General features: G+C 42.6%; 282 protein-coding genes, 6 tRNA genes and 1 pseudogene. 185 read left to right on the forward strand and 104 right to left on the reverse strand.

Translation table 11 applies throughout. The features are described 5' to 3' along the window. Positions 1-58: 58 nt before the first annotated feature. The 7 genes from I6E83_RS06315 to I6E83_RS06345 all read left to right on the forward strand — a co-directional run bounded on the left by I6E83_RS06315 (position 59) and on the right by I6E83_RS06345 (position 5,214). Complete coding sequence (locus I6E83_RS06315; RefSeq protein WP_197100548.1) at positions 59-406, forward strand: hypothetical protein; 348 nt, start codon at positions 59-61, stop codon at positions 404-406. Between the two features lie 207 nt (positions 407-613). After that, the gene (locus I6E83_RS06320; RefSeq protein WP_227680849.1) at positions 614-1,021 is read left to right on the forward strand and encodes a hypothetical protein; all 408 of its coding nucleotides are present in this window, start codon (positions 614-616) and stop codon (positions 1,019-1,021) included. A gap of 834 nt (positions 1,022-1,855) precedes the next feature. Further along, positions 1,856-2,686, forward strand: a complete 831-nt coding sequence (locus I6E83_RS06325; protein WP_197100550.1) for a TIR domain-containing protein — start codon at positions 1,856-1,858, stop codon at positions 2,684-2,686. A gap of 206 nt (positions 2,687-2,892) precedes the next feature. Beyond that, complete coding sequence (locus I6E83_RS06330; RefSeq protein ID WP_197100552.1) at positions 2,893-3,492, forward strand: 3'-5' exonuclease; 600 nt, start codon at positions 2,893-2,895, stop codon at positions 3,490-3,492. Positions 3,493-3,608: 116 nt separating this feature from the next. Further along, on the forward strand, positions 3,609-4,022 hold the full coding sequence (locus I6E83_RS06335) for an OsmC family protein (RefSeq protein ID WP_197100554.1): 414 nt from the start codon (positions 3,609-3,611) through the stop codon (positions 4,020-4,022). Position 4,023: 1 nt separating this feature from the next. Further along, complete coding sequence (locus I6E83_RS06340) at positions 4,024-4,488, forward strand: flavodoxin family protein (protein WP_197100556.1); 465 nt, start codon at positions 4,024-4,026, stop codon at positions 4,486-4,488. Positions 4,489-4,566: 78 nt separating this feature from the next. Beyond that, positions 4,567-5,214, forward strand: a complete 648-nt coding sequence (locus tag I6E83_RS06345) for a DUF938 domain-containing protein (RefSeq protein WP_197100558.1) — start codon at positions 4,567-4,569, stop codon at positions 5,212-5,214. Positions 5,215-5,325: 111 nt separating this feature from the next. Here I6E83_RS06345 and I6E83_RS06350 read toward each other — a convergent pair whose 3' ends face one another. Then, positions 5,326-6,117 carry a dienelactone hydrolase family protein gene (locus I6E83_RS06350; RefSeq protein ID WP_197100560.1) on the reverse strand — a complete coding sequence of 264 codons (792 nt, stop codon included), beginning with the start codon at positions 6,115-6,117 and terminating at the stop codon, positions 5,326-5,328. Between the two features lie 416 nt (positions 6,118-6,533). Here I6E83_RS06350 and I6E83_RS06355 point away from each other — a divergent pair, with 416 nt between their 5' ends. Next, entirely contained in the window at positions 6,534-8,621 is a 2,088-nt protein-coding gene (locus tag I6E83_RS06355; RefSeq protein WP_197100562.1) for a catalase, read from the forward strand. A 93-nt stretch (positions 8,622-8,714) separates the two neighbouring features. Here I6E83_RS06355 and I6E83_RS06360 read toward each other — a convergent pair whose 3' ends face one another. Next, on the reverse strand, positions 8,715-9,599 hold the full coding sequence (locus tag I6E83_RS06360; RefSeq protein ID WP_197100564.1) for a DUF3142 domain-containing protein: 885 nt from the start codon (positions 9,597-9,599) through the stop codon (positions 8,715-8,717). A 19-nt stretch (positions 9,600-9,618) separates the two neighbouring features. Then, positions 9,619-11,895: a hypothetical protein gene (locus I6E83_RS06365; protein WP_197100566.1), complete on the reverse strand. Its 2,277-nt coding sequence runs from the start codon at positions 11,893-11,895 to the stop codon at positions 9,619-9,621. 264 nt (positions 11,896-12,159) lie between these two features. Here I6E83_RS06365 and I6E83_RS06370 point away from each other — a divergent pair, with 264 nt between their 5' ends. Beyond that, on the forward strand, positions 12,160-12,948 hold the full coding sequence (locus I6E83_RS06370) for an MBL fold metallo-hydrolase (protein ID WP_197100568.1): 789 nt from the start codon (positions 12,160-12,162) through the stop codon (positions 12,946-12,948). Between the two features lie 64 nt (positions 12,949-13,012). Here the strand turns inward: I6E83_RS06370 and I6E83_RS06375 are convergent. The 6 genes and pseudogenes from I6E83_RS06375 to I6E83_RS06400 form a co-directional block, all read right to left on the reverse strand. Then, a tRNA-Lys gene (locus I6E83_RS06375) sits at positions 13,013-13,088 on the reverse strand. Between the two features lie 159 nt (positions 13,089-13,247). After that, positions 13,248-13,323 (reverse strand) — tRNA-Lys (locus tag I6E83_RS06380). 357 nt (positions 13,324-13,680) lie between these two features. Then, complete coding sequence (locus I6E83_RS06385) at positions 13,681-15,630, reverse strand: MacB family efflux pump subunit (RefSeq protein WP_227680864.1); 1,950 nt, start codon at positions 15,628-15,630, stop codon at positions 13,681-13,683. A gap of 198 nt (positions 15,631-15,828) precedes the next feature. After that, positions 15,829-17,163, reverse strand: a complete 1,335-nt coding sequence (locus I6E83_RS06390; RefSeq protein WP_197100572.1) for an efflux RND transporter periplasmic adaptor subunit — start codon at positions 17,161-17,163, stop codon at positions 15,829-15,831. A 263-nt stretch (positions 17,164-17,426) separates the two neighbouring features. Continuing rightward, positions 17,427-17,603: a hypothetical protein gene (locus I6E83_RS06395; protein WP_227680850.1), complete on the reverse strand. Its 177-nt coding sequence runs from the start codon at positions 17,601-17,603 to the stop codon at positions 17,427-17,429. 167 nt (positions 17,604-17,770) lie between these two features. Then, positions 17,771-17,953, reverse strand: a pseudogene (locus tag I6E83_RS06400) (IS5/IS1182 family transposase); the annotation flags it as partial. A 182-nt stretch (positions 17,954-18,135) separates the two neighbouring features. On the opposite strand from I6E83_RS06400, the gene I6E83_RS06405 reads away from it, so the two are divergent. Beyond that, positions 18,136-19,074, forward strand: coding sequence for a 3-hydroxyacyl-CoA dehydrogenase family protein (locus I6E83_RS06405; RefSeq protein ID WP_197100574.1), 939 nt, complete (start codon positions 18,136-18,138; stop codon positions 19,072-19,074). Between the two features lie 363 nt (positions 19,075-19,437). Here the strand turns inward: I6E83_RS06405 and holA are convergent, their stop codons facing one another. The 3 genes from holA to leuS form a co-directional block, all read right to left on the reverse strand. Further along, on the reverse strand, positions 19,438-20,508 hold the full coding sequence (gene holA, locus I6E83_RS06410) for a DNA polymerase III subunit delta (protein ID WP_197100576.1): 1,071 nt from the start codon (positions 20,506-20,508) through the stop codon (positions 19,438-19,440). Between the two features lie 61 nt (positions 20,509-20,569). After that, positions 20,570-21,271 (reverse strand): LPS assembly lipoprotein LptE, encoded by a 702-nt coding sequence (gene lptE / locus I6E83_RS06420; RefSeq protein WP_197100578.1) that lies wholly within the window; start codon positions 21,269-21,271, stop codon positions 20,570-20,572. A 59-nt stretch (positions 21,272-21,330) separates the two neighbouring features. After that, complete coding sequence (gene leuS / locus I6E83_RS06425) at positions 21,331-24,018, reverse strand: leucine--tRNA ligase (RefSeq protein ID WP_197100579.1); 2,688 nt, start codon at positions 24,016-24,018, stop codon at positions 21,331-21,333. Between the two features lie 144 nt (positions 24,019-24,162). On the opposite strand from leuS, the gene I6E83_RS06430 reads away from it, so the two are divergent. From I6E83_RS06430 to I6E83_RS06440, 3 genes are all read left to right on the forward strand, one after another. Continuing rightward, on the forward strand, positions 24,163-24,783 hold the full coding sequence (locus tag I6E83_RS06430) for a hypothetical protein (protein WP_197100580.1): 621 nt from the start codon (positions 24,163-24,165) through the stop codon (positions 24,781-24,783). Positions 24,784-24,820: 37 nt separating this feature from the next. Further along, entirely contained in the window at positions 24,821-25,198 is a 378-nt protein-coding gene (locus I6E83_RS06435) for an arsenate reductase (protein WP_197100581.1), read from the forward strand. 85 nt (positions 25,199-25,283) lie between these two features. Then, the gene (locus tag I6E83_RS06440; protein WP_197100582.1) at positions 25,284-25,643 is read left to right on the forward strand and encodes a hypothetical protein; all 360 of its coding nucleotides are present in this window, start codon (positions 25,284-25,286) and stop codon (positions 25,641-25,643) included. A 101-nt stretch (positions 25,644-25,744) separates the two neighbouring features. On the opposite strand, the gene argB is transcribed toward I6E83_RS06440, so the two are convergent. From argB to I6E83_RS06465, 5 genes are all read right to left on the reverse strand, one after another. After that, the gene (gene argB, locus I6E83_RS06445) at positions 25,745-26,647 is read right to left on the reverse strand and encodes an acetylglutamate kinase (RefSeq protein WP_194196862.1); all 903 of its coding nucleotides are present in this window, start codon (positions 26,645-26,647) and stop codon (positions 25,745-25,747) included. A 104-nt stretch (positions 26,648-26,751) separates the two neighbouring features. Then, positions 26,752-28,530 carry a phosphomannomutase gene (locus I6E83_RS06450; protein ID WP_197100583.1) on the reverse strand — a complete coding sequence of 593 codons (1,779 nt, stop codon included), beginning with the start codon at positions 28,528-28,530 and terminating at the stop codon, positions 26,752-26,754. A 122-nt stretch (positions 28,531-28,652) separates the two neighbouring features. Next, positions 28,653-29,117, reverse strand: coding sequence for a dUTP diphosphatase (gene dut / locus I6E83_RS06455; RefSeq protein ID WP_197100584.1), 465 nt, complete (start codon positions 29,115-29,117; stop codon positions 28,653-28,655). A 67-nt stretch (positions 29,118-29,184) separates the two neighbouring features. Further along, complete coding sequence (gene mgtE, locus I6E83_RS06460) at positions 29,185-30,588, reverse strand: magnesium transporter (RefSeq protein ID WP_197100586.1); 1,404 nt, start codon at positions 30,586-30,588, stop codon at positions 29,185-29,187. Positions 30,589-30,697: 109 nt separating this feature from the next. Further along, complete coding sequence (locus I6E83_RS06465; protein ID WP_197100588.1) at positions 30,698-32,731, reverse strand: UvrD-helicase domain-containing protein; 2,034 nt, start codon at positions 32,729-32,731, stop codon at positions 30,698-30,700. Between the two features lie 772 nt (positions 32,732-33,503). Here I6E83_RS06465 and ndhC point away from each other — a divergent pair. The 14 genes from ndhC to I6E83_RS06535 all read left to right on the forward strand — a co-directional run bounded on the left by ndhC (position 33,504) and on the right by I6E83_RS06535 (position 50,923). After that, positions 33,504-34,127 carry an NADH-quinone oxidoreductase subunit A gene (gene ndhC, locus I6E83_RS06470; RefSeq protein ID WP_197100590.1) on the forward strand — a complete coding sequence of 208 codons (624 nt, stop codon included), beginning with the start codon at positions 33,504-33,506 and terminating at the stop codon, positions 34,125-34,127. Positions 34,128-34,291: 164 nt separating this feature from the next. Then, positions 34,292-34,960 (forward strand): NuoB/complex I 20 kDa subunit family protein, encoded by a 669-nt coding sequence (locus tag I6E83_RS06475; protein WP_110922259.1) that lies wholly within the window; start codon positions 34,292-34,294, stop codon positions 34,958-34,960. Positions 34,961-35,066: 106 nt separating this feature from the next. Further along, the gene (gene nuoC, locus I6E83_RS06480; protein WP_197100592.1) at positions 35,067-36,842 is read left to right on the forward strand and encodes an NADH-quinone oxidoreductase subunit C/D; all 1,776 of its coding nucleotides are present in this window, start codon (positions 35,067-35,069) and stop codon (positions 36,840-36,842) included. 176 nt (positions 36,843-37,018) lie between these two features. Further along, positions 37,019-37,528 (forward strand): NADH-quinone oxidoreductase subunit NuoE, encoded by a 510-nt coding sequence (nuoE, locus tag I6E83_RS06485; RefSeq protein ID WP_045444735.1) that lies wholly within the window; start codon positions 37,019-37,021, stop codon positions 37,526-37,528. Beyond that, a complete protein-coding gene (nuoF, locus tag I6E83_RS06490; RefSeq protein ID WP_227680851.1) occupies positions 37,525-38,949 on the forward strand; it encodes an NADH-quinone oxidoreductase subunit NuoF in 1,425 nt (474 codons plus the stop codon). Before nuoE ends, nuoF begins: the two co-directional genes overlap by 4 nt. Positions 38,950-38,959: 10 nt before the next feature. Continuing rightward, entirely contained in the window at positions 38,960-42,040 is a 3,081-nt protein-coding gene (nuoG, locus tag I6E83_RS06495; RefSeq protein WP_197100595.1) for an NADH-quinone oxidoreductase subunit NuoG, read from the forward strand. Between the two features lies 1 nt (position 42,041). Further along, positions 42,042-43,085 (forward strand): NADH-quinone oxidoreductase subunit NuoH, encoded by a 1,044-nt coding sequence (gene nuoH, locus I6E83_RS06500; protein WP_197100597.1) that lies wholly within the window; start codon positions 42,042-42,044, stop codon positions 43,083-43,085. 55 nt (positions 43,086-43,140) lie between these two features. Then, on the forward strand, positions 43,141-43,689 hold the full coding sequence (gene nuoI, locus I6E83_RS06505; protein ID WP_110922265.1) for an NADH-quinone oxidoreductase subunit NuoI: 549 nt from the start codon (positions 43,141-43,143) through the stop codon (positions 43,687-43,689). Then, the gene (gene nuoJ, locus I6E83_RS06510) at positions 43,686-44,423 is read left to right on the forward strand and encodes an NADH-quinone oxidoreductase subunit J (protein WP_197100599.1); all 738 of its coding nucleotides are present in this window, start codon (positions 43,686-43,688) and stop codon (positions 44,421-44,423) included. The genes nuoI and nuoJ overlap by 4 nt, the downstream gene beginning before the upstream one ends. 98 nt (positions 44,424-44,521) lie before the next feature. After that, on the forward strand, positions 44,522-44,830 hold the full coding sequence (nuoK, locus tag I6E83_RS06515) for an NADH-quinone oxidoreductase subunit NuoK (protein ID WP_041753378.1): 309 nt from the start codon (positions 44,522-44,524) through the stop codon (positions 44,828-44,830). Positions 44,831-44,834: 4 nt separating this feature from the next. Beyond that, the gene (gene nuoL, locus I6E83_RS06520) at positions 44,835-46,709 is read left to right on the forward strand and encodes an NADH-quinone oxidoreductase subunit L (protein ID WP_197100601.1); all 1,875 of its coding nucleotides are present in this window, start codon (positions 44,835-44,837) and stop codon (positions 46,707-46,709) included. 1 nt (position 46,710) lies between these two features. After that, a complete protein-coding gene (nuoM, locus tag I6E83_RS06525; RefSeq protein ID WP_194196874.1) occupies positions 46,711-48,336 on the forward strand; it encodes an NADH-quinone oxidoreductase subunit M in 1,626 nt (541 codons plus the stop codon). Positions 48,337-48,339: 3 nt separating this feature from the next. Beyond that, the gene (locus I6E83_RS06530) at positions 48,340-49,818 is read left to right on the forward strand and encodes an NADH-quinone oxidoreductase subunit N (protein ID WP_197100603.1); all 1,479 of its coding nucleotides are present in this window, start codon (positions 48,340-48,342) and stop codon (positions 49,816-49,818) included. 271 nt (positions 49,819-50,089) lie between these two features. Beyond that, complete coding sequence (locus tag I6E83_RS06535; RefSeq protein WP_197100605.1) at positions 50,090-50,923, forward strand: ferredoxin--NADP reductase; 834 nt, start codon at positions 50,090-50,092, stop codon at positions 50,921-50,923. A 108-nt stretch (positions 50,924-51,031) separates the two neighbouring features. Here I6E83_RS06535 and I6E83_RS06540 read toward each other — a convergent pair whose 3' ends face one another. Further along, on the reverse strand, positions 51,032-51,829 hold the full coding sequence (locus I6E83_RS06540) for a hypothetical protein (protein WP_197100607.1): 798 nt from the start codon (positions 51,827-51,829) through the stop codon (positions 51,032-51,034). 533 nt (positions 51,830-52,362) lie between these two features. On the opposite strand from I6E83_RS06540, the gene I6E83_RS06545 reads away from it, so the two are divergent. Further along, complete coding sequence (locus I6E83_RS06545; RefSeq protein WP_197100609.1) at positions 52,363-53,250, forward strand: energy transducer TonB; 888 nt, start codon at positions 52,363-52,365, stop codon at positions 53,248-53,250. A gap of 127 nt (positions 53,251-53,377) precedes the next feature. Then, positions 53,378-54,262, forward strand: a complete 885-nt coding sequence (locus I6E83_RS06550) for a mechanosensitive ion channel family protein (RefSeq protein ID WP_110922273.1) — start codon at positions 53,378-53,380, stop codon at positions 54,260-54,262. Positions 54,263-54,288: 26 nt separating this feature from the next. Here the strand turns inward: I6E83_RS06550 and ybeY are convergent, their stop codons facing one another. Both ybeY and I6E83_RS06560 read right to left on the reverse strand, forming a co-directional pair. Next, the gene (gene ybeY, locus I6E83_RS06555; RefSeq protein ID WP_197100616.1) at positions 54,289-54,903 is read right to left on the reverse strand and encodes an rRNA maturation RNase YbeY; all 615 of its coding nucleotides are present in this window, start codon (positions 54,901-54,903) and stop codon (positions 54,289-54,291) included. Between the two features lie 190 nt (positions 54,904-55,093). Beyond that, complete coding sequence (locus I6E83_RS06560) at positions 55,094-56,185, reverse strand: PhoH family protein (RefSeq protein ID WP_197100931.1); 1,092 nt, start codon at positions 56,183-56,185, stop codon at positions 55,094-55,096. Positions 56,186-56,755: 570 nt separating this feature from the next. Between I6E83_RS06560 and I6E83_RS06565 the strand changes: the two genes are divergently transcribed. The 4 genes from I6E83_RS06565 (at position 56,756) to I6E83_RS06580 (ending at position 62,100) form a co-directional block, all read left to right on the forward strand. After that, the gene (locus tag I6E83_RS06565; RefSeq protein WP_413787056.1) at positions 56,756-58,102 is read left to right on the forward strand and encodes an FAD-dependent monooxygenase; all 1,347 of its coding nucleotides are present in this window, start codon (positions 56,756-56,758) and stop codon (positions 58,100-58,102) included. Positions 58,103-58,268: 166 nt separating this feature from the next. Continuing rightward, entirely contained in the window at positions 58,269-59,537 is a 1,269-nt protein-coding gene (locus I6E83_RS06570; protein WP_197100618.1) for an FAD-dependent monooxygenase, read from the forward strand. Between the two features lie 36 nt (positions 59,538-59,573). Beyond that, positions 59,574-60,860 carry a PIN domain-containing protein gene (locus I6E83_RS06575; RefSeq protein ID WP_197100619.1) on the forward strand — a complete coding sequence of 429 codons (1,287 nt, stop codon included), beginning with the start codon at positions 59,574-59,576 and terminating at the stop codon, positions 60,858-60,860. A 22-nt stretch (positions 60,861-60,882) separates the two neighbouring features. Further along, positions 60,883-62,100, forward strand: coding sequence for a hypothetical protein (locus tag I6E83_RS06580; protein ID WP_197100621.1), 1,218 nt, complete (start codon positions 60,883-60,885; stop codon positions 62,098-62,100). A gap of 72 nt (positions 62,101-62,172) precedes the next feature. Here I6E83_RS06580 and I6E83_RS06585 read toward each other — a convergent pair whose 3' ends face one another. Then, positions 62,173-63,084 carry a lysine exporter LysO family protein gene (locus tag I6E83_RS06585; protein ID WP_197100623.1) on the reverse strand — a complete coding sequence of 304 codons (912 nt, stop codon included), beginning with the start codon at positions 63,082-63,084 and terminating at the stop codon, positions 62,173-62,175. Positions 63,085-63,290: 206 nt separating this feature from the next. On the opposite strand from I6E83_RS06585, the gene I6E83_RS06590 reads away from it, so the two are divergent. From I6E83_RS06590 to I6E83_RS06600, 3 genes are read left to right on the forward strand one after another with little or no spacing between them, the layout of a single operon-like run. Further along, the gene (locus I6E83_RS06590) at positions 63,291-65,966 is read left to right on the forward strand and encodes an alpha/beta fold hydrolase (protein ID WP_197100625.1); all 2,676 of its coding nucleotides are present in this window, start codon (positions 63,291-63,293) and stop codon (positions 65,964-65,966) included. A gap of 3 nt (positions 65,967-65,969) precedes the next feature. Continuing rightward, on the forward strand, positions 65,970-67,157 hold the full coding sequence (locus I6E83_RS06595; protein WP_197100627.1) for a patatin-like phospholipase family protein: 1,188 nt from the start codon (positions 65,970-65,972) through the stop codon (positions 67,155-67,157). After that, positions 67,154-67,969, forward strand: a complete 816-nt coding sequence (locus tag I6E83_RS06600; protein ID WP_197100629.1) for an SDR family NAD(P)-dependent oxidoreductase — start codon at positions 67,154-67,156, stop codon at positions 67,967-67,969. The genes I6E83_RS06595 and I6E83_RS06600 overlap by 4 nt, the downstream gene beginning before the upstream one ends. A 46-nt stretch (positions 67,970-68,015) precedes the next feature. Here the strand turns inward: I6E83_RS06600 and I6E83_RS06605 are convergent, their stop codons facing one another. The 3 genes from I6E83_RS06605 to nadA form a co-directional block, all read right to left on the reverse strand. Continuing rightward, on the reverse strand, positions 68,016-68,891 hold the full coding sequence (locus I6E83_RS06605) for a phosphatidate cytidylyltransferase (protein WP_197100631.1): 876 nt from the start codon (positions 68,889-68,891) through the stop codon (positions 68,016-68,018). 79 nt (positions 68,892-68,970) lie between these two features. Beyond that, positions 68,971-70,860 carry an L-aspartate oxidase gene (gene nadB, locus I6E83_RS06610; RefSeq protein WP_197100633.1) on the reverse strand — a complete coding sequence of 630 codons (1,890 nt, stop codon included), beginning with the start codon at positions 70,858-70,860 and terminating at the stop codon, positions 68,971-68,973. A gap of 1 nt (position 70,861) precedes the next feature. Then, positions 70,862-72,001 carry a quinolinate synthase NadA gene (gene nadA, locus I6E83_RS06615; protein WP_197100636.1) on the reverse strand — a complete coding sequence of 380 codons (1,140 nt, stop codon included), beginning with the start codon at positions 71,999-72,001 and terminating at the stop codon, positions 70,862-70,864. Between the two features lie 418 nt (positions 72,002-72,419). Here nadA and I6E83_RS06620 point away from each other — a divergent pair, with 418 nt between their 5' ends. The 4 genes from I6E83_RS06620 (at position 72,420) to I6E83_RS06635 (ending at position 77,080) form a co-directional block, all read left to right on the forward strand. Further along, positions 72,420-73,436 carry an NUDIX hydrolase gene (locus I6E83_RS06620; RefSeq protein WP_197100638.1) on the forward strand — a complete coding sequence of 339 codons (1,017 nt, stop codon included), beginning with the start codon at positions 72,420-72,422 and terminating at the stop codon, positions 73,434-73,436. Between the two features lie 170 nt (positions 73,437-73,606). Continuing rightward, positions 73,607-74,467: a carboxylating nicotinate-nucleotide diphosphorylase gene (gene nadC / locus I6E83_RS06625; RefSeq protein ID WP_197100640.1), complete on the forward strand. Its 861-nt coding sequence runs from the start codon at positions 73,607-73,609 to the stop codon at positions 74,465-74,467. Positions 74,468-74,779: 312 nt separating this feature from the next. Beyond that, positions 74,780-75,421 carry a MarC family protein gene (locus I6E83_RS06630; RefSeq protein ID WP_197100642.1) on the forward strand — a complete coding sequence of 214 codons (642 nt, stop codon included), beginning with the start codon at positions 74,780-74,782 and terminating at the stop codon, positions 75,419-75,421. A 276-nt stretch (positions 75,422-75,697) separates the two neighbouring features. Beyond that, positions 75,698-77,080: an NAD(P)-binding domain-containing protein gene (locus I6E83_RS06635; RefSeq protein ID WP_197100644.1), complete on the forward strand. Its 1,383-nt coding sequence runs from the start codon at positions 75,698-75,700 to the stop codon at positions 77,078-77,080. A 197-nt stretch (positions 77,081-77,277) separates the two neighbouring features. Here the strand turns inward: I6E83_RS06635 and I6E83_RS06640 are convergent, their stop codons facing one another. After that, positions 77,278-77,880: a LysE/ArgO family amino acid transporter gene (locus I6E83_RS06640; protein WP_197100646.1), complete on the reverse strand. Its 603-nt coding sequence runs from the start codon at positions 77,878-77,880 to the stop codon at positions 77,278-77,280. A 149-nt stretch (positions 77,881-78,029) separates the two neighbouring features. Between I6E83_RS06640 and I6E83_RS06645 the strand changes: the two genes are divergently transcribed. The 3 genes from I6E83_RS06645 to I6E83_RS06655 all read left to right on the forward strand — a co-directional run bounded on the left by I6E83_RS06645 (position 78,030) and on the right by I6E83_RS06655 (position 80,340). Further along, positions 78,030-78,815 carry a hypothetical protein gene (locus I6E83_RS06645; protein ID WP_320158383.1) on the forward strand — a complete coding sequence of 262 codons (786 nt, stop codon included), beginning with the start codon at positions 78,030-78,032 and terminating at the stop codon, positions 78,813-78,815. Between the two features lie 229 nt (positions 78,816-79,044). Further along, positions 79,045-79,719 (forward strand): hypothetical protein, encoded by a 675-nt coding sequence (locus I6E83_RS06650; RefSeq protein ID WP_197100648.1) that lies wholly within the window; start codon positions 79,045-79,047, stop codon positions 79,717-79,719. Between the two features lie 45 nt (positions 79,720-79,764). Next, entirely contained in the window at positions 79,765-80,340 is a 576-nt protein-coding gene (locus tag I6E83_RS06655) for a hypothetical protein (protein ID WP_197100650.1), read from the forward strand. Between the two features lie 134 nt (positions 80,341-80,474). Here the strand turns inward: I6E83_RS06655 and rluB are convergent, their stop codons facing one another. Further along, positions 80,475-81,422, reverse strand: coding sequence for a 23S rRNA pseudouridine(2605) synthase RluB (rluB, locus tag I6E83_RS06660; protein ID WP_194362818.1), 948 nt, complete (start codon positions 81,420-81,422; stop codon positions 80,475-80,477). A gap of 553 nt (positions 81,423-81,975) precedes the next feature. Here rluB and I6E83_RS06665 point away from each other — a divergent pair. The 17 genes from I6E83_RS06665 (at position 81,976) to I6E83_RS06745 (ending at position 101,814) form a co-directional block, all read left to right on the forward strand. Continuing rightward, the gene (locus tag I6E83_RS06665; protein WP_227680853.1) at positions 81,976-83,067 is read left to right on the forward strand and encodes a polysaccharide biosynthesis/export family protein; all 1,092 of its coding nucleotides are present in this window, start codon (positions 81,976-81,978) and stop codon (positions 83,065-83,067) included. Positions 83,068-83,076: 9 nt separating this feature from the next. Continuing rightward, positions 83,077-83,553 carry a low molecular weight protein-tyrosine-phosphatase gene (locus I6E83_RS06670; RefSeq protein ID WP_197100653.1) on the forward strand — a complete coding sequence of 159 codons (477 nt, stop codon included), beginning with the start codon at positions 83,077-83,079 and terminating at the stop codon, positions 83,551-83,553. Between the two features lie 31 nt (positions 83,554-83,584). Next, complete coding sequence (locus I6E83_RS06675) at positions 83,585-85,846, forward strand: polysaccharide biosynthesis tyrosine autokinase (protein ID WP_197100655.1); 2,262 nt, start codon at positions 83,585-83,587, stop codon at positions 85,844-85,846. 54 nt (positions 85,847-85,900) lie between these two features. After that, positions 85,901-87,904: a polysaccharide biosynthesis protein gene (locus tag I6E83_RS06680; RefSeq protein ID WP_197100657.1), complete on the forward strand. Its 2,004-nt coding sequence runs from the start codon at positions 85,901-85,903 to the stop codon at positions 87,902-87,904. 73 nt (positions 87,905-87,977) lie between these two features. Next, entirely contained in the window at positions 87,978-89,294 is a 1,317-nt protein-coding gene (locus I6E83_RS06685) for a lipopolysaccharide biosynthesis protein (protein WP_197100659.1), read from the forward strand. A gap of 69 nt (positions 89,295-89,363) precedes the next feature. After that, positions 89,364-90,380, forward strand: coding sequence for a glycosyltransferase family 2 protein (locus tag I6E83_RS06690; RefSeq protein WP_197100661.1), 1,017 nt, complete (start codon positions 89,364-89,366; stop codon positions 90,378-90,380). After that, on the forward strand, positions 90,373-91,563 hold the full coding sequence (locus tag I6E83_RS06695) for a hypothetical protein (RefSeq protein ID WP_197100663.1): 1,191 nt from the start codon (positions 90,373-90,375) through the stop codon (positions 91,561-91,563). The genes I6E83_RS06690 and I6E83_RS06695 overlap by 8 nt, the downstream gene beginning before the upstream one ends. Before the next feature lie 13 nt (positions 91,564-91,576). Further along, entirely contained in the window at positions 91,577-92,659 is a 1,083-nt protein-coding gene (locus tag I6E83_RS06700) for a polysaccharide pyruvyl transferase family protein (RefSeq protein ID WP_197100664.1), read from the forward strand. Beyond that, positions 92,656-93,648 (forward strand): glycosyltransferase family 2 protein, encoded by a 993-nt coding sequence (locus I6E83_RS06705; RefSeq protein ID WP_197100666.1) that lies wholly within the window; start codon positions 92,656-92,658, stop codon positions 93,646-93,648. The genes I6E83_RS06700 and I6E83_RS06705 overlap by 4 nt, the downstream gene beginning before the upstream one ends. A 102-nt stretch (positions 93,649-93,750) precedes the next feature. Next, positions 93,751-94,827 (forward strand): glycosyltransferase, encoded by a 1,077-nt coding sequence (locus I6E83_RS06710; protein ID WP_227680854.1) that lies wholly within the window; start codon positions 93,751-93,753, stop codon positions 94,825-94,827. Between the two features lie 146 nt (positions 94,828-94,973). Beyond that, complete coding sequence (locus I6E83_RS06715; protein WP_197100668.1) at positions 94,974-96,014, forward strand: EpsG family protein; 1,041 nt, start codon at positions 94,974-94,976, stop codon at positions 96,012-96,014. Further along, positions 96,014-96,877: a glycosyltransferase family 2 protein gene (locus I6E83_RS06720; protein ID WP_197100670.1), complete on the forward strand. Its 864-nt coding sequence runs from the start codon at positions 96,014-96,016 to the stop codon at positions 96,875-96,877. The genes I6E83_RS06715 and I6E83_RS06720 overlap by 1 nt, the downstream gene beginning before the upstream one ends. A 31-nt stretch (positions 96,878-96,908) precedes the next feature. Next, a complete protein-coding gene (locus I6E83_RS06725; RefSeq protein ID WP_197100672.1) occupies positions 96,909-98,090 on the forward strand; it encodes a glycosyltransferase in 1,182 nt (393 codons plus the stop codon). Beyond that, entirely contained in the window at positions 98,087-98,710 is a 624-nt protein-coding gene (locus I6E83_RS06730) for a sugar transferase (RefSeq protein ID WP_197100674.1), read from the forward strand. Before I6E83_RS06725 ends, I6E83_RS06730 begins: the two co-directional genes overlap by 4 nt. A gap of 102 nt (positions 98,711-98,812) precedes the next feature. Then, positions 98,813-100,012 carry a DegT/DnrJ/EryC1/StrS family aminotransferase gene (locus I6E83_RS06735; RefSeq protein WP_197100676.1) on the forward strand — a complete coding sequence of 400 codons (1,200 nt, stop codon included), beginning with the start codon at positions 98,813-98,815 and terminating at the stop codon, positions 100,010-100,012. A 296-nt stretch (positions 100,013-100,308) separates the two neighbouring features. Next, positions 100,309-101,187 (forward strand): bifunctional methylenetetrahydrofolate dehydrogenase/methenyltetrahydrofolate cyclohydrolase FolD, encoded by an 879-nt coding sequence (folD, locus tag I6E83_RS06740; RefSeq protein ID WP_197100939.1) that lies wholly within the window; start codon positions 100,309-100,311, stop codon positions 101,185-101,187. 108 nt (positions 101,188-101,295) lie between these two features. Then, entirely contained in the window at positions 101,296-101,814 is a 519-nt protein-coding gene (locus I6E83_RS06745) for a phosphate-starvation-inducible protein PsiE (protein ID WP_110922311.1), read from the forward strand. Positions 101,815-102,077: 263 nt separating this feature from the next. On the opposite strand, the gene I6E83_RS06750 is transcribed toward I6E83_RS06745, so the two are convergent. From I6E83_RS06750 to I6E83_RS06760, 3 genes are all read right to left on the reverse strand, one after another. Further along, on the reverse strand, positions 102,078-102,479 hold the full coding sequence (locus I6E83_RS06750; RefSeq protein WP_197100677.1) for a hypothetical protein: 402 nt from the start codon (positions 102,477-102,479) through the stop codon (positions 102,078-102,080). Positions 102,480-102,751: 272 nt separating this feature from the next. Further along, positions 102,752-103,966: a magnesium/cobalt transporter CorA gene (gene corA, locus I6E83_RS06755; protein ID WP_197100678.1), complete on the reverse strand. Its 1,215-nt coding sequence runs from the start codon at positions 103,964-103,966 to the stop codon at positions 102,752-102,754. Between the two features lie 173 nt (positions 103,967-104,139). Next, a complete protein-coding gene (locus tag I6E83_RS06760) occupies positions 104,140-104,529 on the reverse strand; it encodes a DUF2237 family protein (RefSeq protein WP_197100680.1) in 390 nt (129 codons plus the stop codon). 480 nt (positions 104,530-105,009) lie between these two features. Between I6E83_RS06760 and I6E83_RS06765 the strand changes: the two genes are divergently transcribed. The 13 genes from I6E83_RS06765 (at position 105,010) to I6E83_RS06825 (ending at position 123,060) form a co-directional block, all read left to right on the forward strand. Continuing rightward, the gene (locus I6E83_RS06765; RefSeq protein ID WP_197100682.1) at positions 105,010-106,311 is read left to right on the forward strand and encodes an ATP phosphoribosyltransferase regulatory subunit; all 1,302 of its coding nucleotides are present in this window, start codon (positions 105,010-105,012) and stop codon (positions 106,309-106,311) included. 238 nt (positions 106,312-106,549) lie between these two features. Then, on the forward strand, positions 106,550-107,839 hold the full coding sequence (locus I6E83_RS06770) for an adenylosuccinate synthase (RefSeq protein WP_110922316.1): 1,290 nt from the start codon (positions 106,550-106,552) through the stop codon (positions 107,837-107,839). A 79-nt stretch (positions 107,840-107,918) separates the two neighbouring features. Then, complete coding sequence (locus I6E83_RS06775) at positions 107,919-109,619, forward strand: SIR2 family protein (protein WP_197100684.1); 1,701 nt, start codon at positions 107,919-107,921, stop codon at positions 109,617-109,619. A gap of 213 nt (positions 109,620-109,832) precedes the next feature. After that, positions 109,833-110,264, forward strand: coding sequence for a nucleoside-diphosphate kinase (ndk, locus tag I6E83_RS06780; protein WP_197100686.1), 432 nt, complete (start codon positions 109,833-109,835; stop codon positions 110,262-110,264). A gap of 518 nt (positions 110,265-110,782) precedes the next feature. Beyond that, positions 110,783-112,015, forward strand: a complete 1,233-nt coding sequence (gene rlmN / locus I6E83_RS06785; protein WP_413787057.1) for a 23S rRNA (adenine(2503)-C(2))-methyltransferase RlmN — start codon at positions 110,783-110,785, stop codon at positions 112,013-112,015. A 376-nt stretch (positions 112,016-112,391) separates the two neighbouring features. Then, positions 112,392-113,327, forward strand: coding sequence for a type IV pilus biogenesis/stability protein PilW (gene pilW, locus I6E83_RS06790; RefSeq protein ID WP_227680855.1), 936 nt, complete (start codon positions 112,392-112,394; stop codon positions 113,325-113,327). Beyond that, complete coding sequence (locus I6E83_RS06795; RefSeq protein WP_197100690.1) at positions 113,324-114,139, forward strand: helix-turn-helix domain-containing protein; 816 nt, start codon at positions 113,324-113,326, stop codon at positions 114,137-114,139. Before pilW ends, I6E83_RS06795 begins: the two co-directional genes overlap by 4 nt. Positions 114,140-114,236: 97 nt before the next feature. Continuing rightward, positions 114,237-115,352: a flavodoxin-dependent (E)-4-hydroxy-3-methylbut-2-enyl-diphosphate synthase gene (gene ispG, locus I6E83_RS06800; protein WP_110922320.1), complete on the forward strand. Its 1,116-nt coding sequence runs from the start codon at positions 114,237-114,239 to the stop codon at positions 115,350-115,352. A 65-nt stretch (positions 115,353-115,417) separates the two neighbouring features. Continuing rightward, positions 115,418-116,707 (forward strand): histidine--tRNA ligase, encoded by a 1,290-nt coding sequence (gene hisS, locus I6E83_RS06805; protein WP_197100692.1) that lies wholly within the window; start codon positions 115,418-115,420, stop codon positions 116,705-116,707. Positions 116,708-116,770: 63 nt separating this feature from the next. Continuing rightward, entirely contained in the window at positions 116,771-117,568 is a 798-nt protein-coding gene (locus I6E83_RS06810; RefSeq protein WP_197100694.1) for a YfgM family protein, read from the forward strand. Positions 117,569-117,823: 255 nt separating this feature from the next. Beyond that, positions 117,824-119,032: an outer membrane protein assembly factor BamB gene (bamB, locus tag I6E83_RS06815; protein ID WP_197100695.1), complete on the forward strand. Its 1,209-nt coding sequence runs from the start codon at positions 117,824-117,826 to the stop codon at positions 119,030-119,032. Between the two features lie 481 nt (positions 119,033-119,513). Continuing rightward, entirely contained in the window at positions 119,514-120,938 is a 1,425-nt protein-coding gene (der, locus tag I6E83_RS06820; RefSeq protein ID WP_110922324.1) for a ribosome biogenesis GTPase Der, read from the forward strand. A gap of 184 nt (positions 120,939-121,122) precedes the next feature. Then, entirely contained in the window at positions 121,123-123,060 is a 1,938-nt protein-coding gene (locus I6E83_RS06825; RefSeq protein ID WP_197100696.1) for a sensor histidine kinase, read from the forward strand. 121 nt (positions 123,061-123,181) lie between these two features. On the opposite strand, the gene I6E83_RS06830 is transcribed toward I6E83_RS06825, so the two are convergent. Then, complete coding sequence (locus I6E83_RS06830; RefSeq protein WP_197100697.1) at positions 123,182-124,348, reverse strand: D-alanyl-D-alanine carboxypeptidase family protein; 1,167 nt, start codon at positions 124,346-124,348, stop codon at positions 123,182-123,184. A gap of 469 nt (positions 124,349-124,817) precedes the next feature. Further along, positions 124,818-125,252, reverse strand: coding sequence for an MCR_0457 family protein (locus I6E83_RS06835; protein ID WP_110922327.1), 435 nt, complete (start codon positions 125,250-125,252; stop codon positions 124,818-124,820). A gap of 485 nt (positions 125,253-125,737) precedes the next feature. Between I6E83_RS06835 and surE the strand changes: the two genes are divergently transcribed. The 12 genes from surE (at position 125,738) to modB (ending at position 136,346) form a co-directional block, all read left to right on the forward strand. Continuing rightward, entirely contained in the window at positions 125,738-126,550 is an 813-nt protein-coding gene (surE, locus tag I6E83_RS06840) for a 5'/3'-nucleotidase SurE (protein ID WP_197100702.1), read from the forward strand. 177 nt (positions 126,551-126,727) lie between these two features. Continuing rightward, entirely contained in the window at positions 126,728-127,519 is a 792-nt protein-coding gene (locus I6E83_RS06845; RefSeq protein WP_197100704.1) for a LysM peptidoglycan-binding domain-containing M23 family metallopeptidase, read from the forward strand. A 124-nt stretch (positions 127,520-127,643) separates the two neighbouring features. After that, positions 127,644-128,948, forward strand: coding sequence for a lytic murein transglycosylase (locus I6E83_RS06850; RefSeq protein WP_197100706.1), 1,305 nt, complete (start codon positions 127,644-127,646; stop codon positions 128,946-128,948). 548 nt (positions 128,949-129,496) lie between these two features. Beyond that, positions 129,497-130,792 (forward strand): gephyrin-like molybdotransferase Glp, encoded by a 1,296-nt coding sequence (glp, locus tag I6E83_RS06855; RefSeq protein WP_197100708.1) that lies wholly within the window; start codon positions 129,497-129,499, stop codon positions 130,790-130,792. A gap of 127 nt (positions 130,793-130,919) precedes the next feature. Continuing rightward, positions 130,920-131,954 carry a GTP 3',8-cyclase MoaA gene (moaA, locus tag I6E83_RS06860; RefSeq protein ID WP_197100709.1) on the forward strand — a complete coding sequence of 345 codons (1,035 nt, stop codon included), beginning with the start codon at positions 130,920-130,922 and terminating at the stop codon, positions 131,952-131,954. Positions 131,955-132,052: 98 nt separating this feature from the next. Further along, a complete protein-coding gene (gene moaB / locus I6E83_RS06865) occupies positions 132,053-132,583 on the forward strand; it encodes a molybdenum cofactor biosynthesis protein B (protein ID WP_197100711.1) in 531 nt (176 codons plus the stop codon). Between the two features lie 11 nt (positions 132,584-132,594). Then, positions 132,595-133,302, forward strand: coding sequence for a molybdenum cofactor guanylyltransferase (locus I6E83_RS06870; RefSeq protein WP_197100713.1), 708 nt, complete (start codon positions 132,595-132,597; stop codon positions 133,300-133,302). A gap of 24 nt (positions 133,303-133,326) precedes the next feature. Further along, on the forward strand, positions 133,327-133,833 hold the full coding sequence (moaC, locus tag I6E83_RS06875; RefSeq protein ID WP_197100715.1) for a cyclic pyranopterin monophosphate synthase MoaC: 507 nt from the start codon (positions 133,327-133,329) through the stop codon (positions 133,831-133,833). Positions 133,834-133,910: 77 nt separating this feature from the next. Then, positions 133,911-134,210 (forward strand): MoaD/ThiS family protein, encoded by a 300-nt coding sequence (locus tag I6E83_RS06880; protein ID WP_227680856.1) that lies wholly within the window; start codon positions 133,911-133,913, stop codon positions 134,208-134,210. A 62-nt stretch (positions 134,211-134,272) separates the two neighbouring features. Further along, positions 134,273-134,764: a molybdenum cofactor biosynthesis protein MoaE gene (locus I6E83_RS06885; RefSeq protein ID WP_197100716.1), complete on the forward strand. Its 492-nt coding sequence runs from the start codon at positions 134,273-134,275 to the stop codon at positions 134,762-134,764. Then, positions 134,757-135,590: a molybdate ABC transporter substrate-binding protein gene (gene modA / locus I6E83_RS06890; protein ID WP_197100717.1), complete on the forward strand. Its 834-nt coding sequence runs from the start codon at positions 134,757-134,759 to the stop codon at positions 135,588-135,590. Before I6E83_RS06885 ends, modA begins: the two co-directional genes overlap by 8 nt. A gap of 54 nt (positions 135,591-135,644) precedes the next feature. Then, complete coding sequence (gene modB, locus I6E83_RS06895; RefSeq protein ID WP_197100718.1) at positions 135,645-136,346, forward strand: molybdate ABC transporter permease subunit; 702 nt, start codon at positions 135,645-135,647, stop codon at positions 136,344-136,346. 131 nt (positions 136,347-136,477) lie between these two features. Here the strand turns inward: modB and I6E83_RS06900 are convergent, their stop codons facing one another. The 4 genes from I6E83_RS06900 to I6E83_RS06915 form a co-directional block, all read right to left on the reverse strand. After that, complete coding sequence (locus I6E83_RS06900) at positions 136,478-137,479, reverse strand: D-cysteine desulfhydrase family protein (protein ID WP_197100719.1); 1,002 nt, start codon at positions 137,477-137,479, stop codon at positions 136,478-136,480. Between the two features lie 158 nt (positions 137,480-137,637). Beyond that, positions 137,638-138,441 carry a DUF5020 family protein gene (locus tag I6E83_RS06905; protein WP_320158384.1) on the reverse strand — a complete coding sequence of 268 codons (804 nt, stop codon included), beginning with the start codon at positions 138,439-138,441 and terminating at the stop codon, positions 137,638-137,640. 647 nt (positions 138,442-139,088) lie between these two features. Then, a tRNA-Asp gene (locus tag I6E83_RS06910) sits at positions 139,089-139,165 on the reverse strand. 53 nt (positions 139,166-139,218) lie between these two features. Further along, positions 139,219-139,294, reverse strand: a tRNA-Val gene (locus I6E83_RS06915). Between the two features lie 294 nt (positions 139,295-139,588). Here I6E83_RS06915 and I6E83_RS06920 point away from each other — a divergent pair. The 7 genes from I6E83_RS06920 (at position 139,589) to I6E83_RS06950 (ending at position 149,956) form a co-directional block, all read left to right on the forward strand. After that, positions 139,589-141,226 (forward strand): cardiolipin synthase, encoded by a 1,638-nt coding sequence (locus I6E83_RS06920; RefSeq protein ID WP_265091209.1) that lies wholly within the window; start codon positions 139,589-139,591, stop codon positions 141,224-141,226. Positions 141,227-141,330: 104 nt separating this feature from the next. Further along, on the forward strand, positions 141,331-142,872 hold the full coding sequence (locus I6E83_RS06925; RefSeq protein ID WP_197100720.1) for a tetratricopeptide repeat protein: 1,542 nt from the start codon (positions 141,331-141,333) through the stop codon (positions 142,870-142,872). A gap of 143 nt (positions 142,873-143,015) precedes the next feature. Further along, positions 143,016-144,596 (forward strand): 3-deoxy-D-manno-octulosonic acid transferase, encoded by a 1,581-nt coding sequence (locus tag I6E83_RS06930; RefSeq protein ID WP_197100721.1) that lies wholly within the window; start codon positions 143,016-143,018, stop codon positions 144,594-144,596. Next, positions 144,593-145,327, forward strand: a complete 735-nt coding sequence (locus tag I6E83_RS06935; protein WP_197100723.1) for a 16S rRNA (uracil(1498)-N(3))-methyltransferase — start codon at positions 144,593-144,595, stop codon at positions 145,325-145,327. The genes I6E83_RS06930 and I6E83_RS06935 overlap by 4 nt, the downstream gene beginning before the upstream one ends. 378 nt (positions 145,328-145,705) lie before the next feature. Then, positions 145,706-146,815 (forward strand): extracellular solute-binding protein, encoded by a 1,110-nt coding sequence (locus I6E83_RS06940; protein WP_197100725.1) that lies wholly within the window; start codon positions 145,706-145,708, stop codon positions 146,813-146,815. Between the two features lie 127 nt (positions 146,816-146,942). Next, positions 146,943-148,637 (forward strand): ABC transporter permease, encoded by a 1,695-nt coding sequence (locus tag I6E83_RS06945; protein WP_197100727.1) that lies wholly within the window; start codon positions 146,943-146,945, stop codon positions 148,635-148,637. Positions 148,638-148,747: 110 nt separating this feature from the next. Further along, on the forward strand, positions 148,748-149,956 hold the full coding sequence (locus I6E83_RS06950; protein ID WP_197100729.1) for an ABC transporter ATP-binding protein: 1,209 nt from the start codon (positions 148,748-148,750) through the stop codon (positions 149,954-149,956). A 97-nt stretch (positions 149,957-150,053) separates the two neighbouring features. Here I6E83_RS06950 and I6E83_RS06955 read toward each other — a convergent pair whose 3' ends face one another. Together I6E83_RS06955 and I6E83_RS06960 are read right to left on the reverse strand one after the other, a co-directional pair. Next, positions 150,054-150,920 carry a methyltransferase gene (locus tag I6E83_RS06955; protein ID WP_197100731.1) on the reverse strand — a complete coding sequence of 289 codons (867 nt, stop codon included), beginning with the start codon at positions 150,918-150,920 and terminating at the stop codon, positions 150,054-150,056. A 162-nt stretch (positions 150,921-151,082) separates the two neighbouring features. After that, on the reverse strand, positions 151,083-151,364 hold the full coding sequence (locus I6E83_RS06960) for a hypothetical protein (RefSeq protein ID WP_110922345.1): 282 nt from the start codon (positions 151,362-151,364) through the stop codon (positions 151,083-151,085). A 440-nt stretch (positions 151,365-151,804) separates the two neighbouring features. On the opposite strand from I6E83_RS06960, the gene gyrA reads away from it, so the two are divergent. The 6 genes from gyrA to I6E83_RS06990 all read left to right on the forward strand — a co-directional run bounded on the left by gyrA (position 151,805) and on the right by I6E83_RS06990 (position 159,568). Further along, complete coding sequence (gene gyrA / locus I6E83_RS06965) at positions 151,805-154,606, forward strand: DNA gyrase subunit A (RefSeq protein ID WP_197100733.1); 2,802 nt, start codon at positions 151,805-151,807, stop codon at positions 154,604-154,606. Positions 154,607-154,806: 200 nt separating this feature from the next. Continuing rightward, a complete protein-coding gene (gene rarD / locus I6E83_RS06970) occupies positions 154,807-155,877 on the forward strand; it encodes an EamA family transporter RarD (RefSeq protein WP_197100735.1) in 1,071 nt (356 codons plus the stop codon). Between the two features lie 240 nt (positions 155,878-156,117). Next, on the forward strand, positions 156,118-157,185 hold the full coding sequence (rarD, locus tag I6E83_RS06975) for an EamA family transporter RarD (protein ID WP_197100737.1): 1,068 nt from the start codon (positions 156,118-156,120) through the stop codon (positions 157,183-157,185). A 188-nt stretch (positions 157,186-157,373) separates the two neighbouring features. Further along, a complete protein-coding gene (locus I6E83_RS06980; RefSeq protein WP_197100738.1) occupies positions 157,374-158,042 on the forward strand; it encodes a glutathione S-transferase in 669 nt (222 codons plus the stop codon). A gap of 93 nt (positions 158,043-158,135) precedes the next feature. Next, complete coding sequence (locus I6E83_RS06985) at positions 158,136-158,393, forward strand: hypothetical protein (protein ID WP_197100739.1); 258 nt, start codon at positions 158,136-158,138, stop codon at positions 158,391-158,393. Between the two features lie 32 nt (positions 158,394-158,425). Further along, positions 158,426-159,568, forward strand: a complete 1,143-nt coding sequence (locus I6E83_RS06990; RefSeq protein WP_197100740.1) for a ribonuclease Z — start codon at positions 158,426-158,428, stop codon at positions 159,566-159,568. Positions 159,569-159,592: 24 nt separating this feature from the next. Here I6E83_RS06990 and I6E83_RS06995 read toward each other — a convergent pair whose 3' ends face one another. Then, positions 159,593-160,564, reverse strand: coding sequence for an ATP-binding protein (locus tag I6E83_RS06995; protein WP_197100741.1), 972 nt, complete (start codon positions 160,562-160,564; stop codon positions 159,593-159,595). Between the two features lie 348 nt (positions 160,565-160,912). Here I6E83_RS06995 and I6E83_RS07000 point away from each other — a divergent pair, with 348 nt between their 5' ends. The 4 genes from I6E83_RS07000 (at position 160,913) to I6E83_RS07015 (ending at position 164,822) form a co-directional block, all read left to right on the forward strand. Next, positions 160,913-161,968, forward strand: a complete 1,056-nt coding sequence (locus I6E83_RS07000) for a serine/threonine protein kinase (RefSeq protein ID WP_197100742.1) — start codon at positions 160,913-160,915, stop codon at positions 161,966-161,968. A 168-nt stretch (positions 161,969-162,136) separates the two neighbouring features. After that, positions 162,137-162,697, forward strand: a complete 561-nt coding sequence (locus tag I6E83_RS07005; protein ID WP_281269538.1) for a DJ-1/PfpI family protein — start codon at positions 162,137-162,139, stop codon at positions 162,695-162,697. A gap of 55 nt (positions 162,698-162,752) precedes the next feature. Continuing rightward, on the forward strand, positions 162,753-163,151 hold the full coding sequence (locus I6E83_RS07010; protein WP_197100743.1) for a ribbon-helix-helix domain-containing protein: 399 nt from the start codon (positions 162,753-162,755) through the stop codon (positions 163,149-163,151). A gap of 606 nt (positions 163,152-163,757) precedes the next feature. Continuing rightward, positions 163,758-164,822, forward strand: coding sequence for a 2,3-butanediol dehydrogenase (locus I6E83_RS07015; protein ID WP_197100744.1), 1,065 nt, complete (start codon positions 163,758-163,760; stop codon positions 164,820-164,822). A gap of 144 nt (positions 164,823-164,966) precedes the next feature. On the opposite strand, the gene I6E83_RS07020 is transcribed toward I6E83_RS07015, so the two are convergent. The 3 genes from I6E83_RS07020 to I6E83_RS07030 form a co-directional block, all read right to left on the reverse strand. Further along, positions 164,967-165,051 (reverse strand) — tRNA-Leu (locus tag I6E83_RS07020). A gap of 216 nt (positions 165,052-165,267) precedes the next feature. After that, positions 165,268-167,070 carry a sigma 54-interacting transcriptional regulator gene (locus I6E83_RS07025; RefSeq protein WP_197100745.1) on the reverse strand — a complete coding sequence of 601 codons (1,803 nt, stop codon included), beginning with the start codon at positions 167,068-167,070 and terminating at the stop codon, positions 165,268-165,270. Positions 167,071-167,171: 101 nt separating this feature from the next. Further along, positions 167,172-168,503, reverse strand: a complete 1,332-nt coding sequence (locus I6E83_RS07030) for a two-component system sensor histidine kinase NtrB (protein WP_197100746.1) — start codon at positions 168,501-168,503, stop codon at positions 167,172-167,174. Positions 168,504-168,636: 133 nt separating this feature from the next. On the opposite strand from I6E83_RS07030, the gene rimO reads away from it, so the two are divergent. The 12 genes from rimO (at position 168,637) to I6E83_RS07090 (ending at position 183,577) form a co-directional block, all read left to right on the forward strand. Further along, the gene (gene rimO / locus I6E83_RS07035) at positions 168,637-170,229 is read left to right on the forward strand and encodes a 30S ribosomal protein S12 methylthiotransferase RimO (protein ID WP_197100748.1); all 1,593 of its coding nucleotides are present in this window, start codon (positions 168,637-168,639) and stop codon (positions 170,227-170,229) included. A 183-nt stretch (positions 170,230-170,412) separates the two neighbouring features. Beyond that, entirely contained in the window at positions 170,413-171,138 is a 726-nt protein-coding gene (gene pyrH, locus I6E83_RS07040; protein ID WP_110922359.1) for a UMP kinase, read from the forward strand. A 146-nt stretch (positions 171,139-171,284) separates the two neighbouring features. Further along, on the forward strand, positions 171,285-171,839 hold the full coding sequence (gene frr / locus I6E83_RS07045) for a ribosome recycling factor (RefSeq protein ID WP_110922360.1): 555 nt from the start codon (positions 171,285-171,287) through the stop codon (positions 171,837-171,839). A 217-nt stretch (positions 171,840-172,056) separates the two neighbouring features. Continuing rightward, a complete protein-coding gene (uppS, locus tag I6E83_RS07050; protein ID WP_197100750.1) occupies positions 172,057-172,815 on the forward strand; it encodes a polyprenyl diphosphate synthase in 759 nt (252 codons plus the stop codon). Between the two features lie 191 nt (positions 172,816-173,006). Continuing rightward, on the forward strand, positions 173,007-173,816 hold the full coding sequence (locus tag I6E83_RS07055; RefSeq protein WP_197100752.1) for a phosphatidate cytidylyltransferase: 810 nt from the start codon (positions 173,007-173,009) through the stop codon (positions 173,814-173,816). A gap of 108 nt (positions 173,817-173,924) precedes the next feature. Beyond that, on the forward strand, positions 173,925-175,130 hold the full coding sequence (ispC, locus tag I6E83_RS07060) for a 1-deoxy-D-xylulose-5-phosphate reductoisomerase (RefSeq protein WP_197100754.1): 1,206 nt from the start codon (positions 173,925-173,927) through the stop codon (positions 175,128-175,130). 116 nt (positions 175,131-175,246) lie between these two features. Beyond that, positions 175,247-176,623, forward strand: coding sequence for an RIP metalloprotease RseP (gene rseP / locus I6E83_RS07065; RefSeq protein WP_197100756.1), 1,377 nt, complete (start codon positions 175,247-175,249; stop codon positions 176,621-176,623). 264 nt (positions 176,624-176,887) lie between these two features. Further along, entirely contained in the window at positions 176,888-179,281 is a 2,394-nt protein-coding gene (bamA, locus tag I6E83_RS07070) for an outer membrane protein assembly factor BamA (RefSeq protein ID WP_110922365.1), read from the forward strand. A gap of 86 nt (positions 179,282-179,367) precedes the next feature. Further along, on the forward strand, positions 179,368-180,384 hold the full coding sequence (gene lpxD / locus I6E83_RS07075; protein ID WP_197100758.1) for a UDP-3-O-(3-hydroxymyristoyl)glucosamine N-acyltransferase: 1,017 nt from the start codon (positions 179,368-179,370) through the stop codon (positions 180,382-180,384). A 52-nt stretch (positions 180,385-180,436) separates the two neighbouring features. Beyond that, on the forward strand, positions 180,437-180,946 hold the full coding sequence (gene fabZ, locus I6E83_RS07080; protein ID WP_110922367.1) for a 3-hydroxyacyl-ACP dehydratase FabZ: 510 nt from the start codon (positions 180,437-180,439) through the stop codon (positions 180,944-180,946). Positions 180,947-181,140: 194 nt separating this feature from the next. Further along, positions 181,141-181,920, forward strand: coding sequence for an acyl-ACP--UDP-N-acetylglucosamine O-acyltransferase (gene lpxA, locus I6E83_RS07085; protein WP_197100760.1), 780 nt, complete (start codon positions 181,141-181,143; stop codon positions 181,918-181,920). Positions 181,921-182,227: 307 nt separating this feature from the next. After that, positions 182,228-183,577: a sodium-dependent transporter gene (locus I6E83_RS07090; protein WP_197100761.1), complete on the forward strand. Its 1,350-nt coding sequence runs from the start codon at positions 182,228-182,230 to the stop codon at positions 183,575-183,577. Between the two features lie 112 nt (positions 183,578-183,689). On the opposite strand, the gene tgt is transcribed toward I6E83_RS07090, so the two are convergent. Then, complete coding sequence (gene tgt / locus I6E83_RS07095; RefSeq protein WP_197100762.1) at positions 183,690-184,841, reverse strand: tRNA guanosine(34) transglycosylase Tgt; 1,152 nt, start codon at positions 184,839-184,841, stop codon at positions 183,690-183,692. A 377-nt stretch (positions 184,842-185,218) separates the two neighbouring features. On the opposite strand from tgt, the gene I6E83_RS07100 reads away from it, so the two are divergent. Further along, complete coding sequence (locus I6E83_RS07100) at positions 185,219-185,869, forward strand: SOUL family heme-binding protein (protein WP_197100763.1); 651 nt, start codon at positions 185,219-185,221, stop codon at positions 185,867-185,869. Between the two features lie 139 nt (positions 185,870-186,008). On the opposite strand, the gene asd is transcribed toward I6E83_RS07100, so the two are convergent. Beyond that, a complete protein-coding gene (asd, locus tag I6E83_RS07105; protein WP_197100764.1) occupies positions 186,009-187,142 on the reverse strand; it encodes an aspartate-semialdehyde dehydrogenase in 1,134 nt (377 codons plus the stop codon). 430 nt (positions 187,143-187,572) lie between these two features. Here asd and I6E83_RS07110 point away from each other — a divergent pair, with 430 nt between their 5' ends. After that, positions 187,573-188,688, forward strand: coding sequence for an endonuclease/exonuclease/phosphatase family protein (locus I6E83_RS07110; protein WP_110922374.1), 1,116 nt, complete (start codon positions 187,573-187,575; stop codon positions 188,686-188,688). A gap of 606 nt (positions 188,689-189,294) precedes the next feature. Here the strand turns inward: I6E83_RS07110 and I6E83_RS07115 are convergent. Then, complete coding sequence (locus tag I6E83_RS07115; RefSeq protein ID WP_197100765.1) at positions 189,295-190,695, reverse strand: peptidylprolyl isomerase; 1,401 nt, start codon at positions 190,693-190,695, stop codon at positions 189,295-189,297. 245 nt (positions 190,696-190,940) lie between these two features. Continuing rightward, positions 190,941-194,102 (reverse strand): LPS-assembly protein LptD, encoded by a 3,162-nt coding sequence (gene lptD / locus I6E83_RS07120; protein ID WP_227680858.1) that lies wholly within the window; start codon positions 194,100-194,102, stop codon positions 190,941-190,943. Between the two features lie 392 nt (positions 194,103-194,494). Between lptD and I6E83_RS07125 the strand changes: the two genes are divergently transcribed. Beyond that, positions 194,495-195,607 carry an aminoglycoside phosphotransferase family protein gene (locus tag I6E83_RS07125; protein WP_197100766.1) on the forward strand — a complete coding sequence of 371 codons (1,113 nt, stop codon included), beginning with the start codon at positions 194,495-194,497 and terminating at the stop codon, positions 195,605-195,607. A gap of 58 nt (positions 195,608-195,665) precedes the next feature. Beyond that, positions 195,666-196,400, forward strand: coding sequence for an N-acetylmuramate alpha-1-phosphate uridylyltransferase MurU (gene murU / locus I6E83_RS07130; protein ID WP_197100768.1), 735 nt, complete (start codon positions 195,666-195,668; stop codon positions 196,398-196,400). An 87-nt stretch (positions 196,401-196,487) separates the two neighbouring features. On the opposite strand, the gene I6E83_RS14980 is transcribed toward murU, so the two are convergent. From I6E83_RS14980 to I6E83_RS07160, 7 genes are all read right to left on the reverse strand, one after another. Next, a complete protein-coding gene (locus I6E83_RS14980; protein ID WP_370463019.1) occupies positions 196,488-196,604 on the reverse strand; it encodes a DUF2474 domain-containing protein in 117 nt (38 codons plus the stop codon). A 119-nt stretch (positions 196,605-196,723) separates the two neighbouring features. Beyond that, entirely contained in the window at positions 196,724-197,740 is a 1,017-nt protein-coding gene (cydB, locus tag I6E83_RS07135) for a cytochrome d ubiquinol oxidase subunit II (RefSeq protein ID WP_110922378.1), read from the reverse strand. After that, on the reverse strand, positions 197,740-199,236 hold the full coding sequence (locus I6E83_RS07140) for a cytochrome ubiquinol oxidase subunit I (RefSeq protein ID WP_110922379.1): 1,497 nt from the start codon (positions 199,234-199,236) through the stop codon (positions 197,740-197,742). The genes cydB and I6E83_RS07140 overlap by 1 nt, the downstream gene beginning before the upstream one ends. Before the next feature lie 427 nt (positions 199,237-199,663). Further along, complete coding sequence (locus I6E83_RS14725) at positions 199,664-200,968, reverse strand: esterase/lipase family protein (protein WP_227680859.1); 1,305 nt, start codon at positions 200,966-200,968, stop codon at positions 199,664-199,666. 1,468 nt (positions 200,969-202,436) lie between these two features. Then, on the reverse strand, positions 202,437-203,534 hold the full coding sequence (locus tag I6E83_RS07150; protein WP_197100770.1) for a tetratricopeptide repeat protein: 1,098 nt from the start codon (positions 203,532-203,534) through the stop codon (positions 202,437-202,439). A gap of 224 nt (positions 203,535-203,758) precedes the next feature. Then, a complete protein-coding gene (gene coq7 / locus I6E83_RS07155; RefSeq protein WP_110922382.1) occupies positions 203,759-204,403 on the reverse strand; it encodes a 2-polyprenyl-3-methyl-6-methoxy-1,4-benzoquinone monooxygenase in 645 nt (214 codons plus the stop codon). Between the two features lie 209 nt (positions 204,404-204,612). Beyond that, positions 204,613-205,944 (reverse strand): MFS transporter, encoded by a 1,332-nt coding sequence (locus I6E83_RS07160; protein WP_197100771.1) that lies wholly within the window; start codon positions 205,942-205,944, stop codon positions 204,613-204,615. Between the two features lie 457 nt (positions 205,945-206,401). Here I6E83_RS07160 and I6E83_RS07165 point away from each other — a divergent pair, with 457 nt between their 5' ends. Beyond that, positions 206,402-209,782 (forward strand): autotransporter assembly complex protein TamA, encoded by a 3,381-nt coding sequence (locus I6E83_RS07165; RefSeq protein ID WP_227680860.1) that lies wholly within the window; start codon positions 206,402-206,404, stop codon positions 209,780-209,782. Positions 209,783-209,854: 72 nt separating this feature from the next. Beyond that, a complete protein-coding gene (locus I6E83_RS07170) occupies positions 209,855-214,849 on the forward strand; it encodes a translocation/assembly module TamB domain-containing protein (RefSeq protein ID WP_197100775.1) in 4,995 nt (1,664 codons plus the stop codon). Positions 214,850-215,086: 237 nt separating this feature from the next. On the opposite strand, the gene hemP is transcribed toward I6E83_RS07170, so the two are convergent. After that, positions 215,087-215,245 carry a hemin uptake protein HemP gene (gene hemP, locus I6E83_RS07175; protein WP_227672156.1) on the reverse strand — a complete coding sequence of 53 codons (159 nt, stop codon included), beginning with the start codon at positions 215,243-215,245 and terminating at the stop codon, positions 215,087-215,089. Between the two features lie 295 nt (positions 215,246-215,540). Between hemP and I6E83_RS07180 the strand changes: the two genes are divergently transcribed. The 19 genes from I6E83_RS07180 to I6E83_RS07270 all read left to right on the forward strand — a co-directional run bounded on the left by I6E83_RS07180 (position 215,541) and on the right by I6E83_RS07270 (position 238,202). Then, on the forward strand, positions 215,541-216,677 hold the full coding sequence (locus tag I6E83_RS07180; RefSeq protein WP_197100777.1) for an NUDIX domain-containing protein: 1,137 nt from the start codon (positions 215,541-215,543) through the stop codon (positions 216,675-216,677). A 427-nt stretch (positions 216,678-217,104) separates the two neighbouring features. After that, positions 217,105-218,271: a lipocalin family protein gene (locus I6E83_RS07185; protein ID WP_197100779.1), complete on the forward strand. Its 1,167-nt coding sequence runs from the start codon at positions 217,105-217,107 to the stop codon at positions 218,269-218,271. A 406-nt stretch (positions 218,272-218,677) separates the two neighbouring features. Continuing rightward, positions 218,678-220,120, forward strand: coding sequence for a glyceraldehyde-3-phosphate dehydrogenase (locus I6E83_RS07190; RefSeq protein ID WP_197100781.1), 1,443 nt, complete (start codon positions 218,678-218,680; stop codon positions 220,118-220,120). A 300-nt stretch (positions 220,121-220,420) separates the two neighbouring features. Continuing rightward, a complete protein-coding gene (gene cgtA / locus I6E83_RS07195; protein WP_110922389.1) occupies positions 220,421-221,632 on the forward strand; it encodes an Obg family GTPase CgtA in 1,212 nt (403 codons plus the stop codon). A 78-nt stretch (positions 221,633-221,710) separates the two neighbouring features. After that, positions 221,711-222,883, forward strand: coding sequence for a glutamate 5-kinase (proB, locus tag I6E83_RS07200; RefSeq protein ID WP_110922390.1), 1,173 nt, complete (start codon positions 221,711-221,713; stop codon positions 222,881-222,883). A gap of 186 nt (positions 222,884-223,069) precedes the next feature. Beyond that, positions 223,070-224,206: a uroporphyrinogen decarboxylase gene (hemE, locus tag I6E83_RS07205; RefSeq protein ID WP_197100783.1), complete on the forward strand. Its 1,137-nt coding sequence runs from the start codon at positions 223,070-223,072 to the stop codon at positions 224,204-224,206. Between the two features lie 85 nt (positions 224,207-224,291). Next, positions 224,292-225,359: an N-acetyl-gamma-glutamyl-phosphate reductase gene (gene argC, locus I6E83_RS07210; protein ID WP_110922392.1), complete on the forward strand. Its 1,068-nt coding sequence runs from the start codon at positions 224,292-224,294 to the stop codon at positions 225,357-225,359. Between the two features lie 103 nt (positions 225,360-225,462). Beyond that, entirely contained in the window at positions 225,463-226,296 is an 834-nt protein-coding gene (locus I6E83_RS07215) for a hypothetical protein (RefSeq protein ID WP_110922393.1), read from the forward strand. A gap of 176 nt (positions 226,297-226,472) precedes the next feature. Beyond that, complete coding sequence (locus tag I6E83_RS07220) at positions 226,473-226,880, forward strand: ATP-dependent Clp protease adaptor ClpS (protein WP_197100785.1); 408 nt, start codon at positions 226,473-226,475, stop codon at positions 226,878-226,880. Between the two features lie 514 nt (positions 226,881-227,394). Further along, positions 227,395-229,959: an ATP-dependent Clp protease ATP-binding subunit ClpA gene (gene clpA, locus I6E83_RS07225; RefSeq protein ID WP_197100787.1), complete on the forward strand. Its 2,565-nt coding sequence runs from the start codon at positions 227,395-227,397 to the stop codon at positions 229,957-229,959. A gap of 177 nt (positions 229,960-230,136) precedes the next feature. Beyond that, positions 230,137-230,874 (forward strand): uracil-DNA glycosylase, encoded by a 738-nt coding sequence (locus I6E83_RS07230; protein WP_197100788.1) that lies wholly within the window; start codon positions 230,137-230,139, stop codon positions 230,872-230,874. Positions 230,875-230,898: 24 nt separating this feature from the next. Continuing rightward, entirely contained in the window at positions 230,899-231,441 is a 543-nt protein-coding gene (gene tadA / locus I6E83_RS07235; RefSeq protein ID WP_413787055.1) for a tRNA adenosine(34) deaminase TadA, read from the forward strand. Between the two features lie 120 nt (positions 231,442-231,561). Continuing rightward, positions 231,562-232,329, forward strand: a complete 768-nt coding sequence (gene cmk, locus I6E83_RS07240; RefSeq protein ID WP_197100790.1) for a (d)CMP kinase — start codon at positions 231,562-231,564, stop codon at positions 232,327-232,329. A 304-nt stretch (positions 232,330-232,633) separates the two neighbouring features. Beyond that, entirely contained in the window at positions 232,634-234,322 is a 1,689-nt protein-coding gene (rpsA, locus tag I6E83_RS07245; RefSeq protein ID WP_110922399.1) for a 30S ribosomal protein S1, read from the forward strand. 352 nt (positions 234,323-234,674) lie between these two features. Then, positions 234,675-234,980 carry an integration host factor subunit beta gene (locus tag I6E83_RS07250; RefSeq protein ID WP_110922400.1) on the forward strand — a complete coding sequence of 102 codons (306 nt, stop codon included), beginning with the start codon at positions 234,675-234,677 and terminating at the stop codon, positions 234,978-234,980. A gap of 117 nt (positions 234,981-235,097) precedes the next feature. Further along, positions 235,098-235,505: a lipopolysaccharide assembly protein LapA domain-containing protein gene (locus I6E83_RS07255; RefSeq protein ID WP_197100791.1), complete on the forward strand. Its 408-nt coding sequence runs from the start codon at positions 235,098-235,100 to the stop codon at positions 235,503-235,505. A 73-nt stretch (positions 235,506-235,578) separates the two neighbouring features. Further along, positions 235,579-236,277 carry an orotidine-5'-phosphate decarboxylase gene (gene pyrF, locus I6E83_RS07260; protein ID WP_197100792.1) on the forward strand — a complete coding sequence of 233 codons (699 nt, stop codon included), beginning with the start codon at positions 235,579-235,581 and terminating at the stop codon, positions 236,275-236,277. Positions 236,278-236,403: 126 nt separating this feature from the next. After that, the gene (locus I6E83_RS07265; protein WP_227680861.1) at positions 236,404-237,201 is read left to right on the forward strand and encodes a metallophosphoesterase; all 798 of its coding nucleotides are present in this window, start codon (positions 236,404-236,406) and stop codon (positions 237,199-237,201) included. A gap of 164 nt (positions 237,202-237,365) precedes the next feature. After that, a complete protein-coding gene (locus tag I6E83_RS07270; RefSeq protein ID WP_197100794.1) occupies positions 237,366-238,202 on the forward strand; it encodes a histidine phosphatase family protein in 837 nt (278 codons plus the stop codon). 224 nt (positions 238,203-238,426) lie between these two features. Here the strand turns inward: I6E83_RS07270 and rpsT are convergent, their stop codons facing one another. Beyond that, positions 238,427-238,693, reverse strand: a complete 267-nt coding sequence (rpsT, locus tag I6E83_RS07275) for a 30S ribosomal protein S20 (protein ID WP_110922405.1) — start codon at positions 238,691-238,693, stop codon at positions 238,427-238,429. Between the two features lie 504 nt (positions 238,694-239,197). On the opposite strand from rpsT, the gene I6E83_RS07280 reads away from it, so the two are divergent. The 5 genes from I6E83_RS07280 to I6E83_RS07300 all read left to right on the forward strand — a co-directional run bounded on the left by I6E83_RS07280 (position 239,198) and on the right by I6E83_RS07300 (position 246,888). Next, positions 239,198-239,899, forward strand: a complete 702-nt coding sequence (locus I6E83_RS07280; RefSeq protein WP_197100796.1) for an NAD-dependent epimerase/dehydratase family protein — start codon at positions 239,198-239,200, stop codon at positions 239,897-239,899. Between the two features lie 120 nt (positions 239,900-240,019). Continuing rightward, positions 240,020-240,553: a ribonuclease E activity regulator RraA gene (rraA, locus tag I6E83_RS07285; RefSeq protein ID WP_197100797.1), complete on the forward strand. Its 534-nt coding sequence runs from the start codon at positions 240,020-240,022 to the stop codon at positions 240,551-240,553. Positions 240,554-240,771: 218 nt separating this feature from the next. Beyond that, the gene (gene mfd / locus I6E83_RS07290; protein ID WP_197100798.1) at positions 240,772-244,473 is read left to right on the forward strand and encodes a transcription-repair coupling factor; all 3,702 of its coding nucleotides are present in this window, start codon (positions 240,772-240,774) and stop codon (positions 244,471-244,473) included. Positions 244,474-244,696: 223 nt separating this feature from the next. After that, positions 244,697-245,131, forward strand: coding sequence for an HIT domain-containing protein (locus tag I6E83_RS07295; protein ID WP_110922409.1), 435 nt, complete (start codon positions 244,697-244,699; stop codon positions 245,129-245,131). Between the two features lie 473 nt (positions 245,132-245,604). After that, positions 245,605-246,888, forward strand: coding sequence for an adenylate/guanylate cyclase domain-containing protein (locus I6E83_RS07300; protein ID WP_227680862.1), 1,284 nt, complete (start codon positions 245,605-245,607; stop codon positions 246,886-246,888). 106 nt (positions 246,889-246,994) lie between these two features. On the opposite strand, the gene fdx is transcribed toward I6E83_RS07300, so the two are convergent. The 8 genes from fdx to I6E83_RS07340 all read right to left on the reverse strand — a co-directional run bounded on the left by fdx (position 246,995) and on the right by I6E83_RS07340 (position 254,326). Next, positions 246,995-247,333, reverse strand: coding sequence for an ISC system 2Fe-2S type ferredoxin (fdx, locus tag I6E83_RS07305; protein ID WP_110922411.1), 339 nt, complete (start codon positions 247,331-247,333; stop codon positions 246,995-246,997). Between the two features lie 70 nt (positions 247,334-247,403). Further along, positions 247,404-249,284 carry a Fe-S protein assembly chaperone HscA gene (gene hscA / locus I6E83_RS07310; protein ID WP_197100800.1) on the reverse strand — a complete coding sequence of 627 codons (1,881 nt, stop codon included), beginning with the start codon at positions 249,282-249,284 and terminating at the stop codon, positions 247,404-247,406. Positions 249,285-249,612: 328 nt separating this feature from the next. Further along, complete coding sequence (gene hscB / locus I6E83_RS07315; RefSeq protein WP_197100801.1) at positions 249,613-250,194, reverse strand: Fe-S protein assembly co-chaperone HscB; 582 nt, start codon at positions 250,192-250,194, stop codon at positions 249,613-249,615. Between the two features lie 129 nt (positions 250,195-250,323). Next, positions 250,324-250,644 carry an iron-sulfur cluster assembly protein IscA gene (iscA, locus tag I6E83_RS07320; protein WP_110922414.1) on the reverse strand — a complete coding sequence of 107 codons (321 nt, stop codon included), beginning with the start codon at positions 250,642-250,644 and terminating at the stop codon, positions 250,324-250,326. A gap of 225 nt (positions 250,645-250,869) precedes the next feature. Then, the gene (gene iscU, locus I6E83_RS07325) at positions 250,870-251,280 is read right to left on the reverse strand and encodes a Fe-S cluster assembly scaffold IscU (RefSeq protein ID WP_110922415.1); all 411 of its coding nucleotides are present in this window, start codon (positions 251,278-251,280) and stop codon (positions 250,870-250,872) included. Between the two features lie 149 nt (positions 251,281-251,429). After that, on the reverse strand, positions 251,430-252,656 hold the full coding sequence (locus I6E83_RS07330) for an IscS subfamily cysteine desulfurase (RefSeq protein ID WP_197100802.1): 1,227 nt from the start codon (positions 252,654-252,656) through the stop codon (positions 251,430-251,432). Beyond that, positions 252,653-253,162, reverse strand: a complete 510-nt coding sequence (locus I6E83_RS07335; RefSeq protein WP_110922417.1) for an Rrf2 family transcriptional regulator — start codon at positions 253,160-253,162, stop codon at positions 252,653-252,655. Before I6E83_RS07335 ends, I6E83_RS07330 begins: the two co-directional genes overlap by 4 nt. Positions 253,163-253,681: 519 nt before the next feature. After that, a complete protein-coding gene (locus I6E83_RS07340) occupies positions 253,682-254,326 on the reverse strand; it encodes a hypothetical protein (RefSeq protein WP_197100804.1) in 645 nt (214 codons plus the stop codon). A gap of 518 nt (positions 254,327-254,844) precedes the next feature. Here I6E83_RS07340 and I6E83_RS07345 point away from each other — a divergent pair. Next, positions 254,845-255,117: an HU family DNA-binding protein gene (locus tag I6E83_RS07345; RefSeq protein WP_045445077.1), complete on the forward strand. Its 273-nt coding sequence runs from the start codon at positions 254,845-254,847 to the stop codon at positions 255,115-255,117. A gap of 384 nt (positions 255,118-255,501) precedes the next feature. After that, on the forward strand, positions 255,502-257,376 hold the full coding sequence (locus I6E83_RS07350; protein ID WP_197100806.1) for a SurA N-terminal domain-containing protein: 1,875 nt from the start codon (positions 255,502-255,504) through the stop codon (positions 257,374-257,376). Positions 257,377-257,606: 230 nt separating this feature from the next. On the opposite strand, the gene purH is transcribed toward I6E83_RS07350, so the two are convergent. From purH to mrcB, 6 genes are all read right to left on the reverse strand, one after another. Then, positions 257,607-259,187: a bifunctional phosphoribosylaminoimidazolecarboxamide formyltransferase/IMP cyclohydrolase gene (gene purH, locus I6E83_RS07355; protein ID WP_197100808.1), complete on the reverse strand. Its 1,581-nt coding sequence runs from the start codon at positions 259,185-259,187 to the stop codon at positions 257,607-257,609. Positions 259,188-259,340: 153 nt separating this feature from the next. Beyond that, entirely contained in the window at positions 259,341-259,703 is a 363-nt protein-coding gene (fis, locus tag I6E83_RS07360) for a DNA-binding transcriptional regulator Fis (RefSeq protein ID WP_110922421.1), read from the reverse strand. Positions 259,704-259,908: 205 nt separating this feature from the next. Next, on the reverse strand, positions 259,909-261,093 hold the full coding sequence (locus tag I6E83_RS07365) for a DUF3426 domain-containing protein (RefSeq protein ID WP_197100810.1): 1,185 nt from the start codon (positions 261,091-261,093) through the stop codon (positions 259,909-259,911). Between the two features lie 182 nt (positions 261,094-261,275). Then, a complete protein-coding gene (gene prmA, locus I6E83_RS07370) occupies positions 261,276-262,202 on the reverse strand; it encodes a 50S ribosomal protein L11 methyltransferase (protein ID WP_110922423.1) in 927 nt (308 codons plus the stop codon). 122 nt (positions 262,203-262,324) lie between these two features. Continuing rightward, complete coding sequence (locus I6E83_RS07375) at positions 262,325-263,122, reverse strand: tetratricopeptide repeat protein (RefSeq protein ID WP_197100812.1); 798 nt, start codon at positions 263,120-263,122, stop codon at positions 262,325-262,327. A gap of 32 nt (positions 263,123-263,154) precedes the next feature. Next, a complete protein-coding gene (gene mrcB, locus I6E83_RS07380; protein ID WP_110922425.1) occupies positions 263,155-265,623 on the reverse strand; it encodes a penicillin-binding protein 1B in 2,469 nt (822 codons plus the stop codon). A gap of 640 nt (positions 265,624-266,263) precedes the next feature. On the opposite strand from mrcB, the gene I6E83_RS07385 reads away from it, so the two are divergent. After that, positions 266,264-269,137, forward strand: a complete 2,874-nt coding sequence (locus I6E83_RS07385) for a heavy metal translocating P-type ATPase (RefSeq protein ID WP_197100814.1) — start codon at positions 266,264-266,266, stop codon at positions 269,135-269,137. Between the two features lie 92 nt (positions 269,138-269,229). On the opposite strand, the gene I6E83_RS07390 is transcribed toward I6E83_RS07385, so the two are convergent. The 14 genes from I6E83_RS07390 to I6E83_RS07455 form a co-directional block, all read right to left on the reverse strand. Continuing rightward, positions 269,230-269,904: a hypothetical protein gene (locus I6E83_RS07390; protein ID WP_197100816.1), complete on the reverse strand. Its 675-nt coding sequence runs from the start codon at positions 269,902-269,904 to the stop codon at positions 269,230-269,232. 92 nt (positions 269,905-269,996) lie between these two features. After that, a complete protein-coding gene (locus I6E83_RS07395; RefSeq protein WP_197100818.1) occupies positions 269,997-270,689 on the reverse strand; it encodes a hypothetical protein in 693 nt (230 codons plus the stop codon). Positions 270,690-270,698: 9 nt separating this feature from the next. Further along, a complete protein-coding gene (locus tag I6E83_RS07400; RefSeq protein WP_197100820.1) occupies positions 270,699-271,400 on the reverse strand; it encodes a hypothetical protein in 702 nt (233 codons plus the stop codon). A gap of 83 nt (positions 271,401-271,483) precedes the next feature. Then, a complete protein-coding gene (locus tag I6E83_RS07405; protein ID WP_320158386.1) occupies positions 271,484-272,143 on the reverse strand; it encodes a WG repeat-containing protein in 660 nt (219 codons plus the stop codon). A 198-nt stretch (positions 272,144-272,341) separates the two neighbouring features. Next, positions 272,342-272,578 carry a hypothetical protein gene (locus tag I6E83_RS07410; protein WP_197100822.1) on the reverse strand — a complete coding sequence of 79 codons (237 nt, stop codon included), beginning with the start codon at positions 272,576-272,578 and terminating at the stop codon, positions 272,342-272,344. 236 nt (positions 272,579-272,814) lie between these two features. Further along, a complete protein-coding gene (locus tag I6E83_RS07415) occupies positions 272,815-273,051 on the reverse strand; it encodes a hypothetical protein (protein WP_197100823.1) in 237 nt (78 codons plus the stop codon). Positions 273,052-273,107: 56 nt separating this feature from the next. Further along, positions 273,108-273,800 carry a hypothetical protein gene (locus I6E83_RS07420; protein ID WP_197100824.1) on the reverse strand — a complete coding sequence of 231 codons (693 nt, stop codon included), beginning with the start codon at positions 273,798-273,800 and terminating at the stop codon, positions 273,108-273,110. Positions 273,801-274,228: 428 nt separating this feature from the next. Continuing rightward, a complete protein-coding gene (locus I6E83_RS07425) occupies positions 274,229-275,104 on the reverse strand; it encodes a hypothetical protein (protein ID WP_197100825.1) in 876 nt (291 codons plus the stop codon). After that, complete coding sequence (locus I6E83_RS07430) at positions 275,104-276,222, reverse strand: DUF2515 family protein (protein ID WP_197100826.1); 1,119 nt, start codon at positions 276,220-276,222, stop codon at positions 275,104-275,106. Before I6E83_RS07430 ends, I6E83_RS07425 begins: the two co-directional genes overlap by 1 nt. Positions 276,223-276,265: 43 nt before the next feature. Further along, entirely contained in the window at positions 276,266-278,956 is a 2,691-nt protein-coding gene (locus I6E83_RS07435) for a DUF2345 domain-containing protein (protein ID WP_197100827.1), read from the reverse strand. 97 nt (positions 278,957-279,053) lie between these two features. Next, entirely contained in the window at positions 279,054-279,878 is an 825-nt protein-coding gene (locus I6E83_RS07440) for an OmpA family protein (RefSeq protein WP_197100828.1), read from the reverse strand. Positions 279,879-279,963: 85 nt separating this feature from the next. Beyond that, positions 279,964-280,944, reverse strand: a complete 981-nt coding sequence (tagF, locus tag I6E83_RS07445; protein ID WP_197100829.1) for a type VI secretion system-associated protein TagF — start codon at positions 280,942-280,944, stop codon at positions 279,964-279,966. Further along, positions 280,941-284,990: a type VI secretion system membrane subunit TssM gene (gene tssM, locus I6E83_RS07450; RefSeq protein WP_197100838.1), complete on the reverse strand. Its 4,050-nt coding sequence runs from the start codon at positions 284,988-284,990 to the stop codon at positions 280,941-280,943. The genes tagF and tssM overlap by 4 nt, the downstream gene beginning before the upstream one ends. A 67-nt stretch (positions 284,991-285,057) precedes the next feature. After that, entirely contained in the window at positions 285,058-286,752 is a 1,695-nt protein-coding gene (locus I6E83_RS07455) for a hypothetical protein (RefSeq protein WP_197100840.1), read from the reverse strand. A 429-nt stretch (positions 286,753-287,181) separates the two neighbouring features. Here I6E83_RS07455 and I6E83_RS07460 point away from each other — a divergent pair, with 429 nt between their 5' ends. The 4 genes from I6E83_RS07460 to icmH all read left to right on the forward strand — a co-directional run bounded on the left by I6E83_RS07460 (position 287,182) and on the right by icmH (position 291,310). Continuing rightward, positions 287,182-288,216 carry a M15 family metallopeptidase gene (locus I6E83_RS07460; RefSeq protein WP_227686624.1) on the forward strand — a complete coding sequence of 345 codons (1,035 nt, stop codon included), beginning with the start codon at positions 287,182-287,184 and terminating at the stop codon, positions 288,214-288,216. A 43-nt stretch (positions 288,217-288,259) separates the two neighbouring features. Then, on the forward strand, positions 288,260-288,928 hold the full coding sequence (locus I6E83_RS07465; protein WP_197100842.1) for a hypothetical protein: 669 nt from the start codon (positions 288,260-288,262) through the stop codon (positions 288,926-288,928). A gap of 9 nt (positions 288,929-288,937) precedes the next feature. Further along, on the forward strand, positions 288,938-290,284 hold the full coding sequence (gene tssK, locus I6E83_RS07470) for a type VI secretion system baseplate subunit TssK (RefSeq protein ID WP_197100844.1): 1,347 nt from the start codon (positions 288,938-288,940) through the stop codon (positions 290,282-290,284). A gap of 213 nt (positions 290,285-290,497) precedes the next feature. Further along, positions 290,498-291,310, forward strand: a complete 813-nt coding sequence (gene icmH / locus I6E83_RS07475) for a type IVB secretion system protein IcmH/DotU (RefSeq protein ID WP_110922442.1) — start codon at positions 290,498-290,500, stop codon at positions 291,308-291,310. A gap of 276 nt (positions 291,311-291,586) precedes the next feature. On the opposite strand, the gene I6E83_RS07480 is transcribed toward icmH, so the two are convergent. Both I6E83_RS07480 and I6E83_RS07485 read right to left on the reverse strand, forming a co-directional pair. Beyond that, positions 291,587-291,662: transfer RNA gene (locus tag I6E83_RS07480), tRNA-Asn, on the reverse strand. Between the two features lie 260 nt (positions 291,663-291,922). After that, positions 291,923-293,125, reverse strand: a complete 1,203-nt coding sequence (locus I6E83_RS07485; protein WP_197100846.1) for a pyridoxal phosphate-dependent aminotransferase — start codon at positions 293,123-293,125, stop codon at positions 291,923-291,925. Between the two features lie 1,076 nt (positions 293,126-294,201). Here I6E83_RS07485 and I6E83_RS07490 point away from each other — a divergent pair. The 8 genes from I6E83_RS07490 (at position 294,202) to I6E83_RS07525 (ending at position 302,699) form a co-directional block, all read left to right on the forward strand. After that, positions 294,202-294,939 carry an SDR family NAD(P)-dependent oxidoreductase gene (locus I6E83_RS07490; protein WP_197100848.1) on the forward strand — a complete coding sequence of 246 codons (738 nt, stop codon included), beginning with the start codon at positions 294,202-294,204 and terminating at the stop codon, positions 294,937-294,939. 257 nt (positions 294,940-295,196) lie between these two features. Then, the gene (locus tag I6E83_RS07495) at positions 295,197-296,927 is read left to right on the forward strand and encodes an NAD(P)/FAD-dependent oxidoreductase (protein ID WP_197100850.1); all 1,731 of its coding nucleotides are present in this window, start codon (positions 295,197-295,199) and stop codon (positions 296,925-296,927) included. 40 nt (positions 296,928-296,967) lie between these two features. Next, complete coding sequence (locus tag I6E83_RS07500) at positions 296,968-297,918, forward strand: DUF1365 domain-containing protein (protein ID WP_197100852.1); 951 nt, start codon at positions 296,968-296,970, stop codon at positions 297,916-297,918. A 122-nt stretch (positions 297,919-298,040) separates the two neighbouring features. After that, positions 298,041-299,495, forward strand: a complete 1,455-nt coding sequence (locus I6E83_RS07505; RefSeq protein ID WP_197100854.1) for an SAM-dependent methyltransferase — start codon at positions 298,041-298,043, stop codon at positions 299,493-299,495. A 216-nt stretch (positions 299,496-299,711) separates the two neighbouring features. Next, complete coding sequence (locus I6E83_RS07510; protein WP_197100856.1) at positions 299,712-300,122, forward strand: DUF2177 family protein; 411 nt, start codon at positions 299,712-299,714, stop codon at positions 300,120-300,122. A gap of 77 nt (positions 300,123-300,199) precedes the next feature. Then, positions 300,200-300,745, forward strand: a complete 546-nt coding sequence (locus I6E83_RS07515; RefSeq protein ID WP_197100858.1) for an acyl-CoA thioesterase — start codon at positions 300,200-300,202, stop codon at positions 300,743-300,745. Positions 300,746-300,907: 162 nt separating this feature from the next. Beyond that, on the forward strand, positions 300,908-301,990 hold the full coding sequence (locus I6E83_RS07520; protein WP_197100860.1) for a cation diffusion facilitator family transporter: 1,083 nt from the start codon (positions 300,908-300,910) through the stop codon (positions 301,988-301,990). A gap of 130 nt (positions 301,991-302,120) precedes the next feature. Further along, a complete protein-coding gene (locus I6E83_RS07525; RefSeq protein ID WP_197100862.1) occupies positions 302,121-302,699 on the forward strand; it encodes a DUF2059 domain-containing protein in 579 nt (192 codons plus the stop codon). Between the two features lie 167 nt (positions 302,700-302,866). On the opposite strand, the gene dps is transcribed toward I6E83_RS07525, so the two are convergent. Beyond that, the gene (dps, locus tag I6E83_RS07530) at positions 302,867-303,349 is read right to left on the reverse strand and encodes a DNA starvation/stationary phase protection protein Dps (protein WP_197100864.1); all 483 of its coding nucleotides are present in this window, start codon (positions 303,347-303,349) and stop codon (positions 302,867-302,869) included. A gap of 388 nt (positions 303,350-303,737) precedes the next feature. Here dps and uvrB point away from each other — a divergent pair, with 388 nt between their 5' ends. From uvrB to I6E83_RS07545, 3 genes are all read left to right on the forward strand, one after another. Beyond that, the gene (gene uvrB, locus I6E83_RS07535) at positions 303,738-305,849 is read left to right on the forward strand and encodes an excinuclease ABC subunit UvrB (RefSeq protein WP_197100865.1); all 2,112 of its coding nucleotides are present in this window, start codon (positions 303,738-303,740) and stop codon (positions 305,847-305,849) included. Between the two features lie 301 nt (positions 305,850-306,150). Further along, positions 306,151-307,203 carry a histidinol-phosphate transaminase gene (locus I6E83_RS07540; RefSeq protein WP_320158385.1) on the forward strand — a complete coding sequence of 351 codons (1,053 nt, stop codon included), beginning with the start codon at positions 306,151-306,153 and terminating at the stop codon, positions 307,201-307,203. 174 nt (positions 307,204-307,377) lie between these two features. Continuing rightward, complete coding sequence (locus I6E83_RS07545; RefSeq protein WP_227669259.1) at positions 307,378-307,761, forward strand: hypothetical protein; 384 nt, start codon at positions 307,378-307,380, stop codon at positions 307,759-307,761. 121 nt (positions 307,762-307,882) lie between these two features. On the opposite strand, the gene I6E83_RS07550 is transcribed toward I6E83_RS07545, so the two are convergent. From I6E83_RS07550 to I6E83_RS07560, 3 genes are all read right to left on the reverse strand, one after another. After that, positions 307,883-308,377, reverse strand: coding sequence for a hypothetical protein (locus I6E83_RS07550; protein WP_197100867.1), 495 nt, complete (start codon positions 308,375-308,377; stop codon positions 307,883-307,885). Between the two features lie 89 nt (positions 308,378-308,466). Continuing rightward, the gene (locus tag I6E83_RS07555) at positions 308,467-308,865 is read right to left on the reverse strand and encodes a hypothetical protein (RefSeq protein ID WP_110922455.1); all 399 of its coding nucleotides are present in this window, start codon (positions 308,863-308,865) and stop codon (positions 308,467-308,469) included. Between the two features lie 229 nt (positions 308,866-309,094). After that, positions 309,095-309,328 (reverse strand): hypothetical protein, encoded by a 234-nt coding sequence (locus tag I6E83_RS07560; protein WP_197100868.1) that lies wholly within the window; start codon positions 309,326-309,328, stop codon positions 309,095-309,097. A gap of 168 nt (positions 309,329-309,496) precedes the next feature. On the opposite strand from I6E83_RS07560, the gene I6E83_RS07565 reads away from it, so the two are divergent. Then, positions 309,497-309,811: a hypothetical protein gene (locus I6E83_RS07565; protein WP_197100869.1), complete on the forward strand. Its 315-nt coding sequence runs from the start codon at positions 309,497-309,499 to the stop codon at positions 309,809-309,811. A 101-nt stretch (positions 309,812-309,912) separates the two neighbouring features. Here I6E83_RS07565 and I6E83_RS07570 read toward each other — a convergent pair whose 3' ends face one another. After that, on the reverse strand, positions 309,913-310,428 hold the full coding sequence (locus I6E83_RS07570; protein ID WP_194197046.1) for a hypothetical protein: 516 nt from the start codon (positions 310,426-310,428) through the stop codon (positions 309,913-309,915). Between the two features lie 342 nt (positions 310,429-310,770). Here I6E83_RS07570 and recJ point away from each other — a divergent pair, with 342 nt between their 5' ends. After that, the gene (gene recJ / locus I6E83_RS07575; RefSeq protein WP_197100870.1) at positions 310,771-312,582 is read left to right on the forward strand and encodes a single-stranded-DNA-specific exonuclease RecJ; all 1,812 of its coding nucleotides are present in this window, start codon (positions 310,771-310,773) and stop codon (positions 312,580-312,582) included. A 67-nt stretch (positions 312,583-312,649) separates the two neighbouring features. Here the strand turns inward: recJ and I6E83_RS07580 are convergent, their stop codons facing one another. The 6 genes from I6E83_RS07580 to I6E83_RS07605 all read right to left on the reverse strand — a co-directional run bounded on the left by I6E83_RS07580 (position 312,650) and on the right by I6E83_RS07605 (position 318,360). Beyond that, positions 312,650-313,315 (reverse strand): trimeric intracellular cation channel family protein, encoded by a 666-nt coding sequence (locus I6E83_RS07580; protein WP_110922460.1) that lies wholly within the window; start codon positions 313,313-313,315, stop codon positions 312,650-312,652. Between the two features lie 87 nt (positions 313,316-313,402). After that, positions 313,403-314,038: a trimeric intracellular cation channel family protein gene (locus I6E83_RS07585; protein WP_197100871.1), complete on the reverse strand. Its 636-nt coding sequence runs from the start codon at positions 314,036-314,038 to the stop codon at positions 313,403-313,405. A 105-nt stretch (positions 314,039-314,143) separates the two neighbouring features. Next, positions 314,144-315,277, reverse strand: coding sequence for a multidrug resistance efflux transporter family protein (locus I6E83_RS07590; RefSeq protein WP_197100873.1), 1,134 nt, complete (start codon positions 315,275-315,277; stop codon positions 314,144-314,146). Positions 315,278-315,333: 56 nt separating this feature from the next. Next, positions 315,334-316,080: a radical SAM protein gene (locus tag I6E83_RS07595; RefSeq protein ID WP_197100875.1), complete on the reverse strand. Its 747-nt coding sequence runs from the start codon at positions 316,078-316,080 to the stop codon at positions 315,334-315,336. Between the two features lie 360 nt (positions 316,081-316,440). Then, entirely contained in the window at positions 316,441-317,262 is an 822-nt protein-coding gene (dapD, locus tag I6E83_RS07600) for a 2,3,4,5-tetrahydropyridine-2,6-dicarboxylate N-succinyltransferase (protein ID WP_110922464.1), read from the reverse strand. Between the two features lie 129 nt (positions 317,263-317,391). Next, a complete protein-coding gene (locus I6E83_RS07605) occupies positions 317,392-318,360 on the reverse strand; it encodes an alpha/beta fold hydrolase (protein ID WP_197100877.1) in 969 nt (322 codons plus the stop codon). A gap of 678 nt (positions 318,361-319,038) precedes the next feature. On the opposite strand from I6E83_RS07605, the gene I6E83_RS07610 reads away from it, so the two are divergent. From I6E83_RS07610 to I6E83_RS07635, 6 genes are all read left to right on the forward strand, one after another. After that, complete coding sequence (locus I6E83_RS07610; RefSeq protein WP_197100879.1) at positions 319,039-319,194, forward strand: hypothetical protein; 156 nt, start codon at positions 319,039-319,041, stop codon at positions 319,192-319,194. Between the two features lie 347 nt (positions 319,195-319,541). Then, positions 319,542-320,537 (forward strand): arsenosugar biosynthesis radical SAM (seleno)protein ArsS, encoded by a 996-nt coding sequence (gene arsS / locus I6E83_RS07615; protein ID WP_197100881.1) that lies wholly within the window; start codon positions 319,542-319,544, stop codon positions 320,535-320,537. Between the two features lie 128 nt (positions 320,538-320,665). Then, positions 320,666-321,487 carry a DUF547 domain-containing protein gene (locus I6E83_RS07620; protein WP_197100883.1) on the forward strand — a complete coding sequence of 274 codons (822 nt, stop codon included), beginning with the start codon at positions 320,666-320,668 and terminating at the stop codon, positions 321,485-321,487. A gap of 70 nt (positions 321,488-321,557) precedes the next feature. Further along, the gene (locus tag I6E83_RS07625) at positions 321,558-322,277 is read left to right on the forward strand and encodes a TIGR04283 family arsenosugar biosynthesis glycosyltransferase (RefSeq protein WP_197100884.1); all 720 of its coding nucleotides are present in this window, start codon (positions 321,558-321,560) and stop codon (positions 322,275-322,277) included. A 130-nt stretch (positions 322,278-322,407) separates the two neighbouring features. Continuing rightward, positions 322,408-323,076 carry a TIGR04282 family arsenosugar biosynthesis glycosyltransferase gene (locus tag I6E83_RS07630; protein WP_197100887.1) on the forward strand — a complete coding sequence of 223 codons (669 nt, stop codon included), beginning with the start codon at positions 322,408-322,410 and terminating at the stop codon, positions 323,074-323,076. Between the two features lie 150 nt (positions 323,077-323,226). After that, a complete protein-coding gene (locus I6E83_RS07635; RefSeq protein WP_197100889.1) occupies positions 323,227-324,270 on the forward strand; it encodes a methyltransferase domain-containing protein in 1,044 nt (347 codons plus the stop codon). 161 nt (positions 324,271-324,431) lie between these two features. On the opposite strand, the gene mtnP is transcribed toward I6E83_RS07635, so the two are convergent. Continuing rightward, a complete protein-coding gene (gene mtnP / locus I6E83_RS07640; protein WP_197100892.1) occupies positions 324,432-325,325 on the reverse strand; it encodes an S-methyl-5'-thioadenosine phosphorylase in 894 nt (297 codons plus the stop codon). Between the two features lie 544 nt (positions 325,326-325,869). Here mtnP and I6E83_RS07645 point away from each other — a divergent pair. Genes I6E83_RS07645 through I6E83_RS07655 form a run of 3 tightly spaced genes read left to right on the forward strand, consistent with a single transcriptional unit; the run spans position 325,870 to position 329,447 of the window. Next, positions 325,870-326,892 carry a TAXI family TRAP transporter solute-binding subunit gene (locus I6E83_RS07645; RefSeq protein WP_197100893.1) on the forward strand — a complete coding sequence of 341 codons (1,023 nt, stop codon included), beginning with the start codon at positions 325,870-325,872 and terminating at the stop codon, positions 326,890-326,892. Further along, a complete protein-coding gene (locus I6E83_RS07650) occupies positions 326,870-327,433 on the forward strand; it encodes a DUF1850 domain-containing protein (protein WP_197100895.1) in 564 nt (187 codons plus the stop codon). Before I6E83_RS07645 ends, I6E83_RS07650 begins: the two co-directional genes overlap by 23 nt. Then, positions 327,405-329,447 carry a TRAP transporter permease gene (locus I6E83_RS07655; protein ID WP_197100896.1) on the forward strand — a complete coding sequence of 681 codons (2,043 nt, stop codon included), beginning with the start codon at positions 327,405-327,407 and terminating at the stop codon, positions 329,445-329,447. The genes I6E83_RS07650 and I6E83_RS07655 overlap by 29 nt, the downstream gene beginning before the upstream one ends. A 276-nt stretch (positions 329,448-329,723) precedes the next feature. On the opposite strand, the gene lipA is transcribed toward I6E83_RS07655, so the two are convergent. Next, a complete protein-coding gene (gene lipA, locus I6E83_RS07660; RefSeq protein ID WP_110922474.1) occupies positions 329,724-330,767 on the reverse strand; it encodes a lipoyl synthase in 1,044 nt (347 codons plus the stop codon). A 148-nt stretch (positions 330,768-330,915) separates the two neighbouring features. Continuing rightward, entirely contained in the window at positions 330,916-331,320 is a 405-nt protein-coding gene (locus I6E83_RS07665; RefSeq protein WP_197100897.1) for a carboxymuconolactone decarboxylase family protein, read from the reverse strand. A 440-nt stretch (positions 331,321-331,760) separates the two neighbouring features. On the opposite strand from I6E83_RS07665, the gene acnB reads away from it, so the two are divergent. Then, positions 331,761-334,364: a bifunctional aconitate hydratase 2/2-methylisocitrate dehydratase gene (gene acnB / locus I6E83_RS07670; protein ID WP_197100898.1), complete on the forward strand. Its 2,604-nt coding sequence runs from the start codon at positions 331,761-331,763 to the stop codon at positions 334,362-334,364. A gap of 379 nt (positions 334,365-334,743) precedes the next feature. On the opposite strand, the gene I6E83_RS07675 is transcribed toward acnB, so the two are convergent. The 6 genes from I6E83_RS07675 to I6E83_RS07700 form a co-directional block, all read right to left on the reverse strand. Further along, positions 334,744-335,733 carry a hypothetical protein gene (locus I6E83_RS07675; protein ID WP_197100899.1) on the reverse strand — a complete coding sequence of 330 codons (990 nt, stop codon included), beginning with the start codon at positions 335,731-335,733 and terminating at the stop codon, positions 334,744-334,746. A gap of 859 nt (positions 335,734-336,592) precedes the next feature. Next, positions 336,593-337,720: a hypothetical protein gene (locus I6E83_RS07680; protein ID WP_197100900.1), complete on the reverse strand. Its 1,128-nt coding sequence runs from the start codon at positions 337,718-337,720 to the stop codon at positions 336,593-336,595. 529 nt (positions 337,721-338,249) lie between these two features. Further along, complete coding sequence (locus I6E83_RS07685) at positions 338,250-339,263, reverse strand: DUF2931 family protein (RefSeq protein WP_227680863.1); 1,014 nt, start codon at positions 339,261-339,263, stop codon at positions 338,250-338,252. Between the two features lie 226 nt (positions 339,264-339,489). After that, entirely contained in the window at positions 339,490-339,891 is a 402-nt protein-coding gene (locus I6E83_RS07690) for a hypothetical protein (RefSeq protein ID WP_197100902.1), read from the reverse strand. Positions 339,892-339,912: 21 nt separating this feature from the next. After that, the gene (locus I6E83_RS07695; protein ID WP_197100903.1) at positions 339,913-341,598 is read right to left on the reverse strand and encodes a phospholipase effector Tle1 domain-containing protein; all 1,686 of its coding nucleotides are present in this window, start codon (positions 341,596-341,598) and stop codon (positions 339,913-339,915) included. A 43-nt stretch (positions 341,599-341,641) separates the two neighbouring features. Next, positions 341,642-344,506, reverse strand: coding sequence for a contractile injection system protein, VgrG/Pvc8 family (locus I6E83_RS07700; RefSeq protein ID WP_197100904.1), 2,865 nt, complete (start codon positions 344,504-344,506; stop codon positions 341,642-341,644). A gap of 223 nt (positions 344,507-344,729) precedes the next feature. On the opposite strand from I6E83_RS07700, the gene I6E83_RS07705 reads away from it, so the two are divergent. The 11 genes from I6E83_RS07705 to I6E83_RS07755 all read left to right on the forward strand — a co-directional run. After that, positions 344,730-345,161 carry a hypothetical protein gene (locus tag I6E83_RS07705; protein WP_197100906.1) on the forward strand — a complete coding sequence of 144 codons (432 nt, stop codon included), beginning with the start codon at positions 344,730-344,732 and terminating at the stop codon, positions 345,159-345,161. A 120-nt stretch (positions 345,162-345,281) separates the two neighbouring features. Continuing rightward, positions 345,282-345,983: a tetratricopeptide repeat protein gene (locus I6E83_RS07710; protein ID WP_197100908.1), complete on the forward strand. Its 702-nt coding sequence runs from the start codon at positions 345,282-345,284 to the stop codon at positions 345,981-345,983. A gap of 27 nt (positions 345,984-346,010) precedes the next feature. After that, positions 346,011-346,523: a type VI secretion system contractile sheath small subunit gene (gene tssB / locus I6E83_RS07715; protein ID WP_110922487.1), complete on the forward strand. Its 513-nt coding sequence runs from the start codon at positions 346,011-346,013 to the stop codon at positions 346,521-346,523. Between the two features lie 3 nt (positions 346,524-346,526). After that, positions 346,527-348,017, forward strand: coding sequence for a type VI secretion system contractile sheath large subunit (tssC, locus tag I6E83_RS07720; RefSeq protein WP_110922488.1), 1,491 nt, complete (start codon positions 346,527-346,529; stop codon positions 348,015-348,017). A gap of 53 nt (positions 348,018-348,070) precedes the next feature. Then, positions 348,071-348,574, forward strand: a complete 504-nt coding sequence (locus I6E83_RS07725; protein WP_025651832.1) for an Hcp family type VI secretion system effector — start codon at positions 348,071-348,073, stop codon at positions 348,572-348,574. A 101-nt stretch (positions 348,575-348,675) separates the two neighbouring features. Continuing rightward, entirely contained in the window at positions 348,676-349,167 is a 492-nt protein-coding gene (tssE, locus tag I6E83_RS07730; protein WP_197100910.1) for a type VI secretion system baseplate subunit TssE, read from the forward strand. 54 nt (positions 349,168-349,221) lie between these two features. Then, positions 349,222-351,045, forward strand: a complete 1,824-nt coding sequence (tssF, locus tag I6E83_RS07735; protein WP_197100918.1) for a type VI secretion system baseplate subunit TssF — start codon at positions 349,222-349,224, stop codon at positions 351,043-351,045. Then, a complete protein-coding gene (gene tssG, locus I6E83_RS07740; protein ID WP_197100920.1) occupies positions 351,009-352,049 on the forward strand; it encodes a type VI secretion system baseplate subunit TssG in 1,041 nt (346 codons plus the stop codon). The genes tssF and tssG overlap by 37 nt, the downstream gene beginning before the upstream one ends. 149 nt (positions 352,050-352,198) lie before the next feature. After that, positions 352,199-355,126: a type VI secretion system ATPase TssH gene (gene tssH, locus I6E83_RS07745; RefSeq protein ID WP_197100922.1), complete on the forward strand. Its 2,928-nt coding sequence runs from the start codon at positions 352,199-352,201 to the stop codon at positions 355,124-355,126. After that, the gene (gene tssA / locus I6E83_RS07750; protein ID WP_197100927.1) at positions 355,126-356,277 is read left to right on the forward strand and encodes a type VI secretion system protein TssA; all 1,152 of its coding nucleotides are present in this window, start codon (positions 355,126-355,128) and stop codon (positions 356,275-356,277) included. Before tssH ends, tssA begins: the two co-directional genes overlap by 1 nt. 192 nt (positions 356,278-356,469) lie before the next feature. Beyond that, positions 356,470-357,349 (forward strand): phage late control D family protein (locus I6E83_RS07755; RefSeq protein ID WP_197100928.1); only part of this gene is annotated, 880 nt, incomplete at its 3' end.

A 357,349-nucleotide genomic window follows, 5' to 3' on the forward strand; every position in this document is an offset into this window, starting at 1 on the left:
TTGGGATAAAGTGCTGTGTGCTATTATTTATAACTACTATCACATTTCGGAGTAAGTCATGGGCGTTTCCATCTACTATACAGCTGAGCGTACGACACTTTTAACGGAGCAAGAGCAAGAAAATATTACGCTGATCGTTGATAAGTATAATGAAAGCTTTGAGCACACAGAAGAGGCAGAGTCGTTTGATCTTTATGCCTATGATGATAGTGAATCAGAGGTGATACTAGCAGGTGCCACAAAAATATCTTCTAGCATGGACGTTGAGGATCTTATTTATACGCTTGGTCATTGGCTAGAATGTTTGACTGAGATTCGATTGGCAGTTGCTGATGCAGAGTGGCATGTACACTTAGACGATAATGATGCAGTATGGGTAGATGATAAATGGCAGATGGAAGAATAACTTATTAGTATTAGGTGAAGTGTGCCATTAATTATTAATCAGCTTGAGTCTATATGGATAAGTTTTACGGCGATCTCGTCATTAGAGCTCTATTCAAAAGAAACCCCCTCCGCATGAGCGAAGGGGGTTTTCTTTTGCCTGACGTTTGAAGAATGCATTATAGTAAAAATGCAGTGTAGTATTATCTCTGATATCGGTTTAAAGTAGATGAGTAAAACAATCAATAAAACCAAACTAGAAAGTAAATTAGGACATAAACCGATGTTAATTATCAAACTAACTGATAGAAGAGAAACCCTAGATGATATTGAGAAAATATGTCTATATTTAACAACGCACAAAGAGTTATTGCCTTTGATAACCACTGAAGAAGGTAAAGATATTTCTTATATTTTAAAGCCAACATTTAAAGCTGATCATAACGAGTCTGAAAAGAAAGCGCACTGGGAAAAAGTGTTTAATGAATTTACGTTGACTGATAATAAAGGCGATGAAATGCGTTTTTATAGAGAGAAACAAACAGACGCTCTATACTTTGGTACTAAGAAAGGATTTGAGACGCTAGAAAGTATTAATAATGACGAACCCGCTATTAAAAGTAGATTTAACAACTAGGGCATATTGATTACTCACAAATAGGCACTGCTGATTGTTAAAACCGTTTCAGACAAAGCGTAAAATGATGGTAGTGCTTGTCTTTAACTAGGTTTACAACACACTGATTATATATAGTCAGTGAACTACTAAACGGCTACGGCGTTACTCTCCTTAGATGTACTGTTTGTACAATCTGCAGTCGGCTGCCTTGTCCCATTTTAGAGTTCTTTGACTATAGATCTAGTAGGAAAGCGTTAAGTCAATAAAGGAAGGTTTATGTCAATTTGGTCACTGGTTCTAATATCATGTTTGCATATTACGATTGGTGGGGCTTTTTCACTGGGTTTTCTCTTTCATATTTGTGCAGAAAATAGCCCGCTTCTGTCCAAATTTGAAAATACTGCTCTGTTTACTTTACTCATCGCATACTCAGTCTCTTTGTTAGTAAGTACTGGACTGGCCATTTACTATTATGTTGCACTTGATAGCGAATCATATTACTTATGCTTTTCGTTATCGTGGGGTTTGCTCGTACTGCTGTTAGGTTATTGGACGTATATTTCGGCGAGGTTTGGCTAATGAATATTTTAAGAAAATTTGGTAGATAAGTAAGGGCCTTTTGTAGATTGAATAGAGCAGTTTTAGAGTATATTTTGGTATGAAAACGTTAACCGCTAGGTCTCTATTTTTAGATAACTCTCCTTCACTCAACCCAAGGGAGGTTTCTTTGTTTGCGATTTCTAGTTTTTAGAAATGCTCATACTTTAATAACTCATACCTTTTAGCATTAATATCATCTACAATTGTAGGATAATAACCGGTTAGTGGGTAATGAGATATGGAGGTTATGAGTTGAGAAAACCACGATTATTTATTGCGTCCTCGGTTGAGAGTATTCCAATCGCTGAGGCCGTGAATGTCAATCTTGATCATGATTTTGAAGTTACTATTTGGAAAAATGGTACATTTAAACTATCTTCTTCAACAATTGAAGATTTAGTAGAAAAGTCATCTACTGTAGATTTTGCATTGTTTATTTTTGCACCTGATGACATTGCTACGATTAGAAGTAGAAATGAGCATGTAGTTAGGGACAATGTGATATTCGAAATGGGTCTGTTTGTAGGCGCCATTGGAAAATCTCGTTCTTTTGTTTTAAAGCCGCGTGATGTAGATATGCATTTGCCAACTGATTTATTGGGAGTAACCCCTGCAGACTTTGATGCAAATCGTTCAGATGGAGATTTAGTTTCTGCGACTAATAGAGCATGTTCTTTGATTAAATCCGAGGTAGAACGATTAGGGCTCATAAATCATGCTAGTCTTTCAGAATCTAGAATAATTATTGCTAACCCAGCGGTCTATCATCTACAAGAACAAGACTATAAGTTCTTAGCGACTTGTCTTCAGAGTTACGTTGCCGATCCCATAGGACTACCGTTCCATGCAATATTTAATAATTTTCGTGGAATAAACGAAGCTATTCTTCAAATATCACTTATTAAGCTTGAACGTATGGGGCTAATAAGTAAGTCTATAGAAACAGATTACCAAGATGGATATGATTGCTACGTATATTCAATTACTGAGTTAGGAGTAGATGAGCTTTTGAAAAATGAAAATATTCTTCAACCTAAATCATTTGAGGTAGCTAGTAGTCTTAATAAAGATATACCTTTTTGACGCTAATAAAGTGAGCAATGTATTTAAATATAAATTTAGTTCTGATCATAGGATAGTTTCTTAAGTTAGACAAACAGGCGTATTTAATCAAGATATATACTATATTATAGAAAGTATTCTAATAACTACTGAAAAATATTTTTTAAAAGTGAGTGACTAAGGATTTGTCTAACTTGAAATAAATAGTCATAAGGCAGAAGGTTTCAATGGAAAGATTAACAAAAGATCAAATTCGAGAATTACCAGTATATGAGGGTATTTCTCTAGAAAATATAGTCATTGTGACTAAGAAAGAAGATGCTATCTATGCAATAGAAGAATTGGAAAAACACACATGTTTAGGGTTTGATACAGAAAGTAAACCTTGTTTTAGGAAAGAAGATGTAAGTGATGGACCTCATCTCATACAGATAGCAACAAAATCTAAAGTATTTTTGTTTCCTACGAAATTTTATAAAAATTCCTCTGATATAGAAAAAATATTATCAAATCCAAAAATAAAAAAAGTGGGTTTTGGATTAAAAGAAGACAAAAAAATAATTTTTAGTAAATTTGGGATTAATTTAGTAAATGCGGAAGACCTTTCTTCAAAAGTTATGCGTTTTGCAGAGACTAAGCAAAGAGTCGGTGCTAGAGCTGCTGTTGCAATGTTTTTTAATCAAAGGCTTTCTAAGGGAGCACAAAAATCAAACTGGTCGATATTTCCTCTAAAGGAGCATCAGAAGAGATATGCTGCTAATGATGCTCATTCGGCTTTATTAATTGAACTGGAAATAGAAAAAAAAGGGCAAGACACAGTACTGTAGAAAGTTATTCAAAAATATAGAGCTTTTATTTTTGATGGGTGCGTTATACGTATAAACTCATTATTATAAATTTTTTACAGGATGTTATTCCAACAATAATAATCAAAGAGAACCCTATGCCAACCTCAAAAGTAACCTACCAAGGCAATTTACGCACCCAAGCCATTCATTTACAATCTAACAATCAAATCATTACTGATGCGCCGACGGACAATCATGGTAAAGGCGAAGCGTTCTCTCCTACTGATTTGCTAGCGACCAGTTTGGGCAGTTGTATCTTAACGATTATCGGTATCAAAGCCGAAGCGATGGATATCGATATCTCAGGTACGACCGCAGAAGTTACCAAAGTCATGGCTGCCAAACCAAGGCGTGTGAGTGAAATACACGTTATAGTTAATTTCTCAAAGGCATTGGATGAGAGTACCTTAAAACGATTTTATAAAACCGCGTTGACATGTCCAGTAGGTAATAGCTTGGATCCTGCTATTACTCAAAACTTAGTGTTTAACAATGGCACAGATGCTTAATATGTCTAATAAGACCTTACTCATCGTCGCTCATGTACCATCGCCCAATACTCAGAAATTGGCACAGGCAGCTTATGACGGTGCCAACCATCCTGATATAGATATCACTGTCATTTTGAAATCACCGCAGGACACGCAGCCTGAAGATGTGTTGGCAGCTGATGCGTTACTGTTAGGTACGACTGAAAATCTGGCGTATATGGCAGGACTGACTAAGGACTTCTTTGATCGTTGCTATTATCCAGTGCTAGAAGAGAAGCAGGGTATGCCATTTGCAGTATATATACGGGCAGGGCATGATGGCACAGGTACTAAACTTGCCATACAGATGATTACCACTGGATTACGCTGGTCATGGGTGCAAGAGGCGCTGATACTTCAAGGCGATTGGCAAGACAGCTTTGCTGCGCAAGTAGAAGAGCTAGCCATGACATTGGCTGCTGGGGTCGAGGCAGGTATTTACTGATAGTGAGTTGTTTGGCAATGCTTGTTGATATATGCAACTACTGTCAAAAGTACCATAGACAGTTTGGAGAGAGCCGTAATGCACAATGATGATTTGAATAATAAAGTGGATGTTTCTGCGTTGCCATTTTCCCAAGCGTGTGAGAATAATAAACAGCCTATTTTAGAAGTACTGCAAACAGAGCTACAAGGCTTTACGCATGTACTAGAGATTGGCTCTGGAACAGGTCGACATAGTGTGCATTTTGCGCCTAACTTACCAGATGTTCAGTGGCAAACCAGTGATGTCACTAGTAATCATCGTCACATAATCGCTTGGCATGATGCTTATCCTGCGCCCAATCTATATGCCCCTTTAGCGTTTGATTTGAGTACGGATTCCGTACCTGTCGATAGCCAGTTGAACTTACCTTATGATGCAATGTTTACAGCCAATACGCTGCATATTATTAGTTGGGCTTTGGTCGAACGTTTATTTGTATTAGCTGGTGATGCACTACCTGCTAATGGTAAGCTCATTGTATATGGCCCTTTCAATGAGCATGGTGACTATACCAGTGAGGGCAATCAGAGATTTGATGCGATGTTGAGGGCAGGTAATTCTGACAGCGGGATTCGTCATACAGAAGAGGTTGTCAGTTTAGCCAGTGAACATCATCTGAAACTTGTCACTACTTATGCGATGCCTGCCAACAATCAATTATTGGTATTTCAAAAAGCTAAATAGTTAAAGCTTTAGCAAAAATTTTATAATAAAAAAGCCACCTCAATTAAGATCAGAAGATGATCGATTGAAGTGGCTTTTTATTTGGGCTTTCTTATTTTTTGCGCTGTTAGACTATTTATATTCTTCTTCTAAAAAGTCTAAGTAACGCTTCCAAGAGCGTTCATCCGCACGTGCATCATATCTATCACTACCGAATACACTAAAGGCATGTGGCGCACCGCTATAAGTAACCATCTCATGAGGTACCTTGGCAGCTTCTAGTGTCTTGCCCAAAGTCGCAAAGCTCTCTAGAGAGACGGACTGGTCAGCAGAGCCGTGGAAGACTAATATCTCCCCAGTGGTGTTGTCATAACTTTGACCCGTTGGGACATCAAAGTCACCGTGGAAGGGTACAAACGCTTTTTGCTCAAATCCTGAGCGTGCTAGCTCTAACGCGACCGTACCGCCAAAACAATATCCCATAGTCGTGCCTTTTCGCACATCATTGCCTTGCAGCTGTCCTGCCGTTAATGCCCCTGCTAATATCCGACGCATTTTATTACGGTCGTCATATAGCTCCCCTGTTAGACGTTTGTTTTCTTCAATAGAAGTAGGGCGAACGCCTTGACCAAACATGTCGGCTGCTAGCACGTTGTAGCCTTCAGTTGCCAACATATCAGCACGCTTACGCTCATAATCGGTGAGACCATCCCAATCATGAATGAGCAAAATAAAAGGTGCGTTGGGCTTATCCGCTTTAGCGTAATAGCCTTCGTATGCTTGATCATCCACTGTGTAAGTAACGTTTTTGGTCGTAATCGCGGCGGCTGTTTGGCTGAAAGTCAGTGCCATTAGACCGACTGACGCACCCATTAGCAATGAGTGATAAGGTTTTTTAGACGGAGCATTTAAAGTTGGTAACATGGTAGGTCGCCTTATAGTCATATAAAAAATAGTCGCATCGTCAAATCCATACAAACCCGCTACATCGTCATCCTCGCTAACCATACTAATGTATAACTTGCGCTCGGTTTCCTTGTATCGGAATTATTTGAATCCAACGATATAAAAAAGATAAATAGTTGGCTAAAACCATGCCCATTTCATTTATCAACCGTTTTTAGTACTTCATAAAAGCATACCTTAAAAAATCACTACATTACAAGAATCTATTATCAGTGTTGAATTTCTCTTTAAATACTCTAAAACGGTTTATTTATCACGGCTGCAAACTTTAACCAAATATCAACAAGGAGTGCCATGAATTAGTCATATCTTTTGGCTAATATTAGATACAGCTCAGCATAGAGCCTACTTTTAATTACTAGCTAGGATGCATAATGAAAAATAATATTGATCATACTGACCCCGCTAAAGATATGAATACTGAACGTGGCAATGGTGGCGAAACCCATCAGCGTGCCAGTGATGACACGAAAGTTTTGACGACGCAACAAGGCGTGGTCATCTCTGATAATCAAAACTCTCTAAAATCTGGCAGTCGTGGCCCCACATTGCTAGAGGATTTTGTACTGCGTGAAAAGATTCATCATTTTGACCATGAGCGTATTCCTGAGCGTATCGTCCATGCGCGCGGTAGTGCTGCACACGGTTATTTTGAGCTGACAGAATCCCTAGAAAAATATACCACGGCGAAAATTTTGACCGAGACGGATAAGCAGACGCCTTTATTTACCCGTTTTTCTACCGTTGCTGGTAACAAAGGCTCAAAAGATACGCCACGTGATGTCCGTGGTTTTGCCGTGAAGATTTATACCGAAGAAGGCAACTGGGATATCGTCGGTAACAATATGCCGATTTTCTTTATCCAAGATGCGATGAAGTTTCCAGATTTGATCCATGCGGTAAAACCAGAGCCTGATCGCGGCTTCCCGCAAGCAGCATCTGCGCATGATACGTTTTGGGATTTTGTATCATTGAGTCCTGAAACCATGCACAACTTGATTTGGCTAATGAGTGATCGTGGTCTACCGCGCAGCCTACGGATGATGGAAGGCTTTGGTATTCATAGTTATCGTCTCATCAATGAAGCGGGCAAGAGCACCTTTGTACGTTTCCATTGGAAGCCGGTACTTGGTGTGCAGTCAACCACATGGGATGAAGCAGTGAAAATCTCGGGTGCCGACCCTGATTATCATCGTCGTGATTTGTTTGAATCAATCAATAATGGCGACTATCCTGAATGGGAGTTTGGCGTTCAGTTATTTACCGAAGAAGAAGCCAATGAATTTCCGTTTGATCATTTAGATGCGACCAAACTGATTCCAGAAGAAATAGTTCCAGTGAAAGTTGTCGGTAAAATGGTGCTCAATCGTTATCCGGATAATTTCTTTGCGGAAACGGAGCAAGTCGCATTCTGTCCGTCACACTTGCCACCGGGTATCGACTTCAGTAACGATCCATTATTGCAAGGTCGTCTATTCAGCTATCTAGATACGCAGCTATCTCGTTTGGGTTCGCCTAACTTTGCGCAGATTCCAATCAATGCGCCTAAATGTCCGTTTGCGAACAATCAGCAAGATGGTCATATGCAGATGCAAGTGCCTAAAACTCGTACGCTGTATGAGCCACAAAGTTTAGATCCAACGAGACCGCGTGAAAGCGCCAAACGTGGTTTTGAGTCATTCCATGAGCAGTTGGATGATGGGGTAAAAGGTCGCGTGCGTGCAGAGAGCTTCGCCGATCACTATAGTCAACCACGTATGTTCTATCGTAGTCAGACGCCAACTGAGCAAGCGCACATTGCAACCGCGTATGCCTTTGAGCTGGGTAAAGTCGATACAGCACACGTCCGTGCTCGTACATTGAGCCATCTGATTCATATCGATGAAGACTTGGCCAACCGTGTGGCAACCGCGCTCGGTATGGAATTGCCAGAGCCTGCGGATGCCGCTGCGCCTGTACTAGATATGGCAACGTCTAAAGCGGTACAAACCATCGGTCTGACACCTGACAGCCTAAAAGGTCGTCTGATCGGTATATTGGTCGCAGAAGGCTCTAACAGTAGCGAAATCAAGAAGTTTGAAGCAGCAGCGATGGAGCAGGGTGCTAGCGTAAAAATCGTCGCCCCTAACAAAGAAGTAGTCTTGGACGATGGTACACGCATACAAGCAGATGAGCGTCTTGCTGGCGGGCCATCAGTGATGTTTGATGCTGTCGTGAGTATCATCATGCCAGAGCAAGCCAAAAAGCTCGCTAAAGACAGCTCAGCACTAGACTGGTTCAATGATGCGTATAACCATTGCAAAGCCATCGCTTATTGCGGAGCGACCGATGAATTTATCCTAAGTAAACTGCCAGTTGAAAAAGATAGTTTTGTCACGCCACTTGCCGAATTAGATAGCTTCATTGAAAATGCGAAATCTCGTCTGTGGGAGCGTGAGCCAAAGGTTCGTGATCTTGCTTAACATGACGTTTTATTACCATAATCAGAACCAGCCATAGCAATATGGCTGGTTTTTTAGTTTGGGTAAGAGGTTACATCCAAACTACCTTATCCTTTACCGCAAAAACACCACATAACCTTTAAAGTGTGGATTGTTTTCCAAAAACGCTGCGCCTTGCCATTGACCATCTTCAACAATACCAACCTTGAAATCAAAGGGTAAGTTTTCTAACTTTTTTAGATATCGAGAGTAATTGGTCAAAGTAGTCGTTCCTTGATAGGTTTGGATAATCAGTTCATCGACGGCATCACTGAGTTGCATAAACTGAGGGTCCTCAGCTTGGTTGGACCAATCAAGCAACCCAGTCACACTCAATTGATAATGCGCTGGTAGCTGCTGACGAACATGCCTAAGTAATTTTGCATACTTATCCAATTGATAGGTAGGGGCGTCATAGTCTATTTGAATCCCCATAACTTGATTGCCCGCACGCTGCCATTTCTCTAAGCGTTCAATCAGCTGTGCCATCACTTCGTCCGACCACTCTTGACTGGTTGCACGATAGACGAGCCAAATCTTTTTATCACTTAAAGAACGAACACCTAAACCTTGCGGTGTCAGCGTTGCAAGTGCAGCATGAACCGCATTCTCATTGGTATTGGGACGATAATACGGAATATTAGGCGGACGAATTTCACCTTGTAAGATATACAAGGTATGAGCTTGGCTAAGCTTGGCATCATCTTCGGGCGGTGTCCATATCCAAAACTGCTCATAATCCTTAGTATTAATAATCTTATCGCCAGTAGCAGTAGCAGTATTGAGAGAATGAACGCTATTGAGATGACTATCTACTGATTGGGTTTTCTGAGAATTCTCAGACTTATGAGTTGCAGCAGGACTAGTGATTTGATTATAAATAAAAGCCGCAAAAACCAGTACGATTAAGCCAATAGACCCTAATACCAATCCTTTATATTTCTGCTGATTTTTTATCAAATCAATAAGCCCTTAAATATTACCAGTAATATTTCTGATTTTGTGCCCAAGTAGTATGGCTAAAGTCTGATTTTAAACGTTTAAACCAAGCTTTGCGGACTGACATATCTATGTTCTCATTGCTGCACTGGTTACTACCAGAACTTGCAAAACAGCCAATCGCACGATGTAGCGCATAAGCGGATAACTCGTCATCTCGATTGCTAGCAAATATGGACTGATAGATGTCCAGTCGGTTTAGTGCCTGACCTTTAAAACGACTGGGTATATCACCCAAGTAAGGATAGCGATAGCCCGAATCGCTTTGACCAGAAGAATGATAGGACTTGTCATAATCTTCTAGATAGTAAGTGATGGTTGTATCATCCATAAACTCGGCTAGACATAGGGTTTGCAGCCTGTCTTTTGGGTTTTGGCTTAAACGAGTCACTGTTTTCGTTAAGTCTTGGCAGTTTATGCTAGGACTAATCTTTTCACCCTGCCAATTAAATTCACTGAATGTAGGCAAGTATTTCAATGTTTCGTTCTCACTATCAAAGCCTATATATTTTTGTGAGTTCTTTGGAAGGTAGTTCTGCTGGTATGTTAAGTAATCAGTATAGCGTCCCTGTATTAGCGATTTGGCCAGTAGCGCGTAACGAGCCTCTGCGCCAATCGTATCATCAGTAGCTAAATGACTGTCAGCAACTTGTTTTAAAAGCGCCGGATCAGCAGAATATTTTATCATGCGTATCTTTAAATTATGAGATTGTACCGTAGCGTTATTGCCAAAAAGCTGGCTGTAATCATTGGTTTGATCTGCTTGAAGTGCTAATGCAAGCTCGGTTACCGTGTTTTGAAACGGCTGTTTGGGCAGTTGATGCAGACGACTCCATAGTGTGTTTGCCTCATTGATACTACCCATTTTCTGCAATGCCTTGGCTTTTAGGACATATTGGCTAAATTTTGAGTATGACATCTCGCCTGTCGGTAGCGTGGTTGGTAAATATTTTATGGCAAGTTTTGGATTATTCTCCTGCACGAAATAATAGGTCGCTATGAGATACTGGTACAAATCCATGCGATCTTTAAACTTAGGTTTTAGACGCTCAAGCTCTGTTCGCGTTAGCGGTGTAGGAGCGTTGAGAGAGTCGGCAGGTCTTAAACGATATAGTGCAAAACTGGTGAGCAAGATTGGGTCATTAAGCTTGTTAATATCGATTGGCTTATCAAAATTTGCAAAAAAGACTTTTTGTTCGATCTCTTCTGGCAATAAGCGACTATCAAGATTAAAGCGTAGAGAGTTTGTATGATCGATTTGCCATTCGATCTCATCAACCAGCTTTTCTTGTTGACCTGCCAGCCAATATAGTCGGCGTTGTAAGCCGCGAGCTGAGGCAGTATAGTGACCATTTTTAAAGCGGCTAAGGTAATTATTGATAGCCTTTTGAGTGCTAGCAAACAGTCTTGGATCAACGGTCTCACTCTTATAGCGGTAGTCTCCCATGCCATGCTGATAAATACGATTAATACCAGTACGAATCAGCATATAGTTGGCGGTATCGACTAGCCAAGCAAGCCCTGCATTGTTGCCTGTTTTAAGATCAATCAACGCACTATAGAGATTATGGGCACTGTCAAAGTCTGATTTTTCACCCAAATAAAACAGTTGAGTGGCCATAATATAGTCTGCGTATGGCTGAGCATTGATAGACCATTTTAATGGAAAAACAGGTGCGTCCTCTGCTGACGATGTGTCATGACCGAACGAGTCCGTACATTCGCTGCGAATGGCTTGGCGAAACTGCCTCAGTTGTAAGCGTTCTTTAGACGTCAATTGAGTATCAATTTTGAGCGCGCCTTCTAGCGCCTCTTCACCCGTATAAAAACTATTACAATATTCGGCGTAATGACTTTTTTCAGAGTGCTCTAAAAAATTCTGATTGGGGTTTTTGACTTCATTCACAGCCGTTTGTCTTAAAGTCCTTAAGTTTAACGGAAAGTCATGAGCCTGATAAGAGTCTGAGTCATGCGTATTAGGCTCGTCAAAGCGAATTAAGCCTTTATCTGCGAGTAGTAGATATAGATTGGTTTGGGTGTCATTGCCTGTGTCTAGGATTGGAAAATTAATCTGACATTCGTTATAGGTGCGATTGTCCAATGAAAAATTAGAGCCGCAGTATTCACCACCTCCGGCTTTTGCAGAGATAGAGAGCCCCATTAGTGCTGTGGTCAGTATGGTTAAAACACAATGTTTGGTTATAAGGTTTAAGAAGGGCTGTGTAGGCCGTTTGATAGTTTCTGCAAGGTGATTCATGAATGGCTCATTCGTTATACTTTTGTTGATTGATATAATCATAGCAGAATTTTATTTTAACTATTCCATGTTTTATCTCAAACTCAGCCTATGTGCTGAGTTTTTGTTTTTATGAAGAAGAATGGTTTATAGTCACAAGCGTTCACTCAAAGTCATTACAATCTACATGGCGAGGGTTATACTAAATTCTATTAAGGTGCGTTAAAAGCGTCCCCTATAGTAGGGATACTATAAAAGTGACCAATCATGTAGCAGGGAATGCAAATGAGTTTATGTGAAATTGTACGTTTAGAAGGATATATTCAAAGCACGTATCTGGCGGTGTATCCAGATAAGATTATGCTGCTAGATGGAGCGTGTCGCCCTGATGTACCGATGGTATTAGAGTATATCAAGACAACGTTGCAGCGACCAATAACTGATCTAAAAGTTGTCGTCGTCACTCATATGCATCCAGATCATGCAGGCGGCGCACACAAATTCCGAGAGCAGACGGGTTGCCTGATTGTCTCGGCGGACAAAGATACGCAGTGGTATAGCCGTATCGCTGGGCGTACTATGCACTTTGTGGATATGAATCTTGCGCATTATGTGGCGAGACGTCAAGGTCGCAAGCCAAAAAACCTATATTATCCAGCGCATCTCAAGGCTGATATTACCGTTGGTGAAGGCGACTGCGTGCCTGGGTTTGATGAATGGCAGGTGTTAGAGACCCCAGGTCATACAGACCGTGATTTATCTCTGTTTCATCTACCCAGCCGACAGGTTTACACTGCTGATTTGATTATCAAACTGCGGCACAAATTTGTGGCGCCATTTCCTATCTATGATCCCAAAGTCTATATTCAATCACTCCAAAAAATAAAAGACTTAAAACCATCAATGGTTATGATGGCACATGGCTGTGAGCTGGCAATAGATGAGGCAACTTTTGATATGTTGATTACGCAAGCACCCAAGCATCCACGTACGATCAAAGACACGATCAAGCATAAACTGCTGTGGCGGAAAAATAGCGACTTTACTGTCTTTAAGAAGAAACATAAAAAGTGAAATAAAAATTTAAACAAAAAAAAGCCCAGTTACTATTCAATATAGTAACTGGGCTCTCTAAATATGGTGGGCCGACCGCGACTCGAACGCGGGACCAATTGATTAAAAGTCAACTGCTCTACCAACTGAGCTATCGGCCCTGAAGAGCGTATAAAAAAGCACTGCTTTTTTAACTCTACAAGTGAATTTACAGTTTCGTAAATTCGGTGAAGTTTTCTAAAAGAAACCTTCTTAAACTTTGTGACTTATTATGCCGCTACCTGATAGGGTAGGGTACACAACAAGCGTAATACTAAATATGGTGGGCCGACCGCGACTCGAACGCGGGACCAATTGATTAAAAGTCAACTGCTCTACCAACTGAGCTATCGGCCCTGAGCGAGGATAAAATGAAGTACTACTTCATCCGAGTGCAAGAGGATTTACATTTTCGTAAATTCTAAAAACTCGATATCAACACTAGGTTTGCATTTAACTGCAAGTCAAAGTTCTTTAAACAAAAACTTTGTTAATCAAACTTAATTTTAATAAGCACATTAAGTTTGTTTCAACGTTTAAAGATTTTGTATCCCTAAACGTGAGAGCACATTATATATATTATTATGACAATTACAACCCTAAATGATAAATAAAGTGCAAATATTAGGAAAAAAGTCATATTTTTTCAGAAATTCGTTATTAGAGCCATTTCAGGCTCTAAATATTCTGATTTAGTGCGTTAATTATCAACGATTAGTCTCTAGATAGAGCTTCAACAGGGTCAAGTTTGGCTGCATTGCGTGCTGGTAAGAAGCCAAATACGACACCAATCAGTGTTGAACATATAAATGCCGCAATAATAGAGGTGGATGAGTAAATAACTTTAAAGCTATCACCAGCAAAATTATTAATGAGCTCACCGATAGCGAACGCGAGTCCAATGCCTAGCAGACCACCTAAAATACAGACCAGTACGGCTTCTATTAAAAACTGCTGCATGATATCGCTTTGCCGTGCGCCAACAGCCATTCGCACCCCAATCTCATTGGTACGCTCAGTGACAGACACCAGCATAATATTCATAACGCCAATACCACCAACTATTAATGAGATAACAGCAACGGATGAGATAAGCAGCGTCATCGTGCCTGTCGTCGACTCAATGGTCTGACGGATAGAGTCTGAGTTGCGAAGCTCAAAATCATCTTTGCCATGGCGACCCTCTATGATGTCAGAGATAGCTGACTCAGCTGCACTGGATGAGATACTGTCATCTAATAAAGCCACAAAGCTATCAATATTTGCACTGCCGGTGATACGTGACATCACCGTGGTATAGGGCATATATATAGTGGGTGTCGAAATATCTGGACCAAAACCGCTATCATTTTCTTCGAGTACGCCAATCACGCGTCCAGGTACACTGCCGATGAGTATCACTTCACCAATAGGATTATCAATGTCTGCAAAAAATGCATTCTTAGCATTGTCATCGAGAATGATATCTTGACTGCGCAGCTTAATACTTTGCGAATCGAAACCTTGACCAAGTGCTAGCGTCTCGCCAGTAACCTCTAGATAATACTCACCAACACCATTGATGGTCGAGTCTTCCTGCACGCTGCGATAGCGTACACTAGAGCTGGCATTGACTTGAGGGCTCACATTGGTAACATACGGTTGACTGCTGATCGCGTCTGCATCTTCTGGTGTGAGGTTGTCGTCATTATATTTACGTCGCGGGTCGCCTCTAGGGTATCCATCATTGACGGTGATGGTATTGGTTCCTAGCGAGCTGATATTTGAGAGAATTTGCTGCTGAGAGCCTTGACCAAGACCAACGATAGAGACAACCGCAGCGATACCGATGATAATACCTAACATGGTCAGCAGGGTGCGCATCTTGTGTGCACGCATGGCGAGCAAGGACATCTTAAAGGCTTCGAGCAAACGATCGACAAAGCTAGCAAAGGCGCTTTTTCGATGTCCACCGAGGATAGAGTCAGGCTGCCGCGTTGTCGGTTTATAATGCTCAGTTTTATAATCAGCAATGACATAACCGTCTTTCAGCTCGATCACGCGCTCGGCTTGGGCGGCAAGTTTGGGATCATGAGTAACCATGATGATGGTATGACCTTTAGCATTTAGGTCATGTAAGATCGCCATCACGTCTTCGCCAGATTTGCTATCTAGTGCACCAGTTGGCTCATCTGCTAAGATAACATCGCCACCATTCATCAAGGCACGAGCAACAGAAACACGCTGCTGTTGTCCACCTGAGAGCTGACTGGGTCGATTGTTTACTTTTTCTCCAAGACCTAGATCGGTTAATAGCTCTTCGGCACGATTGATGCGTGCATCAGTATTCATACCAGCGTATACGGCGGGGACGGCGACGTTGTCTTTTGCACTGATATCACCAAGCAGGTGATAGCGCTGAAAGATAAAGCCGAAATGCTCTCGGCGTAACTCAGCCAGCTCATCAGCGTCTAGCCTATTTGCTGATTGGCCGTAAATCTTATAGTCACCAGCCGTCGCTTGATCTAAGCAGCCCAAGATATTCATCAGCGTGGACTTACCAGAGCCAGATTGACCGATGATCGCGACCATTTCACCTTGATTAATCGTTAAATTAACCTCGTGCAATACGCGAATGGTTTGCTCGCCGGCAGCAAACTCTCGAATAATACCAGACAGCTCCATAATTGGCTTGTCAGCGGTAGCTGCCGTATCAGTATTATTCGGTGAGTTGTTTTCTATCGAGGCGCTAGCGCTGTTGGGCGGCTGTTTAGCAGATTGAGATATAGTCATAGCAATGTCTTTAATCAGAGATAGTGAGTGTCGTGAGAAAAGGGCTAAGTTGCTCAAGCCCTTTCATCGTTAACATAGTCAAAGAATAAATTACATTCTTGGAGTGCCACCAGGTATACGAGTGCGACTGCTACTTGAAGCTTTGGCACTACCTTCGCCGATGATGACTTGCTCACCTTCCTTCACACCACTCAAAATCTGCGCATTTACTCGGTTATCAATGCCCACTTCTACTGTGCGTGCTTCTACTGTGCCGTCATCATTTAGTACGCGTACAAGCTTGCTGGTTTTTGCTTGACCTTCCGTTTTATTTTTTGTAGGTTTTTCTTGTATGGCTGCTGATGGCACAAGCAACGCATCTTTAGCTTGATCGATGATGATGTAGATCTGGGCGGTCATATCAATGCGGAATAAACGCTCAGGGTTTGGTACTTCGACATAGCCCACATAGTAGATCGCAGCATCCGTCGAGCTGGTATCACTAATCTCTTCAGGTGCTGGTTCAATGGCTGTCAAGGTTGCATCATATTGTTGGTCTGGATTACCGATGATATTGAAGTAAGAAGGCATCCCAGCACTGACATTGATGACATCTGCTTCGGATATTTGCGCATTGATACGAACCGTTGATAAATCGGCTAGAGTGACCAGAGTTGGAGCCGTTTGGTTGGCGTTAACAGTCGTGCCTTGCTCAGTCGTGATAGAAACCACCGTACCGGACATGGGTGCACGAATAGTGGTATAGCTGAGATCTTCCTCTGCTGTGCTTACATTCGTCTCGGATATGCGTATGGCTGCCTGTTGACTATTAATATTAGCGTTTGTAGTAGCGATGGCTGCTTTTGCTGTATCAATGGCAGCACTCGCATTGGCAACCGCTGCTTCGGCTGTCTCAACACTAGTTGCTTGCGTATCATACTCCTGCTGAGAGATTGCATCGATGGCAACCAAAGACTGCAAGCGGGCAAAGTCAGACTTTGCTTGTTTGAGCTCAGACTGACGGCTAGCAAGGTCGGCATAGGCACTTTTTAGACTGGCTTGCTTGCTTAGCGCTTCTGCTTTTGCACTTTGAAGTGCGGCTTCACTTTGCTGAAGGCCGGCTTGTTGATTGCTTAAATTGTTGTTCTGCGTGACCTGATCAATCTGTGCAATCAAATCGCCTTTCTGTACCTCATCACCGACTTCAACATAGAGACGAGTTACTTCACCAGAGACCTGTGCACCGACATCAACCGTATTTAAAGCTTTGACTTTGCCTGAAGCCATGACATTTTGTTCAATATCACCGACTTCAACAGCCGCTGTCAGGAAGTTAGGTTTTTCTTCTTCTGGTTTCAACGTGGCATAAGCCAACGCCGCCAATGCTGCAATAATCAGGACAATGACGCCCCATTTGATAGCAGATTTTTTGCTTATTTTGCGCATAACAACAATCCAATGACAGTAAACTCAAGTATGGTTATAGTAGATGCTTCATCCCTAAAAGGGAATGGCAATTAGTTTAAGAAAGGTTAAGGTGTTTTTGAACGTGGTTGGAATAGAGGAATAATAGAAGTTGAGTGATGAATAGTAAAAACGGGTGAGTCTGAGAATGATAGAAAGGGCAAAAGCTGTGCTAGAGATGGTGATAGGTGTCACTGTCTAAAGCGTCGCATGTGCAAGACAGGAATGGCGATAATGATTGATATTTATCGCGCAGTAAACAGGCGCTTTCCCGCTAGCTCTAATGCCGCTTGTAGTAATAGCACCCAAGCTGGCTGACAAACCAGTCCTTTGATGGCTTGGTCACAGCGGTATAAGAGCGCAGGAGATACTTTTAGATCAGATACTACGGCCTTCTCATCCGTCCATGGCACAAACTTCATTAGGGCGTGTCCTCATTTTAAAAATGGTGATAAAAATGAGATAAATTGCCGTCAAACGAGGAAAATAGTGCAGATAATATCGAGATATTGACCAACTATTTGACGGTGTTTGGCAAAATTTAGCTATTTTTAGCCCATTTAAAGGACACTCGTTTGAATTGAGGACATGCCCTAATATGAGTACCATCTATAAATACCCGCTCAAGGTCTGAATCTGTGATTAGGGTCTGTTGAAGTAATCGGTAGATCACGGCAAGGACAGCCAACGTGCATACGATAAAGACGCCTCCAACCGTTTGTCTCACATTCTCTTTGTTATAAACATTAAGTTCCAGTAATATAAGTTTCAGTCTGGTTCAGTGTTCATCTTTGAGTATTATGCGAGGCATAGGAAACGAGGTCTTTTGGTGTAAGAACTTAAAGATTAACGGTTTGCTATTTTTATCATCACCTTATGACCAATGTTCAACACGCCCTGAAGGTTTGTTGGGTAGTCTGCGTCATACAATCCAGATATAAAGGAATATAGAAAATGGAAAATATTACAATTCTTGGTGCTGGGACGATGGGGCATTCAATTGCTTTATCAGCAGCATGGGCCAACCAAACCGTAAACATATACGGCATCGATGAATATGATCTTGAAAACGCTGTTAAAGGCTTGAATAATAAGCTCAAGGTAATGACTGAAAACGAGCTGTTTACATCCGAACAAATGAACGAAATTAGACAACGTATCCAATTTACTACTTCCCTAGAAGAAGCAGTGTCGGAGGCAACTTTTATTATTGAAGTTATCCCTGAGGTTTTAGATTTAAAAAAAGAGCTATATAGCAGGTTGGAAGCGTTAGTTGAAGACGATGTAGTGATTGCCAGTAATACCTCAGGATTTACACCGAGTATATTAGCGGCGGATATGCTGCATCCTGCACGTTTTGTTGTAACCCATTTCTGGAACCCAGCTCATCTCATTCCTTTGGTGGAGGTGGTAAAAGGCGAGCATACAGATGCAGTTATAGTCCAGCGAGCAATGGATGTTTTAACGCTGATGAACAAAAAGGCGATAGTACTTAACAAAGAAATCCCAGGGTTTATTGGGAATCGTTTGCAGTATGCACTGTTTCGGGAAGCACAGGCATTATTAGATGCTGGAGCTGCTTCAAAAGAAGATATCGATGCTGCTGTGACCTACAGTATAGGCCGCCGGCTGCCTGTGACAGGGCCACTGATGTCTGCGGATATGGGTGGGCTAGATGTCTGCTTGTCTATTTCCAATTATTTATTCGAAGATTTGTCGACAGATCAACGTTCAGGTAAAGTGCTGTCTCAACTTGCGAATGAAAATAAGCTAGGAGATAAAACAGGAGAGGGCTTTTATTCGTGGGAACCAGATGTGTCGGCGAAAATGAATGAAGAACGGGAAAAAACACTGATTTATTTCCTCAAAAATGATTTAAAGGCAGGAATATAAAAATTAAAGTAGGAGCTGTCCTCATTTTTAGCCCATTGAGGCAATTTCGTTCAGATTGAGGACACGCCCTAGATAACCAGTTCAGTTCCTGCATGCCCCATTGTTTTAGCTGATGTAATTGACGTTTTGGGTTACTGTAGTTAAAACGCCTATCACATTAATTATTCAAAATAGATGGAAATACTCTTTTGAATAATTAATGAGTCAGTGGTATCAAGCTCTGGCGTTCGGTATGAGACAAGCATAGACGCTTAGAATGACTAAACTTACTATTTCTAACGTCGAACTGTCTAAAAAGTAATATCTGCCAGTGCCATGATCGAATATCAAACACGGCCTAAGTTATTGAATTTTTCCAACCAATCAAACGGTAAACAGACGCTTTCCTGCTAGTTCTAGCGCAGCTTGCAATAGTAACTCCCACGCTGGCTGACGAACGAGTCCTTTGATTGCTTGGTCACAGCGATAAAGTAGGGCAGGCCATTCAGCCGTGTGCGTTTTTGATTGGCGGCGGCAGGCTTGTTGATATAGCCCTTGTTTGCTGCGCCAAATGCCAAGCGCTTGCGGATCTTGTCCATCCATCAGTTGTATAATCTGACGCATATCTTTACTAATTGCCCATAATACTAAGGTCGTCGGCTCATCAGTCGCTTTGAGTTGAAAGATGATTTTTGCCACTTGTGCACTATTACCTGCTAGCATCGCATCCGACAAATCAAACACGCTAAATTGAGCGTCACTGACCAATGCTGCTTGTAAATCTGTGATATCGAGTGCCACAGTATTTGTAGGCTGTGCAAAATCGCCAGCGGTTTCGGTATCTTCATGAGGAGCCATTAACTGCGGCGCAAACAGATAAGACAGTCGCCACAAGGTTTGATAAGCACTTAATAGATGATGCTCAGTATGTGACATCAGTAGTTGCCATGCTTCTTGAGACAGCCGTAACCCAAACTTTTGAGCCTGAATCTGCAATAGCTGCTGCCGTTGCTGTTCATTGTATAAATTACAATCAATGATGTGACCGTATTGAGCAAATGGCGCAAACCATTTACTACTTTGAGCTCGTTTGTCTTGCTTAGGCGTAAGCCATAATACACTATGACCGTGTGTACCTGCTTGCGCTTCAATCGCAAAGCGTTCGAGCTCAGCAATGACAGTTTTATCGGGCTTATGATTGCCAGTCACGATTAAGGCGCTGGCATCATCAAACAATGATTGGCTACCCAACTCTGACAGTACTTCTTGCCAGCTTTTAACTGATATTAGTTCTATGCGCTTGATGGCGTAGTTTTGCGCGCGCCAATGTGGACGCATCGCATCGATAAGCCATTGACTGAGCAACGGCTCATCACCGTGCGCCAGCCACAAGCCCGCTACTGCAACGGATGGTTGTAGTAGTTTTGGATAGGCTTGTATAAAGGTATCTTGCATAAATAGATGGGTAAGTACACAGGTTAATGGAAATAAGTATGGAGCGTATCGTAATGAGACGTTAAGGCGTTGGTACGACCACGGCTGTCGATGCTGAGCCGTTACCGATTTTCACTGGTGTTTTAGTGCCAGTGGACGGTACTTTAGGCAGAGAGATAGCAACATACTGATCAGTGATACGGCGTGCCAAACTGTCATAGAGCCATTCGCGAATTTGATCGCCTTGCTGATCATCCGTACTCACAGAGGCGTCATTGTACTGATAGCTACGCTCGATTTGGATAGGATTGCTCAGTGTAACGGGCTTACCATTTTCAGTGGTTTGATAGCTAACATCTGCTGATATGATCAAGCGAATCTCTGTTAATACACCGACTAATTCATACTGTCTAAAGCGCAGGTTATTGACACTGATAACAGAAACAGGATCAGCGCTGGCTTGTTTATTATTAAGCGCAACGTCTGCGGCTGTCATGTTACTAATAACATCGACACCTAATGTTTCTAGACGTCGCGTTAATGGTAGCTTAAGCGGGAAGGCGGTGCGATTGTCTTCGATAATGACCGCTGTTTTGGCAACATCGAGGAGTATTGGCGCATCATAACCACGTAGCTGAAAGCCGCAACCACTAAGCGCAGCCGTTGCACCGAGCACCGTAAACATCGGCAGTGCAGTAAGTAATGCAGTTACTAGCTTTTGTCCGCCGGACTTTTTTGCAGTAGGGCTTTTGCTACTTGATGGGGCTTGCTGCTTATACGACATAATCGCTATCCTCAAATGATAAGAAGGCTTAGATAGAATATCTACTAAGCCTAAAATATCTAACCTACAACCACGATATTCACGAGTTTATTCGGGACGACGATTTCTTTTTTGATTTCGCCAGTGATGAATTTCGCCACACTTTCCATGGTTCGAGCTTGTGCTTTTAGCTGCTCTGGATCGCTGTTCGGCGCCACATCCATCTTACCGCGCATTTTACCATTGACCTGTACGACCATCGTGATCATATCCTGCACCAGTGCAGCTTCATCCACGGTTGGGTAGTTTAGCGTGACGGTATCCAAGCCTAATTGCTCAAGTAAGTGCTCACCAACGTGCGGTGCATACACTGATAACATGATAAGCAAGTCAGTCACAGCCTCATGCTGTACTTTTAGGTCTTGCTCATTAGCCGCCTTAAAGCTCGTAAGCTCATTGGCAAGCTCCATGAGGCTTGATACTGGTGTGTTCAATGCCAAACGATCACCCAAATCATTATCAATTTTGGCAATGGTTTCATGAGTTTTGCGACGTAGATTTTTGGCTGCTTTGCTCAAGTCATCAGTATTCAATGCTTCACTATTCAGCGTCGCAAGATCTAAGTTCGCTGCACTAAGCGCTTGCGTGTGCTCTGTTGCCAGACGCCAGACTTTTTTGACGAAATTATAAGGGCCTTTTAGCGCATCGTCTGACCATTCTAGCGTTTGATCAGCAGGCGCGGTAAATAGTGTGTACAGGCGAACCGTATCAGCACCATATTTATCAATGGTGATTTGTGGATCGACACCATTGTTTTTTGATTTAGACATTTTTTCGATTTTGCCAATGGTCACTGGCTGTCCATCAGTCTTTAAGATGGCTTTGATCGGCTGACCACGCTCGTCATAATCGATATCAACATCTTCGGTAAAGTAATAAGTGGTACTACCATCAGCATTGACACGATAGAAAGTACCTGCAAGTACCATACCTTGGGTCATCAAGTTAGCAAACGGTTCGTTTCCTGAGACTAGGTTTTCGTCACGCATAAGTTTATGGAAGAAACGCGCGTAAAGTAAATGCATAACCGCGTGCTCAACACCGCCGATATATTGGTCGACAGGCAGCCATTTATTGGCGGCAGATTTGTTGACCATGCTTTGCGCATCATTTGGGCTAGCAAAGCGTGCATAGTACCAGCTTGACTCAACAAAGGTGTCAAAGGTATCGGTTTCACGTTCAGCAGGATTACCACATTTAGGGCAGGTGGTATTTACAAATTCTGGAATGTTTTTAAGTGGGTTACCGCGTCCATCAGGAACGACATCAGTCGGTAGAATGACTGGCAAATCTTGCTCTTCGACAGGTATCGTACCGCAATGTTCACAATTGATCATTGGGATAGGACAGCCCCAATAGCGTTGACGCGATACACCCCAATCACGTAAGCGATATTGGATTTTTTTCTTGGCCAATTCTTGTGGCTCAAGCTTGGCAAGCATCGCTTCGAACGCTTGCTCAAAATCTAGACCGTCAAATTCGCCTGAATTGACTAGGGTATTGCGCTCAGTATAGGCAAGATTGATTTTAGTATCATTCGCTTTGGCATCTGCTTCTGCTTCATCAAAATAACCAGCAGGTACATCGATTACTTGCTTAATAGGCAGACTGTATTTGGTCGCAAACTCATAATCGCGATCATCATGTGCCGGTACTGCCATGACCGCGCCTGAACCGTAGCTCATTAGGACATAGTTGGCCACCCAAACAGGCACTTCTTCACCCGTCAATGGATGCGTTACGGTTAGACCTGTGTCCATACCGATTTTTTCAGCTTTGGCTAAGTCAGCTTCAGCGACTGAGCCTTTTTTGCATAGGGCGCAGAATTGTGCAATCGCTTCATCATTCTCAGAAGCATACTGTGCAAGTGGATGCTCAGCGGCAACCGCGACATAAGTCACACCCATCAAGGTATCAGGGCGGGTAGTGAACACGTCTAAAGTGTTTGTTTCACCAGCCAACTCATATGGGAAATGCACTTCCATACCCGCACTACGACCAATCCAGTTGCGCTGCATGGTCAATACTTCAGATGGCCAATGCCCTTCCAAATCATCCAAATCATCCAATAGCTCATCGGCATAATCAGTGATATTAAAGTAGTACATTGGGATGTCGCGCTTTTCGACTGCAGCGCCACTGCGCCAGCCTTTGCCATCGATAACTTGCTCATTGGCCAAGACGGTATTGTCAATCGGATCCCAGTTGACTGTTGCTAGCTTTTTATAGACTAAGCCTTTTTTGTATAACTGCAAAAACAACCACTGCTCCCACTGATAATACTCAGGGCTACAAGTGGCAAATTCACGTGACCAGTCAATAGATAAGCCCAGCAATTTAAGCTGTGCACGCATGTTGTCAATATTGGCAAACGTCCATTTGGCAGGTGGTGTTTGATTGGCAATAGCAGCGTTTTCTGCTGGCAGGCCAAAACCATCCCAACCCATTGGTTGCATGACTTCATAGCCTTTGAGGCGGTAGTAACGGCTCAGTACGTCCGAGATGGTATAGTTACGCACATGGCCCATATGCAGCTTGCCACTTGGGTAAGGGAACATAGACAGCATATAACGACTTGGCTTGTCGCTAGGCTCATTACCTACTTCATAGCGCTTGTCAGTTGCCCATTTGGCTTGTTGCGCCGCTTCGATAGCTTGTGGGTTATAATAATTGTTTTCTGCTTGGTCAGATGTCACAGTATTACTCATAGTGGGCTCTAGATTGAATATTTTGATAAGAAAATTAGATACGCTAGAATAGCGCAAATCGGCAAAAAATGCGATGGGGCAACGTAATAATAGAGCAGTATTAAGAAGTATATAACGACTTATGAATGGATAGTAAGGCTAGACATGCAAAAATTACAGAAAGGGCAAGTATTAAAATATCCTATTGATTTGTATTTATCTAAAAAGAACATAGCACTTATGCTTGTTTTAGGTTTGTTGCTTTTTCCCTTGTTTTTTTATGGAGTACCTTGGGTACAAGAAAAAAATGATTGGCTTGCTCTAGTGAGTATATGGTTTTTCATCGTTTTAATTTTTTTTGGTGTGATTGTAGTGTTACTCACGCTAATAAAAGGTAAGCCTGTCTTGCAAATTACGGATACAGGCATAACGCTTCTACAAGTTATTCGACGACCACAACAGAGATATTTGTCATGGCAGGATATTGAATGTATAGGCATCGATTGTCAGGTTATTAAGCACCACGAAATTTGGTTGCTAGTGATTCAGCCCAAGCAAGGCAAGCTCATACAATGCCCGATAAAACCTATGAGATATAAAGACGCTATCTTGAATGAGATGGAGGTTATACATCTAGTGCAACTCGCCTTTGAAGGCCGATCCGCTATACACTACGAACCGATAGAAATGGAGAGAATGAAACTGCTCACGCCAAGAATGAAGTGGCTAATATTAGCCTTGATTCTGAGCTGTCTCGCTGTTTATCTATTTCTACTTTTTAAGTAAAACGCACATAATCCATATTATATTTAAAGGAACAATAATGACCATCACCATTTACGGTATCAAATCATGCAGCACCATGAAAAAAGCATTTACCAAGTTGGATGAATTGAATATAAGTTACGATTTCCATGACTATAAAAAACAAGGCATCGACAAAGAGAGCATCCAGCGCTGGGTGAATGAGCTAGGAATCGATAAAGTACTGAACAAGCGTGGCACCACATGGCGCAAGCTGACTGACGAGCAAAAGCAATCAGCTGATGCCAATATAGGTAACGCGATTGACCTGCTAGTAGAAAATACCAGTATGATTAAGCGTCCGATTGTAGAAGGTCAGATCAACGATAAAAACCAAGGTCAGCCAATATTGCTTTGCGGTTTTGATGAGGCTGTATTCGATATAACTTTTCCATAAAAAAGCTGTCACTTTGACACGTTATAAACTATGATTCCATTAATGGAATTAAGTTTGCTCGTTTATAATATTCAAGGATAAAATCATGAAAAAATTATTACTAATGGCGACCCTTGCAGTAGCGCCTTTAATGGTCACAAGTGTGCAAGCGGCGGAAACCTCTACTAAGGTTACCTTCGCAAAAGACAGCTATTGCGGTAGCTTTACAGGTAATATTAAAAACGGAAAAGTGTTTCGTCTATGGCTTGCGTCAGATCAGAATCTAGTGATTCGCAATGTCGGTGATGACCGCATCAATATGGCTTATGTCTCAGGGCCAAGTGGTCGTTTGGATGGTGACCGCTATGACAATGAAACGTCTTATATTACTGAGACTAAAGGCAATCATTATATGAAGGTTTATGGCAATAGTAGCCATAGTTCTGTCGAGTTCTGTGCTTATTAAATTTCTCTCGTTTAAATGAGCATCGATAGACCATAAAAAAGCCCGAGCTTGGTATCCAAGCTCGGGCTTTTTATGCTAATAGTTATAGGCTGCTAGCGCAATTATGAATCTAATTCACGACTGATTAATGTACCAACACCTTCATTGGTGAAAATCTCAAGCAAAGTAGCATGAGGCACACGGCCATCAACGATAACAGCGCTTTTTACGCCGCTACGTACGGCATCAAGCGCACACTGAATTTTAGGAATCATGCCACCTGAGATAGTGCCATCTTCGATTAAGCTGTCGACTTTCTTTGGTGTCAGCCCAGTCACGACTTCGCCGTCACGACCCAATACGCCTTTGATGTTGGTCAGCAGCATCAGTTTCTCTGCTTGCAAAAACTCTGCGACTTTACCTGCGACTAGATCAGCATTGATATTATAGGTATTGCCTTCGCTATCGACGCCGAGTGGGGCGATGACAGGAATAAAGTCAGACGCAATGAGCATGTTAATCACGTCTTTATTGACACTGACCACATCACCGACGAACCCTAGGTCTATAGGAACAGCGATACCGTCTTCGCCAATTTTTTCCATCTTTAACTTTTTGGCTAGGATTAAGTTGGCATCTTTACCCGTTAAACCAATCGCGCGTCCACCATGCTTATTGATTAAGCTAACAATCGATTTATTGACGCCGCCGCCTAACACCATCTCGACGATATCCATGGTGCTTTTATCAGTGACACGCATACCATCAATACGTTTAGACTGACGACCAAGCTCTTTTAACAAGTTATCCACTTGCGGGCCACCGCCATGTACGACGACAGGATGCATGCCAACGGTTTTTAACAAGACGATATCGCGGGCAAATGAGCTTTCTAGCGCAGGATCAGTCATCGCATTGCCGCCGTATTTGACGACGATGATCTTATCGACAAAGCGCTGGATATAAGGCAGTGCCGTGGTCAATACTTCAGCGGTGTTTTTGGCATCATCTAAGTTAAGCGTCATTACAAACTCCTAAAGTACGGTTTTGAGCGGGTTGGTTATTTATGCGATATAAATCTATCGTCATTATTAATATCATTAATAAGATCACAATGTGTTTAATACAATTATTCGGCAGGAATAGCGATAATTTTGGCTGCCAGTTCTTTATCGAATGGGTGACATAATGCGGCAAACTTTGCCTGAATATCTGCTAGGTCATCGATGCTATCACCAGCAAAACGTGCCGTCAGATGGTGACTGGTGTTTGATTGGCGCAGCACCCCAAAGCCATGTGGAAAATCCAAACGAACGCCATCGATACAGCTCAGTGTTGTCCCTACTGGCATTAGATCTCTGGCTTGCTTGAGTGTTAAGTGAGGCTCTACCACTGAGCAGTGACAATCTAATAGCAAATCAGTATTTATCAAATGATGATCAGAATCTGCTGCTGTCGCTTCCAAAATTTGGCGTAAATAACGACAGAATCTGGCCAGCTGTTCTACGAGTGAATACTCTGTCCCAAAAGTTGTTGGCATCGGCAAATAATGGTCTGCTGTACTTACCATTGCCGGTAGACTTTCCGTAATGTCTGTCAGTGCTCGTTTGCTATCGACGAGCTCATCAGTAGCCAACCAGTGCAACAGCCGTAATGCTGCGTACATGGCGTCATCGTAAACAATAAAGCGGCTGTCATTAAAGATAAAGTGCCCTGATAACTCTCCAGCAAAGACAATTTGATAATCGGAGTTTTGTATCTGTTGGCGCATAAAACTGCTACCCGTTCTACTCATTACGGGTGTTGCATCAAGGTCAGATAAGAGCTTTGGTAAGTGATGTGAGCACTTAATATCAAAAAGGACTTGAGGTGAGCGTTGTGAGCATATTGATTCTGTATCATATATTGATGCTGCATCGTATAAAGTGTCAGGGCGTTCCGCGATAGCCACTTGTGCTAATAGATATAGCAAATGGTCAGGCGAGACGACCTTGCCATTGGTATCGACGATCATCAGTCGATCACCATCACCGTCAAAAGCAATCCCTATATCTGCTTGGTGCTGGCGTACGGTGTGCTGTAATTGCGTGAGGCGGTGCGGTTCAGTAGGATCAGGATTGCCAGAGGGAAAGTTGCCATCTGCTACGTCATTAATCATGATGACATCTTGGCAGAAATAGCCAAATAAACGCTGTGCAATAGAGCTGGTCGCGCCATGCATACAGTCAATAACAACTCGAAAATCAAGTTTAGATAAGGATTGCTGAGTAACTTTTGAATGTGGTCTATTTGAATGCGGCTTACTGAATTGATAGATTTGCTGAAAAACTTCAGCGATAGCCTCAATGTAAGCCGTTGCTATATCCTCAGTAGATAAGCCTGTATCTTGAGTGTTTTGCTTGAGAGTATTCGCTTGAATGACGCTATTATTTTTTGAATTGCTTTTAGTCAACTGATGATAAAGCAATTGAATCTCTGCACTGCTAGGAGACTGATGATTGACTAACCACTTAACGCCTAAAATTTCTTTAGCAGAATGACTGGCGGTCACAATGATGCCATGCCCCTGATATTGCTCTGCCCAAAATACCATCATTGGCGTAGTGACGAGACCTAGCTGCATAACAGTTAGACCATACTGAGCCAATATATCAGCGAGTCTCTGTGCAATAGCTTTGCTACCATTACGCACATCATAACCAATTACGATAATGGTTTCTAAAGAAGTTAACGATTGCGTTAGCAGGCTGTTTTTTGAATCACTGTCTTCTGATGTGCAGAGTAAGCCACGATAAAGACTAGCAAAAGCATTGCCGAGCGCTTGTATAAAGTCGGTTGTGAAATACTGGCGTGAACCACGAATATCATAAGCACGAAATAAGGATTGCTGCACCGCAAAAGTTGGCATCGCTTACTCTCCTTATAATCGTGGTTATGATGGTTGTGGCTATTATTGTTAATATCGTAATTGTTATTATCGTGATGAGTAACAATAGTTAAAACGGTAAATCAGTCATGGTTACCGATTGATTACTGGCGGCCTGAATGTCCGAATCCGCCTGCACCGCGTTCGCTTTCATCACTGAACTCTACTACTACTGAAAACTCAGGGCGGGCAACAGGTACAACAATATATTGTGCCATACGCTCTGCTGGATTAAGCACAAAATCTTCGTTACTGCGATTCCAAATGCTGACCATCAGCTCACCCTGATAATCAGCATCGATTAGCCCGACCAAATTACCTAAGACGATACCGTGCTTATGACCGAGACCTGAACGCGGTAAAATCATACCCGCATAATTAGGATCTTGGATATAAGCGGCGAGACCTGTGCCGATTAAGTGTGTTTCACCTGCTTTAATGGTTAATGGCTCATCGATGCAAGCGCGCAAGTCAATACCCGCACTGCCGTCGGTGGCACGAGTCGGAAGAGAAAATGCTGCGTCTTCAGTAATTTTAGGGTTGATAACTTTAACTTGTACAGCTTGCATAACGAACTCACTTAACGATTTGATGGTTTTAAAAATAGGGATATTGTTTTTGATGCTAGGTATTAAATTATAAAATCAAGACACTGGCCAAACCTAAGAATGACATAAAGCCGACAATGTCCGTTACGGTGGTCAAAATAACGGAAGCAGATAGCGCAGGGTCGATATTCATACGTTTGAGCATCAGCGGTATACTGATACCCGAGACATTAGCTGCTGTCATATTGATGGCAATGGCAAAGCCAATGACTGCACTAATCTTAATATCATGAAACCACAGTTGAGCAATAAACGCCATGATTATAGCCCATATAATGCCGTTTATCGCGCCGACCCATAGCTCTTTGTTTAACAGCCAGACACGGTTAGAACCACCGATTTGACCCATCGCCATACCGCGGATTACGACCGTCAGTGTTTGGGAACCAGCGATCCCGCCCATACTGGCGACCACAGGCATGAGTATCGCTAGCGCCACGACTTGTGCCAATACTTCTTCAAACTGTCCAATCACCGCTGCAGCCAATAAGGCGGTACACAAGTTAATACCTAGCCAAACACTACGGCTTTTGGCACTGGTCAGAATAGGGGCAAACAGCTCTTCATCTTGGCTAACACCCGCCAAGTTTTTCATGGTGCTGTCGACATCATCTTGGATAATCTCCATGATGTCCTCACCATTTAGCTGACCGACCAGCTCGCCATGGCTGTTAGTAACAGGGGCAAAGCGAATATCTTCTGAACGAAAAATCGCAGCGGCATCTTGGATATCTAAGCGATCATTGATCGTGATGGCGGTGTCAATCAATTCGTATACTAAAGTGTTTTGATGATGTTTAATCAAATCAACCAAACTTAATAGACCTAATAGTTGCTGGCTTTGATCAACGACTAACAGCTCCTGACTCTCATCATCGAGCAGATCATCATTCTCTCGTAGCCAGTGTTGTACTTCTTCTAGCGTAATGTCTTCTCGCACCTGAATAATATCAGGATCCATATAGCTGCCAACTTCCCAATCCTCATAAGTATCGAGTTTGTTAACTTGAACGCGGGTCTCTTCGTCTAGCGTTGCCATGACCGAGGTACGTACGCTCTCGGTCACGGTATCCAAAATCTCAGAGATGTCTTGTGCATCGAGGTCTTGGGTAAACAAAGAAATCTCTGTTGAAGAGATGTTCTCCATTAACGGCTGGCGCGTATCTACATCTAGCTCAGCGAGGACCTCACCTTTAATACTCTCTGGAACCTGCGCCCAAATTAAAAGACGGTTTTGAGTCGGGAAAGACTCTAATAAGTTGGCAATCTCATATTCTGACTGCTTTTCTAAAAACTCAGTAATGGCTTCATATGCCTTGTCAGCCACCAATCCCTGTAGATACAGCAGCTTATATTCAGCATTATATTCAGCTGGATTATAATCTCCCTGTAGCGTAGATGGTCGTTCTTGATTCGGCATCGGGGTAGGCATAAAATTTCCAAGGTTTTCAAAAAATATAAATAACAACTAAAACAGTCATTTTTCGCCCAGTCTCAGGCGTGTGTTTTCAAGCATTTTCATTAAGGCATTTTCATTAAGACTAGCGATTGCCTAATAACGCTCTAATATTTGCCAAATACTCATCAGCAACTGCTTCTGGGTCTTTGGTCGCTTTTTTCTTTTTCGCTTTGGCAGGCCAATCAATATGATCTTCTGGTAACTCATCCAAAAATCTTGATTCTGAGGTGACTCGCATTTGTCCGCCAGCACGGCGCTGTGTGGCTAGCGTCAATGTGAGCTCACGACGAGCGCGAGTAATACCTACGTACATCAATCGTCGTTCTTCTTCTACGGTTTCGCTGAGGATAGAGTTGCGGTGCGGTAGCATCTCTTCCTCAAGTCCCATGATATAAACGAAATCAAACTCCAAGCCTTTTGCCGCATGCAAGGTCATTAAGTTGACCTTGTTGGTATTCTCTTCTTCTTGCTGTTGCTCGAGCATATCAAGCAATACTAGCTTACGAATGATGGTATCAATCGTCCGATCTTCGTCTTCTTCGGCGCGATTGATCAGCGATTGAATACTGGTATAGAGCATATCGATATTATCAATACGGTTCTTTTCTTGCTGCGGCGTTTTGGCATCACTACGCACAAAGTCAATATAACCTGTCTCATCGATCATTTGACGTACGATTGGCACAGGGTCGGGGTGCTGGTCTAACTCACGCGTATAGTGCTCGATGAACTCACCGAACTCTTTTATTGTGCCATAAGATTTAGACGGTAACACATGAGTTAAGCCAGCATGTGTACAAGAGGCCAACAGCGATATGCTGTGCTCTTGCGCAAACAGACCCAATTTTTCGAGCGTTGCTGGTCCCATACCGCGTTTAGGCGTATTGATAATACGCAAAAATGCGCTGTCATCTTCAGGGTTCAAAATCAGACGCAGATAGCCCATGATGTCTTTGATTTCACTACGTGCAAAGAATGATTGGCCGCCAGACAGTTTATAAGGGACTTGTAGCTGACGCAGTTGCGCTTCTAACATCCGCGCCTGAAAGTTACTGCGATAAAGGACAGCATATTGCTCCCACTCATTACCAAAGCGCAGTTTATGAGTGACGATTTCTTTTGCCACGCGTTCGGACTCATCATCATCATTACGGCAGTTGATAATACGAATTTTTTCGCCTTGACCTTTATCTGACCACAGTTTCTTTTCAAATAAATGCTCATTATTCATAATGACTGCGTTGGCTGAGGTCAAAATACGAGTGGTGGAACGGTAATTTTGCTCTAGCATGACGATCTTTAATTTTGGAAAATCTTCCTTTAGCAGTGCCATGTTTTCAGGCTTTGCCCCGCGCCACGCATAGATAGATTGGTCATCATCGCCAACCACGGTAAAGCGACCTTGCGGGCCAACCAAATACTTAATCATTTCATACTGGGCCGTATTGGTATCTTGATACTCATCGACCAAGAGATAACGAATGCGGTTTTGCCATTTATCACGTAGCTCTCTATTTTCGCGCAGTATTTTCGTTGGCAAGACAATCAAGTCATCAAAATCGACAGCGTTATAAGCACGCAAATTACGCTCATATAATGCATACAGCGTGGCAAAAATCATATCTTCTGGATCGTCTAATGTTTCCATTGCCTTGTCAGGATCAATCAGATCGTTTTTCCAGTCGGAAATCATTTTGATTGCTTTACCAACCAACTCGCGACTTTCAGCGCCACTTAGGTTGTCACGCATCATCAGCTCCATCAGCAGTCGCTTGCTGTCGTCGCTGTCCATGATAGAGAAGTTACCCTTTAGCGGGGTATGAATCAGCTCGTAGCGCAAAAACTGCAGACCGAATTGGTGAAAGGTCGACACGGTCAGACCACGCATTTTTTCACTTGGTAGCAGTTTACTGACACGGGCTTTCATCTCGCGTGCGGCTTTGTTGGTAAAAGTCACCGCTGTGATGCGCTCAGCTGGCATGTTACATTCTTCGATCAGGTAAGCAATCTTTCGGGTAATTACGGACGTCTTACCGGAGCCTGCACCTGCAAGGACAAGTAACGGACCAGATACGTAGAGCATGGCTTCTTGTTGTTTGGGATTGAGTTGACTCATAACGTAACCTGTAAGACAAAAGCAAAAAAGAGAGTGGCACTGATGGTGGCATCATTAAATATACGCCGATTGCCTTATCAACATGAGTGTCATGATGATGTTTCAATCAAAAAACACCCAATAAAGGCAATAAAATTAAGTGGGTTATTATAAAGCAAAAACATGAACTTTGGGGAATGAGTTGGGCGAAGAGCAGGGGTTTAAAGGCTGAATTTTTGACCATATTTACAATTACGGCCTATGATAATTCATAAGATGGATTTGATGTTAATATAAGGTAAGACCCCTATCATAATTTTTGATAAAAAAAACATGTTTTATTACATATAAAATGACCGTCCAATACAGTTAAAAACTAGCTTTTGGACACCGAAATGCGTATAGTACGTACATAATTTATGCCAGTTGTCTCGTCATTATTGACTACGTGTAATGAGCTATTAAATCAATTAAGTAAACTATCGAATATGATATTGATTTAATAAGTTGATCTTACGTTTTTAGAAGATGCGTTAGACGACCAGCCATCTTTCCGTGCGTATATCGGAATCCCTGCCGTTGGTTATGTCTGACATCGTCGTCAATACACTTGATAATTGGTTGTTACTAGCAAAATACCTAAAATGTGACTTAATAACAGTTGCTTAAATAAAGCGACTGAATGACAGTCGCTTTGTGTTTTCGTTTGTGTGATGCCTGTGGCTAGACGACCTTGATAGGTCGGTACTTGCGCTGTGCTAAACACTCGATTGGGTGAGGAGCACGTATTATCATGTCTGCTTTTAATTGGTCAGCAATCGCTTTTATCTTAGCCGCCATTGGGCTAGTTGTCTTCATGCTGGTCGTGCCGCGTATGCTTGGCGGTCGCTCTCATGGCTCACAAAAAGAAGAAGTATTTGAAGCGGGTGTTGTCGGATCTGGCAACGCCCGTATTCGTTTGTCTGCCAAATTCTATTTGGTGGCAATCTTCTTCGTCATCTTCGATCTAGAAGCGCTGTATTTGTATGCTTACGCCGTTTCAGTACGTGAGGCTGGCTGGTTAGGTTTTGCCGCTGCTGCCATATTCATCACCATCTTAATCATCGGTTTGATCTATGAGCTAAGTCTGGGCGCGATGAACTGGGCACCGGCTGATAAACTGCGCAAAAAAGTACGTCTATATGCCGCACCTGCTGGTTTCAACCTAGCAGACATCACCAAATTCGATGGTGCTCACGAGCTGATGGTCGATCCAACAGGCAAAGTACCCGCACAGTCCTCAGGACAAATCAACGTCTCGAACAATATTGAAGTCAATCGTCATCATTTAGAAAATATCGATCATATTAATACTACAGGTAATGTTACTTCTGTAGATTTTGCGACGTCTGCTCGACAAGATAACGGTAAGCGTTAATTGTTTTGGGCGGTCTTAGTTTTCGATAGTCTATAAAGGCTAGTAGTAAGATTACGACGACGCGAGTATGTTTGGATTAATGATCACTTGTTAATAATAGAAGTTAAGGCGCTAGCGAGGGCAAGACGATTGCCACGCGACGTCTAATATAAAGGTTGTATGTTATGAAATACACATTAACAAAAGCCAACCCTGATGCAGATACCTATCCTGCACAGACCAGTCAAACGGTCAATGACCCTATCGAAGACGAAGTGAATAAAAACGTCTTTATGGGTCGTCTCGAAGACCTCGTCCATTCGACAGCAAACTGGGGGCGCAAGCACTCACTATGGCCATTTAACTTTGGTACTTCTTGCTGCTATGTAGAATACGCCACCACCCTGACAGCCGTTCATGATTTATCACGCTTTGGTGCTGAGGTTATTCGTGCCTCGCCTCGTCAAGCAGATGTCATGATCGTTGCCGGCACTTGTTTTGTCAAAATGGCGCCTGTTATTCAGCGTCTATATGAGCAAATGCTTGAGCCAAAATGGGTCATCTCAATGGGTGCCTGTGCCAACTCTGGTGGTATGTATGATATCTACTCTGTGGTACAAGGCGTAGATAAAATCATTCCAGTCGATGTCTATGTGCCGGGTTGTCCACCGCGTCCAGAAGCTTTGATTCAAGGTTTGATGTTATTGCAAGAATCTATCACTAAAGAGCGTCGTCCATTAGGTATCCATGTCAATGAGCAGGGTGTTTATAAGCCACAAATGACGCCTGAGCGTGACCGTAAGCAAGCAGATCGTATTGCTGTTAAAAACTTACGTAGCCCAGACAGTATTTAGATTCTAGATAGCATTTAGATTCACAGTAACAACCTCAACGTTTTATACGCTCATCACAGTGTAGTTATGATGAATCAGTTATGATTAATGAAGGAATACATCATTCATGGTCACGGTAGTCGAAAACATAGATCCTAAGATTAAGCCTGTCCCAGCGGTTATCAAAGAGCTGGAGCAGAAGTATGCCGGTAAGTTTGTCGTGCAGCACACTGTTGATGAGATTCCAACGGTTTGGGTTGCGCGTGCGGATTTGCTCGATGTTCTCTTATTCCTGCGTAAATTGCCACAGCCATACGTCATGCTATTTGACTTGTCAGCGATAGATGAGCGTTTGCGCCAGCATCGCGCAGGTTTGCCTGACAGTGACTTTACGGTGTTTTATCATCTAATGTCGCTTGAGCGTAATAGTGACGTACGTGTCAAGGTCGCTCTGAGCGAAGACGATGTCAATGTACCGAGCGCCACCAACATTTGGCCAAATGCCAACTGGTATGAGCGTGAAGTGTGGGACATGTTCGGTATTGTCTTCACAGGTCATCCGCATTTGACCCGTATCTTATTGCCAAAATACTGGGAAGGTCATCCACTGCGTAAAGAGTATCATGCGCGTGCGACTGAATTTACCCCGTATTTCTTGAACACCGCCAAGCAGCAATACGAGCAAGAAAACCTGCGTTTTGTCCCAGAAGAATGGGGCATGAAGCGTTCAGGTCGTGATGAAGACTTTATGTTCTTGAACATCGGTCCTAACCATCCCTCTGCTCACGGTGCATTCCGTTTGGTGCTACAGCTCGATGGTGAAGAAGTCGTTGACTGTATCCCTGATATCGGTTATCACCATCGCGGTGCAGAAAAGATGGCTGAGCGTCAAACATGGCACTCATTTATTCCTTATACCGACCGTATTGATTATCTCGGCGGTGTGATGAATGAGCTGCCGTACATCATGTCGGTCGAAAAGCTTGCTGGAATTACGATTCCACCGCGCGCTGAAACCATTCGCGTGATGATGAGTGAGTTTTTCCGTATTACCAATAACTTACTATTCGTTGGTACGTTCATTCAGGATGCGGGCGGTATGACCCCTGTGTTCTATATGTTTACCGATCGCCAAAAAGCTTATGACGTCATCGAAGCCGTGACTGGCTATCGTATGCATCCTGCTTGGTTCCGTATCGGCGGTACAGCTGCTGATCTGCCACGTGGCTGGCAACGTCTGGTTCGTGAGTTCTTAGATTGGATGCCAAAACGCTTGGACGAATATGTCAAAGCAGCATTACAAAACAGCGTGCTCAAAGGCCGTACTCAAGGGGTTGCTCAGTATAATGCCAAGCAAGCATTGGCTTGGGGCGTCACTGGTGCAGGTCTACGTGCGACAGGCGTTGACTTTGATCTGCGTAAAGCGCGTCCATACATGGGTTATGAAAATTACGATTTTGAAGTACCAGTTGGTTACAACGGTGATGCTTATGATCGCTGTATGGTAAAAGTTGAAGAGATGCGTCAGTCATTGCGTATCATTCGCCAGTGCATGGACAATATGCCGCAAGGCCCTTATAAAGCAGATCATCCACTAGCGGTACCACCGCCGAAAGATCGTACGCTAAACGATATTGAAACCTTGATTAACCACTTTATCTCAGTATCTTGGGGTCCTGTGATGCCAGCGGGCGAGTGTACGACGATTGTAGAAGCGACCAAAGGTCTCAACAGCTATTACATCACCTCAGATAAGGCGACGATGAGCTATCGTACCCGTATCCGTACGCCGACATTTGCGCATTTGCAGCAGATGCCGTCCGTGATTAATGGTTCGCTCGTCTCTGATGCCATTATGTATCTGGCATCGATTGATATTGTGATGGCTGATTGTGATCGCTAATACTTTGATCTAAGACTAGTGCTTTGATTAGAAAATTATCGTTATTAAAGAAATACGTTTATCAATATATCATTGCCAAATGGCACACCAAAATGCTGATATCTTCATATAGCGACACTCATAAGACTGTCGCTATTAGCTGATAAAGCGTGATGAGTGAGGACAGATAGAAGACTATGAAAATTGTTTCCGACAAAATGCCAAAAGTAGATGTGGCAAGCATCCTCACTAGCGAGGAAATTGCGGCTATTCATGAGTTTATGCACCATTATCCACAGGCGCGTGCTGCCTCGTTAGATGCATTAAAAATTGTGCAAAAGCGCAACGGCTGGGTCGACGATGCACAAGTGAATGCCATTGCCAATATTCTAGATATTCCTATGTCAGATATGGACGGGGTCGCTACTTTCTTTAACCGTATTTATCGTCAGCCTGTTGGTCGCCACGTCATCCTTATTTGTGATTCAGTGGCTTGTTTCTTGACAGGTTATGAGGCGTTATCGGCTGAAATCAGATCGCAACTGGGTATTGAATATGGTCAGACGACGGCCGATGGTCGTTTTACGCTATTGCCAATTTGCTGCTTAGGTAACTGTGATAAGGGTCCTGCTGTGTTGATTGACGAAGACACTTATGGTCCAGTCCAGCCTGAAGAGGTAACGCAATTATTGGAGCTATACGCATGAGATTAACGCTTTCAGAGCAAATTGCTCAACGTAGCCAAGGCAAAGCGCCAAGCCAGCTCAATGAGCAGCGCATTCCAATTTATGGTGATAAAGCCACAGCGACTAGCGAAACCAAGCCGTTAACATGGCGTCTAGCGCATCATGATGCAGTGCTTGATTTGGCCACCTACGAATCTCTAAAAGGTTTAACTGGTTTAAAGCAGGCTTTGAGTCAATCGCCTAAAGAAGTCGGCAATATGATCAAAGCTGCCAACGTCAGAGGTCGCGGTGGTGCAGGTTTTAATGCTGGTTTGAAGTGGACATTCATGTCACCGCCAGATGGTTTACCGCGCTATCTCATTTGTAATGCAGATGAGATGGAGCCGGGGACCTTTAAAGATCGTCTATTGATGGAGCGCCTACCGTTTCAGCTGATTGAAGGTATGTTGATTACCGCGCATGCGATTGGCGCAACGGACGGTTATATCTTTATCCGCGGTGAGTACATCTTGGCCGCTGAACGTTTGGTCGCTGCCATTGAAGAATGCTTGGCCAACAATCTAATGGGCAAGAATATTTTAGGCTCAGATTTTAGCTTTAACTTGCATGTGCATACGGGCGCTGGACGCTATATCTGCGGTGAAGAAACCGCATTGATTAATTGTCTAGAAGGCCGCCGTGCTAACCCACGTACCAAACCACCTTTCCCGCAAATCTCTGGTGCATGGGGTCGTCCAACGGTAGTCAACAACGTTGAGACTTTATGCAACATGCCAGCCATCTTAAACCATGGCGTTGAATGGTATCAGTCGTTATCTACTATTAAAGGTAAGAGTCAAACGCCAGGCACCAAACTGTTTGGCTGCTCAGGTTTAGTCAACGACCCAGGTCTGTGGGAGTTACCGTTTGGTTATACGGCACGCGAAATCATTGAAGATTTAGCGGGTGGTATGATCGATGGCAAAACCCTCAAAGCTTGGCTACCGGGCGGTGCTTCTACTGACTTTTTAACCACTGAGCATTTAGATGTGGTGGTAGATTTCGACACCATTCAAAAAGCAGGTAGCCGTATGGGTACTGGGCTGATTATGGTGGTGGATGAAGCACAAGATATGGTGCCACTCGTTCGAAATCTCGAAATTTTCTTCCAGCGTGAGTCATGCGGTTGGTGTACACCATGCCGTGATGGTCTACCGTGGGGTGTCAAACTGCTTACTGCTATCAATGATGGTGAAGGGCAAGTGGGCGATGTGGAAAAACTAGAAGGCCTCACGCGTGACTTATGGATTGGTAAAACATTCTGTGCGCATGCGCCAGGTGCGATGGAGCCACTAATGAGTGCGATTAAATATTTCCGTCCAGAGTTTGATCAAAAAATCACTCAGGCGGTTGGTGTAGATATCATTGATGCTGCAGCCAATCAACAGCCAGTAGTGAAATAAGGAGAGCGGCATGGCAGTCATACATATTGATGGAACCACTGTCGAAGTAGATAGCGCAGATAACTTGCTACAAGCTTGTTTATCCCTCGGCATTGATGTGCCGTATTTTTGTTATCATCCAGCCCTTGGCTCAGTAGGCTCGTGCCGTCAGTGCGCGGTCAAGCAATTCCAAAACAAAGAAGATATGGAAGCAGGTCGCGGTCGTCTCGTGATGTCATGTATGGTCGCTCCTGGCGATGATATGTACATCTCGGTCACTGACGATGAAGCCAAAGCATTTCGCAAGTCGATGATTGAGTTACTCATGACCAACCATCCACATGATTGCCCAACTTGTGAAGAGGGCGGACATTGCCACCTGCAAGACATGACCTATATGTCAGGTCATAGCCGCCGTCGCTACCGCTTTACCAAACGCACGCATCACAACCAAGAGCTTGGTCCATTCATCGCGCATGAGATGAACCGCTGTATCGCTTGCTATCGTTGTGTACGTTTTTATAAAGACTACGCAGGCGGTGAAGATTTGGGCGTTTACGGCTCGAACAACCGTGTGTATTTTGGCCGTGATAAAGATGGTCAGTTCGAAAGCGAATTCTCAGGCAACTTAACTGAAGTATGCCCAACTGGTGTATTTACTGATAAAACACATTCTGAACGTTATAACCGTAAATGGGACATGCAGTATGCGCCAAGCATCTGTCATGGCTGCTCGGCTGGCTGTAATATCTCACCAGGTGAGCGTTATGGTGAATTGCGCCGTATCGAAAACCGCTATAACGGTGAAGTAAACCGCTATTTCTTGTGTGACCGTGGTCGCTTTGGTTATGGCTATGTCAATCGTGAAGATCGTCCAACGCAAGCGATTGAACGTATCAATGATAAGCATGTCAAAATCAATATTGACTACGCACTCGATGAAACCATTAAACGTATCAAAGATAAAAAAGTCATCGGTATTGGCTCACCACGTGCCAGTCTAGAGACCAACTTTGCGCTAAAAAACCTCGTTGGCTTTGATAACTTCTCAACAGGTTTGAACCATCAGCAGCAAGCACTGGTTAATAAATGCATCGAAATATTAAGTACTGATGGCATTTATAACCCAAGTATGACGGATATTGAAAGCCATGATGCGGTATTAGTATTGGGTGAAGATATCACGCAAACTTCATCACGTGTTGCGCTGTCAGTACGTCAAGCGGCAAAAAACGAAGGCCTGAAAATGGCAGCGGCATTGCAAACACAGCCGTGGCTTGCAGAACCAGTTAAACGTATCGCTCAAGATGCGCTAAGCCCAGTCTATGTTATTGATGTAACGCAAACTAAGCTAGAAGATATCAGTAAAGTGAGCGTAGTGGCGACCCCTGAAGATATCACTAAACTTGGTTTTAAAGTCGCTGATGAGATTGCTAACTTTGCTGATGATTTAGCGGAAATATTAGATCCACAAGCGGCTGAACAAGATACTGATGCCAGTACTGAGACTGACGGTATGCAAGCATTAGCGAAGCAAATCGCTTATGACTTGATTCAAGCGGACAAGCCACTGGTTATCTCGGGTAGCAGTTTGTCGTCTACCGCATTGATAGAAGCAGCGGCGCAGATTACTCAAGTATTGACGCAAAAACGCGCGGCAATCAAAGCCACTGAGCAGCAGCAAGTTGAAGCGCATAACGCCAAAGTAAAAGCTCAATCACAGTCTGCTAATGACCAGCCTGAAGAAGACCAAGATTTATCTGCTAAGCCAAACAAACCTGAAACGGGCGTGAATACAGAAGCGCAAGATAATGTAGAACGCGCTCCTGCTGAACCGCTTGAACTAAAAGAAGTAAACAGTAAGTATCAGACACAAGCAGGTATCTACTTAACGGTTACCGATGCCAATAGCATGGGTGTTTGCATGCTCGGCGGTCAATCAGTCGAAGAATTACTGGCGACTGATTTCGATGTGGTTATCGTTGCTGAAAACCAACTGACTGATGCCATCGATGCCAATAAATTAACGCAATTATTATCTGATAAGACGGTCATTGCACTGGATCATCAGCTACTTGATTGGCATAAGGATGTCGATATCGTATTGCCAGCGGCTAGTTTTGCAGAAGCAGACGGCACATTGATATCGGCTGAAGGCCGTGCGCAGCGCTTCTTCCAAGTCTATGACAACGAATATTACCATCCGATGAGTAGTATCAAAGAAGGCTGGCGCTGGTTACATGCAGTGCATAGCAGCATCGAAGGTCGTGATGTCGATTGGACGCAGCTAGATGATGTTATCAATGCATTGATTGCCACCCATCCTAAACTTGCAGGTATCAAAGGCGCTGCACCTGATGCTGCTTACCGTATGACTGGTCTTAAGATTGCGCGTCAACCGCGTCGTTACTCAGGTCGTACCGCCATGCGTGCACCAATATCAGTGCATGAGCCGATGCAACCAAAAGATTTGGATACCGGTCTAACGTTCTCAATGGAAGGTTATAGCGGTAAAGAAACGCCAAGCTCGATGATTCCTTTTGCCAATGCGGCAGGCTGGAACTCACCGCAAGCGTGGAACAAATACCAAGACAAAGTCGGCGGTCATCTAAAAAATGGCGATCCAGGTGTGCGTTTGTTTGATCAGCTAGCACGTTTAGAAACACGTCAATATGTGGCGCCAGAGGCGATGTCTGCGACGACGACTGATATGCAGCAAGGACAAGCTAAGCTAGTGCCTATCTATAATATCTACGCCAGTTCAATGATGGCTTCTCGCAGTCCAATCGTCGCTGAGCAATTACCTGTTGCTGCATGGCGTATCGGTATGGATGATGCTAAGGACTGGAATATTGCTGCTGGTGATTACTTGGCGATAGAGATTGATAAGCAACAAATTACCTTGCCAGTACAGATTGTCGGTTACTTAGCAGAAGGTTGTATCGGTTACCCAGTTGGGCAGGTGAGTATCATTCACCCATCGATGCCAGCGTCGGTACGTAAAGTCGATGCACCAGTGACGATGATGGGCAGTATGGCTAACGATAGTACTTTGATAAATAATGATGCTGCGCACGTAAATGCAGCGCCGATCACCACACAGGAGGTGTAATATGCAAGTTACCCGTATTATCCCTGATGTGCCAAGCTTTTTAACTGGTAGCCTGAGCTTTGATGCTTGGTCTATCTTATTTTTGGTTGGGCAGTCACTGGTTATCTTCTTAGTCGTGGTATTGGTTGCGGCGATGATGATTATCTATGAGCGCCGTATGTTGGCCTTATGGCAAGATCGTTATGGTCCAAACCGTGTGGGTCCATTTGGTTCGTTGCAGCTGGTCGCTGATATGCTCAAAATCTTCTTTAAAGAAGATTGGACACCGAACTTTACCGATAAGTTTATGTTTACATTGGCACCTGCGGTCGCGATGTTTACCGCACTGGCCTCATTTGCCATCATTCCTATCTCGCCAACGCTTGGCGTGGTTGATTGGGATATCGGTATTCTATTCTTCTTTGCTATGGCAGGTATTGCTGTCTATGCAGTGATGTTCGGTGGTTGGGCTTCTGCCAACAAGTTCTCGTTATTGGGTGGCTTACGGTCAGCGGCACAAACCATCAGTTACGAAGTCTTTTTAGGCTTATCTTTGATGGGTGTGGTCGCACTGACAGGTTCATTTAACTTACGTGCTATTGTTGAAGCACAAGCAGACGGTTGGTATATCATCCCGCAGTTTTTTGGCTTTTTGACTTTTGTGGTTGCTGGTGTTGCTGTTACGCATAGACATCCATTTGATCAACCAGAAGCAGAGCAAGAGCTGGCCGAAGGGTATCATGTTGAATATTCTGGCATGAAGTTTGGTATGTTCTTTATCGGAGAGTATGTCAACGTTGTCTTGATTTCTGCATTGATGACTTGCTTGTTCTTTGGCGGTTGGCTTGCGCCTTTCAATTTAGATATTCCATTTATTCCACCAGCTTTTTGGTTCATGATTAAAACACTGTTTTTTATGACGATGTTTGTTTTGGCTCGTGGCTCACTTATGCGTCCGCGCTATGATCAGGTAATGAATTTTGGTTGGAAAATCTGTCTGCCAGTAACACTGATTAATCTGTTGGTTACTGCTGCGGTCATTTTGATCTTTTCCCCAACGTTATAATCATTACTAGCCATCATTGATGAACTAGGGTAAAGCTGATAAGGATAATAATCCCATGTTTACTACCATAAAAAAGACCGTCATTGGTATATTTACCATTGTTCGCAGTATGTGGATGGTCAATAGTCATGCGCTCAGGCCACGCGACACCATTCTTTATCCTGAAGAGCCCGTACCAGTACCGCCGCGTTTTCGTGGGCGCATTGTGCTGACGCGTGACCCTGATGGTGATGAGCGCTGTGTTGCTTGTAACTTATGTGCTGTGGCATGTCCCGTTGGCTGTATCTCATTACAGAAAGCTGAGCGTGAAGACGGCCGCTGGTATCCAGAGTTTTTTAGAATTAACTTTTCGCGCTGTATTTTTTGCGGATTGTGTGAAGAGGCGTGTCCAACGACAGCCATTCAAATGACACCTGACTTTGAGTTGGGTGAATATAAGCGCCAAGATTTGGTTTATGAAAAAGAGCATTTGCTTATTTCAGGACCAGGTAAATATCCCGATTATAATTATTATCGTGTGACGGGTATGGCGGTAGCGGACAAACCAAAAGGGGCGGCGCAAAATGAAGCTGCACCTATTGATCTAAGGAGTTTGCTGCCATGATGAATATTTTGAACCATCCTGAGTTGGCAGGGTTTTATTCACTCGCAGCAGTGGCAGTATTTGCCAGTTTGCGCGTGGTGACCCAAGCCAATCCGGTGCATGCTATTTTGTCGATGATTGTGTCATTGTTAGCGATTGCTGGCATATTTTTTGTGCTCGGTGCGCCATTTGCAGGGGCACTAGAAATCGTTGTTTACGCTGGCGCCATTATGGTGCTGTTTGTCTTTGTCATTATGATGCTGAACTTGGGCATGAGTAATGATGAGCGTGAAGAACGCTGGCTTGATGCTGGCACTTGGGCGATACCGACAGGATTGACGATTATTATCGCGGTTGTGCTATATGCGATGATTGGTCTCAATCATGACGAAGCAGCAATGATTGGTGTGACGTCAATTTCGGCGAAAGCAGTCGGCACGGTGTTATTTACTAAATATGTGATGCTGATAGAAGTGGCGGCATTATTATTACTAGCTGCTCTGGTCGCCGCTTATCATTTAGGCAAAGAGTCTGTAGATGATGAGGTTATCAGTCATGATAGCCAAACAGCACGCTCGAATGGTCGTGTCAAACAGCACGATGACATTCATCCAGACAGCACACACACAGATAACGATGCCGTGAAAACAGCTGAGCCCTACGAATATAAAGAAGTAGATCCGCATGACTACGTAAGTATGAATGTAGGCACGCAGATGAGTACGAAGAAAGTCACGCGCAAGGAGTCAGACTAATGGTACTAGCAGCGAGCGTGGCACAAGAGGTCGCGAATGTGCCGTTTGCCCATGAAGTAGCAGGCTTAGTACAGCCAGCTGTTGAGGTGCAACAGGTATTGGGCCTGATACCCATGAGCCATGGATTGATTTTGGCAGGTATTTTATTTGCTATCGGTCTATGTGGTGTCATGGTACGTCGCAATTTTCTCTTTATGCTTATGAGCCTTGAGATCATGATGAACGCGGCAGCACTAGCATTTGTGGTGGCAGGTAGCCGTTGGGTCGATCCAGATGGACAAATTATGTTTATCTTTATTTTGACGTTAGCAGCAGCAGAGGCCGCCATTGGTTTGGCAATATTATTGCGGTTTTATCATCAGCGTGGGCATTTAGATGTCGATAGCGCCAATGAGATGAAAGGATGATGTCATGAGTTTATTACCATTAACCTTTATATTCCCGCTCGTTGGCTTTTTGATTTTAGCCTTTATGCGCGACAAGCTAACAGAGCAGGTGGCAGCGATTGTCGGTGTGGGTAGCATGCTGTTATCAGCACTATGTACGCTATTCGTGAGCTATACTTTTTTAACCAGTAACCCAGCAGGTACTGTGGTCGAGATTCCACTTTGGACATGGTTCCAAGTTGGTGATTTTGCGCCAAGCTTTGGTCTTAGTTTTGATGGCTTGGCACTAACGATGACGGGTGTCATTACGGGTATTGGCTTTTTAATCCATCTGTTTGCCGCTTGGTACATGAAAGGCGACACTGGATTTGCCCGTTTCTTTAGCTATATGAATTTGTTCGTCGCCAGCATGCTATTGCTGGTATTGGCAGATAACTTGTTCTTGCTATATCTCGGTTGGGAAGGCGTCGGTATCTGTTCTTACCTGTTGATTGGTTTTTATTACCATGACCGAGCCAATGGTATTGCGGCGATGAAAGCCTTTACCGTCACGCGTGTGGGTGACGTATTCCTAGCGTTTGGTTTGTTTTTATTATTCCGTGAATTCGGTACGCTTAATATTCAAGAGATTATTACGCGCGCCCCAGAAGTATTCGATATCAACAATCCAACGATGATGCTTACTACGATGATGTTGGTTGGCGGCGCGATGGGTAAATCAGCCCAGCTACCACTACATACGTGGCTTGCTGATGCGATGGCAGGTCCAACACCAGTATCGGCATTGATTCACGCCGCGACGATGGTAACAGCGGGTGTTTACTTAATCGCCCGTCTACATCCATTGTTTGAGCTAACGCCTGGTATCTTATTGTATTGGGTCGGTGGCGTGGGTGCATTAACGCTTATTGTTGCAGGTTTCTGTGCACTGGCACAGACAGATATCAAGCGTATTCTTGCTTATTCGACCATGAGTCAGATCGGTTATATGTTCCTAGCACTTGGTGTGGGCGCATGGCAAGGCGCTATCTTCCATCTGATGACGCATGCTTTCTTTAAAGCATTGCTGTTCTTATCATCAGGTGCAGTCATCCTTGCGGTACACCATGAGCAAGATATCTTCAAGATGGGCGGTCTACGCAAAAAGATACCATTGGTATTTTGGTGCTATGTCGTCGGTGGTGGTGCACTTGCAGCCATACCTTGGGTCACCGTTGGTTTTTATTCTAAAGAAGCGATTCTTTGGGAGACTTATGCCACAGGTCATCTAGTATTGTTCTATATGGGTGTGTTCGGCGCTTTCTTAACCGCGATTTATACGTTCCGTATGATTTGGATTATCTTCTTTGGTGAAGAAAAAACACCTGCACACAAATTATCAGGTATGTCGTATTGGTTGCCTTTGACGGTATTGCTAGTACTATCTACAGCCGTTGGTGCATGGATTACACCGCCATTAGATGGTGTCTTACCAGAGAGTGTTGGTCACTTATTAGAAGTCGCGGGTCAAGCACATGCTAAGCATACTGCAGAGTATATCGCGATGGGTGCAATGGGCGCCGGCTTGATATTGGCAGCATTATTATACGTCGTAGATAAAGGTAGAATGCTTACCAGCTTTAAGCGCTCACGTATTGGTGGTGCGCTATATCACTGGTGCTATCATGGCCTAGGTTTTGATGCGCTATACGATGTAATTTTTGTAAAACCCTTTTTATTCATCGGCCGCTTACTTAAAGCCGACCCTATTGATAAAACGTGGCTCATCCTACCTAAGCTGGCTTCAGCAGGTAATAAGGTGTTGTCTGCGACGCAAACAGGGTCACTTCGAGGTTATGCTGCAAGCTTTGGCTTGGGTATGGCTGTATTGCTGGTGCTGGTAATGATGACGGTGGTATAAGATGATTGAGTTACAACAAACGTGGATGCTACCAGCATTAATCGCAATTCCTTTTATTGCAGGATTGCTATGTTGGTTGGTCGAACGGTTTAATAAACGTCTACCGCGCTGGATTGCCTTAATCGGCATGACGCTGACCTTTGTATTGTCACTAGTATTGTGGCATTACGGTGACTTTAGCGGAATGAGTAAGCAAGTGATTGCTCCGAGCGCAAACGTGCCTTGGGTCGCAGAGTTTAGTGTGCCATGGATACCGAGCTTTGGTATCAGCTTTCATTTAGCGTTAGATGGTTTGTCACTGATGATGGTGGCTTTGACAGGACTGCTCGGTATTGCAGCGGTTGCCTGTTCGTGGAATGAGATTCAACGCCGAGTTGGTTTCTTCCATCTGAACTTGTTATGGAGCTTAGGCGGCGTCATTGGTGTTTTCTTAGCTATTGATTTGTTCTTATTCTTCTTCTTTTGGGAGATGATGCTGGTTCCTATCTACTTCTTGATCGCGATTTGGGGTCATGATGTGGTTGGCAAAACCAAAGAGTATGCAGCAACCAAGTTCTTTATTTATACCCAAGCTTCTGGGCTTATCATGCTCATTGGTATCTTGATGTTGGTCATTATTAGCTATGCCCAAAAAGGTGTGGTTAGCTTTAATTATAATGACTTGCTTGGTACGTCGTTGGGTGGTTGGGAATATCCAATCATGCTGTGTTTCTTTATCGGTTTTGCGGTGAAATTGCCAATTATCCCTTTCCATGGTTGGTTGCCAGATGCGCATGCACAAGCACCAACGGCAGGCTCAGTGGATTTGGCTGGTGTACTGATTAAAACTGCGGCATATGGTCTGATTCGTTTTGTGTTGCCATTGTTTCCAGTAGCGTCACAAGAGTTTGCGCCGATTGCCATTACCTTAGGTACGATTGGTATCTTCTATGGTGCATGGTTGGCCTTTATGCAGACCGATATGAAGCGTTTGCTGGCGTATACCAGTATCTCGCATATGGGTTTTGTGGTATTGGCAATCTATGCTGGTACATTACTCAGCTTGCAAGGTCTGATGATTCAGATGCTGGCACACGGTCTGAGTTCAGCAGCATTGTTCATTATGGCTGGTCAGTTATATGAGCGCCTGCACACACGTGACTTGACCTTGATGGGAGGCATGTGGGGACAGTTCCGTTATTATGCGCCGATATTGATGTTCTTCTGCGCAGCGTTACTGGGTATCCCAGGTACAGGTAACTTCATTGGCGAGTTCATGATTTTATTTGGCTCATTTGCTCAGTATCCTGTGTTTGTCGTCTTTGCGACATTCAGTTTGGTACTAGCAGGTCTTTACTCGCTTATTCTGATTCATCGCGCATTATTTGGTAAAAACAACATCGAAGCAGTCGCAATGCAAGAAACCAAATCACATGGTTTGCCACCGCGTAAGCTCAAAGATTTGGGCAAACGTGAGTTGTCTTTGTTACTTATGCTAGCTGCTGGACTGGTTTGGTTGGGTCTATATCCACAGCCTTTCCTTGATACATCGAGTCACGCGATGCAGTGGATTAACAATGCGTATACCTATAGTCAAGTAACACAAGTAGATGCGTCGCACCTGCTTGATGCAATGGAGGCACGTTAAGTCATGAATGATATTACGATGAATGATTTGATGGGATTGTTGCCTTATGCGCCAATCATTACCGTAGTGATTACGGTACTGGTGGTCATAATTGCCATCGCAGTTAAACGCTCACATATGGTGACGGGCACAGTTACCGTCGTTGGTTTAAACATTGGTTTATTTACTTTGCTTGGTCAAATGACTGGCATCGTGAATAGTGGAACCATGATACCAAGTGCTGAACAGTTATTTGTGATTGATAACTTTGCTCAGTTTAATATGGTGATTATTTTTATCTGTGCATTGGCTTGTTGTACGCTGTCTTATGCGTACTTAGCAAACCTTAAGGATAATAAAGAAGAGCTGTATTTGCTCATGTTGCTATCGACGATTGGTGCTTTGCTGATGGTCAGTGCTCAGCATTTAGCGTCATTCTTTATGAGCTTAGAGATGCTGTCTATACCACTGTACGGTATGCTGTCATACACCTATATGCGCAAAAACTCGCTAGAGTCTGGTCTAAAGTACCTAGTGCTATCTGCGACGGCCTCGGCCACCTTATTGATGGGTATGGCATTTATTTATGCAGAAGTAGGTTCACTGGCCTTTAAGCCTATTAGTGTGGAATTGAGCAATCTTTTTGAATCGCCACTGCTGATATTGGGCGCGGCGATGATGATGTTTGGTATTGCGTTTAAACTGTCTGCTGCACCTTTTCATATGTGGACACCAGATGTGTACGAGGGCGCACCAGCACCTATCGCGACCTTCTTGGCATCTGTATCAAAAGTTGCGATGATGGCGCTTGCGGTGCGATTCTTAATTGATACCGCTTTGCTAGCACTGCCATCTGTGCAAATGCTATTGATGGTAATGGCAACCTTGTCGATCTTGGTCGGTAACTTGTTAGCCGTACGTCAGACCAGTCTGAAACGCCTACTGGGTTATTCTTCTATTTCCCATATGGGTTATGTGATGATCGTGATTGTCAGTATTGGTACGGCAGCGGATAGCATCTCTAGTATGTATATGGCTGTTTATGCGTTGACCTCTATCGGTGCCTTTGGCGTAGTGACTCTTATGTCGAGTCCTTATCGTCTATCTGGCGAAGCTGATGAGTTGACTCATTATCAAGGGCTGTTCTGGCGTCGTCCAGTGCTGACTGCTGTCATGACTATCATGATGTTGTCACTGGCTGGTATTCCGTTGACGGCAGGCTTTATCACGAAGCTATTTGCGATATTGGCTGCGGTACAAGGAACCAACTGGTTCTTAGCAGCAATGATTATTTTAGGCAGCTCGATTGGTCTATTCTATTATTTGCGCGTTATGCTTACGCTGTTCAAACGTCCTAAACAGTTTATTGAGTTTGATGTTTCTGGACAATGGGCGATGCGTACTGGCGGTATCATGATTATTGCGGTGACAGCGATGATTATCTTCTTCGGTATCTTGCCGAGCAATATGATTGAATGGTCAAGTTTGGCACGTATCTGGTAGTCTTAAGAGGAAGGTGAGATAAGTCGCTGCATGTGGCTTATCTCCTGTTACGGTTAGAAAACCAAGATGCGCCAGCTTTGTGATAAGCTTGGCGCATCTTTTATTTTGTATCGTTTAAAGTTTTTATAAAAATAACTATAGTCAAAGAAGTCTAAAACAGCTACAAGGCAGCCGACTGCAGATAGTACAAGTCGTACATCTAAGGAGGGTAACGCCGTAGCTATTTAGTGGTTCTCTGACTATAACAATAAAAAGCGAGTGGCTAATTCTTATGAGTGACAATATTCAAACGGTAACCGTGCTTAGCAAAACCACGTGGACGCCAAACTTATTTAGTTTTACGGTCAGCCGTCCTGACAGCTTTAAATTTACGGCCGGTCAGTTCGTACGCTTGGGTGTCAATCCTAGCCGACTGAAGTACTATACAGAGCAGAGTGGTATGTCTGATGCTGATATATCTGATGAGGCATTAGATGAAGATATCTTTCGCGCTTATTCAATTATTTCTTCGCCATTCGACGAAGTATTAGAGTTTTTCTCTATCGTCATCCCTGATGGGGCGTTTACCTCACAGTTGCAACATCTACAAGTAGGGGATGAGTTACTTCTTAATACCTTGCCATTTGGATTTTTAACATTGGCGCGTTATCAAAAACCACTGCCCAAGGATCTGTGGTTGCTCGCGACAGGTACGGGTCTGGCACCATTTTTATCCATGCTACAAGATTTGAAGACATGGGAAGATTATGAGCATATTGTATTGGCTTATAGCGCGCGATCGATAGAAGAGCTAGCTTATGTCGAAAAGATTGAAGGTTTGCAAGAAGATTTTGGCTCGTTGGTTGAAAATCCAGCGAAGCTCATTTTTATCCCAATCGTTACTCGTGAGCCTGTCGACGGTGCATTGTCAGAACGTCTACCGAAGCTGCTACTGGATGGTACGTTGCAAGCGCGTGCAGGCATCGATTTAGATATCGATACTACCCATGTCATGCTGTGTGGCAACCCAGATATGGTGGATGACACCAAAGAAGCATTAAAGTCGCTAGGACTGGTGATGAATCGCCGAGGCGAGGGCAATATCGCTGTAGAGAACTATTGGTAGCCATATAACTGGTTTGAGTATTCTATAGATCTGCTGTGACAAAATAAAAACGCTGAGCTTCAAAGACTATTGTTTTTGAAGGTCAGCGTTTTTTATACGGTGAAATAGTTAAACTTGGCTTGGTTCAGTCGCATCATCTACGGGATTGACAGGACCTTGCATCAACTCAGGTTCATCATCGTCACTAATGATATCTTCGTTGCTACTTGCGGCTAGTAAGTCGCGATAATTAATCTGAGTCTTTAAAATCATTTGCTCTTCTTCAAGCTCGCCATAATTCACTTGTACCTTATGCAAGGTACTCATGATTTTTTTATTCTTTTTTAGCCAGCGATTAATATCAATGTAGATGATTTCATCTTTTGCACGGGCAATATTGATATAAGAGAGCAGAAATCCTAACGGATCTTTTTTAAGAATACTGTGATAGAACCAGACGAACAGTTTGACACCTTGACGTTTTAGAAAAGACTCGCAGCGTAAGTTGAGTACGTCAGTATATGTCTGCTGACCAAATACAAAACGTTGGACATTGCGATCGAGCTGAACATGAATCAAGCCAAAGTTACTCGCGATTTCCACATAAATGCCTGCCACATTGATCGTACAGTATAAGCGAAACCAGTCGTCATGCATCTCAACACGCAACTCTAAGATAGCCTTTACATTATCAGTGACGAACTTCTGTAGCGACTCATTGACGTACTCTTGTGTCACTGGCAGCGCAAGTTCATCTTCAAATTTATCCGTTGTTCTATCATATATCTGTCTGATAGATTGGGTAAGGCGCTCCCAGCCACCGCTAAATGACTCATCGAATCGATAGCCTAAATTGTCAAAGAATTCGTCAAAATTGTCTGAAGTATCCATGTTGTCAAAATCACTCAAACTTCTTATCCTTATCATTATAGGTGTGCATCATCGTATAGCGTGCGCTCAGAATCGCTAATCAAAAATGGTCGATGAACGTTTATTTGATAATACGATGCTTATTAAACAGTATATATTAAATATGATGGCTTCAAAATGCACACATGTACTTTGTAGTCATTCATTTGGTCGATATTGAATATCAGAAGACAGCACTGACAGCGATTATGTTTTAGAAAATGTGAATCGCGGATAATAAAAAAGCCTATTTGGTTTATCTATGTTCACTATATAGATGCTGATATCTAGGGTGCTTGCAGCCCAATCGTCAATGTTCTTTCATCTGGCGTATGGGTTTTGTATTAAGTTTGACGGTATTTTTTTAAGCGTTTGCCTAAAGAATTGTAAAGTTTGCGTGAGTGGGTTAGATTGCTAACGCACAGGTTCTCGTGGCGACACAATTCTATGTCATGGTATGATAGCGCCAGAATAAATCATACATACCATTATGATGCTTATTATTTGCTGTTTTGTATTTATAAGCTCGTACCCATAAGCTGAGATCGACTGTGGCCTATATTAAAGATTCACAAAGCTATCACTTTTCCGCACAAATACCTAAGCGAGATATTAGCTTACCTGTTGCTATCGTTATCGCAGTTGGTGTACATGTGCTTATTATTTTTGGTGTTAGCTTTTCTATGGGGAAAGACCCCGCTGCGATGATGCAAGATGTCGCAAAAGCACTGACTGATAATATGAAACCAAATGAGGATGCTCACTTTATTGCTGATGCCTCCCAAGAAGGTGGTGGTACGGTACAAGAGCAACTGAGACAAGAGACGGATCAGATTAGCCCATTGTCTGCTGAGCAAATGAGTGAGACACAAGATGTGATTAGCTTGCAACGGCAAGTTCGACAACAGCAGTATCAAGAAAGTTATCTACGCACGACGTTAAGTTGGCGCCAAGCTAATGTAGAGTCGGATAATGACAGCAAAGAAGCACAAGATGACATGATTGCACAAGAAGAGCGTCTGCGAAAACAAGTTGCCACCTTGGAAGCTCAGTTGTCTCAGCGCCAGCAAGTGTATGCCACCAAATCGAAAGTGGTGACTGTCGATAGTAATTCAACGACACGCGGTGCAGCAGCGGACTATATCAATACGTTTCGTGAGCATGTCGAGCGCATCGGCAATCTACATTATCCCGTACAAGCGCGCGCGCAAGGGATCACTGGTGAAGTACGTCTGATGGTCATTATTAGTAGCGATGGTAATATTAAAGCCATTCGCTTACTTGAGAGCTCAAACTCAACGATACTAGACGAAGCGGCCAAACAGTCGGTTAGACAAGCCGCGCCTTTTGGTGTATTCACCAAAGATATGAGTGATATTGTCGAGTTACGCTTGATTCGTACTTATCAATACAGCGATAAAGTGAATGTGACTTATTAAGATGCTTCTTAAGATGGTTCGAATGTAATCAATAATGAAAACTAGAATAACAGTTCATGCGTTATTCTAGTTTTTATATGACAGATACTCAAATTCATAAAACACAGATATAAAATAAAGAGTCAGTATGGAATTTTTAGGTTTTACCATAGATATTGCGGCCTTAACCAGTAATGCAGTAAGTTTGGTTATAAAAGTAGCGCTAGCGATATTGATATTCGTCGTAGGACGTTGGCTTGCCAAAAAAGCAGTCGCTATCGCACAAAAAATCATGCTGCGCAGTCACTTAGATGACACGGTTGCTAGCTTTTTGGGTCGTTTAATCTACGGCGTGCTATTGGTAGTAGTCGCACTAGCAGCACTTAGCAAAGTTGGTGTGCAGACGACTTCAGTTGTCGCCATATTAGGTGGTGCGGCCGTTGCAATTGGTCTGTCACTAAAGGATCAGCTGTCTAACTTTGCCGCTGGTATTATGATTGTGACGTTTCGCCCGTTTGTACGCGGTGATTATGTGCAAATACTGGGTCACACAGGTACGGTGACAGAGATCAGTTTGATTAATACGCATCTGACCACGACTACCAATCACGACATTATCATCCCTAACGGTGACATCACCACAACCGCGACTATCAACTATTCGTCGTTACCCAATCGCCGTGTGGATATCACTATCGGTATTGGCTATGATGCCGATATCAAGACAGCAAAAGACATCATGATAAAGCTGGCCACTGATAATCCGTTGGCCTTTACTGATCCTGCACCTATCGTCCGTGTGACCAACTTAGGGGACAATTCGGTTGATTTGACCTTAAACGTTTGGACTACCAATGCGGACTGGTGGAGCATGCAATGTGATTTGCTTGAGCAGTTTAAATACGCGCTTGATGACAATAAAATCGACATTCCATTCCCACAGCGCAGTGTACATGTTAAAGGATTAGAGATGTTGATGGGCAACAAAAACGAATCGCCATTGCCATCTTTAGACAAAGATCAAAACCTCTAAAGATAAAAATGTTTAAATCGTATTCACTATAAATAAGGATTTGGTAGGTTTAGGCTTGCCAAAACCTCAATTTCAAACTGCTCCATCTCATCTTGTTCAGCTTGTCCAAGCTCATGATCAAATCCAAGCAAGTGCAGCACACCATGTATCAATAGGTGGCTAATGTGCTGTGCGACGGTTTTCTCTTGTTCTGCGGCTTCACGCACGATCACATTATGACAAATAATCAGCTCACCAAGCGCTAGGGTTGGCATCAGCCCCATGATAGCGGCTGGCAAGTCACTAGGATAAGACAGAATGTTGGTCGCATAATCCTTGCCTCGTGCTTCCAAATTCAACTCACGACCTTCAGTCTCATCAGTGATATATATATCGAGTGATTTGGTTTTTTCTTGCCATAATTCAATATCAATATCTGCAAAATAAGGCAGTACTAAACCACTATTAATTTGCTCATCTATGTAATCTAAAGTTGCCACCATCACAGGTAGTAGCGTGTCACGATGATAAAAAGTATCGAGTAGGGTGTCATCAATACTACTCGTTGCACTGATGTCTAATATCTCAAAGCTTTCGTCATTATTAGTGATATCAGTTGCCTTATTTTGGTTAAGATTATCATCGTCATTATACTGGCTCATGTTGTTCTCTCCTTACTGTATTGTCATGTCGTTTGTTTAATTTGCTAAAACTGCCCAAGGCTAACTTACCAACCCTAATCTACTACGCTAATTATCAGTCTAGCAGCAAAAAACCGGACTACTAATCAGTAATCCGGTTTTGCATTTCTATATTTGCGGTTCTAGGGTGGCAAATATCAAACCTGCCATTTTATAGTTTTGCCGCAGCATTAGCGATAGCTTGTCTACGCTCTTGCTCTTTGATGCGCTCAAACTTACGCTTTTCTTCTAATATGATTTGCTCTTCATCAAACACATCATAGGCTTCGACAATTTTTTGCACCAGTTGATGGCGTACCACGTCTTTTGAGTCAAACTTAGTGATATGAATCTCTTCGATACCGCTTAAGATTTCCATCGCTTGCGCCAAGCCCGACTTGTGCCCGCGTGGCAAATCTACTTGGGTCACGTCACCAGTGATCACGGCTCGTGAACCAAAACCCAAACGGGTTAAAAACATTTTCATCTGCTCAGGCGTGGTGTTTTGCGCTTCATCTAAGATGACAAATGAATTGTTTAATGTACGACCGCGCATGTAGGCAAGGGGTGCGATTTCGATGACTTGTTTTTCGATCAGTTTGCCTACTTTTTCAACACCGATCATCTCATATAACGCATCGTACAATGGACGCAAGTAAGGATCGATTTTTTGCGTTAAATCACCCGGTAAAAATCCCAGTTTTTCACCAGCTTCTACCGCTGGACGCACGAGTAAAATCCGCTCAATCTCGTTACGCTCAAGCATATCTACGGCGCAAGCAACGGCTAGATACGTTTTACCAGTACCAGCAGGACCAATACCAAATGAGACGTCAGAGTTCAGCACACTTTGGACATAGGTTTGCTGGTTGCCACCGCGAGGAATGATACGACCCTTACGTGTGCGCAAGCTAACGGGCGTAAATTCACTAACAACATCGAAGTCTTCTTCTTCGGCAGCATCTTCTGCCTGTTGTGCATCCGCTGCCATGTCTTCGTCACGAGAGATGCTTGATTGGATGATGAGATGCAACTCTTCTGCACTGATGTCTTTTTTGTTTTGAGCTTCATCCACCATTTTATAAATAATACGTTCACCACGTTCAACACCGGTCACATCACCGCTCAGGCAAAAGTCACCTTGACGCTGCATGATTTTGATATCGAGGCGTTTTTGGATATATTTCATGTGATTGTTGTATTCACCTAGCACGATTTTAAGCTGTGCTGGCGTCAATGATTCAAACTTTATACGGCGGCTCATGGAATCAGTCAAGCGATTATCCTTTTATTGTGTGCCCAAAGTTATGTTGTTTTATTAAGCTTTGGACTTAAGAGATAAAGTAGTCGGTCGTTATTGTCTTGGCTTTAAATTGTAGAGATAGAAATGACGGTAGCAATGCTGTTGGTTTTGTTGTTTGTTTTAGGAATGGTGATAAGTAAGGGTCTTGCCTTTATTATGGTAGATAGTTTTTAAATTTCAAGCCATACATCATATACGTGACGCTGTTTTTGTACGGTGATTGCAACGGTCATGCTTTATTGAATGCTTTTATGAGGTTAATAGCTTTTGCGTGTCAATCTGATATTAAATTAGTCTTCAGTAATACAAGATATCACGAATTTTTAGTACACGCTTTGTCTACTGTTAAGAGCACGGAGTGATAGGTAATTTGTGGTAATCTATGAGTGATATCATAGCGCTTATAATTAAATTTAAAACACGAATAAAATGAGCAGGGCCATAAAATTCAAGTGGCTACTAGCGGCAATTAATAGGCCGTTCATCAATTATAGAAAGCACTTCCCATACAATAAAGTAGGAATAATAATGATACAAAATACTGATGTAAATTTATCGAATGCTAAAGACAAAGTTAAAAATACAGTTGAAAACAATGTAGTTGAAAACATAGCTGATAATAGTAAGGCAATCACGGCGCAGCAAGTACTTATCGCAGGTGGCGGGCATGTCGGTTTATCCTTTGCACTGCTGCTAGCGAATCATGGCATTGCGAGCACGTTATTAGAAAAAAACAGCTATCCGACCATCAGTCCAAATGATGACAACAATCGCAGTCACTATTTGGACAGTCGCAACACCGCATTATCACGCCGCACCGTACAGATTTATCAAGAGATTGGCCTATGGGATGAGTTGCAAAGCCATGCCTGCCGTATCGACTCAGTACAAGTTAGCGAACAAGGCAGCTTTGGCCGTGCGCAGCTCAATAAAGCCGAAGAAAAAGTAGAGTCGTTTGGTCAAGTAATAGAAAATGCATGGCTCGGACGCAAGCTTTTATTAGCCGCGCAACAGGCGCCATTGATTACGTTGATTGATAATGCCAATGTCAGCGCAGTGACACAAAAAGCGGATGGTGTCACGCTGAGCTTTAGCTATTACGGTGAAGAGGAACAAGAGCAGCAATTGCAGGGCAGCGTCTTGGTCGCTTGTGATGGTCGTGACTCTACCGTGCGTCAGCTACTGGATATCGGCACGACCACTTATGACTATCAGCAAACGGCTATCGTCGGTGTGGTAGAAACTGACAAGGCGCATGAGCATGTCGCGATTGAGCGTTTTAGCCCAGCAGGTCCACTTGCTGTACTGCCATTGACTGACCCAACAGGTGACGGCAATGATGAGTATCAGAATGGCTACCGACGTTCGGTCGTTTGGGTCTGTCCAAAAGGTGAAGAGAAACGTTATTTAGAAGACGATGCACATTTTTTACAGACACTGCAGCAAGCGTTTGGTCAACGTGCTGGCACGTTTATCGCTGCTGGTCGCCGCGGTGCTTATCCATTGACACGTGTGCTAGCTGACAAGCAAGTAGAAGGCCGTTGCGTGGTCATGGGCAATGCCGCTCACACCTTGCATCCTGTAGCAGGGCAAGGTTTTAACCTGTGTATGCGAGACGCTCATGTATTGGCGCAGATGATGAGTGCACAAGTGCTCAAAGGTGCAGATATTGGTGATCCAACGCTACTCAAACGCTATGAAAAAGCACGTCTAAGCGATCAAAAACGAGTCATCCGTTTTTGTGATGCTGTGGTACATGGTTTTACCCATCCTAATCCAGTCATAAAGCTAGCAAGAAATGTGGCTCTGGTAGCCTTTGATAAACTGCCAAATATTAAACCACTGGTTGCGACCTATGCGATGGGTTTAAAATCGTAGTGCTATAGCCAATCCTCTTTAAAAGAGCGACAGCGTTAACCTCGATTGAAGTATTCAATATACATCTACACTCGGTTGCCTTGGCTCTCTTTTAAACTGACTCAACTATATATAAGTAAGATTGATAATAAGCATTCTAATATCGACCAGTATTGAGAGACACCTTATGAAAAATAACCATACGCTGATTATCGGTAGCGGTATCGTTGGTGCAACGCTTGCGCTAAAACTGGCACAAGCAAAAATGCCTGTGACGTTAATTGATGCTCGTCCTGCACGCGATGAATCAGCTTGGCAAACTGTGCTGAGTAAGCGTGATGCACGAGTGTATGCGCTCAGTATGGCCAGTATTAATTTGCTTAAAGATATTGGCGCGTGGCAAAAAATTGCTAGCTCTGAGCGTAAGGCTGACTACTCACAAATGCAGGTCTGGCAGTTGAATGGCATGGGTGAGCTGTTATTTGGCGATAGTAGCGATGATCCGTCTAATTCTGTCATGCCGCCAATGCTTGGTAGTATGGTCGAGCCAGCCGTCATTGAGCATGCATTATGGCAACGCTTGTGTGAGGATGATGTCAGTGATTATCTAACCATTATCGCGGGGCAAAAAGTCACAAACATGGATTGGCTAGGTTCGCAGCAAGGTTATCGTGTGACTTTAGACAATCATAAAACTATTAATGCAGCACTACTGGTGGGAGCGGATGGTCGCGGCTCATTTGTACGCAAGCAAGCAGCGATTGGACTGGACACGCTCGATTACAATCAAACCGCGATTTGCTGTGCGATTCACACCGAAAAACCGCATCAGGCGACGGCGCGACAGGCGATGTTACCGACTGGCACACTGGCTTTATTGCCATTAGCGGATATTACCGATGACGATAAAGCCAATCCACAGCATTGGCAATCGATTGTATGGACGTTGCCGCGCAATCAAGCATTGGCATTGATAGAGGAAGAAGACCGTGTTATTGCTGATAAACTGGCTGCTGCCTGTCATTATGAGTTAGGTGCTATCAGTCAGATTGAATCAATCGCTAGTTTTCCGCTAACCGCGCAACAAGCGAATAGCTACGTCGCTGATAACTTGGTCTTGATTGGCGATGCGGCACATGGCGTGCATCCGCTGGCAGGTCAGGGGCTGAATCTGGGCATGCTCGATGTACAAGTATTGAGCGAGCAATTAGCGCACGACTTTACTCGTAGTGGTGGTACGATTTGGGGAAGCAATCAAACGTTGCGTCGTTATGAGCGTCTGCGTCGTCCGCATAATAGCCTGATGATGCACAGCTTTTCTGCCCTTAACTGGCTATTCTCAGGGTCGCTGGCGCAATTACGCCCCGTGCAGCAGATACGTAATGAGGGCATGTACCGTGTTGGCAAAATGAAGCCATTGATGCGCTTGTTTGCCAAGCAGGCGAGTGGGGTTTAGGGACAGCAGTTTAAATTAAATAATAAGAATATTTCGATGAAGCATATTTTAATTGATTATGAAAACATTCAGCCCAAAAGCTTCGATGATGTAGAGGTCGATGAGTGTCACGTATGGCTGTTTTTGGGTATTAATCAGCAAAAGAGTCTACCACCTGAACTGGTTGAAACATTGCTTAGGTTTGATAATAAAAATGTACATATTATTAAGATGCAACATGCAGGAAAGAATGCACTAGATTTTTACTTATCTTTTTATCTTGGCAAGATCTCTGAAATTGATCCTAAGGCTGATGTTTGTATTTTAGCAAGAGATAGTGGCTATGATATCTTAGTTGAGCATCTCAATAGTACCTATGATGGTATGAGTATTAAGCGATTAGTAAATGCTAATCAGTTAACTGTGAGTTATGAGTCACATGAAAACACTGTGTTAGATATAAAGGAAAGTTCCCTTATCGTCGAAGATAATCAAGATATTATATTAGATAACATCGATAACATCGATAACATCGATAACATCGATAACATCGATAACATCGATAACATCGATAACATCGTAACAGGAAGTAATCAGCCTCCAGCTCAATCTCTTGAAAAGAGCGTACCTAAAGCAGTGATACATGACTGTTATATCTTAGTTTTTGATAGCATTGTCAATCATAAAGTATTTTTACCAAGCTATAAATTTAATCTGTTACATTTGATGAAGAAGTATGTTCCAGCAACAATATTAGAGAAATTCAATGGTGTTGAGCAAGATTATATTTTTGAGCAAGTTTTCGAGAAATTTATAAAATTAGGACTCATCAGCCTTGATGAAAAAAACGAAAAATTAAGTTATAAAGTAGATAACCAAGGAATACTAGATTTAGTGACCGATCAGATTTTGTTAAGTAGAGCTAAAAAAACTGATGGATTGAATAATGTCATTAAGCAAAAACTTTCAAGTTATCGTCAAATAAACAATGAGGATCAAGTTAATTTGGTTTTAACATACCTTAAAAATAAGGGCTTTATAAAGCAGGATAATCAAGTTGTCCATTATCCGCCTTTTAACGATATACCAAAAAATACAAGCAAATCTTCAAACGGTAATAATGAGAAAATCAAAGCTGCTGATACGATGTATCAAGGTGTAATAACATTAATAGAAAGTCAACCGCCAACATCTAGACCGTCCAAAAAATCAAGCTTAGTGAATTATCTTAAAAGCCATTTACGTAATGAGAATCCTAAAGTAATCGATAAACTTATTAAACAGATGGTTAAAAATAAAGTTATCGTCATATCAGATACAAACAAGCTTAGCTATAAAATATAAAAGCTTAAAAAAGGCAAAGCCTATGCTCATCCCTAAATACTGGGCGCAATATAAGCAGCGCTTTGAATTGTCAGAAACAGCTGATAACACATCCGATGACTTTAATTCTAAGCAAGCAACTATTAAGCGATATGGTTGGTCAGATGTCAGTCAAGTAGAGGCCTTGGCTCATGCGAAGGCACGAGTGAAAGAGACTCATCAACGCTGGCTAGAGGGCAAGGATATTGTCAGACGTGAGCGTAGGGAAGAGTATAACGAAAGTAATGGCATTCCCATTCGTGAGCAGATTATTTCTGAACAGAGTTTTTCAGATAGTGGTTTAACTTCAGGTAGTTTAGAGAGTAAGGCGTCTGATACGCAGCTTGTAGTCACGCGTAACAGTTACGGTGCCCAAGTGGCTAACATCGATAACATTGCGATCGTTGATGTCGATAATAAAGATCTATTAGGCCATCTATATCCCGAACATTACAGTCCTAATGGCTTTATGCCTGCTATACCCACTTATCAAACTAAGTCATCAAAAAAATTACCAGTTTGGGGGTTTATTATCCTCTTTATATTTATCGCCAGTGTTATCGCTTGGCTCGGACTATCATGGTTATGGCTGTTAATAGTTATGATTGGCGTGACCGTCTATTTGTGGCAACAAGCCAGCCAAAGAGATAAAGCATATATGCAAAAATATACTGCTGAAATGAATTCGTTACAGCCTTTTATAGCTACTTTGATTCAGCAGCGCATTGTTAGTCATTCACAAGAATCATTCCGTTTGTATAAGACGCCTGCAGGCTTTCGTATTATTGCCACCCACGATACTATTTCGCCAAGTGATGTGTTAGTCGCGGACTGGTTTGAGTATTTCCATGCCGATGCCAATTACGTGCGTCTCTGTCAGGCGCAGCAGTGCTTTCGAGCGCGGCTTACTGCAAAGCCATGGCGTATGGCTGAGGTCGAGGGTAAAAAACTGGCTAAAGATATTCCTGCCAAAAACTTTTGGTTTGACGCCGAGAGCATGGATGCAGATAGTAGTATTGAGCAACGTCAAAATGAGTTAAAGGCGCGGAAAGAGTGGATTAACAATTACGATAAGTATGCTAAAAACTATCGAGCCTGTCGCTATGTGGAGAGTTTTTCTGGTAAAGAAGCTAGCCATCAGTTAGAGCACAAATCCATACAAGCATTTATTGCGTGGCATGATAGAGCTTGTCAGGTGGATAAAGAGCTGGAGATGGCTTAGGGCGTGTTCAACGCGCCCTAATCACTAATCATAATGAAAGGACTTATACTATATGTGAGTCAAAAATTAACGTTACCCCAACGACGAGAACAACACCATCAATACGGGTGAGACAATATTAATAATAAAGCCAAAGCTAATTGCCAATGGCACGACCTTTAGACCGCCTGATTGTTGAATGATTGGCAAGGTAAAATCTAGACTGGTTGCGCCACCAAGCCCTACCGCTGCTGATGGATATTTACGCATAAATACGGGAATAAAGATCAATGCAAAGAACTCACGCACCAAGTCATTGAATAAGGCGACACTGCCCCAGACTGCGCCATAAGCATCGGTCATCACAATGGCAGATAGGGAATACCAACCAAATCCTGATGACAGTGCCAAGCCTTTGGTCCACGATACATCCGTAAACAATAGCGCAAAAACAAGCCCGCCGACCAATACTGATAGCGTAAAAATGATGCTCATTTCTACGCCGCGTTTATTGAGGAGCACTTCCTTTAAGGTAATTCCTGAACCTTTTAAACCGATACCGACCAACAAAATCAAGATCATCAGCATAACGGTCATGGTGTTTTCCGGTGGCATGTAGTTAGCCGGTAGGAAATAGCCAATCACCATGCCAATCAATACGCAAACGACTTGGGCGAGGCTGCCACGAATACTGACGCGATGTTCTTTAGATTTGACGCTGGGTTTTTTGGCTTGCCATGGGCGCATGTTATCGAAAATCATCAAAGCTAGTAGACCAGAGCCGATAGTGAGGACTGATAGCACAGCCACATAAAGGGCAATCTCGGCCACCTGACTGCCAAGCCCTTCAACCTGCGATAGCTCAATACCGATTAATGCTAAGATGAGGTATACCAAATAAGACAAGCCTTTATCTGCAAGCTTGGTCATGGTTGGATTAGAAGGGATAGCAAAGCCAACAAACATTGGCATTAATACTAGAACAAGAGTAATCAGGCTTTGCATAACGGCAGACTCATAAATTGTAACAAGGCGTTTTTAAGAAGCAGAAGATTGTATCATATCAAGTTATAAATACTGACATTGGTAAACCATATTCTTTATAAAGCCCGATTTTTATGGATTATAATTAGATTTATCGCCACGTTTAAGTATTTACTTAATAAACTTTTGTTGTTAAATTAAGACACCAAAAATACGTGGTTGGCATTATGTCGCTATATCAGCTCAAACCCAAATTTCAAGATCAACTGCGACCGCTGAGTAATGCGTTGGTCGCAAAGAACATCACTGCCAATCAAGTCACTGTATCCGCAGTATTATTGAGTGTGGGTATGGCTTACGTGATTGCTAAGCCTGCGACTGAGCAGCAAGCGCTATGGCTTCTACTGCCTTCATCACTATTTGTACGTATGGCACTTAACGCCATCGACGGTATGATGGCGCGTGAGCATGGTCAGGCCTCTAGATTGGGTGCAGTGCTAAATGAGGCGGGCGATATTGTTGCTGATACGGCGCTCATTGCCAGTTTGGCTCCCCATATTACTAAACATGATTCACGAATTAATTCTGAACGACAAACTGGCATGAGTAAGTCGCTAACCACTCAGCGGCATATAAGCAGTATTGCAGCGTTAAGTATGAGTACCGAACTGCTCGGTATCGCCAGCAATACGATGCTAGGAGTTAGGGCAAATCAAGGGCCTTTAGGGAAAAGTGATCGCGCTTTAATGCTAGGCGTGCTTGGTACTATTATGGGTAGCAAAATACCGTTATCGCTTTCTCCTACAAGAATCGTGCAGTTGTCTCTATTGGTAGAGATACTATTATTAAAAACGTGCCTAAACCGCTTACGTTATATGGCAAGTCTATATTTGATGCATCAGCCACCAGCACTTCGAGCAGTAACGTGTGAGTCAACAAACAACTCGCTATCTCACAATATTGTTTTACCAAATAATTCTACTGATAATGCTCGCCCATTGGAGTTTAAAGAAATGCCAAACACCACTATTAATAGTCAAAAATTAAAAGAACAGGCTAGCGTTAGTTTTGAGCAGTCTTCAGCCAAAGTTATAAATGGTGAAAGTTGCTACAACGCTTATGACGGGACTGCTATTTATTATCGCTATTGGTTAACGATGCCTTTAGAGGACGTGAAAAAAGCCAATCAGCCTCTACGTCAAGTTATTCTATTGCATCGAGGTCATGAGCATTCGGGTCGATTAGCAGAGCTAGGACAGCAGTTTGCAAAAGCTGGTTATCAAGTCTTTGCTTGGGATGCACGTGGCAATGGTCGCTCAGGCGGTATCAAAGACCATGCTGAGAGCGTTACCGAGCTTGAACGTGATTTAGATGGCTTTGTGCAGTTAGTCATTGGGCAAACGGGCATTGCTATCGAGGATACCTTAATCGTCGCCAGTAGTATCGGTGCGGTGCTGGCAGCAGCATGGGTGCATGATTATGCGCCCAATATTCGCGGGATGATACTCGGCACGCCTGCGCTAAGTATTCGCTTGTATATGCCTTTTGCGATACCGTCATTAAAGGTGGCGCGTACGTTAGGTCTGATGTCGCGTGTTAGTAGCTATGTCAAAGCGCAAGTGTTAACCCATGATAAGGAAGCGCAGCAAGCTTATAATGCTGATCCATTGATATCGAATAGCATTTCAACCGACTTACTCATCGATACCCATGCGACAGGTCAGCGCTTGCTCGACGATGCAGGGGCTATCACTGTACCGACGTTTGTCTTATGCGCGGGTAAAGACTACGTGGTGGATAAGCAGGCTGAACGCACGTTTTATGAAGCGATTAATACATCTACCAAACGCTGGCAATTATACCCCGACAGCTATCATGCAATCTTTCATGAGACCAATAAAGCAGATGTTTTTGCCGACTGTATTGATTTTGCTGAACAAGTATTTAGCACACAAGTTCAAGCACCTGATTTGAGTAGTGCTCATTTGAATAGCGCGAGTAAAGATAAGGTAGACCGCTTAGCGATTAAGCCATTTAATCCAAGTTTCGCGATTACCCGTTTTGCGATGCAAAAGTTCGGTCATGTTAGCGATGCGATTGCGACAGGGCTTGAACATGGGTTTGATTCTGGTCACTCGCTTGATCACGTTTATTACAATCAGCCGAGCGGTCAAAATAAATTTGGTCAAGCAATTGATAAGTTTTATTTAAGTAATATAGGCTGGCAAGGCATTCGTATACGCCGCGCACATATCTTAGAGCTTGCACGCTTAGCACTTGCAGATATTGAAGACAAAAACCAGAGTAGTACTAAACTATACCAACCAAAACTGTTAGATATTGCCAGTGGTCATGGTTTTTATGCGTTTGATCTGTTGACTGAGTTTACTGGTTTGCATGCGGAGCTACGAGATTATGAGATGCATAATATCAAAGCACTACAAGCAAAAGCGGAGCAGTTAGCTATTTCTGATCGAGTCATTGCGTGTCAAAAAGATGCTTTTGATGCAGCAAGTTATAAAGGCATAAAATCGGTAAGTGCAAGTGTTAAAGGCGAAGCACTGAAAACGTCAGGCTTTGATATTGCCATCAGCTCAGGCGTTTTTGAGCTGTTTTCTGATAATGCGTTACCAGCGACAGCCTTAGCGGGGATTTATGACAGTTTAAAAGCGGATGGTTATTTAATTTATACCAACCAACCGTGGCACCCTGAGCAAGAGTTTATCAGTAAAACGTTGAACAACCACCGTGGCAGCAGTTGGGTGATGCGTTGTCGCTCGCAAGCCGAGATGGATCAATTGGTTGAACGTGCGGGCTTTAAAAAGATTGCCATGCGTATCGACCGCTTTGGTATCTTCACCGTGTCATTGGCGATTAAAATTGTACCAATCGATGATAAGTAATAAATGACTAATAACTGTACCAAGCCTTATGAGCGTGTCCAACTTTTTTCCGGAGGTGGCTCACGTTTTGGCTATTACTTAGGCAGCTATGCGGCGTTGGTCGAGCATGACCTAAAGCCAGATATGATCATTGGTACTTGCGGCGGGAGCTTATCCGCTTATCTAGTCAACCTAGCTCCTGACCCCAAGGATTTGCAAGCGCTGATGTGCAGCCGTGAGTTGTCTCGTACGATTGCTGCAATCAGACATGTCTCGCCAGATGAAGTCAATAGGCGTTTAAAAATGCGTTATATGACTCATGCACTCAAACGTTGGCATCTGTCACGGCGTACGTCTAATGGACAAAAGCAACGACAAGCAGACAGCTATGCGCGACTCCTAGATGAGCTGCAGCAGTTAGCGATGTTTCGTATTGATGATGAGAAGCAATGGCTCGATGAGCTATCTAGCTTTGCATCTAGCGAGAATGGCAGTAGTCAGTCTAACGCTAATACGCCTGAGATAGCCATCATTGCCAGCCGACTGTATCAAGCGCCTGTTGATGGTTTATATAATGAACAATTAAAGCTACAAGAATTATTATTTGCACCGCCACGCTTTGAGCATTCTGTATCAAGTCTGACCGACGAGGAAATGAGATCTTCTGCGCACGCCTTTGCCAGTGAGCGGATACATCAGGCAGTAGAGATACGGACTCAATGGGATTTTGCGTCAGTGGTTCGTGCGTCTATGGCCGACATGTATTATCTACCGCCCACGCATATCGCAGAGCTTGGCTGGTGCTTAGGTGGGGTGATCAATCTCACACCGATTGAGCTAGCCTGTCAGTTGGGTGACAGCGTATTTGCAGAGACGAAGGCAGGTTATGACTCATGGCTGGCTGCTCCCGCGATTCAGCGTGTTTTTGGTTTTAATCCTAATGAGCGATTGGCAGCAGTACACAGTTATCAACCGATGGAAGTAACGTTGCACACTAATACTGCTAGCGAAAAACATCAGCTACATTGGTTACCGTTTGCCGATAATGAACAGCAGTTAGCGGGCCAAAATGTGCAAAAGCGTTTTAATCTAAAGCAAATGACCGTTGAGCTGATACACGCTGATTATGATGGTTTTGTGCAGCAAATGCAGGCGCAATGGCAATATGGCTACCAGCGTACAGCTGACTACATACAGCAGCATAATTTATGAAAACTTTTGCGAAAGATACTGCCAAGAATTATACACCGCATATTATTATCGTTGGTGGTACGAGTGGTCTTGGCTTGGCATTGGCTCTGCATCATTTGCAGCTTGGCTGGCAGGTGAGCGTTGTTGGTAGTAACGAGGCAAAGATAGCCGAAATTAATAACCAGCATCCTACCATCGTGACTTATGTGTGCGACTTAACGGATGTTATCCAAACACAGAGTCTATTAGATAAATTGTCAGCTACAAGCTTTCAAAGGCTTGTCTATAGTGCTGGCAGTTATACCAATGAGCGTGTTCATCATCTAAACCAAGCAGACAGTGATAAAATGCTAGCGATTAACTTGCAGGCATTTGCGCAGGTTTTTAGATGGGCAAGTGTGCAGTCAAAGCAGCCACATCAGTCATTGGGCGTTAGCAAAAGCGATAGACCAAGCCTAATTTGTATCGCCTCTATCGCTGGCACGATGGATTATCCTTATGCCAGCATTTATGCGAAAAGTAAGCGCGCGATGATTGCGGCTGCTAGCGCTTATCGAGCAGCACTTGCGCCTTATAATATCCAAGTGACGTGCATTGCCTCAGGCTATATTGATACCCAAGCATTGCGCGACTTAAATGACGGTGATGCCAGTCATAAGCCCTTTATCATGAGCACGCAAACAGCGGTTGATCAGGTTATGCAAGCGATTGACGATGATATAGAACTGGCAATATTCCCACGCTCAATGCGCTATATCACGAGGGTCTTGAACCATTTACCTAAACCCTTACTCAACCTAATATTGCGCAGTAAGCTAGATAAGCCTTCTTAACCAAGAACTGTTTTAATCAAACACTGCCTTAATCAAAATAGGAAGCTCATCCAAAGATCCAGTAGAGTAGGGTAAATACTGGTACTCCAATCAGTAAGCTATCAATCCGATCTAATACGCCACCATGTCCAGCCAGCATCGTCCCGGTATCTTTTATCCCATGTTGGCGCTTAAATGCTGACTCTAATAAATCTCCTGCGATACCACTTACTGCCAATCCGTAGGCTGCTAATAAACAAAGCCACCCGCTAAAAGGCGTGAGCCATAATCCTAACGATGAAGCCAATATAGCCGCAAGCAAACTACCAAAGACCGCGCCTTCAATGCTTTTATTTGGGCTAACGGTGGGTGCGAGACCTCGCTTAAACAGTTTGCGTCCCAGTAGTCGTCCACATAAGTATTGGGCAATATCGTTGAACTGGCTGGCGAAGAATACAAAAAGTAAGACGCCATATTGCTCACGCTGCCACGTCAATTGCTGCAATACAATAAGGCTTAAAATTAGTGAAATAAAGGCACTGCTAAACACTATATCCAGTAGATTGAGACGCGTATAGGACTGTGTCAGTGCTGAGTTTTCTTCGTCAGATATAATTTTTGGTTGTAGCCCGCGCGCTTGGAGTTTGCTAATCAGCCCTGCTTTGTCATATATGCTCCATACGCGTTTAATCTCATAGCAGCCGCGTAGCCCGATTAAAATAAAAAACGCAATGAGTATCCATTGATAAGGATGACCATGCTGACTATTATCTATTTTTGCGATAACGTAGCATACGCACAGAGCCACTAACATGAGCCACCAAGAGCGTGCAATCAGATAAATCTTAGGCAAGCGAGTACGTAGACGAGGGATAGCCAGTATGCCCCAAACCAAACTTACTACCGTCATAAGTCCGATAACAAACAGCGTATCAGTAGACATGTTTTTAACACTTTGAGAGATATAAAAAGCAGTCATTAACCACTTTAGTAATGACTAGAATGTCAATTGACTACTGCTTTTATGTGGCAGTAGTCGCTTTTATTACTCTAGCGCCTGAATGAACAATTATAGGCTGAATGAGCCAGTCAATACTACCTTCTCTCGTGTCTAATAATGGATTAATCACACTCGTCCGAGGTGTGACCGTTAGATTTGGATAGTCTTTTCTATAATGCCCACCGCGACTTTCAATGCGCTGATAGGCAGACTGTACAATCAATGTCGCTAATTGTAATTGTCTTGCTAACTGCAAATGCGTGAGTTTATCGAGGGTGATAGCGCTATCTTCGGTATTGGTATTTCTATCACTGCCGTTAGGTGAACTTGACTCAGGTTGCTTTAGCCATTGCTGCCATTGTTGTATCTGTTCAAGCGCTTCCTCTAACTCTCTGGCACTACGTGTGATACCCATGTTGGCGGTCATCAAGGCTTTTAGTTTTGCAATGATTTCTGTCATGTCAGCATCAGTATGGCAGTGCTTAGTAGCCTCATTATGCTTATATAACGTTGATATCGACGATGTAAAATAGGGAAGAGTAATAGATTGGGTGTTTTTCAGTATGGGTGCTTTCCAAATGTCATCGATACTTGCATTCAAATCATGACGATACGCCGATGTATGTAGCTCTGCATCTAATACTTCAATTTCTGTCAAATAACGAGGCAAGTCAGCAGCGATATTGCGTCCTACGACCACGCATTCCAATAGCGAGTTGCTCGCCAAACGGTTGGCACCATGCAAGCCGGTATGAGCAACTTCGCCTGCTGCATAAAGACCCACTACATCAGTCATACCGTTCACAGATGTGACGACCCCCCCGCAACTATAGTGGGCGGTAGGGGCGACTGGTATCGGATCCGTCGTGATATCAATACCAAGCGTTAACAACGTCTGATAAATTTGCGGAAAATGCTCTTGTAAAAATGGTGCTGGTAGATGGCTGACATCAAGATGTACGTAGCCAAGACCATTTACATTAATCTGCTCAGCGATCGCTCGTGCGACGATGTCTCTGGGTGCTAACTCAGCACGATCATCAACGTCTAACATAAAGCGCTTGCCTGTCTGCGGGCAATACAGCCGTCCACCTTCTCCGCGAAGTGCTTCAGAGATTAAGAAACTGCTGTCAGCGAGTGCGAGACCAGTCGGATGGAATTGGATGAATTCTAAATTTGCCAAACGGCAACCCGCTTGCCAAGCCATCATTACGCCATCGCCGACACAAACATTGGGCGCGCTAGCACGTTGAAACAGTTGCCCTAAACCGCCACTGGCCAGTACGACTGCGCGACTATAAATAGTGAGCTGACGATGGTTATTGTGGTCAAAAACGCGTGCACCTTGGCAGTGGTCATCTGTATTGTCTGTCAGCAGACTTAACGCTTCATGATAGGGCAATACAGTAATGTTAGATGCCGCCTTAACTTTTATGGTCAAGGCTTCCATCACATGCCGTCCAGTCGCATCCTCAGCGTGGGCGACTCGTCTGCAGCCATGCCCGCCTTCTTTGGTTAAATGCAACTCACTGGTCGTTAAGCTGTCAGTCTGCAACATTTTATCTGTTGGTGATATAGCATGTTGTTGCAGTGTTGGCGTAAAGGGAACGCCTTGCTCACATAGCCATTGAACCGCTTGCTGTCCTGCACTAAGAATATCAGTGGTGTTATTGGTGTCACATAATCCTGCGCCTGCGATTAAGGTGTCAGCGACATGGTCGGTCACGGAGTCATTTTGGTCCAAACTTGCAGCGATACCACCTTGCGCGCAATGGCTTGAGCAAACCTCCAAAGCTGCTTTGCTCAGTACCATGATACTTAGCGATTTTGGTAATGATAGCGCAGTACTTAAACCCGCCAATCCTGCACCGATAATAAGTACGTCTGTTTGCCTGACATTATCCGCGCTCATACTAGGCAGCTCCAACGTTGGCGAATAGTGTACGGTCTTTGACGATATCGCCACTGGCGGCCACGCGTTGGTTTTGTGATTCAGCAAAATCGAGCATCCGTTGTAAAGGTTTTTTGGCAGCTGTTGCTAGTTCAGGTGTCATCAGAACCTCACCGCTTTGATTGGTTAAGCATTGTTCGATACCTTTTAAGCCGTTCATTGCCATCCAAGGGCAAAACGCACAGCTCTTACAGCTTGCACTTTCACCAGCGGTTGGCGCTGCCAAAAAGCGTTTGTTTGGCGAGCGTTTTTGCATCTCGTGCAATATGCCCAAATCGGTAGCGACGATGAAGGTATCTGCATCCATCTCATAGGTTGACTGCAATAGCTTGCTGGTTGAACCGACCACATCCGCTAGTTCAACCACGCTATCAGGCGACTCAGGATGCACCAAGACTTTGGCATTTGGATACTCCTCTTTTAGTTGCAGGAGCTCGGTTGCCTTAAATTCATTATGTACGAGGCAAGAACCTTGCCAAAGCAGCATGTCTGCACCAGTTTCACGCGCGATGTATTTACCCAAATGACGGTCAGGCCCCCAAATGATAGCTTCACCCTGAGCATGTAAGTGACGGACGATGTCGATACCAACGGATGAGGTCACTACCCAATCTGCACGTGCTTTGACCGCAGCGCTCGTATTGGCATACACCACAACGGTACGCTCAGGATGAGCATCACAAAATGCGGAAAACTCATCAGCAGGGCAGCCCAAATCAAGCGAACACTCGGCTTCTAAGTCTGGCATCAGTACCATTTTTTCCATACTCAATATTTTTGCCGATTCACCCATGAAGCGTACGCCTGCGACCACCAATGTCTGTGCACTGTGCGCTTGACCAAAGCGTGCCATCTCAAGAGAATCGCCAACACAGCCACCAGTCGCCAATGCCAAATCCTGAATAAAAGGATCGACATAATAATGCGCGACCAGTACGGCATTATTGTCTTTTAATAATTGCTTAATATTTTCTTCAACCACGATACGTTCTGAACGTGGCAGATCCGCTGGCATCTTAGCTTTGGCATATTCGATATTCATTTTAGTCGCAATGCGGTTGTCATTGCTCATGATGGGTGCGTCATAGGGATAAGTTTTCATAAGTGCAAACCTTGTGTGCGATAACGACACGTTATATGCCGCTAAAAATGATACCAACCTCAAAAATATGATTAGCCGTATTAAACTCGTTCAGCCTACTGAGAGTAGTACTAATACGCGTTTTTCTTACTACTCTAATTTTTAGGAAGAATACAAGCTGCCTAAATACAGCTTTAAAGTAAACGAGCTTTTATTATGCTCATTTTGAGCATAAATACAAGTGGTTTTTTATATTCTACTTTCAGTACAGTAGGTATTTATGCAAAATACTCTCTGTCACTTTTGCCTTCAGCCGCTTATATTTACATCGGTAGACTATGATATTTTTGGATTCAAGCTATACTAAGTCGTACTATAAACAATAAGTGTGATGGCTTTCTTATTGCACGCTCAAAGGTAAAAGGTAATTACTAAAATCATGACGTTGTCTTATTCACATGCGCATCAGCAAGGTAGCGGCACCACTGAAGTCGTTGCAGTTCTAGTTGCGATCACAGATCATACGGCACGAGTTTTAACAGTTGATCAAGGCAAGTTATTGCCCAACGGACCACTCATGCCATTACATCGCTCACTGCAAGCTGGTGTGCGCCAATGGGTTGAGGAACAGACGCAGCAACCACTTGGCTATTTGGAACAGTTATATACCTTTGTCGATACCAATAGACGTAATGTTGACGGCCATGCATTGGTTTACGTAAGCTACTTGGGCTTGGTGCAAGAGACGCAAATGCAGGCGCTCCAAAGCAAAGCCCTATGGCGAGATTGGTATGATTATTTTCCATGGGAAAATCATCTAGATGGTATGCCAAATATCATTATGGATTTTATTGTGCCAGCATTATTGGACTGGGCGAATAATGCGCCAGACTCAATCACTCAGCAGCGCCGTCGTCAGCGTATTCATTTATGTTGGGGTGTAGATACTGAGTTCTTAAACTCAGCTCAAGATAAAAATACCTATCATCAACCAAGTACCATTAACGGTTATGACTGGGTCTCAGAGCATGTATTACTGCGCTATGAGATGCTTTACGAAGCAGGGCTGATTCCAGAATCATCTAACTATCAGCCGCAAAAACTGCCAAAGCATTGGGTACAAATCATAGGTACACCGATGTACTATGATCATCGACGCGTCATTGCAACTGCCATCTCAAGGCTACGTGCCAAGATTGAATACCGACCGCTTATCTTTGGTCTGATGCCAGATGTCTTTACCTTATCGCAGCTACAGCAGAGTGTAGAAGCGCTCTCAGGCGTACGCTTGCACAAGCAAAACTTCCGCCGTCTGCTAGATTCACAAAACTTGGTGACAGAAACAGGGCAGAGTAGTAGTGCGCAACGTGGTCGTCCTGCCAAGCTTTATCGCTTTTGCCACGATATCGAACTGCAAAGTTTATTGATGGATAGCAAATTGCCTAAACGTAAATAGGCTTAAATAAGCGGTAAGTGCTCTCACGTTTTTATGACTATCCGCTTTTAGCCACTGCATGAAATACTTCATTTCCTTGCGGTACTGTCAACTTTACGCTATATTTATGCTCATTTTGAGTTTAATTAAATTGAACCGATATCAATATAATGCGCATATAGGGGTGACAAATGACTGTTAAAAAAGAACCTGCATTGGATGAAGTGTTGCTAAGACCTTTGGTAGAAGCCGCCTTGACTGAAGACTTGGGCAGACGTGGTGATGTAACGTCTCAAGCGACTATCCCTGCTGACCTGCAAGCAAAACTAGAGATTAAGGCGCGGCAAGCAGGCGTGATATGCGGTATGGACTTGGCGCGTTTATCATTTGCTTTGGTTGATGCTCAAATTGAGTTTATCGCTCAAGTAGATGATGGTGAACTGGTTGAAGCGGGCACAGTATTGGCCAGTGTCAGCGGAAATGCACGTCATCTATTGACAGCCGAACGCACTGCGCTTAATTTTATGACGCACCTCAGTGGCATTGCTACAGATACCAGAAAAATTGTAGACAGTGTGGCGCAATATCCTGCGCAAATTACTTGCACACGTAAAACCATACCAGGCTTGCGCATTGTACAAAAATACGCAGTACGCTGCGGCGGCGGGCGCAATCATCGTCTAGGGTTGGATGATGCCATTTTGATCAAAGACAATCATATTGCCATCGCTGGCGATATAAAAACGGCCATTCAACAAGCCCAAGATTTTGCTGGTCACCTGATTCCAGTAGAAGTGGAAGTGGATACTTTGGAGCAGCTAGAGCAAGCGTTGGATGCTGGTGTGAGTTTGGTGCTTTTGGACAATATGTCTCCTGACGTGTTATCAAGGGCAGTCGCCATGTGTAAGGGTCGCGCCAGAACAGAAGCTTCAGGCGGTATTACCCCTGCGACCGTGGAAGCCGCCGCCAAGACAGGGGTGGACTTTATTGCGATGGGGTATCTAACGCACAGTACCACTGCATTGGATATTGGCTTGGATTTTAGCGCATAGGTTGGCGACTGAATTTTCATGGTAAAAAATCTATTTATCTTATGTATAAAGCTGATTTTGCTGCTCTGCACTTAACTTTTTTAATGAGATAGTACAGAGGAATTAGAGTGAGTCTTCATTTTTAACCCATTTAACAGTTATGATTCGAATTGAGGACACGCCTTAAGCAAAGTTAATGATTTTATTAGCTTATCTGCCTATGTTACAATACAAGATATAATGCTATTTTTAGTTAGATATGGGGTCATCGTTGCACTCGCACGATGACCTTATCTTTTTGCCCGGTTTGACGAATAGATAAGCGAGCGCTCAGTGAATACTGAAATCATTAAGATAATCTTAGCCTTTATGGTGTTGATTAATCCCTTTAGCGCTTTGACGTTATTTTTGGATTTGACCCGCGGTTATTCAATGAATAATCGACGTAAAGTCGCGCGTGTGGCTTGTTTGACGATTTTTATCACCATCAGCTTTTTTACGGTCGCAGGTGAGACGCTACTAAAAGCGCTTGGTATCTCAATTGGCTCGTTTCAGTTGGCGGGTGGTATTTTGGTATTCTTGATTGCCCTGAATATGATGAATGGTGAAGGTAATCCTGTTAAACCTGATCAAGAAAACTTCGATGTCGATCATGTACAAGACTCCCCAGTATCGATGGCAGCCGCTGTCGTTCCCCTCGCTATCCCAATGATGATTGGGCCGGGCGGTATCTCAACAGTGATTATTTATTCTTCACAAGTTTCTGGTGTACTACAAGTATCGGCCATATTGATAGCTGGGTTGTTGATCAGTTTGTTTTGTTATTTGGCATTGATGGCAGCAGGTCGTATTAGCCGTTTATTGGGTGATACGGGTCTGAACATTATGAGCAGAATCATGGGCATGTTGTTGGCGGCAGTTTCTATTGAAATCATCGTTAATGGCCTACGCACGCTGTTTCCTGCTTTAGTTTAACGAAAAAATTGATTGCCTGTACCTTTGTTTATTTTATTTAAAGTTACCCCTCAATTTTTAGGTTGTAAAGAAAGCTTATATCTTACTTCTACTATTAGCTAAAAAACCTCTAAAACTCTTCAAAACTTCTAAATATTCTATAAAAATGGCTAAAAGCGATTTTTATAGAATAGCTATGTCTAAAATAATGTTATCAATCACCAAAAGTATCCGAAAAAATGCTACCCATAAAAATATGTTACAGTGGAGGAACAACTATTATCATAGGAGTTAGTTTTGAGTAATAAAAGAATTGCTATTTTAGGGGCAGGTCCAAGTGGTTTAGCACAATTACGCGCTTTTGAAGCAGCACGATTGGCTGGTGCAACCGACCTACCTGAGATAGTTTGTTATGAAAAGCAAAATGCTATCGGCGGTATGTGGAATTATAGTTGGCGTACTGGTTTGGATAGAAATGGTGAACCCGTTCACGGTAGTATGTACCGTTATTTGTGGTCGAATGGCCCAAAAGAATGCTTAGAGTTTGCCGATTATTCATTTGATGAGCATTTTGGTGATGCCATCCCATCATACCCGCCACGTGAAGTTCTAAAAGACTACATCATGGGTCGTATCGATAAGCAAGATATTCAAAAGTATATCCGCTTTGAATGCCCTGTGCGTTGGGTCTCATTCGACGATGACACACAGAAGTTTACTGTGACAGTCATGAATCATAAAACGAACGAACAAGAAGTCGAAGAGTTCGATTATGTCGTGGTAGCGACCGGTCACTTTTCAACACCAAATATGCCGTATTTTGAAGGTTTAGAGACTTTCCCAGGTCGTATCTTGCATGCTCATGACTTCCGTGATGCGCTAGAATTTAAAGACGAAGATATTTTGCTCATTGGCAGTAGTTATTCAGCTGAAGATATTGGTACACAGTGTTATAAATATGGCACCAAATCAGTGACCATTAGTTATCGTACGCAAGCCTTGGGTTATGACTGGCCAGAGGGTATCAAAGAAGTGCCGCTCGTCACCCACTTTGAAGACGATGTTGCGCATTTTGCCGACGGTACGAGTCAAAAGTTTGATGCTATTATCATGTGTACTGGTTATTTGTTCCACTTCCCGTTTATGCCGGACGAGCTACGCTTGCAGACACATAACTGCTTATATCCATCCAATCTATACAAAGGGACTTTTTGGCAGCCCAATCCAAAGCTCATTTATTTAGGCATGCATGATCAGTATTTCACCTTTAACATGTTTGATGCTCAAGCGTGGTATGCACGTGATGTCATCATGGATGATATCGAGCTGCCTGATTTGGCGACTCGTGAGGCCGACGAAAAAGAATGGTTGGCAACGTATGCTAAGTGTGTCACGGTCAGCGACTCAATTGACTTCCAAGCCGCTTATATTCGTGATTTAACCAATGCGACAGATTATCCAGAGTTTGCAGTAGAGAAGCAGGGTGAAATCCTAAAAGAATGGCAAAAAGATAAGACCGACAATATCATGACTTTTAGAGAAAAGGGCTATCGTTCAACATTGACAGGTACGCTATCACCTGAATTGCCAGAGCCTTGGCTAGATGTCCTTGATGACTCGCTTGAGCATTTTTTGAACTTGAGTTTTGTTAAGCCTAAAAAGCGCAAGAAAGCATCGTAGATAGATAGTCGCTGCTACGAAGAGCAGTGGCCGTAAAAAATTATTTTCTATTAAAAGCATCTGATATAAAAAGTAAAAAGCCAAATACGTTTAGATGTATTTGGCTTTTTTGTGCGTGGTACATTCAGCGACTATAGTCGGTTCAATATAATGTGGAGACTGACACAGTATCCAATTTATAGAGGATTGACGACATATTAACTATTATACAAATGCCAAGCCAAGTAAAGCATCAGTATACCCACCAATGCGTCAAGTATGTTCCATGCCTTTGGTTTGGAAAATAACGGTCTAAGCAATCGTGCGGCATAACCCAAAGCAAAAAAGAAAAAGAATGAAGCACTGACAGCACCCACACCAAAGGCCAGTTTGCTACTAGCACCCGTTGAAACCATGCCGACGAGCACCAATGTATCTAGATAGACGTGTGGATTGAGCCAGGTAAAGCCAAAGCATAGTAACAGTGCTTTTTTCAAACTGGTAACGGCCTGACCATCGACGGTTAACGCATGTGAGCGTCGGACACTAGCATATAAACTTTGCAAACCGTAAACGAGCAAAAACAACGCACCTGCGAATCTGGCGATATCTACTGCATGTGGATAACGAGCTGTCACCGCGCCAAAACCAGCAACGCCTGCCGAGATTAACAACGCATCACTAACGGCACAGAATAAGCAGATAAAAAAGATGTGTTCACGTTTGATGCCTTGTTTAAGTACAAAGGCGTTTTGTGATCCAATCGCTAAGATGAGCGATAGACCAAGTAAAAAGCCAGAAGTATAGTCAGTCGCATTCATAGTAATGTACTTATTCTTTTGAAGAGTAGGAATATTGACACTTTGCTTACTGGCAGTGCCAAAAAAAGCTGTTAAGATACGTTATTGAATTAATATATGCAATACGAGCTCAATTTGAGTGCACGGAATGAGAGGCAAGGTAGGTCATGGTGGTAAGTTTGACGAGAATTCTACAATCATTTGGACAAGCGCCAGATGACTTGCCAACACAAGCGGCCAAGCACGCTCAGGAAATGGGTGCCAGTCAAGTGATAGATTCGACGGATATTAGCTCGACTGATATTAGTGTGAATAATGACAGTATAAATGATGACATCGAGCAAGCTGATAGAACGCCTTCTGTACTTACACCGCCCGAACGTGCCAACCGTATTTGTGATGCATTGGCACAAGTGAGTGATATTCGAACGCCCACGCCTTTGACTGATCGCTATTTGTCCAATCGTGCTCAGATGCGCCCGACCAATAGACCTCCTTTCGACCCAGATACTTTATGGTATCTCAAACATGGACGCTGTCCGATTATGACTGAGCTTATTGATGTGGTCGATGAGGCCACGCTAAACGCCATGCCCATTGAGGCTGTGGCAATCCTAGACCGAATCAATGGTAAGTTAAAGCGTTACCGTGAATGGAGCAGCGAGCTCAACGAGCAGCAACAGCAGCAACATAATGAGCGTCAGTTTGTCATCGATAAGCTGGTGTCCGAGAGTATTCCAGAAGCGCTGCACCACTATGAGCAACTACAACGGTTCAGCCCGCATCGTACCAAAAACAACACGGTACAAGGCAAGATGACCGCAGGCGATATGCTGACCGATTTATTTCTTGAGATTGATTATGAGCTTGACGAGTTGTTAGATGAGTTGCATCAAACGGTGATGAATCGTTTAGCCTCCACACATCGTTATGTTAAAAGTCGCACGAAAAGTTAGTTAGTAATGACTTCAAACGATCGCTGTTCATTTGAGACGGTTAGGTGTCATTAACTATAATCGATGCAGTACGATATGATGCACAACAATATAGGGCTTTAATAAAGCCTTATTTTTTTGTTTAATAATAGCAACTTTAAAATATGAACGGCTTAACCTTAATAACTAAAACGTATCAAAAATAATAATAAGCTTTTCAAAAATTCTACCAAATAATAAGGACAGTCTAATGACCCAAGTCACTGCGATGTTCGTCATGTTTTTTTTGTATGGGCTGTTGCCAGTCGCTGGGTTATACCTAGGGTATCGTGGTATCAAAAAATTCACCGCGCCCAAAATGCTTGAATATAAAGCCATGCCGCAGTTGGGTTATATTCCCGAAAAGAGCTTACCCATTGAGGTCAAAACAGCTCTTGAGCAAATCAATGAAAAAGGTGAGAAGCTGCGTGTCATTTATGGCGATACCAATAATGATGGAAAGATTGATGATAAAGATACTGTCACTGAAACCTATATCATGATTCAAAATTTAATGGACAGACATGTACCGCTTGCGGTGGCGGACTATCGCCGTTTGCATGACTTAGATGGTGCACTCGCTAACACGACCAAGATTAAGCATTCTAATGTCACTGGTAAAGAGGCGCTATTAGAAGTGCTAAGTACGATTAACACTCAGTTCGATGACCTGCTCAATGCTTCCTATCATCAAGATGGACAAAAGCTGCTCGCGACCAATCGCTATCTACAAAAACGCTTTGACAATCCTACTAGTAATACGGAGATTCGAAAGCTCGATAGTAATGTTAGCAATGCCAGTAGTGATGTGAGCAGTGATGTAAATATTCAAGCGATTGAAAGTCCAACGGGTGCAAATGTAAGTGCTGAAGACATTAAACTATAAGTGCAGGGTTTTATGATTAACGGATAGAATGAAGAGTAAGCGTATATGATCATTTTAATAGGCGTTGGTATTGTAACGACTCTCACTACCTTTTATTTGGGTAAAAAAGGCTGGCAAGCTTTTCATAAAGCTGTCGGTATTACACCAGGTGTGCTCGTCTATCAGAATGATAATGCACCATTGCCATTATCCAAACTCAGTTGGCAGCAACTAAATTTAAATAAGAAACATCTACAAAATTTGTCAGAGCAGCAACTGCGCCAATTGAAACGTATTGATGAAAAAGTAAATAACTATCAAGCGTATCAAAAAGCACTACAAGCTCAGCATAAAACGCCTGTGGTAACAGAGCAGCAGTTTGTACTGAATAAGATGCTGCATACTCGGCTTCCAGAAATGTTAGCCAGCCATTACCATTTAGCGAATGTGAATATAAAGGTTAACAATGGGAATGAAGACAATGTGAGTAATAACAGTAAGGCAGAAGCCAGTGAGCTATTACAGAGCGTCTTAAATAATATTGAGCAGCGCTTAGATGAGTTACTGGCACAGGTGGACGAGCAGCAGTTGCAAGAATTACGAGTAATGAAAAACTATATCAACAGTCATGATAGCTCATAGAAAATCGCCAGATTTACAACGACTTGCTATGAGCGACACACAAAAAAAGCTGCCAGTGACTATTCATCACTGGCAGCTTTTTTATGTTTATGCTAAACCTATCAAAGATTTAGAATAATGTTAAACCAACTTAACTAGCGCTTATCGTTGCGGTCACGAGTATTGCGCGTACCACGGCTGGCAGGGCTAGCACTGCTTTTAGGTTTTGCGCTGCTGTTGCGATTGTCGCTACCACTGCGGCTATCGCTACGACTGTCAGTAGCGCGACGCGCTTTAAGCGGCTTGCTTCTGATACGCTCTTGCTTCTCTTTCGCTGCGCCATGCAGACCCGTACCATAACGAGGACGCAAGCTTACTAAATCGGTCAAGGTATTGATGTCTTTTCTATCGAGTTCTAAGAAACGACCAGTACGTAGCTCTTTTGGTAGGGCAATCGTACCGTAGCGCGTGCGTAGTAGACGGCTGACTTTTAGGCCTTGCGACTCAAACAAGCGACGTACTTCACGGTTACGGCCTTCTTTTAGTTGGACGTGATACCACTTGTTGACGCCTTCACCGCCACCGTCTTTGATATCTTCAAACTTTGCGAGGCCATCTTCTAGCATGACGCCAGCCGTTAATGCACGGGCAATCTCAGGTGTCACTTCACCCAATACACGTACCGCATATTCACGAGTCACTTCACCAGATGGATGCATCAAGCGATGCGCCATTTCACCATCATTGGTAAACAATAACAAACCTGTTGAGTTGATGTCCAAACGTCCAACCATAACCCAGCGATCATGAGTCAGTTTTGGCAAACGCTCAAAAACGGTTGGACGGCCTTCTGGATCTTTAGCAGAGCAGACTTCGCCTTCAGGCTTGTAGTAAGCGATAACACGGCGACGCTTCTCATTTTCAGAAGTGTATTTGATCTGACGGCCATCAACTCGAATCTCATCGCCTTGCTCAACGCGATCACCGATGGTTGCTGGGCCATTATTGACAGTGACGCGACCAGCTTTGATGACTTCTTCCATCTGACGGCGTGAACCAAGGCCCATGCGGGCGAGGGCTTTCTGTAATTTTTCGTCTTTCATAATCATAACCTTGAGTCGGTGGGTTTACATTTCTCAATGTAAAAAAATTTGGATTGACTATTCTACGCTATTTTGGCGGCTTTAGCACACAAACCTGTTGTTACTAGTTATATAAGTTGTTGTTAGGAAAATAAAATTGAATAAAAGTTTATTAACTATATACAGCTATTTCAAGCAGATGTCGGCTCAATTATATCGAGAGTTGTATTTTGATAAAAGACAGCCTTGTCTAATTGATACTAAATTATCGGTTGAAATATAAAGAGCGACATCAATTTTTAAAAGTTACAGAATTATTACTTGTATTCTTTGCTATCTGCTCACTATTTAATCCTTCTAGTTTGATCTGTTTTCAAATAAATTGGTTAGGTATTGTTATAAAAGGGCTGTATTAAAAATATAAAATAATTAGACGTAACTATATGAGGATTTATAAATATTGCGTTGTGTATAGTTTGAGTGTATATTTGATATATACATTCTTTTTAGTGAATATATTTATCATAGTGAGCGGCTTCGATTTTATGCAATATTATAAATATGAGTAACTGTTATGGTTTATAAATACATCATTTCTGTACGCAAGCGCTTTTTAATGACGAGCATTGTTGGCTTGTTATTAACACTCTCACTTGCGAGTTGCACAGTCAATTCAGGACTTCAGTCTGGAGATGTGCCGGAATCAGGTGCGTTTACTGCAGAAAATGGCCTACAGTTTTATATTCAACCTTTGAATTTGGCGACCTTGCCACGTACAGAAGCTATTACCCCAGATCAGGATTTGTATCATTTAATTAAAACGTCTGGTCGAGTCAGTTATGGAATTGCTAAAGGCGACATTCTCAATATCATACTCACCAGTTATCCAGATATTAATGCATCGACATCTAGCCTAACCGTTGATCAGCAAGGCTTTATACAGTTCCCACTGATAGGACGCATTCAAGCCAGTGGAATGAGTGTGCCGCAATTCACTGCAACCTTACAAAGTAAACTACAACGCTATCTAAAATACTCAGATCCTCAGGTCAAAATTGTCAACTACCGTGGCAGCAAGTTTTTCGTTGATGGTGAAGTCAGAGAGTCTGGTGAGTTTACAATTGCTGATGTGCCAGTTTCCGTATATGGGGCAATCTCTATGGCAGGTGGTACGACTGATACTGGTGATTCAAATCATATTGTATTAAATCGTCAGGGCAAGAGTTACAAGCTAGGTATCCAATCATTACAGCAAATGGGACTGTCTGCCAATCAAATATATTTACAAGATGGTGACGCCATTCATGTCAATAGTCAAAGTCGTAATAGAGTCTATGTATTGGGTGAGTTTGGCAAAATTGAACCAGTATCTATTCCTGAGCAAGGGCTGAGCTTGGCACATGTGTTAGGCGAATCTAACGGGTTAAATTCCAATACCGCCAATGCTGCAAAAGTATACATCGTTCGTGATAACCCGCAATCACAATATACACATATTTATTATGTCGATATGCAGAGCATCACAAGTTTGGCATTGGCTAGCCGTTTTGACATGCAGGCCAACGACATACTTTATGTAGATCCAACAGGTTTAGCACGCTGGAATCGTATTATCAGCGCCATTCTTCCCTCAACATCAGCAATCAATCTGATTTCAGGGATATAGGAGTCAATCATGAATGCGTTTGACAGTATCTTAGTCGTCTGCGTTGGCAATATATGCCGTAGTCCGATGGCCGCTGCTATTTTGACAGAGCGCTATCCAGACAAGCACGTAGACTCTGCGGGTCTGTCAGCGTTAGTAGGGCACTCTGCAGATATCAAAGCAATCGAGTTGATGGCCATTCACGATATAGATATCAGCTCACATATCGCCAAACCCATCAGCGAAGTGTTAGTCAGTCATGCAGATTTAATTTTGACGATGACAACTAGTCAAACCAAGTGGATTGAGAATCGGTGGCCACATTGCCGTGGCAGAATTTTTCGAATTGGGCATTGGATTGATAAAGATATTGTAGATCCTTATCAGCAGGATAAATCGGTATTTGAGACGAGTAGACAAGATATTGACGACAGTCTTGAACAGTGGGCTATTAAGATGAGTCAAGCGACTGAAATAAAAGAGCTGAAGGTTAGTGAGTGCTATTAAGCGATAAACATTGGGTAGTGAGTATATGGTTATGAATAAAACAGATTCAAAAAACCTATCAATGCCTACGGGCAAAAAAGACACTGACGACATCGACTTAATGGCGCTGGTTTTAGTATTGCTGCGCGGTTGGAAAATAATAGCGCTCATGGTGGTATTGGGTTTATTGATAGGCTTTTTGTATACCCGTCATGTCAATCCAACGTTTAAATCAGATGCGCTGATACAAATTGAAGAGAATGCCCAAGGGGTAGAAGCACTTGGCGCGAGTATCTCAGAGTTGGTCGGTGCAGAAACAAGCAAAGCAGAAACAGAAGCAGAGCTTATAAGATCACGCATGATACTAGAGCCTGTGGTAGATCTACTGCATCTGCGTATTAGACTCACGGATCCTAATATTGGATATATTGATACGATCAAAAGAAATTATATAGAGACTCAAGTTAATACAACCGATGAAGTGTCACTGAATACCGAAAACGGCGTAGTAGAAATTATTCAGTTTGATGTGTCGAAAGCTTATTTGAACCAATCTTTTACTTTGATTAGATCTGCCACTGGATTTGTTTTAAGTAATGGTCTGGATAGCTTTAAAGGTCAGCTTGGTCAGCCGTATCAGTTTAAAGGATCAAAAGGTCAGATTAATATCACCGTGACAGGATTACCGACGGGCAATTACCCAATTAGTATTAGTAAACAGACATTAAAAGCCACGACAGATGGTATCAATAGCGCACTAACGGTTGAAGAAAAAGGACAAAGCACAGGTATTATTCAGCTATCGATGACGGGTACAAACCAAGAGCAAATCACGACCATGCTCAATCAAATAGTCCGATCTTATGTGGATCAAAACCAGTCACGCGGCTCTGAAGAAACCACCAAAACGCTCACCTTTATGGAAACGCAGATACCGCTATTAAAAGGGAAGCTAGAAGCGTCTGAAGCACTATTTAATGACTTTCGTAAAAAACACGGCACTGTCGATGTGGCTCAAGAGGCTGAGTTGCTATTAAACGAAAAATCCCGAATCGATGGGCAGCTCAACGATCTTAAGCTCAGAAAAGCAGACTTGACCACTTATTATACTGAAGAACATCCCTTGGTCGTCCAAATTAATGAGCAGCTCAAAGTGCTGAGTAATAGAACGAGACAAATCGAAAATACGGTATCAGGTCTACCTGAAATCCAGCGAGAGTTTTTAAAGCTATCAGAAGACACAGCCATCAATCGAGAAATCTATCTGACGCTACTCAAGAATTATGAACAACTAAAAATCGTGAAAGCGGGCCAAATCGGCTATGCCCGTGTCATCGATACACCCACCAGTACCTTTAATGCCATTGCCCCTAATAAGCCACAAATCATGATGCTGGCCATAATGGTCGGTGCGATGCTTGGGGTGATATTGGTTTTACTCAGAAACTTAATGAGGACGGTTGTAAAAGATCCAGAGCGCTTAGAGTCTAAGACAGGTATTCCAGTCATTGCCACTATCCCGCGCTCACCTTTACTATCCAGATTGAGTAAAAATAAAAAGACCACCGATCGAATGCTTGCTCATGTTGACCACAGTAGCTTGAGTTATGAAGCCATCAAAAGCTTAAGAACAAACCTGATGTTTGGTATGCCAACAGGCGCAGTGGCTGGCGAGTCCGCACAAGTCATATTGATTACTGGAGAAAGCCCAGGTGTCGGCAAGTCCTTTATCGCGGCCAATTTATCTGAGGTTTTTGCACAGCTTGATAAAAAGGTTTTGATCATTGATGGTGACATGCGCTTAGGTGCCCTGCATAAGATGTTTAAGCTGAGCCCGCAAGACGGTCTCGCCGATTATTTGTTGCAGAATAAAAAAAGCGGGTCTCCCATTAGTAGTAATCAAGCTGCCAGCGAAGTATCTAGTCCAGAGATTGAGACTTTTATTCATCCTACTGGCATGGAAAACATTGATTTTATATCGCGCGGACAGTCGTCAAATAATCCTACTTCATTATTAATAGGTCAAAAGTTCAACCAGCTAATGGAAGTGCTGAAGACGCAATATGACTATATTGTCATTGACTCGCCACCGATATTGGCAGCTTCAGACGCGATGGTTTTGGCGCAACATGCAGACAAGGTGCTTATCGTTACTAAATTTAATCGCTCAGTAGAAGGTCAGCTGATGTATGCGGTCAAGCAGATGAGTAAAGCCAACGTGCAAGTAGATGGCATTATTCTCAATGATGTACAGCAAAGCCGTATGAATAAATACAGCTATCATTACCATTATGCCTATGGAAATAACCGCTAATTAGTATTTTGTGGTTGTTCATTATTATCAATACAATTTAAGTGGGTGGATCTTATGTTTATAAAAACAGAGTCTAACAATGCTTATCGGTCGACTGGTGAGTTGCATCAATGGTCGAAGCGTGCAGCTCTGCTTTTATTGTCATTACCACGGTTTGTCAAATGCTCTATTTTATTTAGCATAGATTATGCTGTATCGATTTCTTGCTTATTTTTAGCATTGGCATTACGACAAGGGTATGTGGCGCATCACGTCGGCCCTATAATATTGGTTTCATATGCATTTATTCCTGTGGCTAGCCTGTATCTTATCGGGTTTTATAGAGGTGCTTCTAGAGGTTTTTTTGATGCGGTAATGGGTCGTGTATTGCAGTTGTTTTTGTTGCTTATTATCGTCTACCAAGTGCTTATCTATGTAAATCCCCTATCAATGATACCGCGCTCAGTACCCATCATATTTCTATTTTCTTTTTTTATCTGGTTATGGAACAGTAGGCTGATAATACGTACCTTTTTGAAACGGCTGCAGAAAACAGACGAAAAACGTCGTTCAAATGATTGCTGTGATAACGTGATTATTTATGGCGCAGGAGAAGCGGGTAGAGAGCTGCTAGAAAGCTTGAGACATTCCCATAAATATAACGTGGTGGCATACATCGACGATGATCAACAGCTGAGAGGTGCTTACTTGCATGGTAGAAAAATCTATGCCGGTCATGCGCTGCCCTCGTTAATAGAGAAGTTTGCTGTGGCACAGGTGATTTTGGCGATGCCTTCTATGAGCCGTGCCCGCAAAAAGCAGATTATGGATAGCCTATCAGGTATTTCTGTCAAGATAAAAGACTTACCGAGCTTACGAGAGTTGGCAGACGAGCGAGTGACAGTCAGTCATATACGACCTGTCGATATTTTGGATGTGCTTGAACGAGATACTGTTGAACCAGTCGCTGAGTTGCTACAAAAAAACATCACTGGCAAAAACGTCCTCGTGACAGGTGCTGGTGGCTCTATTGGTAGTGAATTGTGTCGGCAAATTATTAAAAATAAGCCTAGATGCTTGGTGTTATATGAGCAGTCTGAATATGCTCTATACACGATAGATCAAGAGCTCAGAAATAAAAAGATAGAAAATATCGATTATCAAGATATTGAGATTATTAGTATCATTGGAAGCGTGAGTAATGAAAAAAAATTAATCAATATATTCAAAATTAACCATATAAATACAATTTATCATGCAGCAGCCTACAAGCATGTCCCAATTGTTGAGTCGAATCCCTTTGAGGGCACGATTAACAATACCAAAGGCACCTATCATTGTGCTCGTGCTGCGATACAGGCCAAAGCGGATACCTTTGTATTGATTTCTACGGACAAAGCGGTGCGACCTACTAATATTATGGGGGCATCCAAACGTTTGGCGGAGTTGGTTTGCCAAGGATTGAGCCAGCATAGTAGTCACACTTGTTTTAGCATGGTGCGTTTTGGCAATGTACTAGGATCTTCAGGCTCTGTTGTACCGTTATTTACCAAACAGATTGAGCAGGGTGGTCCGATTACCATCACTCATCCAGACATAACACGCTACTTTATGACGATTCCAGAAGCGGCCAGTTTGGTGATTCAGGCAGGTGCTATGGCATTTGGTGGAGAAGTGTTTGTACTTGATATGGGTGCACCCGTCAAAATTGTAGACCTTGCTAAGCGTATGATTCGTCTGACTGGCTGCGAGTTAAAAGATGCGAGCAATCCTAACGGAGATATAGAAATTGTGTTTACTGGATTAAGGCCGGGTGAAAAGCTCTATGAGGAGTTAATCATAGGCGAAGATAATATCGAAACCACGTTTCATCCGTTAATCATGCAAGCAATGGAGCATAGCTTTCCTTTAGAAGATATCGAAAATGTTTTGTTTGAATTTATAGAAAAAGCCAAACAACAGGATGTGGCATGGCTAAAAACACAATTTAGAGCGTTTGTGGAAGGTTATCGAGAAGGGGATGATGTCAGGGTTGAGGTCGAAAAACTGACATCATCGCTGGTAGATGAGATTGGTTAATACAGTAGATAGCTAACCGCGAGACTATTAATTCTTTATAAGTTCTATGAAGTATCAAATTGGATGATGAGCAATGGCCTCTGAAGTGTTGTTATCGATACAGAGCGTAATCAGTCGATTGAAAACCAGTCACTTTGTACGAGATGTGGCCATGGTTGGCGGCGGTATTGCGGCTGGTCAGGCAGTCGCTATGGTCTTTATGCCGTTTCTCACCAGATTATATAGCCCTGAAGATTTTGGTATTGCTGCTACCTTTGCCGCAATCATCAGTATTATTACTCCGATTGCGACCATGGGTTATGCCAATGCCATTGTGATGCCTGATAGTGACGAGGATGCTGCAGCCATTATCAGGTTGTCTGTGTTACTCAGTTTGTTTGTCGCTGCTATATCGTTCATCGTTGTCTATTTTGGTAATGTTTATTTGGCACGATGGACGGGTATGGAAAGTACACCATACATGTTGTATCTCATACCGTTGACGCTATTGGCAGGCGCGTTTCTATCTGTTGCTGATCAGTCTGCTATCAGAGTAGGTTTGTTTAAAGCCAAAGCTCGTGCTTATGTAGAGAGCAAGCTTGTGACAGATACCAGTAAGTTGATAGGTGGTGTATTGGCACCTTCTGGTATGTTGCTTATTTTATTAACGATAGCAGGACAGCTTACGAATTTTATAATGCAAATGCTCCGTGTGCCTAGGATTGGTGTATTAAATGTCCGAAATTGGTTTGGCACGATTGGTATCCGTAACGCTGCTATATCGCAGCGTGACTTTGCCATATATCGTATGCCACAGAGCATGCTTAATGCTGCTTCAGTAGGGTTGCCAACTATCTTGTTAGCATCACTATTTAGTGCTTCTTCTGCTGGGCAGTATTCGTTGGCTGTTCTTGTGCTTGGCGCACCAGCAATGTTGTTAGGCCAAGCTGTTGGAGAGGTTTTCTATCCTAAGATTACGCGTGCGATCACAGCAAAGTCACCAGAAGCTTATCAGTTTTTATTAAAAGTGACGGTAATTCTATTGGTGGTTGGTATTGTGCCATTCGGTACGGTGTTCGTTTTTGGCGATTATCTTTTTTCTTTAGTGTTTGGCGCAGAGTGGGCATTAGCAGGTAGTTATTCGCAGTGGCTTTCTATTTGGCTTTTGACCAGCTTGGTATCGGGTGCGAGTACTGCGGCATTACCAGCATTACGTTTGCAGCGTTTTCTTTTGATTAGAGAAGTGTTTGCAGTGATATTTCGTGCTGCAGCGCTGTATATAGGTTTTTACGTTTTTGAGTCAGATATGGTCGCTATTGCCCTGTTTTCATTTGTTGGGGTCTTGCTTAGTTTATCTATCGTTTATGTCGCTTTTCGGCGTCTTGTTCATATCCATGAAGTGCAGCAGTAGGTAAATATCTTGACTGCGTTGGATGGCACAAAGGATATGCATTAGAAGTCTCAACTCAAGAGGCTCACTATGATTTCAGTTATTATCGCCGCATTTAATGCCGCTGCCACTATTGATCGTTGTATTAGTAGTATTGACGTTGCGAAAAAAAGCCATGAGATTGAGTTGATAGTTATTGACGATGGTTCTGATGATGAGACTGCTAGGTTATTGCATAGGTGGGAAAGTGATAGGGTATGGATTAAGGTGAAGTATCAAAAAAATGGCGGCGTGGCAGATGCTCGTAATACAGGGCTTGATATCGTAACCGGCAACTACATCGTTTTTATAGATGCGGACGACACTATCGACGATTGGTATTTTGACTTTGTCATTGCACAAGCGGTTGATCGGGATATCGAGATGTTGGCATTTGGTCATAAGCGCATCATGTTAGATGGCTCTGTTATCGAGCGTCATAATATTGCAGCAGAATATTCGCGGCAAGATATTGAAATGCTACAGCTGAGAGTGACAGAGAATAGAAATATATATTGGTATGTAACTACCAAGGTTTATAGCAAAAGCCTGATAGCGGATTTACGGTTTAATTGTGACGTAAAGCTTGGTGAAGATGGTATTTTTAATATTGAGTGCTTGGATAAAGCGAACCATTTATCTGTCGTACCCGACTGTCCATATAACTACTATGAAAATGCTACTTCGATGACGAGTTTGCAATATAAGCCAGGGCTGTTGGAGTCTATTGAAGCAGACTATAAAGCCAGAATTAGGATACATGACTGGTCTATCAGTGCTACTGAGAAGCAAGTGCTACTATCAGATTTTGCCCGTAGTTATATCGAGCATATGTTGCCATATTTACTCAATAATTTGGCGCATATTAGGGTGCGGAAACGTCGCACAGAGCTGATGAGAATACGCCAGTCTTTCGTTTATCAGAAATGTTTACCACATTACCATCAACGACACCCAGCACGAGGCATTCGTATCTTGATTTCATGTTTTTCACGACATTGGTATGTTATGACGTTGGTTTTTCTTCAACTGTCTTGGACTAAAGCAAAGGTAAAAAGACATGTTTAATATTGATTTGTTTCCTCAGGCATTAAAGAGTGATGAAAGCGGACAGACTCGTTCTTGTTTGCTGAAACAAACGGCTGCGAGCGAAAATTCTACCGAACAAGAATTGTGGTTTGCGTATCCTATTAATTTACCAATGCCAGAAGACGATGATTGCGACTCTTATTTGTTAGCCACATTGTTGCCTGCGATGCAGCTGCGTGCGGCTATTCATGTCCATGGTAGCGTGTCCCACGAGCTATTAGCCAACCTGACAGAACTACAGTATGTCTGGAATAAATGGTTACCAGAGCATTATTTTCTGATTGATATACAAGTTGATCGTATTAGAGAGAGCGACGTACAAGTAGATGGTGCGATTGCTGCATTTTCTGGTGGTGTGGATGCTCAGTTTACCGCTTATCGTCATGCGACAGGCAGAGCAGGATACGCCACACGAGCTATTAAAGCTGGGGTTTTTGTGCATGGCTTTGATATACCTTTAGATGATACAGAAGGCTTTGCCAGTGCAGCAAAAATAGCGGCAAAAACACTTGCAGATATCAATATTGAACTATTGCCAGTTGAGACAAATGTTCGCACGCTTTGGTCTATCAACTGGGAAGACTATCATGCTGCTGCTATTGCCTCAGTATTATGCGGCTTGAAACGATATGCAGGAATTGGGCTCATTGGTAGTGGTGATTCTTATGACGTATTAATTAGTCCTTGGGGCTCACATCCAATTACTGATCCGCTGCTGAGTTCTGGCGACTTTAGACTCATTCATGATGGTGCTGGTTTTAGTCGTTCAGAGAAGCTTCAAACTCTTTCAGCATGGCCCTTAGGTATTGAAAGCCTGCGTTTCTGTTGGGCGGGTGAGCAGAATGATAGCAACTGTGGCCGCTGTGAAAAATGTGTTAGAACGCGTCTCAACTTTTTGGTCGCAGGTATAGATAACCCTCAATGTTTTAGCGAGCCCATAGACTCATCATTTTTTAAATCAATGGCTCTAAAGAGCAAAGCTGTCAGCATAGATTGGAATTTAATTCGTCATGAGATGATTAAAACGGGTAGAGGTCTTGAATGGCTGCCATACATTGAAAAAGTACTCAAACGTAAACCATCTCCTAAATTGAATGGGTTGTTTCCTTTTGGCTCAAGGCGTCGTATGTGGGTGAAAAAAATGTTAATGAGAAACAAATAAGGGAGTGTCGAAAATGAATACTACCGCTATAAAAAAACTCATACCACTCAGACTAAAAAAATATTTAGCTGCCTATATAGGCGCGCGCGATTTGCTACTACCGAGCAGTAATCGATGCTTCATTTTTCTGGCTGCTGACTATGGCAATATTGGTGATATCGCTATCTCTCATGCTCAAAAGCAATATTTGCAACATGTGATGACCGATTATGAGGTGGTTAGTATTCCTATTAGTCAAACCAGACTGGTGCTCAACTCGATTAAACAGCAAATAAAAGAGAATGATATTGTCACTATTATCGGCGGCGGTAATATGGGTGGCACATATCCTGATATTGAGGAGCTGCGCCAAGTAGTCATTAAGGCGTTTCCTGCCAATCGCATTGTTTGTTTTCCTCAGACATTGGATTGGAGTGATTCTGTTAAGTCTAAGCGTGTATTGCATCATATCGTAAACGCCTACGCCAAACATCCAGATATACATATTTTTGCTAGAGAGTCGATGACAGCGGCCAAGCTTAGCAAGCTTTTTGCTGAGTATAGCAATGTCCATATTGGTCTTGTGCCAGATATCGTCATGAGTGCAAACGCAGCAGTACTTGGAACGACAGATAAGTTAGCACCTTCAGGTATTTTGCGATGCTTACGAGATGACAAAGAAGCTGCGCTATCAGGTGAGCAATATGCAATGATAGACAAAGCCTTAGCAGATACTGGCTATCAGATTGAAAAGACAGACACCCATGCTGGTGGTTCTCAATTGGACGAGGCACATTGCTCAAAGTTGCTAACTGACAAGCTTAGCCAGTTTCGTGCTGCAAAGTTGGTTGTAACTGACCGTTTGCATGGCATGATTTTATGTTTGCTATCGGGTACGCCTTGCTTGGTATTACCGAACTCCAATCATAAGATAAGACAGACGCAGTTGGACTGGTTACGCAATCATCCAAGACTTGTATTTTTAGAGTTAGATGAGGTTGCTGAGATTCCGAAATTCATCGATAGGCTTCTATCACTACCTCACGGTACGATGATTGAGTCACCCGTTCACATCAATGAGTACAATGATTTAAAAAAATCGGTGGCCAGGATATGACCATCGCAGCCGAGCCATTAGTGAGCATTATCGTGCCAGTATATAACGTCGCGTCATATATTGACGCTTGCTTAGCATCTATCAAGCAGCAGACTTATAAGAATATTGAAATTATTGTCGTTGAAGATTGTTCTACTGATAATTCAAAACAGGCACTAACCTCACATTTCACAGATAAGCGGATAAAAGTCATTCAACATAATGAAAACAGTGGTCTTTCTGCTGCTCGTAATACCGGCATTAAATCTGCGATAGGCGAGTATATGATGTTCGTTGATTCCGATGATATTGTAGATATTCGCTTGGTGGCAGCTTGTGTAGATTGCGCCCTCACCACGAATGCAGAAGTAGTGACGTATGGTTTTGTACCGTTCAAAGAGGGAGTGGTAGAGACTGAACTACCGTATCCAGCTGCCAGCTTAGTATTCGCTGCTGCCAACATAGACGACTCTTATTTTAGCCTACCGCATTTTGCATGGCTCAAATTTATTCGGTCTAGTGTCGTGCGTTCTGCCTCGCTACATTTCCCAGTGGGTTTATATTACGAGGATTGGCCGTTTCATTGGCATCTCGGTTTATTTGCTAAGGTGAGATATCAACTGCCTATTGATTTTTATCTGTATAGACAGCGAGGCACGTCGATTACAGGTTCAACGGATAAAAAGCTATTAGACCTTTTCGTTATTCACTCAGAAGTCATAAACTTAGTAGAGAGCTATCAAGCAGATAAAGTTAGAAAAATACTTGCCAATAAAATCAGACAAAGTCATTGGAGTATTCTTACCCGTATAGACAATGAGTATTTAGCAACGGCCTTGGTACAAGCTAGAAAAGCAGATAAAACGTTGCGATTAAAGGGTTATGAGAGCGATTCGACGTTAAGGAATATAGTGATCAGCAACATAGTACGTATGCCAAGCCAAGTCGCTTTGTCTATGTTGCAGGTGCTTCGTCAAGCGCTAGATAAAAGAGCAGGAATGAAAGGTTAATAGACAATAGGTTGAAAATAGTTTTGAAAAATACGTTTGGCTTTATGTTTCTTAATAGGTAAAGAGATGGCTATTCAGAGAGTGTTACACATAGTGGGGAAAATGGATCGTGCTGGGGCAGAGACCATGCTCATGAATCTATATCGTCATATAGATCACAGCCAGATTCAGTTTGATTTTATTACCTTTACCGATGAGGTCGGTGACTATGATGCTGAGATAAAAGCGTTGGGGGGTAGAGTTATACCCATTTTAGCCAGTCATTCATTGACGCGTATGCTAAAGCTTAAACGATTTTTTAAACAGAACCCTGACTATCACATCGTTCATGCTCATATGCTATTAAACAATGCTTTTCATCTATTGGCTGCTAAAAGTGCTGGCGTGCAGCATTGCATTTCACACTCTCATAGTACCAGTAATGGTAAAACTAACATCGTCAAAAAAATATATGAGCAATGGGCATTAATTACCAATCGTACATTAGCCACTAAGAGAATTAGCTGCGGTGACCATGCTGCAAATTACCTATTCGGTACTACAAAAGATGTGTGGCTACTGCCCAATGCCGTTGATATACAAAAGATGATGACAGTCGCTAACCAATCACGACATTATATCGATCAGGAGTTTGGTGCTAAAGGATTTGGAGATAAAGGGTTAAAAATTATTCAAGTCGGTCGTCTCAATGAGGTTAAAAACCATCAATTTTCTTTAGAAATCGCTGAGCAGCTGAAAAAACGTCAGATTGATTTTACCTTATATATCGTTGGACAAGGTCCATTGGCTGCGAGGCTAAAGCAGCAAGTGCAAGACAAATCCCTGTGCAGCAACGTCAAGTTTTTGGGGCTGCGTACGGATATCACAGAACTGATGGCCAGCGCAGATTATATGATCACGCCTTCTTTGCATGAAGGGTTTCCGGTTGTATTGGTAGAGAGTCAGACCGTTGGGCTAACAACGCTGGTCTCTGATCAAGTATCACTTGAAGTGGATTTAGGGCTCGGATTGGTGCAGTTTTTACCTATTCATTCGGCCAAGGAGTGGGTCGATTGTTTATTGAAACCTAAAGACATACGGCCTAATGAAAAAGAAATAACAGAAGCACTAACTCTATATGGATTCAGTGCTGCGATAAACGCGGAAAAGTTAACGCAAATGTATTTGAATATGAAATGACAGCTTTTACTGTTCATTTAAGTTTGATTCGACGTGATTTGAGTACAAGGAAAGAGAGTAAAAGTACTACACATAATAGGCTGAGCGAGCCTGACACCGTATCTGATTGATATAGAGTTGATTATATCTACCTTATCGAGGGTTAAATGCTTCCATACCTGCTGGTTCTTAGCCTTGTTATCTTTTGGATCGTACTTGAGAAAAAATCTCTCAACCGTACGTCTTTTTGGTTGCCGTTAATTATTCTGACTTTATTTGCAGGCGCTCGGAGTTATCGTGTCGGTACAGATACAGGGAACTATACAAGAAATTTTAACAGTCAATTGAATGTCGAGTATTTTAGATTTAACGAAGACATTGAGTTTGGTTATCAAGTTTTAGAGTATGCATTGTTGAGCGTGACAAGCAGCTACTTTTGGCTTTTAACGATTACCAGCTTAATCATTGTGTACTGCTATCTTAAGATTATTAAAAAATACAGCGTCAACTATTGGTTTTCAGTATTTTTATTCATCACATTAGGTGTTTATACGTTTTTTTTCAACGGATTACGTCAAGGGTTGGCGATGGCAATATTTACATTGGCCATCCCATATTTATTAGAAAAAAGACTTATCCCATACCTACTGGTGTGTGGGGTCGCCTCATTATTTCATGTTACCGCCTTATTTATCATTCCATTTTATTTTATTGTCAACTTAAGGGTAATACCTGTATATAAAATTTTGGCAACATTTCTAGGATCATTATTGGTGAGTGGCGTACTGGTCTCTTATATTTCTTCTACCAATGATAGGTATGAAAATTATGCAAAAGCTTCTGAAGAAGCAGGCGGGTTTTTAACGCTCGGATTTTATACTGTCCTCATGCTTTTAATTATGCTCGTGAGTTACGTATATAAAATTAAAGATGAAAATTTCCAGAAGCTAATAACGTTTTATGCATCAGGTGTGGTTTTTATCATACCTCTGGCGATGTTGGGTACGAGTCCTTCAGGTCCGCAAAGGTTACTGGCGTATTTTACGTGGACATTAATTTTGATACTGCCTGTGATGTTGAAGAAAATAAATAACGCTTATCTTTATACCGCTAGTGTGCTGTTGTTTCTCACTTACTTTATGTTGACGACATCGAGATTTAGTAACTTGAGTCCGTATATTCTCAATCCGATATTTGAGGTTTTCTAATGAAAAATCAGCCGTACATATCCATTGGCATCCCTATTTATAACGCTGAAGCATACTTGGAAGATGCCATAAAGTCGGTACTGGCTCAAACCTATGGGCTATGGGAGCTGATATTAATCGATGATGGTTCTACTGATGGTTCATTGGCCATCGCTCGACGTTTTGAGAAAGCGGATAATAGAATAAAAGTCATTTCTGATGGGAAAAACAAAAAACTGCCAACTCGACTAAATCAGCTCATTGATGAATCTCAATATGACTATATTGCACGTATGGATGCTGACGACCTCATTCATCCAGACAGACTGACGATTCAAATGGCATTTTTAGCAAGTAATACAGATTGTGATCTGGTGTCCACGGGTGTGGTGTCTATTGATAATAATAATAAGGTATATGGCTGTCGCCATGTAGATCGTATTTATACAGAGTTTGATGCAATTGCGCCAGCATACCCTATTGTGCATGCCTCTGTGTTGGCAAGAAAGAGTTGGTATGAACGCAACAGATATGATGAGAATTATCCAAGGTCTGAAGATTATGACCTATGGTGTAGAGCCATAGCCAGTCGAGATTTAAGATTGGCGGTATTGCCAGACTTATTATATTACTATCGAGAAGAGGGCAATTTATCATTAGCAAAAATCATTCGATCATACAAAGATAGCTTCAAGACCTACCGTGAATATAAAGGACGTAGTGGGTTAGGGTCTTTGAAACTCACCGCAAAAATAACAACAGTTAGATTGCTGGACTCTATGGGTTTATTGCAGCGCATAGCCAATAAAAGAAATAAATTAATGATGTCTAATGCACTTAAAACACGTCATCAAGCTGTCGTTGATAGCATCTGTGCTGAGTGAGTTCACTAATGAGAAACAATGAGGTGTTTAAATGAGTTCCAAAATATGCTTTCTTGTGACAGATGCCGTTTCATTTAATGCTCTATACCGCAATCAGCTTGAGTATATGAGGGACAATTCAGATTTTGACATTACGCTAATCTGTGGTGGCAATGAGGCGCAGCTAGATATTTTACGTGCACGTAATATAGGTAAAGTGGTCAATTTAAACTTTCAACGCAAACCGTCTCTATTTGAAGACACTAAATCACTGGCGCTGTTAACTCGTTATTTTCTATTGAACCGTTTTGATGTGGTGGTTTATCTAACTCCCAAAGCGCTACTATTAGGAAGTATAGCAAGTGCATTTACTTTGCAAAAGAGGCGGATTGCTTTTAGTGTGGGTAGAGCTTATGAGAATTTTTCAGGTTTTAAAAAGCGAATATTTCAGGGTTTTGATACATTAAGTTTTGCCTTGTCTCATGAAGTTCTATTCGTATCTGAGTCACTATTGGATGTATGTCTAAAAGAAAAGATTTTAAAAAAGAATAAAGCAACCGTCATCGATAACGGCTCATTTAATGGCATAGATATTGATTTGCTTAGTCCTATAGATCAGCAGAAAAAAGATGCATTAAGAGAAAAATATAAAGTGCCTTTAGACTGTTTTTTAGTTTGTGTAGTAGGAAGAGTGTGTGAAGATAAAGGTCTAACAGACATTGGTTATATATCTGAAACACTCAAAAAAGAAAACGTCCACTTTATCTTTATTGGAGGTTTTGAAGATGATTTGGGGCAAGCCGTCGTAGAAAAAATGGTTAAAGACAATAGAGCTGTATATATACCAGCCAACCCAAATGTACACGAGGTTTTCCAGTGTGCTGATTTGCATTTATTTTTGAGCTATCGGGAAGGGTTTGGCAGTGTTGCAATTGAAGCGGCAAGTTGTGGTATTCCTACGTTTGCCTATGATGTTGTCGGTGTAAAGGACAGTGTAAAAGAAGGTGTTAGCGGTCAAAAATTTAAATTTAAAGATGCAGCAACTGTGGCAACCGCGATTAGTACCGCCACTACTGATGAGGGTTTTAAAGATAAATACCCTGAGGCAAGAGGCTGGGCCACTGCACATTTCGAACAAAAAAAGTTATGGCAAAGTTTTTTAAGCTTTTATTTGCGCAGTTTAAATGACGGTATAGATAACAGCGTAGATGGAAAAAGGCGGGCTGAACAATGATAAAACGACTATTTGATATTGTAGGTGCAACAACTGCTCTAGTAGTACTATCTCCTGTCTATGTTGCAACTGCCTACAAAGTTAGCAAGAATTTGGGTTCACCCGTCTTGTTCCGTCAGACTCGCCCAGGACTGAATGGTCAGCCGTTCGAGATGATAAAATTTCGCTCAATGAAAGACAGTGTAGATACAGATGGCAATCTTTTGGAGGACGATGAGCGATTGACATCGTTTGGGAAAGCACTGCGTAATACTAGTCTGGATGAGCTGCCTGAGTTATGGAATGTGATTAAGGGTGACATGAGCTTGGTTGGTCCGCGCCCGTTATTGATGGAGTATCTGCCATTATATAGCGAGGAGCAAGCTTGCCGTCATAAGGTACGCCCAGGTATTACGGGGTACGCACAAATTAATGGTCGTAATGCTATTGGTTGGCAAGAGCGATTTGAGCTTGATAACTGGTATGTGGACAATCAATCGCTATGGTTAGATATAAAAATCTTACTCAAAACAGTGAAAAAAGTCATCGTAAAGGATGGTATTAGCGCAGAAGGTGAGGCGACCATGAGCAAGTTTACGGGTAATGAGACTAGGGCGTGTCCTAGTAAAAATATGCTTTGATAGATTGAGAACACGCTCTAGTCATTCAATCAAGTCTTTGAGTATTAAAAGTATTATGTAAGAAGTAATAAACCATTAGACATAAGTACCATAGAGGAACATATGCTAAATACCCCTTTTTCACCTTGGCCAAGTTTTACGCAACAAGAAGCCGATGCCGTGAGTCAAGTATTGCTATCCAATAAGGTTAATTATTGGACAGGGCAAGAATGTCGTCAGTTTGAGCAGGAGTTCGCTGATTGGTCAGGGAGCAAGTACGCGATTGCAATGGGTAATGGTACCTTAGCCCTAGACGTGGCCTTGCAAGCCCTTGGAATAGGAGCAGGTGATGAAGTGGTCGTTACGCCGCGTACATTCATCGCTAGTATTTCATCAGTCGTCAATGCAGGTGCTACGCCTATTTTTGCAGAGGTTGATGATGCGACAGGTAATATCACAGCCGACACCATCGCTGCTGTGTTGACTGATAAAACCAAAGGTGTCGTCTGTGTACACTTGGCTGGCTGGCCATGTGATATGGACAACATCATTGCACTCGCAGATGATTATGGTTTGTATGTTATTGAGGATTGTGCACAAGCTCATGGCGCACAGTATAAAGGCCGTAGTGTTGGGAGTATCGGTCATATTGGTGCGTGGAGCTTCTGTCAAGATAAGATCATGACGACAGGTGGTGAAGGCGGTATGGTCACTACCAATGATGAGCATCTGTGGCGCAAAATGTGGGCGTATAAAGACCATGGTAAGAGTTATGCGGCGGTCTATGAGACTGAGCATGAACCTGGTTATAATTGGCTGCATGAGAGCTTTGGCACCAATTGGCGCATGACGGAGATGCAAGGCGTCATAGGGCGAATTCAATTGGAGAGAATGAATGATTGGACTGCCAAGCGTACTGCTAATGCCCAAGCGATACTAGATGCGTGTGCTGGTTGGGAGGTACAGGGCTATCTGTCGGTGCCAAGACTAGAGACGTCTGCTCGGTTTTCAGATTCTAAACATGCGTACTATAAACTCTATGTGTATGTGCAACTGGACAATTTACCTAATGATTGGTCTAGAGATAGCATTATTCAAAAGATAAATGAGCAAGGTGTGCCTTGTTTTTCTGGATCTGCTTCAGAGGTCTATTTGGAAAAAGCATTTGATGACACAGGATTACGTCCAGAGACTAGACTGCCAGTTGCAAAGCAGTTGGGTGAGACCAGCTTAATGTTTTTGGTTCATCCCACACTGACCACCGCAGAGATAGAGCAAACGGTTCAAGCTATCGACAGCGTGTTTGGTTCAATAGCTAAATGAAGCATTGCTAATACGCATTGATGTTCCGTACCGAAGAAATGCCAATCTGATATCAGCTTTATGGTTCATTAAAGTATGGATTGAAAGTCATTAAAGGTTTATTGACAATAATGTGACATCGCTTAATAGAGTCTTTATAGAAATTTATGAGTATCTAACCTTATGCCATGCTAGGATTTTTGGACGCAGGCAGGTACAATATCACTATCAACCACACCTTGATTAAGGATAAGACAGGCATGCAAGCAATTGCGGCGCTGTCTTTATTTTTTTGTCATACCTCTATTGGAGTTCCTATGTCTACTGCGTCTACTACCCAAAAGTCTGCCACCATTTTGGACGGCAAAGCACTTGCCAAACAAATAGAACAACAACTGCGCACGCGCGTGGATGCTATTAAGGATAAGACGGGACGTACACCAAGTTTAGCGACCATATTAGTTGGTGATGACCCAGCGTCTGCGACTTATGTACGTATGAAAGGCAATGCCTGTAAGCGTGTGGGTATGGACTCTATACGAGTTGAGATGCCAAGTGTCACCACCACTGAGCAGCTCATGGCAAAGATAGACGAGCTGAATAACAATCCAGACGTACATGGTATTTTGCTACAGCATCCTGTCCCTGCGCATATTGATGAGCGTGCGTGTTTTGAGCAGATTGATTTGGCAAAAGACGTCGATGGCGTCACCTGCCTTGGCTTTGGTCGCATGGCTATGCAGCAGTCAGCCTATGGCTCATGTACGCCGCAGGGCATTATGCATTTGCTAGAGCATCACAATATTGAGCTCTCAGGAAAAGAAGCAGTGGTCGTTGGTCGTAGTGCCATCTTGGGTAAACCAATGGCGATGATGCTATTGAACGCTAACTGTACAGTGACCATTTGCCATTCTAGAACTCAGGATTTAGCGTCGCATATTAAGCGTGCTGATATCGTGGTTGGCGCTGTAGGTGTGCCAGAACTAATTAAAGCAGAGTGGATAAAAGCGGGCGCGGTCGTCATCGATGCAGGGTTCCACCCTACTGATAATGGCGGCGTGGGTGATATCGAGCTAGCAGGTGTAGAAAACATCGCCAGTGCTTATACGCCAGTACCTGGTGGTGTGGGTCCAATGACCATCAACACCTTGATTCGTCAGACCGTTGACGCTGCTGAAAAGTCAGCAGGTTTGTAGTTCGATTAAAAAGAGTGTGATAGGAATACTGATTGCCGATATATAAGGGGCCTGAGGCAATAATAACTCAGGCTAAATCAACCACATTTCAGTTGATAGGACCTAAACATGGCTAAAAAAAACGTAGGTATTCATGAGCGACTACAGAGTATCGGTAGAGAGTTTGTCGATATCTGTCATTACGTTATCTTATTTCTAATCAGTGTGGTGGTCGTGTGGACCGCAGGCAAAGAGTTTGTTGGCATTGTCCAAAAAGGCTCCGCAGATCTAAAAGATATCTTGATGCTATTTATTTATCTTGAGTTACTGGCCATGATAGGTATTTATTTTAAAACCCATCGTCTGCCCGTACAATTTTTGATATTTATTGCGATAACTGCCTTGTCACGTCACTTGGTGGTTGATGTGCAGGCCGTCTCAGACTACTTCCATTTATGGCTGCTGGCCACCATTTCTGTGGCTATCATGGTATTAAGTGCTTCTATCGTCGTGCTGACATGGACGGCGAGGACATTCGGTCGTCCCGAAGACAATCTCGACCAGCAGCATGCAAACCTAACGGTCAAAGCACTGCTACCTGATGACGCGAAAGTACCGGATAGTCATACGAAACATCGCCGCGAGTGACATTTTTACTGGCTGATGTGACACAAAAAAGGGCTACCAATGGGTAGCCCTTTTTTATTGGTTGCTCAAATTTTAAGCTTCACTTTGAACAATTTAGATATCTTACCTAGATGCTAACTGAGGTCAAGAGCGTTAACTTAGGCATGGTTATCAATCTTCTAATCATGCACCTAATCGCTATCATCTTCCTAAGCGCTATTATACAACTAACTATTATATAAGGCAGTACCTTGCAAGCCATTTGCAGCGACAGCACTTCCTAATTAAGCACTTTCTAAATAATTATTTTCTACATAAATCGTTTTGGTTGAGCGCATAATATTACCGGCATTGTCTATGGCTTCTAAAAGGATAGTATTGCTCCCCGAGGCTAGCAAGATACGATCCTTAAAATACCCTTCAGTATCCACTTCTACAGTATGTGCTGACTCTTCGTTGAGCGTATAAGTTAGCGATTTAACACCATTACTGTCTTGCACTTGGCCTGAGACAAACAAGTCTACAGTCGTACTATAGCCATCCGTAAAGTTACTATCGGTGGTTAACAAAGGCGGCGTTCCATCAATGATAGCGACGGCCATGTCAGAACCATCATCGCCACAAGCTGCAACTACCAAAGCAGTGGCAACGAAAGTCATGGTTCGAATAAGGTGAGATAAGCGCATAAAAAACCTTAATAAGTTCACAGTAGTATCATGTCAAAACATCAGGGGAGCGAAAGGTAGAAGTGCAATCACTACATTGAACAGGCATAGCCCGTTTGACGTGGCTCATCATATTTTTGAAATTGAGGTTATATCAATCATGAGACAAGCTTAATAATAGTATTGCAAATAGGAAATATTATCAATAATTAAATAAAAAAGCAGCATCATTGGCGATACTGCCTTTCATCTAACTATTGAAAAACCATTAACAACTTTATTGGTAAAGTGTGCTACAACCATTTGAGTCTCTTGAAGTTATAGTACAGATAGCCGCATAACGAACCAATAATGAGCATAATCACAAGGTAAGAATACTGCCAGTGTAGCTCAGGCATAAAGTCAAAATTCATCCCATAGATACCAGCGATGGCCGTCGGCACAGCTAAGATACCTGCCCAAGCCGCAAGCTTACGCACCACCTCATTCTGTCCCATATTGACCATGGCCATATAGGTGTTCATGACCACGCTAAGCATCTCATTAAGGCCGTTGATCGCATCTAACGAGTGTAATAGATGATCATTAACGTCACGAAAGTAGGGCTTTGCCGCTTGAGAGAAGCCAGAGACTAGCTCGCTTTTTTTATGATTGATAAAAAAGCTACAGATGTCTTGTACCGGCAAAATAATGGCACGCATATGTACCAGTTGTGATTTTAGCTCATAAAGGTTTTTTAGCGTGCTCTTGTCAAACTCAGAGGTAAAAACGTAGCGCTCTTGCTCGCGTAGATATCGGCCCAAGCGATCGGTGACCGGCATATAGTTATCAACGATAAAATCGAGGATGGCATGCAGCACAAATATTGGTCCCATACGCAGCTTTTCAGGTCGACGATTACAATGCTCGCGGACAGGTGCGTAGGAGTTTGATGGGCCATTACGAATAGTGATTAGGTAGTTTTTACCCATAAATATCGCTGTCGTACCATAACGAATAACTTTGTCTTCAAGCTTGGCCGTACGCAATACTACGAAGACCATGTCGTTGTCATAATTCTCGACTTTGGCGCGTTGATGATCAGCGAAAGCATCTTCAATCGCCAGTTCATGCAGACCAAACGCTTCTTTGACTTTGACCATGGTCTCTAGGCTAGGATCGTATAAACCCAGCCAAACAAATTGACCGTTGTTACTCAAAGCGCGACTCACATCGTTCAGGGCGACTTTATTAAGTTTTTCGCCCGTCTTACGCGAATAAGCATAGCAATTGACAACCTCATCCTCACTCGACAAGTCAATATCTTCATAGCGCTCAGAATCAGGATCGTAGACCGTCATGGTCTCGATAGTGTCCTCATTCGTTGCGTCAGTATCGCCGTAGATATAACTGCCGTTATTGTCTAAATATAAATGTGAGTCATTCATATCGGCATAAAGACGGCTGATATTGGAGTCGGGTGCAATACGTGCTGTTTTTTGAATCAACGGATCATTATTATTTTCCATACACCCTCCTTTAATAAGTAGTACCAATCCCAAAAAATACGATTAGCTGTGTCAAACTTGTTTAGTCTACAATGCGTAGTACTTGCACTCGTTTTCCTTGCTACTCTAAATTTTGTGAATGGTATAAAAAAATATATCGATACCGCAATTCATGTCACAACTTATGCCACGCTCTAAAGGGCATAGCGCTTTAACGTCTCAATATCGACTAAGCTCAATAAACTCTCATGACAAGCTTCGAGTTTGATTTGCGGTGCAATATCGAAGTCTAGTGCTTCAACCCAGCGTAGGGCACAGATACACCAGTAGTCACCAGGTTTGAGGCCCGCGAAGTTATATTCAGGGAGCGGCGTAATAAGGTCATTGCCGCGACTGGCAGAAAAGTTTAAAAACTCGCTGGTCATCTTGACGCAAACGGTATGTTGACCGACGTCGTGATTGCCCGTATGACAAAAGCCATTGCGGTAGTAGCCGGTGATAGGGTCGAAGCAGCAGCTGGCAAGTGCTGTACCTAAAACGTTGGCTTGGTTGATGGCTGGGTTTGGGTGATAATCAGATGACATAAGGCTTCCGAGATAAAAGTATGCGTTAGTGTACCATGAGTCTATACTGAGGTCGTTGTTGAAACTCTGCTCAAGATGCTCTTTATTGTATAGCATGATTGTGACGTTTCTGAATCGAACTATTACTTATGTAAGGTATAGATAATCTTCATGGCTTTAGTGTTGATAAGGCGTAATTAGATGATGATTGTGGCCAATTGTCACTAGGCGAACCTTAACTGCTATGCTAAACTAAAACCGTAAAGCGCCTTGATTATTTATCGCCGTTTATTAGCGCATAAAGATACTCGTCTTATCATTCTAAATAATACTTATTACTCACCCTTTTGCGGTTACCTAGTTTGTTTATAAATAATTGGGTCAATGATGTTGTGCGTTAAAAATAAAAATGCGTGACGTCAATGCAATTGTAAATATAACCTTTAAGTACCGCATCAGTACCGCGTTTTTGGTAAGCGATACGCCAAACAAGGATTTATTGTGTCTGTCAGTCCTGATTTTGCAAAACCTGCCCCGTCAAATACTACCAATCAAGCAGCGACTCAGCATGCCAACGATGCTGCTGCATCTACGCCGTATCTAAGTCATTTTTCTAGCGATGTTGCCAACAGCTGGCTACTGCCTGATGGTGTGGTCGATGTGCTGTTTGAAGATGCGCATAAGCAAGAAGTGCTTAGGCATCAATTGACCAAACAGCTTATCTCTCATGGCTATCAACTCGTAAACCCACCAATGATTGAGTTTACTGAGTCGTTGCTAAGTGGTGCTTCAGAAGATTTAAAGCGTCAAACCTTTAAAATTATCGATCAGTTGACCGGCCGATTGATGGGCTTGCGTGCGGATATCACACCACAGATTTTGCGTATTGATGCGCATCATGGTGGTACGGGTATTGCACGTTATTGTTATGCAGGCGATGTGATTCATACTTTGCCATCAGGGCTGTTTGGCTCACGTACGCCTTTGCAGCTCGGTGCTGAGATATTTGGTTGTGCTTCGCTTGCCGCAGATATTGAGCTTATAGATGTGTTATTCACGATGGTGAATACACTGAATATGAGTGCTGCGCTACATATAGACTTGGGTCACGTCGCCATATTTAAGCGCTTAGCAGAGTTGGCTCAATTGTCTGGTCATGACACTGAGCAATTGATGCATTTATATGCCAATAAAAACTTGCCAGAGCTCAAGCGTGTCTGTCAGTCATTGCCACTGGGTGATGATTTTTATGCATTGGCACGCTTTGGCCACGATATTACCAATCTATTGGCGAGATTGTCAGAGACAGCGCAGCAAGACACGCAAGTCGCAACTGCTATCAATGAATTACAACGTCTAAAAACACATCTGCAAGAGCAGTGGCAGTGCCCTGTGAGTATCGATGTGACGGAATTGTCAGGCTATCATTATCACACTGGTATCGTATTCAACGGCTATATCAATAATGAGACTCAGCCACTGGTACGTGGCGGTCGTTTCGACGGTATGCAAAGCGGCAATCAATTGGCAATCAATCAGCCACGTGAAGCCACCGGCTTTAGTATGGATGTCAGTCGTTTGCTAGCGCACACTCAGCTTGAAGCGCCAATTATCGTATTGGTCGACTATGAAGCATTGAGCAGTGCAAGCCAAGAACAAATGCAGACGCTGTTGCAGCAAGTTGAGAGTTTACGCCAGCAAGGCTATCGCGTCACCATGCCATTAGATATAGCCGATTGCCCAGTTGGCATGACGCATCGTTTGAGCTTTGTCGATAATCATTGGCAGTTACAGAATATTTAAACGTTTAAGTATTTAAGCATTAATTTTAATAGTATGACCATTTTTTAACGTTTTTAAAATCAAGATAACGAAAGTTATAGTTGATTCAGTTTGAAAGAGAGACAAGGAAACCGAGTGCAGAGGTATATGTCATACTTCAAGCGAGGTTAACGCTGTCGCTCTTTTATATAGGATTGACTATATCACCGTTTTAAACCGTTATTGCACACACCTCAATACATAAAGGTAAGGATTGATCATGGGTAAGAATGTCGTAGTTTTGGGTAGCCAATGGGGCGATGAAGGTAAAGGTAAAATCGTTGATTTACTAACCGAAAAAGCCTCAGCAGTCGCGCGCTTTCAAGGCGGCCATAATGCTGGTCACACGTTAGTTGTCGATGGCAAAACCACCGTCCTGCATTTAATCCCATCAGGTATCTTGCGTGAAGGCGTTACTTGTTTCATCGGTAACGGTGTCGTGCTAGCCCCTGACGCATTGTTAAAAGAAATGAAAGAGCTAGAAGACAACAACGTACCTGTACGTGAGCGTCTGCGCATTTCACCGAATTGCCCACTAATCATGCCATATCACGTAGCGCTTGACCAAGCACGTGAAGCCAAACGCGGTAGCGGTAAAATCGGTACAACGGGTCGCGGCATCGGTCCTGCGTATGAAGATAAAGTTGCACGCCGTGCCATCAAGCTTGCTGATTTATTCCGTGAAGACTTAGAAGAAAAACTACGTAACCTAATCGAATATCACAACTTCCAACTGACTCAGTATTATAAAGTTGAAGCGATTGATTTTGATGAAACACTTAAGCTTTGCAAAGAGTGGAAAGAAGAGATTAAGGGTATGGTTACTGATGTAACTGAAGACCTAAATCAATTGCGTCTTGCTGGCGAAAACCTAATGTTTGAAGGTGCTCAAGGTACGCTACTTGATATCGATCATGGTACTTATCCGTTTGTGACCAGCTCAAGCGTAACCGCTGGTGGCGTGTCTACTGGTACTGGTATCGGCCCATTATATTTAGATTACGTACTAGGTATCACTAAAGCTTACACCACGCGTGTTGGTAGTGGCCCGTTCCCAACTGAATTGTTTGATGATGTTGGTGCTCATTTGGCCAAAGTCGGTCATGAGTTTGGTGCGACCACTGGTCGTGCGCGTCGCTGTGGTTGGTTCGATGCGGAAGCATTACGCCGTGCCGTGGTATTGAACTCTATGTCAGGTATCTGCTTGACTAAGCTTGACGTATTAGATGGTCTTGAAGAGTTGCTAATCGGTGTGGGTTATAACCTACCTGAGACTGAGTGTGCAGGCGCACATGATGCTGAATTCTATGAGTCAGTTACGCCTAAGTACGAAACCATGCAAGGTTGGAGTGAGTCAACCGTTGGTGTTACTAACTATGACGACCTACCAGAGAACGCTAAAAAATACATCAAACGTATCGAAGCATTGATTGGTTGCCCAGTTGATATCATCTCAACTGGTCCTGATCGTGAAGAGACTATCGTATTGCGTGACCCGTACGACGCGTAAATATAAACGAACTATTGTTATTTAATATGAAAAACCTCATGCTACATACATGGGGTTTTTTCTATTTACGGAGATAATAATGTCAACTTTTCAAAAAAAAACTTACGAGAATATCTATAAAGAGTTAGGGTTCGATTTCGGTACTGTAAAGCATCCAGAATTTAGTATTGCCAATATTGCTGAGTTAATGAGGCAGGCTATAATTAATGGTACACCATATACTATTTTAACAGGAGCAGGATGCTCCAAATCAGCTGGCATACCATTAGCAGGTGGGTTAGTAGAAGAAATGAATTCTCAGTTTGATGTTCAATTGAGTAACCTAACTGAAAAGGATAGAAGTAACTATAATAAATGTATGAACGCTTTGACTCATCAAGAACGTAGACAGCTACTTCAGAATCACATAAAAGATGCAAATATAAACTGGGCACATATTGGTCTAGCGGCTTTGATGAATAAGGGCTATACGCAGAGAGTTTTAACGTTTAATTTTGATAACATATTAATGAGGGCTTGCGGTCTGATTGGGCTATATCCTTCTATTTATGACTTTACAAATGCAGATGTTAATCTACAAAACCTTATAATTGATCCCTCTATCATCTATTTGCATGGTCAAAGCTATGGTTTCCGACAGCTAAATGATGAAAATGAAACCAAAAATCATGCTAACAGTATGACTAACTTTATAGCCCAAACCTTAAACACATCACCTGTAATTGTCGCTGGATATAGTGGTTTTAATGACGGTTTTTTTGAGCAAATCAATAAACATTACTGTGGTGAACAGAGATTATTTTGGATTGGCTATGAAAAGGAGGTACCAGAGCATTTACAAAATTTTTTTAAAAAATATAAGAATCATGCACACTATATTGGAGGGCAAGATGCTGATGACTTTTTTATCAGTCTGATGCAACATCTTGATTGTTTACCTGACTTTTTCACAAACCATGCACAACATACGATAAGAGTTCTAGATGAAGTAATAGATTTTCCTATGCCAAATACAGATGATGGAATCAACATAATGAGTGATCTGCGGCAGCAAATGGTTGAGCTTGGAAAACAAATATTATCACTTACAGCTATACTGAATAATCTGATGATGGAAGGTAAAAACAATGAAGTTATAGAGCTTATAGAAACACAATATGGTCAAATTTCAGATGAAATTGATATCACTGCTATAGACGAAGAAATTAAGTATATGTATGTATGGGCACAAATTAATGCAGCAAAAAAAGATTGGATAGAGATTAAGAGAAAAAGGTTTAATGAGGATAATGATGAAGCTATAAAATCTGTTTTTAAGCGTTTCGAAAGCTCAGAAATTTTGAGACCTAAAATGCATGAGATTTATCTTGGTTGGGGATATATATTAAGTGAACTGGCTTATATAACAAATGATATAGATACTTACAATACAAGTATTAAAAAGTTCTCTAAAGTTAGCGAGTTAGACTCATCGGTACTTGAGCATAGTCAGAGTTGGGGGACAGCTCTTCTTATGTTAGCCGAGCTAACTAAAGATCCGTATTATAATTCACAAGCATTAGAAAAGTTAAAAGTTGCTGAAACTATTCAACCAACAAATGTATATAATCTTGCATGCGCTCATGTAAGACTAGGGCAGGCTGACAAAGCTAAGAAAAAGCTAGTTATTTGCAAAGAAAACAATACATTACCCCCTAAAGAACTTTTGCTAAATGATTCGGATATGAGGCTGTTTTATGACACTCCATGGTTTGAAGACTTAATAGTAAACTTAGAGTAGATTTACTTTTATACAAGGTGCGGTTATAAATTAACCCTATCATTTATAGTCTTAATCATTATAATAGGCAGCAATCCGATGTTGGCGCTCATATTATCGTATTGATAGACAATGAGTTATTCAAGTTTGCCCAAGTCAACATTGTGGCCAAAGATAAAACAAAGCATTTACCATTTTATTTTTATCCAATTTATTACTTATTAGGAGCTTTTCATGGCTAACGAACGTACTTTATCTATCATCAAACCTGACGCAGTTGCTGGCAACCACATCGGTGCTATCTACAGCCGTTTCGAGCAAGCTGGTCTAAAAATTGTTGCTGCTAAAATGATGCAACTTGATGATGAAAAAGCGGGCGGTTTTTACGCTGAGCACGCTGAGCGTCCATTTTACAACGACCTAAAATCTTTCATGATGTCAGGTCCAGTATTGGTATCAGTATTAGAAGGCGAAAACGCTATCGCTAAGCATCGTGAAATCATGGGCGCAACTAACCCTAAAGACGCTGCTGAAGGTACTATCCGTGCTGATTTCGCTAGCAGTATCGATGAAAACGCCGTTCACGGTTCAGATTCTGCAGAGTCAGCAGCACGTGAAATCAGCTATTTCTTCAGCGATGACGAAGTTTGTGCACGTACGCGCTAATATAGTAAACCAACTATAAACAATGACGGCATTAGACTTGTTTACTGTAACTGCTATAATTAGCTAGTTACGATTTACACTCGTCTTATGCGTACTGGCTTTATATTTGATTCACTGTATACGACTGACGTAGCAAATTAGCTGTCAATCAGTCGTGTCGCGAGACGGCTTATATCTTATGGGTATAAGCCGTTTTAGCTATTATAATAATCCTATAGTCAAAGAATTATTAAACTGCTACGGCGTTACCCTTCTTAGATGTACTACTTGTACAATCTGCAGTCGGTTGCCTTGTATCCACTTTAGAGTTCTGTGACCATATTATCCATTGAAATTTTTAATGACTTGCCTCATTATTGATTTTACTGAGCGTTATCAATCCCTTATCAGTATGTTTTTGTCATTTTGAAAAACCGCGCTCATAACGGATTGCTCATGCACTCATATATTTTGTATGTATGACAACATCCATATAAACAATTGCACCGCTTATTTAAGCTTATGCAAAAAGGTTATCTATTATGTCCACCATTCAAGCACCCACTCAGCACATTCCTGCCAAGCGCACTGACAGCATTAAAATAGTAGATGAAGCTCAGGCAAAAACCAATCTGCTAGGAATGACCCAAGCCCAACTTGCGGAGTATTTTAAGAGCATTGGTGAAAAGCCTTTTCGCTCAACGCAAGTGGTCAGGTGGATATATCAGCAGGGTGTGACAGATTTTGAGCAAATGACCAATTTGAGTAAATCATTGCGTGATAAGTTGTCACTCAACGCTTGTGTCGTTCCGCCCAAAGTGATTCATCGTCAATATAGCGATGATGGCACACGTAAATGGGTGTTCGAAGTCACGGGTGGCTCATTGGTTGAGACCGTTCTTATTCCTGCAGATGACAGCAAATTGAACGGCCGTAAGACATTATGTGTGTCTTCGCAAGTGGGCTGTGCACTGGACTGTAGCTTTTGTAGTACCGGCAAGCAAGGGTTTGAGCGTGACTTAACCGCTGCTGAGATTATCGGTCAGTTGTGGGTGGCCAATGCCTCGTATATGACGGACGAAAATGACAGCTTAGAAAATGTCGATCATAGCCTATGGGAAAATAATGTCACCAACGTTGTGATGATGGGTATGGGCGAACCGCTATTGAATTATAAACCAGTGGTTGGCTCAATGGAGCTGATGCTCAGCGATCATGCCTATGGGTTGTCAAAGCGTCGCGTCACACTATCGACTTCAGGCGTCGTACCTAAGATGTATCAGCTCGCGCAAGATATCGATGTGGCATTGGCCATTTCATTACATGCACCCAACGATGAGCTACGCAATGAGCTAGTGCCAATTAACAAAAAATATCCTTTAGAAGAGCTAATCGCTGCGGCAAAAAACTATGTATTTGATGTCAATCCACGTCACAAAAAGCACGTTACGATTGAGTATGTAATGCTTGATGGGGTTAATGATAGCAACGAGCATGCTCATCAGTTGGTTGCACTATTAGAGGGGCTACCAAGTAAGATTAACTTGATCCCATTTAATCCGTTCCCGCATGCAAACTATGACAAATCAAGCAACAACCGTATTCACGCGTTTAGCAATATACTGAGCGAGGCCGGTTTTGTTTGTACCATTCGTCAAACCCGTGGTGATGACATTGATGCTGCTTGTGGCCAATTGGTTGGGCAAGTGGCGGATCGTACTAGACGCTCAGCCGCATGGCAGCAAAGTATCAAAGACCGTGAAAACGTTTAGTAGGGTCTTAAACGCATAAGTTTAGTATTTAACGGTCTTAGGGCGTGTCATCAATTAATACATTTAGTGGCCTTAAAATGGCTAAATTTTGCTAAACATCGTTAGAAACTTTGTCAATCTGTTCATATTAACGGCAATTTCTTCCTTGTTTATCTACCATTTTTCTCATTTTAAGCCTCACAATCTAATTGATGTCACACCCTAGAAGATAAGCTGTCTTTTATCTGTCGCAATGGTAATAAAAATGTAGCAATAACAATCAGTATCGATGAGTACAGCAATTAATCACAACTAAATTGTACTTATGGGGGTTAAATCTATTAAACTGATGTTTCTTTGATCGAACGCATTGAATCACAGTTTTATGATGGCGGCTATGATGACTTCTAAAAATTCTTGTCAGTTCAAATATCAAACATTATTTTCTAAAGATGGTAAGCAGTTGATGACAGCAACTTCCCAGATGACGATGTCGAAGCATATGATGCTGGCAACGGCGTTTGCGGGGGTTCTGCTGACTGGTTGCCAAAGCACATCGACCAATGAGTTGATTAACAATACGGCTTATCAGACATCCACACGGTCCAGTGATAACCGCAAATCGGATCAACAAGAAGTCGCTCGTGTGCGCACCTCACTTGCTGCACAATACATTCGCGAAAAAGACCTCGATACTGCCCAACGCCAACTCGAAAAAGCCTTTATTGCTGATAGCCGTTACGCGCCAGCCTATGATATGATGGGCGTTTTGCTGCAGCAAGAGGGCAGTCCGCGCAATCTCGAAAAAGCTGATGAGTATTTCAAAAAAGCGATCTCACTTGATAAAGATTTTGAGCAAGCAAATAATAACTACGGCGTATATCTGTCACAGATGAAGCGTTATAGTGAAGCGGCTGAGCAGTTTCAGATTGCAGGTTCAGCATTGGGTTACGAAGGGCGTATTGGTGCGTTAGAGAACTTAGGACGTACTTATTTACAGCTCGGCGATCGCAGTGCGGCTTCCAAAGCATTTTTACGTGCGCTTGATGGCAATCGTAATAGTATTATTGCCCATATCGAATTGGTAGATTTGCTGCTTGAGCAACAGCGTGTTCCACAGGCTCAAAGGCTTTATGATGAAACATTGGTGATAGTACAAAGACAGGGTGTTAGCCCGCGCGTACTATTACAAGGTATCAAACTTGCTGCTGCGCAAAACAATATACCGACACGTCAAAGATTAGCACAGCAACTTTTATCCGCTTATCCATTAAGTGATGAAGCAAAAAAACTTAAGACTTGGCTTAACAATCCAGAGGCACCATGGAAATGACCACCCCATCATTAAACACTCAATCTAACGCTCAGGGATCATTTGGTGCCATGTTGCAGCAAGCCCGAAAATCTAAGCAAGTCAGTTTAGAAGAGGCGGCCGCCGAGTTATTTATTTTAAAGCGTCATTTACAAGCGCTAGAAAATGAGAATTTTGCTGATTTACCACAAGCAACGTTTGCTCGTGGTTTTGCAATAAACTATGCCAAATTTTTGGGATTGGATGCAACCAAAGTCGCTAGCAGTTTTGATGCGGCTTATCCCAGTGAGCTTAAAGCTAAATCAGTTAATAATACCAATACACCATTGCGTCCAATGGGTACGCTGCAGCGCGATACTCGCAACCGTATTCGCTTTAACCCATTACTGATTTTGGCGGTCATTGGTGTTATTGTTTTGGCAATTTTCTTATTCCGTATGGTAAGCAACGCCAGCAAAGAAAACAATGCAGAACCAGTACCTACAGTAGACGACGTATCTGAGATAGAACAAGCCCAAGGTGCTGCGATTGATAGCTCGACTGGCGTTGGTGCGTCTGGCTCTGCATTGAACTTAGGCGGCGCTGAAGTCGGTCAGGCTGCATTAGTAGTCAAACTGACTGACACAGCGGTCATAAGTATCATTGATGCCTCTGGTAGCACTTTAATAGATGGTTCGCAAACAGCGGGTGATTATCAATTGTCAGGCACGCCGCCGTTCAGTGTGAAAATCGATGACGTCGATAATGTTAGCTTAATGCTAAACCAAGAAGCAGTTGCATTGGATACTTATGCAGCAACTGATAAGCAAGCCAGTTTTGAGCTAGCACCTTAATTGTCAAAACTAACAGCTGTTTAAAGCCAATAGCTGTTCATAGTTATTATAAACATGTGTCTTCTATATTTTTTTGCTCTAATGAAAGGGTTTGTCTATGTCAACGTCAGCGCCTATTAACCGTCGCCTTACCAAAAAAATATATGTCGGTGATGTCGCGATTGGTGGTGATGCGCCGATCAGTGTGCAAAGCATGACAAACACTGATACTTGTGATGTGGCAGCGACGGTCGCGCAGATCGAACGCTGTGTTGAAGCAGGCGCAGATCTGATGCGTGTCTCGACGCCCACGATGGATACTGTCAAAGCGTTTGGTGAAATTCGTAAGTTAGTCAGTGTCCCATTGATTGCCGACGTGCATTTTGATCATAAGATTGCATTGGCAGTGGCCGAAGCAGGCGCAGACTGTCTACGTATCAACCCAGGTAACATCGGCAGCGATGCCAAAGTACGTGAAGTCGTCGCTTGTGCCAAACATTATAATATTCCTATTCGCATTGGTGTGAATGCTGGCTCTTTAGAAAAAGACATTCAGCGTAAATATACTGAGCCCACTGGCGCTGCGATGCTCGAATCTGCGATGCGCCATATTGATATATTAGAGCGTCTCAATTTTGATCAATATAAAGTATCGGTCAAAGCCAGTAATGTGTTTTTGACATTGGACGCTTATCGTCTTATATCGGCTCAGATCGACAATCCATTACATTTGGGCGTGACCGAAGCTGGCGTCTATCGTACTGGTGCCGTGAAGTCTGCAATTGCGTTAGGTGGTTTACTGTTAGATGGTATCGGTGACACCATTCGTATCTCTCTAGCAGCAGAGCCTGAAGAAGAAATTAAAATCGGTTTTGATATTCTAAAATCGTTAAATATTCGTTCTAATGGTGTCAACTTTATCGCTTGTCCAAGTTGCTCACGTCAAGAGTTTGACGTGATTAGAGTGATGACTGCATTAGAGTCACGCTTAGAAGATGTCCGCGAACCGATGAATTTGTCAGTGATTGGTTGTAAAGTGAATGGCCCAGGTGAGGCGAAGGAATCTGATATAGGTATCGTTGGCGCTGCACGTAAGTCACTAGTCTATCGTATGGGTGAAAAAAGCCATCTTATCGATACCAATAACTTGGTTGATGAAATAGAAAGTATGGTACGCGCCCACGCCGAAGATTTGGCCAAAAAACGTGAGAATGAGATCATTCGAGTAAAATAACACGCCACTGTTAGTAAAAAAATTATAGATATACTTGTTAAAAATTTTAAGGATACGACCGTACCATGATTAAAGCTATCAAAGGGTTCAATGATATTTTGCCTGACCAATCCGCAAAATGGTTACATTTAGAGGCAATACTGGCTGACGTTTTGGGCAGATACGGCTATGAGCACATTCGTTTGCCAATCGTTGAGCAGACCGATTTATTTGCACGTGCTATCGGCGGTGCAACAGACATCGTCGAAAAAGAGATGTATAGCTTTACTGATAAATCTGATCCACCAACGCCATTGGCGCTACGTCCCGAGGGTACCGCTGGTGCAGTACGTGCAGTGATTGAGCACAACCTACTACGCGGTGATACACCCAAATTATGGTATATCGGTCCGATGTTCCGCTATGAGCGTCCACAAAAAGGCCGTTATCGTCAGTTTCATCAGTTGGGTGTCGAAAGCTTCGGTAGTGCATTGCCAGATGCTGATGCGGAATTAATTGCGATGACCCATTTAATGTGGCAAGAATTGGGTCTAAAAGACGAGATGCATTTGCAGCTGAATAGTTTAGGGGAGCTGGATGAGCGTTACGCTTATCGCGAAGCACTCGTGGCTTATTTGACGGATAAAAAAGATCAGCTTGATGAAGACAGCAAGCGCCGCTTGATGACCAATCCGCTACGCATTCTAGATAGCAAAGAAGCGAGCACCCAAGCCGTATTGGTAGACGCGCCAAAGCTGGCTGAGTTTTTGGGTGCAGAAAGCATGGCGCATTTCGAGCAAGTACAGGCGTATCTGACGACACTCGGTATCAAATTCGAGATTAATCCGCATCTGGTACGTGGACTGGACTATTACAACAAAACTGTTTTTGAATGGGTGACAGACAAGCTTGGTAGTCAGGCTACTGTGTGTGCTGGCGGCCGTTATGATGGTTTGATTGGACAACTAAAATCCATCGGTACCGATGCCAATAAGCCAGTAAAATCTGAGCCTGGTGTCGGCTTTGCGATGGGTCTTGAGCGTTTATTGTTATTGATGGAAGCAGTAGCACCGATTGCTGATATACCTGCTTGTGATGTATTCGTAGTTGCTCATCCAGAGGTCTATAGTGCTGGTATTGGCTATGCACAAAACTTGCGTTACAGTCGTCCAGATGTACGGGTCAAAATGGCAAGTGCAACCAGTCTAAAAGCGCAAATGAAAAAAGCGGATAAGTCAGGTGCTGCATTGACGGTTATTATTGCTCAGCAAGAATTGGACGATGATACCATTAGTGTGAAAGATATGCAGACGGGTGAACAACAGACGGTTGCGACAGATTGGTTGTCGAATAAAGACAATTTTTCTCGTAACTGATCGGTTTCGGTTTCCTTAGTTTTAGCATCAGCAATTTAATATAAATTTATCAGGTAAATAGATATGGCTCTGACACCCAATTCGCCGAATGCAGACAACTCAATGCAAGCGTTAAAGCAATATGGCAGCTACATTGTCACTGCGACTTTATTGGCATTGGCAGCCTATTTTGGTTGGACGTACTGGCAGGACAATCATGCACGGGTAGATACTGTAGCTGCTGATAGTTATGCCGATATTCAGCGGTTGAATGAAGAAGTCAGTCTGTCCTCACAAAACCCTGATTTAGAAGCAGAGGCACAAGCAGCGCTCGAACAGAGCCGTACGCAATTGAGCAGCGATATTGATACGTTGGTAAGTACACATGGTGAGTCAGTCTATGCATGGCAAGCATTGATGATTAAAGCTCGTCATGAAGTTGATAACGACGATTTCGCGGCTGCTACAGAGACTTTTAAAAAAGCACTGGCAATCGACTTGGGTGATGCAGGCTTAGAGGCTATTACTCGTTTGCGTTATGCGAAGACGTTGTTAGCGACAGGTGATACAGATGCTGCATTGGCAGAAGCTAAAAATGACATGCCAAGCTCTTTTGAAGCCAGTCAGCAAGAACTACTAGGTGATATCTATTTAGCACAAGACAATAAAGAATCAGCAGTCAAATCGTACAACAATGCTTGGGAGCTGTTACGTAGCCGTCAAGAAACGCGTGCAGTATTGGCGTTAAAGATGGAAAGTTTGGGTACGGTACCTGAGCCTATCGAAGACCAAGCCAGTCTTATTCAAGAGTCAAATGCTGCTGTTCAATTACCAGTGGCGGCTGACTCTGCAGAAGCTCCTACTGCTGAGGTTACGCAATAGCCGTATCGTCGTAAATATTATTGACTAATAATGGCACTTGTATTCTACTTAGCACTTGATAATAGCTAACTGATGGTCAGTACCTAACATTGTTCCATATACCAGTTCCATATACTAAATGGCGCAGTAAATCAGCAGCACATTACGACACAGGGCGCTGATTTGACGTGCTTTGCTAATACTATTCGTTGACTAGTTATTTATCGATAGCTAATTTGCTTATTAATAATAATTTATTTGTAGTGAGAACTTATAATGACTCAATCTATTCGCTCTAGCAAAACCTCAAAAGCTAAAACCATCAAAACGACGGTTATGCATGTGGCCGTACTGGCAGTAATGAGCACTGCGGTGATTGGGTGTAATCGCGGTATCAAGCCCGTTGTCAATGATCCGGTAAAGCTAGTACAGATTGCTCAACCTATTAGTGTACTACAACCTGTTTTTAGTACGGATGTCGGTAATAAAAAAGCCAGTAAAAAAGATCCTCTAGATTTGCAGGTTGGTTATACCAATGAACAAATCGTTACTGCATCACGCGGTGGTGAATTGACTGGTTTTAATAATACTGGTGAGCGTTTATGGTCAGTGAATATTGATGAACAAATCACCGGTGGTGTCGCTTTAGATGCATTGAGCCAAACCGCGATTATTAGCACGCGCAGCGGTAAAGTAATGGCGTTTGATAGTGGCACTGGTGAAAAACGTTGGCAGCAACAGCTATCAGGGTCAGTGTTGACACCAGCGCTTATTACCAATAATCGTGTCGTTTTATCAGCAAACAACGGATTTTTACACGGCTTATCACTACAAACTGGACAGTCGGTATGGCAGTTTGCCACACAAGTACCCGCTATCAGCGTGCGTGGTAGTGCTGCACCGACATTATTAGATAGCAAGACGGCACTATTGGCCACAGCTGATGGACGTTTGCATGCAGTGACAGCGGATAATGGCTTGCCACAGTGGTCAAGACGCGTTGGCGTTGGTGCTGGCAGCAGTGAAGTTGAGCGCATGAGTGATGTTGATGGCGCGCCTATCGTTGATAAAAATCAAATGTTCGCCATCAGTTATAGTGGTCAATTATTAGGTATTGATTTGGCATCGCGCCAAGTGATGTTCGTCAATGAACAAGCCAGCTTAAAAGCGCTTGCCGTCAACACTCAGCAAGTCATTGCGACTGGTTTAGATGGTAAGGTTGTGGCTTACGATCGCAATACTGGTGCAGTATTGTGGGAAAGTGAAGAGTTGGCTTATCGTCATTTGACCAATCCTGTGATGATTGGCAACTATATTGCAGTTGGTGACTTAGACGGTGTGGTACATTTATTTGACCCTGCTAGTGGGAAAATCGTCAGCCGTGTAGAAACCAAAGGTGCGTTAAACAGCTTGCAGGTACAAGGCAGTCGTTTGATGACTCAAAGTACTTCAGGACAAGTCGCAATCTGGCAGTTGGCACGCTAAGATATTGATTGATAAGCATTAAATTAAATAATATGTTTTAATATAGTTGATTCAGTTTAAAAGAGAGATAAGGCAACCGAGTGCAGATGTATATCTGATACTTCAAGCGAGGTTAACGCTATCATTCTTTTATAGAGGATTGACTATAGTGCTATTATGCAATTTGATTGACCATGATATTATAAAATACAAACGCTGCTTAGTCAGCGTTTAGTGCCTTGTGTAAATGACTTGTTTAAACACAGGCTTTCGCGTACTCTATGCGACCGATACGCCATAGGCGTTATCTATATATATTGTTTATACAACATGTAGTTCCCCTTATATAGCATGCATTAATTGCAAAATAGTTGATTATTGTTTTTGCTATCGTTTTATTATTTATTTTAATTTACGGTCAAGTGCGGTAAGTTCGCTGTTATGTTTTGGTTATCAGAATAACTGTACTGTCCGTCATTTTGCCTTTCACTGAGAGTAATCCATGAGTATCAAGCCTGTGGTCGCCTTAATTGGTCGTCCAAACGTCGGTAAATCCACCTTATTTAATCAGTTCACAAAAAGTCGGCAGGCATTGGTTGCTGATTTATCAGGACTGACTCGTGACCGTCAATACGGTGATGCTACTTATGAAGACAAGTCTTTCATTGTTGTAGACACTGGTGGTATCGGTGAGGCGGATGATGGTAGCGGTAACATTGATGATTATATGTCTGAACAGTCGCATACTGCGATTCACGAAGCCGATATCATTGTATTCGTCGTTGATGCTCGTGCTGGTATGATTGGTGCCGACGCTGAGATTGGTAAGTTTTTGCACACACTTGGCAAGCCAGTATATGTTGTCGCCAACAAAGTCGATGGCGTCCATGATGCTGCGCCTGCAGAATTCTATGCATTAGGATTGGGCGAGCCGTACCCAATGGCTGCCAGTCATGGTCGCGGTGTTGGTAATTTGCTTGAAGTATTGACAGCGGATATGCCTGAGCAAGATAACATTGTAGAGCCAAGAGGCTTGAAGCTTGCTATTATTGGTCGTCCAAATGTTGGTAAATCAACGCTAGTGAACCGTCTATTAGGTGAAGATCGAGTAGTGGTTTTCGATATGCCTGGTACCACACGCGACAGTATCTACATTCCTTACAAGCGTGAAGGTAAAGACTACGTATTGATTGACACTGCTGGTGTACGCCGCCGTGGTAAAATCGATGAAAAAGTAGAGAAATTTTCTGTCATCAAAACCTTGCAAGCAATCGAAGATTCTAACGTCACCGTTATTGTTATTGATGCTCACGAAGGTATCGTCGACCAAGATTTACATATGATTGGCTATGCACTGGATGCGGGTCGTGCATTGGTAGTGGCGATTAATAAATGGGATGGTCTGACTCAAGATCAAAGAGACTATATTAAAATTGAGATGGATCGTCGTTTCAACTTTATCCCTTATGTGAAAATTCATTTGATATCGGCGCTGCATGGTACTGGTGTGGGTAATTTATATCCGTCTATCTTACGCGCTTATAAATCATCTATGTTTGAAGTGTCAACCAACCGTTTGACTCAGATTTTGCAGGATGCTGTGACTGCGAACCCGCCACCAACCGTGTCTGGTCGCCGCATTAAATTACGTTATGCGCATATTGGTGGTCACAATCCACCAGTCATTGTTATTCATGGTAACCAGACCAGCTCATTACCTAAGAGCTATCAGCGTTATCTTGAAAACCAATTCCGTCAGGTATTCAAGCTCGAAGGTACGCCGCTTAATGTCATTCTTAAACAAAATGACAACCCATATGCGAACAAGAGCGATACTCCTACCAAAGCGAAAGAGCAGCAGTTGCGTCAACGTGAGCGCAACCGAGCACAAAAATTCACCACCAAAGATAAAAAACCTCGTAAATAGATAAGACAGTTGACTCATTCACTACTACTTTATCGTGCCATAGAGCACGATAAAGTAAGCTGTACGCTACTGTATCTGTGGTTGCTTTAGCTGTCATGAAGAGTGAGTATCTATCAGTTTCACCTATCACACCTTCCTAGTAGCTGTAGTATAAATCAATGTTATCTTAACTTAGTTGAGTGATATGAACAGCCGTTCACCGCAAACCATCTCTGTGCTAATCCGGCGTTCTGTCGCACAGGCCCTCATACTAGCTGTGTTAGTAGGCTTTTTATTGTCTTTTATTTATGGTTTAGTTTATCACTACACAGAAAAATATAGGCATGTGCAACAGCTAGCCACTTTACTAACGACCAGTGCATCGACGGCTGAGAGCGCTGATGTTGTGTCTGAGCAAGTGAGGTTTTTATTAGAGAACGAACCAAGTATCAAAAGTATCTTGTTCTATTCAACACCTCAGCCTGTTGATGATGTTCTCCAATCAAAGGATGATTGGAGAACGGCATTATTTGCAGATACTGTCAGCTTTAACTATCCGGTAACCAGCAACTATATTAATATCGATAGTGACGTCAATGCATTAAAGCCTAAACAGCAATCAGCTACCACTTTATTAGGCAATAAAAATGAACCGTCAGCAGCCGATAAAGTCGATAAAGACAGTGCACTAGTTGGCTATATTAATATCACTTTAGATGTGCAACAACTTCGGTCGCATTGGTATCGTAGCAACTTGCTGCTATGGCTCTTTACTACCATACTGGCAGTGCTTTGGGCTCTATATCTTTTACGTAAACTCAAATGGCCAGTCAGAGATATTGAATCTCTGACCGAAGCCTGTGACATCGTGTTAAAAAACACAGAGCTTGAGCAGTTACCAGTTATTCCGCAACATTTTAATTTCCAAGAACTGATGCTAATCAAAGAAGCCTTTATAGCCTTGTTTAATCGTTTACAAAAAGTTAGCCTAGATTATGAATCGCTTGCGACTTTTGAAAAGCAGTTGCATAGCAAAGATTTGTCTCTCGATGTGCAGCTGCATAACTTTCAAAGTATGATAACCCATGAGTTGAAAACCTCGCTAAATGCTATCGTGGGCGGTTTGCAGTTATTGGATCACGACCTACTCAATAGAGAGCAAAAAGATGCTATTGAAATCATTAGTAGTGGTAGTGATAAATTGGTATCGTCGCTTGACCATATTATCCAGTTGAATCAAATACAAAAAGGTCAAGTAACTATCGATTCTATCGAATTCAATCCATTACAATTGATTGCAGATATCTTGGCAGAGTTTGAACCAGCTGCTCAGAAAAAAGGCTTAGTATTAACCAGTCGTATTCATCATATCGACTATAGTCTTACGGGCGATGCTGAAAAAATACAACAAATTCTATCGATGTTACTCAGTAATGCAATCAAGTTTACGCCTGCTGGACAAGTGATTATTACGTCGCAATTGACCCATTTTGATAAAAGTAATCGTTGGCAAATCAGTGTGAAAGACACCGGTATTGGTATCGATCGCAATCATATAGAGGATATTTTTAATCCATTTTTTCAGGTGGATTCATCACAAACTCGGCAGTATGAAGGCTCAGGTGTTGGGTTGCCTGTCGTTAAGCAAATAGCGCAGCTTATGGGTGCTACTATCGAAGTGGATAGTACGCTAGGATTAGGTACAGATTTTACGCTGACGGTCATAATGCCTAACCAGCATCAGTCTCAGCAGCAACAGCTATTGGCTGGGTTGACGATCATTTATTATTATTATCATGAAGTGGGTTTTTTAGGGAATGAGTTGGAGCGTTTGGGCGCGACAGTCATCTACCATCAGCATGAGCAGCTGGTTATGGATGAGATGAGCGTCAAAAAAATAAATATGGTCATGTTTGCAGAGGATATTGTGGTAAAGAAAGCCGAATCCTTAGCTGATCTCATCCGTCGATCTGAAAGCGAGCACCGTGCATTATTAGTGTATTGGTACTCACCGCATCGAGCCCAGTACTTAGACAGTTTTGAGCATGGTTTGAAGGTTGCAGGTATCGATTACTGTCGTAGTGCTACTTATAAGGGTAAGGCTTTGAGTGATTTGCTGCAACGTTGGTTGATATGGAAATAAGCTAAGCTGCCCTTATCCTTTATCCCTTATCAGAATCAATAAAAAAGACGCCCTATATCAAGGCGTCTTTTTTATTGGACAACAGGCCTATCAGGCATGTTGTTCATATCTAATATTATGCTTAAAAGAGGTTCTGTACCCAACGTGCGAGACGTTGCCAAGTACGGCTCATAAAGCCTGACTCTTCAATATCGCTAGTTGCAATGATAGGCACTGATGCTACGGCCTTGCCATCAATAACAGCCATCATTTTACCAATTTCTTGACCTTTTTTGATAGGTGCTTCTATGCTTTCAGGGATATCAACCACAGTGGTGATTTTATTCTTTTGCGTTTTGCTGGTTAGAATTTGTAAGTTGTCAGCAGTCGCTAGCTCAACCTCATCCGCTTCACCAAACCATACAGGGACTTTGCTGACGAATTGTCCAGCAGGCGCTTTGGTAACGGTAGTGAAGTGGCCAAAGCCCCAGTTGAGAAGCTCACGTGATTGATCAGCACGAGCTTGTTGGCTCTTGGTACCCATAATGACAGAAATCAGACGCATACCGTCGCGATTACTTGAAGCAACCAAGCAATAGCCTGCCGCATCAGTGTGGCCAGTTTTGAGACCATCAACGGTTGGGTCAGTAATGAGCAAAGCATTACGGTTACCTTGAGTAATGCCGTTATAGGTAAACTCTTTTTCTGAATAAATACCGTAGTAATCACCGCTGTTTTTAATGATAGCACGCGCAAGTTTAGATAAATCTAAAGCAGATGCTAAGTGGCCTTCATCAGGCATACCAGTCGCATTGACAAAATTAGAGTTCTCCATGCCAATTTTTTCTGCTTGCTCATTCATCAAGATAGCAAATGATGCTTCGCTACCGGCAATGTGCTCAGCCATTGCTTTTGACGCATCGTTACCTGATTGAATGATAATACCGCGTAGCATGTCGATCACGCTGGCTGTCTTATTCACTGGCACATACATACAAGACTGGCTGCTACTGCCACGGCACCAAGCGTTTGGGCTCATCAACACTTGATCATCTTCTTTGAGGTCACCCGATGCTAAGCGCTGCTCAATGATATAGCTGGTCATCATTTTTGTCAGAGATGCTGGTGGTAATGACTCATTGGCATTTTTTTGAGCCAAGATTTCACCAGTATTGTAGTCCATTAATACATAGGCGGTATTGTCCATCTCAGGCGGCTGTATGGCAGCACTGGCCATCACTGCACTCATTGAGATACTTACACCAACTACCAGCTGTAAAAGCTGATTTTTTACACGCTTTACTGTCATATATCGTTACACCGCATCATGGAACCAAATGTATCTATTGCTTGTATCCTGTACTAATTTTCATACATTATTTTAAGCAGCATGTCTTAAATGCAGTGTTTAAAATAATGTATCGACGAAAATATGAATGACTGCGCAATAGACATAAAATTAACGCCTTATCTTAGCAAAATGACAACCGATGGGGAATCGATAAATACAAAAAATAAGGCGCGACTAAAAACAAAGAAGAATATTTAGGGAAGGTTTGGTTATAGCCACAAAAAAGCCTGCTGCACCGTCTATTATTCTGAACGGGGCTACAGCAAGCTTTTAATTTTACAAAGTAAATCACACAGTTTTTAAGTCTATTTCTATATAGAAATGACATAATCTATTATATATAGTTGATACCGCTGTTTTATTATCGTTAATGGTAGCGGGTTTTATCAAGCGACTATTTAGTGAGCCAGTTGTTAATGTCTAGCGACTAATATTCAGCATTCGCTAAATCTTCACATAGTGCTTTGTTTTCTTGCTTTGAGAAGCCCATTGTCCAACTACGAATACCTTGTAGGATTTGACGGTAGTCTTGTTGAGTTGATAGATATTGAATAGCCGCTTTCGGATCTTCTAGAGATGGCATCAGTTCGTGCAGCTGCACGCCATAGGATTTATAAAAACGCTGTTTTTGGTTGCCATTCAGCATCGGTGGACATATCTCTGACAACACTTGCATTACCGCAATTTCATGCTTGGTTATGTTTACACCAGCCATATCTAAAGGTATGGTTGTATCAGGGTTATTCGCCGCAAAAGATGCTTGAGATAGCATAGCAGCAGACGTTATTAGTCCTGCAAGACCAAATTTTGGTGCAGTTTTTGCTATGACAGAAGCTATAGATAATATCGATTGATTTTTCATTTAGCATTACACTCGCTTATCTTTATTTGATGGTCATATGTTAATGGCTAAAAAAACAAAAGTCACATAAAATATTGACTTATGTGTAGATGTCTTGTGAGCCAAAGGCATTTCTTAGCAACATATCAGCAGCATATACTTGTAAGTTACGTCAGCATAAAAATATAAGTTTATATTGTTGTCCGTTGTTGCCTATTGTAACGTGGAGAGCAATGTTTTTGCCTCTGCCGATTCAGTGACTGTACGGATAAAGTCGTTGGTAAAATAACAAATCAGCTAGATTCTAAGCAAAGACAGGGTTCGTGTCAGGATACTATGTAGGGTATAATCTTTCATCATTATGATTGCACCATAGCCTTGATATACTGAACTAATATCGTGAAGTTTTTTCATGGCTGTGATGTTTTCGGTTCTAATTATAGCAATTTTATGCCGATAAAGTTCATAAGTGGACAGCCGGTCATTTATAAATATATTGAGTAGCAATGAAATTTTTGATTAGTAATGATGATGGGGTTTATGCGCCAGGGTTGTTGGCACTGTATCAGGCACTGTCTACCATTGGTGACGTGGTGGTGGTTGCGCCAAATAGTGAGCAGAGTGGTTACGCGAGTGCATTGAGTGTGACCACACCATTGCATACTCATGAACTGCCATCTGGCTTTATCGCTGTAAATGGTTCGCCTGCGGACTGTATTTATTTAGCATTACATGAGTTGTATCGTCATACGCGCTTTGACTATGTGATTACAGGTATTAATTCAGGTGCTAATCTAGGGCAAGATGTTATGTTCTCTGGCACCTTTGGGGCAGCCTTAACAGCGCAGCTTTTTGGTGTGCCAGCCATCGCAACTTCTTTAGTAGGCGGCGGTACCAAAAGGGATGGGCAAGAGCAAGTCAGTGATTATCAGCTGGCGGCAAATGAGATAATTAAGCTATTAGCCGAAACGTCACTATTAGATGCCTGCAAAAATTTGCCCTATCACGTATTAAACGTTAATATTCCGGATGTTAATCATGCCGATGAGATTAAAGGTCGCAAGATAACATCGTTGGGGCATCGTCAGGTTGCCCGTCCTGTGCACCATGTGGTTGATCCACGCGGGCGAGATGCCTATTGGCTGTCGCTACGCAAATGTAAACATGAGTTGCCAGAAAAAACGGAAGATATGCCGTCATCTGCCAGACAGTTGACGGATGACCAAGCAGTGGTAGCGGGTTATATTAGCCTCTCACCAGTGCGGCTCCATCATACACCAGCCGCCGCGCTAGACAGTTTATCCGCGTTAGCCTTATAAATGCGCTGTATAAAACGATGAATGGCGCTAGGTAAGTGGTGAAAGGCAAAAGAGTGCGTTGATTATCAAATGATGGATAATGGTCATTATCAAATATTTAAGTAGTATAAAAGTTAGCAACATGCTTGTGAGTCACACAAGACGTTTGTGAATAACGTAAAAAATAGGAAACCTTGTATGAAGAAGCTTATTGCTGGATCACGCTTTACAACAGCGGCATTGATTGGCACTCTAACAGTCGCAACCTTAACGATAGTCGGTTGTGCCACCAAACCTACTTACCAATCAGCTAATCAAGCTGGTCCTACAATTGTCACCAATGCACAAGGCATTCCTAACTATCATCGCGTGCAACGCGGTGATACGGTCAGCCAAATCGCCGAGCGCTATCGTGTCAGTTACCGTCAAATCGGCGCACTTAATAACTTAGACAGCAAGTATACGATTTATAGTGGTCAGTGGCTCAAGCTATGGCAAGGCAGCCAAGAGACGACAGCGAATAACACGTATACACAGCCTAAGCAAACCTATACACCTCCTGTAACCAGTGTGCCTCAGAATAACTCGCAAAATCCTGCCTATGCAGTGACAGCAAACGCAACGTCAGGTTATGAATATCCAAGTCGCAATCAAGTCACTCGTAACTTCGATGTGGCAGCTGGCACGATGGGTATGTGGTTTGCTGGTAATGTCGGTGATCCAGTGCTTGCCAGTCAATCTGGAACAGTACTTTACTCAGGTAACGGTCTGACAGAATATGGCAATCTTATTATGATTCGTCATAGTGATAACTACATCACTGCCTATGCACATAATAGTGAGCTACTTGTCAAAGAAGGCGATACGGTACAGCTGGGTCAACGTATTGCAAATATGGGCAACAGTGGTACAACCAATCAAGTGGGCTTGGAGTTCCAAGTACGTTTAAATGGTAATCCTATCGACCCACGTGCGGTATTGGGACGTTAAGTTTGACACCGTGTTTTTAATTGCTTAGCGAATTTAGTGGCGCGACTGACATTGCTTTATGAACGCGATTTGCATAAAGTTGTGTTGTTTGAGTCACTTTACTTATTCATACCTGAGAATTTTTATGATGTTAAAAAAACAGTACATTGCTTTTTTCCCAGCTCTAGTCATGGTTGGGTGTACGAGCCAACAGGCCATGCAAGAGTCTAACAAACCCGTGCGTCAAGGCAATGTTGAGATTACCCAGACTCAAACAATACAAGTGAAACCAACACCAAAGCCAGTAGTCACGCCGCCACCAGTGGCAAAGCCAAGCTATAACAGCTTTTATGACTGGAAGTCGGATTTTTCCATGCGTGCGATTGCATCAGGCAATGATGCGGCAACTGTTCGTCGTCTGCTTGACTCAGCTTACTTAAATCAACAAGTGATTTCATTAGACTCAGGACAGCCAGAGTTCTCAAAGATGCCTTGGGAATATGTAGATTCTGCTGTATCCGATGGGCGCGTAAGTACTGGTAAGCGTAAGTTTGCCGAGCAACGTGCATATCTGTCGCAGTTAGAATCACAGTATGGTGTGAGTGCAGAAATTGTCGCTGCTATCTGGGGTATGGAGTCTTCATATGGCGTTGTGACTGGTAATAGTAGTTTGCCAAGCTCATTGGGTAGTTTGGCTTATGACGGTCGCCGCCAAGAGTTTGCAGAAACTCAATTACTGTCATTAGCGACGCTATTACAGCGTGGTGATGTGTCATGGTCACAGCTTGAGGGCTCTTGGGCTGGTGGTATGGGTCAAACTCAATTCATCCCTGCCACATGGCTTAAACATGGCGTCGATGGTGATGGTGATGGTCATCGTAACCCATGGGCCACTAGTGATGCCTTGGCTTCTACGGCCAATTACCTAAGCAACTCAGGTTGGGTTCGTGGGTTGGCGCCGTTTTATGAAGCGACGGTTCCTACCTCGTTCGATTATTCAACCGTTGGCAGCAAGCAGTCTGCGGCTCGATGGGCTGCAATGGGCGTTGATACAATAGCGGATGTGTCGTTAGATGCTAATACAGAAATGGAGCTATGGCTGCCAGCTGGCAAGGATGGCCCAGTACTATTGTTAAGCCCAAACTTTGATGTAATCAAGGTCTATAACAACTCATCAAGCTATGCGCTAGGGGTGAGCTTACTGGGTAAAGCAATTACGGGACAAGGCGGCTTGCAAAAGTCATGGCCGCGCTATGAGCGTCCGTTATCGACTACTCAGGTACGCAATTTACAACAGCGCTTGACCAGTGCAGGTTACGACACAAAAGGCGCTGATGGCATCGTTGGTACTAATACTCGTATGGCATTCCAACACTGGCAGGGAGATAATGGTCAGACGCCAGATGGCTTTATTACCCAGCGTAGCGCGTCCTCATTGGCATCATGGTGAGAGAGGCTATTGCTGTTGATACGTGATATAAGTGCCACTGTTTTTGACCGCTAATGTTTCAATGATGACGTTACTTTGTTCTACAAAAAGCACCTTGCCAAGGTGCTTTTTTTGCCTCAGTCTATGGGTGATTTTGCTGATAGCTATCGAAATGATAAGTATGAAGTACTCAAGCTAAATCTACTGCGCTTTTGTCAAAACTTATCAGGACAAGGTTAATACAAGAAAATTACGATTGTGAGTGCTAGACTCTAGGGTATGTCCTCAATTCAATCGATAGTTATCTAAATGGGTTAAAAGTAGCTAAATCTTGCCAAACGGCGTCAAATAGCTGACTAATATCTCGATATTATCTGCGCTATTTTCCTTGTTTGACTGCAATTTATCTCATTTTTATCACCATTTTTAAAATGAGGACACGCCCTAGAAAATGGATTTTTTAAACCACGTTTTTAGTAGCAGTTTTCAAATGATAATTTCTAAATAACAGTTTTCGAATAACAGTTTTCAAATAATAAATAAATAGAACGACCCAAAGAGTGTGCGATATGATTACCATGGAAGAACTACAAGCGGCGATAAAGCAGCGTATAAATAACTACAACGATACCGACTTTCCATTACAAAATAGAGATCTGCAGACGTGTGATTTATTAGACAGTCGTAACCATATCTTAGCGCAAGACATCACCTCGACATTTGATGTACCTAGACAGAATCTATCTGCGATGGATGGTTATGCGATAGCTAAAGGTAGCGAGCTAGCAATAGACAGCACTATCGACATTATCGGAGAGTCTCAAGCTGGCTGCGCTTATATAGGTGAGTTGATAGCAGGGCAAGGTGTCCGTATCTTTACGGGTGCGGTAGTGCCAGACTGTTGCGATACGGTCATCATGCAAGAAAACACCAATTTTTTAGATATAAAAGATACACTCGATAAATCACAACCTTATGCTATAACGCTATCGCAAGCGGCTCAGGTTGATAAAAATATCCGTAAACAGGGCGAAGAAATTGAATCGGGTGAGGCGGTGCTAAAAAGTGGCAAGCGTATAAACCCTGCCGATGTTAGCTTGCTAGCAAACTTAGGTATTAGCCAAGTCCGTATATTTGAGCCACTGACGGTAGGTGTTTTAGCCACTGGCGATGAGCTCGTGGCGATTGGTAATGAGCTGACCAGCTTAGCGCAAATATATAATTCCAATACTCCAACGCTCAAAAGCCTCTTATCAGACTTACCTATTACCATTCGTGATTACGGTATCATCCCTGATAACTTAGAACAGACGACCGCTGCTATTCATGATGCCATGCAAGACTGTGATGTCATTATCTCAACGGCGGGTGTATCTGTTGGTGATTATGACTTTTTAACCACTGTGATTGAGCAGTTAGGTCAAATCAATCACTATAAAGTGGCTATGAAGCCAGGCAAGCCTTTCGTGTTTGGTGAATTAAACAAAGACATTGATAAGCCAGTGCTGTACTTTGGTCTACCGGGTAATCCATTATCCACAGTCGTTGGCGCGCTACAGTTTGTGATACCAGCACTGTGGCAGATGTCAGGCGCGGACGTGTTAGAGCAGCCTATGCAGCTGAGTATTCAAGCCACGCTCACCAATGACATCAGAAAGTCAGCAGGTCGTAAAGACTTTCAGCGCGGTGTGCTGTCACAGAATGCAGTAGGCAGTTATGAAGTCGAGAGCTTCACCAGTCAGCAATCTCACAGAATAAAGCAGCTTAGCCGTGCCAATTGTTTTATTGTATTGGACAAAGACAGCGGCAATGTCTCTGCAAATAGTACGGTCACGGTACAACCTTTTCCTTGGTTATATAATTAATTCCCCATGTGTTAACTTACTATAAGGTGAGTATTAAACCACTGATAATAATTTCTATAATAGTATGCTAAACGCAAATAATAAAGTAATGCTTATAGATAGTAAGCAATACTGACGGTAGTAAAATATGAGTGATAATTACGGTAACATAGGTAGTGCTCAACAGTACTCGCCACTGGAAAACTATGAACCCCTGACGGATGGGTTTTCACGTCGTCTGACTTATCTGCGTCTATCTATCACTGATTTTTGTAATTTTAGCTGTGAATACTGTTTACCAAATGGTTACCAAGGCAAGCGCCCTGATAACGAATTGAGTGTACCTGAGATTGCTACATTAATACGCGGCTTTGCCCAAGTAGGGACTAAAAAAGTCAGAATTACTGGTGGTGAGCCTTCTATTCGCCGCGATGTTGTTGAGATTATAAAAACGATTAAGCAAACTGATGGCATCCAGACAGTGGCGATGACCAGTAATGGTTATAAGCTCGGCAAGCACTTAGCCAGTTGGCAAGCCGCAGGACTGGATCAGCTTAATATCAGTATGGATAGCTTTGATGCCGCGACCTTTCATAAGATGACGGGCTTCAATAGTTTGCCGCAGCTGCTCATCGATATGGATACGCTACTAGAAACGACCGATATTAAACTCAAAATAAACGGTGTTTTGATGGCAGAGACGGCCTTTGAAAATCTCATGGATGCCATCGACTATGTAAAAGACAGAAAAGTCACCTATCGTTTTATCGAGTTTATGCAGACCAGTGATAATAGTGACTTGTTTTTTGCCCAGCATGCGCAGTCTGATATCATCACTGACTATCTATTGGAGCGCGGCTGGCAACCACATGAGCGTGGGAGTAGCGATGGCCCAGCGGTAGAGTACAGTCATCCTGACTATGTAGGCCGTATCGGTATGATCGCGCCTTATGCTGCACATTTTTGTGATACCTGTAACCGTCTGCGAGTCAGCAGTCAGGGTAAAGTACATTTATGTCTGTTCGATGAAGGCAATTATGATATTCGTCCGCATCTGCAGCAAAACAATGTGCAAGGACTGGTGAATACCTTACATGAATTTATGCCGATCAAGCCTGAGCACCATCATCTGCACGACTCTAACAGTGGCATCATGCACAATCTATCAATCATTGGTGGTTAAGGTGTAAAGCCATTAAGCATGACACACGACATTGAATAGCTAGAGTGCCAACGACATTTTTGAACATACTATAAAATTATATGTATAAAGGAATTTTTATGAGCAAGCCTGCTGCACAATTTACCCCACTTAATATAGCTGTATTGACCGTCTCGGATAGTCGTACGCTAGCAGAAGACACGTCAGGACAGTATTTAGTCGATAGTCTAAAGGAAGCAGGCCACCATTTGGCAGACCGTCAGCTGATTACCGATGACATTTATCAAATAAGAGCTGTGATTAGTGGTTGGATTGCAGACCCGAAAGTCCATGCAGTGGTCACGACTGGCGGCACAGGTTTTTTCATTAGAGACAGTATGCCAGAAGCGGTAAAAGTCTTGTTTGATAAATCTATCGATGGCTTTGGGGAAATTTTCCGTCTCATCTCAAAAGATGAGATTGGCATGTCAACGGTACAGTCGCGGGCAGTGGCTGGCATGGCGAATGGCACGGGTATATTCTGCTTACCTGGCTCATCAGGTGCGTGTCGTACAGGTTGGGAAAATATCTTAAAAGACCAGTTTGACAGCCGTACGCGTCCGTGCAATTTTGTGCCGCATTTTTTGGCACAAAACCCAAGTCACGACTGATATTATCAACGATGAATAATTCAAATCTGGTAACTGGCTTGGCAGGCATTGTTATTTTAGCGGGTGGTGCCTCTAAACGCATGGGTACGCCCAAAGCGGCGCTTACGCTGCCGACAGGTGAGCGCCTGCTCGACTATCATGTCCGTCACGCGCTTGAGCTAAATGTGGCTGATACCAATCTGCCTATTATGATTGCAGACAATGGGCGCGGGTTTGATATTAATGAAAATTCAATGCAGAACCGACCGCATTCGGCTGTTTCTCATATCCCTGATTATACTTCTAATGAGAGTGCTGAGCAGATTGATACGGCTGGTGCATTGGCCGCTATTGAATCTGCTATGCAAACATTGATGAAGGTAAATGTTTCAGCGGCTATGGATAAGAACACGTCATCATGGCTAATGGTCATTAGCTGCGATAGTTTGATACCGGCGACTGACTTGTGGCATGAATTGCAACGGGCGAGTGCTCAAGCCACTGATAAAAATGTCATTTGCTTAACAGATGACAGTCACTTATACCCACTGTTAGGGCTTTATCAGTTGAGTGTTGAGCCTGACTTAAAAGCCTATATTGATAGTGGACAGCGCCGAGTGATGCCGTTTATCAAGCCTATGGTGCAGTCCGTACCCTTTGCAAAGAGTTGGCAACACTTGACCAATTTTAATACACCTGAAGATTTTGAACAGGCATGTACGGCTTTAAATAATTTATAAAAAGTCTATCGAGAGAAATTGTAAATGAATATCAGTAGCCAAGAAAATAACCAGTCGACCTTATCTCATCTAGATAGTGACGGTGATATCACTATGGTTGATGTCAGTGGCAAGACCGCCACGACACGTGAGGCTCATGCTGTTGGGCAAGTGCGTTTTCCAAGCGAGATTTATACCCAAATTAAAGCCGCTGATGGCATGACCAAAAAGGGTAGTATCACGCAGACGGCACATATCGCAGGTATCATGGCGGCTAAGCGTACGCATGACCTTATTCCACTGTGTCATCCATTACCGTTAGATAAAATTGGCTTGAGCTTTGAGTATGACGATGCGAGCCACAGTATTAGTGTGAGCGCGACTGTCAAAGTTACCCACAAAACAGGGGTTGAGATGGAAGCGCTAACCGCAGTCAGTGTGGCTTGTTTGACCATTTATGACATGACCAAAGCACTGTCACATGATATTGTTATTGATGGTGTTCATTTGGTCAAAAAGACAGGTGGTAAATCCGATTACCAGCACAAATAGCATCATCAGATTTTGTTTGAATACTTAGTCATATAATAGAGATGAAGATCGATAGCTTGCAATAAATGGAAGGTTTTATGAGTACTACTGATGTTATGGATAATGTTGACGTAGAAAAGAACAGTGAATCGTTAATGACTATCAATATTCTATACTTCGCCAGTCTAGCTGATGAAGCGGGTTGTCATGAAGAAAAGGTGAGCATTGACTCATCAATGTCGCTTATTGATTTATATACACAGTTGAGTCAAACACATCGCTTTAGTCGTCCACAATCAGAGCTGCGAGTGGCGGTGAATGATTATTTCGCTAAGTGGACAGACCCCATTTATGATGGTGATAGTGTGGTGTTTATCACGCCAGTCGCTGGTGGTTAAACAAATAGATGTATAGGCGTTCATAAGTATTCAACAGACCGTAGAATAAACAGAGAAAATACATGACAGATAATGTTCATAGCCATTCGATGACTATCAAGCGTAGTGTGGATGAAGTATATGCAGTCGCTGAGCGTGATGGTTTTGCTTTATTAGATGTAGCGATCGATGAGGACAGACTCAAAAAAACGCTCGATAACGATAGCTGCGGCGCGTTTGTATGCTTCGAAGGAAGAGTGCGCAATCATAATAATGCCACTAGCGTTGATCGTTTGACCTATTATGGTTATGAGGATTTGGCACTCAATCAGGGACGCGCGATCATAGAAGAAGCCAAGAAGCATTTTGAGATTACACATGCTATTGCGATACATCGTATCGGCGCGCTAGAAGTGGGTGATGTGGCCATATGGGTAGGCGTCGTTTCTGCCCATCGTTACCCCGCTTTTGATGCATGCCGCTGGATACTAGACACGGTAAAGGCAGATATTCCTGTATGGAAGCAAGAGTATTACGAGGATGACTCATCTAAATGGCTAAGCAATAATGGGTAAGTTAGCGTTATCAGCATCTACTGGTTTGCTAGTACTATTAAGCGCCTGTACGCAAGAGAGTAGTACTGATATAGAGTCTGCTACCAACACATCTGAGTCTACCCAGACGCTACGTATCGCTGCGGCTGCCAATTTGTCTGATGTATTACCTAGTATTATTGATGCGTATCAAGCAGATAACAATTTAACTGAATCTGATATTGAAGTGACTTATAGCTCATCAGGTAAGTTATATGCTCAAATAACTGCTGGCGCGCCTTATGATGTCTTCTTATCTGCGAATCAAGCATTTCCTGCTAAGCTGGCGGATGAGAAAGTGAGTAATAATTCAAAGGATATAACATACGCTCCGTTTACTTATGCGCAAGGGCAGTTGGCGCTATACAGTGTGACCCAATCATTGAATGAGCTCAATATAGAGTCATTGGCTGATGCCTTTACGAATGATGCAACCGCTAAAATTACCATCGCTAATCCTGAGCTTGCCCCTTATGGCGCGTCAGCTAAAGCGTTCTTAGAATCACAAAATCTCTATGAGTCTTTAAGTAAGCAAAAACGAATGATACAGGCAGAAAACATCAGCCAAGCCTTTCAGTATGCGCATACTGCTAGTGTCGATTATGGCTTTGTTGCGCAGTCTCAGCTCATCGCGATTAAAGCCAAGCCTGAGCAGTTTATGACGCTAAACCCCGACAGCTATCCTGCGATATTGCAAGATGGTATCGTAATCAGTGATTCAGATATGGCAGTAGATTTTACTGACTATCTACGCTCAACAGTAGGGCAACAGCATTTCTTACAAGCTGGCTATCTGTCTGTACAGTAATCACATACAACACCAATTTTATCTTCATGACCAGTAGGGACGAGCAGTGACATTATGATAGATCAGTCGCTTATGTCAGATATGCTAAGTCCATTGTGGGTGAGTATTAAGCTTGCTGGTGTCACTACCTTATGCTTATTATTATTTGCTACGCCTGTAGCCTATTGGCTTGCAAAGCCTAGCAATAACAAATATATAGCACGATTTAAAGTCTTGCTGATAGGCATTATCGCTATGCCCCTTGTTTTGCCGCCTACTGTTATAGGGTTTTACCTTTTATTGCTGCTTAGTCCTAGCATGGCAATTGGGCGGTGGCTTAGTGAGCATAATATCAGCCCATTGATATTTACCTTCGAAGGGCTGGTGATTGGTTCTATTATTTACTCATTACCTTTTTATATCCAACCTGTTTATGCGCAGTTTTTGCGTATCCCGCAAAGCGTAACGGAAGTCGCAAGCTTATTAGAGCCGAGTCGTCTCAGGCGTTTTATAACCATCGCGTTACCACAAGCGCGCATTGGTATCGTGCTAGGCAGCTTGATCAGCTTTGCCCATACTATTGGTGAGTTCGGTGTCGTGCTGATGATAGGTGGTAGCATCTCTGGTGAGACTAAGGTGATATCGATTGCGATATATGAACAAGTAGAAGCGCTTAATTATGAGGCAGCATACATGATGTCAGGCTTCCTTATTATTATCGGTATATTCATGGTGGTCTTGATTGCTAGTCTAAGCCGAATGAACCAGCGTTCATAAAAGTCAAAGCAACTATAAAAATCAAAGTAGCTATAAAAATAAAAGTAACTAGCGCGCCCTCATTTTTCACTAGTTCCTTGCTATTCTAATTTTTGTAAATGATATCAGGGCGCAAGCAACTTTTGAGGCAGTTAAGGCTTCTGCGCAATATCCAAATCATTTGAATATGCAAATAGAGCGGGTGCGCCACCTGTATGCCAAAATAAAACACTGTCCGTCTTTTGGATCACCCCTGTGCGAATCATATCTATTAGTCCGCCCATCGCTCTGCCTGTATAAACAGGATCTAACAGTATGCCTTCAGTTTGGGCAGTCAAGGCAATCGCTTCATTTTCTAATGCACCAACCACACCATAACCTTCTCCGACATAATCAGAATTCAGTATTAAATCTGACTCTGAAAACTCATAATCTGCACCGATTAGCTTTGCCGTACGATTAGCGAGTGCGAGGGTATATTGATCAAACGGAACTTTGTCCGTCTCACCTTTATCAATATTGATGCCTACTATTTGACAAGGTGAGTTAAACACTTTTTTGCCAAGCATTAAGCCCGCTTGTGTTCCTCCAGAGCTCGAAGCAAAAATGATATGAGTAAAGGATAGATTCATATTTTTACGTTGCGACTCTAGCTCCTTATAGGCCTCTACAAATGCTAAAGCACCTAGCTCGTTTGAGCCGCCATAAGGCACAACGTAAGGTTTTTTACCTTGAGTCATTAACTGTTCGACAATGTCAGGAATATCCTCTCCCTTGCGATTAGCGCCTGCCCAGTGGGTATGACAACCAAATATCTTATCTAGCAACAGGTTGCCACTGGCTTGTTCAGGCTCTTTGCCACCTAATACTAAATGACACTCTAATCCCAAACTTGCAGCCGCCGCGGCAGTCTGGCGGCAATGGTTCGATTGCGCAGCACCCGCAGTAATAATCGTATCAGCACCTTTAGCCCGTGCATCACCGATAATAAACTCAAGCTTGCGCGTTTTATTACCACCCAATGCGAGCCCAGTATTGTCGTCTCTTTTCATAAAAATGGTAGACCCATCAAGCTTTTTGCTCAACTTGCTAAGCGCTACTAAAGGTGTTGGAAAGAACCCTAAAGACTCTCTAGCGATGTGACTATATTCCATATTTTGTCCATTTTATAATGAAAGAGATGAGTGATAAGTGTAAATCATATTCATGGCTGGCTGTATTAAAATATATGAGTTTAAAAAGCTGACCATAAACCAAAAATCCCCATGCAACATTTAACGTTAGCATGAGGATTTTTTAGATATACAGTTGTTTAAAAGTACAGTTTAACCAATGCGCTAGGTGCATTTTGGGTCTTATCACTACCATATTTATTTTTCCAATAGCTGTACTCCATACCTACTTCTAAGCGATTATCAATGCCTAGTACATCCTGTAAGTTATATTTTATTTGCGGATTGATATGTAATTGGTCTTTTAGATCATCGTTATTAAAGGAGTAATCAACATATCCATCTACGACGATGTTATTTTTCTCCCAGCCATACGTCAATGTGATTTGCTGGTCGTCATCTGTATTGTCATTAAAAGCGTGATACAAAGACGCTGAGGCGTATTTCATACCTGGAATAGGCACATTTAGATCTGCACCAATACCGACTAGATAGTTGTCTTGGCTAAAGCCTGTACTGTTTGAGCCAAACTCATACTGACCTGCTAGATTCACTTGCTTGACAAAACTGTCATCAAAGGTTTGCAGCTTAAATTTAGGCGCGAACTCACCATAAGTTTCTTTATATTTGTTATTTTCACTATCACTGGCCCCTTGATGGCGATCGACAAAGAAAAACACGCCGCCCCAAGTGTGGGTGGAAGCATGCTCCAGTGTGATGGTGGTTAATTCACCATCTTCTACCAACTCATAATCTTCACCATAGAGTACAGAAAGACTGGTATCGGTAAAGAGCATCTCTGCATGGCTGTTGCTCATCGCACCCAAAGCGACAATAGTTACTAAAGCTGTGGCCAGTGGTTTAACAGAGAATAGATTTTTCTCAAAGTTACGTTTAGATGTTTGAAGCGTCAGGGGTAGGCTTGCAGATAACTTATGATGCACAGTAATAATACTCCTTTATATACAATCGTTGGTCTTAGCAGGCTAGATATCAAGGTAGGAAATAGCTTTGATTTTCTATCAACAGGTATCCGAATTGCTAAGGAGAAAACTCAGTTAACTTTTAGTAGAAATGAACCATAACGAAGATGAATACGCCAAATGTAAGCGTCTTTCATGTTGCAAAAATTCCTGTAACAATTGTGATTTTATTGCAACACTTTTTAACAATCTGAAACAGTTAAGCATTTTTTATAAGCACTGACAACCCAAAATCCATTAAGGATAAGGCATGGCAAGGTATTATAAGTTTTTGATATTGGCTAAGTTTTTGATTTAATTAATTTAACTGACCAAATGGTCAAGAAAATTAATTTTGTAAGGAAAAATGAGTATATAAATAGCTGTGCTGTCTGATGAATAGCAAAAAACGGTGTCGTGTGAGATAAGATTAAGTGTAATTGATAGGAAGGATAGTGATAAATAGAGGTGGGAAAGAGAATAGAGGGCTAAGCTTAAATGGAAGGTAATAGATTCTGATTTTTAAATTAAGTAGTAGTTCAGAATATTTAGACACAAAAAAACCTCAAGTAAACTAATACTTGAGGCGAAACTTGCTTAAACTCGAAAGTCTAAATTCGTTTTAAATATGGCGCAGCGGACGGGACTCGAACCCGCGACCCCCGGCGTGACAGGCCGGTATTCTAACCAACTGAACTACCGCTGCTTAGGTCTCTTTAGTATTTTACCTTTATGAAGAGGTCCACTTCGCTAAAGTAGTGGTGGGTGATGACGGATTCGAACCGCCGACATTCTGCGTGTAAGGCAGACGCTCTACCAACTGAGCTAATCACCCGCGAACAATTGCTATGCAATTTATTCAACATCAACTGAGCTCTTAAGTTTGTCACTAAGCTCTGCTGCTGTGGATGTGTATTATATAGATTTATAGTTGCCTGTCAAACAGTTTTTTAAAATTTCCGTAAATAATTTAAAATAATTTCTGTATAGCGTCATCGATAGGCGCGTAAGCCACGTGTTTACTGAGGTGGCCATAAAAGCACTTATTATGGCTAGCTATTGTTTGATGGCTAAAAACTACTATACTATTGATAATATTTTACGACTCATGCTTTATTTATTTTAATCGTTGGAGGCTGGCATAGATAATTCCATTGTTGAACAAACTGCTACGACTTGGTCTTGGGGTGATTTTGCAGGGTTAGGGTTGGTATTGCACATTGTTCTCATGATAGTCATGACGCTACGTGTTGTGTCGGTGCAGCGAAATATAGGCGTGTCGATTGCTTGGGTCGCTGTGCTCTATACAGTGCCTGTTTTTGGATTTATCGCTTATATACTGCTAGGTGAGCCAATGATTGGGCGGCGCTATCGCGAGCGGGTAGACCAAGCGGGCGTATTGATGAATGATATGGCACAGCGTGAGCATTTGGTTTTTGATCAAGGTAAAGACTTATTGCCAGCCAACTATCGCGGTGTCAGTCAAATAGGCACGCGCTGGACAGGGCTTGGGGTATTTCCTAATCATAAAATGCAGTTACTGACTGATCCCAATACTATTTTTCAGAGTCTAATCGAAGATATCAATGCCGCACAGAGCATTATCCTGATGGAGTTTTATATTGTTTATCCTAAGGGGCAGGTGTTAGAAGTAATAGAAGCGTTGTCAGCAGCAGCGCAGCGCGGGGTAGAGTGTCATATATTGGCGGATAGCGTGGGCAGTTTTAGCTTCTTTAATAGTGATGCGCACCAGACATTAGAAAAAGCAGGCGTTTTTGTCCATCAGTCGTTGCCAGTTGGATTATTTAAGACATTGTTTAAGCGTTCTGACTTACGTAATCATCGTAAGCTCGTTGCTATTGATGAATATATTGGCTATATCGGTAGCTTTAACTTGGTCGATCCGAGGTTTTTTAAACAAAATAAAAATGTTGGACAGTGGATTGATGTAGCAATACGCACGACCAGCCAACACTCTATTAGTATTACGACAGCCATGGCAATCGTGGTGGCCACGGATATCGGTGCCGAAAATAATGACAATCTACACGCACTTAATAAGCGAGTAAATGGCTATACACGTAAGCTATATGTGATGAACCCAACTATTAATGACCTAAACAGTCGGGTAAAAGTGCTAGGGAGTAGTATCGACTATCATAAACAGCCAGATATTGGCTCAACATCCATTGTGATACCGAAAATGCCTATCGTAGAGGATGTGATTGCTCAGCTAATACCTTCGGCACCGCAAGTGACGGAACACGTGATTTATAACACGTTGGTCACGGTGATTCATCGTGCCAATAAACGTATTCGTATTACCACCCCGTACTTTGTACCTGATGAAGCACTGTCGGGTGCATTGACGACCGCTGCTAAGCGTGGAGTGGATGTCACGCTGATTGTGCCCGAAAAAGTTGACTCATTTCTTGTGCAGCACGCATCTCAAGCCTATTATCAAGAGTTGCTGGAAGCAGGTGTGACCATTGCTTTGTTTAAAGGTGGGCTGTTGCATACCAAAACAGTGGTGATCGATGATGATTACTGTTTGTTTGGCACTGTGAATATCGATATGCGCAGCTTTTATTTAAATATGGAAGTCAGCTTGGCTATTTATACGCCAGAGATGGTTGCCCAAGTGGCAGATTGCCAAGCGGCTTATCTAGAAAGTTGCCGGTTTTTAAGTTTAGAAGATTGGCAGCAGCGTCGCGGTACAGAGCGGTTGTTTGACAACGTCGTCCGTTTATTTAGTCCTTTATTGTAGCGTTTTCAATTTTAGGGTAAGGTAAACCGCTGATCTTGTTTTGGTGCCATGATGATTTCATGTTTTCTATTATTAATTTATCCATATAAAGGACGTGCTTGTCTATGTATGCATCATCTGCATCACCCCTAACGCCTTTTGACTATATTGCAGCAGGCTATTGGCAAGACTTCTTAGCGGGACGAGCCATCGCTGGTGGCATAGCTTACGAAACGGAGCTTCGTGATTGCGTGCTAGATGAGTCGCTGGCAAGCCTACAGCGCATAGATACGTTGTTGTCGAAGATACGCCGTGAAATGATTAAAGTCGGTCAATGGGATGAAGCATCATTGTTGGTCGATGAGCGCTATCGTAACTTCATGATGTTTGTGGCATTTTATGCAGGACAGGTATTAGCACAGCAATGGCAAAATACGCCACATTGGTACGGGCAGTTTGAGCTACACAAACGTTATCCAGAACTGTCACTCACAGCGGACGATTTTTATCAGCACATGGCGGTCATTTATCGTGATGACGCTGGTGTTAGTGCTGATGCGTCATTATTTTTTGCTTTAGAGCCGATAGGGTTACGTTTATTTGGTCACATTGATAGACAGTTTGAAGCGGTACAAGGCGGTCAAGTTGCTAGCGGTCTATATCAAGCAGTTAATGCAAGATTGCCAAAACTAAATGATGATCAAGTGGTTAAATCAGACATATCAGCTACAGTTGCTCAAATTACTGAAAGCAACTCAAAGCATGCAGATACAGATATAAATATAGGCTCTAGCATAGAGAACGTCAAAGCAGTTGATATGCATACGGCATTAGAAAAACAATGGGTAAATGATACGCCAGCTGCTATACCAGAACCTAATATACTTGCTCAGCCAGACAGTCAAAGTCAGCTTGCCTTAGCCAAAGAAGAGCCGATAATAGAACAGGTTAAACCAGTAGAAAGTGCTACCTCAGAACAGGCTATCTCTAGCCAATTGTCAAAACAGCTATCAAATCAGCCATTAATACCTTCAACATCGATAACAATTCCCTCAAAAGAATTGCCGATGCCAGAAATGTTTACGCAACTTCGCATAGAATTAGAGACTATTGAGGTGGTTCAGACAGCTGGTCAGACTGAATATCAGCAAGTCAGTAATGTGTTAGAGCAGTTTGAGCAACACATTGCTAAGCAAAACAAACCGCGCGCGCAGGTTGTATTTTCAGATAATCATTTGGCTGCCAAAAAACAAGCGTTGTTAAAGCTACAAGAGGTGGCAAGAGCTGGAAATACCGCCGCCATGTTACGATTAGCGATGTATGAGTTGCTCGATGAAGGTATAGCGGCTGATAAAAGTGCGGCTATAGAATCGGGTACCGCTTGGGTCAAGCAAGCAGCTAGCAAAAATGACAGTCGTGCTCAGCGCCTATTAAGTAAGATGTTTTATCAAGGGCTAGGTGTGGCACAAGATATTGATAATGGCAAATATTGGCTAGAGCAAGCAGCAGAAAATGGCCATATGGAAGCCGCAAAAATCGTTGAACAATGGCAGCAAGCACAAACACTGATAACGACCCAAAAGCAAGAACAGCATAGTATCAAGCGTTATCAGTTGTTATTTGCAGCCGTTATAGTGGTCGCGATACTGATACTAATTATTGTTTAAAAGCTTTTTACTAAGTTAGGTATTTAATTCCTGACTTATGTATGCGATAAAAGTTTATTGTTACGCGCCAAATTCAGGTAGAATTGGCGCAATTTTTACCGCTACCTTCTACTATTCGATCCATTACTAATCTGGGCTACTTCATGCCATCGTCTCATACCTCATCTGATTGTCCTTCATCCGCGATTGATTCTGAATCGTTGACTAGCCAAACTGTCTATCAGCCGCCATCTTATTACCAGTTTGCCATCAGTTTACTTAAGCCCGCGTATCGACTGCAAGTATGGCGACGCTCACATAAGCGTGACAACTATCGGCAAGAAGTTGAGCAGCGTTTTGGTAAAAACTATCCATCAGTTCCAATAGTAAATGCAGAGGATGCGAGCTTCGTACCAGTAAATATGCCTAGCAACGATAAAGGTGTTATTTGGTGCCATGCAGTCTCCTTGGGTGAGACCAATACGGTCGCACCGTTACTCGATATGCTATTGGCTAGTGGGTATCAAATATGGTTAACTAACACCACTCAAACTGGCTTTGCTCGTGGTGCGAGTTGTTTCGCCGATGAGATTGCTCAAGGTCGAATGAGCCACAGTTACGTACCTGTCGATAGCCCTGCCGTGATCGAACGATTTTTAGCTCATGTAAAGCCTGATATCGCATTGTTTGTAGAAACAGAGCTGTGGGCAAATATCTTAATCAAACTGTCCGAACATCGTATTCCTAGTATCTTAGTCAATGGTCGGCTATCCGCGTTATCTTTTACACGTTATCAAAAGATTAGTGCTGTCAGCCGTAGCATGATGAAAAACCTTAAGCTAATTATTGCGCAAGACAATGAATCAGCCAAACGCTTTCGACAACTGGGTGCTGATAGTGCGCAAATTCGTGTGGCAGGCTCGTTGAAATGGGTGATTAATACACCAAAAAACAATACTGTTCATAGCAATACGGCTGTTACTGATGCGAAGACAGTCGATGTAGAAGACGAATATCAGCATATACAACACCAAAAAATTGAGCTGGCAACAGAGTTTGGTGTCGTAGGTCGACCGATTTGGGTGGCGGCAAGCACGCATAGCAGCGAAGAAGAAATCGCATTATCATTGCACAAGCAGCTACTATCCAACCCCGCACTTGCTGATGCGCTACTTATTATAGTACCTAGGCATCCTGAGCGTTTTGACGAAGTCGCAGCACTCATTCAAAGTACAGAATTAACGATGGCACGGCGTAGTGCGGAGGAGTCTATTGGCGCAGATACGCATGTTTATCTGGCTGATAGTATGGGTGAGCTAATGACGTGGTATCAGTTGGCAGATGTGGCATTAGTTGGTGGTTCTTTAGTTGATGTAGGCGGACATAACCCCGTTGAGCCAGCCAGTATCGCAACGCCTGTACTGATGGGAGGCTATACTCAGTCTTGCCAAACGGTGGTTGATCGACTGTCAGAGGTTGGCGCGTTATATCAACCAAATAATACGTTTTATCGTCCTGTTGCTTCAGATGCAACGAGTACAACCACTCTACCTAAGGCAGGTAAAAATGACGATGCGGCACTTATTTATCAGCAGTTATTATCTTGGTTGAGTCATTTAGATGTTGCAAAGCAGGCAGGACAAGCAGGTGCGCAATTGACTGTGGAGAAACAAGCCGTATTGGTGCGTCAATTCACCATGATTGAAGACGTGATTGAGCAATATTCAAATCAAGAGCTGCTATGAACTGTATATTATTGCCCGCTACGAATTTCTCCAATGACTCAGCAGTAATCAATGAGCCATCGCAAATCAGCCATGTCAATAAAGTACTGGGTGCGAAAGTTGGTGACACGCTCAAAATTGGCCAGTTAGAAGGTCATTTAGGCACTGCCATCATAAAAGGTATCAACGCCGACAGTATCCAGTTGTGTGATATTCAGCTTAGTATTGTGCCGCCGCCTAAGTTAGATCTTACGGTCGTATTAGCGCTGCCACGCCCCAAAGTATTACGACGCTTGATCATGGACATGACGGCATTGGGTGTACGTGGTATTGTCCTGATCAATAGCTATCGCACGCAAAAAAGCTATTGGCAAAGCCCTATGCTTGAGCGGCTCGATGAGTTTGTATTAGAAGGACTGCAACAAGGTGTTGATACGATTGCACCTCGTATCAGGCTAGAAAAGCGCTTTAAGCCGTTTGTCGAGGATGAGCTGGCAAGTCTAATAACCAATCGTGCTATCGTCGCGCATCCGTATAGTGAGCTGTCATTTGCACAGTACTTACTACAGCAATCACCACAGCAAACACTAACGCTTCCAAGTTTGGTCTGTATCGGTGCTGAAGGTGGCTGGATAGATTATGAGATAGAGTTACTCGCCGCACAAGATTGCACAGCCGTAAATATAGGCCCACGCATCTTACGTACCGAAGCCGCTGTGAATGCTATCTTAGGACAGTGGCTGCTACAGTAAAATATAGTTAGAGAGTTGCTAATAGTCAGAAAACGGCTACGGCGTTACCTTATTTAGATATACCGCTTGTACAATCTTCAGGCGGCTGCCTTGTACCTATTTTAGACCTCTTTAACTATATCGAAAATACCTGAAAATACGCAAAAGCTCTGTGAGTCATTTGGCCGTCAAAGTTGATAAACAGGTATCTCAATAATAATTGCTGATTCATAAAGTTAGCCTCTTTCTGAATCAAATAAATGGATTGATAATTACTCTCATTTCGATTAGTATATCGTGTTCATCTGTCGCAGTATTACCCCTCTTAATAGTCAGGGTTTTATTGCCGTTCTGTACCATTGCTGTCTTATCTTTTTTAGCATTATTATGGGGAAAACCATGTCATTAAGTGCCATTAGCGCTAACCTAACTTCTACCAAGCTTATCTTGCCTGTTGCCGTATTTGGCATGATGTTGGGATTGGCAGGCTGTAGTAATTCATCTACGACAGAAGAAACTGGAGAAGCGGGTACTGAAGAACAAGCTGCTAACGATGGTGCTACCGGTGCAGATGAGCAAACGATTACTATTTATTCTTCACGTAATGAGCAGTTAATTAAGCCATTGCTAGATCGTTATACCGAACAAACAGGTGTGAAGGTTGAGTTGGTGACGGACAGTACAGGCCCGCTGATGGCACGTTTAAAAGCGGAAGGTCAGAACACGCCAGCCGATATGCTGTTGACAGTGGATGCGGGTAACTTATGGCAAGCGGCAGAGCAGGGCCTGTTGCAGCCAGTATCGTCTACTGTATTAGAAGCCAACGTTCCTGCAAAATATCGCGATCCAAAAGGTCAATGGACAGGTCTGTCATTACGTGCTCGTACTATCTTTTATGACCCAAGCAAAGTCAGTGCCGACCAGTTGTCTACTTATGCAGATTTAGCCGATCCAAAATGGAAAGGCAAATTATGCCTACGTACATCTAAGAAGGTATACAACCAATCGCTTGTGGCTAGTATGATGGAGCATTTGGGCGAAGAAAAAACAGAAGAAATCGTTCGTGGTTGGGTTGATAACTTAGCCACTGATGTATTCAGTGATGACGTTGCTATGCTAGAAGCCATCGCCGCTGGTCAGTGTGAAGTGGGTGTTGCCAATAGTTACTATTATGGTCGTCTGCTAGATGAAAAACCAGATTTCCCAGTCAGTATATTTTGGGCAAACCAAGACACGACTGGTACGCATGTGAACATCTCAGGCGCTGGTGTGGTAGCTGGATCTGATAATCCAGACGGTACGCTTAAACTCATAGAGTGGTTGTCATCTGATGAGGCGCAAGGCCTGTATGCCAGCTCAGATAAAGAGTTCCCAGTCAAAGAAGGTATTGATGAATCAGACCTACTCAGATCATGGGGCCCATTCAACAAAGATGACATCAACGTGCAGAAGTTTGGCGAATTGCAAACCCAAGCCATTCAGTTGATGGACAAAGCAGGTTATAAATAGGCGTCACTACCAATAATACCAATCTTAAAAACGTGAATAAGCTAGCTAGCTAAGTTTGATATGGCTCATAGCATTTTTGAGGTTGGTATGATGTAAGGTCTTTATGCGTATGACACGGTAATAATTTATGAGCACAATGCCAGACGCGTCTGTACGTCAGAATGATACAGTCAATGACACGGTAATTGATAATACTATTATTGATAAGCATCAGATTGTCAGCCAAGACCATACCCTCCGTAAACGTATTATCTCAAAATCAGTCTTAGGACTGATTTCGTTGTTTATGCTGGTGCCAATTGTAATCGTACTGCTATCGTGGACCCAGCCTGTCGCTGATATCTGGACGCACATGGCGGAGTATGTACTACCGCAAGTCCTAAAAAACACCGCGATTTTGTTGCTAATGGTAGTCGTCATTTCTGGGACTATCGGTACCGCGCTTGCTTGGGTGACTAGCATGTACCGCTTCCCTGGGCAGCGGTTTTTTTCGTGGGCATTGATGTTGCCGCTCGCGATACCTGCCTATGTTTTAGCATTTGTTACTCTCGGTATTGTAGATTTCAGTGGACCATTGCAGACAGGTCTACGTGATATGGGTATCAGCACTGCAATCCCTTCGGTACGAAATGTCTGGGGTGCAGGTTTGGTATTATCCCTAGCATTTTATCCCTATGTTTATCTGTTGGCACGCCAAGCATTTTTATCGCAGGGCAGGCGGGCGATAGAGGCAGGGCAGATGCTAGGCTTAAGCCGTGGCCGCGTATTTTTTCGTTTGGCATTACCGCAAGCACTTCCGTGGATTATTGGTGGTCTATTATTGGCCAGCATGGAGACACTTGCAGACTTTGGTGCAGTATCAGTCTTCAATGTCGATACGTTTACCACGGCTATCTATAAAGCATGGTTTGGCTTCTTCAGTCTAACGACTGCGGCACAACTGGCAGCATTATTAATCGGCATGATATTTATCGTTGTATTGTTTGAGCAGTATTGGCAGGCAAAGCGCGGTCAGTCTATCACTCAAGGCAGTAGCCAGCGTTTTGAAGTCAGTAAATCAGCTAAATGGGCCATGACATTACTCTGTACGCTAGTGTTTTCAGTGGCTTTTTTCATACCGTTTCTCCAGCTTATCTATTGGACTGCATTAAACTTCAGGCAAGATTTCGATGCGCGTTATATTGGTTTTGTGACCAATAGCCTTATGATTGCAAGTATGACCACGATTTTCATTGGCTTTTTGGCCATTATTATTGCGTGGATAAAACGTCAATATCCTGATAAGTCAACCAAACTAATGGCCACTTTGGCCAATTTGGGTTATGTAGTACCCGGTACAGTATTGGCTGTCGGAATCTTCATTCCAATTGCATGGTTAGACAATCAAATGATTGCCTTTGGCATTACGTCACAGCAAGTGCTATCAGGCAGTGTTATTGTTATGCTGTTGGCACTATCAACGCGCTTTATGACGGTGAGTTTCCAACCCGTCGACCGTCAACTGCAACGGCTGACCGTCAATCAAGAGGCAGCTGCTAAATTACTGAGTGATAGCGCTTATCAACGATGGCGACATGTGATGTTGCCAGTGCTTAGTCCTGGTGTACTGACCGCGTTATTAATGGGCTTTGTCGAAGTGATGAAAGAGATGCCGATTACGCTAATGACCAGACGTCAAGGCTGGGATACATTGGCAGTACGGGTGTTTGAGATGACCAGTGAAGGCATGTGGGGACGAGCCGCGTTGCCAAGCTTATTGATTGTGCTGGTTGGTCTGTTGCCTGTCTGGATACTATTGCGTCAAAGCGACAAACAAAGCTAAAAGTGGTGTTGAAATTCACCTCAAATACTATAGTCTTTCGTCGTAATTTCTCTATCGTTATACTGCTTTATCTATGGATTTTATTTACTAATCGCTAACTGGTACCGTCTATGCACACTGATTCAATCAAAGGCTCATCAGGCTCTCAATCAATAGATACTGAAGCAAGTACTAGTATCAATCCTTATTTTAGTGTGCAAGATTTAATCGTGGGTTATGACGATACGATCATCGTTAATGGTCTGTCGCTAGTGCTACAGCAAGGCGAGATTGGCTGCTTTTTGGGTTACAGCGGTTGCGGAAAGACCACCGCATTACGCGCCATTGCAGGGCTAGAGCAAAGTCGTGGCGGCAATATTCATCTGAATAATCAGTGCTTAACAGATATCACCAATCGTAAGTCCTATGCAGTAGCCCCAGCCAAGCGTGGCATGGGGATGGTGTTTCAGGACTATGCATTATTTGGTCATCTCAGCGTGGCAAAGAACATTGCCTTTGGTCTCAATAAATGGTCTGCCGCTGATAAAAAAGCACGTGTCGCTGAAATGCTAAGCCTTGTTGAGTTGACCGAGCACGCGGACAAACGTCCGAATGAGCTTTCAGGTGGCCAGCAGCAACGAGTGGCCTTAGCCCGTGCATTAGCGCCAAAGCCTAAACTATTGCTACTTGATGAACCGTTTTCGAATTTGGATGTGGTGTTACGCGAATCATTGGCAATGAATGTCCGTGATATCCTGAAACGCACCAATACCACGGCTATTTTGGTAACCCATGATCAAAACGAAGCATTTGCATTAGCGGATAAAGTTGGGGTTATGCAAGCAGGTAAGTTGGTGCAGTGGGCGACGCCGAGCGAGCTTTATCATGAGCCAATTAGTCCTTTCGTTGCCGAGTTCGTCGGCGAGGGCGCGATGATAGATGGCATCATTAAAGAAGGTCATGTTGAGACGGCACTGGGGGATATTTATCGTCGTATGGAAGTCTATGATGAGTCTGGTCAACCGCAGTACTGTGAGTATGATTATCCAAACGGTACATTGATTAAAGTATTGGTACGCCCTGACGATATCATTCACGACGACGATAGTAAGCAGACGGCATTGGTTATCGGGCGTGTGTTTCGCGGTGCGAACTACTTGTACCGCTTACAACTAGACGATGGGCAGACAGTACTGTCGCTAGTTGCCAGTCATCACAATCATGGCATAGGAACACGCATCGGTATTTTGCCCATGCTTGAGCATGTCGTTGTTTTCGATGAGAAGAATATCAATGCGACCACATGGTCAGAGTATGATAGATCAGAAGAGGCACAGTAGTAGTTAGTAAACATTGCTCAAAAGACCTGCTTTTAAATACTTATCTCTCAAAGAAATAAGTATGAAAGCTTGGATAGATTAATGATTACGTATTAATTTAACGAGTGGCTAGTATGTGCAAATAGCGTCCCAGCCACTTGTAGGGTTCTAGTTGTGAGTAACGCAGTTCCATCCGAATGACTGCTTCTGGATCACTATGTCCGCCGCGCTTGAGTGGTGCATAGTCATGAAATACACGAAGACCACTGGTGCGCACCGTTTTATAATGATGTGTCGCCAGCCAAGACTCTACTTCTTCTTTAGCGACAGGATAATTGGGCGTTAGGCTTTTTTTGTTGTCAGCTTTGTATTCGGGATTATCAAGTAAATTAAAATTCCCCATTATCAGGTTGCGATAATCGAAGCTCGCTGGGTTATAAAAGCACAGTGACAGCGCACCATTATCTGTTAGATGCTGATCAAAAAAGCTCATGACGGCAGCGGGCTCTGCCAACCATTCAAGTAGGGCATGACAGAGTATCAAATCAAATTTATCTTTCTTATCACCGTTTAGCTTTCCTGCAAGATCTTGATACGGGCAAACATGCCATGTGATATCTAGCACTTGATCACTTTTTTCCGCACTTGCTTTTGCTTTTTCTAGCATATTCTCAGAGATATCATTGATAATCAGCGTGTGACCTTGAGCAGCAAGTTCTATCGAAATCTGAGCCAATCCTGCACCCACATCTAAGATACGTAGCGGTCGATTCAGATCTTTGCTCATTTGTGTGCAATATTCAAAGATGTCACGGCGCAATACTGCCAGTCGTATGTCACCTTTTAAACCGCCGTAGACCTTCTTTTCAAAATGATCAGCAATGGCATCAAAGCTACGATCTGCTCTATCGACTTCTGCTTGTTCAACTTCTAGTGGTATGGAACGGTTTGATTCAGGTTGGCTGTCTTGAGGTTTAGTTGGCATAAGGTATTTAGATCAATAAGTAAGAGGTTTAGAGTATAGTCAGCGAACTACCAAACCGCTACGGTGTTACCCTCCCTAGAGGTACTATATGTACAATCTGTGGTCGGCTGCCTTGTAGCTGTTTTAGATTTCTTTAACTATAAGAAAAATATTCAGTACAATCTAGCGTTTCAAACGTCTATTGATGACCCATTTGAAGATGATTTTCGATAAAATAATAATGACAAATACGACGATAACAAACACCCACATACCATTGCCTTGTAGGTTTTCTTGATAGGCTTTTGCCAAGTATGCTGATAAAGCCATAGCGACTAAAAGTGCGCCCCAACGGACATAAGGTACAGCACGATTGTTATGGTTAGGAAATTTAGAAACATAATCGCTCGAAAAGCTATATAGCACCATTGCTAAAATCCAAACAATCGCAAGAATGATATCCATAATAAGAGTAGCCTGTTAAGTCGTTATTTAAGTGTTGTAAAAGATAAGTTAGTGTAGCGTTTAATTTTTTTTTGTCTAGGGCATGTTTTCAATTTACTGGATAGTCATTTACAGGGGCTAAAAATGGCAAAATCAGCCAATCAAAACGTGCCTGTTAGTAATATATTTTCAGAGGCTACTGATTGCTTCAAATATTGCAGTTAATAGGCTGTTTTGCTTGATTTTAATAGTACTCGGAACCCCCTAAATCGGCAAATTTGTGCTAAAATAGCTTCTTTATTTTACTATCAAAAATATCATCATTTTCCCAGTATTTTTCACGCTTTATAGTGTTGCTGTGTCCGTTGTATTTATTGGTTTTTATCAATATTTATGGGCGCTAATAATCTATCTATAAAGCCTGCAAAATTAATAGCGTGGATATGAGTGAAGGAGTGTATATGAGCGAGTCGGTCAGTCCTATTGGCATCGTAGATGAACTGAAGCAGTCCTATCTGGATTATGCGATGAGCGTGATTGTCTCGCGTGCGCTACCTGATGTACGTGATGGGTTCAAACCTGTCCATCGCCGCGTGATGTATGCCATGCATGTGCTATCTAATGACTACAATAAGCCATACAAGAAGTCAGCACGTGTGGTTGGTGATGTCATCGGTAAATATCATCCGCATGGTGACAGCGCTGTATATGATGCGATCGTGCGTATGGCACAGGATTTCAGCTTGCGTTATCCGATGGTTGATGGTCAAGGTAACTTTGGCTCGATCGATGATGATCCTCCGGCAGCCATGCGTTATACCGAAGTACGTATGACCAAACTGACTCACCAGATGCTTGCTGATTTGGACAAAGATACAGTCGATTGGGAAGACAACTACGACGGCTCTGAGCGCATGCCAAGCGTCATGCCAGCGCGCATTCCTAACCTGTTGGTCAATGGTGCAACGGGTATCGCTGTCGGTATGGCGACCAACATGGCGCCGCATAACTTAACCGAAGTGATCAATGCTTGTTTGGCGTATGCTGAAAACCCACAAGTTTCAGCCGAAGAGTTGATGTCGCATATCTCAGGCCCTGATTTCCCTACGGGCGGTATTATTTATGGCCGTGCAGGTATATTAGATGCTTATCGTACGGGTAAAGGCCGTTTGCATATTCGTGGTCGTTATCATATCGAGCCGATGAGCAATGCTGGCGTCAACCGTGATCGCGAGCGCATCGTATTCACAGAAGTACCTTATCAAGCCAATAAAGCCAAATTGATTGAGCGTATCGCAGAATTGGTTCGTGATAAAAAAATCGAAGGCATTAGCGAAATTCGTGATGAGTCTGATAAAGACGGTATGCGTATCGCCATTGACTTGCGCCGTGGTGAAACTGCTGAAGTTATCGTTAATAACTTGTTCTTACAAACGCCGCTTGAGTCTAGCTTTAGTATCAATATGGTCGCGCTTGATAATGGTCAGCCAAAGATATTGACCTTGCGTCAGCTCATTGCTGCTTTTGTCCGTCATCGTCAAGAAGTGGTAACACGTCGTACCATTTATGAATTGAACAAAGCGCGCGTCCGTGGTCATTTGCTTGAAGGCTTAACCGTTGCACTGGCCAATATCGACGAAATTATTGCGACAATTAAAGCATCTGCAAACCGTGGCTTAGCACGTGAAAGCTTGCTAAATAATACGTGGGGCTCAGGCAGCGTCGTTGCGATGCTAACGGCTGCTGGCAGTCAGTCAGTGCGTCCTGACTATATCGAAGGCGAAGATCCTAAAGCGCCATTTGGTCTGATCGAAGGCGAAGAGCGTTATCGCTTGTCTCTTGAACAGGTCAATGCCATTTTAGATATGCAGTTGCATCGTCTGACTGGTCTTGAGCAAGACAAATTAACCGAAGAATACCAAGACCTATTGCGTGAGATTGCACATTTAGAATCTATTCTTGGTGATTTCGATAAGTTAATGACCATTATCTCGAATGAGATGATTGAGATTCGTGATAACTTTGGTGACGAGCGCCGTACGGACATTATTGACTCACGTACTGACTTTAGTCGTGAAGACCTTATTCCAGAGCAAACCGTTGTGATGACAGTGTCGCGTACTGGTTATGCTAAGACTCAGCCAATTGACGATTATGTCGCGCAAAAACGTGGCGGTAAAGGTAAGTCAGCAACGGCAATGAAAGAAGATGATGTCATTGATCATTTAGTCGTGACATCCACGCATTCTACGGTATTGTGCTTCACGGATAGTGGGCGTGTCTTTAGCTTACGTGGTTTTGAAGTGCCTATCGCCAGCCGCGGTGCACGTGGTCGTCCGTTGGTCAATCTAATCGGCTTAAATGGTGATGAAACCGTTACGACGATATTACCGATTCCAAAAATCGTAGAGGACACATCGGTTACAGGTGAGATATCAGACGCAGATATCTTAATAGATAGCGATGATGACTCATTAGAGGGCAGCAACCAAGCAGAGGCGCCTTTTGTCTTCTTTGCAACGGCTAATGGTACCGTGAAACGCGTAGAGCTCAAGCAGTTTGCAAATATTCGCTCGAACGGTCTCATTGCAGTTGGTCTAGAAGACGGCGATAAATTGGTCAGCGCTCGTATCACTGATGGTAGCCAAGAAGTGATGTTGTTTGCCTCAAGCGGTAAAGCCATTCGTTTTGATGAGAATGACGCTCGTGCGATGGGCCGTACTGCGAAAGGCGTCCGTGGTATGCGTCTGGCTACTGATGAATTTATCAAATCATTAGTCGTTATCGAAGATGATGTACGTGAAATTCTGATTGCTTGTGAAAATGGCTTTGGTAAACGTACATTCATTGATGAGTTTAACACCCAAAATCGTGGCGGTGGCGGTGTGATCGCGATCAAGACCAGTGAGCGTAATGGTGCTCTGGTTCGTGCCACTAAGGTTGATCCTGAAGATGACATCATCTTAATCTCTGACAAAGGCACGTTAGTTCGTACGCCAGTTGAGCATGTGGCCAGTTCTGGTCGTAATACTCAAGGTGTCACTCTGATTCGTCTGTCAAAAGATGAAAAGCTGGTCGCTATGGCGCGTGTTGAGCACCAAGAAGGCGATGGTGAGCTTATCGATGCCATGAAAGAAGATGGTACGTTCGATGTAGAAGGTCAAGAGCAGATAGACATCGATGCGGCGACTGGTGACGCAGTGTCAACCGACGTTAGTGATGTTATTGATATTGCAAACAGTGATGAATTAGACGGCGAGTAAGTGCCTCAGTAGTTAGCTTTTTGATCTAGTCTTATATGATTGTTCTAGAAAAGCCTCTGACGTTATCGTCGGAGGCTTTTTTGTTTTTCTGAGGATTATTAATTTTGAGGTCAGCTGTTAGCTCTTAAGTTATATAAACCTCAGCTTCTATAATTTTTTATAAATTACGCCCATAAAGTTATATTTTTAAGGCTGTTGTTATGCTTACGACCAATCAAACCTTCCAAGGTACCCTTGCATCGATATCATCGAGCTTTTTATTCGCGATGATGTTTCTATTCGGGCTTTTTATGCTGCCCTTAACTGGCACACAAGTCGCGTCATGGCGTGTGTTGATGATGCTGTTGAGTCTGATGTTACTAGTCAGTTTTACCAAGCAGTGGCAGCATGTGTTTGACTATATAAAGACGCTCAAGACGATTAAAGAATGGTTAATATTTATATTACCCGCACCAATTTTGGGTGGACAGATTTGGCTGTTTATGTGGGCACCGGTGAACGGCTTTGGTTTGGATGTCACCTTGGGCTATTTTCTATTGCCGCTAGTGATGATAGTATTGGGTCGGTTTTTTTATCATGAGTATATGAGCGTATTACAGTGGGCGGCAGCGCTATTTGCAGCGATGGGTATTGGCTATGATATATTCCAATATGGGTCAATATCTTGGGTGACGCTGTTTGTATGCTTGGGTTATCCGCCGTACTATCTGCTGCGACGTACACTGTCTGTGCCACCAGTAACGGGTCTGCTGTTTGATTTGACACTGCTCACGCCAGTGGTACTCACCATGCTATATTTTAGTGGTGGCTTTAGTGTGGCAACACAAGACATGAAATTTTGGTATCTATTGCCATTGCTTGGTGCTTTTAGTGCGCTTGCGATGTCGTTGACCATGATTGCGAGTAGTAAGCTACCCGTGTCATTATTTGGGGCATTAAGCTATGTAGAGCCTATGCTGCTATTTGTGTTATCTATTACCGTTCTCAGTCAGAGTCTTGAGGAGGGCGGTTCTCTCTTTATGTACGGCATGATTACACTTGCGCTACTGGTTATGATGGCTGATAGTGCGACAGGCTATATGGTTCGTCGCCGTGATGATCATTTGCATGGTTATAGAGAACCGCAGATAGGGGGCTTTCCTCCACGGCGTCATTTTATCAATCAGCGTATCGATGGCGTGCTAACAGCCCATCGTTTTCGTAAGAAACGCCGCTACCAAAAAAAGATGAATAAGATACAGCAAAAAATAGAGAAACTTGATTTAAAATAATTAGTTAGGTGCATTTAATTTACTCAATGAAGAAGTTGAGTCAATAGGTGAACACTGGCATTGCTTATCTGTTTTGACTTTGACATAATGCCCGCCATGATGTAAGCACGATACATTCAAAGCGTTTATCTTAGATTGCGCGACGACCTTATTTGCAAAAGCCTCAGACGTTCTCGTCTGAGGCTTTTGTTTTTTTTAAAAATTGCCAAGGATGTGCACCAATCGTTAAAGGCCGCTGCCATGATGACTACTAACCAAACCTCGCAGGGTACAATCACTGCCGTGGCTGCAAATTTTTTGTATTCACTGCTGTTCTTATTTGGCTTACTACTGCAACCATTATCAGGTACACAGGTTGCGTCGTGGCGCGTGCTAACGATGTTTTTTAGCTTGGTGTTGCTAGTCACTTTACTAAAGCAGTGGCAGCATATTTTTGATTATCTAAAAACCCTAAAAAACGCGAAAGAGTGGTTTTTATTCATACTACCTACACCGATTTTGGGTGCGCAAATCTGGATATTCATGTGGGCACCTGTCAATGGCTTGGGGCTGGAAGTAACGTTAGGCTACTTCTTATATCCGATGATTATGATTGTGGTTGGTCGCTTCTTCTATAATGAAGACATGAGCCTACTCCAGTGGGTTGCCATCGGATGCGCAGGCTTTGGTATTGCTTATGATATCTTTCAATACGGTGCTATTTCTTGGGCGACGTTGTTTGTCTGCTTGGGTTACCCGCCTTATTATTTATTGCGTCGTTATTTGGCAGTGCCGCCCATCACTGGTCTTATATCGGATCTTGTGTTGTTATTACCAGTCGTATTGGTTGCGCTGTATATGAATGATGGCTTTGAAGTAGCGATAGCCAATCATAAACTGTGGTATCTGTTACCTTTACTTGGCATTATTAGTACTGCTGCCATGTCGTTGACGATGATAGCGAGTCGAAAGCTCCCCGTCTCACTGTTTGGCACTTTATGCTACCTTGAGCCAATATTCTTGTTTATATTTTCCATTGCTATTTTGGATCATAATGTCGAAGAAGGCTCGATGTTGATGTACAGCATGATTTTTATCGCATTGCTTATCATGATTGCGGATAGTGCACTTGGTTATATGGCACGTAAACGTGATGACCGCTTACATGGCTACAATGAGCCACAAGTGGGTAGCTTTCCACCGCGCCGTCGTCTCAAAAATCGCCGTATTAAAGGTGTATTAGCCGCGCATCGGTTTCGTAAAATTAAAAAGTATCAGCAAAAAATAGATAAGATGACACGCAAAATCGAAGCATTGCATTTAAAGTAAACATTGCTAGTGGGCGTAGGTTGAGTCTGACTTGGCGGGCTATATCTTTTGGCATAACGCGATACAGTTTCTGTGTCAAAGATGAAGTAATTACGCTATTATCAAGAGCAGTGCTGCCATATTTAGATAAATGCAGCACACCCTATATAAAATATTACTGCTCATTCACACTATAACTAGGATGGTTTATGTTGCATCTTCATCATTTAGCAAACTCACGCTCGTTTCGTATTTTATGGCTGTTAGAAGAGTTAAACATCGATTATAACTTGACGAGCTACGAGCGCACTAAAGCATATCGCGCGCCAGAAAGCCTAAAAAAAGTGCATCCACTTGGCAATGTACCAATACTAGAAGTGAACGATCGCGCGCTGATTGAGTCAGGATTTATCATTGAATATCTACTCAAGCATTATGATAAGGAGCAGCAGTTTAAACCTGCCGATGACAACGAAGCAGCATGGGAAGCTTATACTTTTTGGTTACATTTTGCTGAGTCATCACTGATGCCACTGCTAGTAATGCGTTTGGTATTCACCAAAGTGGTTCAACAGTCCCCAATGCTGATCAGGCCCATTAGTAAAAAAATACAGGGTCAAGTCGAAAGAAACATGATCAGCAGCGGTCTAGAAAAAATGCTGTATATGATCGAGCAGCGCTTGCAAGATAATCATTGGTTTGCAGGCAGTGAGTTCAGTGCGGCCGATATCCAGATGCACCTTGCGATTGCTGGGGCCAATGCGGGTGCAGGATTGGACAGCCGCAAATATGCCAATATTCTGAACTGGCTAAAACGATGTGAAGAGCGTGATGCCTTTAAACGTGCAGAAGCCAAAGGCGGTCGTTTGCAGTTTTAGACGAGCTATATTTAATCAATGATAAATAACTAATTTGATAGTAAAATGAAAGGTTTTGTTTATTTATAGACAAAACCTTTTTTAGGATTACAAATGACAGATTCGAATAAATTAAACACCAAAAAAATTGATACAGACAACACTGCTGACTCTCAAATTGATAGAGCCGCTGTGAATAGCCAGCAAGTCTCTATCAAATCTTGGTCGCAGAAAATTTTGGTTGTAATACTATGCGCAGCGAGCTTTTATGGTGGTTGGAAATCTTATGAGTCCAATATGGTCAATGAGTGTACGGCCAATGGTGGGCAGATGGTTGAAGCGCAAAAAACCATGATGTGCCAATTGTCATAGCAGATAAATATCATGTGTAAGGGAGGTAATCTATGTTGAGGTTGACTTTTTTGGGTACCTCTGCCGGTGTGCCAACCAAACAGCGTAATGTGACCGCACTGGCGATTGAATGTCTGAATACGCATGGTGCTCAGCCAAATGGTCAGTCACGAGCTGCCAATCACAATAATCAGAACAAAAAGTCGCGTCCATGGGTGTTGATAGATTGCGGTGAAGGGACGCAGCAGCAACTGTTACATACCAAGCTCTCTTTGCATCAGCTAGCCGCCATCTGTATCACTCATGTGCATGGCGATCATTGCTATGGCCTGCCAGGTCTATTGGCCAGTGCAGCCATGTCAGGCCGCCGTGAGCCATTGACCCTCATTGCACCAAAAGCAATCGCGATATTGCTCGAAGCCATTACCTTAACCACGGAATTGTATTTACCTTTCGCTCTTAATTTTGTGGCGATTGAAGAGGTGCTATCTGAGCAAGGTAACACCAATAAGATGAATATTCGCTTGAGCGACCAGCATCAGCTTGATATTGATATCACGCTGCTATCACATCGGGTTGCTTCTCATGCATTTGGTATCACGCAGACTATCCATCATCGTACGCTTGATACGGATAAACTGCTAGCGCAAGGCATTCCTGCAAGCGCACTGTGGGGTAAATTGCAACAAGGTGAAGATGTCATCACTGAAGAGGGTCAGCAATTATGTGCAGTAGATTATGTCAATGATGACCTATCAAGAACGCGAGTAGTGGTGGCTGGTGATAACGATACGCCAGCGTGTCTCACGGCGGCGTTGGTTGATACGGATTTATTGGTGCATGAAGCGACTTATACACATGAAGTACTGACTAAGATTCAAGCCAAAAATCCAGAGTTTGATCCGATGCATAGCAGTGCGCAATTGGTAGGTGATTTTGCAGAGAAAAGTGGTGTAAATAATCTAATATTGACGCACTTTAGCGCCCGTTATCAAGGTTTTGATAATCCTAATAGCAAGACGCCAAATATGGCATACATTCGTTTGGATGCTGAGAGCGTTTACAAAGGTAATCTGTGGCTGGCGGCAGACTTTGACCAATATATGGTCGATGGCGCAGTTGACTTGGCAAGTAATCAAAAGAACAGTCAAGAGAAGAACCGCGTGCAGTATATAGGCTCTGCACGCAGTGATTAGACATGGCTTAGCGTTAGATATGGCTTAGCGCTTACCGTCTGCAATTTCCAATTGCGTTATACCGCTCCAGTATCGACTGAACTGGTAAGCAACTCGTCCTGAGCGACCACCACGTTCAGAGGCCCAACGTAGCGCATCCTTTTTGATCTTGTCAGGCATGGTCTGACTTTCCAAAGCATTCTTAGCATCACTATCCATATCAGCTGAGATTTTCTGCTGCTCTAAATTCAGATAATGCTGAACGATATGCAGATAAGTCTGCTGATCCATGGGGTGGAAAGTGAGTGATAAACCGAATCTATCTGACAATGACACGGTCTCATCAATGGCCTCATAAGGATTGACTTCATCCGTCTGACCATTGTAGATATTAACATTGTCTTTCATCATTTGTGGTAGCAGGCGACGGCGATTACTGGTGGCATAGACCAGTAGTTTGTCTTGCTCAGAGTCTAGCGAGCCATCAAGCACGCTCTTTAGCGTACGATAGCTTTCATCTTGACCATCAAATGCGAGATCATCACAGTATACGATGTAGCGGCAATTAGAATCTGCTGGTAAGGCATTAATGGCAGCGCGAATCTTATCTAATATTTGCAGATCATCGCGAGCAACTTCGATAATACGCAAGCCTTCACTATGATGGGCTTGAAGCAAGGCACGAATCAATGATGATTTACCGGCACCGCGTGTCCCCGACATTAAGACGTGATTGGCAGGATAACCTTTAATAAACTGACGGGTGTTCTGTACCAGTTTAGACTTTTGCGTATCGATACCATGCAAGTCATCTAAGCTCAAAAACAAGTTGACCGATAAAGGCTCTAAATTACCAGTGCGTCCACCAACCCAGCGATAAGCAAGTTGGTTCGGATCGATTTCAATAGTCGGTGTGACCTGCTCTTTTAAGTACTGACTGAGTAAGTCTAATAACGGTTGAGGTAGGGCATAAGTAGGCTGATTAGAGGGCGAGGTTGGGATTATTGGTTGTGACATAGTGGCTCTAGTAATTAAGGTTGTCTTTAATACCATACCCAAAAATATCATTAACGTGGCTAAACTTTTGGCGCCTACTGAGCGTAGTATTAGGGTGTGTCATCAATTAGCACATTAATACATTTAGTGGCCTTAAAATGGCTAAATTTTGCTAAACATCGTCAGTAATTTTGTCAATATGTTCATATTAACGGCAATTTCTTCCTTGTTTATCTACAATTTTTCTCATTTTAAGTCTCACAATCTAATTGATAACACGCCCTAGTCAAAATTATTCGCGCTATTATTATTTTTGGAAATGATACGAACGGGAGGCAGTCATCTCACTCTATTATGAGAAAAAATACCATGAAAAATAATGCCAGTAATCTGTCTATTAAGCAAGCGTTGCAGGTGCAAGCTCAGCAGATATTGCCCATTATTACGCAGGAATTAGTCGCACAACATTTTAGTGAGATAGTACATCAGCGTATTGCTCAGCAAAGCACAGAACAAACGCAAGATGAGCACGCGCAAGTTGTCAAAACACAAGATATCAAAACGCAAAATATCGAAAATACTTACTATCAAGGCTTAACGCGTGCACAACATCCACAGTTTGGTCAAGTCATGATTAAATGGCAGTTGAGTGCTGATGCTTATCCCATCTCTCCCGATTTAACTCATGAAGCAGACGTTTTAGCTGCTGTAAATGCTTCATTAAAAATAAAAAATAAAGCTATCGCACCGCCACTATTGGCTCATCATTGTGTAAGCGTTCAAATACTAGAGCAGCCTCACAAGCTGATAGTCGTCGTTATGCCTCATTACTCTAATGGTAGCTTGGCAGGACAGTTGAGTGATCGAAATCAGCACTCATTGACGATGCAACAAAAGCATTATTTTTTAGTGCAATCAGCACACTTGATAGTTAATTTGCATGAGGCTAGCTGGCTACACAATGATATTAAACCTAGCAATATTTTGTTAGATTATTTTTTCGATGATGCTTTGCTAGATAGTGCGGATACTAGCAGCTTAATGCCTAATTTATTATTGACTGATTTTGCCTTGGCAGAGAGGTTTAACGATCTAAAAGAAGGAAGTCCTGCTGGTACACCCGCGTATCTCGCACCTGAGCGTTGGCAAGGACAGAGTGCAACGGTGCAAAGTGATATCTACGCGTTTGGCGTCATGATGGTTGAGATACTAACAGGCACGCGTCCGTTTCAGGTAAGTGCTAACAGCAATGATAAATTAAAAGCGTGGGCGATTCAGCATTGCCAACAACCTATTCCAAAATTGCTATTAGAATATAGTCACTATCAATGTATTGTCGATAAGGCATTGGCGAAGCGGGTAGAGAGACGGTATCAAGATTTGGATAAGGTGTTGATAGATTTAAGGTTATTAGGCAACAGCTAAGTTTATGATTTTATTTTCAAAAAGTGATTGTTTGTAGTATTCACATGTTACCCAGTCGTTGTTTTTTATGTTTGAATGGATATTCAGGCTCATTTTAAGCTCAGTCACTATAAGCTAATTTGAGTTCCCGTATTTCATTACAATATTTCATTACAATACAGTGAGAATATCATGGCTAAAGTACTTATCATTACCGGTGATTTTGTTGAAGACTATGAAAACATGGTGCCGTTCCAAGCGCTACTAGCGATGGGGCATGAGGTTGATGCGGTCTGCCCAGATAAAGTGGCAGGTGATAGTATTGCTACCTCAATACACGATTTTGAAGGTGACCAAACTTATACCGAAAAACGCGGTCATAATTTTGTCCTTAATGCATCTTTTGCCGATATCAATGTCGCAGATTACGATGCTCTGTATTTACCAGGTGGACGTGCGCCAGAATACTTGCGTTTGAATGCTAAGGTCATTGCAATGATTCAGCATTTCGCAAATACTGATAAACCGATTGCGTCGGTTTGCCATGGACCACAAATGCTGACGGCTGCTGGCGTATTGAAGGGTAAAAAAGTATCTGCTTATCCTGCGTGTCAGCCAGAAATAGAAATGGCTGGAGCCGAATATGTCAAGTTACCTATGGATGGCGCTATTACCGATGGCCAACTGGTAACAGCTCCTGCATGGCCCGCCCACCCAGCTATGCTGAAGCAATTTGTTGCCTTGCTATAAGCTTCAATTAAGGTCTGTTAAATATTTAACAGACCCTAGTATCGAGAGAGGATATATGTGCCAATTGTTTATTAGTGCTGATGACAGCTTGTGGAGCTCTAAAACCAAATCGCTTCGAATTCAGGGAGTTGTCACCTCAATTCGTTTAGAAGTGTTTTTTTGGGATATATTAGAAGAGTTGTCATTTCGGGATAAAATGACAGTTAATCAGCTGATCACTAAGCTATACTTGGAATCTCTCGATGCTGATCATGATATTGGCAATTTCACCTCTTTTTTGAGAGTTTGTTGTTCTCGTTATTTATCCTTAATAGCCGATGGCGACCTTTCTCGCGAAACAGAATTACCTTTAGAAAAAGTCGATGCAACAAATATCATTAAACGTGAAACCCTCCGTAAAAAACAACGTAGTGCCTTATTCAATGACAGTGAGAAAAATACTTCTGTCCATTAGGATATGTCCTCAATTCAAGCGATAGTCATCTAGCCAGTCTAAAAATAGCTAAATTTTGCCAAATAGCTGGCCAATATCTCGATATTATCAACACTGTTTTCTCGTTTGACGACAATTTATTTTATTTCCATCTTCATTTCTGAAATGAGGACACACCTTAGTTATGCCTATAGCAAGTGCATAATCATATAGTCATTATCAATGTATTATTGATAGGGCATTGGTGAAGCGTGTAGAGATGCAATGTCAGAGTATGATGGATGTATTAACTACCTCAAATATTATACTAGATAGTATAATTTATTTTTTAACAGTCTTTAACAATACTTAACAGTATTGATACTTTGAAGGTTTTTCAGAGTCGGATAATGAAGTATAGATTCTTTATTAACTCTCATTGTTAGCCTGTTTTTTTTAACTGTATAGTCAGTTCAATACAAAAAGTAGTTATCAAGACGAGGACGAAATTTTTGTCAATTTTGTCTGCATAGGCACAGCCTGAAATAAAAACTTAACTCGGTCGCGTGTCATATAAAATGCATCTATTTTATTTAGAATTGACTATACCAATCAAGAGTATGTTGATTATAAACAAAGGAGTTTTATATGAAAGCAGCACGTTTTTACGATAAAGGTGATATTCGTATTGAAGATATTCCAGAGCCTACAGTAGAACCAGGCACAGTTGGTATTGATGTGGCATGGTGTGGTATTTGTGGTACTGATTTGCATGAGTTTATGGAAGGTCCTATCTTTATTCCGCCGTGTGGTCATCCTCATCCTATTTCAGGCGAGTCGGCACCCATTACGATGGGGCATGAGTTCTCAGGGGTTGTGTATGCCGTTGGTGAGGGTATTAATGATATTGAAGTCGGTCAGCATGTAGTGGTCGAACCATATATCATCTCTGATGATGTACCAACAGGCCTTGGTGACGATTATCACTTATCAAAAGATATGAACTTTATTGGTTTGGGTGGCCGTGGTGGTGGTTTGTCTGAAAAAATTGCTGTGAAACGCCGCTGGGTACATCCTATCGCCAATAATATTCCATTAGATCAAGCTGCTTTGATTGAGCCATTAGCTGTTGGCTATCACGCGTATATGCGTAGTGGTGCTAAAGCAGGTGATGTGGCATTGGTTGGTGGCGGTGGCCCTATTGGTCTATTATTATCTGCGGTGCTAAAAGCCAAAGGTATCACTGTAATTCTGACGGAGCTAAGTGCTAAGCGTAAAGAGAAAGCCAAAGAAAGTGGGGTCGCTGATTATATATTAGACCCTACAGAAGTTGATTTAAAAAAAGAAGTTATGAGCATCACTGATAATCGCGGTGTGGATGTGGCCTTTGAATGTACTAGTGTGAATAAGGTGTTGGATTCGTTAGTTGAGCTGAGTAAACCGACTGGTGTGGTCGTTATTGTTTCTATTTGGAGCCACCCAGCTACTATAAACGTACATAGTGTGGTGATGAAAGAGCTTGATGTACGTGGCACGATTGGCTACGTGAATAATCATAAAGATACAATCCAACTGGTTGAAGATGGTTTGGTCAATCTTGAGCCCTTTATTACTCAGCGCATCGCTTTAGATGATCTGATATCCAAAGGCTTTGAGACACTGATTCATAACAATGAATCAGCAGTAAAAATCATCGTCAATCCAAATCTATAATCGTTGTATATCGCCAGTGAGCCAGTAATATACCTTTGATATGATCCCCGCTAATTAGCGGGGATTTTTTATACAAATTCCAGACGTAAAAAAACCTGCTAAAAGCAGGCTTTGATATTTGGTCTAAGATGTACTATCCGAAAATGGTGGGGCTGGAGAGACTCGAACTCTCACACCTTGCGGCGCCAGAACCTAAATCTGGTGCGTCTACCAATTCCGCCACAGCCCCATTTTCGTTACTCTATCATTATTAGCGTTTAAACTCAAACACAACGTAGATAGTTAACTGATTCGGTAGTGCGTCTCAGTGGTTGGCTATTATATAGAGTTTGAATAGTTTGGCAACCCCTATTTGCAATTATTTTTAATTATTTAACGATTTTTTTTGTCAAAATTTCATAAATATTTGATATTAATAGGGTTTTTAATTGAGTTTTTTACGTCTTTAATCACTATTTCTTTGCATTTCTGATGCAGTGATATCTAATTGCTGCAATTTACGGGTCAAGGTATTGCGTCCCCAACCGAGTAAGTTGGCAGCAGCTATCTTTTTGCCACCACTATGGTTGAGTGCAGCTGTCAGTAGAACACGCTCAAACTCAGGTGTGGCTGTCTGCAAAATATCCGTTTCTCCAGTTTGCAGAGACTGTGTCGCCCAAACAGCAAGTGCTTGCTGCCAACTGGTAGTGTTAGAGCTAATCTGACTCTGCTGAATAGGGTTTTGACTATCTACGCCAGCACTATATAAATCTTGTTCTAGATGGGGCTCTAGATCAGATGGGATGTTTTCGAGCAGCTCTGGTGGCAAGTCTTCCGCCATTACCGTGTCGCCAGTCGCCATCACGGTCAACCATAGGCAGACATTTTCAAGCTGACGCACGTTACCACGCCACTCAAAAGACTGCATAATCTGTACGGCCATTGGATGTAGCTGTTTCGGTGCAGTATCCATTTGATCGGCAGCGCGCTTCATAAAGTAAGTCGCTAGCGCAGGGATGTCTTCGCGTCGTGTCCGTAGTGGAGGAAGAGGTAAGCGAATTACATTGAGACGATAAAATAAATCCTCGCGGAATTTACCTTGTTTGACCAGCTCTTCTAAATTCTGGTGCGTGGCAGCAATGATGCGCACATTAACTTTGACGGGTTGCTGACCACCCACACGATAAAACTCTCCATTGGCAAGTACGCGTAGCAGTCGTGTTTGAGTGCTAAATGGCATGTCACCGATTTCGTCTAAGAATAATGTTCCGCCATCAGCTTGTTCGAAACGCCCTGGTCGAGTCGTCGTCGCACCAGTAAACGCGCCTTTTGCATGGCCAAACAGCTCAGACTCAATCAAATCATGCGGAATGGCTGCCATATTGAGTGCAATAAAAGGCTGCTGATGACGCGGTGAATGCTGATGTAATGCACTGGCGACCAATTCTTTTCCTGTTCCTGATTCACCTGTGATTAAGACAGTAATCGGTGAGTGCGCTAACCTGCCAATAGCACGAAACACAGTCTGCATGGCTTGCGATTGACCAATAATACCGCTGGGATTGTCATTCGCGCTAGTGTCTACTTTGACAGCAGTTTTAGGTTTGGTAACTTTATTGACCTTGCTAACTTTACTGACCGTATTAGCCTGATTAATAGGCTTGGATTTGGTATCAGACTTTGTATTAATGTTCGTTGTGGGATCAGCCGTTACTTTCGTTTTAGAAGTATCAGATTTGGTTGCCTTACTCTCTATCACTAGATTGGGTTGATAGTTAATCGCTTTATAGATCGTGGCAACGGCATCATCTAGATCGAATGGTTTGGGTAGATATTCAAATGCCCCTGTTTGGTAACTATTGATAGCAGAGGTAAGGTCTGAATGTGCGGTCATGATGACAATAGGCAGCTTAGGGAAGTGCTGATGTACCCAATCGCTAAAGGACAACCCATCCATCATCGGCATACGAATATCAGTCAATATCACATCAGGTAACTGCGTGACCGACTCAGTTTCTTGCAAGATATCATTAAGGCGTCCCCATGCTGCTTGCGCTTGGGTAAAGCTAATAACGGTAAGCCCTGCATCCTCAAAAGTATCTGCTAACACCATTCTCAATGCGGCATCATCGTCGATGAGCCACAAAGTCGCTGGGCTATCATCAGGGGCATTATTGACCGTCACTTTGATGGCTTGGTCAGTGGGGATTTGATCGTTTGCCGTTTGAGTATCGCTTTTAGGTTTATGCTTGTCGCTATATTCAGTCATGTATGAGGCCTAATGAGCAATGGGTTGGTTCAGGATGGTAATGTCGTATTTGCGATGTAACTGTTCTAAATAATATCCGTTTTTTGCACTGTGATTGTTGATCAATGAAACGGCAGATATAGTGTAAAGCGTGTCTGCTGCTGACCTTGTACTTGTGTGGAGCTGACATCAATCATACCACGATGATGGCTGATGATATCTTGCACAATAGATAATCCTAGACCAGTCCCTGCAGCACGGCTAGTCACCATTGGGAAAAATATTTGTCCGATCAATGCAGGATCAATCCCTGAGCCGTTATCGGTAATATTTACTTGCAAGACTTGCTTATGTTGATGCCCAATAATGGTGTGTTGAAAGGCGACTCGCGTTTGGATATGTAGGGTTGGTTGGTAATCTATATGGCAGTCAATGTCAGTCTCTGAATCTATCGATTGCAATTTTTTGGCTTCCGACAGTTCTTGCTGTTGTAGCGTTTGTTCAAACTCAGTCATGGACTCACAGGCATTATTGATCAGATTTAAAAATACTTGAATTAATTGATCTTTATCAGCGCATAACTCAGGCAACGATAAATCATAATCTCGCTGTAGCGTTAGTTGTGGGTATTGGTTGATCACTAAAGACAAGACATGCTCTAGGGGTTCATGGATATTCAGTGTTTGCCAGTTTGGCAGTTGATTAGATCCGAGGAACTGTCCTACCAAATGGGTTAAGCGATCCGTCTCTGAGATAATGATATCGGTATAGCCACGTAGTTTCTCAGTGGTCTTCTGTAGGTCGTCATTGTGACTCGAACCAGAATTTTTGCTGCTCATAGCAGTCGAAGCACTGCCGTTAAGATTGGCATCATCGCTGAATTTGATAAATTTTCGTTGTAATAGTTGTGCAGCGCCGCGAATGCCAGCCAGCGGGTTTTTTATCTCATGGGCGACTGACCGTAGCATATGACGGGCCACACCATATTGTTGCTGTTGACGTTGCTCTTCTGAGATACGGCTTTGGCGATCTTTGCCCCACATCTCGATGATAAAGTACGTTTTCTGCTCGTAGATGAGTGGCGTCACGCTATAGTCGACGGAAAACGATAAATTGCCATTCAATTGCGTATTTATGATGTGATCATGATCAATGAATGGTTGCTGATACTGTTTCGCTAGCTCAAACCTTTCGGCTAAAGAGCAGTTTTGTTCATAGACTTCATCGTTATTGATGCTAGGGCTGTCTTTTGGTTTTAACTCTTCGGGCGAGAGTAATGCCAATATAGGTTGATTGAGCAGTCTGCCACTGCTGATAGCCAGTAGTTGTTCAGCTTGAGCATTTAGCCAAGTAATAGAGAGCTCTTCATTGACCCACAAGATAGCTGTGAACAAATGCTGTGATATGAATGCCAAATCAGGTGTCGATTTTGCGGTTGTCAAATGGGTTGTCATGGGTCGGCGCCTACAAAAAAATACTCAATATAATATTTAACCATAAATCAACACTATAGAGCGGCAAAACTGGCGATTTTTGCAAAAAAAACGTACAATGCGCACAGCCACTTTATCTCTAGCAAGGTTAGCCATGCCCAAAACTTCTACCGAGTCGGTCAATCCGACTATTACCACCTCACCGTCAGCTTCTATCGCTCCAAAAGACACTGCCACTATTTTTAATCCTGCCAAGCCCAATATAGTGCAAGATAGTCAGGCAGATGTCAGTCAAACAGATACTAAACAACCTTACCATCATAAAGCCAATCATAACCAAAACCGTAGTGTCGCCCAAAGCAGTGATGTAACGACTGCCAATGCGACTGCTACGATGCCAGTTAGTGCAGCGCCAAAAATTGGTTTTGTGTCATTAGGTTGTCCAAAAGCCTTGGTGGATAGCGAGCGTATCATCACCGAATTGAGCCGTGATGGTTATCAAGTAGCCAGCGACTATGAAGGTGCGGATCTGGTCGTGGTCAATACTTGCGGTTTTATTGAATCAGCGGTACAAGAGTCGCTTGATGCAATCGGTGAAGCTATTAGCAAAAACGGCAAGGTCATCGTGACGGGCTGCTTGGGTAAAGAAGCGGATAAAATCCGTGCAATGCACCCAGCTGTACTTGCCGTGACGGGCGCGCATGCCTATGATGAAGTCATTACGGCAGTTGCCCAGCACGTGCCCAAGCCAAACCGTAGTAAGGATGCAAACTACGATCCTAAAATAGATTTGATTAATGAGGCGGGTATCAAATTGACCCCAAGCCATTATGCTTATCTAAAAATATCTGAAGGCTGCAACCACCGTTGTACTTTCTGTATTATTCCAAGCTTACGTGGCGATTTGGACTCACGTCCGATTGATAATGTCATGAATGAAGCACTGGCGCTGAAGAATGCTGGCGTGAAAGAGTTGTTAATTATCTCGCAAGACACTTCCGCTTATGGGCTGGATCTTAAATATAAGACCAGTTTTTGGAACGGTATGCCGCTGAAGTCGAAGTTCTATGACTTATGCAAAGCGTTGAATGATCTAGGTATTTGGGTACGTCTACATTATGTCTACCCATATCCACATGTGGATAAAGTCGTTGAACTAATGGGCGAAAAGAAACTTTTGCCTTATTTAGACATTCCTTTTCAGCATGCCAGTCATCGCATCCTAAAAGCGATGAAACGTCCAGCGCATAGTGAAAACACTTTGGCACGTATCAAAGCATGGCGTGAGATTTGCCCTGATATCGTTATTCGCTCAACCTTCGTTGTTGGTTTCCCAGGTGAGACAGAAGAAGATTTCCAATGCTTACTTGATTGGCTGGTTGAAGCTCGTCTTGATCGCGTTGGTGCGTTTACCTATTCAGAAGTTGAAGGTGCCGTGGCCAATGATTTGCCAGATCACGTACCTGAAGACGTTAAAAAGTCTCGTTACGAGCGTTTAATGACGCTACAACAAGATATCTCAGCGCAAAAGCTACAAGAAAAAATCGGCAAAACCTTGATGGTATTGGTCGATGAGATTGACAGTGAAGAAGGTATTGCGATTTGCCGTAGCTATGCGGATGCGCCTGAAATTGATGGTCACGTCTATGTTGACGACATCACTGCACAAGTCAAAGTAGGGCAGTTCTTAACCGTCACTATTGACGACGCCAGTGAGTATGATTTGTTTGGCAGCTACAAAGGTTAAAAACCTAACACGATAGACAAGTGAAAATTGCCCCACAAAGGGCAGTTTTTGCTACAATTAGCGCAATTTAGCCTTTTGGCATGCTTATCATCAAGTATGTCGGTGTCGTCAAGACCAAAGGCAAACTCCATTTGTATTTTACCGATAACTTTAATTATAATTTAATGATAACAAGGTGATCTCATGTCTGACAAAAACCCGCGTTACTCTCGTATTTTGCTAAAACTCTCTGGCGAAGCTTTAGCTGGTGGCAAAGACATGGGTATTGATACCGAAGTGCTTGATAAAATGAGCTTATCTATTGCCCATTTGCGTGGACTTGGTGTCCAAGTTGGTATCGTGGTCGGTGGTGGTAACTTATATCGCGGTGCCCAATTACAAAAAGAAGGGTTGGTTGGCCGCGTTACAGGTGATCAAATGGGCATGCTAGCGACGGTTATGAATGGTTTGGCGATGCGTGATGCCCTTGAGCGCCGCAACATTAAAACGCGCTTGATGTCAGCATTACCTATTGGCGAAGTGACCGAAAGCTATAGCAGCCGTAACGCCATTCGTTATCTGAAAAACGGTGATGTTTGCATTTTTGTAGCTGGTACAGGCAATCCATTCTTCACTACTGATACCGCTGCTTGCTTGCGTGGTATCGAAATCGAAGCGGGCTTGATTTTAAAAGCGACCAAAGTTGACGGTGTGTATGACAAAGACCCAAGCTTACATGCTGATGCAGTCAAGTACGACGGTTTAACGTTTGACGAAGTGCTAGAGCAAAAGCTTGGCGTCATGGATTTAACCGCTATTGCCTTGTGCCGTGAGCACAACGTACCGCTACAAGTTTTCGATATGACCAAGCCTAATGCATTGTTAAATGTCATTATGGGTGAAAATGAAGGCACACGTGTTTACCACTAATCTGCTTTGATATGCCCAGCATTAATATCACAACGTAAATAATTAAAGTTATGTCAGTCGCTGATAATCAATACTAATGATTAATAGTGACTGACATAACTTACAACAATGAATGATTTATCGATAGCGATAAATAAGGACACATAATGATTAAAGAGATTAAGCAAGACGGCGAAGCACGCATGCAAAAAACGTTGGAAGCGCTTCAGAGTACTTTCAGTAAAGTTCGTACAGGCCGTGCCCACCCAGGGATGTTGTCAGGTGTGATGGTCAGCTACTACGGTTCTGACACTGCCCTCAACCAAGTCGCAAGTGTTAACGTTGAAGATTCTCGTACACTGCTTGTTCAACCGTTTGATCGTACTATGGTACAAGCGATTGATAAAGCTATCCGTGAAGCAGATTTGGGTCTAAACCCAATGACGGCTGATGTGATTCGTGTGCCGATGCCAGCATTGACAGAAGAAACACGCCGCGATATGCAAAAGCTTGCGCGTGGAGAAGCTGAGAACAGCCGAGTCTCTATCCGTAATATTCGCCGTGATATGATGAATGATATTAAAGACTTAGCAAAAGAAAAAGAAATATCAGAAGATGACGAGCGCCGTGCCAGTGATGATATCCAAAAAATCACTGACAAATATATCGAAATCATCGATAAAAGTTTGACCAAAAAAGAAAGCGATTTGATGGACGTCTAAAAACTAATTTTATTGTTGTTTATGACAATAGTTAGTTAAGTCATCGCTCTAATAATAAGCAGCCAATGTGCCAACGCTATTGGCTGCTTATTGTTGCGTGAGTGCTAAGCGACTGATGACTGAATTATGATAAGTTTATGAATTGTCTGTCTGATGCTTTTTAATCACCCTCGCACACGTTATTATTATCTTACCTCAACAATAAGCAAGTTCGCCTATGTCCACTTCAGCCGTTTTGGCTCCCACTATTCTTCCTCGTCATATCGCTATCATTATGGATGGCAACAATCGGTATGGCAAAGCCAATGATTTGGGAAAAGGCCAAGGGCATGTCGCTGGCAAAGACGCACTAGACCCCATCGTTGAGTATTGTGTGGATGCTGGTATCGAGGTGTTGACGGTATTTGCGTTTTCTAGTGAGAATTGGCAACGTCCGCCTAGTGAAGTGGCACTGCTGATGCAACTGTTGGCCTCGACCATTCATGAGCAAATACCACGCATGTATGAGTACCGTATTCGCTTGCGTTTCATCGGCGATCGCAGTCAACTGAGTGCTGACTTACAAGCATTGATGGCAGATGCTGAAGCAAAAACGGTAGACTTTGAAGCCATGACACTGGTGATCGCTATCAGTTATGGTGGACAGTGGGATATTGCGAATGCCGCCAAACAGCTAGCACAGCAAGTAGAGTCAGGACAGTTACGTGCTGATGATATCAATAAAGAAATGCTCGGTGAGTATGTTCAGTTAGCAGATGAGCCTGCCGTCGATATGCTCGTACGTACGGGCGGTGAGTATCGAATCTCCAATTTCTTATTGTGGCAATCAGCCTACGCCGAGTTATTCTTTACCCAAACATTATGGCCGAATTTTGCAGCAGATGAGTTAGCGACGATGGTAACAGAGTTCGCTCAGCGTCAACGCCGCTTTGGTAAAACCAGTGAGCAGATAGTGATAGAGCAAGATAAGCCTTAAAATCGTTGTCGTTTTAAGCATTGACTTAGCATTTTGCAAAGCCGTTATCGTATGAGTAGTTAATATTGGTTGTTTATGAAATAATAAACCACTTCAATGGGTGTTCATTGCTATTAGTGGGCTATTGTAGATTAGCTGCTATAATGCACTTTTTGACCATGCGTTATTCATTATTATAAGGCTCAATAAGTATGTGGCAACGAATTAAGACGGCAATTGTTCTCGTTATTATCGTTGGTATTGCAATGTTTGCGAGCCAAACCCCTGTTTTATTTGCACCCCTTTTAGCCGTTGGCGTGATTATTGCGTCTCATGAATGGACAAAACTGATGCCTAAGTGGCGTCAGCCTGCTGTATTTGTGCTATTAGTCTTGGTGCTAACTTTAGTCTCTCTTATATTTAAAGTGACTTGGCTGTTTTGGTGGGTGGCGTCACTCGCTATATGGTTGATGGCGCTGTCTTGGGTTAGAGTATTTCCGACGCATACCAATTGGTATGGAAAGAAGCTGGCCTTGATGGGTGCTGTTATATTGACCGCATCGATTACGGCTATGTTTTATTTGTGGCAACTGTCGGCATGGTGGTTGCTTTATGTATTCTTATTGGTCTGGTGTGCAGACAGTGGCGCTTATTTTGTAGGTCGCAAGCTCGGTCGTCGCAAGATGGCACCGAATGTCTCACCTAATAAGAGCATGGAAGGACTGGCTGGCGGATTGGTCACAGGCTTGCTAGTCGTCATTGGGATTAGTGTCTTTAAACTACAATTGACTGGTGTGCCATTAGTCGCATTTGTGGCATTATCAGCGATAACGATTTTAGCATCAGTACTTGGTGACCTATTTGAGTCAATGCTCAAACGCCGTGCTGATGTCAAAGACTCAGGAACGATCCTCCCGGGTCATGGCGGCATATTGGATCGTATCGATTCGCTATTGTCTGCCACACCAATATTTGCACTTGGTTTTTGGGCGATACAACAATTTGGCTTGATCGTCGTATAAGGCATCAACGTCAGAGCGTTAAAAAATCAAAGCGCTTAAAAACAAAAGCGCTTAAAAATCAGAGTGTTTATTTATTTTTATTTCTCACAGTATCCTTCATAGGCATCAATGGTTATGACGCAGCGCATCGCCGTACTAGGCGCAACAGGTTCGATTGGCGACAGTACGTTAGCAATCTTAGCAGCACAACCACAGTACACGGTCTATGCTTTGTCCGGCTATCACCGTTTAGACAAGTTATTCGCCCTCTGCAAACAGTTTTTACCGAAACGTGTCAGCGTACCGACAGCAGCCGTTGATGATTTTGCTCAGCGCCTCGGTGCGGCAGGTCTTGATATTGATGTCTTGGGTGGCGAGCAGGGGCTGATAGACATCGCCGTTGACTCGCAAACTGATACCGTGGTCGCCGCGATTGTGGGTGCTGCTGGCCTGCCTTCTACTTTAGCAGCCGCTCGTGCAGGCAAGCGTATTTTACTTGCTAACAAAGAAGCGCTAGTGATGGCAGGGCAGGTGATGATTAACGCTGTCAAAATGTACAATGCCACTTTGCTGCCACTTGATTCAGAACACAATGCTATCTTTCAGTGCTTACCACTCGCTATTCAGCAAGACAATACCCAAATACACCAGTTAGAGCATGGCGTACGTAAGCTATGGCTGACCGCCTCTGGTGGGCCATTTTTGCAGCAGTCATTTGAGCAGATGCAACAGGCAAGCGTCGCTCAGGCAGTCAAACATCCAAACTGGTCAATGGGTCAAAAGATATCCGTCGACTCTGCAACGATGATGAATAAAGGCTTGGAATTGATAGAAGCTTGTCATTTATTTGATTTGACTGAAGATAGGATAAATGTGGTCATTCATCCACAAAGTATCATTCACTCAATGGTAGAATATAGCGACGGTAGCTTCTTAGCACAGCTGGGCAGCCCAGATATGAAAACGCCTCTTGCGCATGCACTCAGCTATCCCAATCGAATTGAGAGTGGCTCGCAGCCATTGGACTTATATGCGCTCAGCGGATTAGAATTTATCAAACCCGATTTGCAAAAATTCGCTTGTTTACGTTTGGCACGTCAAGCTATGCAAGCGGGTACGCAAGCGACTATTGTACTCAATGCTGCGAATGAAATCGCGGTGGCTGCATTTTTAGATGGACAAATTCGTCTGACTGATATTGCGGATATCAATGAGCAAGCATTAAATGACATACAAGTACCGCCATTGACCGAAACAGCTGACATAGAAGATATATTAACCATTGATAAGATAGCGCGGCATCTTACTGACAAGCTTGTAGCAAAATTGGCATAATCGTAGCGAGAAGCTTTTAGTCAAAAGACGATGTCCAGCATGCCCTAGCAAAGATGTTGATAAAAGATGCTAAGACCTTAATAAAAGATGCTAAAAGAAAATACTGAGAACCAATCATGACCTTTTTATTAACGCTCCTTGCAGCAATCTTTGTCTTAGGTCCGCTTATTGCTTTGCATGAGTGGGGTCACTATATCGTGGCACGTATGTGCGGCGTTAAGGTGCTGACTTACTCTATTGGTTTTGGGCCTAAGCTGTTTGGTTGGACCAGTAAAAAAAGTGGTATTGATTATCGCATCTCGGCATTGCCACTGGGTGGTTATGTCAAAATGCTCGACGAGCGTGAAGGTGAAGTGGCCAAAGATGAGCAACACTTGGCGTTTAATCATCAGCATCCGCTAAAGAAGATTGCGATTGCCGCTGCTGGCCCTATCATGAATTTTGTCATTGCTATTGCGTTGTTTTGGGTGCTATTTATGACCCCGTCAGAGCAATTAGCGACTAAAATTGGCAGCGTATTGCCTGATACGCCTGCTGACATGGCACAGCTGCCTGTTGGTGGTAAAATTGTTGCGATCGATGGTCATGACGTGCAAACGTGGGAAGGCATCAACTATCGTCTGGCTGGACGTATGGGCGAGACAGATGATGTGAGTATCACGGTGCAATCAGCTGTCCAAACGGATAACTCGACCAAAACGTATCAAGCGCCCGTGCAGCAATTTATGCAAGGCGCGGCTCAAGGCAAAGATGCATTGACCAGCTTTGGGATGCTACCGTGGCAACCAGATATTGCTCCGATAGTGGGTGATCTGAGTGCTGATGGTGCTGCCAGTCGGCAGGGGCTAAAAGTCGGTGATCGCATTACGGCTATCAATGATACAGAAATAAAAGACTGGATCAGTGCTACCCGTATCATCCGCGATAGCCCTGAAACGCTGCTTAATTTTACGGTTCTGCGTGATGGCAAATCTGTGCAATTACAGATTATGCCACAAGGTAAAAAAGATAACTTAGGTAACGATTATGGCCAAATTGGTGCTATGGTGGTACAGTCTGAGATTGTGGTCCCTGATGCGTACAAAACCACAGTCGTCTATGGTCCTGGCGAGTCATTAGTAAAGTCATTTGAGAAGACAGAACAGCTAGCAGTAATGACGGTTAGCTCAATGGGGAAAATGCTGTCGGGCATGATTGGGTTGGATAATTTGTCAGGTCCTATCACGATTGCCAAAGTTGCCAAACAGAGCTTTGATATCAGTTGGCAGATGGTATTGTCCACTGCGGCTTTGATTAGTTTGAGTCTGGCGGTATTGAATCTTTTGCCCATTCCTGTATTGGATGGTGGTCATATCGTCTATCATTTCATTGAACTGGTTCGCGGTAAGCCACTGTCAGAAGGCGTGCAAATGGTCGGTCTAAATATCGGTTTACTCTTGCTGGCAGGTTTCATGGTGTTAGCAATTGGTAATGATATCAGTCGGCTATTTTGATTAAATAATAGCTAATATAAATGATAAGGCATTATGTACTAATGGCTTTACGCCTATTATAGGCTGATTGTTGCTATGATAAATGATAGTGCTTCATCTCATGGTCTCTGTACTAATCGTAATTTTTAGTTTATTTTGTGATGCATTTTATATAAAGTGTTCTGAGTCTCCCTCATATGAGTTGAAAATTTCATATGCAATGGGCTAGACAATACGTGCTTTTTAACTTAACTTAAGCAAGTTTTTTATTGACGGATAGTGTTTATGCGTACGCCTTTATTTATGAGCGCGGCAGGGTTGCCGTTAGTTGTAGCGATGATGAGTATGCCAGTACATGCTGCAGAGTTTGTAGTCACTGACATCGGTTTTAATGGTCTACAACGCCTAACCCCCGATAGCCTCTATCCGGTTCTGCCTATTTCGGTAGGAGACACGGTGAGTGACAGTAGCTTAGCAGCGAGTATTAAGGCGCTATATGCGACTGAAAATTTCGCTGACATTCAAAGCCGCGTCGAAGGTGGTCAGTTACGATTTGATGTCGTTGAACGTCCAACCATTGCTGAGGTAACTTTTGAAGGCAATAAGCTTATTCCAAAAGAAGGGCTTGAGCAGGGACTGAAGAATGCTGGCCTAACTGCAGGTGATGTGCTTAAACAAGCCACACTACAGGGCGTCGCTAACGAGCTACAGCAGCAATACATCAGCCAAGGTTACTACAACAGTAATATTGAAGTGGATCAAACGGTACTTGACGGCAATCGTGTCAAGTTAGAGGTACGCTTCGTCGAAGGGGATCCTGCTAAAGTTGTCGATATCAATGTTATTGGTAATAAACACTTCAGCGATGAAGAAATCAAAGACGTCTTTGCGGTAAAAGAATCGTCTTGGAAAAATCTGATCTCTAAATCTGACCGCTATGCTCAAGAGAAGCTGGCCGCTAGTTTAGAAAACCTAAAAGCGCTCTATCAAAATGATGGTTATGTGCGCTTTGCCGTAGACAATGCCGTGCTTAATATCAGTGAAGATAAAAATAGCATCTTTATTGAAGTGAGCCTTAATGAAGGTGAACAATATCAGTTTGGCGACGTTAACTTCTTAGGCAAGCCAACGTTTGATAACGATGAGCTAAAAGAGCTGGTTACTTTTGCCCCTAACGAAAAATACTCGCAAGCCAAGTTAGACGCGACTACCGCAGCACTTAAGAGTCGTTATGGTAATGAAGGTTACTATCTAGCACAGGTCAGACCAGTACCACGTATCAATGATGATACCAAAATGGTTGAGATTGATTACTTCATCGATCCTGCACGTCCTATTTATGTTCGTCGCATTAACTTTACGGGCAACATTAAAACTCAAGATGAAGTACTTCGCCGTGAAATGCGTCAGCTAGAAGGCACACTGTCTTCTAATGACAAGATTCAGCTGTCACGCACACGTTTGATGCGTACTGGTTTCTTTAAAAGTGTGACTGTCGATGTCAAGCCAGTACCTAATCAGCCAGACCAAGTTGATGTGAACTATGTGGTCGAAGAGCAGCCTTCTGGTAGCTCAACCATCGCTGCAGGTTATTCACAAAGTGGCGGTGTGACATTCCAGTTAGATTTGACGCAAAACAACTTTATGGGTACTGGTAACCGTGTAAAAGCTGCGTTGTCACGCTCAGAAACCGTTGATTCTTATAGTTTAGGATATACCGATCCGTACTTTACTGAAAATGGTGTTTCTCAGGGTCTGAGTGCTTATTATCGTAAGACCAAATATGATGATGATAACGTCAGTAACTATGTGACAGATTCCCTTGGTGCTACGCTTAATTACAGCTATCCAATTGACGAAACCAAGCGAGTCAGTGCTGGTTTGAACGTTGATAATACGACCGTACGTGGCGGTAAATACCTTGGTATTTCCAATGTTCAAGAGCTGTTAGAAGATGGTGGCACGGCAACATATTATGATGATACAGATTTAAGCGATGCCAGTTTTAAAAATGACTATACGACTTATAATTTACTATTTGGTTGGGATTACAGCACGCTAGATCGCCCTGTGTTTCCAACGAAAGGTATGAGCCACGCAATTGATGCAACGATTGGCGTTGGTGATTCTAGCTACCAGAAATTAACCTATAGCGGTAATGTTTATTATCCTATATATAAAGATGTTATCGCCCGCGGCTATACCAAACTTGGCTATGGTAATGATTTGCCATTCTATGAAAACTTCTATGCTGGTGGTTATGGTTCGGTCCGTGGTTATGAGTCTTCTACGCTTGGCCCTAGATCAGAAAATTATTATTATGCTGAGAATGGCATAGAAAGTGAGGGTGAAGAGGTCGGTGGTAATGCCTTGGCAACTTTCGGTGCTGAGCTAATTTTACCAATGCCATTTAAAGGCGATTGGGCAGATCAAGTACGTCCAGTATTGTTTGCTGAAGGTGGACAAGTTTTTGATACCACTGGTAAAGAAGATGAAACCTTTGAGGATACAGGTGTGTCTTTAATCACTCAAGATAATAGCTTACGCTATAGTGCGGGTGCGGGTATCACTTGGTATACTCCTATTGGACCTATCTCACTCAGTTATGCGATGCCTATCGGTGATAAAGAAGGCGATGAGACTGAAAAAGTTCAGTTCCAGATTGGTAGTACGTTCTAACGCTATATCCGTTAGACAGTAATAGATTGCCAAGATGATTTTTCAGCTTGGCAATTGCCTTATTCATAACAATATTAATAGTCACTATGATAACGATAGAGCAAATTATCACTCGGATTGAGCAGCGTCAGCCGATTACCAACAAGACTGAAATTAACGCTGAACAATTACGTCAAGAGCTCGATGGTGTGGGTAGTCTGACCACTGCTAATCATCAGCAGTTGAGTTTTTTGGCGGGTGCTCGCTATGCTTCTAGTCTTGCTAGTAGTCAGGCAGGAGTAGTACTGGTCACTGCAGAGTATGGTGAGCAAGTACCCTCATCAGCGGTAGCGTTAGTGGTTGCAAGCCCGTATTTGGCTTATGCGAGTGCCAGTCAGCTATTCGGTCGCGAACTACGGTCTAATGAGATTCATCCTAGTGCAGTGATTGCTGATAGTGCGACTATTGATGATAATGTCAGCGTCGGTCCTTTTTGTGTGATCGGTGACCATGTGCACATCGGTGAGCGTAGTTCACTGGCTGCTCATGTGGTCGTCGAGGCAAATACTACGGTAGGCACTGATTGTATTATAAAATCACACGTGGTTATTGGACATAATTGCATCATTGGTAATCATGTCAGATTGCATGCGGGTGTAAGCGTGGGCTCAGAAGGGTTTGGTTTTGCACCAACCACTGATCCTAGCACTACAGGCTGGGAGCGTATCGCTCAATTAGGGCGTGTAATGATCGGTGACTATGTACGAATTGGTAGCCAGACCTGTATCGATCGCGGTGCCATTGATGATACGGTTATCGGTAATCATGTGATTATTGATAATCTAGTGCAAGTTGCTCATAACGTGCATATCGGAGACGGTAGTGCGATTGCTGCCCAAACGGCTATCGCTGGTAGTACTCGAATAGGTAAGCGCTGCATCATTGGTGGTGCTGTTGGCATTACCGGTCATATTGAGATAACAGATGATGTGACTTTGTCTGGAATGACGATGGTAACCAAATCCATCAAAACTGCTGGTTCATATTCCTCTGGAACGGCTGCAATGCCGACGGCTAACTGGCGACGTGCTGCGGTACGTTTTCGTCAGCTTGGCCATGATTAGCGCCACTACAAACAAATCATAAAGACTCAACACATAGCAAGGAAGCGCCATTATGAGCAGCCAAGACATAAATATTTTAAATGATGACAATATTAAAAGTTTAGATGAGCAAGGTCTTAAGTTACCATTAACTTATCATACGCTTAAGCATTATTTGCCACACCGTTATCCTTTTCTCTTGGTAGACAAGATTATTGATTGTACTCCTGGAGAATGCATTACTGGCGTGAAGAACGTGACGATTAATGAAGAGTTCTTCAATGGTCATTTTCCTGATGAGCCGATTATGCCAGGGGTATTAATGGTAGAGTGCATGGCTCAAGTTTCAGGCGTTCTTGGATTTATTAGTGCGGGGCTCACGGCAGAAGATGGTTATCTATATCTGTTTGCAGGCGTAGACAAGGTTCGCTTTAAGCGTCGTGTTATTCCTGGTGATCAGTTAACTATTCGTGCCAAAACAGTCATGCAAAAGCGTGGCATTTATAAGTTTGACTGTACCGTACATGTCGACGATGAGCTGGCTGCTAGCGCTCAAATAATGATTGCTCGTCAAGAGCAATAGCATTGGTTTGGTTGATAACGAACGATAATGTCCATAGTGAGCCATAGCATCTAAATAGCTATCTCAAAATGGACAATCAGAATGACCACTGAATATTTTATATAATAGCAGAGCCAGTTTTAGCTTTTTAAACACCGCTAAATTGGCTGTATTTTTACCATTTACTCGCATCAGATGATACAAAGGCCCACATTATGAGTCAGATCCATTCAACAGCACTCATCTCACCGTCCGCTCAGATTGATGAGACTGCCACCATTGGTCCATATTGTATCGTTGGTGATGAGGTATCCATTGGTGCACATACTGTTTTGCACCGACATGTAGTCGTCACTAAGTTGACTCGTATCGGCCAGCACAATCAGATTTACCAGTTTGCCAGCATTGGTGAAGATCCACAAGATTTGAAGTACGCAGGTGAACGCACCTGGCTTGAGATTGGTGATCACAATACCATTCGTGAGGCCTGTAGCTTACACCGTGGTACAGCACAAGATGGTGAGCTGACCAAAATTGGTAGCCACAATCTGCTGATGGTCAATACGCATGTGGCTCATGATTGTGTGATTGGCGATCATAATGTGTTGGCGAATAATGTCGGTGTGGCAGGCCATGTCACGATTGGTGACCATACGATTATCGGTGGTAACTCAGGTATTCATCAATTTTGTACGGTGGACGACTATAGTTTAATCGGTGGGGCGAGCTTAATTCTAAAAGACGTGGCCGCATTTACGATGGTATCTGGTAATCCGGCAAAAGCACATGGTCTGAACATCGAAGGTATGCGCCGTAAAGGTTGGTCAAAAGAGACCATTAATTTTTTACGCGAAGCCTATCGTACAATTTTCAGATCGGGTTTGACGACCGTAAAAGCGCTAGAAGTTTTGAATAATGAGCTGTTGCCACAAGAGCCAAAAATTCAACTACTCATTGACTCATTACAGAAAAGCCGTCGCGGCGTGGTACGTTAAAAGTAGGATAAAAATACGCTAAGAGTTAGTAATAGTATAAATCTTCTAATCGACCAAACGCTTGTTAACTTTAAATAAAACATAAAAAACCATAACTAATAGTTATGGTTTTTTATGTTTATGAGTACTTGACTTTTTTGGTCGCTTAGCAGAAACTGAGCGTTTACGGTATTGTAATCAATTCTTTCTTAATGTTACTGGGCGTTTCGCATTGATGCGCTTACTAAATAGCCTACTACTATAAATGGCGTTTATGATAATCAAGGAAGATTATCAGTGACATTAATTGAAGCACGAGGATGGAAAAATGGCTATCAATAAACAAGAACATGCACAGTGGAGCTCAAGTTTTGGCTTCGTGTTGGCAGCAGTAGGTTCGGCAGTTGGTTTGGGAAATATATGGAAATTTCCATACATGGTAGGTGAAAGTGGTGGCTCAGCTTTCGTTATCGCTTATTTATTTTGTATTGCGTTAGTCGGTTTTCCAATTTTGGTTGCTGAATGGCTGATTGGTCGCCGCGGACAAAAGAACCCAGTTAATACCTTTGTTGATGTTGCCGCAAGTGAAGGCAAGTCACGCAGTTGGGGGATTATTGGTGCTTCAGGTATTTTAGGTGGCTTCTTAATCCTATCGTTCTATAGTGTTATCGGTGGTTGGGCACTCAACTATGTAACTAAAATAGCGACAGGTCAGTTCGTTGGACAAGATAGCGATGCTGTTGGTGCCACATTCGATGCTATGTTAGCCTCTGCTGGTACATTAACGATATGGCATACAGTATTCATGTTCTTTACCGCTGTTATCGTTGGTATTGGTGTGACGAGCGGTATCGAAAGAACGGCTAAGATTTTAATGCCATTATTAGGTTTGATTCTATTCGTTATCGTTGGTTACAACGTCATGAATGGTGGCTTTGGTGAGGCAGTGGCTTATCTGTTTACTCCTGATCTAAGCAAGCTGACCGAAGATGTTATGATTGCCGCATTGGGCCATGCTTTCTTCACATTATCAATTGGTATGGGTATCATGGTTGCTTATGGCTCATATTTGGGTCGTGAAGTGAACTTACTTAAGACGGCACGTACGGTTGTTATTCTAGATACTGTGATTGCTTTGGCTGCTGGTCTAGCTATTTTCCCAATTATCTTTAGTAATGGTCTAGATCCTGCTTCAGGTCCTGGTTTGATTTTTGTCAGCTTACCAATTGCTTTCGGTAGCATGGGCGCTGGTACGATTATTGGTACATTGTTCTTCTTACTTATTACCTTCGCTGCTGTTACATCAGCAATCTCATTGCTTGAGCCAACGGTTGAGTTTTTAGAAGAGCGTACTTCTATGAGCCGTACCGTAGCAACGATCGTTTCGAGTACTATCATTTGGTTGCTAGGTATTGCGGCATTACTATCGTTTAATCTATGGTCTGACGTTACTATCTTGGACAACAATATTTTCGATGCTTTAGATAAACTGACCAGTAAATTCATTCTACCTTTAACGGGCCTTGCAGCGATTATATTCCTTGCTTGGAGAATGGATCAGCGTAGTATTCAACAAGAGCTTGGATTGTCTAATGGTGCATTTCAGGTTTGGCAAATCGTTGCTAAATTCGTTGCTCCAATTGCAGTCGTGGTCGTATTTGTTAATGCGTTAATCTAATAAATTTAAAGCAAGGCATTTGATTGCTCTGCTTTAAAAGTAATAGATAAAAAAAGGGCTTAAGATAATTCTTAAGCCCTTTTGCATGTTTATCGATAAGTAATTGCGATGATTAGCGCAAGTTCAGCTCAGGTACTGTTTGACCACGCTTAGTATAGAACTCAATGACGAACTCATCAAACGTGTCTTGTTCAATAGCATCTCTAATACCCTGCATCAAACGTTGGTAATAGCGTAAGTTATGAATAGTAGCCAACTGTGCACCCAACATCTCCTTGCATTTATTAAGATGGTAGAGATAAGCTCGGCTGAAGTTCTGGCAAGTATAGCAATCGCATTCAGGGTCTAATGAACCTTCATCGTTGCGATACTGGCTATTACGGATACGTACCACACCAGCGTTGTCTGTGTCGCCTGTGACAAAGTAATGACCATTACGCGCGTTACGAGTTGGCATCACACAATCAAACATATCGACACCGCGACGTACACCTTCAACCAAATCCTCAGGCTTACCAACGCCCATTAGATAGCGTGGCTTATCTGCTGGCATATCATCAGGAAGGTAGTCTAAGACATCCATCATCTCATCTTTTGGCTCACCAACAGACAGACCACCGATGGCATAACCATCAAAGCCAATATTGAGCAGACCTTCGAGTGATTGCTGACGCAAATCAGGATACATGCTGCCTTGTACGATACCAAATAAGGCATTGGTACTGCCCAGTCTGTTGTGCTCATCTACGCAGCGTTGTCCCCAACGTAGCGATAACTCTAACGATTTTTTGGCTTCGTCATGAGTGGCAGGATAGGGCGTACACTCATCGAACTGCATGACGATGTCTGAATTCAAACTGTACTGAATCTGCATCGATTTTTCTGGAGAGAGAAACACCTTGGCACCGTCGATAGGAGATTTGAAGTCGACACCTTCCTCGGTGATTTTACGCATGGCACCCAGACTGAATACTTGGAAACCACCTGAATCAGTCAGGATAGGCTTGTCCCAATGCATGAACTTATGCAAGCCACCAAACTTATCAATCACCTCGGTACCTGGACGTAACCATAGATGAAAGGTGTTGCCCAAAATAATATCCGCACCGATGGCCTCGATATCACGTGGCAGCATACCCTTGACCGTACCATAAGTACCAACAGGCATAAAAGCAGGCGTTTGCACGTCGCCATGATTGAGATGAACTGTACCACGGCGTGCACGTGTGTCACCGCTGGCTGTTTTATGTAAGACAAATTGCATATGATTATCGCTATTTACGCTATGAAAATGGCGATAATTATAGCATTGTTAGCGGTTTTTTTGGACATATAGTCAGAGAATCACTGAACTGCTACGGCGTTGCCCTCCCTAAATGTACTACTTGTACCATCTTCAGTCGGCTGCCTTGTACCCATTTTAGCGTTCTTTAGCTATAGATATTGGATGTCATCGATATACGCTCGATACACACTTTGGTCAATACCGCTTTGTCATAACCAAAAAATACAGATAGCACCCCAAAAGACACAGACAGCAAGTGGCGTCATTGATAAAGTAACAATCATACAGGTGAGGTAGTCAGAGTCATCAGACTTATTTTAAGAAACAGGTTTATTTTAAGAAACTAGGAAGATAATATGAAGAAGACAGGTTATTTATTATTAATGGGCGGATTACTATTGATATCAAAAGGGGCGATGGCCGCTGAGACAGAAGAGCCAGAGTACACGTTATTGACGCAGACAGGCGACTTTGAGCTGCGTCGTTATGACGAGCAGCTCGTGGCGCAAACGTGGGTGAGTGGTGATCAAGATTCTGCCAGTCGCGAAGGATTTAAGATTTTAGCTGATTACATTTTTGGTAATAATACAGCACCAACGGGCGGCAGTAGTAAAATTAGCATGACAGCGCCTGTGACCATGCAGTCCGAAGCTAGTGATGCATCACAGAAAATCGCGATGACGGCACCAGTGAGCATGCAGCAAGAGGATGGAAAGTGGCGCGTGCAGTTCACTATGCCTAGTCAATATACGATGCAAACGTTACCAAAGCCTAATAATCCTAATGTTAAGATTATTGAAGTGCCAGCACAGACTTATGGTGTGATTAAGTTCTCTTGGCTTGCAGGAGAAGACAAAGTAGCGGAAAAAACCGAAGCGTTGCAAACATGGATGCAAGACCAGAATCTAACGCCTACAGGCGAGCCTGAATTGGCACGTTATAACCCACCTTGGACGCTCCCATTTTTGCGCCGCAATGAGGTGATGATCGCCTACGAGTCAAAATAATAGCCGCAGCTCAAAGATATTATTTTTAATGAGTATGTTATTTATCTGCTCTAATGATTCATAGATTTATAAAAATTAGGCCCATAAAAAAAGACAGCAATCGCTGTCTTTTTTGTATTTAAGGTTTTGGGTAGCTTATCTAGTTTTTTTGTTCGCGGATGATATTAAGCATACGGCGTAATGGTTCAGCTGCGCCCCATAGCAGTTGATCACCGACAGTAAATGCACCTAGATACTCAGGACCCATATTGAGCTTACGCAGGCGACCTAACGCAACAGTCAAAGTACCAGTGACAGCTACTGGCGTTAAACGATTCATGGTGGCTTCTTTGTCGTCTTCAACCAAATCCAACCACTCGTTGCCGCTGTTTTTAAGTGCCGCTTCGATTTCTTCTAACGGAATGTCTTTTTTGAGCTTGATGGTTAAGCCTTGTGCATGGCAGCGCATGGCGCCGACGCGAACACACATACCATCGATGGCAATTTTATCAGCTTCAGAATTACCAAGGATTTTGTTGGTTTCAACACCACCTTTCCATTCTTCTTTTGATTGTTTGTTCTCTAGTTGAACATCAATATAGGGGATTAAGCTACCTGCTAGTGGCACACCGAAGTACTGAGTAGGGAAGTCATCTGAGCGCTGAGTTTGCGCGATTTTTTTATCAATTTCAAGAATCGCGCTAGCAGGATTAGCTAATTCGTCTTGGACGGCATCATGCAATACGCCCATACCACTGATGAGCTCGCGCATGTTGTTTGCGCCAGAACCACTAGCGGCTTGGTAAGTCATGGCGCTGACCCATTCAACCCAGCCTTTATTAAACAACTCACCGATAGCCATTAGCATCAATGACACGGTACAGTTACCACCGATAAAGTCTTTTTTACCATTGGCTAAGGCACTATCGATGACAGCGCGATTGACCGGATCAAGAATGATGATGCTGTCATCTTTCATTCGCAACGTGCTCGCTGCATCAACCCAATAACCATTCCAACCGCCATCACGTAATGGTTGATGTACCTTTGACGTGTAATCACCACCTTGGCAAGTAATAACAACATCACAAGCAGCAAGTGCGTCAATATCATGAGCATCTTTTAATTGGCTAGTTTCAATACCCTCAAAGCTTGGCGCATCTCCGCCTGCATTGCTGGTTGAAAAGAACACAGGTGTGATGCCATTGAAGTCATTTTCTTCTTGCATACGTTGTATCAATACTGACCCAACCATACCGCGCCAGCCTACCAAGCCTACTGTTAAATTACTCATGAAATTCAATCCTATTTACAATTATTTGTTGCATCACCAACCGATAACAATGCCGTGAATAGCACTAAAAAGCAAGGCGTTTTAGCGGTTTTCTATATACTATTAACTATGTTCGTTATAACTTTAAGTTATTAGCGTAATAGTGACACTCACTATGCCTTAGACAACTCATCGTACATTAATAATATCTAGCAATCATGACTATAGAAAAAACAGATACCATGATGGTTATTATGAGCTTGTAAATATTGTAATGTTTTATGATAGTTGTCGCATCATGATTGCTCATTAGTAGTCTATAATATTGTGAAATGCTAAGGTTAGAAGCGAACCTCAATTCAGACCAAGCAATGCCATATTTCGTCATCGAATAAGTCATGAACAAGGCTATTTTTTCAGTCATCCTCCTAATAGACGGTTAATACACACTATGGATCTCTCACTATTATATTACAGCCTACAGGGACTAGCAGGATTCATCGCCTTCGTAACGATTTGGGGTTGGATACCACTTGATAATTGGTGGGTACGCGGCGTTGAGTTTCCACGTATTCAGATCATGGTGTTAGGTGCTATTGCTTGGATTGGCATGCTGCTTTTTTGGTCAGAGTGGGCGTTAAGTCAGTGGCTGCTGTTCTTGGTCTTAAGTATCACTTTAGCATTTCAGCTGAGAATGATACTGCCTTATACTAGGCTGTGGAAAAAAGAAGTCGAGAAAGCAAAAGACAAACCAGAGGAACAGGGTAATCATCTAAAAATAATGGTTTCAAATGTTTTGACGCCTAACGATAATACACAAAAACTGGTTGATTTGGTTAATCAAAAAGAACCTGATATTTTGATTACTTTAGAAAGTGATAAAAAATGGGAAAAGGCATTACAGCAGATTGAATCTGATTATCCTTATACCGTAAAAGTGCCACTGGATAATCTGTATGGTATGCATCTCTATTCTAAGCTTGAGCTGATTGATCCTGAAGTCAAATACTTGATGATTGATGATATTCCTTCTATTCATGCGCAGCTGCGCCTGCAAAGTGGTCGCGTCATTTGGTTGTATTGCTTGCATCCTATGCCGCCCAGTCCAACCGAAGCAGACAAATCTACCACTCGAGATGCCGAGCTGCTCATGGTCGGAAAGCACATAAAAGAAAACGACCAAACGGCGATATTGGCAGGTGACCTCAATGATGTGGCATGGTCAAAGACGACTCGACGTTTTCAGCGTATATCTGGGTTGCTAGACCCGCGTATCGGCCGACATTTTATCAATACTTTCCACGTCAATTATCCATTTCTGCGTTGGGCATTAGATCATATTTTCCATAGTGCCTGCTTTACCGTTGTAGATATAAAGCGTATGCCCTCTATTGGCTCTGACCACTTTCCCGTTATGACGACGCTACAATATGAGCCAGAAAAGACCAGTCAACAAGCGCAAAACGCGCCTACTAAGGACGCAGAAGATATTAAAGAGACGGATCATAAAATAGAAGAAGGTAAAAAAGAAGGTAAAAAGGTATCAAAAGAACATGCAGAAGAGTAAATGATTTTGGACTAATAGGCACTAACGTTATAAGTTATTGTACTGTCTGGCTTTCTCTTAAAGCGTAAGCATATGCTTACGTCAAATAAGGTCTTTAGCCTCTAGTTGTATCAAACTGATTGCCCTACAATACGACCATCAACACAAGGACATGCAAGGATGCAGTGTTGAGACAGTATCAATAAAAGCTCAGGTCAGCCCACTGTCTTATAGTTTACTGTTCATGACTTAGGATAAGTCAACACGGAAATAATAACAACATGAAGCGTTAAAGCCTCGAACCAATCGCCCTAGGTTCGGGGCTTTTCTTTGTGTGTAAAATTCATTCGTTGAAGAGTAATTTTTGGGTTTTATAAAAAATTAGAATATCAGGAATCAGAAAATATTCTCAAACGATATAGTCGGTGAACTACTAAACCGCTACGGCGTTACCCTCCTTAGATGTACTACTTGTACAATCTGCAGTCGGCTGCCTTATACCCATTCTAGAGTTCTTTGACTATAGCTTTTAAAAATGGGGGCTTATCAATAAAAAAAGGGTACATGCATTGGCATGTACCCTTTTTCGAAAAGACTATTTATGTTGTTAATCTATTCGGTAGCTTCTTATCCAAGTACTTGGATATAAGCGCTAGAACGTAACTCTTGTAGCCAGTCTTCTTGAGCCTGTGGTGCTAGGCGTTGGTACAGTGCTTGACGTGCCATATTGCGACGATATTGTTCACTAACGTCCTGATCACGTTTACCATCAACTTTCAAGATATGCCAACCGAACTGGGTCTTGAAAGGAGCAGAATAATCACCGACCGCTGTATTTTTCATGACAGCTTCAAACGGACCGACCATATCCTCTTCACTAACCCAATCAAGATCACCACCGCGACCAGCTGAACCTGGATCATCTGAATAGGTCGATGCTAAACCAGCAAAGTCAGCGCCACTACGTAGCTGTTCATATAAGTCATTGATCTTTTGTTCAGCAAGCGCATCCGTCTGGAGCTCATCAACTTTCACCAAGATGTGACGAGTTTGCCATTGTGGTATCAGCATGGTATCACTGGCTTTCTTATTAGCAAGCTTAATGATATCGATGCCTTCAGGAGTAATTAATGGCTCACTAACCGCACCGACGTCAAGCTTGGTAATTTGGCTTGATAGTTCTGTAGGCAATGAGGCCGCCTTGTGAAAGCCCATATCGCCACCTTGTAGTGGGATAGGATAGCTACCTTGGCTAGCAGCCACAGCTTCCGTGACATTGACATCTGATACGAGCAGGCGAGTGCGTAATGCTTCCGCTACCTTTAATGCTTCTGCACGCTGCGCCTCTGATAAACGGCTATAGTCATCGATGTAAGGCACGCGTACATGAATGGTTTGATATTCACTTTGGTTCAATCGCTTGGCTTCAGGAGAGGCCAAAAATGCATCGATATCCTGCTCGCTGATGCGTACACGATCACTGATTTGACGTTGCTGCAATGCTTGAATAGAGGCGTCTTCGATCAACTGAGCGCGCAGAGCAGCGTAGCTACCAGGTCTTGCTGCATCTAGACGTTGCTGCAATGCTGAGATGCTATTGAGTCCTTCTGCTTGTGCGATTTGACCCAGACGCTGATTGATAGCGGCATCGTCAGGTTTTAGGCCTGAGCGCTTGATCATAGACAGCTGTAACTCGCGTAAGATAAGTGCATTTAACACTTCAGACTGTAGCTGAGCTGAGTTGGCAATTGGCTCGCCAGCAGCTTTAGCACGTGCTTGAGCTTGCGTAATAGCCGCAACCAATTCACTTTTTAAGATAGCATTCTCATTGACTAATGCAATGATGCCGTCTGTGCTATTGGCTGGAGTCAGGCGATTCACGTTGCTTTGTTCAGCATTGGTTGTCGCTTTAGCCGCTGCAGGCTTTACGGTGGCAGCTTGGGCATTGAGACTAAGCACAAGGCCTGCACTCATACCCATAGAAAACAGTACAGCACGGCTGGTTTGACGTACAGAAAAAAATCTCATGATGCTCCTCATCAATGTCATCGCATCGGATGGTAGTTGGTCAACCATATCCATTATATTTTAATAATCATATACTGAATAATCTTGTCCATAATAATGTGATAAATAGTATCACGTAAATAGATAGCTACGCGAGTAATGGGATAGGCTGACTTTATTTAGCCGCTCATTCTTAATTTGTTCAGCTAAGCAACTTATCGGTCTGTCATAAAGTTTTGGTTTTATAACAGACCTTGTAAGAAATCCTAGTTTTTCCACGCAGTTTGTACAGTATCAAAGCCACGTACCTTCTCAGACAGTAAACGCGTCAAACTGCCATTACCACTGCCAAGACCACTTAGTCTAAGCTCTGCCATGATTGCTTGTGTCGGCTCATTGGTAACATCCAAGTCATTATAATAACGACGGCCATAAACGGCAAAACCAAAGCAGCAGTCTTCGTAATCGACACCAACAAGTGCATCAAGCATCTTGCTGTTGCGATAATCATATTGGCCTTGTGTCAATATTCGCCATTTACTATTGATAGGGAATATAGCCGATGCAGTAACGGCAGATAATGGTAGCTGATTGGTGTTCGTATCACTTTGACGCTTTACAAAGCCGACATTAAATAAGCTGTTGTCTGTTGGCTGGTAACGTAGCTCAGTTGTGATAAAGTTTAAGTCATAGCTATTGTCCAATGCACCGTTCACATCGACCCAAACGTTATTATATGGTTGGATACTCGCATCCCAAACCATGCCTGATGATGACGTAGTAAAAACAGGCTCATCATCGGTGAGCGTGACGCGACCATCATCGATATAAAACTGCTCTGCAATACTACCATCGAAACGTGTCACACCCGTTGCATCGATGTAACGATAATTAATCCCTGGCGTAACGGCATGCAAGTCTTGCAAGCGGTCATGACCTAAAAACCAACTGTCCGAAAATAGCTGCTCATAGTTGGTTGAGGCAATACGGGTATTAAAGTTAGGAATGTCATTCTGGTCTTCGTATGGTGCATAAGTGTACTTCAATCGCGGATTGAGTAACTGATAACCACCCATAGTATCGTCAAACGCACCAAATGGTGAACCGGCACGGTATAGATGTAGTCCGGCATCAATGCTGGCTTGCGGTACAAACGCTGATAGACTGCCATCTTCTGCACTTAGCGAGCTATCTTCTAAGCTGTCTTCGTCGTATGCCGTATAGAGATGTTGTAGGCTCAGCTTTGGTTTAATGTAGCCCCACGAAGATTCGATCGGGTAAGCGGCGCTAATTTTATTATAAAGACGTGTACCGCTTTTTTCAGTCTCAGAACCATCATCGATAGATTTTTTAAAGTACGCTGAATCACTAACACCCGTAATTTCAAAGTTATTGTTTGTCGGTATACGGTAGTTCAGCATTAGTTGTGGCAGGCGAGAGTAAGGTTTGTCTTTATCCTCTAGTGCGTCACCATCGCTATCAAAAGCATCCAGTGTTTGAAAGGTCTCGAGTTTTAGCTCACCAGTGACATAGTCGTTATAATAGTTGAGACGGGCACGTCTCGGTAAATTTACCGTACTATCGGATAAACCAAGGGTATCAAAGTCATCCAGGTAGTCCGAATCCGAGACATAGCTGTATTTGAGATCCCCGCTTAAACGCGGAATACTCTTGGATTCCCAAGTATGATCATAAAATAGACTGCTACGATTTTCGTCATCGTACTCGTTATCATTAGGGAGGTATGAACCAGTTACCGTACCTTTCCCATAGTTTTCGGTCAAATAACGAAACTCACCTGATAACATGGGGTTGCGATCAGTATAAATATGGGTATTAAGCGTAGCATCGTAATTGGGTGCCAAATTTAAATAATAAGGTACATCAACTTCAAGACCAGTTTCACTACTAATACCGACATTCGGTAATAAGAAGCCACTACTGCGGCGACTGTCTATTGGGAAGTTAAAATAGGGTAGATAGAATACTGGTATGTCAGCGATACGGAACGTTGTATCGTAAGCTTCACCGCGGCCTGTTTCTGTATCTAAATCAATAGTTTTGGCATCAAACTGCCATTTTCGATTCATGGGTGGGCAGGTACTAAACATGACATCATCTAATTCATAGTGACTGTCATTGGGTCTGTTTAAGCGCTTGGCATAGCCATGTGCTTGTAGATCGACACTAGCAAAAGCCACATTCTCAGCGGTTGATTGTCCCGTTTCCGTGTTGTAGTTCAAGCTGTCAGCGACGCCAATCAGGCCACCTTGTGACGCTCTTTCACTTAAACTGGCTTGAGTATTATTCATAGCCTGATTGGGTACATTATTCCGTGGTACTTTTTGCCCTGTCGCTTGGTCAGTAAACATGACGTTGCCTTGGGCTGCTGCCACACCTTTGCTCAAATCTAGCGAGACTTTTTCTGCTGCTATTTGTTGGGTGCCTTGATTAATAATGACATTACCCGAGAGCTCAGCATAGTCAACGCTGTCGTAATAACCATAGTCCGATTCTGTAAACAGAGGTGCTCGGTTATTTTCTAGACTATTAGTTGCTCCAGCCTCATTGACAGCACGCTGATAATTAGGGTTGCTATGTGGATATACCCATTGACCTTCACAGCGTTGTGAGCTATCTACAGTACGTATCGGTATCTGTAAATTCTTACCAACTTTAGGAATGACCTGAGGACTGGTTGTGTCGACCATACTATCAGCGGTTGGAAGCTCAGTATCGGGTGTTAGCTCATAGAACTCTGCCAAGCGCATTAAGCTGTCTTGAATGCTTTCATCATTTAAATCAAGCTTGTTGGTGTTTTTTGCAGCTTTAGGCGTGCTGGTATCATTACTTTGTGTAGCGGCAATGCTTTTCTGAGTATCGAGTGCTGGTACAAAAGCTGAATTGTTACTGTCTTGATTATCGCTGTCTTGATTATCGCTGTCTTTAATGGCAGTGACTTCTAGAGAGCTGTCATCTAGGGTGTCTTTACTAATGGCACTCTCAGTATTGAACAAGCTGTCATTATTGACAGAGCTATCACTGAGGCCGCTATCGTTAAAAGAGCTGCTATCTAAAGTGCTAACACTTGCAGCCGTATCAATACTATTAATGCCGTCAGTTAAAGTTGAGTCATCAATAGTAGCTTTAGCAGCGACGGCTGCCTGTTGCGATTGTTTGGTTGCAGCAGTAGTCTTTGGACTCTGACTCGCTTGATAGTTAATATCACTATAATCAGGCGTTTGATTGATGTTGCTATTAGCATTAGGCGCTGCTTTAGATATGTAACGTGTACTACTATCGGTGAGGATCGGCGCAGTTTTTTGTGTGTCAGCATCGCTGATTGCAGCATTAACGGCTAGGCTAGATAAGCCTAAGGCGCCAAATAAGATCACGCGAATGCTTTGGTAAAGCGGAGAATATAACAAGGGCACACCTATGATTGCAGAGCCTATTGGATTGCGATACTGAGCTTAGTAGCCGCATTATTGAACAAGGTATAGCAGTTAATAAACGACTAAAAAATCACTAATTGCTAATAGCGATCTCAAGAATTTGAGTGTTTTACATATAATGACGACTAATCATAGTCAAAAAAAACCAAATCAGCTACACTATTTACCAAAATTTATAATATAGCTAGGCTGCTTTTCGAATGATTGCCGAGATTATGCTTAGCGCCGCTAGATATTGAATGATAACTCAATATACTTGTTATAGCAGTTATTGTGGCTCAAGATTTCACCATTTTAACAAGGTTTTGCCTGACTTATCACTACTTTAATTGTTTACGACTTATATTTAACCTGCGATGCCCATTATGACTGACAAACTAACTTTAGAGCCGAACATGACTGATACCAAAACCAATAGTCGCCTACAGCAGCTAGAGAGCTGGTTGCAGCAGATATTTACAGGTAAAAGATTTAACTTGGATAGCCTGCCTGGTGATGCCAGCGCCCGCCAATATCATCGTATTCAACTACCAAAAGATGATGGTAATGGAGCGTTGAATTACATTGTCATGGATTCTGCTGACGAACAAGACGCCATGCGTCAGTTCATTAACGTCGCAAAATTGATGTCACCTGCTATTAATGTACCAGCGATTGTCGCACAAGATGTGACCAAAGGCTTTTTGATCTTACAAGATTTTGGTGCGGTAGAGTTCGCCCATTTGCTTGTTGATGCACCCTCTACTCAAGTGAACGAGTACTATCAATTGGCAATGCAGACGTTGGTCGCATTACAGACCGTACCTGTTGAGACAGCAAAATCTCAGCACCAATTGCCAGATTATGATACGGCGTTATTAGATCGTGAAATGGAGCTGTTTACGGATTGGTTTATACCGTATATCGGGATAGCGCTTGATAAAACGTTGTGGGACAATTTAAAAGTAGCCTTGACGAAAGAGATTTTGCACCAGCCACAAGTCATCGTTCATCGTGATTATCACAGTCGCAATCTGATGCAAGATCAAGCAGACCATTCGCGCTTGGGTGTGATTGATTTTCAAGATGCAGTGGTTGGCTCTTACACCTATGATTTGGTGTCATTGGTACGTGATGCTTATGTTGAATGGCCGGAGCATCAAATATCTGAATGGATGAAAGACTTTTGGCAATTACAGCAGCAAGCAGAACTAACCACAGCTGCTAGTGCGCAACAGTTTGAAAATGATGTCAATGTAATGGGCGTACAGCGTCATCTAAAAGTACTGGGGATTTTCATCCGTTTGTCTGAGCGTGATGGTAAAGACCGCTATTTAGCAGATATTCCTAAAGTGATGAGTGATTTAGTTTTTGAGCTAGAGTGGCTTGGCAAACATGGTAGTGATAGCTTGCAACAAGCACTACTACCATTTAATAAATGGTTTGTGGATACCGTGCTGCCTGCATATCAGCATAAGTTTGTGCAACAGTATATCTAAATCTATTTATCATATTAGCATCTCGAGAGCTTAAAACTCACACATTATAGGAGGGTACATGTCTACCTCTACGATTACACAAGCCATGATTTTGGCAGCGGGCAAGGGTACTCGTCTACGCCCGTTGACGCTTGAGACGCCCAAGCCTTTGGTGGAAGTTGCGGGTCAGCCGCTTATCGTTTGGCACATCAAAGCGCTACAGGCGTCAGGTATCACTGACATTACGATCAATGCGTCGTGGTTGGCTGATAAGCTCATCGATACGTTGGGCGATGGCGCTCAATATGGCGTAAAACTGCATTGGTCAGTAGAAGGCGATGAACCTTTAGAAACGGCAGGTGGTATTTTCCAAGCACTACAAACTGGTAAGCTGCGTGATGAGCCATTTATCTTAGTGAATTCTGATGTTTGGACGACTTATGACTTTACCCAGTTGCAAGACTACACACTGGGTGCGGATCAGCGTGCGCATTTACTCTTGATTGATAATCCGGCGCACAATGATAGTGGAGATTTTGCGATTAATAATGGTCTTGCTAGTGAGAAACCTGTAGGTAATGGTGATAAATATACCTTTGCTGGCATCAGTGTGATGTCGCCTAGATTGGTTGATGGCTTGGTATCAGGTCAGCCAGCAGCGTTGGCACCATTGCTCAAACAAGCGATGCTCAAGTTTCAGATTACCGCTGAAGTTATTACTGACAATTGGATAGATGTGGGCACGCCTGAGCGCTTGGAACAGGTAAACGAGTTTATCGAAAGTAAGGGTGCTAAAAACCACTTAGGTGCATAAGCTCAATAAATTCTTATATGAGTATGCATAAAAAAGCAGCGTTGATTTAATCAACGCTGCTTTTTTATGCGTGTATTTCAATAAATATTAAACACCCATTGCTAGTTTGATTAGCTGTGCGATGGTAAACACAACCAAAAATCCTGCCACATATAGGCCGACAAACCATAGCCATTGTGACTTTTTCTTACTGAGCTTTTTCATGCTCGTCTCCCATTTACGTGTCAATACGCTTTTGAACATCAGTATAGCTACTGCCAATAACAGCAATAGCCAGTGACTGTTTTATCAATTCATATGTCCATGCTTAACGTTCTTACTTATCAGTACATATGCTCATGATCCGTCTTACCCTTAAAGGTGTAATACGCAAAAGCGGTGTAACTCAAAATAATGGGTAGCATAATACCAGCACCAACGAGCATAAAGGACAGTGACGTATCTGCTGCGGCTGCTTCATAAATCGTCATTTGATACGGTACGATATAAGGGAACATGGCAGAACAAACACCGATATAACCCATCAAAAATAGCGCGACAGTCAATAAGAATGGACGGTATTCACGTTCAGTGTTCAAGTCTTTACGCATAATAAAGAATAACACCATGACGATAATAGGCATGGGAGCCAGATATAATAAGTCTGGGAAGTGAAACCATCCGTCGAGTGCATTGATATCTGAAAAATACATAAATACTGTGACGACAATCATGGCGACAACTAAAGCAGATAGCATCCAGCCAGAAACTCTGCGTGCCCAAACTTGTAATTTGTGTTCTGTCTTGATAATAAGCCAGGTAGAGCCAAGTAGGGCATAACCGATAATCATCGCAAAACCGCAGACGATAGAGAAAGGCGTTAGCCAGTCAAACGGCCCACCGGTATACAAGCGATTGCTCGCTTCAAGCCCTTGTACCAATGCCCCAAGCATAATCCCTTGAGAAAAAGTAGCAAGTACTGAGCCGACAAAAAAGCAAGTATCCCAGACATGGCGACGTGTCGAAGATTTAAATCGAAACTCAAATGCTATGCCGCGCAAGATAAGACCAAATAACATCGCTGTCACAGGTAAATAAAGACCCGTCATAATGATACCGTAAGCGACTGGGAAAGCGGCGAACAAGCCACCACCGCCCAATACCAACCATGTCTCATTACCATCCCAAAACGGTGCGATAGAGTTCATGATGCGGCTACGATTTTTATCGGAGCCTGCAAATGGAAATAAAATACCACAGCCTAGATCGAAACCGTCCAGTAAAACATAGACGAAGACTGCGAGAGCGATAAGTCCGCCCCAAATCAAAGGTAAGTCTAATACATCACCGTAGTTAAACATTAGCGTAACCCTCCTTCATCGATGTCATCTGCAGGTTCATCAAGGTCTGTTCTCATTCTGTCGCCAGCACTGGTATCGCCAGTCAACGTGCGACCTTGACCTTCTGTGACAGAATGCTCATAGAAGTTATCTTCAGAAGGGTCTGAATAAGGTTTTGGCCCTTGAGCAATCAAGCGTAGGATATAGAAACTGCCTGCGCCAAAGACAAAGATATACAGCACAATGAAACCAATCAATGTGGTCGCGACTTGCTGTGCAGCGACCGGTGACATACTCTCAGCTGTACGAATCACGCCATACACGGTCCATGGTTGGCGACCCGTTTCAGTCACAAACCAACCGGATAATAATGCAATAAAACCAAGCGGTGTCATCATCATCCACGCACGGTGGAACCAGACACTTTCGGGATTGAATTGCTGTTTTTTGAAGTATTTGTATATGCTGAATAAACCGACCAGCACCATCAACATACCAATAGCAACCATGATACGGAACGCCCAAAACACAATCATAACGTGCGGTTGGTCTTCAGGTGCCCAGTTTTTGAGACCTTTGATTTCACCATCTAATGAATGTGTCAAAATCAAACCAGAGACATATGGAATCTTAACTTCATATTTATTGGTTTGGTTTTCTTGGTCGGGAATCGCAAATAAGCGTAAGGCGGCGCCGCGCTCATCTTCCCAGATACCTTCCATTGCAGCGACTTTGGCTGGTTGATGCTCTAAAGTATTTAGACCATGTTCATCGCCAATCAATACCTGAGCTGGCGCTACAAATATGGCCATAATCATCGCCATACCTAGCATGACACGACCGTGTTTGCGGTGCTCAGTATGTTTTTTGGATTGTAAATAATAAGCACCGATACCCCCAATGACGAATGCAGTTGTCAAAAATGCTGCTGTCATCATATGAGCATAACGGTAAGGGAAAGAAGGATTAAAGATAATCTCAAGCCAGTTGGTTGGGTATAGCAAGCCATCTGCGCCCACCATAAAGCCCTGCGGTGTTTGCATAAAGCTGTTGGCGGCTAAAATCCAAAAACCTGAAATCAGTGTACCGATGGCGACAATTGCGGTTGCAGCAAAATGCATGCGCTTACTTACACGTCCCCAACCAAACAGCATAATCCCTAAGAAAGAAGCCTCTAAGAAGAATGCAGTCAGTACTTCATAGGCGAGTAGTGGGCCTAAGACGTTACCGGCTTTGTCAGAGAATACCGCCCAGTTGGTGCCGAACTGGTAGGACATTACCACACCGGATACGACACCCATACCGAAGACGACAGCGAATATCTTAATCCAATGCTTATAAACTTCGGCATAGATAGGATCGCCCGTTCGAAGCCAACGGAATTCAAGCACCGTCAACCAACTGGCTAGTCCAATAGAAAAAGCAGGAAATACAATATGAAATGAAATAACAAAAGCGAATTGAATACGCGCGAGTAACAACGCGTCCATTTGGTCGATCATAAATGCAGCGAACATAAGCGCTTACCTTTATTTGTTAGCCAAGTAGCGCAAGCTTCCATGATACGCTCAAGTAACTGCCCGCAACCTTTTATACGAGTATCGCGGTCAATAATCAGGTTTTCTTTAGCTGTGAATATTAGCGAGTTAAACCGTTTTATTTATGCTATGACTAAAGCGATTCAACTGAATAAATAATTTATATCCATACAAATTAAGAAATAGTCGTTCATTCAATTACTGTTACTGATGCTTCATTATGCGCCTGCAGCTTTATCGCTACAAGTAAGGCCATGTAACGCATACTTACTAGTAAATATAAATTAGTAAGAATAAGTTAATGCTATATTCCTTATACAATATTATATATTGTAATAAAGTATAAAGAAGGTGTTTTATCGTACTCAGCAGTCTTCAATATCGTCAATGTTCAAAAGAGCCTAAACTATTGATTGAGCTGCTGATGCAGTATACGCCTTAATGTCAAAATAGTTTGAGGGTTTTCTTGAATGCTGTGACCACCGTTAATGACTGTCTCAGAAGCAGCACCGTCTAGATGGGCACTGGTATAAGGGACGATACCGTCAGATAAGCGTTCAGTTAATGCCTGACTGATATTTTCATCGATGGTAACGGCCGCTACAAGCGATTCATCTGTCAGTTTAGTGTTATCAGAATCAGCGTTTTCACTTGTGCTAATAGCCTCACCTCTTGCGTCTTCTTCTATCGCTTGTGACAAGTCGATTCTCGCACCGCCCGGCTGCATTTCTGCCAGTCCTTTGGTGATGTCAGCATCGTTATTGGCAATAATTGAGTGATAAGTAATGCGGTCATTGATGGCGAGATCTTTGGTGAGCTGTATAAAGGAGGATTTATCGCTGAGCTGGCTAGCACCGTTTTGTAGATATAGCGCGCCTAATGGGTTGTCTGCCAAATCGCCTTTCGTTGCAATCGTTGCCAAATTTTCAGTGACGGTTTTCACTAAGCCAACGGGTAAGTAGACAACACGGCGTAGGGCACGCGTGAACCAGCGGTCTGCATAATCAGTACCGCGAAACGGCGCAGACAAAAAGACAGCGGTATCTACTTGTGGTAATGTCTGTAGCTTAAAACGTTCTTGTAGTTGTGCTTCACCAAAAGAAGCTTTGAGTGCGTCGCGGACTTTACGTTTTTCACTATTAGAGAGTATGTTTTGATCATCGAGATTGTCTAAGTCATCGACTAAGTTTTCATCAGACAGCATCATGCGAGCGATCACAGCACCCATGCTATGACTGATAATCACACTGTTTTTGCTCGCGAGATTTTGTCCTGTCGGATCCGTCTGCTGATAAGTGCTGTCAATCAAACGTTGGATTTGGTAACGGTTTTCTAAAATAGGTAAGTTGGTTGGGTAAAATATTTGCCAAACCTGATAGTTGTCACGTAACTTATCATCATTGAGAATATCGTTGGTCAAGTTCACCCACGTTGCAGGGCTAGAGGCCAAGCCATGCAGCATAATCAGCACGCGCTTATTGGGGTCATAAGGCTCGAGCATGAATAGTTTGGGCAGTCTCTCTTCTGGTTGGCGAGTAATCAAATTTAGATAGCCGACGCCATCTAGTTGGTTCTCTGATAGCCATAAGCCATAACCGGCAGAGAAGTTGGCTGCCAGTGGATAGTCATTATTGAGGATATTAACACTTTCGCTTTGATACGGATTATACAGGTGGATGTCGAGTTTACGACTGTCTAGTACTTCTAGCACGCTATCGCCACTAGGTTCAATCAGACCCGTTAACAGTAAGTGGCCTGTGGGATAAATTCGCGAACTTGGTTTACTATCGTCGATATTGTCTTTTTTATCATCCGATTGACCTGANTAATACCCAAGCCTGGACGTTTACTGATTGAGTTTAGTCCAGAGAGACGTAAATCATAAGTAGAGACTAAGTCTGCTAGAGCGGAGGTTTGCTTATGTGCATTTTGCAGATAGCTGTTTTCATTGGGCAAATAAACACCGAGGTCATAGCCATCGACTCGTATCTTCATGACTTTGACTTGGTCGGTAGTCTTGCCTTCTAGAGGTGCACGATTGGCAATAGCCGCCTGCGCGCTGTTATCACGCTTAGTAGAGGCTATTGGTAAATGTTCTATCTGCGGGTCGCCCATCAATTTATCTGAACCATCTACTGCCTTGTAGAGCTGAGTGATGACATCGTTGCTCGCCGCATTATAGATATCTTGGGTCTGAATATCGGTATCGTTTGGAATGCGGTTTGGTGCACTAGAATGGCTACTATCCTGAGCGCCACCTTCAAAATCATGCGCTAAACTGTCATAAAATAGATAGGTATAACTGTATTTTATCGCATTAAACAATCGCTCTTGATAGCCAGTTAGGCAACGACTGGTGTTTTCTTGTTGAGTATTGGCCTCGGTATCACTTAACGGTGCATTGGCATAATAAGGGTCGAGTGGCGGGCGAGAAAGGGCGTTGAGGCAGTCTTGCGATTTGGCAAGCTGTCGAGCCTTTGCGTAATGTAGTTCAGAAAAAATAGCCAGTGAGGAACGGTGATGTTCATCTAAGATGCTATCGGTGAGCTGAGTCAAACATAAATCAAACTGCTGCATACAAGCTTGCTCATTGAGCCCTGCTGATAGAAGTGCTGATGCGGTATCACTACTGAGCTTGTTGTCCGTGACAATGTTGCCACGCTGTGCCGTAATGGTCTTTGCTGAAGCTTGTTTATTCACTGAGACCGTACTACATGCCGGCAATAATGCCATCGCTACTATCAAAGCAACTGAAGTGATCGGTGTGCTTTTTTTATTGGCGTGCGTTACCATATTTTTTATAGGGTTAACGAAAGTCATAGTTCAGTCCAGTTAGTCATCAAGGTATGAGTCAGTAAGCGGTGTACAAGAGAGAGTGTAGCGTAACTTTTGCGATTAAGCTTTTTTATTTTAGGCTTTGTCATTAAGTAATATCGAAGGAATAAGACTATCTATCATTGATACTACTATCGATATTGCTTAATTATATTTACACTTCACCAATCGAATATATTATTCATTTAAGCGGGATAAGAGGCTAATTAGAATAACTGGTTTATTAGTGGACACAAAAAAGCGTCTCCATTTTATATTGAAATAATATCGATATAAAATGAAGACGCTGACTGCTTTGGTCGTAGATTATGTATCAATCATTTTGATCAATACATAAAACCGTTTTAGACACCTGGTTTAACGTTGATGTCAGGTGCTGGTATGTCCCAAATATAGAACTTACCTTCTTCAACAAGTTTTATTTGCTGACCAATCATAGCATTGTTGGGATTTTTACTCTCAAGGCGACGCAGACGCTCTAACGCGCTATCACGACGGTCGCTTAAGACGTCCGACTGTGCCAAGCTTTGCTCTGCTTCGGTATAGCCTAGAGAGACGGCTTTATCTAAGTATTTTTGACCTTCTTTAAAACCGCCGCCTTCTGATAGCATCATGCCATACAAGAAGTTAGCTTCACCGCTATCAGGTTGAAGCTTGATGGCACGATCCACATATTTTCCGCCGCGTATCGTATAGTCTGAACCCAAATCTAGGTTACGTCCCATGCCGTTAAGCTTGGCTGCACGAAGCAGTACATCATAAGAGGCATTTGGTGACAGGGCATAAGGTTCAATCCATTCAGCCAATACTTTGATTTTTTCACGAACATTATATCGTTGTGTACGATTAGGGAAGTTCGGTGGATAATGGCGGGCATTAGGTGACGCCTCTTGGATAAAGTCATCAAGCAGACTCACATCTAATTTGTCAGAGTTAGCGGTTGTTTGTTGTGGAATCAATACGGTCTTTAAAAAGCTCACGTCTGACAACTGTACTTTCGGCGTTGGAATGTTTGCAAGTTGGCCACTACGCAGATCTATACCAGATGTCGTCATTGGACCCGGCTCATAGACATGAGTGCTACCTGTGTACACCGGCTTGGTTGGGGCAGGTGTGACGGTTTGTGGCTGCCCAGAACTCATTGGAAAAAGACTTTGCGTAGGAGCGCTTTGTTGAGTAGCAGCGACAGGGACGTTAATTTGTGGCACTGGTTGAGTGCTTGATTGAGCTGTACTGTCTGCTTTGGGTTGTGCCAAACGAATCACACGTTTACTAGAGTCTACAGCACTAGGGACGGATGTGGCTGCTGCATTGGTTTCAGCTGCATTGACAGGCGCTGATAGCAACATTGTGCATGCGGCTGCCAGTGCGGTCATCGTGACCAGTTTCGAAGACTTGGTAGACACACTGCTAGAGAGCATTGATTTTTTAGTGGTTTTCATAAAGATTGTTACCTTGTTTATTTAGTCGTTATTTAGCAATTAAATGGTCATATAGGTTGTGTCTTTGCTGCAAAATCGTACAAATTTCTCATACCGTAGCAAATTAAGCTTTACGCTATCAGTAGTAGGATTGTTAATAATAAACGTCAAAAACTCGATAGCAGACGCGATAATCAAGCTTATAGTCTCTATTAATCTAGAGTTGGCAATTACATCGTTTACTACTACAAATGATAAGCAGTGGCTTTCATACGGTTGGCCATCCAGCGCATCGTCTTGCGTACAGGCGGTGACAATGCAGCGCCGCCGCTGGCAAGTGCGAGCTCACGATGGTGTAACTCTTCGATATCCATTTGTGCCAGTATCTCTTTTGAGCGTTTGTCATGCTCAGGCAGTTGCTGGATATGATCTTGCAAGTGCTCACTGACTTGTGCTTCTGTCTCTGCGACAAACCCCAAGCTGAACTCATTAGAGATAGCACCAGCTACTGCCCCAAGACTAAAAGACATGCCGTACCATAGTGGCGTAAAGAGACTGGCGTGGCTACCAAGCTCACTTAGACGAGTCTCACACCAAACCAGATGGTCAACTTCCTCTTCGGCAGAGTGTTGCATGGCTTGCTTGACGCCGTGGTCTTTCGCCGCAAAGGCTTGACCGTGATAAAGCCCTTGCGCGCATACTTCACCAGTATGATTGATACGCATCAGCCCTGCGACATGCCGTGCTTCAGTGATGGTCAGCTCAGGAATCTCATCGTTGCTGACTGGTAATGGACGGGTACTAGGGTTTGAGTGCGGTACGACAGCTCGTAATGCCTTATCGACGCCGAGTAAGAACTGGTCAATTTTGGATAAGGGACGTAGGGCCATAATTCACTCCTAATGGCTGTATGTACTATCAAAAGGTACTGTTATTAAAAGGTGCTGTCAAAAAATAAGGTTGTCTGTTTTTCTAAGACAATTATAGTCTCGGCTTCACAAGCATTACTATAGCAAACAATCTAAATTATCAGCACGAATATTATCGGCTCAAAAACATACTGATTACTATAGTAATACTCAATTCAGCTTTAGCATATTTATGGAACGACTTCATCATGCGTTTGAATCACAGCACTTTTGATATGCCTATTGAGCTTAATATATAAAAACGCGCCAAATGCAATATTGAGTAGTCCTGTTGCCAAAAACAGCTGAGGCATGCTCAACGCCAACGTATTTAAGATAACAATCGCGAAAATCGCTGAGGTAACCATAAATATCGCGTTAAAGATATTATTAGCACCAATGATACGCGCACGATGGCTTTTGGGTGCATACGCCTGCATAGACGCATACAAAGGCACAATATATAGACCGCCACTAAAGCCTAAAAAGAACAAGTCTGCAAATACTCGCCAGCTACCACTCATACCCACTAAATCACTGACACTGAGAAAGATGTCATTACTCACGTTGATATTGAGGCCTGATAGTGAGAAATATAAATCGATCGCAAAAATACTTAATCCAGCAATACCAAAAGGTAATAAGCGCAAACTGACTTGGTTTTTGGTCAATGATTTACACAGTAATGAACCAATCGATACGCCAACTGAAAATAGCGTCAATAGGAAAATCACCACTGACTCATCACCATGCAAAATGACTTTGCTAAGCTCTGGCATTTGGGTCAAGAACGTTGCACCATAAAACCAAAACCAGCTGTTGCCAAGGATGACGCAGAATAAAAAAGGTAATGAGTATAAGTAGCGAACCGTGGCCAAACTGGTGGTGAAAATATTCCAGTTGATTTTTAGACTGGGCTGCATCGCTGGCATGGTTGGAATGTAACGTGCTGCCAAATAGCCCAACACGGCTACGATCAGAACGGTCACACTAATCCAATATAGCGACTGCGCCAGTTGTGTGAGGACGCCCGCGATAATCATACCCAGCAGAATAGCTAATGAGGTGCCCATTTGAAACAAACCATTGGCACCAACCAACTCGTCTTCTTTCATCGCTTGCGGCAAGTAGGCGTATTTAATCGGTCCAAAAAAAGTTGAATGGGTACCCATTAAAAACAATGCTACAAATAATAGGGCATACCACTCAAACACGAAACCAACCGCAGCGATCGCCATGATCACAAGTTCAAGCAGTTTGATCAATTGCGTTAGCTTTGACTTTTCGTATTTATCCGCAATTTGCCCTGCCAGCGCTGAAAACAAAAAATAGGGCAAGATAAATAACATCGCGGCTAAGTTATTTAAGATACTGACTTCCATTCCCAACTGACTTGCAGCGGTGTAAGTCAGAACCAGTATGAGCGCTTGCTTAAAAACATTGTCATTAAACGCGCCCAAAAACTGGGTAAAAAACATGGCACTAAACCGGCGGTGCTTAAATAACTGAAACTGATTTGCCATGAAAGTTCCTACAGATAGATCGCGGCTGATAGATTAAAAGGACATACGGAGTGCGGCTTTTAAGATAAAGGTAATTATTAATAGTATCAAAAACTTATCGAAATATAGCATAGGTTTTATTAATATTAGGACGTATAATAGCAAGGCTTTGGTGTAAATACATGCGCCCGACGCTATGATTTCATAATTATCTACGTTATGATTTGTGAATTTTACAGGGTTTTACTGTTATATATAAGTGATGGCAAGCCCCGCTAGCAATACAGTCTACCTACCTATTGATACGATGACGGCACTCAGGACTAAAGTTTGCACTATAGGCCGTAGACTGTCATTATCAAGAGCAAAGGTAGTCAATCAGAATCTCATCCAACTGTTAATAAGTTTATTCACCGGTAAGACTTAGCGATTGCCCTCGTTAATGACATTGTGCCGCGTGAGGTGATAGGAAATAAACATGAACCACCAGCCTTCAACTCTAGCGCGTCCTGTATCGGTTAATCCGTGTGATACCTCTATAAATGTGCCAGATAGTATCAGTGCCCAACGCATGCAAACTTGCCATGCTCAAGCTTGCGATATTCAACCTTGCCAGACTCAAACTTGCCAGACTCAAACTTGCCAGACTCAAACTTGCCAGACTCAAAACGGCCCTCGTATGGCTACGTGCGATGCGCCGCGCATTCACTTTACACGCTCTGCGCTTTTTTCTGCTTTAGCGACCAGCTTTGTCGGTTTTGGTATCGCACCTGCAGCTTTGGCTGATACTGCTATCAATGCAAATACTCCTGCTCAATCCATGACCAATCAAGTAGCGGCCAGTCAGTTAGCCACACTTTTAGATTCAAATGATGATGCTCAGCGCAATATTTTTGATAGTTCGGATGATGAGTTGCTGCAACAAGCCACAGCGATACAGCAGCAGGGTTATCAGATGATGACGCCTGCGCAGATAGATCGTGAACTGGCTGAATTGAATACGCAAAATACCCAAGACATTAATACGATAGATGGCGGTAATAACCGTAATAATGCCAATGGCATCAGTAATAGTGATGTTGATAGTGACTTTACAGCACCAATCGCGACTTTGAATGATACCGCACCTCCTATTGGTTTAGATGTGGATCTTGATGCTGACAGCCTACCATTACCTAGTAATCTTGATACATTGGGTAAGAGTGAAAAAGCCACTGAGCCAACAGCAGCGACTGAATTGGTGTCGAATCCGATAAATATCAGCGGCTCTGTCAGTGCTGAAAGTGTGGACGGTGATAGTGATAGTGATGATGATAATAGCGACAGCGATGCTATTGATAATAGTAATGAGCTAGTCGCGAATACTAGTGATGTGACGGATGTAGAGGGTGCGACAGCAAATATTATCGATCCAGGTGACTATCTGCCAGATTATCAAACAGATACTCAGGTAGCCGTTGAAAATGTCGAACAAACCAATAGACCTGGACCTCGGGAACGTAACAAAGGCAACATCGTAAAGCGCCTTTATAATCGTTTCTTTAATGATGGCGCCATTGCCATACCTAATGTTGAAACGACCATCTATTTACAGGAGGCCACGTCTGAAGATACGGACGATAGCGAACCAAAAGAAACCAAGGCGGATAATGATATCCAGCCAATGAAAAACATTAAAGCCGCACTGGATAACACCACAGTTCAGTCCGTTGCTGACTTTACTGCTGCTTTACCGCGCTTGCGTCAGACGGCACTAGATGCTGCGAAAGCCGTGGGCTACTATGAGGTTACCTTGAGTCTGCGCCAGCCTAGTAGCGATACTTTGGATGTGGTTATTGAAGAGTTGGGTGAGCCAGTACGTGTCGATAGCCGTATTATTGAGATTCGTGGCGAAGGTAGTGAGCAAGAGGAATTTGCAAACTTTGAAAAAGAACTCCCACCACAAGAAGAAGATATCTTCAATCACCGTGTCTACAAAAACAGCAAAGCTGCGCTAGAGTCACTGAGTAATACCTATGGTTATTTTGACCAATATTGGCTAAACAAATCGGTTGATATTATCTTGCCGGATAACACAGCAGACGTCTCTTTGGTCTATGACACGGGCAGTCGTTACCAATTTGATGACGTTGTGTTTTTTACCTATGACCGAGAGACCAATACGTTAACGGAAGACCCTGATAAGCTGCCTGTTGAGCTGCCATTATTGCAGCAGTTGCTTGATTTCAAACCCGGCGATCCATTTTATGCGCCTGATGTGACCAAATTTAGTAATGATTTATCAGCGACTCGTTACTTTAATACAGTGAACGTTGAGTCGATACTACCACCGAACGAAAGTAGTGAAGCCAGCACATTGGCTTTTGATAATACCCCAGTGAATAGCAACGGTACGTCAGAGTCAAATGAAGACGTTAGTAGCGGTAGCATTACTGATGTCATTAATAATGGTAATGAATCTTTAATGACGGCGAACGAGGCACTTGTTAGTGGCGCCAGCGACTCTAATAACGGCAGCGTGGTTAGTGAAAACACAGTCAATGAAGACGATATTGCTGCTATCGAGTTCGAGGCTGATGAAGCAACCCTAGACAAGCTGCAAGCCATTGAACAAAAAGCAGATCGTTTAAGCCGTTTGCCGAACGATCGGGTATTAGATGAAAAACCTCAAGAAGCAGACAACCTGTTAGGTAAAATCAGTGACTCAATCAGTAATGTCGCTCAAAAAATACTGCCTGATGAAAAAAGCCTGCTTTCCGATGAAAGCTTTGTGCCACCGACATTAGCAGGACGTAAAACACCGCAAGAAGTAGCAGAAAGTAAAAAAGTACCGTTGTATGTATTTGTTGCCTCTGACAAACCGCGCGACGCTCAAGTCGGTCTTGGTTACGGTACAGATACTGACGTGAGAGCAACGGCAAAGATAGATTATAACCTGATAAATCGTAAAGGTTATCAGGCTGGTGCGGAAACGGAAGTTTCAAGAATTGCTAAAAATGTGGCGGTCTATGCCAGTCGACCTTGGAAGCATCCACTCAATGATAAGCTAGATGCACGTCTGACTTATGAGGAAGAAGTGATCGACCAAGGCGAAGGCAACTTTGACCTGTCTACTCGAACACTAAAAGCAGCATTGGCACGTAACATCCGTCAAGATAACGGATGGAATCGTAGCTATTCTGTGCGCTACCGTTTGGATGAGTTAGAAACAGGGGTCGATGAAACAGAGTTGGATGATCTGCCTATACGTTTTACGTCTTCAAATCCTAGTCAGCAAGCGTTGTTATTTGGCTATGGTATGAGTAAAACCAGTATAGATAGTGTGACTAATCCGACTCAGGGCATACGTCAGTCTTACTCTATTGAAGCAGGCAGTGAATCAGTTGCTAGTGATACCAATATGGCAATCGTTCGTGCAGGTGTTAGTGGTCTTTATAGCTTCGGCGATGCCGATAAGCATCAAGTATTGGGCAGTCTGAATACGGGCTATATCTGGGCAGATGATTTTTACGAAGTGCCTTATAAATTACGTTTCTTTGCAGGTGGCGACCAGAGTATCCGTGGCTATGACTATGAAAGCTTATCACCACTAGAGAACGGCTATCTGACAGGTGGTCAAATTCTTGCGGTGAGTAGTGCAGAGTATAACTATGAGTTCAAACCGGGTCTTCGTGCAGCATTCTTCACGGATGTGGGTAATGCTTATGACGAAAATTTCGATACTGAGACAAAGGTCGGTGTCGGCGTCGGTATTCGTTGGTCGTCACCTGTGGGCGTGGTGCGAGTCGATGTGGCGGCTGGCGTGACAGAGGAGAGTATTCCCATTAGACTGCACTTCTTTATTGGTTCGCCTTTATAATTGTTTGATTCGTTCTGTTATTTATTTATCGTACCGATTGCCGGTAATCATTCTTTAACGTAGTTGAGTGCCATGCTGACAAAAAACAACCCGCCTAGTAACTCACCAGATGAAGATCCGGCACAGCGTGACGCTCGTGCAGTCAGGCGCTTGTATCCGTTATCATTTTTGCTCAAACTACTGGTGCTGATTTTAATCGTACTCGCGATTATGTTTGCGGTGTTCTTTTATGCGGCTGGCACAGAGTCAGGTACCAAGTTTATATTAGAGAAAGTCAGTGCCGAGACAGGCATAGAGTTCGAATATGGGCAAGGTAACTTGCGTGACGGTATTTGGGTGACCGACATTGATATCAAGGCGACTGAAGACCTTGAGATATTGGTTGATAAAGCCTATGTAAAGATAGGCTGGCGCGCTGTATTTGCCAAAGAAGTGCATTTGCGTGAGGCCGATATACAGACTATTGAGATTATCAATAATGAGCCACCAACGGGTGAGCCCTTCGATTATAAAACCCTGCAGTTACCCGTCAATCTACGCTTTGATCAAGCTAAAATCAAAAGCATCACTTATAAGCAAGTGACCAAAGAGCCTATCATCATCCGTAATATCGTTGCCCGTGATTTGACTTGGGTCGGCAGTACGGTATCCATTGCTCGTGGTGATTTGCAGTATGCTGACATCGTCAATATCAGTGCTTTAAAAGGTGAAATTGATTTACAAGGCGATTATCCGCTAGATTTAAGTGCTATTGCAGAAGTAAGTGCACTAGAACAAGCCTATATTGATCCACTAAACATTACCGCAACAGGTACGCTCAAGCGCACGGTTGGTAAAGTAAGCAGCCGCTATAATGATAGTGATGTTACCGGTGATTTTATCGTGCAGGGATTGGACAGCGATTCACCGTTTCGGGCAAAACTGCAATGGGATGATATCTTAATCCCGTATGCAGAAGATCAAGATATTCGCCTAAAAAGCGGTACGGCCACAGCAGAGGGTGTCATCTCTGAGATACGTCTACGCATCAATACTGAACTGACGGCCAAAGACATTCCTTCAGGTCATTATCAAGGCCGTGCGATTATTGCTGATAGTCAGCTGCGTATTGATCGTTTAGATGCTGATGTGCCTGCTGGACGTCTGGTGTTGCAAGGTATTTTAGATTGGAAGAGCAGCTTTGATGCAAAAATCCGAGCGACAGGCAGTAACTTTGATATCCGCCAAGCGATTCCTGATGAGTACGCTGACTTTAAAGCGTACGCACCGCAAACGCTTGATGGTAGACTGTCGCTACATTATCAGCAGCAGAATAGCGCTGGTAATACAGAGATAGATGCAGACTTACGTCAACGTGATGGTGAGCATGTTAATGCTAATATTGCCAGTGGCAAAGTTTCAGCGAAATCTAAACAGGCGGCCCCTTGGTATATTGATGCTAAATGGCAAAACCTAGTCCGCCGTGATGTGCCTGATGTCGGCAATATTAATAGCCCGAGTGGACAGGCAGATGTCATCATTCGTGACTCACAGCTATCCGTTGATGCCAACGCGGTTATCAATGAGCTCAATGCTGCTCCAAAAGGCAACTATGATGTGCGTCTACGTAAAGCTGGTGACGTCATTGATATCAATCGATTGAACTATGAAGGGATCGTAGGCGACCTATCTGGTACTGGACAGATTCGACTAGCGAGTAAAAATACACCACTTACATGGCAGATTGACGCGAGTACCAAAGGCTTGCTGCCGAAAAAATACCGCAGTGACTTACCACTTGAGCGTTTGACAGGTAGTATTAACGCCCGCGGTCGTTTGTTAAATATCACCAAAAGCGGTGTCAGTGGTCAGCGCCATATCATTACGCTGAATAACACTGATTTGCAGACGCAGCTTGATGCCACACAAGACAGTCGTACCATCGGTATAACAGGTGATGGTGATGCTAGCATCGATATCGTGGGTGGAGAGCTTTCTGTATTTGATGCGCGTTTTGATGGCCAAATTGATACGGCAGATGTACCAAAAGGCCGCTTATCTATTGATGCTGCTGGCACGCCAAATCTGATTAGTATCCGTAAATTAAATTATAATGGCGAGGCTGGTGCAGTGGCAGCGAAGGGTGTCATTGATTTACGCAAAAATATTGGCTGGACGGTAGATGGCCGCTTTGACGATTTCAATTTGGGTTATTTTCTACCCAATAACCCAGCGATTCTGACGGGCGACCTAACCACCAGTGGTGAATGGCAAACGCCGCCTAGCAATAGTAAAAAAACGCCAGGTAAGCTGAAACGTTTTGCCGTAAATTTCGATGGTGTACTGGATGCTGAGCAACTGCCAGCAGGTAAGCTGACTATTGATGCCAGTGGCGATGATCAATTGATTCGTATCAAACGCTTCCGTCATGTGGGTGCTGCCGGCAGCATTGATGCCAAAGGTACTGTAGATGTGCGTCAAGGAGTTGCGTGGGATATCAATGCGGTAATGGATCGTTTTAACCTAGGGTATTTCCTAAAAGACACACCAAGTCTTATCACGGGTACGATAGATACTGATGGACGCTGGAGTGATTCGCAGCAAATTATCAATATCAAGCAAGTTAATTTGAGCGGTATGTTAAAAGGGCAAACGTTGAGCGCTAAAGGCAGCTTGGCGGCGAAAATGCGCTTACCAAAAGACTTGGCAAGCTACTTTGAAAGTCTGCAAACGCAAGATGCTCAAGCGCAATACAAAAAAGTAAACGCCTTAATTGATAGCTTAAATGCCGAAAACCTCGTACTGCGTTGGGGTGATAATTACGTAACTGCTAACGGTAATGCTAAGCAGCTACAAACCAAAATCAATATCACCAGCTTAGATCAACTCTCAGACCAGCTGGCTGGTAAAGTAACTGGCGGTGCCACTTTGTCGCAGCCAGTAGGACAAGCGTTGCCAACCATTTATATTGATTTGGTGGGTGAGCGTCTTGCGCTACCAGGCTTTGTTTTACGTCAGGGTCGTGTTCGCGGAAAACTGGTCAATCTAGCAAATAGCCCAAGTCAGCTTATCATTACTGCCGAAGGCTTAGATGCTGCTGGACAGAGTTTTAAAAATGTTAAGGCTTCATTCAATGGGACAGAGCAGGCACACGTGGTCGATCTAGACGTGGCCAATGAGCAGCTGACTATTGGTGCGCGAGTCAAAGGTGGATTCAATCGCAATAACGTGAGCTGGTCTGGAGTCATCGGTGAGGGTCGCATTCAGTCTAAATACGCGACCTTAAACCAGTTGCAACCAGCGCAGTTGATTGTGAATTTACCTAATGAACAGAACGGGAAAAACACGGACTTTAAAGTACAGCTAGCTGCGCATTGTTGGCAAGCTGCTGATCAAACTGGCAAGCTGTGTTTACGCAAAAAACTAGTCGCATCACCAGATCAAGGTGAGGTCGATGTGGCCTTACAGAATTTAGATACTTCATTATTCTCAGTCTTTTTGCCCAAAGATATTGATTGGCATGGCAAGATTAATGGTAAAGCCATTGTCGGCTGGCAACGTGGTCGTCCGCCGACTATTAATACAACGTTGTATTCGGATAATGGCAAAATTGGCTTAGCTCAAGAGGGTGATAGCGCTGCTGTTACTTTACCTTATAAGCGGGTTTCTCTCATTGCTGTATCCGTTCCAGAAGGCCTCAAGCTACGCACAGATATCAACACCGGAAGCGGTGCTCGTGGCTATGCTGAGGTCGTTGTTGATCCTTATAAAGCGCCTAAGCCAATTTCGGGTGCACTGGTACTCAATGAGCTCAATCTAGCGATATTCAAGCCTTTCTTCCCAGGGATGCGAGTCCTGCGAGGAAATGTCACGATGGCAGGTGGCGTCGGTGGTACGCTGGACAAGCCGCAGTTCTATGGTGATGTGAAGCTTTCTAATGGCCGTATCGCCATGTTGGATTTACCGATTAACTTGACCAATGTGAATGCTGCTGCCAAAATTCGTGGCACTCAAGCAACGATGGATGGCACGTTTAACAGTGGTACTGGTAAAGGCTCTCTAACAGGAACGGTTGATTGGAAACAGAAGCTACAGGCTAAGCTAAGTGTTATCGGCGAAGGCTTGGTGCTTACTCAGCCGCCGTTGCTAGTGGCTGAAATCGATCCGGATATTGATATTATTGTGCGCCCAGGCGATCGCTATGTTGATATTAAAGGTGCCATTAGTGTACCGTCAGCGACTATCCGTCCACCAGAAGCCAGTGAAGATATCGTGACGCAAACCGAAGATGCAGTTGTGCTCGATCGTCGTTTGATTGGTAATATCGATGAAGTCTTGGCCATCTCGAAGCCTTGGTCTATCAATGCAAATATTGGTATTGACTTGGGTGAGGATATTAATTTCCGTGGCTTCGGTGCCGTGATTCCTTTAGCAGGGGCGATTAATATCACCCAAAATGGTACTGGGGTTATGCGTGCAAAAGGTGTGGTGCAGGTATCGCGTCGTACGGACATCAATGCCTTTGGTCAAAGTTTAGAGCTCAATTATGGTCAAGTACGCTTTGATGGGGATGTGATGAACCCGACCTTAAGTGTCGAAGCAGTCAAAAGCATTGAAGGGAAAATAGTAGGCCTACGCGTTAAAGGTGATACTGAATCACCAAACATCATCGTCTTCAACAATGCTGGTCTGACACAGCAGCAAGCGATGAATGCGTTGGTCACAGGCCGCCTTACTAATACAGGTGCGACCCAAATCAGTGAGCAAGGATTTAAATCGCAGGTTACCAATAACTTAGCAGCAGCTGGATTGAGTTTCGGACTGAGTGGCACGCGCAGCTTAACCAATCAGATAGGTCAGGCTTTTGGTTTGCAATCTCTGACTGTGGATGCATCAGGCAGCAGTGAAGACACCAATGTCAACGTCACTGGTTATGTGACCCCTGATTTATATATTCGTTACGGAGTGGGTGTATTTAATGCTCAGAATAGCTTGTCGGTTCGTTACCAGTTGACGCGTCGTATCTATGTTGAAGCAAGCGCCGCTGCAGAGAATGCAGTAGATGTGGTTTATAGCTGGCAGTTCTAAACGCAACGCTATAGTCAGAGAACTACTAAACTGCTACGGTGTTAGTCTCCTTAGATGTACTACCTGTACAATCTGCAGTCGACTGCCTTGTAGCAATTTTAGATTTCTTTGACTATAAATTATTATCAATATCTAAAACCCATATCAATTAACAATGACTATAGTAATGTCCACTTATAAAAAAACGCCTTTTAATGAAGGCGTTTTTTTATAAGTGGACATCGAGTGATGTTCGTTCTATTTGGTTAGGATTAGTCGATTATTACGCGTCAGGCGTAGGCGGTACTCTTCACCTTCATGCTCGATACGTACTTCCTTGGTTAGGGCAAATAAGTGCTGTGATTGTAGAGTAGGTAGGCGGTTTTCGCGGCAGTTTAGATAACGAGAGATGACCATGCTCATAATAAAATCCTTTTGATAAAAAATAGCTGAGTAGCGATAACAGTAAGTAATCGTCTTTAACGATAATAATTATCATTTAGATTGAATGATTTTGCAAGACAATTGATAAAATAAAATGCAGTTATTATGTAAACTTATCTAAAGCAGTTGTCATAAAGCCTACATTGAACAAGCTAATTTATAATAATTATTTTTAGAATCAGTATCTTAAGTTAGATGATTGCTATTTTCTAATATTTTCTAATATTTTTGAATGACTGAATAAAAATAAATAACGAAGGACAAAACCATGCCAAGTAAATCAGATAAACAAGAAATAACCCAAACCATAGATAAAAAAGCAGTTATCGTAAATGTTGCTGTCGCTGTTATTCACCATAAAGAGCACTATTTGCTTGGGTTTAGAAATGCTACCCAACATCAAGGCAATCGCTATGAGTTCGTCGGTGGCAAGATTGATGCCAATGAGAGTGCTGAACAGGCGCTGGTTAGAGAAGTCGCTGAAGAAACAGGGATTGCTATAGGGAATGACATTGTCGTCAAGCTTGGTCGTTTGCATCATGACTATGGTGACAAGCAGGTTGTACTACAGGTTTACAAGATTGAGCTGGCAGCACAGCAATACGAGCAGCATAAACATTGCGAATATGGATTAGAAGGGCAGGCACTGACATGGGTGAATAAGTCTAAGCTATTGGCAGGTGAATATCCCTTGCCCGCTGCGAATAAAACGATTCTAGAATGGCTGAGATTGCCAACGCAGATAACGATTACCTATTCATTATCACATTTTAGCGAATGTACAGATCCAGCGGCAGCATGGTTGCAATATCATCAAGCCTATTTAGCACCAGAGTCTTTAGTTTATATTCGAACAAAAGAATCTGATGCAGGGCGCTCAGACAATCTAGCAGCGCAATTGATGCATGTCCGTCCAGACGTTCAAGCGATTGTACCTTATGATGCCGATAGCCAGTTTATGGACGTTGATAAGTCAATACTAATTAAAGATGAAAATATCTCTCATCAAGTCGTTGCAAATCATTTGACCCATACGGCATTAATGCAATGGCTTGAAAGTGTTTCAGACACTTCTGTATCTGAGCATTGTTTATCGGATGACTTTCCATTGATAATCAGCTGTCACGATATTGTCAGTATTGAAGCGGCCAACAAACTCGCCAGTGCTCGAATACAGCAACAGCTACCGCCAGTGATCGGTATTTTCATCTCACCAGTATTAGCCACTCACACGCATCCTGATACTGTACCACTTGGTTGGGAGGCATGGTCTGCCTTAGCACAGCTGGCCGATATGCCAGTCATTGGTTTGGGCGGTCTATCACCCACGATGATAGATCAAGCATTAGCACATGGCGGTATCAGCGTTGCTGGTATTCGTCAGTTTTTTAACAGTGAAAAATGAGAAGAAATTCGGCTTATATTGAGCCTATTATTTGTTGAAAATTATCAGGGATATCACTGATTTGTCTGATATTTATCCAGTAAGTAACTATGTTTTTATTAGGTGTTTGTTCTACCGCATAAAGACCTAGTTACTTACAAACCGTTGCGTTTCCCTACATTGCGACACTGTTTTAATAGTCAAGTTGTCCTTAATATAGAATACCTAATTAAAGAGTATTTACTCTATCATTCATAAGCAAACTGTTTATTATTCATTAGCAAATTGCCTATGAAAACATATTTTGACCCTTGCAATAAAATCAAATTCTGTAGCGCTGGTTTACTTATTAGACACGCTTTTTGAATTTGGCGACGTTCAGAGAGTTAGACTAGGTGGATAAATACACAAAGAATTTTTCACAGTCATTATTAATAACGGTAATTCTATGAAAGCCAACAAGTTACCTAAGTCAGGATGGTCTGATTCACAGGAAGCTGGTTCTCAATCTCAGCAGACTAGCCAGTCAAGCAGTTATTATCTAGATAAAGATAATGCGCAAAAGGCAGGCTATGCCAGCAATGATGCTAGCTACAACCATGACGAATCGAATGATGAGTATCCGAGCCATTCGGTAAAAGACACGTCTTCGCAAGACAGTTATTTTGGGTACAAGAGCGCTGTCAAAAGCCTGTTAAAGGCAAAAGAGTCTGCTATGTCTGATGATGACATTACGAAAAATAATGATTTGAAAAGCAGTGTTGAACAGTCCCAAGGACTGACTCTGTCTACGCCAATCACCTCAGAATCTGTAGGTGGTCAAATAAAAATAACAAAAGATAAGTATGAGCATAGAGATTCTGAACAAGAAACCGATTCGTCATCGGATACCACTCATTCATCATACAAAGAAATACCGGAGCGCATATTTATGAATGGACTGATCAAACATACAGGTATTGCCTTAGCTATTATTATACCATTGGCTGCGTTTTCAGCTTATGCTGCTACGCCTCCAGTCAATGCAGCGTCTATGGCGGCTACCAATGCAACGATGGATAAGACGACAACAGAGATGCTGTCTATCGAACCAAGCGCCATCATTCATAAGTCTGTAAATACCCCAACGACAGTCGATAGCGTCGACCTCGAAAAATATGCTGGAACGTGGTACGAGATAGGTCGCTTACCGATGTACTTTCAGCGTAAATGTGCAGGTGATGTTACGGCCAATTATGCTCAAAAAGCTGATGGAAAAGGTATAACCGTCACTAACAAGTGTATGGCCGAAGATGGCTCGGAGATTGTTGCTGAAGGTCTCGCTAAGCCAACGGACGAGACTGGTAGTAAGCTCAAAGTAACTTTCTTGCCCTCATGGATTCGTTGGTTGCCAGTCGGCCGTGCCGATTATTGGGTACTAGCACGTGATGCTGATTATAAGACGGCATTGGTCGGCACACCTGACAAAGATTATCTATGGCTATTGGCTCGTTCACCTAATGTCAGTCAAGAAACCTATTCTAAATATCGTCAGATTGCACAACAACAAGGTTATGACTTAAAAGAATTTAAGCTCACACCGCAAACCAATCAGACGGTAAATTTGACGCCATAGTTAATATGAATATAAAACGTTAAATTGAATTGTAGAATGAATTTGTATATCTGAATATCTGATAGATAACTGGTTATTATCAGGTTATTTCAATAAATAAAAAGTCATAGTAACTCTCATTCAAAAAAACTAATAAGGCAGCATATATGGCTGCCTTTATTTTTATCCCTGTTTATATATGAGTCTGTATATGAGAATGAAACCTATTATGCACACTAGCTAATCGGTTACTACTGGCAAAATGAGGCGTTTTAGGCTAAAATCTATGCGATTCAAATACTCTAGTGTCAATAACCCATATTGATAGTGGTTGATTATCACATTAGAGTCACCATTTAGAGCATACACAACCTATCTATTTCATATTTCTTCATATTTTATTGATCATACATTACTGACCATAAGGATGTTTCTCGTGAGCAACGCTGATACCTTACGCCAATTACATCAAGACCACTTAAGCAACTATAACAATCAAGAGCAACAAGCGATTGAGTTAATGGGGTTATTGAATAAGCTCTATAATGCGCAAGACGTACAAGTGACCTTGTTCGGCGAAACGCTAGACTCTACCTCAGTTGGTCAAATACTCGCTTTGCATCAAAAAGTTGCATTGCGCGATCATGGTGCTAAGTCTATTGATATCGCTGATACACTAGCGATGGTAAAAGTCATCGCAGAGAGCAAAGATATCCAAGCCACTCGTATCGATGTTGGTCAATTGATTGCTAATGACACTGACGTACAAGCTGCGCTAAAATCTGTTAATAATGCAGGTGCCGTGAATGGCGCGACAGATGTTGTATTATATGGTTTCGGCCGTATTGGTCGTATCTTGACCCGTTTATTATTGGCGCAAGCGTCAAGTGCAAAAGGTATGCAGTTAAAAGCTATCGTCGTACGTCCAGCTGCTGCTGGTGACTTGGCCAAACGTATTTCATTACTTGAGCGTGATTCGATCCATGGTAGATTCTTGGGTGGCATTAGTATCGATGATGATAACAACGGCATGATTATTAACGGTCGTTTTGTACAAGTTATCTATGCTAAAGACCCTAGTGAAATCGATTACACCGCTTATGGTATCAACGATGCTCTCGTTATCGATAACACAGGTATCTGGAAAGACGAAGCAGGCCTTGGCAAGCATCTACAGTCTACTGGCGTGAAAAAAGTACTACTAACTGCCCCTGCTGGTGGCGATATCAAAAACGTCGTTTATGGTGTGAACAATGACACGGTTGGTGATGACACTATCATTAGTGCTGCCAGCTGTACGACCAATGCTATTACACCAACGTTGAATGTATTGAATGATGAGTACGGTATCGAAAACGGTCACGTAGAGACTATCCACTCATTTACCAATGATCAAAACTTGGTTGATAACTACCATAAAGCAGACCGCCGTGGTCGTAGTGCTGTGATGAACATGGTTATCACGAGCACAGGCGCAGCAAAAGCAGTTGGTAAAGCACTACCAGAATTAAGTGGTAAGCTAACGGGTAACGCCATCCGTGTACCAACACCAAATGTCAGTTTAGCGATTTTGAACTTGACGCTTAAGACGGCACCAGAAAGTGCTGAAGCGTTGAATAAATTTTTGCGTAAAATTGCTAACAGCAGCACTTGGCAGTCGCAGATTGCGTATACTGATTCTACAGAAGCCGTATCAACGGATTTCGTTGGCACGACTCATGTTGGTATCATCGATGCGCAAGCCACTATCCTGACTGGTAATCAAGCCATTGTGTATGTTTGGTATGATAACGAAGTAGGTTATAGTACTCAGGTATTGCGTTTGGCGACCCAGATGGCTGGAATTAGCTACACTCAAATTCCTGCATAGAACGTTAAGCATAATAAACCAGTTGTCTAATATTGTGTAAATCGGTGCAGTAATACTGCAAAATTTGCCATAATAGCGTCTGGTTTGGATAGCTTGATATTGCGTTAGCTGTCATACTTAAACACCCGATAGTCCGATTGATTATCGGGTGTTATTTTCATATTGAATATCAAATACAAGTAGCGTGCTTTTAGCGCTTATATTGTCACAATATTTTTTGTGACAATACAGTAAAACCCCATAATATAACCGTTGGTTGTAACCAGTATATAAACTGGATTGTGAATTAAGGAAAGTAAAATGCGATTTATTGATGAAGCCGTCGTAACGGTAAAAGCAGGTGACGGTGGTAACGGAATCGCCAGTTTTCGCCGAGAAAAATATGTCCCACGTGGTGGTCCTGATGGTGGTGATGGTGGTAAAGGCGGAGATGTTTATGTCATTGCAGAAGACAACACCAACACGCTAGTTGACTATCGTTATACCCGTCGTCATGACGCCATGCGAGCTGAGAATGGCCACAGTAGAAACTGTTCAGGCAAAGGCTCTGATGATTTGTTTTTACCAGTACCTATCGGTACCACGGTAGTTGATACCGAAACAGATGAAGTATTGGGTGATTTGATTGAACTTGGTCAGACGTTACTGATTGCCAAAGGTGGTGATGGTGGTTTGGGTAATACCCATTTCAAGAGCTCTACCAACCAAGCACCGCGTAAAGCGACGTCAGGTTTTGAAGGTGAATTAAAAGTTCTTAAATTTGAGCTAAAAGTAGTGGCTGATGTTGGCTTGATTGGTTTGCCTAATGCTGGTAAATCTACCTTTATTCGTCAAGTTTCTGCTGCTAGACCAAAAGTTGCTGACTATCCATTTACCACACTCGTTCCTAATTTAGGTGTAGTCGATATCGGTCGTCATCGCTCATTTGTGATGGCGGATATTCCGGGTTTGATCGAAGGTGCTTCAGAAGGTGCCGGACTTGGCATTCGTTTCTTAAAGCATGTGGCTCGTACACGTCGATTGTTACATGTGGTCGATGTAAAGCCAGTTGATGGCAGCGATCCGGTAAACAACGCTCGTGTTATCTTGAATGAGCTTGAACGTTTTTCACCTGAGTTATCTAACTTGCCCCAGATTTTAGTATTAAACAAAATCGATCAGGTGCCTGAAGAAGAGTTAGATGAGCTCTGTACCCATATTGTCGCTGAGCTTGATTGGACAGGCGATGTATTTCGCACCTCAACCCTAATGGGTGAAGGGACTGATGCGGTTAAATATCATTTGATGAATGAGATTGAACTAGAGCGCGAGCGTGAACTAGAAGATCCTATCTTCGCTGAAGCACAAAGAACACGTTTTGAGCGCTTAGAAGTAGAAGTCCGTCTAAACACTGAAGCCCAGCGTGAAGCCTATCGTGCGGCCCGCAGAGCAGCACGTGAAGGGGTGGACTTAAATGACGATGATGACGACTTCGATGATGAAGACGGTGTCGAGGTGGTTTACGTTCCATAAGTGAACAAGCTTGAACTGATGTACCTGAATTTTTTAAATCAATCCCCTAATCAATTCATAAGATAAAAAGGAGTTTATATGGCAGATGGCATAGAAAACACGATCGAAGAAGCAAGATTTGTTAAGCAAAATCGCAACTTTGATATTCAGCGCGTTATTGTCAAGATTGGCTCATCGTTGTTAACCAATAACGGTCGAGGGCTGGATCGAACTGCCATATACGAGTGGGCCAAACAGATTGCTAAGCTGCATAAGCAAGGCGTCGAAGTGCTACTAGTATCGTCAGGTGCTGTTGCTGAAGGTGTGGTACGTATGAACCTTGAGGAGCGCCCTAAAAAACTAGCCGCACTACAGGCCTGTGCCTCCATTGGTCAGATGGGTTTGATTGAAACATGGTGGTCAGCTCTGATTCAGCATGGTATCCAAAGCTCGCAGCTGCTATTGACTCATGATGATCTGTCTAATCGTAGCCGTTATCTCAATACGACAGGTGCATTGACGCAATTATTAGAATGGCGCGTGCTACCTGTTATTAACGAAAACGACACCATCACCATTGATGAAATCAAATTCGGTGATAATGACACATTAGGGGCAATGGCAGCAGCGATGGTCAATGCTGACTTGTACATTATCCTCACCGATCAAGATGGTGTATTCACAGACAATCCGCGTGACAATCCTAATGCAAAAATGATTCGTCAAGAGCGTGCGATGGCTGATTATTTGTTTGATATAGCCGGAGATGGTGGCAAGCTTGGACGCGGTGGTATGTTAACCAAAATCCGTGCTGGTCGTCTTGCTGCAATGGGTGGCTGTCCAACCGTTATCGTAAGCGGCGCAATTGATGATGTCATTACTCGTGTGGTATCAGGTGAAGCAGTTGGTACGCTTTTGACAACCAACGATGAAGACAAAATTATTGCTCGTAAGCAATGGTTGGCGGCTCACCTGCGTATGTCAGGTAGCTTGGTTGTGGATGCAGGTGCGGCAAAGGCACTGACTGAGCATAATAGAAGTCTACTACCCGTTGGCGTCGTCGAAGTCCGTGGTGGTTTTGATGAAGGTGACGTGGTTGAAATTATCCATCAAGATACCGGTGAGCGTCTCGCAGTCGGGCAAGTCAACTTTTCATCGCAGGATGCGCATCGAGTAGCACGTGAGCGTACAGAGCAGTTTGATAAGATTTTTGGTAGTAGTGAAGAGCGTGTGGTCATGGTACACCGTGATAACTTGGCACTAACCGTATAGCACATTAATAATATAGAATCGCTTAGTATGCATACAGTCTTAGTCTAAATATGGATTAATAGTATTGAAACTGAGATGTCGTCATGATCATTCTATAAATATTTATCATTCTTTTATTTAACGTATTTTATCCAACAAAGTATTCATCAATAAGTATGAATGCTTTGTTGTTTTGGAGATTTGTACATGAGTGCTTCAGACAATAGTAATTCAACTCAGCACGACTTTGCACCATTAAAAAACGACAGATTGCTGAGAGCACTACGATTTGAAACGATAGACACCACTCCAGTTTGGATGATGCGTCAAGCAGGTCGTTATTTACCAGAATATAAAGCAACCCGTGCTGAAGCGGGCGACTTTATGAGTTTGTGTAGAGATACAGACCGTGCCACTGAAGTGACCTTACAGCCACTACGTCGTTATGATTTAGACGCTGCCATCTTATTCAGTGATATCTTGACTATCCCTGATGCCATGGGGCTGGGTCTATATTTTGAAGCGGGCGAAGGCCCTAAATTTAAGCATCCTATTCGTACACAAGCGGATCTTGATAGAATACCAAAGCTTGATCCGACCGACTCTCTTGATTATGTCATGCGTGCGGTGACGAGTATTCGTAAAGCGCTGAATGGTCAAGTGCCGTTATTTGGTTTTTCTGGTAGCCCGTGGACGCTAGCGACGTATATGATTGAAGGCGGCAGCTCAAAAGACTATCGCTATACCAAAGGTTTTTTATACAGTAACCCTGACTTTCTACATCAACTATTGGATAAATTGGCAACGTCTGTCATCGATTATTTAGATGCGCAAGTAGTTGCTGGTGCCCAAATTTTACAGATATTTGACAGTTGGGGCGGCGCGCTTGGTCATCGTCAGTTCATTGACTTTTCTCATGCTTATAATAAGCGTATTGTCGCTGAGCTAAAGGTACGCCATCCACACATACCAGTGGTATTGTTTACGAAAGGTGGTGGGCTATGGTTAGACATCCAAGCGGATAGCGAAGCCGATGCTTTGGGCCTAGACTGGACGATGCCGATTGATCGTGCGCGTCAGGTGTTGACTGACAGTCAGCGTCAACTGACCAAGCAGCATAAAAAACTACAGAGTAGCAAAGCCATCCAAGGAAACTTGGATCCAGCAACCTTGTATGGTTCACCTGCAACGATTCGCACTGAAGTAAATGCAATGCTAGATAGTGCATATGCTAGCGGCGAAAAAACAGGTTATGTCGCAAACTTAGGTCACGGCATCACTCAGTGGGTTAATCCTGACAATGCAAAAGTGTTTATCGATGCAGTGCACGATTACAAAATCTAAAGTTTGGATATGCAAAGCTTATAAGCGTCAATATATACGTTATATTTATCTGCTATTTACTGAGTAAAAGAAAAAAGGATATCTTATGATTTCAGCAGCGATTGTTGGTGGTACAGGTTATACGGGTATTGAGCTGATTCGCTTATTATCTGCCCATCCTGAAGTATCTATTGATTTGCTAACCTCGCGTAGTGAAGCTGGTACACGAGCTGATGAGATATTCCCAAGCTTACGCGGTATATCAGATATCGTCTTTAGCGACTTAGGTGACGATACGCTTGCAACGTTGCAAAAGTGTGATGTGGTGTTTTTTGCGACACCACACGGCGTGGCAATGCAACAAGCTGAAGCGCTTACTCAAGCTGGTGTAAAGGTCATTGATTTGGCTGCTGACTTTCGTTTGCAGTCATTGACTGACTTTGAAAAGTGGTATAAACAGTCACATGCGTGTCCTGAGCTGTTAAAGACCGCTGTTTATGGACTACCTGAAGTTAATCGCGATAAACTTGCAAATGCATTGTTGGTGGGCAACCCTGGCTGTTATCCAACCACTGCCATTTTGGGTTTGAAGCCGATTATTGAAGCACAAAATAAACAAGCAGAACGTTTGATTGAATCTCGCATTGTTATTGATGCAAAGTCTGGTGTGTCTGGCGCGGGTCGCCAAGCCTCGCTTGCACTCAATTATGCTGAATCAACAGATAACTTTAAAGCTTATAGCGTCGAGGGGCATCGTCATCTACCTGAGATTGAGCAGGGTGTTGCACAATTATTAGACAGTCAGTTTACCCATCGTATTCGTTTTTTACCGCATTTAGTACCGATGATACGCGGTATGCTAAGCTCAATTCATATGGAACTGACGGATGCTGGGGCTGCTATCGACTGGCAACAGGCGTTTGAAAACGCATATGCATCAGAGACGTTCGTTGATGTGATGCCAAAGGGTGTTTACCCTGATACACGTAGTGTACGCGCCAGCAATCGTTTACGTATTGCCGTGCATCAAGACAGTGATCGTGCTGAGTTGACTGTCATCGTAGTACAAGACAATTTGGTCAAAGGAGCAGCAGGACAGGCCGTGCAAAACATGAACGTTATGTTTGGGTTTGATGAGTCAATGGGACTGAACTTTGCGCCGATTGTTCCTTAACATCGACTGCTTTATATTCCAATCATTCACATTTACGGTGCTAGGTATTGATTATAAATTCCGCTATAATAACAGGTACTTATTGTTAAGAGATACCGCCTAAATGCGTGTTAAGTTTGTATTACGCTTTTGCTCACAGTCAGCACGTTCATCGTGTATAGACGCCAATCGCCATCGTTTTAGCCCAGTAAGTTCTATAGGCCGCGAGCAGCAAGGAGCGTCTACATTGGTACTGGCGCTATTTGTGGTTGTCATACTGGTAACGGCCATGGTTGGACTGATATTTGGTCATAAGCTGGGCTATCAGCGCGGCTACCACTCTATGGAAACAGAAACCCAGCAAGCACTAATCAATAGTGAAGAGGCGACCAAAGAGCTGGAAGATACGCGTCTTAGTCATAAAATAGCGATCAATCAAGCGGCTACTGCCAAGCAAGAGCTGGCGATAAGCTTAGCCAATGTAAAAGAGCTGAGTGAAAACAAGCAAGAATTAACGGTTGAAAACAGACAGCTTTCGCAGCTCAACGAGTTATATGCTGATATCGTTAGTAGCAAAGGCGGCATGCCATTACAGGTGCTTGGCGCTCATATTAAACCGTTACCCGAAAATGCTTTTGAGTATATGTTTGATGTTGGAATGCTTGCCAGTGATGGCGCGTCAAAACGATTGACGCCAACATTGACACTGCTCAATGATGATGACTTCGTAGAAGTGCCTTTAGAGTATCCAGTCGATACGATTGAAGGCATTGTTCGTATTCGTGGTCGCTTTATCATGCCATCTAGCTTTAAGCCGTTACAAGTAAAACTCAGCTTGAAAGCAGACGGGCAGGAAGTAGAGCAAATCTATGATTGGAAGCTCGGTGCTCGAGTGGACAATATGCCGCTATCACTTTTGGATTTGCCAGAAGTTGATGACAGTCCTATTAAGCCTTAGTTAGTTCTAGATAACTAAGATATGAGAAAGGCGAGTGAAAGTACTACAAACAGTAGACTAAGCGCGCCTGATACTATATCTGAATGTGTTAAATCTAATTGTATTAAACTAGCGATTACCTCTCTTCATTATCCCTTATTCCGTAATAAATATACCTATTAATTTGTACTCTAATTATGATAAATCAAACAATACTACAGACTACGCCAATCGTCTCTGATTGGCATCTCCCAAATATGCCTGCTGACCGTGCGCAAGATGGGGATACGGATGGCGAAACGTCACCACAAGCAGACGTACTAGTGGCAGAGCCGGAAGTGGCTAAGCCGCCGATGTATGCAGTCGTTATGTATAATGATAACTATACGCCGATGGAATTTGTCGTCTATATTCTGCAATCAGAATTTCGTCACAGTATGGACTCTGCCGTTGAGATTATGCTGACGATTCACAATGCGAGCAAAGGTATTGCGGGTATTTATCCAAAAGACATTGCTGAGACTAAGGCCAAAAAAGCAAATAGCTTGGCGCATCGTGAAGGCTATCCACTATTGACTCAGATAGAGCCACATCAAGGCGAATAACTGAATCCCCCTATAATGCTGATTTCAACGTTTCGTTTATCTATTCTTAGCTTTGATAAATAGCTCACTTTCCACAGTGAGCTAGATAGTTATCTTACATAGAAATTTTTTCACTTCACTGTTTAGATAAAGCCCCTTCAAATTCTTTGTCACTTCGCTCATTCTCTCTGTTATCTGTTCATTTCTCTAAGCTTTTATCCTTTATTATTTCTAATACGGTTAGCGTACAGCACGCTTTGATACACTTTAGTCGTTTTTAATAGATTGACTCTGATTGAGTATCGTGTTGATATAAAGAACAGCAAGTATGAGTTATCAGCACTCTTGGTTGATAATAGTTAGTTGATGATAGACAGTATTGTTATTTATACAATCCCTAGACAGTGTCATTTAGCAAGATATTTTAATAATACAGATATTACCCTTGAACAATCCATCTATCGCCCTGATTTACTTACTAACTCATTCATAAAGCTATCAATTATAAAGATAGGTATAACCGTAGGAAGTTGTTATGTTAAGTCGTCATCTTGAAGTTTCTTTGCGTTTAGCAATGACACTTGCGCGTCAAAAATCGCATGAGTATCTAACTGTTGAACACCTACTACTGGCACTGCTAGAAAATACGCACGCCGCCAATACACTGACTGCTTGCAATGCAAATGTCTCAACGCTGCGTACTGAGTTGGAAGCTTATATTAATAAGCATACGCCAACGATAGATGTAGATACAGAGCAATCACCGCAGCCTACCCAAAGCTTTGATCGTATTTTGCAACGTGCTATTTTCCATGTGCAATCTATCGGTGGTGGTCGTTTGGTAGAAGGCTCGGATATCTTGGTATCTATGTTCTCAGAGCATGATACTTATGCTGTTTACCTGCTTAAAAAGCAAGGTATCAGCCGTCTTGAGTTGACTCAGTACTTGTCACATGGTCAAGACAAAGAAGAACCCTCTGAGCCGCGTGCTTCGATGACTGGTGAGCGCCGTAATGCCTCAGAGAAAACCAGCAAAGATCCATTGGTGGAGTTTGCGACCAATTTAAACCAACGTGCTGCTGAAGGTAAAACGGATCCATTGATTGGACGTACCTCTGAAATTGAGCGTGCTGCGCAAGTACTATGTCGTCGCCGTAAAAATAACCCATTGCTAGTCGGTGAGCCTGGTGTTGGTAAAACCTCTATCGCTGAAGGTTTGGCGTGGTTAATTATCAATGACAAAGCACCAAAACCATTGAATGGTTGCGTTATTTATAGCCTAGATATTGGTTCATTAATCGCTGGTACAAAATACCGCGGTGATTTTGAAAAACGTATGAAGTCGTTGCTTGACGCATTAAAGAATAAACCCAATGCGATTTTGTTCATTGATGAGATTCATATGATTATTGGCGCAGGGTCGTCAATGAGTAGCAATATGGATGTGTCAAACTTGATCAAACCGGCACTTGCTAATGGTGAATTACGCTGTATAGGTTCTACGACCTTTACCGAGTATCGTCAGGTATTTGAGAAAGATCATGCATTATCACGTCGTTTCCAAAAAATCGATGTAAAAGAACCAAGCGTTGATGACAGTATTGACATCTTACGCGGTCTTAAGCCTCGTTATGAAGAATTTCATAACGTCGAATATACAGACGAAGCATTGGTTACTGCTGTCCAGTTATCCGCTAAGCACATTCACGAGCGCTTCTTACCAGACAAAGCCATTGACGTGATCGATGAAGCGGGTGCATATAAGCGTTTAGGCGTGATTCCAGATGCGGATGATATCGATGCAGAAGAAAGCTTCATTGCTGATTTAGAGCAAGACTTTGATGCTCAGATTGATGCTGATGAAGAAGATTTTGACGGTGTGACTCATAGCGATGTCGACAGTAATGAAATGCAGGATGAAGCAGATACTGCTAAAGTCAACGATCGCGTTCAATCATCTAAAGATTCAAAAGCTGCGAAAAAAAGACCACCGATGAAAATCGATGTGGCAGACATTGAAGCCATCGTTGCTAAGCTTGCACGCATTCCACCCAAGTCAGTGTCTAGCGATGATAAGAGTATTCTCAAGCATCTAGATCGTGATCTCAAGCATTTAGTGTTCGGTCAAGATGAAGCGATTGAAACGTTAGCAGATGCGATTAAACTGTCTCGTGCTGGCCTAAAGGCTCCAGATAAGCCTATCGGCTCGTTTATGTTTGCTGGTCCTACAGGCGTGGGTAAAACAGAAGTATCACGTCAATTAGCCAATTTGCTTGGTGTCGAGTTAGTTCGCTTTGATATGTCAGAGTATATGGAAGCACATACCGCCTCACGTCTAATCGGTGCGCCTCCTGGCTATGTTGGTTATGATCAGGGCGGTCTGTTGACTGAAAAAATCAATCAGCATCCACATTGTGTCTTATTACTTGATGAAATCGAAAAAGCGCATCCTGATGTATTCAACTTGTTACTACAAGTGATGGATCACGGTACTTTGACGGACAACAATGGTCGTGTTGCTATCTTTAAGCAAGTTATCGTTATTATGACCACCAACGTTGGTGCTGACAGTATCAGCCGCTCATCTATGGGCTTTACTCAGCAAGACCACAGTCGTGATAATACAGAGTCGCTCAAACGTGTCTTTACGCCAGAGTTCCGCAATCGCCTTGATGCCATCATCCAGTTCAACCCATTAGATACGTCGGTCGTGGTATCAGTAGTCGATAAGTTCTTGGTTGAGTTACAAGTGCAGCTTGATGATAAGCAAGTTACTTTAGAAATTGACGATGATGTCCGTAACTATCTAGCTGATAAAGGCTACGATCGCCTAATGGGTGCACGTCCTATGCAGCGTCTGATTCAAGACGAGATCAAAAAGCCATTGGCAAGCATGATTTTGTTTGGTGACTTGGTCAATGGTGGGGTTGTACATCTAACGCTAGAGCCTGAAGACAGTAATGAGCAAGATGACAAGTCTGTTAAGATTGAAAAAACCAATGGCAAAACGTCAGATAAAGGTTCGTCAGACAGTCGTATTATTTTGACCGTCGTTGAAACGCATGAGCCATATCCGGACTCTGAGTCGTTAGCTAGCTAAGTCTTTTATTATCAATAAAACAAGAACGGTTACCATGTTGCTACGGTAGCCGTTTTTTTATTGCTATAATTCATCATAAAGCCAATGCATGAGTCCATTCATTCGAATGTCAAAGACTTATTCATGCAATCTGATGCAGCATTTATATGATGTATAACAAATAAAAAAGGATATATTATGGAATTGTTTGATGAACAGACGACCAAAACCCCCGAGCAAAAGCAAGCGATTTTAGACAATGTACGCCTGCCAACAGATTGGAAAACAGCATTAGCAGATGAGCTAACCTCTGATAATATGGATAATTTGCGTGCATTTTTAAAAGAAGCGTACCAATCAGAGGAAAGCATTTACCCACCAGCACCGTTGATGTTTAATGCTTTTAACTTAACGCCTTTATCACAAGTTAAAGTCGTGATATTAGGTCAGGACCCTTACCATCGTCCAGGACAGGCAATGGGACTATCGTTTTCTGTGCCAAAAGCCATTCCAAAACCGCCATCGCTTAATAATCTGTTGAAAGAAATGGCTGTTGATATTGGTCTGAAACCATCAGCACATGGCGATTTGACGTATTGGGCGCAGCAGGGAGTATTGTTATTAAACAGCTCGTTGACTGTAAAAGAAGGTGAGCCGAATAGCCATCAAAATCAAGGGTGGGAGCAGTTCACTGATGCGGTGATTGATGTGGTCAATGAACAAACAGAGCATACAGTGTTTATATTATGGGGAAGTAAAGCGCAGAAAAAGGGCAAATATATCAATACAGACAAGCATCTTATCCTGACGGCTGTGCATCCTTCACCGCTTGCTGCTAACCGTGGTGGTTTTTTTGGCTCTAAGCCATTTTCTAAGACCAACGACTATTTGGTACAGTATGGTCAGACACCAATTGATTGGCAGTTACCGCAATAGATGACAAATATACCGGATATAAGCTTGAAACTATCTCAACTCTTCAATCATCAGCCAGTTATCGAAGATATTCAGACCAGTACATTTTGGTCAACTGAAGATGTTAAGTGGATGCAAGAAGCACTCAAGCTTGCTAAACAAGGTGCTGAGCATGGAGAAGTGCCAGTAGGGGCGATACTAGTACACGATCAGCAGGTCATAGGGCAGGGGTTCAATGAGCCAATTGGTCGCCATGATGCGACTGCACATGCCGAAATTATCGCATTGAGAGATGCCTGTACCCGTTTAAATAACTATCGATTGCCATTACAGACAACGCTGTATGTTACCTTAGAGCCTTGTACGATGTGTGTTGGGGCGCTGATTCACGCACGGGTAGAAAGGCTAGTCTATGCGGCGAGCGAGCCAAGAGCAGGTATGGTTGGTAGTCAGATGAACTTGCCGATGCAGCCTTTTTATAATCACAGTATTCAAGTAAACAGAGGTCTTTGTAGCGAGCACAGTAGTCAAATACTCAAAAGCTTTTTTCGCGAACGACGAAAACTGGCCAAAATGAAATCAAAATAATCTGTTAACAAGATATCGGACTTGTCGCTAGTGATAGGGATGTTTCTTTGCTATAATATTGCCCTATTTAATGGCGAAGTTGTCAGCCATATGAGTATTGTCTCCGATTAAGTGATTATTATGACCGTTTCTACAACTGATAACACCGCACTTCATAATGATAATAGTCAAACGCAACCACTGCGTTATCCTGTTATTTGTATTGATGGGCCGAGCGGTGCAGGCAAAGGCACGGTTACATGGCGCTTAGCTCAAGCATTGGACTATCAGTTGCTTGATTCGGGTGCTCTGTATCGTATTGTAGGACTCAAAGCTTTCGAAGCTGGTCTGGTTACCGCAGATACCAGTCAAACCATTGATGAAATGGCGGTATTAAAGTTGACACAAAGCCTAGATATTGCATTTGTGCCTAATAATGCGTCAGGACGTGTCGATATTTTGGTGAATGATGAGGCAGTTGGTGAGCAGGTACGTAACGAGACAGTTGGAGGCTATGCCTCACAGATAGCAATCTTTCCAAAAGTTCGTGAGGCGTTGTTAAAGTTACAACAGGACATGGCCACTCGTTCAGGTTTGGTTGCTGATGGCCGTGATATGGGAACGGTAGTATTCCCAAATGCTGATGTTAAGGTGTTTTTGACCGCCAGTGCTGAAGCGCGTGCTGAGCGTCGTGTGGCACAGTTATCCAACGCTGGGCAAACAGCAGACTTTGACGCAATCTTAACAACGATTAAAGCGCGTGATGATCGTGATGAAAATCGTAGCACTGCACCGTCGAAACCTGCAGAGGATGCTTTGCTGCTTGATAGTTCAGTACTAGATGCTGACACTGTATACGAACAAGTGAAGAAACACTGCCAAACCAAAGGCATATTCTTTAATAGTTAATAAAAACAACATATTAAGCATTAAAAGCTTTGCTATGAGGTTTGGTTTTAGTATAAAATTGTAGTAGTGAAATTTATGGGGTTTACCAGGCCCTAAGAAAACATGATTTGATAGAATAGATGACGAAATTTTCAGGTCAGACAGACAGTTGTTGTTAATAATTTCAGTAAAACATGCGCTTATTAACAACAAACGTTTTTATATATGATTGCATGGGATAAAAAACCAGTATTCTCGTTTTATGCAATCATAAATTTGATCCGTACTGTGCTGGACAGGATACGGCTATACAAAGGTAGACATAATGGAATCATTTGCTGAACTATTTGAAGCGAGCATCGAAGAGACAGGTCTGGATATCGAGCGTGGCTCGGTTATCACTGGTACTGTTGTAGCCATCGATAGCGACTGGATCACTGTTGACACTGGTCTGAAGTCTGAAGGTATTGTCGCTCGTGAAGAGTTTTTAAGCGAAGAAGGCGAACTTGAAGTTGAAGTTGGCGATAGCGTTGATGTCGTGGTTGAGGCAGTTGATAACGGCATGGGTCAAACCTTGCTATCACGTGAAAAAGCTAAGCGTGTTGAGACTTGGAATTTCCTTGAGAAAATTGCTGACAATGATGAAATCGTAAAAGGTATCATTTCAAGCAAAGTTAAAGGCGGTTTCACTGTAGATATCGGTTCAGTACGCGCATTCTTACCAGGTTCATTGGTAGATGTACGTCCTATCCGTGATACGACGCATCTTGAAGGCAAAGAGCTAGAATTCAAAGTTATCAAACTTGATCAAAAACGCAACAACGTTGTAGTTAGCCGTCGTGCAGTTATGGAAGCTGAAAATTCAGCTGAGCGCGAAGAGCTATTGAACAAGCTTGAAGAAGGCATCGAAATCGAAGGTATCGTTAAGAACCTTACTGATTACGGCGCATTCGTTGATCTTGGCGGTATTGATGGTCTATTGCACATCACTGATATGGCATGGCGCCGTATTAAGCACCCATCAGAAGTTGTTGAAGTTGGTCAAGACCTAAAAGTTAAAGTATTGAAGTTTGACCGTGAGCGCAATCGCGTAAGCCTAGGTCTAAAACAACTTGGTACTGATCCTTGGGATAACGTTGGCGGAACTTATCCAGTAGGTAGTGTTGTTAAAGCACGCGTAACTAACCTAACTGATTATGGTTGTTTTGCTGAGATTTCTGAAGGTATTGAAGGTCTAGTACACGTATCAGAAATGGATCATACCAACAAAAACATCCATCCATCTAAAGTTGTTCAAGTGGGTGATGAAGTTGAAGTAATGATTCTTGATATCGACGAAGAACGTCGCCGTATCAGCCTAGGTATCAAACAAACCCTTGCTAACCCATGGGATGAGTTTGATAAGAAACATGAGCGCGGTGATAAAATCACTGGTACTATCAAATCAATCACTGACTTCGGTATCTTTATCGGTCTAGACGGTGGTATTGATGGTCTTGTTCATCTATCTGATATCTCTTGGAATGAAACTGGCGAAGACGCTATCCGTAACTACAACAAAGGCGACACCGTTGAAGCAATGGTATTGTCAGTAGATGCAGAAGCTAACCGTATCAGCCTAGGCGTTAAGCAGTTAAGCTCTGATCCATTCAACGAATACCTAGTCAACAATGACCGTGGTGCTATCGTTAATGGTAAAGTGAAAGAAGTAGACGCTAAAGGTGCTACTATCGAACTTGCTGACGAAGTAGAAGCTTATCTACGTGCCTCTGAGATCCAACGTGACCGCGTTGAAGATGCAACTAAGCATCTAACTGTTGGTGATGACGTTGAAGCGAAAATCATCAGTGTTGATCGCAAAACACGCAACATCAACTTGTCTATCAAAGCGAAAGACGAAGCTGAAGAGCGTCAAGCGATTAAAGAACTAAGCAGCACAAGTACTACTGCCGCTGCCGGTTCTGAAGCTCAACCAAAAACTATTGGTGACTTGATCAAAGAACAGATGCAGTAAGCTGCTAAGTTATTGATATAAAGTAATATAAAAGAAGCGACTCCGGTCGCTTTTTTTTATGAATAAATTTTGATATTACCATTAACAAGTGATGTTTTTGCCCAAAGAGGCAAACTCTTATTTTCATTTAGGGTAATATCCGCTATCATTTGCAACATTGAGTAACAAGATGTGAGTCACTATTTATTTAAAGCGATAGGCTGTTCTAAAGACCGAGTTTTTGTCCTTACTATTTTAAGGATATGCTGATTTAGCAGCATTTATTGAAATAAATAACCCTTATTTAAATAACCTAAAATATCGTTTCGACTCACAATCATCTTATCCATTAATTTACAAGGCAAGCGTAATAATGCAGCAAGCGATTAACAAGTCCGAATTTATTAGTAATTTGAGTGCGAACTGTGACAATATGACTGATACAGTCGTCGATGATGCAGTACGCGAAATATTAACTTTGATGACGCATACCTTAGCCAATGATGGCCGAGTAGAGGTTCGTGGGTTTGGTAGTTTCTGTCTACACCATCGCCGTGCACGTCTAGGACGCAACCCTAAAACAGGGGAAAGCGTGCCAGTACCTGCTAAGGCTATTCCTCATTTTAAACCAGGAAAAGCACTACGTGAAGCGGTCAATGACACGGTTGCAACTAGCTAAATGTTGTCATAACTCATTTATTGAATAAGCATTTTTCATAGAATGGTTTGTCAGTCGCTCATATCACCTATTTATTCTGAATACATTAACGGCATTTCCAACTAAGGTAACCGTCTCATGCGCTTTTTACTGTTTGTATTACTGTTTCTGAGCTTTGCCTATGCGCTTGGTTTGGTATTGGCAAATAATACTGAAGTTGGTGTAAATTTACTGTTCTCGCAAGCGCCTACGATGAATCTAGGGCTGCTACTGATACTTTGTCTGATGCTGGGTATCGTTATTGGTATTTTGCTAGCACTGCTTATTTTCCGTGTTTTACAAAACAAGTGGGAAATTTCGCGTTTGCAAAAAGCAAAAACCAATCTACAAGAGCAACTCACACAAGCCAATATAGTCATCGATCGTCAAGCGAATTCGCCAACGGTAGAAGAAGCCGTTTATGGCTCTACGGCGACTAATGTACAGGATGGAGTGGATAGTGACTTAGATAACAGTGCTGCTCTTACTAAACATAAGCGAGACTAAACCATCTCGCAATGAATCTGCGGTTAAGTTAGATATACTTCTTTAATAACTCCGATACCAATATGGCTAAGTCATGAATAATATAATTAAGTCTCCAGTCGTCGTTGCTTTAGATAATATGACCATGGAAGCCTCTTTAGCGCTAGCGGATCAATTAGATCCAGCATTATGTCGATTAAAAGTAGGCAAAGAGCTTTTTACTCGCTGTGGCCCTGACATGGTCAAAGCACTGCATCAGCGTAATTTTGATGTGTTTTTAGATTTGAAATTTCATGATATTCCCAATACTACTGCGCAAGCAGTTTTGGCAGCGGCTGAACTCGGTGTATGGATGGTGAATGTCCATGCCAGTGCGGGTCTAGAAGCAATGTCATTAGCCAAGCAGCGGTTACTAGATAATGGTTTTGATACCTTGCTGATAGCGGTCACTGTATTGACCTCTATGGACAATGAAGCGCTGACGCAAACGGGCATTACTGACGGCCTGGATGCACACGTGAGTAGACTGGCGCAATTGACTAAGCAAGCTGGTCTTGATGGTGTGGTCTGCTCAGCTCAAGAAGCTAAGACGCTTAAAGCACTGTGTGGTCAAGATTTTAAACTCATTACTCCTGGTATTCGTCTACTAGAAGACAACGCTGATGACCAAAAACGCATTTGCACGCCTAAACAGGCACTCAGTGACGGTTCTGATTACTTAGTCATTGGGCGTTCAATCACACAGGCAGAAGACCCTGCTGCGAAATTGCAGAAGATACTACAAAGTATTTAGGCCACACCTTAATAACTTGTAATGCCTGAACGATCAAAAGACAGCCTAACTCGCTGTCTTTTTTGCTTTTTGCGGGTAGGTAAAAGGTGCTAAACTATTTGTGTTTATTCAATGATATTGGCTTATATGAAATTACAGATTTTGAGTGACTTACATATTGATAGTTATGCTCGTCAGTCACATCCGATAGGGCATATCCCTAAAACCGATGCAGATGTGGTGCTAGTAGCGGGAGATACTGCAAATAGTGATAATGGTATGCCATGGTTACAGGAGCAAGCTGCGCGTCTGCAAGTTCCTCTAATCACTATCGCAGGCAACCATGAGTACTTCAATGAAGATGTGCTGCACTTCGATAAGAAACTAGCGACTTGGGACAATTATCATATCGAGTCGAATGAAGGCGTTCGGGTTTTGCAGTGTCAGCATATGGATATTGGTGAAGTGCGAATCCTAGGCTGTACGTTGTGGACGGATTATCAGTATCAAGCCAATGAGGATACGATGGCAGCTGCTAGTCGCTTTATGCGTGATTACAAACAAATATATGCCGGTAGCGAGTTGTTTTCACCTGAGGTCTCTATGCAACTTCATGCTGAGCAGCGCCAATGGTTACAGCAAGCATTAATCACTGCTAATAAACTGGGTAAAAAAACCGTGGTGATGAGTCATCATAGTGTTAGCCCGTTATCGGTGTCTGAGAAGTATGCTAATTTGCCGAGTAACGCCGCTTTTATCAGTGATCTCTCCGGATGGATGCATGAGGAGTGGGCGCCGACACTCTGGGTACATGGACATACCCATGAAGCATTTGATTATCAGATTGGTAAGACGCGGGTGATTGTTAATCCACGTGCTTATCCAAATGAAGTAAGTAGTACAGCATTAGAGTTCTCATGGGATAGAGTGATTGATATCGGTTAGCGTGCATCTGTAGAGATACAGGTATTGTTAGCAATAATGTCATAGCAGTGTTAAGAGTGACCGCCCTATTTTTGAGCAGCTTTGGGTACAATCATTGGCGCCTATACGATGATTGTACTGATATTTTGTTCATTCCTACCAGAAAATCTGCTACGCTTGTTAGCATGAGTAAATATACAAATCACACTTTATCAAAATTATCCGCTGAACAGCTTGCGAGTCACACGCCAAGCGCACCAGCGCCTTCACACCTGCCTGATAGTATGATCTCGTCAGTCAGCTTATTACCCGAAAACAAGCGATTGATTTTGTTTACTAGGCACTCTCTACGCGAACGTTCTGATGGGAATGGTTTTGCCAGCTATCAGTTGCCACTGACACCTAAAGGTCGCGTGTTGGCAAAATCTTGGGGTCGTTGGTTGGCAGGACATCTGCCGTACTCCCTCAATGTCGATAGTATCTCAAGCCCTATAGGTCGCTGTATTGATACGGCGCAGCTGATGCAAGAAGGGGCAGGTCTACGACGAGGTATTGCACATCAATCACTGTTGGTTGAGCCTGGCAGCCTCGTTACTGAACCTGAAATAGCCAATCCAGTATTCAAAGAAATAGGTGTACTTAACTTCATCAATCGATTCTTACAAGGCAATCTTGAAGGCACCAAAAACGCCTATCAAGGTGGCCTAGATATATTATCGCTATTTTATCAACACCAGCCTGAGCATGGGCATCTTATGCTTGCCGTCAGTCATGATACGCTACTGTCTGCATTTTTAGCCGTGATGTTTGATGTGGTCGAGATTGATTGGAACGATTGGCCAAAAATGATGGAAGGGGTGTTTTTGTGGTTTGATGATATGCCATTTGAGCAAGCCAACGCGCATTTTGTCTGGCGTGGTGAGGTTTATACTCGTCCCATTCATACTCTGTTAGACGGCTACCGTGCTGCAGGGTATCACCCAAGCAAACTATTGCTACCGCCAGAAGTCAAATGGACATGATATCAGCATAGTCAGCGAACTGCTAAGGTGTTACTCTCCCTAGAGGTACTATATGTACAATCTGCGGTCGGCTGCCTTGTAGCTGTTTTAGATTTCTTTGACTATATAAGTTGAATCAGTGAGTTTTAAACAGGCATAAAAAAACCTTGCCCCAGTATTAGAACCAGTGACAAGGTTTTAGTCATTACACTATAAAGCGTAATGCGGTCTAAACGCGACCAATCTTAAGCTTGAAGGCCTTTGATTGTTTTGTTTAGGCGGCTCTTACGACGAGCAGCTTTATTCTTATGAATAATACCTTTGTCAGCCATACGATCAAGAACTGGTACCGCTTTTTTGTAAGCTTCGGTAGCCGCGTCATAATCTTTAGCTACGATAGCCGCATCAACACGTTTTAAGTAAGTACGAACCATAGAGCGTTGTGACGCAGAGTTCTGACGACGTTTGGTGTTTTGACGGGCGCGTTTACGAGCTTGTGCAGTATTAGCCACGCGTATCTCCTTGATAAAGACAGATAAAATATGAATGTTGATTGCAATAAAGGGTTTAAACAATCATCGGTGACGAGCAGCCTCTCGCCAAACATGATGTCGATGTCTTATATTAAAGTATCTAATATGAATAGAGCATCGCAAGCGCCAGAACTGTTTGGAATAATTAAACAGCGTTGACGTGTAAAGCCGGACATCTTAGCAAATTATTGCGCTTAGAACAATATATTTGATGATTAATGCCAAAAGAAGTTATGATATCACATGGGCTACTGATTTCTCTAGTGTCTATTAGGATTGTTGTTAAGCCATCTTTCAGTATTGTTAGTGGAGACATGATTTGGCTACACAGATGCGTCAGCTGATAAAACCTCTTACAATATATTCTATAGAATACCATCAGTTGTGTATTAAATTAGGTATGATACTAGACTTAAGATCTTTCACACGACAGACTTTCTTATAAAAATAAATTTTCCAACACTATATATAAATGGATCGGATATGCAGCGAAAAGCAATTGTAATTGGTGCGACAGGGCTGGTAGGGCAGTATCTGGTTAAGCAGCTTAGTGAGCTTTATGACACGTTAATTGTGATTGCACGGCGTCCGCCACGCTATATCAATGCGAGCATGCGTTTTTATCAAGTGAACGATTTTGATAATCTAACCGAGATTTTTGCCAGCGTTGGTGCTGATCGTAAGACGGATGCTTTTAGTTGTCTCGGTACGACTAAGAAGCAGGCTGGTAGTGACGAAGCTTTTCGAAAAGTCGACCACGACTACAATGTAACTTTTGCTAAGTTGTGTCAAGATAAAGGCGTCGAAAACTTCTTTTTGTTGTCTTCAATGAACGCCGATAGTGACAGTCGTTTTTTATATAATCGAGTCAAAGCGGAAACCGAGCAATCCATTATATCATTGGATTTTGCGCATCTAGTCGTTTTACGTCCTTCATTGCTATTAGGCAAACATAAAGGTCGCCCTCTTGAGAGCATTGGTCAAAAGGCTTTTAAGCTCATATCACAGCTTTTGTCAGAGTCATTACCACTACATCCTATTTCTGCTAAGCGTGTTGCTAGTGCAATGGCAATGAGTGCGCACGCCATCTATGAGAGTAACAAGTACCGTGCTGAGCCTACATTGAAAAAAATAGAAATCATTGAAAATAAGCAGATGCTTGCAATGACGAGAGTGAAAAATTAAGTAGTTAATGATTTATATATTTATTACAATACAAAGATTTAAAATAGCCTAAGCATTTATATAGATATTCGATAAAAATTGAGAGTAATGACTAGATAATCAAAAACAAGGAGCTTCACTATGCCGGAATCCATGCAGATGAATAGAGAAAATTTTGTGACTTGTGATTTATTGGATGCCAATCCTAAGTCGCAAGTATGTTTGCCAAATATTGAAGGCAAGTCATTTCACAACTTTGGTGGCAAAAACAAGTTTTGCGGTGAAATCGTAACAGTGAAGTGCTTTGAAGATAATAGCCGCGTCAAATCACTATTAAACAGTGACGGTAAAGACAAAGATGGGCATGGCAAGGTGCTGGTCGTCGATGGTGGCGGCTCAATGCGTTGCGCTCTTTTGGGTGATATGATTGCAGAATCAGCAATTGAGAATGGCTGGGCAGGAGTCATTATCTATGGTTGTGTCCGTGATGTGGATGACGTTGCACAGATGGATATTGGTGTTAAGGCGCTCGGTTGTATCCCACGTAAATCAAATCGTCGCGACGAAGGCCAAACAGATATCGAAATCAGCTTTGGTGATTTAACCTTGAACTCAGGAATGTTTGTTTATTCAGATAATAATGGCATTATCGCTAGTGATAAACCATTAGTTTAACAATAGCTCAATGATTACCAACTAAAAACCTCGGCTTGTAAGTTGAGGTTTTTTCATTTCACGACGATTTTATGTGGTAATGAGTATTTTTAAGGTCTTAATTGATCATTTACTAATTAGTAAAATTTTAAGTGACAAACCGTTACGGCATAAGTTTTGGTAATTGATGAAATATTCGTATAATAGCTATCTGACTCTTAACTTTGATCCTATTCTATATGCCTATCACTGCTTTGACTGACGCGTTTGACCCTATTAACCAGCAGCTATTCCCTATCCAGAATGCTCAGCGGCGTTGGCTAGCACCTGTGCATGGTGCTGTCAGCAGTTTGTGGTTAGCAAGCTTGGTACAGGGATCGATATGGGATGTGGCTGATCGTCTCAAGGTTGTTGTGACTCGTGACCAAAATCAGCTCAATCAAATAGAGACAGAGTTGGCATTTTGTGGCGTGGATGCCTACGTGTTCCCTGATTGGGAAACGTTGACTTATGACGAACTGTCACCGCATCAAGATATTGTGAGCGAGCGTATCAATCTGTTAACGGATATGCCGACATCGGGAGTCCTGCTGATTTCTGTACAGGCGCTGATGCACCGAGTAGCACCGCCAAGCTGGCTGATTGGGCAGCATTTTGATTTGAGTGTGGGTGATCAATTTGATATCAATACCCAACGCGGACTGCTAGCGAAAGCAGGTTACCGCGCCGTTGAAAACGTCTTTGAACCGGGTGAGTTTGCCGTACGTGGCAGTATTATTGATATTTTTGCGATGGGTCAGCCGTTTCCGCTGCGTCTCGATTTGTTTGATGATGAGATTGAAACCATTCGCTTCTTCAATCCACAGACTCAGCGCACTCTGACGGTCGATGACCTTAAGTCAATGATGAGTGGTAATGACAGTAGTATGGGCAAAGAGTCGTTGTCGCTACTGCACAAACTGCCAGATATCTCAAAACCTATTCAGCAGTTTCAAATCCTACCAGCAAAAGAATTTCCACTTGACGAAGGGCGTGAGACCTTCCGTACAAACTTTGCTACGATATTTCCTAATACGAGTAGCCGTAAGTTTGAACTGCATAAAGACGTAATGGCGGGTATTGCCAGCAGTGGACTTGAATATTATCAGCCATTGTTTTTTGATTTAAAAGACTGGGAAGCAGAGAGTAGTTTATTTGCCTACTTGCCAAGTAATGCGTTATTTATCACTGATGAATTGATTAACGAAAAACAGGCAGATTATTGGTCACAAATTCAGCGCCGCTATGAAGAGCGCCGTCATGATATTGATAAGCCTATCGTCGCCCCTGAGCTACTGTATCTATTGTCTAATAAGCTTAATGAACATCTCAACGATTATCCACGCGTTATTCTAAGCGCGCGCGATGAGCTAGCATTGATGACAGATGTTGCTGATGTGGATAATGAGGATTCATTATTAGAGCCTGCATCAAACAAACCACAGGGACTCGTGAGATTAAGTGCCCAGTCACCACCGCAGCTGGCGGTAAATCATCAAAAATCTGAACCTCTTGCTGAGCTATTAGAGTTCCTAGAGATACAAGAAAAAACGTCCACACCTGTATTAATCGTTGCTGAAACAGCTGGTCGTCGTGAGATTCTCATTGAGTTGTTTAAAGGCAAAGTTGATATCAAAGCCTATGATAGCTTTGAAGCGTTTCTAGTAGCCGATAAAACGAGTGGGATTGGCCAAAATAAATTACCACAGGTTGGTCTAACCGTTGCGCCTATTGAGCGCGGTGTTTATGTGCCTGAGCGTTTGGTGCTGATTAGTGAGACGCAATTATTTGGTCGGCAAGTACTGCAAACGCGCCGTCACCGTCAGAGCGGTGTGTCAGAGGAGTTTTTGGTCAAAAGTGTTACCGAAATAACTCAAGGTAGCCCTGTTGTCCATATTGAGCACGGTGTCGGGCGTTATAACGGCTTGATTACGTTAGACGTGGGTGACGGTGAGCAAGAGTTTATCCACCTGAAATATGATGGTGACGCCAGTATTTATGTTCCAGTCGCCAATTTACAAATGATTAATCGCTATAGTGGCGGTGATCCCGCACTTGCGCCACTGCACAAAATCGGTAGTGGTAAGTGGGATAAGGCTAAACAAAAAGCGTTGGAGCAAATCCATGACGTCGCGGCTGAGCTATTAAATATGCAGGCACGGCGCGAAGCTAAAGTAGGTATTCATTTTAAAATAGACTCGTCACAATATGATTTGTTTGCCAGTCAATTTACGTTTGAAGAAACGCCTGACCAAGCCAATGCCATCCATGCAGTGATGGAAGACATGAAGCAAAATCAGCCGATGGATCGTCTTATCTGCGGGGATGTTGGTTTTGGAAAAACAGAGGTCGCCATGCGTGCGGCTTTTATTGCCGTTAGCGCGGGCTACCAAGTGGCGGTACTAGTACCTACAACGTTATTGGCAGGTCAACATGAAGACAACTTCCGTGATCGATTTGCTGATTGGCCAGTACGTATCGAAACGCTATCGCGCTTCGGTGGCAAAAAGCATCAAGACACGGTATTAGCGGATTTGACCGCTGGCAAGGTCGATATCGTTATTGGTACGCATAAGTTACTACAACCTGATGTCAAATTTTCTAATCTGGGATTGATGATTGTCGATGAAGAGCATCGCTTTGGTGTGCGTCACAAAGAGCGTATTAAGGCCATTCAGACTGATGTAGACAGTATGTCTATGACAGCGACGCCTATCCCTAGAACGCTCAATATGGCGCTCTCAGGTATGCGTGATATGTCAATCATTGCTACCCCACCTGCACGACGCTTGGCGATTAAAACCTTTGTCATGCAAAAGACAGAAGCATTAATGAAAGAAGCTATTTTGCGTGAACTATTGCGCGGTGGTCAGGTGTATCTGCTGCACAATGATGTGGCTAGTATTGAGCGCATGGCAGAGACCATACGTGAGCTGGTTCCAGAGGCACGAGTAGGCGTGGCTCATGGACAGATGCAAGAGCGTCAGCTTGAACAAGTGATGCAGCAGTACTATCACAAAAAATTCAATGTGCTAGTATGCTCGACTATTATTGAAACTGGTATTGATGTGCCTAATGCCAATACTATTATCATTGAGCGTGCTGATAAATTTGGTCTAGCCCAATTGCATCAGCTACGTGGCCGCGTTGGTCGTAGCCATCATCAGGCGTACTGTTATTTGCTTGTACCGTCTATTAAAGGTCTAAAAGGCGATGCGAAACGCCGCCTGCATGCTATTGAACGTGCCAACACACTGGGCGCAGGTTTTATGCTGGCCAGTGAGGATTTAGAGATTCGCGGAGCAGGTGAGATACTGGGTAAGCAGCAAAGTGGTAATATGCAGGTAATTGGCTTTAGCTTATATATGGATATGCTAGAACGCGCGACGAAAGCGATTAAAGCAGGTAAACAGCCTGATTTAAGTACACCGCTGTCACTGACCAGTGAAATAAATCTACACAGCTCAGCATTGATACCAGAAGAGTACTTGCATGATGTACATCAGCGCTTATTGTTTTATAAACGCATTAGTAATGCCGATGATAAAGAAGCGCTAACGGATATTCGGACTGAAATGATTGACCGTTTTGGTATATTGCCGGATCAAACTAAGCAGCTCTTTGCCATTCATGGGTTACGTTTACAAGCAGAACCATTGAAGATTAACAAAATCGATGCCAATGGTAGTAGTATGACGCTAGAGTTTGCACCTGACACACCTGTCGATGCATTAGCAATTATTAAACTGATTCAAACAGATGGGCAGCGCTATCGTATGAATGGCGCGTCTGGCATCCGTTACCAAAATGCTGATAAACTTGAGACGCCTCAACAGCGTGTTACGGTCATTCAAGAGCTGTTGCGCTATTTTAGCGAGCATATGGTATCAGAGCCTGCTTAGCTTCATTCTGTAATGGCTATTTGCTATACAGGTGAATGAGAAGATTAGCCAAGTCGTTCACGCAGATAGTTTAAAGATAAAACGCCAAGGCAATGAGTCATGGCGCTATTTTATCGGATAGATAACTGATAAAATAATGAGACCATATTTTATTTACTCATATTTTAGCTTTCTATACTTTTGATTTCTTTTATTTGAGATCCATAACAAGAGAACCGTCATTATGTTCCAACTTCATCATAAACTTGCTGCCGATAGCTTTTTAGTGGGTGATTTTCCGCTATCGACTTGCCGTTTAATCAATGATTGCCAGTTTCCTTGGTTAATATTGGTGCCACGTGTATCAGGTATCAAAGAGCTATATGAGTTATCTGAAACAGACCAAGTACAGTTTTTACGTGAGTCGAGCTGGTTATCAAGCCAACTGGCCAAGACTTTCCAAGCAGATAAAATGAACGTAGCCGCATTGGGTAATCAAGTACCACAGTTGCACTTTCATCATATCGTACGTTATCAAAACGATATGCAGTGGCCAAACCCAGTATGGGGTGTTCCAGCCGTTCCTTATACCAAAGAAGTATTGGCACAAATGCAGCAGACTCTGATGATGGCGTTACGTGGACATCATCAAATGCCTTTTGATTGGCAAATGAAATAAAATCTTAATCCATAATTACATTAATAAAAATATACTAAGTTATTTAAAGTCTATTTTGCAGCAGTTAAAAAAAATCCAGATATTTATTATCTGGATTTTTTGTTTTTTAACTTCACTAATAAAGATCGTTATTTTAATTTAATTGGATATTAAGACAAGTTAAATGATAAGTGGTGTTCTTTTGGTTATGAGTGGCATGGGATTTATAACTTTTAAGAAGTATAATGTAGTATCAGACCGTACTTATGTCCAATTAGTCATAAAAATAGGTAATACACTTATACTCATGTCTCTTGGTTTCTCCTACAGCCTATTTTGTTTAAGCGAATGCTCATATGACTAATTTAGACAGATTGAGACCAGAGCTTCTGACAAAAGAGGAAGTATACGATAAGGTCGACTACCCAGAAGTTTTCGTATTAATACTCACCGTTATACTCCTCGCTTTACATTTTGATTTTAGACCCACTGCAATGGCGCTCCTTGTCATTGTTGGCCTGCCAAGTGTGCTAATTCTAATTTATAATTATGGTCGCCAAGCCAGCTTTTGGACCTCCAATATTGTCATTATTTTACTGTCTATGGTGATTGGATCGATACAGTTACATATGATTATTTCGCTCAGTCTAGCGGCATTAATAGGTCTTAGGATTATTGTTAGTAGCCCTGAAAATCGTATAAAATTGATCATTGTATCCGTAATAACGGTTATTATTTTTTATTATGTCAGTATTATTTTAAATATTCCCGCATTAGAAGGTTATGACGATTGGATAACACCTCTTATATTATTAGCCAGTATGATCGTTGTTTTATGTCGATTTGGGTGTTTTTATAGGAAGTATGTCCGTTATGAAGCTCACTCTCATCATGCGGTTGGGCGATTGAATAGTGCGGTTTCTGTTATCAATAAACTAACACGTTTTGTCCCATTGCAAGTTTGGGAGCCGATCGTAAGAGCAGATATCCCAGTGAACGTTTCTAACAAACGTGCCAAGCTGACTATTATGTTCTCAGATATTATTGGTTTTACTGAGTTGTCTGATAGCCTTAGCTCGGATAATTTGGCTGATATTTTGAACACCTATATGCATAGCATGACGTTAATTGCCAACAAACACGGTGCGGTGCTTGATAAGTTTGTTGGCGATGGCATGATATGCTTTTTCGGTGAGCCAAACAGTCAAGGTACGCGTCAAGATGCTTTGAGCTGTCTTGAGATGGCAATAGACATGCGGCGTGAAATGCGTACCTTGAGACAGAAATGGCGCCTTATGGGATTTGAGGGGCTATATATACGTATTGGTATTACGACAGGCTATTGCCATGTGGGCAATTTCGGTAGTAACAATCGTCTTAGTTATACATTGATTGGTAAAGAAGCCAATTTGGCAGCGAGACTAGAGTCTAGTGCTGGTAAAGATGAGATATTAATCAGTGAAAGTACTTATGACTATGTCTGTCATAATTATGAGTGTCAGCATGCTGGTGCATTTCATCTAAAAGGATTTGATAAGAAAGTACAAGCATGGCGAGTCTTTGATCCTGATATTAATAAAGCTTATTTATCAAAATGGGTTGATTACACATTACCTGGATTTAATTTGCATTTAAATTTTAAAGACATGAATCATAACGACTATCAAGATGTTAAAGCTCGGTTAAATTTTGCGCTTGGACGTATTGAGCAAGAAAACGAAAAAAATGAAAATGATATTAATGCAGAAAATAAACGCAATGATATAGGTAATAAGTAAGCTGCATTGACAAATAATAGTCTTTGAATATATATGTAAAAAAGCCAACGATCATAATGATCGTTGGCTTTTCATATGAAAATAAAAAAGAGCTTTCTACAAGTGCCTAATGATTTTCTTTGGCATGATTTAGGGTATATTTAGGCACTTCGATGGTTAAGTCTTCGTCCTCAACTATTACTTGGCAGGATAGACGTGAATCAGGCTCTAACCCCCAAGCACGATCTAGCAAGTCAGCTTCGATATCATCCATCTCTTCCAGACCATTAAAGCCTTTACGTACGACTACATGGCAAGTTGTACATGCTTTTGACATCTCACAAGCGTGCTCAATTTTAATGCCTTTCTCTACTAGTGCTTTGCATAAGTTACTACCGGCCTCTAGCTCGACTTCAGCGCCTTCAGGACAAATCTCGTGGTGGGGTAATACAGTAATCTTTGGCATAAATCGTCTTTCCGATGCTAATCAATTTAAAGAAATAAAAATATAATGGAGATGCTATTCAGCAAATATGCTACCAATCTTGGGCGCTCGTACCAGCCATACTGGTTTTGACGCTCTGATTCATAATACGGGCAGCAAAAGCATCACTATGGGGCTTGAGTTGTGATTGTTGTGCTTCAATAAGTGCTAAGTCATTAGTGCTCAGTACTTCTTGCATTAGTTGTATTTGATCAGCCAGTGATTGCTGCTCTTCAGAAGATAGCAAAGCTGCAAACTCATTAAGTGCCGATTGTAGTGCTAATATTTCACGTTCAGCCTCTACTTTGGTTTCGATTAAAGAGCGTGCATTTTTGTCTTCTTCTGCATGCTTAAATCCTGCAATCAGTAACTGCTCTTTTTGTTCGTCTGATAACCCATAAGAAGGCACAATTTCAATCTTACTTTCTGTTTTGGTTGTGGTCTCTTGCGCGCTGACCGTTAGCTGACCATTGGCATCAATACTAAAGGTAACCTCAATACGGGCAAACCCAGCCTTCATAGAAGGAATGCCATACAATTCAAAGCGTCCAAGTGAGCGGCAGTTATCGACAGTTTCACGTTCACCCTGTACAACATGGATTACCATGCCTGTCTGACCGTCTTGATAAGTTGTAAATACTTGACGTTTTTTAACAGGGATAGGCGTGTTACGTGGTATGAGCACTTCGACTAGGCCACCCATAGTCTCAAGACCAAGTGATAGCGGCGTCACATCTAGCAATAATAAGTTGTTGTCACTATCACCGTTGACCAGTTGATGCGCTGTCTGCGCCGCGCCTAAAGCGACTACTTCATCTGGGTTGAGGCGGCACAGCGGCTGTTTGGCAAAGAACTCAGTCACGACTTGCTGAATAGCAGGCATACGGGTTGAACCACCAACCAAGATAACTTCGTCCAAATCAGTACTAGAGAGTTTGGCATCACGTAGTACTTGATCGCAGACACTTAAAGTACGGCGGCTAACAGGTTCTACGATCGTCAGGATATCTGTACGGCTCAATACACCTTGATAAGACTGAGTATTGACGACAATGTCGATATCGACTTGTTCACTATCAGTCAGTGCCTGCTTATAAGCTTTGGCTTGTTGCGCAAGTATTGATTTGTCATGAAGACTGACATCTTTTGGATCGATATTCAATTGTTTGATAAGCCAATTGGTGATGAGGCGATCTATATCGTCACCACCTAGTGCACTGTTGCCACCAGTGGCTAGTACTTCAAAGACGCCGTCAGTCAGCTTTAAGATAGAGACATCAAACGTACCGCCACCCAAATCGTAAATTAGATAGTAGCTTTCTTTTTCGCTAGCTTCTGTGGCTTGATCGAGACCATAAGCGACAGCAGCAGCAGTTGGCTCGTTGAGTAAACGTAATACCTTGATGCCAGCTGCTTGAGCCGCATCTTTAGTCGCTTGACGCTGCGCTTCATCAAAATAAGCAGGTACGGTAATGACAGCACCTTCGATACTATCTTCAGGCAGTGCGCTTGCTGCACGTTGCTCAAGCGCCGCTAGTATACGGGCAGAAACCTCAACAGGAGATACTTCACCCTGGGCGGTGACAAAAGCCGGCATGTCATCTTTATTGCCACTCAATTCGTAAGGATGAGAAAATTTGATATCCGCTTGGCTACGACCCATAAAACGCTTAGCCGAGACGATCGTATTTTTTGGATCATCCGCTAAGTGGGCTAGGGCATCATAACCAACCAATGGCTTGCCAGTGCTTGGATAATAAACAACAGACGGTAACAAGGTATCAGTGCTGGTATTTGCTTCTAATACTTGCGCCTTGCCTGAACGTACCACAGCGACCAACGAGCGTGTGGTGCCAAGATCGATTCCTAAACCAAAACGATGCTGGTGAGGTTGGGCACTTTGATTGGGTTCGGCAATTTGCATTAAAGACATAAAATAACTCAAAGATAAAATGAATAAGTGAAATGGGGTAAGTGCAACATAGGCATTACGACAGTCTGATAATTATAGTCAAAATATTTATCAAGTAATACGGCGCGAACCTAGCGTGTTAACTAATACTGCTATATATGCTCGGTTGCCTTGTATCAATTCTAGACTGTCTCGACTATGTTCTCTACCATACAAATAGAGTCGTACAACGGCCAATAAATTTTGGGATAAACGATTATACGGTATAGTCGATACTATTTTAACCAAATATTTTTTAACTAAATATCTAAAACCTAGTCTTTGGATAAAATGAATTGTTCACAGCTATCTAAACGTATAAATCATCGTCATCTGAATGCGCCGCAGCTGCAACGTCATCAAGACCAGTCGTGACATCTGCATTTAACTTGACTAAAAATTTCAATTTCTGTGTCGCATCAATCGCCGTTTGCCAATCTTGGCTGTCATAAGCATGGCTAAAGCGCTCAGATTGTTTTGCGAGACGCTCTGTGATTTGAGGATGTAACTGCTGCAAGGCTAGAAGATCTTTGCCTTCAATAGCGTCATCCAAATCCATTCGCATTTCCATCGCATCTTCCAAGAAGTCCAAGTCTGCGATTGAGTGCTCTAGATTTTGAGCTTGATCTGCTATATCTAATAGATAACTAGCACGGCTATCAGGCGAGCTAAGCGTTTGATAAGCTTGATTGATCAGTGCTGAATATTTTTCAGACTGTAGTTGTGCTTGAGCAATGTCAGTCTGGTTTTTAGCGACATTATCAGGGTGATAACGTTTTTGTAGCAGACGTAGATGTTGATCGAGACTGTCTTGATTGACTTCAAATTGTACTGGTTGCTCAAATAAAGCAAAGAAGTTATCAAACTGTGCTTCTGGTGTGATGTCTGTCATATCATACGCCTTGCTTTTTATTTGTTTGAAATGTCTGTCTGTTGATACTCTATTACTGAGTCTACAATCCGTATTGTAGCGTAGACTGTTTAACGTTTTTCGAGCGTAAAGGTTGGAAGGTTTAAATCATTAAACTGTAAATGACTCACCGCAACCACATTCGCCTTTTTGATTAGGGTTACTGAACTTAAAGCCTTCGTTGAGACCTTCTTTTTCATAATCCATCAACAAACCATCTAAATATACCAAGCTTTTAGGATCAATAAAGATGCTAACGTCTCGGCTTTCATAACGTGTGTCATTTTCGTCAGGTGTATCTACAAACTCTAAAACATAAGCTAGACCTGAGCAACCCGCTGTGCGGATACCGACTCGAATGCCTTCACCTTTGCCGCGATTGTCCAAAAAGTCTCGAACATGCTGAGCGGCGCGTTCTGTCATTTCAATCATGCCAACTCCCATTGACTATTAATTATAAGTATCAATAAAAAAATCTGTATAGACTGGCAACTGAAATTACGAGATTGCCAAGATAATATGCTAGCGGCTCTTAGAAAATAAAAGGTGACAATTACATAAGTGTCATTGTCACCTTTTTAGCATCAGCAGCTGTTTAACGTGTTGCTACTATAGCGCTGCTAATACCACACAGCACATAGGCTAGTAGGTTTAGCCTTAGATAACAGCTTCTTCAGTTGCTGCTGCTACGCCATGCTTACCTTTATAGTCGCTAATAGCGGCTTTAATAGCATCTTCTGCAAGTACAGAGCAATGCACTTTTACTGGTGGTAATGCCAATTCTTCAGCAATGTGACTGTTCTTGATTTCGCCAGCTTGGTCTAGGCTTTTGCCTTTTAGCCACTCAGTAACGAGTGAGCTTGAAGCAATAGCTGAACCGCAGCCATAAGTTTTAAAGCGTGCATCTTCGATAATACCGTTATCATCGACTTGGATTTGTAGACGCATCACATCGCCACATGCTGGAGCACCGACCATACCGGTACCAACATTTTTGGCGTTTTTGTCAAGGTTACCAACGTTGCGTGGGTTTTCGTAATGATCAATAACTTGGTCGCTATAGGCCATGGGGTTTTCTCCTAGTTAGATAATGAGTAGTAGCTGATTGGTTTGAACGCTTCTACTCATTGATAATTGGGGTCAAACACTTAATCGTAATTGTCTGATCAATCGGTTAATGGCTATGTTCGATAGCCATATCTTCGTTTTTGGTAATTTTAGTGCTCAGCCCATTCGACTGAATCTAAATCAACGCCATCTTGGTACATATCCCAAAGTGGTGATAGGGCACGTAATTTGTCAACGGCTTCATGCATTTGCTTGATAACGGTATCGATATCTTCTTCAGTCGTATAACGACCAAAGCTAAAGCGAATAGAGCTATGTGCCAATTCATCTGGACGGCCAATAGCACGTAATACATATGATGGCTCAAGCGTCGCTGACGTACAGGCTGAGCCTGATGAAACAGCCAAGTCTTTAAGTGACATCATTAATGATTCACCTTCAACGAAGTTAAAGCTGATGTTCACAATGTTAGGAACGCTATGCTCTAAGTCGCCGTTTAGGTAAATCTCTTCAATATCTTGTAGACCATCCCACAGCTTTTGGCGTAGTTTTGCTGCATGGGCATTGTCTTCTTTATAGCTGTCATTGGCTAGGGCAAATGCTGCGCCAAGGCCAACGATTTGATGCGTAGGTAAGGTACCTGAACGCATGCCACGCTCATGACCACCGCCATGTTGCTCAGCTTTTAGACGAATACGCGGCTTGCGGCTAACAAACAAAGCACCGATACCTTTAGGACCGTAGGCTTTATGACCTGAGAAGCTCATTAAGTCGATTTTCATCTCTGCAAGATCAATCAATACTTTACCAACTGATTGAGCACCATCAACATGGAAAACCACACCAGCTTCGCGAGTGATTTCACCAATCGCTGTCACATCAGTAAGCGTACCAAGCTCATTGTTCACCATCATGAGTGATACTAGGATTGTATCCTCACGTAGCGCTTCTTTAACTTGTTCTGGTAAGATTAATCCAGTGCTTGGTTGTGGCTCAAGGTAAGTGATCTCAAACCCTTCTTGCTCAAGCTCACGGCAGGTATCTAGTACCGCTTTGTGTTCAATTTTACTGGTAATAATGTGCTTACCACGAGACTGGTAAAAATGTGCAGCACCTTTAATAGCTAGGTTGTCAGACTCAGTAGCACCAGAGGTAAAGACGATTTCGCGTGGATCAGCGTTAATGACTTCAGCCACTTGTTGACGCGCTGTCTCTACTGCTTCTTCTGCTTGCCAGCCGTAACCGTGTGAGCGCGAGGCTGGGTTGCCAAAGACGCCATCTACCGTCAGATACTCGCTCATCTTAGCAGCTACTGATTTAGCTACTGGAGTAGTGGCGGCATAATCTAAGTATATAAGGTTGTTATGTTGGCTCATGCTGGGTTTGCCTCGCTGTTCGATAGAGTAATAGTATTGATGTCTTTTATGGAAATCTCTTTAGTAGAGCTATGCTGACGTTCGGAAACTGACTGCACGTTTTCCATGTCTAATAATTGTGCTAATGTTATATTATTCAAGTACTGTTCGATATGATTTGACAGTGCACACCATAAATCATGGGTTAAGCACATTGTACCACCTTGGCAATCACCACGTCCTTCACACTGCATCGCATTCACAGACTCATCGACGGCAGATATGATGCTCATCACATCTATCTGATCCAATGGTTTAGCCAAATGATAACCACCGGCTGCACCGCGAATACTAGTAACGAGCCCACGTTTGCGAAGTTTGGAGAATAATTGCTCAAGATAAGAGATAGAAATCGATTGCCGTTTGGCTATATCAGATAAGGATACCGCACTTTCTTGTTGGCTGGTTTGTAGTGCCAAATCTAGTAACGCAGTAACGGCATACCTGCCTCGAGTAGTCAAACGCATGTGTTATCTCCAAACTGTTATGTCATTTTAGTTAACAACGATCTTAGCGAGATGATATTTGCGATAATTTGTATAAATATACAAGTCACAGATACAAATTATAGGGCAGCTAAGTTGTGTCTTATCGTTATTAAACAACAGATGATTGACCCGATGTGTGCAACGATTGGACCAATTATACTTAATCCCGAGTAATTTAGTCAAGATTAAAGTGTGGTTGAATGGTTAATCTAGCTTATTACTATGATTGATAAAAACAATGGTATTTAGAAGCAGTCATAAAACCGTTTAGTGGTGGTGATTATAGAGATTGTGCTTAGAATTTCTGAACGTGCTAAGAAACAGAAGATTGTAAGTTTGTTTGCGTACTATTTTGAAGTGACTAATTATTGAAGTGACTAATTATTGAAGTGACTAATTATTGAGGTGGTTAAGAAGTAAAAAAGCGGCTGATATCCTGTAATGAATATCAGCCGCTTTTATTAAGCCATCGTTTTAAATTATGACGTATCGTTGAGATTAATTCATCAACAACGCAATGATAGTACCAATCATAATGACAAGAGCAGCGACCGTCACAATAACAAGCATCTTTTGCTTGCTCTGTAATTCTTTGACGGTGGTTTCAAGCTCACGATTTTTAATAGTAAGGGTGTTTATCTGGGTTTGTTGTTCTTTAATACGTAACTTATAGTTTTCCTTTTTTTCTGCTAGGTCAGCTTCAGTTGGCTTAGACTTACCTTTGCCACCTTTTATTTTTTTGATCAAGCCTTGAATCAAGCTGCCCAGACCAAGTTGCATGATGAATTGCTTGACCAATTGTACTTGCACAGACTCACCGCGCATTTGTAACTTTTCAGTCGTTTCGCTGTCGTGAGTGGTAATGGCATTGATAACCTGAAGGCTGTAGGCATTGATGATGACATCAGGTTCGCTACGGTCGATAGGTAGCTGAGCATCTAACAATACGCCTTTGGTACTAAAAGTTGCAAAAATTTCAACATGCGGCAAATACAAACGCAACGCCACAACAGTGCCTTGCTTGGCAAGTGGATAAGCAGCTCTACGCAGTTCAGGATCTAAACGTAACAATAATGTCAGCGCCGACTCGATGAACACCAGAATGATATTAGAAAAAGAGTGAGACAACGTAGAACGCTTCATGTAAATAATCCGTTTTTTTATTTGGCAAATTATAGGCAAAAGACAATCAAGGGTCAAAATCGACGCAAAATGTGCAGTAATATTTTGCTTATAGTAACGCCTTTATAATAAAAAGTAACGCTAGTTTCTGTCAGTTGGTCAATTATTACTTTACAATTTGTTAGGCAATAAAGACACGAGTGTTTGTGACTGATGGTGCATTAATGTGACCTGACCAACGCTAAACGATAAGATAACATATAGGTGTCTCTTTAAGATAAGGTCACATTAGTTGAACATTGTGCCTTGATAGAACCGTTGCAGATACTTTGCGTAACATTGAGTGTCAAATACGTAGTGTAGTGAACAAAAATATGTAAAATCGCTTGCGCTCCTTATGCTGCCTTGATATAAAGACGATAACAAAGCGAGACCTGTTAATACGTCAGTCAGGCAGTTTTTATTGCTTAAATGCTATGAGAGCGTTACAATGCTTGGCGTGAGCGTTTATTATCCCCCTTAAACTTGAAGGAAATTTTATGAATAAGTCAGAATTAATTGATAGCATCGCAGACAAAAGTGGTCTAAATAAAACCCAAGCTGGTGATGCATTGAATGCTGTTATGGAAAGTGTTGGTGAAGCGCTAGAAGCTGGCGATAGCATCTCATTAGTTGGTTTTGGTACTTTCAGCGTAAAAGACCGCAAAGCGCGTACTGGCCGTAACCCTAAGACTGGTGAAGAGCTTAGCATCCCTGCAAGCAAAGTACCTAGCTTCAAAGCTGGTAAAAACTTAAAAGAGCGCTTGAACTAAGCCATACTATTATCAGTAAGCGCTGTGTCATGACGTAATATACGAATAAACATAGCGTTTACCAATAGTAAAATAGTAGATGATTTATAGCATGGTTTAACGCCATACTCTAAATTATAAAAAAGCACCTAATATTTGGGTGCTTTTTTTATTGCTATAGTTTGTATCATACAACGTGAATATTTTGAGTCTACACCAAAAATCACGTATCATAGGGCGCGCGATAGATGCGTTGTTGAAACTAGGCTGCTTTAGTCAGTCTTGTCCTTCTATATAAAATGCACGCGCGCTTACTTTTACCATTGCCTGCTTAGATAGCATTGATATTCATATTAATATTACAATGGTTTTTCATCAATATAGGTTAATACAGCAGAGATAACTATGGATAAATTGCGCGATTTCTTAAAAAGCTGGCCAGGTCGCATTTTATTGATTTTATGCCTATCGCCGCTCGCTCTATTGGGTGTCGAAAGTTACTTTGGCGGTGGAGTCGATCCCAACCAAGTTGCTCAGGTAGGTGACGCAAGCATAGGGCTGACCGAATACCAGTCTGCTGTCAATAGCCGTCGTACTGAAATATTAGAACAAGTTGAGGATGCCAGTCTATTAAATGAAGATGTGCTACACGAGCAAGTCCTAAAAGGTCTTATTGATCGTACGCTACTAGAGCAGCAAGCAGGCAGGCTTGGTATGACAGTCTCTGATGACACAATTAATCGTTTATTGCGTCAAGAAGAAGTATTTCAGGATGCTGATGGCAATTTTTCTAACGATCAATTTGCGAACTTTTTGCGTCAGCGCGGTATGACAAAGAATCAGTTGTTTGCTGAATTTCGCAATCAGTTAAGCTTGGATCAGCTTAACGCCAGTATCGTCGGTACGGCAGTGTATCCAATGCAAGCGGTCAGTCAGTTGATTGATCTGCAGCTTGAGTCGCGCAACGTCTGGTTGCATCGCTTTAATTGGCAAGACTACACCGATCAGGTGAAATTGAGCAAAAATGACATACAAGCCTACTATGATGCCAATAAAGAAACGCTAAAAAGTGCGGCAATGGTAGATTTGGCTTATCTGCAACTCAGCCCTCAAACCATTCAGGTGATAGACGTTACAAAAGAAGATCTGCAGCAGCAATATGAAGCTTATAAGCAAGAGCAAGCCATCGTCGATGAGCGTCAAGTTAGTCAGATTCTATTGACAGGTGATAATGCTAAGGCGCGAGCAGATACGGTTAAAGCGCGTTTAGACAAAGGGGCCTCATTTGTAGCATTGGCTAAATCAGAGTCAGATGATCCATCAGGAGAGACGGGTGGTAGTATCGGTCGCTTTAACCCTTCTGTATTCGGCAATGACGCGACAGCAGTTGAAAAAGCATTAGAGGGGTTGAGTGTTGGTGATATCACCGCACCTATCAAGACCAGCTTTGGCTATCAGATATTTACGGTCACCGAAGACAATGGTAGTAAAATACCGACTTTGGAGAGCATGCGTGATGACTTAACCGCCAAGGCAACAGAGTATAAGCGTCAGGAAATGTATGCTGATAAAGTAACAGCGATCAATGATATGGCAGCAGATGGCTTTAGTATTGAAGACATTGCTCAACAAGAGAATGTAACATTGAAACGTCTCAAAGATTATCGCAAAGAGAACAACAAATCAGTACTGTCGCAACCTGCAGTGATCAAACAAGCATTTGATGAGTTTACCATTCAGGATCAAGCAGTGACTGCTGGTATCGAAGTGGGTAACGGTACAGTATGGGTACAGCCAAGCAATTATCGTCCTACCAAAACGCTTGCTTTATCTGCTGCTACCCCAAGAATTACCCAGATACTACGTCAACAGAAAGCCACAGCGTTGGCATTGAAAGAAGCCAAATCGTTGATCGCTGGTATTAAAACGTCAGCTGATATTAGTAAGCAGTCAGTCAGCCTTCAGTCATTGGGTGCAGTGAATCGTCAAACGACGCTATTGACAGAAAAAGAGCGTGGATTGGCTTTCAGTCAGCAAGCGGCTAATAACGGTGTGGTTGCTGTTGCGAGCGAAACTGAAACGGGTGCTACTCTGTTGGTTGGTGATCGTATCAAGACAGAACCACAGTCGCCATTATCTGATGCACAAAGAGCGCAAACGGCTAGCATCATCCGTGATAACTTAGGTCAGGATCAGTTACAAGACTATCTGGATTATCTACGCTTGGTGTATAAAGTTGAGATTAATGAAGCCAACATGTCAAATGCGCAAGGGCGCTAGAGATAAAGGTGTTGAAATAAGAATATTAAAATAAGGGTATTAAGGGAAATATGACGTAATTGCTAAATCATATTTTCTAAAAACCCTTATTAAATTTGACGTATAAAAAAGCCACTATCTATAGTGGCTTTTTTAATGGCTATTGCTTTTATCATAAGAATGTAGCATTAACAGCAGTATACAATTTAGTACGGCTATTAATGCCAGTTTTCACAGTGATACTAGACAGTTTAATGGCGGAAATGGCGCATACCAGTGAAGACCATTGCAATGCCATGCTCATTGGCTGCAGCGATGGTTTCATCATCACGCATAGAGCCACCAGGCTGGATAATAGCAGAGATGCCTACTGCAGCAGCGTTATCGATACCATCACGGAACGGGAAGAACGCGTCTGACGCCATAACAGCACCTTCAGTCGCTAGTCCAGCGTGCTCTGCTTTGATAGCAGCGATACGAGCTGAGTTAACGCGGCTCATCTGACCTGCACCAACACCGATAGTGCGTTGACCTTTGGCATAGACGATGGCATTAGATTTGACGTATTTTGCTACGTTCCAGCTGAACAGTAGATCTGCAATCTGTGCTTCAGTTGGTTGTACATCAGTGACAATTTTTAAGTCATTGGCGGTAATCAAACCAAGATCTTGCTCTTGCACGAGCAGACCACCATTAACGCGTTTATAGTCTAGCTGAATATCGCGTTGATCTGGTGTTGGTAGCTCGCCGCATACCAATACACGTACGTTTTTCTTAGCAGCAGTCGCTTCAAGCACACCGTCTTCGATACTAGGCGCGATAATCACTTCTACAAATTGGTTGTCGATAATGGCTTTTGCTGCTGCGAGCGTCAATGGGCGGTTAAAGGCAATGATACCACCGAAAGAAGATTCAGGATCAGTGCTAAAGGCTGTGTTATAAGCCGCTACTTGGTCATTATCAACTGCGACGCCACAAGGGTTTGCATGCTTGACGATAACGCAAGCAGGCGTACTAAAGGCTTTGACACACTCAAGGGCTGCATCAGTGTCAGCGATGTTGTTATAAGACAGTGCCTTACCTTGTAGCTGCTTGGCAGTCGCTATAGAAGCTTGTTGGCTCTTTAGTGGCTGATTTTCGATATAGAAAGCAGCGTTTTGATGTGGGTTCTCACCGTAGCGTAGGTCTTGGACTTTTTCAAGCTGTACATTGAATGTACGTGAGAAGTTTTCTGCTTCTTGGTTTTCGTTCACACGGCTGCCTAAGAAGTTGGCAATCATACCGTCGTACTGTGCCGTATGTTCAAAAGCCTTTACGGCCAAGTCGTAGCGCAGAGCAGTTGTCAATGCAGTACCATCACCTAAAGCGGTAAGGATGCGGTCATAATCAGCCGGATCAGTCACGATACCAACATGGGCGTGATTTTTGGCAGCTGAACGAACCATGGTAGGACCGCCGATATCGATGTTTTCGATAGCATCGTTCATCGTGACATCAGCACGAGCAATGGTTTCAGCAAACGGATATAAATTCACCACAACTAAATCAATACGGTCAATGGCGTGCTCACTCATGACAGCATCGTCTTTACCACGGCGTCCTAAGATACCACCATGAATTTTAGGGTGTAGTGTTTTGACACGGCCATCCATCATTTCAGGGAAACCGGTATAGTCTGATACCTCTGTCACATCAACGTTGTTTTCTGTGAGTAACCGATAAGTACCGCCAGTAGAAAGTAAGCCAAAGCCTGCTTTAATAAGGCCCTGAGCAAATTCAACGATATTAGATTTATCGGAGACCGATAACAATGCAAGTGGGGTAGTACTCATAAAAAAACTTCCATAAAAAAAGCCTGACGTAAACGTCTGGCAAGGTGATGAAGACAATTATTGCAAACAGTATCACAATGGATAATGTCATGAATATTAAATTGCCATGCATAATGATGGTTGTTAAAGATAAGTGCGCTCATAGAGCAAGGGCTACATTAAGTCATAAGTTTTGAGTTTTTTGCGTAAAGTGCCACGGTTTAGACCTAGGATTTGCGCACATTTGGTTTGATTGCCCCGAGTTTTTTCAAGGACGACAGATAAGAGTGGTTCTTCTATTTGTTTTAGGATGAGCTCGTATAAGTCGGTGGGTGTCTCATCGCCTAGCATCGCAAAATACTGTCGTACCACACGCTCAACATGTACTCGTAGCGGCTCATGCGTATTACTCGCATAGCTGTCTACTGACGCATTAAAGTGGTGAGTCGGCTGAGGGTAGTTTTCTTTATTATAATCGGCAGGATGCTCAGAGCTTGTAGCAAAATGATTGGCATAATGCTGTGCATGAGGCGCCATAAGATAATGTCCTTGGGATTAGGGAGAATCAAACCATAAGATATTGTGGGTATTATATCAAATTAATGTCGTCTAGCGCTGATATATTGGCAGTTATCTTAGCATTGACGCTATTTACGAAAGCTTATTCTCAATAGTATGAATACAAACCTCTCTGACTGATAAGCATTAACTCAATGTTATAAGCTTCAATTTAGCTCAAAACTTAGTACAAGGGGCTGATGCTAACATCGCGGATTTGTGTATTTGCAACGGGTATAGTAAAGAGTATCTGACGGTTGCTGTCTGCAGCCAGTTGGCTTTGCTTACTTAATAGATAGTCAGCTGGTGTAGCAATAAACTCGCCAATCAAAGTTTCAGCACCATAGACGCTGACTTTAACATTTGGATATAGCTGCGTGCTTGCACTTTGATTATTTAATGTAGCGCTTATATCGCTGAATTTACCCGTCATTTTTATTTTGCTGGATCTATGATTGGTATTGGTGAGCGTCAGCGCATTTATATCGGCACTGGGCAAGCTACAAGAAATAGCTGAACATATTGCTTGGAGTTTTTCAGCATGAGCAGGGTTTTTTACTAAGGTCTCTAAGTTAAAGATGACATATTGTGCAAAGAGTAATAGTGCCAATACCAAACATCCGAGTATCCATAGTAACGATGCTGCTGAACGTTTCCTCGGCGTTGGTATAAATTGCTCTTGAGACTTTCTCACACGTTCATCAATGGATTTGTCTTCGTCTTTAAGTGGTACGCCCATATCGAGTAACAGTCGTGATAAGTCTGTTTCGTCTTGTAGTATGTCTTCGCTTTTGTTTTGATCTTTAAGAAGCTTTTCGAGCCATGAGTTGTCAGTCGTATCATCGATATTAGCGTGAATATCATTAGAGACGACTGAACTGATGCTTTTACTGGTTGTTTTAGAGGTGGTGTTTGACGGTTCATCAGATACTGTTGAAGTATAATTGGTCTCGTTTATTTGATCCAACCACGCATCCATACTGTCTAGAGAATCGTATTCTAAAGAGGTGTCGTCTGGCTCATCGGTATCCATGTCATCATGGATTAATATGTCAGAGGAGATTTTTTTTAAAGGTGGTTTCTTGAATGCTGATTTAGTGTTATCTGAGCTGTTTTTATTATTGATTTTAGATGTTTGTGCAGAGTGGCTATGTGGAGGCGACATATCCTTTTTTTGGGTCTTTGCTGTCTCTACTGGAGAGGCTGATATCTTAGAAACATCAGGGTTTACAACAAGATGTTTGTTGACTAAAAAGCGTTGGTGGCACTGATCGCAGATGACCATTGCGTTGTCTTTATTCAGCTGACCCTGCTGTATTTTTAAGCAATTTTTGCAATGAGGGCACTGGGTCTGTATTGGCGTAGTCATAGGGTCGAATCCAAAAAAATATGGTTATCAATACCGCTTAGCCACTCAATAAAGGCTGCCTATGATGCTAATGCCATCATTCAAAAGCGTTTAAAAATCTATGAGTCATGAGCACGGATAGAGTGGCGTCAAACACAGGGTATCTGACTGCCCTCTATCGTAACAGATGTAATTAAATGTTGCTAGCCTGTAAATGTACCAGATAGACGTTGCCAATGTTGGTCTTCTTGCGCTGTAAAAGCATGTTTTGCATCAAGAGCAAAATAAGGCTGATAAGCATCAGTGACTTGGTCAGTTTGCGACTCTATCAAGCCTGCTAGTACGATTCTACCTTTTTGCGTGATTAAAGTCGCAAAATAAGGGGCTAAGCCAATTAATGGTTTTGCCAAGATATTTGCGACGATAACGTCTACTGGCAAGACAGAATTCTGTGAACAGTAATCTGTAAAATCTTCTGGCAAGAATGCTTGTAGACGGTCACCAACATCATTGCGTTCTGCATTTTGATTGGTTGCCAATACCGCTTGTGGATCGATATCAACTGCATAGACTTGGCGTGCACCCAATAGTAAAGCAGCAATGCCCAAAATACCTGAGCCACAACCATAATCAATGACCACTTTATCTTTTAAATCTTGCTCTGTTAGCCAATCTAGACATAAGCGCGTGGTCGCATGATAGCCAGTACCAAAGGCCAGTCCAGGATCCATAATAATATTGGTCGCGTCAGGGTTCGGTGGTGTTAGCCAATTGGGTACGATCCATAGATTATTGGCACATTCGATAGGGTGGTAGTTACTCATCCATTCGCGTTCCCAGTCTTTGTCATCGACAGCACTCAGCCAAACACGGGTGGCTTGTACTTGAGCGGCAATTTCATGACTCAACTGCTCGACAGCCTGACGGTTGCCAGCATCAGTCGTTGCATCAAACAGCCCTGTTAGGATAACTTCGTCCCATAGAGGCGACTCACCAGGTAATGGCTCAAACAAAGGCTGGTCACCTGCATCATCTAAGGCAATAGACAGTGCACCTGCCTCTAGTAGTAGCGCCTCAGCCAAATCGACGTTTGCTTTTTCACATTGTAAATGTAGTTGTTGCCATGCCATAACGATAACCTTAAGCTAAATTAAATGTATATTTTGGATAAATGATGGGGTGTAGAATATAAAAAGTGAATAGATTACAAAGCTATAAACTTGGCATCTATTCACTTAGATATGTTTTGATATTAACGTAATGCTTGTTTTGCCTCACTGACGACACGTGAGTTACCTTGTGCCTGTCCTGATTGCAAAATGATTTGCCATAGCGCGCGTCTGCGATTGGCGTCTTGAGAGACACTAAGACCACGGCGTGCCATTGCTTCTGCTTTACGAGGTTGGTTCTTTTTCAATGCCACTTGTGCTAAATAGAAATATACTGCTGATGATTTGGGTGCTAGGCGCTGTGCACGGGTAAAGCTGCTTTCAGCATTGGTCAATTGACCTGTTTTGAGCTGATTGACACCTGTCTGCATTAAACTGCGAAACGCTGGCAAGTTACTATTGTTACTGGTCGCTTGTTGCGTTCGTTGCTGCGAGTTGCTCCTAGCACGTTCCAACAGTTCGCTATGTGACGGTATAGAGGGCTCAGGGACTACGTATTCTTCACGAGAAGGAATAACGAAGACGGTGTCAGGCTGAGTCGGTATAGGGTTGGATGGTACAAACACCGGAGACTCTTGCGTCAGTGGATTTGTCGATTCAACGGAACTGCTGTCAGGCTCGATAGGATAGTCGCTATCAGCATCCTCTTCATAGGTAGGGGCCTGAGTCTCAGTAGGCGCAGATGTATCAGGCATTTGTGACGATGGGACAGTTTGAGAAGGGGCTGTCGTCATCGTAGTCGGCGCAGTCTGACAAGCGCTCAAACCCAACATGCTGATAAGTGCGCTGGTTACCAGTATAGCATTGGCTGAGGTAGGCCTTTTAGGACTACCAATAACGGCTGGCTTGACTGATGTAGCGTGCTTCAGAAATAACAACATGTTGAGACCTTTTGTAATGTTTAAAAGCAATGTTAGAACCATTCAACGGCACGATCATACCAAGTATCGGCATCGTTTTCATCTTGCTCATCACTATTTTCTTGGCTATCGGTATCAACGGCTTCACCATTTGGAATCTCAAAGTTACCTTGTTGATTTTGCAGTTGTGACTGCTCGCGTGCACGGTCTTGCTGATATAGACCAAGCGCACAACTGCTGGCTTCTTCTGGTAGATGTGCTGACAGTACTGGCAGATAACGGGCATCAGTACAACGCTCATTAGAGAGCTTACCTGAGTTGTTCTCTAACCATAACCATTCAATGCCTTCAGGCTCTGGTAATGACACAGGTGTCAGCTTGAGACGATCCATATAATCAACCCAAACTGGTAATGCACCACTACCACCGCTTAGACCGATAGGTTTGTTATCATCACGACCAACCCAAACCACACTGACGTAGTTGCCACTATAACCAGCAAACCAAGCATCTCGAAAGTCGTTTGTGGTACCTGTTTTGCCCGCCAAGTTTAAATTGCTACCAAGTGATTTTGCACGTTTAGCAGAACCAGTTGCGACCACTTGCTGTAGCGCGTAATTTGTGAGGTAATTGGTCTCAGGCGGGATGCTGCGCTGAGTATTGAGTCCAGTACGCTGCAAGATACGGCCGCGATCATCTATCACCGTACGAATACTATGAATAGGGGTGCGAAAGCCACCAGTCGCAAAGACTTGGTATACGCCAAGCATATCCATCGGGCTAAGATTGACAGAGCCTAGCAGTGCTGAAGGATATGGTGGTATGTCTTCTTTTACACCCATACGCTTCAACTGTTTGGCAAAGGTATCAATCCCAAACTCCATGCCCAAGCGTACCGCCGCTTGGTTATATGACTGTGATAGCGCAGTGGTAAACGGTACATAACCATGATCACGATTGTCGTAGTTTTTCGGGTTCCATTTAGTACCGTCACTTAAATTTACCGTAATTGGTGAGTCATCTACCGAGCTTGCGAGATTGTAGCGACCGCTTTCAAGCGCGGTCATATAAATGACCGGCTTTAATAATGAGCCGACTTGACGCTTGGCATCAACGGCGCGGTTAAAGCCTGTAAACTCACTACCACTACCGACCACAGATACCAGCTCGCCAGTTTCAGGATTGGCACTCACTAGAGCACCTTGTAAATCTTTGGTTTTGCTGCTCTTGCGACGTAGTTCACCCAGTTTTTTATCAACGGCCTTGTCTGCTGCCAACTGCGCAATAGGGTCTAACGTACTGATAATAGTGAGACCTTCGTTTTTGAGGTCATCAGAATAATAAACAGTGTTCAGTTCACGTTTGACGATATCCAAAAAGTCAGGGAACTGGCTCTTACCCTCAACAGGTTTTTCAACGATATCGAGCGGTCGTTCGATCGCTTTATCATAGTCTTCTTGGCTAAGTGACTCTACGGCCAGCATATTACCAAGGACAATGTTACGGCGTTCTTTTGAGTCATTTGGGTTGCGACGTGGATTATAGATACTTGGGCCTTTTGCCATACCCACAAGCATGGCTTGCTGATCTAAGCGTAGCTCTTTGAGTGGTTTGCCAAAATAAAACTGTGAGGCCAAGCCAAAACCATTAATAGAGCGCTTACCATTCTGACCTAAGTAAATCTCGTTTAGATAGGTCTGTAGAATTTCGTCTTTGCTGTAATGCAATTCAAGTAGTACAGCCATTAATGCTTCGTTGGCTTTGCGTTTCAGCGTACGGTCTGAGTTGAGATAGAAGTTTTTGATCAACTGCTGAGTAATGGTCGAGCCGCCCTGTCTAGAGCCGCCAGAGAAGTTATTTATTACGGCGCGTGCGATACCGCGTACAGATACCCCTTTGTGCTCGTAAAACGCACGGTCTTCCGTAGCAATCAACGCGTCGATGAGCGGCTGTGGCACGTCATCTAATGAGACGACCATACGATCTTCATTGCTGTCTGGGTAAATGCCACCAATATTGACAGGCTCTAAGCGAATGATGCCACTCTTGGCAGGTAAGGTGCTCTGTACCGATGAAATCTTATTGCCATTAATAGTCATTTTGATGACTTGCTCTTTGTCCACATCATTGGCGCTATAAGTAAAGCCACGCGTATGGATAAAGTAGGTATTACCTGATTTATGATAAGTACCAGTGCGATCATAAGCTTTGTTGCTTTGATAGTTAAGCAGTTCTAGCCAAGTTTTCATCGTATCGGTATCGACACTAGCACCTTGATATAATTCAAGTGGCTGTGAATATACTTTGGCAGGAATATCCCAACGCTTACCCTCAAACTTATGGGTAATGGTACGATCAAGTTTGATTAAGTATAGCGCGAGCAGCACCATACCCGCGATAATGACAATTAATATAAGACTACTAAATACCAAGCCGCGCTGCTGTGAAGGTAGCGTGCTGACAATAGGCCTAGCAGACTGTGGTAACTGGGTATTTGGTAGCTTGGAATTGGATTTTTGCACTGATATCGCACCATTTTGGGATAAAAAACTGCTTCATAATGACGCAAAATGACAAATTTTTCAATCTATCATCGTCAAAGTTAGCATTCATTGGTATTAAACTATGAGCATTGAGACTGCTTACAGCACTTGCTTATAGTATAATCTTTATTAAAATATTCACATGAATATAAACGCATCAAGAGCTTTTAATTGCTTTTATAGATGCCATATAGAATAGTCGTTCACGATAGCAATTTAATCTTGCTACAACGATGTGTTTTTTATGAATTATCCGCTGTTATTGTTGCGTGTTACTTTATGCTGGCAACGCCAAGAGCTACGGCGTGTCATCAATTAGCACATTAATACATTTAGTGGCCTTAAAATGGCTAAATTTTGCTAAACATCATCAGAAATTTTGTCAATATGTTCATATTAACGGCAATTTCTTCCTCGTTTATCTACAATTTTTCTCATTTTAAGCCTCACAATCTAATTGATGACACGCCCTAGCTAAAATTGCTGTTTTATTTGGTTCTACAACCTAAGCATTGAGTACCGTTAATGATAGCAAGCTGCACGCGAAGCGAATCTACTTGAAACGAACTTGAAATGAATAGGGTTCGAGCAAACCTGTCTAAAGGAAGTAAGCGCGATTATGTCTAGTGTCCCTCCATCAATAGCCTCTACCCCAAACCATCATTATGAAGACAACTCTATCACCGAAGGTCTAGTGCTACCACTTGCGGGCGACTGCTTCCATTGCGGTGATCCTGTACCGCAGCCGCCATTCTATGCCGAGATATTGGGTCAATCACGTGAGATGTGCTGTATGGGCTGTCAATTGGCAGCGCAGAGTATCGTAGAGGCAGGGCTTGAGCAATATTATCTGGATCGCTCGGAGATTAGTCGTACGGCAAGCTTGCCTACTCAAATGACACGCCTTGAGGCTTATGATCATGACGAGATAAAGCAGCAGTTTGTGTATGTGCAGGATGGTATGTCGGTGGCAGAATTGTCTGTCAATAATCTGCGTTGTGCGGCGTGTACGTGGTTGATTGAATCACGTCTCGACGAGTTGGATGGTATCAGTAAATGTCAGGTAAATCTGACCAACCAACGTATGCGGGTGATTTGGAACGAAGATAAGCTTCCGATTAGCCGTATTCTGGCCGTTATCAATGAAATCGGCTATGAAGCCAAGCCTTATCGTCAAGACACGCATGAGGCCATGCTGGCACGCCATACTAATCAAATGCTGCTGCGCCTTGGTATTGCTGCATTGGGTTCGATGCAAGCAATGATGTATGCCGTGGCGCTATATTTTGGTGAATATAGTGACATGCTGATATTGCAGCGTGATTTTCTACGTTGGGTCTCATTGTTCGTCAGTACGCCTGTATTCTTTTATGCTGGACTACCGTTTTTTACATCAGCATGGTCAGCGGTTCGCGCCCGCCAAGTTAATATGGATGTGCCTGTCAGTATTGCGCTAATTGTGACTTTTTTCGCCAGTCTATATGCCACGATTACTGGGCAAGGGGAAACGTATTACGATTCGGTCAGCATGTTTATTTTCTTCTTATTAGCAGGCCGTTACATCGAGCATAATGCTCGCCTAAAAGCTGCGACTATGGCCAATGATTTGGTGGTGGTTGAACCAGTATTGGTGCAAAAAATTGCGGAAGATAAAGAAGCTGCTGAGCGTATTTTGCAACAGATTTCACAGAATATGCTCAATGAAACGGCTAATAAGTCAGAAGATGGCACTGCTGATATTTCACGTGATAATGTGAATGTGGACGCTATAAGCAACCAAAAATTATTAAGTGCTATGCCCAATTTTATGAAGAGCATAGATGATAACGTTCATGAACTAACCGTACGTATTGCCCAAGACTGGCAGCAATCGCGTAATCAGCGATTCTTTTTATCAAAACAAGAATCAAAACCAGAGCCAACAACAGACGTCAGCGTCGAAGATAAAAATAGTACACAAGACAAAAAAATGGTGACCGCTCATAGCTTGCAAGTGGGTGACATAATCATGGTAGAAGCGGGATCTGAAATTATCAGTGATGGTATTTTGCTCAGTCCAACCGCCACAGTCTCGCAAAGCCTGCTGACGGGTGAGGGCGACTTGATTATTAAATCTCAAGGCGACTATATCGTTGGCGGTGCGCAAAACGACAGTCAGCCATTTGAGATGCTGGTCACCGCATTGCCAGAAGATAGCCAGATAGGCTTGATAGATAGACTCATGAACCGTGCCATGAGTGAAAAGCCAAAACTGGCACAGCAGGCAGATAATCTGGCACGCTGGTTCGTGGCACGGATTTTAGTATTGTCCGTCTTAGTATTTATTGGTTGGTATATCGTTGATCCGAGCCAAGCCGTTTGGGCTACCGTCGCAGTATTGGTCGCAACTTGTCCTTGTGCATTGTCTTTGGCGACACCGATTGCGCTCACGGTATCGACGAACCGGTTGGCGAGCTATGGATTTCTAACGACGCGTGGGCATACGCTACAAACGCTCGCTGAGATTACCCATGTGGCTTTTGATAAAACAGGCACGCTGACTTATGGTAAGCCAAACTTACTCAATATTGAGTTAATAGACCCTATAAATAAAAATGAGGCTTTGAATTTAGACGATGTAGAACCATCAGACCAAAAAGATAACGTCTTAGCCATTGCTGCTGCTCTAGAAGTGGGTAGTCGCCATCCAATTGCCCATGCATTGCTCACTGCGGCTTATCAATTGCACCTGCCAGCCACGCAAGCACTACAGCATTATCCAGCGGGTGGGGTAGAAGCAATGATCAACGATGTGTTATATCGAATTGGTCATGTGGATTTTGCCTTAGACAATACCAATGATGCTAGTGCAAATAATGATATAACCATTGATTTAGTAGCTCAGCGTGCTAGCTCAGCGGTAGTCTTGTCTCGTCAAAATAACGATTCAGACGATTGGCAGGCGCTGGCGTGTTTTTACTTTAATGACAAGGTGCGTGACAGTGCTAAGTCGATGCTTGATACGCTGAAAGCGCTAGGCATTGAGTCTGTAATGCTGACTGGTGATCCAAGTCCGCAAGCGTTAGTGATGGCTAAAGGTTTGGGTATGGAGTCTGCCTATAATGGTCTATCGCCAACCGATAAGGTCAACCATATTCAAAAATTGCAGTCTGAAGGTGCAGTAGTGCTGATGGTTGGTGACGGTATCAATGATGCACCTGTACTGGCAGCGGCAGATGTCTCGACCTCGATTGCTGGCGCGGCAGATTTGGCGCAAGTATCGAGCGATAGTATTATTTTAAATGGTCACATTGAGGCTATTACTGCGGCCAAACGTATCGCTGATAAGACAGAGCGTATCATCAAGCAAAACTTTCGCTGGGCACTGGTATACAACAGTATTGTTCTGATACCAGCAGCTTTAGGCTATGTGCCACCATGGCTCGCTGCTATTGGTATGTCACTCAGCTCGTTGTTTGTGGTATTGAATGCTTTACGTTTGAAGCGCGCGTAGGGGTGATTCTAAGACACGAGGTAGTGTGCAGTGGCATGGGCAAGTGCAAGTGCATGATAGACGCTATAATGACTGTTGGCTATAACAGTGGTCTAACTAATCGTTAATTTATCTATCATGTCAAAATTACATTCGGCTATAGGGTGACCTGTTTGTCTTACGCCCCAAAGCTCAAAATATAAGTCGTCATATGAAACATAGGTATGAAAAATTTTATCTTTAATTGATTGGTCATTATACAAGGTAATATTGTTATCAACCTTATACGTGTAGCTACTGTAAAGCGCATCAAATATTTCAACGGCCTTATCATGATTGTTAACTATCAAGTTAATAGCTTCAATCATTTCTAATTGGTCTTGCTCTGATAATGTATGGCCTGACTCATTTCGGATAAATGGGTCTTTAAAGCCGTATGTAATATCTGTAAGGTAATCATTTCCTTGAATAATTATATAGCTTTGGCTGTTATGGAAGGTAAGAATGTCAGTGTAATCTTCATTTTCTTCGAACTTGTCTTCTAGTTTCTTCCATAGGGGGGATACCTTTAATCTTTCAATAAACGTTGCTCTGGAAATAACGTCAATGGGATGCTGTCTTTGTATGCCAGTATCAGGTGCTACGGGCTCTACCATTTCAGATTCTTGGTCAATCGAATGTTGTCCACAGTCTATGAACTCATCATCGGTATTCAGTGTTTTATCTATAGATTTGGTCGAGTCGCAACCGAGAAATAGCATTGATAGTATTAGTATTAAGTTTTTCATAGTTTATCCGCAGTTGCAGACCTAAGTGAGTTTGTACAACTTGCTAATGACAGTGACATTGCTATAAAAATAAGTTTAATCATGTTTAATTTCTAACTGACTGTCAGCGTTGTTAACATATTGAAATTACATACTTCCAAAGGATGTGTATTTCTACTTAATCCCCACAGCTCAAACAATATGCCGTTATAGCGAACATAACTATGCAGCGTTTCACCATCACTCAATACGTCGTTATTCTTAACTTTAATTATATATTGCTGATAAAGCTGATCTAGTATTGCAGCAGCTTTATTGTGATCATTAATCACTAAATTAATAATCTCCGTCATAGCAAAATTTTCTTGATCTAATAACTGATGTCCATATTTATTTCTTTTATTTACATCTAGAGGAATATAAGCAATTTTCTTTACATGTGTAGGACTGCTACGAACTTGAAGAAAACCGTTAAGAGCACTAAGTCTAAAACTGGATCTGTCTTCATCTTTACGTTCTGTTTGCTCCCATAAGGGAGAGGCTTTAAATCTTCCGATAAATAGATCTTTAGGTACGACATTAATAGGGGTCTCTCTGCGCACTCCTGTATCAGGTAGTTCCGGTGGATTATCATATTCGGGTGGTTCATAGCATATTACTGGTTTGTTATTATTAACAGGTTCATTTATCATTGCCTGTTTATCATCTTGTAGTAGTGCTGGCTCACTAGCCATGACTTTTGAAGTACTTAAGCTTGTACAGCTTGCTAATGAGAGTGACATTGCTATAAAAATAAATTTAACCACGAAACACACCTAATTAATTGTCAAGCCTGTCAAAAGAGTTAAGTTGCACTCTTTAATAGGATGATTGGTTCTGTTTATTCCCCAAATCTCGAACAATATACCGTTATAGCGAACATAGCTATGCAATGTTTCCCCATCACTCAATACGTCATTATTTTCAACTTTAACTAAATATTGCTGATAGAGCTGGTCTAGTATTTCAGCAGCTTTATCGTGATCATCAATGACTATATTGGCAATTTCTGTCATAGCAAACTTTTCTTGATCCAATAGCTGATGTCCGTATTTATTTCTTTGTTTTGCGCTTAAAGGCGAATAAGAAATTTTATTTATCTGCTTTGGGGTAGGGCCATCGCCACTGGTTTGAAGAAACCCGTTTATATCATTTAATGAAAAATCACTTTTGAAAAGGTTGGCGCGGCTTACTTTTTCCCATAAAGGAGAGGCTTCTAATCTTTTGATAAATAGCTCTTTTGATACGACATTAATAGGATTCTCTCTTAATACTCCAGTATCCAGTGGTATAGGTTGATTATCGTAGCCTGTCGGCTCATAGCATATTACTGATTTATCTGACTTTACAGGTTCATTTATCATTGCCTGTTTATCATCTTGTAGTAGTGCTGGCTCACTAGCTATGACTTTTGAAGTACTTAAGCTTGTACAACTTGCTAATGACAATGACATTGCTATAAAAATAAGTTTAACCACGAAATACACCTAATTAATTGTCAAGCCTGTTAAAAGGGTTAAGTTTATCTGTACGGATTTGAGGGCAGGGGTCAAACCTTTTATTATTCAAGCTGATATAAATAATCAGTAGTAACTGGAGTATCCAGACGTTCTCCTTTCATATTTATCAAAAACGTTTCATTATCTTTGATAACCTGAGCTTCTCCATCTCTGAATCTATCAGCGTCATCATATATAAATGGAATAATGACTTCTCCTTTTTTATTAATAAATCCCCATTTGTTATTTAGCTTAACATTCGCTAAGCCTTCATGAAAATCATAGCCTTCATCGTATTGACAATCAATCACTTCTACAAATTGCTTATTAATAAAGCCGCGTTTACCATTCCTTTGAACTGAGGCAAACCCTTCATTGAACATATCTATATTTTCATACTCAAAAGGCAGAAGAACTTCACCTTTTGTATTTATGAGTCCCCATTTATTATTTAATTGGACTTTAGCTAATCCGTCATGAATTTGAGAGGAGCGTTCATATAAAAAATCTACAATGACGTTTCCTTGACGGTCTATATAGCCCATTTTGCCATTTTTTTGCACTCTAGAATAACCACCCAAAAATTCTCCTGCAAATGAGTACTCAGGTGCAATGACAACTTTTCCATGGTACTTATAGCCCCACTTACCTTCAGATTCAAAAGGTCTGAAATCATAATCATCTATTATGGATGGATCCGATGGGGATTTATATAGGTAGATTGACTCATCGTTTGGTGCTCTCTCATGGCTATTTTTTTCTACACTTAAAACTTAGTTTGGGTCCAATGAATGATTAATATCCAGTTTTGCATCATCCATTGCGCAACCAAAGAAAATAAGCATTGAGGCTAATAAGAACAAATTTTTCATAATAAATTATCCACAGTTACAACGTCCTTTGTTATGTAAAAAATACAACTAATGAATTGTTAGGTTACTCAACATATCAAACCTACAGTGCTCAAGTTCATGAGTAGTATTTCGCCCCCACAGTTCAAAGAGCAAACCATTAAAGAGAACATAAGAAAAATAGATATCAGTATCTTTTAACTTCATATCGTTTTTAACTTTTTCACTGTAGTCACTATATAACGCATTTAATATCTCTTCTGATTTTTCGCGGTTATCTAGAACTAGGTTTATGGTTTCAAGCATACCAAATCTATCAAGTTCTATTAGCTCATGACCATACTGTTTTCTGGCGTATACATTATTAAAATAATAAGAAATACTATTAAGTTTATTTTTACCTATTATATTTAATAATTTTATCTGAGCATTTATTTCTCCTAACTCAATGTTTTCAGTATAATAATAGTTATTACTTGTTAGCTGAGTATATAATGGTGAGTTCTCAAATCGTTATAAAAATAAATCTTTATCCATCACTTCTATAAAGTTGTCTCTTTGTACACCAGTATTAATGATTTGTCTATTTTTTTAGCATAGCGACTGCCTTTATATTCTACACAAGGTGCTAGGTTTGTTAAATTAGGAGGGTCTAAATAAATATCTCTATAAGCATCAAATTTTGAGTCAAATACTGGTGCTATTGGTTGTGCTTTGCCTTGAATGGATAGGATCAATAAAATAACAGTGCTGACTAATTGAAGATGTTTTATATACATAACAAAGCCTACTGTTTGATTTGATTACTGATATTGATATACACTTCTATTACTATCTAATCTTTAGATTTATATAGAGATAAATCTGTTCTGTTATCAAACTCACATGATGTCAAATCTACCATCGCGTATTTTGATTGTTTTTGTTGCACAGTGCAGCCTTTATACTTAGTAATTTTAGGGCTGCTTATGAGCTCTTGAAAAAACACTTCAGGGTTATCTGCCCCGCTTATATCTAATATTTTGTATATGATATCTTCATCGAGTTTATTAAACGGGTCATGTGGTTGATACTTCCCAGCTAAGGTAAACCTCTTCACAAAATATTTATTATTAACTTTATCCAATGAGTAATCTAAGATAGTGCCATCGTTATATTGAATGACAACAAAAAAGCCATATGCCGTTTCGTCAAACTGTTTACTATTTATTTGGTTTAAATTATAGTCTTTGTGGAATAATTTTTTAGTTTTTTTTACATTTTCGTCAGGCAAAAAAAATGGTTCATGAACTTGCTTTGCGGGGGTTTTAGTGATGAAAGGAGTTGGGTCTGTTGTATTGAAACCCTGTTGTATTTGGGGTTCAGTCTTAGATGTTGATATGTTCTCAGCGCTATTCTGCTCATCCAGTATTACAGTAGGTTCGATCACTTTACCTGAATCTAGAGTGAGTGAGTCAGAAGAGGTGGCGTCACAGGCAGCAAATAATGTAGTAATTACTAGAGTAAATGTTAGTTTCATTACCTTCATATAGATCTCTTGTAGTCTGTGTATATTGAGTCTTAGTCACTTTGTGGTCATCGACATGACGTTCCAGTCCCGTTGCCAGTTGTGTTAAGGGCTCAGCCAGATGTTGACCACCTAATGCTGTTTGGGTGAGAGTTGGGGTGTGCTGTTGATAGTTGTGCTGTCCAGATTGCGCATGGGTTTGCGGCTGGGTTGTGAAACAATAATAAAAAAACTACCCGAAGGTGGCTTAAGTAAAATAATAAAAGACTAACCTTGCTCACCATCAAATTGCCAAATCACTTCACCCCAGTTGTTGTTTGGATAGTCTGGCATGAGCTGGCGTTTCTTAAGATAGGCTCAGTTATGTTTTTTGGTAGGTGTAAACCAGTATGCTGATTTGGCTAGGCATTATTTTATAAAATAGTCTTAGGTTTGTATTCAACTTCAGACTATTTCATATACTCCCAAAAATCAGGACTCTCGTAATTTTTATCGATAGTATAGCCCTGTTCTTGTAAATTAAGTTCTTGCTTCGAACGATCGTTTAAAGCCAGTTTAATAGTATCTTCATAGGCTTTTTTCAATGCTGCTCCTTCGAGTTTAGATCCACCTTCTATAAGATTAACGCCAATATATCCAGCAGTATTGAAAGAATATCTGAGTAGATACTGCTCTTGTCCGAACTCGTTAGCTTTCGTCTTTTTAAGAGTAATATTCATTATAATGCCATCAAGATATAAATTGTAATCTAGCCTTTGGTCTGGGTTGCTGTTAAATAAGTCAGACCACTCTTCATAGCTCAGAATATAATTAGGATCTGTGACTTCATTGGATCGCTTTATAGACCTAAGGTTATTTTGCTTTGAAACACGAGGTGCATAGGGAGCGTAATACTGCTGCCAACCTTTTTGATTAATTTGAGTCAATAATTCTTTATAGGCTGAGTAAGCTTCTTTTGGTTCCACAAATTCTGCTTTGTTTAAGCCTGAGTCCATATCAATACCGCTGACACCACTACTTTTTTGACTGCCTAATACAGAAAACACATTTTCTAATGTTAAAGTATGCTCCTCATGAGCAATATTTACTGTGCCTAGATTAGGAGGCGTCCAAAACAAATCAAAAAAGCTCATACCTGCAGGTTGGACGTCTACATTACCACCAGTATAAGTATTAAAGTCTTCGACTCCTTGCTGACCAAAGTGAAGAGTGACATTTTGTGGTGTGGGCATAGATTTATTCTCTTGTTGTGTGTATTGAAATAAGATAAAAACAATCGCCACGATAACCGCTAATACGACTGCTTTGAAGGATAGTAATCGCATTATCTTTTTCCTTCATTACTACTAGGGAGTATCCAACCGGTTTCTTTACTATTGCCCCAAGTCGCAATGACTCTAAGCTCAGAGATTAAAAAATTTCTACCATCAGTATCAAGCATTAATTTATGATATTTTTTAGCTACATTATTTATCCAGACCATGCGGCTATCATAATTTTCTAGTATCGTTCCCTTTGGAGGTGCGCTCCATGGGTCTTCACGTAGAGATTTAGCGTCTCCTCCTAATCCTCCTCTTCCAGTTCCTCTTCTTCTTTTTTTTAGTGTACTAATATCATAATCGCTTGATAATGCTAGTGTTTGATCAATAGAAACCTTGCTCAAAAACCAACCGCGTTGATCTTTAACATTTGCTTGAAGAGACGCATCCTCCCATGCAATTTTTTGTAATATATTTTTTTGTTCTTGTACTGCAACATATAGGATATGATCCAAAAGATCTGTTTGAGCAGCTTGAAACTTAGAACTTAAGGTAGATTTTGCTTTAAATTTAGATTCAATACTAGGTAGCAGGCCAAAGGCAGAGTTGATCTCTGATGTTACTCGTAGGTAGTTGATATCTGATAAGCAAGAAGACCATGGCATATTATTTATTGATGTTCGAAGGTCTACAAAATTTTGAGTATTACGTTGTCCTTTACACTTTTTAAATGAGTCAGGAGAAGCGCTCCACAGATAATGCCAAACTGATATATCCATAAAAAGCCATAAATTACCTTTTGCAAAGGCATTTAAGGCGTCATCTGAGTTTAGCATACCGGTAAGATAAGCAACTTCACTTCTAAAAGCGCTAAAGACCATAGCTACTGTTTTAGAAGCAAAAGCTCCTAGTCCCATCCAATAATAGCGCCCTAATAAAGTAGGGTCACCTCCGGCCTCTGTTTCTAGGAATATTTTGGCATAGACAGAAGCAATACGTCTAGCTCGAGCCTCATATCCTGGCTCTAGCTTATAATTATTAGCTGAATCAAAATTAGATACTCTTTTCATAGCCTCTTGCTGATATATCTGTAAAAACTGAATACAGTTACATTGAGCTGGTCTACAGCTACCCACATTAGAGTTGGTTTTACTTTTCCAGTCCAAAGAGTCTTTACCAGACATTGTTTTCCCTTTTTATAAAAGCTTGTATTTATATTTGTACATTTTATGATTTATTTTCTGTACTCGTAAAAGTAGACCAAACTAATTTTACTTTTAGCTCGTCCTCTTTATCCCCTGAATCTATACGCGGCGTTTTGCCATCACCATCTGATTTTGATTTAATGTTGACAGTTTTACTAGTTAATCGATATTCTAGTTCAGTTAACGGCTTACCTGTAGGATCTAAAAACTGAATCTGCTCATCAAAAAACTCTTTTTCCATCAGTTTATCGAAAGGTAGACGTGATAAGTAATTACCATCCATCCCGCCGCCATCACGACTATGCTTACCAGCCTTCTCCGTAAACTGCATCGCCGCAATCGTAATATCACCGCCATCTAGCGTGATACTCGCACCGCCCGCCGTCAGCGTAATCTTATTCGTTGCCACTATCTCAACTTCCTTGGTCGAGGATGACATATTCACATCTTGCTTCGCTGTCGCTTCAAGCTTTCCTGTATGAGCAGACAGCATGATATTGTCCTTGCTATTTGTCATACTGAACTGACCATCAGCGACCATTGTCAAAGACTCACTACTGACCTGATGATGACCATCACCACTACTAACCATCATATCTTGCTGAGTGGTCGTTACCATCTCACCCATCGATCGTTGAATCAGCGTATCGTCACTGACATAGCTCGTATCAGCAGCGCTATCGATCAGCGTGTAGGGCGCTTGTTGATGGGTTTTGGTTTGCTGATCCTCTGCGATACTTTCTAACTGAGTTTTAATCGCTTTGTGGTCATTGACCTGACGTCCCAGTCCTGTGGCCAGTTGTGTTAAGCGCTCAGCCAGATGTTGACCACCCAATGCTGTTTGGGTGAGAGTCGGGGTGTGCTGTTGATAGTTGTGCTGTCCAGATTGCGCATGGGTTTGCGGCTGGGTTGAGAAGACCAAAGCTTCACCAGACTTGATATTGATTTGAGCGTTAGTATTGGCATTGATACCTTGGCGTTTACTACTGGCGCCATCACTTTCAGCATTGATAATTCCCATCTTGAGCGTGGCAGCCACTTGACCATCATCGACGTTCAGCTGTGAGTACGCTTGCTCCGTTCTATGATCAGTGATCCACTCTGATAAACCGTTGCCCGTGTTGCGATAGCCGCTCTCGACTGCTTGTTCATTGTCCGTGGCAAATAGGCTAGGGCGCGTGCTGGATAATAAGCTACCAGTATTGATTAAGTGCTCACCATCACCGATAGACTGCATCAGGGTCTGGTCGTCAGTTCTATGAGTGAAGTGACTGCCATAGTTGGCACCTGCTTGGGCTTCTAATCGATTGATAGGTTGGGCAGGACTGTCAAGCAGATAGCTTTTGGTCGGGGTCATGTGATTGCGACTGTCGGTATCGCTTTGAGCGTCTGTGATACCGGTCATTGGCGGTAGCACGCGTTTGCTATATAAGCCACCCACCCACGGTGTATCTGTGGTAATCAGACGCAGCTGGGTCAAGTGAATACCTGACTCTAGTGTTGAGGCATGACGCTCATGGTGGCGACGACTGATGGTCAGCCCTGTCACATGTGCCAGACTGTTACGTGCCAAGTGAACGATATGAGTGGCGCGATAGTGCTGATTGAGATGGTTGTGATCGACCAGTATAAAGGTATCGGCAACATTCAAATCAGTGGCATGAGCAAGTGCATGATAGACGCTATGATGGCTTTGATGACTGTTTGCTACGACAGTCGCTTCATCGATGTTCTCGGTATCTGTCACTGGCGCAAATGCGGCAGGGGTGTCTAGTGTGAGTGATTGGCTATTTGCTTGATTGTCCTCGTCAGCGCTATTTTCCTCAGTGCTGGTGTTTATGGTAACGTCAGCGGACTGAGTGGGATGTGCGACACTGGCACTATTAAAACGCTGCATCGTCACGTAGCTTGGTTGAGTGATGATTTGCTCACTCAATGCCAATACTGGCGCATGTACGCGGTCGTGTAATACTTGCTGGTAGCGTATCGCGCCAATGTTTGCGCTGATGCCATCGCTATCGCTTGGAGAAGCTGTGGTGATAATGAGCTTTGGTGGGGAGTGTGCGTCCGTTTGCTCGTGTCGCAGATAAGCTGTCAGTCCTTGGCGTGCAAGCCGCTCACAAATATGCGTCCAATCACTGATTTGCCATTGGGTCATGCGTGCAGGTGTCCAGCTAGCGTCTTCACTACTGCTATCATCGACGGTCTCTATCTCTAAGGGTGCAGTGCGTTCTGCCACCATTGATTGTACTGATAAGTCAGTATCTATATGACAGCGTGGATGCTGATGCAGGCGATAAGTAATGGGCTGTGCGAGCAGACGATAATAGCCGTAGCTGCCATCGTGATCCAGTTGATGTACGGCAGTCAGGTATAAATGGCGGTAGTGTAGGCTGCTCGGGGTATCGAAGCTCAAGGTAAGCGGAGTGCCGATTAAGTAGGTGAGCGATGTAAAAGGCGGATGGTGACGTTCATGAATATAGACATGAAGCAGGTAAGTGTCGATACCGTGCTGCTGATATTGCTCATTCCCATTGGGGTTTAGCTGGGCAACGATATCATCTTCAGAAGATGCTTGAATCAGCTTATTCTGCCACGCTTTATGGTCATTGATGTCTTGACGAGCACTCGCATAGGGAGCTTGTGTACTGCCTTCACTGGCATAGAGCCTGTCAGGATGCATGGGGAGTACAGTATTGGTCAAGCGTAACATAGTTATGTCCCTATTCTTTGCGCAATGGCATCATGTTTTTTGAGTGCTGGCATCAAAACATAAGTGCTTGTCTGCCATTGTCATGCATACAGCCGTGTTATTCGGCGAGGGTAAATTCGATACGGCGATTACGAGTACGCCCCTCTTCATTGTCATTACTGGCGATGGGGTCTGCGTCCCCTTTACCCGTAGTGCTGAGACGTGCTGCACTGATATTTCGACCGATGAGGTATTGCTTGACCGCTTCTGCACGCTTATTTGATAACACCAAGTTCGAACTTGGGTTGCCGACATTATCCGTATGTCCAGTGATGGTCACGGGCTTATCACCGACCCGCTGTAACACGCCTGCCATATCATCCAAAATACCAAGCCCCATGGGGGTTAGTGTGGTGCTACCTGACTCAAACTCAACGATACGATTGCCTAATGTGTCGTCGAGGAGACGTTGCTCCCCCTCTACGACGACCAGTTGATTGTCCAGTTGATAGAGATCCGTTAGGCGGGTATGAATGCGATTTTGAATTGCTTGTTTTTGTTCTACGCTGCTTACTTTGCCATGTAAGCTAATGGTCGTACCATGGATATCGATACGGCCTTGGCTAATATTAGAGATGTCGCTATCGATAATAGCAGTGGCTATCTGTTGCCAATTGGTCGGTATACTAATGTTCGAGCGCACTTCGATTTCGTCTCTGACCGTTTTATTAGGATATTGTGCTTTTAGTTTTTCGAGCAATTGTTGCTTGTCTGAGCTGGTAGCGACCACACCTTTGATGACGACTGGTACGTTGCGTGATAGACCATCATCTTGAGCTGCAAAGACAACCGCACTGAGAGGAAATATCATCGCGGACACTAATAACAGTTTTTTGGAGTGACCAGTGAGCTTAGATGGTAATATTTTGGAGAGGACTTTCATTGAAGTGCCTTTTAATCTTTATATTATTGAGCAGTTATTAAATACAGAGGCCTGATATACAGGGTCATCAGCTAATCATGAATTATCATTGTGCCAAAAATGTTTTTTTAAACAATTGCCTAGTATCATACAGGTAGAGACTGTCTTGTAACAAGACTTTATTGAAGCGGGTCAGCCCGATATCTTCTTCAATATATCCTTGTGTCCAGTCACTATCAGCGATGACAACCCAGCCTTCAGGGTAGCTGTCCTCACTCTCCGATATCTGACTGAGTATATGTCCGTCAGGTTTCGTAAAGCTCAGTAGCAGACGATAGCAATTAGAGGCACGGTAGAGATAGGTGTTCAGATAGAGCTGATGTGGTTGATAAAACCCACTGATCAAATCATGCCAAAAAGTAGCCATATGTATCGAGGCAGCTCTATCGGAAGTGAGTGGCCAACAGATGGCTTTGTTCAGACCATGAAAGCCTTTCGTGAATGTCGGTAAAAATAATAATCCAGTCGCGATAATTTGCTGTATCAATTGCGACTTGTCGATGTTCATCAATATGGCGATATCGTGTAGAGTCGTGGTATTGATAAAATCGTAATAGTGCGTACTGGCATTATTATCAATCGTGAGCTGGCTATGGCCGAGGTACTCCATCAAGTCAGAATTATCTGTTTTAGACTTGGCCATGCTTATAATTTCGTAAGTCTCATTCCAAATGCTAGCAGACTTAATGGGCAAATAATTCATCCAGCTTTTAGGTTTGTCGATATGTAGGACACCAAAGCCTATCAGCGGATAGTTTCTATCACTACTGTCATGACTGGGAATCAGGACGCCAGTGATAATTTCATTGGTTCTGGTATCCACATGACTAAAGTTTAAAAAAGCCGTTTGATTGGTCGTCGTCCTGTCTACTAATCGGTCACTGAATAGTGTTTCCGAGCTTACTAGGGCTTTACTGACCCATTCGTCAATCGCGTTAGTCTCTGAGATATGAGCACGTGCCCGCACAAAGTCTCCGCGTGCAGGCAGCTTGCCAAAATATACTAAAGGTAAAAGCTCAGGAGTCATGGAGTTTGCTCCTGAGTTTCTGCTTCGGCTGAGTCATTATCTGTAGAGGTGTTAGTCGCAACAGGGGTATCAGCTTGCGCATTGCCAGTTTCATTAGCATTAGTAGTAGGCGTCAAGTTTAAGATGTTGGATGGCGTCGTAGGAGTTGTATTATTCTGCCCACCGCTTGGCGTTGTCACGTTAGTTGTCGAACCATTGGTAGGCGTACTATTATTGGCAGCATTGCTATCAGCAATAGGGGCTGCCGTACGTGTGACCCCAAGAGCGATAATCTCATCGGGTAATTTCATACCATTGAATGGATTGGTAGAGCGACCCTGAGTAGCATTGCTGCTATTACCACTGATGATTCTAAAACGTACAGAGATAGTTATGCCGTCACCTGACCATGCCATCTCAAAGATATCGTCGCCAAGTTCAGTACGTTTTGCACTATTGATGAGGCGTTCTACACCGAAGCTACCAGCTTCTTCAAAGACGGTAAAGTCTCTGCCATCATAGTCCTTAGCTCGAATGCTAGCACCAGGTTGGCTGCTTGGGTTCGGCCATACAAAGGTCGTCCAAGCTTGGGTACCCATGCGATAGCGTAGTTGCTGACCATCAACCACAATCGTATACTCGGTCAGGCCGCTGACAGGTAGTGGCATGATTTGGAAAGTAGTTTGATTGGTAGAGCCACCATTGCCAGCGGCACCTGTCGTTCCAGCAGTATTGCTACCCGTATAGTTAGTAAAGTAACGACCAAAATCAGCGACAAATTTTGGGTTAAGGCCTAGGCCTGCACCATTCCAAATCTTACTAGAGATTTGGTCACCACGGCGAATGATAAAGGGCGACAACGTCTCGTTGACGAATTTTGCCACATAGCCGTCTTCACCAAAGAACTGACCAATCTCTGCGGGTGTTGCCTCTAAATTTGCATTGGCAGTAAATGGATATTTCTTTTCTAAATTATCGAGGAAAGGCTTACGTACTTGTGCTTTCCAGACTTTATTAATCTCCGCTTTAGTGGGAGTCAATAACATATTAAATGAGCGGGTTAGTGGCTCACTTAATAACGGTCGAACGAGTTGTTTGATTTCAGAGTTGGCTTGGCTCAGTATCTGCTCATCCAAAATCTGTAGAGATTTGGTCAACTCTGAACCGTCAGGGCTGAGAGTCTGCGAAGCAAATAACAGAGCATCAGGACCGATATCATCACTACGAGCGATATTATTAAAGCGCGTTCTAACATCACCTAAACTTGCCAAATAATTGTCTAATAGCGACAAGTCTTGATTGTCTTCTCTTGGTGTTACCAAGGCATGTATAGAGGAGAATTCTTGAGCAATTACCCCTGACGGTGCTTGTGCTGTAGGGGTCGCTGTGTCACTGGTACTACCATTGTTGCCTAGCGCTGCTTCTGCCTGTCGCAGCTCAGCAGGGCTTTGACGTAGTATGGTCTGCTTGAACCAATTGACAAATGAGCGTCGAGATTGGCCACCATTGGCTGCCGCTGGATTGGCCGCTTGGTTATCCCATTGTGTCTGACGATCGACGGTTTCAAACAGTGTCTTTAATGGTGACTCTGTGGGGTTAGACAGCTGATTCAACAGCACAGCATGGTCATCGAATCCTTTGCTATCACGAACATATACTTGCGATAAAAACCGTTTCCACTCGCTGATATACTCCTGCTTGTAGCGGTTGACCAAGTATTGTCGAATTTGTTCAGGACTGCCTGTCAATGTAAGATCATTCTGGCTGCTGGTTGCTAGCACCCAGTCATCTGCTACCACTCTAGTAGTGGCGGCTTTGTCTATTTCATCACTGACGAAAGAGTCCCATGCTTGCTTGGTAAAAGTACCTGAAATCACATAGCTGCCCAGTAGCGCTTCACTGTTGGTGTCTTGCGTAATTTGGGCAACGGTAACCGATGGGAAGCGGGCAGAGGAGCGCATCTTAATTTCAGAGTAGACACGATCACGAGCAGGTTGACCTTTGCTGACTTTCGATAGATTGGTACGTGTTTTGTCTACCAAACCCAAATCATTTTGGATGAGTGGAAAGGCAGGGTCATCGGCATGAGACAGTGTGAAACTCAAGATACGCTCAGCTTGGCGAATCATTTTGTCACGTGGCATATCTGCACGATTGGCTTCAAGCCAGTTACGCCAAAATCGTGTCATCTGATCACTCAAGTGACTGGTCTCTAAGTTGTCATGATTGCCAAGCATGAGGTAGGCTTTGAGGGCATTGTAAGCATCTTCAACATCCGTAGGATCTGACTGAATATAGGCATCATTAGTCGCGGCTTCAGCGGCATCGTCAGTGGTTGAGTCCTCTGTACGCACTTCTAGCTGGTCAGTATTGGTGTTCACCTCGGTCAAAAACTGTTCTATGTTTTGTTTGGTGGGTGCCAAGACGATAATGCTGATACCGTTGTAATACTCTGCTAGCAGTTTGTCTTTGAGTTTGTCACCTTGATACAGACCAAATCTCAAAGATAGCGGCTTGTCTTCTTCATAACCCTCAAGTTGCTCTATTCTGCTTTGTAAGATATTAAGCGACTCAAGCTGAGACTGTAGGTCGCCATTAGCGTTCTTTTGTAGCGCTGCGACTTGTTGTAAGTCAGCCACGACGCGTTCAGTGAGCTGTTTGTTGTTGGCATAAGACCATGTCCATAGACCAGCTGCCGCGCACAGCGTTACGACAGCTGCTAAGGTTGCAATCGCACGGTGACTGCGTCTATTACGGTTTTTGTGCTGCTTGACCAAATGCTTGTCTTTTAAAATAACTTTTGAAAATAGGTCTTGTAAAAAATAAGGCTTGTCTGCGGCTTCTTGCTGAGCATTGAGCGGGATAGCAGGTGGACGCAAGTCGTAATTCTGCATCATTTGCAGCGTCATTTGACTGCTAACTTGTCCCTCTTGCAATGCGCTCGTAAAGTAAAACCCGCGAAGGATAGGCTTAAACTGGAAAGGGTTGTCCTCAAACAGAGCATGCATCAGTGTTCGTATCATTGGGCGTAATGACTGAAACTCCATAGGAAATGTCATCAAGCTAGGGGATACGGTCCGCTGATGGCGCAAAGACAGTTTCGTCGTGCTCAAATCCTTTAGACCATTTACCAATATGCCAAAATGCTCTTCGAATACATCGGTCATGTTGATGTTATCTGGATCTTCAGGGTAGGGGATGGTCGCACCCCATACTTGATTACGCTCCTCTTGCTCATAGTCATTAAAGAAGTCACGGAAGCCTGAAATTAAATCCATCTTGGTAAAGACAACGTAAACCGGCGCATAGACTTCTAGCTGCTCAGTCAAATCTTGGACACGGCTGCGTAAGTTTTTAGCCAAATCCAATGCATAGTTTGGATCATTTTTGGTCAATTCAGCGATACTGACAGCGATGATAATGCCGTTAATTGGTGCTTTAGGACGGTTCTTTTTGAGTAGGCTTAAAAACGACAGCCATTCTGAGCGATCTTCTTCATAAACAGAATAGCGCCCTGCAGTATCAAGTAAGATGCCTTCAGTTGAAAAGAACCAATCACAGTTACGTGTACCGCCGACCCCTTTGACAGACAGCTTATTAGTTTGCTCCATAAATGGGAATTTTAAGCCAGAGTGCAGTACGGCTGAGCTTTTACCTGCTGCTGGATTACCAATGACCATATACCAAGGCAATTCATATAATGCTGCTTTGCCCGTTTGATCACCAATTTTTGATTTGCGGATGGTTTTGATCGCATCTTGCATTTGCTGACGTAGCGCTTGTACTTCTTGGGTGTTTTCATCTTTTACTGTAGGAGTACCATTTTCACTGGCACTCTCACTACCATTATCTTCTACCAAATTTGCCAGATCATCTGAGGCTTTTTTGCGCTTTTTCCACAGATAGTAGGCAAGCGCTCCTAACACCGTAAAGGTGATTAGGACGCCAATAATAATGAAAAAGGTTTTGATAGGGACGTAGTCGTATAGCAAGACTAAGGCGACTATGATACCCAAGGCTAATAGCACTCTTGGGTTATAGATAAGATGAAAAAACCTTGAAAACATGCGTGCTACCTAGTGTGATCTTAAGATAATAAAATGAGTATTTTCAATAATAAAGCGTCACCAAAAGCTATGATTCAGACTGCTGAGAGGCATCTGCTAACCAAAGCATGGTGCAATGCTTATGTTGGGTAATCAAAAATACGCTGTCTGACTCTTGTTGGTCATTTTCGACTAAGTCTACGAATAGCGATAAGCTAATAAATGGCTTTAACCAGTGATTCAATGGCATATAATGCCCTAAATGACGTTCGTTTACTAGAGCGCCTTGCGCTATAAATGCGTCAAGAAAATTCATGTATACCGACATGTCATAAGGTTGGTTTGATGGATTAATGTCTGATATGGCCGTAATGCTGAGGTTTGATAGTGCAACATTAGTTTTGGAATCAGCATCATCTGCTTTTGTTGTCGGTTTGTTGACAGTATTTAGTGCTGCCGTATTGGTCGGTGATAGTGACAGCGTATTATCGATTAATAATTTTTGGATCGTCGTTAGATGATTAAGGTAGCGGCGGTTATTACTTAGGCGATTAGAGGTATGACCTTCCTTATCTCTATCGTTGGCTTTTGGGGTATCTATCTCAGTTAATAGAATATGGGTACTGGTATCTATATTCAGTAAATCCTGAGCCGCTTTATTAAAAAATACCAGCAGAGCGCCAGCCTCAGTAGGAATGACATTGGCCGTTTGATTGGAATACAGTTGAGAGTCCAACCACTCCTCACTAATCTGCGAATCTGCAATGAGCATCAAGCAAATGTCAGGGACAGCTGATTGCGACAAGGAGATGATATGTCTATTGATAAACTCGGCAGGACTGGCCGTTGTTGCCTCGCTTACTCTGTCATTTGTTGCATCGGTATCGTCAGTCGCGATAGTCGTAAAAGAGAGTGCGGTTTCAGGGATACCGTAGGTCGCTAACTGTTCTGTTACTACTGAGATAAGAGATGCTGAGTCAGCGCTGGCAGGCAAGCACAAATAGATAGGCAAATTGGACAGACGTACAGTAGGGGCGGTCGCCATTGTCTCATCGCTATTGCCTTCTTTGGCGCTAACTAAGTAATGCTGCTGCCATTCGGGATGAATATGGGCAGCCGAGTTGGACTGCATGTTGTCTTGCTGATGATGCTGATAAAAATGTTCACCGAGTACAGACCATATCTCATCGCTCAAAGTAAGCTGCTCATGAATCAATGAGCACAAGCGCAAAGTTGTGTCATTCAATCCGGCCATACGCTCTGATCTGGATTCGTCTTCATCGGAGGTATCAATATCCCAGTCGGCGTCTTCCAAATCCTTAGATATATACTGATATGGTAGCGATGCTGCATCGGTAAGTCTGGTAATCGGTTTTACTAGTATCGGCAAGCCATCGAAATCTGTCAGCTCATCACTTAATAGTGTCAGGTCTTCGTCGTTGTCAATAACTTCAGACCAGCTGTCTCCTTCAGGCAGGCAAATACGGCTAAATATAAATACTTGATAAGTATCGGGCTGCTTGGCACTTTCTGTTTTATTTGATATGTCATCAAGGGAATCAGAGTTCTTGCTGGCTTGCTTATCTAGCTTTTTTTGCCACCATAGGAGTGCCATGATAGTACCAAGTAACAGTAAAGGAATGGCAACGAACCACAGTAATAAGCCAGATGAAGTCAGCTGTCGGGCATTGTCTTTGAAGTACATCCAAACCAAAATGAGATAAATGCCTAAAAACGCTCCTAAAATAAAGCGACTGTACGACAGTATTTTTTTTGCAGCCACTTATCTAAACTCCCTATTTGTTGGGTTGTTATTATCATTGTTACTATGTAGATAAACTTGCTAGGCAGTATTTTAGGGCATTCATAGACTACTTTCTACTATATTTGATGACTTTATTTTACTTATATGTCATTTGCTTATGGAAGGAGTGCGTAATCGATGACGGTCTACTCAAACAAAAAATATCTATAAAAATAAGGTATATAAAGGGTTGTAAGTGAGAGTTTATAAGATAATCTCAATATAAAATGACTTATAAATAAAAAAGCAAACGGAAAGATAAGAAAATTAACGTAATTAAGTCAGCTTTATTTTAAACGGTGGTCATTTGTCTATATAATACTTGCGCAATACCAATAATAAACGCCTGTTTGTTTTTGTTTTCATCGCCTTAACTGTCGTTGCTGCTTCTTTATGATTTACTGGACTGTGTCTGCATTTACTATTGTCTCTATCATCATGATTATCATGCTGTTTGATAGGCAGCTGTGCGCGCGACTGTTTAATAAAGTAGCTGTTCGTTTTCAGCGATTATTCAGATTCAAAATTAAGCGCTTAGCCGTCAAGCCACAAGCAAAACCATTCCGTTCTCGTATCCGGCAGCTGAGTAGTATGGCTTCGCGTATCGATGTCTCTCGTGTCCCGGTTATATCAGCACTGTCGGTATTGATTGTCATGGCAACCGCTGGTCTTTGCTATGCGCTGATTAACAATCATTCTCTGGCGGTATACCATGCGAAAGATACCGTACCCAGCACTACCAGCACACAAATCAGCCAATTACTGATAGGAGAGCGATTGCGTCCGCCACCAACGCCACCAGAAGAGCTATTTGATGAGCTCGATGCTGAGATTGCAAGTTATCAAGCCAGCAAAGCGGATGTGGACTATTGGCCGGATGCTCAGACGGACGTGAGTCTGATAGATAGACCGCTGATGATGCCTGAACCTGACCTGTCTAACTTAAATGCGCTAGATCATAGCACTGGCTACTCAGGTGACATGTTGGCTTCGCATTTGAGTGGTGGTCATATAAACATCAAGAATGCTGACCGTAATTGGAAAAAGATGAACTCGGAATTTGTTCAACGGCTGTTGACTGTGTATAAGGTGATGAGTGATCAGTATGGCTATGATATGGTGCTTTTAGAAGGGTATCGTAGCCCTGAAAGGCAAGGCAGACTGCTCAAAAAAGGAACGCATGTGACAAAAGCAGGCTCATATAAGAGCTATCATCAGTTTGGTTTAGCAGGTGATAGTGCCTTTATCAGAAACGGCAAGATTGTCATAACTGAAAAGGATCCTTGGGCGATGCGGGGCTACAAATTATATGGTAAAGTAGCCAAGTCTGCCGGACTTGTGTGGGGTGGTGACTGGCGAATGATGGATCTCGGGCATGTTGAGCTACGTAAAAAAGGCGTACTCGGTCGCCCAGAAATGGCAGAGATTTTGACCAGTCAATAATGATAATAATATTTCAAGGTAAATTGAAAATATGGACAGATGTATGACATTGCCGACAGCGTTAATAGCCACTGCCTGTTTGTTAAGTGGCGTGCTCACAGGATGTAGCACGGACAGATTTAGTCAATCAAATGATAAAGCCTCTGAGCTGGCTGGCGAGTCTGGTATTGGTGATAAGATAAAAGACATCATTAGCAGTGACAATGATGATTTACAGAATCTAAAAGGCCAGCTAGAGAAGCAGCAGCAACAGCTAGAGACAATGCTTGCCGAGCAGCAGGCGTTGCAGCAACAGCTAAAGCGTCAGCAGGTCACATTGACGATCAAACCATCGGCCAATGCCAATGCGGGACGCGCAAAGCAGGGTACAGCGAGTACTGCTTATATTGCGTTTTTGGAAGAAGAAAGCGAGTTCACTGACATCGAATCGCTAGCAGCGAAAGAGGTCAGTGTCGTGCCCAATCGTGAGAGTAATTTGACATTGAATATTCCACAGGATGCACGCTTTATCGCAGTAAAAGTGGGATTGAGGTATACCAAAAAGCGCTCACAGTTCCTTATTCCTATTACCAGTCTCAATTTTGATACCCCACTTACTCTGAATATTGGCGCATGCGATGTGAGTATCGTAGAAGGTATCAGCCCAGATCAGGCACCCACATTTACCACCAAACTTAAATATTATCAGCAGCCGCTTGTCAGCTGTTCGTAGGAGATTGTCTTGAGTAAACATAAAGTACTATGGGGCGAGGGGCTATTCTTACGACCTCAGCATTTTCAAATTCAAGACACCTATCATGACTCGCAGCGAGCATTGAGCATGATGCTGATGCATCCCTATGCTTATGGCGTATCGGATGTGCAGATCGACAAACAACTTTTGGAAAGCAATCTATTAAGCTTTCAGAGTATTTATGCTGTACTACCAGATGGCACGATATATCAGGCTCCTCGTACCGATACGTTGCCAAAAGCCATTACGCTAGATACTCAAGACAATGGTGATGAAGTTTTTGTATTTTTGAGCTTAGAGATTGTCCATAGTGGTGGTAGCAATATACAGACCGACCACAGTGACAACCCTGCTCGCTATGTCAGAGGTGCTGTTGAGGCGCAGGATTTGTATAGCCAAGCCGCCGAAGCCGTTATTGATGTCGTTAAGTTATCACCTAGCTTACAGCTAAGTCATTCCGTGCAAGCGCCTAGTCAAGACACTGTGTCTCTACTGGTTGCTAAGCTGGTACGTACGACCCAAGGTGTTTATCAAGTGGACGATGATTACATCGTGCCGAGCGTACATATTACGAGTAATGCTGCGCTTGTGAGTCAGGTCTATCGTTTGATGACCATGATTAATACCAAGTCTACTTCGCTGTACGATCATCATCGTCAGTCCAACAATGACTTACTAGAATTCCGCTCTTCAGATATTGCTTCTTTCTGGTTGTTACATACGCTGAATACGGCATATTCTCAGTTGAGTCATTTATATAACAACGCTAAATTACATCCCGAACGTCTCTATGAAGCGCTGCTGAATGTGGCCAGTCAGTTAGCGACTTTTAGCTCATTATATAAAGTAGGTGATTTGCCTGCTTATCATCATGATAATGCCAATGAGTCATTTGTGAGTATTATTCTGATCATTCGTGAGCTACTCAATACGGTCATTGCGAGTAACTTTATATCGATTCCATTACGTCAGAATAAGCCGTCTTACTATACTGGTGAGCTGGGCAGTGACAAGATTACACGTGGCTCACAGCTGTATCTGTCTATTAGCTCGTCGCTACCGATGCATGAGCTCATCGATATCGTACCGCGCCGCTTTAAGATTGCGACCCCCGATTCAGTAGAGAAACGAGTCTTATCCGCGCTTCCAGGCTCACCCGTGTCACACGTTACTCAAGTGCCTAGTGCGATACCTGTGAGACCTGGATTCAGCTACTTTACTATTGAGCCGGTAGGTGAGCTGTATGACGAGATGCTAAAGTCTGAATCTATCTGTATTTATGTGCCAAATGGCTTTGATGACTTAAAAATTGAACTGATGGCTATCGTACAGTAGTCTCTTTAATCGCTATTGTCGTTTTCAATTTTGAGTGCAGCTTTATATAAACAGGCAAAGTGATTCTACTTAACGACTATCTATCAATGTATTTATATACCAATGTATCTATTAGTTTATACATCAACAGTCGTTAAGGATTTCTATTCGTCAGTACTTTTCGTCAGTGCTTTTAAATTAGTATTCGCAAAATAATAAGCATTAGGAACAATCATGTCAGGGAATAATTCAACGGGTTCTGCGCCTTCGCTATTAGATTCAGGTGAGGTAGCCTCAAAAGTCTCAGCAACGGGCCTTGATAAACGTATCAGCAGCCAGTCGCTGGTTGATATCATGTATGACGGCTTTTATTTGGTATTTTTACTGCGGAATCACTATTTCAGTACAGAGCCACGCAAATTTCGTCAAAAAATATATGATTTTTTAGATAAGTTCGAGATGAATGCGCGCAAAAAAGGATTTCTGTCAGAAGATATCCATGAAGCCAAGTACGCGTATTGTGCGCTGATTGATGAAACTATCATGACATCGCAAGAGCCAGAGTTTCAAACTCTAAAAGATTCTTGGGAGCTCAATCCGTTGCAATTGGATTTGTTTGGCTCACAAGTCGCTGGTAATGAGTTCTTCGACCGTCTAGATGGATTGCGAGAGCAAGGGGAGAAGCGTCTGCCAGCCCTAGAAGTTTACCACTACGCAATGCTGCTTGGTTTTCAAGGAAAGTATCGTTTAGAAGCACCTGAAAAAATCCGCTATCTTATCTCACGACTGGGTGATGAGATTGAACATCTACGCGGTAACAAAAACGAGTTTTCACCATTTTGGGCGATTCCTGATCAGATCAAACATACGCTTACGAGCGAAACGCCATTATGGATTATTTTGGCGGTGATGGCGGTATTATTGACGGTGATATTTGCAACCATGTGGCAATTTACCAATAGTTTCTCTAACGAGCAGCTATCCGCCTATGATAATGTGATTCAAGAGAACAAAGAGCAGGCTCATATTTCGATTTTCTTACCTTAATGACAGTTATGCCGTGGTAAGTATGTAGAAGCTCTAAATTGATTCTACGAGCAGACAGCAATATAAGAAGGGCATTTGTATAGCAACTATATAAATAGTAACTATACGAATGCCTTTTTTGTGCGCATAGTATCTATTATTTGATCTGTATTGTCCGTCCTGCATATATAGATTAAGAAAATAGCAGACATAAAAAAACCCTCATCAAATTGATGAGGGTTTTGGCAAATGCCATAATCGAATTAATAATAATTCAAAAAATTTACTACTAAAATGTGGCTCTCCAACCTGGGCTCGAACCAGGGACACACGGATTAACAGTCCGTTGCTCTACCAACTGAGCTATTGGAGAATAGGTTGCAAGTATTAAATACGCTTACAACGAGCTTAGAAAGTCTCTAACGAGTTCTTGCTAAGTGGGGCGTATTCTAGCAAAGATAAAAAATACGTCAAGCTTTTTTTTGCATAATTAGTAAAAATTGTCATTTTAATGATGAGATAACGTGTTTTTCTTAATTATGCCTAAGAATCTCGCAAAAAAAAGACGCCCTATACACTCTATAGGGCGTCTTTTTTATAAAGGCACTTGTAATACTGATTGCCCATTATGATTTATTCAGCAACGTCTAAATCCGCAACTGCTTGCTCGATACGTGACAAGGCATCTTTTAATGTGGCTTCATCAGTGGCGTAAGAGATACGCATGTAACCGCCAAGACCGAATGCATCACCAGGCACGACTGCCACGCCAACCTTGTCTAACAACCATGCTGAGAACTCTGTGCATGACGACAGGCCAGCAGCTTTGATGAGCGGTACGATATTTGGATATACGTAGAATGCACCATCGGGGCGCAGGCAAGTAATACCTTTAATGGCATTTAGACCATTCACGACCAAATCACAGCGCTTCTCGAAAGCCGCTACCATTGGTTCTAGTACGCTTTGGTCGCCACTAATAGCCGCTTCGGCAGCGACTTGGCTGATAGAAGCTGGGCATGAGGTAGATTGTGATTGCACCTTTTTCATGGCACCGATTAGTTTGGCAGGCCCGCCAGCATAACCAATACGCCAACCTGTCATGGCATACGCTTTCGAGACACCGTTCAAGATGATAGCGCGGTCTTTCAGCTCAGGTGCAGCATTCAAAATATTGTAGAACTTATCACCTGTCCAGCGGATATGCTCGTACATATCATCTGAGGCTACATAGACTTGTGGATGTTTTTTCAAGACTTCAGCAATGGCTTTTAGCTCATCTAACGTATAAATCATACCCGTTGGGTTAGATGGGCTATTCAATACCAACATTTTGGTTTTATCAGTGATGGCTGCTTCTAACTGGTCGGCAGTGATTTTGAAGTCTTGCTCAGCAGGACATTTGACAATGACGGGTACGCCTTCTGCGATGATGACCATGTCAGGATAGCTGACCCAGTAAGGCGCAGGAATGATAACTTCGTCACCTGGATTGATAAAGGCTTGGGCAAGGTTAAAGAATGATTGCTTACCACCGGCCGATACTAGTATTTCGTTTGGCTCATAGCTGATGTCGTTGTCACGCTTAAACTTTTCAATAATGGCTTTTTTCAGCTCTGGCGTGCCATCAACAGCAGTGTACTTGGTAAAGCCATTATTAATGGCGTCAATCGCTGCTTTTTTGATGTGCTCTGGTGTATCAAAGTCAGGTTCGCCAGCGCCTAAGCCGATAATATCTTTGCCCGCAGCTTTCATCTCTTTGGCTTTATTGGTAATGGCCATAGTCGGTGACGGTTTGATGTTGTTGACGCGGTTAGACAATTGTATCTCGCTCATGAGGTATCCTTTTTGTATTAGAGTAGAGTGGGTGAACAGCTGATATTGATTGTATAACGTGCTCCATGCAACCAGTACATGATATTAACCCTAGTTTATCCAGCTCAAACATTTATCTCCGTTTCTAATGAGATAAGCTTTAATTTGAAAATTATAATATTTAGCGTATAAATCCGCTGAAGTATTGAATTGATGCTGCTTATAATTTTCATATCCATGTGTAGTTCCTATTATTGGAACAATATTTTCATCGCTAACGCACCCTCGCTTTATTTCGGGAGTGTAGGGACCACCACTGTAAGTGGCATAAACGTGTAAATCACCCTTCGAAATTGCTTTCAGAGCATCAGCTGTAGGATCCGCACTGTATAGATAATCCAAACTGAATGGTTGTTCTACTTCACTGCTACAAGCCACTGCTAAGCAAAAAAATAAAAGTGGTATAAGTGATCTAAATAATTGTCTCATGATAGTATTTTGATGGACTATTGATAGTTGTAGGCGTGTCGAATATGAGGTGGTTTTTTAAGCCGTTGAGACTATAAATAATACTGAATAATAAATGTGCTTTGATTGTAATATTGTAGCATCTAGGTATTTTGCTGTCCCAAGGCGCCAAGACGTATATTCAACTTAATCAACATTCAATCGATAGTTATATACATGAGCTAACAATGACTAAATTTTGCAAAATAGCTGTTTAGCAGTTCTATGTTATTCACACTATATTGTCTGCGCTGTTTTTCTCTACTAACTAACCTCTATCGAATTATCACCAATATTTTACAGAATGAAAATGACGTCTTAATAATAGGAGTTAATGTCATTATTCATAGCGTTATCATTGACTAGATAAACCGAAAAAATTTGTACTCTTATACGTATTTTAATTGCGAAGTCACAACAATAAACCTGTATCGGTACACTATAATTATTTAGATTTCTTAAATAAAATAGGCATTATCTTAATGAAATGCGATTAATGTTATATACCAAAAACAATAATAACTGAGTATTTAATATCTGGCTAAGCATTGACTTATATATTATAGAAGACATAACAAAGGAAGCTGACAATGACAAACTCTCCCAAGAAACAACACATTCTCATTACTGGTGCAACGTCAGGTATTGGCAATCAATTAGCTAAAGATTATTTGTTAGACGACCATCATGTCTATGCTGTTGGCCGTGATGATGCCGCATTGGCTGAGCTAAAATCATTGGGTGCTGAGACCATTGATTTAGACCTCATGGATCGAGACAAGGTCATTGCTGCTTTTGAGACATTGGAGCATGTTGACTTGGCGATTTGCGGTGCTGGCACGTGTGAATATCTAGATATGCCGAACTTTAATAGTGCGTCATTTATGAAAGTTATGTCAGTGAATATGGGGACATTGTCGCACGCTATTGAAGGCGTTTTGCCTAAGTTAATCGCCTCAAAAGGTCGCTTGGTTGGTATTGGTTCAGCGTCCGCTTATGTGCCTTTTGCCCGTGCTGAGGCTTATGGCAGCTCAAAGGCGGCCATTCATTACTTAATGAAGACTCTACAGATTAGCCTTGCACCGCATGATGTATCGGTCAGCTTGGTCGTGCCTGGTTTTGTCGAAACACCAATGACCAAACAAAATGATTTCCCTATGCCATTTATCCAGACACCAGCTCAGGCAAGTCAGGCCATTCGCGACGGTATAGCGAGCGGGCATGATGTGATTGAATTCCCTAAAAAGCTAACCTTGCCATTGAAAGCGCTGGGTGCATTGCCAGATCTGGTCTGGCAGCAAGTCAGTGGAAAGCTTAATAAAAAATAACTGATACTAGGGCGTGTCTTCAATTCACCCGATAGTTATCTAAATGGGCTAAAAATGGCTAAATCTTGCCAAACATCGTCAAATAGCTGGTTAATATCCCGATATTATCTGCGCTATTTTTCTTGTTTGACGGCAATTTATCTCATTTTTATCACCATTTTTGAAATGAAGACACGCCCTAAAGAGTCGTTCAAAATAAATCGCTAAAAACAAGTCGTTAAAAACAGATCATTAAAAACATAGAAAGGAACGCATGTATGTCGTTTATCCGCCGTAAACGTAAGAACACAGAAATAGTCTCTAACGAAGCCAGTAATGTTTTGAAAAATGCGTCTAGCGTCCAAGCCAAAAAGCGTATCGCTATTATTGGTTCGGGTGTGTCAGGATTGACTTGTGCTCATTACCTCGTGGCACAACATGACGTAACAGTGTTCGAAGCCAATGATTACATCGGCGGGCATGTGAATACGATTGATGTGGCACTCCAAGATGGCAAAAAAGCAAAAACGGGCAATGTGGAAACCAGTGCGATAGACACGGGATTCATTGTTTTTAACGAGCGTACTTATCCTAACTTCTTTCGTTTGTTGTATGACTTAAAAGTACCGTTCCAGTCGACAGACATGAGCTTTTCGGTAAAAAATACCGCACGTCATTTTGAATACAACGGTCACACGCTCAACACATTACTATCGCAGCGTAAGAACGTGCTCAATCCAAAATTTTGGCGATTTATCAAGGACATCTTACAGTTCAATAAACATATCAAGCAACTCCGCCAAGATTACGAAGTTGCACGTGCTCAAGGGCAAGACGTCAGCGCCTTCACTGAGCAAACACTTGGTAATTACCTTACACAGAAAAACTACGGCAATCTGTTCACAGATAACTATCTACTACCAATGGTCTCTGCTATTTGGTCGACCAGTCTGGATGAAGTACAAGACTTCCCATTGGTGTTTTTTGCACAGTTCTTTGACAACCACGGCTTGCTCGATGTGGTCAATCGTCCGCAGTGGTTCACGATTAAAGGCGGCTCTAAACAGTACGTTAATAAGTTAGTGCCACGCTTTATCAAAGGGGGCGGCGAAGTGCGAGTAAACAGCCCAGTACAGTCAGTGGTTCGTGATGGTGAGCAAGTATTATTGACGGTTCAGGACAAAGGTAACACTGATAACACGATCGAAAATCTTGTATTTGACGAAGTTATCTTTGCTTGTCATGCAGATACTGCGCTGAAGATTTTAAAAGATGCCAGTACAGAAGAGTCTGAAGTGCTGGGGCATTTCCGCTTTACCAAAAATACAGCCGTACTTCATACCGACATCAGTGTCCTACCTAAAAAACCGTTGGCATGGGCAAGTTGGAACTACCTCATTGATGAAACAGCGTCGGGTAACACGACGGAGACAGGGCAAGCTGTTGAAAGTACACCAACCCCTGCTAAGCCCGTACTGACGTATCATATGAATATCCTGCAGCGACTCACCAAGCAGCATAACTATCTAGTGACACTTAATCCAGAAACCGTCGATAGAAATATCGATGACAAGCAAGTTATCAAAAGCATTGATTATAGCCATCCAGTATTTGACCTCGCAATGATTGACGCACAAACCAAATGGTCTAGCATCTCTGGTAACGGCTTGCACACGCATTTTTGCGGTGCGTATTGGTTCAATGGCTTTCATGAAGATGGTGTGCGTAGTGGTTTACGTGTCTGTCAGGCATTGGGTCATAATATTGAGATAAAAGACGACGTTGATCTGACTCACTTGCCAGATGCTGATAGTGCTCATACGCCATTCCGTTATAAAGACATGCCGATAAAGGCAGATACCAAGTTACGTAAAATTAATAAGCGTGAAGTCATCAGAGCGACCACCAATCAGGAGCTGGTTGAGTATGCTGAGCGTTTACAGTCTACTGTCATAGATGGTGGTCAGAAGAAAAAACGTGGCTTATTTGGTTATCGTAACTCGAAGTAATTTTAGAATTAAAATAAAAAACACCACTAAAGAGAGTGCTATGTCTAACGAAGACTACTCGTCTAATAATGCCTTACCACATCAGTTATTTCATGGGACAACATGGCACAGCCGGCTACTGCCAAGTGTGAATAAGTTTGTCTACCCGTATCGCTATTGGGGCGTCAATATCAGCGCACTAGCTGCAGGGCAAGCACTCCCTGAAATAAGTAAAAATATTTTTAGCAAAAATAGCCTTACAAAAAAATTGCCATTACAAGGGCTTTTAGCAAAAGGACTACCGTTATTCTCAGCAAATAAAAAAGCCTTGCAGCAGTTTTGCCCTGATGATTATTTGCAGAAACTAGAGGGTTTAAGCGGCAATGAAGATAACGACAACAACGCTACCAATGGCAATATTAATTTAAATCCTACTCAAGCACTCAATCATCGTCTGCGTGATGCTTTCGTTGCGTATTCAGGTAGCGCACCGACCGGCGATATGGTCGGCTTGCTAGTCTGTCGTAATGTCGGCTTGTACTTCAGCCCAGTCAATTTCTATTTAGGATTTGACGAGCAGCAGACACCAACTCATTTATTGGCTGAGGTGTCCAATACGCCATGGGATAAGCGTCATTGTTATGGGTTTTTACTCGATGGTGAGGAGACGGAGTTCTGTCATGATAAAGATTTTCATGTCTCACCTTTTAATCCTATCGACCAGCTTTATCGCTGGCAGGTTAAGGTGAAAAAACAGCCAGATAACTGTTTGCAAGTTCGTATAGCAATCAATATCAGTGATGAGCGTGGTGAAGTGCTAAAAACGGGTATAAAGATGTCTGGTGTGCCAATGACTGACATCTCTATTCGCAAAAGCTTACGACAAAATCCAGTGATGAATCTGACTTCTTTGACTCGTATCTACTGGCATGCTTTTAAACTCTATGCGTTCAAAAAAGTCCCTTATATCAATTACGATGAAAAGCTAGCAGATAGCCAACAGCAAAAATAAAACAGTTCAAAAGACAGTCATTAGCCATTCAAAGCAATTAGCTATTTAAAGTCATTAGAAATCCCAAAATTTCATGAATGTTAGACCAACCAAAAAAGCATTTAGACAAGGATAAATACACGATGCCAGCCAGACTGACCGATCGAGCACCTGTTTCAACATTAGAGAAATTAACTGCACAGATGAGCAAAGTGGTCAATGAGAGCGCTGTCCTAAAACCCGTCAGTGGCGGGGTCAATAAAGTGGCAAGGAAGTTGATATTTCGCGCGTTGCAGCATATACAGTTTGGTAGCCTTACTCTCATCGAATCGTTCGGTAATGAGGCGCCTAAGACCAGCTGTTTTGGCAGTGAGTCTTCTATGGTAACCAGTAGTTCGGCAGTGGGTCGTCACTCTTTACATGTCTCCTTGACCATCCATGATCCAGCTGTCTATCGTCAACTGCTACTTGGCGGCTCTATTGCGCTAGCAGATAGCTATATCAACGGCGAGTGGGATACGGATGATTTGACGGGTTTGATTCGGTTGGCAGCTCGTAACTTGGCCGTATTGAATAAATTGGAGAATCGCTTTGCAGGCGTCAGTAAAGCCTTTGAAAAAGCCAAGCATCAGCTGCGTAGCAATGATAAGTCTGGCTCCAAGTCCAATATTTTAGCCCATTACGATTTGGGCAATGACATGTATCAGCGTTTTTTAGATGAGACCATGATGTATTCATCAGCGGTATATCGTACGCCTGATGTATCTCTTAGCGATGCCCAACAGCATAAACTGGCGCTCATTTGTCAGCGTCTACAATTGACTGCTGATGATCATGTGATCGAAATCGGTACCGGTTGGGGTGGGTTTGCTATTTATGCTGCCAAACATTATGGCTGTAAAGTTACCACGACAACCATCTCTGATGCGCAGTATGGCGAGGCGCAGCGCCGAGTCGAAGCAGCTGGGCTGTCTGATAAAGTGACATTACTCAAGCAGGATTATCGTGAGCTGACAGGGCAGTACGACAAATTAGTCAGTATCGAGATGATTGAAGCAGTCGGGCACGAATACTTACCGACGTTCTTTGCTAAATGTAATAGTTTGCTCAAGCCGACAGGATTGATGGTACTGCAGGCAATTACCTTTAACGACCAAAATTATCAAGACTACGTCAATTCGGTCGATTTTATTCAGACGCACATATTCCCAGGCGGCTGTCTACTATCTAACCAAGAGCTCAATACACAATTTACTGAGCAGACTGACATGGTTATCAAGCAGCTTCATGACTATGGCTTTGATTATGCGCATACGCTCAGAGATTGGCGCTTAGCATTTATGTCGCAGCGTGAAGAGATAGTTGAGCTTGGTTATGATGAAGCGTTTATCCGCCTGTGGAACTTTTACTTTTGCTACTGTGAAGGTGGGTTTTTAGAGCGGACTATCGGTGTGGTGCAGTTGACAGCAGTGAAACCAAACAACATCGATATAATGCATTTCTCTGATTTGCCAGCTGCCGTCTTAAATCATAAAACAGTTTTGAACGATGAGACAGTCTTTAATGATGAAAACATGGCAGACACCGCGACTGTGTAAATGTTTTGATGTGGATATGGTTTCGTTTTAGCGCTCGTAAGGTTTCATAACGCATTAACCGTTTGAGACCCATGTATTGAAAGGTTGTACATTGAGATATTTTATATTGTTTGAGTAGCGCGTCTATCAAGGAACCCAGAATAGCGTGTCACCGCTAACGCCTCATCGATATTATAAGTTTTATCCGTTTTTATTCATTTTATAAGGGGTGACATCATGGGTTACGTTTTTATTTATCTCGCCGCTGTGGTTATCTTTTTAGGTGTCGATGCTGTTTGGCTGACGACCATGAAAGGAGCCTTTTATGAGTCGCGTATCGGGCATCTATTGGCTGATGAGCCAAACATGATGGCTGCTGGCGTGTTCTATATGTTTTATATATTGGCACTTTGTATCTTGGTGCTGTATCCACAAATCAAAGCAGGCGCATCTGTCGGTCATATTTTCTTGCTTGGTGGTTTGATTGGGCTGATGGCATATGGAACGTATGATTTTACTAACTTGGCACTGTATAAAGGCTTTACCTTAGATACAGCGTTGGTAGATTTTGTTTGGGGTGGGATTTTGACGGGTTCAGTCAGCGCTGCTGTTGCATGGTTGGCTTATCGCTTTCATTGGCTCAGCTAAATATTATTAGGTCATCAAATCTGTCATACTGGCATGCAAATATATACAAATAAAAATTTCTAAAAATAAGGATTATCATGCCGCAATCTAACACTAGCACATCCGCTCAAAAAGCTCCTTTAAACAGTGAGCTATACATGTCGATACTCATGACGCCCGATATGGCGAATTTCATTGGCAATGTGCATGGTGGTGATTTGTTAAAAATGCTTGATCAGGTCGCTTATGCCTGTGCTAGCCGGTATAGCGGTAACTATGTCGTGACACTGTCTGTCGACCAAGTGATGTTTCGAGAGCCTATCTATGTGGGTGAACTGGTGACCTTTGCTGCCAGTGTCAACTATGTGGGAAATACGTCGATGGAGATTGGCATTCGTGTTGAAGCGGAAGATGTGCGTGGTCGTACGGTCCGTCATACCAACAGCTGCTACTTCACGATGGTCGCTATCGATGATAAAGGTAAGCCAACCGCAGTGCCACCACTTGAGATTAAAAATAATCTGCAACAGTGTCGTGCTGATGCTGCGCTAGATCGTAAAAACTTGCGTATGCAAAGCTCGCATCGTCCAAGCTGTGAGTTAAAAGAGATGGTCGGAGAGTTGGATGATGAGCATGAGCGTTAAAATAATGGGAATATAGGTAGTGAGTTAATTTACGCTTCCTAAGTTCCTAAGTTCCTAAGTTCCTAAGTATGTATCCCAACTATCTTGAGATAGTCACTTTGAGTCGACTATCCCGTTGAGTATCTAAATATCTATGTTTAACACGTCTGTATCGAGGCTACTATGAGTCTGAAGCCGCCAGAAACCAAATCGAAAGACACTACTATCGCTCAACCAACCACGCGAATTGCGCGTGGTGCTGGCATGGATAGTGTAGACCCTAATCATGCTGCTAATGTTGCCACCGATGAAAGTGAGCCACACTCTGGCTCATTGACGACGGTATTGATTGCCGTCGGGGCTAACCTCGTTATCGCTATTGCAAAAACCGTTGCAGCAGTTATGACAGGTTCTGCTTCTATGATAGCGGAGTCCGCGCATTCTTGGGCAGATGCTGGCAACGGTACCTTGCTCATTGTCGCAGAAAAGAAGGCAGTCAAACCTGCGGATAGCAGTCACCCATTGGGTTACGGCAAGGAGTCGTATGTCTGGTCGATGATTGCCGCCTTTGGTGTGTTTATGGCAGGCTCTATCGTCTCCATTTATACGGGTATCACCGAATGGAATGCGGCGGAGAGTGAGACCAACTATACCATCGGTTTTATTATATTAGCGGTCGCGTTTGTGCTCGAAGGATTTTCATTGGGGCAAGCTTATTTACAAAGCAAAAAGCATGGTGAGGCAATTAATGTCAGTGCTATCGGTTATGTGATCAATACATCTAACCCAACGTTACGTGGTGTGTTCTTCGAAGACTTGGCCGCTGTCATTGGCTTGGCGGTTGCTGCTGCTTCGATGGGCATGCATGCTTATACTGGACAGCCATTTTGGGATGCATTAGGCTCTATTATCGTTGGCATATTGTTGGGCGCTGTAGCCATATTTTTGATTAGCCGTAACCGTGACTTTTTGGTTGGCTACAAAGTATCAGAGCAAATACATGGCTATGCGTTAAGTGAGTTACTGAATCATGCAGATATCGATAGTGTCTCGTACTTACATCTAGAGTGGGTAGGACCCAAAAAAATATTTATGGTGGCGGCAGTCGACATCGCCGGTAATCAAAAAGAGAGAGAAATCGCTCATAAGTTTGAAGCTATCGAAAACCAATTTCGCAAAGACCCATTGTTTCAAGAAGTTATCTTGACACTATCCGTACCAGACGCAGATGTTTTGACTTTACCAGATATAGTTACTCCATTATAAAACTGTTACTGCGTTAACCTCGCTTGAAGTATTCAATATACATCTATACTCGGCTGCCTTATACTATCTTTTAATTTAATCGACTATAGTCCACTAAAAAGTAGCTAACAAACCATAGGGTGATAATTATATGAGAACTTTATTTAAGAGCGCTATACTGAAGAACACCGTATTTGCTGTATCTTTAAGCATAAGTGCGGTCAGTTTGATGGCGGTGCCAACGCTATCTGTACAAGCGGCAGTACCGACGGATGCCTCTCTATTAAAACTCATCAAGGTCACTAAGGTCGTTGAGATGATGAATGACATGTCTAGTGACAGTGGCATCACAGATCAAGTGACGCAGTCGATGTTATCTTCGCTACCTATTGATAATTTGAGTACAGATCAGCGCCAACGTTTAGAAGGTATTGTCAGTAAATATAGTAAAGAGATGACAGATAATAGCGACAGGGACAGCGTGAATCAACAAGTTATCAAGGTTTATATGGAGACAGCGAAACAGCACTTTGACCAAGCAGAGGTTGATGCACAGATAGCATTTTATAGTAGTGAAGCAGGTCAAAGTATTATTAATAAGCAGCCTGCTATGATGAAAGATTATATGACAAAAGTGATGCCTATCGTTATGGAGTCTACGATGGAAAAGGTGCAAGATATTATGCCAAGAATGGCTGCAGATATTGAAGCCCTTAAACTTGAAGAGTAATGTAGAGCCTTGTTAGCCTAGAATCATTCATTCCAAAAATCGTTTATATAAAAGTCTACAAGCATAAAAAAGGTCGCCAATTACGGCGACCTTTTTATATTTTAAACTTACGTTTTAAATGCTCGGTAAGTTATCTGCTTGTTACTTGCTAGGATTACTTATTAAGGTTACTTACTAGGAGCGTTTGCACCGATGAACCATGCATCTTTGTCAATGATACGACTGGCTTCTGTAAATAAATCAGCGGTATCTTCGTCACCTGCATCGCCAGCAGTAGCGATTGCTTTACGCAATGTCTCGGCTACGTTTTTGTAGCGGCTGGTCAATTCACGAACATGTTGATCGACTTCAGTAATATCTGTTGGGTAGTCGTCTAAGATAGATTCTTCTACCACACGACTGGCCAAACCGTTTGGCTGACCGCCCAAAATTACGATACGTTCGGCAATAGTATCTGACACTTCAAGGATACGGTCCGACGTATCATCTAATAACTGATGCACACCGATAAAGCCAGTACCTTGTAGATTCCAATGACACTGCTTGCCATCTAACGTTAAATCGATGACGTTGGCTAAATTTGCATTTAACAGCTCCACCATGTTTTTGGCTGTTTCGTCTGATATTCCACTTGCGTAACGTTCTCTCATATCTTACTCCATTATGTATTTTGTTTTATTGAATTAAATATTTAGCTTATTGTTATTTGATAGGTTGTATCGGTACTGCTTGTTGATTCGTTATAAATAATAGCAGCTTAAATCGTTATTGGAACCCTCAAGCGTTAGGCTTTGTTGAGTGGTCGTGTAAGGAGTTTGTTAACCATGAAAAGCTTTGTAAATATAGCCAAAATCATGTGAGTTTTTTATAACTGTCTTAGACTTTTTGCTAAAACAGGCGTATAGAATAGCTGTCTTGTGCATCTATATACAGGTTAAGACTGATGTCTGTAAGCATCATATTCAGCTGATGCTTGTCCTTTAAAAACCAACACTCAGACCCCATATTGTTATAAACATCTAGAATAAGAAATCTATTATGCGAATGCCTGAACCGCGCTCATCGCGTCAGTTAAATCAATTGGCCACTCAGCTCCAAGGCGAAGCTGAAATCAGTGGTGTCAATGCGTCTGGTACGCAAATATCAAGTCGTGCCTTTGAGATGGTTACAGATTTTGAGCCGGCAGGCGATCAGCCGCAAGCCATTAAAAAGCTGGTAAATGGTATCAATACTGGGATGAATGAGCAGTTGCTACTTGGGGTGACAGGTTCTGGTAAGACTTATACCATGGCGAAGGTTATCTCTGAGACGCAGCGCCCAACCATTATCATGGCGCATAATAAAACGCTTGCGGCTCAGCTGTATGGCGAGTTCAAGTCATTCTTCCCTAACAATGCGGTTGAGTACTTCGTTAGTTATTATGACTATTATCAGCCTGAGGCCTATGTTGCGGCTAGCGATACCTTTATCGAAAAAGACAGTGCCATTAACGATCATATTGACCAGATGCGTCTGTCAGCGACGCGCGCTTTGCTAGAGCGCCGTGATGCGATTGTCGTCGCGTCTGTATCCTGTATCTATGGTTTGGGCGATCCTGAAAGCTATTTAAAAATGCTACTACATGTGGTCGTGGGCGATAATATAGATCGTACGGCGACGATTAAGCGTCTAGTAGAAATGCAGTATATGCGCAACGAGTTGGATTTTGGCCGTGGTACGTATCGCTTGCGTGGTGAGCTGCTAGATATCTATCCGGCTGAGTCTGAGCAGTTGGCCGTACGTGTGCATTTATTTGACAATGAAGTGGAGAAAATCACTTGGTTCGATCCATTAACGGGCAAGACCGTGCGTAGCGTGCCACGTATTACCATTTATCCAAAGTCACATTATGTGACACCGCGTAATAAGCTAGAAGCTGCTAGCCATACCATTCGTGCGGAGTTAGAGCCACGTCTTGAGTACTTCCGTGAGAATAACAAGCTGATAGAAGCGCAACGCCTCAAAGAGCGTACTCAGTATGATCTTGAGATGATACAGCAGCTTGGCTACTGTAACGGCATCGAAAACTATTCGCAGCATCTGTCTGGTCGTCCATCAGGAGAAGCACCGCCGACGTTGTTTGATTATATTCCAGAAGATGCACTGTTGTTCCTTGATGAGTCGCACGTGACCGTCTCGCAAATTGGGGCGATGTATAAAGGCGATAGATCACGTAAAGAAAACTTGGTGAATTATGGGTTCCGTCTGCCAAGTGCGATGAACAACCGCCCGATGAAGTTTGAAGAGTGGGAGCGTATCAAGCCCAAGACGATTTATGTGAGTGCCACACCAGCGTTGTATGAGCTTGAGCACAGCGAGCAAGTCGTTGAGCAGGTTGTACGCCCGACTGGTTTGATTGATCCGGAAATTGAGATACGTCCTGTATTGACGCAAGTCGACGATGTGTTATCAGAGATTACCAAACGCCGCGAAAAAGATGAGCGTGTATTGATTACCACGTTGACCAAGCGCATGTCAGAAGATTTGACCAGCTACCTAAAAGAATACGATGTCAAAGTCGCATATTTGCACTCTGATATCGATACTGTCGAGCGTATGCAAATCATTCATGAGCTGCGAACTGGCGTGCATGATGTACTGGTCGGTATCAATCTGTTGCGTGAGGGTTTGGATATGCCTGAGGTATCGTTGGTAGCGATATTTGATGCCGATAAAGAAGGTTTCTTGCGTTCTGAGCGTGCTTTGATTCAGACCATTGGACGCGCCGCGCGTCATATCAATGGTAAAGCTATTCTGTATGCAGATCGCATCACTAATAGTATGCAGAAGGCGATAGACGAGACGGACCGCCGCCGTGAAAAACAAGTGGCGTTTAACCTAGAGCATAACATCACGCCGAAGGGTGCGCGTCGTAGTATTACGGATAAAATCGATACCGGTGACGACCAGAATGCCAATGACAATCAAGTGATTCCAATCAAGAGCAATCTGCCTGATGTTGATATTAGCATCTTACGTAGTCCTGATTTACTTGCCAAAGAAATCAGCCGTCTTGAGAAGCTTATGAAACAGATGTCTCGTGACTTGAAGTTTGAAGATGCAGCAAAAACGCGTGATAAAGTATTAGAGTTAAAGGCGCATTTAATCTAAGGCGCGATTTGGCTTTTATTCGATGTTAGAGGAGATGAGTTACATATTCTGTGGCTCATTTTTTTGTGCGTCATTTGATATCAGAATCCTTGTAATAATAATCGATGCCACTTACCATATCAGCACTTATGAAAATGAGTCTCTCCATCCATAAATCATATCATTCCAAATAATGAGAGCAGTGATAAACAGTCGTAAGAACTTTCAGTCACAAGCACATTGTCTAATAAACTTGGCAATTCTGATACTGACACTGCGAATTCAATATTTGGTATGGGTACTAACTAGGCGTATTTATATTGTGCTTACCAATAATTTAATAGAATTAAACTCTAACGAAAACTCACTAGGCATGGCAAAATCTGCCAAGCAAGCAGTCATAGACTCTTTAGACATCGGGTTTCGTTATCCAGACGATCAACGAGCTGCTCTGATTAGTCGAATTGCTGATATCAATGGTGTAACAGAAAGTCAAATATCTCTAGGCTGCGGCTCTAGCGAAAACATCCGTACGGTTGTACAGATGCTGCAAAACAAAGCTTTGAGAGAAAGCAAAAACTTCCAAGTGATCGTACCGCATCCAACCTTTGCCTATGCTGAGTTATATGCAACCTCTATCGATGTACCTGTAGTAAAAGTACCGTTGACACCTGAAAGCTATTCTCTCGATTTACAAAACATGCAAAAAGTGGCTGATGACTTTGACGGAATAAGCTTATTTTATCTCTGTAATCCTAACAATCCAACCGCGACGATTACTGATACAAATAAGCTGAAAGAATGGGTAGGGAGCGCACCAGACAATCATTATTTTTTATTAGATGAAGCGTATTCAGAGTACGTGACAGACCCAAGCTTTGAGAGTGGTGTTACTTGGATAAGGGAGCAGCATTCAGACAATATCGTTGTGGTGCGGACATTTTCAAAATTGTGCGCCCTCGCTGGCATGCGAGTCGGTTATGCAGTCGCTAGCCCGCAAATGATTGCTAAACTAGAGGCATTTATATCAATTGATAATACCAATTTATCTGGTGCTGTGGCGGCGTTAGCGACCTTAGATGATGAGAAGTTTTTGGCATTGAGCTTGCAAACCGCCAATCAATCACGTCAGCTGGTTGAGCAGACGTTAGATGAGCTTGGTTTGCGTTACTTGCCATCGCAGGCTAGCTTTATATTCCATGAGATAAAAGGCGATGTACAGACCTATATCGATAGAATGCGCGAGCATGGCATTGCCGTCGGTCGTGAGTTTGCGCCTATTACTGGTTTCAATCGTTTGACGCTTGGCAGACCTGATGAGATGGCAGTATTTGTAGAAGTGCTTAAGTCATTTCGTGAGAAGGGTTGGGTGTGATTTTCATTGGGTTAAGCGGTTAGTTTGCATCTGGTTTTTACCAACCTTAAACGCAGTTTTACACATTACCCCTTAACAAACATCCGTCCTTCTAATAGGATAAGCAAACACAGTGTATAGCTGTTTTTGACTTATCAAGATCAAAAAATATCGAATAACAAGGACATAATTATAATGGACGTTAAAGCATTATTTAAAAAGGGCATAGAAAAACAGTTACTAGATGTAGATGACTATATATTTAAGCCTGAGCTAATAGAGATGACGGTTGAGGAAGGGGAGTTGACCTGTGTGCTAAATAGCGATGGTAGTGTCAATATTTTTTATACTAAGGCAGGAATTACTGACGTCAGAGCCGCAGCTCGAAAGCATCCTTTTACTTCTTTTGCGACTGAGCTACATCATGGAATTTATGATGATGTCATCGATGATGTGGTAGGTAACGTAAATGATATTATAGACAGTCACTCTAAGTATTTCCGTCGTAGCAAAGTCTTGCCTCTTACACCTGCATTAGGAGGCAGTGATGCCGTTATTACAGAGGCTGATAAGTATTAGGTTTAACTGATTATGCTATATACTGATCATGACTCTTGTTCAAGAAATAATGTGTTCTATAGCTGGTGAGAGTCAAGATTGATTAGCGGTCGTGTTGGGTTAATATAGATATTTTGGATGATTATTCTTTTATTTTTTCCATTTCACCGAGTCGACCTTTATACATTTCAAAAATAATGTTTGGATTCCAGTCATCCATCTCAGTTTTGCCATGTCCAAGCGACATCATGGTCACCAGTTTTCCATTATTTATATAAAACTCGCAATGCCAGACTTGCTGAGTAAAGTGGTTTTTTGGCATATATCTTTCTGTTTCTGCGGCATAAACCAAACTACCGTTTCTTTCAAAATAGGCTTCTTGATAATAAGTATCTTCGCTATGAGACTCTATTTTGATGATTCGATTGTTGTTATCTAAGTTACAGATTCGCCAAAACTCTTTTTTCTTACCAAAGTCAGTGACAACATCTACCTCTATACTGCATTTTGATATATTTCTCTTAAATTCTGCATTGGTATCTGTTCGTAGTTTTTCTTTTGTATTATCTTGACTGTGTGTATGACCATTGACAGTTCCAAACAATGTCATAGCCAATGCTAATAATATGTGTTTCATAGTGGTTCGCAACATTAGTATATAAAAAAGGGCTAGGTTATCTATGATAACCTAGCCCTTTTCTTATCAATAAGCCATTAATAAATAACTTATTTAACGAGACTGGTATAGCAGCTTTGTAGTGATTTAGCGACCACGTTAGCGACCAATTCAGTGCGATAGCTTGAGTCTATTGCTGCATTACCCAATTCAATCATGGTTACTTGTTGAGGGGCTTGCTCACTGACGCAGCCACAGACGTTGGTTTTGACAGTTTCTTGTTGCGCATCAGTCATCGCAACACTAGCAACGCGCCATGCATTTTGTTTTTCGATTTCGCTGCGGCATTGCGTATCAATGGCTGATGTAAATATATTCATACCAATACTACTTGCAGTCGTCATGGCTGTGCTAGCAGTAGTGCCTGTAGTCGTGCCAGTACCTGTTGATGTACAGCCAGCTAGAGCAAGAGTAGCAAGCATAGCGGTCGAAGCTAAGAGTTTTTTCACAGAATTTTCCTTTGAGGTTTTATGATTTTTCAAGATCAATGCTTGATACGAATTAGGGCGTGTTGACTATTCAGCAATATCACTGACAATATCTATCTGCGAATGTTCAACACGACTTAATGTTTGCTAGTCGGAATTAGTCTTCTCTTTAGCAAGTCGTATATTATCAGCAAAATACGTTAATAACACTATCAATGCTTACTTAAGGAAAATCAAGCCACTTTTTATGTTAATCCAGCCACGCATAAGGATGATAATAAGCGTAGACTTTGTAACCAATATATCCAGTACTCATTAGTAAACTACCGACGACAAATAACCATGTGGTGATGTGCTTCCATGAAATGTCATCAAAACTGTTATTGTATGCTGCAGAAATACAGGCAATGAAAAGCATGATGCAGCCTGACAATAGCGTCAGTGCTGACGCAAGCTCATAAATATTTATTCCAAGATTCGGCATGCCATGCATCCAACATAAAATTTATCTTACTTTAACGATTTGAATAGATAAAGTAGATGAAATTTGCATGGAGTATTTATGTATTTGGCGAAGGTATCGCTCTTTTAATCTTGGAACATAGTAAAAAATACTGATATAAATAGATTTTAACTAGAGGTAAAATCTCATATGAATCGTAAGTTACTTATCTTATGTATCTTAATTGCTTTGATACCTAGCCTGTTTTTTATAAGAAGCATATATGTAATGTCTGATCATCATATACAGCAATGTCATTGGAAAAGCTCTGGATCAAAAGTCATGGGAGATGCATTTAGTTTTGATAACTATATTCGGCTTGAAGGTAATGTAATTTACTTAGGTAAGCAACCGACAGCACAAATAATGCTTAGAAAGTATCGTCCGTATGCTGATAACATCATTATAGTTAGCGATATAGATTATTCTGAGTTGGAGATATATTATGAAAAAGGCTGTCATTAAATAGCAAAATCAAATGCATATATGCGTTGCTAAGTTGACATAAAAAAACCAGCAAAGACAAATAGTCTAAGCTGGTTTTTTATACTACTTAATAAGTAATTTTATACATTTTTGCCATGCTGTTTGGTTTGAATCTCTTTCGCTAATTTGTAGCATTCATTGATATGGTCATTGGCGATTTTTTTGAAAATCATATAACCCATGGTTGCTGCAACCATTTGACCACCCAACGGAATAAATTTTGTCACTTGCTTGGCAGCGATACGACCACCGAAGCCTTGTACTGTCTTTTTCACGATACCACGTGTCGCCATTAGTCCTGCGAAGTCAACGGTACGGTCTTTTAAAGCGCCCCAATGAACGGCTCGTGACTCTAAATCAACAGCTGACTGACGATCTTCAATTAAACCAAAGCGCTCACTGATATCAGGCAATAGCTGGGTAAGCATACCAGCATCCACAGCGACATCAAAGAAAGGCACAGGAACGATGGCAACACCAGCAGAGTACTTAGCGCGTTTTTTGACCAGCTTTTGACATTCTTTTTTTGTTTGTTCGAGGTCTAAGCTAGGATCTATCGTATTTGGTAGTTTTTCAGCGTTTGGTGTGGTTTTCATAAAGGTTCCTTATAAATAATTGAAGTAAGTAATTAAAATAAAACACTCTAAAATATCGAATTATAGTTTTAATGAATAACAAATATCTCAGTTGCTATCTATTTTATGGATTTATAAGAGGCATACAATCATTGCTTTGTAGCAAAATGCATAAAAATACAGTCACTGTGCACCGTTTTTGTAAACTGGCTGTCTTATAGAGTATAAATATAGTCTAAGAATGACCTGTAATATATAGCTGCTCAAATAGGATTGATAGTAATGTAATAACAAGAAAAATGATAAACCGTTCCGCTAGAAATGACCATTGTGACCTTTTGCTAAAGCCAGTAGAATACACCCATGCTAAATTTAACCCCCCGTTATACCAGCACTCGCGTCGACGAGTTGCCCACCGCGCTGCAGCCACTTGCTGCTCAATCATTAACGCTTGCCCGCTTATATGCTGGTCGAGGTATCACTGAGCCCGATGAGCTTGAGACAGGACTATCAGGTCTACTGCCTGCAGAGATGCTACATGGTGGGACTGAGGCAGTGCGCTTGTTAGATATTGCCATTGATGATGGTCAACGTATCCTGATTGTGGGTGACTTCGACTGTGATGGCGCAACCAGTACCGCACTGATGATGCGCGCGCTCACAAAGATGGGCGCAGTCGTTGATTTTTTAGTGCCCGATCGCTTTAAATACGGCTATGGTCTGACGCCAGAGATTGTTGAGTTGGGTATCGAGACTTATCGACCCGATATGATAGTGACGGTGGATAATGGTATATCAAGTCATGAGGGTGTGGCTCGTGCGCAGGCCGATGGCATCACTGTCATTATCACTGACCATCATCTGACGACCAAACAGACGCCACCTGCTGAAGCTGTGGTCAATCCCAATCAGCTCGGTTGTGACTTTACCAGTAAGGCACTGGTTGGAGTGGGCGTGGCATTCTATGTGCTAGGACGCTTAGCCAAGCTGCGCCGAGAGGCTGGCAAGTCCACCGTACAAGTCAGTCAATATTTGGATTTGGTAGCGCTTGGGACGATTGCCGATGTTGGGGTACTAGATAAAAACAATCGTATCTTAGTACATCATGGGTTGAACGCTATCCGTCAGGGGCGCTGTTGCCTAGGTATCTTAGCGTTACTTGAGCAGGCAGGCCGTGACCCTAAGCAGTTGCATGCACAGGACTTTGGCTTTGTCTTAGGACCACGTATCAATGCAGCTGGACGTATGGACAATATGCGCATCGGTATTGAGTGCTTGTTGACGGAAGACTGGGGTACGGCACAGCGCTTGGCGCAAGAGCTTGAGCAGTTGAACCGTACCCGTCGTCAGGTAGAAGGTGAGATGCGGACGCAAGCAGATAATATTGTGGAAGCTTTGGCAGTGGAGACGGATAACGATATAGATAAAGTCAGTGATGTCATCATCCAAAGTAAGCCTGAGAAGAAAGCTGTTAATGGTGCTAAAAGAAGCATTGTTTTATATCAAGACGATTGGCATCAAGGCGTGATCGGTATCGTTGCGGGACGATTAAAAGAAAGTCATTATTTGCCTAGCATTGTCTTCGCGCCAGCAGATACGGCTCGGACAGGTGACGAGGACGCTATAAAAGGCTCCGCACGGTCTATCGCTGGCGTGCATGTTCGTGATGCGATTGAGCAAGTGGCTGAGCGTTACCCTGAGTTGATTACTCACTTTGGTGGTCATGCGATGGCAGCAGGTTTGACGATTAAGCGTGGTAACTTTGATGGGTTTGTGACAGCTTTTGATGAAGTCATGGCAGAGATGAATGATGACGTTTTCGCTGAGCAGAAATTCACAGATGGGGCGTTGCAGGCGAGTGACTTTAGCTTATGGTTTGCTGAGCACTTAGCGGATGCCAGTATTTGGGGTCATGGCTTTGCACCGCCGATATTTGATGGGATATTCGAAGTGCTAAGTTTTAAGGTTTTAAAGGATAAACATCTGAAACTGTCATTGCGCTATCCGGATGTGCAGTATCCAATTGAAGCGATTTACTTTAACTTTGATAGTGATGTATGGGATTACCGTGCCGAACAAGTACATTTGTTATTTCAGCTAGACATCAACGAGTGGAATGGTAAGCAAAGCCTACAGCTTATGGTAAAGGACTTGGCTGTGGTAGAGCAGGGCTAAGATCATAAGGTATCAGTGCGTTTAAGTTTGAACGCACTTATAGCATTTGTCGCTTTTTGATTGGATATCAGTACTTCCATTCCAATGTCGGAAATTGCCAATCGTAGCGTATCGCCATCATGCGTAAGGTAAAAATCGTACTCATGGTGGCGATATCAGTAATCCAATCTGTCACGCCTAAATTGCGTAAGACAAAGTAAAGGATACCGCCGGTCAAGGCTGCGGTAATATAAATCTCTTGCTGTAGTACTAAGGGAATTTCATTGCAGATCATATCGCGGATGATACCGCCGACGATAATGGTAATAACCCCAAGTAACAATGCCACGGGTACATTCGTGCCCATGCTATCGGCAACCTTGATACCGATTAAGGTAAACGCTGCCAGTCCAATAGTATCTGAGAGTTTGAGAAACTTATCAACGCGTCTAGAATTGGGATGAAAAAATATCTGCATCACGAGTGACGATATCGTAATAACGGTCAAGTAGCTCATGTCTACCATCCAAAATAATGGATGACGATCTAAAATCACGTCACGAACAGTACCGCCGCCAATGGCAGTCACGATTGATACCAATAAGCAGCCAAAGACATCAAAGTTTTTGTGCTTGGCCAGTATCGTGCCCGATACACTACAAGCGATGATACCAATCATATCAAACACAAATATCAGCGAGCGTGGATCAAACGTAGTGATTAGTGCTTTAGGATCCACAGAGATGGCCAACATGATCAAGTCTCACTAGTTTCTGATGATGATAAATCGATATGATGAGTGCTAAATCTATAGCCACTTTTACTTTAAGTGGCCAAGCGACTAAGCAGCTAGGCGAATAGAAGGCAAGTGCCAATCAAATTTGAGCGCCAACATACGTACTGCAAAGATGATAAACAGCATGATAAATTCATTAATACCAGAGGACACGCCGAATTGTTGCAAAATCAAATAAGCCACAGAGCCTGCAATGCTAGCCGTGATATAAATCTCACGCTGCAGCACTAAGGGTATCTCATTACAGATAATATCACGAAGCATACCGCCAATCATCGCCGTCCATACACCCATCATAATAGCAATAATAGGCGACATATCTTGTGTCAACGCGATTTTAAAACCAATCACGCTAAAGGCAGCCAGCCCAATGGCATCGAAAAGCTTCAATGCCTTATCAATCTTATGATATAGATGAAAGAATATTTGTAAGATGAGGGACGTCACGGTGATGACAATCACATAATTGAGGTCAGTCATCCAAAACAGCGGATGACGGTCTAACGCCATATCTCGTAGCGTACCACCGCCAATCGCATTGACCATCGCCACTAAGATACAGCCAGAAATATCGAAGCCTTTATGCTGAGCAAGCAAAGTACCTGCTATCGCGCAAGCAATCACGCCAACCATGTCTAATAAATATAACAAAATATCAGGAAAAACTAAACTATGAGACATAATTATATTATCAAGTAGTGACCGTCAAAATAGATAGCTTGGGCTGGTTTTGAAGGTGTTTATATCAATGATGAGTATATAGTTAGTATGGTTTTAGATGGTGATTTAACCATCCTTCGCAAATAGAATAAGCCCTATTATAATCAGCCCAATACCTATCAATCCCATCGACGATGGCAGGCTGCTATTGAGTAATAACATACCACCAATTAATGAAAATATCACCTCGCTGGCCTGTGTGGAATCTACACCAGCGACTTCGCTTGAAGTAACGGCTTGCTCGCGCGCATACAAAAATATAGTCGTTGCCGCAACCCCTGCCAATAAAGCCACGAGCAGAGTATTGAAAATCTGTGACGTACTTGGTAATTCAGGGCGAACTATCATGCCTAAAACCAGCCAGAATGGCAAACTCCCGACAGTCACTAACCATACTTTATTAAATGCGTTTTTCAAGAGCGAAGTTTCAATAGCGGGGATTTTTGCAATTAAGCGTGGTAGTAAAGAGGGTGGTGAGTGAGCTGAGACAGTATCTGTCGTATGGGTGATATTAGTAGTATCAGCTGCATAGTGAGCATCAATTGCAGACAGAAAGGGGCGCTCAGAGTCTAATATCTGGTTAGTATTTTGAGCGGTGAGGGGCAGTTTAGTATTGTGATTTTTGGCATTATAAGACACTTGCCAAACTAGCTGATTACCAATAGGGTAACTAAAGGCAGCAATTAATGCAGGCAGAGCACCGTAAAGCAGCATGTCCGCCATTGGTATAGCATTTACATTGGCTACCTCAGCTGCGTGTAATCCTTCGCTCACATTGACTAATACGACACCGATAAAAACCAGCAACGCATACGCAATAAATTTCTTATCAAAACGCTGTCCAAATGCTAGCAATACCAGCAGACTTGCCACTACCGTAAACATAAAGGTTGCTGCGACTACCCAACCTGAGACATGATCAGCAGCGTAGCAGATACCAGTATAGAATAGTCCGAAACCAACACTGCCCGTCACACACCAAAAGCCCCAGTGTTGACGGAAAATGGTCGCCAGCTCTCTAATACGTCCAAAGCCGTGCTGCATGACGATAATGGCAGTGAGAATCAACCACATAAAGACATAGCGTAGACTGGCTGACCAAAACCAATGACCACCAGCTGTACTCATCAGCTCGTTTAAAATAAACGTGGTGCTAAAAAATGCACCCGCCAACAAGCCCAATAAAATGAGTCTAATCATACCTACGCCTGTATCCTTGGCTTGTTACTTATACTAAATGTCCATATAGAGGATTGTTATTTGCCCTTGGCATCAGCCCAAATGATTTTGTGCAGTTGCAACTGAAAGCGTACGGGTAGGGCATCTGCTAACATCCATTCTGCAAGCTCACGCGCCAATACTGGTACTTCAGGGCTAGGCAAATTTTTACTAGCATCTTCACTGATATCATCTGCGACATTGAACATCGGAGAAAACCAAACCGTACCGACCAATTCATTCAGCTTGTGCTCAAACAGTTTGTCTTTTGCCCAGTCATAATCAGCGCGGTTCATGATGACAAACTTGATTTGATCGTGTTGAGTCAAATAGTCAAGATTTGACCATAGGTTTTTGTCGACTTCGCCTGAACTTGGTGTTTTGAGATCCATCACTTTACTGACGGCTGGCGGTACATTTTCTACCGTGAGTGCCCCTGCAGTTTCAAGCGAGATGTCATAATCATCGCTCAGCAGTCGCTTCATTAGTTCAATGGCATTTGGCTGGGCTAACGGTTCACCACCAGTCAGACAAATGCGCTTGCACGGGTGGCTTTTGATGGTGGTGATAATAGCCTCGAGCGACTGGCGCTCACCACCTGTGAATGCGTATTCAGTATCGCAATACACGCAGCGTAACGGGCAACCGGTCAGGCGCACAAATATTGTCGGCAAGCCTGAAGTGATGGCTTCCCCTTGCAAGGAATAAAAAATCTCTGTCAGGCGTAGACCCGCTTCAGGATCAGTGACAGGGATGGCGGCAGTACGTAGCGATGGCTTGGTCATAACAATGTCGATATCAGATAAAAGAATGGAGTGGTTAGGGCGTGTTAAAAATATATGCTTAGAATGACGATACTTATTTTTTAACGTTATATCGTCTAGAGAACGTTGAATCAACTAAAAACAGCCTATTGCAGAATCATGTTCAACACGATCTAGAACAAGTTTGCAAAATAAGAGTATGGGCTAATAAAAAATCGTGGAAACCGTAAAGCTTATGATTTAACAAATAATTAAAAGGGTAAGGAAAGGATTATAACGCACAGAGCAATACTACGCTGCAAAAATAAGATAAAAAAGAGATGCTAAAGCCTGACTTTAGCATCTCTTTTAATCAATACAGGTTTGAGCTGTAATATGATTTTAGGCTAAGCGTAATAGCTCGTTTACTGATGTTTTTGCACGAGTTTGCGCATCTACTTTTTTCACGATGATAGCAGCATACAAGCTGTGCGTGCCATCTTCTGACGGTAAGCTGCCTGGTACGACAACAGAACCTGCTGGTACACGGCCACGATGAATCTCGCCAGTTTCGCGATCATAGATGCGGGTAGATTGACCGATGAACACACCCATAGAGATCACAGAACCTTCTTCTACGATCACGCCTTCAACGATTTCAGAGCGCGCACCGATGAAGCAGTTGTCTTCGATGATGGTTGGGTTGGCTTGTAATGGCTCTAATACGCCGCCGATGCCAACGCCGCCTGATAAATGCACGTTTTTACCGATTTGGGCACATGAGCCAACGGTTGCCCATGTATCTACCATAGCGCCTTGATCAACGTAAGCACCGATATTGACATACGATGGCATTAATACTGCACCAGCTGCGATGAAAGAGCCTTTACGAGCAACGGCTGGTGGTACTACACGTACGCCCGCTTCTTTAAACTGCGCTTCAGTCCAATCAGCAAACTTAGTTGGCACTTTGTCATAAAACTGCACATGCTCACCAGCGGCTTGAACGTAGTTGTCATTCAAGCGAAAAGACAATAATACCGCCTTTTTCGCCCATTGGTTGACGATCCATTCACCGTCTTTCTTTTCTGCAACACGTAGGCTACCGTTATCTAGTTGCTCAAGCACTTGCTCGACAGCATCGCGCACGTCTTGTGGCATAGTGCTTGGGCTGTATTCGTTACGGTTTTCAAAAGCTTGTTCGATGGTTTGTTGTAATGACATAAAAAATCCTAACGTTAGTTAAAGGTAATTAAAAAATACATCGTACTTATAGTTAAATGTTTGCTTAGTTTCGGACTAAGATTTTACTTGCCGTATTGTCGCTAATTTAACAACTTTTAGCAAACGAGTTCACTGTGAACCTCGGCATTGAGCTTGATTATCTGACGTATTACTCTCAATCCACTCCAAGATATCTTGATAGACGATTTCATGATCTTTTTCGTGTAGTGGCTCATGGCGCATATTTGGATAAAGCTGGATGTCTACGTTACTAAAATTTTTCTTATTTAAGCGAGTGACGATTTTGCGGATACCATGACCCATATCTCCAATGGGATCATCTTCACCACTGATAAATAGCATTGGGAAGTTTTTAGCGATGGTTGTCGCCCAGTTTTTATTCAAGCCTGTTTCCATTAGAGAAAACAACGTCATAAAACCATTATTGGTAAAGTCAAAGCCCGTTAATGGATCTGCTTCGTAGATTTCGATGGCTGTAGGGTCTTCAGTTAACCATGCAAATTCTGATGAAGAGATGCGATCTTCAAGCTTGCTATTAAGGACTTTATTCATCACCTTCGCAAACACAGGATTTTGTTTTCTTGAGGCGACTTTTGCCAAAATTTTATTGACGGGCAGTAGTACTTTAGTCAATGGGTTGGCATCGGCTGTGCCCATTAAAATAGCGCCAGCAAAGGTGCCTGCATGATGCTTGAGGACGTTGCGAATAATGAACGAACCCATTGAATGACCCAAGACAAAATGCGGCACGTCAGGATGGCGATTTTTTAAGGTATCGGCCATGATAATCACGTCTTTCAACAACGATTGCACTGGATGCTCATCTCCAAAAAACCCTAAATCTGCCTCTGTTTTCACCGTTTTCCCATGACCCAAATGATCATAAGTTGCCACCGCGATGCCATGATCTGCCAAAAACTGTGCAAAGTCGCTATAGCGGCCACTGTGTTCCGCCATGCCATGTACAATCAATAAAGTGGCACTGATATCTACATCTTTATTACTGGGTTCAAAAAACTCATGGTGCAAATAGTGAGTATTGTCGGAGGAGAGAATATGGTCGTTACTGGTACTCATGTAGTATTCCTTGACGGGTTTTTATTATTTGTAATTTTGATGAATAAAATCTGATAAATAAAGAGACAGTGTATCTGAAGCATGCCAATAGTGACTATAAAGGTATAGTTACTATAAATGATATGCTAAAAAATCAAATAATTATAGGGCTTTAACGGGTTTGTTTTATTGAACGTGGATACATTTTACCTGCTTTTACTAGGTTAAGTGACCCACACAGACAGATTATTTTTAATGGTACAGTCGATTCTCTATAAAAGAGCGACAGCGTTAACCTCGCCTGAAGTATCACAGTTACATCTGCAATCGGCTGCCTTGACTCTCTTATAAACTGAATCAACTGGACAGCTAAGGGTAAGCAGGTGCTAGTAGGTAACATGCTTGCTTTAACATCATAAATATTATCGAGACTGAACAATCAAGTACCACTGTTTAATGTGCATGGTTCAAGCCATTGATGTTGTCATCGCACGTTTACAACAGACCATTCTCAAACCCGTTGCATTTCCATGTTATTTTTAAACAGAATGTCAAAGCCATGCTAATAACTTAAGCCATGCTTACCATTCAAAAATTATCGGAGGTTCTTTTTATACTGAACTGACTATACCACTGACTGATACGAAGTAGCCTATGACGAATCTGTCTAAAAAATATTACTACTAGCAGGAGCAGGTTATGCCCACATTGGGATGTTACTTGGTTGGCTCGGTATGGACATCATCGACTGATTTAAAAACGATAGATAATGGGTGGGTCAGTCTACAAGGATGTTGGATATGGTATCTCAAACAAAAAATTGATAGACGATTTGTAAAGTCCTATGACATGTAATGTTTATTTAAAAGCACAGTATGTCATCTATATATGGATGTGTAATCAACATGGTGAGTTGTGAGCGCTTATTCATAATCAGCTACCATTCATTAGAAAAAAGACAAAGTTAGGAATTTATAAATGAGGTAGTATGAATATGAAATAGTCATAAAAGCAATTGTTTACATGTCGTTATAGTCATTCCACTATAAAAGTATGACAGCGTTAACCTCGCTTGAATTATCACAGTTACACCTACACTCGGTTGCCTTGTACTGCCTTTAAATTGAATTGACTACTATTGCTTTTTTATGTTCACGTTATTATTTTCTTTAGCTGTACAACTAAAAGGATTTTGTACCACTATGAAATCGACTATTGAATTACTTGAGCATACGGACTTTCCTGCTATTAAACGCCAACAATTAACCATATTGCAGGTCAATATGGGTTACTTGTGCAATATGTCGTGCGTACACTGTCATGTGGCGGCCAGTCCTTATCGAACTGAGATGATGTCACGAGAGTTGGTTGAGCTGATACCTAAAGTGCTACAAGCGCAAAATATTGACACGCTTGATCTCACGGGCGGTGCGCCTGAGATGCATGAGGACTTTAAGTATTTGGTAGAAGCGGCTCGCGCACTCGGCGTCACAGTAATAGATCGCTGCAATTTGACCATTCTCATGGAAGAGGGTTATGAGGACATGGCGCAGTTTTTAGCAGACAATCAGGTAGAAGTGGTGGCCTCATTGCCATGCTATTCACTAGAAAATGTAGATAAACAGCGTGGCAAAGGTGCATTTGACGACAGTATATTGGGATTGCAAAAGCTCAACAGCTTGGGCTATGGCAAGCCTGACTCCAACCTGACACTGAATTTGGTCTTCAATCCGCAAGGTGCCACACTGCCGCCCAATCAGCAGCAGCTTGAAGCCGACTATAAGCGGGAGCTAAAAGAGCATTTCGATATAGAGTTTAATCAATTATTTGCACTGACTAATATGCCGATTCAGCGTTTTGGGGCAGTGCTATTGGCCAAAGATCAATTTCACCCCTATATGACACTGCTCAAAGACAACTATGTCGCTGCCAATTTAGCTGGGGTTATGTGCCGCTCAACCATTAGCGTCAATTGGCTGGGCGAACTATTTGACTGTGATTTTAATCAACAGTTAGAGATACCCGTACCCAATAAATCGCGTCGACATCTAAACGATCTGTTGACCCAAAACCCTTCTGGCGATGACATCGCTATTGCTGATCATTGTTATGGCTGCACCGCAGGACAGGGCAGTAGCTGCGGTGGCGCGTTAGAGGAAGAGGAGATGGGTCACCCAGCAGAAGAGACGATTATTTAATAATTCATCTAAAATTATCACACGTTGAAACTCAACAAAAATAAATAAACAGTTTTTGTCAGTAAATACTATTGAAGCAGACAAAAATTAAATAGCAAAACATCATCGATTCAAATGGAGCCAATCTTATGTCAGTATCTAACTTTTCAGTCAAAAACCTAGTGGTACAGCCCGTGATTGCGACAGCAATTCTATTATCCAGTGTTGCCGCTTATGCTGATTTTAACCATCAAAGCTGGGATAGTTTGCTTAACAAGCATGTCACCATGACCAATGGTGGCAAAGCCTCGGTGGTCAATTATGCTGGCATGAAAGCAGATAGTAGCAAGCTCACAAGCTATTTGGATGCCACGAGCAAGGTATCTCAGTCAGAGTTTAATCGTTGGAACAAAAATGAGCAGTTGGCATTTTTAATCAATGTCTACAATGCGGGTACTGTCGATTTGGTATTGACTAAATATCCTAATATCAAATCTATCAAAGACATCGGTGGGACATTTGGCTCGCCATGGAAGCAAAAATTTATTCCATTATTGGGTAAGACTCGTTCACTAGATGAGATCGAGCACACCTTGATCCGTGGCTCTAAGCGCTACAATGATCCGCGCATTCACTTCGCGGTTAACTGTGCCAGTATTGGCTGCCCTGCATTGCAAGATGATGCTTTCACTGGCAAAGGTTTGGATGGGCAACTAGAGCAAGCGACCTCGAAATTTTTGGCAGACAGTAGCCGAAATCGCCTAAAGGGTAATACGCTGAGTGTATCGCCAATCTTCAAATGGTACAAAGAAGACTTTGCGACCAATTGGCGTAGTACCAACGATTTGGAAGGGTTTTTGGGTCGTTACTCTTCATCGTTGGGATTGAGTAAATCCCAAACCGCTGATTTGAAGCAAGGCAAAATCAAAATCAGTTATACCGATTACAATTGGAACTTAAATAAAAAGTAAATCTAAAATTTGGTAGATACAGGTGCTGGTCTTTATTAAAGACAGGCGAAAATGATGATGACTCATCAAAATGGTGCATTTATTGAACATCTCTATCATCGTTCCGTTGCTCAATGAAGCAGATAATATGCCGCAGCTCATTGCTCATATTAATGGTCTATATCCACCACCGTCGCAAGTGATAGTGGTGGATGGTGGCTCGACGGATGATTCGGTTGGTATTACTAGACGTTTATTAAATGATTTATCAAGTGTGACACAGCCTACTATCGACTGGCAGTTGATTGAATCCGTAGCAGGCCGTGCTCGACAAATGAATACGGGCGCTCAGCAAGCAACAGGGGATGCTTTGCTCTTTTTACATGCTGATACCGAGTTGCCAATTGATGCGATAGATAACATTCAGCAGGCAATGACTCAGTATGACTGGGGACGTTTCGATGTGCGTCTGAATAGCCGTGATCCGTTATTAAAAATTGTCGGCATGATGATCAATAAGCGTTCACGCTTAGTGAGTATCGCCACGGGTGATCAAGCCATTTTTATCAAAAGGTCTTTGTTTGAACGAATGAATGGCTATGCCGATCAGCCATTGATGGAAGATATTGAACTTTGCAAACGTCTAAAAAGTATTACTAAGCCTGTTTGCCTAAAAAGTAAAGTGACGACCTCAGCGCGGCGTTGGCAACAACATGGCACATGGCCCACCATTTTTTTGATGTGGCACTTACGATTCGATTATTGGCGCGGCGTGTCCCCTGAAGTATTAAGGCAGCGCTACTATCGTTGAATTCAAATGACTTTGATATAAGGAAGCCGAGAGCAAGCTATACATTTGCACTCTATTGCCTTGACGCTCGTTTAAACCGAATCAGCTATATAAACATTAATACCCTTTTAGATTAAGGATGCGCCCTAGCATGACTGAGCATTCAAGCCCTCACATAACCCGTACGATAACTGATGCACAACACCCAGACACCTGTGTCATATTGTTTGCCAAATATCCAGCGCGTGATATGGCAAAAACTCGCTTGCAGCCAGCTCTAGGCGTAGAGGGTGCTGCCCGTATGGCAAAACAATTGCTGTTGCATAGTGTGGAGCAAGCGGTCTCTACTAATTTTGCCGTTGAGTTATGTGTCAGTCCAGCAGCGACAGACCCTTGTTGGCAAACTCTTGATTTGCCTGATTCGTTGCAGTGGTCGACTCAAGCAGAGGGCGACTTGGGCACGCGTTTAATCACAGCAAGTCAAGATGCGCTGAAAAAACACCAAAAAATCGTATTGATAGGCTCTGACTGTCCCAGTCTGACGGCAGAGCGTATTCAGACAGCAGTACAGCAGCTCGATGACCATGATGCAGTTATGATTCCAGCATCAGATGGTGGCTATGTGTTACTCGGGTTTAAGCAAGTGGATGGCAGTCTGTTTTCGGACATTATCTGGAGTACAGCTAGCGTGGCCGCTGTGACCCAGCAGCGTGTAGCGGATTTGGGTTGGACATTGGCATTGTTAGCACCGTTACATGACATTGATGAGCCTCAGGATTTAGAGCATCTGCCATCAGATTGGCTTAAGTTTGCTCAATAGTTATGACTATACGAATGACTAGATGACAGTACGAATGATTAGGTGACTCTCAGCACACGCTTGTCATAGATGTATTTATATCGTATCGCTTTACTTTTATGATGTTTACTCAGATTTTAACCAGGTTTTACTCTCAATAAGGACATTGTTATGCATGACGTTGTGCAAAATTACTATGGTAAAAAGTTACAAGGCACTGCCGATCTAAAAACCTCAGCGTGTTGTGATGTGAGCAATATGCCAGAGTGGCTCAAGCCATTATTGGCTAACATTCACGATGAAGTGCTGAGTCGCTATTATGGATGCGGGCTAGTATGTCCTGCACTGCTCGAGGGTTGCCGAATTTTGGACTTAGGCAGTGGTTCAGGCCGTGACGTCTATGCATTGGCGCAATTGGTGGGCGAGAGTGGGCATGTGGTCGGCGTCGATATGACGGATGAGCAGTTGGCCGTTGCCAAAGAGCATCAGCAATATCACATCGACAAGTTTGGCTATGACAATGTGACTTTTTTGCATGGCTATATCGAAAAGCTAGATGAGCTCAATCTTGCAGATGGTAGCTTCGACATTATTGTCTCAAACTGCGTGATTAATCTCTCACCAGACAAAACAGCAGTCATGGCCAGTGTGCAGCGTTTGCTTAAGCCTGGCGGCGAGTTTTATTTTTCTGATGTGTATGCTGACCGCCGTATTCCGCAATATTTGATCAATGACCCAGTCTTGTATGGCGAGTGTTTGAGCGGCGCATTGTACTGGAAAGACTTTACCCGTCTGTCACGAGAGGCAGGGTTTTTAGATGTACGTTTGGTCGAGGATCGTCCACTTGAAATTACGGATCCTGCCTTGGCTGCCAAAATTGGTGATATCCAGTTTTTCTCTGCTACTTATCGTTTGTTTAAGATTGCAGCGCTCGAAGATGCTTGCGAAGATCATGGTCAAGCGGTTATATACAAAGGCTCTATCGCTCAGTCACCGCATCGTTTTGATCTTGATAAGCATCATGCTATCGAAGCGGGTCGGGTATTCTCAGTCTGTGGCAACACGTTTAGGATGCTAAAAGAGTCTCGCTTTGCGCCGCATTTTGAGTTTATCGGTGATGACAGTCGTCACTATGGTATTTTTGCCGGCTGCGGTGAGCTGATGCCATTTAACCAGTCTGTGATGCCAACCTCTGGATTAGGTGGTTGTTGTTAAAACTAAGAGATTGACATTAGCAGAGGCCATTAATTCACTTAATGGCTTTTTTTATGAGTCATTCGTTGTCGATGTTTATATATTGGCAGACGCTATAGAAATAGCCTTTTACTGTTTGGTCGATTGATTTTCGGTTAAATACTCATTTATCGACATGTCTATTAATGTTTAGGAAGTAATGCCGCCAATCGAGTTTTGGTTGCCTCATCAATCATATCTACTGATGTCACCAGTGCCTGAGCAAGCGCATCATGTGCAATTGAGTCAGGTGATTCAGCGGCAATCAAAGCGACCGCTTCTTTAATCACCTTTTGAGCGTTATCTGCATTTTTCATGAGATTTTTTATCGCATAGTCTGCACTGACGGCTTCTTCAGTCGGGTGCCAACAATCAAAATCTGTCACCAGTGCCAAGGTCGCATAGGCAATACTTGCCTCACGTGCCAATTTGGCTTCTGGCATATTGGTCATACCGATGATATCCGCCTGCATCTGACGATACCACTGGGACTCTGCACGGGTTGAGAACTGTGGCCCTTCAATACAGACATAGGTCGCTTTTGAGTGACTGGTGCCTTCTGCAATATCTGCATTGTCATAGGCACGCGTCAAGAGTTCTGCTAGGGCAGGGCAAAGCGGATCGGCCATTGATACATGAGCGACTGCGCCCGTGCCAAAAAAAGTACTCACTCGCTGCTTGGTCATATCAATCATTTGATCTGGAATGACCATATCTAGTGGCTTAAGTGATTCTCGTAGAGAGCCTACTGCTGATACGGACACGATGTAGCGTACCCCAAGCGTTTTTAACGCATAAATATTGGCACGATAAGGCACTTCAGACGGCGTCAGTCTATGACCTTGACCATGCCGTGTTAAAAAAGCAACGGTCACACCTGCTAACTCACCAAGGACAATATCATCAGAGGGGCTGCCAAAGGGCGTGTCAATAGTGATATGACGCTTGTTGATAAGCGCATCCATTTGATACAGCCCGCTACCCCCAATGATGGCGATATCCGCAGATAGTGGTGCTTGTTTTATAGAGGTTATCATAAGTGTTATCCAATTTTAGTTGTCAAAGACAACCTTGCTAATATAGAAGAACTTTCTTGTTATTGGCGCTTATTAATATTCAAAGAAAATATAGCAGAAACTGAGTGGTAATAGAAAGCAATCAAAAATAAGTACTGGGTCAGATTTTATGTGTTACCTATAACGAGATATTGTCACAATTAAAGTAGATGCTGCCTCAAATAGGCAGTATGTGCCATCTATAGCTGGTTTTAATAAATAGGCAGTATGTGCCATCTATAGCTGGTTTTAATAAAGGTTTGTAATACCTTCAAACCTTGCTTAGATAGTTGATGATAGGAACTCAGTTCTATATAGAGGAACTATGTGTATATTCAGATTTGATGATAAAACGCTAGCATGCCTTCAAACAGCTTCAAATATAAGGTATTGAAAGCAAAAGAGAAAACAGTCTGTGGTTTATTTATTGTAAAAATTGCTATATTATTACAAGTCTGTAACGCATTAATAAGCATAAGTTAATGCGACTCTATGTATTAAATTGATTATTTCAAGGATGAATTCCATGCTCAACTCTTTCAAGTCTCCATTATTATTATCAGCGATGCTAAGCGCTACGTTAGGCCTAGCAGCATGTTCAGAAAGTAGTGATACTACAGCCACCGATAGTACCGCAACAGATGGCGCTGCGACTGACACTGCTGATAATAAGCTAGATACCAAGTTCCTTACCATCGCTACTGGCGGTGCGTCAGGCCCTTACAACATCATTGGTACGTCATTATCTGAAGTTTATGTCAAAACCTTCGGTGTAAACTCAAAGACACAAACCACGGGTGCTTCAGTTGAGAACGTCAATCTATTGACCCAAGGGAAAGTCGACATGGTATTGGCACTCAGTGACGTGGTCACCGATGCAATCGAAGGTAAAAACAACTTTGAAAAGCCAATTACTAACATTCAACAGATTGCTGTTTTATACCCTAACGTGGTGCAAATCGTCACGTCAAAGAAATCTGGCATCAAAACTATTGAAGATTTAAGAGGCAAGCGTATTGCTGTGGGCGATCAAGGATCTGGCACAGAGGTCAATGCTCGCACGTTATTGGAAGGGTTTGGTATCACGTATGACGATGTCACCGTTGATTATCTAGGCTTTGCAGAAGCAGCTGATGGAATGAAAGCAGGTAAAATTGAAGCGGCCTTCTTTAGTAGTGGTCTGCCAAACTCATCTTTGATGGAGTTAGAGCAGGGTTTAGACTTACAGATTGTCAGCATCGACCAAGACAAGCTAAAAGAAATCATCGCGAGCAAGCCTTATTTCAAAACCTTTGAGATTCCTGCTGGCACGTACGGTAACGAAGCCGCTATCCCAACGGCAGCAATTATGAATGCGCTATTGGTTAGTTCTGATCTATCTGAAGCTGATGGTTATAAGTTAACCAAAACGTTATTTGATAATTTAGAGGGTCTAAAAACCGCTCACCAAGCAGCCAATGACATCAGCCTAGCAACCGCTCGTGAAGGTATGGTCGCTCCAATCCATCCTGGTGCTAAAAAATACTATGACGAACAAGCAGCCAAGTAATTCATTAGGGCTAACAACTGGCGCAGCATTTATTGCCGCGCTGGTTTTTTTTACGTTATGGATGGGGGTTATTCTCCAGCCTGTCGTTGAAGTGCGCGTCGCAGGAGTAGAAGGTGCTGATGATACGGTTTGTTATTTCGTTGAGCCTGACTTTCAACTGCGATGGATACATTCTGTAGAAAAACAATGGTGGGAGGAGCAGTACCAACGCATAGACGGCAGCAGTACAGAAGCTGCTGAGCTGCTACTGACCACAACCTATTTTGAAGCTTTCGGTGCAGGTACTCCTTCCACCGAAATGCTTGCTCCTGTACAAAAACCTGGCTATCTGGGTTACCAAATCAATGAGAAGTTACCTAATCTCAATTGGGTGGTATCCAGACTGACCAAAGGTGAGATTGATTATGGCGACCATCGTGTTTTAATACATCAGTTGGTGCCAGATTATTCTGAAGTAACGATCATGCCGAAAATGTATGGTTTCATTGATAGATTTAACAAGGACTTTTGTCATGACATCCCAAGTGACGGATCACGGTAGCGTAACTACCAAGCCAGACGCTCATGTTGATACCGACGCTGAAGCTGCGGCAATCAACAAAGCGGTATTGGAAAAATATGACCGAGAGTCAATCACGCGTCATATTACCCAAGGACCAGTGAAATATTTGATCGCTGGTGTTTGTATACTCTATTCGCTATTTCACCTTTATATTACCTTTAATCCAATGCCAGCATTGCTACAACGCTCTGTGCATGTAGGTGTTGGTTTTGCATTAATATTCTTGATTTTCCCTGCTAGCAAAAAAAGCAGCCGAAAAAGTGTGGCATGGTATGACTGGATTTGGTTTGCGCTGTCGTTATCTGGCATGGGCTATCTGATTTATGAGTATCAAGATATTGTGACCTCGCGTGGCGGCATGGCAAATCAGGTCGATGTGATATTTTCTCTGATTACCGTAGTCTGCGTGCTAGAAGGCAGTCGCCGTATCACTGGTTGGATTTTACCGATCTTAGCAGGGATATTTTTGGCGTATCCATTTGTCAGTCATTTGGACTTTATGCCTGATAGATTATTGACTCGTCCTTATGACATGGGTGATATTTTTGGTCAATTATTTTTAAAAACCGAAGGCTTATACTCTGTTGCGATTGGCGCATCGGTAACGTTCATTTTCTTATTTATTCTCTTTGGCGCGTTCTTAGCACGCTCGGGAATGGGTCAGCTGTTCAATGATTTGGCACTGGCCATCGCGGGTCACAAAAAAGGCGGGCCTGCAAAAGTAGCGGTTATCTCTAGTGGCTTTATGGGTAGTATCAACGGCTCTGCGTTATCAAACGTGGTCAGTACCGGTGCCTTCACCATTCCGTTGATGAAAAAGGTCGGCTATCATAAAGATTTTGCCGGTGCAGTTGAGGCAAGTGCCTCAGTTGGTGGGCAGATATTACCGCCAATTATGGGTGCGAGTGCATTCATTATGGCGGAGACAACAGGCTTACCTTATAGCACGATTGCGTTGGCCGCATTATTGCCCGCGATTTTGTATTATCTGGGTGTGATTGCACAGGTGCATTTCCGTGCTGGACGCCGTGATCTAAAAGGCATTGCTAAAGAAAACTTGCCAGCGGTAAAAGAAGTATTAAAAGCCCGTGGTCATATGCTACTACCGATTGTATTTTTGGTTTTCTTATTAATCAAAAATGTTCCTGTTGGCTATGCAGCGGCTTATACCATTGGGTTCACCGTCGTAATCAGTATGTTACGTGCTGAGACTCGCATGGGGTTGTCTGATATCTTAGGCGCACTAGAAGATGGTGCTCGCCAGTCGCTAGCGGTAATGGCAGCGTGTGCGGTCGTCGGTATTATCATCGGGGTCGTGAGTTTGACCAGCTTTGGTACGGTGATGACCTCATCTATTGTCACATTAGGCGCAGGGTCATTATTCTTTACGCTCATTTTAACCATGCTAGCATCGATGGTTTTAGGTATGGGATTACCGTCTATTCCTGCCTATATCATTACGGCGACAATGGCGGCTCCAGCATTAGCTGGCTTTGATATTCCAATTTTATCAGCGCATATGTTTGTATTCTATTTTGGTATCTTTGCCAATATTACACCGCCTGTGTGTCTCGCAGCCTTTGCGGGTGCTGGTATATCCGGCGGTGATCCGATGAAGACAGGTTTCTTGTCATTGAAACTTGCCCTTGCTGGATTTATCGTGCCGTTTATGTTTATCTATAATCCAACGATGCTAATGATAGACCCAACAGGTTTGGCCGTTACGGCGAAAGATTTCCCACTGCCTCCTATTGTGGATATCATCACCGTGGTAGTAACGTCAATCACTGGTGTGATCGCCTTAAGCGCTGCGCTTGAAGGATATTTCAGAGGCGGAATGAATACACTCACCCGTGTCATTTTGGTTGTTGGTGCATTGTTGTTGATTTACCCTGAGATCATCACTGGTGTTGCAGGCGCTGTTATTGTCCTTGGTATTGCTGTGTTTAATATTAAGACGAGTGAAGCACCGACACCGACTGTTAGTGTGTAGCTGTGAATATCTAGTACCAACCACAAATTATATGAGTAACTTTGTCGAACAAGTTTAGTCTACATAAGTAATACTGCTACTTGTTTTCATAGCTACTCAAATTTTTGTGAATGGTATGACTGTCTAAGTTCTAGGCATTCATATCTGTTACATCGATATCTTAAATCAGTCATAAAAAAGGGTGAATAACAAATTTGTTATTCACCCTTTTTCTGTGCTCATCTACGCTCAGTAGCTTTTCTTAGAGAACGCTTTCACATCCGCTGTATGTTCAGATTAGCAGCCTAATTTGCCTTCTGCTGCCAATGCCTTTTTACTACGGATTGGTGCAGGGCAATCTTCGCCATAATACTGACGATCTGCAAAGTAGCTTGAGCGTACCATTGGGCCTGCCCAGATATTAAAGAAGCCGATTTTTTTACCATAGTCCATATAACGCTGGAACTCATCTGGATGGACATAACGATCAACAGGCGCATGGTTCTTGCTAGGTTGTAGATACTGACCAACCGTAATCATGTCCACATTATGTGCCTTTAAATCGTCAAGCAGCGCATAAATCTCTTCTTCGGTCTCGCCAAGGCCGACCATGAAGCCGCATTTGGTCGCGATATCAGGACGGCGCTCTTTATACAGCTTGAGCAAGTCGAGTGAATGCTGATAATCAGAACCAGGACGGAATGCTTTATACAGACGTGGCACCGTTTCAATGTTGTGATTAAACACGTCTGGCGGTGTTTCCGTTAACAAATCCAACGCAATATCCATGCGACCACGGAAATCGGGTACCAATATTTCAATTAAGCAGTTCGGGCTAAGCGCACGTGATTCGTTAAGTACTTCAACGAAATGCATGGCACCACCATCTTTTAGATCATCACGATCCACAGAAGTAATGACTGCATACTTGAGTTTTAGACCTTCAATCGTCTCAGCAGTATGGCGTGGTTCATCAGCATCTAGCTTATTTGGACGACCATGGCCGACATCACAGAATGGGCAGCGACGCGTACAGATATCACCCATGATCATAAAGGTCGCCGTACCGTCAGCGAAGCACTGTGGCAGGTTAGGGCAGGCCGCTTCTTCACAGACGGTATAAAGCTTTTGCTCACGCAACGTGGCTTTGATACGGGCTACTTCAGCAGGCGATGACATCTTGACCCGAATCCAATCTGGCTTTTTCTTTGCCTCGACGGTCGGGATCACTTTAATTGGGATACGGGCAACTTTATCGTAGCCACGCAGCTTTTCGCCTTGAATGGCTTTTTTGGGTTTGGCCTTCGCAGCAGGTACATAGGTTTGTACGGCAGTTGTCATAATAAAATTATCTCTTAACCCTTTATCTTATAAGGGTTTATGGAATTATTAGAATGTGTTGTGAGTGAGGACATTATAACAGAAATTCAAGGGGTAGCTTTTAATCAATCTTGTTAAGATTACTACGACTTGTCTCTTTACCATAGTTTTAAATATCTATGTCAATATCTAACTCATTCAGGATTTCTATGGCAGCACGAAACGCTTCTTGGGTAGCGGGTGCGCCGCAGTAGGGTAAGCTGTGCATGAGCACTTCTCGAATCTCAGCGACACTAGCACCATTATTGATAGCGCCTCGAATATGTCCTTTTAGCTCAGCAGGGCTTTTTTGGGCAATTAAAAAAGCGATAGTGATTAATGAGCGATATTTGCGCGGCAGTACTGAGTCATCTTGCCACGTACTACCCCACGCATGCTCAATGATCCAATCCTGTAATGGCTGAGTGAACCCAGTCGCGCTATCCAGTGAGCGTTTGACATGCTGCTCACCCATTACCTCGGTGCGAACTTTTAGACCGTTGTCATAATTGGCATTGTTTTCTTTATCATTCATTTTATTATCCTCACTGGCGGTTTATATGTGCTAGCTATGTATGCTAATGATATGTGCTACCTTATTAAGCTGCTGTGCTAGAGTGCATTAAATGACTAAAGCACATTTGAAAACAGGCATGTTTGAAAAATAATATCTTACAAAAGATTATAGCAGTCACACAGTTTCTATTTAACTGAAAATCATAAAGCAGTCAATGAGCGTAGCAAGCGACGTATAAGATATAAATAACCGTTCAAGCGTATTGTTGACGGTACTATTTTTATAATAAATGTCCAATATGGCCTTATTCTAAGCCTTTTCCAAGCTGAGCCATTAACATTTAGAGCGTTTTAAGCTATGATTGCACAGATAATTATTCCATCTAGTACATGGACGCAGGCTGTCATACTGACTACCCAACGTAATGTGCTAAACACCAACTGACGAGGACGACTATTGTGTTAGAAGCTTATCGTAAACATGTCGAAGAACGTGCTGAGCTAGGAACGGTTCCGCTACCACTGAATGAAAAACAAGTAGCAGAGTTGGTTGAGCTATTAAAAACGCCACCTGCAGGCGAAGATGCATTCTTGATGAACTTGCTAGAAAACCGTATTCCTGCTGGTGTTGACCAAGCTGCTTACGTTAAAGCGGCATTTTTAGCTGCGATCCTTAAGGGTGAGACATCATCACCACTTATCAGCAAGCAAAAAGCCGTTGAAATCTTAGGCACTATGCAAGGTGGCTACAACGTTCAGCCATTGGTTGCTGCACTAGATGACGCGGAAGTAGCACAAGATGCAGCTGAAGCATTGAAAAAGACTTTGCTAGTATTTGACGCGTTCAATGACGTGACTGAAAAAGCAGAAGCGGGCAACACGATTGCAAAAGAAGTCGTTCAATCTTGGGCAGATGCTGAGTGGTTCTTGAACCGCGCTGCAGTACCAGAGAAAACAACTTATACAACATTTAAAGTAACTGGCGAAACCAACACAGATGACTTGTCACCTGCGCAAGACGCATGGAGCCGTCCAGACATCCCATTGCATTCATTAGCCATGCACAAAAACTCTCGTGACGGCATCAATGCTGATGATGAAGGCGTTGTTGGCCCAATGAAGCAAATCGAAGAGCTGAAAAAAATAGGCCATCAATTGGCTTATGTTGGTGATGTCGTCGGTACTGGTTCTAGCCGTAAGTCTGCGACCAATTCAGTACTTTGGTTAATGGGTGATGATATCCCTAACGTGCCAAACAAACGTGGCGGCGGTTTAGTACTTGGTAACAACATCGCGCCTATCTTCTTCAACACGATGGAAGATTCTGGTGCATTGCCAATTGAGAAAGTGAATGTTGATAACCTAAATATGGGTGATGTATTTGACATCTATCCGTACGAAGGCAAAATCACTAAGCATGACTCTGACGAAGTATTGTCAACGTTTGCGCTAAACTCGCCAACTTTGCTTGACGAAGTTCGTGCCGGTGGCCGTATTCCATTGATCGTTGGTCGTGGTTTGACCAATCGTGCTCGTGAATACATGGGTCTTGGTCATTCAGACATCTTTGCTAAACCAGAAGAGCCAGTAGACACTGGTAAAGGCTTTACCTTAGCGCAAAAAATGGTTGGTAAAGCTTGTGGTCTAGAAGGCGTACGTCCTGGTATGTACTGTGAGCCTAAAATGACGACAGTCGGTTCTCAGGATACTACTGGTCCGATGACTCGTGATGAGCTAAAAGATTTGGCTTGCCTAGGTTTCCAAGCGGATCTCGTGATGCAGTCATTCTGTCACACCGCAGCTTATCCAAAGCCAGTTGACGTTGAAACTCAGCACACACTACCTGACTTTATCATGAACCGTGGCGGCGTAAGCTTACGTCCAGGTGATGGTATCATTCATAGCTGGTTGAACCGTATGCTACTTCCAGATACCGTTGGTACTGGTGGTGACTCGCATACTCGTTTCCCAATGGGTATCTCGTTCCCAGCGGGTTCTGGTCTAGTGGCATTCGCAGCAGCAACTGGTGTTATGCCACTTGATATGCCTGAGTCTGTCCGTGTACGCTTCGTTGGCGAACGTCAGCCTGGTATCACGTTACGTGACCTAGTACATGCGATTCCTTATCAAGCAATCAAAGAAGGTCTATTGACTGTCGATAAGAAAGGTAAAATCAACGAATTCAACGGCCGTATTCTTGAAATCGAAGGTCTAGAAGACTTGACTGCTGAGCAGGCGTTTGAATTGTCTGATGCATCAGCTGAGCGTAGTGCTGCTGGTTGTACTATCACTCTATCTGAAGCGTCAGTGACTGAGTATTTAAACTCAAACATCACGCTACTTAAATGGATGATCTCAGAAGGCTATGGCGATGCACGTACCATCAGTCGTCGTATCGAGCAGATGCAAGATTGGCTAGCGAACCCAAGCCTATTGCGTGCTGATGAAGATGCAGAGTACACGATCGATATGACTATCGATATGTCTGATATCAAAGAGCCTATCCTATGCTGCCCGAATGATCCAGATGATGCTAAAACATTAGCTGACGTCGCTGGTGATACCATTGATGAAGTATTCATTGGTTCATGTATGACCAACATCGGTCATTTCCGTGCCGCTGGTAAACTGCTAAAAGACGTACCAGCAGGAAGCCTAAAGACACGTCTATGGATTGCGCCACCAACTAAAATGGATGCGCGTCAGTTGATGGAAGAAGGTTACTACAACATCTACGCTCAAGCCGGTGCTCGTACTGAGATGCCAGGTTGTTCATTATGTATGGGTAACCAAGCACGTATCGCACCGAAGTCTACTGCGGTATCGACCTCAACTCGTAACTTCCCGAACCGTCTAGGTCAAGGCGCTAACGTATACCTTGCTTCTGCAGAGCTTGCAGCAGTCGCAGCGGTACTTGGTAAATTGCCAACCAATGACGAATATCAGCAGTATGCTGGTATGCTAGACAGCATGGGCGAGGAAGTGTATCAATACATGAACTTCGACCGTATGTCAGAATACACTGAAGAAGCTGATAAAATTAACGTTGCTCAATTGACCTAATCTTGGTTGAAAGTTAAGCTAAACGTTTTCCAATAAAGAAAACCCCGTATCTTATGATGTGGGGTTTTTTGTTGGGTGGAGTGTTAGGGTGAAATTTCAGCTAATTATCCTTCATTATTCTATCAAGATTGTATTAAGCATCACGGTACCACACTCAATATAGTTAATTTACTGCATAAAATTTACAGCTGTCCTAAATTAGTTAATCACTACAAGTATTAACCTCACTTGAATTACCCTATATACATTTGCACTTGGTTCTTTTTAATTTTCTGTCTATATTTTGGATAAATAGTAGCATTTTTCTTATGTGAATTAACTATAGGAGCCATCAGAAATGACAAATGCAGTTTAATTAATTTTATATCGTTTTTAAATTTCAAAAACTAAAAGGGCAATCAATTGGTTCTTCGTTAGCCAAGAAAGCCATTTGATAGTTGTAGATATTATTGACACAAATTTCTGTTTTATCCACAGTGTCAAACTGCTCAGCTGTTCTTGAAATGTTGTAATTAAAATTTAATATTTGTTCTGGGCCTGTGATTGATAAATCACTGCTTTTAAAATTTATAAGAGCAGTTTTTTTCTCAATCTTTACTTGAAAACTATCGTTGCCAAAATTACTAGTTTCAAATCCTAGCTTTTTCTCTTCTGGTGTTAAACCGTTCAAGTATTCTTGAATGCCGTTTTTTAGTGGCGATGCTTTATCTACATATCGAATAATATAGCTTGAGCCATCTAAATTTGGATTTTCAAAAAAAACTTTTACAGCTAATCTATCTTTGAGTGTTTGTTTATTTTTTTTATCAAGATAATTTCCATAGTGTTCAGAATATATAGACGATAACTTAATCATCATTGCATCAGCTAATTTAGGATTAGCTTTGATGGTTGACTCTGTAGCAAAACCCCATAAAAATGACTTAGAACAACTATCTTTATTACAGATTAGGTTGATAACTTCATTTCCATTTGATAGTTGTACTCTAGAATTAGGAAAAACCTTAGCTTCGTAATTTTTATTCTTGTAGTATATTTTTGTAGTTGTAAAAAAACCATATTCAATTGGTGATAGTTCATTGACTTCTATAAGCGAAGAGTAGGTCTCATAATCTTGAATTTCGATCGCTTCTTTAAATTTTTTGGAATCTTTCCAGTAAGTACACACCATATTATCTTCGACATCTAGATTAAACTGTGAGCAGTCTAATCTAGATTGAGGTGTCTCTAACGTTTGTGTTTGAGATAAAGAAACATCTCCTTCATCAGCCTTAGCTATCGCTGGAGAGTTGATATCTTCCGTATTGCTACAACCTGCCATGACAAGAAGCAGAATCGGTAATAATACCCTATAAATATTTTTTTTCATTTCTTATCCCTTGGGAAATCTTTTATCAAGTACAAGTGGGCGATTGCGGTAAGGTACAATCTTGTTACCAGAGGGATGACTTGGCAAATACTTTTTCGTAGCTATCCAAACTAAGCGACCTTCGTATCTTTGTTTTTGACATAACTCTTCATGAAAATGAACTTTGTCATAGGTAAAGTTATATTTTTTATTAAAGCAATTAGAAGACATGCTGCTGATCTAACTTGCTCATCAGTCAGACCTTTCCACGTTTAACTGTACGGATTTGACGGCAGGAGTCATAACTATATAAGTTGAATATTTATTATTCGGCAGAGTGTCACATTCTAATCCAGTATCAAATGAATATGATTCAGTTTGGTTTTTTTATTCGTTATTTCTAAATATCTAATAAAGTTCTGAGACATCAACACTGCCGTAAATCCTTGGTCATTGTTATATATACGAGTAAACTCATGGGGGCGACCTTGACTTGTTTCGATCTCATCGACACTTTCTAATGTGAAAGTACTGTAGCCATTTATTTTTAATTCATTAAGGCTTTGAGGGTAGTAGATATTTATTGATTTGCTATCATCTATTACACACTCTTGCGTAGTCGTACCTGAGACTTGAGAGTGGTTTGATGGCCTTTTATTTTAAACATTAGTCGAAGGCGATGCTATCTCTGGATTTGCGGAACCGACAGAGCTTTTACAGCCTAAAGTTAAGAATAACGTAGATATAACTATGATCAAGATTCATAATTTATCGATCCTTTTTTTTAGTGTAACCTACGGGGTTCTCAATTTATAGATAATAGTATAGATATAAATTCTAAATAATACTAAAGTAAAAAGGTAGCTTATTTGAAAACCTACTAAGACAAGTCAGCTTTAGATTCTTCTAAATCTATAATTGCTGGAGATACTAATTTTTTTTCTGCAAATGAGTTGGTTGTACATTCTTTTGTGTTAGTACTACCGTTAGGACTTACAATATCGATGAAAGCTCTAACACCATAGGCTTCCTCGGGAACACCTATAATGTAGCGGTATCCATCATTTTTAAAATGAAAATAGGTTGTGTAGGCTGAATAAACAAGTGTTCTTTTCAAAGGCTCCCTACTAGTAAAATGTTTAGATAGCTCCACTTTATCTTTTTTACCAAATCGATAAACTGCACTTTGAGAGTCAGTAGAGCCACATATAGATACAATTCTGGTTTGTGGTTCATTTATTTCGCATGATACAACGGGTATTTCACCAGCTATACATAATGAGCCTAAACTCTTTTCTTCTGCATAGATATCTGTAAACGAAAGTGATTTAGGCTCTTCCTTTATGTACTCTCCATTAATTAGATAAGTATTAGTGCTACAATTTTTACCTGTATTATCTGTAACTTTAGTGACGTTAGCATCGCTTTTGGTGTTTACAGTTATTGATTCAATATCCCCACAATCCCATTCAGCTACTTCAAACGTATAAGTGTGTAAAAATCCACTATCATCAAACAAAATAGCGTTGTACGACAGGTATTCTTCTGTTGTCGTAGGTAGTATCAAAAATTGCCCATCAGCATCATTAGCGAAAACACTAATTCGCTTTAATGCGCTTTGCAAGTCTTCACCATACGTATAATTAAAGAGCCCATAAGTATAATTAAAAGGCCCATCAAGCCCTTTGCTGACAACACTACCATCCATCATTAAAGTTATATCAGACTGATCACCACCAAATAATTTGATAGAGATGGCAGTATTATCATGCTTAATGTCAACTTTGTCCTGACTCTCATCATAGGTTATTAATGAATTTATTTTATTAAAGATAAGCGGGTTGCTGTTATCTTCTAAGAGAGAGTTATTTTTAATATTTGTTGCAACTGTATTGTCACTTTGAGTATCATTTTTATTGAAAGCATCATCGTTGGTATTAGTATCACCGTAGTTATTTGTGCATGATGCTAATAAGAAAATGGAAAAGAGAGTGGCTATGATTTTCACTGTAGATGCCTTATCTTTAATATACGTTACGTATGCCTAATTCTTCTGTATTCTGTTGCAACCTTTTTTCTTCTTCAGACATCTCGTCATAAGTCTTGCAATAAACATAAAACCTTGGATTACATCTATAGATTAACCTTGACCCACGATAAACTATATATTTTTTCGTGATTATCTCAAACAGAATCGTGGTGTCATTTGTCATTTGTCATTTGTCCTGAATGTATGGATGACTGGGTATAGTATAGCTTAGCGGTAATTGCTAGCGATGAGGTGTCTTACTTTAGTTTTGTATAACAAGTTTTAGAATTGTTTAGACATTTTTTTGCATAAATAACCGCTGACATCCTTAACGATGAAAGTGGTCATTTGTGAAATATTCAGAAAGAATTATAGTTCTGTTTAGAGGTAAAAGGCTTTTAGCTATTTGGGTGATAAACTAAACCTCATATCATCTGTCCTAAATTAGTTGACCACTATAAGTATATGAGTCTTCTTATTCGAGTATCTTTATATGTCTAGACCAAATTTATTTGAACCATTTATATTCATCCTCTTGTAGTAGACGATAAAAACTACCATGTAAGGGTACATTTTGCTTGGTGACACCATCAACGGTTAGGTAAGCAACCAGCTCACCATCAACAATGTTGACCATTAGTGCTGCAGGCTCTTTGTTTTCCGCAAAAAAAGTTTTAAAAATCTCAAACTGCTCTACATCGCCATCGGGCATTTCTTTGGCACTTGGAGAACTTTGGCTAAAGCGAATAATGGTTTGATACCGTTGGCCCTCATGTTTAAAGTATAGTCGATACCAAGCGGGCACTGCTTTTTCACTCTTGTATGTGGTTAAGTCTACTTCAGACTGTGGGGTAAATGTCGTGTTCCCATTAATCAAGAATTCTGTGTAACCGTATACATCAAGCGGCGTGGAGAGATACCATGGGAACTTTTGGGTATTAAAGGCTTTCCATCTGCCAATAGGAAAGGTACCGTTGGCTGCTTGCGCTTGTATCTCTTCGGGCTGATCCTCAACAAACCCTGATAGATATTCTTCTTCACTCAGGCCTTCAGGGTTAAAATGATTGGCCTGTGCAAAATACTCCCACGGAATATTTACCTCTTCTGCTTGAAACTGTGCCACCTCTACAACTTCTGCCCAACCAAGACGTACAGAGACGAAGCCACCAGGAGCCAGCGCCAGCTGAATCTGCTTAAACTGTTCAGTATCTGGTGTGTCTTCGAAATCCATAGTGAGCTTGCGCTTAAACTTTTTTTCTATCTCTGCTTTGGGCAGTCTGGCTCTGACATGATAGTATTTGCCTTCTATGGGCGCCAGCCACGTGAGATTAATGCCATCAGGAATGCGAGAGCCACCTGATGCATCCGCACCTGCTGTCCTCCAACCGCCGCCTGCGTGCGCATAAAAACCGCGTCTTGAGCCATCGTCATACATCCAAAAAGATTCGCCTGCAACTAGCTCAATGGGGTAGTAGCGTGGCGCAAATACTGCTGTAGAAAACCCCGTGTTACTCTTTTTCATAAATACTCCCTTTAATTCACGAGATACATCTTTTCCAAAGACAATGCAGGCCGTGAGCGATACAACGAGCAGTGATAATATGGCGAGCTTGATACTTTTCATAACTGTGCCTTTATAAGTGCTATAGCATGATGCTGTCATTGCGTATTCAAGTGGTACACCATATCTTTGTGATATCGCCATGATTCGATGATAAGTCAGACAGAGGGTCTCATTGTCTTAACAACTATCTATCCGCTGGTACACTAGGTACACTATTTCTGCAATTAAATTTATAAGTACTTATAGGCAAGTCATATTTTTTCCAATAGCGACGCAGCTGCGGCGTAGTCAGCTCGTTTCCTTGACAGTCTTTAGGCAGTAGGGGTGTATCTCCATCACAGGTAAAATACAATGTGCCTTTAGGCAAGTTATTATCTTCCCAGTATTCTTCTGCTGATCTTTCGGGTAGGGGCGAGAAAAGAAGCTTATCTGTTGCTGGATTGATCTGTGTGGTGCATCTTCCTACTGCATTGCCAGAGTCATCTTCTAAATACTCTTGCTTATACATAAACTGCCCACCTAAATCGATACAGGAAGTGAGGCCTAACATGCTGACTAGAAGTAATGATAGATAGAGTGATTTCATGAGCGTATCCTTTGTGTTTATCTAACCAGAAATGACGGTACGATAAAACTGATTGGTTGCTGGATTGATCCTAGGTAGGCTGACTGAAACGACTTGCTCACTAACGCTTTGTGTGACTTTACTTGGCCACTGCAGGTATTTATTGAACAAGACTTTTTGTAGGTTGGGGTTATTGACAGTAACATAAGGTAGCGTGTGTAGACCGTTATTAATAATACTGCCTGATATATAATCTTTGGAATTTGCTTTCCATCGTGCCATGACTTGCGGCTGCATATCTGCATAAAACTGTTCTAAATAGTTGTCTTGAGTCGTGCTGATGGCATATTTTTTTAACAAATTGTTTTCAAAACGATAGGCTCCTGCTTCCTTTATCAGATCGAGCATGATCCAAGTGGGCACTCTTGGGTAACCTACATTAAGCGTTCTGTTTACCTCAAGCATTTTGTAAGGTGAGTCTTCTTTAATCCAAATTTCTTTTTGTTTAGTAGACTGTTCGGTCTTTGCTTTATTGACAAACCAGCCTTGCTTAATAAGTATTTGCATGGCAGTTTCGAGTGATGCTTGATTCATGGCATCTATCATCTCGTTTTGATCATCAATAGCGTCACCGGCCATACCGAGTACTGCTCTTGCAGGCGTCGTCAGCATATTAGAAAATGACCAAGATTTGTGCTGAAGGATAGTCTTTTCATCGACATTACCAGCGAGTTCATACTCTTTTGTCTCCCTGTTATATTTTTTATTAGTGTCTTTGCCATCGCCAATATCAGTATGGTTGCCAGGTAGTACCACCTCCAAGCCATAACCGCGCGCCACTGCCTGCTGGATGCTAGTAACAGAGAATTTCTGACGGAACTCGTGCCCTGCGACCAGATGAACTATCTTGCTGGTGATTTTCCCTTTGGCAAACGCCAAACCCTGTTTGTCACCTTCAACATCATTGGTATGATTCGTTCCTATAGAGCTGACTGTATCAAACAATCCGACAAACCTGACCATAACTGTATATTTCGTTAAATCAAGGCCATAATCTGTTAATAGTTCTTTGTTCCTTTCTTTAATGACACGATGAACAAACATACGCGCCGTTGCTGCGCCGCGACTAAAACCATAAACATCGAACATGACAATATGGATGGGGATATCGGTAGCCATACTTACGGCTTTTAATTTGTTTTGAACTTGCTCACACATTTTTTCTAGTTTTGCATAGACACCAGTGCCTCCCCTACCAAGACCACTACCGAAAGCACTATCAGATTGCATCGCGGCTTCAGAGCCTTTGTAGTCATTGACATTATCCAGTGCATAAGGATCGTCTGAGGGCGTTTCTGTACCGGAACCATCAACATATAGGGGAATGATATAAGGATCATTGGTACGGGCAGCGCGGTTCATCTGATCAACACCTGTTGGTGCCCGCGCAAAGCTGGTTTCATCTGCCTTATACATTTTTTGGTATTTTTCTTCTATAGATGAATCATCATGGTCATAAATTTTACCGTCTATACTGTATCTATCACTTTGATACCAGTTGCTATCGTTGTACCAGTTAGAATTAAATTTACTATTCCATGTGCCATCGAAATAAACGTTAAACTCAACACGGCGTATTTCTAACTCAACTTTCGATCCTTCAGTTTTGTTTGATGGAGCAGGTGTTTTATTTAATGGCATTTCTTGTTCGTCTGAACTACTTGTCATCTTATTTTTCCTGTCAGGTATGCTTTGTTTGCCTTTAACTTTTCTAGTCAATATCTGCTTTTACGATCAGATCAGCTGTTTCAGCACCAGTATGGACTCTCATGGTTTCACCCTTATCATTTGTTACGCCGCGATAGGTTTTACCGTCAGAGGTTTCGATTTTATAAGCGAACCCAGATACAATATTACCTAACGTATCTTTAATGACAAACATCTCATCATGAGGATCTTGATAATCAAGTATGCCGTGTTTTGCGAAAGCCCCCGCAACCATCTCTTTCTTCACTGCTTTAATCTTAACTGTCCCCGGGCACACCAGCTTAATACCACTGTCATCGATGGTAATAGAAGCTCCAGCTGACGTTTGTAGCTTAATACGCTTCGGACTCGACACATTGACCTGTCCCGACTCACTGCCAATCGTCATTGATTGCTGACTGTGCAATTGCAACTCATCGCCTTGTGCTTGTATCGCTACAGGTTTGGTATTGGCACTGATATGTAGTCCTGACTGATCCACTTGACCGCCAACCCCTGAGAGTGAGTCAATCGTATTTGCCGTCAGACTATAATTGCCTGCCACCATATTTGATTGTGTGCTGCCTGATTGCCTGACTATGGTTTTCGCCGTCCACAGCGTATTGCTGCTTGATGCGAGGATACTATCTTTACTCACTAGCAGCACATCAGCCGCGCCAAGCACTTCGGTATTTAGCGTCTCATCGATGATTTGCGCCGTACTCTTAAATCCTTCTATCGACGCTCGGGCATTACTGAGCGCTTCGGTCGATTGCAGATGTGCGTGCTTAGCCTCCGCTAACGTCTCACTCAGCTCCGCGCCCAACTTAAGCTGCTGCTGTCCTGCATCATTGACCCACGCAGACTCATGCTCGGTTTGCGTGTGTCTGATATCAAAGGTAGAGAGTAGAACGCCCGTATCACCAGTGATTTGTAGCCCATGATCGGTGGCAACATTGATGCCTTGACCACTATCACTTGATTGATGATTGCTAAAGCGATGGCGTAGCGTGCCCAATGCGACGATATGCTCATCAGGGGCAAAGGTAGCGCTAGAAGTGATGGTTGGTGTCTCGGCATTGGCGCGTGTGCCAGTATTTGCCGTCCACTGTAGACCGACCTTGTTAGGCGTATCATCAAAACTCATCGCCACTTCAGACTCAGCCGTCAGCCCGTATTGAGCAATACCAGAGATCCAGTCGCTATGAGTATCATCGTCACTGATTTGCGAGTGACCAAGCCCACCGCCATGCCATCTAGGGGAAGCACCGCCTTTGAGGTTATGTCGATTAGATAAACCTGCATCCTGAGTGGTGATGTCTTTCTCGTCCACATCACCCATACCGATACCGTCAAAGAGCGCACGGCTAATTACGGGACTGTCAATATCACCATACCAGTGGTTAAGAAGTACGGACTGTCCGATGCGCGGCGTGAACTGCCAGCCATGTGTCGCCCCCGAAGACAACTGTAATGCGCGCAGCGGCGGAGTCGTACCGTCATCGTGATCACTCAGTCCTGACCAGACAGGCGTAGTAATGGTTTGTTGTAGATTGTCGTCAGTGATACTAGAGGCGTAACTAGGAGAAGATGAGCTACTCGTGTCTCCTGTACGCGCTTGCGTCAGGCCGTGATAGGTACTACTGGCAAAGGACAAGGCGCTGGGATAAGGACAATAGGGGGTGCTGGCATCAAGTAGCGTAGCTGATACCCAAACCCCAGTATCACGAGCGATATTAAAGCCATGATCGGGCATTGATAATAGGTTCGAGCTTGTGGTACGGCGTTGTATGAGATGTACAGTTTGCTGTAACCATTGTTTGATAAAGGCCTGATAATGATAAGACACGCTATCGTTGTCAGGTTCAATACCGATTAATGTCACTGCGATACAATGCGTCGATAAGCTGCCAATGGAGGGTAGGTTGTTGATACTTACTGGACTACCGACACTTAGACCACGCATGGCGCCAGTCGCTTGATACGTCTCACGCTGACAGCGATTGGCCGCGATCCATTGCTCAGCAATAGCAGTCGCCGCGTCATCGCTGTGCACTCGAGAAGGTGCACCGATTAATACGGTTGTATCCTCTATCGCAAGTGGTGATTCATCGACGGCTTGACCTTCATAAATGGTATCAGCCGCAAGGCCATCTGCTCGTACCATGACACTATGACTACCGAGCTGCTGCGTAGTCATCTGTAATGCATTCACGCTGTCTTGACCGGACTGTACTGATGATTGGGCATAGCTATAGGTTAGAGGCAGTCGCTCATTTTCATCGAAACCACTGACCAACCACCACGTCCCCAAGTCATCTACCGAATCCCCTGATACCCATAAAGTAGAAATACCAATATCTGCAAGCAGACCCGTGACAAACTTATAGTCACTGACATCCGACTGCGTGCGTATAGGTAAGGGTAGAGACAAGTGCTCTGAGGATGCACTGTCTGACGACAAAAGAGACTCAGAAATTTGCCACTTTATATCATAATCACCGAGGATAGCGGTCAGGATATCGAGGGTGGATTGATTGATAAAACTGCGAGTATGTATCGACTGCGTCAATTGCCAATCAGGGCTCACGACCTCTAACGCATAAAAATGCATCGCGCCATCAGACTGCTGATAACTGATACCTCGTATGAGGCCAGTACGGCAAGTAGGCGTACGATTAGAGGATAGCGTGGTCAAGCAGATAGGCGTACCGACCAACGATAAACAAGCGTCCGAGTCCAAAAAATCGTAACTGAACACTAGTATGTCAATGATATCGGTTTTATTAACACCGCTAGCCCCAAAAAATGCAATAGGATAGAAAGCATTGGTTGTGAAGCTGTCGGAATGAACGGTAATTGTATGTAGGCGACTGGTATTAGAAGGCATGAGAGGGGTACCGTTACTACTGGCTTTATACCAAGGAAATGGCCCGAATTGGATTGTTGCTGAATTATTTGTCAATAAAAGTATAGAGTTTATTGAAATATTGTCAAGTGTATGTATAATCAATCTCACCTAATTCTTCTACTTGATAGACTTTAGTTAGATTTTTACGTCAATATACTTCCTTTTATACTTCCTTTTATACTTAAGTGATGATACCGCACCTATGAATCATATTTATCGTACCAACCTAAAAACGATGGGTTTGCTATCTATAGTACTGAGCGCTTCGATGGTAATAACTGGTTGTAACACGACTGCTAAAGAAGAAAAAAGTGCCACTGTCAAGGTATTGAGCCAGCCATCACTTGTGTATTTGGCAGATGCCAATCCAAGTGATTTTGAAGCATGGATGACTGTCGCTAAAAGCAACTATGACTCAAAAAATTATGCGCGGGCATTAAGAGCGGCTAACGAAGCCCTTAAGTTTGATAAGCAAGCAGTTGAGGCGCGTCAAATAGCCATGCTCTCATCTATCAAATTAACAGAGAATAATATCAGTGCTTATCACAACGATTCATTAATGGATAGTAGTGATAAAGCCATGCTTAAAAATAAGCTAACCAATATCACAACCTTGATACAAAACTCTAATTAGAGCTTCTAATTAAAGCCTCTGGTTTGATTAAAAAGCTTTAGAGCAAAGACACTCAAAGTAAAAAAGTATCCATCTAGTACTTACGCACTTAATACTAATAACGACGAGCACCGACTTACGATGACCAGTATCCAACGCAGTATTAACGTCAGCTTTAAGCTACCGAAAGCACTCTTGGCGGGTTTGTTTATCATGGGTTCAGCGATGAGTGCTGCACACAGTGAGCTTGTGATTCAAGAAAAAGATCCAGGCTCCAGTATTGTCAATCAATTCGCCACGCTTAAAAATGCAGATGCCAAATCACCGCAGCTGCATCAATTAATTGCAAATTTAAACCAAAGGCTGGCTGTTAATCCCAATGACTCTTTGGCATGGGAAGTCTTGGCGCAGATTTACTATAACAATGGCTATCATGACTATGCGGTCTATGCTGCTAGTGAAGCAATTGATCAAGGTAAGAGCACGGCTGAGCTCAAAAATATTTTGTTGAATAGCAGTGCCATTATTGCTCAAAAACAATTGCAGTCTGGTTACTTAAATAATGTCGATGCGGCGTTTAAAAAAGAATATCAGCACGCCTTGAGTAAGATAGCTGGTGATATTTACGGATTTAATTACGATGAGTCTTTGCCAAAACCACCGAAAGTTGTAAGACGTAGCGTTCCTAAAAAAACAAGTAGCACAAAGAAAACAGCTGCTCCTATTAAGAAAAAAACAGTAGTGAAACCAAAAAGAACTTACGTTAAACCAGTTATTCAAAAGCCTACCCCTACTAGAAGCAATACTCCTGTATCTACTGATCCATTTGATATATTGCGTTGAAACCAGAAACTGCTGAGGTAATTAATTATGGCAAAGCAAGACAGTGTGCAAAAGAAACTCGCAAAAGTACGTGCTCCTCGTGTACATCTTACCTATGACGTCGAAGTTGGTGATGCGATCGAAACGAAAGAAATCCCTTTCGTGGTCGGTGTGCTAGGAGAGTTCTCAGGAGATTCTAAACTTGAGCAACCTCGCTTTAAAGACAAAAAGTTCGTCGAAGTGGACTTGGATACCTTTGATGAGGTGATGTCAGGTCTAGCACCTCGTGCGACGTTCCGTGTCAGTAATGATTTGAGTGATAAAGGCGGCGAGTTTGCCGTTGACTTGGCATTCAATAGTATCGATGATTTTCGCCCCGAAGCTGTCGCTGACCAGATTGAACCGTTAAAGCAATTGGTACAAGCACGAGATCGCTTAGCAGATCTACGCAATAAAATATCAGCCAACGAAAAACTCGAAGATTTATTGGATGATGTGCTCAAAAATACTGAGCAAGTCAAAAAAATGGCTGAACAAAACCAAATTGACGGTGAGGATTAAACGATGAGTGCCCAAGCCCAGCAGAATATAGCAACGGATTCCGTAAATAGTGAAAGCTACGACTTGCTTGAAGAAATCGTCAATAAAAGTAACGTTGCCAAATCCGATGATGAAAAAAATCGTGCGAAGTCACAAATCGCCGAGCTTGCCAACGAAGTCATGCAAGGTACTGTGACGTTATCAGATAACTTGGCTGCCTCGATTGATGCTCGTATTGCACAAATTGATGCGCTGATATCTAAGCAGTTGACGACCGTCATGCATGCGCCTGAGTTTCAAAAGCTAGAGTCTAGCTGGCGCGGTTTGCACTATCTATGTAGTCAAACGCCCTCAGAGTCTATGCTGAAAATCCGCATGATGAATACCACCAAGCGTGAGCTCACCAAAGACTTTCAGTCTTCAATCGATTTTGACCAAAGCACATTGTTCAAAAAGATCTACGAAGAAGAGTTTGGTAGCTTCGGTGGCGAACCTTATGCTGCCATCGTTGGTGATTTTGAGTTTACTCGTCAAAATTCAGACATGTATCTACTCGAGCAACTGTCTCATGTCGCTGCTGCGGCTCATGCGCCTTTCGTATCAGCAGCATCTGCTGAGATGTTTGGTCTGGATTCGTTCACCGATATCGGTCGTCCTCGTGATCTATCGAAGATATTTGAAACTGCTGAATATATACGCTGGCGCGCGTTTAGACAGTCAGAGGATGCTCGTTACGTCGCACTGACTGCGCCTAGATTCTTAGGGCGCCTGCCTTATGATCCTAAAGATGGCACGGTGGTCGAAGGGTTTAACTTTACCGAAGACGTTTCAGGTAGCGACCATAGTGATTATCTATGGGTGAACGCAGCTTATGCATTTGCCTCACGCTTGACGGCTGCCTTTTCTGATTACCGTTGGTGTGCTGCTATTCGTGGTGTAGAGGGCGGTGGTTTGGTTGAAGGTTTACCTGTCCATACCTTTAAGACAGATGAAGGGGATTTGGCACTCAAGTGTCCAACTGAGATATCTATTACAGATCGCCGTGAGAAAGAGCTCAGCGATTTAGGTTTCATTCCATTAGTCCATTGCAAAAATACCAATTACGCTGCTTTTTTTGGGGCGCAATCAGTACAAAAAGCCAAAACTTATCAAAACGATGATGCCAATGCCAATGCTGCGCTATCGACGCAGATTCAATACATTATGGCTGTGTCACGTATTGCCCATTATCTAAAAGCGATGATGCGCGATAAGGTTGGTAGTTTCTTAGCACCTGGTAATGTTGAGACGTTTTTGAACGACTGGATTTCACGTTATGTCTTGTTAGATGACGGAGCCTCACAGGAAGCAAAAGCCCAGTACCCACTGCGCGAAGCTTCTGTACAAGTTGTAGAAGTACCGGGTAAGCCTGGTGTCTACAAGTCAGTGGTCTTTTTGAGACCACACTTTCAACTTGACGAATTGTCTGTTTCTTTGCGTCTGGTTACTCAACTGCCGCAGTCTAGCAACAGCTAATCGTTTATTAAAAACTAACGTTAAATTTAATTTTTCAAAATAAGGTATGTGACATGAAAGATATTTATATTCAGTTCCGTGGTAAATATAAAATTGATGGCGAGTCTCGTGATAGCGAGCATAAAGGTTGGCTTGAAGTAAACACTTGGGATCACTTGATCCGTCAGCCAAAATCAGCGACAGCAAGTAGCGTTGGTGGTCACACTTCTGAGCGTTGTGAGCATGCTGACATGACGTTTATGAAAGATTTGGATTCGACCAGTCCTAAGCTATGGGAAGCCTGTTCTGCCGGTTACACGTTCGATGAAATTCAAATTGATTTTTATCGTGCCAACGGTGACAAGCGCGTTAAATATCTTGAAGTGAAGCTTAAGCATGCGCTTATCGCAAGTGTTGAGCCAACCGTACGTTCAGAAGGCGTACCAATCGAAAAAGTCGGTATCAAGTATGCTGCTGTTGAGTGGACTTACACCCAGCAAGATATCGATGGTACTGCTAAAGGCGCTGTGACTAAGAAATGGTCACTAGCCAATAACACTGCTACTTATACTGCCTAAGTCAGGCTGTATCAGGTGTTGTCTATCTTATCGTACCGAAAAAGAAAGGTTTATATCTAGGCCTTTCTTTTTTACTTTTCTAAATAGGAATGATCGTATCGATGAACTACGCTACTAATGCCTCTAACAAAGAACTTGGGTTTCGCCCAAATTTGTTCGAACAGTTATTTGATGATCAGCCTCGTCATTTGGCGCATGAGCTCGTGGTGCGTCGCCTTAATATTGATGAGTTAAAGTCTTCTGTCGCGCGAGATCTTGAGGCTTTATTGAATACGCGCTGTGTGGTTTCTAGCAAGCTGCAAGAGTATCAGCACGTGCGCTCATCAATATTGAATTTTGGCATATTGGATTTTGTGGGATTGAGCAGTGCCAACCCTGCTGACTGCGATTATATCTGTCGACAAATCGCAACAACCGTTGAACAGCAAGATACCCGGCTAAAAAACGTTCGCGTATCGCTAGATATTGGTGCGGTTGATGTCAATCAGCTGTGTTTTTCGATTGAAGCGTTACTGAAAGTGTATCCAGCACAAGAGCTTGTTAGCTTCGATGCGTTCTTTGAGCCAAGCTCTCAACGTTACTTAATAAAATAACCCATATCAATGCTTAACCGACAGAGTTGGCAGCGATAACCGTATTGAGGCATCATGGACAGTCTACTTCCTTATTTTGAGCATGAGCTTAGCCTGTTTAATAAACAGTCAAAAGAGTTTGCCAAAAAGTACCCAAAAATAGCCAATCGGTTATTGATGGGGCACGATACCGTAGATGATCCACATATTGAACGGTTGATACAGGCTTTTTCTCTCATTAGCGCGCGTATCAATAAAAAACTAGATGACTCGTATTCTGACTTTACAGAATCGTTATTAGAAGTTGTTTATCCTGATTATCTCAAACCCTTTCCATCCGTCTCTATCGCACAGTTCAATCTAGGCGTGCAGGGCAATGCGATGAGTGAAGCGGTCTTGGCACCGAAACAGAGCACATTTGCCACCCAAAAGATAAATGGGACGCCTTGCCAGTTTCAGTCAACCCAAGACGTGACGTTGTTACCGATAGAGATAGATAGCGTCAGCTTCGAGACTCGTCAAGAAATCTATGACAATCAGCATGGCCTGCTAAATGGTTGTATCAGTATTAAATTTAAGGCGCTGAATCCAAGCTTTGACTATCAGGCGTTATTAAGTCACTCGCTTGATTTGTATATAGACGAAGATGCCAGTCAGGGCACCAGTCTCTGGGATTTATTATGGTGTGATGTCAAGCAAACGCATCTTCATGGTAGGCAGGTCAACAAGATAACGGGTAGTCCGTTTGAGATTATAGGCTTTGACCCTGAACAGCAAGTGCTCCCCAGTCACCGTGTGAGTAATGCCGCCTCTGCTTTACTAAAAGAGTATTTTTATTTCCCTGAAAAATTCAACTTTTTACGCCTGAATCTTGGCCGTGCTTGTCCAAATTTAAAAATCGATAGTAATGGCTTTGAGATTCGCTGTTATTTTAAGTTTGATAAAAAAAACACCATTCGCCTAAAAAACCTGCAGCAGCTAAGCGCTAGCAGTATCAAGTTGTTTTGCACGCCTGTTGTTAATCTATTCAAAGCTGCTGCCAAGCCTATCCAAGTGACCCATCGTTCTGTCTATTATGATTTGGTGCCCGATACTCGCGCGCTTTTTCAGCATGAGATCTATGAGGTCAACAAGGTCATAGAGTCTAAGCAAAGCGACAATCGTCTGATACAACGTGAATACCATCCGTTTTATGCGCTCAATCACTATGAGCAGCAAGATGAAGGCCGTTATTATCACATTAAACGTGATAAAGACATGGCTGAGTTTAAGCAAGGTTTTGAATACCAGATTATGTTTGTAGAAAAAAACCGTGAAGACTTGTCAGGCGCGGTGAGCATGAGTGCTTCTTTGTTATGTACCAATAGAGACTTGCCCGCCCAAGTGATATTCGGTCAAAGCCGTGGCGATCTGTTTAGTGAAGGTATGACAGGATTTAGCAGTTTGTCACTATTAAAGCAGCCAACCAGAACCGCACGGTTTGAATACACAGGTGAAGAGCGCTGGCGATTGATATCGCTGATTAGTCTGAATTTTTTATCATTGGCAGCCCAAGATGCGGAGCTGATGAAAGAGTATCTGTCGCTCTATGATATTACCCAATCAGCATCTAATAAGTTGCTGGTTGAAGGCATTGTCTCTGTCGAAACCAGTATTACGGCTAGGCGTATTCAGCGCTTACCGCAACCTGGGTTTGTGCGTGGTACGGTCATTGATATTCAGATTAACCAAAAGAATTTTGCTGGAGTGAGTATCCGCCAGTTTGCCCATTTATTGGCTCATGTCTTTGGCTATCACGCTAGCTTGAACAGCTTCGTTGAGGTTGCCATTAGTGATGCCGTTACGAAAGAGGAGATATACAGATGTCAGCCACGCAGCGGTCTCAGTCCTCTTATCTAACGGATTTACTAGCGGCGCCGCAATCTTATGAGCTATTGCAAGCGCTGCGCTTGGTTCAGCATGAAGTTAGCATGGGGCATGCGCCTATCGAAGTGCGTTACCGTGCCTCGTTGTCATTGGCATATCCGCAAGCTGAAATTGAGTCAATGGCGCTCATTGCCCAAGACAATATGGAAGGCAGTGATAGTTCAGTAGATGATGGTCAAATAAAGGCCAGTTCGTTAATGGCCAGACAGATAGAGGTTTGCCCAGCAGTTATCGGCCTTACGGGCCCATTATCGGCTTTGCCCGCGATGTATACCGATCATTTAGCATCGCGAGTCAATCATGCAAAAGACAAAGCTGCACCGGCATTTTTAGATTTATTTAACCATCGTTTAACTGATTTGTATGTCGAAGCGAGCTGGTTTTATAACTTGCCATTACAGTATGAGTTAAAGGATAAAAAAGACAGCTACCTGTTGAGTTTGCGGGCACTGGCACGTCAGCCCAAAAAGTTGACCGCCATCGATAGCTTGATTGCCTATGCTGGCATGATTGCCCCCGGACGTCTGACCGCTGATCAGTTAGCACATGTACTGTCGCACTTTTTGGATAGCACGGTGAGTGTGGAGCAGTTCGTACCAGAATGGTTTGACTTGCCAGCTAGTGAGCAGACCGCACTTGGTGGACAACATGCGGCACTTGGCTTATCTGCATTTTGCGGTGCGCGCGTCGTACAGTTCGATAGCAAAATTAGAATTGTATTTCACCAGTTGGATGCCAAGCGTTATTTGAGACTGTTGCCAGCCGGTGATATGTATCAAGTCATCATTGATTTTATTCGTAAATGGTGCGGTGTCTGTCTTGCCGTTGAAATGCAGCTCGAGTTGGACAAGCAGTACATCACTCCTTTGTCATTGTCTGAAAGTGGTTTTGGTGGCTTGGGGCAAGGCGGGTTTTTGGTATCGCAGCCCGCGACCCAGCATCATGATGACACTCGCTATGCATTGCCTATTCAATAGCTAGGGCATGTCGTCAGTCTGAACCCTAAACGGTAAATAGGCTAAAAACGGTCTGTTCACTAATGATTATAAGAAGTCGCGCTAAGTTTTATACGTCAGTTTTATAAAAATAATGTTAAGTCTAATCAGAATGCCAAAGGAAAAGGTTTATGAGCCAGTTAAAAGCTGTAATTACCCGCTTGAGTCCGAGCTGCCGACAGTGTTTGCAGCAGGCAGCTAGGCTTTGTATCAATAATGGACATCGTGAAGTCGATACTGTCCATCTATTGCATGAGTTGATTGCGACGCCGCACAATGACGTGGCTCAAATACTGAAATTCAATAAGATTAATCAGCAGGCATTGCTAGTAGATATCACAGACTTGCTCGGTACTTTTAGTCAGGCAACAGGCTCGACCCCTGTGTTTAGTCAAGGGTTGATGGCGTTGTTAGAAGATGCGTGGGAGCTAGCCAGTAGCCAACATAGCCAAAGCGATGATAATAACAATCCACTAGAAATCCGATCTGGGCATATATTACTGGTGTTATTGGCGTATGAGCGTTATCAGTCATTATTAAAAACCCTCCCTGAGCAGCTACAGTATATTGATCGTTTTACCCTAAAAGATGATTATGAACGCCAGTGTCTTGGTAGTACTGAGGGTAGTGGATCAAGCAGCAATAAAGGCGTCAATAATAAAGGCGTGAATAAGGGTGCTGATGATAGTGTAGACAATGATATTAACAATCAAGAATCTTTAGACGCTAATAAAACTGAAACTAAGCCAACCCCTGCGTTGGATAAATATACTTATGATTTGACTGCTAAAGCCAGTGCAGAGCAAATAGATCCAGTGATAGGCCGTGAGTTTGAAATTCATCAGCTGATCGATATTTTGATTCGTCGTCGTCAAAACAATCCAATTTTGACAGGTGAGGCAGGCGTTGGTAAAACTGCTGTGGTAGAAGGATTGGCGCAAAAGATAGTTGCCGGTCAAGTGCCTGATCAGCTCAAAGACGTGACGATACGTAGCCTCGATATGGGGCTATTGCAAGCTGGGGCGAGTGTCAAAGGTGAGTTCGAAAACCGTCTAAAGCAAGTCATCGAAGAAGTACAAGCCTCGGTACAGCCGATTATCTTGTTCATCGATGAAGCGCATACCTTAATCGGCGCTGGCGGGCAGGCAGGTCAAAACGATGCGGCGAACTTGCTTAAGCCTGCGCTGGCTCGTGGTGAGCTGAGAACCATTGCGGCGACGACGTGGTCAGAGTATAAGAAATACTTTGAAAAAGACGCAGCATTGTCACGTCGCTTCCAAGTGGTCAAAGTTGATGAGCCTGATATCGATACGGCAGTGGCGATGATTCGTGGTTTGAGTGCCAAGATGCAGTCGCACTTTGGCATATTGATAGATGACGATGCGCTACAAGCAGCCGTTGAGCTGTCAGCACGTTATATCAGCGATCGACAACTGCCTGATAAAGCGGTCAGCGTATTAGATACGGCAGCTGCACGGGTGAGCTTATCGAAAACCGCCATGCCCAATCAGCTGGATAGATTACAAGCCAAAGGTGTGCAATTAGAGCAGCATATCAATAATCTCAGTCAACAGCTTGAGCGTATCGGCGGTGTGGACGAAAAAGAAAAAGTCAGTCAAAAAATTGCCGTGCTTGATGAGCAGCGCCAAACCAATCAACAAAGCATTGCTGACATGACCAGTCGCTGGCACGAACAGCGCGAGCTTAATGATCAGCTCGATGCACTCAATCAGCAGTTGAATGGCAAGGCTGATGGTGCTGATACGCTCAGTGCAACAGAGCGCTTAGACAAACAGTCTGAATACCAAAGTATTGAGCAGTCACTAAAACAAGTACAAGAGACACATCGTCTCATTCATCCTGTATTAGACAGACAAGTTATTAAGCAGATTATCTCGGATTGGACAGGAATTCCACTCAACGATATGGCGGGGAATGAAAAAGACCATATCTTGAATTTGGCTGACACCTTACAGACGCGCGTGATTGGCCAAGACCATTCTGTGGCTGCTATCGTGAAGCGGATTCATACGGCGAAAGCACGGTTAGATGACCCCAATCGCCCGCAAGGGGTGTTCATGCTCGTCGGGCCAAGCGGTGTGGGCAAGACAGAAACCGCATTGGCGCTATCAGAGGTGCTGTACGGTGGTGAGCGTAATCTTATTACCATCAATCTATCAGAGTATCAGGAAGCGCATAGTGTTGCCTCATTAAAAGGCTCGCCACCAGGCTATGTTGGCTATGGCGAAGGTGGTGTGCTAACGGAGGCTATTCGCCGTCGTCCCTATAGTGTGCTCTTGCTTGACGAAGTTGAAAAAGCCCATCCAGACGTGTTGGATTTGTTTTATCAGGTCTTTGACAAAGGGGTGATGGAAGACAGCGAAGGGCGTTTAATTGATTTCAAAAACACGCTTATTTTATTGACCAGTAATGTTGGTTCATCGCAGATTATGCAAGCGTGCATCAATACTGATCCAGCCGTCACTGATTTTAGCTTACCAGACAGCGATAGCCTAAAACAGGTGATTAATCCGCATTTATACAAAGCTTTCAAGCCTGCCTTTTTGGGTCGTTTAACGGTCATCCCTTATTATCCGTTGACGGATGACGCGCTCGCAGAAATCATTCGCCTGAAATTGGATAAAATCACTGGCCGCATCCATGACAATTATGATGTGCCTTGTGTCATTGACGATGAAGTCATTGAGCTCATTTTATCGCGTTGTCATGAGGTCGACTCTGGTGCACGTAATGCCGATGCCATTATCAGTCATACCTTGCTACCGCAGCTGGCAGGTCAGCTACTGGCGCACGATGACAGTCAAAGTGTGCTAAAGAAAATTACTGTATTCGTCGATAATGAAGATAATTTTGCGTATCGTCTGGATACCGATGCGGTTGTGCCACTGAATCAAATGGCGCAATACAGTGAAGATGAGACTGAGGAGAAGGTTAAAAAGTCGGCAAGAAAACCAGTTTCAGCCAAAAAGCCTGCTGCTAAAAAGCCAACAGTTAAAAAAACAGCACGCAAAAAACCTGTTAAAGAGGAATTACTATAATGAGCACTGATAACTCTTTAGCCACCAATATGGATGCCCTTATCGCTCCTATTGATGGCAGTCGTCATGGTGTCGGCGAAGACCTGACTTTTGATTTACGTATCGATGCCATCGTTGCTGCTCGTCAAGAGGACGATCCACTGCTGGCACAAGGCAACTGGGTCACTGAATTAAAAGTCGCTGATTGGGATTTTGTCAAAAACCAATGTGCAGAGTTGCTGAGCCATACCAGCAAGGACATGAAGTTAGCACTATGGTACGTTGATGCCTTGAGTCATACGAATCATCTGGCAGGTATTAGTCATGGGCTAAGCGTATTACAAGCATTCAATGACGAGTACTGGCTCACCATGTATCCACCATTGGATGGTGAAGAAGACAGCATGGATATTAGGGCAGGGCTATTGTCATGGTTTGTAAAAGCGCTCACTGATGACCTAAAACAGCTATCGCTCTCTGATACAAAAACAGAAAAATATAATTATAACTATTATCTAACCGCTCGTGACCATGACAAGCAGCGTCAGCAGAATCCTGATAGCGAATCGTCCAGCCAATTGACGCTTAGTGATTATAACCAAGCCATCAAAAGCAGTAGTGAATCATGGCAACATGCATTGATGACGACTCTGAGTACCGTTACCGAGCAGTGGCAGGCATTGTCTGACCAACTAAATGATTTAATGGGTATCGATGCGCCTGTCTTCGCGCCAGTGACAGAGCTGTTGGCTGGACTGAAGCAACACCTGCACTCATTGATACCAGAGCAGGTTGATATGGTAGACAGTAATAGTCAAGACGGTATTGACGATATGGAAGAAGGTTTTTCTACTGAGGATGCAGTGCTAAATGATGGACAAGCAATTGGCGCAAAAACAAGCGCATCAACCAGCTTTAATCCGAACAACCGCGATCATCAAAGCAATCGCCGGCAAGCGCTTAAATTATTGGGTCAAATCCAAGACTACTTTGCGACCAATGAGCCGCACAGCCCAGTGACGTTTTTACTCGGACGGGCGATTAATTGGGCCGATATGCCGCTAGATCAATGGCTCACACATATCATCAAAAATGAAGATCAGCTTGCTAATCTTTCAGACATGATTGGGATTCAGCCAAAACGTGAATCATCTGATGATGGCTATAATTAAATAGTTGGATTGGGCTTGAATAGTTAAATTGGGTTTGAACAGCTGATTGGATGGTTGGTTTGCCAACAATCTGTGTGCCATTTTTAATTTTGTAATATGAATACAGTCTATCCACCATGATATCGATATCGTAGTAGTTTGATAGTGGGTGAGCTGTATTTATATCTTTGGACTGATAGAGAAGGGCTTGTCATGGTATGGACTCAAACAAAACGGCACCTGCAAATTAGTAGTGCCCATCCTGATATTGCTACTAGCCTTATTCAACAAGCTGACTTGGTGGAGAGCTTGCTTGGCATGCCGCTGCCTGATAGCGTGTGGAGTAAGCCCGCGCTTATGCCAACGCCTGATGCTTATCCAAGCCCTTATCATCAAGATCAACGAGCGCAATCATATCAGCAGCGTCAGCTGGCGCTCTATTGCGGCTACCGTATAAGTATTACGCTATTGCATCCGCAAGCAGGACTGGCTACCAAAGATTGGATAGGACAAAGTTTAGCGATTCACTGGAATACTGGCGACGCGCTGTTAACCAGTCAGATCCGTCATGGTGTCATTACCGAAGTTGTAGCTTTGGGTAGCAACAGTGGTATGGCGGCGTATCGTATCATCTGCGAACCTGCTTTGAACCAGTTACGCCTATCTAGTCATAACCGCCGTCATCATCACCTCAGTCTAAGCGAGCTGATCACCGATATTATTAGCCCATATGATATGAATGTTGAGATGGACGAACGTCTCAGTGATGACAGCGTCTATCATATTCAGCACAGCGTGCAATATAACCAAACAGATCTCGCTTACTTAACGCAGTATCTCACTCTTTATGGTATTACAGGTTACTATCGTCATGACGTGGACAGTCACACGCTGGTGCTACTACCCCATGATGGTGAAATACTGCGTCCTGATGCCAATGACATTCAAAGCATCCTCAGTCAAAACCCTGCTAACCTCGCTGACAGACAAGACCGCATCACCACCGTTCGTCCGCAAGTTGCCCAACATACTCAGCAGAGTGATCTATATCGTTACGATAACCGCTTAATTGGCACTTATACTGGTAGTAGCA

The organism is Psychrobacter sp. SZ93C1 (assembly GCF_015864635.1).
Lineage (GTDB): Bacteria > Pseudomonadota > Gammaproteobacteria > Pseudomonadales > Moraxellaceae > Psychrobacter > Psychrobacter fozii.

Bases quoted from the DNA above. Each gene is read 5' to 3' on its own strand.
- I6E83_RS06315 (WP_197100548.1), top strand. From the start codon at position 59: ATGGGCGTTTCCATCTACTATACAGCTGAGCGTACGACACTTTTAACG.
- I6E83_RS06320 (WP_227680849.1), top strand. From the start codon at position 614: ATGAGTAAAACAATCAATAAAACCAAACTAGAAAGTAAATTAGGACAT.
- I6E83_RS06330 (WP_197100552.1), top strand. From the start codon at position 2,893: ATGGAAAGATTAACAAAAGATCAAATTCGAGAATTACCAGTATATGAG.
- I6E83_RS06335 (WP_197100554.1), top strand. From the start codon at position 3,609: ATGCCAACCTCAAAAGTAACCTACCAAGGCAATTTACGCACCCAAGCC.
- I6E83_RS06340 (WP_197100556.1), top strand. From the start codon at position 4,024: ATGTCTAATAAGACCTTACTCATCGTCGCTCATGTACCATCGCCCAAT.
- I6E83_RS06345 (WP_197100558.1), top strand. From the start codon at position 4,567: ATGCACAATGATGATTTGAATAATAAAGTGGATGTTTCTGCGTTGCCA.
- I6E83_RS06350 (WP_197100560.1), bottom strand. From the start codon at position 6,117: ATGTTACCAACTTTAAATGCTCCGTCTAAAAAACCTTATCACTCATTG.
- I6E83_RS06355 (WP_197100562.1), top strand. From the start codon at position 6,534: ATGAAAAATAATATTGATCATACTGACCCCGCTAAAGATATGAATACT.
- I6E83_RS06365 (WP_197100566.1), bottom strand. From the start codon at position 11,895: ATGAATCACCTTGCAGAAACTATCAAACGGCCTACACAGCCCTTCTTA.
- I6E83_RS06370 (WP_197100568.1), top strand. From the start codon at position 12,160: ATGAGTTTATGTGAAATTGTACGTTTAGAAGGATATATTCAAAGCACG.
- I6E83_RS06385 (WP_227680864.1), bottom strand. From the start codon at position 15,630: ATGGAGCTGTCTGGTATTATTCGAGAGTTTGCTGCCGGCGAGCAAACC.
- I6E83_RS06390 (WP_197100572.1), bottom strand. From the start codon at position 17,163: ATGCGCAAAATAAGCAAAAAATCTGCTATCAAATGGGGCGTCATTGTC.
- I6E83_RS06395 (WP_227680850.1), bottom strand. From the start codon at position 17,603: ATGAAGTTTGTGCCATGGACGGATGAGAAGGCCGTAGTATCTGATCTA.
- I6E83_RS06405 (WP_197100574.1), top strand. From the start codon at position 18,136: ATGGAAAATATTACAATTCTTGGTGCTGGGACGATGGGGCATTCAATT.
- holA (WP_197100576.1), bottom strand. From the start codon at position 20,508: ATGCAAGATACCTTTATACAAGCCTATCCAAAACTACTACAACCATCC.
- lptE (WP_197100578.1), bottom strand. From the start codon at position 21,271: ATGTCGTATAAGCAGCAAGCCCCATCAAGTAGCAAAAGCCCTACTGCA.
- leuS (WP_197100579.1), bottom strand. From the start codon at position 24,018: ATGAGTAATACTGTGACATCTGACCAAGCAGAAAACAATTATTATAAC.
- I6E83_RS06430 (WP_197100580.1), top strand. From the start codon at position 24,163: ATGCAAAAATTACAGAAAGGGCAAGTATTAAAATATCCTATTGATTTG.
- I6E83_RS06435 (WP_197100581.1), top strand. From the start codon at position 24,821: ATGACCATCACCATTTACGGTATCAAATCATGCAGCACCATGAAAAAA.
- I6E83_RS06440 (WP_197100582.1), top strand. From the start codon at position 25,284: ATGAAAAAATTATTACTAATGGCGACCCTTGCAGTAGCGCCTTTAATG.
- argB (WP_194196862.1), bottom strand. From the start codon at position 26,647: ATGACGCTTAACTTAGATGATGCCAAAAACACCGCTGAAGTATTGACC.
- I6E83_RS06450 (WP_197100583.1), bottom strand. From the start codon at position 28,530: ATGCCAACTTTTGCGGTGCAGCAATCCTTATTTCGTGCTTATGATATT.
- dut (WP_197100584.1), bottom strand. From the start codon at position 29,117: ATGCAAGCTGTACAAGTTAAAGTTATCAACCCTAAAATTACTGAAGAC.
- mgtE (WP_197100586.1), bottom strand. From the start codon at position 30,588: ATGCCTACCCCGATGCCGAATCAAGAACGACCATCTACGCTACAGGGA.
- I6E83_RS06465 (WP_197100588.1), bottom strand. From the start codon at position 32,731: ATGAGTCAACTCAATCCCAAACAACAAGAAGCCATGCTCTACGTATCT.
- ndhC (WP_197100590.1), top strand. From the start codon at position 33,504: ATGTCTGCTTTTAATTGGTCAGCAATCGCTTTTATCTTAGCCGCCATT.
- I6E83_RS06475 (WP_110922259.1), top strand. From the start codon at position 34,292: ATGAAATACACATTAACAAAAGCCAACCCTGATGCAGATACCTATCCT.
- nuoC (WP_197100592.1), top strand. From the start codon at position 35,067: ATGGTCACGGTAGTCGAAAACATAGATCCTAAGATTAAGCCTGTCCCA.
- nuoE (WP_045444735.1), top strand. From the start codon at position 37,019: ATGAAAATTGTTTCCGACAAAATGCCAAAAGTAGATGTGGCAAGCATC.
- nuoF (WP_227680851.1), top strand. From the start codon at position 37,525: ATGAGATTAACGCTTTCAGAGCAAATTGCTCAACGTAGCCAAGGCAAA.
- nuoG (WP_197100595.1), top strand. From the start codon at position 38,960: ATGGCAGTCATACATATTGATGGAACCACTGTCGAAGTAGATAGCGCA.
- nuoH (WP_197100597.1), top strand. From the start codon at position 42,042: ATGCAAGTTACCCGTATTATCCCTGATGTGCCAAGCTTTTTAACTGGT.
- nuoI (WP_110922265.1), top strand. From the start codon at position 43,141: ATGTTTACTACCATAAAAAAGACCGTCATTGGTATATTTACCATTGTT.
- nuoJ (WP_197100599.1), top strand. From the start codon at position 43,686: ATGATGAATATTTTGAACCATCCTGAGTTGGCAGGGTTTTATTCACTC.
- nuoL (WP_197100601.1), top strand. From the start codon at position 44,835: ATGAGTTTATTACCATTAACCTTTATATTCCCGCTCGTTGGCTTTTTG.
- nuoM (WP_194196874.1), top strand. From the start codon at position 46,711: ATGATTGAGTTACAACAAACGTGGATGCTACCAGCATTAATCGCAATT.
- I6E83_RS06530 (WP_197100603.1), top strand. From the start codon at position 48,340: ATGAATGATATTACGATGAATGATTTGATGGGATTGTTGCCTTATGCG.
- I6E83_RS06535 (WP_197100605.1), top strand. From the start codon at position 50,090: ATGAGTGACAATATTCAAACGGTAACCGTGCTTAGCAAAACCACGTGG.
- I6E83_RS06540 (WP_197100607.1), bottom strand. From the start codon at position 51,829: ATGATAAGGATAAGAAGTTTGAGTGATTTTGACAACATGGATACTTCA.
- I6E83_RS06550 (WP_110922273.1), top strand. From the start codon at position 53,378: ATGGAATTTTTAGGTTTTACCATAGATATTGCGGCCTTAACCAGTAAT.
- ybeY (WP_197100616.1), bottom strand. From the start codon at position 54,903: ATGAGCCAGTATAATGACGATGATAATCTTAACCAAAATAAGGCAACT.
- I6E83_RS06560 (WP_197100931.1), bottom strand. From the start codon at position 56,185: ATGAGCCGCCGTATAAAGTTTGAATCATTGACGCCAGCACAGCTTAAA.
- I6E83_RS06570 (WP_197100618.1), top strand. From the start codon at position 58,269: ATGAAAAATAACCATACGCTGATTATCGGTAGCGGTATCGTTGGTGCA.
- I6E83_RS06575 (WP_197100619.1), top strand. From the start codon at position 59,574: ATGAAGCATATTTTAATTGATTATGAAAACATTCAGCCCAAAAGCTTC.
- I6E83_RS06580 (WP_197100621.1), top strand. From the start codon at position 60,883: ATGCTCATCCCTAAATACTGGGCGCAATATAAGCAGCGCTTTGAATTG.
- I6E83_RS06585 (WP_197100623.1), bottom strand. From the start codon at position 63,084: ATGCAAAGCCTGATTACTCTTGTTCTAGTATTAATGCCAATGTTTGTT.
- I6E83_RS06590 (WP_197100625.1), top strand. From the start codon at position 63,291: ATGTCGCTATATCAGCTCAAACCCAAATTTCAAGATCAACTGCGACCG.
- I6E83_RS06595 (WP_197100627.1), top strand. From the start codon at position 65,970: ATGACTAATAACTGTACCAAGCCTTATGAGCGTGTCCAACTTTTTTCC.
- I6E83_RS06600 (WP_197100629.1), top strand. From the start codon at position 67,154: ATGAAAACTTTTGCGAAAGATACTGCCAAGAATTATACACCGCATATT.
- I6E83_RS06605 (WP_197100631.1), bottom strand. From the start codon at position 68,891: ATGTCTACTGATACGCTGTTTGTTATCGGACTTATGACGGTAGTAAGT.
- nadB (WP_197100633.1), bottom strand. From the start codon at position 70,860: ATGAGCGCGGATAATGTCAGGCAAACAGACGTACTTATTATCGGTGCA.
- nadA (WP_197100636.1), bottom strand. From the start codon at position 72,001: ATGAAAACTTATCCCTATGACGCACCCATCATGAGCAATGACAACCGC.
- I6E83_RS06620 (WP_197100638.1), top strand. From the start codon at position 72,420: ATGACGTTGTCTTATTCACATGCGCATCAGCAAGGTAGCGGCACCACT.
- nadC (WP_197100640.1), top strand. From the start codon at position 73,607: ATGACTGTTAAAAAAGAACCTGCATTGGATGAAGTGTTGCTAAGACCT.
- I6E83_RS06640 (WP_197100646.1), bottom strand. From the start codon at position 77,880: ATGAATGCGACTGACTATACTTCTGGCTTTTTACTTGGTCTATCGCTC.
- I6E83_RS06650 (WP_197100648.1), top strand. From the start codon at position 79,045: ATGACCCAAGTCACTGCGATGTTCGTCATGTTTTTTTTGTATGGGCTG.
- I6E83_RS06655 (WP_197100650.1), top strand. From the start codon at position 79,765: ATGATCATTTTAATAGGCGTTGGTATTGTAACGACTCTCACTACCTTT.
- rluB (WP_194362818.1), bottom strand. From the start codon at position 81,422: ATGAAAGACGAAAAATTACAGAAAGCCCTCGCCCGCATGGGCCTTGGT.
- I6E83_RS06665 (WP_227680853.1), top strand. From the start codon at position 81,976: ATGGTTTATAAATACATCATTTCTGTACGCAAGCGCTTTTTAATGACG.
- I6E83_RS06670 (WP_197100653.1), top strand. From the start codon at position 83,077: ATGAATGCGTTTGACAGTATCTTAGTCGTCTGCGTTGGCAATATATGC.
- I6E83_RS06675 (WP_197100655.1), top strand. From the start codon at position 83,585: ATGAATAAAACAGATTCAAAAAACCTATCAATGCCTACGGGCAAAAAA.
- I6E83_RS06680 (WP_197100657.1), top strand. From the start codon at position 85,901: ATGTTTATAAAAACAGAGTCTAACAATGCTTATCGGTCGACTGGTGAG.
- I6E83_RS06685 (WP_197100659.1), top strand. From the start codon at position 87,978: ATGGCCTCTGAAGTGTTGTTATCGATACAGAGCGTAATCAGTCGATTG.
- I6E83_RS06690 (WP_197100661.1), top strand. From the start codon at position 89,364: ATGATTTCAGTTATTATCGCCGCATTTAATGCCGCTGCCACTATTGAT.
- I6E83_RS06695 (WP_197100663.1), top strand. From the start codon at position 90,373: ATGTTTAATATTGATTTGTTTCCTCAGGCATTAAAGAGTGATGAAAGC.
- I6E83_RS06700 (WP_197100664.1), top strand. From the start codon at position 91,577: ATGAATACTACCGCTATAAAAAAACTCATACCACTCAGACTAAAAAAA.
- I6E83_RS06705 (WP_197100666.1), top strand. From the start codon at position 92,656: ATGACCATCGCAGCCGAGCCATTAGTGAGCATTATCGTGCCAGTATAT.
- I6E83_RS06710 (WP_227680854.1), top strand. From the start codon at position 93,751: ATGGATCGTGCTGGGGCAGAGACCATGCTCATGAATCTATATCGTCAT.
- I6E83_RS06715 (WP_197100668.1), top strand. From the start codon at position 94,974: ATGCTTCCATACCTGCTGGTTCTTAGCCTTGTTATCTTTTGGATCGTA.
- I6E83_RS06720 (WP_197100670.1), top strand. From the start codon at position 96,014: ATGAAAAATCAGCCGTACATATCCATTGGCATCCCTATTTATAACGCT.
- I6E83_RS06725 (WP_197100672.1), top strand. From the start codon at position 96,909: ATGAGTTCCAAAATATGCTTTCTTGTGACAGATGCCGTTTCATTTAAT.
- I6E83_RS06730 (WP_197100674.1), top strand. From the start codon at position 98,087: ATGATAAAACGACTATTTGATATTGTAGGTGCAACAACTGCTCTAGTA.
- I6E83_RS06735 (WP_197100676.1), top strand. From the start codon at position 98,813: ATGCTAAATACCCCTTTTTCACCTTGGCCAAGTTTTACGCAACAAGAA.
- folD (WP_197100939.1), top strand. From the start codon at position 100,309: ATGTCTACTGCGTCTACTACCCAAAAGTCTGCCACCATTTTGGACGGC.
- I6E83_RS06745 (WP_110922311.1), top strand. From the start codon at position 101,296: ATGGCTAAAAAAAACGTAGGTATTCATGAGCGACTACAGAGTATCGGT.
- I6E83_RS06750 (WP_197100677.1), bottom strand. From the start codon at position 102,479: ATGCGCTTATCTCACCTTATTCGAACCATGACTTTCGTTGCCACTGCT.
- corA (WP_197100678.1), bottom strand. From the start codon at position 103,966: ATGGAAAATAATAATGATCCGTTGATTCAAAAAACAGCACGTATTGCA.
- I6E83_RS06760 (WP_197100680.1), bottom strand. From the start codon at position 104,529: ATGTCATCTGATTATCACCCAAACCCAGCCATCAACCAAGCCAACGTT.
- I6E83_RS06770 (WP_110922316.1), top strand. From the start codon at position 106,550: ATGGGTAAGAATGTCGTAGTTTTGGGTAGCCAATGGGGCGATGAAGGT.
- I6E83_RS06775 (WP_197100684.1), top strand. From the start codon at position 107,919: ATGTCAACTTTTCAAAAAAAAACTTACGAGAATATCTATAAAGAGTTA.
- ndk (WP_197100686.1), top strand. From the start codon at position 109,833: ATGGCTAACGAACGTACTTTATCTATCATCAAACCTGACGCAGTTGCT.
- pilW (WP_227680855.1), top strand. From the start codon at position 112,392: ATGATGACTTCTAAAAATTCTTGTCAGTTCAAATATCAAACATTATTT.
- I6E83_RS06795 (WP_197100690.1), top strand. From the start codon at position 113,324: ATGACCACCCCATCATTAAACACTCAATCTAACGCTCAGGGATCATTT.
- ispG (WP_110922320.1), top strand. From the start codon at position 114,237: ATGTCAACGTCAGCGCCTATTAACCGTCGCCTTACCAAAAAAATATAT.
- hisS (WP_197100692.1), top strand. From the start codon at position 115,418: ATGATTAAAGCTATCAAAGGGTTCAATGATATTTTGCCTGACCAATCC.
- I6E83_RS06810 (WP_197100694.1), top strand. From the start codon at position 116,771: ATGGCTCTGACACCCAATTCGCCGAATGCAGACAACTCAATGCAAGCG.
- bamB (WP_197100695.1), top strand. From the start codon at position 117,824: ATGACTCAATCTATTCGCTCTAGCAAAACCTCAAAAGCTAAAACCATC.
- der (WP_110922324.1), top strand. From the start codon at position 119,514: ATGAGTATCAAGCCTGTGGTCGCCTTAATTGGTCGTCCAAACGTCGGT.
- I6E83_RS06825 (WP_197100696.1), top strand. From the start codon at position 121,123: ATGAACAGCCGTTCACCGCAAACCATCTCTGTGCTAATCCGGCGTTCT.
- I6E83_RS06830 (WP_197100697.1), bottom strand. From the start codon at position 124,348: ATGACAGTAAAGCGTGTAAAAAATCAGCTTTTACAGCTGGTAGTTGGT.
- I6E83_RS06835 (WP_110922327.1), bottom strand. From the start codon at position 125,252: ATGAAAAATCAATCGATATTATCTATAGCTTCTGTCATAGCAAAAACT.
- surE (WP_197100702.1), top strand. From the start codon at position 125,738: ATGAAATTTTTGATTAGTAATGATGATGGGGTTTATGCGCCAGGGTTG.
- I6E83_RS06845 (WP_197100704.1), top strand. From the start codon at position 126,728: ATGAAGAAGCTTATTGCTGGATCACGCTTTACAACAGCGGCATTGATT.
- I6E83_RS06850 (WP_197100706.1), top strand. From the start codon at position 127,644: ATGATGTTAAAAAAACAGTACATTGCTTTTTTCCCAGCTCTAGTCATG.
- glp (WP_197100708.1), top strand. From the start codon at position 129,497: ATGATTACCATGGAAGAACTACAAGCGGCGATAAAGCAGCGTATAAAT.
- moaA (WP_197100709.1), top strand. From the start codon at position 130,920: ATGAGTGATAATTACGGTAACATAGGTAGTGCTCAACAGTACTCGCCA.
- moaB (WP_197100711.1), top strand. From the start codon at position 132,053: ATGAGCAAGCCTGCTGCACAATTTACCCCACTTAATATAGCTGTATTG.
- I6E83_RS06870 (WP_197100713.1), top strand. From the start codon at position 132,595: ATGAATAATTCAAATCTGGTAACTGGCTTGGCAGGCATTGTTATTTTA.
- moaC (WP_197100715.1), top strand. From the start codon at position 133,327: ATGAATATCAGTAGCCAAGAAAATAACCAGTCGACCTTATCTCATCTA.
- I6E83_RS06880 (WP_227680856.1), top strand. From the start codon at position 133,911: ATGAGTACTACTGATGTTATGGATAATGTTGACGTAGAAAAGAACAGT.
- I6E83_RS06885 (WP_197100716.1), top strand. From the start codon at position 134,273: ATGACAGATAATGTTCATAGCCATTCGATGACTATCAAGCGTAGTGTG.
- modA (WP_197100717.1), top strand. From the start codon at position 134,757: ATGGGTAAGTTAGCGTTATCAGCATCTACTGGTTTGCTAGTACTATTA.
- modB (WP_197100718.1), top strand. From the start codon at position 135,645: ATGATAGATCAGTCGCTTATGTCAGATATGCTAAGTCCATTGTGGGTG.
- I6E83_RS06900 (WP_197100719.1), bottom strand. From the start codon at position 137,479: ATGGAATATAGTCACATCGCTAGAGAGTCTTTAGGGTTCTTTCCAACA.
- I6E83_RS06925 (WP_197100720.1), top strand. From the start codon at position 141,331: ATGTATGCATCATCTGCATCACCCCTAACGCCTTTTGACTATATTGCA.
- I6E83_RS06930 (WP_197100721.1), top strand. From the start codon at position 143,016: ATGCCATCGTCTCATACCTCATCTGATTGTCCTTCATCCGCGATTGAT.
- I6E83_RS06935 (WP_197100723.1), top strand. From the start codon at position 144,593: ATGAACTGTATATTATTGCCCGCTACGAATTTCTCCAATGACTCAGCA.
- I6E83_RS06940 (WP_197100725.1), top strand. From the start codon at position 145,706: ATGTCATTAAGTGCCATTAGCGCTAACCTAACTTCTACCAAGCTTATC.
- I6E83_RS06945 (WP_197100727.1), top strand. From the start codon at position 146,943: ATGAGCACAATGCCAGACGCGTCTGTACGTCAGAATGATACAGTCAAT.
- I6E83_RS06950 (WP_197100729.1), top strand. From the start codon at position 148,748: ATGCACACTGATTCAATCAAAGGCTCATCAGGCTCTCAATCAATAGAT.
- I6E83_RS06955 (WP_197100731.1), bottom strand. From the start codon at position 150,920: ATGCCAACTAAACCTCAAGACAGCCAACCTGAATCAAACCGTTCCATA.
- I6E83_RS06960 (WP_110922345.1), bottom strand. From the start codon at position 151,364: ATGGATATCATTCTTGCGATTGTTTGGATTTTAGCAATGGTGCTATAT.
- gyrA (WP_197100733.1), top strand. From the start codon at position 151,805: ATGAGCGAGTCGGTCAGTCCTATTGGCATCGTAGATGAACTGAAGCAG.
- rarD (WP_197100735.1), top strand. From the start codon at position 154,807: ATGCTTACGACCAATCAAACCTTCCAAGGTACCCTTGCATCGATATCA.
- rarD (WP_197100737.1), top strand. From the start codon at position 156,118: ATGATGACTACTAACCAAACCTCGCAGGGTACAATCACTGCCGTGGCT.
- I6E83_RS06980 (WP_197100738.1), top strand. From the start codon at position 157,374: ATGTTGCATCTTCATCATTTAGCAAACTCACGCTCGTTTCGTATTTTA.
- I6E83_RS06985 (WP_197100739.1), top strand. From the start codon at position 158,136: ATGACAGATTCGAATAAATTAAACACCAAAAAAATTGATACAGACAAC.
- I6E83_RS06990 (WP_197100740.1), top strand. From the start codon at position 158,426: ATGTTGAGGTTGACTTTTTTGGGTACCTCTGCCGGTGTGCCAACCAAA.
- I6E83_RS06995 (WP_197100741.1), bottom strand. From the start codon at position 160,564: ATGTCACAACCAATAATCCCAACCTCGCCCTCTAATCAGCCTACTTAT.
- I6E83_RS07000 (WP_197100742.1), top strand. From the start codon at position 160,913: ATGAAAAATAATGCCAGTAATCTGTCTATTAAGCAAGCGTTGCAGGTG.
- I6E83_RS07010 (WP_197100743.1), top strand. From the start codon at position 162,753: ATGTGCCAATTGTTTATTAGTGCTGATGACAGCTTGTGGAGCTCTAAA.
- I6E83_RS07015 (WP_197100744.1), top strand. From the start codon at position 163,758: ATGAAAGCAGCACGTTTTTACGATAAAGGTGATATTCGTATTGAAGAT.
- I6E83_RS07025 (WP_197100745.1), bottom strand. From the start codon at position 167,070: ATGACTGAATATAGCGACAAGCATAAACCTAAAAGCGATACTCAAACG.
- I6E83_RS07030 (WP_197100746.1), bottom strand. From the start codon at position 168,503: ATGACAACCCATTTGACAACCGCAAAATCGACACCTGATTTGGCATTC.
- rimO (WP_197100748.1), top strand. From the start codon at position 168,637: ATGCCCAAAACTTCTACCGAGTCGGTCAATCCGACTATTACCACCTCA.
- pyrH (WP_110922359.1), top strand. From the start codon at position 170,413: ATGTCTGACAAAAACCCGCGTTACTCTCGTATTTTGCTAAAACTCTCT.
- frr (WP_110922360.1), top strand. From the start codon at position 171,285: ATGATTAAAGAGATTAAGCAAGACGGCGAAGCACGCATGCAAAAAACG.
- uppS (WP_197100750.1), top strand. From the start codon at position 172,057: ATGTCCACTTCAGCCGTTTTGGCTCCCACTATTCTTCCTCGTCATATC.
- I6E83_RS07055 (WP_197100752.1), top strand. From the start codon at position 173,007: ATGTGGCAACGAATTAAGACGGCAATTGTTCTCGTTATTATCGTTGGT.
- ispC (WP_197100754.1), top strand. From the start codon at position 173,925: ATGGTTATGACGCAGCGCATCGCCGTACTAGGCGCAACAGGTTCGATT.
- rseP (WP_197100756.1), top strand. From the start codon at position 175,247: ATGACCTTTTTATTAACGCTCCTTGCAGCAATCTTTGTCTTAGGTCCG.
- bamA (WP_110922365.1), top strand. From the start codon at position 176,888: ATGCGTACGCCTTTATTTATGAGCGCGGCAGGGTTGCCGTTAGTTGTA.
- lpxD (WP_197100758.1), top strand. From the start codon at position 179,368: ATGATAACGATAGAGCAAATTATCACTCGGATTGAGCAGCGTCAGCCG.
- fabZ (WP_110922367.1), top strand. From the start codon at position 180,437: ATGAGCAGCCAAGACATAAATATTTTAAATGATGACAATATTAAAAGT.
- lpxA (WP_197100760.1), top strand. From the start codon at position 181,141: ATGAGTCAGATCCATTCAACAGCACTCATCTCACCGTCCGCTCAGATT.
- I6E83_RS07090 (WP_197100761.1), top strand. From the start codon at position 182,228: ATGGCTATCAATAAACAAGAACATGCACAGTGGAGCTCAAGTTTTGGC.
- tgt (WP_197100762.1), bottom strand. From the start codon at position 184,841: ATGCAATTTGTCTTACATAAAACAGCCAGCGGTGACACACGTGCACGC.
- I6E83_RS07100 (WP_197100763.1), top strand. From the start codon at position 185,219: ATGAAGAAGACAGGTTATTTATTATTAATGGGCGGATTACTATTGATA.
- asd (WP_197100764.1), bottom strand. From the start codon at position 187,142: ATGAGTAATTTAACAGTAGGCTTGGTAGGCTGGCGCGGTATGGTTGGG.
- I6E83_RS07110 (WP_110922374.1), top strand. From the start codon at position 187,573: ATGGATCTCTCACTATTATATTACAGCCTACAGGGACTAGCAGGATTC.
- I6E83_RS07115 (WP_197100765.1), bottom strand. From the start codon at position 190,695: ATGAGATTTTTTTCTGTACGTCAAACCAGCCGTGCTGTACTGTTTTCT.
- I6E83_RS07125 (WP_197100766.1), top strand. From the start codon at position 194,495: ATGACTGACAAACTAACTTTAGAGCCGAACATGACTGATACCAAAACC.
- murU (WP_197100768.1), top strand. From the start codon at position 195,666: ATGTCTACCTCTACGATTACACAAGCCATGATTTTGGCAGCGGGCAAG.
- I6E83_RS14980 (WP_370463019.1), bottom strand. From the start codon at position 196,604: ATGAAAAAGCTCAGTAAGAAAAAGTCACAATGGCTATGGTTTGTCGGC.
- cydB (WP_110922378.1), bottom strand. From the start codon at position 197,740: ATGTTTAACTACGGTGATGTATTAGACTTACCTTTGATTTGGGGCGGA.
- I6E83_RS07140 (WP_110922379.1), bottom strand. From the start codon at position 199,236: ATGTTCGCTGCATTTATGATCGACCAAATGGACGCGTTGTTACTCGCG.
- I6E83_RS07150 (WP_197100770.1), bottom strand. From the start codon at position 203,534: ATGAAAACCACTAAAAAATCAATGCTCTCTAGCAGTGTGTCTACCAAG.
- coq7 (WP_110922382.1), bottom strand. From the start codon at position 204,403: ATGGCCCTACGTCCCTTATCCAAAATTGACCAGTTCTTACTCGGCGTC.
- I6E83_RS07160 (WP_197100771.1), bottom strand. From the start codon at position 205,944: ATGGCAAATCAGTTTCAGTTATTTAAGCACCGCCGGTTTAGTGCCATG.
- I6E83_RS07165 (WP_227680860.1), top strand. From the start codon at position 206,402: ATGAACCACCAGCCTTCAACTCTAGCGCGTCCTGTATCGGTTAATCCG.
- I6E83_RS07170 (WP_197100775.1), top strand. From the start codon at position 209,855: ATGCTGACAAAAAACAACCCGCCTAGTAACTCACCAGATGAAGATCCG.
- hemP (WP_227672156.1), bottom strand. From the start codon at position 215,245: ATGGTCATCTCTCGTTATCTAAACTGCCGCGAAAACCGCCTACCTACT.
- I6E83_RS07180 (WP_197100777.1), top strand. From the start codon at position 215,541: ATGCCAAGTAAATCAGATAAACAAGAAATAACCCAAACCATAGATAAA.
- I6E83_RS07185 (WP_197100779.1), top strand. From the start codon at position 217,105: ATGAAAGCCAACAAGTTACCTAAGTCAGGATGGTCTGATTCACAGGAA.
- I6E83_RS07190 (WP_197100781.1), top strand. From the start codon at position 218,678: ATGTTTCTCGTGAGCAACGCTGATACCTTACGCCAATTACATCAAGAC.
- cgtA (WP_110922389.1), top strand. From the start codon at position 220,421: ATGCGATTTATTGATGAAGCCGTCGTAACGGTAAAAGCAGGTGACGGT.
- proB (WP_110922390.1), top strand. From the start codon at position 221,711: ATGGCAGATGGCATAGAAAACACGATCGAAGAAGCAAGATTTGTTAAG.
- hemE (WP_197100783.1), top strand. From the start codon at position 223,070: ATGAGTGCTTCAGACAATAGTAATTCAACTCAGCACGACTTTGCACCA.
- argC (WP_110922392.1), top strand. From the start codon at position 224,292: ATGATTTCAGCAGCGATTGTTGGTGGTACAGGTTATACGGGTATTGAG.
- I6E83_RS07215 (WP_110922393.1), top strand. From the start codon at position 225,463: ATGCGTGTTAAGTTTGTATTACGCTTTTGCTCACAGTCAGCACGTTCA.
- I6E83_RS07220 (WP_197100785.1), top strand. From the start codon at position 226,473: ATGATAAATCAAACAATACTACAGACTACGCCAATCGTCTCTGATTGG.
- clpA (WP_197100787.1), top strand. From the start codon at position 227,395: ATGTTAAGTCGTCATCTTGAAGTTTCTTTGCGTTTAGCAATGACACTT.
- I6E83_RS07230 (WP_197100788.1), top strand. From the start codon at position 230,137: ATGGAATTGTTTGATGAACAGACGACCAAAACCCCCGAGCAAAAGCAA.
- cmk (WP_197100790.1), top strand. From the start codon at position 231,562: ATGACCGTTTCTACAACTGATAACACCGCACTTCATAATGATAATAGT.
- rpsA (WP_110922399.1), top strand. From the start codon at position 232,634: ATGGAATCATTTGCTGAACTATTTGAAGCGAGCATCGAAGAGACAGGT.
- I6E83_RS07250 (WP_110922400.1), top strand. From the start codon at position 234,675: ATGCAGCAAGCGATTAACAAGTCCGAATTTATTAGTAATTTGAGTGCG.
- I6E83_RS07255 (WP_197100791.1), top strand. From the start codon at position 235,098: ATGCGCTTTTTACTGTTTGTATTACTGTTTCTGAGCTTTGCCTATGCG.
- pyrF (WP_197100792.1), top strand. From the start codon at position 235,579: ATGAATAATATAATTAAGTCTCCAGTCGTCGTTGCTTTAGATAATATG.
- I6E83_RS07265 (WP_227680861.1), top strand. From the start codon at position 236,404: ATGAAATTACAGATTTTGAGTGACTTACATATTGATAGTTATGCTCGT.
- I6E83_RS07270 (WP_197100794.1), top strand. From the start codon at position 237,366: ATGAGTAAATATACAAATCACACTTTATCAAAATTATCCGCTGAACAG.
- I6E83_RS07280 (WP_197100796.1), top strand. From the start codon at position 239,198: ATGCAGCGAAAAGCAATTGTAATTGGTGCGACAGGGCTGGTAGGGCAG.
- rraA (WP_197100797.1), top strand. From the start codon at position 240,020: ATGCCGGAATCCATGCAGATGAATAGAGAAAATTTTGTGACTTGTGAT.
- mfd (WP_197100798.1), top strand. From the start codon at position 240,772: ATGCCTATCACTGCTTTGACTGACGCGTTTGACCCTATTAACCAGCAG.
- I6E83_RS07295 (WP_110922409.1), top strand. From the start codon at position 244,697: ATGTTCCAACTTCATCATAAACTTGCTGCCGATAGCTTTTTAGTGGGT.
- I6E83_RS07300 (WP_227680862.1), top strand. From the start codon at position 245,605: ATGGCGCTCCTTGTCATTGTTGGCCTGCCAAGTGTGCTAATTCTAATT.
- fdx (WP_110922411.1), bottom strand. From the start codon at position 247,333: ATGCCAAAGATTACTGTATTACCCCACCACGAGATTTGTCCTGAAGGC.
- hscA (WP_197100800.1), bottom strand. From the start codon at position 249,284: ATGTCTTTAATGCAAATTGCCGAACCCAATCAAAGTGCCCAACCTCAC.
- hscB (WP_197100801.1), bottom strand. From the start codon at position 250,194: ATGACAGACATCACACCAGAAGCACAGTTTGATAACTTCTTTGCTTTA.
- iscA (WP_110922414.1), bottom strand. From the start codon at position 250,644: ATGATTGAAATGACAGAACGCGCCGCTCAGCATGTTCGAGACTTTTTG.
- iscU (WP_110922415.1), bottom strand. From the start codon at position 251,280: ATGGCCTATAGCGACCAAGTTATTGATCATTACGAAAACCCACGCAAC.
- I6E83_RS07330 (WP_197100802.1), bottom strand. From the start codon at position 252,656: ATGAGCCAACATAACAACCTTATATACTTAGATTATGCCGCCACTACT.
- I6E83_RS07335 (WP_110922417.1), bottom strand. From the start codon at position 253,162: ATGCGTTTGACTACTCGAGGCAGGTATGCCGTTACTGCGTTACTAGAT.
- I6E83_RS07340 (WP_197100804.1), bottom strand. From the start codon at position 254,326: ATGAAGCGTTCTACGTTGTCTCACTCTTTTTCTAATATCATTCTGGTG.
- I6E83_RS07345 (WP_045445077.1), top strand. From the start codon at position 254,845: ATGAATAAGTCAGAATTAATTGATAGCATCGCAGACAAAAGTGGTCTA.
- I6E83_RS07350 (WP_197100806.1), top strand. From the start codon at position 255,502: ATGGATAAATTGCGCGATTTCTTAAAAAGCTGGCCAGGTCGCATTTTA.
- purH (WP_197100808.1), bottom strand. From the start codon at position 259,187: ATGAGTACTACCCCACTTGCATTGTTATCGGTCTCCGATAAATCTAAT.
- fis (WP_110922421.1), bottom strand. From the start codon at position 259,703: ATGGCGCCTCATGCACAGCATTATGCCAATCATTTTGCTACAAGCTCT.
- I6E83_RS07365 (WP_197100810.1), bottom strand. From the start codon at position 261,093: ATGACTACGCCAATACAGACCCAGTGCCCTCATTGCAAAAATTGCTTA.
- prmA (WP_110922423.1), bottom strand. From the start codon at position 262,202: ATGGCATGGCAACAACTACATTTACAATGTGAAAAAGCAAACGTCGAT.
- I6E83_RS07375 (WP_197100812.1), bottom strand. From the start codon at position 263,122: ATGTTGTTATTTCTGAAGCACGCTACATCAGTCAAGCCAGCCGTTATT.
- I6E83_RS07385 (WP_197100814.1), top strand. From the start codon at position 266,264: ATGTCTAGTGTCCCTCCATCAATAGCCTCTACCCCAAACCATCATTAT.
- I6E83_RS07390 (WP_197100816.1), bottom strand. From the start codon at position 269,904: ATGAAAAACTTAATACTAATACTATCAATGCTATTTCTCGGTTGCGAC.
- I6E83_RS07410 (WP_197100822.1), bottom strand. From the start codon at position 272,578: ATGCTTGAAACCATAAACCTAGTTCTAGATAACCGCGAAAAATCAGAA.
- I6E83_RS07415 (WP_197100823.1), bottom strand. From the start codon at position 273,051: ATGTATATAAAACATCTTCAATTAGTCAGCACTGTTATTTTATTGATC.
- I6E83_RS07420 (WP_197100824.1), bottom strand. From the start codon at position 273,800: ATGAAGGTAATGAAACTAACATTTACTCTAGTAATTACTACATTATTT.
- I6E83_RS07425 (WP_197100825.1), bottom strand. From the start codon at position 275,104: ATGCGATTACTATCCTTCAAAGCAGTCGTATTAGCGGTTATCGTGGCG.
- I6E83_RS07430 (WP_197100826.1), bottom strand. From the start codon at position 276,222: ATGTCTGGTAAAGACTCTTTGGACTGGAAAAGTAAAACCAACTCTAAT.
- I6E83_RS07435 (WP_197100827.1), bottom strand. From the start codon at position 278,956: ATGTTACGCTTGACCAATACTGTACTCCCCATGCATCCTGACAGGCTC.
- I6E83_RS07440 (WP_197100828.1), bottom strand. From the start codon at position 279,878: ATGAAAGTCCTCTCCAAAATATTACCATCTAAGCTCACTGGTCACTCC.
- tagF (WP_197100829.1), bottom strand. From the start codon at position 280,944: ATGACTCCTGAGCTTTTACCTTTAGTATATTTTGGCAAGCTGCCTGCA.
- tssM (WP_197100838.1), bottom strand. From the start codon at position 284,990: ATGTTTTCAAGGTTTTTTCATCTTATCTATAACCCAAGAGTGCTATTA.
- I6E83_RS07465 (WP_197100842.1), top strand. From the start codon at position 288,260: ATGACATTGCCGACAGCGTTAATAGCCACTGCCTGTTTGTTAAGTGGC.
- icmH (WP_110922442.1), top strand. From the start codon at position 290,498: ATGTCAGGGAATAATTCAACGGGTTCTGCGCCTTCGCTATTAGATTCA.
- I6E83_RS07485 (WP_197100846.1), bottom strand. From the start codon at position 293,125: ATGAGCGAGATACAATTGTCTAACCGCGTCAACAACATCAAACCGTCA.
- I6E83_RS07490 (WP_197100848.1), top strand. From the start codon at position 294,202: ATGACAAACTCTCCCAAGAAACAACACATTCTCATTACTGGTGCAACG.
- I6E83_RS07495 (WP_197100850.1), top strand. From the start codon at position 295,197: ATGTCGTTTATCCGCCGTAAACGTAAGAACACAGAAATAGTCTCTAAC.
- I6E83_RS07500 (WP_197100852.1), top strand. From the start codon at position 296,968: ATGTCTAACGAAGACTACTCGTCTAATAATGCCTTACCACATCAGTTA.
- I6E83_RS07505 (WP_197100854.1), top strand. From the start codon at position 298,041: ATGCCAGCCAGACTGACCGATCGAGCACCTGTTTCAACATTAGAGAAA.
- I6E83_RS07510 (WP_197100856.1), top strand. From the start codon at position 299,712: ATGGGTTACGTTTTTATTTATCTCGCCGCTGTGGTTATCTTTTTAGGT.
- I6E83_RS07515 (WP_197100858.1), top strand. From the start codon at position 300,200: ATGCCGCAATCTAACACTAGCACATCCGCTCAAAAAGCTCCTTTAAAC.
- I6E83_RS07520 (WP_197100860.1), top strand. From the start codon at position 300,908: ATGAGTCTGAAGCCGCCAGAAACCAAATCGAAAGACACTACTATCGCT.
- I6E83_RS07525 (WP_197100862.1), top strand. From the start codon at position 302,121: ATGAGAACTTTATTTAAGAGCGCTATACTGAAGAACACCGTATTTGCT.
- dps (WP_197100864.1), bottom strand. From the start codon at position 303,349: ATGAGAGAACGTTACGCAAGTGGAATATCAGACGAAACAGCCAAAAAC.
- uvrB (WP_197100865.1), top strand. From the start codon at position 303,738: ATGCGAATGCCTGAACCGCGCTCATCGCGTCAGTTAAATCAATTGGCC.
- I6E83_RS07545 (WP_227669259.1), top strand. From the start codon at position 307,378: ATGGACGTTAAAGCATTATTTAAAAAGGGCATAGAAAAACAGTTACTA.
- I6E83_RS07550 (WP_197100867.1), bottom strand. From the start codon at position 308,377: ATGAAACACATATTATTAGCATTGGCTATGACATTGTTTGGAACTGTC.
- I6E83_RS07560 (WP_197100868.1), bottom strand. From the start codon at position 309,328: ATGCCGAATCTTGGAATAAATATTTATGAGCTTGCGTCAGCACTGACG.
- I6E83_RS07565 (WP_197100869.1), top strand. From the start codon at position 309,497: ATGAATCGTAAGTTACTTATCTTATGTATCTTAATTGCTTTGATACCT.
- I6E83_RS07570 (WP_194197046.1), bottom strand. From the start codon at position 310,428: ATGAAAACCACACCAAACGCTGAAAAACTACCAAATACGATAGATCCT.
- recJ (WP_197100870.1), top strand. From the start codon at position 310,771: ATGCTAAATTTAACCCCCCGTTATACCAGCACTCGCGTCGACGAGTTG.
- I6E83_RS07580 (WP_110922460.1), bottom strand. From the start codon at position 313,315: ATGTTGGCCATCTCTGTGGATCCTAAAGCACTAATCACTACGTTTGAT.
- I6E83_RS07585 (WP_197100871.1), bottom strand. From the start codon at position 314,038: ATGTCTCATAGTTTAGTTTTTCCTGATATTTTGTTATATTTATTAGAC.
- I6E83_RS07590 (WP_197100873.1), bottom strand. From the start codon at position 315,277: ATGATTAGACTCATTTTATTGGGCTTGTTGGCGGGTGCATTTTTTAGC.
- I6E83_RS07595 (WP_197100875.1), bottom strand. From the start codon at position 316,080: ATGACCAAGCCATCGCTACGTACTGCCGCCATCCCTGTCACTGATCCT.
- dapD (WP_110922464.1), bottom strand. From the start codon at position 317,262: ATGTCATTACAACAAACCATCGAACAAGCTTTTGAAAACCGTAACGAA.
- I6E83_RS07605 (WP_197100877.1), bottom strand. From the start codon at position 318,360: ATGAGTACCAGTAACGACCATATTCTCTCCTCCGACAATACTCACTAT.
- I6E83_RS07610 (WP_197100879.1), top strand. From the start codon at position 319,039: ATGCCCACATTGGGATGTTACTTGGTTGGCTCGGTATGGACATCATCG.
- arsS (WP_197100881.1), top strand. From the start codon at position 319,542: ATGAAATCGACTATTGAATTACTTGAGCATACGGACTTTCCTGCTATT.
- I6E83_RS07620 (WP_197100883.1), top strand. From the start codon at position 320,666: ATGTCAGTATCTAACTTTTCAGTCAAAAACCTAGTGGTACAGCCCGTG.
- I6E83_RS07625 (WP_197100884.1), top strand. From the start codon at position 321,558: ATGGTGCATTTATTGAACATCTCTATCATCGTTCCGTTGCTCAATGAA.
- I6E83_RS07630 (WP_197100887.1), top strand. From the start codon at position 322,408: ATGACTGAGCATTCAAGCCCTCACATAACCCGTACGATAACTGATGCA.
- I6E83_RS07635 (WP_197100889.1), top strand. From the start codon at position 323,227: ATGCATGACGTTGTGCAAAATTACTATGGTAAAAAGTTACAAGGCACT.
- mtnP (WP_197100892.1), bottom strand. From the start codon at position 325,325: ATGATAACCTCTATAAAACAAGCACCACTATCTGCGGATATCGCCATC.
- I6E83_RS07645 (WP_197100893.1), top strand. From the start codon at position 325,870: ATGCTCAACTCTTTCAAGTCTCCATTATTATTATCAGCGATGCTAAGC.
- I6E83_RS07650 (WP_197100895.1), top strand. From the start codon at position 326,870: ATGACGAACAAGCAGCCAAGTAATTCATTAGGGCTAACAACTGGCGCA.
- I6E83_RS07655 (WP_197100896.1), top strand. From the start codon at position 327,405: ATGACATCCCAAGTGACGGATCACGGTAGCGTAACTACCAAGCCAGAC.
- lipA (WP_110922474.1), bottom strand. From the start codon at position 330,767: ATGACAACTGCCGTACAAACCTATGTACCTGCTGCGAAGGCCAAACCC.
- I6E83_RS07665 (WP_197100897.1), bottom strand. From the start codon at position 331,320: ATGAATGATAAAGAAAACAATGCCAATTATGACAACGGTCTAAAAGTT.
- I6E83_RS07675 (WP_197100899.1), bottom strand. From the start codon at position 335,733: ATGAAAAAAAATATTTATAGGGTATTATTACCGATTCTGCTTCTTGTC.
- I6E83_RS07685 (WP_227680863.1), bottom strand. From the start codon at position 339,263: ATGAAAAAGAGTAACACGGGGTTTTCTACAGCAGTATTTGCGCCACGC.
- I6E83_RS07690 (WP_197100902.1), bottom strand. From the start codon at position 339,891: ATGAAATCACTCTATCTATCATTACTTCTAGTCAGCATGTTAGGCCTC.
- I6E83_RS07695 (WP_197100903.1), bottom strand. From the start codon at position 341,598: ATGACAAGTAGTTCAGACGAACAAGAAATGCCATTAAATAAAACACCT.
- I6E83_RS07700 (WP_197100904.1), bottom strand. From the start codon at position 344,506: ATGCCTTCTAATACCAGTCGCCTACATACAATTACCGTTCATTCCGAC.
- I6E83_RS07705 (WP_197100906.1), top strand. From the start codon at position 344,730: ATGAATCATATTTATCGTACCAACCTAAAAACGATGGGTTTGCTATCT.
- I6E83_RS07710 (WP_197100908.1), top strand. From the start codon at position 345,282: ATGACCAGTATCCAACGCAGTATTAACGTCAGCTTTAAGCTACCGAAA.
- tssB (WP_110922487.1), top strand. From the start codon at position 346,011: ATGGCAAAGCAAGACAGTGTGCAAAAGAAACTCGCAAAAGTACGTGCT.
- tssC (WP_110922488.1), top strand. From the start codon at position 346,527: ATGAGTGCCCAAGCCCAGCAGAATATAGCAACGGATTCCGTAAATAGT.
- I6E83_RS07725 (WP_025651832.1), top strand. From the start codon at position 348,071: ATGAAAGATATTTATATTCAGTTCCGTGGTAAATATAAAATTGATGGC.
- tssE (WP_197100910.1), top strand. From the start codon at position 348,676: ATGAACTACGCTACTAATGCCTCTAACAAAGAACTTGGGTTTCGCCCA.
- tssF (WP_197100918.1), top strand. From the start codon at position 349,222: ATGGACAGTCTACTTCCTTATTTTGAGCATGAGCTTAGCCTGTTTAAT.
- tssG (WP_197100920.1), top strand. From the start codon at position 351,009: ATGTCAGCCACGCAGCGGTCTCAGTCCTCTTATCTAACGGATTTACTA.
- tssH (WP_197100922.1), top strand. From the start codon at position 352,199: ATGAGCCAGTTAAAAGCTGTAATTACCCGCTTGAGTCCGAGCTGCCGA.
- tssA (WP_197100927.1), top strand. From the start codon at position 355,126: ATGAGCACTGATAACTCTTTAGCCACCAATATGGATGCCCTTATCGCT.